We start from the raw sequence: 461373 nt of genomic DNA on the forward strand, positions 1-461373 counted from the left end.
GAATTTGATTAGAATATTCGCCAAGCCATTTTCTTACCCGATTACTTTGAAAATTGCCGTCAGGTAAAATCAAGGGAACTTCTACTAAATCTTGAGGTTGAATAGATTCTTTATTTGCTAGTAGAGAATCTTTTCTAACGAGTAGACCCCATTGTTCTTCGGTAGGCATGCTGATAAAATTAAATTTTTGAATATCAAATGGTTCTGACATTAAACCAACATCTAATAGTCCTCTTTCGATGTTGTCATAAATATTTCTTGCATTACCACTGTAAAATTCATAGGTTACCCTTGGATATATCTCTTTAAAAGCAGCAATGCAATCTGTAAGATAGTGGGTTGACTGATATTCTCCGCATCCAATGGAAATGACCCCTTCTAAATTTTCTTTCTTATGTAAAAAATCTTGTTTAGTTTTATCTGCTAATGCAAGAAGTTCTTGAGCACGTCTTTTTAAGAGCATCCCATCTTCTGTCAAAATAATATTATGATTACTACGTACGAATAATTTTACTCCCAATTCTTCCTCTAATTGTGCGATTTGACGAGAAAGTGTTGGTTGAGTAACATGCAGCTGCTGTGCAGCCCTTGTAATATTTTCTTCTCTGGCGATTGCTAAGAAGTAATTTAAGACCCTAAGTTCCATTTTTAAACACCCCAAATTTAGTATAGCATATAGGAAATGATTTTAAAGTATATCTAAACAATAGAAATATTCTCTTTTAATCTTATTCATCTTTTCTTAGTATCTTATATATCCTATAATGATTACAAGAGGTGAATGAAATGTTTTTGATACAAAAGATAGAAGAGCTTATGGTTAATCATCCAGATGCTAGATATGCTGTTGGTGATTTTGTTTTGCATGAACAAAAGAATCTTCATAATTATACAATTAATGAAGTTGCTGAACACAGTTATACATCTAAAGCAACTGTTGTTCGTTTCGCGAAGACTTTGGGGTTTGAAGGCTGGCGTGAATTTATGAAAGTTTTTATTAGCGAGATGAAATATTTAGAACAGCATCAAGGGGATGTCGATGCTAATTATCCATTCACTGAAGATAGTTCAGTAGATGAAATTATCAATAATATAAAAAAAGTACAAATAGAAAGCATTCAAGATACAGCTGACTTAATCGAAACAGATATGTTAGAAATGGCAACAAGTTATTTATTAAAAGCTAAGCATATTGTAATTTTTGGATTAAGTCCTAATATTTTTTTAGGTGAGTTGTTTCGTCGTAAGATGATAACAATAGGAAAATCAATCGATATTGCAAAGTTAGGGGAAATGGGGATTATTTCAAGAACGCTTGGATCAGACGATTGTGCAATCATGATTTCTTATTCTGGGAATAATGAAAAAGGGGAACCGATGCGTTATTTACCAGTCTTATTAGACAATCAAGTACCTGTTATTGGGATTACAAGTGGTGGAGATAATTATTTAAGGAAGAAATTATCTTGTGTATTGACGATATCTTCTAAGGAAAGGCTTTATACAAAGATTTCTAATTTTGCGACAGAGGAGTCTATTCACTTTATTTTGAATTGTTTATTCTCATGTTATTTTGCGAGAGATTTTCAAAACAATAATCATTTTAAGTTACATCACTCTAAAGTTTTAGAAACACATCGTGTGGCAGTTTTAAATCAAATGAAAGATGAAAAATGAAACTTCTTTTTCTATGATCGATAGAAAAATGGAGTTTCTTTTTTTAATGAGTAAATTCTAATAAAAGTTTCATGAAGTTTCATAAAAAACAAAGAATGAATAAAGGATTTTAAAACTAATTTTCTGATTTTTTAAATTTATTGAAAGCGGTTTTTAAAGGTGCTAAAGTGGGGGAGTGAAAACAAGAAAATACTTTGTGATGGATAATTATAAAGACCGGTCAAATACATTTGTAGTGATTATCTTTCAAGAGGATTTGAAAAAGAGAGAGGATATGAAAATGAGTAAGAAATATAATTCACTAGCAAAGAAAATTGTTGAATTAGTTGGTGGAAAAGAAAATATAAATGAAGTTTATCATTGTGTAACAAGATTACGTTTTAAGTTGGCAGATGAACAAAAAGCGGATGTAACTAGATTAGAGGAAACTGATGGAGTGACAAAAGTTATTCAAAATGCTGGGGTATTTCAAGTAGTGATAGGAACACATGTGAGTGAAGTTTTTGAAGAGGTCGAAAAATATGTTGATATAAATTCTAAAAATGTAAGTGAAGTAACAGAAAAAAAAGGAATTGTTAATACAATTATTGAATTTGTTGCTGGAACATTTCAGCCTGTAATTCCTGCTTTATCTGGAGCAGGTATGGTAAAAGCTGTTTTAGCATTGCTTGTTGTTTTTAATGTAATTACCACGGATTCACAAACGTATACATTATTAAATATATTTGCAGATGGAGTTTTCTTCTTTTTACCTATGATATTGGCTTATACAGAAGCACAAAAATTGAAATGTAATCCGATTTTGGCAGTTGGTGTTGCAGCTATGATGTTACATCCTAATTGGATAGCTTTGGTACAGGCGGGAGAACCGGTACACTTTTTTGGAGCAATTCCTTTTACACTTGCAACTTATACATCGAGTGTTATACCTATTATTCTTGTGGTTTTAGTTCAATCTTATGTAGAACGTTTTTTAAATCGTTGGATTCCAAAATCAGTTGAGCTTGTTTTTGTTCCAATGTTGACATTCTTAATAATGGGTACTTTAGCATTTTCTGTACTAGGTCCTATTGGAAGTATTTTAGGTGGATATCTTGCTGATTTCTTTACTTTTTTAAGTACGAATGCAAGTTGGGCACCAGCATTATTGATTGGTGGTTTTCTTCCAATTATGGTTATGTTTGGATTGCATAATGGGGTTGCACCATTAGGTGTCATGCAAATGGGACAATTGGGATACGACAGTATTTTTGGACCTGGATGTGTATGTTCTAACATTGCTCAAGCAACAGCATCTGCAGTTGTTGCTATTCGCACTAAAGATAAAAAATTAAAACAAGTTGCAACATCTGGTTCAATTACAGCTTATATGGGAATTACAGAACCTACATTATATGGTGTTAATTTGCCAAAGAAATATCCTTTGATTGCTGCAATGATTGGTGGAGCAAGTGGTGGACTCTATGCTGGATTGACTCAGACTCATCGTTTTGCAACAGGATCTTCTGGTATCCCAGCAGTCTTATTGTATATTGGTGATAATACGATGACTTGTTTTTATAACATTTTAGTTGCTTTATTGATTTCAATTGTAGTAACTGCCGTTTTAACATTGTTATTAAGTTTAAAATTTGAAGGAAAAGAGGATCAAGAAGTAATTACTGATTTAGATAAAAATATAATTTTATCACCTATTAAAGGAGAAGTATTGCCATTGAGTCAATCTGAAGACGAAGCCTTTTCATCAGAAAGTATGGGAAAAGGTATTGTCATTGTTCCCCGTGAAGGAAAAGTTATTGCTCCTTGTGATGGAACTGTATCAGTTTTATTTCCAACAAAACATGCAATTGGAATTATATCAGATTCAGGTGTAGAAATATTAATTCACATTGGAATCAATACTGTCAATCTCAATGGTAAAGGATTCAAAACATATATTAATCAAGGTGATCGTATAAAAGCTGGAGATTTATTAGTAAGTTTTGATATCGATGAGATTAAAGAAGCCCACCTTTCAACTCAAACAATGATTATAATTACAAATTCAAATTCATATGAAACTGTAAAATCAACAGATGCTAAAAATATTGATTTCTCAGATCAATTACTAATAATTCAAAGATAAGGAGATTATTATGTTTTATAAAAATTTAAAACCGTTTCCTCAAAACTTTTTATGGGGAGCTTCAACTTCGGCATATCAAGTAGAAGGTGCATATAATGAGGATGGAAAAGGAATGTCTGTGCAGGATGTTCATAACCCACCTGAAGGAATTACAGATTTTAAGATTGCAAGTGATCATTATCATCATTTCAAAGAAGATGTGAAGTTAATGGCTGAGTTAGGGATGAAAGCTTATCGTTTTTCAATTGCCTGGACACGAATCTTACCAGATGGCGATGGAGAAGTAAATGAACGAGGAATACAGTTTTATAATGATTTGATCGATGAACTTATTTCTTATAATATTGAGCCAATTGTTACAATGTATCACTTTGATCTCCCCTATGTTCTTCATCAAGATGGTGGATGGTGCAATCGTAGAACAATTGATGCATTTGAAAAATATGCAAAAGTTTTATTTGAAAATTATGGCGATCGCGTCAAATATTGGTTAACGATCAATGAACAAAATGTTATGATCAATCACCCTAATGCCATGAATCCTGGAAGAATTCCTACTAAAAAGGAACTATATCAACAATGTCATCATATGTTTGTTGCAGCTGCGAAGGCAACACTCTTGTGTCATGAAATGGTTCCTTGTGGAAAAATTGGACCTGCACCAAATATTACAGCCATATATCCAGAAAAATGTAATCCAAGTGATGTGATTGCTGCAGATAACTGGGAAGCAATCAGATGCTGGTTATATTTAGATGTTGCTGTTTATGGTCGTTACAATTCTCTTGTATGGTCTTATTTAGAAGAAAAAGGATACACCCCAATTATAGAAAAGGGGGATATGGATATAATTGCCAAAGCAAAACCGGATTTTTTGGGTGTTAACTATTATGCTACTGCAACAGTTGCAGCTGCAAAAAATGATGGAACAGATTGTCAACCTCGTAATGGGGATCAACAAGTCATGATTGGTGAAGAAGGTGTTTATCGTGCTGCAAAAAATGAATATCTTGAATTAACTGATTTTGGATGGATGGTAGATTCAATTGGAATGAGAGTCACCTTAAGAAGAATTTATGATCGCTATCATTTACCACTACTTATTACAGAAAATGGTTTGGGAGCTAAAGATAAAATATCAAAAGATGGTTGTATTCATGATGATTATCGAATTGATTACTTAACCAGGCATTTTTATCAAGCACAATTAGCCATTACTGATGGGGTCGAATTAATTGGATATTGTCCATGGGCATTTATAGATTTGGTTAGTACACACCAAGGGTATGGAAAACGCTATGGATTTGTGTATGTTGATCGTGATGAAATGAATTTAAAAGAGCTTAAAAGAATAAAAAAAGATAGTTTTGAATGGTACAAAAATATTATTATTCAAAATGGTCTAAAATGATAATTATATATTTTAATATGGCTATTCATTAATTTAAAAATATGGAAAATAAATGCTAAATCAAGAAGTTTTATCCTAATGTGATACATATTGTTCTTGGTTTAGCTTTTTTCACATCTTTGACAAGCATCCATAATGGATAAATTATTAATAAACAGCAGTATTTTAACGTTTAAAGTAAAATATAGAGAATACATAGTTAAATAGAGATAGTGTCAAAGAAATGTATTTAGTGTCAAATATAGCGTATTTTTACTTGATGAATGTAAATAAAACTAATTTATATACAAATATTTAGACACTGTAAAATTATTTTTTTGTAATTTGTTAATCTAGTTACAGGGAGGTGAGGAAATGTTAAATATTGTTTTACTTTCACATGGACATCTGGCATCTGGAATGAAAAATACAATAGAATTAATAGCCGGGAGACAAGATAATCTATTTACTTATGATGCGTATGTAGATGGCAATAGTGATATTAAAGCTTTTTTATTAGATTTTTTAAAAATACATTTAAATGAAAAGGTAATTGTTATTACTGATTTTTTAGGCGGTAGTGTCAATAATGATGCAATTGAATGTAAAAATAATTATGATTTTTATTTAATTACCGGTATGAATGTTTTGTTAGTATTAAATTTAGTTTTAAAGTATTGCAATAGTGAGCTAGATTCAGTTATTAGAGAAAGTATTCAAGAATCACAAAAAATGATTTTGTCACTTGATCATAGTTATGAAATAGAAAATGAAGAATTTTAGGGGGAATAAAAATGATTAAATTATTAAGAGTAGATCATCGGCTTTTACACGGACAGGTCGTTTATTCCTGGTGTTCGCAAATTAAGCCTAATTGTATTTTAGTTGCCAATGATGAAGTAGTAGAAAATGAGATTAGAAAAGCAGCTTTGAGACTGGCTAAACCGAATGAAACAAAGCTAGTTTTTAAAAGCATTAATGATTCTGTGACAGCTATAAATGAGGGAAAAACAGATAAATACGATTTGATGATAGTAGTAAATAATATTGAGGATGCAGTTAAATTGGCTGAACAATGTCCACAAGTTAGTAGTATAAATTTAGGGGGAACTAAAGCTAATGAATTAACACATGCTATTTCCAATATGGTTAATGTAACAACTGAAGAAGAAGTGCTATTAAAAAAAATTGTGGCACAAGGAATAGAAGTATTTTTACAGGGTGTTCCAAGCGAACAAAAAAAAGAATATAGATAGGAGTGAGAATAATGGAACAAGCTATATTAGTAGGTTTGGTAGCTTTATTTGGTTATTTAGAGGTTGTTTTTGGTAATTCAATGATACAACGCCCTATAGTAATGGGACCGCTGGTAGGTTTAGTGTTAGGTGATTTTAAGACGGGACTAGAGGTTGGAGCTACTTTAGAACTTGCTTTCATGGGAAGTGTGGCAATTGGTGCAGCATTACCACCTGAAATTACAGCTGGTGGATTACTAGGAACTGCTTTTGCAATAAGCACTGGTAATGGAACTGAGGCAGCATTAGCTTTATCGTTGCCAATTGCGACAATTTCTTTGTTAATAACAAATGCATTTTTTTTAACAATAAGAGCTTATTTGCTTCATAAATCAGATTCATATGCTGTAAATGGCAATGTGAAGGGAGTTAATCGTATGCATATTATTAGTTCGTTGTCATGGCCTATTTTTATGGCTGTATTAATGGCAGGCTCATTTTATGTAGGAGGTCCAACTGTTCAAGCAATATTAGAAATGATACCAGATTTTGTTAATGATGGGTTGTCAGTTGCTACAGGAATTTTACCAGCTTTAGGATTTGCCTTATTAGCTAGTATGTTGATTAATAAAAAAGTAGCACCATTCTTTTTATTAGGTTTTGTTCTATCGGCTTATTTGGAAATGCCGATTCTAGGAATTACATTAATTGGAATTATTATTGTAATGTTGATGATTACACAAGAACGAACAAAAGAAAATATTGTTATTGAAGGAGATATTGATGATGATTTCTAAAATTACTAAGAAAGATATAAATAAATTATTTTGGCGATCTATGTGTGTAAATGCATCTTTTAATTATGAACGACATATGAGCCAAGGAATACAATATGCACTTAGTCCAGCATTAACAAAATTATATGATGACAAAAAAGATTTATCAAAAGCACTAGTCAGACACTCAGAATTTTTTAATTCAACGCCTGCATTATGCCCATTTATTTTAGGCGTGACATTAGCTCTTGAAGAAAAAAATGCCGAAGATCAGGAGTTTGATGAAAGTTCTATTAACGCAATAAAAGTAAGTTTAATGGGTCCGCTAGCTGGAATTGGCGATTCTATTTTTTGGGGTACATTACGCCCCCTTGCAGGCGGTATTGCATGTTCGCTGGCATTAGCTGGGAATTCTTTTGCTCCGATTATTTTCTTATTACTTTTTAATATACCGCATCTTCTAGTTCGGTATTTTGGTTTAAAATTTGGCTATAATTCAGGGATGAAAGCTTTGGTAAAATTTGAGGAATTAGGTCTAACTGAAAAAATATTTAGTGCCGCTTCTATTTTAGGGCTACTAGTTATTGGGGGGATGGTTGCATCAATGGTTAGTGTCAATTTAGCATTAACTATCGGCAGCGGTGATTCAGCAGTTGCAATAAATGATATCATTAATGGAATTATGCCAAAAATGTTATCATTATTAACTACGTATTTGATCTACGTATTAATAAAAAAAGGGATTAAAGTTAATTATTTGTTAATTGGGATTGTAATTGTAAGTATTTTAGGAGCTTTAATTGGAATATTTTAGGTTTTACTAGGAGGATATATGGAAGAACGGCAAATATTAAATACTAAACAGGAATTACAAATTTATTTAAAAGAGATTACTGCAAAAATAAATTTTATTGATTTTCAACAGTATACAACTATTGCAATTTCTAAGCAATTATTGCTGAGTCGTAATTTAACTAGCCATTATCTTAATGAGTTTTTTAAAGAAGGAAAATTAGTTAAAATAAATTCAAGACCTGCATATTTCTTTGATAAACAAGTATTATTAGAATCTTTTAAATTACAAAATATTCAAAATGAATTTTATGATTTGCAAGAATTGATAGTACTTTTGGAAAAAGAATTAAAAAAGGAAAATGTATTTAAACAATTAATTGGTTTTAATTCTAGTTTAAAGAAGGTTGTGGAAAAATGTATAGCTGCCATTAATTATCCTCCGTTTGGTTCACCATTATTATTAATCGGTGATTATGGTTCAGGACGTTCATATATTGCACAATTATGTTATTTACAAGCAAAATATGAAAATTTAATTAGTAAAGATAACTTATTTTATGAGTTGGATGGTTTAGAAATAAATAAATATAGTCATGAAATCCAATGTAATATGATTAAGGAAATAATTCTAAAATGTAATAGTAATGATTTTCTTTATTTAAAAAATTTTGAATATTTGTCAGAAACTATACAAACTACAGCTATTAATGAAATAAAAAAGAATAATACGGTTGATTTAAGAATGGTTATTTCTAGTACAAAAGAAATAAAGATTTTGAGTTCAATAAAGGATACTTTAATTGAGTGTATGATTCCTAATTTTTCCTCCCGGTCAATTCAGGAAAAAGAACATCTTGTTGCCAGTTTTTTTGAAAATGAAGAAAAACGAATCAAAAAACATATTAAAATTACTGAGCGAACTTTACATATTTTGTGTACATACGATTTTAAGACAAATATACAAGGTCTAAAAGAATGTATTCAATCAATATGTATTCAAAGATATCCATTAGCAAAACAAGAAAACTGTTTGAAAATTACAGTATTTTCTTTACCAGATTATATTTTAAAAAATGCCTCATTGAACCACAAAGATGAGACTAGATTTCTTAGTATAAATGAAATAAAAAATAATATAATGTTTGGTGATGAAAAAATATTATGTAAAAATATAGTAGAATTGGCAAATAATTACTTAAAAAATAATTTAAGTTATACATATTTTTTACAAGCTGCATATCAGCATATTAATGATTATGATGATTTAATTATTTTTAAAAAAAATCAAAAAGATGTTAAATTAAAATATATTGAACATATATTAATTAGACTGTTTGATGATATTGGTGATATTTATAATATAAATATGCCTAGAAATTTTGTTTTCTTTGTAACCAGATGGATCTATTATCATGCAGAATTTTCTAATGAAATTTCACATTGGAAAGATGCCTATCATGTTACTATTGAAACTACGCTTGAATTAATAAGTAAAAAATCATTATTTGAATATAATGTAATGAAAGACTTGGTAGCTTTGATCTATAATAATTTAGAAGTTAAATTATTACCATTTGAATGTCTGTTGATTTGTATTTTATTTACTACGATAGAATATACCAAACAAAAATTACCGATTTTTGCAACAATAATTTGTCATGGCTATGCGACCGCTAGTTCAATTGCGGACGTATGTAATAAAATGTTAAAAAGACATGTTTTTAATGCCATAGATATGCCATATACGATGTCAATTAGAGAAGTTTGTAATCACTTTAAAAAAATAATTTATTATAATAATGATCGTGATATTTTATTATTAGTTGACCTTGGTTCATTAGAAAATATTATGCAATATATGAAGGATATCCCTAATGTAAATTTAGGAATCATTAATAATGTTTCAACAAATCTGGCCTTGGCAGTAGGCAATGAAATAATTAAAGAGAATAATTGTCGTGATATTTTAAGATTGGTACAAGAACAAACAATAATAACATATAAATTTTTTGAAAAAAAGGAAGCCAAATATTTAATTATTTTTGTTAGTGAAATTGGTAGTGACATTGCGGCACAAGTAGCTCAATTATTTATGAAAAGTATGCCTAAAGTTATAGAAGTTGAAGTGAAATGTTTTGATTCTTTAGCATTTATCAATTTATATAATCAAGGTGAATTTGATAAAAATCAAATATTATTCATTGCTACGACTATAAATTTAGGAATCGATTTTAAAAGTATAATTGCAATTGAGGATATTGTTACATTTAATAATTTAGATTTAATCCAAGAAAAATTATCAAGCTTTTTTTCAAATGAGGATTATCAAAAATTTGAAAAACAGTTAATGAAAAATTTTTCTCTACAAAATGTAGTTGGGGAATTAACGATTTTAAATGCTGATAAAGCTCTTAATGCTGTTGGAATGATGATTGATGAATTACAAATACAGTTACATCAAACTTTTTTAGCAAAAACTATTATTGGTTTGAATATTCATCTTTGTTGTTTGATTGAACGTCTAATAAAAAAAGAAGAGATAGTTTCACATATTAATATTGTTGATTTTGAAAAAAATAATCAAGAATTTATCAATGGAGTTAGAATTAGCTTTAAAGCGATTGCTAATCAGTATAATATAACAATACCAATTAGTGAAATTGCTTATATTTATGATTACGTTTTAAATAATTATAAAACAGATATGTCAATTGATGAGATTTAAAAAGAGTAAAGGGGTGTTTTATTATGGCATTAGTACAAGTAAATTTTATTTCTCAAAGTTTAAAAAGAACAGTTTCAATGAATGTAATATTACCGGTTGATAAATTTCTTTTTAAAGGAAATTGTCAACCAGTTAAAGAATATAAAACTTTATATTTATTACATGGTTTATTAGGAAATTATACTGACTGGGTAACACGAACAAGAATACAAGAATGGGCAGAAGCAAAGAACTTAGTTGTAGTCATGCCATCTGGTGATAATTCTTTTTATGTGGATCAAGAAGTAAAGAACAATGACTTCGGTATATTTATTGGAACTGAACTTATTGAAGTTACTAGAAGGATGTTTCATTTATCTAATCGTCGGGATGATACTTTTATTGCCGGACTTTCAATGGGTGGATTTGGTACTCTAAGAAATGGGTTGAAATATTATCAAAATTTTGGATATATTGCAGCTTTATCAAGTGCTCTAAATATTTTCGAATTACCAGTTCACGATGAATCAAGATGTGTAATGGGTGAAGATAGTTGTTTTGGTGATATTGATGAAGCATATCTGAGTGATAAGAATCCAAAAGTTTGTTTGGAAAATTTAATTCAGGCAAAAAAAGAAGACAATACTATTGTTTTTCCTAAGATATATATGGCTTGTGGATGTGATGATGAACTAATTGGAGTAAATCGAAAATTTAAAGGCTATTTAGAAAATGCTGGTTTTGATTTAGTTTATAAAGAGGATGTAGGAAGTCATAATTGGGATTTTTGGAATAAATATATTCAAGATGTATTAGAATGGTTACCTTTGGATCCTTATGAAGAAGGAATTAACAGCGGTAATGTTAAATAGGCAATGTTTTTTTATTAGAATTATATATTTATAATTAAAAGCTATATTTACTTGGTAATAAAGAACGATAATTGTGACAGGATAAATTATAACTAAAATGGTAAATAAGGAATAAATATTTCAATTACCAGAAATATGTTTTGATATGAATAGTATAAAACCCATTATAATATTGACTTTATAATGGGTTTTATTAATTTAGATTACAATCGAATAAATTTTTTGTCAGCAGAAGTTATGTTTTCTTCATTAGAAGTATAGCGTTCTACCTTCATATGAAGATCATATTTATTTCTTAATTCTGTAATTTGCTCCATCATTATAGTAGCATGATGAGCATCAATTGATTTTTGATCTTTCCAACTATCAATTAAAAGTATGGTTTCTGGATCATTCATGGAAAAGAAATACTCATATCTTTCATTTCCTTTTTCTGCTTTAATAGCATCAACAATACCGCTGGTCACCATTTCTTCTGCAAATTTTCTAGCATTTCCGTTTATTCCAGTGTAATAAATGTTTACTGTGATAGACATATTAATTATCTCCTTATGTATAAAGATTATCTTATTTAATTATAGCATATTTTAAAATAATCTATCATATTTTTAAAAGCGCTTCTTATTTGTAAAAATAGTTATTCTTATCTAACAAAATAGAACGTATTATTCGAATACTTGATGGACAAGGGGTATAATAAGGGCAGGAAAAGGAGGTGCTCTTAAATGAACACAAAACAATTAGAGCGTATGCAATATGGAAAAGGTTTTATCGCAGCGTTAGATCAAAGTGGTGGAAGTACACCAAAGGCATTAAAATCATATGGTATTGATGAATCAGCGTATAGTAATGATAAAGAAATGTTTGATTTAATTCATCAAATGCGTAGTCGTGTTATTACTAGTAAGGCTTTTACCTCTAAGCATATATTAGGTGCTATTTTGTTTGAAAAGACAATGGATTCTCAAATTGAGGGTGTAGATACTGCTGAATATTTATGGTTAAAGAAGGAAATCGTGCCATTTTTGAAAATTGACAAAGGATTAGAAGTAGAAAAAGATGGTGTTCAGTTAATGAAGCCAATTCCTGAACTGGAAGCAATATTAAACAAGGCAAGAGATAAATATATCTTTGGTACAAAAATGCGTAGTGTAATTTTGGAAGCCGATCCAGCAGGTATCAAGAAAATTGTTGATCAGCAGTTTGAATTAGGATTACAAATTGCTAAAACTGGGCTTGTACCTATTTTAGAGCCAGAGGTATCTATTTTAAGTACCTCAAAAAAAGAGGCTGAAGAATTGTTATTGAAAGAAATTAATGAGCATCTAACTTTATTAGACAATGATGTTAAATTTATATTTAAACTGTCCATTCCAACCATACCTGATTTTTACGCGGAACTTATGAAAGATTCCCATGTAGTTAGGGTTGTTGCTCTATCTGGCGGTTATGATAGAGAGCAGGCAAATGGGTTATTAAGGGAAAATCACGGGCTTATTGCGAGTTTTTCTAGAGTATTATTATCTGATTTATCAATAAATCAGACTAGTGTTGAGTTCGATACTTGTTTGGAGAATGTGATTCTTCAAATATATAGGGCATCTATTGTATAATGATGTTAAGCTTATCTATCATGTAATTAAATGACAAATAATCAAGATAAGTTATAAAATATTTTTAATTAAAGGGAAGATTTAAAATAATTGATTATATCAATGAAATTAAATCTTCTTTTATTATTTATTAGTTATAAAATAGTTTGTAAATTCCTTAATATATTTTTCTTTTAGATTTTTGTGATAAGTTATTCCATATTCTATTGTCATTTGATCATCCATAAATGGTAAAGCGACAATTCTTTTAATATGTGTTGGAATATATATTTCTGGTAAAATAGCTACACCGTAATTACATTTAGCGAAAAGAATAGCAGCCTGGTCATTTTTACATAAAAGATGAAAATGATTTTTTCATGGAGAGCAATAAATTCTTGTAATTTATCTCAGTATTAAAATGGGATAAAGCGGGGATGCAAAGTAGTAAGTGGTGTATCATATAAATCTATAAAACATATTTCTTTTTCTTTAGCAAACGGGGAATTTTCAGCTATGATTGCATAACTGGAAATGTTTTTTATTTTTTTAAATATATAATCGTGAGCCTCAGCAATCATCTCTTTTGTACTGATTAAAATGTCTAATTGTTTATTATCAAATAGAGATTTTAGAATAAAATAATCCTGAATAATAATCTGGGGATAAACAGTTGGAAATTCTTCTCTTAATTTTATTAATGGTATTTCTAATATCTCAAGTTCTACTTGACTAGAACAGCCAATTCGTAATATCGAAATTTTTTGACTGGCTAGTTTTTTAACTTTTTTCTCAACCATATATATTTTTTGGAGAATATCTTTTGCTTCACTATAGAATAATGAGCCTGGCTCAGTTGATTTTACCATTTTGGAAGTTCTGATAAATAATGACGTATTTAATTCTTCTAAATTTATGATATGATGGGCAACTGCTGGAGCAGTAATATATAATTCTTCAGCAACCTTTGTAAAATTCAATTTATCTGCTATTCGCACAAAACATTCTAATTGTTGAGTATTCATGAAATATTCTTCCTGACTTGTAAATATAGTATTTTTGGCAAATGGGGTGTAGTCTTAATCTTTTGTGTTACTTTAGGAGTTATTTGTGGCATGTTATCAGGAAGTTTTTGTGCGATAGCTTCAGCTGGATTTGCTCAAAATCTAAGACAGAATATGTATTATAAAATTCATGAATATTCTTTTGCAAATATTGATAAGTTTTCTACTTCAAGTTTGGTAACAAGATTAGCGACTGATGTAACTAACGTTCAAAATGCACATATGATGACTATTCGTGTGGCAGTGCGAGCACCATCATGCTGGCATTTTCACTAGCTGTTTCATTAATGATAAATAGGGATTTATCATTAATATTTTTAATTGCAGTTCCAGTTTTAGAGGCAGGTCTTTATTTTATTGTTAGTCGTTCACATCCATATTTTGAAAAGGTATTTCATATCTATGATGAATTGAATAGTGTAGTACAGGAAAATTTGGCAGGAATTCGGGTAGTTAAATCATTTATATGCCTATAATGCAGTTTATGGCTGTTTGTTGTTTCTTTGCTGGTTTGGAGCAAAAATTATTATTCTTATAAATGCATCAACGATGACCACAGGGGACTTATCAAGTATGATTGCCTATGCAATGAATATTTTGAATTGTTTGATGATGTTATTACAAGTATTGGTAATGATCAATATGGCAAGAGCATCATGTGAACGAATCATTGAAGTTTCAGATGAGAAGGTTCTTTAAAAAATGGAAGGGAACCTATCTATGAGATGCAAAATGGGGCAAGTTTATCTCGAAGACAAAGGCAATTGTTTTCTATCGCTTGTGCGGCTGTTGCAAATTTACCAGTTATGATCTTAGATGAAGCAACTTCTTCGATTGATATTAGGACAGAAGTGCTTGTTCAGCAAGGAATGGATAATTTAATGAGAGGTAGAACAACCTATGTAATTGCTCATTGATTATCAACGGTTTGTAATTCTGAAACTATTATTGTTTTGAATTTTGGGAAAATTATTGAATGGGGGAGTCATGATGAACTCATTTCAAAGCATGATGTTTATTATAGTTTCTATACTGATGCTTTTGAACTAGAGTAATATGTTATGTCAAAAGTGCTTATGAAAATCCTATTTTTGTATAGGTATCTTTGAAAGAAATAGTAAGTATGTGTTCTGATAGATTATAAAAAGTTAAATATTCATATAAAAAAGGTGGATTTAAAAGGTCTATAATCCACCTGATTTCAATAATATATTTTTATAAATTATAATTGGCGTCCCCTGCAGGAATCGAACCTGCACCTAAACCTTAGGAGGGTCTTGTAATATCCATTTTACTAAGGGGACAGAACTAGCTTATTATATTACAATTTTTATTTATTGCAAATAAACTATGCTCATAAATTTTACCATTACTATTAACAAAATGCAAACCAACTTTTACTTAAAAATAACAATTAATGCTTTTGGAAAAGTGTTATAATAAATATACAAGTAAGGAGTTGATAAAATGGATAAAATTGTAGAAGTATGTTGTGGGAGTTATTATGATGCATTACAGGCACAATACGGTGGAGCTAGAAGAATAGAATTGAATAGTGCATTACACTTAGGTGGCTTAACCCCCTCATTAGCAACTTTATTAAAAGTTAAAGATAACACAGATTTAGAAGTTATTTGTATGGTTAGACCTCGTGGTGCTGGTTTTTGTTACAATGATGAAGATTTTGAGGTAATGAAACTGGATGCGGAAATATTACTTGATAATGGTGCAGATGGGATTGCATTTGGATGCCTTGATGAAGAAGGAGATATTAATATTCCACAAACCCGAGAAATGATCGATATTATTAAATCATATCACAAAACCGCAGTATTTCATCGTGCTATTGATTGTGTTAATGATATTGACGAGGCAATGAACATTTTGATTACTTTAGGGGTAGACCGTATTTTAACGAGTGGCTTACAAGGTAAAGCAACTCGAGGAAAAGAAATGATTAAATATTTGTATGATGCATATGGTGAGAATATTGAAATCTTAGCGGGAAGTGGAATAAATGCAGGAAATGCGAAAAAAATGCTTGATTATACAGGAATTAAGCAGCTTCATAGCTCATGTAAAGATTGGCATACAGACTCCACTACAAGTCGTGATGAAGTCAATTTTAGTTATCACGGTGATGATTATGAGGTTGTAAGTCAAGAATTAGTAGAAATCCTAGTAGAGCTAGTTGAAGGGGAATAGGGGTTGACATTATCTTTAATAGTGTTAAACTATAAGCGATAAAAGAATCGGTAGGTGAGACTACCATAGGGATACGGGTTGCTACCGCAAAGCAGTGGAGACACTGTGCGCTGGTCAACAGTTCTTGTCGTGAAGGCAAAAACTAATGCAATTACATGGCCCTATGATGTTGAAGCTTGAACGAGATAAAGTTATTTTCATGCCTTGTCGCGTTTGAGCGATGAGGCTTTTATTTTGTGGAGGTGAAGAAAATGGATGATTATTTATCGATGAATTTTAAAAGATGGCTTTTTGATGATGGGATAATTACGTCCATTTTCGCCTAGCCATCTTAATGATGGCTTTTTCTATATCTAAAATTTTGAAAGGAGAAAAAGAATGGAAGAGCATGGCCGGTATGACAATGATGTTTATAAGTCCCGAATAATGGCGATGCCATTCTTTAGGATAGTTTTGTCATACTCTAAAATTTAATTTGGAGGGTATAACAATGAGAAGATTTAATTCAATTAATGAGAGATTAGTTTTTGCGAGTGAGAATAAAACTAATCAAGTTTTAGATAGTTTTGAAACAAATAAAATGGGAATCACGAATGAAACAGTCAAACATCATAGTGATGAATTTGGTAAAAATATTATTACTAAACAAAAAAAAGATTCTATATTAAAAAAAATATTTAACGCTTTTATAAATCCATTTACTGCAATTTTATTAATACTAGCAGTAGTATCTTTATTTACTAATGTGATTTTTGCAGAAACTAGTGAAAAGGATCCAACTACAGTAATCATTATTGTAGTTATGGTAATGATATCTGGAATATTACGCTTTATTCAAGAACAAAGAAGTGGGAGTGCAGCAGAGAAGCTGATTGCAATGATTTCAAATACTACAAATATTAAACGATATGGACAAGAAGCAAAAGAGATTCCAATTGATGAAGTAGTTGTTGGTGATATTGTATATTTGAGCGCAGGAGATATGATTCCTGGAGATTTGAGAATTATTGAAGCTAAAGATTTATTTATTAGCCAAGCAAGTTTAACAGGTGAAAGTGAACCAGTTGAAAAATTCGCAATTGAAACAACTGTAGGGACGAATGTGCTTGAAGCACAAAATCTGGCTTTTATGGGAAGTGATGTAATTAGCGGAAGTGCTGTCGGTGTGGTAATTGCGACAGGTGATGAAACTATGCTGGGAAGAATTTCTATTGATTTAAATAAAAAGAGAGAATTAACAACTTTTGAAATTGGAATTAATTCTGTATCGTGGCTTTTGATTCGTTTTATGTTAGTTATGGTACCTGTTGTTTTATTTATTAATGGATTTACTAATGGAGATTGGTTAGATGCAAGTTTATTTGCATTAAGTGTTGCTGTAGGTTTGACACCTGAAATGCTTCCGATGATCGTCACAACTAGTCTTGCTAAAGGCTCTCTTGCAATGGCTAAGGAAAAAACTATAATTAAAAATTTAAATTCAATTCAAAATCTTGGTGCTATTGATATTCTTTGCACAGACAAAACAGGAACTTTAACACAAGATGAAGTAATTTTAGAATTTCCTTTAGATGTTCACGGGAAAATTGATTTAAGAGTTTTGCGACATGCATTTTTGAATAGTTATTATCAAACAGGATTAAATAATCTAATGGATAAAGCAATTATTAATAGTACGTTGGCTGAACAAGATAATGATTCGAGCTTAAAAGATTTAACAAACAAATATGAAAAAATTGATGAGATTCCATTTGATTTTCAACGACGAAGAATGTCTGTTATTATTCAGGATCAAGATGGTAAAGTACAGATGGTTACAAAAGGAGCAATTGAAGAAATGCTCAGTGTTTGTAGATATGTTGAGTATCTTGGTAAAGTTTGGCCGTTAACACAAAAATTAGAGAAAATAATTATCAATCAAGTTGAACAACTTAATGAAAAAGGTTTACGGGTCTTGGGAGTGAGTCAAAAAACAGATCAGGATTTAGTACAAAAATGTACCGTTAGTGATGAAAAAGATATGGTTTTAATTGGATATTTAGCTTTTCTAGACCCTGCAAAAGAATCAACAGCCCCAGCGATAAAAGCATTGAAGGAACATGGTGTAGCAACAAAAATTTTGACAGGAGATAATGAAAAAGTAACTAAAGCAATTTGTCAAAAGGTAGGATTGAATGTTGAAAATATTTTATTAGGCCAAGATGTTGCAAAGATGGGCTTGGATAAACTGAAGGAAGTTGTAGAAACAACAACAATTTTTGCAAAATTATCACCGGAACAAAAGGCACTGATTATTAAAGTTTTAAAAGAAAATGGACATAGCGTTGGATATATGGGCGATGGTATTAATGACGCATTAGCTCTAAAGGCAAGCGATGTAGGAATTTCTGTTGATAGTGGAGTAGATATTGCTAAAGAAGCAGCTGATGTAATTTTATTAGACAAAGACTTAATGGTTCTTGAAAAAGGATTGGTTGAAGGCCGCAAAGTTTATGCTAATATGATTAAATATATAAAAATGACGGCCAGTTCTAATTTTGGTAATATGTTTTCAGTTTTAATTGCAAGTGCATTTTTACCATTTTTACCAATGGCACCAATTCAGTTATTGTTGCTAAATTTAATCTATGATATTGCTTGTATAACCTTACCGTTTGACCGTGTTGACGAGGAGTATTTAAAAATCCCTCGAACATGGGAAGCATCATCAATTGGAAGATTTATGTTATGGATGGGACCAATTAGTTCAATTTTTGATATTATGACATATGTATTGATGTTTTATTTTATAGCCCCAATAATGGCTGGAGGAAGTTATCAATCATTAACAAATCCTGATTATTTCATTGCAGTTTTTCAAACGGGCTGGTTTATTGAATCAATGTGGAGCCAAATTCTTGTTATTCATTTAATTAGAACAGCAAAAGTACCATTTATTCAAAGTAAACCTGCCCTATTTGTAACGATTTTTACATTATTATCTGCATTTGTTTTAACGCTTATTCCATTTAGTCACTTAGCTAAAGCAATTGGGCTTACTAGTTTGCCAGCTTATTATTTTGGATTATTAATAATAATTGTTATTTTATATATTGTATTGACAACAGTAGTTAAACGTGTTTATCTAAATAAATATCACGAATGGTTATAAAATGTATGATAAATATGTTATAATCAAGCGGAATAAGGAGTGATTAGATGCGTAATTTTAATTTAGATGATGATTTGAAACGTCATGTTAAACCTGGATTGATAATTTCAGCGTTTACAGTTTTTTTGATATATTTACTTATGAATTTAGGTAATATTTATGGAATGATCAGTACGTTGTTAGGGACGCTGGTATATTTGTTTTATGGGATTATTATTGCATATATTCTCAATCAGCCTATGAAGCTGATTGAAAAACAAATTACAAAATATTGTACAAAAACTAGTTTTTTATATCGAAAAAAAAGAGGTTTATCAATAATTGCAACACTGATACTATTTATTTGTTTAATTGTTTTGATTGCTAGTATCGTAATTCCAAATTTAATAAGCAGTTTAATTTCATTGATCAGTAATACTTCTGCTTTTCTAACATCAGTATTTAATAACATCGATGATATATTTATCTATTTCAATATTGATTTTAGAATGGAAAATATTGCTAGTGTTAAAGATTTAATCAATATGCCTTGGCAAGATATGGTTGGTCAAGCACTAGACATCCTAACTAGAAGTGCTGGGGGAATCATGAATAATGCAACAAATTTTTTATCTACATTTGGAGTAGTATTTACAGGATTTATTTTTTCTCTATATTTGCTTGGAAATAAGGAAACTTTTTTACGACAATTAAGAAAAGCAATTGGAGCACTTTGTGGTTATAAAGTTACTTGTGTAATTTTTGATTATGCACATAAAACTAATGAAGTTTTTTCAAATTTTATCAGTGGTCAATTGGTTGAAGCTTGTATTTTATGGGTGTTGTACTATGTAACTATGAAGCTGTTTAATTTTCCATACCCTGAATTGATTGCTACAATTATTTCAATATTTTCATTTGTTCCATTTTTTGGTCCAATTGCCGCAATGTTTGTAGGTGCAGTCTTAATTTTATCAAAAGATGCTTTGATGGCAATTTGGTTTATGGTATATTTTCAGATTTTATCACAGTTAGAAGATAACTTCATTTATCCGCGTGTTGTTGGAAACTCAGTTGGCCTACCTGGAATTTGGGTTTTATTATCAATTTTTGTTTTCGGTGATTTATTTGGTGTATTTGGAATGGTCATTGCGGTTCCTAGTGCTGCTTGTTTATATTCATTAGCCAGTGAAGTAATTAATATGATTCTAAAGAAGCGGAAGCTAGTTATTACTGAAAATACAATTGAACAAAAATGATTACCTGCATAATTTGCAGGTTTTTGTTTATTTAGATAAAAATAAGAGTTTGTTTAGTTTATTCAAGCAATCAATATGATATAATCATGAAAAGGAGAAAAACGATGGAGTATCTAAAAATTAATTCAATATCTGATAAATTACCTTTAGACGTAATTGTTTCAGCGCCGGAACACCCAAAAGCAATTTTTCAGATTGTTCATGGTATGTGTGAGCATAAAGAGCGTTATTTAGATTTTATTGAATATTTAAATGACTGTGGATATGTTGTTATCATACATGATCATCGTGGACACGGAAAAAGTGTTTTAGATGAAACTGATTTGGGTTATTTTTATGGTGAAGGTGCCCGTGCAATCGTTGAAGATGTTCACCAATTAACTAATTATATTAAGAAAAAATATCCAAATTTACCAGTTTGTTTATTTGGGCATTCAATGGGTTCTTTAGTTGTAAGAAATTATATTCAAAAGTATGATCATGAAATTAATGCATTAATAGTTTGTGGCAGCCCAAGTAAAAATAAATTAGCCGGATTAGGAAAGTTATTATGCAAAGCGATAGCAATGGTCAAGGGGGATAAGTATCATAGTAAACTATTACAGAAAATGTCTTTTGGTGCTTTTAATAAGGGCTTTGATAAGCCAAATGAATGGATTTGCAGTAACAGCCAAGTAGTTGATGAATATAATAATAATCCGCTGTGTACCTTCACATTTAGTGTAAATGGATTTTATAATTTATTAAGTTTAATGCAAAATACATATAAAAATATAGATTATGAAGCAAATAAAAAACTACCAGTCTTATTTATTTCTGGCAAAGAAGATCCTTGCTTGATTAATGAAAAAGCATTTAATAATGCTGTAACTCATTTAAAAAAACAAGGCTATCAACATGTGATTTCAATTTTATTTGAGCATATGCGCCATGAAATTCTCAATGAAAAATATAAGGAAACTGTGTATTCAACGATTACGACTTTTTTAGTTGATACAATGGAGGAAAATGATGCGTAAAAGATGTTTATTAATAATTGATGTTCAAACTGCTTTGACGAGCCAGTATCCAGTAGATGAAAATAAGATGATCGAGCATATTCGAAAACTAATCAGGGTATGTCATAATCAACATCTCGAAATCGTCTATGTTCGTCATCATGATGAGGAATTGATTTTAAATAGTGATGGTTGGCAAATAGATTCACGGATTACTCCGAGACAAGATGATAAAATTTTTGAAAAGGAATATAATAGTGCATTTAAAAATACAAATTTAGATGCATATTTAAAATCACAGGGAATTCAAGATCTGATTATCGTTGGTATGCAAAGTGAATATTGTATTGATACTAGTATTAAAGTAGCATTTGAATTAGGATATAGAGTTATTGTTCCAAAAGATGCTACAACGACTTTTGACAATGATATAATAAGTGGAAAAGTGTTAAAGCAATATTTAGAAGAAAAGATTTGGAAGAATCGATTTGCTCAAGTTATAGAAGTTGATACATTATTAATGATGATAGAATCTAAGTTGGATTTTAAATTTAGTTATGGTAAAACATCTTTTAAAGATGCAGCTTTAATTCGCCAAGCTGTATTTGTTGAAGAACAAGGCTTTGAAAAGGAGTTTGATAAGCTTGACAATACTGCGTATCATCTGGTGATTTATAAGGATGAGCAGCCGATTGCGGTTGGACGAATGTATTTTAAAGATAAGACAACAATGATCTTAGGAAGAATTGCAGCGATCAAAGAATATCGTGGGCAAAAATTAGGAAGTAAGGTTGTCACTGCTTTAGAGAACAAAGCTAAAGAATTAGGCTGTCTTGAAACTGAGTTGTCAGCTCAACAGCAGGCTCAGAAATTTTATGAAAAATTAGGATATAAACCTGATGGAGATATGTATTATGATGAGTGGTGCCCGCATGTTACAATGAAAAAGATACTTTAAATCTTCTATCATTGACTTATTTAATAAGTTAACTATAATTATGTAAAAAGAGGGATAGAAGATGAATATGAAAGATAAAACAAAGTTATTTAATATACCAAATTGCTTATGTTATTTTAGAATTTTATTAATACCAGTATTTTTATTTGTGTATTTTAATGCACAATGGCAACATCATTATATTATTGCAGCATTTATTCTTGTGCTTTCAGGTATTAGTGATTGTTTAGATGGTTATATTGCAAGAAAATATAATATGATTACAGATTTTGGAAAATTAATTGATCCGATTGCTGATAAATTAACACAATTTACAATTGCGATTACTTTGTTATTTACATATCCCTTAGCTTGGGTGTTATTAATAATAATTGTATTGAAAGATGGAATGTTAGGAATTGTTGGATTATATTTATATGATTATGGCTTAAAAATAAAAGGAGCTTCATGGTGGGGGAAAATTGCAACAGCTTATTTTTATTTTGTTGTAATAATTCTTATTGGGTATCACATTCCTGATACTTTTGCTAGTCAGTTAATGATTATCACTAGCAGTGCATTAATGTTATTGTCATTTGTGTTATATGCAAAAGAATTGAAACAAATGATTAAGGAAAAGGATAAGCTTGTAGATGAACAAAAGAGAAATTAAAGAAGAATGTTACTTGGATATGCTTGAAGATGAGTTAAATAGTGTCGATGCCGTTTTGAATCATATTGAAAAAGTTGAAATAAAAGAAGGTATCTTTGATGAACATGTTATCCAAAAAGATTTAATTAGAGCATATTTTGATTTAGAATTAGCGTTAGCAAGTTTATGCATTTTACTTAGAAAAATGTCTGAAAACTTGTTTATTCATATTGATGAGGACATACGTCGGGATATTAATAGTATTATTCATTCTAATAAATTTGAATATCATGATCATGATAGAATTTATGTATATTCACAAAAAGGTAAAGAACCTGTAGATGTAAATAATTTATTACGGTTTGCACGTTCTATCCTCTAATCGACAAATTCATTTGATTGCCCTTGCTATGATAATGGGGGTGATTAAAATGGACTTTAGAAAGAATGCGGGAATTGTATTAATTATTTTAGGAATGATTTTAACCATGGATCGAACTAAAGACTTTCAAGGAATAGTATCAACGATTGCATACTATATAAAAGGCTACTGGCCTTTGATTCTCTGTTTTATTGGAATGTACATTTTAAGTTCGCCAAAGAAAAAGAAAAAATGAGGCCTAGATAAATTCTAGACCTTTATTTTTTAACCTAATTTTTCTACTTTATAACCGGCTGCGCTTAACGATGTTATTAATCCTAAATCACCAACAACATGACCTACACCAACGCCGATGAAAACGACTTTATTTTGATTTAAATATTCTATTATTTTAGCTTGCATAGTTTGGTTACGGTCAATTATTAATAATTGTTGATAATTTTGATATTCTTGTTGATATTCATTATCTGGTAGTTCTTGATAGCTGTATATTGTCGCTAATGTATCAAGATCATGATTATAATAACTGTCAAGGATCAATTTTGTACTTTTGATTAATTGTTGTCGATCTTTTAAGGATTCTAAAATTGCGTGAGGTGATTCTTTAGATAATTGTGAAAATAATTGCATCTGAAATTCAATTCCTTCCATTTCTTCAAAAGGAATCTTTTTACTTCTGGTGAGATTAAAAAGGTAAGCATCAATGGAAGTGCTATTATTGCCATCTACTTCGTCTAGAATATCAGAGGTTACTAAAGAACTTACTGCCATAGCATTAAATTCATTAACACGGTATTTTTTTAGTGTAGGATAGTTTTCTTTTAATTTAGGAATATAGTTAATCAAATCTAGTTCACCTAAACTGTTTTCTAAAAGATAATTTTGATATTTAGCAGTTTCATTTTGATCTAATGAACATTCTAAAACAATACTTTGACTATCCTTGATTGCTTTTTCGGTAGTTATATCAAGTTTATCAATTTGATCACGACCAGGATGACAGGTTCCTAATAGATAAAGATAGTGATTATTATTGTCACTAATTTTATAGAGATATGGACTGACATCAACAGTTTTAGTAGTTGCTCTTTTATCAATACTACAACCACACAGCATAAAAACGAGTAATAAACATAATAATTTTTTCATAGCATTTCCCCTTTATTATTTATATTATAATTATATAACTATATTATTTATATATCAATATATTATAGAAATATAAAACTATTTTAACTGAAGAGATTTTGTTAGTAAAAAGTTATTAAATTTAGATTATTTCAAGTATTTCTTGTTTGATTATTGTAGTTAAACAAGTTATAATGGTTCATGAAAATGGAGGAATTAGATAATGAAAAAAAGACCAATTGTATTATGTATTTTAGATGGATACGGATTAAGTGAAAGAATTGATGGAAATGCAGTTAAACTTGCAAATACACCAAATATAGATGATTTAGAAATGATTTATCCAACAACAAGAATTAAAGCTTCTGGAATGCCTGTCGGATTACCTGATGGACAAATGGGTAATAGTGAAGTTGGACATTTAAATATTGGAGCTGGAAGAACAGTTTACCAATCATTAACTTTAATCAATAAAGCTGTTGAAGATGGAACATTCTATAAGAATGCTGAATTCTTAAAAGCAATTAATAATGCCAAAGAAAATAATACTAAATTACATATTTGGGGATTATTATCAAATGGTGGAGTGCATTCTTCAAATGAACATATCTATGCCTTATTAAAATTAGCTAAACAAGAAGGTTTAGAAAAAGTATATGTACACGCATTTTTAGATGGTCGTGACGTTGCTCCTGATAGTGGTGCTGATTTTGTTAAAGAATTAGCAGATAAAATTGAAGAAATAGGTGTTGGTGAAATTGCAACTGTATCTGGTAGATATTACGCAATGGATCGTGATAAGAGGTTTGATCGTGTTGAATTAGCGTTTGATGCTATCGTTAATCATAAAGGTGAAAGCTTTGAATGTCCTGTTCAATATGTTAAAGATTCATATGCTAAAGAAACTTATGATGAATTTGTAATTCCTGGATATAATAAAAATGTTGATGGACAAGTAGCTGATGGTGATTCAGTTATCTTTGCAAACTTTAGACCTGACCGTGCGATTCAATTAGCAACAGTGATGACTAATGATGGATTCTATGACCATGCATTTAATAATGTGCCAAAAAATTTAACATTTGTTTGTATGATGAAATATGCAGATAGTGTTAATGGTGCGATTGCTTTTGCTTTACCAAGTTTAACTAATACACTTGGTGATTATTTATCTGCAAAAGGTATGAAACAATTAAGAATTGCAGAAACTGAAAAATATGCTCATGTTACTTTCTTCTTTGACGGTGGTGTTGATAAGGAAATTGAAGGTGCTACTCGAGTGTTAGTAAATTCACCAAAAGTAGCTACTTATGATTTACAACCAGAAATGTCAGCATATGAAGTAAAAGATAAATTAATTGAAGAATTAGATAAAGATATTCACGATGTTGTTATTGTTAACTTTGCAAACTGCGATATGGTTGGACATACAGGAATTATACCAGCAGCAATTAAAGCTGTGAGTGTTGTTGATGAATGTGTAGGTGAAGTATACAATAAAGTTCTTGAATTAGGTGGAACAATGTTAATTACTGCTGACCACGGTAATAGTGAAATGTTGTTAGATGAAGATAATAACCCATTTACAGCGCATACTACAAATGAAGTGCCTTTAATTGTAACAAATTCTCATTTAGAATTAAAAGAGGGTGGAAAATTAGGAGATTTAGCGCCTACGATTTTACAATTATTAGGACTTGAAATTCCAGCTGAAATGGATGGAGAATCTTTACTTAAATAATGAAAAAATTATTAAGTTTAATTGTATGTGTATTAATGATTAGTGGATGCCAAGACGCATCCATTAATCGTATAAAAAAAGACAATAGTTTATCAGGTCTTCATGAAATTACTTATGATGAATTAGAAAACAAATTATCTAGTGATGATACTTTTGTTTTATATATTGGTCGTCCTGATTGCGGAGATTGTAAAGAGTTTCATCCGATTTTAACATCGTATTTAGAGGAAAATAAGGGTACTTATTTATATTATTTAAATATTCAGGCATTTCGTGATGCTGCCATGCAAGAGGGGGCATCTGAAAAAGAAATTGATTTTTATAAAAATATTCGTGAGGAGTTAGATTTTAATTGGACACCAATTTTAAAATTAGTTAATAAAGGTGAAACAATTAGCGAGTATACTTATCTAAGTGAAGAGTATTATGAAATAAAAGATGATACAAAAAAAGCCCAGGCAAAAGAAAAATTTGTGGAAAACTTTAAGACCTGGATGGCAAATATATATGAGTAGGTGATTGCATGAAACAATGTCCACATTGTAAAAAAAATATTCCTGATAGTGCCAAAGTTTGTCCTCATTGTGGTACACGCTTAGAAAAAGGCTATCAACCCATGAAAAGAACAAATACATTTCCTAATTATTTATACGGTATTTTAGCTTTAGTATTGATTTTCTCACCGCTGATTTCATCAATGTTATTTGGTAATTTTTTAGGTGACGGAACTGCAAGTAATACTGTTACTACACCGGATAAAGCAATTACACTAGGTCCACTAGGTGAGGTTAATATTAATAAAGAGGTAACAGAATATCAGTTTGGGAGTTTAAAAGATTTTGATAAACTAGTAACTAATAGTGATAGTTATGTTAAGAAGATCAAGCAGTTAGAAAATGATTTAACTGCAATTACTGATAAGTATGGTAAAACAACGATTGATAAAGATTATGATTTTTATGTAACTGATCAAAATAATGTTTATACAAGTCTGAATTATGATTTAAAGATTGGTAAAAATGAAACAATGTCAATTAGTTTTTCATATGACTTATCAGGAACAACTAATGCTGTTAATATAGGTTATACTATTAACGGCTTTAAAGATTTTGAAGCTATGAAAATCAACGAGCAAAGTTATCCGATGTTAAAAGAAATTGTTAAATTGATTAACGGTGATGATATGTATGTAAGTTTTAATAAAGCTGGAGAGAAGTTTAATCAATTAGAAAATGATTTTAATGAACGAAATGAAAGTATTGGTAATTATGGAATAGGAATCACTCAATCAGAAGATGATACAAAAGTGTCAATGAGAATTCTTTCAAGCGAAGATGGTTATCGATTAAAAATCACATATAAAACTAAAGCTGATATGAATAAATTAGTGGGTAATAGTAAAGGAACTGAATAATCAGTTCCTTTTTTGCTGTGCTGCGCACGACATAAAACTAGGTGATGAAAGCCCGCTGTGGAGGTTTCGTGCTACCAACCACCAGCCAAAGACAAGGCTGCAACATAAACTGTTGTAGTATTATTTTTTGCAAAAGCTAAATATTAAATTTGGACTATGTTATAATCATTGATAAGGAAGTGGTGGGAAGATGAAAAAGAAATATTTAAAAATTGATAATATCCCTGCAGTTATCTGGGGAGCAGGGAGTTCAAAAGTTTTTCTTGCAGTTCATGGGAATAAATCTAATAAAGAAGATATTGTTATAGAAATGCTAGCAAAGACAGCAGTAAATAGAGGATATCAAATAGTTAGTTTTGATTTGCCAAAACATGGGGATCGAGTATATGAAGATACTTTGTGTAATGCACAAAATTGTACAGAGGAATTATTAAAGATATATGACTATGTTAAAGGAAAATATGAAAAGATAAGTTTATGGGCCTGTAGCTTAGGAGCATTTTTTAGTTTATTAGCTTATCAATGTGTTAAATTTAATCAGTGTTTATTTTTATCACCAGTTGTTGATATGCAACGTTTAATTGAAAATATGATGATTTGGTTTGAAATAAATGAAGAAAAATTAAAAGAACAAAAAATGATTGAAACACCTATTGGGGAAACATTGTATTATGACTATTATTGCTATGTTAAAGAACATTCAGTCACCGAATGGAATAGTCAAACAATGATTTTGTATGGTGAAAATGACAATTTATGTGAATATGAATATATAAAGAAATTTGCCAGTCATTTTAATTGTGATTTAAAAATCATGGAAAATGGGGAACACTTTTTTCATCTAAAGAATCAACTAGAGTTTTATCAAAATTGGTTAGAAGAGAAAGTTAAATGAGGTGAAAAAATGAAAAAAATCGCAGTATTAACTTCTGGCGGTGATGCTCCTGGAATGAATGGAGCAATCAGAGCAATTGTCAGAGTAGGAATAAAACATGGATTTGAAGTTTATGGAGTATATGAAGGCTATCGAGGATTAGTAGAGGGTAAAATAGCACGCTTAGGCTATCGAGATGTTTCTGAAATTCTTGCAAAAGGAGGTACTATTTTAGAATCATCACGTCTACCGGAGTTTACTTTAGATGAAGTTCAAGATAAAGCAATAAACAATTTAAAAGAACATGAAATAGATAGTCTTGTTGTAATAGGAGGTGATGGTAGTTACCGTGGGGCACAAGCGTTAGCAAAAAAAGGTATAAATTGTATTGGAATACCTGGAACTATTGATAATGATATCAATGGTACTGATGAAACGATTGGTTTTCATACTGCATTATGTAATATTATTGATGCAGTAAATAAATTACGTGATACTTCAAGTTCTCATCATCGTTGTTTTGTAGTTGAAGTAATGGGTAACAATGCAGATAATTTAGCTCTTTATGCAGCTATATCTTGTGGAAGTGAACTTGTTATCACCAATAAGACAGGCTATGATGAAGAGCATGTAATCAAAGAATTGATTAGGAATGAAATTGTTTATAATAAACGCCATGCAATTGTAATCGCAAGTGAAAAAATTTTAGATGTTGAAAAGCTAGCACAACGAATCAGTGAAGAAACAGGATTTTCAGGTCGCTCGATTGTTTTAGGACATATTCAACGAGGCGGCTCACCGGTGCCGGAAGATCGGATATTAGCTGCAAGGATGGCAAATAAAGCGATAGAACTTCTTCAAGATAATCAAAGCGGTAAGTGTGTATGCCTGCAAGATGGAAAAATTGTGGCGAAAGATATTGAAACAGCGTTACAAGAAGTAAATAAAAGTAATCAAATGCTTTATCAGCTCTTTGATGATTTAGTCTAAACTGTTATAATATGGCTATATATTGGAGGATTTTATGAAAAAAATACTATTTTGTGATATGGACGGAACAATTATTGATTTAGATGGGTTATTATATCCCCCGGATAAAGAGAAAGTGGAAAAGCTTCACCAGGCTGGGCACTTGTTTGCTTTTAATACTGGGAGAAATTATGAAGAAGCATTACGCAGTACAAATAAATTAGATTTATATTATGACTATTTAGTTTTAAATAATGGAGCTCATATTGTTGATCGTAATGATCAAGAATTATTTAAACGAGTTATTTCAAAACAAGCTGGTATTGATATCATAGAACATTGTTTGAAATATGATGATATGTGGATATATTTTTATGATGGAAAAAAGACATTAGGGTATTTGAGAGGTCAAACATATATTTATGATGAGGTAGGACGTAGTATTGTAACGAATGAGCATGATTTTATAAAAGAGTATCCAAATGTTGAGGAGTTTGATATAATAGCGATAAATCAAGACAACCAGCAGATTGATGAAGTTTTAAAGATTCAAAAATATATAGATGAACATTATGCAGATGAAGCGCATGGTACATTAAATATGCATTATTTAGACATTACGCCAAGTGGATGTACGAAAGGAACTGGAATTAGCAATCTAGTTAGTTTACTTAATGAAGATGTTGTAAGTTATGCGATTGGGGACTCGTATAACGATATTAGTATGTTTGAGCACGCGGATCATGGTTACACTTTTAATCGAGCGGATGAACTGATTAAAAAGCATAGTGATAAACAAGTCGATTATTTATCGGAGTTGATTGATGAAATGCTTAAATAAGGGGGAATTATATGAGTTGGCAAGATAAATTGCGCGAGGTTGAACCATATGTAGCAGGGGAACAGCCTAAAATTGTGAATATGATCAAGTTAAATACAAATGAGAATCCTTATGGACCTAGTCCTAAAATTAAGGAAGTATTAACATCTTTGGATATTGATCGTTTAAGGTTATATCCAAACAGTGATGCTGTTGATTTACGTAAAGAATTAGCTAATTATTATGGACTTGAAGAAGAACAAGTATTTTTGGGGAATGGTTCTGATGAGGTACTTGCGTTGATTTTTTTAACGTTCTTTAATGGAAAGGAACCAATTTTATTCCCGGATATTACATATTCTTTTTATCCGGTATATTGTGAATTATATCAAATGGCATATAAACTGGTTAAATTAGACCGTGATTTCAAAATTAATCTTAATGATTTTATGCAGCCTAATAGTGGAATTATTTTTCCAAATCCTAATGCGCCAACTGGTTTGTTAGTTGATTTAGATTTTATAGAAACAATATTAAAAAATAACCCTGACAGTATTGTAGTCATTGATGAAGCGTATATTGATTTTGGTGGAACTAGTTGTGTCTCTTTAATTGATAAATATGATAATCTAGTTGTAACACAAACATATTCTAAATCACGTTCTTTAGCTGGAATTAGACTAGGAATAGCTTTAGGAAGTAAAGAGGCAATCAGACATTTGTATGATGTTAAGAATTCATTTAATTCTTATCCAGTTGATTATGTCGCACAACAAATTTGTTTAGCGAGTATCCTTGACGATCAAGATACAAAAGCAAAGTGTGCTAAAGTAATTAAAACAAGAGAAATGACTAAAACAAGATTAAAAGAATTAGGTTTTATTGTACCTGACAGTTATGCAAATTTTGTTTTTGTAAAACATCCTGATGTTGAAGGCCAAGAATTATTTACAGCATTGCGGCAAGTAGGAATAATCGTTCGTCATTGGAATACTAAGCGAATTGATCAATACTTAAGAATTAGTATCGGGACAGATGAAGAAATGGAAAGAATGATAAATTTCTTAGAAGAATATTTAAATAAATAAAAATAGATGGCACGCCATCTATTTTTATTATAGCTTTTTATATGTTTGTTTTCCATTTCTAATGTAAACATAATTATCGTTTGTTGATAATTCTTCATGATATATATAGCCATCAAACGTTAGACGTTTTAAGCTATCAAGATCACTAATCTTATTTTTAACCATTAAATCAAGCATTTTTCCCCGAGCTTGTTTGACATACATTGAATTGCGTACCATTTTACCTGCTTTATCTTCAACAAAGTCAATGTTTATGATATGGGGATGTGATAGCATCTTAGTAAATTCTTTAGAGGCTAGGGAAATAATATAGTCTTCATTTTTAAAATAATTATCAATTTCATCTTGCCAAAATTGATATAAATTAAAATCAATCTTCATAATCATATCTAAACGATATGGGGTTATTGCACTATTGTATTTCAAGATGCCATAATAAGCCGATAAAATATTTAAATACTGTTCTAAGTATACAAAATCGTCTGCATCATAGTCTTTCAAACTAAGCTGTTTAAAAACAGTACCTTGATAGCAGTATAGTGCAGGAACCGCAGTATATTCATTGTGGAAATAACTATAGACAGTATCCGCCATTTTAAAAGATATTTTCATTATGTCATGGAGTTGATCAAGATTAAATTTCATTAAATAATTATGTAGCTGTGTAGTCTTGTCTTTAAATAAGATATCTGTAGTTTCAATATTTACTTGTTTTGTTTTCATCACCTTTGCCGGTGCGATAATAATTTTCATTTTAATCACCAAGATTATTATATCGTATTTCAACAAAATATGATATACTTAACCGTGGTGATGAAAGAATGAATAATACAATTATAATTGATAAGATTTTGATTCATATGTTGGATTTGGAACATAGTAAAATTATTTACTCAGATACATTTATTAATTTAACTGAAGGAACAACTGAGTATTATGATAAAAAAATTGAAAAATGTTTAGAAAATTCTGGAATTAAAGAATTGGTAACCGGTAGTGAGCATCACTTATTACAAGCTGGTAAAAAAATGATTGAAAGTAATGAGGCGTTTAAAGAAGAATCGATTAAAATAACGCAAGATTTATTTGATTTATGTACAAAAATTGAAGAAATGCCAAATGCTAATTTAATGTTTGTAGAATTAAAAGTAGATGGTAAGAAATTTGTTTTAATTATTAAGTTAAACTATAAAACTATGCCAATGAGTTTAATTGAAGAAAATGATGGTATACGTAGTATTAGATTTATTAATCAACAAATTTTACCAAATAAAACAACAGCTGTTGAAGAAGCAATTATTATCAATGTTGAAGATAATATTTTGTCGATTATTGAAAAACGTTATATGATTGATGGGAAACCAGGATATTACTTGAATGAACAATATATTAAAGGTGAACCAAAATTAACAGATAAGCAAAAAATGAGTATTGTTAATAAAGTTGTAAAGAAAGTTGACAGTGAATATAATGTTGTTGAAGGGGATCCCCTACCATTAGTAAAAAAAGAACTTGTTGATTTAGTAATGGATCATCGTCCGGTAAAACCGATGGAATTGGCTAAAAAAGTTATGGGAAACGACTATAATGCAACTGAAGAGGTTGAATTAATTATGCGCGATCTGGGAATTGAAGAAGATGATGAAATTGTCAACGTTCCAGTATCGCTAGATCGGATGTCACGTTGTAAATTAGTTTTAGATGATGATCGAATTATTGAATTAAATGTTGAGGATTATCTTGAAGGTGTAGATATCGTCAAGGAAATGGATGAGGGCGGTATGACGCGAATCATCTTAAAGAATATTAAAGATATTGTTGTGAAATAAAAATGGGTTACGGATAACCCATTTTTAAATAGTTACATATTTATTAATATATAGATAATAAACGATTGCCTGGATATTAGCTTGTGGGAAAACACGAGCTAATATTTTTTTGTAATAATCCATTTGCGGCTTATGTAAAGAAATCAGTATTTCTTTACTAGTGTTTTTATTCAAATTATCAGTCTTATAATCGATAATTGTTATTTGATTATCTTTAATACAGACAACATCAAAAATTCCATGAATAATTTGTCCGTTTTCAAGCATAGAAAATTCTTTTTCACGATAAAGATAGTCAGCATTAACCATTAACTGATAAACTGGGCTAGTAATAAAGTTTTCAAGATGTTGTTGATATTTATCAATTAATTGCCAGGCTTCATTGTCATAAAGGTTTGCTTGTTTGAGTTTATTTAAGTTATCTGATAAATCTAAATGAACGTCAATATCAAGATGTTCAAGCACACTATGAATAATTGTTCCACGTGTTCCAGCATCAACTGGGGAATCATCAAGCTCATAACTTATATCCTTAAAACTTCTATCGCCATCTTCAATTTTACGAGTTACAGCAATGGATTTTTCTAGGTTAGTTGGGTATGGATATTCAAAATTACTATATCGATGATAGCTGCTTAAGTCAAGAATAGTATCACTTTTATTTGAAACGATAATTTGTTCTTCAACATCATGATGACTAAGAATCTTGATAGAAAATTTACTATGTTTAGTATTTTCTTGAATTAAATGCTTATTTTGATGAATCAAAATAGTTTGAAAATTTTGTTTTATTTCATTAACAAGATCATCTGTTTGATCATGGTCTAGGAGTTCTTTTTTTAGACCTTGATTAATAATATTACTGTGACTCATTAAAGAAATTCCTAACCAATCTAAATAGCTATTTTGCTTACGTGCATTATGATAAAGAATTACTTTATCTTTACAACGTGGATTTATCATTGAATCTTCACTATTATTAATTACATATTTTTGCCATTTGATAAGATCTTGGGGTTCCTTAATTAAGCCAGTCATAATTAGTTTTTGTGAAGCTCTAGTCAATGCAACATAAAAAATTCGCATTTCTTCGTTGATTGCTTCACTAGTCTGTGCTGTTGCAATTACTTTTCGATATTTATTTTCGTATTCAACAATAACGTCTTGATAGGGTTCTAAATCACATTTTACTCGCGGTTTGATCGCAATTCCTAATTTTTTATCACTAATGATTCGTTCTCGGGCATCTTGCTGATTAAATTTATTTTGCATATTAGAAACAAAAACAATTGGAAACTCCAATCCTTTAGATTTATGGATAGTCATAAAAGAAACAACATTATCATCATTACTTGAAACCATTGCGGGAGAGAGATTGACTCCATTATTGATCATATCATCAAATTTAGTAGTTATTGTATTTAAAGAATCATCATGCATTTCATCTAACTTTTGAATCATTAATTCAATATTTGCAACTCGTTGAGGACCATTGACTAATGAAGCTAAGAAAGGTAAATAATTACTATCCTCAAGGAATTTCATCAAACTTTCTTTAATAGAATGACTATTAAAATAGTTTCGCATATCTTGATAATAATTTATAAATGTTTCTAAAGCTTCATAATTATCTAATTTTTTTTCAAGATAATTAATACAATTATCAAACATTGAGATAGTTTCATCAATTTTAATTTGCGCTAAAAAATTCTCACTAAAATGACTTATTACATAATTGCCCTTTAGTAAACTTGTAAAGGCGATGTCATCAAGGCGATTATTAAAAGCTTTTAAAACATTAACGAGATTAATTATTTCTGGAGCTTGTAAAAAACCTTGAGATAAAACAATATGACTAGGAATATTAAATTTATTAAATATCTTTTTAAAAGCTATAAAGCTGCGAGTACTACGCATTAAAACAACAATATCTTTATAATCTGCCAGTCTTTTTGTGCCGTTAAAATTATCCAATTCTAAGTGACCAATCATATCCTGAATTTTTTTAGCAACAATTTTTGCTTCTAATTCAGCATCATTGCTTATAGTACCAGTTTGATATGATAGGATGACTTCGCTAGTAAAGCGTGCTTCTTCATCAAGACGTTGTGATGCTTTGGCGGTGACTTCTGGCAAATCTTCTAATTCTTTTGCACCTTCTTTACGTAAAAAATCATAATTCAATTTGGCACTTTCATCTAAGTAATAATCAAGACCGCCAATATCCTTATCCATGATTTGATTAAAAATATAATTGACACTGTCAAGGACAATTTTATTTGATCGGTAATTAAATTTTAAGTCAATACGTTTAGTTTTAGGTAGTAGATTAAAAGTAAGATATTTCTCATTAAAAATTTCCGGGTCAGCCTCTCTAAAACGATAAATCGATTGTTTCATATCTCCAACCATAAAGCGATTGATCTTGGGTTCATGAAGATCTGCAATTTTATTAATTAGAGTTTCTTGAATCTGATTAGTATCTTGGTATTCATCGATCATGATCTCTTTTAATTGTTGGTATAGAAGTGTAACAATTCCGTATTTGGGTTCTAGTAATTCTAATGCATTAGCTTCAAGATCATTGAAATCTAAAAGATTATGAGCTAGCTTATAATCTTGGTAGGCCTGTTTAAACTGTTTTAAATAAGTAATTAATTTTTCTAAAGGCTCTAAAGAGGTTGATAAAGTTAATTTAAACTCATCAAAATCATCGTATACGATATCATTAAATTTATCGCGATAAAATTTGATGATATTATTTTTAAGACGATTATATTCTTTTTTATAAAGTTCATTATCCTCATTAAATAAACCTCTACTATCATAACTTTTCATCAAACTAGCTTTACTAGCGGTAATGATATTCGTCATGTTTTTACTTTCTATTGCCTTGATGACATCGAAGTAATATTTTAAATGACAATCATATGGGCTTGGTAAATCTGCTTTCTTAGGCTTATCACCAAAGGGATTTTGATAGTAAAAAGACAAATTATGGGAACTGGCATAACTAGCTAATTCATAAACCTTATTCAATCCCATAGTAGCTTGTTGATGTAATAGTTCGATAATTTTATTACTGATAGGCCAATTGTTTATAGCATCATCATCGTTGTTAATAATGTGATAATAAATATCTTTTTTGACTGCATCAATATAATTATCAAAGTCATAAATAGTATTGCTTAAATTTTCAAATTTGAAAATAGCGTTCTTAAAGTTGTTAAAATAGTATTCTGGAAAATAAGTACTGATAAAATCAATAAATGTTTGATCTTCTGCCCATGTTTCAATACAGTTATCGAGAATTTGGTGTTTGATGAGTGAAGGATCAGTGCAAATATCAAATTTACTATTAAGGTTGATCAAATATCCATATTGTTTCAAAAGAGTACTGCAAAAACCATGGAAATTAGTAATATAAGCTTTTGGTAATAATTGCTTTTGCTTTAATAAATGTTGTTCCAATGGCTTATTGATATCTTCTTGAAGACGTTCATCTAATGCAACTTGAAGACGTTGTTTCATTTCAAGAGCGGCTGCATTAGTAAAGGTTAAGACAAGCAGTTGATCGACATTATAACCATCATCTTCAATTAAAGCCATGATTCGATTAACAAGAATTTTAGTTTTCCCTGAACCAGCTGGAGCTGAAACAAGAATGGAACATCCGCGGGTTACGACAGCTTCATACTGACCATCATTTAAAGAATTAATTGGCATCGCTATTATCCTCCTCAAGCAAGTGTTCTAAATTATTACTGTCAACTAAAGTATATTCATTATAGAAGACATCGAAATTACATAGACTACGATAGTTACAGTAAGTACATGGATTAACTTTAGTGAAGACCGTAGCATCATCACTACCTTTAGGATTAATTCCAATATTTCCGTTTGCTAATTCATGATATAAATTTTCGATATGTTGACTAACATAATCAATTAAACGTTCAAAAGAGAAACTACTTAAAATATTTCCTTTGTAACAGTCATCCTTTTTAACAAATTTTGCTTTAATGATTGCTGAATCTTTATCAATATTGTTATCAACTTCTTCGACTACTTCACTATTAACATAACCATTCATTCGATATAATTTGAAAAAGTTTTCACTAAGTTCAGATTCATTGATTTTTAAAGAACTAGTAAGGATTCTTTTTTTAGTATTAAAGTATAACAAAGCACCTTTATCAAGTTTTTTTTGTTTTGTTAAAGTATCTAAATATAAGAGCATTTGAATATTAAAACCTTGAATTGCCAAAGAAAGGTCAAGGTCTTTGTTACTTGACTTATAATCAATAATCTTTAAATATTGATTATATTGATCTACTCGATCAACTATACCGCTAAATTTAAAATCAGGATAATTCCGATAGATATCAACTTCACTACCAACAATATAAAAATCAGATGCTTTCATTTGGTTGATAAGAACGATTACAGTATTAACTAGATCATGTTTGACCGTTTTAATAATATAGTTATTAGTACCGTAATTTAAGCGCTCAGTTAAACCATGTTCATTTAAATATTGCTCGACATGTTGGTTAATAACTGTTTCTAAATCATCGACTTCAGCTTTACTAGCAGTAATATTGTCAGTAAAGAGGGCTTGAGTTTTTTCAAGTACGTAATGGATGATCGTACCAATTTCATTTATTTGAAAAAGCGGTTGTTTAAAAGGGTATAATTTTAATCCATATTGATTAAAATATTTGTATGGGCAACCATTGTAAGTTTCCAGCTTACTTGCTGAGAGATGATTCGAAAATAGTGGAACAGTTAATTTATCTGGTTGGTTATTAGTTTGTATATAGTGCTTAATCATTGTATTTAGTGATGATAATTCAATATCCTTACCACCATGTAGATATAAATTGGTTTTCAGGCTATAGTGATAATAGTCATTATTTATATCAATATTTGAAATTTTAAACATTTGTTTTAATTGGTTATACAAAGAAGATTTTAATAGCGGTTGACCATCAATTGTTCCATTACTAAAACATATTGCTGTAAATTCAGTTTGGCTGTTTAAGACTTTTAGAATATTATTTTGATCAACACTAATTTGATGATTTAAATCAGGTAATTGTAGAATTTGATAGTCTTGATCTAGTAATATTCCAGTATCTTTATTTTGTTTTGGAACAACAGTTTCATTGACACCAACCAAATAGATTTTTTTGCATTCTAAGATACCGCTGTAACATTGTTGATAATTTAATAAATATAAATGATCATTACATGGTTTGATATCTTCTTTTAAAGACGGTTTTAATTGGTTTACTAAACTATAAAAGTCGGCAAGTGTAAAGGACTGGGGACTTGTTAAATTAGTAAAGAAGTTTATTAGCATTGTCTGATTTTGTGAAAAAAGCATTTCTTGATTAATAAAATTAATCATTACTGATGAATAATCATCTAGTGATTGCGCTTTTTCAAAGTTATATAGGGTGCTAAAGGGATCTTCAAGATAACCTTTTTCAAGATAATTTTTCTTAATCAAATCAAGATAGTCAAAGTCATTATATCGACTTAAAACTTTAGTATCCAATAAATCTAAAAGATCATTATTATCATGATTTAAACAGTATCTAATCCATAATAAACAAGCATCCAATTCTTTGAATATTAAGCTTTTTTTAATATTATGGGGAATCTTAAAATTATTTAGAGTATCAACTAATAAGGTTAAATATTCTTGGTTGGGGTAATAGATAGCATAATCGTGATAGTGCATGTGATTATCTACAATATCTTGATAAATATTTAATACTACACTTTCAATTTGAGCTTTTGGTGTAGTCTGAATAATTGTATGTAGTGGTGTATGATTTTCATACTTTGGTGATCGTAATGAAAATAAGTATTTATTGAGATGGCTCAAATAAGGATTATCATTTTCAAAGACGTTTTTTTGATCACCATGATATTTATTAAAAGGTTTATTCAAATCACGTGAATCGCTACTATTATTAACCAAAATTGTTACATCATTATAAAGTGATATTTTTTTTATTAGTTCAAAGCGACGTTGTTTGAAAATTTGTTCACTAATAAAAATATAATGATCTTCAACATTAGAATTATCGATTTGTTCAAATAATAGTTCTTCATATTTGTAACATGTATTATTAGGTAATGAAGTGGTTAGCTGCTGGTAGAGTCCGATAATTGTTGCAATTTTTTGTTTCGCTAGGGGGGGCAGCTGCTCTAACTCTGAATTACTAAAACTTTCAAGAAAGAAAAGATCGAAAATATCAATCAATTCATAGATTAAATCCATTTTACTATTAGTATTGAATAAGTTATTAGAATTTTCAATAAGTTGTTTTGTTATTAGGATTTTATCTAATTTGGATAGTTCTTGATAAGAGTATAGTTGATAATGCTCTAATAATTTTTTGATCAAATCATTGTATGTAATGATTCTAATATTAAAAAGTGTATCAGTATATTTAAAAAAAGCTTCTTCAAAATATAATGGATCGTCAACAATAAAATAATAATTTATAAAAGGATTTTTCTGAGCTTGATTAATGTGATTGATAATTGTATTTTTTATTTTTAAACTATAGTCTAAACCATGTAATGTTTTCATTGGTAAACCTCCATATGGAATTATTTTATCATAGATAATAGCTCTAATGCGAATGAAAAAAGAAAGTGAAATCCGAAAATTTCACTATAAACTATTTTTTTGATAAATTATCTCAGCTTTACCATAGCTGGCGTAGTAGGCTTGGTTGTCATCAAATGTTGGAGCTGAGTTTTTTATACCAGTAATCTGACTGTTTATTAATTTTAGGCATAGTTGTTCAAGATCTTTCATTAAAACAAAATCTAACTTATTATATGCAGAAATTTTTGACTGAATTTCTTGTTGATTGTGTCCACCCCAAAAATGCCAAGTATCGTCTACTCTTTGTTTTTCAAGATAGTCAATAGTCTGCTGGAGAGCGGTATGATACGTTTTTAAATCAAGGCTATGGAATAATTGTAGCCAAACACCACAGCCGGAACCAATTGCATCACCAGTGTAAATACACTTATTTTGACGGTCTAGAAAAATCATTGATCCCGGGGTGTGACCAGGAAGAGCAAGGACTTCTATTTCAAAGTTACCAAGCTCAATTTGCTGATGATTTTTTAAATCTTTGATTTGGTTGAAGTCAATCAAAGAAAGTTCCTTAATAATATGAGCATTATCATAATAAATATCACGGTCTCGATGAGATAAATAGATAGTTTCTTCTTTAAATTCTTTGATTGTGCCAATATGATCAAAGTGACCATGAGTACATACTATAATTAATTCTTTATTAGTAATATTTTTAATCGTCGGTAAAAGTGGTTCTTTAAATAGGCCTAAATCAATTAATAGAGCATGGGTATTTCCTATTATTAGATAACAAGAGTCACCATCCTCATCGTTGATATAATAGCTGTGATTGTTAATTTTTATGGTATTATATAGTTTCATATTTAACCTCGAAGTTCTGGTGCAACATCATATATGTTTTCTAATGCTATTCTTAATTCTTTTTTCCAGTCAAACTGACCTTTTTTTATGCACCACATTAATTCATAACCTGTAAATGCATATGCTGAAGCTTGATATAGTATTTCAGGATCGTTTTGATTTCTAATTTGTTTGGTGGCTTGACCCTTTTTTATAATTGCAATAGCGATATTGGTCAAATGATCTCGAAAATCAAAACTACCACGGTCTTCTTTTAAATTCATAATAAACATTTGACTACTTAAGTCATAGCCGAGTTTTATTGATTCTTCCATTAATGTTTCAAAACAGATCAATAACTGTTGCCAATAATTTTCTGCCATGATTATATTAGCCGTATTAGCAACGATTGCTTCTGTAATGTCATCATAAAAATGTGCTAAAATATCGTCTTTAGATTTTATATAGGTATAAAAAGTTGGTTTTGTGATTTTACATTCTTTACAAATATCGTTGATTGTAACATTATTATATCCATGTTTGAAAAACAGTTGGTAAGCTGTTTCAATAATAATATCTTTTGTAATCTTTGTCATCGTATTCCTCATTTCTAATAATTAAGTATAAATCATCTAGTAAAAAAAGCAAGTAATGTAATCATAAATGTAACCCTTTACATTTATGATTATTATGTTATACTTTACTTGAGTAAAATAAATATTACCGAAGTAAAGGAGGAAAATTATGAATAAATTATTTGAAAAAAGTTATATCGGTAAAATGAAATTAAAAAATCGGATCGTGATGGGACCGATGGGAACAACTGGTGAAGCAGATGGGGCATATAATATCGATGCAATTAATTATTTTACTGAAAGGGCAAAGGGAGGTACCGGCTTAATTATAACTGGTGCAAATGTTGTATCCACTAAATATGAACCTCGGCCATGTACGGAACTTAGTAATTTTCATCATGTTGAGCGTTTGAATATGTTAGTAGAAAGATGTCATAACTATGGCGCTAAAGTTTGTGTTCAAGTATCACCAGGATTGGGAAGACAACAATTTACTGATCCATTTACACCACCATATTCAGCTAGTGATTGTGGGGCGTTTTGGTTTCCTGATTTGAAATGTAAGCCATTTACAAAAGAAGATATAAAATATATCGTTGAAAAGGTTGGATATGGTGCTTCTTTAGCAAAAATGGCAGGAGCAGATGCGGTGGAATTACATGCTTACGGCGGATATTTATTAGATCAATTTCATTCAAAACAATGGAATACACGTACTGATGAATATGGCGGTTCATTAGAAAATAGAATGCGTTTTACGCTTGAATGTATTGCCGCGATTAGAACAAATGTAGGACCGGATTTTCCAATTTTAGTTAAATTTACTCCGGTTCATAAAGTTGAGGGATTTAGACAAATTGATGAAGGAATTGCTATGGCTAAAATTCTTGAGGATGCAGGGATTGAGGCATTACATGTTGATGTAGGATGTTATGAGGCTTGGTATAAAGCTATTTCAACTGTTTACAACGAAGAAGGACACCAATTAGATGTAGTTAAAGCAATTAAAGAAAATGTATCATTGCCAGTATTGGGGCAAGGAAAGTTATTTGATCCAAAAAAAGCACAAGAAGTAGTAGCGCAAGGAGTTTTGGATTATGTTGTTTTAGGTCATCAAATGCTTGCTGATCCACATTGGGCTAATAAAGTAAAGCAGGGAAATACAATGGATATTGCACCATGCGTTGGCTGTAATGAATGTTTATTAGCAGGTTTTTCTGGAAAACATTATTATTGTGCTGTAAATCCACTTTGCTATGCAGAAAAAGAATTCGCACTGCCAAAAGTTGATGGAATTAAAAAATCAGTACTAGTTATTGGAGGCGGTCCAGGTGGAATGTACGCTGCTATCACAGCAAGAAAACGTGGATATGAAGTCGACTTATATGAAAAGGAAGAACGATTAGGGGGTACACTTTGGGCGGCAGGAATGCCTACCTTTAAGCATGATGTCTTGAAATTGATTACTTATCTTGAAAGACAATGCTTGAAAACTGGTGTGAATGTTTATTTAAATACAGAGTTTACGCTCAAAGACGCTAAAAAAGATTACGATAAAGTTATTCTATCAGCAGGGTCATCACCAATGATGCCACCAATTCCGGGAATTGAAAAAGCAGGTTTTGTAAGTGAATTTTTGACTGACCGTAAAGAAGCAGGAAAACAAATAGTAATTATTGGTGGGGGTCTAGCAGGATGTGAGGCAGCATGTTATCTTAAAGAAAATGCGGAAACGGTAACTATTATTGAAATGCAGGAAGATATTTTATTTGGTTGTGACCACTGTTTAAATAATGATCAGGCGTTGAGACAAATGCTTCAAGATAATAATATTAATAAAATTACAAAAGCAACTGTTACTAAAATTGAAGATAATCGAGTTACATATCTCCAAGATAATCAGGAGTATACAATCGTGTGTGATACAATTATCAATGCAGCTGGATTTAAACCAAATGATCAATTAGAAGATGCTTTAGAGGAAATTTATGATGATGTTACAGTGATTGGTGATGCAAAAGCACCAAGAAAAATTTTAACAGCAATTCATGAAGGATATCATGCAATTCGAGTTATGGAGTAGAGTTCATTGAACTCTACTTTATTTTTATTGTATAATAATGTAATGGAGGAACTATTATGAGTAAAAAAATATTCTTTTTTGATATTGATGGGACTTTAGCAGTAAAAAATATTATTCCTGAAGATACAAAAGAAGCTTTAAGAAAGTTACAAAATCTAGGGCATTACGTTTTTATTTGCACCGGTAGACCATATATTTACGCAAAATATCATTTTGAAAAATATGTTGATGGTTTTATTTGTGCAAATGGTCGATATATCGTGTATAAAGAAGAGGTATTATTGGATGAACCATTGACTAGGAAACAGGTTAGTTATTTTGTGGATAGTTTTGATAAATTAGAATGCGGATATAATTTTAATGGCGTTAATCTTGGCTATGCTCATGGAATTGATTTTAATAAGTTAGCTGATATGCAAACAGATTACGAACATCCATATTTTATTGAAGATTTTAAAACAGAGGAGATCGATGCCCACATGTTTGATGTTCATTTTAATGATCAAGAACATTACCAAAAGATTGTTTCCTATTTACAAGATACAGTAGTTTTAAATGAGCACTTTGGTCATAATTCTGCTGATGCAACAATTATTGGTTATGATAAAGGAATTGGAATTAAAAAACTATTGACGATTTTAAAAATAGAACGTGATAATAGCTATGCTTTTGGTGATGGTTTTAATGATGTGTGTATGTTCAAAGTAGTTGGGCATCCAATTGCAATGGGAAATGCTGTTGATGTGGCAAAAGAAGCTAGTGAATATACTACAAGTGATATTTATGATGGAGGAATTTATAAAGCTCTGCTTCATTATGGAATAATTGAATAAAAAAGAAACCCGATTAACCGGGTTTCTTCTGGTTATTAAGCTTTAACAGTTACGTTTTGAGCTTGTGGTCCACGATCAGATTCGTTGATATCGAATTCAACAACTTGACCTTCTTCTAAAGTTTTGAATCCTTCAGCGTTGATTGCTGAGAAATGAACGAAGATATCTTTTCCATCTTCATCATTTGTAATAAATCCAAACCCTTTTTCTTGATTAAACCATTTTACTTTACCTGTACTCATTAATGGTACCTCCTTGAAAGATGTGCAAAAAGGAAATACTCTATGTAACTCTAAATCACAAATATCGGATTGCGGCGGTACATAAAGGTAATACAATCTTCTAATACTTGTGATACTTTGAAAATTATATTGCTACTTTTGCTCTTATATTTTAACATAATCAAAAAAAGAAATCAAATCATTTATGTAAACGCTTTAATAAATTTTATTAACTTCAAATTAAGATAGCTAATAATTTGTTAACATTGGCTATAAAAAGTGTTAAAATATCCTTAATAAAAATAAGGAGGAAAAATATATGCCATTTATTTCATTTACAACAAATCATAAATTAACACTTAGGCAAGAAAATGAAATTGCTAAAAGAACTGGGGAGCTGATTACAATCTTACCTGGTAAAAAAGAAGAAAATTTAATGTTACATTTAGAAGATAATCAAATTATGTATTTCCGCGGTGATGACATTCCTTGCATGATGATTGCGGTTAAATTATATAATACAATTGATTTTGATGCTAAAAAGAAATTTACTGAAGAGTTAGTAAAAATGATCAAAGAAACAACAAATATTGAAATTAATGATGTTTATGTTTCGTTTGATGAATATCCAAATTGGGGTAAACAAGGAACACTGTTCCAGTAATGGGAAAAAAGACGAAAATTGCATTAACTGGTAGTTTAACTATGTTGGCAGCTGGAATTGGTAGTTTAACTATGTTGGCAGCTGGAATTGGTAGTTTATTTTATGCTGGTAATTATTTATATAATTTGGCATTAAATAAACAGGCTAATAAAGATGCGATATTTACTAATCCCTCAACAAATAATCAAATACCCGATAAAGATAGAACCGATATAAATAAGAAGGGAGATAGTAGCAATTTTTTTGATACTATTCATTATCAGGATGTATTCTTAGACAGTGATGATGGATTAAAACTGCATGCTTATCAATTTTTGAATTACGGGCATGATTATGTGATTATTGTCCATGGATATACATCTGAAGGTAAATTGATGCATGCGAGTGCTAAACATTTTTATGAGCAAGGTTACAATCTTTTGCTTCCTGATCTTCGAGGTCATGGGCAGAGTGAAGGTGACTATATTGCAATGGGCTGGCTCGATCGTTTAGACATAATTAACTGGATCAAATATTTAATTGATAATGATTCAAAAGTTAAAATTATCCTGTATGGAGTATCTATGGGAGCGGCTACAGTAATGAATGTAACAGGGGAAAAATTGCCTGTCAATGTTATTGCTGCTATTGAAGATTGTGGATTCACTAGTACATGGGAGATGTTTTCCTATCAGCTAAAAGAAATGTATAATTTGCCAAGTCGACCATTTTTAGATATTGCAAATATTGTGACTCAGATTCGAGCCGGTTATTCATTTGGCAAAGCTGAAGCAATCGAACAAGTGAAAAAATCAACTACGCCAACATTATTTATTCATGGCGATAAGGATCGTTTTGTCCCTTTTAAAATGCTCAATCAATTATATCAAAGTGCTAATTGTCCTAAGGAAAAATTGGTAATCAAGGGTGCCGGACATGCTCAATGTGAAAAAATTGGTGGTCAAGTTTATTGGAGTAAAATTGATAGTTTTATTAGAAAATATCAAGACTAATTAATAAATTAGTCTTTTTTATTGTCATAAATTTGTCATAAACATATACTTTTTTGCTGGATAGTGAAATTAATTTTATGTATACAATTTTATACACCAAATAATTGGTTTTTATTATATTTACTAATTTTACATATTTTGGAAGATAAAGTAAAATATAGAGTATGGAGGGTTGAGGAATGGGAGATATTAGTAATGGAACTCGCATATTGCTAACGCAATATTTATTAAAAAGATTAACAGACGAAGATCATGCTTTATCACGTGATGAACTAATTAAAAGAATTGGTGGGTTAGGAACGACGATTTCTAGCAATACGATTAAAGCAGATATTGAATCAATAAAATCTTATAATAATTTGATAAAAGATTGTCAAGATGAGTTGCTTACCCCTTTTATATGCAATGAAAGTGGTAGTATTAATTATGCAACAAAACAAAAAAAAGGTGCGTACGTTGAAAAGACATATTATACTGATGCTCAATTAATTTTATTGACAAGGTTATTAGGTCGAGGATTACATTTAGAAAGTCAAAATGATTCAAAATTATTAGAAAAAGTATTATCAGATAGTTCTTTGTATAAAATAAATCATTATCATTTGTTAGATAATATCAATTCAACTTATGAAGATAATTGTATTACAGTGTATTTAGAGCAAATTATTAAGGCTATAAATACATTTGCTTGTGTATCATTTAAAGAATTGGAATATAGTGTTGTTGAAAACAAAGTTATAGATAGGCCTAGTCATAAAACAATTTTATTATATCCAACTAATATTGATATAAAAAATGATCAAGTATATTTAGTTGGTTACCTAATAAATAGTAGTGAAGATTTTGAATTGGCATATTATCGAATTGATCGCATTGATCAATTGAAAATAACTCGTACCCCTAAATATATCCAAGCAAAGACTGAGTGTTTTAAGGAGCGAATCTGGTTATCTAATGATCCGCTTGATATTGGAAAAGATAATTTGATCAACATTGAATTACGTGTGTATTTAGGAAATGAGAATATTTTTGAAGCTTTGTATCAACGATTTAAGGGATGTACATTCACAGTTGAACAATTCCGTCGATTTGTAAATGTTTCAATTGAACGGGTTCCTGATGATAAAAAGTTAGTCAGTGGCTTTTTACAATTAGCTAATCATGTTGAGGTTTTTAAACCGTTGGAATTAAGAGATAAGATAAAAGAAGAAATTAATCAAATGTATTTGATGTATCGCAGTTAAAAGGAATTCGTAGAATTTCTTTTTTATTTTAAAAAAGTTGATTATTTTTAGAGTCTCTTTACATTTTTTGAAAAAATATGCAAATTAATTTTGATATTTATTTAAGTTGATAGTTCTATTAATTTTTGTGTTTACAAATGATAACTATATCTATTTTTATTAGTAACGATATTCACAATTCCCAAACCCTAATATTAAAATGAACAGTGGGTTGAAAACTAACAAGCCAAGTCCGAACATTATGCCTTTTCCAAATGCAAAAGAAAGTTTAAAACTAATAACAATGTGATAAAAGATAATAAAGTACATATTAATAAGGGGAATTAAAAGAAATAGAAGCCAAAGTGGTGAAAGTTTTACAATTCGACATAATGCAATATCACTATAAATTGGAATAAAAGCACTGATTCCCCAACGTCTAGCTTTAGTGAATAAACGCCATCGTGCAATTATATTTAAGAGGATGAAAATAAATATAAAAATAGTTGTAGTGCTGCTAGTGGAATAGCTATACTCAAAGTAGTTCATTGAAACCTCCTTTTCAGAATTAATTTGAATTAATAACTTGTTGAAAACTACATAATCAATATATTAACAAGAAAGTATCTTCCTTACAATAAGGAAGTGATCTTTATTTTATATAGTTATAATTTCTGATGATTTGCGGTTATGCAAGAATATTAGTTTCATTTTCTGTAACTAAGTTTCGTTTGTAAACGTATACAGAAAGTGGTTGGTTTGTTATTCTTGGTTTAGGAGGAAGAAATATGAGACAAGTAAAAAGATGGATTTTGCAGATAGGAATTTGTTTTACACTATTGTTATCTTTGGGTGTATACTCAATGAGTAATGTACATGCTGTTAATGAGGGAATAACTATTACTGATAACACAACCGGCCTTAGTGAGGCAAAGTATCAAGTAACCTTTGTTGTTGACAGTACAAAATTAGGGGAAAATGTTGAAAATATCCAATTACAAGGAGGCTTCCAATTTATTAAGAGTTCTGAAGCTCCCTGGTATCAAGAAAACGGGGCAAGCAATGATGGAATAAGGTGGTATTCGGCTTATGAATATGAGCAGGGAATGTATCCTACTGGAGGATGCGGAAATACTGAACGAACTGAGTTTAATTATAATGGAAACTATATTCTCTATGATATGGTAAAAGATGAAAATTTATATTCTGTCACCTTACCATTACCAGCAACAGAATATTTTTATGGATATTTTGTAACTTATAGTGATGGATCTGCAGTAGTTGTGCAGGATCCTGTTAATCCTTCAAAAAAGAATGAAATTAATAATCATGATGCTACTTGGTCTTATTTTTATGTTGGAAATAGTTCAGATGCATTAGCGGGTCAATCTTATATTTATCCAAGAAATAATAATATGGGTTCTTATCAATACGATACATACATCGCTTATGATGGAACTGAAAATTGTCTTGGGATTTATTTACCGAATGGTTATAGTTTAGGGAATAACTATAAAACGATTTATTTAGCACATGGTAATGGGGGCAACGAAACTGAATGGTGTCAATTAGGATCAGCAGGTAATATTGTTGATAATCTAATTGCTGAAGGAGAACTAGCTGATAGTATAATCGTGACATTAAATAATTCGCATTTTAGCGGGACAGGATTTGATATTAAATCGAATGTCATATTGGCTCAAGATGTTGTTAATAATGTAATTCCTTTTATTGAAAAGAATTATAAGGTTTCAACTGATCCTAAGGATCGAGCTTATGCTGGATTGTCAGCTGGTGGTGTTGCGGCAAGTACAGTAATGGAAATTGCACCTGATAGTTTTGGATATTTTGGTATTATTTCAGCAGCTGTTCAAATTGATGATGAAGTATTTACAGACGAACTTATTTCAAAATTACAGACAAAGAAAATCTATCTTTCGGCAGGAACAGTTGATTTTGGGTTGATTAATTCTTTTTTTAAGGCCTCTATCTTAGATTTTATGTTACCTAAATTAGATGCTGAAAATATTGATTATACTTTTGAAATACAAAATGGGGGACATGACTGGAATACGTGGCGCGGAGCTTTTACAACATTTGCTAAAGATATCCTATGGAATCAAGAAAATATTGAATATTGTATAACAGATGGAGCTAATAAAAATATTAAACAGGGAGAAGAACTTAAAATAAAGACTGACATACCATCGTCATTATTCAAAATGCTCATAATTGATGATCAAGAAATTGATAGATCAAAGTATACTGTTTCTGGTGATCTAATAACCATTATTTTACCAAAAGAACTTATTTCAACATTAACAATTGGAGAACATATATTAGTAATAATCGCAAATGAGGGACAAGCAGCTACAATGTTTAATATTACTGCTGATACTAATGTTCTAGATATAGTAGAGAATGATCAGATAACTAAACAATCATCACATACTGCTGTGCTGGCACCTAAGACGGATGATCCTTCGCTGTTTGAAGTTTATTGTCTATTTATTTTGTTAAGTGGGGGAGCAATAGTTGTAATAAAGAAAAAGTATTTTAATTGATATGAGTCTAATATTTTGAAGACTCATATTCTTTTATATTATCAAGATGTTATAATATAGGGAAAGGAGCTGATAAAAATGGATGAGGAAATACTAGAAAGTTTCTTAACCTTTATTCAAAGATGTAACAGCGAAGCTGTTAATAGTAATGATTATAATATTATTCAAAATGTATTTAAGTATATTGGAAAAAAAACATTCCCTTCTATTAATGAATTAGCTCGAGAGGCGAATGTATCTAAGGCAAGTATTTCAAGATTTATAAAAAAATATAGTTTTGAAAATTATCAGCAATTTAGAACCCTATTATCAACTCAAACAACACTCTTAGATTATAATTTGAAAGTATTTTTATCACAGAATATTCTTTTTAAAAGTAATGAAGAAATCAGTGAATATCTTTTTCAACAGTGTCTTGATAATCTTGTTGCAACAAAAGAGAATCTTGATTTAGCAACGCTTTTAAAAATTGTTCAGTTATTTAAGGAAAGCGAGGATATTACTTTTCTAGGTGATGAGCATGATCTTGATGAATTCCTTTTGTTGCAAATCAAATTATTGACTTCGGGGAAGTGCGCATATCTGTTTAAAGTCAGTGAAACGAAGACGGTTAGGAGCTATTTTTTTAATGAAAATTCAGTTGTTGTTATCATTAATGTATGTGACGGTTTTTTTCACTACCATGATGCGTTAGAAAATGCAAAAGAAGTTGGGGCTAAGGTTATTTATATAAGCCAGGATTATAATAAAGAGGTTGCTGACAAGGTAGATATTTTTTATCGTTACGGAGTAGAGTGGTCAATAAATACTGGCTATGTATCACTGTATTATATTGGTGAGTTACTGGAAAAATTATGTATTCGTAATTTTTAGACAAATAATTTATAATGATGTAAGCAGCCTCAAAAAATATAACCCTAATACTAAGTTATAATGATAGGGTGTGCTTATCTAACCTTATTTCGTATTATTTTTAAGATTTGTGATTATTAGATATATAATCAATTATAATTATATTGAATAGATTTATTTTGGTTATCTAGGTATGGCTATAGAAGACCTAATCATTATTTAGGTTGAAAATAATTTAATATCAGTATTTAATTTTTAATAGAATTTTTGGTTGTTTTAAATCAAATCCTTTATTTTGAAAGCGTTGACAAATTTTGCGAGGAATGATAATATAAATATGTAATTTATGGATAGTTATTGCACATATGAGGCAACACTAAACCTGTTTACAGATATTTTTCTGTGGCAGGTTTTTTATATTTATACAGGGGTGAATGAATATGATTATAAAGAAAATTTTAAATAATAATGTTGTTATTACAACTAACTATCAAATGGAGGAAATTATTGTTATGGGGAAAGGCTTGGCTTATGGAAAACAAGCCGGTGATAATATTGATATGAATAAGATCAATAAAACTTTTGAAGTAAGTTTAAAACCAAGTCAAAGAAAAATGATTAATATGTTAAAGGATATTCCTCTCGAATATATGGAGATATCTGATTGTGTTATCAAAGAAGCAAAAGTAGACTTAGAAGTCGACGATTCTCTTTATATCAGTTTAACAGATCATATTCATACAAGCATAGAGCGGTATAAAGAAGGCGTTTATTTAAAAAATCATATGTTATTTGAAATTAAGAATTTCTATCCTAAAGAATTTGAGTTAGGTTTATTAACTTTAAAACTTATTAAAGAAAAATATGGAATAAACATGGAAGAGGATGAAGCGGCATTTTTAGCATTACATATAGTGAGTAGTGAGGTTGATAGAAATATCAGTGATATTTATGAAATGACAAATTTCATATTAGAGATTATTGGTATTGTAAAAGATTATTTTAAATTAGAGTTGGATGAAGATTCTTTATCTTATCATAGATTTGTAACACATTTAAAATTTTTTGGATTACGTGTTTTTAATAAAATAAAGCAAGTGGAAGATATAACCTTAAATAATGACTTGCTTGAAATTATGAAGGAAAAATATGTTGAGTCATATCTTTGTACTTCAAAAATACAATCGCATATTGAAAAGACTTATCATTATGAATTAAATGATGAGGAAGTTTTATATCTTACGATTCATGTTGCAAAAATTATTTCTAAAAAATAATTTGCAAATAGATATTTGTTGGATGGTAACATTAAGTTGGCCAAACCTTCACATTTTGAAGTTTTCAAAAGAATGGAGGAAAAGAGAATGAAATATGAAAAACTTTCAAAAAACATTATTGAAGCTGTAGGAGGGAGTAATAATATTGTAACTTTGCAGCATTGTATGACGCGTTTGAGATTTACTTTAAAGGATGAATCAAAAGCAAATGATCAAAAAATTGAAGCAATTGATGGAGTTTTGTCATTAATCAAGAAAGGCGGTCAATATCAGGTTGTTATTGGTACACATGTTCATGATGTGTATCTTGATGTATGCCAGATTGCAAATATTAAAGAAGATGAAAATTTTGGAAACAAAAAAGAAAAAAAAGGAATTTTTAATTCTATTTTTTCTGCAATTATTGGCTGCGTCGGTCCAATTATTCCTATTTTAGTAGGAACAGGGCTGGGGAAATGTATTTTATTATTTGTATCAATGATGGGATGGGCAAATGCCGAAACATCAATGACTTATTATGTATTTAATTTTGTATTTGATGCTGGCTTTACTTTCTTGCCGGTATTTACCGCAATGGCAGCTGCAAAGCATTTTAAATGTAATATGTATATGGCAGCTTTACTTGGCTGTGCGCTGGTTCATCCACAATGGAGTGGTATTGTTTCAGCGACTGATCCAAAATTTATTGGAGATATGTTTGGTTTCTTACCTTTATATGGAATGCCGTATACATCAACTTTAATTCCAGCTATTTTAATTGTTTTTGTTATGAGCAAAGTAGAATTTGGATTGAATAAAGTATTGCCAGAATTGGTTAGAGGGATGTTAACACCGTTATTTACATTGCTGATTATGACACCGTTAGCATTTGTTGTATTAGCGCCAGCTATGGGGATTATTTCAATTTATTTGGGTAATGCATTGTTATGGTGCTATGATACATTTGGAATGTTTGCTATTGCAATTATGTGTATTATTTATCCATGGATGGTTGCAACGGGTATGCATGCTACTCTAGCAATTGCAGGAATTCAGATTTTATCACAATCAGGATATGACCCATTTTCAAGAACTTTAACTTTAACAGCGAACATGGCGCAAGGTGCTGCTGCTTTTGCTTGTGCGGTTAAAACAAAAAATAGAGATTTTAGGAATACCTGCTTATCTGCCGGATTTACTGCTTTCTTTGCAGGAATTACAGAGCCATGTATCTATGGTGTGTCAATTCGTTTGAAAAAGCCTATGTATGCAGTTATGATTGGAAGTTTTACTGGAGGATTATATGCTGGTTTTTGTGGATTAAAAGCATTTGCTTTCATGACTCCTAGCATTATTAATTTACCAATGTGGGTAGGGGGGAACAACCCTAATAATCTTATGAATGCTATTATTACTATGATTATTTCAGCTGTTGTAACGTTTATTGCAACTTTAGTTATTGGTTTTGATGATCCGAAAGAAAGTGAAGTAAAACACGATGATAATAAATTAAATCAAGTGAATTGTCCTGTTAAAGGGAAGATTGTTCCATTAAACGAAGTTAACGATGAAATGTTTTCAAAAGAAGTTTTAGGGAAGGGTGTTGCTATTATTCCTGTAGAAGGAAAAATCTATGCTCCTGCTAATGGGATTATAAGTGCAACTTTTGAAACAAAACATGCAATTGGCTTAACAACTGAAAATGGCTCTGAAATTCTAATTCATGTTGGAATTGATACCGTTAAATTAGAAGGAAAACCATTTATTCAATATGTTGAAAAAGGTGAGTATGTAAAAGCGGGGTCATTGTTATTAGAATTTGACTTAAAAATGATTAAAGAAGCGGGCTTAGACTATACAACTATGGTTGTTGTAACAAACTCTAATGATTATTTAGAAGTTATTCCAACAAAATTGAAAAAAGTAACAAAAACTGATCCAGTTTTAACTATTATTTAAGGATGTGATAATATGGTGTATGCAGATTTACATGTTCACACTGCTTATAGTGATGGTATTCATTCTATTGAAGAAACGATCAAATTAGCTAAGGAAAAAGGAATTAAAGTGATTGCAATTACTGATCATGATACTGTTTTTCATTTCGAAGAAGTGCAAAAGGTATGCCGGCAAAATGGTTTAGAAACAATTCGTGGGGTTGAAATGAGCTGTTATGACTACGATGTACACAAAAAGGTGCATGTTGTTGGTTTGGGGTTAAATAACCATCCGTATCATGTTGAAAAACTATGTCAAAAGACTTTACAATGTAGGGATGAGTATCATCATGAACTTATTGAAATATTAAATCAAAAGGGCTTAAATATTACTTACGAAGACGCTAAAGAATACGCTCCGTATAATATTGTCTTCAAAATGCATTTATTCTTGGCGATTGTTCATAAGTATCCTGAGTATAATGATATTAATAAGTATCGAGAATTGTTTATGAGCGAGACTTCGCTAGATGTAGACTCTAAAATGGGATATATCGATATTAAAGAGGGGATAAAGGCAATTCGTGAGGATGGAGGAATTGCTATTATTGCCCATCCTTGTGAATATAAAAATTATGATGAAATTGAAAAATATGTCAGCTATGGCTTACAGGGAATTGAAATATCACATCCTAGTATGGAATCTGAAGATTATCCTTTAACACAGGAACTTGCAAATAGATTTCATCTTATAAGAAGTGGTGGCAGTGATTTCCATAATATCCATTTAACTGCAATTGGTGATTTTGGATTAACTAAAGAGCAATTTGATGAATTGAAAGAGGAAATGGGTAGATAAGATGCGAATAGTTAATATTAAAAATTTTAGAGATATTAAGGGATATAGCTCTCAAGATGGTTTTGTAATAAAACCCTACATGATTTTTAGGGGTGGTGCTTTAGATAAATTAACTATAAAAGAACAAAATCATTTTGTTGATCATTTAAAAATAAAATATATTCTTGATTTTAGAGATGAAGCTGAAGCAAGCTTAGCACCGGATAAGCAGCATGAAAATATTTTATATGAACGTATCAGTGCTCTTAAAATGCAATCGCATGATCAATATGGTTTTGATTTTGGTACTATGCTGCAAGGAGAGATGACTAAAGAAAAATACAACTATCTAATGTCTTATATCAAAGCAGGATATAAAGAGATGGCTTTTAATAATCCTGCGTATCATCGCTTGTTCGAATTGTTATTAAGAAATGATGGCTATGTTTATTTTCACTGTACTGCTGGAAAAGATAGGACTGGAGTTGCCGGCTTTTTGATTATGATTGCTCTAGGAATGAGTGAAGAAGATGCAATCCAAGAATACTTGTTATCCAATATTTATTTAAAAGAAAGTAATGATGAATTATGTCAGCAGCTACAAATTCCTGAGAAATTAAGGGAGGAATGTAGACCCTTATTATATGTTCAAAGAGAATTGATTGAAATAATGATTCAATCAATTCGGGTTAAATATAGAAGTTATGATGAATTTTTATTACAAGAATATAATTTTGATAACGAAAAAAGAAGAAGATTGAAAGAAATATATTGTGAATAGGTGGTGGGAATTTTGCCATTTGATATTAAATTCTATATAGTAAATCATGGAATATGGGTTATAAGAATTATGATTGCTGCATTTTGCGGCTGTTTGATTGGCTATGAACGAAGTAGTCGAAATAAGGGGGCGGGGGTGCGTACACATGCTATCCTTGCTTTGGGGTCTGCTTTAATAATGTTAGTATCAAAATATGGTTTTATAGACATAAATGAAATAGATGGTTCTCGTATAGCTGCCCAAATCGTAAGCGGCGTTGGTTTTTTGGGCGCAGGCGTTATTTTTGTAAAGAATGGTAATGTTTCAGGTTTAACAACTGCTGCTGGAATGTGGGCAACATCTGGAGTAGGAATGTGTATTGGTGCAGGATTATATGATATCGGAATTATAACAACAATTATTTTGATAGGATTACAGATATTGTTTCATAGGGGGTTCTTTTTAAAGGTCACACAAAATAATCAAAACATACAAATGGAAATCTATTATGAAGATTATGCATTGAAAGATATTCGTGAAGTTTTTGATAAATATGGTATTGATATACATTCTATGAAAGTTGAGAATCTAAAAAATAAATCTATGTTTTTAGAAATGGAGACTTATGTGAATAAAGGGTTTCAAAAAGAATCACTAGTAGAAGAAATGATGAATAAAACATATTTTAAAATGTTGAACTATTATTAGAAGAGAGAAAATCTCTTCTTTTTTATATATTTTAATTGAGATAAAAATAATTAATGAAAACTATTTTTTGATTTCTGAATATATGCATGAATCGGCTTAAACTGGTGAAAATTATATTTAATGATTTAAAGATTGAAATGTTCTTTATTTTGAATCATCAAGATTTTTTAATACCTATCTAGATAGTACTGGCAAAAAATAGTTTCCATTTAAGGAAACTATTTTGATTAAAAAAATTGTATTATCTATAATTTAAGTAAAGAGAGGGGAGGATATAAGGCGATTTATAATAGAACTGATCAGGTAATTTTAAATCAAATAGTGCACTCCATTTTATACAATATTTGTATGACTCTTTTTAAATGAATGACTTGGTGAAAAGGAGGAAGTAAGTATGCAAGCTTTAAATAGTTTTTTTGAAAGATATTTTATGCCCTTTGCAACAAAGCTTAATAGTATTAAAGGGCTTATTGCTATTCGGGATGCTTTTGTTCAAATATTCCCTCTTACATTTGTAGGATCAATTGTTGTTTGTATTAATGTTGTTTTATTAAGTTCATCAGGATTTATTGGTCAATTTCTTGTTAAAATAATTCCTGATTTAGATGATTTTCAAGCAGTTTTATCTCCTGTAAGTAACGGAACAATTAATCTCATGGCTGTTTTTATTGTTTTCTTAATTGCAAGAAATATGGCAAAACAGTATGAAGTAGATGGATTAAAAGCTGGATTAACTGCTTTAGCTTCATTCTTTGTATTATATCCACCTAAGGTTGATGGAATGTTAACGGAATCTTATCTAGGGGCAAATGGAATTTTTGTTGCTATAATTACAGGGTTACTAGTTGGATATGGTTTTAGTAAGTTAACAAAGATCGATAAACTTCAAATTAAGATGCCGGATCAGGTTCCACCTGAAGTATCAAAATCATTTATGATTGCTATTCCTACCGCAATCATCATTATTTTAACCTCTGTTATTGCTTATTGTATTTCGCTGATAGAGCCTCAAGGATTAAATGCTTTAGTTTATGCGATTTTACAAGCCCCTATTCAGTCTTTAGGAGCTACACCGTTTACACCTATGATTCTTATTTTTATGGCAATGATCTTATGGTCAGTAGGAATTCATGGAACCTTTACTGTTTCTCCGATTTATATTACTTTATATGCTTCTATGAATATTGCTAATATTTCTTATGCAGCACAGGCAGGAACAACTGCGGGCTCTCCGTATCCATATACATGGTTTGCCTTGTTTGAAAACTATGGATGTATTGGTGGGACGGGTAATACATTAGCGTTGATTGTTGCTATTTTGATTCTTTCGCGAAAGAAGGGATGGAAAAGAGCTGATTATACAAAAACTGCAAAGATTGGTCTTATTCCAGGATTATTTTGTATCAATGAACCTATTATCTTTGGTTTGCCAATCGTATTAAATCCAATCCTTGTAATTCCGTTTATCTTAAGTCCAATTGTTTCAATGGGTCTAGGCGCATTGATGATTTCTACAGGACTTGTTTTGCCTGGAACATTAGATGTTGGATGGACAACACCACAGCCTATTAAAGCGTTTTTATCAGCTTCAGGTTCGTGGGAGACTGCTATTTCAGTTTGTTTTGTATTTATAATTTGTGTTTTGATTTATTTACCATTTGTTGCCTTGGCGAATAAACAACAGACTAATCAATAGAAAGGAGTTATGTTATGAGACGATTTCCTAATGATTTTTTATGGGGTGGTGCAACAGCTGCTAATCAATTAGAGGGAGCGTATAATGAAGGTGGTAAGGGATTGAGTACAGCCGATATGGTAAAGTTTGTTCCTAGAGAAATAAGCTGTGGCAAAAATACAGAAACTGTTACTTATGAAGAAGCAATAGAAATAATGAATGGAAAGCACGATAATGAATATTATCCCAAAAGATGGGGGATTGATTTTTATCATCATTATAAAGAAGATATTGCTTTAATGGCAGAAATGGGATTTAGATGCTTCCGTATGTCAATCAATTGGACAAGAATATTTCCAAACGGGGAAGAACAAGAGCCAAATGAAGAGGGATTAAGGTTTTATGATAATGTGTTTGATGAATGTTTAAAATATGGGATTGAGCCGCTAGTTACATTGTCGCATTATGAAACCCCTCTTCAGCTTGCTTTAAAGTATAATGGATGGGAAAATAGGAAAATGATTGAATTCTTTGTTCATTATGCGGTAACAGTTTTCAAACGCTATCGAAATAAAGTAAAATATTGGATACCTTTTAATGAAATCAATATGTCTTTGCATTTACCTTATACAGGCGGTGCTATTTTCATTGAAAAATCACAAAATGAATTAGAAACTATTTTTCAAGCTTTGCATCATCAATTTATTGCTAGTGCGTTAGTAACAAAAAAAGCACGGGAAATTAATCCTAATTTTCAAATAGGATCAATGTTAGGTATGTCTTTATATTATCCAAAGACAAATAATCCAGAGGATATTTTGGCTGCTCAATGGGCAAATCGTGTAAATTATTTTTTCTTAGATTTATTATCAAAAGGTGAATATCCTGAATATGCATTTTCTTATATGAAGAAAAAAAATATTGAATTGAAGATGATGGAAGAAGACTTATCGCTGCTTAGAGAGAACACAGTCGATTTTAATTCTTTTAGCTATTATTATTCTTTATGTACGTCTGCACATCCTGAAAATGAAGAAGGGCTGATTGCTTTTGTTCCTGAAAATGAAGTTATTGATGAATTTCATCCAAGAAAAGTTCGTAATGAAAATTTAGAAGTTACAGATTGGGGCTTCCAAATTGATCCAATTGGACTAAGGGTGGCTATTAATGAGGTATGGGATCGCTATCATAAAGCTATTATTGTTTCAGAAAATGGCTTAGGCACATATGATACTCTGACAATAGATAAGAAAATCCATGATGATTATCGTATTAAATATCTAAAAGAACATATTCAGCAAATGAAGATTTGTATAGATGAAGGAGTTAAAGTTATTGGGTATACGTCATGGGGATGTATTGATATTGTCAGTGCAGGGACTTCTGAGCGCAGTAAACGATATGGATATATTTATGTTGATAGTGACGATTACGGTCATGGGAGCATGAAAAGATATAAAAAAGATTCTTTCTATTGGTATCAAAAAGTTATCAAAACTAATGGAGAAGATCTTGGTTAGTAGTTTAAACTGAAAACTCTTACTATGTATGAGTAAGAGTTTTTCGTGTATAATAAAAAAAAGGGGATGGCTATTATGATGGTTGATAAATTAAATGATGTTCTTAATCATGTTGAAACATATACTACGATGTATGTGTTTTGTTCTTATACCAAATCCCATATTCATGATATCGCGGATATGACTATCGAAGAGGTCGCAAAAGCTTGCCATACCTCTAAAGGACAGATTTCAAAATGTGCTAAAAATCTTGGCTTTACTTCTTATTTAGAGTTTAAAGACGCTTGTATTGATTATATACATTCTTTTCAAGATAAACCGTCATTCTTTTCAAAAGAATGTGATCTTCCTCAAAATACAAAAATGTTTGCTCAGTCTATGTCAAAAACAATTACATATGTAGGGGAGAAGATTAATTATTCACATCTTAATCATCTGATTAACGATATTTTAAGAAGTAAAAAGGTTTATCTATATGCTCAAGGAGATAATCGCTCTCTCTGTAATGTTATTCAAGTAGAATTAAGTACTCTATATATTCCGGTTGTAATTTGTGATGCAGATTTCATAAAATCATATCAGTTTAAAGAAGAGCATCTTTTGATTATTTTAAGTACTAATGGGACTATTTTTCAGCTGAACAAAAGAATCATTTCACGTTTAGTTCATGCAGAAGTTAATACTTGGCTAATTACTTGCAACTGTGATATTGAGTTTTCTAAAAATAAGCTTATAGTTCCTTCGTGTAAAGCAAAATATAATAAATATGCAATTAGGCATGTGATAGATATTGTGATTGCAGCAATGCGCTTTGTTCAGCAGTTATAAATTGATAAAAGCTGAGTTTTATCTTAACTATAAAACTTATGTAACTATTAAAGACAGCTGATCATGTCACAGTGAAATAAAAAACAGTGAAAGTTTTATTGTGGTAAAATATTGCGTTTTTAAATTAAGCAAGCTGCGATTATTAATTAAAACGCAAAGACTTTTTTGTAAACTCTCACTATTAATATCTTTTATTTATTTTCCATTTTTTTGAAAAATCTGAATTTTCAGATTCATTATGTCCTCTATGTCCAAAGACTTGATGTTGAGCTAATGCTTTTTCTAGTTTTTTAAATTCTTCGTTGCTCAAAGTTATAGAAGAAGCCTGTAGATTTTCTATGATTCTATCTTTGTTTTTTGAACCAGGAATAGGTACAACATTAGGATATTTATGCAACATCCATGCTAATGAAATTTGAGCTGGTGTTGCTTCTTTCTCTTTTGCAAACTGATGAAGTATATCTATAATAGGTTGATTTTTAACAATGTTTTCTTGTGTAAGCTGTGGAAGAAACTTTCTTACATCATCACCCTCAAATTTTGTTTCTGAAGTTACTTTTCCTGATAGTAGTCCACTTGCAATTGGAGAGAAGGCGACAACACCAATCTGATTATCTAGACAATATGGAAAAACATCGTCTTCACAGTCTCTTTCTAATAATGAATATAAATTTTGTACTGCTGTAACTGGTGTGAGTTCATGGGCTTTTTGTATCGTTTCTTTTGTAACTTGTGAAAGGCCCCATCCTCTAATTTGCTTTTCTTGAATTAACTTTCCCATCACTAATGCAACATCTTCAATAGGAATATCGCGATTTATTCTATGTAAATAATAAAGATCGATATAATCTGTTTTTAAATTTTTCATTGATTTTTTTAAGTGCTCTCGAATAACTTTCTCTAATCCATTATTTTCAACTTCTTGGGTATTTAGATATAATTTTGTTGCAAGAGTTATATCTTTTCTAAAAGGCTCAACTGCTTTTCCTACAAGATGTTCGTTATGCCCTGCTTCAAACATTTCTTTACCATAAGTTTCAGCGGTATCAAAAAAAGTACAACCTTCTTGATATGCATTTCTTATTGCTTCAATTGCATATTTTTAACTTGGCACTTGACCATATCCATGGGAAAAACCCATGCATCCCATACCAATTTGTGATACTAATAAATGACCAGTTTCTCTTTTTTGCATAATTTTCTCCTTAACTATAATATATTTTTATTGATTTAAGTTTAAGAAAGGATACTCAAATCTTTACATGTATTATTTCACAAGATAAAATAATAATTATATAATATAACATTTTTATAGGGCTATAAGTTTTATTTATAAATTGGAGGAGAAAATTATGGAGTTATCACAACTTGAATAATTTATTGCTATTGCAAAAAATCAGACTATGACAAAAGCTGCACAACAGCTTCACATATCACAGCCAGCCTTAAGTATTGGATTAAAAAAGTTAGAGGAAGATTAATTGAAAAAATAGATTGCTCTTAAAATGCTTAGTTATTGTAATTATTTTATTAGGGCTTATTCAAAAGATACAGAATCAGAGAATTAACCGTCTCAAAGAAATACTGAGTATTATAATGAAGATAGTTCCAGTAATCAAGAGAATGGAGCAAATAACGTTTTGAATGATGCAGATTATATTGGATACATTACGATCTCAAGTTACTTTCTGTTCTTCTATCCGTTTTTCTGATAGATATAGTATTTATGCGGACATTCTCGATTTTCTTTCCCTTTTTTTATAAACAAGTTATTTGATATTAGGGTAATTAGTATGATGATCAAGGCTTTAATTATAAAGATTTTATAATCAGTACAATTATAATTAAGGTTCTCAATCAAAGCTATAACGGTGTTATATAAGTGTATATATTTACTAGGATTCTTTTATTTTAGTATTGTTAGTTTCATAACAGTAGTGAGAGATGAACTACGAACCATAATCATAATTTTCCTACTTTATTTGAAAGTATAGTGTTTATCCAGATAGTAAAAAATTATATATAAAACTATATAATTATTTACTAAATATTGAGAAATATATTGAAATATTTTACTAAATTTTATATATTATATTGGTACTAGTTATTTGAAAACGATTTCAGTGGCATAATAGGTGAATAACTATTACAACATTCTATAAAAGGGAGATTATATATGAAGTCAAAGTTTTTTAAAAGTGCATTAGCACTAACCTCGGCTCTAAGTCTTTTAGGAATAAATATGTTTTCAGCCGTAGCTAAAAATCTTGATACTACAGGTTTAGAAACAGAGTATGAAATGTTAGAACTTGAAAGAACTAAACCCGGAACAAATTTAATTAAGAATGGTGGATTTGAAACTAATAAAGGTCAATACTGGAGTACAACAGGTGATGGTCAAATTACTGATTACCCAGGTGCGGCTCATAACAGTAAAGTTTGCGGGTTATTACCATCATTCAGTAAAAATGCATCAGTATATCAAACATTATCATTAGAGAAGAACAAAGAATATAAAGTAACAGCCAAAGTTTTAAGTGCTGATGCTGCTGCACAAGCAATTGTTGCTATTAAAACACCAAATGTAGAGAATTTAAATCCTGCTATAGAACAAGCAATTACATTTAATGAAGCTTGGCAATATCAAGATTTAACATTTACATTTAATAGTGGAGAAAATAGTGAAGTAGCATTAGCTTTTATTAAATGGACAGAATCAACTGAGAATGCTACATATAAATCACAAATCTATATTGACGATGTAACATTGAGTCAAATAGGTACTGAGACTACTCCAAATGATGAAAAATATGAAGTAATTTGGAAAGATGAGTTCGATGGAACAGGTGCTATTGATAACAATGGATTAGATAACTCTAAATGGGGTTATGAATTAGGGTGTATTCGTGGTGTTGAACAACAACACTATACTAAAGATAAAGAAAACGTACATGTTGATGACGGAAAACTTGTCTTAGAGGTGACAGATCGTGCTAAGGAGTCACAATATAAAAATCCACGTGGAGATCGTCAAGTTATTTATAATTCTGGAAGCGTTAGAACACATGGCAAACAAGATTTTTTATTTGGGCGTATTGAAGTATTAGCAAAATTACCAGAAGGACAAGCAACTTTCCCAGCATTCTGGACATTAGGGTCCGATTTTACGTTAGATGGATCTATTAACGGTGACCAAGGAGATGGTTGGCCTTTATCAGGAGAAATTGATATCATGGAATCGATCGGTGATCCTAATTTTGTTTATGAAACGTTACATTACAGCGATACCAATAAACCAGGATATACACCGGGAGCAGATAATGGTAAATATGCAGGGAACGGCAAAGGGTCAAAAATTACTACACCAGGTGTTGTGATCGATGGTGAAACGTACCATGTATTTGGTATTAACTGGTCTGAAGGTAAAATGGAATGGTATATTGATGACCAAATTGTAAGAAGTGTTGATTATAGTGATGATCCTGCTGCCAAAGCAGCATTAGACCGCCCTCAATATATTCAATTAAACTTTGCTACTGGTGGAAACTGGCCAGGAGATGCAGGTTCAAACTTAGCAGGACAAACATTTAAAGTTGAATATGCATACTATGCACAAAATCAAGAGCAAAAAGCAGCGGCAGAAAAATACTATGCTAATACTGCAGCTCTCAATGTAAAAGATTTATCAATGGTAGAAGGTGTTGTACCAGATTTATTAAATGAAGCAACATTAACAGCAGGCAGTGAATTAGTAGACTTATCAGAGTATACAATTGATTACTCAATAGATAATGAACATATGTTTACTACAAACCCTGACTTAAACGATAACTCTCAAAGCAATGATCAAAATCAAACTAAGGTAGAATGCTTAATAGATGGCGCAGCTAGTAAAGAAAAAATTGCTAAACTGGCACCAGGTGAATACAATATTCATTATTCCGCAATGCATGATAGTAAACCATCAGTACGTAAAACAGCAAAGCTAACAGTAGTTGAAAAACCACTATTACCTAGTGATATGGATTTAGAAGGTGTTATTGGTAATAAATTAGAATCAATTGCATTACCTGAAGGATGGGGATGGGTAAACCCAAATATGGTAATTGATACTCATACTGGAGAATATGAAATTATTTATACTAAAGTAGACTTTTCTAATCCAGTAAAAGTAACAGTTAGAGCAACTGAAAAAGCAGATGTTGATACTATTGCACCAACAGAAAAACCATCTAAAGATAATACTTCTGTTAAAACGGGTGATAATGCGCTTGTTGCTACTTTCGCAATGTTAGGAACAATCTCTTTAGCAGGAATTACTCTACTAAAGAAGAAAAACTAAATAGTACAATTATGCCACAACAGACAACCTCCGGCTAACAATCGGTGGTTGTTTTATTTAATAATAAAATGATAAATGCTTATAATTAATATTCAATATGGTGATGTTAATTATGAATCAATAAAAAATTAGATTGTCTAATAAAATATTTATTAAATTTTAGGTAAAATGTATAACTGATGTGTTGCGTTACATGATTATTCAATGTAATTTCCCCTCATCTAATGAAGTTTGGCTTTACACAAAATCACTTACAGACTTCGCCTACAATCCATAAATTGGAATCAAATCTTTCTTCATTACAATATTTTTTCAGTAAAATTATACTTTTATAGCCAAGACTACTCTATAACTGAAAGATATTTTTGTAGTCAAAGATATAAACCGGACATGTATATATTTGCTGCTATAATAATATATTAATCAGCAGTATCATGGTCATGTTGGTCATTCGCTAATTTTAAATTGTTCAAATCGATTATAACAACAGTTAGATTTTCTTATGATCGGGTTATTACAATCTGTCTCATATGCATTTCGATTTTTGAGACCAGTATTTAATAACTCTAATTTTAGAATGCATCTTAAAAGAGGTATTAGATATATTTAATTTGCAAAACAAATAAAAATTTCCTATTTAAGACTTTATACTCTACTTTGATTATCCACATGGCTAGAATCAGTGAATATCTTATTCATTTTATGTATTAGCAGCATATGCTCGAGTAAATGTCCTATCAGAAATATCAAATAACAGATTTTTTATATCTATAGGTGTTGCATACAACGGATTTTATTTTACTGATTTTCAAGTGTAACAGAGATGTTTTTTATGAAATCTTTATTCTACACTAACAATGATGTACCTTTATATTTAAATAGATTAAAAAAACAATTTTTATCATTTATAGACATAAGTATGTAATTTTATGTTAAAATTTAGTATAAGCCGGTTGGCTAATTTGATAGCAGGAGGGATAAATGTATTATAGTTTTGATTTATTGCTAGTAGGATAAGTTGATTGCATTTTTGGAGGAAATAAATATGAAAAAAATTTTAACATTTGCTTTGGCAGCATTAATGATTATTTCTATGACTGGATGTGCTGGAAACGATAACACCCAGAAAGAACAGGAAAAGGTAGTTACATCTTTTTTTGATAATATAAAGGAATACAAGCTAGATGAATTAGAAAAGCTGGGAACTGATGATTATACTGATGTACTTGATATTAGTTCTATAACTGATGGATTTAAGAATTTTGAAGATGAAAATGTTTATGGTGAATCCTTTGTGAAAGAAACCGAAAACTTTGTTAAAAAAGTCTTTGATAAATTAATAAAAGAGTATAAAATAACTTTTGATGACGAAGAAGAAAATACCGTACTGGTTAAAGGAAAAAGACTAGATGAAAAATCAATCGATATGACATCAGCACAAGAAAATATTAATGAACTGGCTCAGAAGTATCAAGAAGAAAATATGGAAGAGTTATCTAAAATATATTTAGAACAAGGACAAGAAGCAATGATGAAAAAGATTTTTGATGATTTGTCAAAAGAGTTATATAATCCGTTATATAAAGAATTAGACAACGCTAAGTATACCGAATTTACATTTAAATTTGAGATGGTAGAAAAAGATGGAAAATGGCTAATTGATAAAATTAGTAAAGAAAAATAGATTTTTAAATATTGGCAATAATCAAACACTTGTGAAATATGATTATTTATTGAAATAAAGACAGTATTTTTTGTCGTGTTTTTTTAATGTTATAAGCTGATATACTAATAATGAGGTGAAAGAAATGGTATTAGAGTTAGAGAGTTTAAATATTAAAACAACTGAGCTTCAGATAGCTGTTGTAAGGCTCCCAGAGGTATTTCTAGAAAAATCAATATCACCAGCAAGCCCTACCATTTTATTTGTCCGGAATAAGAGAAAATCAGTATAGCCGATTGGGTTGTTGTTGAAGTAAAAAGGAAGACTCATAATAAAAATATTGACATTTAGGCCCAATTCATTTGTGGTATACAAATTAGAAGAATCAGATAAATTTGAAAAAAAGATGTATAAACATTTTTGGAAAAACAAGCAGTTGATATAACTGCTTGTTTTTTGTCTGCAATAAAACCCCCAGCTAGGCTGGGGGTCTCAAAAAGCTTTAGCGGAGTGATAATGAAAAACCTCACGTGATATAATATAAATGCGGCTACCAACTGCAAAAATAAGATATCACTGAGGAAATGACAAATGAATAAACAGTATTCAGATGACTTACATAGTTTATCACACACAAAATGGAGTTGCAAATATCATATTGTATTTGCACCAAAATATAGAAGAAGAGCATTTTATGAAGCAAGAAGGGTAGAGGTAGGAGCAATACTAAGACAATTATGTGAATGGAAAGGCGTAAATATAATAGAAGCGGAAGTATGCATAGATCATGTACATATGTTAGTAGAAATACCGCCCAAATATAGTGTTTCAGGGTTTATGGGGTTTTTAAAGGGAAAGAGCAGTCAAATGATATATGAAAGATGGGCAAATACAAGATATAAGTACAGACATAGAGAGTTCTGGTGTCGAGGATATTATGTAGATACAGTAGGAAAGAATACGAAAAGAATAAAAAATTATATAGCGAATCAATTAAAAGAAGATCAGGAAAGTGAACAGCTGACACTGGATTTGGAAGACCCGTTTAAAAAAGGAAAAGGGAAAAACTAAATAAATACAGAGTGCATGCGGTAGCCGTAGGCATAAGGAATGTCTTGAGACATGCGCTCTGAGAGCAGGGCTATGCCCGCAAATGTAAAACCACCGGCTAAGCCGGTGGATATTTATTGCTTTGAATAGTGCTGAAACTTAGTATTTATACTATTTTAGAACTACTTATGGCAATTATTTGATGTTTTCGTTATCGTTATTTGTATCCTCTTTCGTTTCAGCTATTTTAGAAGTGTTTTCTTTGATAGCTTTAATTATTTGATCTGTTTTGATCCAAAAGATTATTATAGGTATAATCCAAAATATAAATCCAATCATCGTTACCCCTCCTCTTACATTTTTATAATACCATAATTTTATAAAAAATAAAAAAAGCGTTGATAAAATAATGCTTTTTTTTGATATCATATAAATGAGGTAGGAGTTATAAATCAATTGCTTTTGCTGGCATAATCTTATATAAGGAGAGGTATATATTATGAAAAAATCTATAAAGTTGTTTCTTTGTCTAACTTTAATATTTGTTTGTGCGTTCATGTTTCCTGTTGGAGTTAATGGTGCATCAGATTCTTCAAGTGAAGCTGTTTTATACGAGGCTGAATTCAGCCTGTCTAATCCAAATGAACAGACTAAAACGTTTAAAAATGGAGATAAAACAATTTGTTTAAAAATGGGTGAAGATTTGTCTTTAAAAACAAGAGAAACAATTCCAATCGGCTCATTTAACAGGTACTTTACTTATGATGATGGTATAATTACAATGAAAGCAAGGTATACTGGTTCGGTAAATCCATACAATTCTTTCATAACTGAAGTAAGTGATGGTAGATATAATTCTTTGGCTGGGACAACATTTATACGTGACAGGTATAGTTGGGGAAGCCTTAGTTATGCTCCATCTAATGCTTATGGTAAATATGAGGTTGATTACACTTTACCGGTAATAGGAGGAACTAAGACACACACATTAATGGTAAGTATCAAACCAACTTTTTCTGGTGGTGTTGTCAAAGTTACATTGGGATCTAATATTTAAAATTGTAGTTTATAAATTACATACACTATACTAGCACATAGCAATCTGATTTTAACTTAATAAAAAGGCTTTAAGTGTTTTGAATCATTAAGTTTCATTTAAAATTAAATTGATATGGATAAGGATTGAGGCCTATAGTCTAAAGGTGTTAATCCTTTTCTTTTTAAATTTTTTTCTTTCGTAGTTGTGATAACGAATATATTATCTTATAGCTGCTTATAAATCATATGATTTATTTAGAGCTAAAAATGTAAATAATCATTTAAAAGAACAATTGTACTGAGAAAGTCTGCGTTATGAACAGGTACAGTGTTTAACCGGACTAATTACAGAAGTAAAGAATAGATGCAATAAAATTTGAAAAAATATTGAAATATTATTCAAAAAAAATGTAGAATAGAATTGTACTGTAGGAAGGCGTGGGTAATGCTCTAATCCAAATATTCCATCTGTGGGGAGTGATGAACTATATGTTCGTTACTCTTTTTTTGTAATGATTTAATTTGAAATTGTTGTATTGTGTCGCTCCGCGCGGATTATATGTATTTAGCGTGTATCAGATGTTTATCATTCAATTTTAAATTTGATTGATTTTATTTAAAGGCTTATTTCTATATTTTTTGTTCTGTGAACTGTATAATATATATTTATCTTACTTTGAGTTAAAAAATATATGGATATAGTATTTTTTTGTTGTGTTTTTTGATTTTATAAGCTGATATACTAATAATAAGGTGAAAGAAATGGTATTAGAATTAATATTGAAACAACTGAGCTTCAGATAGCTGTTGTAAGGCTCGCTAGAGGTGTTTCTAGAAAAATCAATATCAACAGCAAGCCTTATCATTTTATTTGTCCGGAATACGAGAAAATCAGTATAGGTGATTGGGTTGTTGTTGAAGTAAAAAGGAAGACTCATAATAAAAATATTGAGCATGATTTCGGGGTAGGCCGTGTTGATGAGATCATGACATGGACGGATAAAGAAATATTGACATTCAGGCCCAATTCATTTGTGGTATGCAAATTAGAAGAATCAGATAAATTTGAAAAAAGATGTATAAACATTAACAATAAGAAAAAATCTTTGTGGGCTAGGTATAATGCTGTTGATTGTAAGATAAATCCAGATAAAAAGGTAGAAGGGGTTCCTATGAATATATTTGATAACTTGCTTGATAATACTGGAAAACTTCATTTTACAAGCTTAATAAATACTCCCATAAAATGACTTCAGAAAAAAAGAAGATAAAGAAAAAACGCCAGCTTGAATAATATTCTGGTAGTATAATAAATCAGTTTAATGTATTATTAAAGCTGATTTTTTTATGGGAGGAATGTATTATGACTTTAAATGAATTATTTGACATATATATCGAAGATGTCGATATGATCAATCAGGTTACGACTACAGATTCTATTAAATATCGTTATAAATCTCATTTGAAACCTGTATTTGGAAATATAGAATTAGAAGCTATTGATCCAAAGTCCATTAAGAAGTTTCAAAAGGATATGGTTGAAGGTGTCTATGGAAGTAGAAGTGGTGATGTATTTTCGGTGTCATATATTAATTTAATTGTAGAACTGCTTAAACGATTGATTAAATATAGTGTTTTAATGAATTGCTTTACACCGACAGTTGAGCAGTCATGAGGATAAAACGTAGCCATACTCTTGTTGACAAGGAAAAACATAAAAAATGTTAAATTATATGGAGTATCGGAGATTTCAACAGGTTTATAAGTCATGTTGATGAAGAAAAAATTCTATGTACTGTTTAATGTTTTTTTCTATACTGGACTGCGCAAAGGCGAAGCACTGTCTCTGATGTGGAAAGATGTAGAACTGATAGAATAGACAATAACAATTAATTCTACTGCCTGTCGCGTAAGAGGTAGAGGTCAGGTTGTTAAAGAACCAAAATCTTTCAGTTCACATCGTATTATTTATATTAATGACAGCCTGAATGAAATACTGCTTAATTATTACCTTAATAAGAAGACTGAATATAGTTGTAACATTAATCATCATTTTGTCTTTGGTGATACAAAAATGCTGTCGTATTCTACTCTTGATCGTTTTTTTTATTAAATATAAAGAGTTATCCAATGTTTCTAATATGAATCTGCACGGTTTTAGACACTCTCATGCTACCATGATGTTGGAAATAACCAATGATGTCTACAACGTTTCAAAACGTCTTGGGCATGAAAATATAGAAATTACGGATACGTATTTACATGTGAATAATAAAATTCAGAGAGAAATGGCTCAAAAAATTGAAGATGTTATTAAAAGTGAAGAAAAAAATAAAATTGAGGACTATTTATATGATCTAAAGGTGAGTTTAAAAATGCAGATGACTAAAGGCAGTTACAGTAAAAAAGATATTAGAAAATTGAAAAAAATATATGATTATATTGCAGAACTGTAAATTATGTATAATTTCTAATATTATGTGGGAAACTATTTAAAATTCAAAGAGATGTAATATTAAAAGTTAAATTTTGGAAGGAGAAGCTAGAAAGCAATTTAGAAAGTGGGATAATGTGAAGTATATTGCAGAAAGTACGACTAAAAGAATGATATCCAAAGATTCATATAGAAATAAAAATTGGGGAATGGAAATAAATACAAATAATAGATTAAATCCCAAAGATGGTATAGGTATTAGATAATTCTTTAAACAGATTGATGATTACAGATAATAGATCTAGTGAAATGGTAAGTACTGTAGAATTCTTGATTGTGATAATTATATTTTTTCAATTGCTGCAGTAGAATTGTTTTGAATATTGATTTCGCAATATTTAAATTAAACAGGGAACTGATTGCTATGGGAGAAATGAAGGAAATGGGATCAAAATGAAATAGAATAAAATTACATATCTCAATTACTTTGCAAGGATATTATGGAAAGAATTGACGGTAATAAAATATATGATAAAAAATGGTATAAACAGTAAAAAATAGATATACTTGATATTGAATAGATTAAATGTTATAATCTATCTGTAAATCGGGCATTGTTATATCACAATGCAAACAAAAAGGTAAGGAATGCACTCCTTACCTTTTCTGGTTTTTACAGTGAACTTAACACTAGGCTAGTTATCGTTATAAATATTTGTCTAACTATTTGCATATGTAATAAACTATTACACCTGCCATGACAGAAATAATCAAATCGGACATTATTATACCACCTCCTCTCCAAACAGGAGGGACGATAACAAACGTATTATATCAAATAAAATTTTGTCTAACAATTTATTATTGAGAAATATTTTGATTAAAAATAGAGTTGTACTCTATAAACTGATATATGAGTATTTAAAAAATGTTTAAATTATCAAGCAGTGGTATAATTAATATCGTTATTTTTTCAATTTTTTATTTATTTTTATGTTTTCAGGTGATATACTTAAACAGTCGAAACAACTAAATAAAAAATCCTGTTTCACTACCAATGAAACAGGATTGAGCATAGTCATTTAGCACTTAACTATGACACATATGATAATAAATCATATAATATATAAATATGGTTTGTTTATATAGAAATTTACCATATTGGAAAGATAAAATCTAGTAGTTATATGCTTAAATGACTGTGAAATCAAGTATAAAGTATATAACTTTATTTTGTATGATTTATCTTCTTATTTTATTTTTTTAGATTATTTAATAAAAATGGGGCGGTCGATGGGAATCGAACCCACGAATGCCAGAGCCACAATCTGGTGTGTTAACCACTTCACCACGACCGCCATATTTACTTTGTTAAGAGGTTATTAACTCTCAACGCAAGAATGATTATATATAAAAATTTGATAAATGTAAAGAGAAAATGTAAAAAAAAATAAAAAAACTCAAAGTTTAAATTCTTTGAGTTTTTATTCTAATAATTCTGAGATATCTGTTTCAAAGTTATTGGAATTTTCACGACTGAAATATGTTGTATAACTCTCGCTTTTTTCATCATTATCAATAATTGTCATAACAAATTCACACTCATAGCACAATTCCATGATTGTTTGCATCCCTTGATAAGTTATACTATAAGTCTGATAATTATCATTTTCAGTATTAATTTCTAATTTAGCACGACTTGGATAAATATCCCAGTCGATTAGATTTCCATCAACTCCCCAATCTATTAGAATAAAAGAAATAGGATCAATAATTGAATCGTCAAATTTGTCACTTGCCTTAATGGTAATATATAATTTACTAAACATAATCACCCCTCCATTCAATAGTATACTAAATTAATTATCAATAAATGTGTGAACTATGTGGAATATTTAAGATAATATCATATCTTTCAAACATCCAAAAAATTCTCTTAAATAATAGTGTGGAGCAGTATCTAAATTTTCTCTAGCTGCATATGTATGAGCTTCTAAACCGTGTTTATTTGCTAATAGTTTACTTCGGTAGCAATGAAAACCATTAGTTATTATAACTACTTCATAGTCTTCAGTAGGCGATGTTTCAATAATTTTTTTACTATAGATAATATTTTCATTTGTATTAGTACTTTTATTTTCTTCGATAATCAATGATTCATCTATTCCTTTGTTGATTAAATAGTCTTTCATAGCTTTTGCTTCTGTGATGTTCTCGCCGTGGCCTTGTCCTCCGCTTACAATAATTGGGACATCAGGAAATTTTTGATGATATTCAACAGCTGCATCTAATCGATAACGTAATAGTGGTGCAGGTTTGTCGCCGTATAAACGAGCACCAAGAACAATGAGGAAATCACTGCGTTTGTTATACTTATTATTAACCTCATGTATAATTAAACCCTCGATAATTATAAATACAATTACACTAATAATAATAATTCCTTTAATTGAATAATTAAGAATTTTAGGTAATGAGGATAGAATACTTTTTCTAAAATGTAACTCATATACAGCATAACACATTAATAATGCTGTAAAAATCGGATAAAGTATATAGGCATTGATAAACCGAGAATTAGTGACAACTATAATGAAGTAGAATAATGATAGCAAGGCAAGAAATAGTAGTATATAGTCAAATAATTTACAATTCTTTTCCATTATAAAATAAACTCCTTTTTTATATCATAACATACAAGAAGAAATATTTTTCTTAAAAATATTTAAATATGGTAAAAAAAATGGTGAAATAGTATAATGAAAGTATGTTGTAGGATATTAGGAGGACTTTAAATGAAAACAAAAAAGTTTGACAATTTAGGGATTGAACCATCATTATTGGGGTTTGGCTGTATGCGTTTTCCATTAGATGAGGATGGGAAAATTAATGAAAAAGAAGCAGAAAAAATGATTGATAAGGCAATTGGATCAGGGGTTACATACATTGATACTGCTTTTCCTTATCATAATGGCGATAGCGAACCGTTTGTTGGTAAAGTGTTAAAAAAGTATAAACGTGAAGATTTCTTTTTAGCGACAAAATTACCAATTTGGAATGTTTCGAGTAAAGAAGAGGCAAAAAAAGTTTTTGAAGATCAATTAAAAAGATTAGATGTTGAATATGTTGATTTTTATTTATTACATGCTTTAGATGCTGATAAATGGAGAAAAGTATTAGAATATGACTTGATTGGAATGTGTGAAGAATTTAGAGAAGAAGGGAAAATCCGTAATATTGGATTTAGTTTCCATGATGAATATCCGGTTTTTAAAGAAATTCTTGAATATCATGATTGGGATTTTTGTCAATTACAATTAAATTATATGGATATGGATATTCAAGCAGGGATGAAGGGCTATTTATTGGCAGAAAAATATAATATACCAATTATAGTTATGGAACCGATCAAAGGTGGTTCGTTAGCAAAGTTACCAGAAGATATCGAAAATAAATTTAAAGCATATAATCCTGATTTAAGTATTTCATCATGGGCACTTCGCTATGTTGCCAGTTTGCCCAATGTGAAAGTAGTGCTTAGCGGGATGTCAACTTATGAACAGGTACTAGATAATTTAGCTACTTTTAAAAATTTTGAGTATTTGAAAGCTGAAGAAGTTGCTTTGATTCAAGATGTTCGTGATACATTAAAAGCAAGAACTCAAAATGGTTGTACAGGATGTGCATATTGCATGCCGTGTCCATTTGGAGTGGATATTCCAAATAATTTTAAATATTGGAATAATGCTTTTGTATATGATAGTCATGATCAATTTAAAGCAAAGTTAGAAAAAATGGTTTCAGAAGCTAAAGCTGAAAATTGTAAACAATGTGGAGCATGTGAAAAGATGTGTCCACAACAACTGCCGATACGAGAAGATTTAAAACGGGTATGTGAATATATGAAAAAATAATTATGGTATTAAGTGAACCTGATTATTTAGACTAAAAGTAAATATAAATACTACTTAGATGTTAATTATTTTAATTTGTAGGTTGAACAATAAAAAAGGAGATTTTAACTTAATTAGAGTAAAATCTCTTTTTTATTGTTTAGTGGGTGTATTCAATTGTTTCTTTTGAAAGTAACCAGTTGAAAAAATAATTATTACTCCAATTATTGTAATTAAACATGCAAATATAAACATCATATTTAAACCATATTGATCTTGTAAAATACCGCCAAAAAGATTTCCTATAGTAGATCCTACCCCAGAAGTCATAATCCCTATCATTGTTTGACCCATCATTTGATCATGACTTTTGAGGTTATATGTTACATAGTAAGTTATCACTGCTGTTAGTAATCCATACGATAAACTTTGCATCATCATTCCAATGAATAAAACAGGGAGACTAGGTGCTAGACAAATAGTAAAATTTCGAATAATATAGAAAAAAGCTGCAACCATAATTAAAGTGATACTGTCATATCTTCTAATTAACCTTGGAGTAATTGCCATAACAGGCATTTCGCTAGCTGCCATGAAGAAGATTGCAACACCGTACAATGAAGTATTACCGCCAAGATTTTTAACGACATTGATTAAATAAGTTGATAGCGAAGTTGCAGCAGCAAACATAAAGGAGAAGCCTAAGAGAATGAAAAAGAAGACTTTATAATTTTTAATAATTGTAAAAATATTCCCTTCTTTTTTATGGGTCGCCTGTTTAACATTGGTATTTGGCAAAGAATATAAAATTACTAAATCTAAAATTGCAGAAATGACGAAGACATATGCTAAAATAGTCGGGTTAAAAAATTCAATGAACTGACCCAAGAGCACAGCACTAACAGCATAAGATATAGAACCCATTCCTCTTGCTAAGCCAAAATTTATTTCTTTTCCGTCTTGAATATAGTTCATTGCAATCATTGATAAAAAAGGAACTGTTGAAACAATTAATGACATCATTGAAACATATAAAAGCATGATTAGAATAACTGATAAATCAACTAAAGCTAAAGTTAAAAAAGCTCCAGCAATAATCAAATAAATAATAGATAATAGCTGCTTAATTGTTAGGCCTTTTATTTTTGAAATTAAAGATGTGACAAACGGAGATAAAAAAATCGTTAAAATACACCCGCTTCCAGAAACAATGCCGATTTCAGTGTTGCTCATTCCTTTATATTGAAGAAATACGGCAACATATCCGTAAATGCAACAAGTTGCCATCCAATATAAAATATGCAATAAATTATATTTCATTTGTAGTTTTTTCATTTTTCTTGTCCTCATACTCTCCATGAAAAACAAAATAGCTCTCGAGATGATACTCAAAGCTATTCGTTATTTAGTTGTAAATCCATCATATTTTAAGATTAATATAGCAATTTTTATTTCTTCGAGCAAGAAAAATAGAGGTTTTTCAAAGATTGAAAAAATAAATAAAGATATTGATTTTTTAAGAACCAATATCTTTATTATAAAATTAGCAATACTTATATTTTAATAGTGTGAATTATGATTGATCAATGGCTTTAACAACACGACAGGGATTACCAAAAGCTAATACATTTGGTGGTATATCTTTGGTAACGACACTACCAGCGCCAATTACTGAACCATGCCCTATTTTTACCCCTGGTAAAACAACGACATTACCTCCAAGCCATGTGTTATCACCAATTTCAATTGGCATTGCTTTTTCTAAACCTTGGTTTCGACGTTTATAATCAAGCGGGTGAATAGCTGTATACAGGCCAACAGAAGGTCCGATATATACGTTACTACCAATATTGATCTTGGCTCCATCCATAAAATAAGCATTGGAATTAATAAATACATTATGACCAAAGGTGATTAAATTACCACAATCACAAAAGAAAGGTGAGATGATTTCAAGATTGCTATTCTCATTTTGGAATAGTTCATTTAAAATTTTTTGTCGAATATCCTGGTCTAGTGGGTCGGTATGATTATATTTAAAACAAAGGTGATGGGTATTCAGACGATCTGTTAAAACTTTTTGATCGTTATTAGCATCATACCACATCCCTAATAAAGCTTTTTCTCTTTCGGTAATGTTAGAAACATTAAAAAGGTCTAATAATGTTTTTAAAACGCCATAATGATTATTTGAAGGGATAATCTTATAGGCAATATTTTTAATACTTTGATTGGCATTTTCCATTACAAAACTATATTTTGCTTTTTTTAGCATTTCTAGGTCATTTGGACTATCCCCAAATACAGCACATTCCTCTAATGATAGGTTATAGCGCTTACATAATAGCTCAAGTGCAGTACCTTTATTATATCGTGGATCAATTAAGTCAATACTTTGATGACCACTGGAAACTGGTTTAATGATATTTCCGATATCATCAGTTAGCCTATTTAAAATATTTTTAGAATCTTCAGCTGGAACAAATAAAGCAAATTTTACAATCGTGTCATTAATTTCATCTAACGATTCAATCATTTCAAGTCGGTGATAGTATTTAGAATATACATTATAAAATTCATTTGACGCATTCAATAAATAAGCTGATTTAATTCCGCATAAACATATTTGAATACGAGAATCCTCTTGTAATTTTTTAGTTATTGTATAAATATCTTGTTTATTGATTTCACAGTGAAAAATTTCTTTTTTATTTTCAATGATATATGCACCATTTTCACTAATGTAAGTAATTTCATCTTGATAATCATCAAAAAAAGATTTTAATTGATAATATTGATTGCCACTGGCAACTACAAAATAAATATCATTTTCTTTAAAATAATTATAAATTTTTCTAAAAATTGTGCGGTTATAATGCATTTGGTCATCTAAAAAAGTACCATCCATATCAACTGCAACCAGTTTAATCATAATTTCACACTCCTTGAAAATAGTCTAACATAAATCAGTAAATGATGAATTCTATTTTTAATACGTGAAAAAATTAATGTGAGTTCAAATAAAATGTTTTTAGATGCAATAACACTAGAACGATAAATTTATAATTTGATCACACTGTTGGTATTCGCTTGGTTTATGGGAAATCATTAAAATTGTGTGTGTCTTCTTTAATTTAATTAATGTTTGAAAAATTTCATATGAAGTCTTTTCATCAAGAGCACTAGTTATTTCATCAAATAATAAAATTTTAGAATTTTTTAGAAGTGCTCGAGCAATTGCTAGCCTTTGTTGTTGTCCTCCAGAAAAATTTAAAGCACCGTCACTTAAAATAGTATCGTATTGTTTTGGTAGTGACATAATATATTCGTCGATTTCTGCCTGTTGACAAGCTTTTTTGATATTATTGATATCAGGATCAATAAGTGCAAGGTTTTCATAAATTGACATATTGAACAAATACGGATGTTGGGCAACACAAGTTAAAATCTGTGAATATTTTATCCTAGAATACTTGTCTATTGGATGTGTACCAATCAATATCTTACCACTAGTTGGTTTTTCAAAGCGCAAAAGTAAATTGAATAAAGTACTTTTTCCACAACCACTGGGACCGATTATTGCAATTAATGAATTTGACTTTAGGTTTAAATTGAAGTTTTGAAAGACTGTTTTTTCACGATAAGAAAAAGTAACATTTTTAAATGTAATACAAAATTCATTTGGTTTGATCATATCATCATTAAGAAAATATTCATTACACGATGAATTAATAAAATTATCATAACGATCAATTGATACATTTTTTATTCTGAGTTCACCTAAGGTAGAAATAAAGTCACTTAAAGAGCTGAATAAAGTTCCAAAATAAGACTGGATAATGAGTACTGTGTCAATTTCAAACTTGCCATTTAGACAATTATAGCAGGCATAGAACATTAGAATAATTTCTGTACACATTGTGATACTAGGACTAATTATGTTACTGATTATTTTATTGTTAATTTGTTTATCGTGAATGTTTAGATAAGCTTTGTTCAACAATTGATATTTGGCATGTAACTGATCAAGAATACTGAAAATTTTGATATCTCGTAAACCGTTAAGCAGTTGACTGTAAAATTGCATTTCATCATCAGCTTTCAATTTTCCTTCTTTGGTTAGAATTTCAAATTTATCATTATATATGTTTAAAATATAGATAACGATACTATTGATGATACATCCTAAGATCATTAAGCTGATACTAATTTGACTAAGAATAATAATTGAAATAATAAAAGATAGAAATAGCAAGATAGCTTGAGATAGCCAAGTACCAAACTCTGCGAGTAATTTAATATCACCATTAATGATATTAAGAATTTCTCCTTTGCTGTGATTAGTAAAGTATTTCATATTAATAATATCTAATTTTTTAATCATATCATTTTGTAATTTTAGGTAGACATCATTATATAGCTTTTTTTCAATATTATAGCTGATAATTTTAAATAACTTTGATGCTATTTTAAGAACAAAATACAAGATCATGGTAATTATGACCATTTTACTATTTTGTTTAGTTAAATAATTAATCGTTAAGCTAAACAATAAACTTGTAAACATATAAGGACCATTTGCTAATAAAGAAGCTAAGACCAGTATAAAGGTTATTTTTTTATTAGCTTTAGTAACTTGAAAATATTTTTTAATAATTCTTAGATTTTTCATTTTAGAAATTTATTTATAGCATTTTTTAAAAGAGTTTGGATTTCTTCCTCTTTTAAAGCCATGTTACCACCATATATTTGAGTTGCAATTCCATGGGTATAAAAACGAATATCACGATAAAGTATCTCACTTTCTTTAATTGTAATACCAAATTGTTGTGCTGAATATTCAATCGTTTCACGATTCCAAGCGGAATGGACGACTTCTTCAATGGAACGAGTTTTGATAAATTCATTGACAAACAATGCTCCAAATAGATTCTTTTCTTTGATGGCAAAATCAATATAAGCAAAAGACATCGTGTAAAGATAATTATTTTTATCAAGATGTGCTAAGATGAAATCGTTGTAATATGCATCAATTTTTTTCTTTAATTCAAATTTTAATTCATTCATATCATTAAAAACCTTAAAGATGGGCATTGTTGAACAGTTTAGTTGTTTAGCGAGATAGCGTGCATTTAGATTTTCAATCCCCTCGGATTTAGTAATTTCAAATGACTTTTCAATAATTAACTCTTTTGTTATTCTTGTTTTTGGTGGCATAATTGACTCCTTTCATATAAAATAACATATGTTATATAACAATTGTTATTTTATATAAGAACATGTACTTTGTCAATATACAAGGGATAAATGTTTAATAAACATATTTTACATATACTGCTCTTTTTTATCTAATCATACTATAATTTATTTGAGTTACTTTAGGTCAAGTGTTTTTATTAATTATTTTTTTAATTGTTTTAAAATAATACAAGCAGCCTTATTAATAAAATTATATATTATATAATAGTTGTATATATTTAAAAAAAGGCATGATAAGTGGTGAATATGGTTACAATAGATACGCTAATAATATAGATAGAATGTTAGATTGTAAATTACTTGAGAAAAAGGTGATATTTTTATAAACAAATGGTTTGTGATATAATATGTGCAAGAATTGGAGAGTGATAATGATGAAAATAGTAGCATTTACTGGTGCAGGGATAAGTAAACAAAGTAATATTCCAACCTTTATGGAAAGACCAGATGTTAGAGAAAAGTTATTTAGAAATTATGCTAATAACCATCATGAAGAATATAATGAAGTAATCAAACAATTAAAAGCTAACATGAATGGGGCTGAGCCTAACGATGCCCATATTGCATTAGCTGAATATGATATTCCTATTATTACAATGAATATCGATGGTCTACATAAACAGGCTGGGAGTGATGCCTTAGAATTGCATGGCGGATTGCCGGAAGAAGATGAATTGAGTATAGCCTGGTCATTATTTAATAAACCAGTATTATATGGTGATCCGGCACCTAATTATCAAAAGGCCTATGAGATGGTAGGGGCATTAAAAAAGAATGATATATTTATTGTTATTGGCTGTTCGTATCATACGGCGATAGCTTGTGATTTAAGAGAAGTGGCGAAATCAAGAGGGGCTAAGATTATTGAAATTCAAGAAGATGCTGCTCATAATGTTAGAAAAGTGTTAAAAGGACTATTAAAATAATTATATTAATTGACATTTTGATTATTTATCGGTATTATAAGTTCATATAATAAATACGATGAATTGAAAGAGTAAACTAGGCGTTTAGGCAAAGAGAGTATCGGGTTGGTGTGACGATATCCAAATAAATAGTTGAATACATCAAGGAGTAGAATGTTGAAGTAAGTAGGCATCTCCGGTGACACCCGTTAATGTGTAAGAGTATGAACTATAGTTGTATAGCGTACTTGATGAGGCTGATAGAGTGATCTATTAGTGAATAAAGGTGGTACCACGAAGATATCTCGTCCTTTGATTAGGATGAGTTTTTTATTTATAGGAGGAAATTAAAATGATTATTGTCTTGAAACCACATACTAGTGATGAAAGTATTAAAAAAATTGAAGATGTGATTAGAGCTAGGGGGGCTGAACCACATGTTTCTAAAGGAGAAATCCAAACAATTATTGGAATGGTTGGAGATACAACTCAAATTGATCCTAAAGCAATCGAAGTAGAACCATGTGTTGAGAAGGTCATGAAAGTATCTGAGCCATATAAACTTGCTAACCGGGCTTTTCATCCTGATGATACGATCGTTGATGTTGCTGGTGTTAAAGTTGGGGGTGACAACCTTGCTTTGATTGCTGGTCCATGTTCTGTTGAAAGTGAAGAACAAGTAATCGAGATTGCTAAAGCTGCCAAAGCTGCCGGTGCTAATATTTTAAGAGGAGGCGCTTTCAAACCAAGAACTTCACCGTATGCATTCCAGGGAATGGGGTCTTCTGGTCTGGATATTCTTGTTGCAGCTAAAGAAGCAACTGGATTGCCAATCTGTTCGGAACTGATGGATGCCCAGTATTTAGAAGAATTCAATGAGAAAGTAGATCTAATTCAGATCGGGGCAAGAAATATGCAAAACTTCGACCTGTTAAAGAAAGTGGGGGCAGGAACAAAGAAACCAATCTTATTAAAGAGAGGATTAAGTGCGACATTTGAAGAATGGATCATGTCAGCGGAATATATCATGGCAAACGGGAATCCGAATGTAATTTTATGTGAACGAGGGGTAAGAACATTTGAGACATATACAAGAAACACGTTGGATTTACAGGCTATACCGGTAGTAAAGAAATTAACACATTTACCAATCATAATTGATCCAAGCCATGCAGGAGGGAAATGGTGGTTAGTGGAACCAATGGCAAAAGCAGCAGTAGCAGCAGGAGCAGATGGGTTAATGATCGAAGTGCACAACAATCCGGAGAAGGCACTGTGTGATGGACCACAGTCATTAAGACCGGAAAGATATGAAGAATTATTAAAACAAATTTCTAAAATAGCTGAAGTTGTTGGAAAGAAAATGTAAATTATTTTAAATAATGGATATTTTTCCTTATTTTTCTTGCAATTACCAAGAATTATATATATAATAGGAACGTAATTTAGAGTTAAAGGGGGGAATAGTTCGATGGCAAAAACTGTAGTAAGAGAAAATGAATCTTTAGATGACGCTTTACGTCGTTTTAAAAGACAAGTTTCTAGAACAGGAACCCTTGCAGAAGCTCGTAAGAGAGAGTTCTACGTAAAACCAGGTTTAAAAAGAAAATTAAAATCTGAAGCAGCAAGAAAGAACAACAAAGGTAAAAGATAAAAAATGGGGCTAATGCCCTTTTTTATTTTAATTCATGAAAGTTATTAAATTATAAAAAAGTTAATATTGTGTCTTTTACTAAGAAAAGATAAAAACAGACTTTAAATAAATCTGTCTTTAAGAATCAATCAGTATCATAGTATGTATAAATTACTTTTTTATTAGAAAGGTTAATCATATTAAAAAATAAACAAGCCATCATCTTGTTTATTTTTTTTCACAATGAAAATGTCCGAAATACCAATGCTTATGGCTTACTTGATTTTCAATCAACTGTAAAAATTCTGTCAAATCAAGCTCACCGCGTATAGGGAGCAGGTTCATATAATAGACAGTGCTTTTAGGACACGTATGAGTTAAAATATAATCGATTTTAAAATTATGTGCCTTAAGATTTAATAATACTTCTTGATTGTTTGGTAATTCGGTTTCCCATCAATTATATCCTTTGACTCCCATCTGCCAAGTTGGTGAAAATGCTTTTCCGAAAGCAAAAAATGTATGTTTTTTATTGTAAGGATTTGTCTATGCATCAAATGAATAATATTTGATCTTAAAAAATGGACTTTTCCGCCATTCTATATTGTAATGGGTAATTGATTTAGATAGTCGAAGTTTTTGTGATTTCCATCAATAAAACAGATTTGATAGGGGAGTGCTGCTAATTTATTTAAAAAATCCAGCTCTTTTTGATTGTTGTGAAACACAAAGCCGAAATCTCCAATAATAAAATATCACGTTTAGTTAAATAGTGATTAAACACATTAAAACTACCTTGATGGTCGAGGATATCTCCGGTAATATAAATCGTTTTTTCTCCTTAAAAAATCTATTGCTTTGATTAAAAATTGCATAATAAACATATTGATAATTTTATTAAGCAAGATTAAATCATGAGTATTTGACGATTAACTAATAATGTAAAAAATGCAAAATTAATTTCTTCAAAATCTATACTAGTATCACTATCATTTTTTATCATTACATATAAGTTTAAGCTACTTTTGTTAATAGGTATGTCATATGCATCTCTAAAATGATTTTAGTATAAAAATTATTATAGTGAAACTATTTTATTACACAATTAAACGCATTTACTAAAAAAATATTCATATAATTAGTTAGGTGATTCGATGATCTATATGGAAAATAAGTGTTTAAGTGTCAAATATTATGAATGTGTGATGCTTTTAGAAAATAATGTTATTGAGATAAAGATGGCTAATAATACTCTTAAAGTAACTGGCGCAGATTTAGAAATAAGATATTATAGTGATCAAGAAGTAATAATTTATGGAAAGATTGATTGCTTAAGATTTCTATGAGATTAGGATATGATTTATGTGAAGTCGTCAGTGAGGATATAGTAGGGTTATTGAAATCATTTAAAGAGGACCATATTACAGTATTTCAATTAACAAAAGTCGATGATTGTACATATCGATTCTATTTGCCTATTTATCAACGGATAATGGTTCGTAAATATCATTTAACAATTATCAAAAGTGTTGGAATACTGTATTATTTAATTTTAATATTTTATCGTAAATTGAGCATCGTTGGAGTTGTCAGTTTTGCAGTCACTGTGATTTTATGTAATCAATTTATTTTTAGAGTTGAGATTATCGGTAATAATCCTAGTACAACTAAATTAGTTAATCAGGTTTTAGCTGAAAATCATATTGATGTTGGTGATAAAAAAAGAACTTATCAACAATTAAATGATATTTATGATGATTTAAAAGATAGTTTTAAAGGGAAGATAGATTATTTAAATATTTATCAAGAAGGTGGCGTATTATTTGTAAAATATACAAATAGTGTTGGAGCTAAAAAAGTAGAAAAGAATTTTGAGAATATTTATGCAAGTAAAGACGGAGTAATTCAAAAAATTGATGTTAGCAGTGGAAATATTTTGGTTAAGTTGAACCAGTATGTAAAAAAAGGTGATCTGCTAGTTTCTAATACGATTACTTCGACTAGTGAAGTAGATAAAATTATTGAAACCGAAGGAACGATCAAAGCATATACGTATACTACCTATGAGGCGAAGATCGATAAGAAAAAAATGGATGATGGTGAAGCATTTAGCTATCTTCTCCATACAATTCGTAGTAAACTAGGTTCAATCGATAAAATAGATAGAGAAAAAGTTTTATCTTATGGTATAATTGATAACAAAAGAGTATTAAAGGTACAATATATTTTGATAGAAGATATTGCATCCAAAGAGGAGAATTAAATGACAGAACAAGTTAAATTAGAAGAATATAGTATTGCGCAATTAAATAATATTTGTGGAAATCATGACGAGAATTTTAAAATGATTGAAGAAGCCTTAAATGTGAGTATTTCTCTTAGAGGTGATGAACTCAGCATTACAGGTGATGATCCAGAACATTTTAAAGAAGCAAAAAAAGTAGTTGCTGCACTTTTAGGATTAGTCGCAAAAGGAATTACGATTACACGCCGTGATGTTGTTTATGCATTGAAATTAACAAAAGAAGATAATTTAGGAAAAATTAGTGAATTATACAATATTAGGATTACTAAAACAGCGAGTGGTAAGATGATTTATCCTAAAACAATGGGACAAAAAGATTATTACTTTGCTCTTAAAAATAATGATGTTGTTTTTGGAGTTGGACCGGCAGGAACAGGTAAAACTTATTTAGCAGTAGTATTTGCGGTTGACGCACTGAAAAATAATATTGTTAAAAAGATAGTTTTAACAAGACCAGCAGTTGAAGCGGGAGAAAATTTAGGTTTCTTGCCTGGCGATTTAAAAGAAAAAGTTGATCCATATCTTCGTCCTCTATACGATGCTCTGCATGATATGCTGGGTGTTGAACAAACTGAACGTTTGATTGAAAAAGGGGTTATTGAAATTGCTCCTCTAGCATATATGCGTGGAAGGACTCTAGAAGATGCATACGTGATTCTAGACGAAGCACAAAACACTACTGATAACCAAATGAAGATGTTTTTAACACGTTTAGGTTTTAATTCAAAGATGATTATTACAGGTGATATTACACAAATTGATTTACCTCGTGGAGTTGAATCCGGATTAATAAAAGCACTAAAAATCCTAAAGGGAGTTAAAGGCATTTCATTTATTCATTTAACTGCTATGGATGTTGTTCGTCATCCAGTTGTTCAAAGAATTATAGAAAGGTATGAAGGGAAAGATGAATAAGTTATTAATTATCGAGGACGATGTTTCGATAAACAAGATCCTTTGCCATGAATTAACTAATAAAGACTATCAGGTAGATAGTCTTTATGATGGAAAAGATGCTTGTAAGCAGATTTTATCAAATGAGTATGATTTAGTACTTGTTGATTGGATGCTGCCATATAAAGATGGAGTTCAAATAATTCAAGAATGTCGTAATAACGGATATATTAAGCCGATGATTTTATTAACTGCTCGCAGTGAACAAGAAGATATTATAAAGGGCTTAGAATCAGGGGCTGATGATTATTTAATGAAACCTTTTCAAGCTAATATTTTGATTGCTCGAATTGAAGCTCATTTAAGACGGTATCATAAACATTTTAAAGGAATTATTAAATATTTAGATATAAAAATGGATTTAAGTAAGCATGAAGTATTTGTTGGTGATGAACTGATTAATCTTACTAAAGTAGAATATGACTTGTTACAAATGTTTATTGATAATAAAGAAGAGGTTTTATCACGTCAAGAGCTCTTGATGAAGATTTGGAATTTTAATTATGATGGTGATACTCGTTTAGTGGATATTCATGTATTTAAATTAAAAACAAAATTAAAAGATAGTCAGGCTTGTTTCCAGTCAGTGCGTGGCGTTGGATACAAGTTGGTGAGCAAAGATGAATAAGAATTATCAAAAGGTTATTTTTTCAGCAATCATTGTAATTATTTTAATGATTTGGAATTTTAATTATAGTTATATTTATTTGATTGGATTTATGATTGCGATGTTATTTATCGTTTATGATACAAATCGTTATTATCAACAGCAAATTAATTTTTATAAACGTGAAAAAGAAAATGAAATTCGTGAAGTTGAAGGAGAAAAAGATTTTAATCATAAAATCTTAAATTCTCTAATCAAAACAATGAATTTACCGATGATTTTTGTTAATAAAGAAGGAACGATTATCTTCACTAATCAGAGTTTCCGTGATGCTTTTAAAATCAAACATTTGCGAGGTAAATATTATAAAGATATTTTTACAGATCAGTTATTAAATATTGTTGATCAAAGTTATATTTTTGAAAGAAAGTTTTCAACTGCAGTTTGTATTGATGAACGTTATTATCAAATTGAAACAACACCTGTATTTCGTGATGATGTAGCATTCGATGGAAGTATTATTCTTTTTACTGATGTTACACAGGTAAAAGAGATCGAAAAGATGCAAAAACAGTTTTTTTCAGATATTTCTCATGAATTAAAAACACCAATGAGTGCAATTATTGGTAGCGTAGAAATTCTTCAAAAAGAAGGAATAAAAAATAAAGATACTTTTAACGAATTTATGGGTATACTACTAAAGGAAAGTTATCGGATGCAGAATATTATTGGAGATATTTTAGAATTATCTCGATTAGAACAGCCTCAAGCGACTCTAAGTCCTGCACTGGTAGATATTGATTCACTGATCAAAGATACAGTGGAATTATTTGAGCCTTTAGCAAAAGATAAACAATTGTCATTAGTATATCAAACAAAAATCAAAGAAGAATTGATGTTAGATTATACGACCGTTAAAACGATTTTAAATAACCTGGTTTCTAATGCTATTAAATATTCTAATGCTGGGGTTATTTCAATTAAATGTAATTATAAAGATGATAATTTAATAATTGTTGTTCAGGATGAAGGGGTAGGCATTTCTAAAGATAATATCCCGTTTATCTTTGATCGCTTTTTTCAAGTGGACCGTTCTAGAAGTAAGAAACTTGGGACCGGTTTAGGATTGAGTATTGTTAAAAAAATGGTGGAATTAAATAATGGGACCATTGATGTAGAAAGCACTCCTGGAATTGGGACTACTTTCACGGTAACTTTGCCAATTTTGTAGAAAATATAATTTCTTTTACAAGTAACACAATTTTTCACACAATATAAAAATAATTTGAACAAATTATTTATTTAAGATATGTGTGTAAAGTAAAAGGAGTGGTATAAATGGAAGAGAGAAATCCAATGGAAGAACAAGTAGAAAAAGAAGAAAATAGTAACCAACCTGAATCAAGAATGGGAAAACATAATAAAAGAAAAGTGACTGTAAATACAAATGGTTTATTTAAGATAGTTATTACTCTTTTAGTGGTTGCCTCTTTAGGAATGAATGTTTTCTTATTTACAAAAGTTAATAAGAGCTCGTCAAGTGGTTCTTCATCGAATAAGAATGCAACTGTGGAAAATGTAAATTATGATGTGAAGAGCTCTACAACTGATGTGATTGAAAAAGTGAATAGTAGTGTTGTTGGAGTATTAGTCTATGCTAATGGAACTGCTAGTGGTAGTGGTAGTGGAGTTGTTTATCGTGTTGATGGAAAAACAGCATATATTATTACGAATGCCCATGTAGTAAGTGGAGCTACTGATGTGCAAGTAGTATTTTCAAATAAAGAATCTGTAAATGCAACGATTGTTGGTAGTGATACTTACAGTGACATTGCAGTACTAAAATTAACTGCTGATTTTGATATGACCGCTATTAAATGTGGAGATTCTAGTTTATTGGATCAGGGAGAAACTGTATTAGCGATTGGTAGTCCGCTTGGAATTGAATACGCAGGGACAGTTACTCAAGGAATTGTAAGTGGAATTGATCGTACTGTTTCAGTGGATTTAAATGATGATGGTCAAGAAGATTGGGATATGAATGTTATTCAAACTGATGCAGCAATCAACCCTGGTAACAGTGGTGGTGCTTTGGTAAATATGGCTGGTGAATTAGTCGGGATTACTTCAATGAAATTATCTAATACTTCAGTAGAAGGAATGGGATTTGCTTTACCAATCAATGATGTTATTACTTCAGTTGAACAAATTATTGAAAATGGTAAAGTGACACGTCCACAAATTGGTATCTCAGGAGTATCTTTATCAGGGTATTCAAGCTATCAATTACGCTATTATCGCATTAATACTGATTTGACAGATGGTATTTATGTATCTCGAGTTACTTCTGGAGGAGCAGCTAGTAAGGCGGGTATTCAAGAAGGAGATATTATTGTTAAGTTTGACGGTAAAGAAGTAACTACTTATAAGAGTTTCTTAACTGAATTATATTCAAAAGAACCTGGGGATAAAGTTTCTGTTGTGGTTAACCGTAATGGTACTGAAAAAACAATAGAAGTGACATTGGGTGAACAGTAAGAATAACTGACACCAGCTAATAAAGAGCTGGTGTTTTTTATTTGTGGAAAATGGAGATTTATAATATAATGTAATTATAAGTTATAATTAGGGAAAGGTAACTTAAAAATGAAATGAGGGAAAATTATGAAATGTAAAAAATGTGGTCAGGAATTAGAAATAGGGGTGAAATTTTGTCCTAATTGCGGTGAGGATTGTGTAAGTCAAGATACTGGAATACCGGTAAAAGAGTCTGTTGATAAAACAAAAAGTGCAATTAATGATTTTGGGGAAAATATGCAGAAAAAAGAAGTTGAAATTTCAGGGAAAAAATTCAACATGCTCGAGGTACTTACGTTTGGGTCGGGTATCTTGGCAATAATTTCATGCTTTTTACCATTTGCTTCAGTATCGATTTTTGGATATAGTCAAAGTGTTAGTTTAATGGATGGTGGAGATGGTATTATTTGCATTGCTTTAGTTGTTGTTGCATTGATTTTATCCTATCTTCATAAAGACATTGTAGCGTTAGGCTTAGCTGGTGCAACTGCAGTTTTGGCGGTATATGAAATTTTTAATGCTAAATCAGTACTGGGTGGTTATGGGAATATTTCTATCGGAGCATATTTATTGCTCTTGGCTGCTATTGGATTGGTTGCAGGAATCTTTTTAGTTTATAATAATACAAAAAAACAACAAAACTGACAGAATAACTAACTGTTAGTTTTTTCTTATTGAAATAGTAGGAATACTATGCTATATTATATAGGAAAAGAAAGTCTTCAGGGCAGGGTGTGATTCCCGACCGGCGGTAAAGTCCGCGAGCATAAGCTGAGTAGGTGAAATTCCTACACCGACAGTATAGTCTGGATGGAAGAATGACATTTTTTAGTTAATAATTAATGCCTTTTTGTCATGGAGATTAGTATTTTCATGATATTTTTTATTATAAAGGAGAAATTATTGTGGAAACTACTAAGACAAGAAAATTAGTATTATCAGCAGCGTTGGCGGCATTAGGGATGATCTTGGGTTTGTTGGAGATACCATATCCCTTAGCCCCTTGGCTAAATCTTGATTTATCAGAAATTGTTGTAATTATGGCAATTTCAATGCTGGGGTTTAAATCAGCATTATTTGTGTGTGTATGTAAATTCTTTGTTTCAATTTTATTTAAGGGACCGGTAGGACCAATTGCAATTGGTCAGATTACTGCTTTGATTGCTTCATTGACGATTTGTTGTGTTTATTATTATTTATCAAGACATTTAAAATTACAAAAAGAATGGCAGTCTTATGCCGTGAACATGATTATTACAATGTTTGTATTTGCAATGGTAATGTTTATTTTGAATTACCTGTTTGTAACTCCAACTTATTTAACTCAAAAACCAACTTGGTATACAGATTTACCATTTGTTTTAGATATTAATTCATTCAATCAACAATATGGTACAAATATGTCCGTACCGGGCTTTTTGAATTTCTTATCGCCTTATGGTCAAGCCATTTTTATCATTTATTTCCCATTTAACTTTATCAAAGGGATTATTTCTGCTATTGTATATTATATAGTAAGACCAATTGAATCAAAGTTTAAGGAGGCATAAGATGAATATTGCTTTAATTGCTCATGATCAGAAAAAGGGCGAATTGATTGATTTTGTTAAAGATAATGAAGAAATTTTTGCAAGACATAATTTATATGGAACTGGAACGACTGGTAAAAAGGTCATGGAGAATACAAATTTAGAAGTAACTAGATTTTTATCAGGACCTTATGGCGGAGATCAACAGGTAGGAAATTTAATTGCGCTAGGACAGATGGATATGGTTATTTTTTTTCGGGATCCTTTGACAGCACAGCCGCATGAACCAGATATTAGCGCGTTAATGCGTTTATGTGATGTACACTATATTCCTTTAGCATCTAATAAAGCAACAGCATTAATGTTATTGAAATCACTGTAGATATAGCTCTTGCTATATCTATTTTTTTAGTTTATAATATGAAATGTACTTCACGTGAAGTTAACTTCATATTATGGTGGTGGAAATGAAAACAAGAATAAAAGAAATGCGCTTAATAAAAAATATGACACAACAACAGTTAGCCGATCTGGTTCATGTATCATCTAGGACAATCATTTCGATAGAAAAAGAACAATATAACCCATCACTAATGTTAGCGTATCGAATTGCCGAAGTTTTCGATACTACAATTGAGGAATTATGTTGTTTAAAAGAAAATAAAGAATTGGAGGATCAAAAAAATGCATAAGATCAATCCCCGGTATATTATTAATGGGACATTGGGAATTATTTTAGTATTTGCTACAGCCTATGTTATTTGGCAAAAGGGCTTTGTTTTAAAATATGGATTAGCTTTGCTAGTTGCTTTTGTTTTAGGGGTTTATAATTTATATCATTGTTTTGATAATGATTGGGAAGATGAATTGAAAAATAATACAGATGAACGAGATTTGTTTATTGCGATGAAGAGTGGTCAAAAAACAGTACAATTAATGAATTTATTACTTTATGCAGGTAGTATTATTACAATTGTTTTGTATGGAATCACAAAGAAAATGATGTTTATGATAGCTGGAACCACACTTGTGAGTGTGGTTGTGGTGATGTTTGTAATATTTTTCGTAATAAACAATTATTATGAAAAACATGGATAAATGGAAAAACAAGGAGGCTGTGACGCATTAAAATAATGTGTTTGTCTAAAAAATTAAACAGCACTTAGACTCAAATAGAGTTTAAGTGCTGTTTTTGGTATAATTAGATTATGAAAAACATCGAACTGTTAGAATCTAATTACCCTATAGCCAATGGTAATTATGACACATTTCAATGCAGACTTCCACTAGACTTTTTTATTGTTATACCTATAGATGATCCGTTGACATCATTCGTAGAGATTATGAAAGGTATTAATACCTCCAAGTATTTTGACTGCTCTCACAGAGGCGATAAAGGCTCCAACCCCAATATGATTCTTTAGGTTATAAAGTCTTTCCTCAAGGGTACACATTTAATATTGAATAGGAAGAAGTATGGAACACCAGAGGTGATTACTTACAGATAAGCAGAGTGTTTGAATATAGACATTGCAATGAATGCTTAAATAAAGAAAAATACAAATTAATTACAATCTTAATAAACTTCAGTCAAAAGTAGATGAAAACTTGAGAACAGCTGATGGGATAGAAATGAAAAAGCAAAGAAGCATTCAGGCTGAAGACACATTTGGAGTTATTAAATAGGAGATGAATTATACAAGACTGAGAAAAAAAGGAAGTCTAGATGTGAAAACAGAGCTTTTTCTGATCGGAATAGTATATAAATTTAAGAAAATATCATAATAAAAAGCATAAGAATAGAAACAGCATAGTTTCTTAAATATCAAAATTTTAAAAACAGAAGAGCGATATTTTTTATAATACTCAAAAAGTCATACACATACGAATAATTTTATTATTCTAAAAACTCAAAAAATAAAAAAGGCATAACGCTTAAAGGTTTAAAAACCTTTATTCGTTACAGCCTCTTTCTATCGATTAATCTTCTACTTCGATTGCTTCTACAGGACAAGACTCAGCAGCTTCTTTAGCTGAAGCAACATCATCGCCAACAACAGATGCTAATCCTTCATCATTCATTTCAAAAACATCTGGTGCAACACCTGTACAAGCACCACATCCGATGCAAGATTCGTTTACTGTAATTTTAGCCATTATAAATTCCTCCTTTGTTATGTATCTATTATATCCCAAATAAATATATTTTCCAATATTTTATAAAGGAAATAATGAAAAAGTATGTTATAATGTACGACGAAAGGGTGATTTCGAGTGAATAGTTCACGTGTAAACAAATATCGCGATTTACGAGCTGGTTTAAAAGATGAAGCAGGGATTAATCGTGAAAATATAGAGGATACAATTGATATCATTGATGATATTGAAGATGATGATTTTTTAGCGACAATAAATCGTTCTTTTAAACAAGAAGAAAAAGACTTGCCAGATATTAATGACACTTTGACAGAAGCTAAAACTTTTGAACAAATGCGTCAAGAAAGCAGTGAAGAAATAAACCGAGCTTTGCGAAGTGCTAAGGTCAGTGTTGGTAAAGAAGCGCAGTACAATACAAGAATGGATATTTTAAATAAAATTAGAGAACCAGAAAAGCAAGTAGTTCATATCGATAATCTGGATAATATCAATACTTCAGAATTTTCTAAAGGGTATTTTGTAAATCAGGAGGAATCGGTTGTTACAAAAGCTGAAGAAGAAAAAAAGGCTGCTAAAAAGAAGATGACTTTAATGGAACGACTTGCCAGCATGTCACCAGAAGAAGATGCTAAAAAAGCTAAGCTGGTAATGGACGAAGTTCAGGAAGAAGCAGAGCAAAAAGAAAATGAACTTGAAGAAGCATTGAAAAAAGATACAGGTGTTGTGAGTTCTGGAACAGCTGAGGACACTTTAGAAGATGAAGAATTGGCAAAAATTGAACAAACACGTTCGTTAGAGGAAATGCTTCGACAGATTAAAGAGAAAGATCAGCGAGAGGTTGAAAAAGTACTTAAACAAAAAGAAGACACAGCAGATTTAAAAGTGATTAAAAATCAAACAAATGATAAAACTATAGATAGTAAATCAAAGGCAAAACAATCTCGTAGTGATATTGTTGATGAAAAGAAAAGTGATCGAATCGCTACTATCTTAAACTATGTAATTATATTCCTAGTAGTTGTATTTATTGGATTGTGTGGTATGATAGGATACCAGTTGTTCTTTTAAACTAAGGTTACCCTTAGTTTTTTTCAAGGAGTGGAGGATATTATGAAAAAAATTTCTATTGCCGTTGACGGGCCAAGTGCGGCTGGTAAAAGCAGTATTGCAAAAATAGTTGCTAAACGATTAGATTATATCTATATTGATACAGGGGCAATGTATCGTTGTGTAGGATATTATTGTCTTGAAAATAATATTGATTTAAAAGATGAACAAGCGGTATCTCAGGCTTTGAAACAAATCAAAATTGAAATGGATAGTAATAACCATATCTTTTTAAATGGGCAAGATGTTAGCCAAGTGATCCGTCAAGATCAAGTTTCTATGTCTGCTAGTGTAGTATCAAGTTATCAGGCGGTTCGTACGTTTCTTGTAGAACAGCAGCGTCAGATGGCAAATGTTGGTGGTGTGATTTTAGATGGGCGTGATATTGGGACAGTTGTTTTGCCAAATGCAGAATTGAAAATATATCAAATTGCTAGTGTTGATACCCGTGCTAAACGTCGTTATTTAGAAAATCAAGAGCGAGGATTAACAGCAGATTTAGAGCTGATCAAAAAAGATATTGAACAACGTGATTATCAAGATATGAATCGCGATATTTCACCGTTAAAACAGGCAGAAGATGCCATCGTATTAGATACATCAGCGATGACTTTACAAGAAGTTGTTGATGCTGTTTTAAAATTAGTAGAAGAAAAAATAAAGGAGGTATAATATGGCAGGTGTAGTAGCAATAGTTGGACGAGCGAATGTTGGTAAATCAACTATTTTTAACCGAATTGTTGGAGAGCGTATTTCCATTGTAGAAGATGTTGCGGGTGTTACTCGTGATCGTATTTATGCAACTGCAACATGGTTGACAAAAGAATTCCGTTTGATTGATACGGGAGGAATTGAATTACAAGATGCATCTTTTACTGCCCAAATCAAGATGCAGGCAGAAATTGCCATTGAAGAAGCAGATTTAATTGTTTTTGTTGTTAATGGACGTGAAGGAATAACTCGTGAAGATGAGTATGTAGCACGTCTTTTACAAAAAACAAGTAAGCCGGTTTTATTGGCTGTTAACAAAATTGATGATAATGCTTTTAAAGATGATATTTATGAATTCTATAATTTAGGAATTGGTGACCCAATTGCAGTATCAGGAAGTCATGGAATTGGAATTGGTGACTTATTAGATGAAATCATTAAGAATCTCGATTTTGTTGAAGAAGAATTTGATGAAGATGAAATTCGTTTCTCAATTATTGGACGACCAAATGTCGGAAAATCATCGTTGACGAATGCGATTCTTGGTGAAGAAAGAGTAATTGTTTCGAATATTGAAGGGACAACTCGTGATGCGATTGATACAGCATTTGTTAAGGATGGACAAAAATATCGTGTTATTGATACTGCCGGAATGCGAAAAAAAGGTAAGGTATATGAAAATATTGAAAAATATTCAATTTTGAGAGCCTTATCATCAATTGAAAAAAGTGATGTTATCGTTGTTGTTATTGATGGGAATCAGGGAGTTATTGAACAAGATAAACATGTTGCCGGTTATGCTCATGAAGCTGGTAAGGGAGTAATTTTAGTTGTTAACAAATGGGATTTAGTTGAAAAAGATGAGAAGACAATGCAAAAGAAAGAAAAAGAATTGCGTAGTCAGTTTAAATATTTGGATTATGCGCGGATTATTTTCTTATCTGCCAAAACTCATCAACGAGTTCAACAATTATTCCCATTGATTCAAGAGTCATTTGAAAATTCACATAAACGTGTTCAAACTAGTGTTTTAAATGATGTTCTTGTTGATGCTCAAGCAATCAATCCAACAACTACGTTCAATGGTGGACGCTTAAAAATCTTCTATGCTAATCAGGTTAGTATTTGTCCCCCAACTTTTGTTCTATTTGTTAATGATCCTCAATACATGCATTTTAGTTATAAGCGTTATTTAGAAAATCGTTTAAGAGATTCTTTTGGTTTTGAAGGAACGCCAATTCATATTATTTGTCGTAAACGTGATTAGTCGTGCTATTAATTAATTAGTTTGGTATAATATTGATACAATAATATAAGGAAGTGTAACAATGAGTAAAATTGCGGTACTAGGAACTGGAAGTTGGGCAACAGCTTTAAGCAGAGTTTTGATCGATAATCAAAATGAGATAATGATGTATGGTATTGATCAAGAACAAATTGATGATATTAATTTTAATCATCAAAACGAAGCTTTTTTTCACAATATTTCTTTAGAAAGTGAAATTAAAGCGACAAATAATTTAGAAGAAGCCTTAATGGATATGGATTATTTATTAATTACTATTCCAACACAATTTGTTAAAGAAACATTAGAACAAGTAAAACCATTAATAAAGAAAAAGATTACAGTTATAAATGCAGCTAAGGGTTTTGATTTAGGGACAAATATGCGTATGTCTGATACGATTCGTAGTGTGCTTGATGAGAACTTGATTAATCCGGTCGTTTCATTGATTGGTCCAAGTCATGCTGAAGAAGTAGTCGTTCGAATGTTAACGACAGTGTGTGCTGTTTCGTTAGATGATGATACTGCCCGAGATGTTCAGACGTTATTTTCGAATGATTATTTTAGAGTCTATCGATTAAATGATGAAGTTGGGGCTGAGTACGGGGTTGCTATTAAAAATGTTATTGCAGTGGCGGCTGGAGTTTTAAGTGGTTTAGGCTATGGTGATAATACTAAGGCAGCATTAATTACTCGGGGTCTGGCAGAAATGGTTCGTTATGGAACGAAAAAAGGTGGTAAATTAGAAACCTATATGGGACTAACAGGTGTTGGAGATTTAATTGTCACTTGTTCATCGGTCCATTCGCGGAATTTTCAGGCTGGTCTAGAAATTGGTAAAACCAATGATGCACGTGCTTTCATGAAAAATAATAAAAAAACTTGTGAAGGAATTCGTACTTGTCGAGTTATTTATGAAGATGCTAAGAAATATACAGATATTGAATTACCTATTATAAATGCGATTTACAATGTTCTATACAATAATCATGAACCAAAACGTGAGATTCAACAGCTGATGCGTCGAGAATTGAAAATTGAGGGGTAACGTTATTTAAATATTATCATAGTATATAGTGGTGATAATATGAAAGATGAAGATGTTTTATTAGATAAGGTTGTAAAGAAAACTAATGTTAATAAAGGAGAAATATTAAAATTAGCTAATGATTTACAGTCTAAAGATTTAAATAATGAAAATGATATTAAGGATTTTATTATGAGTGTGGCTAAGGTGACTAATAAACCAATCACTCCTAGCAAGGTTGATAAATTAGTTTCGATGATTAAATCAAATAAAATTCCTAAAGATATCGACAAGATGGTCTAAGACAATATAGTAAAATAAACGATAAAAACAAGTATTTTTTAGGTTGACTTATGGTATTATTTTATATATAATTGTCATTGCGGTTATAGAAGGGTGATTATTTTGAAATACAATTTACAATGGATTGTTAAGCATCGTGGAAAATTTGATTTTGAAGAGGGACTAACTTTTCCTTCGGAGTTATTTGACCAGTATGCTCAAATTAATGACTTGAAGGACATTATTGTCTCAGGAACCGGAGATCTTGATTTGAAAGATAAACGTTTATATGTTGATCTTAATATTAAAGGAACTATGATTCTTCCTTGTGCTATTACACTTGAAGATGTTGAGTATCCTTTTGAAATTAATTCAACTGAAGTGTTTGCTTTTGAAAAACCTGATCCACTTGAAGATGTTCATGAAGTAAAAAAAGATATTGTTGATCTTACCCCAGTGGTATTTGAAAACATTATGCTGGAAGTACCGATGAGGGTCGTCAAAGATGATGCTAATATTAAATCTAAAGGAAAAGGTTGGAGAATATTAGATAACAGTACTAGTGATAAAGATGATGATTATATCGATCCTAGGTTAGCTAAATTAAAAGATTATTTTAAAGATTAAATAGGAGGTTATACTGATGGCAGTACCATTTAGAAGAGTTTCAAGTACAAGAAGAAATAAGAGAAGAACTCATGATAAGCTTACAGCACCAGCTGTAGTTGTATGTCCAGAGTGCGGTGAATACAAAATGTCTCATAAAGTTTGTAAACATTGCGGTACTTACAAAGGACAAAAAGTTTTATAAGAAACGGCGTCTTAAGGGCGCTTTTTTTGTTGTTTAAGGGTTGATTAACGAAATTTTACGTTAATTGACCCTTTTTTTGTTTAATTGTCGAAATCTTCTTATTTAAAGAAAATGCTATACAAAGTATCGACCAGGGTATATAATGGTGGTAAGAAGTGTTAATTTGTGTTACTAAGTGTTAAAGAGTGGGTGATATAGATGTTCATGGGTGAATTTAGGCATAATATTGACGCCAAGGGGCGTCTTATTATTCCTTCAAAATTAAGGGAGCAATGTGGCGAGAGTGTTGTAATCACTCGCGGTTTTGATGGTTGTCTAGCTTTATACACCCAAGAAGGCTGGAATGACTATTATCAAAAACTCCAAACACTGCCAAAAACTAAAAGAGAGGCACGTAACTTTGTTAGAATTATTACTTCAAGAGCAAGTGAATGTGAATTTGATAAATTAGGGAGAGTAAATATTCCTAATGTTTTAAGAATAGAAGGTAAATTAGAAAAGGAATGTATCATCGTTGGCGTTGGTGATCATGTAGAAATCTGGAATCAGAATATTTGGGATGATTATTATGATGCCAATAAAGATAACTTTGATGAAATTTCTGAATCGTTAGAAGGTTTTGAATTATAGGAGAGAGCGATGTTTGATCATGTAACAGTATTATTGAAGGAAGCCGTTGAGGGCTTGAATATTAAAGCAGATGGAATTTATGTTGATTGCACCTTAGGCGGAGCAGGACATAGTTGTGCTATTTTAAAGCAGCTTACGACCGGTCATTTGTATTGTTTTGATCAAGATCAAACGGCAATTGAAGCAGCTCGTCTACGCCTTGATGCAGTTGGTAACAACTATACAATCATTTATTCTAATTTTGTAAATATTAAAGAAAAATTAAATGAATTAGGTGTAACAAGAGTCGACGGAATATTGTTTGATTTAGGTGTATCATCTCCTCAGTTCGATACAGGTTCTAGAGGCTTTAGCTATAATTATGATGCTCGCCTTGATATGCGAATGGATACATCAAATCCACTTGATGCTTATGCAATCGTTAATACGTGGCCGTATGAAAGGATTGTTGAAATTTTATATAAATATGCTGATGAAAAGTTTGCTAAACAGATTGCACGTAAAATTGAACAAAAACGACAAATACGACCAATTGAAACAACTTTTGAATTAGTTGATATTATTAAAGATGCAATTCCTGCTTTTGCCCGACGTAAAGGAGGTCATCCTGCTAAGCGGACTTTTCAGGCCCTTAGAATAGCAGTTAATGATGAATTAAATGTCTTTGATCGAGCCTTAAAGGATTCACTAGATTTATTGAACGTTGGGGGTAGAATTTCAGTTATTACTTTCCATAGTTTGGAAGATAAAATATGTAAATATACATTTAATGATGTAACTAAGTTAAAGGATGTGCCACCGGGATTACCAGTAATTCCTGATTACTTACAGCCGAGATTTAAATTAATTAATAAAAAAGCAATGGTTGCTTCAAAAGAAGAGCTTGAAGTTAATCATCGCGCGCATTCTGCAAAACTAAGAATAATCGAGAGGGAGTTTGAAAATGAGACATAAGACTAAAAAAACTAAATTTGAAGCTTTTTCACAAAGATTTCTAGTAATTTCAATGGTAATTTTTGTTTTTGGAATTATTGGCGTTAAGTCGATGGAATCATCATATAATCGAACAGCTCAAGTTCTAGAAAAGGAAATTAAAACGATAAAGAGTGATATTGATAGTTTAGAAATGCAAAAACAAGAATTAGCATCTTTTTCACGCCTTAGTTCAGTAGCTAATGCTAAAGGATATACATATAGCAATGATTCAGTAGCTGCCTCTACTCAAGCACAACAAAATCAATAATGAATCAATTTAAAAGTGCAAAGATAGCTTATGTTGTCTTTGCATTAGTTATTTTTTCCCTTGTTGCTAATATTGTTTATTTAGGAGTGACAGGTAAGCATTTAATCAGTGGGGCTGATATCGCCACATTTGCTAAAAGTAGAGGTAAGGCAAAAACGATTGATTATGCAACCCGAGGGGAAATTTATACTAGTGATAATGAAGTTGTAGCTTCAAATGTAAAAAAATATAAATTAATCGCTATTGTATCAAGTAGTAGAATTAATCATGGCAAAGATGATGCATATGTTAAAGATATTACGGCTACAGCAAATGCAATAGCACCAATTATTGGGATGGACCCAACTGTAATGGCTCAAAAACTCCAAGAAAAGGTAGATGCAGGAGCATATCAGGTTGAATTTGGAACCAATGGTAATGATCTAAGTGCGGGTGTCAAAAAACAAATTGAGGATACTGGATTACCAGGTTTAGAATTTATTGAAAGTAATTCTCGTAATTACCCATATGGAGATTTTTGCAGCTATATTATCGGTTATGCTAAAGGAACTGAAACGGATGGAGTCAAAGGACTTGTCGGTGAAATGGGTCTTGAAGCAATTTATGACAAAACTTTATCCGGTGAAAACGGTTATAAAGTCTATCAAAAAGATTCAAAAGGATATGTTTTACCGGACGGAATCTTGGAACAAAAAGACGCTGTTGATGGAGATGACATTTATTTAACGATCGACAGTTCATTACAACGAGATCTTGATTACCAGCTGGCAACTGAAGCAGCGGCGGCACAAGCTCTTAAAGCATCATGTGTAATCATGGAGGCTAAGACTGGAAAAATTTTAGCTTTATCAAGTTATCCTTCATTTAATCCAAATGAGCGAAATATAGAGGACTATAAAAATTTCTTTTTTGATACTGCTTATGAATGTGGTTCGGTTTTTAAATCATTTGTTTATGCTAGTTCGATTGAAAGCGGCTTATATAATGGTGCAGCTACATATGAATCTGGTAAATATGATTATGGTGGTTCAAGACCGATTCGCGACCATAATAATGGTGCTGGATGGGGGAGTATTAGTTATGATGAAGGTTTTTATCGTTCAAGTAACGTTGCAATTTGTAATCTGCTTGAACGCGGGTATACTAATCGTGATGAATTACTAGATGTATATGAAAAATTAGGTTTTTTCCAATCAAGCAATATTGATGGCTTTGATTCAGTTGCAGGGACAGCGTTATACAAAACCGATAAAAGTAGAGCGGCCTATTTAACTACAGGATTTGGGCAGGGCTCTACCGTTACAGCTTTACAACTATTGCGCGCATATAGTGTCTTTGCAAATGATGGAAAAACTGTTGAACCTTATTTAATTGAAAAAATCGTTAATAAAGAAACAAACGAAGTTACATATAAAGGTAAAACAGAATATTCAGAGCAAATATTTTCTTCACAAACAGTTCAACATGTTCGAGATCTACTAAAAGGAGTAGTAACTGAAAGTATGGGAACAGCAAAGAAATTTAATCTTGATAATGGTGTTCAAATTATCGGTAAGACCGGAACGGGACAAGTAGTTGTTGATGGTGGTTATTCAAGTACTATTTATACCAAATCCTTTTCGGGAATGGCACCATATGAAGATCCGCAAATAATTGTTAATATTGTTTTCCAAGGTGCTGATAATGATACAACTCAACATCAGGCAAATGTTATTAAAAGTGTAATGCCGGCAGCATTATCAATCGTAAATAAATATAATGCTCCTGAAACTACGACAGTATCTAGTGATTATAAACTAGATTCATATGTTAATCAGAGTGTTAGTTTTGTTAAGTCAAAATTAGAATCAAAAGCTGTAAATGTTCAAGTAATCGGAAACGGTAATACAGTTCTTGAACAATATCCAGAAGCTGGTTCTAAAGTAGCAAAAAATGATCGTGTTTTTATTAAGACGGAATCTAATGATATTGTATTACCTAATTTTACTGGCTGGTCACGTAAAGATGTTTTAACTTTTGGCTCGTTATCAGGGGTTAATATTACTATTGATGGCGGTAACGGTCTCGTCGGAGCTCAAAGTGCGCCAGAGGGAACTGTTGTTCACAACGGTGATGCTCTAACAATTACACTTCAGTAAGGTCTAATGACCTTACTTTTTTCATATAGTGTAGAGGGTGATTAGATGATCTATGAGATAACAAAAAAGAAAATCAAATGGGTAAAAGTAGTAACAGTTTTGATTGTAATTGCAATAATTTTAAAAGTTGGCTATATTCAAATTATTGATCGAGTCAATATTTATAATAAAGCAGTGGATTTATGGCAGCGTAGTTTTCCAGTTGAAGCTAATCGTGGATTGATCGTTGATAGTGATAATAACGTTCTAGCAACAAATCTAACAACTGCTTCACTAGTTGTTGTTCCTAGTCAAATTAAAGATGTGGCGGCTACTGCTGATAAAATTGCAAATATTTTAAATGTTGATGTTAAAGTAATGCAAGAAAAATTAAGTAAAAAAGTTTCAATCCAAAGAATTCAGCCAGAAGGACGACAATTAGATGATGAAGTAGCAGCACAAATCGATCGTTTAAAATTACCTGGGGTATATTTAATTAAAGATACTAAACGATATTATCCCAATGATAATTATTTAGGACAGACTCTTGGCTTCGTAGGAATTGATAATCAAGGATTATTAGGTTTAGAATTAAAATACGATAATTATTTAAACGGAAATAACGGGAGTATTGATTATTATATGGATGCCAAAAGTAACCCGTTGTCACTGTATCCAAGTGTTTATAGTGCTCCAACGAGTGGTTTTAATTTACAATTAACGATTGATGGTGATATTCAGGATATTGTTGAAAGAGAACTGAACAATGCATATGACACTTATAATCCTGATGGAATCTGGGCTTTAGCGATGGAACCAAGTACTGGAAAAGTTTTAGCGATGGCAAGTAAACCTGATTATAATCCCAATGATTATCAAAATGCCGATAAGGATGTTTATAATCATAATATCCCAATTTGGAAATCTTACGAACCAGGATCAACTTTCAAGATCATTACTTTTTCATCGGCTTTAAATGAAAATCTATTTGATATGGATAAAGATACTTATTTTGATAAAGGGTATGAAATTGTTGGTGGTGCCCGAATTAAGTCATGGAAAAAAGGTGGACATGGACTTCAAACCTTTAGAGAGGTTCTTCAGAATTCTTCCAACCCCGGATTTGTTGAAATCGGTCGCCGTCTAGGGAAAGATAAATTATATGAATACGTCAAAAAATTTGGTTTGACAGAAAAAACCGGTATAGACCTACCAGGTGAATCTAAAGGAATTATGTTTGATTATGATGCCTTCAATGAGTTGGAACAAGCAACAGTTGCTTTTGGTCAAGGTATTTCAATTACACCTATGCAGCTGGTGAGAGCAGTTTGTGCTTGTGTTAACGGTGGAACTTTATATAAACCATATTTGGTTGATAAAATTATTGATAGTTATTCTAATGATATTGTTTATGAACATAAACCAGAGGCACTACGTAAAGTTATTAGTGAGGATGCTTCCAAAAAAATGCGAGATGCTTTAGAATCAGTTGTTACAGATGGAGGGGGTAAAAATGCCTATATAGATGGTTACCGGATCGGTGGTAAAACAGGTACTGCCCAAAAAGCAGTAAATGGTAGTTATGTTGATGGGGGTTATATCTTATCTTTCATTGGTATTGCGCCAATTGATGATCCTAAAATTGTTTTATATGTTGCAATGGATAACCCTAAAAATTGTGTGCAGTATGGAGGAACGACAGTAGCTCCAATTGCTCGCAAAATGCTTGTTGATATTTTGCCAAGCATGAATGTAAAAAAAGTTTCTTCACAGCGGCAAAAAGCTTATACATTTATGGATACTAAAACGTTAAAGGTTGAAAACTATATTGGGAAAAGTAAAAAGGAAGTTAGTAATCCGGAATTAAAATTTGAATTTATTGGCGAAGGTGATAAAGTAATAGACCAATTACCACGAGTTGGTGAGTCAGTTGAAGCCGGATCAACAATCGTTATTATGCTTGGTTAATTAAAGCTTAATTTGACTTTTTATAATGTTTATAATATGATAATGAAAAACATTAATAATAAGGAGAATAGATTTATTGTGGACCCGACCCAGATAACCAACGTTATAATATTTGTCATTTTAATTATTTTCTCAGGTATTTTTTCTTGTACTGAAACAGCATTTTTATCTGTTAATAAAATCAGGATGCGAAACTTAGCTGAAGAAGGAAATAAAAGAGCACTAACAGTAGAGAAGCTGTTATCTAATTCGGATCGTTTATTTAGTTCAATCTTAGTAGGAAATAACTTAGTTAATATCGGTGCTTCATCGTTATCTACATCATTTGTGATTTCAATTTTTGGAGATTCAGCAACTCTAGTAGCTGCAGCTACTGGAGTAGTTACATTCTTGATTTTGGTTTTTGGTGAAATTACACCAAAATCTTTTGCAACTAAGAATGCAGATACAATTGCTTTATTTTTGGCACGATTTGTTGCTTTAGTTTGTACTCTTTTTACCCCAGTGGTATTTTTCTTAAATATCATTACAAGCTTTTTCATTAAAATATTGGGTGGTGCTCGTGACAGTGGACCAACCATGACAGAAGAAGATTTAAAGACGATCGTTACAGTAGGTCATGAAGAGGGGGTATTAGAAGAACAGGAAAAGGAAATGATTCATAATGTATTTGAGTTTGGTGAAACTGAGATCAAAGAAATTATGACGCCAAGAATTCATGTTGAGAGTATTCCCGATGATTGTTCTTACCAAGAATTGATGGAAATTTATCAACGTAGTCAATTTTCACGTTACCCAGTGCATAGTGAATCATTTGACGAAATTGTGGGAGTTTTAAATGTTAAGGATTTACTTTTCTTTAATATCGATCCTGATGAATTTGTTGTAAAAGATTTTATGCGCGATACTTTTGTTGTTTATGAATTTAATGAAGTTGCGGATGTGTTTGCTTCGATGCGTAAAGAACATGCAACATTAGCGATTGTACTAGATGAATATGGGGTTATGAGTGGAATTGTTACTTTTGAAGATATTGTTGAAGAAATTGTAGGCGAAATCGATGATGAATATGATGCTGAAGAAGACGAAATGATCATTTCTCTAGGAGAAAATGAATATTTAATAGATGGAAGCTTGAATTTAAATGAAGTTAATGATAGAGTAGGAACTGATTTCGATTCTGAAGATTTTGAATCAATTGGTGGATTAGTTCTTGGAGAGGTATCTGGTGTTCCTGAAATTGATGATGAAGTTCAGATTGAAAACGTAATTTTTAAGATTGTAAAAATGCATAAAAACAGAATTGCTCAATTAAAAGTGACGATTCTAGAAGAAAAGAAAGATGAAGAGGAAGAGCATCACTAGATGACTTCCTCTTTTAAAAAGGAGATTGTAGGATGAAGAAAAATGTAGAAATTAAAAAATTAGGGATTAATGGTGAAGGTATCGGGTATATTGATCGAAAGATCGTTTTTGTTCCTGGAGCGTTGCCACAAGAAGAAGTTATTGTTGAAATTATTAAACAGACTAGAACTTATAGCGAAGGGAAATTACTACAAGTAGTAAAACCATCAAAAGATCGTGTTACGCCTAAGTGTCGTTCGTATGATAATTGTCAAGGGTGTACGATGTTGCATTTAAGTTATTTCAAGCAGTTGAATGCAAAAAAAGAAGCTGTACGCGAATCAATTAGAAAATATACAGAGTATGATTTATCAAGAACAATTTTTAAAGATGTAATTGCGGCGCCTAGTCAAGAGGGCTTTATTACTGCTGTTAATTTGCCTATTGTTGATTTTAAAGGGAAAATTAGTTTTGGAATCTATCAACGTGATAGTAAATATTTAACATTAATGACAAGATGTTTTAAACAACATCCAATAATTAATGAGTGTTTATTAAAATTAGAAGAGATTTTAACTACAAATAAATGTAAAACATATAGTGATAAATTTAGAACAGGATTAAGGTTTTTAAAGGTTAAATTAATTGATAATAAATTACAATTAGTTTTTATTACAGGTCGTGATGGGTTGAAGGAAGAAATTGTTAAAGAAATTAGTCAATTGCCACATGTTGCTAGTATCTTCATGTCTGTTAATACTTCAAAGCATCAAGAGTTTGATGAGTTAGGATATTCAAAATTATATGGGGCAACGAGACTAGAGTTGCACGATGATAAAAATCAATATCTAGTATCGGTTAAAAGTAAATTACCAGAAAATATTGAGATGATGTGGAAACAAAATCAAACAATTAAATCATTAGTACAGGACAGTCAAAAAATAATTTCGTTGAATTGTGGAATTGGGTTATTAGAACTTAATCTTGATCAAGAAATTGTAGCGATTGATGAAAAAAGATATCAAATTGATGATGCTAAATTAAATGCTAAGTATTTAAAGAAGGAAAATGTTACTTTTATTGCTGGTGACCTAGATAGTAAAATTGTTACATACGCTAAAAAGAAAGTCTATGATACTTTAATTATTCAAAATGAACGTTATGGATTAAGTGATACAATCAAAGATACAATTAAAATTGCTAAATTTAAAACAATTATCTATGCTTGTCAGTCACATTCAACTTTAGCAAAGGATTTAGCTGATTTAGAAAAAAATTACAAATTGGAAAGAATTATTGGCTTAGATACATCTTGTCATAATTCATACCTAACAACGATTGTAAAATTGGTTCGAAAATAAAGCAAATTATTTGCTTTATTTTCATTTGTAACTATAATATTTAAAAATAGGAGGAATGGTTATGGAAATTAAATTTCAACCTCAAGGGGTATGCTCAAAACAAATAGTTATTGACGTTGAGGATGGCATTGTTAATAACGTAAAATTTATTGGTGGATGTTCTGGTAATACACAAGGTGTTGGAGCATTAGCAAAAGGGATGCAAGTAAATGAGGTAATCGAACGATTACAAGGTATTCGTTGTGGGGCAAGACCAACTAGTTGTCCTGATCAATTAGCTAAAGCATTAGTTAAACATGCGATGTAGTGGAATAATCATTTGATTATCCACTTCTTTTCATTTTATTAGAGTAAATAACATATAATATTAGTGGTGATTATATGTTAATACGGATTAAAAAGTTACAATTTTTATGTGGGGCAATTTTATTGATGCAGGTACTGTGTCCAATGTGGATCGTCCCGTTTCATTTAATTGCAACATTGTTATCGATAGTGATCATTGGCTGGCAAAGACGCTTTTGTGTCTTGCAAGTACAATATCATTATTATGTTACAATTTTATATTGTTATCGTATTTGGCTCTTAAGTTGTACTTCATGGGCAATCTTTGATACCGTTTATATGTGTTTATGTTTATATTTTTCTATTATGATTATTCTTTTTTCGTTCCGTGCAATCCTCTAATATCTTTTTAAATAGCTTATTTAGTGGTATAATACACAATAGAAAGGATGTGGGGATAGATGCTAGGACATTTACAAGTTTATAGTTCATATAGTTTTCAAAATAGTACTATCTTAATTGAGGACTTGGTAAAAAAAGCTAGTGATCTCCACTATGAGGCGCTAGCTTTAACTGATAAAGATAACATGTATGGGGCAATGGAACTAGCTAAATATGCTAAAAAATACGGTATTAAAGCAGTCTTTGGGTTAGAAGCAAGTGTTGAAATCAATCATGAGATATATCCGTTATTACTATTGGCAAGGGACGTGACGGGTTATTTTGATTTGGTTAAAATAACTAGTGAAATTTGTTTGAGTGAAAGAGGTGCGATTAGTTTAGAGGCACTGTCATTATATCGTGAACATCTATTTGTAATTTCAGCATGTAAAGAAGGAATTATTGAACGACTTATCCTAAAAGAACTGGATTCGGAGGCGTTAAAGTATTTAGAACTGTTTAAAAACACTTTTAATAATTTTTATGTAGGATTACAAAACCATGGTATTGCAATGCAACAAAAATTAAATGAACGTTTAGTCGCTTTAGCAACTCTCCAAAATATTCCCATTTGTGTAACCAATGAGGTCCGTTATTTAAATAAAGATGAGGCTTTTACTTTAGATCTTTTACAAGCTTCCGCTAAAGGAATGATGTTAGATTTAGAACACCAAGTTCAAACTGATCAATTATATTTAAAATCTAGTTTTGAAATGGAGAGTCTTTTTGATAAAAAATATATTGAAAATACTAACGATATAATACGACTGTGTAATGTAACCATTCCAACAGATCAAATGCATTTACCTAAATACCCAGTTCCTAAAGATGGCGATGCTGGTGATTACTTAAGGCAATTATGTTTAGTTGGTTTGAAAAAACGATTTAAAGGAAAAAACATTCCTAATGAATATATTGAACGCTTAAAAAAAGAATTAACAGTAATCAATAAGATGGGATTTAATGACTATTTTTTAATTGTTTTTGATTATGTTCGATATGCTAAAATGCATAAGATCTTAGTTGGCCCAGGACGTGGTTCAGCGGCTGGCAGCCTAGTGGCTTATGTATTGGGAATTACTGGAGTAGATCCATTGCGATATGACTTACTATTTGAACGTTTTTTAAATGAAGAAAGAATTAGTATGCCTGATATTGATATTGATTTTCAAGATGACCGTCGTGATGAAGTTGTAAATTACGTTACTGAAAAATATGGTCATGAGCATGTAGCGCAAATCGTTACTTTTTCTACTTATGGTCCTAAAGTAGCAATTAAAGATCTTGGAAAAGTACTAGGGGTACCCTTGCCACGATTAGAATTGTTAACTAAAAATATTCCTACTAATTATAAGAATCGTAAGAGTGCTCGAGAAGTTTTTGAAACATCATATAGTTTTCAATCAATGGTGAATAAAGATCCTGCATTAAGAAAGATCATGCCTGCTGTTTTTATTGTTGAAAAATTGCCACGTAATATTTCAACGCATGCAGCGGGAGTGGTTTTATCAAATGACGTATTGGACCAAGTTGTCCCGCTTGTCAGAGGTCCTAACAATGGAGTTGTAACTCAATATTCAAAAGATTATATCGAAGAAGTCGGCTTGCTCAAAATGGACTTTTTAGGTTTAAAGAATTTAACGATCATTGATTATATTATTAAAGATATTGCTAAGAATCATCAAGTTGAAATTAATATTAACGACATTGATCTTCAGGATAAAAAAACTTATGAAATGATCAGTCGTGGTGATACTTTTGGAATCTTTCAATTAGAGTCCTCAGGAATGAAAAATTTATTAGTTAAGATGCAATGTGATTGTCTTGATGATGTTATTGCTGCAATCGCATTATTTAGACCAGGACCGATGGCTAATATTCCTTCATATATCGCTCGAAAAAAAGGCAAAGAACCAATAACTTATCCATTAGAATGTTTAAAGCCAATTTTAAAATCTACATATGGAATTCTTTTATACCAAGAACAAATTATGCAGGCGGCACAATTAGTTGCTGGATTTTCATTAGCTAAAGCGGATATTTTGAGAAAAGCAATGTCAAAAAAGACAGCGAGTTTAATGAAAGCGATGAAGAGTGAATTTATTCAAGGGGGAATTGCTAATGGGTTTAGTGAGCTCGAAGCAGTTAAAGTGTTTGAATTGATTGAAAGGTTTGCTAACTATGGTTTTAATAAATCACATTCGGTTGTCTATGGATATATTGCCTATTGGTTAGCATATTTAAAGGCGAACTTTCCATTAGAATTTTTTAGTGCTTTATTATCAAATGAACAAAGTAGTGATGCAAGTAAACTTAGTTGTATCCAAGAGGGAAAAAAATATGGTGTTAAACTATTGGCACCATCAATCAATTATTCAACTGATCGCTTTAAAGTTGAAGATGGCAATATTCGTTATTCTTTATTAGCGATTAAAAATGTTGGTTATGCAGGATATAAAGCAATTGAAGCAGAGCGTCAAAATGGTACTTTTAAAGATATATTTGATTTTGTTTCTAGAATGGAATCAAGCAAATTAAATAGTAAAATGCTTGATAGTTTAATTATGGCAGGAGCTTTTGATGAGTTTAAATTAAATCGCACGACAATTAAACAAAATTTACATAAGATTATGGAATATGCAGAATTGAAAAATTCAATTGGAATCGAAGAACCACCGATCCTAACGATCGTTCGTGATAATCGGATCAAAGTATTGGAAGAAGAAAAGATGGTCCTTGGAGTATATTTGACAATGCATCCGATTGCTTTGATCAAGAATAACTTAAAGGAGCAAATAGTTAATTTAAATGAATTATCCAATTATATTGATCAGCCGGTTAGAGTTATTATGGCATTATCGAGAGTAAAAGTGATTGTTGATAAAAAAGGACAAGAGATGTGCTTTGTTGATGGTTACGATGAAACTGGTGAAGTAGATGCTGTTGTCTTTGCTTCAAGTTTTCAAGTTTTAAAGAAAATATTAGTACGTGGTGAGATTTGTTTAATTGAAGGTAGAGTTAATTATCGTGATAAACTATCACTAATAATAAATCAAGCAAAAAATGTACGTTAAGGAAGGTAGAAATGAAAGAATTAGTAATGATTGATGGAAACTCGTTGTTGTACCGTGCTTATTATGCAACGGCAGCAATGGGAAATTTAATGGTAAATAAAGATGGTGTTCCTACTAATGCAGTGTATGGATTTGCCAATATGTTAGAAAGTATTTTAAAGGGTAATCCTGAGTATTTAGTTGTTGCCTTTGATTACGGTAAAAAAACTTTTAGAAATGATTTATTTGAAGTTTATAAAGGAACTCGTAGCGCCACTCCTGATGAATTAGCTTGTCAGTTTTCAATGATTCGTGAATATTTAACAGCTCATGGAATTCGTTATCAGGAAATCGAAGGGTATGAAGGCGATGATATTATTGGAACTGTTGCTGTTAAAGCAAGCAAACAACGTTTTAAAGTAAGTATTGTTACAAGTGATAAAGACATGCTCCAATTAGTTGATGATAATATTAGTGTTTATCTTACTAAGAAGGGGGTAGGAGAATTAGAAAAAATCACCCCTGCTAAATTTAAAGAAATATATGGTTTGATTCCTGATCAAATGCGCGATTTAAAAGGATTGATGGGTGATAAATCTGATAATATTCCAGGGATTCCCGGAGTTGGAGAAAAAACAGCTTTAAAATTACTAAAGGAATATCATACAGTTGAGAATTTAAGCGAACATCTTGATGATTTAAAAGGAAAGATGGGTGAAAAAATTCGTGATAATATTGATCAGGGATTGTTATCAAAGCGAATTGCAACAATTATTAAAGATGTGCCGATGGAAATCGATTTAGAAGAATATCGTTATCAAGGACATGATTATAATGAGTTAGCTGAATTCTACCGACGTTACAGCATGAATTCATTATTAAAAAGAATGTCTTTGAATAATGAGGAGGTTCAGGCTGAAAAAGCAGTCGATGTTAAAATCGTAACTCAATTACCAATTATTAAGCGTGATAGTTCATTGGTTGTAGGTGTGTATGATACAAATTATCATCGGTCAATGATCGTTGGATTTGCAGTTTATAACGATAGTGAAGCTTATTTCATTGGAACTGAGGATGCCTTAAATTGTACTAATTTTAAAAATTTTATTAGTGATAAGAAAATTGAAAAATATGGTTATGATATTAAAAAGAGTATTAATGCAGCAAAATGGCATGGCCTTGAAATAGAAAATTATGTTTTTGATCTTCAATTAGCTTCTTATATATTGAATCCAAGTTTAAAAGATGAGATTCGCAGTGTTTGTGAGTATTATGAGTATTACGATGTTTTTTATGATGAAGAAGTATATGGAAAGGGTGCAAAGAAGAAGGTTCCTGAAACATCAAGAGTAGCAGAGCATTTAATTAAACAGGCAAAAGCTATTTATATTTTAAAGGATCAGGCAATTGAAAAATTGAATAATGAAAATCAATTTGAATTATATAAAGATGTTGAAATGCCAGTTGCAAAAATTTTAGCACGTATGGAGTTTCAAGGGGCAAAAGTTGATTCTGTTGTTTTAAAACAACTAGAGGAACAATTCGGTCGTGAAATTAATATTTTAGAAAAAGAGATTCATACGCTTGCTAATAGAGAGTTTAATATCGCATCACCTAAACAGTTGGGAGAAGTTTTATTCGAGGATTTAGGTTTGCCTAATGGTAAGAAAACGAAAACAGGATATTCTACATCAGTAGATATTTTGAATAAACTAAAAGATATACATCCGATTATTGATAAAGTCTTAAAGTATCGAACGCTTTCTAAATTATATTCTACATATATTATAGGATTACAAGATCAAGTTTTTATAGATGGGAAGATTCATACAATCTATAATCAGGCGTTGACGCAAACAGGAAGGTTATCATCAACCGATCCTAACCTGCAAAATATACCTGTTAAAACACCAGAAGGAAAACTCATTCGTAAAGCTTTTGTTCCGGAATATGATTATTTAGTATCTTTTGATTATTCACAAATTGAACTTAGAGTCTTGGCTCATTTAGCGGGTGTTAAATCATTGATCAAAGCTTTTAACGAAGATAAAGATATTCATCGCCATACTGCTAGTGAAATATTTAGAGTACCTGAAGAACAAGTTGATAGTACGATGCGACGTAATGCTAAGGCTGTAAACTTTGGAATTATTTATGGAATGTCTGATTTTGGTTTGGCAGAACAAGTTGGAGTAAGCGTAGGGGAAGCGCGTGAATTTATCAAGCGTTATTTTGAAAACTATCCTGAGATAAAATTATATATGGATAGTAATATTGATTTTTGTAAGAAAAATGGTTATGTTACAACGATGCTGAATCGGAAACGTTTTATTCGTGAAATTAATGAAAAAAATTATATGCGTCAAGAGTTTGGAAAACGATTAGCAATGAATTCACCAATACAAGGATCGGCAGCTGATATTATTAAGGTTGCAATGATCAAAGTTGATGAGCTATTGAAGAAACACCAATTAAAATCTAAGATGATCTTACAAGTACACGATGAATTGATCTTTGATGTTTATCAAGAAGAATTACAAGAAGTTATGGAAATTGTTGCTAAAGGAATGACGACTGCAATTAAGATGGATGTTGAATTAAAAGCAGAAGGAAGTTATGCCGTTAATTGGTATGAACTTAAATAGGAGATAATTATGCCAGAACTACCAGAAGTTGAAACTGTTCGTAGAACGTTAAAAAATTTTGTTTTGAATAAAAAAATTATTTCAATCGATGTATTATATCCTAATATTATTGAAGATGATGTTGAGGAATTTATTGAAGCCTGTACAAATCAGACTATTAATGATATTGATCGGGCTGGAAAATTTTTAATCTTTAAATTAGATGATATTGCATTTGTCTCACATCTTCGTATGGAAGGAAAGTATCATTATGTTGAACATGATGAGCCGTTAAATAAACATGATCATATCATTTTCAATCTTGACGATAATAAGCAGTTACGCTATAACGATACTCGTAAATTTGGTCGTATGAAATTAGTTAGTCTGGATAATTATATGAATGAAATCCCCCTTTGCAAATTGGGTCCAGAGCCTTTTAATGCCAAGTTGGAAGATATTTATCCAAAATTACATAAAAGTAATTTACCAATTAAACATGCTATTTTGGATCAAAGTATTATTGCGGGGATTGGGAATATTTACGCAAATGAAATATGTTTTGCAATGGGTTTAAATCCAAATACACCGGCATGTAAATTAACGAAAAAGAGTGTTCAGGAACTTATTGAGGTGTCATCAGCAATTTTAAATGAAGCGATTGCTCAAGGAGGAACGACGATTCATTCATTTTCAGCGAATGGGATCGATGGTTTATTTCAAGTTAAATTAAAAGCCCACTTACAAAAAGTTTGTCCAATTTGTGGTGGTGAGATTACCAAAGTAGCAATAAAAGGTCGTGGGACTTATTACTGTAAGCATTGTCAAAAAAGGAGAAGGTAAAATGATTAATTGGGGAATAGTTGGAGCTGGTCGGATCGCTCATCGTTTCTGTGAAGCTCTGGCTCAAGATTCACGTGCTAATTTAGAAGCCGTTAGTTGTCGAACGCTAGAGAAGGCAAAAGCTTTTCAAGAAAAACATCCATGTAATAAAGCTTATGATAGTTTTCAAGCTGTTTTGGATGATCCTGAAATTGAAGCGGTTTATATTGCCTTACCGCATTTATATCATTTTGAATGGGTCAAAAAAGCTATTCTTGCTAATAAGAAAATTTTAGTTGAGAAGCCAGCTACAATGAATACTGCAGAAATGGAAGAAATAAAAGATTTAGTTAAAAAGCATCATATTTTATTTATGGAAGCGATGAAAACTCGTTTTGTACCTGGTTATCAAGAAGCAAAAAGTTTGGTTAGTGAAGGAATTATTGGTGAACTTGAATGTCTTGAAACTAGTTTTTGCGGTAAAGTTGATTATAATCAGAATTCTTATCTGTTTGATATAAAGCAGGGTGGTTGTTTATTAGATTTGGGTATTTATAATATTGCTTATCTAGATGATTATTTTAAAGTACCTTTGGATACTGTCGATGTTACTTGTAAATATCATGATTGTGGTGTTGATACATATGTAAAAGCTATTTTAAATTTTGGGAAACAAACTGGTATTGTTGAATGTGCGATGGATCGAAATAAAGAAAACCAGGCAGTATTGACAGGAACGCTTGGTAAAATGATAATTCGACCAATTCATCGGCCGCTTGATTTAGAAGTTATTTTAAATAGTGGTGAAATATTCAAATATCACATTGAATATGATCATGATGATTTTTATAGTGAAATCGTACATTTTAATGATCTAATAGAAAATGGTCAGGTTGAAAGTACAATAATGAGTCTTGACCATAGCATCAATTGTGCTAAGATACTAGAGGCAGTACGGGAGATGATGTAAGTGAAGGTTTTAGGAATAACTGGCAGTATTGCAACTGGTAAAAGTACGGTGACGAATTATCTAAAACAGCGAGGCTATCTAGTGGTTGATAGTGATAAATTAGCTTACGATGCACTAACTATTGATGAGGTGTGTATTAAACAAACAAAAAATCGCTTTGATTTACCAGCTGGACCAATTGATCGTAAAGCTTTAGGTCGGATTATTTTTAATGATAAACAAGCAAAAAAGGATTTGGAAGCAATAATTCATCCTTATGTAATCAAGAAAATGCAAGAAATAATTGTGCTTAATCAGCATCTTGATTTAATTTTTTTAGATATACCGCTATTATTTGAAAGTAATTTGGAATATTTATGTGATGCAGTAATTGTTGTATATTTAAAAGAGGACGAAGAAATAAAAAGATTGATGAAGCGTGATAATATTGATGAAGATTATGCAAGGTTGATCATTGGTAACCAAATGAGTATTGAAGAAAAGAAAATGAGAGCGGATATTGTTTTAGATAATAATCAGGGTCTTGATGAATTATATCAACAAATTGAAACATTATTGAAAGGAAGATAAGATGAGCGAGTTAATGATGTCTGATTTATATACGGTTAATGCAAGTTATCCTCTTGATAGTATTCATATGCGTAGTATTCAACTACTATATCAACCTTTGATTGGTAATAATGCTTGTGGATTATATTTAAGTCTTTATGCTGAATTAGATCAGTTATCATTGACTAAAGCCCTTAGCCTTCATAGCCGTTTAACTAAAATAACCGGTTTAAGTTTAACCGAGCTTAATGAAGCGAGTTTAAAACTTGAAGCGATAGGATTAGTTTCTAAATATATTAAAGATAGTGATAATAAAAGAGTATACTTATATGCTTTAAAAACACCCCTAACACCAACTAAATTTTTTAATCATGCTATTCTAGGACCACTCCTATTACAACGTCTAGGGCAAGAGGAGCTATATCGAACAAAATTATGTTTTAAATCATCAGCGTTTAGTATTGAGGGATTTAATAATGTAACTGCTAAGTTCACTGATGTATTCGATATTAATTTACTAAATGGGTGTGATGATGTCCTGGTTGAAAAAGATTACTTTAATACTAATTATGGGAGTATTGAAAGTGATTATGATTTAACATTGTTCTATCAAGGGCTTGCTGATTATCAAATAAAAAGATCATGTATTACTCCCGATGATGAAGCCGTAATCAAACAGTTAGGAACTTTGTATCGTATTAATGCAATTGATATGCAAGGATTAGTTAAAGATTGTCTTCAAAATGATAAATTAATTCACAGTGCTTTGATTAGCAAATGCCGTGATTATTATGATTTGAATATGCCAGAAACATTTAAAGAAATTTATCATAAGCAGGCAATTGTTCATAAAAGTGTTACAGGTGATGATGCTTTAAGTAAGCATATTAGTTATTTAGAAAGTATTAACCCTTATCAACTGTTAAAGGATAAACAGGGGGGGCGAGAGCCTTTAAAGCACGATTTACAAATCGTTGAATCGATAATGACTTCATTGTATCTAGAACCTGGTGTGATGAATGTGTTAATTGAGTTAACACTATCCCAATGTGATAATGCTTTATCAAGAGCGTTTATGCAAGCACGAGCTTCACAGTGGAAACGAAAAAAAATCAAGACAGTTAAAGATGCGATGGATGAAGCTAATGTATACTTAAAATATCGTCGTAATAATAACGATGATAATGAAGAAACTGAAATCAATATGGTTGATAATGATAATGTAGACATGGATGAGTTAGATGAATTTTTAAGTCAGTTCGAATAGGAGGGCAAGATGAAGAGTATTCAAGATATTAATTTGTTTAATAATGATGATAGTTTTAATAAAAATAAAGAAAATAGTATTAATACTTTAATGAATGACCATAATATTATTAAGGTATTGCAGGAGTTTAATTTAAGTCGTCGTGATATTGAAGAAAATTGGATTGAATTTCTTGATTATAAAGAAGATTTGGATGTTTGTATTGGCTGTAAATCATTAAAATCTTGCCCTAAGATTTCTAAAGGAATGGTTCGTCTATTTAATTATCAGGATGGCGAAGTAAAGCTTTCATTACAGCCTTGCCGTTATGGTCAGGCACATTTTGATGATCAAAAGATTTTGAATGATATTTTATTAAAAAATGTTAACAATAAAATATTATTAACGAAGCCGAGTGACTTGACAATCATTGATGATCCTAATGGCAATGGACGAGTAGTTATTAAAATGATGATGGATTATATTAAAAATCCTACTAATAAAGGCTTTTATTTATATGGTGAAGGCGGAAATGGTAAAAGTACAGTAATGGGCTTCTTGATTCGGTGTCTTGTAACCAAGGGATATAAATGTGGTTATATACATTTTCCAACTTTTCTAATGGATTTAAAAAGTTCTTTTGGTAATGAGGGAGTCAATAGTTCAATTGAGCTGATGAAAAATTTAGATTATTTGGTTATTGATGATGTTGGTGGTGAGTCAGTTACGTCATGGTCACGTGATGAGATATTATCAGCAATAATTGCTTATCGGCTACAAAATCAAAGAGCTACTTTTTTTACTAGTGAATACTCTTTGGAAAAACTAAAAAAGCTTTATACTTTAAAAGCTGGAGACAAAGAAAGAGTCGAACGACTAATTTCAAGAATGAAAGCGGTTAGTATTCCAGTAGAATTAAAAGGTAAGGATTTACGCTAAAAAAAGTTTGAGTTTTAGTGTAAAATATTAAAGATTTGATGGAAACATCAATCTTTTTGTGTTAAAATGTCTTGGAAATAAAAATGTGGTTATTAGGAGGAAAAACAATGGTTAAATGTATTGGTGTATTAACATCTGGTGGAGATGCTCCTGGAATGAATGCAGCTGTTCGTGCAGTGGCAAGAACATGTTTAAATAAAGGTATTGAAGTATACGGAGTACGCCTAGGATACAAAGGGTTATATGAAGGAGATTTCATTAAATTTGATCGTCATAGTACTCGTAATATTATTAACTTAGGGGGAACGATTTTGAAATCAGCACGTTTCCCGGAATTTAAAGATCCTGAAATTAGAAAAGTTGCAATTGAACAAATGAAAAAAGTAGGGATGGAAGCTTTGGTCGTTATTGGTGGAGACGGAAGTTATAATGGAGCTTTAAAACTTACTGAAATGGGTGTTAACTGTATTGGTATCCCAGGAACAATTGATAATGATATTCCAGATACTGATTTTACTGTTGGTTTTGATACAGCTTTAAATACAATTGTTGACGCATTAGATCGTTTAAGAGATACTTCAAGTTCTCATCAACGTTGTACTATCTTAGAAGTAATGGGACGTCGTTGTGGTGATTTAGCTATTAATGCTGGAATTGCTGATGGGGCTGAAATGATTATTACTAGTGAGATTGGTTTTGATGAATCAAAAGTAATTGAAAGATTAAAGGCATCAAAAGAATCTGATAAAAAACATGCAATCGTAGTTATTACTGAACATATTACTGATGTTCACGAATTAGCTAAAAAAGTAGAAGCTGCAACAGGTTTTGAAACTCGTGCGAACGTTTTAGGGCATATGCAAAGAGGGGGACGTCCTTCAGCTCGCGATCGTGTTTTAGCTTCTCGCATGGGTGTATATGCAGTGGAATTATTAGAAGCTGGTAAAGGTGGTTTATGTGTAAGCCAAGTCAATGGAGAAATCAAAGGATTAGATATTGAAGAAACATTATCACATAAACGTAAAACTGATTTTGGTATTTACGAAGATGCAATGAAGCTTCGTTAATATAAATAAAAATGTAAGGTGAGGAAAATTAGGATATGGTATTTGAACTAAAAGAAAGAAAAAAGAAAACTCGTGTCGTTTGTACAATTGGGCCTGCAAGTGAAAACGAAAAAATGTTAAGAAAGTTAATTCTTGCTGGTATGAACGTTATGAGATTAAACTTCTCTCATGGTGATTTCGAAGAACATGGTGGAAGAATTGTTACTGTACGTAAGTTAAGCAAAGAGTTAAATAAAAACATTGCTATCTTATTAGATACAAAAGGACCAGAAATTAGAACTGGTGATTTCGTAGGTGGAAAAACAGAATTCAAAAAAGGACAAACTACTGTTATTACTACTGAAGATATTGAAGGTACAAGTGATCGTTTTACAATCACTTATAAAGAATTATATAAAGATGTTAAACCTGGTGGTTTCATTTTAGTAAATGATGGTCAAGTTGAATTATTAGTTGATCATGTTGAAGGAGAAGATATTGTTTGTGTATGTGCTAACGATGGTGTAGTTAAAAACAAACGTGGAATCAATGTTCCAGGAATTAAATTAGGATTTGATTATTTATCTCCTAAAGATACAGCTGATATTACTTTTGGATGCGAACAAGGAGTAAACTTTATTGCTGCATCTTTCGTAAGACGGGCGCAAGATGTTTTAGATGTTAAAAAATTATTAATTGAAAATGGTCATCCTGAAATTCAAATTATCGCTAAAATCGAAAACAGCGAAGGTGTTGAAAACATGGACGAAATCTTAAAAGTAGCTGATGGTATCATGGTTGCTCGTGGAGATTTAGGAGTTGAAGTACCTGCTGAAGATGTACCTTTAATTCAAAAACAATTAATTAAAAAATGTCGTGCTGCTGGTAAAGTTGTTATTACTGCTACTCAAATGTTAGATAGTATGCAAGAAAATCCAAGACCAACTCGTGCTGAAGTAAGTGACGTTGCTAATGCTATTTATGATGGTACTGATGCAATCATGTTATCTGGTGAGTCTGCTCAAGGTAAATATCCTGAAGAAGCAGTTATGACAATGACAAAAATTGCATTAAAGACAGAAGAAACTTTAGATTATGCTTCATTATTAAGAAAAGCAATCAGAACTGCTCCAGAAGACCCTTCAGAAGCAATTTGTATGTCAGTAGCTGAGATTGCTTCTAAATTTAAGGTATCTGCTATTGTTGTTTATACTGAAAGTGGATCAACTGCTAAACGTGTATCTCGTTATCGTCCAGAATCTATGGTAATTGCAGCTACACCTTATGAACCAGTTACTCGTTCATTAGCCTTAAACTGGGGTGTAAAAGGTGTTGTATGTCAACCTATGCATGATCGTGCAGCTCAATTAGAATATGCTCAAGTTCTTGCTAAAGAAAATGGTGTTGAACCAGGGGAACAAATTTTAATTACTGCTGGAACACCAGGTGTTGGTGGAACTACTAGCTATTTAGAATTAGTTACTGTAAAATAATTTTAAATACATATAGATTTTAAGTATATTGTGAAATAGGTATTTATAATTTAAATATTTGATTTTAAAAGGGATTGATTTTGTGAAAAGCAGAGTCGATCCCTTTTAATTTAGTAACTGTTTTGAGCTTATCTGGTTTTTAAAAGTAATAGCAAGTTGTAAATTCATAAAAAAATGATGAATAAGGAATTAATATGTAAATTTGGCTTGGGTTGTTTTTCTTTCTATCTCATAAAAAATAGGTTATAATAAGACCGGTGATAAAAATGGACAAAAAACATAAACAGCATTTACTAGTTACATTGATCTTTACCCTTATTGTTACAGCAACATTATTTTTTATGTATGATGATTTTGTATTTCAAACATATGGTGAAGTAGTTTATTATGATTACATATTAAAAGGTGAAAATAATCAATTAAAAGTAGAAAATATTGAAGCGTATTTGGATCGTCAAAGTTTTCATTTAGGAGAAGGACGAATTATTTTTAAAGATGTGAATTTAACTAACGGAGCTGTTCCTACAGTTAAACTATCATTATATGGAGAGAATCAACAAAAATTTGACTATGAATTTGTTGTAGAAGAATATCATAGTGATAATTTGATTTATTCAATTCAAAGTATCTCAAAAAAATATAAAGAAATTGATTTGGACGATGTTAAATCAGCATCACTAACAATAGAAGCAAATGATCAAAAGTTAAGTGAAGTTGATTTAAAAATTACTCCAGTTGAACAATTGGAAGGTTCAAATAAAGAATATCGAATTGAAAATGCAAGTATTTCTAATTCGATGATGCGTTTAGGGACACTAAAAGCGGCAAGTGATGATGTGATTAAAGAATACCCTACAGTATCTTTAGAATACCGTTATTTAAAAGATAAAAATGGTGATAAAGAAGATAATGATAATTATGTGGTATTTAAAAAGATTACTGGTAAAAGTAAAGAACTCGTCAATGGTAATGATTATGGGACATACAATCTTGAAGATGATAGTTTTAAAGATAAGGACTTAAGTGTAGTGATTATTTTTAGCAATGGAAAAGAGAAGTTTGCTTTTGCGATTGATTTAAAAACTAGAGAAGTAGGTGACTATTATGGATAAGATAAAGAAGGATTTTATTGTTATTTATCTAGCTCGTAATTTATTAGCTACTTTTGCAATCACAGTATTTAGTTTTGTTTATGATATAACAAATTATTATAACATGCTGCCGTTAAGAGCATTTATCAAGATATTTGCTGATAATTTTTATACTACTGCATATTTTTTATTACTATGGATCTTGAATTATCTGTTATTTGAAATATATAAAATTGTAATGGATGCACTAAAAGATCGTAATAAAAATCATGGTAAACTTGTTATTAAAGGGAAAGAAATGATTGCTTATGGGAGTATCATTCCAATTGTAATTCTGGTAATTTTATTGATAATTGATTTTAATCAATTATTTAAGTTAAACTTTATTTTATTGGTTATTTTTATGTTATTAAGATCAATTAAAGAAGAATTTAAACAAAGAAAAAATAGACTCTAAGAGTCTATTTTAATAAACTGCTAATAGCATGAATCATTGCATCCTGTTGCATACTATTTAAAGAATTATAATATTCTTCAAATAATACACCAAGACCTGGGAGAATTGTTTCTTCTTTCGAAGCAATTCCGCCATTGATGATTTCTTTCAGTTCATCAGGTGAACTATTATGCAGTTTAGTTAATAAAGCTTTACGAATATCCATATAATCACTCCTCATCTTTATTAGTATAGGAAGATTAATGGATTTTATACTGAGGAAATTATGGAAATTAGACAAATTGAATTAGACGGTCAAATTATTGAGTATCAATTAAATTTTAAACCAATCAAACGTTGTTATTTGAAGATTGTTTCTGGTAAAGTAGTAGTAAATAGTTCTTCGGCTTTTTCAATTACTGCTATAGAAAAATTGATTCGTGATAATCAACAAGTCGTTTTAAAACAAATTAAGAATTATCTTCCTAAATATCAATATATTAATAATGGCTATGTGTATATCTTTAATCAGCGTTATCAAATTGTTGTACGCGATTTAAATCAACGCAAAGTAGCTTTTCATGAAAATAAATTATTTGTGTATCATCATCAAGTTCAAGAGACAATAGAACGAGAGTTAAAACAAATTTTAAATAAATATTTAGAATTTAAAATTAAAGAATATTTAAAAAGTAATTTTAGTTTAAATATGCCGGTAATTCAGATTAAGAAGTTAAAAGCTCGTTGGGGAGCGTGTTTTTCAAATCAAAATAAGGTTTGTTTTAATTTGGTTCTAGTACATCTAGAAAAAGAATTGATTGATTATGTAATTGTTCATGAACTATGTCATTTTATTCAGCCTAATCACTCAAAGCTATTTTATCAAGAAGTACAAAAGAGGCTCCCGGATTACAAAGAGCGCGAGAAAAAGTTAAAGGAGATTGGAATATGATAACTTCTACCACTAATAGTACAATTAAAACATTGATGAAATTAAAACAAAAAAAGTATCGTGATGAAATGAAGGCATATTTAGTTGAAGGCGATCATCTTGTTACAGAGGCATTAAAAGCAAATCAAGTGGAACTGCTAATTAGTACCAAACATATTGACAGTGAATTAGAAGTACTTGAAGTAAGTGAGGAAGTAATGGCTAAACTGGCATTTACCAAGTCTCCTCAGTCAATTATGGCTAAGTGCCGGATGCAAAAAGAAATACAATTAAAAGAAGGAAGACGTTATTTGCTTTTAGATGACTTACAAGATCCTGGAAATATTGGTACTTTGATTCGTACTGCTTTAGCTTTTTCAATTGATCAAGTTATTTTATCTAATAACTGTGTTGATTTATATAATGATAAATTACTTCGCTCAATGCAAGGCGCCAATTTTCACCTTAGTTGTATTTATGGGAATCTAACACAATTAATTTCGCAATTACAAGAAAAAGGTGTTGTGGTAATTGGCAGTGCACTTGAAAATGGAAAGAATATTGCACAGATAAATCGCTATAGTAAGATGGCTTTTGTTGTTGGTAATGAAGGTAATGGGATGAATCCAGAAGTTCTTGCTAAATGTGATGATATTGGATACATACCGATTAATACGATTGAATCATTAAATGTTGCTATTGCGGGAGGTATTATGATGTATCATTTTAAGTAACAGTCACGGTGTGACTGTTTTTTATAATATATATTAGTTGCAGTATTATATTATCTAAGTTATAATTAATTTAGATAATATTAACACATAAAAATAATAAATATAATTAATTGTGTTTATATTATATTGTTATTGATTGGGTTAATTTTACGAAGATAGATAAATATTTAAAATAACACAGTGTAAAATTAAACAATTAAAGAGTTGATCAGGGCAATTAAATGAATAGGGAGGGGATTTATATGCCAGTGTATTCAATCAAAACAATAAAAGAATATGCTAATAATTATATTAGTAATAACGGTCGAGAGATAACGAAGACAGTTCTTCTGATTACATCAGCTGTCATTTTTGTTCAGGCCGTTAATTTTTTTAGTCAAGTGCTAGGGCTTATTTTAGGATTAATTACATTAACAATGCCACAAGGGTTAGTTTACGCATCATTAAAAATTGTTGATCAGCAAGAATTATCTGCAATTGATGATACACTTTACGGAATAAAGAAGATCAGTAAGTATTTTACGACTTATTTTATTTATTCACTGATTGCTGTTTTTGTTTTAGCTCTAGTTATAGTTGCATTTATATTACTTGTATCATATTGTGATATTGGAATTATTGGCGGCAGGGACATTGTTTCAATCTTAGCACAGTATTGGATAATAGTAATTACTTTATTAGTAATTGTCATCGGAACATATGTTTTTCTTGATTGCAATTATGGAATGTTTCCATATTTAATGGAAACAAGTGATGTAAAAAATCTAAGGGCACTAAAACGTTCACGACAATTTATGAAGCATAAAAAGAAGGCCTATCTAAAATTATATTTAAGTTTTTGGAAAGAGTATTTAGGATTGATTATAATTACATTACTAGTTTCGTTTGTATTACCTACAATGCTGGATATTAGTGCAATTATTTTTATTGTTGGGGAAGCGGTTTTAATTAAACGTAAGTTGATTATTTATAAAGCTTTATTTTTTGAAAATAGTGGTTTGGATGAATAAAAACTTAATATTTAAAATATAACTATCGAATAACTTTGCTTATCGATTAAAGCAGTCAAGAGCTCTATTTTTATGATTATGCTCATAAAATGATTGTCAAAATAAGCTAAACACGTTATAATATCTAGGTATAATAACACGTTGATAAGGACTAGTAGGTAAGAAAGTTGTTATAGAGAGGAAGATATTTGCTGGAAATCTTCTAACAGCAGCATTATTGAATTCACCTTGGAGTGCGACTAATCATCGCCGTTTAAGCTACGTTACAGTTAATTAAGTGCATGATTATAGATCATGAATTAGGATGGTACCGCGAGATAAATCGTTCCTATATGGAACGATTTTTTATATTATAGGAGGGAAAACATGGAAAATGAATTATTAAAAATCAAAGAAGAAGCATTAGCTAAATTAGCAGACTGTTCTTCTTTAAAAGAATTAAATGAAATTCGCGTTTTATATCTAGGTAAAAAAGGTCCGATTCAAGAAGCAATGAAATCGATGAAAGATATGGCACCTGAAGAAAGAAAAACTTTTGGTCAAACTTCAAACCTAGTTAAGCAAGAATTATCAAAAGCAGTTGAAGATAAAAAAGAAGCTTTGGAAAATCAAGCTATTTTAGATAAAATCAACGAAGAAAGAATAGATATTACTTTACCAAGCTTTAAATTAGACCAAGGGTCTTTGCATCCTTTATCAACAATTGTAGCAGAATTAGAAGATTTGTTTTTGGGAATGGGATATCAAATTGCTGAAGGTCCTGAGGTAGAAAGCGATTATTTCAACTTTGAATTAATGAATTTACCAAAAGGTCATCCAGCTCGTGATATGCAAGATACATTCTATATTGATGAAAATACTTTAATGCGGACTCATACGTCACCAGTTCAAGCACATACAATGTTAGCTGCAAATGGTGAAGGACCAATCAAAGTAATTTGTCCAGGTAAAACATATCGCCGTGATGATGATGATGCAACGCATTCACATCAATTCATGCAGTGTGAAGGATTAGTAGTTGATAAAAATATTACCATGGCTGATTTGAAAGGAACTTTAGAAGTATTTGCACGCAAGTTCTTTGGTGAAAAGCGTGAGGTTCGCTTACGTCCATCGTATTTTCCATTTACTGAGCCTTCAGTAGAAGTTGATATTTCATGTCATAACTGTGGTGGTAAAGGTTGTCCAATGTGTAAACATACAGGATGGATAGAAATCTTAGGAGCTGGAATGGTTAACCCACGTGTTTTAGAAATGTGCGGATTTGACTCTGAAGTATACCAGGGATTTGCATTTGGAATTGGAATTGAACGGGTTGCAATGCTTAAATACGGCATTGATAATATCCGCAATTTCTATAATGATGATATTAGATTTTTAAGTCAGTTTGGTAGAAAGGAGTAAAAAGATGGATATTAGTTTAAAGGTATTAAATAGATATGTAAAGGTTGATGATCAAGATCCTAAAGAATTAGCAGATAAAATTACTTCAATTGGATTGGAAGTTGAAGGAATGCACGATTTGACTAGAGGAAATAACATGACAATTGGTTATGTTAAAGAGTGTATGCCACATCCAGACAGTGATCATTTAAATGTATGCCAAGTTGAAGTTAGACCTGGTGAAATTAGACAGATTGTTTGTGGGGCACCAAATGTGGCAACTGGACAAAAAGTAATTGTAGCCAATCCAGGATGTGATTTAGGTGATGGTTTTGTTATTAAAGAGAGTAAGATCAGGGGAGTTGAGTCGAATGGAATGATTTGTTCAATTGCTGAACTCGGTTTAGATCAAAGACTTTTAAAACCAGAAGATAAAGATGGAATTCATGTTTTAGACACTGATGCTCCAGTTGGAGCCGAGCCATTAGAATATATGGGATTAAAAGATACGATTTTGGAAATTGGTTTGACTCCAAATCGTGCTGATTGTATGGCAATGACTTCTTTAGCTTATGAAGTAGCAGCAATTTTAGGTCGTGAAGTTAATTTACCAGAAGTTTCATTTATCGGAGCAGAGGGAAGTGGAATCAGCGTTAAAGTTGAAACTGATTTATGTCCATTTTTTGGTGCTAAATTAGTTAAGGGAGTAACAACTAAAGAATCTCCTGAATGGCTAAGAAATGCACTTATTGCTAGTGGAATCAAACCAATTAATAATATTGTTGATATTTCTAATTTTGTAATGTTAGAAACAGGACAACCAATTCATATGTATGATTATGATAAATTAAATAAAAAGGAATTTATTATTAAAACAGGATTTGATTGTAAAGAAGTAATGTTAGATGGTGAGGAATATAAAATTGAACCAGCTGACCTTATTGTATCCACTGATGCTGGAATTGGTTGTATTGCTGGAGTTATGGGTGCTAATAGTACTAAAATTGATGAGAATACAACCAATATTGTTATTGAAGCAGCAACGTTTGATGGGGCAACATTAAGAGAAACTGCTCGACGTTTAAACTTATTGACTGATGCCTCACAACATTATATTAAAGGTGCTTTAAATACTGCAAATTCTTTAATGATTTTAGAAAGATGTGCTAATTTATTAGTTGAATTAGCAGAAGCAAAAGAAGTATATCAAAGTGTAACAACTGATCTAAAAATCAAAGACTGTTTTGTTCGAGTAACAACATCAAAAGTAAATGGGGTACTTGGAACTAAAATTACAACTGATGAAATCAAAGATATTTTCAGTGCACTAAAATTTGAGTATACTATTGATGGTGAAGAATTTAATGTGAAAGTACCAACTTATCGTAATGATATTACTTTAGCTGCAGATTTAATTGAAGAAGTAGCACGGATGTATGGGTACGATAAGATTCCTTCAACATTACCAGAGATGTCGATGACTGTTGGAAAGAGGACAGATGTTCAAGCAAAGAAACATTTAATTAGAAACTTATTAAAAGATCAAGGGTTACATGAAACGTTGACGTATTCATTAACTTCACCAGTAATGGTTGATGACTTTAATATTTTTCACACAAATGAGTCTGTTAAGTTAGCAATGCCATTAGGTGAAGAAAGAAGTGTAACAAGAAAATCTATAATTGGATCGTTATTACAAGTAATCAATTATAATCAATCACATAATATTAAGGATGTTAATATTTTTGAATTATCAACTACTTATTCTAAAGGTGTAGAATTACAAAATCTTGCAATTGCCTGCTGTGGTGAATACAATGGTTTACCGTTTAAACAAATTTCATATAAAGCTGATTATTATTTAGTAAAAGGGTTTGTTGAAACAATCTTTAAAAATTTGGGAATTGAAGAATCTCGTTATAAATTAGTTCGGGCTAGTCAAGATGATAAGTATTATCATCCAGGTAGAACAGCGTATATTATGATTGGTAAAGAAGTTGTTGGGGTCGTAGGAAATATTCATCCATTGATGGAAAAGAAATATAATGTTAAAGATGTTTACATTGTTGAGTTGAATCTAACAACATTATTAAATTTAAAAACAAGCAAAGTGAAATTTACTGAAATCCCAATGTACCCTTCTGTAAGTAGAGATATTGCTTTGGTGATGGATCAGGATATTCCTACTTTTGATATTTGTCGTAAGATTGTTCAAGCGAGCAAACAGCTAGTTAAAGAAACAAAAATTTTTGATGTTTATGCAGGTGAGCATATTGAAGCTGGGAAGAAATCAGTTGCAATTAACTTGCTTTTCCAAGATCCAAAAGGAACTCTAGAAGAAGCAACAGTTAATGCTGCAATGGAGAAAATTTTAGCAGCTGTGGAAAAAGATTTTGGAGCAGTGCTTAGAGCATAATAAAAATAAATTAGCGAAGAAATAGACGTATTTGTTTATTTCTTTTTTTTAAATATGTAATTCATATTATTTGACAAGGATTGGAACCATGATTAGAATAGAGCTAAAGAGGTGGTTATAGTGCAAAAAATTACATTAGAAATTGATGGAATGATGTGTGGAATGTGTGAAAGCCATATTAACGATGCTATTAGAAAGGCATTTTCAGTGAAGAAAGTCAGTTCCTCTCATAGTAAAGATAGAACAGAGATCATTACTGCTGATGAACTTGATGAGGATAAATTAAAAGCGGTTATCGATGCTACTGGCTATAAAGTTACATCGATTACAAAAGCTCCATATGTAAAAAAAGGTTTTTTTGCATCATTCCGTAAATAATAAAGAAATCAGGATAAACCTGATTTCTTTTCATAGTAGGAGTATAGTTTTCTTGCTAGTTCGCTCATTCTTTGCTGATTGACTTTACAGATCTTCCGATCATAAGTATATAGGCCATTGATTTCGTTTTCAATATCAGATATTTGAGTATAAATACAACCGCAAAGTCCATTATTAATTGAGGGTATAACCATTTCTTGGTACATTTTTTCGATTTTATCGGTTAGTTCTTTTTCGCTATTTGTTTTACCATAGCCATATTGTTTTTTATTGCTGTTAAGATGATTATTGATTGGCCGAGTATAGCCACCACATTCACTTAATAATAGAGGACGTTCAAGGTTTGTTGACAAGATTTTATTTCGAAAATAAATATGACGACTGACAACATCGCTATTTTTTTGACTAAACCACCCTGAGGTTGTATCATAAAATCTTGTTGGATCCAACTCTTTACAAATTTGATACATTTCATCACTATTAAATTGACCCCAGCCTTCATTAAAAATTGTATAACTAATGATACTAGGGTGATTATATAGATGGCTGATTGTGTCGATCATATGTTGCTTAAAAATATTTTGTTGTAGGGTATTTTTGTAACGTGTGTCTTTAAAATTTATAAACCCTAAAGTTGGAAGGACGGTATCATGGATAAAACGGTATTCACCATTATTAACCATATCCTGCATCACAAGAATGCCTAATTTATCACAATTATAATAAAATAGCTCTGGCTCGATCTTAATATGTTTACGAATAAGATTGAATCCCAGTTTTTTTATATTCATAATCTCAGTTTTGTAAAAATCAGGATGTTCCGGTAAAAATAAACCATCATGATAATATCCTTGATCTAAGATACCATGCAAAAAAATGGGAGTATCATTTAATAGTATTTGATGTTTTTTTATTTCAACTGTTCTTAAGGCAAAGTAACTTTCAATATAATCATCATCAGTGGTTATAGAAAAAGTATATAAATAAGGATCATCGGGAGTCCAATAATGAGGGTTATCAATGGTGATATCAGTATCTTTTGCAGTGTAAGTCTTTTTAAAATCATTATTTTCAATAGTAACAGTATATCGACTGGCCTCAGTATTTACTTTTAAATTAATGCCGGTTAATGAGGGGGTAATTAACAGATCTTTAATACAATTTTTTGAAACGGCTTCTACCCAGACTGTCTGCCAAATTCCAGATACTTGAGTATACCACATTCCATGGCTTTCACGACTTTGTTTACCGTAGGGGTAATCATGCGATAAGGAGTCTGTAACTTTCACCACTAATTTATTTACGCCATCATTAAGTGATGAAGATATATCAAAATAAAAAGGTAAATATCCTCCTGAGTGAGAACCAATATATCGATTATTTACATATACTTTAGTAAGTTGATCTACAGCACCAAAATGGAGGAGAACCTGGTTATTTGCATGATAGAAGTCTATAGGTAAAATGAAATCCTTTTGGTATACTAATGTATCATTTATTATTCCATGATAATTAGATAGTGGTGCTTGAGGAGGATAGGGAATATTAATACTGAGATCATTTAATTGCCAAACTCCATTTAAACTGAAAAAACTATTTCTTTTTAATTGAGGTCGTGGATATTCCATAGTTAACACCTGCTTTCTTTACTTTAATGATACAGGGATACTGGCTTCATTGCAATTCTAGTTAGAATTTATTAAATTATTATTGTTATTCCAATTGACTATTCCCCTAGGTATAGGTTTATACTAGTGATAGTAGGGGGAATAATATGAATATTGGTGAAGTTTCAGATTATTTAAAAATTACTAAAAAAGCAATTAATTTATATGAAGAGAAAGGTTTACTTAGACCCAATAAAAATAGCAATGGATATCGTCTTTATGGAGAGGAAGAAATTAAAACTCTAAAACAAATTAAAATTTTACGTTCTCTTGATTTCTCTTTGAGTGAGATAAAGGATATCATTATTAATAATGAATATTGTTTTTTGATAATAAGCTTAGTGAATTAAAAATTAGAGATTATGATTTACAAAAAAAGATTCAATATCTTGATCTAGTTAAAAATGATTTTATTCAAAATGAAATTATTGAGAATATAGAAGAATATCGAGAATTATTAATTCGTGAATCAAAAGAAGAAATCAAAGATAAAAATATATATGTTGATTTTGAAAAAATACTAATTGTTGTCTTTACATTTTTTACAACTATAAGCATATGTGGAAGAGGTAGGATATCTGGGGAAATAATAATTATTATTTATCTACTTATTTTAATTTGTAGTACGGCTTTATTGCATTATCCGCAATCGCGTAAATTTTTTTATCAATTGTATCAAAAGTTGCAAGAATATAAGAGGAAAGATAAATGATTTGGTTAATTATTATAAGTATCGTGTTGATTGCAGGAGTATTAGGTTTCTTAAAAATATTAGTTACGAAGAAATATTTGATCCATCAATATAATTTAGGAGTTGGTGTGCAGTATCGGGATTTTACTAAAGAGTATTATCATTATAATAAAGAACGAAGTATTGACGAAGAAACTTTTATAGATTTTGAAATGCCGCAAATTTTAAAGAAAATTAATTTTACTTATAGTGAGATAGGAAATGAGTACTTGTATAATTTATTTTTTAGAGAAAATAATAATTTAGATACTCAAGAAAGTATTATTGATAAATTGAATTGTCAAAAAAAATTAGCAGAGAGTATTTATCAGCTGAATAAACTTAATAAAGCATATGTACCGATCTTATCTATTAAAAGAAGCTTGCTAAATATTTCAGCTAAATCGTGTTTATTAGCAGGGCTGTTTTTGATACTTGATGTGGTTAGTATAATAGCAGCAATAATTGATATAGAGAATGTTTATTCTGTTGTTATAATGTTATTATTGAGCATTTTAATGAATACCCAATTATCTCAAAAAACAGGAAAAATTAGTCTTCAGATATCATTAATTAATGATATGCTTCAAATTACCAATAAATTATTAAAAATAAATATTTATCCTGATTCAAATCAGACTTTAGTAATGAACTCATTTATCCATTTGAAGAAAATGACAAAAACAACATATTATTTTAATAAAATAAAACAGTTTGATATTTTCAATATTTTGGAGTTAATGAAATCATTATTCTTTATTGATATATTTCAAGCAGTTAAACTTAGTAGGAAAGTAGATCAAGTACAAAATGATATCATGGTTCTTTATGAGAATATCGGTTTGTTGGATGTATGTATTATGATTAAGGTTATTCGTAGTCTTTATGATACTTGTATACCAATCATATTAAAAGATGAAAGAGTTGAGATAGTAGAGGGGTATCATTTATTGATAGAAAAACCGATTAAAAATACTGTTGTAATATCAAATGATACGATTGTTACTGGTAGCAATGCCTCTGGGAAATCTACGTTTTTGAAAATGTTAGGTGCCAATTTGTTGTTAGCAAAAACCTTAAATATTAGTTTTGCAAAGGAATTTAAATATTATCCGTTTGCTTTGATCTCATCAATTCATATGAAGGATGATATTATGAATGGAGATAGTTTTTATGTTAAAGAAATCAAACGTTTAAAGCAAATTACTGAATTTGCTAATAAGCAAAAATCATTAATCTTAATTGATGAGATTTTAAAGGGGACAAATGAAAAAGAGCGAATTATTATTGCGCTGGCATTAATGAAATATTTATTTAAATGCAATTCTATGACGATTATTACTACTCATGATATTGAATTAACAGAAGTCTTTGATCAAGTAGATAAATATTGTTTTAATGATATTAAAAAAGATAATAAAATCATTTTTGATTACCTTATTAAGAAGGGAGTTTGTACTGTTGGAAATGCAATCGCGATAGTTAAGACATTAGATTTTGATCAAGAAATTTTAAAGGAAATTAATGATAAAATAGAAGTTTTTTGAAGTGAACCTCGTTGCTTGGACACACATCACATTCTAAATAATAGAGGTTCATTTCATTTTAGGCTTCTATTTTGGGATACTTTTATATTCTAATGATATAAGCTGATTTGGATTTTTTGATAAACAGGATAATAATTTTGTTGCTCTAAATTCTAATTCAAGTGCGGGATGATGATAACTGGAAAAATTAGTGACTAATTTATATTCACAGCTTTTTTTTATTTTGTTTAAATAAGCCTGCCCAACATTATTCATCTTTAATACTCGAATATAGTCGATTTGCATTGCTTCAGCAATATCTTCTTTACTATTATTCATCAAGATATGAATTAACATGCGCTGAATTCGTGAGCGTGTATAACGTTTCGAAGTAAGGCTTGTTATTAATTCATCCATATGATTAGTGATAACTACTTTTTCTTTAAGTAAATTTTCAATTCCTTCGTCGACTAAATGCAAATGTTTTAATGTTGGCGCATCAGTAGTTAAAATTTTATAACGAAGGAAGGGATAAAAGTCATCAAAAAAGTAAAATTCTTGATAGTCTTCATAGTTACAAAACTGATTTGATATATCAATTTTATTTTTTAAAGCATGACGGATAGCACTTGCTGAACTAATTGATTCGATGTCCAAACTATGGAAATCATTTGTTCTTTTAATACAGTGTAATTCAATAGGATAATTATGATTAATTACTTCTTTAACATAGGCAAGCCCTAATAAGTCATTAGGGGTAGTAACAGTTTTATTCATTAAAATAGATAGTGCCTGATTACAGGCATCTGGATAACGCAAACCCTGATTCATCTGTTTTTTTACTAAGTTATCATAATTCTTTTGATTATTTTTAATCGTGAAGGCAATATCTTTGAAAATATTGATATTTCCACATTCGCTTCCAAAAACAATATCAGTGACTTTTAGCTTTGCTAATAATTCAATTGCTCCTTGGGCAAAATAATCAGCACTTTGAACACTATAAACAAATGGCAGCTCAATTACTAAGTCAATGCCATTTTTAATTGCAACTCCTGCTCTTGTCCACTTGTTACTAATTGCTGGCTCACCGCGTTGAACAAAATGTCCAGACATTATTACGATCGTAACATCTGGTTTAATTAGTTGTTTTGCTTTATTGATATGATATAAATGTCCTTGATGAAAAGGATTGTATTCGACAATTAGACCTAGTACTTTCATGAGTTCACCTTTATTTTACGACATGATAATTTTTTGATTACTTTGAAAATAGTTGAAATAATCAAGATTGCTAAAGCAAGACTAGCAGAAATCGCTAGTGTATTTAAAAAGCTATCTAAAAATAATTCACTGTTACCTTGCGTACAGTATAGCATTGTTTGATAGATTCCACGTCCAGGAACCAGGGGGAAACAGCCGATAATTAAAAAAATTGTGGCAGGAGCTTTATAGATTCGGGCGGATATCTCAGAAAATAAAGCAACAAATGCCATTGCTAAAAAATAACAGCTGATTTCACTTTTAAAATTTGAAGCAAGCAAATAGACTAACCAGCCTAATGCCCCGCCGATTGACCCGATTATAGCAAAGCGTGGATGCTGATGAATACGAAAAATAAAAGCAAACCCGAGACATGCAATGAAAGCACTAAAACATTCAATTATACTTTGCATATTACCCTCCTAAGACCATCATCATTGTTCCAACCCCAATTGCAATAAAAGTGGCTGTTAATAAAGCCTCTAACATTCGTGCCATTCCTGAAATATGATCACTACCCATAATATCTCTTAAACTATTGGTAATAGCAACCCCAGGAGTTAAAATCATTAAACAGCCAATGATAGTAGACTGTAAATTGGTTATTAAACCTAATTTTAAAGAAATTATTGCTATGGCAGTTAAAACCATGCTTGATAACAATGTACTGACAAGATTATTTATTTCTAATATTTCCATTAACCAAATAAAGAAATATAAGATAAATCCAATTCCTACAGCAATAATTGTTTCGTGGATTCCACCACCAAAAAAAGTTGTAAAAAACCCAGTTCCTAACCCATAACCTAGAAATACTAAGGGCATGTTGATTGGTGTGTTTTTTATTTTTTCAAGTTTACTTTTTAAATGAAAATAGTCGGGACATTCTTGACAAGTATAGCGGACTAGATTATTTAATTCATAGACCATATCTAAATTAACACGATTTTGTTGAGTCCGTTTTGATAAAGTATATGTATGATTATCATGCATTTCAATCGTTAGAGTAAAGTATGAAGGTAAAGCAAATACTTCAACATTTAAATAACCATAACTTTTACACATTCTCAATAATGATTCTTCAACCCGGTAAATTTCAGCCCCATGTTTTAATAAAAGCCGCCCAATTTCACCGATTAAATTAATTAATTTTTGCTCGTTCATAACCCACCTCGATAATCAAAAGTATACCATGAATAATTGTTTAATGATATATCATGATCGTTAATATTTGTAATAAATTATGATAAAATAGCTAAGAGGTAGGTGAGAAAGTGTTTAAAAAATATTATTATAACAATTCAGCTTTGATCATTTATATTATTGAAGAAAAAGTAAAATTTTATGCAATTGTCATAAATGGTTTTTATAAATATTTTAAAGAAATGTTTCAACGATTTGTAATTAAAGTTAAAAAGAAACAACAGAAAAATTTAGTTAAAAAAACAGCAAATAACCAAATAATAAGGCTGTTATTGATAAAGGGAGAATAATAATGTTACTTCAAGTCTCTGGACGAACTGATATATGTGCACTTTATCCTAAATGGTTTGTTAATCGATTAAAAGCGGGATACATATTAGTTCGAAATCCTTATAATGAGCATCAGGTCTCACACGTAGATGTTACTCCAGAAGTTGTTGATTGCATCTGCTTTTGTACTAAAGATCCCAAAGCAATAGTCCCCTATTTGACCCAAATAGACAGCATGGGATACAATTACTATTTTATGGTTACTATTACTGCCTATGATTTAGATATTGAACCGGGATTAAGACCAAAACTAGAAATAATGAAGACGTTTATTGAATTAAGTAAGATGCTTGGAAAAAAGCGGGTGATCTGGCGCTATGATCCAGTTCTGTTAAATCAACGTTATACAAAAGTATTTCATTATAAAATGTTTGAAAAAATGTGCCAATTGCTCTTTCCGTATACAGAAACCGTAATTATTAGTTTTCTTGATATTTACAAAAATATTATTGGTAAGTTTGATGAGTTAACTGATCATGATGTAATAGAATTGGCCCAGCGGTTTGGAAAAATTGCTCAAAAATATCAACTTCATATTCAAACTTGTAGTGAGAAATATCATTTAGAGGAATATGGAATTGCTAAAGGTAGTTGTTTAGATCGAGGATATATTGAAACGTTGATAGGATATCCCTTGGATATCAAGACAAATACTAATCGTGCCAATTGTAGTTGTTTAGCGAGTATTGATATTGGTGCATATAGCTGTTGTAATCATGGATGTTCTTATTGTTATGCATGTAATCATAATTTAGTTGCAAAAAATATGGCAATTCATGATGATGAAAGTCCGATGTTGTTAGGAACTTTATCATATGATGATAAAGTTAATAAAAGAATTGTTGCTTCGAATAAAGTTCGCCAAATTAAATTAGATATATAACTAGTAAAATAAAGACTAATTTAATTAGATGATATGATAACCTCCCAGTAGACAGTGTAAATAATTAAACATTGATACAGGAGGTTTTTATATTGGGAAGAAAAATAAATATTTAAAAGAACTAAAATTAAGTATTGTCAAAAGATATTTAGAGGGTGAAGGATCAACCATCTCCTTAGCCAAAGAAATAAATACATCAGGCAATATAGTGGGCAACTGGGTAAAAAATATAATGCATTTGGTGAAAGTGCATTTGATATTTCTAATACAAATGCATCTTATACAAAGAATTTAAAAAAATAGGTCGTATTAGATTATCTCAACGGTGGGGGATCATATGATGATTTGGCAATAAAATATTGTATTCCGTCATCTAGTCCTATAAAAAATTGGGTAAAATTGTATAATAGTCATATAGAACTAAAAGATTATATTCCTGGAGGAGAAGATATCTATATGGTGAAAAGCAGAAAAGTCAATAAGGAAGAACGTATTGAAATTATAAAGTACTGTCTTGAACATGATATGGATTATAAGATAACAGCTAAGCTGTTTGAAACAACTTACGCTAATGTTTTTAACTGGGTTAAGAAGTATAAGGAAAAAGGAGAAGATGGTTTAGGTGATAAGCGTGGCTGTCGTAAGGATGATGAAAAAGTTGATGAAGTTACATTATTAAAACGTCAGCTCAAGCAGAAGGAATACGAACTTGAAATGGTACAACTGGAACTTAAGCTTTCTTGATCTTTATGATAGAATAGTTGTCGGTTATGAAGTTGGTGATCACAATAATAACATACTTGTCTTTAACACATTTGATAAGGCGGTTAAAGATAATCCTAATGCACGTCCTTTATTCCACAGTGGTAGAGGTTTTTAATATACAAGTTCAGTGTTTATAAACATGCTTAAGGGACATGGTATGACACAAAGTATGTTAAGGGTTCACTGTTGCATAGATACTGGACCAACGGAAGGGTTTTGGGGAATCATGAAATGTGAGATGTATCATTACGGAAAATATTACAATACAAAAGATGAACTTGTCAAAGCTGTTGATGATTGGATTCATTATTACATGTATGAAAGAAATTAGAGAAGATTTGGAGTTAAGACACCATATGAAGTTAGAAATGAGGCATTCTCTTTACAAACACCAAATCAATATCCAGTACCTGAAAATAAAAGAATAATAAAATATAAAATAGAACACTATACAAGCAGCACAATATTAGCTGCATAAAGAAAAAATGAAGTTGTCGATGAGACAACTTCAATAATAATTTTAATTATTTCATCTGTCTACTTGACAGGGGCGGTTCAAGAGAATTAGTCCTTATTATTTAATCATTATATTTAACGACTTTACGATAACCAGTATTAAAGTCAACCTCGTTTTCTAAAGGTTCATTTTTGATTAGATGATTAATATTTCTAATTGTCAATTCGGTGAAATATTCTCGGACACTATCCCACTCAAATCCTCCAGAAACATGCGGTGTAATTAAAACATTATCAAAATCCCAAAGATCATCGTCTGTCTTAAAAGGCTCAGGATCAATTACGTCAAGCGCTGCACCATACAAATGACCAGCTTTAAGAACCTCTTTTAAATCCTGAGTATTTACAGCACTACCACGACCAACGTTAACAAACAATGCATCAGATTTCATCATTAATAGGCGTTTTTTGTTAAAAAGATTAATGGTTTCTGTAGATTGAGGTAAACATGAAATGATAAAGTCACCATGGGGTAAGATTTCTTCAAGTTTATCAATCGTATATAATTCATCAATATCCCTAGGTATTGGAGAAACATTCCTTTTTATACCGATCGTTTTGCACTCAAAAGCTTTTAAACGTTTAGCAAGTTCATAACCTAGATCTCCTAGTCCAACAATGATTACGGTACTATGATAAATTTCCTTTCCGCCACGGTAGCTTTTCCACGAATGTTCATGCATATTATTAATATAGTTTTTAAAATTTTTATTTAATGCTAGCATCATTCCGATAGTATGTTCAGCGATTGCTTTACCATAACTGCCGCTAGCATTGGCAAGACGTGTTGCCGCATGTAGAACACCTTCTTGAATATAATAGTCACTGCCAGCACTATTCAGTAGTATTGCTTTAAGATTGGGACGATTAAGTTCCACATGCTTCCCTGGATTACCGACTAAAATATCACAATTGTCAATCATTGTTTGGGTCACTTCTTTTTCCTTACTGTATGTAAATGAAAAATCCGGAAAACTTTTTTCTAGTTTGTTTATTTCATCTGTTTTTAATCTTGATAATACTAATATGTTCATCTAAATATCCTCCTATATAAATCTTATTATAGCACACTATCACATAAGACGTATGATGTATTTGCGAATTGTTTATTGAATGCTGATATAATTATTAAATTATAAACAATGCTGTTTAGTTATCAAAATTATGCTAAAATATTATCTAGATAATACTAATTAGCTAGGAAAGAGGGAAATGTATGTTATTGAAAGATCGGAGAAAATTAATCATTATTGGTGTTGTGGCAGTTGCATTAATTATAGGTGCAGTTTTTTTTATTTTTTCACGGGGTAAAAGTGCTGATGATTATGTAAAAGAATATTATGGTTATTTAGAAAATAAAGAATATGGAAAAATGTATAATATGTTAACAAAGGGCTCACTTGCTAAAACGAGTCAAAAAGTATTTGAGGCTAGATATAAAAATATTTATGAGGGGATTGAAGCTAAAAATATTGAAATTAAAATTGGCGAGGTTGAAGATGGGATTGTTAATTATACTTTAACGATGGATACTTTGGCAGGAAAAATAAGTTCTGAAAATAAAGTTGAAGTAAAAGATGGGGAGCTTGTTTATAATGAAGCGATGATCTTGGAAGGATTAAAAGAAGATTATAAGATAAAAATTAATACTGATAGTGCTAGTCGGGGAAAAATTTTGGATCGAAATGGTAAAGAACTTGCAACTAAAGGGGAGGCTTATTCTGTTGGTTTAGTCCAAGGCAAACTAAATGGAGAAGCTGATTATGAAGCAATTGGCAAAATAATTGGAATGAGTCGTGATGAAATAAAAAAAGTAATGAGTGCTTCATGGATCAAAGATGATTCGTTCGTACCGTTAAAAGAGATGGCAAAAGATGAAGAAGGAAAAGCTAAAGCTCAACAACTATTAACAATCAAAGGAGTTAAGCTAAATACTGTAAGTGTTCGTTATTATCCTTATGGAGAAGCTGCTTCACATGTTACAGGATATTTGCAGCAAGTAAATGCTGAGGATTTGAAGAAACATAAAAATGAAGGCTATAGTGAAACTTCTTTAATTGGACGAAGTGGAATTGAGGCTGCTTATGAAGCAGATTTAAAAGGAACTGATGGTAAAGAAATTATAATTATTGATAAAAATAATAAATTAGTAGAAACATTAGCTACTAAAAAAGTTGAAAATGGTAAAGATATAAAATTAACGATTGATGCTGATTTGCAACAATCTTTGTATAAAGAATATCAAAATGATAAGAGTGCTTCGGTAGCTATGAATCCAAAGACAGGTGAGATTTTAGCCTTAGTATCAACACCGTCGTTTTCAAGTAATGATTTTATTTTTGGTTTTAGTAGTGCTGAATGGCAAGCATTAAATGATGATGCTAATAAACCTTTAACAAATCGTTTTAGAGGGACATATATTCCTGGCTCTAGTATGAAGCCAATTACTGCAGCAATTGGTTTAGAAAGTAATAAGATAGATCCAGATGAAGATTTTGGAGCTAAGGATAAGTGGCAGAAAGATTCTAGTTGGGGTAATTATTATGTAACAACACTTCATGCTCCAAAGCCTAATAATTTGAATAATGCAATTATCTATTCTGATAATGTTTATTTTGCTCGAGCTGCTAGTGAAATAGGAAAGGAAAAGTTGATTGAGGGATATGAGAAATTAAAGATTGGATCAAAAATACCTTTTGAATTATCTTTAAATGCTTCTCAATATCAAAATAAAGATAGTAAATTTGATGATCAACAATTAGCTGACAGTGGCTACGGGCAAGGTCAATTATTATTAAACCCTGTACAGTTAGCATCAATATATGGAGCGTTTGTTAATGAGGGGACGATTGCTCAGCCTTATTTAGTTATTGATGAAAAACCTAATGATGCATGGATCAAAGATGTTTTTAGCAAAGATACAGTTAAGAGAATCAAAGAGGCTTTAGTAGGAGTGATCAGTGATAGTAATGGAACTGGGCATTCGATTTATCATCAAGATATCGAATTAGCCGGTAAGACTGGGACAGCAGAATTAAAATCTTCACAAAATGATACAAGTGGTAGTGAGATTGGCTGGTTTACAGTAATGACAACAAATAGTGATAATCCGGTTTTAATCACAACGATGGTTGAAGATGTAAAAAATCGTGGAGGAAGCGGTTATGTAGTAGACCATATGAAAGCACCGTTAGGTAGTTATTTATATCGTTAAAAAAAGTAAGCGTAAGCTTACTTTTTTATAATTTCAATAACTTGCTGGATATCTTTTTTACCAAAATACACATCTTGATCATTTATGATCATACAAGGAACTGACATAATTTGATATTGTTCTTTAAGTTCGGGGAAATGTGCCAAATCAAATACATGGGCATCAACATTATTATTTTCAATTGCAATTCTTTGGCTTGCCATTACTACATCTGGGCACATAGTACAAGAAAGGGAGACAACTACCTTAATGTTGGTTGGTTTGTTAATTTGTTTAATTTCATTGATGATTTGCGTATCAAGCGGTTGTTTAGGACCAACTGCATTATAGATTGCAATTACAAAGGAATTAAATTCATGACCACCAGGAACAGCATGATAACTAATATTTAAATAATTATTATTTTCATCATAGAAACGCATTGCTGGTGAAGAGTTTGATTCTTCGAACTGATAGGAAAGTTTGTCACTGAGAGTAGTAAATTCTTCAATAAATGATTTGATTTCACCAGCAAGTTTACTATGATCGAGGGAGCATTTAATTATTAATTGTTTTTCTAATTTAGCAAAAATTGGAGCCAACTGTTGTTTTAGTTTGGGGGTAATAAAACTATCATCATTTTCACTTGTTTCTTTGCTTGTTTGTACTGCTTCTTTAATCTTTATTTTCTTGGGGGAAAGTTTTAAAGCAGTAACAATATTAGGGATATACTTTTCTAATGAGGTCGCAGCAGTAGCGCCATCACTGACTGCAGTGACAACCTGACGTAATTCTTTGACACAAACGTCACCAGCTCCATAAACACCATCAAGATTAGTTTTTTGATTTTGATCGACAATTAAGTTTCCATAGTTATTTAATTCAACTTGATTTTTGAATATTTCAGTTGCTGGCTCATAACCTGCAAATACAAAGATTCCAAATGTGTTATTTGCTTCGGCATGATATGACCAAGTTTCACCAGTTGCGTTGTTTTTAAACGTTGCTTGTTCTAACTGGTGATTACCTTTAGCCTCAATTATTTCCGTGTTATAATGAACTTCGATATTTGGATGATTTTTAGCTTTATCGCTAACTTGTTTAGCACAAGTGAAATCTTCCTCACGGACAATGATTGTAACTTTACGAGCATATTTGGTTAAAAACACGGCTTCTTCTGCAGCAGCAAAGCCACCGCCAATGACAAAAATATCTTTACCGGTAAAGAACTCACCATCACAAGTAGCACAATAGGCTACACCATGACCTTGAAATTCTTTTTCGCCTGGAAAACCTAGTTTACGTGGATGAGAACCTGTTGCTAAAACAATCCCAATACTTGAAAATTCACCTTTATCAGTGATGATTTTTTTTACTGGTTCTTTCAAATTGATCCCTTTAACCGTTGCAAGTAGGAATTCTGCACCAAAATTTTGTGCCTGTTGTCGCATTGCTTCTGTTAGCTCTTGACCGCTAGTTTGTAAAATTCCAGGATAATTAACAACTTCAGAAGTAATTGTTATTTGACCACCGATTTTTTCTTTTTCAATTACAAGAACTGAAAATTTAGCTCTAGCTAGATATATCGCAGCGGACAGTCCAGCAGGACCACCGCCAACGATAATAGCATCATAAAGATTAGACATTTTAGATTAATCCTACTAGATCTAGTGATGGTTTTAATGTTTCTTCTCCTGGTTTCCATTTTGCTGGACATACTTCATCACCGTGCTCATAAACAAATTGTGAAGCTTGAACACGTCTAAATAATTCATCGGCATTACGTCCAACGTTTCCAGCGATTACTTCATACATAACAACTTTTCCTTCTGGATTAATGATGAAACTTCCACGTTCTGCTAAACCATCAGCTTCAATATATACATCTAGATCTTTTGCTAATTTAGCAGTAGGATCAGCTAACATTGGATAATTGATTTTCTTAATTGTTTTAGATGTATCGTGCCAAGCTTTATGAACGAAATGAGTATCACATGATACTGAATAAATTTCACAATTTATATTTTTAAATTCTTCGTATTTATTTGCCAAATCCTCTAATTCAGTTGGGCAGACAAATGTAAAATCTGCAGGATAGAAGAATAAGACATTCCATTTTCCTAATAAATCTTCTTTTTTGATTGTTTTAAATTCATTTTCATGAAAGGCTTGAGCCTCAAATTCTGTTATTTCTTTTCCGATTAATGACATTGTTTTTCTCCTTTTTTTTATTAATTTTCAACTACTTGGCTTATCATCCAAATAGATTTTGTGAATTCTTTAATATAATCATCCATTAAAGATGAAATTAAATAATTATTTTCATTATCTGCATTATTTTTTAATGATTTAATCCTATCTAATAAATAATTAAAATCATTTAGAACTACTTTATAGATATCTTTTGATGCAATATGTTCACCTTTGACTTCTTCAATTGCAGAAATATCTAAGAATTCTTGCATTGATGCTGCTGGTTTAAAACCAGTCATCAAGATAGCTTCCGCAACTTCATCAATGGCTTTATTAACTCCGTTATATAGTTCTTCTAATTTTGCATGGACAGTAAAGAAATCTTTTCCTTTAATATACCAGTGATAACTTTGTAATTTGTGGTATTCAACTACTAAATCTGCTAATAGTTTATTTAATTGTTTATCCATTGTGTTTCACTCCTTTACTATTTTTATTACCTTTTGTCGACAAAGATTTATAGTTATTTAGGTTAGCTCTTGCTAACTGTATAAATCTTAACATGGAATGATGATGGATACAAATATTATGCACCTTTATTTTTTATTTATGCCAAATTAGTATTTTATTGTATTATTTAGAGAGAATAAATTAATAAATAAAAAAAGTAGATTTAATCTACTTTTTTACAAGACTCTCGTTCAATTAAAGTACATGGGAGTGTTATTCTCATTGGAGTAGGAGAATTATATTTGCTTAAAATATTATATACCATACTTGCTCCATATTCCCCCATAAGTGATGCTGGAGCATAAATTGTTGTCAGTGGTGGATTAGTGAAGCTGGCTGCCTTAATATCATCAAAACCAACTAGTGAAATATCTCTTGGAACACTGAGATTATGTTCTTGAAGAGCTCTAAGAGCCCCAATTGCGATTGGATCGCTGGCACAAAAAATCGCTGATGGTAAATCTTTTTGATTGATCAGATCCATCATCATGGAATAACCAGATTCAGTTGTAAATTCACCTTCAAGTAAATATTTTTTGTAAATAATCTTATTTTTGTTACAATAATCAATAAATATTTCTTTACGAGCATCTTGATATACAACATTGTCTTCAAGATATTCTTTACCGCCTAAATAACCGATCTTATGATGATTTAAAGATTTTAAATAATCTAAAGCATCAATAACCGCTTTGTGGAAGTCTAAAGTGATCGTACTGTCATCACTATTTGGACTATGCATATCTAGAAAGATAACTTTATTTGAAATCTTTTTAAATTGAGAAATTTCATTATTATTAAACTTACCAACACAAACTAGGCCATCTACACCTTTCAAAACATCTAGATAGTTTTGATCGGCTCTAAAAGTTCTAATAACATTTATATTATTTTGTAAGCAAAAGTTCTCGATACCTTGTCTTATTTGTAAATAATAAGGGTCATCAATTTCTTGTTGCAATGAATACCATTGAACAATTCCAATCGTGAATTCATTTTTGGTTGCCTTTCTTTTCTTTATATAGTTTAATTCTTTAGCTGCATTAAATACCGCCTGCCTTGTCTCTTCAGGAACAGATAATGTTTTATCATTGTTTAAAATTCTTGAAACAGTGGCACTGGAAACATTTGCTAGCTCTGCAACATCTTTAATTGTAGCCATGATTACCCTCCTTGATGTACTTAATATTATAACCTATTTTCGGCCAATATAAAAGTTCCAAGCGGTAGAAATTATTTTTTCTATGTCAGTATATTTAGGTTCCCAACCTAATATTTCTTTTGCCTTTGTATTATTAGCAACTAATTTTGCAGGATCACCAGCACGACGTGCCGCCTTTGTAACTGCAATAGGCAGATTTGTAACTTTTTTGGCAGCGTTGATAATTTCTAAAACTGAATAGCCCTCACCATTACCTAAGTTAAATATATTGCTTGGATTTCCAGCTTTTAAATAATTTAAAGCCTTGATATGCGCATCGGCAAGATCCATTACATGAATATAATCACGAATACAGGTACCATCTTTAGTATCATAATCATCACCAAATACATAAATACTTTCTCTAATTCCTAATGGGACTTGTAAAATTAATGGAATCAAGTGTGTCTCAGGATTATGAAGTTCACCAATTTTACCATTTGGATGGGCACCGCAAGCATTAAAATATCTTAAAGCTACAAAACTCATTCCATAAGCGCTAGAACACCATTTCATCAATTTTTCCATTGCTAATTTAGTTTCTCCGTATGGATTAGTTGGATATGTTTCATCGTCTTCCTCGATTGGAATACGTTTAGGTTCACCATAAGTTGCAGCAGTAGAAGAAAAGACAATATGTTTTACACTATGATTTTTCATTACTTCAAGTAAAACAATCATGCCATAAACATTATTATCATAATATTCTAATGGCTCTTTCATACTAACACCAACTAATGAATTGGCGGCAAAATGAATTACACCATCAATTTTTTCTTGTTCAAAAACATTATTTAAAAATGTTTTATCACGTAGATCTCCTTGATAAAACTTGGCTTTAGGATGAATCAATTCTTTAAAACCAGTTTGAAGGTTATCAACGATAACTACCTCTTTTCCATTTTCGATTAATTGATATACAGTATGGCTTCCAATATAGCCAGCACCACCTAATACTAATATACTCATTTTGAGTCCCCCTTTTTTATTTTTACAACGCTATTATAATTCTTTAGTAAACATTAGTCAATAAATTAGTAAATATTTACTTATAATTTAGTAAAAATGATTGACAATATTTATAGTTAGAGCTACAATATAATTGTGTAAAAGGGAGGAATTACTATAATGAACCATGAAATTAATCGGTTAATTCAGTTTGCTTTAGACAAAGAGATGATTACTAAAGATGAATGTGATTATTCAGTAAACCTATTATTAGATTTATTTGATGAAAATGACTTTGAATATGAAGAGATTAATGAACACTTACCGTTAGCGACACCTATCTTAGAAAAGATGTTGGATCATGCAGTAACAAAAGGATTAATTGAGGATAATACCACAAGTAGAGATCTATTTGATACTAAAATAATGAATTGTATTATGCCTAGACCCCATATTGTAAATGAAAAATTTAAGCAGAAATATATGGTAAGTCCTAAAGTAGCAACTGATTATTATTACAAATTATCAATTGCTTCTAATTATATTAGAAAGAGTCGTACGGATAAAAATATTATTTGGAAAAAGTATGTTAAATATGGAAATATTGAGATTTCTATCAATTTATCAAAGCCGGAAAAAGATCCAAAAGAAATTGCTAAAGCTAAATTGATTAAATCAAGCGGATATCCTAAATGTTTATTGTGTAAAGAAAACGTTGGTTTTAGTGGCGATTTGAATCGGGCGGCTCGACAAACTCATCGAATTATTCCAATTGAATTGGCGACTGGAAATTATTATTTACAATATTCACCATATGTTTATTATAATGAGCATTGTATTGTGTTTAATGAGGAACATAAGCCGATGGTGATTAATGAGAACACGTTTAAGAATCTGTTTTCATTTTTAGATATATTTCCTCATTACATGATTGGATCAAATGCTGATTTACCAATTGTTGGTGGATCAATCTTAAGTCATGATCACTATCAAGGTGGAAATTATGAATTTCCAATTCAAGGTGCAGAAGTTTTAAAGACACTAATTTCTGATAAATATCCAAGTACATTGATTGAAGTGGTTAAATGGCCATTATCGACAGTTCGATTAACTTCAGAGAATAAAGAAGAATTAGTCGCTTTATCAGTGAAAATGTTAGATTACTGGCGCCATTATAATGCTCCAGTTTTAGATATAATCTCGCATACAGAGGATATTCCGCATAACACAATTACACCGATTGCTCGTCGTAAAGGTGATAAGTATCAAATTGATTTAGTCTTAAGAAATAATCGGACAAGTACAAAATATCCTGATGGAATTTTTCACCCTCATCAAGAATCACATCATATTAAAAAAGAAAATATTGGTCTGATCGAAGTAATGGGGTTAGCTATTTTACCAGCTCGATTAAAAGATGAATTAAAATTATTAAGTGACTGTTTATTGAAAAAAGCAAAGATTGAAGAATATCCAGAATTAGATAAACACCATTCATGGTATCAACAGTTGTTAGCGCAACATGAATTTACAGAGACAAATATTGATGAAATCTTGAAGGAAGCAGTAGCAATTAAATTTGTTAATGTATTAGAAGATGCTGGTGTTTTTAAAATGGATGATTATGGAATTGATGCCTTAACAAGTTTCGTGGAAACAGTTTTGAAAGGAGAATAAGATGATAAAGGTAATCGAAAAGATTGATGATAAAATTGATCTAATTCAAATGAAAAATGATGATTTAGAAGTTGTTGTTTCAAACTATGGTTGTACGATTGTTAAAGTTTTAATGAAAGATAAAGATGGAAATATTGATGATGTAGTGCTAGGGTATGATGATTTTAGAGATTATCAGACTAAAGACGCTTATTTAGGGGCATTAGTTGGGAGAACAGCTAATCGTATCGGTAAAGGTAAGTTTACTTTAAACAGTGAAACTTATACGCTGCCAATTAATAATGGTCCTAATTGTTTACATGGTGGGGTCAAAGGTTTTTCATATCAGATATTTGATTATCAAATACTTGAGGATTCAATTGAGTTTACTTATTTGTCAAAAGATGGTGAAGAGGGATATCCTGGTAATTTAGCATTCAAAGCAATTTACACTTTAAATAAAGATACTTTAATTGTACGTTATCAAGCAACTAGTGATAAGGATACAATTATTAATATTACTAATCATTCGTATTTTAATTTGTCGGGGGCTAAAGAAGATATTTATAATCATCAATTGTTAGTGCATAGTGATAAATATGCATGTGTTGATTCTGATGGATTACCGACTGGTAAATTTAATCTAGTAAAAGATACTCCATTTGATTTTAATTCAATGACAAGAATTGGTGATGTAATTGATAGTGATGATGAGCAGCTTAAATTAGGTGCCGGTTATGACCATCCGTTCATTTTTAACCAAGATAAAGACCAAGCTATATTATATCATGAAGCTACTGGACGTAAATTGACAGTAAGTACATCATTGCCGGGAGCTCAAATTTATAGTGCTAATTATTTAGATGGACGTATCGGTAAATATGGAATTGTATATCCAAGAAGATTCGCATTATGTATTGAAACTCAAAATCTTCCCGATGCAATTAATATTGAAGAGGATCCAACAACAATTTTAAAGAAAGGTGAAGTATATGATGAAATAACATCATATAAATTTGAGGTAATAAAATAATGATTAAAGCAACAATTTTAGTAGAAGAATTAAATAATAAAAAGTATGATGAGTTATTAAATGATATTTATGTAGATACAAATCTTTTAGATTATCAACGTGAGCGATATGTTAAAGCAATCAATAAATATGTATCATTGTATGGTGATACCGATGTAGAAATTTACAGTGCTCCAGGACGTAGCGAAGTAGGAGGAAATCATACAGATCATCAGCATGGTTGTGTTTTAGCAGCAGCAGTTAATCTTGATGCAATCGCTGTTGTTGGAAGAGTTGACAATAAAATTAAAGTATTATCTGATGATTTTGATATTGCGCCAATTAATTTAGAAGACTTAGAAATAAAAAAGGCTGAAGAAGGAACATCTGAGGCTTTAATTCGTGGGGTATGCGCTCGGTTAAAAGAATTAGGATATAATGTTGGTGGTTTTAATGCTTTTATTACTAGTGATGTATTAATGGGAGCAGGATTATCATCTTCAGCAGCTTTTGAAACGATTATTGGTACTATTATTTCTGGTTTATATAATGATATGACTATTGACCCTGTTGTAATTGCTCAAGTTGGTCAATATGCTGAAAATGTATACTTTGGTAAACCTTGTGGTTTAATGGATCAATGTGCTAGTTCAGTAGGTAGCTTGATTAATATTGATTTTAATGATGTGGCTAAGCCAATTGTTAATAAAGTAGATGTTGATTTTTCTAAATTTGGACACAGTTTATGTATTGTTGATACAAAAGGATCACATGCTGATTTAACTGATGAATATGCAGCAATTCCTATGGAAATGAAAAAAGTAGCTAACTATTTTGGTAAAGAATTTTTACGTGAAGTAGATGAGGAAGATTTCTTTAATGATATAGCAGGTGCTAGAAAAGCTTGTCAAGACCGGGCGGTTTTAAGAGCAATTCATTTATTTGAAGAAAATAAACGGGTTGATCAAGAAGTTAAGGCTTTAAACAATAGTGATTTTGAAACATTTAAAAAAGTTGTTAAGGAATCTGGAGATAGTTCTTATAAGTTCTTGCAAAATGTGTATGCAAACTGCGATGTTCAGAATCAAAGTGTTTCAATTGGATTAGCCATGTCAGAAAAAATTATTGGCCGAAATGGCGTTTGTCGGGTTCATGGTGGTGGTTTTGCGGGAACGATTCAAGCTTTTGTTAAAGATGAATTTGTAACTGCTTATAAGACTGAAATTGAAAGAGTTTTTGGTAAAGGAAGCTGTCATGTATTAAAAGTTCGCAAGTATGGCGGTAAAAAAGTAATTTAAAAGTTGGGCAGAAGAAAGTGAACTCTGTTATTTGAGCATATTAAAATAATGGAGCTTCACTATAGAAATGCCCTTTTTTAATAGGAGGAAAAATGTATTATTTGGGAGTAGACTTGGGCGGAACAACTATTAAAGAAGGACTCTTTGATGAACAGTTACAATTATTAAAAATGGTTCAAAAAAATACAGGAGCAAGTTTGGGTGCAGATATAGTTTTAAAAAGAATTGAAAAATGTTTAGAAATATTAGTTTTAAAGAATAATCTTTCATTTGAACAGATAGATGCTCTAGGTATAGGAGTACCGGGTTTGTTAAATCGAAATGACGGTATTTCTTTATTTTCTCCTAATTTTAATAATTGGCACAATGTCAAGATCAAAGAATGGTTTGAACATAAGTGGCTGATTCCAACTGTAATTGATAATGATGTTAGAATGCATCTTTATGGAGAATTGTATTTTGGAGCTGGGAAAGGTTTTAAAAATATTATTTTAATTGCAATTGGGACCGGTTTAGGTTCTGGAATCGTAGTAGATGGACATGTTTTATACGGTGCAAATGACAGTGTCGGAGAAATTGGGCATATGAATATGTATCGTCATGGGAGAGCTTGTCGTTGTGGTAGTAGTGGGTGCTTGGGTAGGTACGTTTCTGCAGTTGGAATGATCAATACGTTTAAAGAAAAGGATATTGATCATATGAGTATTGTTAATAGATGGGTAAATAATTGTGATGAGATCACTGCAAAGATGATCTGCCAAGCTTATGATTTAAATGATTCGATTGCCGTTGCGACTCTTAAAGAGACAGGAGAAATACTTGGTTATGGGATAACTAACCTTATTAACTTATTTAATCCTGAACGTATTATTATTGGTGGTGGAGTATCAAATGCAGGAGAGCGGTTATTAGCTTCAACTCGAGAGGTTGCTGCTATTCATGCTTTGGAAATTGCTAGTAATAACTGTGATCTAGTGGTTGCAGAACTTGGGGAACAAGCGGGAATGTATGGTGCAGCTAAATACGCTAAAAGAAAACTAATATTATGATGCCGTCGTTAAACTAGATAAATCATACAATAGTAATCTTTTTTATTAATATTAGATTAGTATTTTTTATCTCTGTGTTTAATGAGAAAAGAAGTAAAGTTTAAAAAGTACAAATTAGGTGAAAACAGTTTGTACTTTTTAAATTTGGTAATTATTACAAATATTCTTTGTTTATAGTAAAATTAGGAAAGAGAAGTTATCAAGCTTGATGTTATAAATGAGGAAAAATTGAGGATTGTGATCTGTATAAGCTTTAAATGGCCAATGATAAATTTTTGAAATATAGCTATTTTTAATCATTTGAAATAACTAGGATTTAATTAGACAATTGATCTGGGAAATAAGTTATTTTTCCTTAAAAATATTTTTGATAAGCAGATTGTTTTTTATATCTTTAATAAAAAAAATGGAGATAATTAAATTTTTTGCACGAATAATATAAAAGGTGCTCGCAATTAAATTTATTGTAGAAATGGTTCAAGGGGAAAATGGTGGATTATTATTTGGAAATGTCAATAAGAGAATTAAGTTATTGTATGACGATGAATATGGGGTAAATTAAATATTTTTAGTATTATTGATTATGATGTGATTATTTCAACTATTTTACCAATTATTCTCAATGAAAATATTGAAAAAATGAGCATAGTTTGTCAACGGGAGGACAATCTTATGCTCATTTATATTATACAACTTTTAAAAATTTTATCTATGATTTGAACTTGATTGTCATTTGTGGGATAATATTGAGCGGTGATAAAAATGAAAGATAGAGAGTTAATAGCTAGAATTATAATAAATATTTTAGATGTAAAAAATTGTCAACAGTGGGAACTGTTTACCGGAGAAGATATGTATGAACAAGTTTGTAATTATATCTTAAATATTAGTAAAGGAAATAATACTGCCGAAGAATATGCGCGTAAAATGATGGAAGAAAACAAACCGGTCATTGATAGGATTGTTCAAGGTGAAGATATTCCCAATGAAGAGTATAATGTGTTTACGGAATCTTTTAGAAAATATAACAGAAAGTTTAGAAGATAGTAACCCTATTTTTAATGATATTAAAAAGCGCCTAATTTTATTAGGTGCTTTTTATTAGTGAATCAAATATTCCTTTTCGATAATTGGCTTAAATTTGTCACAGGTAGCTTTATTCGTCACATTGGAAATCTCAATAAACAAAATCGGAGTATATTCTTCATTTACGATTGAATATGGGTTATTTTTAATTATTTGAAGAATTAACTCTAGGTCACGTTCTTCCATAGAAATATTATGTGCATAACAGATTTCTTTTAGATTATGTAATGATAGATTTTGCAAGCGATGATTCACTATTTGCCAATTTGTCATATAGCATCCTCCTTTCAAGCTATATATGATTAACTCATTTTCTATATTCATATTATACCGCTATGAAAAATGGATAACAAATGATATAGCTCATTGTTTTTTAATCTACGATAAAGTATTTTTGTTGTTATATTTAAAGATAACCACCCTAATAATATTTGTTTAACTTTCAACAAATATTAGTTTTTTCTTATTGTGAAAAAATGTAATTTATTCATAATAAATAGTTTATTATAGAACTGTTCATTAACGAACAGTTAGGAGTAGAGAAATGAAGAAAACCTTTTTAATGGCAATTTATCCTTATTTATTAAAGCAATATAATATTATGTTTGAAACAATACAAAAAAAGTATCAAATCACTCAAATTGAAATTGATGTATTGGCATTTTTAGCTAATAATCCTGAGTATCATCATGCTCAAGATATTGTCAATATCCGGGGTATTTCTAAGGCGTATGTTTCTTGTTCGCTTGACAAACTAGTCAAAAGAGGGCTCGTTGAACGCCAAGTAGATAATGAAAATCGTCGTTGTAATTGTTTGTTTGTAACACCATATGCTAATGAGCTGATTAAAGAAATTCGGGCTGTTCAAGATAATTATAATGAAATTGCTTATCAGGGGTTAAGTGATCAAGATAAAGAACAGTTTAACCGATTAATTAGCCAAATTTATGAAAATTTAGGAGGGAATAACAATGAATGAGCGACTTGCTAATGAAAAAATTTCAAAGTTACTGCTATCACTGGCGATACCATCGATCTTAGCACAAATGGTAACCTTGCTATACAATTTAGTGGATCGAATTTATATTGGAAGAATGGAGGATGGAGCTTTAGCAATTGCTGGAATTGGTTTGTGTAGTGCAATTATTACAATAATTACCGCTTTTACTAATTTGTTTGGCCGTGGTGGGGCACCATTAGCTTCAATAAGTCTAGGAGCTGATGAAAATGACCAAGCAAATAAAATAATCTCAAATTGTTTTAGTTCTTTAGTATTAAGTTCAATAGTTATCATGATTGTTTTATATATATTTGGTGAAGAAATTTTATTATTGTTTGGTGCAAGTGCAAATACGTTATCATATGCCAAAGATTATTTAAATATTTATTTATTGGGGACGATTTTTGTACAATTAAGTGTGGGAATGAATTATTTTATTAATTGCCAAGGGTATGCGAAGTTTGGAATGTTAACGTTAGTTATTGGAGGCGCGTTAAATATTATTCTAGATCCAATTTTTATTTTTACTTTAAATATGGGAGTAGCGGGAGCGGCCTTGGCTACGATCATTTCGCAATTTGTTTCTTTTTTATGGGTAATGCATTTTATTTTTTCGAAACGGTCAACAATAAAAATAAAGAAAGAATACTTGTTCTTTGATAAAATAATTATGAAAAGAGTATTGGGTTTAGGGATTTCACCATTTTTTATGAATAGTACGGAGGGAATCTTACAAGTATGTTTTAATCGACAATTATTATTTTTTGGCGGTGATATTGCCGTTAGTTCTATGACAATTATGGCTTCAATGGCCCAAATTGTCTTTTTACCAATGGAAGGAATAGCCCAAGGGAGCCAGCCGATAATTTCTTTTAATTATGGTGCTAGACAAAAAGAACGAGTTATTGAGGCAATCAAAATGGTAATTAAGGTGGCCTTGACATTTTCAGTAATAATGGTAACTTTGATGGAGTTGTTCCCGGCGCTTTTTGTTAGCATGTTTACTAACGATCTAGAACTAATGGAATTGGGGGTAAAGATGTTAAGAGTGTATATCTTTGGCTATATTATTATTGGTGCTAATAGCTCTTTTCAACAAATCTATACATCATTGGGCGAAGGAAAAAGATCATTTTTCTTTGCTTTCTATCGCAAGATAATTTTATTAATTCCTTTGATTTATATTTTACCTAATTTCATTAGCAATGGTGTATTAGCGGTAATGCTGGCAGAACCAGTATCTGATTTATTAACAACAGGAACTAACGCGATTTTCTTCAAGCGTTTTATCAATGATAAGTTGAAATAATTACATAAAAATAAGAAAGGCGACAGGATAAGTCGCTTTTTGTATGCAATAAAATTCACAGATAATCTATGGGTCAAGAAAAAGCTTTAGTGCAGAGAAAATTATGTAGTTATAATAGGAAAAGTTACAAAGAATATATAAAGAGTCAATTAAAAGGTGGAATAACTTGTACTTGATTTAAAATAAGAATTAGCGTAAGTGGTAGAGACAGATTGCATGAAATGAAGGAACTTTAGCATTTACTCTGTATACCTGCACATGAAAATCTTCAGCTTAGCCGGAAGATAATTATTTATATAAAATATAAATAATTATCTTATTAAAAGAATTGAAAAATTTATTATATTTTAGTAAAATATATATGTATTTCACTAAAATATAAGTAAAATTGGAGGCTATTATGAAAGGAACACAAGCAGATTTAAATTGGTTAGCAGATCCTAAAGTTTTTGCGGTAAATCGCTTAAATGCTTATAGTGATCATTCTTATTATCTCGATATTGATAAAGCATTGAATGGAGATGCAATGGAATTAAAGCAGTCTTTAAATGGACGCTGGTATTTTAATTATGCTAAAAATCCTAATGAAAGATTTGTTGATTTTTATAAAGAGGATATTGATTGTCATTATTTTGATATGATCGATGTACCAGGTCATATTCAAATGCAAGGTTATGATCAGATGCAGTATATTAATACTTTATACCCATGGGATGGGCATGAGAAATTAAGACCACCACATATATCAAGTGACGATAATCCTGTAGGAAGTTACGTTTGCTATTTTGAAGTAAATGAAGCATTAAAGAATAAAACAACTCGTCTGGTTTTTGATGGAGTTGAAACGGCTTATTATGTTTGGTTAAATGGAGAATTTATTGGTTATAGTGAGGATTCATTTACGCCATCAAGTTTTGATGTAACTTATGCTTTAAAAGATGGTGAAAATAAATTAGCGGTTGAGGTTTATAAACGCTCTAGTGCCAGCTGGTTAGAAGATCAGGATTTTTGGCGCTTTTCAGGGATTTTTAGAGATGTAAGTTTATATGCTATAGAAGACATTCATATTAATGATCTGTTTGTTAAGACTACTTTAAAAAATAATTATAAAGATGTCCAGGTATCGGTCAATTTAGATGTAATTGCTAAAAAAGAGGGCTATCTAAATACTGCTTTATATGATCAGAATAATAATATTATTTATCAAGCAAAGCAATTGCCATTAACTAATTTTTCGTTTGGACTGACTAATGTTAATTTATGGTCAAGTGAAAATCCATATTTGTATAAACTATTGTTAACCGTTTATGATCATGATGATAATTTAGTAGAAGTTATACCACAAAAAATTGGATTTAGAGAGTTTAAAATGGATCAAGGGATAATGAAGTTAAATGGTCAAAGAATTGTCTTTAGAGGTGTTAATCGTCATGAATTTGCTGCTGATAAAGGTCGGGCTATTACAAAAGAGGATATGCTATATGATATCAAATTTATGAAAATGCATAACATTAATGCAGTAAGAACATCTCATTATCCAAATCAATCATTGTGGTATGATCTATGTGATGAGTATGGAATTTATTTAATTGATGAAGCAAATTTAGAGAGTCATGGTTCATGGCAAAAATTAGGTGCTTGTGAACCGTCATGGAATATTCCAGGAAACCTGCCACAATGGCATGATGTCGTTGTTGATCGTGCTAATACAATGCTACAGCGTGATAAAAATCATCCTTCGATTTTAATTTGGTCATGTGGTAATGAATCATACGCGGGAACAAATATTGTTGCTATGGCTAATCATTTTAGAGAAAATGATCCGACTCGTTTAGTTCATTATGAAGGTTGTGTATGGAATCGTGATTATTGTGAAGCAACTGACATGGAATCACGTATGTATGCAAAAGCGAAAGAAATTGAAACATATTTACAGGGCAATCCTGCAAAACCGTATATTAGTTGTGAATATATGCATGCTATGGGAAACTCTCTAGGTGGAATGAAACAGTATACTGATTTAGAAGATAAGTATGCTCAATATCAAGGTGGTTTTATTTGGGACTATATTGATCAGGCAGTGTACTATACAAATGGTTATGGTGAAAAAGTTCTTGGTTATGGTGGAGATTTTAAAGAACGCTATACTGATTATAATTTCTGTGGCGATGGAATTGTTTTTGCTGATCGTACTATTTCGCCAAAAGCTCAAGAAGTTAAATATTTATATCAAGATATTATTATTAAGCCGACAGATGCAGGTGTCATAATTACAAATAAAATGATGTTTAGTAACACTAGTAAATATCAATTTGTTTATCAATTAAAACAAGGTAAAAAAGTTTTACAGGAGGGATGTTTCATAGCCGATGTAAAACCTGGAGACTCTAAAGAAATATTGATTCCGTGGTTAACAAAATTAGATAAAGAAGCTGTTAAGACAGTTAGTGCTTTATTGAAAGATGATCAAATTTGGGCTAAAGCTGGTTTTGAAGTTGCTTTCGGTCAAACTATAGTTGGTGAATATAAACCGCTCTCAGTTTCTAAACAACCGCTAAAAGTTATTATTGGTGATGGTAATATCGGTATAAGATACAATGATTTTGAAGTGATGTTTGCTAATAGTGAAGGATTAATTTCATTAAAATATGGGAACCATGAATATATCGCAAGAGCTCCACGTCCTGTTTTTAGCCGAGCATCAACTGATAATGAACGCGGGTATAAACATGAGGTGAATAGTTCAATGTGGTTTGGGGCTTCAACTTTTTATAATTGTACTAAGTTTAATTATGAAGTTGCCTCTGATTATAGTAGTGTAAAAGTATTTTTTGAGTATACTTTACCGGTAATTCCTGCAACTACTGTTGATATAGTCTTTACAGTACGGGCACCAGGTATTATTAGGGTTGATTATCATTATCATGGAAAAGCAGGATTACCAGAATTACCATTAATAGGAATGTGTTTTAAACTGTATGATCAAGTTGATCGTTTTGAATATTTAGGTCGTGGACCTTTAGAAAATTATATTGATCGTAAGGATGGAGCAAAAATTGATGTTTATGATTGTCTTGTTAAGGATAACTTATCGCCATATTTAGTTCCACAAGAATGTGGAAATCGCTGTGATTTGCGTTATTTAGCAATAACTGATGAAAAAGATCAAGGAATTTGTTTCAAAATGATCGATCAGCCATTCGAAGCAACTGTTCTTCCATATAGCTTGCAGACTTTAGAAGCTGCAATGCATCAAGAAGAATTACCAAAATCATATTTTACCTTTGTAACTATTTTAGCTGCTCAAATGGGTGTTGGCGGTGATGATAGTTGGGGTGCTCCAATACTCGAAGAATACTGTATTAAAGGTGAAGAAGATGTTGAATACGCTTTCGAAATTTGTAAGCGTTAATCAACTAAAAATCTTTTGATAAATGTTATCAAAAGTCTCGCAAGTGTTTTTTAGATGGGCTATAATAAACATGTATGATAAATTGAGAAGGAAAAGGATGGTAATGACGATATGCTAAAAAACGAAGTAATGAGTAAAACAAAAATTGTATGTACGATAGGACCAGCATCAGATAACAAAGAGATGTTAACTAAATTAGTTAAAGCTGGAATGAATGTAATGAGACTTAATTTTTCTCATGGAACTCATCCTGAGCATCAGGCAAAAATTGATTTGATTACTGAAATCAATAAGGAGTTGGATACAAGCGTTGCTATTTTATTAGATACTAAAGGGCCGGAAATTAGAACAGGTGATTTTATCGATGGTTCAACTGAATTTAAAAAAGGTCAGGTTGTCACAATTTGTCAAGAAGATATTGTCGGAACAAGTGATCGTTTTACAATCACTTATAAAGAATTATATAAGGATGTAAAACCTGGTGGGTTTATTTTGGTAAATGACGGTCAAGTGGAATTGCTAGTTGATCATGTTGAAGGTACAGACATTGTATGTGTTTGTGCTAATAACGGAATTGTAAAAAATAAAAGGGGAATCAATGTACCGGGAATTAAATTAGGTTTCGATTATCTATCACCAAAAGATATTGATGATTTAACTTATGGATGTACACAACCATTCAATTATGTGGCTGCTTCTTTTGTAAGACGTGCACAAGATGTATTTGATGTAAAAAAACTTTTGGTTGAAAATGGTCGACCTGATATTCAAATCATTGCTAAGATTGAAAATAGCGAAGGTGTTGAAAACATAGATGAGATTCTAAAAATAGCTGATGGGATTATGGTTGCCCGTGGTGATTTAGGAGTTGAAGTACCTGCAGAGGATGTCCCATTGATTCAAAAGGAAGTCATTACGAAATGTAAGGATATGGGAAAATTAGTTATTACTGCTACTCAAATGCTTGAAAGTATGCAGCAAAATCCTCGCCCGACTCGTGCAGAAGTAAGTGATGTTGCCAATGCTATTTTTGATGGAACAGATGCAATCATGCTATCTGGGGAATCTGCATCAGGCCTATATCCACAAGAAGCAGTAATGACAATGAGTAAGATTGCTTTAAAAACAGAAAATAGCTTAGATTATGATGCATTACATCGTCAAGCTGTAAGAACTGCTCCACAAGATACATCTGAAGCTATTTGTATGTCAGTTGCAGAAATTGCCTCTAAATTCCAAGTTGCAGCGATTATTGCTTTTACTGAAAGTGGATTTACTGCTCGAAAAATGTCTCGTTATCGTCCTGAAGCTCGGATCATTGCTGCTACACCTGAAGTAGCAACTACTAGAGCCCTTGCAATTAACTGGGGAGTAAAACCAGTAAAATGCAAAACAATGAAAACACGTTCAAGTATGATGGATTATGCTGAAATCATTGCAAAAGAAAATGGTGTTGAATCGGGAGAACTTATTTTAGTTACTGGTGGTAAACCAGGACTTAAAGGGGATACTAGCTATTTAGAGTTAGTTCGTGTTAAATAATATTAAGGATATGACACCCAGCTTAGCTGGGTGTTTATCATAAGGAGGATATATGTTATTAAAAGATAAAATGAAGAACGGTCAATTATATCGGGAATTTGGCCATGAAAATATAGAAGATCAAGAGTATGAAAAAGAAATTGAACGTCAAAGATTAAATTGTAAAGCAAGAATGTTCGAGTATAATCATTGTCATCCTGATAATAAAAAAGAAAAACAGGATATTTTAAGAGGGTTACTAGGCCATGCTGGTGAAAATATATGGATTGAAGCTCCCGCTTATTTTGCCTACGGCTGTAATACCTATATTGGTGAAAATTTTTATGCTAATTTTAATTTGGTTGTTGTTGATGATATTGAAGTTCATATTGGTAACAATGTAATGGTTGCTCCAAATGTTACATTATCAGTAACTGGTCATCCTGTTGATCCGGAATATCGAAGAGGTGGAACGCAATTTTCATTGCCGATTGTAATTGGGGATGATGTTTGGATCGGTGCAAATAGTGTTATTTTACCGGGGGTTACGATTGGTGACAATAGTGTTATTGGAGCTGGTAGTGTTGTAACCCAAGATATTCCAGCAAATTCTGTTGCTTATGGGGTACCATGCCGAGTAATTCGCGAAATTAATGATTATGATAAAGAATATTATCGTAAAGGAAAAAAAGTTAATCTTGATTGGTAAAAGCCCATGCCTTCTTTAAAGGGATACATATTGTATAATAAAGTGAGGTGTTTAAATGGATCCGCTTCAAGATGAATATTACATGATTGATAATCAGTTAGATAGTCGGCAGCCAATTATTCCATTTTGGTTTTGGTGGTTATTTCCTCCACCATGGCAACCGGGACCACCATGGCAGCCAGGCCCACCGGGACCGGGACCACGCCCACCATGGCAGCCAGGCCCACCAGGACCGGGACCACGACCACCATGGCAGCCAGGTCCCCCAGGACCAGGGCCACGACCCCCAGGACCGCCACCACGTCCGCCACGATGGTGAAATAGTAAAAAATAGGTACACAAATGTGTATCTATTTTCGTGTTTTGATAATTTATTGAATCTTGTTGGAAATATCGTTATACTTAAAAGTAAGAGCGAAATATGAAAGGAGATAATATGAATTATTTAACATTAGATATTGGTGGTAGTTCAATCAAGTATGCTTTATTAAATGAAACGGGAGAGTTTATTGAAAAAGGAAGTACAATTGCACCTCATCAAAGTATTGAGCAGTTTGTTGAGGTAATTGGAGAACTGTATGATAAGTATGCTGAACAAATTGTTGGTATGGCAATTTCTATGCCGGGTGCAATAGATCCTCAAAAGGGCTTTGCTTATACTGGTGGTGCATATAAATATATAAAAGATATGGAAATTGTAAAAATTTTACAAGAACGTTGCCCGTTGCCTATTACGATTGGTAATGATGCTAAATGTGCGGCTAATGCGGAAGTAGGATTTGGATGTTTAAAAGATGTTGATGATGCTGCTGTAATAATTTTAGGAACTGGAATAGGCGGTTGTATTGTTCGTGATGGTAAAGTTCATATTGGTAAACATTTCTCTTCAGGAGAATTTTCATGGATGCGGACTAATGGGGAAGATGGCAATAACCCTGAATGTGTATGGGCAGCTACGAATGGAATTCCTGGCTTATTAAAGGCAGTTCAAGAGTCTGTTGGAACAAAAGAACAATATAATGGTAAAGAGATTTTTGAAATGGCAAATAGTGGAGATAAAAAGGTACTTGCTGGGCTTGATAAATTCTGTAATCGTTTAGCTGTTCAAATTTATAATTTACAAGCACTTTTCGACCCAGAAAAAATTGCGATTGGTGGTGGTATCTCAGCACAACCATTATTATTAGAATTAGTTGAGAAACATATAGAAGAAATGTATCAAACTGGATTAAAGGCTAATTCACCAATTGCACGCCCTGTAGTTGTTCCTTGTCAATATCGTAATGATGCTAATCTATTAGGCGCTTTTTATCAACATTTACATACATGTAAGAAAAATTAACATAATGAAGCAAGGCCCAAACGGGTTTGCTTTTCTATTATATCTATAAATAATGATAAAAGTAGTTTGAGCAATAAAACCTCTTTTTGATTCTAACCAAAAAGAGGTTTGCTAATTGATATTTAAAATTTAATTTTTGAAAATATTAGTTGCTTTCATTTTAATGAAAGCCTTTTTTATTATTTCTTCATCTTGAATTAAAGCAATTCTAATATATCCTTCTCCTTCGCTGCCGAAAGCACTACCAGGAATAAATAAAATACCGGTTTGCTCAAATAAATCATTAACAAAATCAATTGACTTTTGATATAAGCTAGGAATTTTTGCCCAAATAAACATAGTTCCTTTTGTCTCTTTAATATTCCAGCCAATTTCTTGAGCACATTTTAAAAAGATATCGCGACGCCGCTGATAAGCCTCTCTTGTTTTTATAACACAATTTTGTTCACCGGTAATGGCTTCGATTGCTGCTAATTGAATAGGGATAAACATGCCATAATCCATATTAGATTTTAATGTTTTAAGCTGTTCAATAATTGCTTTGTTGCCAACTGCAAATCCAATTCGAGCACCAGCAAGCCCATAAGTTTTTGATAAGGAATTAAATTCAATACCTACATCTTTAGCGCCAGGATATGATAAAAAGCTTCTACCTAAGCCTTCAAATAATAGTTCGCTATAAGCATTATCGTGTAATACAATAATTTGATACTTTTTAGCAAAGTCAATTAATCTTAAATAAAACTTATCATTTGCAATCGCACAGGTAGGGTTGTTAGGATATGAAACAATCATAAATTTTGCTTTTTTAGCAATGGTTGGATCAATTTTATCAAAGTCAATCAAATAATTATTTTCTTCTTTTAAAGGCATATCGACAATATTTGCATTAGCAAGCAACGGCCCGTCTTTAAAAATAGGATAGCTAGGATTAGGAACTAAGACAATGTCACTATCGTTGATCAATGTCATTGCTAGATGTGCTAAGCCTTCCTGAGAACCCAGTAATGAACAAATTTCATCATCTTCTAAAATGACCTCATAACGTTTTTTATACCAAGCGATTACAGCCTTGATTAATTCTGGTAAATCATTAATCGCATAAACATAGTTTTTAGGATCTAGGGCAGCATTAGCAAGCACTTCTCTTATTCTTTTGGTAGGGGGAATATTTGGCGTACCCGTACTAAAATCAATTACTTCTTTTCCATTTTCACGTCTTAATGCTGCCTTTTTTGCTAAAATTGTAAAAATACTTTCTTGAAAAAGTTCCATTCGTTTTGAAAATTCCATTTAATAATTCACCTCGTGGTTTATTCTAATACAATGAATCTTAAAGTTAAAGGTAAAAAAATAAAAAAGCTACTTTATAATTTTAGTTAAAATGTTATAAAAATATGTCTTAATGTTGTATTTTGAAAATATATAATATTAATAAATAAATTTATTTCAATTACTTTCCTTTTGTAATTAGGGAATATATAACAAATTGACATATTTAAAATACATCTAATACTATTATAAATATATCCAAATGTTATAATTGTCGATATAGAAGCGCTTACAGTAAACTGAGGAGGAAAGTGATGGGAGTATTTAAAAAGGAAATTCAAGTTAATTGTCCGATAGAAGGAAAAGTTTATCCTTTAGAGTATTGTCCTGATGAAGTTTTTTCAAAAGGAATGACTGGAGAAGGGGTTGTAATATTTCCAACTGGTAATAGAGTTGTCGCACCAATTGATGGTAAAATAAATTTTATTTTTTCTTCAAAGCATGCAATTGTTTTGAAAGGTCAAGGAATAGAGTTTCTAATTCATGTGGGTTTGGACACGAATCAACTAAACGGGGATGGCTTTAAAATATTTGTAGATCCTGATCAAGTTGTTAAACAGGGTGATATTTTGTTAACTTTTGATTCAGAAATATTAAAAAAACATCGTTGTATTGATGCAACACCGTTTGTTTTTACAAATTTAAATCGTAAAAATATAACTGTTAATAGATATGGTATGGTTAATTTAAATGAACCATTTATTATCGTTGAAAGGGGATAGAAAAATGAATAATGATAGATTATCATTTAAGGAAAAATATTCATATGGAGTAGGCGCAATTGGTAAGGATATGTGCTGTGGAATTATCTTTACTTATTGTATGTTGTATTTTACAGATGTTCTTAAATTATCAGCTTCATTTGTAGGAACATTGTTTTTCTTAGCAAAATTTTGGGATGCTGTTAATGATTTAGGTATGGGAATGATTGTTGATAACACCCATAGTAGATGGGGTAAATTTAGACCTTGGTTAGCAATTGGAACTATTGTTAATGCAATTATTTTAGTTGCTTTATTTACTGATTGGAGATTATCAGGAACTAGTTTGTATATATTTGCTGCTATTATGTATATCGTATGGGGAATGACATATACCGTCATGGATATCCCATATTGGTCAATGTTACCTAATTTAACATCAAATCCAGAAGAACGAGATCGTGTAGCTGTTATTCCAAGAATTTTTGCATCGATTGGGGGTTCTCTGTTAGTTGGTGGGTTTGGATTACAAATCATGGATTTCCTTGGAAATGGTGATGCTCAAGTGGGATATACAAATTTTGCTATTGTCATTGCCATTATTTTTATTGTAACTGTGGGAATTACTGTAGTTAATGTTAAATCAGCTGATCGAGTAGAAGCAAAGAAACCTGAAAAGACTTCGTTTAGAAAGATGTTCGAAATAATTCGTAAAAATGATCAGCTGTTAGTAGCAATAGCAACGATTTTAACATTTAATTTTGGAATGAATTGTATTGCTGGGGTTCAAACTTATTATTTTATTTATGTTGCAGGCAATAAGGGATTATTTTCTGTTTTTACAATGTTTGCAGGATTTGCAGAGATTTTTGGTTTGATCATCTTTCCAAAGTTATCTCAAAGATTAAGTAAACAACAGGTGTATGCTTTAGCTAGTGGAATACCAGTAGTTGGTCTAATCATTTTATTAGTAACAGGATTTATTGCTCCACAAAATTATATTTTAACAGCAGTAGCAGGGATTTGTGTCAAATTCGGTTCTGGATTACAATTAGGTACAGTGACAGTAGTATTAGCCGATGTTGTAGATTATGGAGAATATAAGCTAGGGACACGTAATGAGTCTGTAATTTTTTCAATTCAAACCTTATTAGTAAAATTTGCTTCAGCTATGGGTGCTTTATTTACAGGTTTTGCTTTAGATGCCACAGGATATGTTGCTGGAGCTTCTCAAACTATGGCAACTCAAAATGGAATGCGTATTATTATGGTTGCATTACCAATTATTTTAGTGCTAATAAGTTATATTATTTATAAAAAGTATTACAAATTAAACGGAGCGTACTATCAAAGAATTATGAATATAATCGCTTTAAGGAAAGAAGAAAATCAGATGATTCTTGATGATGTAACGGAAGATATAAAAAATTCAAATGAACCGATTATTGATTTAAAGGAGAAGAAATATGCCAATTAAATTTCATAAAACAACTAAGATATTTCATTTATATAATCAAGAGATAAGTTATATTTTTAAAATTTTAAAAAATAATCAATTAGGACAACTTTATTATGGTAAAGCAATCAAAGATCGTGAAAATTTTGATCATTTATTTGAAACTATGCAGCGACCAATGGCATCATGTGCTTTTGAAGGCGATTTAACATTTTCTTTAGAACATATTAAACAGGAATATCCTGCTTATGGCTCTGGTGATATGCGTCACCCTGCGATTGAAATCGCTCAAGCAAATGGTAGTCGAATCATTTCGTTTAACTATCAGGGGCATACTATTATAAGTGGTAAGCCTAAATTAGATAAATTACCCGCGACATATGTTGAATCACCAGATGAAGCAACAACTTTATTAATAACTTTATATGATAATATAATTGATTCAAAAATTATTTTAAGTTACACAATTTTTGAAAATATGCCGGTAATTACAAGAAATGCTTACATTGAAAATTGCGGTGAACAAAAAATAACTTTAGAGCAAGTGATGAGTATGTCACTTGATTTACCCGACAAAGAATATGAGATGATTGAATTAACAGGTGCTTGGGCTCGTGAAAGGAGCATTAAGGAGAGAAAGCTAGAGCATGGAATTCAATCTATATATTCTCTAAGAGGATGTTCAAGTAATAATTTTAATCCTTTCATCGCTTTAAAGCGTGAAAATTGTAATGAATATGCTGGTGAGGTTTTAGGATTTAGTTTTGTATATAGTGGGAATTTTTTAGCTCAGGTTGAAGTTGATACTTATGATGTTACAAGAGTGATGATGGGAATACATCCCCACTGTTTTAGCTGGAGTCTTGAAAAAGGAGAAAGTTTTCAAACTCCGGAAGTAGTCATGGTGTATTCAAATGATGGACTAAATAAAATGTCACAAACTTACCACAAACTTTATCAAAGACGATTGGCTCGTGGGAAATATCGTGATCAAGTACGACCTATTTTAGTTAATAATTGGGAGGCAACGTACTTTGATTTTGATGAAGAAAAAATTATGGATATTGCTGGAACTGCTCAAAAATTAGGAATCGAGTTATTTGTTCTTGATGATGGCTGGTTTGGTAAACGTAATAATGATGTTGCAGGGTTAGGTGACTGGTATCCGAATTTACAAAAATTACCAAGTGGAATTAGTGGTTTATCAAGAAAAATAAATAATCTGGGAATGAAGTTTGGTTTGTGGTTTGAACCAGAAATGGTCAATAAAAATTCTGATTTATATCGTAATCATCCACAGTGGATTTTAGAAACACCAAACCGTCCTAGTAGTCATGGACGTAATCAATTTGTATTAGATTTTTCAAATCCAGAAGTCGTTATTTATGTTTATAATATGATGACAGAAGTAATTGATAAAGCAAATATTTCTTATATTAAATGGGATATGAACCGCTGTATGACAGAAGTTTACTCTAGTTGTCACGATAGTGAGAGTCAGGGACGAGTTATGCATGAATATATTTTAGGAGTGTATCAGTTATATGAATTGTTAACAAATCGTTTTCCTGAAATTTTATTTGAATCTTGTGCTAGTGGTGGTGCTCGTTTTGATCCAGGAATGATGTATTATGCACCACAATGTTGGACCAGTGATGATACTGATGCGCTAGAACGTTTGAAAATCCAATATGGAACATCAATGGTATATCCTGTTTCGAGTCTTGGAGCTCATGTATCGGCAGCGCCAAATCATCAGTTGTTGAGAAATACACCGATTGAAACAAGGGCAAATGTTGCTTATTTTGGTACTTTTGGATACGAATTAGATCTTAATAAATTAAACATGGATGAACAGATAAAAGTTAAAGAACAAATCACCTTTATGAAGGACTATCGGGAGATTATTCAGTTTGGAACGTTTTACCGTTTAAAAAGTCCATTTGAAGGTAATGAGACTGTTTGGATGGTTGTATCACAGGATCAGAATACTGCTATTATTGGATATTATCGTACTTTGCAGGAAGTTAATGTTGGTTACCGTCGTGTAAAGCTGTTGGGATTAGATCCGGATAAAGAATATCATGTTAATCTTAATAATACAGTTCATTATGGTGATGAATTAATGAACTTGGGTTTAATTACAACTGATAGTTCTTGCGGTGAAAATAAAGAAAAATACGATGGGACTAATGGAGATTATTTATCTAGAATCTACGTATTAAAAGCAAAAATATAATAATCCTGAGTAAACCTCACCAGTTGGATAAGACAGGCTTAAGTGTAGAGCTATTCTACGGTAAACCGTTATTCTAGCTTGTGGGGTATTTATATATCAAAGAGAACTGTTTAGATGAGAAGTTTTTAATCAGATTTAAAATAGTTTATAGGTATGGATTTAGAATATTATAATCAAAAAGTCATAAATTAAAAGGATTGATTTCTTTATAAAGAAATCAATCCAAATATTTAATTATTATATTTAATTACATCTTTTTAAAATAGTTATATTAATTCTTATTAGTAATTTTCACACATTCTTTCAAAAAAGGCTTTAGGATATCCGCATGTAGGACAATGTTCAGGTGCTTCATCTCCTTCATAAATGAATCCGCATTGACGACATTTCCATCCTTTTGGGGCATCGCCTTTGAATGTTGTGCCGTTTTTATATGATTCTAATAATTTTAGATAACGTTTCTCATGGGATTTTTCAACGATAGCAACATTTTCAAATTTAATTGCTAATTCTTCAAAACCTTCTTCACGTGCTTCTTGGGCCATTCTTGCATACATTTCAGTCCACTCTTCATTTTCACCTGCAGCGGCTGCTTCTAGATTTTCATCAGTTGTTCCAATTCCATGAAATGCGGCAAACCACATTTTAGCATGTTGTTTTTCTTGATCAGCTGTTTCTTCAAAAATTGCAGCAATTTGCTCTAATCCTTCTTTACGAGCTGCTTCAGCAAAGAAAGTATATTTATTACGAGCCATTGATTCACCAGCAAAGGCTTCCATTAAATTCTTTTCAGTTTTTGTTCCCGCATATTTACTAGTACTAGTTTCTGCTACTGCTTCAAATTTTTCTTTTGGAGCTTTACAAACCGGACATACCCAATCAGTATCTAAATCATTCCACTTAGCATCTTGAGTAGCTTCATCATAAATAAATCCACAAATTTTACAAACGTATTTCATCTTCTTTTCCTCCAAATTTATTAAATAGTAATCATTACTATTTAATTATAACGCTTATTAAATTAAAAAGCAATTTATATTTTATTAATTTATGAATCTTTATTTGATATATGTTTAAATTAGCTTTTTTCATTACAAGGAATTTTTTAGTAGTTTATTAATTAAATCTTTCTCACGTCATTTTTAGCATTTTTCAATAACTTGTTTAAAAAGTTTCTAGTATATAAACTTTGAGGTAGCATAAATCTTGATTTACGAGCAATGTCTTCATTTATTAATCGGTTAGATTTGACTAGAGTGTTAGCTATTTGCTTAATAACAGGATTGCTTGTTTGTTTTGAAAGATTTTGAGCTATTACTTCTTGTTTTGCTTTACTTCAGGTTAAATAACCTAACTCATTAAGCATTTTAACTTCTTTATTTCGTGGTGGATAGTCATAAGGGACCATAGAAATGGCATTTAATCACAGGTGTGCGTTAATACATTTTGAAGCCTTAATTTGATCATCTTGTGTATCACTTGCTCTGGTAGGACAAACGTATAAATGAAGGTAATCTTTAGTGTATCGGTGAATATTTCCTTTTGCTCTCGTTTTCACATTATTGGCTTCTAACAATTTTAAACTTGTCATTTTGTAAATTGGACAAAATTCAGGTGGAAAGATCTAGTATAAACAAATTCGCAAATACTACTTAACTTTTCTAATTCTTTTAAATGGGTAATAGTAATCATTATTAATATATTATAATTGCAATTACTTACATGAATAAAAGCAATAATAATTAATAAAAAGAATAGATTGATCTAATAATCTATTCTTTGCGTTCATGAGGATCATTCATTCTTGAATTATCAACTAATTTAAATTGTTTACGATAATCACGTGGTGCCATTTGATGTGAATTACTAAATGCTTTTGAAAAAGATAATTGGTTAGAATATCCGCAAGAGAAGGCAATTTGATTAATTGTAAGATCAGTATTAGTAAGAAGATCTTCGGCGCGCATCATTCGATACTTTAATAAAAATTCTTGTGGTGATAAATGAAGATGCTTTTTAAATAATGTTGTTAGATAACTGCGGTTGAGAGAAAGGTAATCAGCAATCTCGTTGACTGTTACCATTTCCTGGTAATTATTTTGAATATATTCAATTGCTTTATCAACATATGGATTGTAGTTAGGGGCTACATTATCATTATAAGTAATATTAGCACTTTTGGCTAAAAAACTAAAAAAGGTATACAGTTGTCCTTGAATAAATAACTCGTTACTATAGCTTAGTTTATTGTGTGCAAGAATAGCAATCGTTGTTTCTCTCAATTCATTGATATAATCACAATGAACTACAAGATTATGTTCATCTAAATTACATCGTTTTAAATATTGACGAGTTTTAGAACCATCAAAGCTGATCCATAAATATGTCCAAGGTTCATGTTGGTCGGCTTGATAATAAGTGACAACGTTTGGCATTATTAAAAAAGCATCACCTGCTTTAATCTGATATACTTGGTTGTTAACGTGATATTCACCTTGACCGGAGAGACAGTAATGTAATAGATAATTTGGACGAACAGCTGGACCATATGAATAATTAGGTTTACATTCTTGCATCCCGCAAAATTTCAAGTAAAAATCTTCAAAAGATTTATTCTCTAATTCTAAATATGAGTACATGGAAATACCTCCTTTATCAATTATACCAAATTAATAATTAGATGTGTTCTAAATATAGGCATATTTCATATAAATAATACGAAGAGAGGAGTTTACAATGGAAACGAAAAATATCTTACATGATATCGCAAAAAGGTGCGATGGGGACATATATTTAGGGGTGGTTGGACCGGTTCGAAGTGGGAAATCTTCATTTATCAAACGTTTTATGGAAATGGCGGTCATTCCATATATCGAAGATAAAGATGCAAAACTGCGTGCCATTGACGAATTGCCACAGTCTGGTAAAGGTAAAATGATTATGACTGTAGAACCTAAATTTATTCCTAATCAAGCAGTAGAAATGTTAATGGATGAGAATTTTAAAGTTAATGTCCGACTAGTTGATTGTGTTGGTTATGTTATTGAAGGAGCAAAAGGATATCAAGATGATCAAGGAATACGCTATGTTAAAACGCCTTGGTATTTAGAATCAATTCCATTTGATCAAGCAGCCAAAGTCGGAACGAAAAAAGTTATACAAGATCATTCAACAATTGGAATCGTTATAACTAGTGATGGTAGTATTTGTGATATTCCAGGAGCTAATTATAATGAAGCGACTGATAGTATTGTTGAAGAACTATTAGACATTGATAAGCCGTTTATTATTATAATTAATACTAAAGATGTCAACAGTCCTGCTTGTAAAAAAGAGTATGAACGTTTAACCGCTAAATATGATGTTCCAGTTCTATCTATGGATGTTACAAATATGGAAGAACCACAAATTGTTTCATTATTAAAAGATGCATTATATGAATTTAAAATCAGTGAAGTACGTATCGAGGTACCTAAATGGTTAGCAATGATGTCAAATAGTCATTGGTTAAAACAAACATTAGATACATCATTAAAAGAATCATTACAATCAATTAAAAAGTTTAAAGATGTAGAACGGATTGGTGATACGATCAGCGAATATGATTTTGTTGATAAAGCTTACTTAACAGGAATAGATACAACTACTTCAAGTGCTACTTTAAAAATTGAAGAACGTGAAGGGCTATATAATGAAATATTAGAAGAAATAATTGGCGATAAAGGATTTGATCAGGCAACTTTCTTAACCTTTATTCAAGAACTAGTAGATATAAAAAAAGAATATGAAGGTTTTTCAAATGCTATTAGAATGGTAAAGCAGACAGGATATGGTTATGCAATTCCAAAGTTAGATGAAATTGAGTTGAGTGATCCAGAAATTATTAAACAAGGACCTCGTTATGGGATGAAACTTGTTTCTAAAGCAGGAACTACTTATATGATCAAAGTTGATATTGAAAGTACTTTTGAACCAATTATTGGATCGAGGGAACAAGCAGAAGCATTTATTGAATATTTGAATTCTAGTGGAAATGATAAACAAGCGATTTTTGATTGTGATGTATTTGGTCGTAAACTTGGTGATTTGATTGAAGAAGGTATGTATATTAAGCTAAATGCAATCCCTGAAAATGCCAGTTTAAGACTGCATGATATTTTGTCAAAAATTGTTAATAAGGGCAAAAGTAATGTAATTGCAATTGTGCTATAAAAGTGCTTGAAATCGGTACTTTTTAATGTTATACTTTCGAAGTATTAGAATTATGGAGGTTGTTATGAACAAGAAAGAGTTAGTCGAAACAGTATCTAAAGAAAGAAACTTAACTAAAAAAGATGCCGAAATTTTAGTAGACACAGTTTTTAATACAATTACGCGTAGTGTTGTTGAAGGAGATAAAGTTTTAATCTCTGGATTTGGAACATTTAAAGTAAATGATCGTAAAGCTCGCAAAGGAATTTCACCAAAAACTCAAGAAGAAATGGTCATTCCTGCAAGCAAGACAGTTACATTCAAACCTAGTAATCGTTTGAAAGATGCAATGAATTAATCATTGCATTTTTATTTTATTAATAATAAGTTAATAATATAGTGTATAATAGAGTGTAAAGGAGTTGATATATATGCCATTTTATTATTTTCCAATGAATAGCTATTATATGTTTGGGTATTTATTAGTTATTATTGGATCATTAATTATGATATATGGTCAAATAAAAGTTAATAGTGCATATAAACGCTATGAAAGAATCCCCAATAGCCGAGGTATAACCGGAGCGATGGTTGCACGAGAAATTTTAGATCGAAATGGATTGAGTGATATTCAAATTCATGTTGTTAATGGAAAATTATCTGATCATTACAACCCTCGAAATAAGACAATCAATTTGTCACGTGAAATTCATGATGGAACATCGATTGCGGCACTTGCGGTAGCTAGTCATGAATGTGGGCATGCAATCCAGCATTTAGTTGGTTATAAGCCGCTCGTATTTAGAAATGCTATCTTGCCATTATGCAATGTTGGACAATATTTGGGATGGATTGCTGTATTTATTGGTTTGATCATGGGAAATACAAGTGTTGCTTGGATCGGAGTATTTTTAATGGGAGGAATCTTGTTATTTCAAATTGTTACTTTGCCAGTAGAATTTGATGCTTCTTCAAGAGCATTAAGAATCTTAAAAGCTAACTATCTCACTACCGATGAATATAGTGGGGCTAAATCAATGTTATCAGCAGCGGCGTTTACTTATGTGGCAGCGATGTTGTCGACGGTACTGTCATTATTAAGAATTGTATTGATCGTTATAGGTAATGATCGTGATTAAAAATCTCTTTTAGAGATTTTTTCTTTTATATTATGATAATTGATAGTATAATAATTAAGCGAGGAAAGTTGGTGTTATTTTGAAATTTTTACGAAAAAATCGTTTTAATATATTAATTGTTTTTTTAGTTTTAGTTTTAATAGTTGTTAGTTTTTATATGCTTTGGGTTCATGTTCCCTATTCAAAACATAAAAATGAGATTACAAGTATTGAAAATGTTATTGTTAAAGAGAATAATTATAGTAATGTTAAGTATTTTGACCGCTATAATAGTGATAAAAGTTACTATATTATTCGTGCAACCAAGGGCAAAAAACAACAATATGCAGTTTTTGATGAAAAATATAAATTAATTAAATCTTATAGTGGTGATGTAGTGGATCAACAAGTATGTATTAACGCATTTAAAGAAAAATATAAACAGGAGCCAAGTGAAGTTTCAGTTGGTTATGAAAATGAAATCTTTGTCTATTGTTTAATGTATCAAGGAAAGGATTCACTGGTTTATGCTTTTTATGGAATTGATAATGGGGAATTCGTAAAGGCATATCGAATTGATAATGGATAGAATGATGTTAAAGAGTTTAGTTGAAAGTAAATGCATTAATATTGAACGACTACTGGTGTTAAGCGCAAAGGAATTAAAGATTGACGGTAATGAATGTCATATTTTGCTGCTTATTTATACTTTAATGGAAGCAGGGATCAAGACAGTAACGCCACAGATGATTCAAAATTATTCGATGTTGACAAGTCATGATCTTAATAAGGTGCTACAAAGTTTATTAAATAAAAAACTTATTTATAACCGAGCTGGTTCAATTAGTTTGAATCATCTTGAAGATAAACTATTACAAGATCATGAATCAGCGAGTGCTAAACAAGAGGAGGAGAGTCTTAATATTGTTACTATTTTTGAAGAACAATTTGGACGACCTTTATCACCAATTGAATTAAATATTATTAAAGATTGGAAAGAAAGCGATTATAGTGATGAAATGATTGTTAAAGCCTTAAAAGAGGCAGTGAAGAGCCAAGTTCTTAATTTTAGATATGTAGAAGGGATATTGAATAATTGGGCTAAAAATGGTATTAAACAACGCTATGTTGAAAGTGAACAACCACAGCGAAAAGTTCCAATTAGTGAATATAAATGGTGGGAAAATGAATAAAGAAAAAACTAACCGAGTATTAGAATATTTTGATGAATTGTTTCCAGATGCTTATTGTGAACTTAATCATGAAAGTGATTTTCAATTATTGGTTGCAGTAATGTTATCAGCACAAACAACAGATAAAAAAGTTAATCAGTTGACAGAAAATTTATTCAAAAAATATCCGACTGTTGAAGCAGTAAGTCAAGCTAGTTTACCGGAATTAGAGCAGGATATTAAAACCATTGGACTTTATCGAAACAAAGCTAAAAACTTACTAGCATTATCACATGTTTTAATTGAGCAGTTTGATGGTATTGTACCAAGTGATCAAAAACAATTAGAGAGTCTACCGGGGGTAGGTCGTAAAACAGCAAATGTTGTGCGTTCTGTAGCATTTGATATACCAGCCTTTGCAGTTGATACGCATGTTGAAAGGATTTCTAAACGATTAGGCTTTGCTAAAAGAGATGACAATGTTTTAACTGTTGAAAAGAAACTATGTCGTTCTATACCAAGAAATAGATGGAATAAATCCCATCATCAATTTATTTTCTTTGGAAGATACTTTTGTAAAGCAACTAACCCTAGTTGTACAGAATGTAAACTGTTTGATATGTGTAAGGATCCGATTAAAAATAAATACTTATAGGCGCCTGAGGATGTCTTTTTAATAAAAAATATCAGCTTTATTAAAAGCTGATATTTTTATTATTATTCTCCAGGGTTTGAATTACCACCAACAGTAAAACTGATTGAAGCACTAACTGTATTAGTACCATCACTTTCAGTGATTTTAACGGTATATTGAGCACCTGGTGTTAATGCGAATTCTTTAGTTGCACTACCTGTAAAGGTACTAGGTGAACCAATTGTTCCTCCTGAAGAATTCATAAATTGAATCGTAATCGTATTACTACTGCTTTGAGCGTTTACTTTAATTGCAACTGAACTGGTTGCTGTGGTCGAACCATTAGTAACAGAAGAACCACCGGAAGTAATTGAATAATTTACTTTATCTAATTTAGCACTTGAACCAATTGTTTTTTCGATTTTATTAGATGTTGGACTACCGCTTGAATATGCATAATATCCAACAACCTTTACTTTACCGGTTGGGGCATAATCAATCGTACCACTATTTGTAGTCAATTTAGTACTATATAAAAGATTATTTGATTCATCATAGACTTCAACAACATAGACAATGTCAGGATTTGCAGGTTCATAGGCGGTAAAGCTAACATCTATTTTACCATTACCATTAATAGAAGCCTCGAATGCTGATAAAGTATTAATTTCAGGGTCTTTAGCTGCTGTAGTTGGACCATATCCTGTTTTAGCCCATCCTGTTAAGATTTGACTAGCAGGTGTATTAGCAGTCGGACTATCATATGTTCCCGCAACAACTTGAATTTGTTCAACACCAGATGGTTGCTCAGGATATGATTTTTTGTCGGTTGTATTTTTTTGTAAGTATTTTAGTAATTCAGCGACTACTTTAGCTGGATAAGCTTTATAGTCAGAAGTATTCTTACCTTTTTTGATACCTGTTGTATCAAATCCCATCCATACTGAACATGTATAGTCAGGGGTGTAAGCAGTCATCCATAAATCTCGGCTCTTACCTGCTTTAACATATGGACTAGTACTGTCCCAGTTAGACGTTCCTGTCTTAGCGCCAACGTTATCAAGTCCGCTTAGTGATGAATAACTTCCTGTAGTACTGCTTGAATAGCTTAACATTGTTTCACGAATCATGAAAGATACGTCTTCACCAATGCTTTGAGTAACATTTTTTTGCAATTCTTCATCAATTTTGACGGTTTTATTTGTTTCGACAACTTCAACATAGTTGATTGTATGAGATTCGATATAATTACCATTATTTGCAATCGTTGCATATGCACCAGCTAATTCAACTGGACTTACACCGGTTTTCCAGCCACCGATTGCATAAGTATCACTTAATTCTTTATCTTGGTCAGACATATCGATACCAACAGATTCCATGTCTTTAATAATCGCATCGCTGCCAGCTGCTTTTTTTACTTCTTGGAAAGTTGTAATGGCTGGGATATTCCATGAATTAAGCAGGGCATCAGAAATACTCATTGAACCATGGTACTGACCATCCCAGTTTTTAATTGTTTTACCGCCTAGAGTCAATGGCTCGTCTTTAACAGTATTAACAGTACTCCAATTTAGATATTTGTAGGCAAGACCATAGTCTAATAGTGGTTTCATTGATGAACCAGGCTGTTGTTTTACGGTAGCTTTATTTAAATCACCGGATTTGTAGTTATGTCCACCGATAACGGCGATGATCCGACCATCTTGAGTAGATTGAACACTACCACCCATTTGCATATCTTCATCGCTATATTTATAAGTTTCACCATTAGCCATTGCTGTAGCCATTTTTTGTACTTCTTGATTGCAATATGTATAGATATTCATTTGAGTTTCTGCAGGGTCCAAGCCAGTTTTTTCTTTAACTTCTTTAGTGACGATATCTACATAAGCAGCTAAAGCATCGTCAGAAGAAGTAATACCTTGTGATAAAGTATTTTCGACTTTTACTTGTTTTGCTAAATCACATTCTTCCTGAGTGATGTACCCATGATCAACCATTAAATTTAAAACTGTTGCTCGACGTTGAGTCGCTTTTTCTAAATTATAATATGGATCATATGCACTTGGCGAATTCAATGTTCCTGCTAATAGAGCGGCTTCTGGAAGCGTAAGTTGTGAGACATCTTTGTTAAAATAGTATTTACTAGCTGCAGCAATTCCGATTGAGCTAGTGCTGCGGCCAAAATAAATTTTATTTAAATATAAAGTAATTATTTCTTCTTTACTAATTTCTTTAGTTGCCTGAATTGCAAGAATGATTTCACTTAGTTTACGCGTATAAGTTTGTTCTTCTTTTGGAAAGTAAGATTTTTTAATTACCTGTTGAGTAATTGTTGATCCTCCCCCACGAATACTTAAATGAGCTAAGTTAGTGATCATTGTTTTAGCAATACGTGGTAAATCAAAACCGTTATGTTCAAAGAAACGAGAATCCTCTGCGGCAACAACGGCATCAATCAATACTTGTGGTAAATCCTCATAAGTAACGTTTTCACGTTTACCATTTGTGTCACTACCAAATGTATACATTAATTCACCATTAATATCATACATCTTACTCGCTTCCCCAGAAAGTAATTTTTTAGCTGAGAAATCATCGGTTTCTTTGTATACTGACCAGGCAAAGAAGCAACCCATGCCTAAACAGACTATTAAAATTACAACTACTAGAGATGTAGCGACTTTTTTCCAATTTAATTTTTTCTTTGTTTTTCTTTTTCTTGTAGGGCTATCTGTCATTTTCGTGACCTCCTAAATAATACTGATCAATTATCTTTAAATAATCTAAGCGGGGATTAAATCCCTGTTCAATTAAATGTCCCTTTTCTTTAACCGTTTGATAAGAGATAGATTTTTGATCAGGTTGATAGTATGCATCAATTACATATGATGCATTAACTAAGTATACCTCATTTAGATGGGTAAAAGCAATAATTACAAAAGCAATTCCCTGGTGTTCAATCACGCTTTTTAAATGTTCGATTTGATGAACACTAATATTCGTAAAAGGAAAATTCTGTTTTTTAGTTTCTTTTGCTTCAAAATCCAGATATTTACCTTTATATATCCCATTATAGTCGGTGGTTGAAGGAGTCTTAAAATATGCTTCAACAATTCTAGCTGCAGACCTTTTAGGATAATCTACTTTAACAATCTGAATCGGGGTAGGTTTTTTATGAATATTTGCGATTTTTCTAGCTAAATAATATTTATTAGTCAAATTTAAATCTTCTTCTAAATTCATTCCCCGATGACGAGTATTTAACTTTCCATCAATTAGCTTTGTTTGATGAACAGTTGTTTTTTTCATATTTGGATAATTAACCATGCTTGCTCCTTTTTATTACTTTACGAAGGTATTATACCATATCTGTCTTAAAATATCATAGTATCTTATGAGTTTCCAAAACATTGTCAATTTAAGTAAAATCACTAACATTATGTTAATAATCGATTAATCGCTTGCATTTAAGACAATTTTTGTTTCAATATAAAGTAGAGATAAGGAGTTGATAAACTTGGAAAAGAAAGTAATGTTAAGCCCTAAAAAGATAATAGCTAAAGAATTCAAAGTAGATTTTAAAGGATATAATGCTGAAGAAGTAGATCATTTTTTAGATATGGTTGTAAATGATTATGAAGCTTTTGCAGCTATGTTAAATGCTTCGTATGATAAGATTGATCAACTGGAAGCGCGTTTAAGCGAACAAAAGATCAAGATTGCTAAACTTGAAAGAGAAAAGGCTCTTCAAGATGATAATATCCATGCGATGGAAGAAAATCTTTCTACAAACGTTGATATTTTAAAAAGATTATCGTTATTAGAAAAAGTCGTATTTAATCAGAATAGATAATTGTTAATAAGACACTTTATAAGCAATAAAGTGTCTTTTATTATGATGTAAAAGGGTTTTGACAGTAAAAATATCGATGTCAAAAGTTTTTGATAGACAATTAAGGGGATAAATGTGATGATGCAATCAGGAGGAAGGATTAATGGAAATTGCAAAGAAAATTAAAACAGCTCGTATAAAAGTTGAGCTAACTCAAGAGCATGTAGCTGATGAGTTGCAAGTATCAAGACAGACAATTTCAAATTGGGAAAATGCTAAAACTTATCCAGATATTATTAGTATTATTAAATTAAGTGATCTATATCAAATTAGTTTGGATGAACTATTGAAAGGTGATGATAAGATGATTGAACATTTGAATGAAAGTACCAATATTGTTAGTAGTAATAAAAAATTAATTTGTGTTGCTATAATTAATATTATTTTATTTTTTGGCTTAGTTATTTTTAATACTATAATTTCAAATAATAAATATTTACTGGCAAGTGTCCTGGTGATTGCTATGTGTAGTATTGCTGCTTTATTTTATCAGGTAATAAAAAAATTTTAGGAGAAAAGAAAATGAAATGGTATGAGATAATATTAGTTTTTATTGTTCTGCCTGGAGCCGTAAATACAGCTTATCAAGTTTTTAAGATAGCAGAGCTTGATGCTCGAAGTCGAGGGTTAAAACACCCTAAATTTTTAGGATTTATAGCGATTGGAGGACAAAATTCTAGCGGGCTGATTTTGTATTTAATTGGTCGCCATAAATATCCATCGACATTATCAAATCAAGATAGAGAAGTAATGAATTCACGAAAAAAGAAGGTTGGGGTCGGTTTGATTTTTATTGTCAGTGGGGCAATTGGACTGATTATTAATAAGGTATTGATAGGATAAAAATATATCTGGGGGTGACTTCTAAAGGAAAATTAGAGGAAAGCCTCTTTTTTTGTTATAAAAATACTCTTAAAGTTTAGTTGTTTAAACTCTAAGAGCACTTTTAATTAGATATTCTATTATAAATTATTATCAAACATTAGATTCTCATTTATTAATAATTGAATAATCTTTTCAAAAAGGTGGTGATAAACAAAGCTGAAAATACTACCGGCGATATTGGCAACGATTCTAATGATGATTGCATTTAAAAATCCAAATAAATCAATGGTGATTGCTAAGGCGCCAAAACAGTTGAAAACGGTCTGCCAATGATAACTGCCGCTAAAACCTACCATGATTCCTCCTAAAATCCCTGCTAACCCTAAATATTCTTTAGGAACTATTGTAAATAGTATCCCAAAAATTATACTGCCAACAACAACAAAAAGAGCACGATGTTTAAATTTATAGATAATTTGTTCATGATCGATGTTGATTATTGACATACATGCAAATGCAATCCACATAGTTCTTGAAAAATTAAGCATTTCTCCAAGAAAAATAACCAAGGCAATCGCACTGCTGATTTTTAGATACCAAAATGTTCGCTTGCTAGGACTAAAAAAATCTTTAAGAATGTCTTTGAAGTTAAGTTTCATCGTTTGTTGATAGTGACAATGATAATAGACAAGTGCTGTAAAGATGGCTGCAACCATCATGGCAATAATCCGCAGAGTATAACTGTTTTCGCTGACATCGTTTCCCCATAAGAGAATATAACCAAGAATAAAGGTAAAATGGTTAGCGTAACTAACTTGATGACTTGTAAGTATTAAGATTAGTAGTAAAGCGCTAAAATTTATTAATAACCCAAAGCCCAATGGGACTATATTGGCTAAATGCGGAGCAATAGCACATATTACAAAACTGGCAATTAGGGCTAATGTACTTTGTTTAATATTAAAATCTAAATCAGTAAAGCGAAGAGATAATACTGCCAACAGACCGATTATTCCTACTGAACTATTTTCATTTCCAAAAAGTGTTGTAAAAAAAGTGATAAAGATAATACAAAAGGCTAAGCAGAAAATATTTCTTAGGATCATTGCTGCAATATAACGATGTTTATCTTTTTTTGTAGGTGTATCACTAATTGCAGCTTTTAAGTTTTTAACATTTAATTGCATTGCTTGATAAATAGTCATTATTGTCCTCCTTTTAAGGTTATATTAGATTTTTTTATTAAGTTGATTAATTGTGTAAAATCATCAGATGGTAATTTCTTTTTTAATTGATAGATGGGTTCTAAATAATAAGTATATATATCATCAAGATGTTTTCTTCCTTGTGCAGTTATTTTTAAACAATAACTACGTTTATCAAATGGGTGTGGACTTTTAAGTAACAGTTCTTTTTTATTTAATTGCTCAATAAGACGGCTTACTAATGGTTTTGATACACCCATTCGTTTGCTGATAATAATAGGGGTAATTATTTCATCATCGATAATTAGTATTGATAATAAATCTAGTTCGTCTTTAGTAAGAACATTTTTTGGCTTACCTCGGCGATTTAATAAATGCGAAAACAAACGAATTTCTTGTGAGTAATTTATCATTTTTATCCATTCTGGTTCTTTCATAATTCCACCTCTTAGTTAACTTTATTAACTATATATTATTCATAAAAAAAGAATTGTCAATAACGTCAATTTAAAAAATAACAATTTTTTTATTTTAGGTGTATACAACATTCTTGAGGTGCGATTGCATGGTAGGGATGGAAAATATTTGGATAGGAACTGGAAGTTTGGAAATCACTGAATAAAGCGCTTTGAGTAACTATTAGAATAATAGTTCTGATTAATTTGCAACTTTTAGCAAGATGATATTGAATCGAATAGCTGATAGGATGGAAGTAACAGAGGTTTTTGATAAAAATCTTGGTGTAAGTAATTTAGGTAAAATCGTTATATTGAATTTAATCATCGTGGTGTTGATAAAGTGAAAGAAATGAAGTTGAAAATAGTGTAGCAAGGATTAAAGTGGAATATGATTATATAACTAAAGCATCTAATAAGGAAGGCTATTGCAAAAGTAATTGATAAATTTGTTTTATCACGACTGTTTGAAAAATAATACTTGTTTTCTATTTCGAAATAAGTAAAATATAATAGACTCGTAGAAAACGATTGCTACAAAAGTAGAGGAAAGTCCAGGCTTCCACAAGCTGCGATGCTTGTAGTGTTTGTATGTGACGAATCAATAAGTCACAGTAGCGTGAGCTAACGACGGGCCTAAGACCTAAGCGTAAGTATGGTTGATAAGCCGTAAAGTGCCACAGAGACTATTCTAATCGAAAGATTAGCTGAAAAGAGGTAAACTCTGCAAGGAAGAAACCCAAATTTGGTAGGGGAATCGTCTAAACGGAAATGAACGCGAAGGCGGATGCATGTGCATAGATAAATAATCGTTTGAAAAACAGAACTTGGCTTACAAAACGAGTCGTTATTTAGCTGAATATTTTCAGCTTTTTTATTTGTCTATTTTTTTATCCTCGTTTATAATTATTAAAGAGGTATGAATATGAATAAACATGATAAAACAAGATATGTATTTGCTCAAGCAATTAAAGGTTTAATTAAGGTTCATCCCTTGGATAAAATTGCAGTAACTGATATTGTTACACGCAGCGGGATGACGCGTCAGACATTTTATCGCTACTTTAAAGATAAATATGACTTGGTTAACTGGTACTTCGAAAAGCTGGTTTTAAAGTCATTTCGTCAAATGGGCGATGGGTGTTCTTTACAAGAGGCTTTACAATTAAAGTTTGCTTTTATTAAAAGCGAACATTCCTTTTTTAAAGAAGCATTTAAATCTAATGATTATAATAATCTGGTTAATTATGATTTTAATTGTATATATGAGTTTTATAAAAACATCATTGAGAAGAATTTGGGGCAATCAGTTACTGCTGATATTGATTTTTTGTTAAAGATGTATTGCAAAGGATCGATTGATATGACCGTTGAATGGGTATTGAGTGATATGCCGATTAGTATAGATGATATTGTAAAATTATTGATTGAAGCATTACCGCAACGGTTAGAGCCATTTATTTTAAATATAAAAAAGTAAGGAGACATACTTTTTTATTACTGCAACTAAATTGCATGACAATCACGAAAATGTTACAAACGCTTACATCTGTAACTTGAATATATTGAAAAATCCATGTTAAAATTTTATCAAGAAATAAAACAAAAGGAGATTTTAATATGGCAAACAGATTTATTTTAAATGAAACAAGTTATCATGGAAGTGGTGCTATCAGGGAAATCGTAACTGAGGTAAAGGCTCGTGGCTTTAAAAAAGCAATGGTATGCTCAGATCCGGATTTAATTAAATTTGGAGTTACTAAAAAAGTCACAGACTTATTAGATGCAGCAAATTTAGACTATGTAGTTTATTCTGATATTAAACCAAATCCAACTATTGAAAATGTTCAAAGCGGTGTAAAAGCTTTACAGGAAGCCAAAGCGGATTATATGATCGCTATTGGTGGAGGTTCTTCAATGGATACTGCTAAAGCGATTGGAATCATTGATAAAAATCCTGAATTCAGTGATGTAAGAAGTCTTGAAGGTGTAGCTGAAACTAAAAATCCTTGTACACCTATTTTGGCTGTTCCCACAACCGCTGGGACTGCAGCTGAAGTTACAATCAATTATGTAATTACTGATGCACAAAAAGATCGAAAGATGGTTTGTGTTGATCCTCATGATTTACCAGTTGTTGCATTTGTTGATCCAGACATGATGGCAAGTATGCCGAAAGGATTGACTGCTGCTACAGGAATGGATGCTTTAACTCATGCTATCGAAGGTTATATTACCGCAGGAGCATGGGAAATGAGTGATATGTTCCACATTAAAGCGATTGAAATTATTGCTCGTTCATTAAGAGGTGCTGTTGAAAATACTCCTGAGGGTCGTGAAGGTATGGCATTAGGACAATACATTGCTGGAATGGGATTTTCAAATGTTGGTTTAGGAATAGTTCACTCAATGGCTCACCCATTAGGTGCTTTATACGATACACCTCATGGAGTGGCTAACGCGATTATTTTACCAACAGTAATGGAATATAATGCTCCTGCAACAGGGACTAAGTATAAAGATATTGCTGAGGCAATGGGTGTTGATACTACAGGAATGGATCAAGAAGCATATCGTAAAGCTGCTGTTGATGCGGTTAAAAAATTATCTCAAGATGTGGGAATTCCAGCTGATTTAAAAGAAATTGTTAAAGTTGAAGATCTTGACTTTTTATCACAATCAGCATATGATGACGCTTGCCGCCCTGGTAATCCACGAGAAACTAGCGTTGCTGAAATTAAAGAATTATATCAATCTTTATTATAATAAGTATTAGAAAAAGGCTGTAAGTTTTGTACCAGTATTCTGATAGTTAGATTTTTGAGCTAACTTTTGGGGGTCACATCAATCCATAGCCTTTTTTTTGATTTTGTGATTTAATGTGTTTGTTAAAAATTACTTGACCGTTTATATTGTCAACTTGTAGACTAATAAATGGATTAAAAAAATTACTCAATTAATTTCAATTAGTTTATAAATAGTTTATATTTATAAAGTATCATATATAAGGTGGTTTTTTTAAGGTATATTTTTTTAAAGTCTTTCATAAAATAAATATGATTAGGTTATTGTCATAAATAATAATTATGATATAATTTATGTGTTTATTATAGGCTTTTTTATAATTATGGAAAAAAGGAGGATAGCTCATGGAAAATATTAGTGAACATGTTAGACGAGAACGTGAGGCTAGAGGGGTCACGATTGAAGAGTTGGCCAAAGGAACATTTATTTCAGTAGCTGTCTTAAAAGATATAGAATCAGGTAAGTTTGACAAATATAAAGGTGACGAATTATATTTGAAAATGTATTTACGGAAAATTGCTAAATACCTAGGGTTAGAAGAAAAAGAATTAGATGCTGAATTTGAAGCACTGACACAAGAAATTCAGTTAGAAGAAATTCGTCAAGAGGATTTAAATAAACGGTTAGTTGAAGAAAATAAAAAGAACATTACTATTTCTGGTAAGGTAAGTGATACATTTAAAGATTTAAAAAATGTAAAACCTAAAAAATCTATCTCTAATAAACGTGTTTATGAAGATCGCTATTTGCTTAGATATTTTAAATATGCTTTAGTTGGTGTGGTTTGTGTGGCCATCATTTTTGTTGTTTGGTATGCAATCGTTGCAGGGCGTTCTAATACTGAAGCGCCAGATTTTAAAGATAACAATACACCAACTGTCGAAGGAAATAATGATGCTGGTAAACAAGACAGTGATGACAACAAAAATTCTAATACTGATGATAAAAATGAAGATGATAAGAAGGCTGAAACGCCTACAGTTGAAATAACTAAAAATGGTGAGTTAGATTATAGTATTAAACTTGATCCAAGTATGACTACTTTCAAGTTTAAAATGGAATTTGTTGGTCGGACATGGTCACAATTAAATGTCAATGGTAGTGATTATAGCGGCTTCAAGAGCGGTATTTACAATAATGCTAATAAATCAAATGCAACTGATGCAGCTCCAGAAATAGTTGAACTAGATATTCCGGTAGAGAATTTCCAAAATTTGGAATTAAAATTAGGATATTTTATGGGACATCGTTTCTACATTAACGATCAACCTCTAGAAATTGATGCAAGTGAATATGATGGGGGTAATCATACCCTTAAAATTACGCGGGTGCAATAATGAATCTACCGAATAAATTAACAGTTACAAGGGTATTGTTAGTTCCCTTCTTAATTCTTATTTATATGTTTCCGTATGATAGTGCAGGAATTACGGTTCCTGTCTATCATGTTTTGGAGACAAATATATCATTAGTAAATATTATCATTTTATTTATCTTTATTATCGCATCAATTACTGATTATTTTGATGGAAAAATAGCTCGAAAAGAAAAGTTAATAACAACATTTGGTAAATTTGCTGATCCAATTGCTGATAAGTTGTTAATTAATACGATTTTCTTATTATTGGCAAGTGACCAGACAATCAATATTATTATCCCTATTATAATGATTTCTCGGGATACTATAGTTGATGCGATTAAAATGTCAGCTGCGAGTAAACAAGTAGTCGTGGCGGCAAGTAAACTTGGTAAACTAAAGACAGTCAGCCAAATGATTGCATTAGGATTTTTATTAGTTAATAATTTTCCTTTTACTGTACTGGGAGTCGATGTAGCTAACGCTTTAGCATGGCTAGCTACAGTAATTTCAGTTATTAGCGGGATTGATTATTTCTTAAAAAATCGCGAGATGCTTACGGAGACAATGTGATGGATGAATTAGCTAAAACATTAATACAATATAATATAAGTATATCTAGTGTAGAGAGTTTTACAGTAGGTAACTTTGCTGCAATGCTAGGAAGTATTCCTGGCATTTCTAAGGTTTACAAAGGAAGTTTAGTAACATATCAAAGTACAACAAAGGAAAGACTATTAGGAATTTCGCATGAAATAATTTCAAAATATGGAGTTGTAAGTAAAGAAGTAGCTTCGTTGATGTGCGTTAATGGAAAACAAATTCTTGATAGTGATGTCTGTGTATCATTTACAGGCAATGCTGGGCCTGATGCAATGGAAGGGAAGCCAGTAGGATTAGTTTATATTGGGATTTTATACCAAGGTGTCAATATCTATGAATTGAATTTAAAGGGAACTCGTGAAGAAATCCAGAAACAGGCAATTGATTTTGTAATTCGAAAATTGAATGAAAAAATAAAAGTAAATTAGTATTTATATAGGTATATAATAGTAGGAGGATGAATATTATGGCAGAAGCAAAGACTAAAGAGAATAAAGAAGAAGCTAAAAAAGTCCAAGCTTTGGATGATGCAATTAAGCAAATTGAAAAAAAATACGGAAAAGGTTCTGTAATGAAATTAGGTGATCGCGCTGCCGTTAGTGTTGATGTAATTCCTACTGGTTCTTTAACTTTAGATTTAGCTTTAGGAATCGGCGGATATCCTAAAGGAAGAATTATTGAGATTTACGGACCTGAATCTAGTGGAAAAACAACATTGACATTACATGCCATTGCTGAATGTCAAAAACAAGGAGGACGTGCTGCTTTTATTGATGCAGAACATGCTATTGATCCTGTTTATGCGCAAAATTTGGGAGTTAATATTGATGAATTAATTCTTTCACAGCCTGATTCTGGAGAACAAGGACTAGAAATTGCTGAAACTTTGGTTCGTTCAGGTGCGATTGATTTAGTTGTTGTCGATTCGGTTGCGGCATTAGTACCTCAAGTAGAACTTGATGGTGAAATGGGTGATTCGCAAATGGGACTTCAAGCACGTTTGATGTCTAAAGCGTTAAGAAAAATTGCGGCAGAATTAAATAAATCTGAATGTACGATTATTTTTATTAATCAATTGAGAGAAAAGATTGGGATTATGTTTGGTAATCCAGAAACAACAACAGGAGGAAGAGCATTAAAATTCTATTCTTCTGTTCGGGTCGAAATTCGTCGTAGTGAAGCAATTAAATTAGGAACAGAAATTGTTGGAAATAAAGTGAATATTAAAGTTGTTAAAAATAAAGTTGCTCCACCGTTTAAAACTACACAAGTAGATATTATTTATGGTAAAGGAATTTCTCGTGATGGTGAAGTACTCGATTTGGCAGTAGAAAAAGACATTGTTGAAAAGAGTGGAGCATGGTATGCGTATAAAGGTGAAAAAATAGGTCAAGGGCGTGAAAATGCTAAGACTTTCTTAAGTACTCATAGTGAAATTATGGAAGAAATTACACAGGCAATCAAAGACTCCTTAGAGAGCGATAATAAAAGTGAGCAAGAATAAGAAAAGATAGGGCTAGAGCTGTTTGACGGCTTTACCCTTTTTATGGTTTTGTCAATAATATTTAGATGTAAAAATAGTTCTTATCAATACGATAAGAACTATTTTAATTCATCTTTGAGTTTTAAAAGAGCAGCAAATGGTGAATCTTCAACAGCAGTCTGCTGTTGTTTTTGTTGATTCATATATTTTTTCACATCACTTTTACGAGCCAGCTTATTTTTATTTTCTCGTTCTTTTTTAAAGGCGTTCATATGTTGGCGATAACCACATGTTTTACAAACAAACATCTGTTTGTCACCTTTACCAACAAGTTCTAATTTTTTATGACAATTAGGACAGCGAGCATTTGTGATGATGGAAACAGATTCACGATGTTTACAATCGGGGTTAGAGCAAACAAGCATTTTTCCTTTTTTTCCATTAACTTCTAACATGAAATGATTGCATTCTGGACATTTTTTAGTAGTAAGATTATCGTGTTTGAATTTGGCTTCACTAGAACTTATTTCATCTATTAAAGAACGAGTATATTTTTTTATTTCATTAATAAAAATATTTGATTTTTGTTCTTTTTTAGCAATTTTAGCTAATTCCATTTCCCACTTTGCTGTTAACTCGGGTTCTTTAAGATCTTGTGGAACTAATTTCAACAATTGTTTTCCTTTGTTTGTAACATGAATATCATTACCACTTTTTTCAATTAAGAAGGTATTAAATAATTTTTCAATAATATCTGCTCGAGTTGCAACAGTCCCTAAACCTCCTGTGTTGACTAAAGTAGAACTTAATTGTTTCGAAGTGTTTTTTGTATAACGAACTGGATTTTCCATTGCTGATAATAAGGTTGCTTCATTAAAATAACCTGGTGGGGTTGTTTGACCAGTTGTTTTGGTTATTTCAGTGATTGGTAAAAATTGATTTTGCTTTAATGATGGTAATGTTTGATCTTCACTATCTTCTTCATTACCATAGACTTCTTTCCAGCCGATTTGGGTTTCAATTTTACCAGAAACAGTAAAAATTTCTTGATTTACAATTGCATTAATTGTTGTTTGTTCATATAGATAAGGTGGTAATAGAACTGCCAAAAATCTTTTTAAAACTAATTCGTAAATTTTTAATTCTCGATCTGTAAATGAACCTAACATAGCAGGCTGTTCAGTAGGAATAATCGCATGATGATCGCTAACTTTACTATTGTTGACAAAATGACTTTGTTTTCTTATTGGACTTTTTAATATTTTATCAATTATATTGTCATAATCCCCCCCGCGACTAGCTTCTAGACGCTCTTTTAATGTTGGAACGATATCATCGGTTAAATAGCGTGAATCAGTTCTAGGATAAGTTAATACTTTATGATACTCGTATAAATCTTGCATTGTTGCTAAAGTTTCTTTAGCAGAAAAACCATAGAGTTTATTGGCATCACGTTGTAATTCAGTTAAATCATATAATTGTGGAGCATATTTCTTTTTTGTGAAAGTTGAGATTTTTTCTATTTTTAATTTTTGATTTTGAAGTTTCTTAATAGTTTCATCTATTTTGGCTTCATTAAATAAATGTTTTTCTTTTTTGGCAGATAGCCAAGTCCAGTTAATTTGGCTACTAATGATTTCTATACCATAATAATTGCGAGGAACAAAATCTTTAATTTCTTCTTCACGAGCTGCAATCATTGCTAGTGTAGGGGTTTGAACACGACCACAAGCTAGTTGAGCGTTATATTTACAGGTAAGAGCTCGAGTAGCATTGATTCCGACGATCCAGTCAGCAATACTTCGACTATATGCGCTATGATATAAAGCTTCATATTCACGAGCATTTTTTAATTTTTTAAACCCTTCTTTGATTGCTTTATCAGTTACTGATGAAATCCATAATCGCTGCATTGGCTTTTTAATATGTGCTTTATTAATGATCCATCGAGCTACTAGTTCTCCCTCACGACCGGCGTCGGTTGCTATAATGATATCTTTAACGTCATTACGATTCATAAGGTTTTTGACGGCATTATATTGTTTAGCAGTTTTACCAATAACTACTAATTGCATTTTTTCAGGCATGATGGGAAGATCATTTAAATCCCACTTTTGATAATGTTTATCATATTTTTCAGGGTCAGCTAATGTTACTAAGTGACCTAAAGCCCATGTAACAATATATTTATTTCCTTCAAGACCACCATTAACATTTTTATTGCATTGTAGAACTCGTGCAATATCGCGTCCAACTGATGGTTTTTCTGCTAATACTAGTGTTTTTGACATTTTTTTTACCTCATTTCTTAAATATTCTATCATAATAAACTACTGATATGAAACTAAATTATAAAATGATACCGCTATCTTTTTTTTGTTGATTTAATCATAGATATTTCTCTTTTTAAAAATTATTATCTTAAAATCACCTAAAATTTGTTGTTATAGGACTTTAACAAAAAAATATCCTCGAAACACTTTTCATTGTAAATGATGTCAAAATATTATACAATATTATTGTGCTTGTCACATAATGAATTCCTATAGATTCATAAAAATAATTTACATAGAAGAAAATGGAGGACAAATATGCCAGGAAATATTGCCTTTTCTATTTTAACCTATGTTCTAGCTGTGGCTTTAGGTTTTTTTATTAATTATTTAATTAATAAATTAAAAATCTCTAAAGCTAACGTAAGTGCTGCAAAGATTATAGATGATGCAACTGCCAAAGCGGACAATCTTGTTAAAGAAGCAATTTTAGATGCTAAGACAGAAGCATATGAGTTAAAACTTCAAGCTGAAAAAGAAGCTAAAGAACAAAAACAAGAAATTAATGAACTTGAAAATAAACTTTTACAACGTGAACAAACAGTTGATCGTCGTGATATTGCTGTTCAAGGGAAAGAAGATGTTTTAGCGCAAAAAGTAGTACAATTAGACGAAAGAGAAGCCGGACTAGGTAAACTAGAAGCTGAATTAAAAGAAAAAATCAATGCTAAAATTGGTGAATTAGAAAAAATTGCTGCAATGTCAGCAAATGAAGCTAAGCAAGAATTATTTAAGCAGGTTGAACAACAAACTGCTACAGAGATGACGGCTTATATTAAAGATCAAGAGGAGGAAGCTAGATCAAAAGCAAGTCTGCTTTCTCGTGATATAATCGCTAATGCGATTAATCGTTATGCTCAAGAAGAAACAATTGAAAGAACAGTTTCTGTTGTCGCTCTTCCAAGTGAAGAAATGAAGGGAAGAATTATTGGACGTGAAGGTCGCAATATAAAAGCAATCGAACAATGTACTGGGGTAGATTTAATAATTGATGATACTCCTGAAGCTATTACAATTTCATGCTTCGATCCTGTTAGAAGAGAAATTGCTAGATTATCATTGGAGACTTTGATTCGTGATGGCCGAATTCAACCAGGTAGAATCGAAGAAGTAGTTCAAAAAACTAAAAATGAATTAGATGAAGTGATTCGCAAAACAGGTGAAGATGCCGTTTTTGAATTAGGAATTTCAAAAATTGATAAAGATATTATCATGATGTTAGGAAAACTTAAGTATCGTACTAGTTATGGCCAAAACGCCTTACAACATTCATTGGAAGTTGCTCATTTAGCAGGAATCATGGCTGCTGAATTAGGTTTAAATCAACAACTAGCTCGACGGGCTGGTTTATTACATGATCTTGGTAAGGCAGTTGACCACGAAATGGAAGGGAGCCATGTGGAATTAGGAGCAAAATTTGCTAAAAAACATGGTGAACATGCTACAGTTGTAAATGCAATTGAATCACATCATGGTGATGTACCTGCAACAAGTGTAATATCAATTTTGGTTGCTGCTGCTGATACTTTGAGTGCAGCACGCCCAGGTAGTCGTAGTGAGACAATTGAAAACTATATTCAACGACTAGAAAAACTTGAAGAAATGGCAAAAAGCTTTGATGGAGTTGATCGGGTTTTTGCAATTCAAGCTGGACGTGAAGTTCGAATTGTTGTTAAGCCAGATAAAGTAGATGACTTGATGTCTCATAAAATTGCTCGTGATATTAAAACGAAGATTGAAGAAGAGCTTACATATCCAGGACATATCAAAGTTACAGTAATTCGTGAAGTAAGAGCAAGTGAAGTTGCTAAATAGGGATAGGCATAGCCTATCCTTTTATTTGAAAGGGAAATAAAATGAAAATATTATTTATTGGTGATGTATTTGGTTCAATTGGACGTGAAATGATTGAAGATTATTTGCATCGTATTGTAAAAGATAATCAAATTGATTTTGTAATAGCAAATGTTGAAAATACAAGTCATGGAAAAGGTTTACTAAAACGCCATTATGATGAGTTATCATTTCAGGGAATTCAAGCCATGACAATGGGAAATCATACTTTTGATAAAAAGGAATTATATGACTATATTGATGAAGCGGATAAATTGATTGTACCAATCAATCAGCCAAAAGTACTACCTGGAGTTAAATCACGGGTATTTAATGTAAAAGGTAAATTGATTAGGATAACTAGCGTATTAGGTGTTGCTTTTATGGATAGTCGTACTTCAAATCCATTTGAAGTAATTGATGAGTATCTTGATTTACCGCATGATATTCATATCATAGATTTTCATGGTGAAGCAACAAGTGAAAAAATCGCTTTTGCACATTATGTTAAAGATAAGGCAAGTGCTGTTCTTGGAACACATACTCATGTCCAGACTGCTGATGAAAAGATAATTGATAGTAAATTAGCTTTCATCAGTGATGTAGGAATGACGGGGCCGTATATGAGCGCAATTGGTTGCGATCTTGATGCAATCGTCACAAGGCTAAGAGGTTTTGGAGCGCCATTTATCGTAGCTGAAAGTAGTGGTCAGCTATCTGGAGTAATAATTACTTTTGAGGAAAATACACCTGTAGCGATTGAACGAATCTTAATTAATCAAGATCATCCATATTAGGTATAATAATTAAATGTTTTCATATATTTTTTTAGGAGGAAAATTATGGAAACAATTAAAGTATCATCAACGTCATGCCCTAATAATGTGGCTGGCGCTATTGCTAGTATGATTAGAAATGAATCTAAATTACAGATTCAGGTTATTGGAGCTGCTGCTTTAAATCAAGCAATTAAGGCAATTGCAATTGCTCGGGGTTATATTATCCCAACTGGAAATGAAATTGTCTGTATTCCTTCATTTCATGATCTAATTGTTGATGATAAGGAAATCACAGCACTTAGGTTATTGTTAGAATTACGATAATTTTAAGTAATAAAAACTTAACAAAAAAAGTAACCCTACTTTAGATGAAAAGGGTTTCTTTTTTTAGTGTTTTGCGTTATAATAGTAGGCGTGATATAGGAGGAGATTTATTATGGCAAAATGTAAATTATTAATGCAAACTGCACAAACACAAAAATTAATCGATTTTTTTGATGGATATGAAGATGATAAAGTAAAATGTAAATTCATTAAAAAAACTGGAATCAAGGCTGAAATTGAATGTGAAACAGAACTTACACCAGATGAAGCAGCTGGACATTGTAAGAGTCTTTTTAAAAAGACACCTGATGGAGCAGTTTTATACTTCTCTATTCAACCAGATGGATTCTTCGGATAATAAGGACGTAAGTCCTTATTTTTTTATTTACGATAAAAGCAAGAATTAGATTTAATAAAAATGAATTTTTTCTTGTGGAAATAATAGAGATTTATGTATATAATATGATAGAAAAGTGGTGAATAAATGAAAGATTATAGTAATTATTTTAAAGGGCCTTCATTAAATGAGGCTAAAAGAAGAAGTCGTGACGAAGTTGGTCGCTATGATGATGCCTATCATGTTCCAGGAGATATGGTCAAAGTTGGACTAGGAAAAAAATATTATATTCAAACATATGGGTGTCAAGCAAATGAACGTGACAGTGAAACTTTATCAGGAATATTGGAAAGTATGTCATATCAACCGACTACAGAAATTAAAGAGGCTGACGTGATTGTTTTAAATACTTGTGCAATTCGTGAAAATGCCGAAGAAAAGGTATTTGGAAAAGTTGGATATGTCAAAAATTTAAAGAAGACTAATCCAAATCTAATTTTCGCAATGTGTGGATGTATGGCTCAAGAAGAGGTTGTTGTTAATCGGATATTGGAAAAGCATCCCCATGTTGATTTGATTTTTGGTACTCACAACATACATCGATTACCTGAGTTATTAAAAGATGCACTTTATAGTAAAGAGATGATTGTTGAAGTTTGGTCTAAAGAGGGCGATGTAATTGAAAACGCACCAGTTAGACGGGACAACAAGTATAAAGCATGGGTAAATATCATGTATGGATGTAATAAATTTTGTACTTATTGTATCGTTCCTTATACACGTGGAAAAGAACGTTCTCGTTTAGCAAAAGATATTATCAAAGAAGTTGAAGAACTGGTTGCTGAAGGCTATCAAGAAATAACGCTTCTTGGGCAAAATGTTAACAGTTATGGTAAAGATTTAGGTGAGGATTATAATTTCTCAAACTTACTTGAGGATGTCGCTAAAACAAATATTCCACGAATTCGTTTTACAACGAGTCATCCTTGGGATTTTAGTGAAGATATGATCAAAATTATTGCGAAATATGATAATATCATGCCGGCAATTCATTTACCAGTTCAATCGGGGAATAATGAAGTATTAAAGTTGATGGGGCGCCGTTATAGTCGTGAACAATATCTAGAATTATTCCATAAGATCAAAGAATATATTCCTGACTGCACAGTCACGACAGATATTATCGTGGGGTTTCCAAATGAAACTCATGAACAATATCTAGATACATTGTCTTTATATCAAGAGTGTGAATATGATTTAGCTTATACATTTGTCTACTCACCTCGGGCAGGAACACCAGCCGCGAAAATGGTTGATAATGTAGCAAGTGATGAAAAAGACCAACGATTATATAAATTGAATGAAATCGTTAATGAAAAAGCGTATAAGCAAAATCAACGTTTCTTAAATAAGATTGTCGAAGTATTAGTTGAAGGAACATCTAAGAAGGATGATTCAATGTTGACTGGGTATACTCGGCATCAAAAATTGGTAAACTTTAAAGGTGATCCTAAAGATATTGGAAAAATTATTAAAGTAAAAATAACTGAAGCCAAAACATGGGCTTTGAAAGGTGAATCAATTGAATCGTAGTTTGGATTGTGCTAAACAGTTAAATAAATATTTATTGAATCTTGATGTCATTAAAGAATATCAAAAGTATGAGCAGCTAATTCATCAGGATGATAAGATAGAAAAACTTGAAGCAAAGATGAAAGCATATCAAAAGAAGATTGTAAATCAAAAGTCAAAACAAGATGAAACAGTTGTTAAAACAATTGAAGAATATCAAAAAATTAAAGATGAATTTGAGAATCATCCATTAGTTGTTAATTATTTATACTTGAAGGAAGAAGTAGATAGTCTTTTGCAATCGATAAATACATATATAAACGGACAATTATTAAAATAGGGCTTGACTTAACGATTGATCCTAATTATAATTTATGAAATATTACACAAAACGACATAGAAAAGGAGATAGAAAATGGCATATTTTTTTGATGAACCATCACGCACATTTAATGAATATCTTTTAGTACCTGGATATTCATCTGCTGAGTGTCAAGCTAAAAATGTTAGCTTAAAGACACCATTAGTTAAATTTAAAAAAGGTGAAGAACCTGCGTTATCATTAAATATTCCCCTAGTTTCAGCGGTAATGCAAGCTGTATCTGATGATAAAATGGCAGTAGCTCTTGCAAGAGAGGGTGGGGTTTCATTTATTTATGGATCACAAACGATTGAAGATCAAGCAGCTATGGTTAAACGAGCTAAAACTTATAAAGCAGGATTTGTTCCAAGTGACTCTAATTTAAGTATTAGTGATACACTTGCAGATGTAATTGCTTTAAAAGAGAAAACTGGACATTCAACAATGGCAGTAACTGAGGATGGTAGTGCCAATGGAAAATTATTAGGAATCGTAACAGGCAGAGATTACCGGGTTTCTAGAATGGGTTTAGATACAAAAGTAACTGAGTTCATGACACCATATGATAAATTAATCTGTGGGCACATTGGAATTACTTTAAAAGAAGCAAATGATCTTATTTGGGATAATAAGTTAAATGCTTTACCTATTATTGATGATGATCAAAAATTAGCATATTTTGTCTTTAGAAAAGACTATGAAACAAGAAAATCAAACCCAAACGAACTATTAGATGATTCGAAACGTTATGTGGTAGGCGCTGGAATCAATACTCGTGATTTTGCCGAACGTGTACCGGCTTTAGTAGAAGCAGGTGCTGATGTTTTATGTATTGATTCATCAGAAGGCTTTACAGAATGGCAAAAAATTACGATTGACTGGATCAGAGAACATTATGGTGATAGCGTTAAAGTTGGAGCTGGTAATGTTGTTGATGCGGATGGTTTTAGATTTTTAGCTGAATCTGGAGCAGATTTTGTTAAGATTGGTATTGGTGGTGGATCAATCTGTATCACTCGTGAACAAAAAGGAATTGGTCGTGGGCAAGCAACGGCTACAATTGAAGTTGCTAAAGCACGTGATGAATATTTTAAAGAAACAGGAATTTATATTCCAATCTGCTCTGACGGTGGGATCGTTCATGATTACCATATGACATTGGCTTTAGCTATGGGTTCTGATTTCATCATGTTAGGTAGATATTTCTCAAGATTTGATGAATCTCCAACTAATAAAGTTAGTATCAACGGTCAGTATATGAAGGAATACTGGGGTGAAGGTTCTGCTCGTGCTCGTAACTGGCAACGTTATGATATGGGTGGTGATTCTAAACTTTCTTTTGAAGAAGGAGTTGACTCATATGTACCATATGCCGGTAGCTTAAAAGATAATGTTGGTTTAACTTTAAGTAAAATCAAGTCAACAATGTGTAACTGTGGAGCCTTAACTATTCCAGAATTACAAGAGAAAGCAAAAATTACGCTTGTTTCCTCAACTAGTATTGTTGAAGGTGGCGCACATGATGTAGTTTTAAAAGATTCTACATCTGGAAATGGACATCAAAACTAAAACGCGATTAATTCGCGTTTTTTTGTTCATTTTTTTTAATTTCCAACATATATTAAAATAGGTGAGAACATGGCAAATAATATTCGTGAAATCATTACTCAGGCAGTAATTGCTAAAGGGAAAAAAAGAACCCTTAATAAATATCCGTTTTCGATTGAAGGATATGACAAAATTCTAGGGTGTTGGATTACTAACCATCGTTATAACGCAGCTTTTAAAGATGGGAAACCTGTTGTTTTGGGAACTTTTGACGTTCATCTATGGTACAGTATCAATGATGATAGTAGTCTATTGAAGCAAACTGTAAGCTACTTAAACGAATTAGATTTAGTGAAAAAAGAAACCCGAAATTTTGATGAGGGTGATGAATTAATGGTTACCTGTAATCGTGAACCAAAATGTATTAGTGTAAATAAGTTGGAAGATAAAGTTGTCATTGAGATTGAAAAAGAAATCTCATTAAGTGTTGTTGGTAAAACAACAATGCGAGTAGAAACTAAAGCAGAGAATGAGACATGGGATGAATTAGAAAATTTAACAGTCGATGAAAATTTTATCAAATAAAGGCGGAAGCCTTTTTTCTTTTGAGGTTACTTGTGTTATAATGTGATAGTAATTTTTTAGAAGTGAGGTTAATTGATGAAACCAAAATATAGTCCAATGATGATGCAATATTTATCAATAAAAGAAGAAAATCAAGATTCAATCGTTATGTTTAGATTAGGGGATTTCTATGAAATGTTCTTTGACGATGCCATAATGGTTTCTAAAGAATTAGAAATTGCTTTAACAGGGAAAAATGCTGGAGCTCCTGAACGGGTTCCAATGTGTGGGGTACCTTTCCATTCGGCTAGTGGATATATTCAAAAATTAGTTGATAATGGACATCGGGTTGCGATTGTTGAACAGTTAACAGAACCTGGGAAACGAGGAATCGTAGAACGTGGGGTGGTACAGATCATTACTCCAGGAACTATCTTTGATGAATCTCTGACAAATAATAAAAACAATTATATTGCTGCCTTAGAAGAATTTGATTTTACTTATACTTTAGCTTTTTGTGATATCACAACCGGCGAATTTAGTGTGGTCAATATTGAAAAGAAAGAGAAATTATTATTGAATCAGCTAGAAACAATGGCAGTTAAGGAAATTGTCACTTTACCAAATCAAATACGTGAATTTGATGATATTTTATCTTCACCATTTGCACACGATAATTATAATGAAAAGTATGATAAGATTTTTAGCAAAATCAATGATTTAAAACAAATTAAAACAGCGTCATTACTGCTTAATTATTTATTAGATACACAAAAAAGAGAATTGGAACATTTACAGATAATTGAAGAAATTAATAATGAAGATTATGTGAGAATGGATCTTTATACAAAAAAAGCTTTAGAACTGACGAGTAGTGCTAAAAGTAATGATAAATATGGAAGTCTATTTTGGCTTTTAGATCAAACTAAAACAGCAATGGGATCACGGATGTTAAAACAATGGATCGAACGACCTCTAATTAATCAAGAACAAATAGAAGAACGTTTGGATATCGTAGAGATCTTTACTAATCATTTTATTCAACGAGAAAGTATTAAAGAAATTCTGAAAGATATTTACGATCTTGAAAGACTATCTTCACGAATTGCTTTTGGAAATATTAATGCTCGTGATCTAAAGTGGATTAGCAGTTCCTTAAAAGTAGTTCCAGAATTAAAAAATCAATTATTATCGTTAGATGAACCTTTAATTAGTGCCTTGGCAGATCATTTTACTGATTTAAGTCACATTACTAATTTGATTGATCAAGCAATTGTTGATAATCCGCCATTAACTGTAAAAGAAGGAAATTTAATCAAGGAAGGATTTAATGAAGAACTTGATGAACTTCGTTATATCCGTGATCACGGTAAACAGTGGTTAGCTCAATTTGAGCAAAATGAGCGTGATAAAACAGGAATAAAAGGATTAAAAGTAGGATATAACCGTGTCTTTGGATATTATATTGAAGTGACTAAAGGAAATCTATCATTAGTTAAAGATGAATTTAATTATACTCGTAAACAAAGTTTATCTAATGCTGAACGTTTTGTGACACCAGAATTAAAAGAGATGGAATCAAAATTACTTAGTGCACAAGATAAAATGATAAAACTAGAATATGCATTATTTACAGAAATTAGAAATTACATAAAAAAAGATGTTCATGCTATTCAGGATGTTGCTAAAATTATTGCTAAAATTGATGTTTTTCAATCATTAGCAATGATTTCTAGTGAGAATAGTTATGTTCGGCCAACTTTCAATCATAATAAAGTGTTTAAAGTAGTTGATGGTCGTCATGGCGTAATTGAACGGGTTATGGCACAAGGAACATATGTTTCGAATGATGTAAATATTGATGCTGCTAATCCAGTGATGTTGATTACAGGACCTAATATGGGTGGTAAATCGACTTATATGCGAACGATTGCTTTAATTGCACTGATGGGACAAATAGGGTGTTTTGTTCCATGTAGCGAAGCTTGTATTCCAATTTTTGATCAAATTTTTACTCGAATCGGGGCTAGTGATGATTTAATTTCCGGGCAGTCAACTTTTATGGTTGAAATGTTAGAAGCTAATAATGCTTTACGCTTTGCAACAGAAAATTCATTGATTATTTTTGATGAGATAGGTCGAGGGACTGCAACTTTTGATGGGATGGCAATTGCTCAAGCTATGATCGAGTATATCGCTGCAAAGATTAAGTGTATTACATTATTTTCAACTCATTATCATGAATTAACATTCTTAGAAGAAAAGAATCTTGGAATTAAAAATGTCCATGCTAGTGCTTCAATTGAAAATGATGATCTTGTCTTTTTATACCGTATCAAACCAGGACGGTCAAATAAATCTTATGGTGTCAATGTTGCTAAATTAGCTAAATTACCAGATGCAGTATTAAATCGTGCTAATGTACTATTAGAAGCTTTAGAGGAAAATAATATTGAGCATCATTTAAGCGATGATACTTTAAAAGAAGCTCCACCAGTAACCGTAAGTGTAGTGGAAAAATATTTAGAAGGTATTGATCCAATGGCGCTTTCACCAATTGATGCTTTATCAACATTGATTGAATTAAAGAAATTAAATGAGAAGTAGGTGATATATTTGCAAAAAATAAGACAGCTAGATGATGTATTGGCTAATAAAATCGCTGCTGGTGAGGTGATTGAAAGACCGGCAAATGTAGTTAAAGAACTAGTCGAAAATAGTATTGATGCAAACAGTACGAAGATAGATGTGATTATTGAAGAAGGTGGATTAAACTTGATTCAAATAATTGATAATGGTGAGGGAATGGTCAAAGAAGATGCCTTACTATGTTTTTCACGTCATGCTACTAGTAAAATCAAAGATGATCAAGATTTGTTTTGCATTCAAACTTTAGGGTTTAGAGGTGAAGCAATTCCTTCGATTGCTTCAATTAGTAATTTTGAATTGAAAACGAGTACAGGAGGAACAGGGACAACTGTTACTTATGAATATGGACGCTTTGTTGAGTGTAATGAAAGTGATAGTAAAAAAGGGACTAATATCAAAGTTGAAAAATTATTTCAAAATGTCCCAGCTCGATTAAAATATATAAAATCGACTAATGCTGAGTTTGCTAATATTCAAACATATTTGGAACGACTATCTTTATCTCATCCACACATTGCTTTTATGTTAGTTCATAATGGCAGAACAATTTATAAGACCAATGGAAATGGTAATTTGTTGGAAGTTATCTCGAACATTTATGGATTAAATGTTGCCAAAGCAATGATTCCAGTGGATTTTGAAGATGATGAATTTCATGTGACGGGTTATGTTTCAAAAATTGATGTGAATCGTGCTAGTAAGAATCATATGGTGACAATGGTAAATTCACGGGTAGTTAAAAATAAAGTGAGTGTTGATAGTATTAATAATGCATATCGTCGATATTTAGCTGATAAACGTTATCCAATTGCGATTGTTAATATTGAAATAGATCCTTATTTAGTAGATGTTAATGTGCATCCCTCAAAGCTGGAGGTACGTTTTTCTAAAGAAAGTCAATTACGTGAATTAATTTATCAAGGTGTTAGTGATGCTCTTGCAAAAGTTAATTTGACTTACGATGCGACCGCTGAATATAAAAAAACTAAGGCGCCTTTGAATTTGGAACAACCTAGTCTTGATTTAACTTATGAGTCAGTACCCATTAAAACAATAGAGCAACCACGATTTGAAGCTGATTTTCCTCAAAATGATCAAGAAGTTGTTTTTAAAGACGCATCTTTCGATGATTTTACTTTTGTTAAGGAAGAAACTAGTGAATACATTATCCCCGATCAACAAATTATTGAGACAAAAGTTGAGCCACGTGAAAAATTAATGAAAAAGAAGTTATTTGTTAAAGGACAGGTTCATGGTACATATATAATTTGTGAAGATGAAACAGGAATGTATATTGTTGATCAGCATGCTGGGCAAGAAAGAATCAATTATGAGTATTTTTTGGAAAAATATCAAAATCTTGATCTATCAATGCGGGATTTATTAGTACCGATCACACTTGAATATCCTTTAAGTGAATTTTTGATTATTGAGGAAAGGAAAGACTTATTGACTAAAGTTGGAATTAATCTTGAGGTTTTTGGTAATAGCGGTTATGTAATAAAGCAATTACCGTTATGGATGCAAAATATTGATGAGCAAGTATTTATTGAAGATATGATGATGCAGTTATTAAATGATAATAAAATCGATGTCATCAAATTACAAGATCATGCAATTGCTACGCTTAGTTGTAAAGCTTCATTAAAAGCAAATACACATTTATCAACCGAGGGGATGCAAAATATTATTGATAATTTAATGCGTTGTGATAATCCATACGTTTGTCCGCATGGAAGACCAACAATTATATATTATTCAACTTATGAAATTGAAAAGTTATTTAAGAGGGTCGTGTAATGGAGAAAGTTATTGTTGTAGTTGGTCCGACTGGGGTTGGAAAAACTAGGATGGGCGTTGCTCTAGCTAAGCATTTTAATGGCGAAGTGATTAGCGGTGATTCGATGCAAATATATAAAACAATGGATATTGGAACGGCTAAAGTAACAGATGATGAAATGGAAGGTATTGTTCATCATTTGATTGATGTTAAGGAGCCAACTGAAAGCTATAGTGTAAAAGATTTTCAAGATGAAGTTCGTTTAAAAATAAAAGAAATAATATCACGTGGTAAATTGCCGATTATTGTAGGTGGTACAGGATTATATATTAAAGCAGCACTTTATGATTATGAATTTAGTGAAAGTCAAACCAATCATCAAGAATATGTTGAGAAGTATCAAGATTATTCAAATGAAGAGTTATACAATTATTTAATTGAGATTGATAAAGCAAGTGCTAAAGAGCTTCATCCTAATAATCGTCAACGGGTCTTAAGAGCAATTGCAATTTATGAAAGTACAGGGATAAAAAAAAGTGAAACACTTGCCAAACAAAATCATGAATTAATTTATAATGCTAAATTTATTGGGCTGACATTAGAACGTGAAAGTTTATATCAGCGGATCGATCAACGTGTTGATTTGATGATGGAGCAGGGATTGCTTCAAGAAATAGATGGCTTAATGAAAAAGAATTATACCCGTGAAATGCAAAGCATGAAAGCAATCGGGTACAAGGAATGGTTTGCTTATTATCAGGGAACTCAAACACTTGATGAAACTTTGGAGTTGATAAAAAAGAATTCTCGTAATTATGCAAAGCGTCAATATACTTGGTTTAATAATCAAGTTCCGGTTATTTGGTTTAATGTGAATCTAAATAATTTTAATGAGACGATTAATGCAGTTATCAGTGAATTAGAAGGGTAATTATACCCTTTTATTGTTTATGCAACTGTTAGTTGACAGATTGCCTAGCCGTAGTTTATTGTGATTTGGAATAAAAAAACTATAATCATGGTTGTCAGGAGGAAGAAATAAATGATGTTTAATGACAACTTAAATAAATATCGAAAACAAAAGGGATTGTCGCAAGAGGAATTAGCTTTTCGGTTAGGAGTATCGAGACAATCGGTAAGTAAGTGGGAATCAGGTCAATCTACACCTGAATTAGAACGAATAATTGAAATTGCTGATCTATTTGGTATATCTTTAGATGAATTAATTGGACATGAAAGTAATGATTATGTTACAGTTGACCGTGAAGAATTGAGAAGTGTAGTGCGTCATCTCTTTACTTATGAATATAAGAGTAAATTTAAAATTGGAAATGTTCCATTAATTCATATTAATTTAGGTCGTGGTTTTAGAATTGCGAAAGGAATTATTGCAATTGGCAATATTGCGGTAGGGCTTTTTAGTTTTGGGGCTTTAGCACTTGGTGTATTTAGTCTTGGCGGTCTGGCAATTGGTTTATTGACATTAGCAGGAATTGCTATAGGGGGAATTAGCTTAGGAGGGCTAAGTATTGGCTATTTTGCTGTAGGTGGAATGGCAATAGGAATCTATGCAATTGGAGGTATGGCAATTGCCTCCAAACTCGCAATTGGGGGTATGGCTCATGGTTATGTTGCAATTGGAAGTTCTGCAAATGGTGTCCATACATTAGTTAGCACTAATTGTTCACTAGAAATGATTAGTAATTTTATCTTGCGACAGCATAATCTAAATGCTAAAATAGTTGAATTTTTATTACTCTTTATATATTAAAAGCCGTCTGAAAACAGACGACTTTTTTATTCATCATAAATATTAACAATTTCTCCATTTAAAATTCGATTCATATTTTTTATAGCACAGAAATTACCGCACATACTGCAAGTATCTTCTTTTTCAGGTTTTGCTTGTTGGCGGTATGTACGTGCTTTTTTAGGATCAATGGCTAATTCAAACATTTTTTCCCAGTCTAAATTTTTTCTGGCACAACTCATTTGGTAGTCCAAATCTTTTGCCCCTTTGATACCTTTCGCAATATCGGCAGCATGTGCTGCAATTTTAGATGCGATGATTCCTTCTTTAACATCATTTAGATCAGGGAGACGAAGATGTTCAGCAGGAGTTACATAACATAGAAAAGCAGCACCATTAGCGGCAGCCAATGCACCGCCAATTGCAGCTGTGATATGGTCATAACCTGGGGCAATATCAGTAACTAGTGGACCAAGAACATAAAAAGGGGCTCCCTGGCAAATGGTTTGTTGAATTTTTATATTAGCTTCGATTTGATTTAAAGCCATGTGACCTGGACCCTCAACAATTACTTGAACATCTTTTTGCCATGCACGTTTTGTAAGTTCTCCCAAAGTCACCAATTCTTCAATTTGACTTATATCGCCAGCATCTTCGATTGAACCAGGACGGCAAGCATCACCTAAACTCATTGTTACATCATATTTTTGACAAATATCAAGGATTTCATCATAGTATTCATAAAAAGGATTTTCTTGACCAGTCATTTCCATCCAAGCAAAAATAATTGAACCGCCTCGAGAAACGATATTAGTAAGACGCTTATTTTCTTTAAAACGTTGAGCTGTATTTTTATTAATTCCTACATGAATTGTCATAAAATCTACTCCGTCGCGAGCATGCATCTCAACAATATCGATCCATTGTCGAGCAGTAATTTCTTTTAAGGGCTTATGATAATAAACTACAGCATCGTAGATTGGCACTGTTCCAATTATTGCGGGACATTCTTTGGTTAATTTGCGACGGAATTTTTGAGTATCGCCATATGAACTTAAATCCATTATTGATTCAACTCCCATATTGACAGCATCATTAGCTTTTTTAAGTTCCATATCTAAATCTTTCCAGTCTCTAGAAGTTCCAAGATTTACATTAATTTTTGTTTTAAGCATTGAACCAATCCCATTTACATTAATACAGGTATGATACTTATTGGCTGGGATAACAACTTTTCCTTGGGCTATTAGTGTCTTCAATTCTTCAATATTCATTTTCTCTTTAGCCGCAACAATTTTCATTTCAGGAGTAATGATTCCCTTTTTTGCTGCATTCATTTGTGTTGTGTAATTCATTTTTTATCTCCATTCTTTTTTTGTATAGAAAAAGGTTTGGACCAAAATAGGTTCAAACCGAACATAAACAAAAATAGTGGCTAGATCCCTACGTTGGCATTACCCAAATCAGGTTATACAGGTCGAAGTTAGATTACTTCCTCTCAGCCCGCATACGAGCTCCCTTTCTATATAAATAAGTCTACCTTTACTGCACGCAAATGTCAATTTTTATTACTTATTTTGTTGATTTAGTTTTTTTATATCACTGGTACGCCCGTGTTTCAAAATTCTTCGATAATTCTCAGCTAAAGCTTTTTCATAATTACTGGTCATCCATGGTACATAGAACTGTGTATTTCCTAGTTCTTTTGGAAGATACTGAATATATTCCCACAATTCTGGCCGACTATAATCATACTTTTCATCATCTTCTAAACCAACCGGCGTAAGACGTAAGTAAGAAGGGGTTTTTAAAGAACGTTCATTTAGTGAAGTTAATGCAGCATCAATTGCATTTTCACTAGATTTTGATTTTGGTGATAAACATAAATCGATAATTGCACTAGCAATAGGAATTCGAGCTTCTGGAAAACCGATTGTTTTAGCGGCTTGCATAGCAATTACCGTACGCATACACGCATTTGGATTGGCTAAACCAATATCTTCATAAGCAGTTGTGATAAGTCGCCGTTCTAAAGATTCAATATCTTTTGATTCAATCAGTTTAGCAAAATAATACATAGCACCATTAGGATCACTACCACGGATTGATTTTTGCAAACCACTTAATGTATCGTAGTAATTATCTTCGTCTTTATCATAGACAACATTAGTTTTAATAGCAGCAGTTTTCAAATCAGCTTGAGTAATATGATTATTTTCACAAACAATTGTACAAATTTCTAAACAGTTATAACCATAGCGAATATCGCCACTACATAATTTTGCAATACTATGCAATGCTTCTTTTTCAATCGTATATTTGTTGTTTAAACCATTTGGTGAAGTCATTGCCTTATTTAAACCAGCTACAATTTCATCAACAGTTAAAGGTCTAACTTCGAGAATATGACAACGAGAACGAATCGCTGGATTAATTGAATGAAATGGGTTGGCTGTAGTACATCCAGCGACTATTAATAATCCACTTTCCATGTGTGAAAGAAGATCATCTTGGCGCGCTTTATTAAGTCGATGAACTTCATCAATGATTACAAAAAGACTACCACTTAACTTAGCTTCTTCAATAATTGCATCCATTTCTTTTTTATTTCCGGTTGAAGCGTTGAAGATGCGATATGGAATGTCAAGATCATTTGCAAGGGCCATTGCAATTGTTGTTTTGCCACAGCCGGGGCTACCGTATAAAATAATTGAAAATGGATGACTTTTTTGAACAAATTTAGTTAAAATAGCATTTGGTCCAACTAAATGTTGTTGCCCGATTATATCTTTTAAATTTTGAGGTCGCATTCTGTTGGCAAGGGTTGATGACATATTATCTTCCTTTCGTTTTTAAAATCAGTTATAATAATTATAACATTTTTAAAGATTGAAAGATAGGTGGATTAAAATGAGATTAGTTGTACAGAAAGTTAGTCAAAGTAGTGTTAAGATTGAAGGAGAAATTGTAGGAGCTATTGATAAAGGATATATGGTTTTAGTTGGGATAACTAATGGCGATGACGAGTTATTAGTTGAAAAGATGGTTGATAAATTAGTGAATTTGAGAATATTTGAAGATGAAAATGATAAATTAAATCTATCTTTATTAGATGTAGGAGGAAGTGTTTTATCAATTTCACAGTTCACATTATATGCTAATTGTAAAAAAGGACGAAGACCAAGTTTTATCGATGCTGCTAAACCAGATATTTCTAGTCCGCTTTATGATTTTTTTAATAAAAAGTTAGAAGAAAAGGGAATTAATGTGGAACGAGGAGTATTTGGAGCAATGATGGAGGTATCATTGATTAATGATGGGCCAGTGACAATTATCTTAGATAGTAATGAGTTATTTTATTAACAAATTGAGTAAACTTATTGATTTTATATTTTTTTACAAAAAAAGACAAAAAAGGCTTTACAAGACAAAAGGGATATGGTAAATTAAATAGGCACTCGAGGAAAGGGACGTAAGGACCGGAGAGAAAAAGCAAAAAAGTTAAAAAAAAGATTGACTAAAAAGCGAAAAGAGTGTAAGATATTCAAGTCGGCAAAAGAAGCTGGAGAGATCATTGAAAACTAAACAGAATTAAGAAACACACGTCAATATCCAGAAGGATAAAAAAGAAAAAAGAGCTAAACAAACGAAGAGTTGTTTAAATAAACAATGGAGAGTTTGATCCTGGCTCAGGATGAACGCTGGCGGCGTGCCTAATACATGCAAGTCGAACGCGAGCACTTGTGCTCGAGTGGCGAACGGGTGAGTAATACATAAGTAACCTGCCCTAGACAGGGGGATAACTATTGGAAACGATAGCTAAGACCGCATAGGTACGGACACTGCATGGTGACCGTATTAAAAGTGCCTCAAAGCACTGGTAGAGGATGGACTTATGGCGCATTAGCTGGTTGGCGGGGTAACGGCCCACCAAGGCGACGATGCGTAGCCGACCTGAGAGGGTGACCGGCCACACTGGGACTGAGACACGGCCCAGACTCCTACGGGAGGCAGCAGTAGGGAATTTTCGGCAATGGGGGAAACCCTGACCGAGCAACGCCGCGTGAAGGAAGAAGGTTTTCGGATTGTAAACTTCTGTTATAAAGGAAGAACGGCGGCTACAGGAAATGGTAGCCGAGTGACGGTACTTTATTAGAAAGCCACGGCTAACTACGTGCCAGCAGCCGCGGTAATACGTAGGTGGCAAGCGTTATCCGGAATTATTGGGCGTAAAGAGGGAGCAGGCGGCAGCAAGGGTCTGTGGTGAAAGCCTGAAGCTTAACTTCAGTAAGCCATAGAAACCAGGCAGCTAGAGTGCAGGAGAGGATCGTGGAATTCCATGTGTAGCGGTGAAATGCGTAGATATATGGAGGAACACCAGTGGCGAAGGCGACGATCTGGCCTGCAACTGACGCTCAGTCCCGAAAGCGTGGGGAGCAAATAGGATTAGATACCCTAGTAGTCCACGCCGTAAACGATGAGTACTAAGTGTTGGATGTCAAAGTTCAGTGCTGCAGTTAACGCAATAAGTACTCCGCCTGAGTAGTACGTTCGCAAGAATGAAACTCAAAGGAATTGACGGGGGCCCGCACAAGCGGTGGAGCATGTGGTTTAATTCGAAGCAACGCGAAGAACCTTACCAGGTCTTGACATACTCATAAAGGCTCCAGAGATGGAGAGATAGCTATATGAGATACAGGTGGTGCATGGTTGTCGTCAGCTCGTGTCGTGAGATGTTGGGTTAAGTCCCGCAACGAGCGCAACCCTTATCGTTAGTTACCATCATTAAGTTGGGGACTCTAGCGAGACTGCCAGTGACAAGCTGGAGGAAGGCGGGGATGACGTCAAATCATCATGCCCCTTATGACCTGGGCTACACACGTGCTACAATGGATGGTGCAGAGGGAAGCGAAGCCGCGAGGTGAAGCAAAACCCATAAAACCATTCTCAGTTCGGATTGTAGTCTGCAACTCGACTACATGAAGTTGGAATCGCTAGTAATCGCGAATCAGCATGTCGCGGTGAATACGTTCTCGGGCCTTGTACACACCGCCCGTCACACCACGAGAGTTGATAACACCCGAAGCCGGTGGCCTAACCGCAAGGAAGGAGCTGTCTAAGGTGGGATTGATGATTGGGGTGAAGTCGTAACAAGGTATCCCTACGGGAACGTGGGGATGGATCACCTCCTTTCTAAGGAGAAACGCATGATCGAAGATGATGCACAAGAGAAGTGATGTTTCGAAGATACTGTTTAGTTTTGAGTGATACTCAGGTATGACTCAGAGATCATTGAAAACTGGATAATAGAAAATAAATTGCGATAGAAATAGAAAATGAGATCGAAATAGTAATTGTTATTATTGAGGTCTTTCTAGAAAAGTCGAAAACTAAGAATTTTCATCACTAAAAAACATAAATCGAAACGGATGGATGGATTTTAGTAAATAGTTGAAAATAGTAATCAAGCAAACACCAAAATAGGTAAAGTAAGAAAGAGCGTATGGCGGATGCCTAGGCACAGAGAGGCGAAGAAGGACGCAGCAAACAGCGAAATGCGACGGTTAGCAGTAAGCATGCAACGATCCGTCGATGTCCGAATGGGGGAACCCACCTGGAGTAGAGACCAGGTATCCTGAAGTGAATAAATAGCTTCAGAGAGGCGAGACTCAGGGAACTGAAACATCTAAGTACCTGAAGGAAGAGAAAATAAACGAATGATTCCCTAAGTAGCGGCGAGCGAAAGGGGAAGAGCCCAAACCGATCTTAGGATCGGGGTTGTAGGACTGTCGGCAAAGAGCAAGAAATCATTATAGGCGAACGGAATGGGAAGTCCGGCGAAACAGGGTGACAGCCCCGTAGCCGAAATAGTGAAGAAGCACGAGACAGCACCTGAGTACGGCGGGACACGAGGAATCCTGTCGGAATCCACCAGGACCATCTGGTAAGGCTAAATACTCCTCTGTGACCGATAGTGAACCAGTACCGTGAGGGAAAGGTGAAAAGAACCCCGGGAGGGGAGTGAAATAGAACCTGAAACCATATGCTTACAAGAAGTTAGAGCCCGTTAAAGGGTGATAGCGTGCCTTTTGTAGAATGAACCGGCGAGTTACGATATGGAGCGAGGTTAAGCAGGATATGCGGAGCCGAAGCGAAAGCGAGTCTTAACAGGGCGAAAGTTGCATGTCGTAGACCCGAAACCGAGTGATCTAGCCATGACCAGGTTGAAGTTGGGGTAAAACCCGATGGAGGACCGAACCGACCCCCGTTGAAACGTTGGCGGATGAGTTGTGGCTAGGGGTGAAATTCCAATCGAACTCGGAGATAGCTGGTTCTCCCCGAAATAGCTTTAGGGCTAGCGTCGAGGTAAAGTCGTGTGAAGGTAGAGCACTGAATATGTGATGGCCCCATCTCGGGGTACTGAACATAATCAAACTCCGAATGTCACAAAGATATACTCGGCAGTCAGACAGTGGGTGATAAGGTCCATTGTCAAAAGGGAAACAGCCCAGACCATCAGCTAAGGTCCCAAAATATATACTAAGTGGAAAAGGATGTGGAGATGTCCAGACAACTAGGAGGTTGGCTCAGAAGCAGCCATCCTTTAAAGAGTGCGTAACAGCTCACTAGTCGAATGACTCTGCGCCGATAATTTACCGGGGCTAAGTATATTACCGAAGCTATGGATTTACGCGTAAGCGTGAGTGGTAGGGGAGCGTTCTATGTGCGGAGAAGCGGTACCGTAAGGAGCCGTGGAGCGCATAGAAGAGAGAATGCCGGTGTGAGTAGCGAAACGTGGGTGAGAATCCCACGCACCGAAAACCCAAGGTTTCCAGAGGAAGGTTCGTCCGCTCTGGGTAAGTCGGGACCTAAGGCGAGGCCGAGAGGCGTAGTCGATGGACAACAGGTAGAGATTCCTGTACTTACGGTATGAATGATGGAGTGACGGAGAAGGCTAGCGGATCCTGCTGATGGAAATGCAGGTGCAAGCGAGGTAGCCGACAGCCAGGCAAATCCGGCTGTCGAAAGGCAAAGGCGTGAGGCGTATGGAAAGCTGCGGCAAGTACAGAAGTCCGTGAAGCCAGCTTCCAAGAAAAGCTTCTAGTGATAATCATACAGTAACCCGTACCGAAAATGGACACACATGGGTGAGGAGAGAATCCTAAGGTGAGCGAGAGAACTATAGCTAAGGAACTCTGCAAAATGACTCCGTAACTTAGGGATAAGGAGTGCTCATAGAGATATGAGCCGCAGTGAAACGGCCCAAGCGACTGTTTACCAAAAACACAGCTCTATGCTAAGTCGAAAGACGACGTATATGGGGTGACGCCTGCCCGGTGCTGGAAGGTTAAGAGGATGTGTCAGCGCAAGCGAAGCATTGAATTGAAGCCCCAGTAAACGGCGGCCGTAACTATAACGGTCCTAAGGTAGCGAAATTCCTTGTCAGGTAAGTTCTGACCCGCACGAAAGGCGTAACGATTTGGGCGCTGTCTCAGCTGTAGACTCGGTGAAGTCTTAGTACCTGTGAAGATGCAGGTTACCCGCGACTAGACGGAAAGACCCCATGGAGCTTTACTGTAGCTTGATATTGGACTTTGATGCAAGATGTACAGGATAGGTAGGAGACTGAGAGACATGCACGCCAGTGTGTGAGGAGTCAATGTTGGGATACTACTCTTCTTGTATTGGAGTTCTAACCGGATGCCATGGAACTGGCAACGGGACAGTGTCAGGTGGGCAGTTTGACTGGGGCGGTCGCCTCCCAAAGAGTAACGGAGGCGCCCAAAGATACCCTCAGCTTGGATGGAAATCAAGCGCAGAGTGCAAAGGCATAAGGGTGTTTGACTGCGAGACCTACAAGTCGAGCAGGGACGAAAGTCGGGCTTAGTGATCCGGCGGTGCTGAATGGAAAGGCCGTCGCTCAACGGATAAAAGCTACCCTGGGGATAACAGGCTGATCTCCCCCAAGAGTTCACATCGACGGGGAGGTTTGGCACCTCGATGTCGGCTCATCGCATCCTGGAGCTGAAGTCGGTTCCAAGGGTTGGGCTGTTCGCCCATTAAAGCGGTACGCGAGCTGGGTTCAGAACGTCGTGAGACAGTTCGGTCCCTATCTGTCGTGGGCGTAGGAAGTTTGAGAAGATCTGTCCTCAGTACGAGAGGACCGGGATGGACATATCAATGGTGCACCAGTTGTCACGCCAGTGGCACAGCTGGGTAGCTAAATATGGAAGGGATAAACGCTGAAGGCATCTAAGTGTGAAACCCACTTCAAGATGAGACTTCCCATTACGCAAGTAAGTAAGACCCCTTAAAGACGATAAGGTTGATAGGTCAGGAGTGTAAGCATGGCGACATGTTCAGCGGACTGATACTAATAGGTCGAGGACTTAACCTAGAGAAAAAGGGTTAAGGCTTGAAACTGAAAGAAGACAAAGTGGAAGACAAAAGACGCAAGAAAACTATTATCTAGTTTTGAGTGATTCTCGAAAGGAATTGCTTAGAAAAGAAGATCTGGTAGCGATAGCATGATGGACACACCTGTTCCCATACCGAACACAGAAGTTAAGCATCATAACGGCGAAGATAGTACCAAGGTGCGACAATAGCAAGCTGCCGGTTCTTTTTTTATTTACGGATACCTCTGCGTATCCTTTTTTTATTTTATATCCGGCTTTAATAATGAATTCTAAGATGGGAATATTTAGAAAAAAAGAAGGTCACTTTATTTGACCTTCGATTTTTATGTTTTATATTTCAACTGCTTCTTTAACTAATGCAACTACTTCTTCCATAGTTCCACAGTTAATAGCTTTAGCAGCTAATTCATTCATTTCAGATTTTTTCATTGATCTGATTAACTTTCTTTGAGAAAGAATAGATGTAGCAGACATAGAGAATTCATCTAGTCCTAAACCGATTAGTAGTGGTGCAGCAATTGCTTCTCCAGCCATTTCTCCACACATACCTGTCCATTTACCTTCGGCATGGGCTGAATCAATTACATGTTTAACTAAACGTAAGATTGATGGGTGGAATGGTTGATATAAATAAGAAACCCCAGATGACATTCTATCAGCAGCAAATGTGTATTGAACTAAATCGTTTGTACCAATTGAGAAGAAATCAACTTCTTTGGCAAATTGATCAGCTAACACTGCTGCAGCTGGAATTTCAATCATGATACCTACTTGTAATGTATCAGATACTTCGATTCCTTCACTAATTAATTTTTCTTTTTCTTCCATTAAGATTCCTTTAGCTTTTCTAAATTCATCTAAAGTAGCAATCATTGGGAACATAATTCTTAAATCACCATATACTGAAGCTCTAAGTAATGCTCTTAATTGAACTCTAAAGATGTCTTCTCTTTGGAAACATAAACGAACCGCTCTAACTCCTAAGAATGGATTCATCTCTTTAGGTAAATCAATTGCTTCGATTTCTTTATCTCCACCAATATCTAAAGTACGAACAACAGCAGGTTTTCCTTCTAATCCTTCAAGAACCTCTTTATAAACATTGAATTGTTCTTCTTCAGTTGGTAATTGAGCAGATTCCATATATAAGAATTCAGTTCTGAATAACCCAACTCCTTCACCACCATTGTCTAGTACACCTTGGATGTCTTTTGGAGATCCAATATTAGCAACTAGTTCGACGTGATGATCATCTAGAGTAACAGATTTTTCATTTTTCATTTTCTTTAATTCTTCCTTGTATGCGATGAATGCTTCACGTTTAGCTTGATATTCTTTAATTTCATCATCACTAGGATTAATAATTACAATACCAGCTTCACCATCTAAAACAACCATATCAGCATCATTAGTTTCATCAGTTATTGTTTTACAAGAAACAACCGCAGGAATTTCTAATGAACGCGCCATGATTGCTGAGTGAGAAGTTCTACCACCAATATTAGTAGCAAATCCTCTAACTAAGTTTTTATTTAATTGCGCAGTATCAGATGGAGTTAAGTCATCAGCAATAATAACAACTTCTTCATCGATTAAAGCAGGATTTGGCAATGACTTACCTAGTAAGTTAGCTAATAAACGACGAGATACGTCCTTGATATCAGCCGCTCTTTCTCTAAAATAATCATCATCCATACTTTCAAACATTGCAATAAAAGTATTAGCAACTTCATCTAGAGCAGCATCAGCGTTAATCTTTTCATTTCTGATTTTATCCTCTACTTGAGTTTTTAATTCAGGATCTTGTAATACTAATGCATGAGCATCAAATACAGCAGCTTCTTCTGCAGATAAATTTTTAGCAGCAGCTTCCTTAATTGATTCTAATTCTTTTGCAGTTTGTGACATTGCATCGTCAAATTTTTTGATTTCTGCCTCAGCATCTTCTACTGTTACTTTTGTCACTGTTAAATCCGGCATTACTAGTTTGTATGCTTTAGCAATCGCGATACCACTAGATGCCCCAATACCTTTTATCATATTAAAAACACCTCCATATACATTCCTATTTTACCTTATTTTTAGCAAAAAATAAAGAAATATCGAACTGTGACTAGGTATTTTCGCGTTATGAAAAAAGGGCTTTCAAAAGGGACTTACAAATTAATAGACTTTGACAAAAAATACATGACTCGTTTTTTTCGAGTTTTGAAAAATGATTGATATTTCCGGCCTTTAACTTGAAGTTTTAAGGTAAAAATAGTATCATATAAGTGGAGGGACACAAAATGAAATTAATTATAGTTGAAAATTATGAAGAAGCAAGCATTGAAGCTGCAAAAGTTATGTTAGAAGTTGTTAAAAACAATCCAACTGCTAATTTGGGATTGGCTACGGGATCTACACCAATCAGAATGTATGAATTGATGATCGAAGATCACAAGAAGAACGGGACTTCTTATAAAGATATCAAATCATTTAACTTAGATGAATATTTTGGATTAGAAGCTACTCATCCACAAAGTTATCATTATTTTATGAATAAACATTTATTCTCTGGAATTGACATTAATCCTGAAAATGTACATGTACCAAATGGTGCTGGAGATATTCAAGTAAGTTGTGATGATTACAATAAATTATTAGCTGAAAATCCTATCGATATCCAATTGTTAGGAATTGGTTCAAATGGACATATTGGTTTTAATGAACCAGGAACTTCTTTTGATTCAGTAACTCATATGATTGAATTAAAAGAAAGTACACGTCAAGATAATGCCCGTTTATTCTTTGATGGGAAAATTGATGAAGTACCTACTCATGCGATTACTATGGGAATTTTAAATATTTTACAAGCTAAAAAAGTATTATTAGTTGCGTGTGGTGAAAATAAAGCTCAACCAATCAAAGTATTGGTTGAAGGTGAAAAAACTACAGACGTACCAGCAAGTGCACTTCAAGATCATAATGATGTTGTTGTAATTGTTGATAAAGCAGCTGCTAGTTTATTAACTAAATAATAAAAGGAAAGATTTATAAATCTTTCCTTTTTTAAAACCTTTTTTTTACCTTTAAAGAAATGTGTTTAATTTGTTTACGTAAGATAAATAACGTATAATTATTATATGGGGGTACTAAATATGACAAAAAATTTATTTAAAGAAGTAGCGATGAATGAAACAAATCCAAACTACTCAAAAGCAATATCAAGACTTGAACCATTGTATCAAAGAAGTAATGATCTACGTAGTGAGTTTGGTCGTGATTATACGAGAATTATCTTTTCTCAGGCATACCGACGTTTAAAACATAAGACACAGGTGTTTTTTGCAGTTAAGGATGATCATGTTTGTACACGTAGTGAACATGTTAACTTAGTTGAATCTGTAAGTTATACAATTGCAAATTACTTAGGTTTGAATACTGAATTAACTAAAGCAATAGCAGTAGGCCATGATTTAGGACATGCCCCATTTGGTCATGGTGGTGAACGTATTATTAACGAGCTTGCTAAAATACATGGGCTCGATTCTTTTTGGCATGAGCGCAATAGTCTTCATCTCATTGATGAAATAGAAACATTAGAAGATAATGAACATCATCGCCATAATTTAAATTTGACATATGCTATTCGTGATGGAATTATTTCTCATTGTGGAGAAATGAATCAAATGAGTATTAAAAAGCGAGATGAGTATATTGATTTACAAAATTATACTAGCCCAGGACAATACAGTCCTTATACTTGGGAAGGATGTGTTGTAAAAATGGCAGATAAGATTGCCTATTTAGCACGTGATATTGAAGACGCTTTACGTCTCAAGGTACTAAAAGAGAATAAAGTTGAAGTCTTGAAAGCTTCGCTCAATAATATTACTAGTGAATATCATTTTACAGCAATCAATAATGGAACTGTCGTTAATTATTTTATTCAAGATGTATGCAGTCATAGTAATCCAAGCGATGGAATTTCATTATCAAAAGAAGCTTTTGAAATAATGAAAACAATTATGAAGTTTAATTATCAAAATATATATTTAATTGATAGAGTACAAATTCATACTAATTATGTTAAATTGATTTTAAATTCTATTTTTGATTTCTTTATTAAATACGATTTAATGGCTCGAGATAGTAATACTAATATTATTGATGAAATTTCTAAGGATAAAGATCAATTTCCCCATGCAATCAATGGATTTATCCATTGGCTTGAAAAATATAGTGTGATGAATGGAGCAAAACGTGATTCGCTTTATCAAAATAAAGTTATTTATGATTTTATTAATGATGATAAAGCAATTATTAAAAGCATTTTAGATTATTTATCAGGAATGTCAGATGCCTATATTATTCAAATATTTAATGAGCTTATTTCATTTTAATCCATTGAAGAAATTCAATGGATTTATTATTTTTACTTAAATTATTAGAATAGATGTGGTAAACTAATCATTATTAGGGAGGTTTAAATATGCCTATTAAAATACCAAATGATTTACCAGCAAGTAAAATATTAAAAGAAGAAAATATCTTTGTGATGGATGAAAATCGTGCTTTAGCTCAACAAATTAGGCCATTGCAATTATTAATTTTAAATATTATGCCGACTAAAGTAGTAACTGAAACACAGCTTTTAAGGATGCTGTCGAATACACCACTTCAAATCGAGGTAGACTGGATTCATATGGCCAGTCATGAATCTAAAAACACACCTCAAGAACACTTATTAGCTTTTTATAAGACATTTGAGGAAATAAAAGATAATAAATATGATGGTTTGATTATTACTGGAGCACCGGTGGAAAAACTTAGGTTTGAAGATGTTGATTACTGGTTAGAGATGGAAAAGATTTTAGAATGGTCAAAAACTCATGTATTTAGCTCATTTTTTATTTGTTGGGCTTCTCAAGCAGCATTGCATTATTTTTATGGTATTGAGAAACATGAATTAAAAGAAAAACTGACAGGTGTTTATTTTCATCATACTAATGTTGATAAAATGAAGCGAAAGATACTTAGAGGCTTTGATTATCAATTTTATGCTCCTCATTCACGTTATACAACAATTATGGCAGAAGATATAGCAACGATTTCTAGTCTTGATATTTTAGCTGCTAGCGATGAAGCAGGGGTTTATTTGATTGCAGAAAAAGATGGCTCACGTTTTTTTGTAACTGGTCATCCTGAGTATGATCCTGATACATTAGATAAAGAATATAATCGTGATCTGGCAATTTCTGATCAAGCTACTATGCCTAAAAATTATTATAAAAATGATGATATGCACAATGAAATTTTAGTAAAATGGCGTTCTCATGCTTATTTATTATTTAGTAATTGGTTAAATTATTACGTTTATCAAGAAACTCCATATGATTTAAATGAGTTAGAAAGTTTAAAACTAGGTAAATAATGTAATATTGTATTTACGATAAGTTTAAAAGTTGAAGAAATAAATCTTGCTCAAATTAAGTAAATCTTCTAAGTTGGACCAGCAAATGATATGTATCAAGAATTCTAGACACATATCATTTTTGGTCCAATTTTTAGAATCGGTACAATTTGAGTAATCAGTAAATTTATATATAATTTCTAAATAATGCAGTAGAATTAAGTTTCTATTTCTTTTAAGAGTTTACTTTGAGTTTGTCTGTATCTTAGTGGTGTAAGGCCCATTGTTTTTTTGAATATTTTATCAAAATATTCAATATTATTAAAGCCACATTCAAAAGCTATATTTAGAATTGATAATTCAGTAGATAAAAGGAGTTCTATTGCCTTATCTATTTTTTTTATTTAAATATTGGCTAGGAGTCATATTTAAATATTCATGAAATTTTTTAATTGTATATTGTTTAGAATATGGTGAGATGATAAAAATATCTTTTGTTTCTTTAATTTTATTTAAATCTTGTATTTCTAATAATAATGATTTAAACCAATTTGGATATATATTCGTATCTTTTGATTGATGATAGATTAATTCTTTTATCATTTGATATAAGAACAATTCTATATCTTTATTTAACTCATAATAAGAATCGTTGAGATTGATATCATTATAGTAATTAATTAGTTTTCTAGATTTTTCATCAGATAAGTGTCCTATTACAGTATCATTAATTAAATGAAAACCTCCAAATATAGTCTGAACTCTATTCATAATTTTGTCAGAAAAAGCTAAATTGATATATTTTAAGGAAATATTTTCATTAATAGTAACAAGTTCATGAAAAATATTTTTTTTCATTAAAATAATGTTATTTCATAATATGTCTGATAATGTTTTCCTACTTCAGATTTTTTTCTTTTTCGGTGTTGCCAGTGAATATCTTTGCTGTTATTGATGATTTCTAGACTTAGTTCTTGCATAAAGCACCTCCATTATTTTTATTATATTATAATTTTGATTTAAATAAAATTAAAAATAAAGTTAGAAAAATAAGATAAAATGAATGCTTTGTTTAATAAAGTTTAAAAAGCGAATATATGTTAAGTATGATATACCTTGTTATGATACTCTTTATATGAAAAGGAGGTAGACAAATGAATGAAATTCAATATTTAAAAGAGTTTACGAGATTGTATAAAGAAAATAGTCATGATAAATACAATCGGGAAGTAGAATGCCATTTCTTTATGCACAAGGAAAATCGTACAAAAATAACGAGCGATGATTATTTCTTATCATGTTTTCCTAGTGCAATTTGTGGTTTTGGATCAAGAAATACTAACTTTATTTACAATTGCAAATTAGAACGATTAGCAAAATTAATCGAAGGTACACATGATGTTGAAAAAGAAGAATTAGAAGAATTGTATACGTTTTGGGCTGATGAGAATGATAAAGAACGTCTTAGAAGATATTATCCAAATGATATAAAAGAATTAATGCCATATGATGATTTTGAAAATGATTATTATACAGCGTATCCTTTATATAGATTAGGAGGAGCTTATCTTGATTTTGAAAAATTATTTGATTTAGGAATAGATGGATTGATTCATGAAATTGATTCTCAACCACTCAATAGTTTTTTAAGAGCTTGTAAGAAATCGCTTATTTACTTAAAAGAATTAATAAAACTGTATCGTGATGATGCCATGGACATTAATCCTGAATTGGCTTATACGTTAAATGAATTACTTGAACATAGACCACAAAATATGAAAGAAGCGATTCAATTAATGTGGATTTATGTAGGCGTTAGTGAAATTAGAAACTATGGAAGAATGGATAATCAATTAGCACGTTTTTTAGATGATGAACAAGATGCATATAAGAATATTGCAGAATATTTCAAGGTAATTAGACAACGAAATACGATTTACAATGGTCGTATTATTTTAGGTGGAGAGGGTCGTCATGATCTTGAAAAAGCAAACAAGATATGCAGTATAGCTCTTAAAGTTATGAAAGATTTACATTTAACTGAACCACAATTAACACTTAGGTGGTCAAAAGATATGCCTGATAGTATTTTTGATAATGCGATTGATTGTATAGAAAGTGGTTGTAGTTATCCATTATTATACAATGACACGGTTAATATTAAAAATGTCAAAGAATCAATGAATGTATCATATAAAGAAGCAGTTGATTATGTTCCTCTTGGTTGTGGTGAATATGTTTTGGATCATAAAAGCATTGGTTCACCTAATGGAATCATTAATTTAGCTAAGGTATTAGAGGGGCTGGTTAATGATGGAAAATGTATGAATTTAGTAGTTGGAGCAACTGGCAAAGACAGAAATAATACTATCGGAGGACATAAGGCATGAGTGCTATTATTCATTTAAAGCATTATATTTCAAAAAAGCATCTACCTACGTCTTTAGAGAAAAATGTTCAGTACAGTTTCCTTGTATATGAAAGTTAAAACGTAAAGAACTATTAAAATATGTGTGGTAATATTGAGTGGTGCTTTTAATTCCCTACTTGCCACATATCCAACAAAATATTTAGGAATATCTATTGTGGAATGTGTTATTTCCAATACAATACTATTCGCTAAAATTGACATATCTTCGTCAATAATATGATATTTTAAAGAAATATCTGGTATGTTAAAATGTTATAAAATAATAGAAATATTTTTATACTCTGTTGGTGTCATTCCGTATGCTTTCTTGAAATTACGAGAAAATATTTCATGGTATCATCATAGAAAACGAGGAATACAGTATAACTGAAAACGCTAATGTTGTGTTGACGAATGAAAATATCAAGAAAATGCTGAAAAAAATATCAGTCAAATAAATAAAGCAATATAAGCATAACGGTTGACTTATTCCAAACCAACAAAAAAAGTGAGTAGCGTATTAGATATTTTTCTCATTAAATTTAGAGTTATTGGGAGTGAATAGATTTCTAGGTTTAGTGATCGTGTTTTAACGGTAAGACGGAAACCGTTAATACTATTAGAATTTCCAATATCAATATGTATACAATAGTATTCTATGCTATACTAAAAATGTGAGGAAGGTTAAAACAATGAAAGAAAAGATTTTAAAGAATTGTAAAAAATACTGGTATGTTATAGCATTTATCATTGTAGGCTTTATCGTTTTAAATAAAGAGCCAGATTATCTTGTATTGAAAAAAAATACTTTTAAAGTTGAACTTGGTACACCATTCAATATAAAACCTGAAACATATTTAAATACAGAAAAATTAGATACCGATGTAAAAAAGGATGTATTGGAAAACGCAAAGGTAACTGTTGATAAAGATTTGAATAATATTGAAAATTTTTGTTTAGATGTTGGAAAATATAAAGTTACCGTTTCATATAAAAACGAAAAAGAAACTTTTACTTATAAAGTTGAAGATACTACCGCCCCAGTAATTACAGGTGCAGAAAGTATTGATATAGTACAAAGTACTGATTTAAGTACTTATGATTTTAAAGTTCTTTATACAATTGATGATTTATCTCAAACAGATGTTAAGTATGATACTAGTGCAATTGATGTAAATACAATTGGTGCTTATACTTTAAAAATTATTTCAGAAGACAATTATGGAAATAAATGTGATAAAGAAGTAGCTATAAATGTTGTTGCTCCATTGAGTGCTGATGAAGTAATTGTTGAGGAAACAGTATCAAACGCTGATGGTACAACAACTACAAAGATTGTAACTAGAAAGAAAACCGAAGCACAGAGTGGTGATTTTCGCATAGTTACTTCGGGTGATACATCAAAATCAAGTAATAATAGTTCTTATTCATCTTCTAGTAGTTCATCTAACAGTATTTCAACTATTAAACCAAGTGGTAGTACATCATCAAATAGTTCATCTAATAATAATTCTAGTGCTGCTAAGCCTAATAATGGTAATTTAATAATTGATTAAAATAAATTAAGCAATTTTTTACAGTTGCTTTTTTTGTTGAATAAAAATGTAATTCAAAATATTTAGCTTTATTTGATAGATCAGTAAAGTATCCCAATTACAGGAATGGAAAAGAAAAATGGTATTTGAAATTTGGGTATTGGAGAGTATTAGATGGTGCAAATTCTTGGAACTATAGACTTTTTTATTGATTAGAACATTCAAAATAGTAAGTGGATTTGACGCTTTGGTGCCCGAATTTTCCATAGTGAAATAAAACGATATGGACAAATATAAAGAAATGATAGAGAAATTCGTATTGAGTGCTATAATTTTAGCAAACAAATTTGAAGTTGTGGTGGGATGGGCAGTATGGGCGGATTTAAACCAACTATTGGTAAATGGTATGATTATAAAAACTACGATATAGATGAGCCACAGTGGAGACGTCTTTTGAATACTGCTGAAAAGCTTGAAAATGAATTTGGAGACTTGTTTGTATATGAAAGAGATGGGTCGATTGGCTACGGTCTTGAGATTATTTCCAGTCCAATGACAAAAGGATATTATGAAAAAATATCAATAAGTTTAAAAACCTGTTAAATATTTTTAATGAGTTTCACTATGTTTCTACAAAAGGAAATAAATGTGGTTCACACATTTATTTCAATAGAAAAACACTAGGTTTTAATTCTAAAGAATACAGTTCTCTATTAAGTAATCTTAATAATAATATAAGAAAAGCAGAAGAAGTAGACCACAAAAGAGCAAATAAAACCATTGAAAATGTGGTTGCTGTTATGGAATTATATCGAGAAGAATTAATCAAAATCAGTGGACGAAATAAAAGCAGTTTACGCTGGTGTCAGTTTGAAACATCAAATGGATATGATATAGAAGTTATAAAAAAAGTTGCAAAAGATAAAATTAAAAGCGATAGAAATCGTCACAATAGATACAAGGTTGTTAATACTACAAATGAAAAAACTGTTGAGATTAGATTATGTCGAGGAACGCTGTTATGGGAATCTTTTAATACACGTATCAATTTAATGTATAATATTGTAAATGTATCTAGAAACTATCAAGGCTTGATTAATTTGGAAAAATTAATTGTATATAAAAATAATGATAAAACAATACAAATGATGAAAAATTATATTGAGAATAATGATATAGAAAATAGAAAAGTTGATATAAAGGAAGTGAAAAAAACTATCATTAATGCCTAATAATAGTTTAAGACCATCAAGTTTTATGTTTGGCAAATAAATATAGATAGACGTTAATTAAAACAATTAATTCATTTTATTGTTTTGATTTTTTACATGAAATAGGTTCTAGATGTCTGGGAACATTGCTTACTCACCCGAAGAAAATAAGGAATGCATTCCTTAATTAAAGAAGAAAGAGGCAATGAATATGTGTATAATTATTGTAAAAAATAGCAGAATGGACTTACCGGATAAAGAGATTTTAAAAAGATGTTGGAATAAAAATCCTCATGGTGCAGGGTTCATGTACAATTATAATGATGTAGTTATTATTAAAAAAGGTTTTATGTTTTTGATGATTTTTATGAAAATTTGCAAATAAATGATAAGCTCTATAAATTGAAAAATCAAAGTGTTGTATTTCATTTTAGAATATCAACAAGTGGTAAAATTGATGAGGGAAATTGTCATCCATACCCGCTGACTGATGACAGTATATACCTTAGAAAAACAAATTTACGTTGTTCTATTGGAATTGCACACAATGGGATAATTCAAAAATATAACCGTAAAGATAGTGTGTTAAATGATACATAACTGTTTATAAAAAACATAATTTATGATTTGATTACAAATTAAAAAGAAAATTGATGAAGAGAAAGTTACAGTTTCTAAATGCGAAGAGCAGCTGAAGAAATCAAAAATCAGCCTATCTAACTTTGAAAAGGATAAAAAGGCACTGCTGAGACTAAAGAAAAAAGTAGATGATTTTAATAGAAAAATCAGCGAAAGTCTATCGGAATTTGACTGAATTTAATGTCTTTGAACATTTCAAAAAACACCCTCAACTTCTGATTATCATGCAACATATGAATTTTTTGTTATTTTGTTATAATGTTTTTATTAATCATATTATTGTGCTAAAATTGATAATAACTTGATACAATACAAACAAAAAAGAGTGTCTATTGACCATAGATCACTCTAAGAGACCATCTAATTCTAAAAAGCAGTTAGAATCGATGAACAATATATATATACTATATATTGATTGATTTATATATGTTTTAAAAAATATAAGTTAAATAATAACTTGTATTTAGTATATCATATTAAAAAATCAATTCAACTATAATAGCATCGTTTTTAAACTTCGCTTTAGCTAGATTAAATGGTTATATAGAAACATTTTTTGGAATAACCTTTTAACTAACTGTTGTTCGAAGTGAAAAAAATGGTGCCGGAGCTAAGAATCGAACTTAAATTTCATGATTACCATTCATGCGTTCTGCCATTGAACTACACCGGCATTGGTGCAGACAGCGAGATTTGAACTCGCACGAGCTATTGCTCACTACCCCCTCAAGATAGCGCGTATACCAGTTTCGCCATGTCTGCAAGTATTAATAGTTTATCAAATTATTGCAGAAAAATAAAGCCTAGAACGTAAAGTTCTAGACTTTTTTCTTTAATCTGCCTTAATCAAGTTGTATAAAGCATGACAATAAATTTCTGTTGCTTTCAATAACGAATCGATTTTGATATTTTCATTATTACCATGAATTAAATTATCTTCACCCAAAAATTCAGCTCCAAAAGCAACACAGTTTGGCATTGACTTAGCATAAGTCCCGCCACCAATTGCTTGAGGTTTGTTAACTGTATCTCCAGTTACACTAACATAAGCTTCATGCAAATTAGTAATTAACTTAGAATTAGGATCGATATATAGAGCCTTGCCCAAATCATGAGTTTCTCTGAATTCATAGTTTGCACAAGCATGTTTAAATTTTGTAACCATTGCATCAAAATCCATGTCATGAGGGCAACGTAAGTCGAGAACGATTTTAACTTCTTCTTTATAATAAGATATAACTCCTAAATTAAGAGTAAGAGGACCCATTAAACCGGTATGGTCAATTCCTAATTTTTTACCATGACAGTCATCTAAATATTCAAGAACAAAATCAACAACTTTGTTATCAACGACAGTTGCTAAATATTTGCATAAATATACAACAGCATTAATGCCCTCTTCAGGAGTACTTGCGTGTGCTGATTTCCCTTTAAGAATTAATTTAGTATGATTTCCTTCCTCTTCAATATCCCCAGTTAAATTATTAGTATTTAGGAATTTCTTATAAGATTCAGTATATTGTTTGTAATTCCCTTCAATTACTGCTTCGCAAGTTTCTGGAACAATATTTGGACGACTTCCTGCACATAAATAGATTAATCCACCTTTTTCAACATGTCCTGTGATTTCAAAACCACAACCTGCTTTTTCACCATAAACAACAGGAAAAGCAGCATCAGGAGTAAATCCCATTTTAGGATAAGGCATCTTTGTGAAATAATATTTTACACAATTACTACCTAATTCTTCATTGCATCCAAAGATAACCCTAGTTTTCATTTTTGTAGGAATATTTAAAGAATTAATGATCTTTGCAGCATAATAACCAGCCATTAATGGTCCTTTATCATCTGCGACTCCACGTCCGTAAAGCTTTCCTTCTTTAGTAATAACTTCAAATGGATCACTATCCCATCCAACCTTGTTTACAGGAACTACATCAAGATGGCCCAAAATTCCAAAAGTTTCATCACCAGTTCCAATATCAATATGTCCAGCATGTCCATCAACATCCTGCACTTCAAAGCCATCACGTCGACCAATTTCTAACATTGCATCTAAAGCTCGGCGATTGGCTGCGCCATAGGGAGCAAACTCAGCAACGGTACTATCATCTTGAGTTGAAGGGATGGCACATAACATTTTTATATCATCAATCATTTGATCTTTTATTTTTAAAACTTCCGCTTTAAAATCAATCATATTATCACCTCGTCATCAATTATAACACTATTAGTTATAATATTTAAACAATTTTAGTAATAATAGTGTTATGATATATATAATAATCGGAGGTATGACATGAATAATGTAAGATTTCACATAACAGTCAAAGGAATTGTCGTATTAAATAACCAGATTCTTTTAATGAAACGAATTCGACCATCAAGTGATGGTCTTGGTTATTGGGAGTTACCAGGTGGTGGGTTGGAATATGGTGAAACACCTAATCAAGCATTAATCAGAGAATTACAAGAGGAAACCGGATTAGATATTATCATAATCAAACCAGCTTATACTTTCACTAAAATTAGAAAAGATTATCAAACCGTAGGAATCGGATATTTGTGTATTCCCAAGAATGATCATGTCCGTTTATCGCATGAGCATAGTGATTATCGCTTTGTGAGTATACAAGAGGCAAAAGAACTGTTAAATCCAGAAATTTATAATGATATAATTTTTACAATTGAAGAATATTATCAGAACGTTCATGATATCCAGTGATAATATTTTAAATTTGATTATAGTCATCCAAAATAACGGTCTTGAAATTCAAGACTTTTTCTTTTATCAGTTGATATTTTATTTATTTGAAGTAAAATAAGGTAGTTGAAAACAAATAGAATTAAGGAGTTATTATGAACGAAGAAATTATTGCAATAGCATCAAAAGAATTAGAAATAACTAAAAAACAAATCAATGCTGTTTTATCATTATTAGAACAGGGAAATACTGTGCCTTTTATTGCTCGTTATCGTAAAGAAGCAACAGGAGGGTTAGATGAAGATCAAATCAGAAATATTGATAAATATTATCAATATCAAGTTAGTTTATTAAAACGAAAAGAAGATGTAATTCGTTTAATTGAAGAAAAAGGGATGTTAACAGATCAACTAAGGGCTGATATTTTAAAAGCAACAAAGTTAAATGAAGTAGAAGACCTTTATCGTCCTTATAAAGAAAAAAGAAAAACAAAGGCTACTGAGGCTAAAGCTAAAGGTTTAGAACCATTAAGTAAGTGGATTTTATCACTGCCAAGGGGAGAACTTAAAGAAGAAGCAAAAAAATATTTAAATGATAAAGTTGAGACTGTAGAAGAAGCAATTCAGGGAGCTTTAGATATTATTGCAGAAGTAATTAGTGATGATATTAAATATCGTAAATTTGTTAAAGATATAATATATAAATCTGGTACGATTGAAACAAAAGTAAAAAAGAAGAATCCTGATGAAAATAAAGTATATGAAATGTACTATGATTATCACGAACGAGTTAATCGAATTGTATCACACCGTATTTTAGCGATTAATCGTGCCGAAAATGAAAAAGTTATTACTGTTAATATTGTTTTAGATAAAGAATTTTTAATTCAATATATTAATCGTGGAGTGACTAGAAATCGTAATAGCAGTGTTAATGAATATTTATTGAAAGCTGTAGAAGACAGTTTAAATCGTTTATTATTGCCATCGATTGAACGCGAAGTGCGCAATGAATTAACTGAAAAAGCCAGCGAGCAGGCCTTAAAAGTATTTTCAATCAATTTAGAAAAGTTATTAATGCAGGCACCTTTAAAAGATAAAATGGTTTTGGGTCTGGATCCTGCTTATCGGACAGGATGTAAATTAGCTGTTGTTGATCAGACCGGAAAAGTATTGAAGATTGATAAAGTATTTATTACTATTCCAAAAGATAATTATGATAAAGAAAAAAGAATTTTATTAAATTTGATTAAAAAATATAAAATTGAAATTATTGCGATTGGTAATGGTACTGCAAGTCGTGAAAGTGAAGCTTTTATTTCTCAATTAATCAAAGATAATAATTTAGATGTTGATTATGCAATTATTTCTGAAGCTGGAGCATCAGTATATTCAGCAAGTAAATTAGCTAAAGAGGAGTTTCCAGATTATCAGGTAGAAGAAAGATCAGCGGTTTCAATTGCACGACGTCTTCAAGATCCATTAGCAGAATTAGTAAAGATTGAGCCAAAAGCAATTAGTGTCGGACAATATCAACATGATATTGCTCAAAAACAATTAGAAGAACAATTAGATTTTGTTGTTGAAAAAGCGGTAAATAATGTTGGAGTTGATATCAATACTGCTTCAGTATCATTATTACAATATGTTGCTGGGTTAAATAGCGGAGTGGCCAAAAATATTATTAAATATCGTGATGAAAATGGTAAATTTACAAATCGTAAAGAAATTATGAATGTTAGTAAATTAGGTGCAAAAACATATCAGCAGGCAATCGGATTTTTGCGAATTCCTGGAGCTAATGATCCATTTGATGCAACAGCAATTCATCCGGAAAACTATCAACAAGCAAAAAAATTACTTAAATTAATAGATGCTGATGCTAGTTTATTAGGAACAAATGAAATTGCTGATAAATTATCAAATATTAACAAAGAGGAAGTAATGAATGAACTAAATATCGACAATTATACGTTAGATGATATTATTGATAGTTTTATAAAGCCAAATCGCTCACCCCGTGATGCATATGCAACACCATTATTAAAGAAAGATATTTTAAAAATTGAAGATTTAAAACCCGGTATGCAACTAGAAGGAACAGTTAGGAATGTTGTTGATTTTGGAGCTTTTGTCGATATTGGGTTAAAAAATGATGGATTAGTCCATATTTCGAAGATTTCTCATGAAAGAATTAAGCATCCTTTGGATAAACTAAGTATAGGTGATATTGTTGAAGTCTATGTCATTGATGTAGATGTCAACAAACATCGTGTTGGATTAAGTATGATTAAATAAAGGATGAGTTGATGAAAAAGTTTCTAGTTGGAATAGTTATTATAATAATTGCCAGTATTGGCTTTAATTTAAAACCTGATAAAAGAGATCAAGCTGTTGTGGTTCAAGAAGAGCCTGTAGTTAAAAAAGAAGAAGTTATTACTTATAAAGAACTATTAGAATATCTTGATATTTTTAAAACAGGAGATATTATTAATATTGAAAATACTAATTATTTAAGTTCATATGCTATTCCAGGAAGATGGAAACATACTATTTTCTATCTAGGAACATATCAGCAGTTTAGTCAGGTTTTTACACCTGAAGATAAATATTATGAGGAAATTAATAAACATTATAAGAATCAAGATGAGGTTTTAGTACTCGACAGTAATTCTACGGGTGTTAAAATACGGACATTTGATCAAATGGCTAATCTTAAAGAAGAATCGTATTTAAAAGCACTTTCCGGCTATCGTTTTAATGAGGATGATAATTTTATTAAGACATATTTAAGTCGGGCGTTAGATTATTTGGGAACACCGTATGATTACAGCATGACAACTTATGATGATAAAGCTTTATATTGTAGTGAATTAGTTTATTATGCACTACTAGCTAATAATATAGAAGTGACTAAAACGAGCAGTATTGTCGAACATGTTGTAATTACCCCAACAGATTTAAGTGATTTTTTAGAAACATTAGAAGATATTGACCATGTATATTTGCTTGAAAAAGAAGATAATTGGATAAATGATGCGATAAATGACTAGTTTTTGCTTTATTTTACTTGTATTCCTACTTTAATACTAGTATTATATAAACGAGGTGAACATCATGAAAATTTCAACCAAAGGGCGTTATGCAATTAGAGTTATCCTTGATATTGCGATGCACGATGATGGTAAATATATTCCACTGAAAGATATTGCTAAAAGACAAGATCTGACGGTTAAGTATTTAGAACAAATAATTTCATTACTAAATAAAGCGGGCTATTTACAAAGTCTTCGTGGTAATGCTGGAGGTTATCGCTTATCAAAAAAACCTGAAGAATGTATAATTGGTGATATTCTAAGAATTACAGAAGGTGATTTAGCTCCAATTCCCTGCTTGAAAGATGAAATTAATAATTGCAGTCGTGCCAATGAATGTATTACATTACCGTTTTGGCAAGGATTAGATAAAGTGATTAAAGACTATGTTGAAAGTGTAACTATTCAAGATTTAATCGATCATGCAAATATGCAAGTGAATAATTATTCAATATAAAAAGCCGTAAGGCTTTTTTATTATATAACTATTGACATAAATTTGCTCTCAAGGTATAATCATATTAATCCGATAGGAAAAGAGGGAACTATAATGAATGAGCTAATTTTTTATAAAAATAGAGGCTGTTGTTAATAATAGATTTGATTAGATAAAGAAAATGGAGGAAATAGTAATGACTTATAATAATCATATTAGTGAATTAGTAGGAAATACCCCAATTTTAAAATTAAACAATTATGTTACAAAAAATCAATTAAAAGCAAATATTTTTGCTAAACTAGAATATTTTAATCCCGCAGGAAGTGTTAAGGATCGAATTGCTAAAGCCATGTTATTTAAAGCTAAAGAAGATGGAATTTTAAAACCGGATTCTGTAATCATTGAACCAACGAGCGGTAATACTGGAATTGGATTAGCTTCTCTAGGAACATCCTTAGGACACCAAGTAATTTTAACTATGCCAGAGACAATGTCGATTGAACGGCGAAATTTATTAAAAGCCTATGGAGCTAAAGTAGTTTTAACTCCAGGAGGACTAGGCATGAAGGGAGCAATTGCCAAAGCAGAAGAATTGGCCAAAGAATACAAAAATGCGTTTATTCCTAGTCAATTTGAAAATCAAGCAAATCCAAATGCACATTATCTAACAACAGGTCCTGAAATCTACCAGCAGCTAGAAGGTAAGATAGATATCTTTGTCGCTGGTGTTGGAACTGGAGGAACAATTAGTGGAATTGGAAAATATTTAAAAGAAAAAAATCCTAGTATTAAGGTTGTAGCAATTGAACCTGCTGCCTCACCAGTTTTATCTAAAGGAACTCCAGGACCACATGCAATTCAAGGGATTGGTGCAGGTTTTGTTCCTAATACCTTAAATACTGATATTTATGATGAAATTATTACAATTGAAAATGAAGCAGCCTTTGCTACTAGCCGTGCAATTGCTAGAGAAGAAGGAGTGTTAGTAGGTATTTCTTCTGGTGCAGCACTTTATGGAGCAACAGTATTAGCGAAAAGAATTGAAAATGCTGGCAAAAACATTGTTGTGTTGTTACCAGATACTGGTGAACGCTATTTATCAACTGCATTAGTTGAACAAGATTAATAATATGGATACTGTCTTTAGGGACAGTATCTTTTTCTAACTACAAAAATAATTTTTAATTATAATTATATTTTAAAAGTCTATCATAAAAATATGAGTGTTTGTTATGCAACTAGGATAAACAACTAATAATTTAAAGTTTAATAATGAGATTCACTATTTAAAAATATAAATAGACGGGAAGAAGAGCAGAGAAAGATGATTAGTTGTAATGAGGTGATTGTAGTCAATATCAATATTAGCCAAAAAGATTGTCCAAAATATCTTTAAATTATGGACAATCTTTTTTTTGTTATAGTATACAAAAAAGTACTTGGAATATTTGTAATTGATATCTTAATAAACAGAAATTATATCATTGAGGTGATATGATAAGTTGTCTTGTATGGACGAGCTTAAACAAAAAAGTTCAGTTAAAATCCTGTTGATTTGAAAAAGTAATTAGTACAGTTAAAAAGAATAAATCAAAATTAAAGTTATAGAGGATAATGTATTGGTTATTATAATAATAAGATATCATTCTACATTCTCACTGGACATTTAGGAAAATAAAAAACATAGTCTGAAGAGCATTGTGTAAAATACTTTTAATGCTACTCAATTGCTATGCCTTTTATTCAAATAATGTTGTTGATAAGTAACGTTCTCCAGTATCTGGCAGTAGAACAACGATGTTTTTATTTTTATCTGTTATTTTAGTTGCTCCATGCAGGGCAGCTCCAGCAGTTATTCCAACTAGTAGGCCTTCTTTTTTTGCTAATATTCGTGCAGCCTCATAAGCATCATCCGTAGAAACTGTTATCACTTCGTCGACTAGATCCAAATCGAGAATTTTAGGAATAAAATTTGCTCCAATTCCTTGCAAATCATGCGCTCCAGCTTTTCCTTTAGTGATTAATGGAGAATCTTTTGGTTCGATTCCAATAATTTTAATATCAGGATATTTCTTTTTTAATATCCGAGCAATTCCTGTAATTGTCCCTCCAGTACCAATTCCGGCAACAAAATAGTCAATATTATCATCAAAATCATCAATAATTTCTAATGCCGTTGTTTCTTCATGGGCTAAGGGATTACTTGGATTAACAAATTGACCTGGAATATAGCTATTTTCAATCTTATTAGCAAGTTCGTTAGCTTTATCGACTGATCCTTGCATTCCTTTTTCTCCAGCCGTTAATACGATTTTAGCTCCGTAAGCTTTTAATAATTTTTGACGTTCTAATGACATAGTTTCAGGCATCGTCAAAATTAATTCATTACCATAGATAGCACACGCAATTGCTAGACCAATGCCAGTATTACCACTAGTAGGTTCAATAATCGTAGTTTTTTTATTGATTAGTTGATCCTCATAAGCCTGTTCAATTAATTTAAGACCAACACGATCTTTAACACTGCCACCAGGATTAAAGAATTCTACTTTGGCAAATATTTTGTTGTTTACTTCACATGCTTTTTTAAAGCGGTCAATTTGAATTAATGGAGTTTTTCCAATTGTATCCAAAACACTTTTTTTAATAGTCATATTAAATTCACATCCTTTTTCTTTTTATATCACATATTGAAGTGTAAGTGATATAAAAATTATAATTTTATTTAGTTGTCTTTATTAAAATAGTAATTTATAATACTTTTAAAGGGGACTGTTTATGAAGGATTATAAATATTTAGAAGTTTATCAAACTATTGTTGATGATATTGAAAATGGTTATTTAAAATATAATGATAAAATACCATCAATTCGTAAAATGGCAAAACAATTAGATGTAAGCAGAACTACGGTTGAAAGTGCATATTTACAATTATTAGTCGAGGGTTATATTTACGCAAAAGAAAAAGTAGGATATTATGTGGATGTGCAATTTAGTAATCAAATTAAAAATAAAAAGAATCCAAAAGTAATTACAAAAATTGATAGTCACCATTATCGATATGATTTTAGTGGACGTCTTGTTGATGTGGAAAGCTTTAATTTAGATACTTGGAAAAAGTATATTAAAAAAGCATTAAATCAAAGTGAAGATTTAATGAGTTATGGAGAACCATTAGGGGAAATGCCTTTAAGAGTAGCTTTGCAGGAATATAGCCATGAATACCGTGGAGTTCGGCATCCTGTAAATAATTATATTATTGGTGCGGGATTTCAAATTCTTCTTTATCATGTTTGTAGTCTTTTTGGTAAAGATAATATAGTCGGAATTGAGGAAGGAGGATTCAAACAGGCAGAGGCCGTTTTTCATGATTGTCATATGCAGGTAGTTAAGTTACCGGTTGATGAAGAAGGCATTACTTTAGAGGGATTAAGACAAGCTAATTTAAAATTATTATATTTAAATAGTTCTTCTGGAGGGTATCATGGTCATCCTATCAAACAACAGCGTCGTTTAGAAATCATTGAATATGCGAGAGCTAATCAAGTCTATATTATTGAAGATGATCATAATGGAGAATTGAAATTTAACACTAAACCAATCGATGCAATGTCAAAACTAGACAATGACCACATTATTTACATTGGTTCATTTTCAAAATTATTACTACCTTCAATAAGAATTAGTTATATGGCATTACCAAACCAATTAGTTCAGTTATTTTATGAAAAGTCTCGAGATTATCATCAGACTGCATCAAAATTAGAACAGCTGGCTTTAGCTATGTATGTTGAAGATGGACAGTTAGCACGACATTTAAAGCGATTAAGAAAACATTACCGCAATAAAAGTACTCATTTGTTACAAAAGCTTCGAACTACTTTTCCTCAACATAAATTCGAATTATATGAAACCTCATTAAAAATCACAATGGCAATTAAGGCTGATTTGGTTGATCAATATATTGCTTTAGCAAAACAAAATGATATTTTAGTTAATAAAAATAGTAATAATCAGATTACTTTATCTTTTTCAGGAATCTTAGATCAAGATATTGATGAAGCAGTTGATAGATTAAAAGAAATTTGGATAAATTAAAAACAGTGCATTGCACTGTTTATTTATTAAGATGTTTACAGCTGTAATAAGCAGGAATACCGTTTAAATAATTAATATGTACTTCACCTTGAATTAACGGATACAAGTAATCATATAATTCTTGGGTAATATCATTTCCAGCTTCATTAATCCAGGCAGTTGGAATTTTTTGTTCTAAGTTAGCTACTTTTCTTACATCAGTTGAAATATAATCAATTTCATAAGGGGTATTTGAAATTCGTTTAAATCCCATTACTTGGCCGGATTTTCCAGTTAACGCAGTTTCTATTGCTTTTTGTCCAACTACAAATGACTCATTTAAATCTGTTTTACTCCCAATATGCATAGCACATCGTTGTAAGACGTTTAATTCAATACTTCTAACTTTACATTGAAATTCTTTGAAAACTAATGATTCTAGCATTTTTCCAGTTCCTGAATGAAGTACATGACCAAAAGCGTCTTTTTTAGCATATTTAGAATCATCATCGAGGAAGTGACCATCTTTATCTTTGATACCTTCGCTTACAGCAATTACAACACAGCGTTTACGTTTAAATACTTCTCGAATATCTTCTAAGAATTTTTCTTTATCAAAAACTACTTCAGGTAGATAAATTAAATCAGGGGCTTCATTATATTCATTACGAGCCAGTGCAGCAGCTGCTGTGAGCCATCCGGCATTTCTTCCCATAATTTCAATAATTGTTACTGATTGCAGCTGATAGATTAAACTATCATGAACTACTTCTAAGATTGAAGAAGCTACATATTTGGCAGCTGAACCAAAGCCTGGGGTATGATCAGTACCCATTAAATCATTGTCAATTGTTTTAGGAATACCGATAAATTGAATTTCACTATTGATTGATTTTGCGTAATCATCTAGTTTCATGACAGTATCCATTGAATCATTACCACCAATATAATAAAAATCAGTAATTTCTAATTCAGTTAAAATTTCAAATAATTTTACATATGTTTCTTGGTTGTCAATATGTGTTGGTAATTTAAAACGGCATGAACCAAGATACATAGCTGGTGTTTGTTTTAAAGCATTAATTTTTTCACCTGTATCAAATTCCTCAAGCAGGTCCATATAACGACCTTCTAATAAACCTTTAATCCCGTTGATCATTCCATAAACATTTTCATATTCTTCGCTATGTTTAGCTTTATGAATGATTCCAGCAAGACTTGCATTAATTGCGATTGTGGGTCCTCCAGATTGTCCAATAATACAATTTCTTTTTTTCATCTTATTCTCCTTTTTCCTGCCTAATTCTATCATTTTTAGACAGTAAAAAAAAGACATATTAAGTGATTAACGTCTTTTTCTTAAAATAATGTAAAGAATTATAATTAGTGCAACAAAGATAAAAATATTTGCAGGCTGAGTCGTTTGATGCCGATTACTAGAAATGATTGAAATTGACTTCGTTTCATCCTGAGTTAAAAAATCTAATAGATTAATCTTGACTTGATTATCCTGGATCTTTCCATAACTAGTTTCGCTAATATTTCCCGGCATTTTAATATTTAAATTTAGCTCGAGTCCCATAGTCTTCAAATTTGTTAGAGAATAATTATTAATATCTTCAATTTCACTTGTATTAAAAATATTGTTAATAGTACTGTGATCAATCGTAACTTGATAAGTTCCTTCTTTTTTATTTGTAGTGAAGAAACTCAATAAGCTTTTATTAATATCTTTTGGTGCAATAAGCTGAAATCCTATATATTGGGTACCATTAATATCTTTTTTTAGTTCTTTATTTTCCCACGTACTCAACTCACTATTAGTTAATTTATGTTTTAAATCAGTAAGTGAGGTACCATAAGAATCTAATAAATCTTCTTGAATGAGTACTTCAATTGTTAAAGATGCATTACTTTCATCAATAAATTCGATGTCAACATTTCCTTTTACGCAGCCTGTTAATGATAACAACATGATACCTACCAAAAATAATTTTTTTACCATCATCTACCTCCTAATGTTAGTGTGCCACAATCTTCATTTTCTAAAATTAAAAAGTGGATTTAAAATTGTTAAATGATATAATTTAATCATGGTTAACATATAGTTCACAAAAACACTTTAAAATATAGAAGGTGATATAAATGAGAGTAGAAATTCTATATACAAGTAAATCAAAACACATCAAGCCTGTTGCTGAAGCTATGGCAAGATGGGTTAAAACATATGCAAAGACGATTGATCAATTTGATGCTCTTGCTCCAGTCGATTTATTAGTTATTGGCTTTGATGATTCGGCTTGGAAAGATCCGCAGTTAGAGACATTTATTAAAAGTTTAAATAGACAAAAAGTACATAATATTGCTTTGTTTAATGCTTTCTACATTAATGATCATAAAATGAAAAATATGATTAAATTATGTCAAGAAACAGATTTACCACTTATGCGTGAGCAATATTCATTTAAGCTTACATTTAGGCAGTTAAAGGAAATTGATCAATGTGTAATAGATGCTGCTCGTTTATATGTAGAAGATATGGTGAACTTGGTAAGGGATTATTATTAAATTAGTAAATTTATACTAATAACAAATTATTAAAAGCTATCTTAGGATAGCTTTTTCTTTTTATTATAAAGAATTTAAGGAAATTTATTAATATTTTAATTAAATTATAATTTGTTAAAATCCTAAATTTAATAAAAATATATATTTATAAAAATATTAATTGACAATAATTTATTATTCTGATAGTATTTTTTTAAGATTTAAAGGCGATAAACTTTAAATCAAAAAATAAAGGGGGAATTTTAAGTATGAAAAAACTAGAAATCATTATCAGACCTGAGAAGCTAGAAATTTTAAAAGATATTCTAACTGATTGTGGGATTACCGGAATGATGGTTTCAAATATTATGGGTTTTGGTAATCAAATGGGCTATACTCAACAATATCGGGGAACTAAATATTCGGTAAACTTAGTTTCTAAGTTACGGATTGAAACAGTTGTTAAAGATGAAGTAGTTGATCAAATGATTAAAGAAATTACAACCAAACTTTCATCTGGTAATGTGGGTGATGGTAAAGTATTTGTTTATCCAGTAGAACAGGCAGTACGAATTCGAACTGGTGAAACAGGAGAAAATGCTCTGTAACAGATTTATAAAAATTAAAAGGGGGATCAAATATGGAACAATTAATTAATATTGTTTGGGTGTTTCTTGGTGCGGTAATGGTTATGCTGATGCAAGCTGGTTTTGCTATTTTGGAAGCTGGCTTAACTCGGCAAAAAAACTGCAACAATGTTTTAATGAAAAATATTATGGATTTTGCAATTGGATCAATTATATTTTTAGTAGTAGGTTTTGGTTTGATGTTCGGCGAATCATTAGGGGGAATTGTAGGTATAACAGGATTCATTGATCCGACGACATTAAATTTATCACAGTTTGAGGCACTTTCACCAACAGTATTTATCTTTTTTCAAACAGTCTTTTGTGCTACGGCAGCAACAATTGTTTCTGGTGCGATGGCAGAAAGAACTAAATTTTCATCATATTTAATTTATACGTTAGTAATTAGTTTAGTAATTTACCCAATCTCTGGTCATTGGATCTGGGGTGGAGGTTTTTTATCAAAAATAGGATTTATTGATTATGCTGGTTCTACTGCTGTTCACTCAGTTGGTGGTTGGGCCGCATTAATGGGGGCAGTTGTTTTAGGTCCACGAATGGGAAAATATAATAGGGATGGCAGTACTAATGCAATTCCTGGTCATAATATCATGATGGCCACTTTAGGCGTATTTATTTTATGGTTTTGCTGGTTTGGATTTAATCCAGGTTCTTCTTTAGAAGCAGCAGGTTATATAGGTCATATTGCGATGACAACAAACTTATCAGCATGTGCTGGTGCATTAGTAGCAATGTTTCTTACTTGGAAAAAATATGGAAAACCAGATGTTTCAATGACTTTAAATGGTATTTTAGCTGGTTTAGTAGCGATTACGGCTGGTTGTCATATTGTTTCATTATATGGTGCAATTGCAATTGGAGCTGTTGGCGGGATTTTAGTAGTTTATGGCTGTGAAATCTTAGATCAAAAATTACATGTTGATGATCCTGTTGGGGCAGTTGGGGTACATTGTTTAAATGGTGTCTGGGGAACACTTGCAGTTGGATTATTTGCATGCAATACCCCAGCAAGTGAAGGAACTTTAGGCTTATTCTTTGGGGGTGGAACTGCTTTACTGATTACGCAATTGATTGGTGTAATTATTGTAGCAGTTTGGGTATGTTCAATGTCCTTCATCATGTTTACTTTAATTAAGAAAACGGTTGGGTTGCGAGTAACACCTCAGGAAGAACTTGCTGGTCTTGATTTAGGAGAACATGGTTCTGAGGCATATCCTGATTTTCTTAAAAAATAATTTATCGTAAGGTTGGGAGACCAACCTTTTTATATGGAAAAAAAGCTCAAGGTGTGATACAATTTTATCAATTTTAGGAGGAGATACTATGGATAATAAAAACTATGGTTTTGAAACATTACAAATCCATGCTGGTCAAAAGCCAGATGTGACAACTAAGGCTACGGGGATGCCTTTATATTTATCAAATGCTTTTACATTTGAAGATGCTGATCAAGCGGCGCGAATTTTTGCGTTAGAGGAAGGAGGATACTTCTATTCTCGATTATCTAATCCAACAGTTGATGCTCTACAACAAAGAATGGCGGCTTTAGATGGCGGATTCGGGGCTGTAGCATTTGCTTCTGGAACTGCAGCAATTATGGGATTGATTATGACTGTGTGTGAAACTGGAGATGAAATTGTTGCTGCAAATAATTTGTATGGTGGTACGATTGGTTCTTTATCAGGAACGATGGCAGGAATGGGATTTAAGACACACTTTATTAATCCAACTGATTTAGAGGCTTTAAAAGCGGCAATCAACGATAAAACAAAAATTATTTTTGTTGAATCGGTAGGAAATCCTAATGGAGATATGTTAGACTTTGAAGCAATTAGTGCTATTGCTAAAGAATATCAAATTTTATTTGTTGTTGATAACACAACACCAACCCCTTATTTATTTAAACCAATTGAATATGGAGCTGACTTAGTAGTCTATTCAACTACTAAATATCTAGCTGGTCATGGTAATGTTATGGGTGGTGTGATCGTTGATAGTGGGAACTTTAAATGGAAAGATAATCCTCGCTATCCATTATTTAACATGCCTGACAAAGCTTATCATGATATAGTTTATGCTGATTTAGGAGCGGGTGCTTTTTGTACTAAAGCAGTAGCAAAGACATTACGTGATTTAGGAGGGTGTATGTCACCGTTTAATGCGTATATGACTTTATTAGGATTAGAAACATTATCATTAAGAATGAAAAAACACGTTGAAAATGCCCGATTATTAGCAAAATTTTTAAATGAGTGTGATGATGTTGAATGGGTTAGTTACGCGGAATTACCAGATAGTCCTAACTATGAACTAGCTAAAAAATATTTCCCCAATGGTTTTGGTGGATTATATACTTTTGGAGTCAAAGGTGGTGTTGCTGGTGGTAAAACAGTAATTAATAATATTAAATTATTTATTCATGTTACTAATTTTGCTGATTCACGTTCATTGCTGACTCATCCTGCAAGTACGACACATGCTCAAATGTCAGAGGAAGAGAGAATAGCAGGTGGGGTAAAACAAGAAACAATTAGAATGTCTGTTGGTCTTGAAGATGTTGAAGATTTAATTGCGGATTTAAAACAAGCATTTGCTAAAATATAAAATAATTAGGACTATTGTTTATTGTTCAAAACAATAGCCTTTTTTCTAGTTTTTTTATTAGTCCTCATGTATAATTTTAATGAGGTGATTAAATGCAGAGTTTTTTAGCCATGCATATTAATAATATAGTTATGATCCTGCTGCTTTTTATCTATGTAGTCTGTTTAAATGGACTATTTTCAATGCGACGTCGTCTTATAAAATGGCGCCGTTTCTTTGCGTTCTTATTTATTATTAGTACCGCGGGTTTAATGTTAGGAACCATTCGTAATGAGCTGATGGTTTATTGGTTTAATAATGCTAGTTTTAATATTGAGAGCAATTTTGAATGGATGATTAAGATAGGTTATGATCTGATTAGTTTAATTATTATGATTTTAATGATTTTTTTGGTGAAAAATATTTTAGATTTTATTAAAAATAGTAGTCGTGATGCAATTCGTAAATTAGCTATTAATGCCGATATTATAGCTATCTTAATTATTATTAGAACTGTAATCGTTCCGCTGATTGTTAAACTAGCTAGAGTATTGGAATTATTTGGATTAAATAATCAAACTAGCAGCTCTAATGATATATTTCTTTATGCTTTGCCATACTTGGGATTACCGGAGGTTGCAATTATTGTTGTTACAATCTTTATCAATATACTAGGAATAAGTTATTGGAATCGAGATGCTGAAGATGTTATGGCAAAATAAAAGTTATGATCTAGTTAGTTATCTCGAAATAATAATAGGTATTATTGCCTTGATTTGTTTGCTATCATTACTTTATTTGTGGTACCAACCCAAATGTCAAAACAAGTTTAATAATATTGTTTTTTTAGGACACTTGATAATTTGTTTTGATCTTTATTTATTAGTAGATAAAGTTGCCCATTTATTAATGAGCTTTTATCAGGCTTATCTGCATCATCTAAAATACAATATTTACGATTATGCATTATTAAGCAGTGATATTTTATTAACAGTGGTTTTAATTTTTAGTACTTTTTTGTTTATCAATAATCTAGAACATTTATTAATAAAGAAAGATAGTAAAGAAGAGTATAATTTAATTTTAAATCGAGTTTTTAAGGCCTATAATTGTTTGATGGTAGTATTTATTTTTAAAGATGTTGTATTAAAAATTGTATATGATTTCTTGGTAGATGTTAGAGGAATTAGGTTACATTATCACCCTTATACGATTAATAATTTAATGGTTACAATCGTATTAATGTTGTTATTAGGCTTGGTAATAAATTTTTATAAGAAAAAAACGACTTGATCTGCAGCACTTCTTAAAGTTAGAGTAACTTTTTGAAGACACTACAAATAGTCGTTTTTTTAATCAATAACCATAGCATTAGGAATAGGTGCTAAAGGATTTTCTTTGTTGATACGGTCATAGAACAAAGTTCCCTCGAAGTGATCTAGTTCATGTTGTAAACAAATTGATAAGAATCCTCGAGCAACAATTTTCACTTCTTGATCAGTCAAAACATCATATCCTTTAACGGTCACCTTAGCGTAGCGTGGTACATATCCTTGAACTTCATCATTAACAGATAAACATCCTTCACCATCTTTTAAATAAGATTGTTTTTCGGTATGTGAAATGATTTTTGGGTTAACTAAAGCATAGTCATCAGCCCCAATAACATTTCCATCTTCATCAAAATCTAAAACATGAATAGCAGTCATTCGTTTAGGAATTCCTAATTGAATAGCCGCAATTCCTACAGCTGGGCGTAAATCATATTTTTCAGAAGTTTCAGGGTCTTGAGAGTTAACAAGAAACTCATGCATTTGTAATAAAAGTTCGCGTTCTTCATTTGTGATTGGTAATGCTACTTCTTTTGAGACCTCACGAATCTTTTCATTATGGTCATCAATTATATCTTTCATTGTTATCATAGGTTCACCTCATTTTAATTCTGATAGTATTATATCATAAAATGAGGTGAAATAAAGACTTTATCCGACTCTAATTCTTGAATTTCCACAAATGATTAATAATAAGAATACAACTAAGACAATGGCAAACCAGTTTGAAGAACCGAAACCACCGCAACCACAACCGCATCCATTGCTTGAAATGTTACAGCTGTTGCATCCACCACATCCAAATGGATTAGTGATAAAAGGATTGTATGAATTACATCCACATCCAGAATAGTTAAATCCGCAGTTCATATTATCGCCTCCTTTAGTATATCCTATTCTAATATTTATCTTTTGTTTGGGTTATTGTAGATAATCGATAAATTTTAAGTTATAATATAAAGCAATTAAGGAGTGTGTTAGTATGGATTACAATTATCCGTTAGACTATAGATGGTCAACAGAAGAAATAATTGATGTAATGGCATTATATAATGCTGTTGAAAAAGCTTATGAAGAAGGTATTAGCAAAGAAGAATTTATGCAGGCATATCGTAAGTTTAAAGCAATTGTTGATAGTAAAAGTGAAGAAAAGCAATTGGACAAACAATTTTACGAAATTTCTCATTATTCTATATATCAAGTTGTTAAAGCAGCCAAAAATAATGATTTTATTCGAGTAGGTGAATAAATTGGCAGGAATAGAAAAGATTAAGCGATTATTTAAAAGTCGTGGGGTCGATAAAGGTATTTATGCTAGTGTTTTTGTTTTGGCAATTTTTGGAATAATTATGATTGGTTCAGCATCAGTTGGAAGTGTGACTTCTCATGGGGTTACTTATGCTTTAAAAAATATGATTACTCAAAGTGTTTATGTAATTGCTGGGGCTGGGGTAATGATTTTTATTGCCAGAGTATTTAAAACTCGGTATATTACTTATAGTGCATCGATGAAATTATACTTATTAGGAATCTTTTTAATGATAATCTGTATATTTTTTGGTAGTACTAAAGGCTCTCATGCATGGATTAAATTTGGTTCTTTATTTAGTATTCAGCCAGCTGAGTTCATGAAAGTTGCAATGATACTGATAATGAGTTATTTTTTAACTGAAAGTGATAAAGCCTTTGTAGTAAAAGGTAGATTTAAAACACAACAGCTGAAATCTGCTTTTTATAAAGAAAAGTTTTTAAAATGTGTTTTCCTGCCAATGATGTTAGTAGCAATTGCTGCTGGAGTTGGGATCTTTGTGCAAAAAGATTTTGGAACAACTGTTATTTTAGTAACTATTTGTTTTGTTTGTTTTATTGGGACACCGCGTCAATACTTTAAGAAATACAAGCGAATCGTATGGGTGTTCATTGGGGTTTGTGGAGTATTGTTTTTAATTATTGGGACTTCAGTATTAAAAGGTTACCAATTAGGGAGAATTTCTACATGGTTAGCACCATTAAGTGATCCTTATGATACAAGTATGCAATTATCAAATGCTTTAATTGCTTTTAATAATGGTGGTCTTTTTGGTGTTGGTTTAGGAAATTCAACCCAAAAATTTGGATATATTCCAGAGTCACAAAACGATTTTATTGGTGCTATTATATATGAAGAATTAGGTATCATTGGTTTAGGCTTAATAATTATTCCAACATGTATCATTATTTTTAAGTTATTAAAATATTCACAAGAAATTAAAGAAAATAAATCACGGATTATTTTGTTGGGAATTGCTTCATATTTCTTTTTACATTTATTGATTAACCTTGGTGGAATATCTGGATTAATTCCTATGACCGGAGTACCATTACTGTTAATTTCTGCTGGTGGATCTTCATCAGTTACTGCATTTGTAGCAGTTGGTGTCGCACAAGCAATAATTGCAAAACATAATCGTCAAAAATTTGACACCGATTAGGCTAATATACATATAATATATTAGGTGATCTTATGGATGAATTTAAAGAGTTCTTAAAAACAATCCCTAGTATAAAACAAGATGTTCTTAATGGACGTTATACTTGGCAACAGTTATATGAAATTTTTGTTATGTATGGTAAAGATGATAAATTTTGGTTACCATATAAAACAGGTAATAGTGGTTTTGATTTAAATATGTTACTAGAAGTAATTAAGAATATTGATTTAAATGCTTTATCGAGTAGTTTAGGTTCAATTGAAAAAGTTTTAAATGTTGCTAGTACTTTTTTAGATAAAAAAGAGCCTGCTAAGGAAAGAAAATGGTATGATGAATGAAGAAATTAGATATTATCTTCGTTATCATCCTAATTGGTATATAGTTTTATCTCGGTATCCTCAAGAATACGAGCATTTAATTCAAGAATATAAAGATGGTAAAAATCAACAATTTATTGACAAGATTGATCAAGTATCCATGTTAATTAATATGGTAGAAATGATGATGTAGGTAAGATGGAAGAGATATTAGATAAATTAATTACAGAAATAAAACTGGATCAGCGATATATTGATTATGTTGAAGCTGAAAAGAAACTTCATAATCAGGAGATTGATTCATTATTGCATGAATATCAAAATAAACTGAATCAATATGATGAATTAAAGAAATATAATCAATATATTGATAATCAGGAGATTAAAGATGAAATTCGTGATTTAAAGAAGAAAATTGCAAGTAATGAAGATATTTTAGATTATTATTGTAAGTATCATCGTTTAAATGATTTTTTAGATGAAATAACTAAAGTAGTATTTGGGGGTATTTCTAATGAGTTAGATTTATCACCATATCAATTATAAGAGGGCTTATGAGAGTAATTGCAGGTAAGTATAAAAGTAGACAGTTAAAAAGTGTTAAATCAAATTTGACAAGACCGACAACAGATCGTAATAAAGAAAATCTGTTTAATATCATTGGACCATACTTTGATGGTGGAGCAGTACTGGATTTATTTGCTGGTAGTGGTGGTCTAGGTATTGAAGCATTATCAAGAGGGTATGAACATTTGTATAGTGTTGATAACCAGTATGCAGCATTTCAAGTAATTAAAGAAAATTTTACAATGTTGAAATTAGCTAATGCTCATGTATATAAATTAGATTATCGTAAAGCATTAAAACGATTTGCTAATGAAAAACTTAAATTTGATTTAATTTTATTAGATCCTCCTTATGGAAAAGGATTAGTAGATGATATATTAGAATTTCTAATTGTAAATGAAATGTTAAATGATGAATGTATGATAGTAGTAGAAGAGTTAAAGGAAGTAGAATTTAAACCATTTAAAGAATTAGATTTGATCAAAAAAAATGATTATGGCATTACAGCTTTAAATGTATTTAAATTTATGGCAGGATAGGACGATGAAGAAAAATATTGCGGTTTATGCAGGAACATTTGATCCTGTAACAAATGGACATTTAGATATTATTGAACGAGCAAGCAGAATGTTTGATACTTTATATGTAACGATTTGTATTAATCCTAATAAACAAGGACTCTTTTCAATTGATGAAAGAAAAGAATTATTAAAGGCGGCATGTCAACAGTTTGATAATGTGATCATTGATTCTTCTGATAAATTATCAGTTGAATATGCTAAAGATGTTGGTTCTCGAATTATTGTTCGAGGAATTAGAGCAACTATGGATTTTGAATACGAATTACAACTTGCTTTTTCTAATCAATATTTAGATAAAGAAGTAGATATGGTCTTTTTAATGACAAAACCATCACATTCATTTATATCTTCTTCGGCAGTTAAAGAAATGGTGAGCCATAACCGCAGTGTTGCAGGGCTAGTACCACCATGTGTTGAATCAGCTTTACGAAAGAAATATCAAGGGGAATAAATATTTCCCTTTTTATATGGTAAAATAATTGTCAAAATAACCTATTTTTGTTATGATGTAAAAAGAAAAAAAACTATGTCAACTGGGTATAATTAATATTATTTCCCAATTATACCTCGTTAGAGGTATTTTTTATGGAGGAAGATTATGAACATATTTACATTAAAAGATTTTTCAACAGAAGAAATTAATCAGATTTTGGATGAAGCTGAAGAGTTTAAAAACGGTAAAAAAGTTGATTTCAAAGGACAAAAAGTAGTTGCAAACTTATTTTTTGAACCATCAACAAGAACGCATTATAGTTTCGATAAAGCTGCTTATAATTTAGGTTGTCGAACTCAAAATTTTGAAGCAGCAAATTCAAGCGTTCAAAAAGGAGAAACTTTATATGATACGGTTAAGTTTTTTGAATCAATTGGGTGTGATGCTGTCGTAATTCGCCATCCCAAGGAAAACTATTATGAGGATTTAATTGAAAGAATTAAGATTCCTGTTGTCAGTGGTGGTGATGGAACTGGGAATCATCCAAGTCAATCTCTTTTAGATTTAATGACAATTCGTGAAGAATTCGGTCATTTTGAAGGGTTGAAGATTGTAATCGTTGGGGATATCGTTCACTCTCGAGTCGCTCATAGTAATTATGAGATAATGCAGCGTTTAGGAATGGAAGTATATACTAGTGGACCACGTGAATTTGAAGAAGCTGGATATAACTATGTTGATTTTGACAAAATTTTACCAGAAGTTGACATTGTGATGTTATTACGAGTACAACATGAACGTCATCATGATTTGATGCGATTAACGACTGATGAATATCATCAGATGTTTGGCTTGAATCAAAAACGTGTTGATAAAATGAAAGAAGGGGCGATTATAATGCATCCAGCACCATTTAACCGTAATGTTGAAATAGCTGATGAAATTGTTGAATGTGCACAAAGCCGTATTTTTAGACAAATGGAAAATGGTGTATTTGTAAGAATGGCATTATTAAATCGGGTGTTAACAAATGACTAAAATATTATTCAAAAATGGTAATGTATTTTATCATAATAAACTCCAAAAATTAGATGTTTTGATTGAAAATGATCGTATTGCAGCAATCGCTCAAGAATTAACGGATGCTGATGAGATTATTGATTTAAAAGGTAACTTATTAACACCTGGATTTGTTGATATTCATGTTCATTTAAGAGAGCCTGGATTTGAACACAAAGAAACTATTGCAACCGGGACTAATTCTGCTAAATACGGTGGTTATACTCATCTAGTTGCAATGGCTAATACAATCCCATGTATGGATGATGTAGCCACAATTAAAGATTTTGCTTTGCGGGTAGCAAAAGATGCGAAGGTACATACTTATACATATAGTGCAATTACGACTGAATTAAGAGGTCAAGAACTAGTAGATTTTGATGCTAATAGTAAAGAAGAAATTGTAGTTGGTTTTTCAGATGATGGTCGTGGAGTTCAATCATCTATGATGATGGAAACGGCAATGAAAGCTGCAAAAGCGAATAATAGTATTATTGTAGCTCATTGTGAAGACGAAGCTGAATTACAGCCAGGTGCTTGTATCAACGATGGTAATTATGCAAAAGAACATAATTTAGTTGGAATAAATAATGCATCTGAATTTAATCATGCTGTTCGTGATTTAAAGTTGGCAAGTGAAATCGGAAATCGTTATCATATTTGTCATATATCAACTAAAGAAACAGTAGCGGCATTAACCGAAGCTCGGAAAACAAATCCATTAGTTAGCGGTGAAGCATGTCCACACCATTTAATTTTAACTGATGATAATATTAAGGATATGAATCCCAATTATAAAATGAATCCACCGCTTCGAAGTAAAGAAGATTTAGCGGCATTGATTCAAGGAATCAATAATGGGGGTGTAACTGTAATTTCTACTGATCATGCACCACATGCGATTGAAGAAAAAAATAAACCAATCGACAAAGCTCCATTTGGAATTATTGGGAATCAACATGCATTTAGCTTAATGTATACATATTTAGTTAAAAAAGGACTTATTTCTTTAGAAAAAGTTTTGACATGTATGTCTATAAATCCAGCAAAGGTAATTGGAATCGAGCATGATCTAGAAGTTGGGTTAAAGGCAAATCTTGCTGTTTTTGATTTAGAAGAAGAATATGTAATTACAAAAGAAAGTATTAAATCAAAATCAATTAATACACCATTTCTTGAAACTAAGTGTTTTGGAGCATTAAAGTATCATGTTTTAGATGGTAAAGTTACAAAAATATAGGAGGCATTATGGCAAACTTACATGGGATGATGAAGATTACAAGCATTAAAAATATTGCAGATGATGTATATGAAATGATTTTAGAAGGTGAAGGAGCTAAATATATCAGTGCTCCGGGCCAATTTATCAATATTAAAATCAATGATAGTTTACAACCTTATTTAAGAAGACCGATGTCAATCAGTGATTATGATGATAGTCATATTGTGATTGTTTTTAAAGTAGTTGGAGAAGGAACTAAAATCTTAAAAAATAAAGAAATCGGCAGCTATTTAGATTGTTTGATTGGGTTAGGTAATGGATTTACCATTAAGGATGGTAAAGCTTTATTGATTGGTGGTGGATTAGGAACACCACCCCTATATAATTTAGGTAAAAAGCTTGCAGCCAAAGGAATAGAGATAACGACAGTACTAGGTTTTGGCAGTGCAAAAGATGTTTTTTATCAAGAAAAATTTGCTGAATTTTCTAATGTTTTTGTCGCAACAATGGATGGCAGCACCGGAACAAAAGGAACGGTTGTTGATGTAATTAAAAATGAAGGTTTGACTTTTGATAATTATTATACTTGTGGACCAGAACCAATGCTAGATGCTTTAGCACTTAATTATCCAGAAAATGGGCAATTATCATTTGAAGCTCGGATGGGATGTGGCTTTGGTGCCTGCATGGGATGCTCTTGCAAAGTTAAAACTAGACCATATAAAAGAATCTGCGTTGAAGGACCAATCTTAGAAAGTAACGAGGTGATTGTAAATGGCTAATTTAAAAGTATCTTTACCTGGTTTAGAAATGAAAAATCCCATTATTCCAGCGAGTGGAACATTTGGGTTTGGATATGAGTTCGCAAAGTTTTATGATATCAATATTCTTGGTTCAATGATGCTTAAAGGAACTACGTTAGAACCTCGCTATGGGAACCCTCTACCTCGAATTGCTGAAGGACCAAGTGGTTTGTTAAATGCAATTGGTTTGCAAAATCCTGGTGTTGATGCTGTTATGGCTGAGGAATTAGAAAAACTAAGACCGCTATATAATGATAAAGTAATTGCTAATATTGGTGGTAGTGCACCTGATGATTATGTCGAAACTGCTAAAAGGATTTCTACTCATGACATGGTAGGAGCCTTAGAATTGAATATTTCATGCCCGAATGTCCATAGTGGTGGAATTCAATTTGGAACTAATCCAGAAATGGCAGCTGATTTAACACGTCGAGTTAAGGAAGTTTCTAAAGTTCCAGTTTATGTTAAATTATCACCAAATGTTACTGATATTGTAGCAATGGCTAAAGCAGTTGAAGCGGCTGGGGCTGATGGTATAACGATGATTAATACTTTAGTAGGGATGCGCTTTGATTTTAAAACAGGAAAACCAATTATTGCTAATAAGACGGGAGGATATTCGGGACCCGCAATTTTCCCGGTTGCTCTAAGAATGGTTTATCAAGTAAGTCAAGCAGTAAAGATACCAGTAATTGGTATGGGCGGGATTCAAAATGCCCGTGATGTTATCGAAATGATGTCGGCTGGTGCAAGTGCTGTTGCAATTGGTTGTCAGAATTTAATTGATCCATATGTATGTGAAAAAATTATTAATGATTTAGAACCATTATTAGAACAAATTGGTATTAATGATATAAATGATTTAGTTGGACGTTCACATAAATTTTAATAAAAATACTAGAGTTTATTTTAATACAAACTCTAGTATTTTTATTTATTGTATCGTTTTTCTTTTTTATCGAGTATTACTAAACTAAATAAGGCAGTTTTTAGTAAATTTAAATATAATAAATTATTGCTATCTCTAATTTTAGCAGTTATTTATTCCAAATCAAATGGTTTTATAGTAGAAGTTTCATTTTTAGTATGAATATAGTTATTAGGGTCAACGTTTTCATAATTATAAATCAAATCATTAAGATTATTTAAATAATATTTTCTGATTAATATAATGGTTTGTTTATATATGCTTGCACTTAATTAAATTGTATAGCCTATTATTGAGGTTTACAAGATGATAAATTATATTCAATATTTGAAAAATGAGCCAAGTATTGAACATAGAAAAAACCTCACTAAACATAGTGAGATTTTTTGAGTGTTTTAGTTATGTCTTTTCTTTTTTAATACTAATGGTAATACTAACGCACCCATAATAAATAATGAAGTGTATAGAGCGATATTTGTATTATCACTAGTTTTGACGTTACCTTGTTTAACATCGTCTTTTTTATTAGCATCTGGAGTGTTAGGTGTAGTTGGCTCTGCTGGAGTAACTTTAACTAAATTATTGATGGCATTTTGTAAGTTGTCATATGCGGTTTCAATTTCGGTAACAGTGGCAACTTCATTGGCTGCAACAGCTTTTACATCAATAAGAATATTAGCTAATGCTGCCCAGCTTTCACTAGTGTATTCTGCACTATTCAATGATTCAGCTTTATTAATTAATTCGTTAAGGGCATCTTTATTTGGTTTTAGTCTTAGCTGTAAGAAGGCTCTTACTAATTTATCGTGCGCTTCTTGAACTTCTGGTTCTAAAGCATTTTGATTATTAACAACAACTTTAGCTTCATCTAAAACAGGTAACATTGCATTCCAAGTGCTTGTTAGATAATCTTCAGCATTTAGTTTAGCAATTTTTTTAATTAAATTTTCTAAATTAGTTTTATCACCTTTTTTGAAAGATAATTTTTGCATTACGTCACTTAAACGGTCAAACGATGCATTTACTTCTTCTTGCGTAGCTAAAGAAGTTCCATTGATCTGTTGAGCTTCTGCTAGAGCGGCTTTAAATTCTGTAACTACAGCAGGAACAATAGTATTTAATTCTGCTTCAGTAACTTTAAGTGCTTCCTCAATTGCAATATTTAAAAGATTCTTTTTAACTACTACGTACTCAACATTTTCGTAATTATAAATCAAATCATTGATAATATCTGTGTAGAAACTATCTTTTTGATAATTAGCAGGGTTTGCTTTAACATCACTGATCATAGCATTTAAATTATCAATATTTTCTTGAACTGCAGTATTTGTTGTAGTTTTGTCAGCCAGAGCGGTTTCGATTTTATTTATTACTAGATCTAGATCAGTCTTGTTGTAGTTGATTTTTGATTGTGTAAATAAATCATCACGTGGTGATCCAAGTGTATACATCAGTCTTTCAAAGCTTTCGTAATCCATTTCCTTTTGATATTCTGCTCCCCATGTTTTTAATGCAAATCCAGCATAACGTGGGAATAGTGTCCTAGTCAAAATATATTCTGGTACATACCCGTGGGCATCATCCCAAATTGGGAATACTTGTCCTAATGACTTGTCAAGATTTTCTGTTAATACTTCATCATTTCCATAATGATATGATGATTTTGAATAATGATATCTTGTAAATTCTTCATATGTCCGTTTTGGTAATGGACGGTCTAGTTTGCTCTGTCCTTGTTGTGGCCATAAATCATGATAGTTTGATGAAGAACTTGACATGATTGTATATCCAGCATTAGCTGTAGTACTGGCTTTGATTGATCCGTACATTCCTCCAGCCCAGAAATCAACAATTAGACGGCTGTCTAATGGTACTATTCCTCCTAAATCAAAGATGTTGTCATTCCATACTAGTACTTTTAAGTTTTGTTTGATTAGTTCGTCTCCCGCTTCATTGAAGAAAAGTTTGATAGCATCATGGTCTGTCGCAGCTTCATTTCCTGTCACTTGACGTGCCCATTCCTGTAAAACTGTTTTACCGGCAGTTGTATAACCACTTTGGAAATATTCATCACCACCGATATGAATCGTTTTAGCATGGAAGAAATCTGCTGCTTCTTTATAAACAGAGATCATATATTCACGAACTTCCTGTTTAGAAAAGTCTAATGCTTTGGTTGAACCAGGAATGCACCATCCGCTATGGAAATTTGCTTCTTGTTCAGCGTGACCTGGGAAGTCGATTTCAGGAATAACTTCGATATTGAATTTAGCTGCATAGCTGACTAATTCATCAACTTCTTCCTGAGTCCAAAATCCACCTTTACGGTCAACAAAATCAGCAGCAATTTTCGAATCATAACGAATACCCTCGTTGTCTTTAAGTCTCAGCTGTAAGATATTCTGTTTGTAATATGCCATTTGTTCAATCTGATCTTTTAACCATTGAATTGAATAGTATCTTCTTCCAGAGTCGACCTGAAGCCCACGAACAACTTGATCACTGTAATCTTGAACAGAACCAGCAGGAAGGCTTTTTCTTTGAGCGAAGGCCTGCAATATAGTCATTGCACCATTTTGAATACCTTGAATGTAGTCAGAATGGATGACAGTTTTGTCTTGATCGATATCGATTTGATAGGCATCGATTTTGCTTGCTGTTACAGCTGCAGGAAGTTCAAAAGTGATTGGCTGTTTAACTAAAACAATACCTTCACCTTGTGAGGCATCAGTAACAGTTTTGATCGTATAGTCTTTGATCAGCCCTTTTTTAACCATACTGTCGGCTAGATATTGGGTCTTAGCTTTACTGAATTCATCAGTTGAAAAAACTTGCTTAGCTGTATTTAATTTATAAATTTCATTTCCATTTTTTTCAAAATTCTGAACAGCTGGGACAGTTTCTGGGAATTCAGAGAAGTCTGCATCATAGTTGATAGAAGCTTTCTCTTCAACTGTTTTGTTTTCTACTTTTTCAATTTTGAAATCATCGATATAGAAAACTCCAGAACCTAAGTCATTACCAGTCCATTCCATATAGGCAAAACCGTAAATTTCATTAGTTCTAGGACCAGTAGTGATAGTATGTTCATTAGTCTGCCACTCAGTGCTGACCTTTTGGTTAGTTTGGATATTAGAAGCAAGCTGCCAAGGAGACGTAGTATGCTTACCTTCAATATCAAGAACTCCGGTAGACATCTTTACTCCGGATTCATTCCAGTAATGGGTAGTAATCTTGTATGTAGTGTTAGGCTCAACGTTATGGAAAATAACATTAACACTACCTTTACCATAATTATAACGCCAGATAGGAACTTCAGAAGGATTTTCAGGTTTAGGATTCCCAACTTTGATAGAGTATTTTCCGTCAAAAGCTTTTTCGTCAGTTCTGACAGCTTTGTAGAGTTGAACTTCATTTTTATCAATTTCGTGTTCAAAAGACGGATTAGTAATTAGTGGAGCATCGGCAGCTTTAAGTGGACCGACGTTGATCGACATAGCCATAAGTGAGGCCATGACAATCGGTAATAATCTCTTTTTCTTTTTCATATATCTCTTTCCCTTTCATGATATGATAATAAATAAAATATAGCAGTTATTTGCGATAACACCTCCTGATTAATATGATGATTTGTCTATACATTTCTGTATCTAACTAAATTGTAAAGGGCATGAGGAAATGTTACAATATAGAAAATTGCAAATGATTTTTAATTTTTGAATAGATTTTCAAAAATAGAATATCTTTTCACTTCTTGAAAAGTAGTGTTATAATAATGGCATGGGTTAGTGCTGTTATAGTTTTATGAATAAGAGGGGAACAATAAAAGCCAAAGAATTTTGAAGTAGTACGGGAAAGGAGGATATCGAGGAGATTCCTCGATAACAGACAATGGCTGGTTTTATTTATAAACTGCAAAATATTGTAAACACATCACCAGATAGCGATGATACAAATATAAATATCGCTAGATGCATTTTAAAAAATATTGATAAAATAAAAAAACGGACTTCATTGCAAGATTTTGCTGATATTTGTTATACATCACAATCAAGTATTAGTCGTTTTTCGCAGTATTTAGGTTATGCAAATTTTAATGATTTTAAAGCTGACTGTATTGGGATTCAAGAAGAAACAGATGAAATGATCATAGATACTCGAGCGACTAAAAAAATTAATTGTGTTGACTATGCCCAAGCAATTTCTGAAAGTTTAGTAAGAATGCAAGAAACATCAATTGATCAAGAAATTGAACAGTTGTGTGAGTATATTCATAATGCTAAAAGAATTTTTATTTTTGCAACTCATATTCCTGGCGATCTTGCCTGCATTATGCAACGTGCAATTTTAACAACGGGTAAGTTTATTGAATTTTATCCTCGTAAAGAGCATCAAATGGAGGTTGCTAAGCAAATCCGTCGAGATGATCTCTGTATTTTTTTATCATTAGAAGGGACATTATTAATGGAAAAAGCAATCACTATTCCAGCAATTATTTCATTAGCTAAAAATGTTCTGATAACTCAAAATGTTCATATTAAATTTTCAGAACAATTTACACAAGTAATTGGATTAGGTGGGCATGATAGTGAAAGTATTGGAAAATATAAGTTATTGTTCTTTATTGATTGTTTGTTAAATCGTTATTATCATAAGTACATAGTAAATAATTAAAGTAGAAGTACAGTTATTTGGACAAATAACTGTACTTTATTTTTAAAGGATATTTTTAGGTGTTAAAGAAAAAATATCTTGAGAGAAATAATATTTTATATATCTTTTATATTTAATATCATATATAATATATCGGTGGTGGTGATTAGATGGAATTAGATGAATTATTAAATAAAAATCAAAAAGAAGCAGCAACATATCTTGATAGTCATTTGAGAATAATTGCTGGAGCAGGATCTGGAAAAACACGGGTGGTAACGTATCGAATTGCTTATTTGATTGATGAAATCGGTGTTGACCCGCGAAAAATTCTAGCTATTACTTTTACTAATAAAGCGGCAAACGAGATGAAAGAACGAATTACATCATTATTAGGACCTCATGCATTAGGTTCGTTAGTTTGCACAATTCATTCATTATGTGTCCGAATATTAAGACGACATATTAATGTGATTAATTATCCAAGTAATTTTATGATTATGGATGAAGAAGATCAAAAAGCATTAATTAAAAAAATTTATAATAATTTAGATATTGATGCAAAAACAATCAGTATTAAAAGTATGATTGCATCCATTTCAAATTATAAAATGGCTAATATTGATCCTGAACGAGCAATGGAATTAGCAGGTCAGTTTCAAGGTGAAATAAAGAAAGCTAAAGTATATAAAGAATATCTTGAATATCAAGAAAATCATTTTATGCTTGATTTTGATGATCTTTTATTAAAAGCAGTATATATTTTTGAAAATTATCCAGATGTATTAGAAAAATGGCAGCATAAATTTCAATACATCCATGTTGATGAATTTCAAGATGTTGGCAATATTGAATATCGTTTAGTTAAATTGATGTCACAAGATGCAATTACTTGTGTTGTAGGCGATCCTGATCAAACCATCTATTCATTTAGAGGGGCTAATGTTAATTATATTCTTGATTTTGATAAAGATTTCAAACCTTGTAAAACAGTGATTTTAGACCAAAATTATCGCTCTACGGGAAACATTTTAAATATTTCCAATAGCTTAATTCGTAAAAATCGAAATCGATTAGAAAAAGACCTTTATACTGAGGCTACTGGTGGTAGTGAAGTTATTCATTATATGGGAAAGAGTGAACAGGAAGAAGCAGATTATATTTGTAGCCAGATTGAAAAAATAATTAGTGAAGTTGACGGAGTCAATTATCGCGATTTTGCAATTTTATATCGTGCTAATTATTTATCTCGAACAATTGAACAAAGTATGATTAGTCATGGAATAGATTACCGGATTTTTGGTGGTTTGAAATTCTTTAGTCGAAAAGAGGTTAAAGATGCATTGAGCTATCTGCAGTTAGTATGTAATGATGAAGATCTTGCATTCGAACGAATTATCAATGTTCCTGCTCGGGGAATTGGAAAAAAAACATTAGAAAATATTCAATTAGTAGCTTTGAATAATCAGGTTAGTTTGTATGAGGCGTTGACACTATTTAGTGATCAAATTAAGCTGTCATCAAAAGCCAAAAAAGAAATAATCACATTGGTTAAAGCTGTTGAAACAGCAAAACAGTCAAGTCTGCCGCTTCATGAAATGTTTGAAAATTTGATGAACGATGTTGGATATATTGATATGTTGAAAAAGGATTTAGAAGATAATCGAATTGATAATATTCATGAGTTACAACGGTCAATTTATGAATTTCAAAATCAAAATCCTGATATTGCAACAATTGAAAATTATTTACAAGAAATTTCATTATATACAGATAATGATAATTTGGATGATGGACAATATGTCAGTCTGATGTCAATTCATATGGCTAAAGGTCTAGAGTTTGATTACGTTTTTGTTTTAGGTTTATCGGAAGGGATTTTCCCAAGTTTCAGAGCATTAAGCGAATCAGATGAAGGATTAGAGGAAGAGCGGCGTTTGGCTTATGTTGCTTTTACTCGAGCAAGAAAACAATTGTTTTTGACAGATAGTGAAGGCTTTAGTTTTGTAACAGATTCTCCTAAAATTTCAAGTCGCTTTATTGATGAAATCGGGAGTGAGGGGATTAAGCATGTAGGAACAAAGCCACGATTTAAAACAGCAAACTTTATTAATACAGCTCCAACTAAAGAAGAATTAGTAGGGAATAATGAAGTGACTGACTGGTCAAATGGGGACTTTGTTTTACATGATACTTTTGGTAAAGGTGTTGTTGTTAAAGTCAATGGTAATACTTTAGATATAGCTTTTGAATTGCCTGCTGGTTTAAAGACTTTGATGGCAAATCACAAAGCATTAAAGAAACTAACAAATTAATGTGCTAAACGCACATTTTTTGTTTTATAGTTATACGTATTTTGGTATAATAGTTAAGATTAAATTAGGAGTGAGATAATGGATGATTTAAGTAGATATAAGGAACTAAAAGCAACAATTTTATATCATAATGATCGTTATTACAATCAAGATAATCCAGAGATTACTGATTATGAATACGATATGATGATGCAGGAATTAAAAGGATTAGAACAAAAACACCCTGAATATATTACTAGTGATTCACCGACTCAAAAAGTAGGTGGTAGTGCAAAGCGTGAAGCTGGTGTACTCGTACGTCATAATGTGCCGATGTTATCATTGCAGGATGTATTTTCTAAGGAAGATGTAGATGCATTTGTTGCGGATATGCAAGAACAACTGGTAGATCCGACTTTTGTGGTTGAATACAAGATTGATGGGTTGTCAATGGCATTGCGCTATGTCAATGGTAAGCTTGATGTTGCTGTTACTCGTGGTGATGGTGTCTTACAAGGTGAAGATGTTACTGTTAATGCTAAAGTAATCAAGGATGTAAAAAATACTTTAAAAGAACCGATTGAATATCTTGAAGTCCGTGGTGAAGTCTATATGACCAATGAAGCATTTGATAAAGTTAATGAAATTCAGGAAATTAAAGGGAAGAAACTTTTTGCGAATCCTCGCAACTGCGCTGCTGGAACGTTAAGACAGCTTGATAGTTCAATTACTAAAGAGAGAAATTTATCAATGTTTGTTTTTAATATTCAAGATGCTAAAGGCAGAGAATTTATAAGCCACAGTGAAGGATATGAATATTTAAAACGGCAAGGAATTAAAATCATTGAAGATTATAAAATTTGTAAAACAGCTAAAGAGGTTTGGGAGGCAATTGAGGCGATTGGTGAAAATCGTGATAAACTTGGATATGATATTGATGGTGCTGTTGTTAAAATCGATAGTTTTGCTGATCGACAAAAACTCGGAGCAACAGCTAAAGTACCTCGTTGGGCAGTAGCTTATAAATATCCGCCTGAAGAAAAAGAAACAAAATTATTAGCAATCGAATTGTCAGTAGGTAGAACTGGAAGAATAACTCCAACAGCCATTTTTGAACCAATTCGTTTATGTGGAACGACTGTATCTCGAGCAACTTTACATAATCAGGATTTTATCGATGATCTAGATGTGCGGATTGGTGATACGATCGTTGTTTATAAATCTGGTGAGATAATTCCCAAGGTTAAAGGAGTCGTTAAAGAAAAACGCCCCGCTGATAGTGCTCCATATGTAATTGGCAATACTTGTCCAGTCTGTGGAGCTCCAGCTGTACGTGAAGGTGATAATGCGGATATAAAATGCACGAATCATAGCTGTCCAAGTAAGTTAGTTAGAAATATTGTTAACTTTGTTGGACGTGATGCTATGGATATTAAAGGTTTTGGCTTTGCTTATGTAGAAACATTAGTGGATCATGGTTATTTAAAAGATTTAAGTGATATTTATGGTTTAATTGATAAACGTCAGGAATTACTTGATAAAAAAATTATTGGTTTAGTTAAAAGTACAGATAATTTATTAAATGCAATTGAAGGTAGTAAAAATAATGATGCAATTAAATTGCTAACGAGTTTGGGGATTAGTAATGTGGGAAAATCTGCCGCTAAAAGTTTAATGAAAAAATTTAAAAGTATTGATAATTTGATGAAAGCTAGTTATGCTCAGTTGATTGAAGTCAATGATATTGGTGATATTAGTGCTATGGCAATTATAAATTACTTTAAGAATCCTGATAATCAGGCAGTTGTTCAACGTTTAAAAGAGTATGGAGTTAATATGAATATTATCGAAGCTCAAGATGGCGATGAACGTTTTGATGGCAAAACATTTGTCGTAACAGGGACATTACCAACTCTTTCAAGGAAAGCCGCAAGTGAATTGATTGAGAAGCATGGCGGTAAAGTCTCAGGTTCGGTGTCTAAAAAAACGGATTACTTATTAGCTGGTGAAAATGCGGGAAGTAAACTTACCAAGGCCCAAAATTTGGGAATTAATGTAATTAGTGAAGAAACTTTACTAGAGATGGTGAAGTAGCTAAAATAGTGTTATAATGCACTGTATAAAGGAGGAACACTAGAATGAAAAAAATAGTGGCTTTATTAGCGATAGCATTGGTGCTGAGCGGTTGTAGTGATGCTAAAGAGACCGTTGAAAATCAAACAGCAAATGATGTATCCACTACCGATAGTTTAGATGATTCATTTTATCGAGTAGTTAATTTTAATACGAATTTAAGTCGAGAAGATTATTATACTGCTTTTGGAAATACTATGGATTTTCAAACAATTGGACGAGAATTACAGATTTTATCTACTGATCATTTCTCAACTAATGATTATTATATGTCTGAAGGGCAATATCTTAAAACGGATGATATGAATCAATTATTAAAACGCTCTGAGGATACTAGTAAATATCCTTATACCTTACAAGCACAGCGGGGAACTACTATTGGCGGAGTTGCAAATCCAATCATGGTAAGTACAGTGCATGAACAAGATTATTATGAAAAAAACGGATCTGAATATGTCTTAAAGGGTCTATCATTAGCAATCGTACTAGATCCTCGTGATGAAAAAAATGAACGTTTAGACACCTCATTAGATGAATCGTTAGTTGTTGATTTTGGGCGTGAAGCAATTAGTAAATTATACAAATATTTACAGAGTAAAAAAGACTTAAAAGATATTCCTGCTAATATTTGTGTTTATTATGCGACTAATACTAACGAAAGTGATATTAATGGTCGTTATATTTTAAAAAGTTATTGTGATGGCAGTGTGGGAAATATTGAAACATTAGATTACAAAAATTATATGTTTACAAGTACAGAAGCAACTGCTGCTGATGAAGATACAGCATCACAATTTGAAATTTTTAAAAGTAATATGAAAAAAGCTGCAACTGAGGCAGTTGGTGTAATTGGCTATGGTCGTTATAAAAATGGTCAGATTCAGTCAATGAAAATAAATTTAAAAGTAAATATTAAAACATATACTGAATTGCTTTATTTGATTTCTACTGCAGCTGATGAATTAAATACTCAATTTAGTGGTTTTGATATTAAAGTATTAGTTAGTTCACAAGATCAACTAGAGGCATTGATTGTTAAAGATAAAGGTGAAGATGCGAAGAGTATCTTGTTGTATTAGGAGGTAATTTATGGAAAATAAAGAAGAAATGTTAAAAAAGCTTGGATTGAAAACAATGTTTAATATTACTGATGCAGAAATGCCAGAGTTAGTAGAAGAATATGAGATTTTTATGAATCACGTTGCCGTATTAGAGAAAATAGACACTGATGGTAAGGCACCATTAGCATATCCTTATGAAATTGAGACATGCTTTTTACGTGATGATGAACCGATTGATGTAATAAGCCGAGAAGATGTTTTAAAAAATGCTAAGAGTGTTCAAGATAATCAAATTAAAGTACCAAAGGTGGTGGGATAATGAAAGTTTATTCAATTGAAGAATTGCATAATTTAATCGTTAATCAAGAAATAGATTTAAATGAATATTATTATGATTTATTTAAAGAAGTGGAATTTCAACAAAATCGCTTAAATGCATTTGTTACAATCACTAAAACTCAAGCAATGGATAATATTAAAGAACTTAAAATATCTGATGAAGAAATATTGAAAGGGATTCCTGGAGTATTTAAAGATAATTACAATACTAAAGGAATTAAAACGACAGCTTCAAGTAAAATGCTAGAGGATTATGTACCAGTTTACGATGCTGCGGTTGTTGAAAAATTATATAATGAAGGTGTTAGTTTAATTGGTAAATCAAGTATGGATGAGTTAGCAATGGGTGGTACTAACAAATCCGCTCTAACTGGGCCTGTATATAATCCGTGGGATTCATCAAGGATAGCGGGAGGATCATCAGGTGGCAGTGCAGCACTTGTTGGTAGTGGGGTTGTTCCATTTGCCTTAGGTAGTGATACCGGAGATTCAATTCGTAAACCGGCTGGATTCTGTGGTGTAGTTGGTTTCAAGCCAACTTGGGGAAGAATTTCAAGATTTGGTGTTATTCCTTATGCTTCAAGTTTAGATCACGTAGGTGCTTTTACTCGAAATGTTCGTGATATGGCAATTGTAACTGAAGCATTAGCTGGTCGTGATGAAAGAGATATGACTTCAAGCACACGGCCAGTACCACATTATTTAAAAGAATTGAATAGTGATATTAGGAATATGAAAATTGCTGTTTTAAAAACAGTTAGTAATGAAATTAGAAATGATGATATTAAAAATAATTTCAACCATGTAGTTGCAACCTTAAAACAATTAGGGGCATGTGTCGAAGAGGTAGAAATTCCAGTTCATCTAGCTAAAGCAATTTTACCAACTTACACGATTATCGCTAATAGTGAAGCAACAAGTAATCATTCGTGCTTAGATGGAATTAAGTATGGTGATCGGCAACCTGGTTCATCAACTGACGAAGTAATGATTAATTCTCGAACTGATGGATTTGGTGCTCATATTAAACGTCGTTTTATTTTAGGAAATTTAGCCTTAGCTACAGAAAATCAGGAACGGATGTTTAGAAAAGCTCAACGAGTACGTCGTTTGATTGTAGAAGAATTAAATAAAATTTATGATAATTATGATATTATTTTGACTCCTAATGGTGGTAGTGTAGCCCCAAAACTTGATGAAGCAAATGATGATCGCCTATCAGATGAATACTTGATTTTAGAAAATCATTTAGCTTTAGGAAATTTTGCTGGGACGCCAAGTATTTCAATTCCGTCTGGTTTTAGTGAAGGAATGCCGATTGCTATAAATCTGATGGGACGTTTATTTGAAGAACAAACAGTATTAAATGTCGCTTATGCTTTAGAACAAGCATTAGGATTTGAAAATCAATATTCAAGAGAGGGGTAGAGAGAATGAATTTTGAAACTGTTATTGGATTAGAAGTTCATTGTGAACTTAAAACAAAATCGAAAATGTTTTCTGGGGCCCCAGTAACATTTGGTGAGGCACCAAATACAAATGCCAATATCGTCGATATGGGGATGACAGGGGCAATGCCGGTACTAAATAAATCTGGTGTTGAATTTGCGATACGGGTATGTAATGCTTTAAATATGGAAATAGATGAACTGGTACAATTTGATCGTAAAAATTATTACTATTCAGATTTACCAAAAGGATTCCAAATTACGCAAGATCGTTTCCCAATTGGGCGAAATGGAACAATGAAGATTGAGGTAAATGGTCAAACACAAGTAATTGAAATTGAAAGATTACATATGGAAGAAGATACTGCAAAACAATTACACTTTGACGATTATTCATTGATTGATTATAACCGAGCTGGTATTCCGTTAATTGAAATTGTTACTAAACCGACGATCCGCAGTGGTGCGGCAGCAGCTGCCTATTTAGAAAGATTAAGACAAATTTTCTTATTTACAGAAGTTAGTGATGCTAAAATGGAAGAAGGCTCAATGAGATGCGATGTCAATGTATCAATTCGACCATATGGTAGTGAAAAATTTGGTACAAGAACAGAAATTAAAAATTTAAATTCAATTTCAAATGTACAAAAAGCAATTGAATTTGAAGTTGCTCGACAAGAGAAAGTCTTAATTAGTGGTGGTGAGGTACTCCAAGAAACACGCCGTTATGATGAAGATAGTAAAGAAACTGTAGTAATGAGAGCTAAAGGTGATGCAGTAGATTACAAATATTACCCAGAACCAAATATTTTACCTATTCGATTGAATCATCAATGGGTTGAAGGAATTATTGAAAGAATTCCAGAGATGCCAGAATCACGAGTAGCTCGATACATAAATGAATACAAAATTCCTAAAACTGATGCATTGATACTTGTTCAAACTAAAGAAGTTTCGGATTTCTTTGATGCGACAGTTGCTTATACTAAGCATTATAAAATTGCATCTAACTGGTTATTAGGCGAGGTACAAGCATATTTAAATAAAAATAATTTGATTATTACAGATACTAATATAACTCCTGAGTATTTAGCAAAAATGATCAATTATATTCAAGATGGAACAATCTCAAGTAAACAAGGAAAGAAAGTGTTTGAAATCTTGATGAATGAAGGTAAAGATCCAGAAATTATTATTGAAGAAAATAATATGAAACAAATTTCTTCACCGGAAGAATTAACTAAAATTATTAATGAAGTTCTTGATAATAATCCTCAATCAATTGAAGATTATAGCAATGGTAAAGATCGAGCTGTGGGATTCTTAGTTGGACAAATTATGAAAAAAACCGGTGGTCAAGCTAATCCTGGTCTTACAAGTAAATTACTAATTGAACTATTGAAACAAAGAATTTCATAATGTACAAATAATTCTATATTTGGTACAATGGTTGAAGGAGGATATAAATATGTCTCAAAGAAAAAGATTTAGTTTTGATGATGAAGTAGATGATACAATTGATCTATCAAAAGATGATCTTAAAAATTCATCAATAACTAATAATGATAAACCTTCAAACGACAATGTCTTTGCTGATGAAGATGGTTTAGATGCCAAAGCTTATCCTACTGATAACGGGGGAGATAAATCAATGAAAAACAAGAAGAAACGCAAGTTTAAAATTAAGAAATGGCAAATTGCATTAATTGCTTTTCTATCAATAATTATTGTGTTCGTCATCTATGTATTTGTTGCTGGAGGAAATGATGGACCAGTTTATGGTGATCGTTGTGCTTCTTTAATTGCAATTGACAAAAGTAAATTTACAGGAGTTGAAGATGCAATCAAAGCAGACCCAAGCGTTAATAGTATCAATATTGAAGTAGATTGTCGAATTGTTAAAATTAGTATGAATTTTGTTGATAATACTTCTTCAGATACTGCTAAACAACTGGCAACAAACGCCTTACACACATTAGATGATACTTTAGGTGAAAATAAGGAAGAAGGTAGAGCATATAGTAATTTATTTACTACTGCTAATGGCCGTGGACAATACAACGTAGAGTTTGTTCTAACGAGCAATGGTGATACTAATTTCCCTATATTTGGTACTAAACATCCAAATAGTGATGATATTACTTTTACTGGAGCTAATGTAGTTGATCAAGCTGCAACTGATCGTGCGGCTAATACGAACGCTAATCAATAGACGAGCATGGCTCGTCTTTATTTATGAGGAGGACTAAATGAAAAAAAATGATTATTTTTATGGTGAATGCACAGATTTAACTCACGATGGTCAAGGAGTTGTTAAGATTGATAACTTTACATACTTTGTAAAAGGTATGCTTACGGGTGAAAGAGGACGGCTAAAAGTAATAAAGGTATTAAAGAATTACGGAATTGCACGTTTAATTGAATTAGAAGTTACTTCAAAATATCGTATTGATCCCAAATGCTCTGTCTTTAGACCATGCGGAGGCTGTCAGTTACAACATCTTAATCCTCAAGGACAGATGATTTATAAAACAAAACGGGTCAAAGATTGTTTAGAAAGAATCGGGAATTGTAAAGTGGCGGTAAATGATTGTATTATGATGGAAAAACCGTGGCATTATCGCAATAAAGTTCAAATGCCAGTTGGAGTTAAAGGAAATCATTTAGTAACTGGTTTCTATAAACAAAAGTCTAATGAAATCATCCCATGTGAAAACTGTTATATTCAAAATGAATTATCAAATCAGATAACTAATCGAGTTAAAGAATTAATGGAAGAGTTTAAAATTTACCCATATGATAAGTTAGCTCATCAAGGTAATATTAAGCATATTTTGACTAAACACGGTTATCATACAGACGAAGTAATGTTAGTACTAATTAGTTATCGTAATAAAATTAAAGATATAGATAAATTAGTGGAAATAATTACAAAAGAATTTCCAATGATTAAAACAGTTATTCAAAATATTAATCATCGCACTGATAATGTAATTTTAGGTGAACAAGAAGTCATTTTGTTTGGTAATGGATATATTTATGATACTTTATTAGGTAATAAATATAAAATTTCTTTAAAATCTTTTTATCAAGTTAATCCAATCCAAGTAGAGAAATTGTATTCAAAAGCAATTGAATTTGCTGGTTTATCTAAAGAAGACATAGTTTTAGACGCATATTGTGGAATTGGAACAATTACATTATCAGTAGCCAAATACGTAAAAAAAGTGTATGGTGTTGAAATCGTTGAAACGGCAATTGATGATGCAAAAAATAATGCAGTTTTAAATAATATTAGTAATGCTGAATTTAAATGTAGTGATGCTGGTAAATATATGCTAGAACTAGTTAATCAAGATCAGCATTTAGATGTTGTCTTTGTTGATCCACCACGTAAGGGGTGTTCAACAGAATTTTTGGATAATTTGATTCAAGCAGAACCCAAGAAAATAATTTATATTTCTTGTGATGTAGCTACTCAAGCACGTGATATCAAGTATCTTCAAGAATTTGGGTATCATGCTGATGTCTGTCAGCCTGTTGATATGTTTCCTCACACAACACATATAGAAAATATAGTTCGTTTGTCAAAATAGCCATGATAAAAATAATTACTAAACAGATTTCCTAAAAGAAGTCTGTTTTTTTATAATTTATGACGAGTAAATTGATTTCAATTGTTCTAAATCTATAATTATAGTAAAATTAGATAACCTAATAAAAGCGGGCGACTGATTGTGAAAAAATGGTATAATGAAGAATATGAATTTACAATTGAAGTAACAGTTTTTACGTGGGAATAAAGCAGAACATTATTGCTGTAATGGTGAAGAAATTGGTGATAAATACACTTGTACATATGGTTGCTCTAAGAGGTAATGATGATCATGTTTCCAATTATAGGGGTAGTTAGATTAGAAATAGGGGAAACAAAATGAATGCATTTATTTTACTTATTCCTTTTTTATTAATAGCATTTATTAACGAAGGTGCAATCAAACGGGCTGGATATTTTGCTCCACTGCAAGGCAATGAGAAAATAGCTTATGTAATTTATCAGATGGCCAATATCGGAATCTTTATATATTTTTTCTTATCAGTAATAATTGATTTATCTTGGCAGTTTTGTTTAGGTCTACTGGTTTATTTGTTAGGATTGGGAATGTGCATTGTTTTGGTTAAAGATTTTTTCTCCAAGAAATGATGGCTTAAATACTAACGAGATTTACCGTTTCTCTCGAAATCCAATGTATATGTCATATTTTATTTTCTTTTTAAGAACCGTATTATTAACACAATCAATAATCTTATTTATAATTTTATTACTATTTCAAATCTCTATACATTGGGTTATTCTTTCAGAGGAGCAATGGTGTATCAGCAAGTTTGGAATTGCTTATGAACAATATATGAATCAAGTAAGAAGATATATATAGTTAAATAAAGAATTATAAAAAGAACAATAATAAATATTAGTAGCATACTTATGATGTCTTATTGTTGTTTTGAAGTAATATTAATGGTATACTGAGTTCCAGTATAGAGGTGCGAAAATGAAAATAGAGTTTAAAATGTCTTATAAATTAGGATTATTAGAATTTAAAGTTGGCGATCAACTAGAAATTAGTAAGAACACTATATTTGAAAGTATAAATGATAAGTATTATATGTTAATTTTAAAAGGATTGCGTTATGATCTTCTTAAAGAAGATATTAAAATTATTCAATAAAATATTTAATTTGGCTATATCTTAGTGATTAGCCATTTTTTGTTATGGAAAATAAACTTAAAATAATTTTATTATCTGTGCTATAATAAATATTACTAATAAACATTTAATATTTAACAATTATTATTTATAAGGAGGAAATATGCAATACATATCTAAATATACTTCACCGTTAGGAGCAATAACATTAGCTAGTAATGGTGAAGCATTAACAGGTCTATGGTTTGATGGTCAAAAATATTTTGGCGCTAATTTATCAAAAGAATATAAGAACGTAGAGTTACCAGTATTTAAACAAACAAAGGAATGGCTTAACTTATATTTTAATGGTCAAAAGCCAGATTTTATTCCTCTTTTGGCTCTTCAAGCAAGTGAATTTCGTCTTGCTGTATGGCAAATATTGCTAGAAATACCATATGGACAAACCCTCAGCTATGGCGACATTTCAGCCGTTTTAGCAAAGCAAAAAGGTTTAAAAACAATGTCAGCACAGGCTGTTGGCGGTGCAGTTGGACACAATCCGATCTCAATCATTATTCCTTGTCATCGAGTCGTTGGAAGTAACGGAAACTTAACTGGTTATGCTGGTGGTCTTGAAAAAAAGATTGCACTGCTTCAATTAGAAGGAGCGGATATGGGAGCGCTGTTTACTCCTAAAAAAGGGACAGCATTATAAGTTAATTAAACTTAAAAATGGAGGCATTTATTATGAATGATTTTGTGAATCTTATTAAAGATGAAGTTATAAAATCTCCATTTTATTATAGTCAAGGGTACCAATATAGGGATTGGAGATTACTGTTTTATTAATTTTGATTGTATTTTTTAGATTTGAATATAATAACCTTGAGTTACCATGTAAGAAATATATAATTTATGCAATAAATTGTAACAAATAAATGAATATAGTATAATATATTTAAATATTATAGGAAAGAAGGAATGTAGTTTATGAACAAAGAAGTATTAAATTATATTGCTGAAAAGACACGTGAATTGATTGTTGCTCCAACTTGCAGTAATGAAACAAAGGAAGCTGCCCAAGCATGGTTAAATGCGATTGGAACAGAAAGCGAAATGGCTGAGACTAAGAAATATATCGCTGAATTAGAAGAAGATATTATGCCAATTGATAATTTAATTAGGTTTGCTGGTTCTGACAATGGTAAAGCTTATTTTGGTGAAGAAAATGCTAAAAATATTGAAAGCCATGCTAAAGAAATTAAAGCTAACGGGGCTAAATATTGCGATTGTCCGGCTTGTTTAGTTGTTGCTCAAATTCTTGAAAAGAAGTCTGAATTATTTAATGAAAAATAATAGGTTTATGAAAATATTGTTCCTTTAGGAACAATATTTTTATTTAAAATGTAAATCCTTTTTACAAAAATATTCTTTTTTAAGGATTGATTTGTAAAACCTCTTCTAAATAGACTTTAATGTATTTAAGTAAATAAAATATGATGTTAAATTAAATGCAAGAAAATATTAGAGGAGGAGTTTAAATGAGAGCAGTAACAACAATATTTCCTGTTATATTTATGATTGGAATAGGAACTTTTTCAAGAATAAGAGGTTTTATTACACCAAGTCAAAAAGATGGAGCAAATAAAATAGTATTTAATATTTTATTTCCAATAATGATTTTTAATATCCTTTTTACTTCTAAGCTAGAGACTTCAGCTATTTTTATTGTTTTATATGTGTTTATTGCATATTGTGTTATTTTGTTTATTGGAAGATTTATAATAAATTTTACTGGGGAAAAATTTGCTCATATTTCACCTTACTTGTTAACGACATGTGAAGGTGGTAATGTAGCTTTGCCCTTGTATCTATCAATTGTAGGGGCTTCAAGTAATACTGTAATATTTGATTTAGCAGGTGTTTTTATGGCTTTTGTAATTATTCCAATTATGGTTGCAAGAGCGGGTGCTGGTGAAACAAGGATTAGGGAACTTATTAAAACAATTCTAACTAATTCATTTGTAATTGCAGTTATTTTGGGGTTAGGACTTAATTTATTAGGTACATATAATTTTTTATCAAACAGTTCATATTTAGGAATATACAGTAATACAATCACCCAAGTAACAGCACCGATTGTAGGCGTAATTTTATTTATCATTGGGTATGATTTGAATATCAATATGGAAATATTGGGAGCAGTGTTAAAATTGTTAGTTGCTAGAATTATTTTTTATATTCTAGTGATTATTGGTTTCTTTATCTTCTTTCCAGGGCTTATGATTGATAAGGTTTTTATGATTGCAGTTTTGATTTATTTTATGAGTCCTACTGGTTTTGCTATTCCAATGCAGATTTCCCCTTTATATAAAAGTAATGATGATTGCGGTTTTGCTTCGGCAATCATTTCTTTGAATATGATAATCACTTTAGTAGTTTATGCTTTGATCGTTGTGTTTATTGCTTAATGTTAGTATTGTTAATAAATTTTTGATATGGCATAATGAAAATATATTATTATTGGAGATAGTTTATGGTTATTTGATTTTAACATATTTTTAGTAGCCGTAAGAGAAGAAAATATGACTAAAGCGTCTAAATTATATATTCAATTTAGCTGATATTGCTATGGTGGTTGATGCAGTTGGAAGAAGAATTAGGTGTAAAACTATTTAAGAGCAACAATCACAGCATTTATTTAACAGATGAAAGAAAATTGTCTAGTAACGGGCTCAAGAAATTGTTAATTTAACTAAAAAGGTGCAAGAAGAACTTATTAAAGATGACATGGCTTTATCTGGTGTTATTACGAGAGGTTGTGGTGGAATGCAAAGTATTGAAGAAGCAACAAGATTAATAACTGATAAAAAAGACTTATCAACAAAGGAGTATTAATAATATGGATAGTACAATAAAATTCGATGGCCTAGCAAATCTTTATGAGGATGGTAGACCGGAGTACCCGACTATATTAATAGAAAAGTTATATACTGACTATGGTTTTAAATCAACATCCATAATCGCAGATATAGGTGCTGGAACTGGTAAATTTTCAAAGCTGTTATTAGGACAAGGTAGTAAGGTTTTTTGTGTCGAACCTAATAAAGATATGAGAAATGAATTAGTCAATAAATTAAATAAATATAATAAATTGCATGCTATCAATGGAACTGCTGGTAATACTACGTTAGATACTAGTTCTGTTGATTTTATTACATCTGCTCAGGCATTTCATTGGTTCAATGTTCATGAGTTTAAAAGAGAATGTAAGAGAATCTTAAAATTAGAAGGGCGGGTAGCATTGGTTTGGAATGTACGAGAAATGGAGTCACCATTGAATCAAGAGTGCTTTCAAATTTATAAACAGTATTGCCAAAACTTTGTTGGGTTTAATGGTGGGATTAAACGCGATGATGAAAGAATAAAGGAATTTTTTGATATGCACTATAAGCGTATGGAGTTTCCAAATCCTTTATTTTTTGACCAGAAGGGTTTTATTAAGCGCTGTATCTCAGGTTCATATTCTTTAAAAAAAACTGATCAGAATTATTTTGAATACATTGCTGCCTTAGAAAATGTATTTGATAAATATAGCAATAACGGACAGTTAGTAATGGAGAATAAGACGGTTGTTTATATAGGAAGATTAAAATAAATGTAGTTCAATGTCAATGAGAAATACTTTTATAGCTTTACCATTAGTTAAAGGGGCATATATGATTATATAGTCATAAAAGCGCTTTCTTAATTTAGGCGGTAATAGGAAGGAAGAGATGGCCATGTACCATAGATTCCCAACTAAATATCTTGAATTAGAATTGACTGAAACAATGGTCTTTGCCTAACTAGAAGTTTTTAGTAAAATTATTGAGAAAATTCATTAGGCTGGATTCAACTACTCTATGGATGATTTTGGAAGTGGCTATTCTTTTTTAGGAATATAAAAAGATTCAGATATCGTTAAGCTTGATGGTACATTCTTTTCTTCTGAAACGATGAATAAGGGGAAAGAAAATATTATTGATAAGAAATAGTGATTAAATCACTGAACAAATTATTTATAGTTAACATTTTGATAGCATTATCAAACATTAGATACTATTACATTGATTAAAGCTATATTATAATATAATTGGATTTAAAATTTGAGATATAAATGTAAGGGAGTTAAACCATGGGCTTTAATGATGAAAGAAAACGAATGAATGAGGGTGAACTTTATCGTTCAAATGATGCGGAAATTCTAAAAGAACAACTACAGTGTGTAGAAAAATTATATGATTATAATGTAACAAGGCCTTCAGAAAAACAAAAACGTAAGGGATTGCTAAAAGAAATGTTTGCAGTGATTGGTGATGGATGTCATATTGAACCACCATTTCATGCTAATTGGGGTGGGAAGTATGTACATTTTGGTAAAGGAGTATATGCCAATTTCAATCTAACTTTAGTAGATGATGTTGAGATTTATGTTGGTGATTATACTATGATGGGTCCAAATGTTACAATTATTACTGGAACTCACCCAATTTTACCGGAATTAAGAAAAGAAGCATATCAATTCAATCTTCCAGTTTATATTGGTGAAAATGTATGGATTGGTGCTGGAACAATTATTTTACCAGGTATTACAATTGGTGATAATAGTGTTATTGGTGCTGGAAGTATTGTAACAAAAGATATTCCTAAAAATGTTGTTGCTTATGGGCAACCATGCACAATTAAACGGGAAATAAATGATCATGATAAAATTTATTATTATAAGGAAAGAAAAATCAAAAGTGTTTAATATTTTTGATTTTTTTATTTATGGATTAAATACGTATTACTAATAATATTAGTAATAGCTTTAGGTTTAAGCTATAATATAAAAGTATAATGTAATATTATTGTGATCCAATCCAAGAAGATAGTAAGATGCTTAAAGAAGCAAAGAATGAGGATTTAGAAGCACTACCAGAACTTTATACACAATTTGAAAACGTGGTTACTGCTTAAGCATTGGAAAGTTAGCCCTTGTTCAATGACTCTAAATCAATATGCCTAATCAAATTAATATTAATGATAGAACAAAAGAATTCAAAATAAGAAGATATTTATTTTATTTTTATTGCAATTTTTTTATTATCTTATCATTGTTAAAGGTGAAAATGCCTAGCACTGAGTCTATCTGTTTATAAAGGTTTATTTAATAGTTGACAGTAAAAAATAGTTAGATAATAATTAGTAAATTAAAATTTTGATTGATAAGGGGGAGTATGGTGATGGAGAATATATTAGTAATTGGTAACGGCTTTGATATTGCACATGGTTTTAATACTCGTTACGAAGATTTTATAAATTTTTGTAAGACTATTGCAACGGTTTATCAAGGATTTAAGGATAATCAATTCATATATCAAAATGAATATAATGATATATTAAAAGAAAAATTAGATAAGGTTTTTAAAGAAAAGTCGGTTTCTGCCAAAGCAATAAAATATTTTTCAAACTTAACTCCAACATCTGAAACTTCTCAATTTATCAAAGCATGTAAAGAAAATTATTGGCTTACATATGTCTTAAAAAATAAAAGTATGATTGGGGATAAGTGGTCAGATCTTGAATATGTCATTGCTAAACAAATAGAGATATTATCATATATTTCAAATAATCTTAACTGGCATACTCGAGAAGAAACTATGCTCGCTTCACGATATTCTAGTAATTTAATTGAATTATTTAAGATTGTAACAGAAGAACGTGGAAATAATACCGATTTTCAGCATCAGATAGAACTCACAAAGAAACATTTATATCGAGAATTGGAAGAATTAACATGGTTATTAGAAATATATTTAACACGATTTTTAAATACTAAAACCAAGAAAATTGAATTATTTAAATATTTACCAGTAACTAAACTCATTTCTTTTAATTATACTGATACGTACACAAGAATGTATAAAAAAGAAACAAATACAGTTCATTATATTCATGGATTTGCTGCTAAAGATAGGATAAAAGAAGAAAATAATATGGTTTTTGGAATTGGCTCAGAAATTAAAAATGTCACCGATAATGATAAGTATGATTATCTTGAATTTCAAAAGTATTATCAAAGGATTGTTAAAAAAACAGGTAATAACTACACTAAATGGTTAAATGACAATGAACAATTTTATATCTATTTTTTTGGTCATTCCTTAGATATTGTAGATGGAGATGTAATTAGAAAACTGATTCATTGTAAAAAAGCAAAAGTAATTATCTTTTATTATAATCAAAAAGCCTTGAATGCATTAGTTGTTAATTTAGCAAAGATTTTAGGAAAAGATGAACTTATTCAATTCACTAATGAAGAAAAAATCACTTTTTATAAATCTGATGATTTTGAAATAATTAAAAAACTTAAAAATACAATGTATCAAACTCGTCATGAGAAGCTTAAGAGTACAGTTAGATAAATCCAATTAGAAATGAGGAAATAATATGGAGAAAATCATTAAAGTGGGAATAGGTGTTTTGTTAATCAAGAATAATCAGATTCTTTTAGGACATCGGATAAAAGATGGGGTTGATACTGGTGGCATCTATGAACCGGACACATGGTGTCTACCAGGTGGAAAACAAGAGTATCATGAAACTATTTTTGAAGGAGCAATTAGAGAAGTTAAAGAAGAAACTAATTTAAATATCTCACAGATAGAAGTTTTTAATGTAGTCGATGATATTCAATTAAATAAGCACTATGTAACGATACATATTATTGCTAAAAATTACGATGGAGATTTAAAAGCTATGGAACCAGATAAACAAGATGAGTGGTGCTGGTTTGAAATAGAAAAGCTGCCTAATAATATTTATTCCCCTTCAAAAAAATTTATTGAAGCATATTTAGATAGAAGTATCACCTAGATAAATCTTATTATAAGAACGATATTTTTGAAATCATTGGCGTTGAAGAATAGACTAAATACATTATTAACAATGTGGTTAACACGTGTTTATACTATTAAAGGAAATATTATGAATAAATATACAATGATAAAAGAAGTTATTTGAAAAACAACAAGATATTAAAAAAGCAGATAAAACGTCAAAATATATGAGAGATTTATTTACATTTTATGGAATTCCCTCACCCTAGCGCAAAGATAAGACAAATACAAACTTGCTGGAGCAAAAAATTGTTAATAGTTTTGGAAGTGATGAGTTTTTTATTAATAAAGCAATTGGCTGGAGTTTAAGAAATTATTCTAGAACTAATTTGGTATGGGTAATAAACTTTATTATTAAATATCGTACTCTAATGAATAAGCTAAGTATTAAAGAAGCTAGTAAATATTTATAATTTATAGTGTTGCATGTATTTTTTTGATATTTAAGATGGATATAATTGATAATATACAAAGTTATTATAAGAATATATTTTATGAAAGAGTATTTCGCCTGTAGGTATGATTTGTTAATAGACTGTTTATTCTGAGAGTCTGACAAATCTTAAAGATTGAGACGCATATGAGTCTGTTATTTTATATAGAAAATTTTGTAGTTGTAGGAAGGACATATCCTTTAATATATACCGAGGAAAAGGAAAAAGGCAAGACATTATTTATTGAAATACTATTAATTGGAGTTGGACTCGCAATGGCTACATTGTTGTATCAATTTATAAAGCTTAAGGAATAAAAAATAGCTAATTATGCTATTGGAAGAATTGATATTAGAAATACAGTTTTAAAAGAATATTACCTCCATTGATTATTGGGTAGTGTTACTTTTTTAACTATTATTGATGGAAAATGATTTTTGAATATTTAGGAATGCTTGTATTTTTATATATAAGTTAAAAGAGGGGAAACATGACAGTCTCTCTTCTTTTAACCCTTCATTCCAATATAAATACCAATTATATAAGGAATCAACCATATTGACCAAACGATAATACTAAATTTATGAAAAGTTTTTTTAGCACGATCATTTTTTTTAATTAGTATTACTGTTGCCCAAACTGCATGAAAAGCCATTAAAAGTAAAGCAATTGATCCAGTAATGACGTGGAGATTAAAATTAAAATTGTGCCCTGATATTTGTCCCATAATATTCGTTCCTGATGTATCACAAATAAAGCCAAGCCAAAATATCAAAGCATGCCATTTTAGTAAACTGCCACTCTTTTTTCAGCAAAAACACCGATTGTATAAAAAACCAGTGCTAGCGTCATGAAAATAATTGCCATAATAAGTAATATTGACATATAAATGTATTTCTCCTTAATCTGTAAATTCTTTTTTTAAAGAAATTAATAATATTAGTAATGCAATCATCATAGTAATATGTGAAAGTCCTGCAAAACCAGAAAGCATCTTATCTATCAAACTATTTATAGCCGTATTAGTTATTTGTAGAATCCCACGAATTAGCATAGTGAGGATCATAAAAGGTAAAGAAAAATTATAAATGATTACAAATTTTTTAAATAGTCGATTATTTTGTATATTTGTCACTTTTGCAATTACAGCTAGGATGATAAACAGTAATGTTCCTAAAATTAATAAATGAGGATGAATTACACTTAATACGGTAGGCATTGAATAAGCATAAAATTTTGTAAATTCACGATAAAAAACACCCCCAGCCATTGCTAAAATAAAATATATAATAGCAATATTTATTAAAGATTTAGGAGAATAATCTAAAGTCTTATTTAATGATTTATAGTAATTTAAACCAAAGATGATACCGGCCAAAAATAGCGCAGCTCCTAAACCAGTATAGAAAATAGCGATAAATCTATCCGGTAATAAATTAAATGTTCGAATTGTTATACCAAAAATTATCATAAATGCCATAATAATAAATGATTTAAGATCAAAGAAATTTAAAAAGAATTGTTTTTCTATTTCATAGCTATGAATTCTATGGGTATGTTTTTTAGTTAATTTGTAAAATATAGCAAACCAAAAAATAATAAAAACAATGATTGAGAGAAAGAAATTTAATAACTTTGTATATCCAACATATGTTTCAATTCCAATTTTTAAAATATTGAAACCAGCAATAAGCCACACGATTGAAGCTATTAATAATAAATTATACTTTTTTACTTTCATAATAAACCTCCATAATTAATCTGAACACTGTTCACTTTGAATTATAAGTATTCCCACTTCGTAATAAGTGGGCTAGTATAAATATCGTTCAACTAACTCAATAATACCTTGGTAGTTTTGTTGTGGATTAACGATTGAAAAAATGAAAAGTTCAAAAATATACTCAATGAATAAAGTTTGATCTAATTTTTGATTAAAAGCATCTTTTCTTATTTTTTGATCTTTTTTTAATACAATTAATAAATTTTGTTTTAAATGGAAAAAATATTTTTTCATCATTTTTTGTCCAACGACTTTATCTTCAGCAGCTAAAGACATTGCATGTTTTGAAAGAAATTCAGGATATTCTTGGCTGCCTTCTTGAATACTTTCAAATAACCAAGTCAAACATTCAATGAAATTCGTAAAACTAAATTGTTCACTAGACATGTGAAAAATATCTTTCCAAATACTTTCGATAGTCGAACATAAGAGTTCTGATTTTGATGGAAAATAGTTATATATTGCGCCTACTGAAACACTACATTCAATTGCAACAGAACGCATATTAATTGAAGATAGACCTTTTTCTTTAGCTAAACGTTGACAGATAGAAATTATTTCTTCTTTTGATGTTGATGGTAAATTCAAAATATTTCCTCCTTATAATTTTATATGAACCATGTTCATGTTGAATAATACGCCTTATTTTTATAATAGTCAAACATAATGACTTTGCTTTTTTATCAATTATTTTAAATGAATCTAGAGTTTGGCTGATTACTATTTTATGTTAGAATGATAGTATCAAAATAAATTATATTTGAGGTGAAAAATAATGTTGATTGTTGATGGAGAAAAATATCTTGCGGAAATAAAAGAATTGATCATTGAGTATACAAATTCATTGAATCGAGATTTCTCTTTTCAAAACATAGATGCTGAATTAGAAGATTTAAAAAGAAGATATCTATAGTCTCATGGGCGTATTTTAGCGGTTGTCGACTGATGGTAAAGCTGTTGGCTGTATTGCTTATTGTCACCATCGTAATCAATGCTGTGAAATGAAACGTCTATATGTAAAACCAGATTTTCGTAATCAGTGACAAGGTCAAAAATTAATTGAAGCAATTATTGAAACTGCTCAAGGAGATGGTTTTGGATACAATCAAACCGTTAAAAAGGGCGATTTCGTTATATAAAAAATATGTTTTTAAAAAAATTGAACCACATTATGATAATCCAACGGATGACGTAATTTATATGAAATTAGTATTCTAATAAGCAAAGAAAGTGAGATAGGTTAATGGGAATATTATTGGTTAGGCTTATTGATGTAATAAATGAATATAGTGAAGATAGTACTTTTTATAGTATTGCTTATACAATGCTTTTGAATTTTGATAATTTGCAAAATCTTAGTATTAATGATGTTGCAAATTTATGTCATGTATCAAAATCAACTATTAGTAAGTTTGTACGATCATTAAATTTTGAAGATTATTCCGATTTTAAGGCAGAAGCATATTTTAAGGAAAATCGTTTTAACAGTGATTATAATTATGTTGCCAATATCCAACAATATATTGCTAATCAAGACGCAAATACCTATATTGACAAAGTTATTCAGGATATTGAAATAATCAAAAATATTGATATGACAGTGATTAGAAAAATTGCTCAAATAATTTATCAATATCCAAAAGTCACGGCATTTGGAACACTTTTTTCACAATTGGGAGCGTTAGATTTGCAGTATAAACTGGCCTATAATCATAAATTTATTATGAGTTATGTAAATGATGTTAAACAAGACGAATACTTAAAAAATAATAGTGAACAAGGTGTTGTGATCATTTATTCTAATTCTGGTAACTATTTAAATAAGTATCAGTTATCATCATTTGATGAAAAGAAAAAATACGACTATAAAAATAAAAAGGTTATTTTAATTACTGCAAACGAAATGATGGTAAATCATCCCGATGTTGATATTTGTCTTGTCTATCAGCATTTATCTAAATTACAAACACATAGTTATATCTATCCTTTGATTAATGACTTGATTGTTGCTGAATATAGAAGTTTCCAAAATGCGAACTTTTAAGTTTATATAAAAAACTCCGTTATAATAGTAGTATCAAAGGAGGAACAAAGTATGAGTAGATTTCCAGATAATTTTTTATGGGGTGGAGCTAGTGCTGATTTTCAATATGAGGGTGGATTTGGTGAAGGTAATCGCGGCTTGATTACAGCAGATTTTGTAACAGATGGTAATGTTGATACGTTACGTCAGGTAACTTATAAGTGTAAAGATGGAACGCTTGGTTCGTCACCATTAAAGGCTGAAATTCCTGAAGGAGCAACTGGATATATTGATCCTGAGCGTTATTATCCAAGTCATGATGGAGTTGATTTTTATCATCGTTATAAAGAAGATATCGCTTTAATGGCAGAAATGGGATTTAATGTTTATCGTTTTAGTATTTGCTGGACAAGAATTTTTCCGACAGGCGAAGAGGCTGAAGGAAATGAGTTAGGTTTGAAGTTTTATGAGAATGTTATTGATGAATTATTAAAGTATCACATAGAGCCTTTAATTACAATTTGTCATGATGAAATTCCTGCATATTTAGCTGATCATTATGATGGATGGTCATCACGCCATACAATTAATTGCTACTTAAAATTATGTAAAACATTATTTGAACGTTTTAAAGGGAAAGTAAAATATTGGTTGACATTTAATGAGCTTAATGTTGTAAAGGGTTATGCTCAAATGGGAACTCATAAAATTGATAGTCAAACGCATTATCAAGCGATGCATCATGTTTTTGTTGCTAGTTCATTGGCAACAAAAATGGCTCATGAAATGATGCCAGGGTGCATGGTAGGAACAATGTATGCAATGAGTGGTTTATATCCATTAACTTGCAAGCCTGAGGACATGATGGCACATATGAATACTAGAAGATTATCATATTTTTATGCAGACACTATGGTAACTGGCGGATATCCATATTATGCACAAGCATTATTTGAAAAAGAAGGGGTCGTACTGGTTAAGGAGCCAGGTGATGATGATTTACTAAAAGAATATCCACTAGATTTTATTACTTTTAGCTACTATAGAACAACAACCGTTAATGCTAACACTAAATTAAATATTATCGGATTAGCAATGGATCTAAATCCCTATTTAGAAGCAACCCCTTGGGGTTGGCCAATTGATCCTGTTGGATTGCGCTATGTTATGAATGAACTTTATGATCGTTATAAAAAACCAATTATGATTGTTGAAAACGGAATGGGTGAAATCGATCATTTTGAAAATGATACAGTTATAGATGATTATCGGATCCGATATTTAAAAGATCATTTTAAAAACATGAAAGATGCCATTAATATTGATCATGTAGATTGTATTGGTTATACGATGTGGGGGGCTATTGATCTTGTTTCACTTAGTACCGGGGAAATGAAAAAACGTTATGGTTTTGTTTATGTAGATAAAAATGATGATGGTAGCGGAACATATAATCGATATAAAAAGAAAAGTTTTGATTGGATGAAAGAAGTTATTGCAACAAATGGAGAAAAGATATAAGGAGGGAAATAAAATTCCCTTTTTTTAAATTTTAATCGGGTCTATTTATAATTTAGGTTAATATATTTAAAGGAGGAATGATTAGGAGGAATCATAGATGTGTACAGCAATAAAGATATATTCAGATAATGGAGATATTTATTTTGGTCGAACAATGGATTTTTCATTTGAATTAAATCCTGAACTTTATTATATTCCTGCAAAATACCAGTGGCGCAATGTTCTAAATACTCATGATATTGAAAATAAGTACAATATTCTTGGTATCGGGCAAGATGTCTCTCCTGTTGCTTTAAGTGATGGTGTTAATGACCATGGATTTGCAGTTGCGGCATTATATTTTTCTGGGTTTGCTCAATATGATGGGCTAAAAAAAGATAATACATCAATTATCCCGATCGCTGCTTTTGAACTAGTTTATTTTTTATTAAGTCAATGTGCTTCAGTAAAAGAAGCTCAAGAATTAATAAAAGTCATCAAAATTATTGGTGTAGAAGATAGTATTACACATATAGCAGCTCCTCTTCATTGGATAATAAGCGGTGCAAATAACAATTGTATGGTGATTGAAAAAACAATAGATGGTCTACATGCGATTAATAATCCTATTGGTGTTCTTGCAAATAGTCCAGATTTTTCTTGGCATATGACTAATTTATGAAATTATTACAATTTATCGCCATATCAATTTCAAGAAGCAATATGGAACAATATAAAACTTACTCCATTTGGACAAGGTGCAGGAACATTAGGCTTACCAGGGGATTATACACCACCATCACGTTTTATTAGAGCAGCATTTCAAAAAACATATACAGATATTCCAATTGATCGTCATCAAGCTGTGATAACTTGTTTTCGGATCATGGAAACGGTCAGTATTCCTAAAGGGGTCGTCATTACAGCAAATCAAACTTCTGATTATACTCAATATACGATGTTTATTAACTTAGCAACTCGAGAATATTATTTTAAAACATATTGGAATAATCAGATAACAAGAGTTGAATTTCCTCAATATGATGAAAAAGATATGAAAATGCTTTCATTAGGACCGTTAAATCAAACGATTGAATTTAAAACTAGAAGTATTTTTTATAAAAGGATGTGTTGTTAGATACATCTTTTTTTGTTTATATTTATGATTATTGTGAAAGAATAAAATATGCTTAAGCATATTCGTTGAAGATAATCGAATGACTATGCTAGAATGGCATTCTAAGGATGTGAAAAAAATGTTGATACAAAAAAGAAATGGTCTTTTTCAAGACTATGATAACAACAAAATAGAAACAGCAATAAAAAAAGCTTTTTGCAGTTTATCTGAAACAATAAAAGATGATGAATTAAAAAAGATGATTGCAGATATTGAAAAACATATTATAGCTGATATGTCTGTTGAAGCAATTCAAGATTTGGTTGAAGAAACATTGATGAAACATGGATATCTTCAAGTAGCAAAAGCTTATATTTTATATCGTCAAAAGCATACGGAGCAGCGATTGATAATTGATGAACTGCTTGCCTTATTGGGAGATCAAAATCTAAAAAAGGTTCTATTGAAGATTCACAAAGACTATCCTCAAGAAGAATATTCATTGCAATTATTATTAGTGAAATTTAAAACATTTTATAAAGAGGGTATGAGTCATTTTGAAGCGTTGAAAATGTTGATGAAAGCGAGTGTGGAATTAATTAGTAAAGAAGCACCTAAATGGGAGATGATTTCAGCTCGATTTTTAACTTATGATGTAAATCAACAGGTTGACCAAAAAATGAATACCGCTGGTAGATATACTTTTTATGAGCGGATTAACTATTTAGCACAACAAGGTTATTATGGACAATATATTCTTGAAAGCTATTCAAAAGATGAAATAGACATGTTAGGACAGTATATTAGCGAATCGCGAAATGAATTATTTACATATAGTGGTCTTGAATTGATTGTTAAAAGATACTTGATTCAAAATCATGACCGCGAAATTATTGAAAAACCACAGGAAATGTTTATGTCAATTGCTATGCATTTGGCCATGAATGAATCAAATAGAGTTAAGTGGGCAAAAGAGATTTATGATATTTTAAGTACTTTAAAAGTGACGATGGCAACACCAACTATGTCTAATGCGAGAAAGCCATTTCATCAAATGAGTTCATGTTTTATTGATACTGTCGATGATTCATTAGCAGGAATATATAAAAGTATAGATAATTTTGCTAAAGTTTCAAAAAACGGTGGTGGAATGGGACTGTATTTTGGAAAAGTACGTGCTAATGGAAGTAGTATCAGAGGTTTCAAAGGAGCAGCAGGAGGTGTGATTCGATGGCTTAAACTTGTAAATGATACTGCAACAGCAGTAGATCAATTAGGAGTTCGGCAGGGAGCAGCAGCAGTATATTTGGATGCATGGCATAAAGATCTACCCGAATTTTTACAAATTAGAACAAATAATGGCGATGATCGAATGAAAGCACATGATATTTTTCCTGCGGTTTGTTATCCAGATTTATTTTGGAAATTAGCTAAAAATGATTTGGAAGCTTCATGGTACATGATGTGTCCACACGAGATACATGAAGTTAAAGGTTATTATTTAGAGGATTGTTATGGTGAAGAGTGGGAAAGGAAATATTATGAGTGCGTTGAAGATGACCGAATTCCTAAACGCGTTATGACAGTTAAAGAAATTGTTCGTTTAATTATTAAATCACTAGTTGAAACAGGAACTCCTTTCACATTTAATCGCGATCATGTTAATAATTTTAATCCTAATCCTCATCAGGGAATGATATATTGCAGTAATCTTTGCACAGAAATTGCTCAAAATATGCAAGCGATGGAGATCTTACCGTCTGAGGAAATTGAGGTTAATGGTGAAACTATTATTGTTGAAAAAACAAAACCAGGTGATTTTGTAGTTTGTAATTTAGCTTCATTAACATTAGGTCATCTTGATGTCTTAAATGATGATGAATTGAGACACGTTATCAGTGTTGTAATTAGGGCTTTGGACAATGTAATTGATTTAAATTATTATCCAATTCCTTTTGCCAAAATAACTAATCAAAAATATCGTGCGATTGGATTAGGAACAAGTGGTTATCATCATATGCTGGTAAAATTGAAAATGTCATTTGAAAGTGATGAGCATTTACAGTTTATTGAGCAGCTTTATGAAAAGATTAATTACTTTGCGTTGGAAGCTTCATGTGATTTAGCTAAAGAAAAAGGAAGTTACTCATTGTTTAATGGTAGTGATTTTGAAACAGGTGCATACTTTATAAAACGTCGCTATCAAAGTAAAGCATGGCAAAATCTTCAAGCTAAAATCAAAGAAAATGGTTTAAGAAATGGATATCTTTTAGCGATTGCCCCAACCAGTTCAACTTCAATTATTGCTGGAACAACAGCAGCGGTTGATCCTATCATGAAAAAGTATTTTATGGAAGAGAAAAAGGGAAGTATGATTACTAGAGTTGCTCCCGACTTAGATTCTGAAACTTTTTGGTTATATAAAAATGCGCATTATATTGATCAAGAGTGGATTGTTAAAGCAGCGGGAATTAGGCAGCGTCATCTCGACCAGTCACAATCAGTTAATTTATATATGACAAATGAGTTTACTTTTAGAAAGTTGCTTAATTTGTATATTAAAGCTTGGGAGTATGGTGTTAAAACATTATATTATGTTAGAAGCCAGTCTTTAGAAGTTGAAGAATGTGAATCATGCAGTTCATAGGAGGTAATAATGGAACTTAAACAAAAAGCATTATTTAATGCTAAAGGTGATATTGATGTAAGAAAACGTCGAATGATAAATGGAAATACAACAAATCTTAATGATTTTAATAATATGAAATATCAGTGGGTCAGTGATTGGTACCGTCAGGCGATGAATAATTTTTGGATTCCAGAAGAAATAAATTTGACTCAAGATATTAGAGATTATCGTTTGTTAAGTGAGGCAGAACGAACCGCATATGATAAGATTCTTTCATTTTTAGTTTTCTTAGATTCTTTACAGACAGCCAATCTTCCTAATATTGGTGAGTATATTACAGCAAATGAAATTAATCTTTGTTTAACCATTCAAGCATTTCAAGAAGCGGTCCATTCACAAAGTTATAGCTATATGCTTGATTCAATTTGTTCACCAACTAAACGAGATGAAATTTTATATCAATGGAAATTTGATGAACATTTGTTGAAGCGAAATGAATTTATTGGTGAACAGTATAATGCATTTCTTGAACATAAAGATAGTTTTCATTTAATGAAAACGATTATGGCTAATTATATTTTGGAAGGAATTTATTTTTATTCAGGATTTATGTTCTTTTATAATTTAGGGCGAATGGGTAAGATGTCGGGATCAGCTCAAGAGATTCGTTATATTAATCGTGATGAAAATACACATTTATGGTTATTTAGAAATATGATTATTGAGCTGCAAAAGGAAGAACCGACATTATTTACCCCTGAAAAGATTGAGGTTTATCGTAATATGCTAAAACGTGGAGTTGAAGAGGAAATTGCTTGGGGGCAATATGTCTTGGGAAATCGAATTGAGGGTCTAACGATGGATATGGTCAGTGATTATATTCATTATCTCGGTAATTTAAGAGCATTTTCATTGAATTTTGAACCATTATATGAAGGATTTGAGACAGAACCTGAAGCAATGAAATGGGTAAGTATTTATAGTAATGCAAATAACATTAAGACCGATTTTTTTGAAGCAAAATCTACTGCTTATGCAAAGTCTAGTGCTATTGAAGATGATTTATAGAATATTTAGAAAAGCAAGATAGAAAACTACCTTGCTTTTTTGATTGATCTATTGTTCAGCTATTTGATGCATAAACGTTTATTAGAGGAGGATATATTGATGTATAGAATAAAAAAATCCGTTATTATTTTCTTCGCTTATCGCATTTATTGTTAGCCTGATCTATTTATTAATATCTATAGTAATAGCAGTATATTATAATCTATGGAATGGTCTATTCCTTCATTCTTATTGTAATTCAGTCGTTTTTGTGTTTTGTTTCCTGTGATAATGATGAGAAATTTTTTATACACCGCTATATATTTTATTTTCAAATATTAATGTGGATGTATCATTGGATAATTTAGCTTTGTCTTCACCAGTTGTCTCGAGCATGTACTTAAATATCATTATGATAGCATCAGTAGGAATCATCGGTTATATAATTTTACAGTCTATTCACCTTAATAAACAGCCACCTTTAATTACTGTCTTTAGTATTTCAGCGATGCATAGGTGCTATTTTAATGATTTTAATTTTATTTTGTCAAAGCTCCGATGCTATTATTAAGGCGTGAACATGAAGCTATTGTTAATCATCAATTATGTATCACTAATACTTTTGAACAGGTTTTTAAAGAAAAAATGCTAAAACTTTATAAAAAAGTTCGGTATCTTTGTAATACTCATGGATATCCTTTTACTAAAAATATTCATTCAAAATATCTTGCTGATTTAATTTATCTAAAAATGAAGCTTCTATGATACTTTTTACTGATTATCTATCTGGTAGACAGTAAGCTTAAAAACTGTATTGCAATGTGATATATTAAACTTTGCCTAAAAATAATAACTATGCTAGTAATAGTTTATTTTTTTATTATATATTTGTTTGACAAGTCTAACACCAGGAGATAAGATATAATTGTTGGTTAGATTAGGCTAACTATTATAATTGTTTTAATTGAAATATTTAGCATTAAATCCTATTTTAAAAAGATTATAGAGGGTGTTGTGTGGTGAATCGGATGATTCTATTCGAAAAATCAATTTGTAAGATTGAAAAATGAGAATTATCCATATTGTGTGATGATGGAAATTAATGGGATGAGTTGTACCGATTGTCAGCAACAAATTGAAAATGAGTTTAATCAGAAGAAAATTTATTTAGAACAGCATTTGGCTGTACTTCTACCAAAACAAGATGCAAGTGTGGAATCAGTCTAGGTTTTAATAGAGATAGTTGGCTATCGTGTTATTAAATTAAAAAAATCTGAATTAAAAGATAGGGGGATTTATATGTATTTGCAATTAGAAAATGTAGAAAAATATTATGGTGAAAATGAAAATCGGGTTCAAGTTTTAAAAGGGGTCAATGGTTCAATAGAACGCGGTGAAATCTGTGTTATGCTAGGACCTTCAGGCTCTGGTAAATCAACATTATTAAATTTAATTGGAGGTATCGAAATAATTGATTATGGTAATGTGATAGTTGGTGGAATTGATTTAGCATCTTTATCAAAAACAAAATTAGGGTTATACCGGCGGGATACTTTGGGCTTTGTTTTCCAATTTTATCATCTAGTCCCAAATTTAACAGTAAAAGAAAATATTGAAACAGGTGCATATTTGAGTAAGACACCACTAGCTGTTGAAACACTATTAGATAAATTAGGATTAAAAGAACATTGCAATAGGTATCCTAATCAATTATCAGGAGGACAGCAGCAACGAACTGCAATTGGTCGTGCTCTAGCAAAAAATCCTAAATTATTATTATGTGATGAACCGACAGGAGCTTTAGATTATCATACATCTAAAGATATTTTAGAATTATTAGAACAGATTAATCAGGATTATGGAACAACTATTTTAATTGTTACTCATAATGATGCAATTGCTAAAATGGCACATCGCGTGCTGCGTTTGCGAGATGGACAAATTGTTTCAAACTATTTAAATACATCACGAATCAATGCTAAAGAGTTAGAATGGTAGTAGGGTGTTAGCATGAAAAATCCATTAAATAAGAGTTTAAAAAAAGAATTCACTGATAACTTAGCTCGTTATCTAGCACTTGCTTTGGTCATGATAGTTATGATTGCAACTGTTTCAGGTTTTTTTAGTGTAGCTTATAGTGTTAATAATCTATTAAAACAAAATCAAGATGAATGTTTAGTCGAGGATGGACAGTTTACTGTTTTAAAACCATTGACTAAAGAAGTAATTAAAGAAATTGAAAAAGAGCCTGTAAAACTTTATGAAAATTTCTATAGCGAGCAAAAGATCAAAAATAGTGCTACATTAAGGATATATCAAGATCGTGAAAATATTAATTTGGTTACAGTTTACCAAGGGAAACTCCCAAAAAAGCATCAAGAAATAGCATTAGATCGGCTTTTTGCAATAAAAAATGGTTATAAAATAAATGATCAAATTAAGGTCAATGGTATAAAGTTAACTATCGTTGGATATTTAAGCCTACCTGACTATAGTTCGTTGATTAAGGATAATAGTGATTTAATGATGGATCCTATCCATTTTGGAGTTGCTATTGTAGATGAGTCAGATTTTGCTTTATTAAAAGAGAATAATATTAATTATACTTATAGTTATAAATCAAATGATGATTTAAGTAGTAAAGAAAATTACGATCAATTAAATCAAATTAGAGATATCGTAGTTGATAGTGGATGTAGCTTAACAGGAATGATGACCCAAGAGATGAACCAGGCAATATCATTTTTACCTAATGATATGGGTGGTGATATCCCAATGATGAATATGTTGTTTTATATCATTTTGGTTATTTTAGCCTTTATTTTTGTTGTAATTTCACAGGCGATAATTGAAGACCAAGCAACTGCAATTGGCACATTACTAGCTAATGGTTATACAAAACAAGAGTTGATTCACCATTATCTTACTTTAGTAATGATCATTGTTTTTGTAAGTGGACTAGTGGGAAATGTTATTGGATATACAATAATGCCTTCATTTTTTTCTAATATGTACTATAACAGTTATTGCTTGCCACCATTACAGTTAAAATTTATTCCTAGTGTATTTGTTAATACTACTGTGATTCCTTTTTTGGTTATTTTGATAGTCAATTATTTAATGTTATGGCATAAATTAAATATTTCGCCATTAAAATTTTTAAGACAAGATCTACATGAAAATAAGAAAAGTCATTATATTCATTTAAAGCAAACGTCGTTTATTAAGCGCTATCGTCAAAGAGTGATTCTTCAAAATAAGGGAAGTTATTTGGTTTTAATGATTGGAATTATTTTTGCTAGTTTTCTTTTAACTTTTGGTTTTTGTATTACCCCGTCGATTGAACGTTATTTAGAAAATATGGAAAATAGTATTAAAACAAACTACCAATATCTTTTAAAGGTACCAGTTGAAGCTGCTGGAGAAAAAATAACATATACATTATTACAAACCTATTTTGCTGCTGGGGAAATTGACTTAGATGTTTCATTCTATGGATTAGATGATAATTCTATATATTATGCGGATATTGATTTGCCAAAGGAAAAAGATCAAATTATTATTTCCTACGATTTTGCTAAAAAAGTTGGCTTAGAAAAAGGAGATAAAGTAACGTTTACAAACCAATATACTGAACAAGAATATCAGTTAAAGGTTTTTGATATTTATAATAGCCGAACTAATATAAGTGTTTATATGTCACGTGAATCATTAAATAATTTACTCGAAGAAGATCTGAATTATTATAATAGTTATTTATCAGATCAGAAGTTAAATATTGATAAAAAATATCTTAGTACGATGATTACTAGGACAGATATGCTGAAAATTGGCGATCAAATGACGGAAACCTTTTCACAGATGATTCCGATTATGAGTGGGATAGCGATAGTTATTTATTTAGTTGTAATGTATATTCTAACAAAACTAGTATTAGATCGAAATACTAATTATATGTCGTTTTTAAAAGTGATAGGCTATAACAGCCAAGAAATTGCTAAGATATATCTTAAAGCTACAGCTTTGGTAGTAGTATTTTCATTATTGATTAGTTTACCAATTTGTAAATATGGTTTAGAAATATTGTTTATTCAAGCAATGATGAGATTTGCAGGATATATAGAAATCTATATTCCAACCTACCTCTATGTAATGATTTTTACTGTTGGCTTAATTACTTATTTTGTTGTTAATTGGCTATTGAATAAACAAATTCAAAGAATTGATTTAGGGAAATCTTTAAAAGAAACAGAATAACTATAGGTTATTCTGTTTTCACCTAAAAGGAGGAGATTTTAATGCTTGAAGATATTAAGCTGCCGTTTATAGATAAAAAGGTTATTAATAAGCATGAAAGAGAGTATCAAATAGGTTTAATCGATGGACAGGGAGTAATGACGAGCATAGATATTTATCCAGGGATACAAGTTATATATAATAATTTTCATTGTTTTACTGCTCCGACTGATCAATCTCTCAATCGGCATCGTTATATTGAAATTAATCATTGTCTAAAAGGTAAATTTGAATGTCAGTATAATAAAAATTATTATGCATATTTATGTCAAGGAGATTTAGCAATTAGTGGTGGAACATTAAATAAATTAACTCACTCATTTCCATTGGGTTATTATAATGGTGTAGAAATTTTGATTGAAGTAGAAAAAGCTAAAGAGAATAAATTATTAGATGAATTCAATATTGATATTGATTTAATCAGTAAACGTTTAAAAGAAAGCCATAATGTATATATTTTTCGTGCTACTGCTCAAATTGAACATATTTGTTTAGAAATGTATGAGATAGAAGAGGAATTAAAGAGGAATTACCTAAAAATAAAAGTGTTAGAACTGTTATTATTTTTATCACATCATGACTTTGGAATTTTAGAAAATGAAAAGCATTATTATCCAAAAAAACAAATTGAGATTATCAAGGCAATAAAAACAGAGCTTAGTAACAATATTTCAGCTAAATATGATCTTGAAAAACTAGTAAAACAATACAATATTAATATTCATACATTTCGTAAAGCATTTAAAGAGATTCACGGTAAACCAATCTATCAGTGGTATAAAGAATATCGTTTAGAGTATAGTTTAGGTCTACTGATTAATACCGATATTCCAATTATCGAAATAGCTAATGAGATTGGTTATTCTAATCCAAGTAAATATTCAGCTGCATTTTATCAATATACTTCTATGACACCCCAGCAATATCGTAAATCACATCTTAAAATGGAGCAATAATAACAAAATGGAGTAGCAGTAATAATATTTAGGAGTTATACTCTCTTATAAAGTTAGTCTATTCTAACTAAAGGAGGGTTAATATGACAGTATTAAAATCTTTATTTGCTTATGCTGGCAAATATAAATATTTAACAATACTTTCTTTAGTATTTTCAATGATAAGTGCTATTTTATTATTAATGCCATTTATTATGATTTGGAAAGTTATTGAGGTTATTTTGGCAGAGTATCCAAACTTTGCCCAAGGAAGTATTGCGATACAATACGGCTGGTACGCGTTAATTTTTGCTGCAGTTGGAATTTTATTGTATGTTTCGGGCTTACTTTGCTCACATTTAGCTGCATTTAGAATTGCTTCAAATATGCGTAAAAAAGCTTTACATCATGCTGTTCAATTACCACTTGGATATTTTGCTAAAGAAGGAAGTGGTAAATTAAGAAAAATTATTGATGAAGCTGCAGCTTCAACAGAAACTTATTTAGCACATCAATTACCGGATATGGCACAATTGATTACTACTGTTTGTGCGGTAATAGTCTGTTTATTTATTTTTGATTGGAAGTTTGGGATAGCTGCACTAATTCCAACGATTTTAGCACTATCAAATATGTTTAAAATGATTGGTCCTGGCTTACAGGAATCAATGAAAGCATATATGGATGCACTTGAAGGAATGAGTAATGAAGCAGTTGAATACATTCGTGGGATACCTGTTGTTAAAACATTTCAACAGACAGTTTTTTCTTTTGATCGTTTTCATCAATCAATTAATAATTATGAAAAATTTGCAATTGGTTATACAAATAAGATGCGTTTCCCAATGACTTTGTTTACGACCTTCATCAATAGTATTTTCATTTTCATTATTGGCACAATGATGTTATTGATCTTAAACGGTTTTGATTTAAATTCTTTAATGCCAGATTTCTTATTTTATGTTATTTTTACACCAATTATTGCAGTAACAACTAATAAAATTATGTTTGCAAGTGAAAATACAATGATGGCTGCAGATGCTTTAAACCGAATCGAAGGAATTATTAATCAAAAGCCGTTTACGTATAAGCATAGTCTGCAAGAAATCACCAATAGTGATATCGAATTTGAGCATGTCTCTTTTACTTATCCAGAAAGTGAAAATGAAGTCATTCATGATGTTAATTTGAAAATAAAAAGTGGTTCTATTGTTGCTTTTGTTGGTAAAAGTGGAGGTGGTAAATCAACGCTAGTATCCCTAATACCGAGATTTTATGATGTGACTAAAGGGACTATTAAAATTGGTGGTGTCGATGTTAAAGAAATTAGTGAAAAAGAATTAATGAGTAAGATTTCATTCGTATTTCAAGACAGTCGTCTTTTAAAGAAAAGTTTTAAAGAAAATATTAAGATGGGATCAAATGCAAGTGTTGAAGATATTCAGACGGCAGTTCATAAAGCTCAATGTGATGATATTATAGAGAAATTTGATCAAGGATTAGAAACTAAGATTGGTAGTAAAGGGGTTTATTTATCAGGTGGGGAAACCCAAAGACTGACATTAGCACGAGCCATTGTTAAAGATGCTCCAATTTTGTTATTAGATGAGGCTACTGCTTACGCTGATAGTGATAATGAAGTCTTAATGCAAAAAGCAATTATGGAATTAGCAAAAGACAAGACTACGATTATGATTGCTCATCGACTTTCAACAATTGTAAATGTTGACTGTATCTATGTTGTTGATAATGGTGAAATTATTGAGAGCGGAACGCATCAAGAATTATTAATTAAAAACGGATTATATGCTCAAATGTGGCATCAATATTGTCAGTCAGTAGAATGGAAAGTAGGTGAACAAGAATGATAAAAAAGGTTCAAGAGCGTTTTGCTTTAACCCATTTGGGAGCAGTTAATTTAATTAAGGCTTGTGTTTCATGTACGATATCATATTTAGCAATCGCAATGTCAATTGGAGTGTTATATTATTTTACTTGTGATGTTTTAGAAATGCTATATGGCAGTTCAAATACAATCTTATATTCAATGTATCTGATTGAATTTGTAATAGTTGTTATCTTAATTTTTATCGCTCACTATATTCAATATAATATGACTTTTTATAATACTTATAAAGAAAGTGCAAGATTAAGGATTCGTGTTGCTGAAAAACTTCGAAAATTCCCGTTAATGTTTTTTTCAAAACGTGATTTATCAGATTTAACAACAACAATTTTGTCTGATGTTACGGGAATGGAACAGGCTCTATCACATTTTATTCCTGAATTCTTTGGGTCAATAGCTTCCACACTTTTACTATCTATATCGATGTTCTTTTTCGACTTTAGGATGGCTTTAGCAGCTGTTTGGTGTGTTCCTGTATCATTTTTATTAGTAGTTCTGGCTAAACGAAAATTAAGTAATGCTGGATTTAAAGATCGTCAAAAACAATTAGTTCGAACTGAAAAGATTCAAGAGACGCTGGAGACAATTAGGGATTTAAAAGCTAATCACTATACTCAGCAGTATCTTAATGAGGTAGATCAAGTTATTGATGATTGTGAAAAGAGTCAAATTAAAACAGAACTTACAAATGCTTTATTTGTAGTTAGTTCACAATTGATTTTAAAATTAGGAATTGCAACAGTAGTCATTTATGGAGTAACATCACTAATCAATCAAATGATTGATCTGAAAGTCTTTATGTTATTTTTAATTGTTGCTTCTCGTCTTTATGATCCTCTTAGTGGGACATTACAAAACTTAGCAGCGATTATCAGTTGCGATCCTAAAATTGCTCGTCTAAATGAAATAGAAAATTATCCCCTTCAAACTGGTGAAGAAAAATTTGAACCAAGTAACTATGATATTGAATTTAAAAATGTAAGTTTTGAGTACCAATCTGAAAAAAAGGTACTTGAAGATGTAAGTTTTGTTGCTAAACAAAATGAAATTACGGCTTTAATTGGAAATAGTGGTGGCGGTAAAACAACCTGTGCTTCATTAGCTGCTCGTTTTTATGAATTAAACGAAGGGGTTATTAAAATAGGTGGAATTGATATTTCTACAGTTGATCCCGAAATACTATTATCAAAATTTTCTATTGTTTTTCAAGAGGTTGTTTTATTTAATAATACTATTTTAGAAAATATTCGCATTGGTAAAAAAGATGCAACTGACGAAGAAGTCATGGAAGCAGCTCAAAAAGCTTTTTGTGATGAGTTTGTTGAAAAACTGCCAGATGGATATAATACGGTTATTGGTGAAAATGGTTCAAAATTATCAGGTGGGCAACGGCAGCGAATTTCAATAGCTCGAGCAATTCTTAAAGATGCACCTATTATTTTATTAGATGAAGCAAGTGCTTCATTGGATGTTGAAAGTGAGACCTTTGTACAAAAAGCGTTATCACGTTTGATTGCTAATCGAACCGTCATTATGATTGCTCACCGGATGAGGACGATTGCTAATGCCTCTAAGTTGATTATTTTAGAAGATGGACATGTAGTTGAGCAAGGAACTCCAGAACAATTATTACGTAAAGAAGGGGTTTATCAAAGAATGGTTGACCTGCAAAAAATGAGTAACGAGTGGAAATTATAAAAACTAGCAAGATATTGCTGGTTTTTTTGTTAGATTTATATAACTTTAGATTGACTATGACGAAAAAAAGAGTATTCTAATAGTATAGGGTGTTAGTTTTGACTAACATCTTTATAATAAGTTAGGAGGAACATTAATGAAAGATTTATTAAAAAACAAAACTGTATTATCCTTTGTAGGAGGAATTGCAGCAACGATTGCTGGTGCAAAGTTTTTAAAAAGCGATAAAGCTAGAACAATGGCGGTTAATTCTTTAGCTTCGGGAATGAAGCTAAAAGACGATGCGATGGCTACTTATGAAACGATCAAGGAAGATGCAAAAGATATTTGTTACGAAGCAAAAGCTAAAAATGAGGGAGAATAGATAGGTTATGAAAGCTTATCAAATTGTTCATGATATGCCTGGACGAATGCGAATTCGTTATGGTAAATATACTTTTTCAAAAACTGCAGCAATTGGATTAAGCTATGAATTAGAACGTTGGAAAATGGTTAATAAGGTCGAAGCTAATGATATAACAGGAAGTATTTTATTTATTTATGATAAAAATAGAAGAAGAGAATTATTAGCTTTAATACGACAATTTGAAATAGAAAAATTTGATGTAACACCATATCTAGCGACAATCAAGGAGTATAATTCTTATGAAATAACACAAAAAGAAGTTAGCCAAAATTATACTTCTAAATTTATAAAGTTATTGCTTCGCCGTTATTCAATTCGGTGGTTTTTACCAACTCCGATACAATATTTAAGCAGTATCGTTTTAGCGGTTAAATATTTCAAAAAGGGGCTAGCTTCATTAGGTAAAGGACATATTGATGTGCCAGTTCTTGATGCGACAAGTATCGCTGTATCGATGCTTAATAGACAGTTTAAAACAGCTGGCGATATTATGTTTTTATTGTCGGTATCACAATTATTAGAAGACTATACAAGAAAAAAAACAACTTTACAATTAAAAGAATCATTATCACTTCATCTAGATAAGGTTTGGATCTTAGAAAATGAGTCAGAAATAGAAATTCCTAGTGATACTCTAAAAAGAGGTGATATAGTTATTGTTCACATGGGGACGATGATCCCTGTTGATGGAGAAATAACCGATGGTCAGGCTTTGATCAATGAATCAAGTTTTACTGGTGAGCCTCTAAGTAAAGCGGTTGGTAAGGATGATACTGTTTTTGCAGGAACAATTGTAGAAGAAGGAAAAATTTATGTAAAAGTTAGAAATCTACAAAAAGAAAGTCGTATTAATAAAATTGTTGATATGATCGATGTTAATGAAACATTAAAAGCTGGTGTTCAATCGCGAGCTGAACATCTTGCTGATTCGATTGTTCCATTTAGTTTTTTTGGCTTCTTTGGATTGCTATTATGGACAAGAAGTCTAACAAGAGCGACTTCAATTTTATTAGTTGATTATTCGTGTGCAATTAAATTGACTACATCAATTTCTATCATCAGTGCAATGCAAGAGGCTGGAAAACATTCAATCATGGTTAAAGGTGGTAAATATCTTGAAGCGATGGCTCAAGCCGATACAATTGTCTTTGATAAAACAGGAACTTTAACTAATGCGACTCCATTCGTTCAAGAAGTAACACCACTAGATGACTACAGTCGTGATGAAGTACTTAGAATTGCAGCTTGTCTTGAAGAACATTTCCCTCACAGTGTTGCTAACGCAATTGTTAAGCAAGCCCAAGATGAGGAATTGTTACATCAAGAAGAACATGCTGAAGTAGAATATATTATTGCTCATGGTATTGCTACTAATTTACATGGTCAAAGAGCAATTATTGGTAGTGAGCATTTTGTTTTTGATGATGAACAGATTGAAAAACCCCCTGAAATAGTTCAGTTGATCAGCAAATTACATAGTAAAGGAGCTAGTTCATTGATTTATTTAGCAATAGGTCAACGCCTAGCAGGAATCATTAGTATTTATGATCCGCTCAAGCCGGAAGCCAAGCATGTAATTAATAATTTACGGGAGATTGGTTTTAAAAAGGTTATTATGTTAACTGGAGATTGTGAAAACGCTGCAGGGCATATTGCAAATGAACTAGGAATAGATGATTATAAAGCTGGTATTTTACCAGAAGATAAAGCTGAGTATATAAGACGGTTAAAAGCGAAAGGTAAAAAAGTCGTGATGGTGGGTGATGGCGTAAATGATACTCCGGCACTATCAAGTGCAGATGTATCTATTTCAATGCAAGATAGTTCCGATATTGCCCGTGAACTAGCAGATGTGACATTGACTTCAAGTCGTTTGGATGAAATTGTTGAATTTAAAAAGATTTCGATATTACTAATGCAAAGAATAAAACATAATTATACTAATATCGTGGCATTTAATAGTTTATTAATTTTATCTGGACTAATTGGATTATTACAGCCTAATACAAGTGCATTTTTACACAATACTTCAACATTCCTATTTTCTGCTGTCTCAACAAAACCGCTTCTTTATAAAAAAGAAAATTAAGCAAGTAGGGAGATTTCCTTACTTGCTTTTATAATCAATTGAATTATAAGATAAATAAATGTCTATACTATAAAAAATTAATAAATTTAAGGGAGAAGTGGTTATGGGAGAAGCACTGGAAGATTATTTAGAAGCTATTTTAATTTTATCTAATCAAAATAAAGCCGTTCGTTCTGTTGATTTAGCAGTGTATCGAGGATATTCTAGGGCAAGTATTAGTTATGCAGTTAAAGAGCTTAGAAATAAAAATTATTTAGAAGTAAATAAAGATGGTCATCTCAAGTTAACATCGAGTGGTCAAGTACTTGCTAATAGAATTTATGAACGACACTGTTTTTTTAAAAAACTTTTAATCGCTGCTGGCGTAAGTTCAAACCAAGCAGAAATAGAAGCTTGTAAAATGGAACATGGAATTAGTGATGACAGTTTTGAAAAGTTGAAAACGTTGTTAGATTTTTAGCATGGAATTTTTGTTTGAGTATAAACATAGATATTGTAAAAATTGATTGAATAGAAATTTATTAAAAAAATGCTGTTAATATGTTTTAAAATAAAAAGACAAAATCAAATATTTTTGGTTTTGATTTTATCCGTTCATTTATCTGAATTTTAATGGTATATATTTTTATAAGAAAATTTCGTTATTTGCTGATTTCAGCATAAATGTGTAATTGATGTAGAGAATGAATATAATCATTAAGCACATGTAATCTTAGTTGTGTATCAACTGGTAATGATAAAAAATATTCGCGAGAACTAGAACTGCGCTGGATTAATTCATGTAAGTTTTGATATTTAATGTCACTCACCTCTAAACATATCATAGCCGTTATTGATAAAAATATACAGGTTCAAAAACATAATGATTTAATTGCATAAAATAGAAAAGGAAATACAAGCATATTAAAATTGCACGTTGCTAGAAACATTCATACGTAACAAATGTATTTTAAATTATCCTTTATTATCTATAATAAAAAAGAGAAAAAAATAAAGGTGATTATAAAATTAATAAGGAAAAGTATTTCAATAGCTATGCGGTTGAATCCAAATTGGATAATACTGTTTAATAGTAGAAAGAATAATGGAGCTATAAAATCAACAACAGCTGCAAAGTCATGAATTATTGCTTCAATCGTATCTGGGTCTTTTGTTAATACTAAAGCATTCAGACAGGAGCTCGCCTCCAAAGGATAATATCATGATGGATAACACCATTAGCGATACAATAGGAAATGAGAAAGATTTTAAAATGATAAAAAATCTAATGGTAATATAACTAAGAAAAATTCTAAGCCAAATCAGCTAAAAATTATAAATTCTTTTTACAGGGTCTTTAGAATTTTCTAATATACCTTATTATCATAAATCTACTTTTACAGCTAGAATAAAATGATTTTAAGATTTCTGGTAATAAAAATTCACCAAAATCATTATTAAAAGAATCAACTAAGTAAATTGATGTATAGGTAGTTTTTCATAATAACTCATCACTTTATTTAATAATTATATTATTTTGTTGATTAACTTAATAAACAATAAAAACATGACATAAGTCATGTTTTTATTGGCTCCAGCCTTTGGTATTATTACGGACATTGATAAAATCTTGGTATATTCCAGTTTGTTTGATTAACTGGTTATGGCTTCCGCTTTGTGCAATTTTTCCATCAGCTATGACAAGAATCTTATCTGCGTAGCGAATAGTGTTTAAACGATGTGCTATTACTAATAAGGTTTTTCCTTGACATAACTGTGTAATTGCTTCTTGGATATAATTTTCGTTATCACCATCAATACTGGAAGTTGCTTCATCAAGGATAATAATAGGAGCATCTTTTAAAATACATCGAGCAATTGAAATTCGTTGTTTTTCACCACCGGAAAGGCTTGTACCACCTTCCCCAATAATTGTTTGAAAACCATTTGGCAGTGCCATGATAAAATCATAACACCGAGCTTTTTTAGCTGCTTCAATGACTTCTTTTTCCGTAGCCTCAAGTCGTCCGATGCTAATATTATTATAGATAGTATCCTGAAATAAATAAACACGTTGGAAAACCATACTGATATGATTCATTAAATCAGCAAGTTTAACGTTTTTGATATTTGTTCCACGGATGTTTATTGACCCGCTATCAACGTCCCAAAAACGTGTTAATAGATTAGCAATCGTACTTTTACCGCCTCCTGATGGACCCACAAGAGCAAGCATCTTATTTTTTTCTAATGTAAAATTTATATTGTGTAATACTTCTTTTTTATCATAAGAGAAACTAACATTTTTAAATTTTATTTCTGGTAGATCACTTTGTTCTGGAATTACTTCCATACCATCATCAGGCAGTTCTTTTTGAGCTAAGACATCTTCGACACGATCCATACAACTACTCATTACAGTTAACCGTGTACTTTGACTATACAACGCTTTAAGTGGACCAAATAAGTCAAATACAAATAAAGTTACTCCAATCAAGTAAGGAACAGTTAGTAAATTTTGAGTTTGTAGATATAATGAGAGTGCTAAAATAGCAGCTATTCCTAAACCATAAATAATATTTAGCCAACGTTGCCAGGGAGCATGTGTTTCTTCAAATTCTAAATTAGTTCGGCAGCTCTCTTTAAAATTATTAGAAAGTTCAGCTGATTTTTCACCTAACAGATTATAAGTTTTAATAATACTAATACCCTCAATAAAATCAAGTACAGCATTAGTGAGTTTTTCACTTTGTTCTTGTCTGATAGTTGAATGTTCTAATGTTTGTTGTTCCATCGCTTTACCTAACCATAGGATTGCTCCAGCAATTAACAATGAAAGTATCCCCAACCAAATATTTAAATAGAACATAAAGATGATCATAATAATTTCAGCAAAAATATAGCTCATCATGTCAGCAATCACGGTCATACAATTTTCTTCTATAAAGACCATATCCGTAGATAATACTGAACTAATTTTCCCAATATTTCCTTCAGTAAAGTAACCCATTGGCAATTTTCTAAGATGACGGCCTAATTCCATGCGCATATCTGAAAAAATTCGATAACCAGAATCACCTTGTAAACGATCAGAAATATTTTGAAAAACTGCTTGAAATAAAACACAAACTATTAATGTAATACCAAGCAGAAAACATAATCGATCAGACATTTTATTATTATAAAAAGCATTAAAAGCAATAAATGCTAGTCCGATTGGGGATTTTGCTAACATTGATTTTAAAAACGAGAAAATAAAAGCGATTTTAATATTGCGACGATATTTTCCGGCGATAGCAAGGATTCGTGACATTAATGAGATCATAATTAATTACCTCCTTGATTATGACTAACTCTCCAATTAGCACTATTATTTGCCATGGTCCATAACTTTTGGTATTCAAGGCAAGTATCTATAAGTTCTTGATGAGTTCCTACTGCGTTTAAATAGCCATTTTTAAGTACACAAATCTGATGTGCATTGATAATTGAATGTAGATGGTGGGCAATAACAATAACAGTTTTATCTTTGATAACTTCTGCAATTGCGGCATTCATTTTTTCTTCATTTTCTGGATCCATAAATGCAGTAGCTTCATCAAGAACAATGATTGGAGCATCTTTGAGAATTGCCCGAGCAAGAGAAATTCTTTGTCGTTCACCACCGGATAATTGTTTTCCTCCATCACCTGCCAAAGTATGAATTCCTAATTCAAGACGGCTTAAAAATTCATCACACTGTGCTTTACTAGCTGCTTGATAAACTTCTTCATCACTAGCATCAAGCCGTCCCATTCTAATATTTTCCATCAAAGTTGTATTAAATAGAAATTGTTCTTGTGATACATAGGCAATTTGATTATTTAACGTTTCAATGCTCATTTGTCGTAAATCTTGATTTCCAATTTTGATCGAACCTGAATGGACATCATAAAAATGAACAAGCAGTTTTGCTAATGTGCTTTTTCCACTTCCAGATTCCCCAATCAAAGCCGTTAGTGAGCCTTCTTTAATTTCTAAGTTAATATTATGTAAAACTACATTATTATTGTATGCAAAACTAACATTATCAAAGCTGATATGATGGTTTCTGTCTTTAAAACAATCAGATGTTTGTTGTAGTGGCGGTGCACTTAACATTTTTTCAAGAGACTCAATTTTATAACTGATTTGTGGTAAAGTTGAGACAAACGCCAAAGCCCGTAAAAGCGGAGTACCAATTGCGAATGATAAGCAAAGAATAAGAACTAAGTCAGGTAAACTCGAATAGTTGTGAAGAACTAACCAAGATCCAAATGGTAGAGTAAGTAAAGCTACACATGGTAAAATACTATTATAGAGTGCCATCCATGGCCAACAAGCTTTGTACCAGGCAAGAGTGAAATCACGATATCCACGTATATCATTTTCAAAACGATGATATGATTCACCATCGCGATTGAATACTTTAACAACTTCCATTCCATTAACATATTCAATAATAGTATTATTCATTTTTTGTGCAGATGCGTAGTAATTACTCATTTCTTTCATACCAATTTTGAACATTGCCCCCATCGCTAATAAACCAATGGGAAGAGAACCTAAAGATAATAAGGCAAGTTTCCAATCAACAATAAACATAACAATATAGATGAAGAGGGGAATAGCTAAGTTCGAGATCCCTTCCGGCAAAGCATGTGCCAATAGTAGTTCAATTGCTTCAATATCATCAATAAAAGTTTTTTTATGAGCTCCAACTCCTTTTTCTTGAATAACTCCTAATGGTTGCTTTTCAAGTTTGCATTGTAAAGAAATTCGTAGATTTTTTAATGTGTGATATGCACTTTGGTGTGATAAGGCAAGACCTTTAACATAAAAAACGGCATATAAGATAAGTGAAATTGCAATGGCAATAACTCTAAAAATAATATAATGAGTGCTTATTTGCTGATGCATGATTAAAGGTGTAATAATTTGATAGATAAAAAGAAATGGTAAGATATTCATTCCTACTCCAATCAGCATTGTGGCAATAGCTTGATAAGTTTTTTTTCGATAATCACCAGCGTATTCTAATACTTTTTTAAGCATGTAATCCCTTCTTTCTGGTTAGTTTTAGCTAACCTAAGTTTTTTTTAAAACTCCCATCTAGGGAGTTTAACGTGTATATCCAAGAACTTGGTACCAGTTAAAGAAATGGCAGACAATTTGGCAATGATTCTCTATTTGCTCCCAACTAAAACCATGGATGAATGGCTCATAGATCGTAGTCCAAAAAGAAGATAGTAGAGTATGAAATTCCGTTTTACTGATTTCCGTAGTAAAAATTCCTCGATTTTTAGCTTCAAGATAATATTCATAAGTATAGATGGACATTTTTTCAACCCAGTCGTGAGTAAAATTAGAAAAGGAAGTACCTTGTGAGCATGATAGTAATAGAATAAAGCCATCATAATGGCTATATAAAAATTTAAACCACCATAACATTACATCGTTATTCATATTCCAGGCTTCAATTAATTCAAATTCTGTAACTGTTTCAAAATTGATCCTACGGTTGTCAGCGACTTCATTTAAAGCTTCTAAAGTAGGGGTAACTACTGCTGTAAATAATTCCTCTTTACTTTTATAGCGTTTGTAAAGTGCCCCTGTAGTAACCTTTGCATTTGCACAGATTGTTTTCAAAGAAGCTTTCTCATAACCTTGTGATAAAAATTCTTCTTTAGCACTTTTTAAAATTCTTGGATCAATAGATTTATCGGGTTTTGACAATTTATCGCCTCCTTTTATACTGATAATTAAATTATCGATAATCTAATTATCAGTATAAAAGTAATTGCACTTGATGTCAATCGTTACAATAAAATTTTAGGTTGAAAGTAATAAATTTGTTTTTATAAAAATTTAATTGGAATAAATAAAAAAGCCAACTTTTGAATAATGTATAAGTTGACTTTTTGAGGATTATTTAATTTAGAGGTATTTCAAGTATATGTGCTTTATTGATGATAACGCTTTAAAAGAATTTTTTTTAAATAAGCTTTAATATAGAAAATTAAACTTAGCAATAATGCTAAAAGGATCAATGTTTCAATCATAATTAAACAGTAACTAGTTTTTTACCCTGATCAGCAACAGCATCGATCTTCTCTTTTAATAACGTTTCATCACCTAAATAGTAATGTTTTATTACTTTAAATTCATCATCAAATTCATATACTAAAGGAATTCCAGTTGGAATATTAATATTCATGATTGCTTCGTTACTTAACTTATCAAAGTATTTAACCAACGCTCTTAATGAATTACCATGTGCAACAATTAAGGCTCGTTTACCAGCCTGCATATCTTTTTTTACTGTTTCATTAAAATAAGGAATAACCCGCTCAATTGTTGTTTTTAAGCTCTCACCTGCTGGTAAAAGAGCAGAGTCAATATTTCGATACATTGCCTGCTTTTGCGCGCTGCGTTTATCATTTATATTTAAAGCTGGTGGCAGTACATCAAATGAACGACGCCAAATTTTCACCTGTTCTTCACCGTATTTTTCTGCAGTTTCCGCTTTATTTAATCCTTGTAAAGCACCATAATGACGTTCGTTTAGTTTCCAGCTTTTATTGACAGGCAGCCAGCAGAGATCCATTTCATCTAATATATGATTTAATGTGTGAATGGCTCTTTTCAGATAAGAAGTGTAGCATACATCAAATTCATAACCTTCATTTTTTAAAATCGTGCCTGCTTGTATTGCTTCTCGATGGCCAGTTTGGCTTAAATCTACATCTGTCCATCCTGTAAAAAGATTTAATTTATTCCAGTCACTTTCTCCATGACGTACTAATACTAGTTTCATAATATCTCTCCTTTTAGTTAGCTTAAGCTAACTATATTTGTATAATATTCCAATGAACAAAATTTGTCAACTAAGATGATAATAAAAGCAAGCTGTTACAATATTTTTCACAAAAGAATTAATCTGATTTTACTGACTGAAAAGATTAAGATTTCATTTGAAATGATTTTTAGTTATAATAATTTTATAGGCTTGAGAAGTTAGAGAGTGAGGGAATGGTTATAGTAACAGCAAGCACTGATGTGGCTTTTTGATTATCAATGAAAATATATATAAAAATATGATAATATTTTAGTAACATTGGAAATAAAAATGCCGGTATCGATTAATATTGATGAAAGCGACTTTTCAACTTTTGAAAATGCTGGATTTAATATTAAAAATAATGATATATTAGAAATAATGAAAGCGATTTAATGAGGTAGGAAAATGAGTAGAGTAAAAAGTTTAAATATCAAGTATGTAGCCAGTCAAGTATTTTATTTTGCAACCTTTGCCGCAATGATGGGATATGCCTCAGTATACCTATTGCACAAAGGTTTTAGTAATTCAACAATTGGTATAATTTTGTCCCTATGCAATATTTTAGCGGTGTTCATGCAACCGGCATTAGCAACTTTTGCTGATAAGAATCAAAAGATTGAAATTCGTAAAATTATTACAACTATCGTTGCAATAGCAATTGCTTTATCTGCAATTTTATTAGTAGTTCCAAGTAATCAGGCAATTATTTTTATTTTGATTGTATCAATCTTTTCATTAATGACAACGATAATGCCGCTAATGAATACTTTGGCATTTGTTTTTGAAAAGTATGGAATTCAAGTGAATTATGGCTTGGCTCGAGGGCTGGGGTCTGTTGCTTACGCTGTTGCATCAATGGTATTAGGACATGCAGTTGATGCTTTTAGTCCGGATTTATTACCAGTATGTTATGTTGTCTTTAATGCACTATTATTTATTGTTGTTCATGGCTATGTATTGCCAAAAAGTGAACAAATCGAAGTTGCAGTTGAGACAAATGACGAGGATGAAGTTGCAGTAAATAATGAAGGTTTGCTAAGATTTGCTGGTAAATATAAAAAATTTATTGTATTTTTATTAGGGTTTGTTTTTGTTTATTTTGCCCATACAATTATTAATAATTTCTTTATCCAAATAATTACTAATGTAGGCGGTAATAGTAGTGATATGGGAAATGCTGTATTTTTAGCAGCGATGTTAGAATTACCGACAATGGCATATTTTACGAAGCTTAGTAAAAAAGTTAATTGTGGAACGTTAATTAAAATTTCTATTATTCTATTCTTAGTAAAACATGTGATTACTTATTTTGCAGATGGAATGACAATGATCTATATAGCTCAAGCTTTCCAAATGGGGGCTTATGCTTTATTTATTCCGGCATCTGTTTATTATGTGAATTGTAAAATTGCCCCACAAGATATGGTTAAAGGTCAATCATTTGTGACTACTTCAATGACAGTAGCAGGGGTTTTTGGTAACTTGATTGGTGGGATGTTACTAGATTCAGTTGGTGTTAGCCAAGTACTGTTAATTAGTGCTGTTCTATCATTAATAGGTGCGGTAATTGTAGTAATGTCTGTTGAAAAAGTATAATTTTATAGAATTAATGAAAGTGTCGGTTTAGTTATTTAAAATGGTGCTTTAAAATAATATAGGGTACTAAACAAAAAGCTTTAACAAAAAGTAGGGTTAGAAGATGTATAATCTTCAATAATTATCCTACTTTTTTATGTCTAGATATAGTATTATTTCATTTTTTATTTGTTTTTGTTTTTCTTGATTTGTTTTTATTAATAGAAATTGTATACGTATCTAAAAGATTCTGAGAATACATAATTCTATTTCTAGCTCTGTCAAAATTGGTCATTCCATTTACATTAGATAGAATCTTTTTTACATAATTATTTTTTCCTTCAATACATCCGTTAGATATTCTTCTTCATTATATTCATTTTCTTTAACATCATTAAATACACGATAATCTTCTTTTAAATTATAAGCCATTTTTAATTCTTTGTTTATAGAAAGAACACATTCTAATACTCCTGCTTCACTAGTTGTATAACCTAATGTACGATCAAAAAAGTACTTTTCATCATTTATTTTATCGCCACTCTTTAAAAGCAGTTCGTATCTATATTTTAATAATTTGTATTCTTGACTATCTTTGTAACGTCTTAATATCCTTTTCCTAACTGAATTTAGACAATCTGTAATCTTCTTTAAAATATGGAAACTGTCAATACATATTATAGCTTTAGGAAAATATAGTCTCATTAAAGTGCGGTAATGATTATACATATCCATAGAAATGTATTTTACTTTATCACGTTCACTCTTAGGAATGGAGAAGAAATAATCATTAAGTTTCTCTTCACATCTAGATTCAACGATATCTAGGATAAGTTAGTTTTTGAATCCCATAATCATAAATGCATATTTATATTTAGAACGTCTGTCGAAATAGAAATCATCTATACATATGATTTCTTGTAAGTGGTGTCTTTTTAATTGAACATGATTATCAAATATTCTTACTACTGTTGAAGGGCTAACGTTATAGCATTTGGCAATAGATGAGTAAGTAGCTGTATAATGTTTAAGATCATTTAATATAGAAATTAATGTAACATTTGTAATAGAACTATAACTCTTATCAAAAGAATTTGGTTCATTAAATGTTTTCCTTCAGTAAGGACATATCATTCTTCTTAATTCGTAATTAATATATGTATCAGTAGCATTTATGATTTGATAAACATATTTTCTTTTTTTATATTCTTTTACTTTAGAAGTTAGTTTAAGACATTGAGGACATCTGCAAGGTTATCCATTAAGATGTACATATAACAATATTTGTGGTTGAGTTTCTTACTGTCTCAATGTTCTCTACCTCTTCTTGTTTTAAATCTAATAAATTAATGATAAAATTTTTGATAAGGGCTTCTCTGGTTATACTTATATCTAGACAAAATAATTATAACAAGGAACCCTTTTAATGTTGAAAAAACCTACTTATGTTAAAGCAAGAAAATGAAAAACCCTACAAAATTTTGTTATACCTTTAAAATGCTAGATCAACACTGTTTATATAGAAAAATAAATTTTATTTTAATAATATAAAATAAAATCTAATTAATACTTAAGTTACTTTGATATTTATGTTAGAATCTTAATATTGCGAATAGGAGGAAATATATGAGTAAAGTAATTAAGTTAGGCAATTATAAAGGAATCGAGGCAGAAGTAACAAAACAACCTGTTGCTGATACAGAGGTAGATAATGAGATTCAACGTTTAGTTGCTCAAAGTACAAGTCTAATCGAAAAAGATGGTGATGTTACTAATGGCGATGTAACAACTATTGATTTTGAAGGTTTTAAAGATGAAGTTGCTTTTGATGGTGGAAAAGCTGAAGGTTTTCAACTAGAAATCGGGTCTGGTCAATTTATTCCTGGATTTGAAGAACAAATGATTGGGATGAAAAAAGGTGAAACAAGAGAATTAAATTTAACTTTTCCAGAAAATTATGGAGCTGCAGATCTTGCTGGAGCAGATGTTGTTTTTAAGGTAACTGTTCATAAAATTGAAGAGAAAAAAGAAGCTGAGTTAAATGATGCGTTTGTAGCATCACTAAATGCACCTGGAATCGAAACGATTGATCAATTGCGCGATAATATAAAAGCATCTTTAGAAGCCCAACATGAACAGGCATTTATGGCTGCTAAAGAAAATGCAGCATTAGGAAAATTAATTGATGACTGTGAAGTAGAAGTAGAGGAAAGTGATATTGAAAAAGCGCTGCAACAACAACTTCAACATATCAGTATGGAACTTGCTAGTCAAGGAATGCAATTAGAACAATATTTACAAATGATGGGAATGAATCAAGAGACATTATTACAACAATTAGCACCTTCAGCTAAACAACAAGCAACTTTTGAAGCCATTATTGATGAAATTGTGGCGATTGAAAATTTAGAGACTAGTGATGAAGAAGCAAATCAACAAGTAGAAGCAATTGCCGCACATAATCAAGTGTCTAAAGAAGATGTTTTAAATCAAATTGATATTGAAAGTTTGAAACGTGATTTAAATAGAATTAAAGCAAGCCGATTAATTATGGATAACACTGTTTTTATTGAAGTATAATAGAAAGAATTATTGATATCTTTATTAAGATATCATAATTCTTTTTTTATAATAAGTATGAAGATTGTACAGTTACTTAATCCAAGATGAAAAATAATTGTTATAATTAGAAAAAGTTGATAATTTAAATCGAGGGTTATATGAAAAAAATTTTAATTAGTATTATTTTATGTGGATGTAAAACAGCTGTGAGTCGAGAAATTAAAACAGAAACACGATATAATCAAATTGAAATCAATGCAGCTATGGATGAAATTGAAATGGAATTTGCAAATTGCACCTTATTGGAATTATCTTTTGATGAAACAAATGAGCAAAATCAAAATTTTGATAGTGGGAAAATTATTGTTTATGGTAAAATCAAGGTTGACGAGACAATTGGTATCGAAAATTTAGAGATTAACAGTATTTGTGATAAATTTTTTTTAATTTTGGAAGTTAACATGCATGGTGAGTGGAAAATAGCAAGCTATGGATGTTGAATTCTAGGAACTAGAAGTATTTAGGAAAGTAAAAACGATAATAAAGGAGGAATTGATGATGCAACGTGGTATTTTAATTACGGGTGGCGCTCATGGGATTGGAAAACAAATTTGTTTGGATTTTTTAAGGCAAGGGGATAAAGTATGTTTCATAGATATTAATGAAGAGGCATCAAAACGCTTTGAAAGTGAATATCATGATTTATACTATTATTACGGTGATGTAGCAAATCCAGATACATTGAAAAATTATGTTGATTTTGCTAAAAAAAGGTTAGGACGAATTGATGTATTAGTTAATAATGCCTGTAAAGGGATGAGGGGAATATTATCGGATATTGATTATAATACTTTTGATTATGTACTTTCAATAGGTTTAAAAGCCCCTTATGAATTAAGTCGATTGTGTAAAGAAGAATTAATTAAAAATAAAGGAAAGATTATTAATATTGCTTCTTCACGAGCGTTTCAGTCAGAGCCCGATAGTGAGGCATATGCCAGTGCAAAAGGTGGAATCGTAGCTTTAACACATGCATTAGCGATATCACTGGGTCCTGACGTATTAGTTAATTGTATTGCTCCCGGATGGATCAATGTTGATGAAATAGAAAATTTTGGTGAACTTGATAAGGCTTCTCTACCGGCTGGGAAAGTAGGAACACCAAAGGATATTTCTAAAATGGTTTTATTTTTATGTGGGCAAGATTTTATTACCGGAGAAACGATTACGATTGATGGCGGAATGAACAAACGGATGATTTATCATGGTGACTGGAATTGGCAATATCATGAAGAATAAAAAATAGTAGTATACTAATTTTTGTTATTTTAATTTTAAAGCTAAATATAAAATATTAGCATCACGAAATTTTCGTGGATTATAACCACATAATTTATGGATACGATCTAATTTATACTGTAATGTATTTTTATGGATAAAAAGACGATTAGCAGTATTTAATAAGGACATATCCTCTTCAAAATATATGTGTAATAAATTTAAATCTTCTAATGATAACATTGCAATTGTTTTATTTAGATAGTCTTTTTTGTCATAAATGGATATTGATTGAAGAATAATTTCAAGTGTTAACACATCATAGTTAATATATTGATGGTCTTGAATATTTCTTAGAGCAATTAAGGCAGAATGATAAGATTCACTAAGTTTTATTAAAGGAATTTGTTTACCAACAGCTATTGAAACCTGATTACCGGCAAGTTTTTTGAGCTTATATTCACATCTATTAAAGTAATCAGCATCTATTATTGCTAGAAAACGATTGGGGTACTGATAGTGATATACCGGAATGGCTAAGCTATGAAGTTCTTGGATAATAGACTGCTCATTTACGAGCCGTTTTGCTAAAATAATCAAAAGACGATAATTGTTTTTTAAATCTAACTGAAAATATTTTAACATATCTGAAAAATATTGGGAGTCAAGGTTTTCTTGGTCCAGTAATGATTGTAACAGATAATGCATTTTTTCAGCCTGGCTACGATTAAATTCATTCAGCTCTTTTTCTCGAATTAATAGATTTGTGATTTTTTGTGCTAAATAGGCATATTTTTTTACTTTATCAGGTTTACCACTGATTCCAATAACAGCAATAATTTGATCGTGGTAATAGACTGGTAAATTAACTCCCTGAAGACTACCATTAAAACTAGTATCATCATACACTTCGATAATTCTTTTCTCCTTGATGGCTAAAAGACCAGCTTCATGGAAGGAACCAATTCTTTTTATATCTGTACTGGCATAGATAATTCCTTGACAATCAATAAAATTAATATCGTGGTCACAAATATCTTTAACTGTTTCAACGATTTGAGTAGCTAATTGGTTATTAATATACATATAATCCTCCTTTGGTATAAGTACTAAATAAATATGCATTTTATTTAAATAACATGTTAATTATAACATATTATTTATAAAAATAATTTGTTATATTATAACTAAGAAAAACAAGGGGGATAAAATAATGAAAATAGTTATTGCGATCGATTCGTTAAAAGGAAGTTTATCTTCAATTGAAGCTGGAGAAGCAATCAAAGCAGGAATAGAGCATGTATATGATGATGCAAAAGTAATAGTAAGCCCACTAGCTGATGGTGGAGAAGGAACGGTTGAGGCATTAACCGAGGGTATGGATGGAAATATGCGTTCTCTTGAAGTTACGGGGCCATTAGGCACTAGAGTAGTTTGTCAATATGGAATTATTACAGAAACGAAGACGGCAGTTATTGAAATGGCGAGTGCTGCAGGAATTACTTTGGTAGCTCCAGATCAGAGAAATCCCTTACTGACAACAACTTACGGTGTTGGTGAAATTATTGCTGATGCAATTACAATGGGATGTCGGCATTTTATTATAGGGATTGGCGGTAGTGCCACAAATGATGGAGGAATAGGAATGTTACAGGCACTAGGTTACCGTTTTTTAGATAAATATGGAAATCAAGTAACATATGGAGCACAAGGACTGGAACAATTAGTTGAAATCGATGACAGTGGGGTTGTTTCTTCGTTGAACGAGTGTACTTTTAAAATTGCTTGTGATGTTAATAATCCGCTATGTGGTAAACTAGGGAGTAGTGCTGTTTATGGACCGCAAAAAGGGGCGACTGCTGAAATGATAAAAAAAATGGATAAGGGGCTTAATGATTATGCTAAATTAGCGAAATTAAAATATCCTAACGCTGATCCGGAACTACCCGGTACTGGAGCTGCCGGTGGTCTAGGCTTTGCATTTTTGACATTTTTAAATGCACAATTAGAATCAGGTATTAAAATTGTTTTAGAAGAAACACGATTAGAAGAATATATAAAGGATACTGATATTGTTATTACTGGTGAAGGGCGTCTTGATTTTCAAACAGCCATGGGTAAAGCTCCAATAGGGGTTGCTAAATTAGCGAAGAAGTATCATAAGCCAGTAATTGCTTTTGCTGGAAGTGTGACAGCGGATGCTAATGAATGTAATCACCAAGGTATCGATGCTTATTTTCCGATTGTTCGTGGTGTTACAACTTTAGAGGAAGCAATGGAGAGCAGTAATGCTAAAAATAATTTAATAGCTACTGTTGAACAGGTGTTTCGTTTGTGGAAGATAAAATAAGATGATATGATAAATGTATATAAAATTTGTTCAAAAAGGAGCGATGGGAATGGGAATCTGGATTAAACAGTAGCATGCAGGGCTTTACTGTTTATAGCCTTGCTCGATAAAAAATTCAGGAGGCAGAATATGATATATTTTAAATACAAGAAAAAAATGTTTATTGTCAGATGTTAGGGGAAGAGTAACCGCTATTGTTTTTGCATGGAAATACAGCATCAGCTGGAGTGTTTGAATAAATTTTATCACTATATCAAGATGAGTATAAACTTATTTTAATTGATTTTTTAGGACATGGTAAATTACAGTGAATAGCGAGGTTTCCTACTGACTTATGGTGACAAGAAGCTGATCAGCTAATCGCTTTATTAGAATCCTTAAATATTAAAGATGTTACTTTAATCGAAACAAGTGGAGGTGTTTGGGGTGCAGTTAATGCTGCATTAAGACGCTCAGATTTAATCACTTGTGTAGTGGCAGATAGTTTTGATGGGCGAACTCTTCGTCGGGGATTTGCCAAAGCATTAATCGAGGAGTGGGTCATGGCAATAAACAATCTTGCAGCAAGACAATTTTATCAATGGTGTCAAAGTGATAATTGGGAGACTTTGGTGAATCAAGATACTGAGGCACTGTTAAGACGAATTGATTTGGGTTTACCGTAGAAGTACCTTTAAATACTTTAAAGGTACTATTGTTGTTAATTACTAGTGGGAAGGATGCGATGTTACACAGTGATATCATAGAAGAATATGAAAAAATTATATACGAGCATCCACCTGTTAAAATGATTATCTTTCCAACGGGTAAGCATCCTTCGTTATTATCAAATGCCGTGGCAGCATCCACTGCTATAAAAGAATTTTTGAGCAGTAGTAAACAAAGGAGTTAACTCCTTTGTTTTAGACTTCAGTTAATAAAAATAGTATTTATATTATAATTACAAATGATATACTCATATTAATTAGTAAAAGGAGAAACAGAAATGATAAAAGCGATATTTTTTGATATTGATGGAACACTAGTGAGTTTTAAAAATCATCAAATACCTGCCTCAACTATCGAGTCGTTAAAAAAGCTAAAAGAAAAGGGAATCAAAATTTTTGTTGCTACAGGACGGGGAAAGGATGGTTTAGATATTTTAGATGAGATTGAGTTTGATGGCTATATAACCTTAAATGGTCAGTATTGTTATGTTGATAATCAAATAATATATGAAAATACAATTAAACGAGATGATTTACAGAAACTTTTGAATTATTTAGAAGACCATCCTTTTCCATGTGGGTTCACGGAAGAACATAATAAATATTTTAATCTTCGTGATGCTCGAGTTGATGAAATTCATCGCATTACTTTGAATGATGATCATCCAGCTGGTGATTGTAGTGATGTAGTTAATAAAAAAATTTATCAATGTATGTGCTTTATTGATGAGCGGGAAGAACAAAAATTAATGCAGATTATGCCTAATTGTATTTCTGCGCGATGGCATCCACTTTTTTGTGATGTTTCTCCCAAAGGAGGAACAAAACAAAATGGAATTGATAAGTTTTTAGATTTTTACCATATTGATCGTAATGAAACAATGGCTTTTGGTGATGGTGGGAATGACATTGAGATGTTACAACATGTGGCATTATCAGTGGCAATGGAAAATGGTAATGATAAAGTTAAAGAAATTGCTGATTATGTGACTGCTGATGTAGACGAAGATGGAATTTTAAAAGCACTGCAGTATTTCAGTATTCTTTAAAATAAGATGATGACTTATCATTAATGATGAAAGTGATATTTCAAGGGAGTATAATATTGTTTGTAAGAGGTGATTAAAATGGATGAAATTAAAGTGCCTTCAACTAGATATCATAAAATAGTAAATCTTCTTTGTATAATAATATTGACAGGAACACTAGTCTTTTTGGTAACTAATTGGACGATGATCCCGGATCAAATTCCAGGACATTATGATAGTGCTGGAGTAATCAATCGATGGACAAGTAAGTCAGGGCTATGGATAGTTTATTTTGTTGGAATCATAATGTTTGCGGGATTATCAGTAATAGAACATTTTCCTAAAACGTGGAATACTGGTGTAGCTATTACTAAGGAAAATCAAAAACATGTTTATCAATTAATAAAAGGAATGATAGTAACCCTGAAATTATGTATCACCACAATATTTATGTTTTTAACACTGTATACGACTTTGATGATTAATTTGCCAAAATGGTTTACACCGCTTTTTCTAATTATTACATTTGGTTCAATGATAGTTTATGGTATAATGATTTATAGAGCTCGATGAAATTACCTAATAATTAAGGGTGTATTAATCTCTTATTAAAAATACGAAAATGATATTTGTTTTTAATAATAAATTGAACTATCGCTTTTAATAGTGTTCTTCTGTAAAAAAATTATTTCCGTGTCTAATACATTTTTTTTGTACAAAAATAATATATTGATAGCATTCCTTTATATTTTATGTCTTTTCTGTAGACGATAGTTTACAGAAATATATCCTTTTATTATAAATAATGGTTGACCTAAAGTTCACTTTAGGTAGTACAATGTATTTTGAGGTGGTAAAAGTGAAATATCGGGAATTAGGAAGAACAGGTTTAAAAGTTAGTGAAATAGGTTTAGGCTGTGAAGGATTTATGAAAATGGATACTGATCAAGTTAAGAAATTTGTTGCTCAGGCTTCAAAAATGGGAATAAATTTTATAGATTTTTTTTCATCAAACCCACATGGGCGGAGTGCTTTTGGTAAAGCGATAGCTGGTAAACGTGAAAAGTGGATTATTGAAGGGCATATATGTACTTTTTGGAAAAATGAACAGTATTTGAGAACTCGTAAAATGGATGAAGTAAAAGCTGGGTTTGAAGATTTGCTGGCAAGACTGCAGACTGACTATATTGATATTGGAATGATCCATTACATTGATGCTAAAAAAGATTTTGAAGAAGTTTTTAATGGTGAAGTAATTGAGTATGTAAAGGGTTTAAAAAAACGTGGAATTATTAAACATATTGGAATTAGTTCTCATAATCCACTTATTGCAATTGAAGCTGTTAAGACAGGATTAGTTGATGTAATACTGTTTTCAATTAATCCTTGTTATGATATGTTGCCTCCATCTGAAAATGTTGATGATTTGTGGGATGATGAAAGGTATGCGGAACCGCTTTTTAATATTGATCCAGTCCGTCAAGAATTGTATGAATTGTGCCAAACTAAAGGAGTTGCATTAACTGTGATGAAAGCATTTGGAGGGGGAGATTTATTAGATGAAAAGTTATCGCCGTTTAAGGTTAAAATGACACCGTTACAGTGTATTCATTATTGTTTAACGCGACCGGGAGTAGCTTCGATCATGGCAGGAAGTCATAGTATTAAAGAGATGATGGAGGCATTAGCTTATGAAGATGCAAGTATGGTAGAAAAAGATTTTGCTAATGTTTTAGCTAATATACCAAAACATTCATTTGAAGGAAATTGTGTATATTGCGGACATTGTGCTCCATGTGTCAAAGGCATTAATATAGCTGATGTAAATAAATTTGCAGATTTATGTGTTGCTCAAGGGGAAGTACCAGAAACAGTTAGAGAACATTATGAAGTTTTAGCTCATCATGCAAGTGAATGTATTGAATGTGGGGTATGTATAAAAAATTGCCCATTCAATGTTAAGATTATTGAAAAAATGAAAGCAGCAGTAGCAATTTTTGGTTATTAAAGCTATTGCGTGAGGAAACATTATGGTTGAAAAGTTTGATATAGTAATCACACAACTTGGATTAGAGCGAACAATCCATGTATATTTACCAGAAGATTATTATGATAGTGATGAACAATATCCAGTGATGTATATGTTTGATGGACATAATTTATTTTATGACCATGATGCTACTTATGGAAAATCGTGGGGACTAAAGGAATTTCTTGATACCTATGATAAAAAGTTGATTATTGTAGGAATTGAATGTAATCATGAAGGACAAAAACGCTTAAGTGAATATTGTCCCTATCAAATAGAAAGTAAATATTTTGGTCATCTCAATGGACAAGGAAAGATATTGATGGATTGGGTTGTTAACGAATTAAAGATTCTCGTCGATCAAAAGTATCGCACTTATCTGTTTCGTGAATGCACAGGCATTGCTGGAAGTTCAATGGGGGGATTAATGGCGTTTTATACTGTTATTTATTACAATAAGTATTTTTCAAAAGCAGCTTGTATATCGCCATCGATTTCAATGTGTATGGAAGAATTGAAAAATGAATATACTCAAGCTAAAATCATGGAAGATACGCGGGTATACTTTAGTTTTGGAACTGATGAGGTCAAAGGGAAAAATGGGATTCAATGGATGTTGAATAATATCTTATATTTTAATGATAGACTGATTGAAAGTAATGCATCTAGTTATATAAATGTTGTGGAAAAAGGTCAGCATAATGAAGCATCCTGGCAGTTAGAAAATCAAATATATCTAGATTATTTATGGAAATAAAATATTTTTTTAGTGATTGCGATTGCAGATAAAATATATTAAATTAAGGTTATAGCTAAGCATGGTTGAAACCATGCTTTTATTTTTGATTTTACCTAATATGGCTTGTGTGATACAATTATTAAAGATACCAACAAACCAAACAGAAATAATCATTTATAGGGATAAAAAAATGAAACGAAAAAAGAGAAAATTTGCGATAAATGTAATGTCGTTAGCTGTAATACCGATACTGATTTTAGGAATGTTTGTAATCTTTATAACCTCAAGTTTAATTTATACTGCCTTAAAGGGCGAAGTTGCTAATAATCTTGAAGATTTGGCTAGAGTATCATATCAAGACTTTGACATGCAATATCCAGGTGATTATTACTTAAATAATAACCATTTATATAAGGGAACAGAAGATATTCAAAATGATTTTAATTTGGTGGATTTAATTAAAAATAATACCGGGGTCGATGCAACTTTGTTTTATCAAGATAAACGCATACTAACAACAATTCGTCAAGAAGATGGCAAAAGAGTTGTTGATACGATTGCACCAGATGAAGTTATCGAAACAGTTTTAAATAATGATAAAGAATTTTTTTCAGATTCTGTTGTAATTAATGATAGTAGTTATTTTGGTTTTTACATGCCCGTAAAAAATACTGATCAGCACGTCGTTGGAATGCTTTTTATGGGGCGTCCACGTGCTGATGTTATGAATCATATTATGCATAATATTTATCTTGTTTCTCTTTCAATCGTTACAATTATGATAATTGCAATTATTGTATCTTATTATTATAGTAAAAAAACGATTTTTGCTTTAAATACAACAAAACATTTTTTAGGAGCAGTAGCAAATGGAGATTTGACGACTGAAATAGATCCATATGTATTACAGCGTCATGATGAAATTGGTGATATGGGGCGTTTTGCGGTTATGATGAAAGAGTCTCTTAGTGATTTAGTTGGAAAAGATCCGTTAACGGGATTACATAATCGCCATAGTTGTGATGTGGTTTTAGCGAGTTTAATTCAGCGTGTAAAACAAAAGAACACTTCTTTTGCAGTGGCAATGGGAGATGTTGATTTTTTTAAATATGTTAATGATACATATGGTCATCAAGCAGGTGATGAAACTTTACGTCAACTTGCTAAAGTTATTTCGACCCATATGGAACACCTGGGATTTGTATTTAGATGGGGTGGTGAAGAATTTGTCTTGATCTATGAAGATATGGATCGGTATCAGGCTTTTAAGCATTTAGAAATCTTACAAGAACAGATTTATCAAGAGAGTATTTATTGGAAAGATGACAAAGTTAAGATTACAATGACATTTGGCTTAGCGGATTCTAATGAATACAATGATCTTGATGAATTGATCAATTTAATTGATGATAATCTTTATCGAGGGAAAAAAGAAGGTCGTAACCGAATTGTTTTTAATACTTTAAAATAGAAATTAAAACATGACCGTTAAGATAATTTTAACGGTTTTTTAGATAAAGATTTCTAATTGAGAAAATATCTTTAATGTTTCAAAAGATTAGATACAATAGAACTATAAACTTTATTAAAGGTATGAGGTATGAAAAATGATAAAATTAATTGTATCAGATATGGATGGAACACTATTGGCGCATGATTCATCAATTTCAAAGGGAAATATTGAAGCAATTAGGTATGCTCAAAGTAAAGGAGTGCAATTTGCAATTGCTACCGGGCGTGATTATTCAAGCCTTAAGGGGATATTAGAGGCACATGATTTAAAATGTTTTAGCATTTTAGGAAATGGAGCACAATTTTGTAATGAAAATGGAGAAATTTTATCAAGTGCATATTTTCCTAAAAAATGTTTTAAACAAGTTTTACAAATATTTGATGAACTAAAGATTCATTATATGATTTTTACTGCGAATGGTTTTTATTCAACAGCTGAGCCAAATGTTGTTCGTGATGCTTTTATTGATCGCTGTGTTGTTCAGTTCAAGCGCAAACGAGAGGACTACTTAGATGATGGCTGTAATCAAGATATGGCGTGTATGAAGTTAAAAAAAATAGGTGACTTAGATGATTTTATTAATTCTTCAATTGATATTATTAAGGTTGAAGCATTTAATAATGATGTATCATTAATTGAAAAAGCTAAAGAAAAACTTCAGGAAATTGATGGGATAGCTTATTTATCATCATTTGATGATAATATTGAAGTTACCGATAAGGCAGCTCAAAAAGGATTGATTTTGGAAAATGTTATTGAAGAATTAGGTTATTCAAAAGATGAAGTAATGGTTTTAGGTGACGGTCTCAATGATATTACATTATTTGAGCGGTTTAAGTATTCTTTTGCGCCAGGTAATGCTAATGAGACAATTAAAGCAATGGCTTATCAGGTAGTTGGAGCATGTGAAGAAGACGGTGTTTCCCAAGCAATCTATATGATGTTATAATAAAGAGGATTGATAAGATCTTCTTTTTTTGATGGGAGGAATTTAATGATAGAAATTAAATTTTTAAAAAGTACGGATGAATATTGGGATACAATGATTGACTATGTTCAAAATTGTTCTTGGCGTGCTGGTAAATCTTTGGCTAATAAAATGAAGACAGGGTATTTTACTAAATGGCAGTGTGTAGTTGGGGTTTGGTATGATAATAAAATTGTTGGTTTTTCGACTTTTGTTGAAAGTGATAGTATAGATAATAGTGGCTATCAGCCTTTTATTGGCTATATCTATGTGAATCCGAATTACCGTGGTCAACGTTTAAGTGAAGTGATGATTAAAGAAATTATTGTATGTGCAAGAAAAATGGGTTTTAAAAAAATATATATACATAGTAGTGAATTTGGTTTATATGAAAAATTTGGATTTAAAATAATTGATTGTGGAAAAACGTGTTCGGGAAGATATGAAAATATTTATGAAAGGAAGATTGCTTAATGATTTTGTATTTTAGCGGGACTGGAAATAGCCGATATATTGCAGAGGTAATTAATTCAGTGATTGAAGATAAATTAGTTTCTATCAATGAATGTTTAAAAAATAATTTAATTGTTTCATTAGAGCAGCAGTATATTATTGTTTGCCCTACATATGCGTGGCGTATTCCTCGGGTAGTGGAGCAATTTATTCGGACTAATCATTTTGTTTCGGGAACTAAAATTTATTTTATAATGACATGTGGTGGAGATATTGGAAATGCTGCTAAATATATTAACCGTTTATGTAATGAAAAAAATATGATTTTAATGGGAGTCGGAGAGATTGTTATGCCAGAAAATTTTATTACTATGTTTAAGGCACCAGAAAATCCAGAAGTGATTATTTCACATGGTGTAGAAACTGCACTTTTACTAGCAGCTGAAATCAAAGCAGGAAAATATTTTTTAGAAACTAAACCTACGTTTATAGGACGATTTAATAGTGGCATAGTCAATAGGCTTTTTTATCCAATGTTTGTTAGGGCTAAAGGATTTCATGTTGAAGATACTTGTATTGGTTGTGGTCAATGTATCCATGCTTGTCCATTAAAGAACATTAGTCTAGTTGATTCTAGACCTATTTGGGATGAACATTGTACACAGTGTATGGCATGTATCAGTATTTGTCCAAAAGCTGCAATTGAGTATAAAAATAAGACAAAGGGAAAAAGACGCTACTATCTTAAAGATAGTTATAATAAGGAAATTAAATGAAAATTGTAATTACTCCAGCTAAACGGATGAACGATAATATTGATTATATAGACGTAGAAAGTTTACCTGTTTTTTTGCCACAAACGGAGGAACTGCTAGGAATTCTTAAGACACTAAAAGTCGATGAAGTAAAAAAGATGTTAGGTTGCAATGATCAAATTGCTCAAATTGCATACTTGAATTATCAGATGATGGATCTAAAAAAGGACACAGTTCCAGCACTGCTAGCTTATGAAGGAATTCAATATACTAATACGGCAGCTCATGTTTTAACTGATGATGATTATGAATATACAAAACAACATTTACGCATCTTATCTGGATTTTATGGTATTTTAAGACCGTTCGATGGTGTTGTGCCATATCGTTTAGAATTAAATAATAAAGTAAAGACAGAAAAATTTAAAAGTTTATATGAGTTTTGGAACAGTCGAATTTATGATGAATTGACAAAAGATGATAATCAAATACTAGATCTTGGGGCAAAACAATATACTAAAATCATAAAAAAATATTTAACATCTAGCATAAAATATGTTAAATGCCACTTTAAAGAGGAGAGTGATGAAGGGTATAGGGAAATAGGTGTTTATGTAAAGATGGCAAGAGGACAAATGGTTCGTTATTTAATTGAAAATCGAATTGATTCATTTGAGGCAGTAAAACAATTTAATTATTTAGGTTATCAATATTGTGAAGCATTATCAGATGTGGAAACATATGTATTTATACGGAAAAAGGGGACATGATATGAAAACATTAATTAAAAATGGAATTGTGATTCTTGATGGAATTAAACGGCTTAATAACGGTGCGGTGATGATTGAAGGTGGAAAGATTACAGGTATTTATAAAGATTATGAAGGATTAGAAGCTGATAGTGTTATTGATGTTCAAAATAATTATATTATTCCTGGTCTTTTGGATACCCATACACATGGGGCGATGGGATATGATTTTAATAAGTATTCATCAAAGCAGGAGTTAGAAATAATCAGTGATAGCTTATTAGATGAGGGAGTTACTGGTTTTAACGCTAGTATTGTTTGTGAAAGCCATCACGACACATTGAATCTTTTACAAATGTATGAAGGAAATACCCCAGATAATTTAATTGGTGTTCATCTTGAAGGACCGTATTTAAATATTAAGAATAAAGGTGTAATGAAAGAAGAACATTTACGTTTAGTAAATTTTGATGAATTTAATCAGTATATTTCAACTTGCAGAAAAGTGAATGCAATGACAATTGCCCCCGAGCTGCCTAATGCTTTAGAATTAATCAATTATGCAAGTAACCATGGCTATGTGATGAATGTGGGGCATTCAAGTGCAAGTGCTAAAGAGGTAAAAAAGGCACAAGCATACGGTGCAAAAGGAATTACTCATCTTTATAACGCAATGTCACAGCATTTGCACCGTGATCCTGGAGTTGTAACTGGTGCAATTTTATCAGATTTAATGTGTGAGCTTATCGTGGATGGCTTTCATATTGATAAAGATGTTATTCGTGCGACATACAAAGCAATTGGAAAAGAGCGAATTATTTTGATTACTGATGCTAATCCCTGTAAGGGATTGCCAGATGGGCAATATCATTTTTCTGGTAAAGATATTGTAATTGTCGGGGGACATGCTACAGTCAAAGAAACTGGTAGAATTGCAGGAAGCACATTAGGGTTAAATGAAGCTTGTGCTAATATGATGCGTTATTGTGACTGTTCAATCGATGATGCCGTACTAATGGCGGCAGTTAATCCAGCTAAATTATATGGATTAAAGCAGGGGAAGATAGAAATTGGTTATCAGGGTGATATTGTTGTCATAGATAAAGAGTTTACAATCTTAGCAGTTATCAATCGGGGAATTATAAAAAGAAATAAGTTTATTTAAATATTTAGTGATTTAACTTGACTTTAAGAAGATATTTGATAGAATATTATTCGCGGCAACGTCTAGGATATACGAGTACTCGACGTATAGCTTGGAGTTAGCTAAGTTAAACAACAGGAGGATAATTAGAATGTTAACTAAAGCAGAAAAAACAGCTATTATGCAAAAATATGCTACTAAAGAAGGAGATACAGGATCTCCAGAAGTACAAATCGCAGTATTAACAGCAGATATCAACAAATTAAATGGACATTTCAAACAACATCCAAAAGATAATCATTCAAATAGAGGATTATTAAAAAAAGTTGGTAGAAGAAGAGATTTATTAAAATATTTAAAAAATAAAGATATTGAAAGATATTCTTCTTTATGTGAAAGTTTAGGTTTAAGAAAATAATTGGACGCTTTGGCGTCTTTTTTCTTTACAAAAAAGCTGAATTGAATTCAACTCAGCTTTTAAGAGAGGGTTCACCCTTATTTTGAATAAGCTTTTTTAATGATAATCATGTAGATAACCAAGAAATAACCAACAAAGAGTTGCTGATAAAGAATAAACATAAAAAACGCCATAGTCAAACATTCCGCCAATAAATTCACTAACAACAATTAATGTAAAAATCATTATCTTTAGATAATTGGAACTTTGCTGTTTTACTTTAAATAATTTTAGAATAGATTTAAATGAAGCAATAAAAAATATTATAAATAGACTCGCTCCAGCGATTCCAGTTGTTACAAGAGTTTCCAAAAAGACATTATGACTATGAACAACCTGGATTTGTTTGACAACATTACTGTTGGTCAGGTGCCTACCAATAGTTTGAAAATTACCGGCACCAATTCCTAAAATAGGGTTGGTTTGCCAAATTTCAATTGAAGTATTAAATAATTCAATACGTCCACTGCTGATCTGATTAATTTGATTTAAACTTGGCTGAAAATCTCCTTGAAAAAACAATTCAATTGATTCAATTACTTTATTAATTTGAAAACGGCTGCTTGTTTCGTGATGATTACCACTTAAATATGATAGACCGTTAGCGGTGATGATACTAGTAATGAAAATAATGATAGAAAGACCTAAAGAAAATAGATATTTCTTTAACTTTGAATAATAACAATCTTTAAAAAAATAAGTATATATTAAACCAGTCAAAATGACAGCCAAAATAACTAGAGCTGCTCGGCATTGAGTCAAAATAATATATAATAGTTGGACAATGATATTTAGTTTATATAATCGTGGATGTGTATATTCGTTTTTTAATGCATAAAGTGCTAATAAAATAGTAATTGCACTCAAAAAGGCTGCAGGATTACAATTAAAATATACACCAAATAATCGATTTCCTACTAATCCGATTGGCCATCCATTTTGAATTTTCGAGAATTTAAATAAATACATTATTAAAGAACAGATTCCAGCTAGACCGGTTAATAGGTTGGTCAGAGGAATAATACTTTTTAATTCATCGTAGATATTGTTTGATGAAAAACTTTTTTGATTCCCGTAGATCAAAAAAAAGATCATTAGCTGTAAAAGTGCAATTAAATATGATTTTAAATTACTATATGGATTGATCGCTGTTGCAAGGAACAAAATCAGGCCATAGGTAATAATTAAAATAAATTTAATATCATGGTAATTAATTTGTTTTTGATAAAAGTCCCATCCAATGATAAGTCCTCCCCATCCAATCATGATAAATAACAAAATATTAAGATTGAAACCTAGGTAACCTAGGGCAAGTGTATTGATAAAAGCATAAATAATAAATGCTAATTTAAAATATTTTCTTGATAATAGATAAGTCTGCATAATCCCCCTCCATGATATTCATTCTAACAAAATATTGATATTAATACTACTTTAATTTGTTTGCTGCGATTTGCTTATTACAATAACTATTAAAATAGTTAAAGATAGTGTATAATTAATGAAGAATATTTAGAAATGAGGGACTTTATGAAGAATATTACATTGGTTATTATGGCGGCCGGAATTGGTAGTCGTTTTGGAGGTGGCATTAAACAATTGGCACCAGTAGGACCAAATGGTGAAATAATCATGGATTATTCCATTTATGATGCTAAAAAGGCAGGTTTTAATAAAGTAGTTTTCGTTATTCGTAAGGATTTAGAAGCAGAATTTGATGCTGTGATTGGATCACGAATCAAACAAATTATTGATGTTGAATATGTTTTTCAAGAACTAGATAATATTCCTGACGAATACCAAGAAACATTTAAACAAAGAACAAAACCATGGGGAACAGGGCAGGCAATTTTATGTTGCAAGGATGTAATTAATGAACCATTTTTAGTTATTAATGCTGATGACTATTATGGTAAACAGGCATACGAAGAAGCTTATAAATACTTAAATGAAAATCATGATAATACGGCTAAACAACAGATTGCGATGGTTAGTTTTGTACTTAAAAATACTTTGAGTGATAATGGTGGTGTAACACGTGGGGTGTGCACGGTTGATCAAAACAATCATCTTTGTGATATTGTTGAGACACATAATATTGAAAAAGGTGATAATTGTGCATTTGTTAAAAAAGAAAATCAAATTATTGAACTTGATCTCGAGGTACCGGTATCAATGAATATGTGGGCTCTACAACCAGAAATATTTGATATTTTAGATTCTAAGTTCAAATTGTTTTTATCTCAATTAGAGAATGATAATTTTAAAGATGAGTATCTATTACCAACTATTATAGGTTCACTATTAAAAGAAAATCAGGTTGAAGTGACTGTGTTAAAATCGTTAGATAATTGGTTTGGAGTTACATATAAAGAAGATAAACAAACAGTTATTGAAAGTATTCAAAAATTAACAGCTGTCGGTGTTTATCCACAAAAATTATTTTAATAGAAACCGAAGGAAGATGTGGGTATCTTCCTTTTGTCTTTCATCAGCATATACTCTTTGGTATAATTAATAATGATATGAAAAACGGGGAAAGTCGAATGGAACAAATTAAATTAATTGAAAAATTATTAGAAATAAGGAAATATAAGGAAATTAAAGAAATCTTAAAAGAAATGAACGATGTGGATGTTGCCGAAATGCTCGAAGGTTTTTCTGATGAAAATATGATACGTATATTTAGATTATTGCCAAAAGATGATGCTGCAGATATTTTTGCATATATGTCAAGCGACAGAGAACATGCGTTAATAGATTCGTTAACCAATAAAGAGTTAGAGAATATTATTAATGATCTTTATTCAGATGACGTAATGGAACTTCTTGAAGAGTTACCCGCTAATGTTGTGAAGCGAATTATTGCTGCTTCCAATCCTGAGACTCGTCGTGATATAAATCATTTATTACGCTATCCTGAAGATTCTGCAGGTAGTAATATGAATATCGATTTTGTTGATTTACGTGCAGATATGACAGTTAAGGAAGCGATTGCACGAATTAGACGTATTGGAGTAGATAAAGAAACAATCAATACTTGTTATGTAATCGATAATTTTCGTCATCTTTTGGGAATTGTTACTTTGAGAAAGTTAGTTTTATCATCACAAAGTGCTTTGATTGAGGAGATTATGAACGATAATCTTATTACAGTTCATACGATGGAGGATCAAGAGGATGTAGCACATGATTTTCAAAAATATGACTTAACTTCAATGCCTGTGGTTGATAATGAAAATCGTTTAGTTGGAATCATTACAGTTGATGATATTGTTGATATCATGCAGGAAGAAACAACTGAAGATATCGAAAAAATGGCCGCAATGGTACCGTCAGACAAGCCTTATATTAAAAATGGCCCGTTTGAAACATTTAAAAAAAGAATACCGTGGCTTTTGTTATTAATGATTTCAGCTTCTATTACTGGAAAAATCATTCAAGGATTTGAGCATGCTTTAGCGGGCTCTGTGATTTTAACGGCTTTTATTCCAATGTTAATGGATACTGGTGGTAATTCAGGTTCGCAAGCCTCTGTCTCAATTATTCGGGCTTTGTCACTAGATGAAATCAAACATAGTGATATCGTCAAAATTGTTTTTAAAGAATTTAGAGTTGCAATTTTAGTTGGGGTTACTTTAGCAGCATGTAATTTTATTAAAATGATGATTATTGATCATGTTTCAATCATGATAGCTGCTGTAGTTTGTCTAACTTTGATAGTTACTGTAATCATTGCTAAAATCGTTGGCTGCACTTTACCAATTTTAGCTGATAAATTAGGCTTTGATCCCGCTGTGATGGCTAGCCCGTTTATCACTACGATCGTTGATGCTTTGTCATTGTTGATCTATTTTACGATTGCTACTAATTTATTAAATTTATAAAGTCTCTGGAAGATTCCAGAGACTAGTTTTTATTTACAAGAATCATTATTGCGTAGATCTTGTAATGCTTCAATAGCACAACAGGCTTTTTCTTTTAATGCGTTTTCTAGTTCCTTTACAGTACCAATTGTCTGTGCTGCTGATTCATTGATTGCAATTAATTCATCGATACATTTAGCTAAACATACTGCTTTTTTAATTTTTTCACTTTCAGCACATAAAATTGCAGCTAAGGCACCTTCTTGCATTGCAACTGATTGTAAAACAGCCGCTAAGGCACAACGTTCATCAACGCAACAACCTTCAATACAGCAATTGTCCATGCAGCAGTCATCGATACAAAAATCTCGATTACATGAATTCATGGGTTTCATCTCCTTCCATACTATAAGATATGCAAGGGGAATAGATTGTTAGTGGCTTATGTCTTGAAAAACAAAAAGAGCGTGATAACAACGCTCTTATATATTTATTCAACTGTTACTGATTTAGCTAAATTACGAGGTTTATCAACATCGCAACCTTTAAGTTTAGCGGCATAATAACTGATTAACTGCAGTGGGATTGCAACTAATACTGCTTGTAAAATTGGATTTACATCGGGCATGTAATAAGTTTCATCAACATTTCCAACCTCTTCACCGGTTAATGTAAATAAAATGACTTTTGCTCCTCGAGCAATTGTTTCTTGAATATTGCTAATTGTTTTTGAAGCTATATGTGGTTGTGTAGCAACTGCAATTACTACACTGCCTTCTTCAATCAAAGCAATTGGACCATGCTTTAATTCACCAGCAATATAAGCATCAGCATGGATATATGATACTTCTTTTAGTTTTAAAGCACCCTCTAGGACGGAAGCATAATCTAAACTTCGCCCAATATAGTAGGCATCTTTTTGATTTTTTAAATAGTTCGCATATTTTTCAAATAGTGGTTCATCTTTTAAAATATTTTCGATTTGTTTAGGCAATTTAGCAATTCCGTTAATAATGTCTTTATAGATATCATTTTCTTTTCCTAGGGTCTGTGCAACATACATTGCTAATAATAATAAGACAATAACTTGCGTAGTATAGGCTTTAGTACTTGCTACAGCAATTTCTGGTCCTGCACAAGTATAAATTGTTGCTTCAGCTTCACGCGAGATAGTTGAACCAAGAACATTAGCTACGGCAATCGTAGTACAACCTTTATTTTTTGCTAAACGTAAAGCAGCCATGGTATCTGCAGTTTCACCCGATTGTGAGACAAAAATACACAGAGTTTTTTCATCAATGATAGGGTCACCATATCTAAATTCTGAAGCGGCTTGGGTAAAAGTAGGAATACCAGTTAAGCGTTCCATAATATTGGCTCCTGAAAGGCAAGCATGATATGCAGTTCCGCAAGCGACAAAATATACTTTATTAAAAGTTGTAAAACGTTCTTTCAATATTTCTAGTTCAGGCAAAATAATTCGATCATTACCTTCAACTCGGCCTCTTAAAGTTTCACTAATAGCATATGGCTGTTCGTGAATTTCTTTTAACATGAAAGTATCGTAACCGCCTTTTTGAGCTGCTTCATTATCATAAGGGATATGTGTAATTTCTTTTTGAATTTCGTTGCCTTCAGCGTCATAGAAAGTTATTTTATTTTTACATAATTTAGCAATTTCAAAATCATCAATAAAATAGACATCTTTGGTGTAGTCTAATAAAGCAGGAATATCACTTGCCCCAAAACTTGCACAGTCACTTGTCCCTAATACTAATGGACTGTCTTTTTTAGTTACATAAACTACATCCGGCTCTAAAGTAGAAACAATGCATAAAGCGTAACTTCCATCAATGTGAGTAATGACCTTTTTTAATGCTTTCAGCATATCACCATCATAGTAAGAATCTAGTAGATGGACGACAACTTCACTATCTGTTTCGCTATGGAATTTATACCCCTTAGCTACTAGTTGTTCCTTTAATTCTCGATAATTTTCAATGATTCCATTATGCACTAGTGAAATAGTGTTTTTATTATTGGTATGGGGATGAGAATTAAGGTTAGATGGGACTCCATGAGTTGCCCAGCGAGTGTGACCAATTCCGACACAGCCAATTGGAGTATCTTGATCTAGTCGATCTATGAGATTTTGCAATCTTCCTTTCGTTTTAATCGTGAAAAGTTTATCTTTATCTACAAGGGTTACACCAGCTGAATCATAGCCACGATACTCTAATTTAGAAAGTCCTTGAAGTAAGAATGGTAAAGCTTCTTCTTTACCGGAAAACGCAGTAATTCCACACATAAAAATTCCTCCATAGTTTTGATTATTCAATTGTTATTATGTTATCAATGGAGGATACCGAATGAATTTGTTTAATGATTACCCATTATTTTTGTTCATTGTTTAGGTAGTATCATACCTCTAGACCATCCGCCGAATATTTCGATAAGTCTAGCCCTCGTCAACTAATTACTTAGTCCTGGCGCTATTTTGTATTTCTGTCTCCTTAATAACAGTTGCTATTATATACAAATAAAATTAAAAAAGCAACCCATATTATAATATGAAGTATTTGATAATAGATGCAAAGAAATAAAGCATAAATAATTAGTTTTATTATTTACATTGACTCATTTCCTGATAATTTTTAATTATTTTATGAATAAATTAAAAAAAATTGTAAAAAATAAAAGTGATTTTCCAAGTTTAGGAGTAAATGATAATAGGAGGGATAAATTATGAGTGTACATGAAAATTTAATTGAAATAAGTAAATCATTAGAGAATTTAGAAGAAACAGGTATTTATGACGTTGAAAAATACAGCTGTTCATTGAAACATTTGACAAATCAACTAGAATATTTTTATTGTCATTTAGTTAAAGAAAATGGACGTGATATTGACAGTACATATTATCATCTTTCTAATCGACCACAAGTTCATCAATTAGCATATTTCAATATCGGACGTGGTTTCCCTAAAGAATTAATGGATGGGCACTGGTGTTATATTTTAAAGGATCTTGGCTATAAAATGCTGATTATTCCATGTACTTCTATAAAAGGAACAAGTGCTAATCCAGAATTTGAAATGGATATTGAAGTGATGATGTCGGGCGTAAAGACTAAAAGTCGTTTACAGTTGAGTGAGATACGTTGCGTTGATATGCAGCGGCTTGATTTAAGAAAGACATTTTGTGATGTTTTGAGCAGTCATGATGATATTATAAAGTATGTAAAAGAGCATTTGTTAAAATAAAAATAGCCTAACAAGTAGGCTAATAAACTAAAATGAGTAGAGTTATCAAAAGTAATATACAACAAAATAACAGCGCACATTGTCCAAAAATATTAATTAAACCTGTAGCAATAATGGCTCCAATGATAAAAAAGAAGATAATAATCAAATAGCGAAAACAATGATGTAACGCATCTTTATCATGAGCGAATAAATATGCTGATAGTTTTTGACCGGCAGATCTCAAATTCCCAGTACACATTGTCGAGGCATACGGTAAACCATTAGTTGTTCTAAATGTATTTACTTGTAAAGAACAAACTAGACCAATTGTTACGTTGCAAACACTATAGGGAATCTCTTTAGGGATGAATGCAATGATCGTCAGAATAATAATTTCAATAATTAAGATTAAATGTTGCCATTCAACATATTGGACATTACTTAAACGATGCTTAATGTATTCACTAATAACAATACCTAAAAAGAAAGCTGATATTGGTAATAAATAATATAAAGCACCTAAATAGTTTTGCTCAGCGATTTTAAGTCCCATAAGAACCATGTTTCCAGTTTGGGCATTAGCAAAAACATTGCCTTTTAGAAGATAGGTATAAATATCTAAAAAGCCCCCAACGATAGCAAGCAAGATTCCTGTTAAAAGTGATTCATGAATCGTTGCTTTTAAAAAATTTTTAATTTTCATCACGTTAAAACATGTAGCAGGAATGCTACATGTTTATTTTATAAGTTTAGTAGACGTTTTGTATCGCGAGCAATTACTAATTCTTCATTAGTTGGGATAACGAATACTTTTACTTTTGAATTAGGAGTACTAATTAAACGATCTCCTTGACCATTAACATTTGCATCTTCATCAAGTTCGATACCTAAAGCATCTTTTAATAAATCACAAATTCCTTTTCTTGCAAAGAATGAATTTTCACCAATTCCTGCAGTAAAGCAAATTGCATCAACACCACCTAATGCAATAAAATAACGACCAATATAAGCAATAACACGACGATAGAAAATATCGATTGCAAGTTGAGCTCTTTCATTACCTTCTAAAGCAGCATTTTGAACATCTCTAAAATCACTTGACACACCAGAAATACCAAGTAGTCCAGATTCTTTATTTAACATCGTAATAACTTCTTTCATGTCCATTCCAACTTCTTCAATCAAATAATCGATTACAGAAGGATCGACGTCACCACTACGAGTTCCCATCATAATTCCTGCAAGTGGAGTGAATCCCATTGAAGTATTTACTGATTTACCGTCTTTAACAGCTGTTAAAGATCCACCAGCTCCTAAATGAGCCACAATAACTTTGGAATGTTCAGGATTTCCAAGCATTTCGATTGCTCGTTGAGAAACATAGAAATGACTAGTTCCGTGAGCACCATATTTACGTACTTTATAGTCTGTATAATATTTATATGGAATTGGATAAATATAGCATTTAGGATCTAAAGTTTGGTGAAAAGCAGTATCAAATACAGCTACAGCTCCAGCTTCAGGGATTGCTTCCTTAAATGCATAATATCCAGTTAAATGAGCGGGATTATGTAATGGTGCTAATGATTTTAATTCGTCAATTTTACTAACAACATCTTCATCAATGATTGCTGAAGAATCAAAGTATGATCCCCCTTGAACGACACGATGCCCAACACCTTTGATTTCATTTAACTCTTTTACAATTCCTTTTTCAATTAAAGTATCTAATAAAAGTTGTACTGCAACTTTATGATCTTTAATTGGGTTAGTTGTAACAGTCTTTTTTCCTTGATATTTAATCGTAAAGATTGAATCTTCTAATCCAATTCTTTCGATTACTCCAGATGTAATTACAGATTCGTCATCCATTTCAAATAATTGAAACTTTAATGAAGAACTACCTGCATTTACAGAAATAATTTTTGCCATTTTATAAAGCCTCCTTAATCTATCGTCATTATATCATCATTTTGTAAAATTTCTAGATAAAAGCATTACGTTTATTAATTTTAATATAGATTTTTTTAATCATTGGATAAAAAGAATACAAATTATTATTAATAGGTAGATTTTTAACTTTAAAGTTAGATAAAATATAAAAATATTTTTTATAAATGTTGTATTGTCGAAATATTGAACGAGTTTAGGCAATACTGCACTTGTAGAAGAAATAATTTATTATAAAGGAGAAGATTATGGAAAACAAAGTGTATGGTTATGCAAGAGTTTCAACAAGAGAACAAAATGAGGATCGGCAAATGATTGCCTTGGAGAATTATCCAATGTCAAGGAAACAAATTTATCTTGATAAATTAAGCGGGAAAGATTTTAATCGGCCGCAATATCAAAAATTATTAAGGAAAATTCGTGCTGGAGATACAATCGTTATTAAATCAATCGATCGGTTGGGACGTGATTATGAAGAAATACAAAACCAATGGCGTAAAATCACTAAAGAAAAAAATGTAAATATTGTTGTTTTGGATATGCCATTATTAGATACACGGAGTACTGGTGATAATTTAACGGGAACATTCGTGGCAGACTTGGTTCTACAGATTCTTTCTTACGTTGCTCAAACAGAGCGTGAAAATATTCGTCAGCGTCAAAGAGAAGGGATTGAAGCAGCACGAATGCGTGGTGTGAGATTTGGACGCCCTCGCAAAGAAATTCCCGAAAATTTTGAAATTTTGAAGCATCAATGGCAACAAAATTTAATTGCTTCACGGCAGGCTGCTAAAGAATTAGGCGTTTCACAGGATACTTTTTTAAGATGGGCTCATGGAAAATAACATTAGTACATTTATTTGTCCTTAAAAGGTAGAGATTATCAAGCATCTATTATGCGGTCAAAATTCGTAATAAAATATTATAAAATAACAAATTTCACACTATAAAAACATATATATTATTTTAATACATTTGAACGATATTGTCTGATTTATCGTTCTCTATATGCAATAAAAGCATATGAATTTCGGTATATGCGTTTAGGGAGAGAAACGCATATATTTTATTTTAGAAAAGGAGAAAAGCGATGGGTCTACTTGAAAAAATAGCCGATATTATGCAGTGTACCTATATTTCTGATTTAAGAGGAAGATTATCGCTTGACCATGAACAGTTACAGTTTTTAAATGAATTAAGAGCTGAAACATACGCTTTGTCTGAATGGCAAGAAGCAGTAAGGTATATTACTGGTAATTTAGATTCTTTTAATTCGGCAGCAGAAGGAAAAAACATCTTATTGGATTACTATATTAAAAAAGAAGCTACAGAAATATCAATAAAATGATTTTTTTCTTGATATTATAATAAGATAATCTATAATAGTATACGAGCCAGGGGTGCAAAATTGCTGAGAAGGGCATAAGCCTGATCCCTTATCATCTGAACTGGGTAATGCCAGCGTAGAGAGAGCAAATTTAAAATTGTTTGCTTTTTTGCGTTCGCAAAGAAGCATTTTTTAATTTTGTTAGGCTCTTTCATAAGGAAGGGGAAAAACAAATATGAAAAACAAAACATTTAAGATTACAACCAAAACAATTGCTTATATGGCGATGTTTATGGCTTTACAAGTAGTTTTAGAATTAGCTTTTAAAGTCGTTCCGGGACAGCCTCAGGGAGGAAGTATTACGCTGTCATTAGTACCGATCCTATTAGCCTCATATTTATTAGGTGGATATTACGGTATTGTTGTTGGAGCCTGCTGCTGTGGACTGCATTTTGTTTTAGGGTTGGCTACATATTGGGGGCCATGGTCATTATTTTTAGATTATTTAATTCCACTAGCTGTAATTGGTATAGCATCATTTTTTAAAAACTTTGAGATTAAAGGTCATGTAGTTTATCCTGGAATTATTGTTGTAATGATTCTTAAGTTTATCTCACATTATTTATCTGGAGCATGGCTGTTTGGAGCATATGCTCCTGAGGGAATGAATCCATGGTGGTATTCATTTGGTTATAATTTAGCCTATTGCCTACCAACTTTAATTATTTGCTACATCGGATTTGCCTTAATATATCCACGATTAAATAATTCGATTAAACTGTAAAAGAAAAGTAGCTTGCTACTTTTCTTTTCTTCTGTCTTTAAAAAGGATAGTAATTTGTGTATAATAGTACTGTTATAAAGAGAGGTAGTAAAAGATGTCAGATTCTCTGGTAGGAAAAAAAGTATTAATTCACTGTTATAAGCACGATGGAAGTATTCATCGATGCTGGGCCAAAGGATTCATCTTAGATGAAAATGATGATCATTTTATTGCAATCAATAATCGCACCTTAGTAACTGAATCTGATGGTCGAATGTGGCATACAAGAGAGCCTGCCATCTGTTATTTTCCTAAAAATAAGTGGTACAATGTGATTTGTATGATTCGTAAAACAGGAGTTTATTATTATTGTAATATTGCTTCACCAACTTTATATGATGGTGAGGCATTGAAATATATTGATTATGATTTAGATTTAAAAGTATTCCCAGATAATAACTATCGGGTTTTAGATGAAGAAGAGTATAAGCAACATGCTAAACAGATGAATTATTCAAAAGAATTGGATAGAATATTAAAAAAACAATTAGAACTGCTAATTGATTTAGCAACGAAACGTGAAGGACCGTTTAGTGAAGATTTTACGAAACATTGGTATCATGTATATGAAGATTTGACACAAGGATAGGAGAATACAATGGAAAAAGTAATTAAAGTAAATAACCTTGAAGAAACGATTGCTTTGGGTAATCGTTTAGGCTTGTTATTACAACCAAATATGCTATTGACTTTAAGTGGCGACTTAGGAGCCGGGAAGACGACCTTTACCAAAGGAATTGGTCAAGGATTAGGGATTACCAAGGTTATTAATAGTCCTACTTTTACCATTTTAAAACAATATCAAGGTCGCTTGAATTTGTCACATTTTGATGCTTATCGTTTAGAAGGACAGGATGATGATTTAGGATTTGAAGAAATTTTTGATAGTGATGATGTTTGTGTTGTTGAATGGGCTAATTTTATTGAAGATATTTTACCGGTAGACCGTTTAACAATTGAAATAAAAAAAATTGATGAAAATATTCGCGAATTTGTCTTTAAAACAAATAGTGAAAAATACGCTCAAGTTGTGGAGGCTTTAACATGAAGACAATTGTAATGGATACATCAAATGCTTATTTAGTTATTGGCTTATACGAAGATGATCAATGTATTGATAAGTATCAAGCAGATGGAAATCGGCGGCAATCTGAGTACGCTTTAACACATCTTGATGAAATGTTGAAAAAACATCATTGGGAAGTTTTAAATGTGGATGAAATGATAATTACGATTGGTCCTGGTTCTTATACTGGTCAACGGGTCGCTTTGACGATTGCCAAAACTTTGGCAGCAATTTCAAAAATAAAAATCAAGGCAGTTTCTTCGTTACATGGTTATGCTGGAGCTTCTAAGGCAATCAGTGTAATTGATGCTCGAAGCAAAAAGATTTTTGTTGGGGTATATGAGCATAATCAGGCCATAATTGATGATCAAATCATGTTGATTGATGATTTTGCTAATTTTAAAGAACAATATCCTGATTTTCAAGTGATTGGTGATAGTGATTTAGTCGGAATTAACAAAGTTAAACTCGATTTAAGTGATTGTATTTATCAAGCTGGTAAAAGTGTTGATTATTGTCAAAATATTGATAATCTTGTTCCTCATTATTTAAAAGATGTTGAGGCGAAAAAAATATGTTAATCAGACGGATGGATTTAGGTGATATTGAAGAAGTTGTAAAGTTAGAGCATGATTTATTTAGTTCGCCATGGAATGAAGAAGCTTTTAAATATGAATTAGAAAAAAATGCTTTTTCATCAATTTTGATTTTGGAAGATAATAATATAATTGTTGGTTATATAGGAATGTGGACACTAGGAGACCAAACTCAAATAACAACTATCGGTGTTAGAAAAGAGTTCCAAGGAAAAGGCTATGCTAAAATATTAATGACTAAATGTGATGAAATTACAAAGCATTTAGGCTATTCGAATATTAATTTAGAAGTCCGAGTTTCTAATACTAAAGCAATTAGTTTATATCAAAAATGTGGCTTTAAAATTGCCGCAACAAGAAAAAATTACTATCAGGATAATCATGAAGATGCGTATTTGATGGTAAAAGAAATGGAGGAATAACGGTGTCACTTATTTTAGCAATTGAATCAAGTTGTGATGAGATGGCTATGGCAATCTTAAAAGATGAACGAGAATTTCTTAGTAGTGTCGTGGCCTCACAGATTGATGTTCATGCGATGTATGGTGGAGTAGTGCCAGAAATTGCAAGTAGGAAACATGTTGAATGTGTTTCGCTAGTATTAAAAGAAACTTTGAATAAGGCTAACGTTACGATTGATGAAATTGATGCTATTGCGGTAACTAAAGGACCGGGGTTAGTTGGGTCTTTGCATATCGGTTTACAGGCCGCTAAAACGATTGCAATGGCTTATCATAAGCCATTGATTGGAGTACATCATATTGCTGGACATATTTATGCCAATAACTATGTTCAAAATATTATCTATCCAAGTCTTTGTTTAGTTGTTAGTGGTGGTCATAGTGAACTTGTCTTATTAAAAGCTCCTTTTAAATTTGAAGTAATTGGGCAAACCCTTGATGATGCTGTTGGAGAAGCATATGATAAAGTGGGACGAGTTTTAAATTTACCATATCCCGGGGGACCTATAATCGATAAAATGGCTGCTAAAGGTAATCATACTTATAATTTACCAGTGCCTTTGGATGATGAAAGCTATAATTTTAGTTTTAGTGGATTAAAATCTGCTGTAATTAATTTAAATCATAAAGCGATGCAGCGAAATGAAGAAATCAATCAAGAAGATTTAGCTGCCTCTTTTCAAGATGTGGTTTTATCGGTTTTAGTCAATAAAACAATACGTGCTACTAAAGAATATGGTATTAAACAAGTATTAATGGCAGGAGGCGTGAGTGCTAATCGTGGATTGCGAAATGCGATGGGTGAAGCGGTTGGCCAATTAGATGGAGTAGAATTATTATTACCGCCAATGAGTTGTTGTACTGATAACGCAATGATGATTGCTTTAGCAGCAAAACAGATGTACGATTTGAAATTATTTAGTGATTTGTCATTAGGGATTAAGCCAAATTTAGATTTAGAAAATGAATCGGTTAGCGGGGGAAATCAAAATGGATAAAAAAATATCAAACGCTACAATGTCTCGTTATCCTGTTTATCTTAAAGCTTTAAGAAAAATGCAGCATGAAGGTAAAGAAAATTGTTTATCAAGCGAATTATCTAGTTTAACAGGTATTCAAGATACGACGATTCGTAGAGATTTTACTTATTTATCAAAGACAGATAATTTTGGCCAACGTGGTAAAGGTTATGATGTAAAACATTTAATTGACGGATTAAGTGAGGTATTAGGATTAGGACTAGACGAATCAATTATTTTGATTGGTATCGGAAATCTTGGTAGTGCAATTTTAAAATATAACCGTTGGCAATATACAGTGGGAAAAATTGTCTGCGGCTATGATCAAGATAAAAATAAAGAGGGAGAGCGTTTTGGTGTTAAACTCTATAATATTGATGATTTAGAAAAAACTTTTCCTAAAGACTGTAAAATTGCAATCTTGGCTATTTCTGAAAACGTTCAACCAACAGTTGATCGTTTAATGGATTTAGGAATTAAAGGTATCGTTGATTTTACACATACACATTTTACAGTTCGTGAAGGAGTCGAGGTACAACAGGTAGATGTTGTTGTAGCAATTCAAGAATTAGTTATTAAGATGGATTCAAATCGTCAATAATACTTGAATAATGGATAAAATAAAGTATATAATAGGAAAAACTAGGAGGATTAATATGTTTGAATTTATAACGGTTAGAGAACTATATGAAATGTTTTTAAGTAACCAAATGATGGATTTAGAAGGTTACGAATATGTTGAACTTGAGGGATGGGTTCGAACTAATCGTAACAATGGGAAATTGGGATTTATTGCTCTAAATGATGGTACATACTTCAAAAATTTACAAGTTGTATATACAGAAGCAGAAATTTCTAACTATGAAGAAATCGATAAATTATCTACTGGTAGTTCAATTCGAGTAGTTGGAAAATTAAAGTTGACACCTGAAGGAAAACAACCATTTGAAGTTGAAGCAACTGAGATTGAAATCGAAGGTAAATGTGATGAAGATTTTCCATTACAAAAGAAACGTCATTCATTCGAATATATGCGTGAAATACCGCATTTAAGACCTCGTGCGAACACTTTCTATGCAATTTTTAGATTGCGCAGTGTTTTATCAATGGCTATTCATGAATTTTTCCAATCACAAGGGTTTGTTTATGTTCATACACCAATTATCACTGGAAACGATGGTGAAGGGGCCGGAGAAATGTTTAGAGCAACAACTATTGATGGAACTAATTTTGAAGATGATTTCTTTGAAAAAGAGGCTTTCTTAACAGTTACTGGTCAATTACATGTTGAAGCTTTTGCAATGGCTTTTAGAGATGTTTATACATTTGGTCCTGCATTTAGAGCAGAAAACTCTAATACTTCTCGCCATGCTAGTGAATTTTGGATGATTGAACCTGAAATTGCTTTTGCTGATTTAGAGGATGATATGGATTTAATTGAAGATATGGTTAAATATTGTATCGATTACGTTTTAGATAATGCTCCTGCGGAAATGGAATTCTTTGCTTCAATGATTGATAAAGATTGCATCAATCGAATTACTAAAGTTAAAAACAGTGATTTCAAACGGATGACATACACTGAAGCAATTGAAATTTTAGAAAAAGCAGATGTTAAATTTAAAAATAAAGTTTCATGGGGAATGGATTTAAATAGTGAACATGAGCGCTATATTTGTGAACAGGTTGTTAAAGGACCAGTTTTCTTGACAGACTATCCAAAAGAAATCAAGGCTTTCTATATGCGTTTAAATGATGATAATAAAACAGTGGCTGCTTGTGATTTATTGGTTCCAGGAATTGGAGAATTAGTTGGAGGAAGTCAACGTGAAGAAAGATATGATGTTCTTGAAAGAATCATGGATGAAAAAGGAATGTCTAAAGATGGTTTACAATGGTATATGGACTTACGTCGCTATGGTGGCTGTAAACATGCGGGATTCGGTTTAGGATTTGATCGTTTCTTAATGTATTTAACTGGAATGCAAAATATTCGTGATGTTGAACCTTTCCCAAGAACACCAAGAAATTTAAAATTTTAACAAAAAGGCCTATATTTTATATAGGCTTTTGCTTTGAATGGGTTATAATAATAGATAAGGAGGCGATCAAATAATGAATGAGTATGATTTAATAAATGCTTATCTAAATTTAATTTTTGATGATAGCATAACTTATTTTAGTCGCATTCTTGACGAATATCGTGGTTTATGCCAGTTGAGAAAATGGATGCGTAAACGTGGTATTAATTTAAAAGCCATTGAAAATATTGGTTATGATATGTTTTTAGCTTTTAGTAAAGCTAAAAATGCTGAACAAATCATGGAAAAAATGGATCCGACTCATTTAGAAGAATTAAAAGAGTATATTAATACAGAACGTAATAAATATCAGATCGTAGTATTATCAAGTTTTGATTATAGTGAGCCAATTAATGCGTATTTAACCTCAAATCAGATTGTGGATGATTTAGACAGTGATAATATTAGGGTTTTAAATTGTCATAATCTATTAAAAAAAGAAGATTTATCATTTTATGGACCTTTTAAACATTTTGTTACGGCCTTATATCAAATTGATCGCTGGCCTGGATTTTTAATTTTTAAAGGTGATGAGTGTGCATTTGTTCCTATTTATACTACTCAGGACATTGAAGAAGTCATTTTTAAAATTGAACATGATACAATTTTTTCAATTCGATATTTAAGTCCTTATGATAGCTTTTTTGTGCAGCTAAGTGATTTACACCTTGGTAGCAAAAAGAAGAATATCGGTCGTTTGGCACTTGAAGATAGTCTTGATCAAACTGTTAAACAGCTACGTTCTTATTATCCTTTAAAGTTTTTGATTACGGGGGATTTAATGAATTCACCAAATCGAAAAAATATGTATGAGGCATCAGGGTTTATGAAAGGGTTAAAAAATCGTTATAATGCAGATGTTTCCTTTATTTTAGGAAATCATGATGTAATTGTTAATGGTTTTAATATTTTTAAGCGTCAGAAAAGTAAAGTAATCGCCTTTTTGTTAAATGAAAGCATTAAAGTATTTGAAGAAGAAAAGATTGTTTTAATTAAGATTGATTCAACTGTAGAAGGTAATTTAGCGCGTGGTAAAGTTGGAATGAAACAATTAAACAATATTGATGAAGAGCTTGCCGCTATTAAAAATTTAGGAGATTATACAATTGTTGCAATGCTGCATCATCATCTGTTTCCAATTACCCGTGATGATTTTTTAAAGCAAAAATGGCGTGAAAAGATTTTTGTTGGGAAAATTATGGATAGTTCTAAGGCATTAGTAGACAGCCGTGATTTAGTAGAATGGTTAAGAAAACACCAAATTCAGTATGTTTTGCATGGTCATAAACATTTACCATTTTTTAGCAGTCAAGAAGGGATGTATGTGATTGCTGCTGGTTCTTCATGTGGCAGTGGAGCAAAAGAATCAAAGAGTCGATATTTAAGTTATAATGTATTAAAATATGACCATCGTTATAAACGATTTAAATACTGTTTTATCATTTATGATGATATGACGATGCAAGACCGTCAAAGAATAGTTATAAATATTTTTTAGGAGAGAAAAATGAAGTTAGTAGATGGAATGAAAGATGAAAAATTAGGGAGTGCTTTATTGTATTGCTTTACTAAAGGTTATGGAGCTGTACCGATGGATCTTTATAATCTTGTTTTACCATTATTATTTGATGATATTTTTAGAGAAGAGGTAAAGATAAGCAAAGATTTTAGTAGTTGTATTAGGGCTTGTATTCAAAAAAATTCTGAATTTGTTAATCAAATTCTAAATAGTGTTGAAGAATTAGAAGAGGTAACGAGTCGCAGTTTAGGAATTTCTTTATTAAATAAAGATCTTGATTTTCAAATCAATGATGGTGTAATGAGCGGAAATTGTCGACCATCAAAAATTCTTGATTTAAATGAAGCTATTATTTTAGGAAAAATGATACAAGGAAAAGGTTTTGATGAAGTAGTTACAATGATGAAAAGTGATTTTAAGATTGTCTTTTTGGATAGTGAGACACTGGGTAGTGATATTGATGTCAGCAAATTAAATCGATATGGTGATGTAACAATATATCATCAAAGTCAAGTTAGTGAGGTTCCTGAGCGGATTAAAGATGCGAGTGTTGTAATTACTAATAAGCATATATTGAAAGAGGAACAGTTAAAAGATGCTCATAAATTAAAACTTATTTGTGTTACTGCGACAGGTGTTAATAATATTGATCTTGAATATTGTAAGGCTGCCGGTATAACCGTATGCAATGTTAAAGGCTATTCAACAAATGCAGTAGCACAACATACATTCGCTTTATTATTAGATTTATACAATAAAAATCATTATTACCATAATTATGTTGAGAGCGGTAATTATGCATCAAGCTCTATGTTTACCCATTTAGGATACACTTTCCACGAATTGACTGGTAAAACTTGGGGAATCGTTGGAATGGGCGATATTGGCCGTAAAGTTGCTGAAATTGCAACCGCATTTGGCTGTCAGGTTCAATATTATTCTACAAGTGGAAAAAATAACCAGCAAAATTATCAACAGGTTGATTTTGATACATTACTGGAATCAAGTGACATTATTAGTATTCATGCACCTTTAAATAGTCAAACAGAAAATCTTTTTGACCAATCAGTTTTCGCAAAAATGAAGGATTCAGCATATTTAATTAATGTTGGAAGAGGAAAAATTGTAAATGAAGCAGATTTAGTTGAGGCATTAAAAGAACATCGCTTAGCAGGAGCTGGCTTAGATGTTTTTGAAAATGAACCATTCTGTTGCAACAGTCCCTTATTAGAAATCAAAGATGCAACAAAATTAATAATGACACCACATATTGCCTGGGCACCAATTGAAACTCGTAATCGTGTGATTGAAGAGGTTTGTTTAAATATTGAAGGATTTAAAACAAATAATTTACGAAACGTTTGTAATATGTTATAATTTAGTTCTAGTCGTGGTGAAAGATTCGCTTCTTTTATCATATATTGGAGATAGCTTTGCTATTTCCATTTTTTTGATTTATTGATTTTAAAACCTTTTTATAGGATTTAAACTGCATAATAAAAATGCATAAAGTCTTTTCTTTGTTTATAATATAAGTGTAAATAAAGGAGGAACTAAAAATGAAATATGCTGTAGTAGATGGAAAATTAACACATGTAAATAAGGTTCCTAAAGGAACAATTGCAAGAGAATTTGGTTATTCTAATTATCCTGTAATTGCCTGCAAAGGAAAATATCGCTCATATTGGAAATATGTAAGTGTTAATAAAGCAAACTATGCCTAATTCAAACTCTCATCTTTCGATGAGAGTTTGTTTTGATTTAAAAACAATTTATTGCATTTCATGTTTAACTAAGCTAGAATTATTAAGAAATATTAATAGAAGGGTTTAATTTCATGAAAGAAAGAGAAAAATTTTCATCAAGATTAGGTTTTATCTTGATATCAGCAGGGTGCGCGATTGGACTTGGAAATGTATGGCGTTTTCCATATGTTGTTGGTCAATATGGTGGGGCACTATTTGTATTAATTTATTTATTTTTTTTAATTGCTTTAGGAGCACCAATTATGACAATGGAATTTGCAGTCGGACGTGCAAGCCAAAAAAGTGCGGCATTAGCATTTCATTCGCTGGTACCTAAGAGAAAATTTTGGGGTGCAATTGGAAAATTTCAAATGGCTGGAAATTATATGTTGATGATGTTTTATACAACCGTCGGAGGCTGGATGATTGCTTATTTTTTTAAAATGATAAAAGGTGACTTTAACGGTATTACTCCAGCACAAGTTGGAGATATATTTAATAATTCGCTCCAAGATCCATTTATGCAAGTATTCTGGATGATTGTAGTGGTTGTTTTGGGATTTGGAATTTGTTCCTTGGGCCTTCAAAATGGTGTAGAAAAGATTACTAAGATCATGATGAGTTCATTATTAATTATTATTTTGATTTTGGTGATACGTGCTGTTACTTTACCTGGTGGTAGAGACGGTTTGGCGTTTTACTTAATTCCTAATTTAGCGGCAATTAAACAATATGGTCTTTTAGAGATTATTTTTGCTGCAATGGGACAAGCATTTTTCACTTTAAGTTTAGGAATTGGGGCAATTGCTATTTTTGGAAGCTATATTGGCAAAGAACGGCGTTTATTTGGTGAGACAATAAGTGTATGTACTTTAGATACGTTAGTGGCATTATTATCAGGCTTAATTATTTTTCCCGCATGTTTTGCTTTTGGAGTAAATCCTGAAAGTGGACCGGGTCTGGTATTTATTACGTTGCCTAGCATTTTTAATGAAATGTGGTTAGGACAAGTATGGGGATGCTTATTTTTTGTCTTTATGAGTTTCGCAGCTTTATCAACTATAATTGCAGTATTTGAAAATATTATTTCATTTGGGATGGATTTATTTAATTGGAGTCGTAAAAAAGCAGTTGTAGTTAATTTTATTATTATTTTAATTTTATCTTTACCTTGTGCCCTTGGCTTTAATATTCTTAGTGATATTACTCCATTTGGTATCGGAACAACAATTCAAGATCTTGAAGATTTCTTGGTTACATATAATTTCCTGCCACTTGGTTCATTAGCGTATTTGTTATTTTGCACATGTCGTTATGGCTGGGGATTTGATGGTTTTCTCCAAGAAGCTAATACAGGAACAGGAATTAAATTCCCAAAATGGACAAAAAATTATTTAAAATTTATTCTTCCTTGTGTGATTATTTTTATATTTATTCAAGGATATTATACGTTTTTCATTAAATAATTGTTTGATAAAAGGTGTTGCTTTAAGTAACACCTTTTATGCAAGTTATTTGTTGAATTTTGATAATATTTGATTGTTCTAACCGATAAAGAGTAAATATGCAATAGTTGCAAGAAGGCAAGCAATCGCATCAAGCCAAAGACCTAATTTTAAGGCGTATCGATTATTTTGAAGTTTTATACTGCCAAAATACAAGGTTACAACATAAAATGTAGTATCGCTGCCTGTCTGAATAATGGAGCCAAGAATGCTATAAGGATGATCAACCCCATACTTTAAAAAGATATTATTTAAAATAGTTAGTGATCCATTTGAAGAAAATGGTCTAACAATCATCATCATAAAGATATCAATAGGAATATTCAAAATAGCAAAAATACTCTTAAAACCGATTTCTAGTAGTTCAATTAGGCCGCAATACTGAAAACATGTGACCCATAGTGTAAAAGCCATCATTGTTGGAAATAAAGTAATTAGGAGTTTACTGCCTTCCTTTACCCCTTCGATAAATTCATTAAAAATATCAACGTGTTTAAAACTTGCTTCGACTAGAGCTATTAAAATGATAATTAAGATTACACTATCCATAATGTTCAATCACCTTACTTGCAATAATACCGACGATTGTAATGACGAAACCAATAGTAAGACTATAGCCAAAGAAGCCAAGGATGTCGTGGCTGCCATAACTTTGTCTTAACGTCATCATTGTTGTAGGAATGATTGAAAGGCCAGTAGTGTTTAAAATAACTAAAAGCATCATTTCTTTGCATGGAGTCTTTGGATCACGTTGGTATTTTGTCAGAGATTGCATTGCTTTTAAACCACTAATAGAAGCCAAAGAACCAACTCCTAATAAATTAGCAATAAAATTAGTTGAGAGATATAGATAAACTTGATCATCTTCGACCGTATTACCATAGATAAGTTTTAAAATCGGCTTAAGTAAAAACGATAATTGTTTAATAAGTCCCGAAGCTTTAATAATATTTAAAAATCCATTCCAAAGACAAGCACTTAAAACGATTACTTTGATTAAGTCAAAAACTTGTTGTGGTGAACTTAAAATTGCTTCAAACATTTTATTTTGATTATTAGTGCAAAAAGCAATTATCACAAAGAAAATTAAACCAAATTTAAAAACTTTAGCCATAGAATAAATCCTTCAGGACCATTTTGAAACCTAAAAAGTAATTGTATGGAACAACTTTTTGTTTAGCAATTGGCTGGTTATTTAATAAAATTACAATTTCATTATTATTTAATGAAACTTCAACTTTATCAGTTGGTTTTTTATTAACATAGACATCAAAGTCTAAATAGTACTGTTGTTGTTTAAATTCAACGATACCTTTTGAGAATATTTTAGTTGCTTTTAAATTAGCATAACATTCTTCAAATTTCTTTTGATGAAATTCAAAATCATTTCCACAATTAAAAGTAACAATAATTAAATCAAGATCATCTTTACGAGCCATGGTAATTAGGGTTCGTCGTGCTTTTTTGGTAAAACCAGTTTTTCCACCAATACAATATTCATAGTTGGTTAATAATTTATTTTTGTTATGCCAAGTCCCATTACCGTCTTCGCGTTTGTATTCTTTAGTACTGACAATTTCATTAAAAATTGGATTTTGATGGCAATAGGCCATTAATCGTGCCATATCATAAACAGTGGATTGATTCCCGTTATCTTCTTCATCTAAACCTGTTGGATTAGAAAAAGTTGTGCTATGCAACTGAAGTTCTTTTGCTTTGTCATTCATCATATCAACAAATTTTGGAATTTCTTTACCAACTGCTTTAGCAATCATTACAGCAGCATCGTTGCCACTTCTAAGCATCAAACCATATAGTAAGTCACGTAGACTGATTTTATCACCTATATGTATATAGACACCACTTCCCCAGGCTTTATTTATTGTATCATCAACTGTAATGATAGTATCAAGTTCCATGTTTTCAATCGCAATAATACAGGTCATAATTTTTGAAATTGAAGCAACGCTCTGAATGTAATCTTGATTACTGCCTTCGATTACGATTTGATGACTAGCTTCCATGACAATATAACTTTTTCCTTGGAAGGGTACAGCACTGACGTTTGTATTTACTAGTGTCATCATTAAACTTATAATTAATCCTAATTTCATTTTCTTCACCCCTTTAAACATATGTTGAACTTGGAAAAATAGAAGTTTTAGAGTAGAAAATAAAACTGTCAAAATATCCTAATATTTGTAATTATAATATTAATTGTATTAAATCCAGGTAAGATATATAACTATAAGCATTGAATTTGTTTCAATAACCCAAAATTTAATATTAGTCTTTGTGGCATGAGGAGAATCCCTACCGATGGTTACAGTTCATGACCCATATTTTATAATATGGCTGAGTTAGTAAAATTCTAATATCGACGGTTAAAGTTCAGATGAGAAAAGACATTTTCTAGAATTCTATCGAAGGCATTTTATTATGTTTTCGGTTTTTTATTTTAGGAGGAAGAAAGTTGAAAAGAGGAAAGACAAGGTAATTAGTGTTGAACGCAATTTTAGGGGCATTATAGGCGATGCTGATGGTATTTTGATTCCCATTACCTTTAATACCACCATTTTTATATTTTGATACAGCTTATGTTTACAGGTGAATTACAAAGTTTTATGGTTAAGTATTGCTTTGGTTTAACCAGCAGCCTTGATCTATCGTTATGATAAAACTAAAATTGTTACTTTTAAAGGAACGTGGGTTGAAATTATTATTAATGTAGGAGTTGTTCTCTTTAATTTAATTAAAAGTATTATTGTATATTTGATTACATTATTGGTATATAAAAAACTAAGTACTATAATTCATCATCATACAGGTGACTAAAAGAAAAGAGAGGTGATTTTTGAAGATGGAGCTGTTTTATTTTTTAAAAAATTAGGAAATTGGAAAATTATGTATTAGCGACTAGTGTAGATGATTATGTAACGGTTCGTAATATTAGTTGTTTATTTTAAAACAGATAAAAATTTTAGAAAAACTCAACAATTATTTAAAAATCCTCAAGTTGCATTATGCAATGGAAGAATTCAAATAGAAGGGCTGACGAAAAATATAGGCTTAGTGATTGAAAAACTGGGACGTAAATTTGAGCAGTTATATCGTCAGTATTTATGACAAAATTACAATGCGTATAGTTATGAAAAACAGAGATTTTAATTGAGGCTACACCTAAGTTCGTTGAAATTTGGGATGAAAATGAAAATCATTTTACTTTTCAAACTTTTATTGATTTTGAATAAAAACAGTTACAATAAAAAATGTGATTAAAGGCTAAAAAAACAAATAATCCCTTGTCGTTCGACAAGGGATTATATCATTAAATTTTAGACTTTATTTATATTCTTCAATTAGTCGTTCCAAATAATCTTTATATTTAGAATCATTGGCATTAAGTTTATCAGAACTATTGGTATATTTTTTTACTGCGGTTGTAGCTCTAGTGATTGGTAATAAAGTTCCAGCTCCAGCAACACAACCACCGGGACAAGCCATACCTTCAAGTAGATAACCGTCATATTTACCACTTTTTGCTAATTTAAGCATTTTTTTACAATTTGCTAATCCTTCTGCTGATTCCACTAATACTTCACGTTCAGGCTCTTTAGCTTTAATACAATTTACGACTGCTTTAGCAACCCCACCGCTAACGGCAAAACCGCGACCATCACTACTAGCCTGAGTAAATGGATCAGCTTCATCTGGTTTTAAAGAAGCAAAATCAATGCCTTTAGCTTCAAACATTGCGCCAATTTCTTCAAATGTTAAAACAAAATCAACCTCACTTCGTACTGATTTTCTAGAAGCTTCTAGTTTTTTTGCTGCACATGGCCCTACAAAAACAACTCGGCTATTAGGATGTTTTTCTTTTATCAAACGAGCGGTTAATACCATTGGTGTTAAAGCCATTGATATATAAGATTTAAATTCCGGGAATTCTTTTTTGGCCATCATTGACCAAGAAGGACAACATGATGTTGCCATAAACGGTTGCTGAGCAGGTACTTTTTCTAAAAAGTCCTTTGCTTCATCAATTGTACATAAATCAGCCCCAATGGCAACCTCAACCACATCCTTAAAACCTAATTGCTGCATTGCTTTTTTTAAAACTTCTGGTGTGACTTTAGGACCAAATTGTCCAATAAATGCAGGAGCTACTGCTGCAATAATTTCATCGCCGGCCTTAATTGCTTGAATTAATTGGAAAATTTGACTTTTATCAGCAATGGCCCCAAAGGGACAGCTAACTAAGCACATTCCACAAGAGACGCATTTATCATAATTAATGTGGGCATTACCATATTCATCAGTTTCAATAGCATCCATTCCACAAGCCTTAGCACATGGTCTTTCTCTTTTTAAAATTGCATCATATGGACAATTAGTTTTACAAAGACCACATTTAATACATTTATCTTGATCAATATATGCTTTCCCGTCTTTAAAGCTGATTGCATTTTTAGGACAAACTTCGATACATGGGTGCGCTAAACAGGCCTGGCAGCCACTACTGACCTCAAATTTCTTTTCTGGACATTTATTACAGGCAAATTTAATAATGTTGATTAATGGTGGTTCGTAATATTTGTCGGCAATAATACTTTCTTCAATCCCTTTAGATATTGGTGCTGGTTCATCAATAGGGCGCAATGATAATCCCATCGTTAAACGAATTCTTTCACCGACAATAGCCCGTTCCAAAAAAATACTGTCACGATAAGTTGCGACTTCTCCAGGAATTACTTTATAGGGTAAATTTTCGATACGACTATAATCATTCCCCTCATAGGCTAACTTTGCAACTTCAACAAAAACTTTACGTCGAATTTTAGTTAATGATGAATAAATTCCTCTCATAGTGTTTCCTCCATATTATTTATAACTATATTTTACTCCAAAGTGCAAGTTTATAAAAGTGAACTGTAGGATATTTATATAAAAATAAGTTATTCGTAAGATAATTGGTTGCTTTTAATTGACAATTCAGTATAATGATTACGAAGTAGGTGAAAAGACATGGAAAGATTACAAAAAGCAATTGCGGCAAGTGGTTATACTTCGCGAAGAAAAGCGGAAGACTTGATCGTTCAAGGAAAAGTTGAAGTAAATGGCAAAGTCGTTACTGAATTAGGAACCAAAGTAAAACAGGGAGATTTAATTACAGTTGAAGGAAAGCCGTTGGTTGGTGAAAATAAAGTATATTATGTTTTTTATAAACCTAAAGGGTGTGTTTGTACTTTAGATGATGAATTTGACCGACCTATTATTACAGATTATTTTACTGAAGTTAAAGAAAGAATTTATCCAGTTGGAAGACTAGATTTTGATACAACGGGATTAATTATTATGTCTAATGATGGAGAATTTGCTAATATGATTATGCATCCTCGTTCACATTTAGAAAAAATTTATGAAGTATCTATTAAAGGTTTAATTACTGGACCAACTTTAAATAAACTGGAAAAGGGTGTTTATTTAGAAGGGGTTAAAACTTTACCATGTAAGATTAAAGTCGTTGACAAAGATACCGAACATAAAACCACAATGCTGAAAATAAAGTTAGTAGAAGGTAAAAACCGACAAGTTAAGAAAATGTTTGAGAGTGTAGGACATCCGGTTAAAAGATTGCATCGTGTAAGTATTGGTGGAATTAATTTAAAAGGGCTAACACCAGGAAGATATCGTATTTTAAAACCGCAAGAAGTAAAAGATCTAAAAAAATTAGTTAATACGGATAAGTAGATCACTTATCCGTATTTATTTTGACAATTATTTTAATTTGTTTGGTGCATACTGTATTTTGGGTGATGAAAATGAGAATACAAATAGTTGAACCACAAAATAAAATTGAATGTGGAATATGCAAAGCCGAGGGTGATTGGATCAAACGAATAAATGTACGGGGGATTCAAGCTTTATATTGTATCAAGTGTGACACAGTGACAATGTTTAATAAGATGCCATCAAAGTTTGTTTATAAGGCATTAAAAAAAGAAACCGAAAATATTCGGATGGCTTATAATTTAAAACAAGACGAAAAAGTTAAATAAACAAATTAGTTGACTTTAATCAATAAATGAGTAGAATTAGTATAGTAAATAGATGCGATGATTTAGGATATGTCTAGATAATACTTTGATTCAGAGAAAAGACGGGTGGTGCAAGTCTTGATAAGGTTATTTAGGTACTCCCTAATATGCAACACTCGAAAGAGAATGTCGGTAGTGCGTTATAGCTTTGAGGTTATTTCGATAACAAATTAAGGTGGTACCACGATACTCTCGTCCTTTGGATGAGAGTTTTTTTATTAAAAAACAGTAAAGGAGAAAAATAATGATTGATTTTAAAGAAGACGAAAAACTAAGTGTATTAAATCACTCTTGTGCTCATGTAATGGCACAAGCAATTAAACATCTTTATCCTCAAGCTAAATTTTGGGTTGGTCCAGTTGTTAGTGAAGGATTCTATTATGATGTTGATTTAGGAAATGATGTAATCAAAGATGAGGATATTCCTAAAATCGAAAAAGAAATGAAAAAGATTTGTAAAGATGGCAAACGTATTACTCGCCAAGAAATTTCTAAAGAAGAAGCCTTAGAAATGTTCAAAGATGATGAATATAAAATAGATTTGATCAATAATTTTGAAAATGATACAACTATTAGTTGTTATCGTCAAGGAGATTTTGTTGATTTATGTAGAGGTCCGCATGTTGAAACAGTTAAAGCTTGTAAGAACTTTAAATTGACTAAACATTCAGGTGCGTATTGGAAGGGTGACAAAGAAAATAAGGTACTACAAAGAATTTATGGTGTTTGTTTTGAAACTTCTGAAGACTTAGCTAAACATCTTGAATTATTGGAAGAGGCAAAACGGCGGGATCATAAGAAGCTAGGTAAAGAACTAGGATTATTTATGATGAGTGAATACGCTCCTGGGATGCCATTTTTCTTACCGAAAGGAATGATTTTAAGAAATACTTTAGAACAATTCTGGTACGAAGAACATGCTAAAGAAGGATATGAATTCATTAAAACACCAATTATGATGTCACGTGAATTATGGGAAACTAGTGGTCATTGGGAAAATTATAAAGAAGATATGTATACTAGTATGGTTGATGACCGTGAATTTGCAATTAAGCCTATGAACTGTCCAGGAAGTTTGTTAGTATATAAAAATTCCTTACATTCATACAAAGATTTACCATTAAGAATGGGTGAACTAGGTCAAGTTCATCGCCATGAAGCTAGTGGAGCCTTGAATGGTTTATTTAGAGTACGTACTTTTACTCAAGATGATGCACATATCTATATGACACCTGATCAAATTGAAGGTGAAATTATAAGGTTGATTAATTTCATTGATCGTGTTTATGGAAGCTTAAATTTAAGTTATGAAATTGAATTATCTACCCGTCCCGAGAAGAAATATATTGGTGATTTAGCAATCTGGGAAAAAAGTGAAGCTGCTTTAGCTGCCGCTTGTAAAGCAGCAGGTAAGGATTATAAAGTAAATCCTGGAGATGGTGCTTTCTATGGACCAAAACTCGATTTCCATGTTAAAGATTCATTAGGGAGAGTTTGGCAATGCGGAACAATTCAATTAGACATGAATTTACCAGAGAGATTCGATATTACTTATATTGATGATAAAGGTGAAAAAGTTCGTCCAGTTATGCTGCATCGTGTTATCTTTGGATCGATTGAAAGATTTATTGGAATTTTAATTGAGCATTTTGCTGGTGTGTTCCCATTATGGTTGGCACCTGTTCAAGTTAAAGTATTGCCGGTTAATAATGAGTATCATTTAGACTATGCTAAAGAAGTAACTGAGTTATTAAAGGATAAAGGCTTTAAAGTTGAACTAGATGCTCGTGAAGAAAAATTGGGTTATCGAATTCGTGAGGGACAAATGGAAAAGGTACCTTATTTATTAGTATTAGGTAATAATGAACGTGATGAAAAAACTGTTACATATCGTAAACATGGAGAGCAAAAACAAATTACTGTTCCATTTGATGATTTTGTCGCAATGCTAAATCAGCAGATTGTTGATAAAAAATAGTAAACACTTAGCAAATTAAATTTGCTAAGTGTTCTTTTTGGTTTGATAAACTTCTATTTTATAGATGCGTAATTAAAATTATTAGAATAAATTTACATTATTTATATTTCGAAGAAAGATATAGATGTGATATAATTAAAATATTGAAAAGAGGGATAAAAAGATGAAATATTATTTAGCAATGGATGTTGGTGGAACGTCAATAAAATATGGTGTTGTCAATGATCAGGGAAAAATCATTAATACTGATAAAATCGTAACGCCCGATTCACTAGAAAAAATGTATCAGGCAATGGGTGAGATTTATCATAATTGTAATTATGAAGTAACGGGAATTGCATTAAGCATGCCAGGTGCCGTTAACAGTGAAGTTGGGAATATTGAAGGAGCAAGTGCTTTAGATTATATCCATGGGCCGAATATCAAAGAGGATCTACAAAAACGCTTCAACACAAAAGTTTCAATTGAAAACGACGCTAACTGTGCAGCATTAGCAGAAGTTTGGAAAGGATCTGGAAGTGATGTGGATGACTGTATGTTCATTGTTAGTGGCACTGGGATAGGTGGTGCTGTTGTTAAGGATCGAATGATTCATAAAGGAAAACATCTTCATGGCGGTGAATTTGGCTATATGGTGGCCTTAAATGATCTTGATAATGATTCCTATATTTCTTGGTCTACTGCAGGATCTACAGTTGCAACAGTAAAAGGGGTTGCTAAAGAATTGGGAGTTGATTATCAAACTTTAGATGGTAAAGTGATTTTTGATCAAGCACAAGATAACCCTATTTATCAAAAATATGTTGATCGGTACTATAGTGTCTTAGCAATGGGGATATATAATCTTCAATATGTCTATGATCCTGAAAAAATTATTATTGGTGGAGCAATTAGTGTACGACCTGATTTAATTGAACAGATTGAAAGTCGTTTAGAAAAAATATATGATAGTATTCCTGTTGCAAAAATTCATCCTAAAGTAGTTAAATGTCGTTTTGGAAATGAAGCAAATTTAATTGGAGCAGTTTATCACTTTATTCATAGCTAGTCATTAAGAATTCATATTATTGTATTAAAATATTATTAAATAAAACAAGGGGAGGTAAAAAAATGAAAAGAGAAGCACCAAAAATCAACACACAGCTAAGAAGCCATACAATTATGGTACCAGAGTGTATCCGCAATGCCAGTGGAATAGTTATTAATGGCAAAAGAATTAAATCATTATTATTCTCAACAGATGTTGCAGTAATATCCAATTGTAATGCTGATGCTGTAATCGCGGTTTATCCATTTACCCCAACCATGCAAATTACTAATTCAATTATCGATGTAGCACAACGTCCTGTTTTTGCGGGCGTTGGCGGTGGAACAACAGCAGGACCTCGAGTACGGGAGATTGCTTTGGATGCAGAATTACATGGTGCAACTGCAGTTGTTTTAAATGCACCTACAAAAACTGAATTTATTCAAGAATTATCTGATTATGTTGATATTCCAGTAGTATTATCAATCGTTTCTTTAGATGAAAATCTTGAGGAACGCATGTTACATTCTGGAGCGACAATTGTTAATGTTTCGGGTGGTAAGAATACTGTTGCAATCGTCAAAGCATTAAGAGAGATTTCTCAAGATTTTCCAATCATTGCTACCGGTGGACCTAATCTTGAAACAATTCAGGCAGTTATTGAAGCAGGTGCAAATGCCATTACATATACACCGCCTTCAAATGGTGAAATTTTTAAAGCGATGATGGAGGACTATCGACAGCGTTGCCAACATCAATGATTTGTTTTGGGTAGATTGATATCTACCTTTTTTGTTGTTCAAACTGGTATTTTATTGTACAATAGTTGCTGAGGTGTAAAAAATGAAACAATATCTAGATATGTGTAAATATGTATTAGAAAACGGAGAAAATCGCGAGGATCGAACAGGAACAGGAACACGTAGTGTTTTTGGATATCAAACTCGTTATGATTTGAGAGATGGTTTCCCGTTGATGACAACTAAAAAAATGTTTTTGCGGCCAATTGCTGAAGAATTATTGTGGTTTATTAAGGGTGATACAAATATCAAGTATTTAGTTGATCGCAATGTCAAAATATGGAATGAATGGCCATATGAAGATTTTAAGAAATCACCTGATTTTAATGGTGAAACAATTGAAGAGTTTGTAGAAAAAATTAAGACAGATGATGAATTTGCAAAAAAACATGGTGATTTAGGGCCGGTATATGGCGCTCAATGGCGTGATTTTAATTATGAAGGGGTTGATCAGTTAGCAAAATTAGTTGATAGTCTGACTAACAATCCTTTTTCAAGAAGACATATTATATGTGCATGGAATCCAGCACAAGTAGATAATATGGCGCTGCCGCCATGTCATGCATTTTTACAGTTTTATGTTAGTGCAGATAAAAAATATCTGTCTTGTCAACTATATCAACGTAGTGCGGATATTTTTTTAGGGGTACCGTTTAATATTGCTTCGTATGCTTTAATGACGGAAATGTTAGCGAGAACTTGTGGATATGAAGCAAAAGAATTTATCCATACGATTGGTGATGCTCATATTTATAAAGATCATTTTGAAGTAGTTAAACAACAAATTGCAAGAGAACCATTACCAAAATGTAAATTAGTATTAAATCCAGATGTGAAATCAATTTTTGATTATAAGATTGAAGATATTAAGATAGAAGATTACCAAAGTCATGGTAAATTAGTTGGAAAGGTAAGTGTATAATGATAAATATAATTGTTGCAACAGATGAGGATCTGTTAATTGGAAAGAAGGATTCACGAAATGGAATGCCTTGGAATGTTCCGGAAGATTTACAACATTTTAAGGCAACGACTTTAAATAAAACAATTTTGATGGGATTGACTACATATCAGGCAATCGGACGTCCTTTGCCTAATCGTAAAACTATTGTTGTTAGTTTTGAACCGTTTGAAGATGAACGAGTAGAAGTGAGAAGCTCATTAGAAGAAGTAATAGAAGAATACCGTAGTAGTGGTGAAGATTTATTTATTTCGGGTGGAGCTTCAATTTATAAACAGTGTTTACCAATTGCAGACCAGTTGTTAATCTCAAGGATTCCTGGAAAACATGAAGGTGAAACATATTTTCCTAATTTTGATGAATACGGTTACAAATTGGTTGCTCAAAAACCATTTGAGACATTTACATTAGAAACATATAAGCGAGGATAATTAAATGAAGAGAATTGCATTGATTGTTATTCGTGTTATTTGGCGGTTACCATATTGGTGGGGATATAAAGTCAATAAGTATAAACATATTGATAAATATTCTGCTGATGAACGCTATGGGTTTATACATCAAGTTGTAGCAATTGTAACACGCAAAGCAAGGGTAGAGCTAGAGTGTTATGGGGTAGAAAATTTACCCAAGAAATCTGGTTATTTTGTTGCCCCTAATCATCAAGGATTGTTTGACCCGCTAGCAATTTTTCAAACCCATAGTCGTCCAATTCGAGCAATCGTAAAAAAAGAATTGGTATCAGTCATTTTAGTAAAGGATGTTATTAAGATGCTGGAATTTATTTCGATGGATCGCAGTAATGTTCGAGAAAGTGCAAAAATCATTAAATATGTTGCTAATGAAGTAGCGGCGGGAAAAAACTTTTTTGTTTTTCCAGAAGGGACAAGAAGTAGAGACGGCAATAATATTTTAGAATTTAAAGGGGGAACTTTTAAAATTGCGACTAAAGCAAAAGCACCAATTGTGCCGGTAGCTTTGATTGATTGTTATAAAGTATTTGATAATAATACGATAAAAAAAACAACAGCTCAAATTCATTATTTAAAACCAATTTATTATGAAGAATATAAAGATCTTCATACTAACGATATTGCCAAATTAGTTCATGATCGGATTGAAAAATGTATTAAAGAAAATGACAAAGGATAGAAATATCCTTTGTTTTATGTTATAATCTATTTAGAAAATATTCTAAATAGATTGGAGTGATGATTGTGGGGTTTGCAGAAACATTTAAGGCACTTTCAGATCCGGTTCGTCGTGAAATATTGGTGTTACTTAAAGATGGTAAACTCTCAGCAGGAGAAATTGCAGGATGTTTTGAAATGACTCAAGCAACAGTATCTTATCATTTATCAAAATTAAAACAAGCAGATTTGATTTTTGAAAATAAATACAAAAATTATATTTATTATGAAATTAATACTTCTGTTTTTGAAGAAGTAATGTTATGGCTTAGCCAATTTGGAGGATTTAAAGATGAAACTTAAAACGGCATTAATTACATGCGGAGTATGTTTGCTGCCGATTCTATTTGGACTAATTATTTATGATTGCTTACCAGCACAAATGCCAATTCATTGGAATATAGCAGGTGAAATAGATAATTATGCTAGTAAAGAGATTTTTGTTTTTCTATTACCGATATTGATGAGTGGAATTCAACTATTGTGCTTGTTTATGATGCAAATGGATCCTAAATACAAGAATTATTCATCTAAGATGTTAAAAATTGTTGTTTGGATAATTCCAACGATAACAATTGTTTTAGAAGCAATAACATATGCAATCGTATTTGGATATGAAATCTCAATTAATATAGTTGTTCCAATATTTTTAGGAATATTATTTGTTATTTTAGGGAATTATTTACCTAAATGTCGTCAAAATTTTACTATGGGCTACCGATTACCATGGACTTTGAATGACGAGGATAATTGGAATAAAACAAATCGTTTAGCTGGGTATGTAATGGTCCTTGGGGGTATTTTAATTATTATTATGAGTTTCTTTGATCTGGCTTTTTGGGCAGTAATTTTGTTTGTTGGAGCGATTTTAATAATCCCTTCAGTGTATTCATTTTTACTCTATCGAAAAAAATAATAAAATAGATGATTCGATACATTTTTATTTAAAGAATTAAATAGAAATGTATCTTTTTAGATGCTTTGTTTTTTTATTTGAAGTACAATAAGAGTAGGAGATGATAATATGGGAAAATTGGAGGATTTACCAAATATTGGTAAGGTAGTAGCACAACAGCTGATACAAGTAGGAATTGATGATCCGATAAAACTGAAAGAAGTTGGAGCAAAAGAGGCATGGTTAAAAATACAGCAAATCGATGAATCTGCATGTATTCATCGCTTATATGCACTAGAGGGGGCAGTTGAGGGAATTAAAAAAACGCAATTAGATTATGAAACGAAAGCAGAATTAAAGCAATTTTATAATGAGCATAAGTTATGAAAATATTAGTTAATGGTATTGAGTTATTTTATGAAATATCGGGTCAGGGACGGCCGCTTATTTTAGTTCATGGTAACGGTGAGGATCATCATATTTTTGATGCATTAGTGGCCAAATTGAAAAATCACTATACTTGTTATTGTGTTGACAGTCGTGGGCATGGTTTAAGTTCTAGTGTAGCTGTATATAGTTATCAATCAATGGCTGAGGACATAATTGAGTTTATTAAAAGCTTAAAATTATCGGAGGTTGCCTATTATGGTTTTAGTGATGGGGGAATCGTCGGATTATTAGTAGCGAGCCAAAGTAAACTGATAAAATATTTAATGATTAGCGGTGCTAATGCTGACCCTGATGGCTTAAAAAATTGGGCTTATTATTTGATGAAAATACAGTATTATTTAAAAAAAGATGTAAAGATTAAAATGATGCTGGAACAACCACATATTAATGAATATCAATTGGCTAAGATAACTGCAAAGACGCTAATTTTGGTAGGAAGTGATGATATGATCAAAGAATCTCATACGTTATATCTCGCTCACAATATAAGTGGAAGTCAACTAATGATCTTGCCTAATGAAAATCATAGTAGTTATATTATTAATAGTGCAAAACTTGCGCCAATTATTTTGGCATTTTTAAAAGTCGCTTAATGAGGTGAATACAATTTTTTGGACGCTAAGTTAGTTATATTATTAATAAGGATTGATTCTTGTTAAGTAGACAAATGAAATAAATAAAAAGTGTGAGATGTTTTACTGATTTGGTGAAATGTCTTTTTTATATCAGTATATAATTATTGTGTAAAATTCTTAAATTATCGAAATACTCTTGAATATGTATATCTTCTTTTATAGGATACTGAGTTGGTTCCTTGACTGTATCTAAAGCTATAAAGCGTACTTCTGGTGGTGTTATATTTTTGAATCGTTCTTGTAACTTTTGTTATTGTAGAAATTTATATAGGAATTAATGGATTCTTTTAATCCTTCATAAACATGAAATTTCTTTAAATCATGCACATTGTGCTTTCCTAGCTTATACCCTTTTGATAATGAAATAAGTAATATTCCTTGTATTTGTTTAATATAGATACCAATTTTTTGCTCTGTTGTTGGCTTTGCTATAATAAAAACCCCAAAAGTTGGTTATATCCAGCTTTCGGGGTTTGCTTCACAATGTGACTTTTTTAAATAGGTATTTAATTCTTCAATATTTGGTAAGCCTTCGTTATCTCCAAGTGTTTGAACTTGAATCGCGCCAATTGCATTCGCACGAATCAACATATCTTTACTACATAATGCTTCCAAATGACCTGAAATAATTCCTGCTGCAAAGCCATCTCCAGCACCAACTGTATCAATCACTTTTTTTACATTAAATCCAGGAACTGTTAAAGTTTCATTTTTACTGCTGTAATAAGCACCTTGGGAACCAAGCTTTATTACGAGTTCATCACAGCCTAGCTGGTGATAATATACAGCGATTTTTTCAGGATCATCACTGCCCATGAGAATTTTTCCTTCGTTATTGCCTGGTAAGAACATATTACAATATTTGGCCATTTCATTAGTGGTATCGATCATTGTTGTTTGATTAGGCCAAAGAGATGGTCTTAAGTTCGGATCAAATGAAATATAAAGACCGGCTTCACGAGCTTTTTTTACAAGCCTTAAACTAGTTTCTCGAGTTTTAGAAGACAGTGCTAGGGGGATACCTGTAATATGTAATTGGTCAAAGTCATTTAAATTGATTTGATCAATTAGATTAGTGTCAATATTCGAAAAAGCAGAACCTTGACGATAATAGTAAATATCAGGATCACCCTCAATAACTTGATTTTTCATCATCATTCCAGTTGGAAAAAGACTATTATAGTAAACTAATCTTGTATCAATTCCTTCTTGATAAAGCTTTTTTTTAATGTAATGACCCCATGGATCATCACCTAAAACAGTTAAATACGTAGCTTGATGCCCTAGTCTTGTTAATCCGATAGCAACATTAACCTCGGCTCCAGCTAGTGTCTTTTTAAACATCTCGGCTTCATCTAATGAATCATACGATGTTGTTGTAAGCAGAGCCATTGGCTCTCCAAATAGTAATATTTTTTTCATTTTATCCCTCCAGACATAAATGACATTTACAACCGCTTATTAGTTCATTAAAATAGATAAATTCGATTTTATTTTTATGGTTGTAACGAGCAGTTTGCATATCAAAAGTATAACCTTGTTTTTCTAGAAAGAATATTGCCCGTTCAATACTCTTGGTTGACAAACATAGGTGGTGGAGGGAACCACTAGGCGTATCAAACATAAATTCTATTTCATCTACCATTCTTGAAATAGAAAGATTTTTTTGATGAGGACTATTGATTAGAGCCGCTAATTGAGCACCTCGATCACCAGCTCCGATTCCAACATGATGAAATTTAATATCTAGCATGGTTTTAACTGCTTGTTTAGTAATAGCAGTAATTTCATCCCATTTATGTTCTTTAATTAATTCATCGCTGACCATCCAAGTCCCGCCACAAGCAATAATTTTATCAAATGCTAAATATTCAGTTAAATTACTAGTGTTTATTCCGCCGGTTGGCATGAATTTTAAGTTGCAATATGGCGCTGACATTGCCTTGATTGCGGGAAGCCCACCATTTGCTTGAGCTGGAAAGAATTTTACTACATCTAGGCCTAATTCAATCGCCTGCTCCATATCACTTGGGTTGGCACAACCAGGTAAAATAGGAATATCTTTATCAAGACAATATTGAACGGTCTTGGGATTAAGACCGGGTGAAACAATAAATTCACTACCAGCTTCAATTGCTGAATTTACTTGTGCTGGATTTAAAACTGTACCAGCACCAATAATCATTTGTGGACAAGCTTTCTTCATAGCTATAATTGCTTCTTTGGCACATGCAGTTCGGAAAGTTACCTCAGCAACTGGTAGACCGCCTTCGCATAAAGCTTTGGCAAGATATGGAGCATCTTCTAAACACTCTATTTTAATTACTGGAACTATACCATATAATGATATATCGTTGATTATTTTATTCATGTTATTATCCTTTCATTTTTCCGCCATTCATTGGTGAAGTAGCAAGTTTTGTGTAGATTGATAAAATTCCATTTTTATATTTTGGTTCTTTTGGCTTCCATTTAGCATGGCGCTCCTTTAATATTTTTGTAATTTCTTGTGAGGTACGTTGTTTTCCTTCAATTCCAATAATTTCTAATCGACGTTGAGGAACATCAATTTTGATCAAGTCATTTTCCTCGATTAAAGCAATTGGTCCTCCCTCACTAGCTTCTGGTGAGACATGACCAATAACTGGTCCTTTGCTAGCTCCAGAAAAACGTCCATCAGTAATTAGTGCAATACTCTTGGCTAGTTCCTGATCAGAACTAATGGCTTCACCAGTATAGAACATTTCAGGCATTCCACTACCTTTAGGTCCTTCGTAACGAATAAATACTGCATCACCGGGTTTGATTTGTTTTTTGATGATCGCGTCAATGGCTGCCTCTTCGCTATCAAATGGGCGGGCCCTAAGAACAGCTTGCATCATTTCTTGAGGACATGCTGAATGTTTGATTACTGCTCCATCTGGTGCTAAATTCCCTTTTAAAATGGCAATTGTTCCATCTTTTCCAATGGGATCATCATATGGTCTAATAATATCAGTGCTTTTTAGATTGATCTTATCCAAAAATGTTTGGCAATTTTCATAGTAACCATTATTTTTTAATTCTTCCAAATTTTCACCTAAAGTTTTACCAGTAACTGTCATTACATCTAAATTAAGATTCTCTTTAATTGCTTCCATGACCGCTGGAACACCACCCGCATAGTAAAAATATTCAGCCGGGTATTTTCCTGCAGGACGAATATCAAGAAGATAATGTGCATTTTGATGCATCTGATCAAATAAATCAGCATTTAGATCAATTCCAAACTCACTTGCAATAGCTGGTAAGTGTAACAGTGAATTAGTACTTCCAGAAATTGCTGCATGAACCATAATTGCATTTTCAAATGATTTCATGGTGACAATATCGCGAGCTGTTAAATCCATTTTGGCTAATTTAATTATTTGTTTTCCTGCTTTATAGGCCTGCTCTTTTAAATCTTTACAAGTAGCTGGCATTAATGCTGTACCAGGTAACATCAATCCTAATGCTTCGGTCATAATCTGCATTGTTGAAGCAGTCCCCATGAAACTACAAGCTCCACAGCTTGGACAGGCATGATGCTGATAATACTCAAATTGCTCTTTGGAGATTTCACCACGTAAATACATGGCACTATATTTTCCGATTTGTTCTAAGGTTAGCATATCTGGACCAGCTTCCATTACACCTCCAGTTACAAAGATACAAGGATTGTTAATTCTTCCGGCTCCCATTAAGTGAGCGGGCATACCTTTATCACAACTTGCAACAAAAACACTGCCATCAAAGGGAGTTGCATTATTGTGAATTTCAATCATACCAGCAATCATATCTCTAGATGCTAGAGAATAATTGATACCGTCATGCCCTTGTGCCTCACCATCACAAATATCGGTAGTGAAAAATTTTGAGGCTTTAGCACCATGATCATTGATCCCTTTTTCAACCTCATAGACTAGATCTAAAAGACCAACACTTCCGGGGTGGGAGTCACCGTAAGTACTTTCAATCATAATTTGAGGTTTGCTTAGATCGGCAACACTCCATCCAGTACCAATCCTTAGTGGATCAATTTCAGGTGCAATTTTACGTAATTCTTGTGATTTCATTTTATCCTCCTATGACGTATGACGTCTTAAATATAATTTAATTCTAAAAGGCTTGATGATGTTTGTCAATAGCGTTAATTAAAATTGACAAAAATAATAAAATGTGTAAGAATTTATAGGCGAGGCGAGAAAATGAAAAAATTAGGAAGTAAAAAAACGCTGCCAGAGTTGGCAGTAGAGCAAATTATTGGCTATATAAACGAAAATGGTCTTCAACCAGGTGATCAATTACCTAATGAAGTTGACTTAATGAATAAACTTAAAGTTGGACGTGGAACGATCCGTGAAGCGATTAAAAGTCTAAATTCAAAAGGAGTCGTAATAATTAAACGTGGGATTGGAACTTTTGTGGCTGATCAGCCAGGAATCAGTGATGATCCACTGGGGTTTACTTTTGAAACTGATAAAACTAAAGTTTTAATGGATGCTTTGGAGGTCCGATTGTTGATAGAACCGCAAATGATTATTAAAACAATTGATAATATTAGTGCAAAACAACTTAAGGAATTATCAGACTTAGCTGATGAAATTGAAAGCTTAATTAACAAAAATAAAGATTATACTGTACAAGATATTGAATTTCATACTTTATTAGCTCGGGTTAGCGGTAATCGGGTTATTGGAAAATTAATTCCAATTATTGCTGGAGCGATTGAACAAGCTATCGATGTAACTGATAAATCCCTTGTCCAAGAAACAATTATTACACATCGTTTGATTGTTGAAGCTGTTGCTAATAAAGATAAAGAAGGAGCTAGTAAAGCGATGGCTAGACATATCCAAGATAATATTGATATATTAAAGACAATTTAAAAAAAGCTTAGTAAAGATGAGATATCGCCTAAAGTTAGATTCGATAACTAACGATCGGAGATTGATTGAATAAACTAAGCATTTTTATTTATAAGGAAATTACTTACAAATAGATAACTAATCAATGCTGCAAGGAATTTGAATGGGGCATAATAAAGAATAGGGATAACCAAGGGGAAAATATTTAGTAGTACATCGATAATTTACTAATTTATGATAGAAAAAATAACCTAAAGTAATAAAGAAAGAGGCACAGCCAGGCGGCATAAACCGTTGTTAATAAGGATATATAGATTAAAATTAAGTGGTTTGAATAATTTGCTATGAATAACAATTACTTTAATTGCTATGGGTCGGCGGATTAAATTAATACTTTTATTTTCTATGGAACTGATTCTCCTTTTATCTATTGTAGGCACAAAAAAGAAAGCAATTACTATTTGCTTTCTATAAGACGATTAATTCTTTTCTGTTTTTCACTGGTTAAAAGGGCCTCAGGATCATTAAGGTATTGGATTAAAAGGTCAGCATTTTTTATTAATTCGCTATATTTATCATCAATTCTTTCTTTATTTGAATGATTTTTTATTGCTGTTACAATAGTATCTATTTCATTTGCTGAAAAGAGTTCATCTTTTTTTAATAGTTCTGAGGCAATTAAACTACTACGATTAGCGTGATCAAAGCTAGAATTCAATTTATATGTAGCAAGATCATGTAAAATGCCGATTGTTGCAGCAATTTCTATATTTAGGTTATTTTGGATTGCTAGATATTTCATCATTGCAGCAACGCTAAATAGGTGTTCTAAACCATGTTTACGCTTATTACCAAAGCAATTAGTGTTTAAAATTTGATAAACTTCGTCCTTGATTATCTCATATCTTCTCATCGTCTTAACCCCTTTGGAAAAAGATTTTTTACTTGATTGTTACTTTCTTTGTAAAATGCTAATGGATAACCATCGACAAGAATCAAACCATAACCTTTTTGGTTATTACCGATTAGAGTTTCTCCGTGAAGATATTTGGAAATATTTAAATCATCAGCTTTAAAGTTATAATAGCGTTTAACATCTTCTTTTTTTAAAGAAAGAGCCAGAGAATGACTTGGTTCAAAACGCCCTTTTTTACATTCTCCTAAATATAAACCATTACGTAAGACTTTTGTCCCCTTTAGATCTGGGAATTGCGGTAAAATTGCATAAATATGGTTATTAGAATTATATAAATATTGGGGGACTGGAAGGTTTAAGTTATTGTGATAAAATTTAGTAACAAGATTTAATTGATCTTTAGTAACATTCGGTTTTAAGAAATTTATTTTTTTTGTTGAACCATTAGTATGTTTTTTCAAAAGAGCAATAAATTGCCCCTCACCTTTATTAAGATGAGGATACATTCGGACAACTTTATCATTCTGATAACCAGAAGCCATTCCTGGCTGTTTTTTTATTTCTAATAACTCCATTTGTAAATCATTGGTCATATATTTAACTTGATCTTCATTTTCTTCAAGCGAATAGGTACAAGTGGAGTAAATTAGAATACCTTCATCTTTAAGCATTTGATAAGCGCTGTTAATTAAATTTCTTTGAATATAAGCACACTCATTTACTTTTTCAATTGACCAGGTCTCTACTGCTTGATCAAGTTTACGAAACATTCCTTCGCCTGAGCAAGGAGCATCAAGGATGATCTTATCAAAAAAATTATTAAAATACTTTTCTAGTTTAACTGGGTCGCTATTAGTTACAATTGTATTTTGAAGACCAAAACGTTCAACATTTTCAGATAAAATACCAGCTCTAAGTTTATTGATGTCATTAGCAATCATTAAACCAGCACTACTTAACTTACTAGCTGTAAAGCATGTCTTTCCACCAGGCGCGGCACACATATCTAATACATAATCGTCATGATCAAAGTCAAGGCAGTTAGCTACTGCCATAGCACTTGGTTCTTGAATGTAATATAAACCACAGTTAAAATAAGGATGTTTTCCTAACTGATAATTTTCATAATCATAAAAATAAGCATCATTGATGTAGGGATGTTTGGTTAAAAATGCTGAATTTAAATGTTCAATACTTCCATGCTTTAGGGGATTTAAATAAAAACTTTTAATAGGTTTTTGATTTAATGCGGATTCAAATGCAGGATAGTCATTCTGTAAAAGCTTTTGCATTCGTTGTTCAAATAGTTTGTTCATAGTTCACCTCTTTTTTATTATACAAGAATTATAAATAAAAAGACAAGCATCGCTTGTCTTTAATTATTTTTCATTAATAATATGACTTAATTCAGCCAGTCGATTTGCTAAACGGCTTAATTCTTGAATTGGGGCTTCAAGATATAAATCAACATCAATTTTCTTTATTGCTTCTTCGTGTTTAGCGTTTTCTTGTAAACCGACTAATGTTTCTGTTGTAGCGTCTAATGAAGTAGTAATTTCATTTAATTCGCTAATAATGTTTTCATATTCCATAATATTACTTCCTTTGTCCATAATTTTGTTCATCCCTATATTTTATACTAAAAATACGTTATTTTTATTCATTCGTCAATAGATATTCTAAAATTACTAAAACAAGTGAAGAATAAGTTTGATTAAAATTTTTTTCTATGACGTAAAAAGTGTTGATATAGAGACAGTTTTTTTACTTGAATTTAATAAAAATATTTTTTTGTTAAATTCATTTAAATTTAGTATTGCTTTTATTAAAAGAATTCTTTATAATTAATTCTGTTAGTTGCCGTTGTAGGCACATGGTTATATGTGAAATGACAATTTTGCCAGAATGTCATATTTATATATAGCATAAATTTATTTTGCCCGAGTGATGAAATTGGTAGACATGAACGACTCAAAATCGTTTGGTTTATACCATGTCGGTTCGAGTCCGACCTCGGGTACCATTGAAATAATAGCCGATACTGCTGTATTGGCTTTTTTTTATAAATATGTATATAAGTGCACTATGTTTTATACAATAACACTAGTCATCTAATTAATTGGCCAATTGAATTGGATAACTTCTACATCTTTATTATTACATCATATGACAGTGATTTTTGTCGTTTTTTGGTTTAATAGGTTATTTTTTAAAGTTGTTTGGAAATGTGATTTAAATATGATACTATTAGGCTGACAGTGAAAGAGGGATAAATAATTATGAAAGTATTAAATGTTGGATCGTTAAATATTGACCATACATATCAGTTAGAACGAATTGTTGCCCCAGGAGAGACAATTACATCTAAACAAATGAGCGTATATGCTGGTGGAAAAGGTTTGAATCAGTCAATTGCTATAGCTCGAGCAGGGATAGAGGTATATCATGCTGGTAAAATCGGGATTGATGGACAGTTTTTGATTGAACTTTGCAATGATAGTGGAGTGAATTCTACTTTTATTGAAACTGGCGTGATACCTACCGGTAATGCTATTATTCAAGTAACTTCGCAAGGACAAAATAGTATTATTTTGTATCCTGGAGCTAATCGAAGTTTAGATAAAGCTTGGATTGACAAAGTTCTGACTGAATTTAGTAAAGGGGATATATTATTACTGCAAAATGAAGTCAATTTAATCGATTATTTAATTATTGAAGGTAAAAAGAAAGGGATGAATATTTTTTTAAATCCTTCACCATACGATGAGTATATTGATAAATGTGATTTATCATTAGTCAATACTTTTTTAATGAATGAAGTTGAAGGTGCCCAAATTACTGGATGTTATGACCCCGAGTGTATTTTAACAAGAATGAAAAATCTTTATCCACAGGCTAAAGTTGTTTTAACTCTGGGACAAGATGGAGTATATTTTCAAGATAAGGAGCAGCGCGTGTATCAACCCGCACGAACGGTCAAAGCGGTAGATACAACTGGAGCTGGAGATACTTTTACAGGATATTATATAGCTGCTGTAATTGAAGGTAAAAGTGCAATTGAAGCATTGACTTTTGCTACTAATGCCGCTGCGTTAGCAGTCATGAAAGCTGGCGCTGCAAATGCAATTCCAAAACGTCACGATGTTGAAAAATACTAGGATGATTTGATGGATAGGTAATGAAGAAAGTAGTGAAATAAGATGAATAATAGTAGAACCAGAGAAGAATTATTTTTATTTAGGGATTTGGCAAAAACAAATATGACTGAATTCGAACAATTGATTTCTATTTCAATTGGAGCAGTTGGAAAAATTGTTTATGATCCACAGTTTACAGTAATATATTGTAGTGAGGGAATTTCTAAATTGATTGGAGTTGATTTTATTGGCAGTGGTGAAAGATATTTTTCGAGCAGTCAGTTTATTCATGACGATGATCGTGAATATGTATATCAAGAAATCGGCAAGTATGTTAATTCTAAAGAGCCATTTAGTTTGAAATATCGTTTAAAATGTTCAAAGGGTAAAGAAGCTTGGGTGCAAGCTAAAGGAATTTTTTTAGATGAATTATATGAGGATAAAGACCCTATAATGTATATGGTTTATACTGATATTACGCCATTAGTAGAAGCTAATGAGCGCCTAGAACAAGAAATTCAACGGTATCAGATTTTTACTGAGTTTGTTCAAGAATGCTTTTTTGATTATGAAATTGGATATGATAGTTTGATGTTTTATGGAAGTGATGTTAATGATAAAAATGATCAAGAAAACTGGTATAATATTTGGAGAATAAACAAACGATTAATTTTAGAACATTTTTACCAAAATAATCATCATCTTGATAATGATCTAGAAGTTGATTTAATCGATAAAAGTAAATGCTGGTGTCATTTTCGTGCGAAAGGAATTTATAATACTTATCACGATTTAGTTAGAATCGTTGGAACAATGAAAAATATCCAGTCGGAAAAAGAGCGGGAATCAAGACGCAAAGAGTATGAAGAAAAATTAAAAAATAAGGCACATTATGATCATATGACAGGTTTGCTAAATCGTTTTGCATGTGAAACAATTGTTAATCAAGTGTTAGATGAAGGATTGGAAAATGTAACAGGAGTAGTAATTGATGTTGATAACTTTAAAGAAATAAATGATCTACATGGTCATTATATTGGTGATCAAGTTTTGATTAAAATAGGTGAATTATTTCAAAAATATTGTCGCAGTGATGATATTGCTGCGCGTCTTGGGGGTGATGAATTTTTCTTGATGTTTCTTGGGCTTATGCAGCAAGATACGATTCGAGCAAGATTACAAACAATGCATCAAGAGATTCATAATATTGCTCGAGAGCTAAAACTAAAAGTACCAGTATCTGTTAGTATGGGAGTTACTAAAATATATTCAACGGATAAAACCTTTGATGATATTTATGTCCGAGCTGACGAAACAATGTATCAAGCAAAATTATCAGGCAAAAATACATTGATTTGTTTTAATGAGGAATAATAAAACCTTAACAGATAAATAAAATTATCGTTAAGGTTTTTTTCGAAACATCTTTTGTTGCTTGGCTAGATCAGACTGGCTAACTAATTTCTTTATTTCTTGAACAAATTCTTGCTGCTGAATCGGTGTGAGACGATGATAAATATTGATTAATTCATAATTATGAATATATATTTGAGATTTTTCAGCTTCATAACATTCGTCACCGATTGCGCTTAAATAGCCAGATTGACTTAATAGATCAACTAAACTCATTTCAAAAGCGTGAGCTATTTTAACAAGTGATGGTAAAGAAATATTATAAGAAACGCCACGATTTCCTAATTCGATATTACTAATGGAGGATGCTGATAAACCGGTTATTTTTTCTAATTTGGATTGCGACCAGCCTTTTGAAAGGCGAGTACTTTTTATATATTTACCAATTAATGCTATATCAATATTTTCCATAATACGCCTCCTTTTAACAAGATTATAACGTACTTAAACTATTGTGACCGCCAGAATTATGTAGACTTATATGGACTATAAAATAGAAATAAAAAAACTTTTTATTAAAAAAGATTGACATTATTCATTCTATTGTATACAATGTTTTCAACAACATCTGATATAAATACTGTGAAAAGAAATAGTAGGTATTCAAAATAGTTTAGAGAGCTCTTGGCTGGTGTAAAAGAGTCTATTAGAGAATATTGAATTCATCTTGGAGTAGAGGACTGAATCGTTAGTAGTAGGTCTCTCCGGCAACACCCGTTAACGTGTAAGAGTATGAACTATTTGATTAGCGTACTCGATGAGGTTAGTGTAGCAATACATTAATAAATTAAGGTGGTATCACGAAGCATAAGCTCTCGTCCTTTTATAGGAAGAGAGTTTTTTATTTATATACAGAGTTGAAATAAAACAAAAGGGGATAGAAAAATGATTATTGTAATGAAAATGACAGCGACAGAAAAAGATGTCGAAAAAGTATCAAAAATGGTTACTGACAAGGGGTTAAATGTTAGTGTTGTAAATGGAACTGGTCAATCAGTTATCGGAATTATTGGGGATACAACTCAAATTGATCCTAAAGCAATTGAAGTAGATGAAGCAGTTGATCATGTAATGCGTGTATCTGAGCCATATAAACTTGCTAACCGGGCTTTTCATCCTGATGATACGATCGTTGATGTTGCTGGTGTTAAAGTTGGGGGTGACAACCTTGCTTTGATTGCTGGTCCATGTTCTGTTGAAAGTGAAGAACAAGTAATCGAGATTGCTAAAGCTGCCAAAGCTGCCGGTGCTAATATTTTAAGAGGAGGCGCTTTCAAACCAAGAACTTCACCGTATGCATTCCAGGGAATGGGGTCTTCTGGTCTGGATATTCTTGTTGCAGCTAAAGAAGCAACTGGATTGCCAATCTGTTCGGAACTGATGGATGCCCAGTATTTAGAAGAATTCAATGAGAAAGTAGATCTAATTCAGATCGGGGCAAGAAATATGCAAAACTTCGACCTGTTAAAGAAAGTGGGAGCAGGAACAAAGAAACCAATCTTATTAAAGAGAGGATTAAGTGCGACATTTGAAGAATGGATCATGTCAGCGGAATATATCATGGCAAACGGGAATCCGAATGTAATTTTATGTGAACGAGGGGTAAGAACATTTGAGACATATACAAGAAACACGTTGGATTTACAGGCTATACCGGTAGTAAAGAAATTAACACATTTACCAATTATAATTGATCCAAGCCATGCAGGAGGGAAATGGTGGTTAGTGGAACCAATGGCAAAAGCAGCAGTAGCAGCAGGAGCAGATGGGTTAATGATCGAAGTGCACAACAATCCGGAGAAGGCACTGTGTGATGGACCACAGTCATTAAGACCGGAAAGATATGAAGAATTATTAAAACAAATTTCTAAAATAGCTGAAGTTGTTGGAAAGAAAGTATAATTAATTAGGAGGAAATATAACGATGGAAATGACAGTTTCATTAAAAGAAAATAGCTATCCAATCTATATTGAAAAAGGAATTTTAAACCAAGCTGATAAATATATCAAGGAGATATATCAAGGTAATAAAATCATGATAATTTCGGATGATCAAGTTTATCATTATTATGGTGATTTATTAACAAACGTTCTAAATAAAGAATACATTGTTGAGCATGTAACGGTTCCTCATGGTGAACAGTCTAAACGTTTTGATATTTTACCATCGTTATATAAATCTTTATTAGATTTTAAATTAACAAGAACAGATTTAATCATCGCTTTAGGCGGCGGTGTTATTGGGGATTTAGCCGGGTTTGTTGCAGCGACCTTTTTACGAGGTGTTAAATTGGTCCAAATCCCAACTTCATTATTAGCACAAGTTGATTCTTCAGTAGGGGGGAAAGTAGCAGTTGATCTACCAGAAGGAAAAAACTTAGTGGGGGCTTTTTATCATCCGAGAATGGTTTTGATTGATCCAAATACTTTAAAAACATTACCAGAGCGTTTTATTAATGACGGGATGGGAGAAGTAATCAAATATGGCTGTATTAAAGATAAAAGTTTGTTTGATAAACTAAATAGTTATGATAACTTTGAACAGTTATACATGGATATCGATGAAATAATTTATCGTTGCATTGGTATTAAGCGTGATGTAGTCGAAAGAGATCAGTTTGACTTCGGGGATCGTTTATTACTGAACTTTGGGCATACACTTGCACATGCAATTGAACAATATTATCATTATGAGAAATATTCACATGGTGAAGCAGTTGCAATAGGAATGGTACAATTAACTAAAATTGCCGAAGAAAATGATTTATCACCAGTGGGGACTAGTGATATAATAAAAGAAATTTGTATTAAATATAATTTACCAGTTTATAGCGGATTAAAAACAACCGACTTACTGGAGGCAATAAGTCTTGACAAGAAAAATATTAATAAAAAATTATCGTTAGTATTGTTAAAGGAAATAGGGGATAGCTATGTCTATCAAAGTAATCTTTCATTAATTCAAGCAAAGGATAGGGTATAGAATGACAGCAGTAAAAATTACACCGACTAAATTAAGTGGTGTGGTCCAAGTACCACCGTCAAAATCATTAGCTCACCGAGCTATTATATGTGCTAGTTTAGCTAAAGGAATCAGTCGTATCGATAATATTGAATATTCTAAAGATATTCAAGCAACAATTAAAGCAATGCAATCATTGGGAACCAAAATAGAGAAATATGATGACTATTTAATCATTGATGGCACAACTACTTATACAAAGCAAAATAGTGAGATTGATTGTGAAGAATCTGGATCGACGCTAAGGTTTATGGTTCCAATTGCAATTGTTGAGGAAAATAAAGCTCATTTTGTTGGACGCGGTAATTTGGGGAAACGACCGCTAAATACTTTTTATGAAATATTTGAGCGTCAAAATATTGGTTATCTTTATAAAGAGGATATCCTTGATCTATATGTAATTGGTAAGTTAAAACCCGATCATTATAAGGTTCCTGGGAATATTTCTTCACAGTTTATCACTGGACTGCTATTTGCATTACCTCTATTAGATGGTGATTCGATTATTGAGATCACTTCACCGTTGGAATCAAAAGGATATATTGATCTAACTTTGCAGATGTTAAATCAATATGGAATTAAAATTGTCAATAATGATTATAAAAGTTTTATTGTAATGGGGAAACAAGAATACCAGGCTCATGACTATCGAGTTGAGGCAGATTTTTCTCAGGCGGCTTTTTATCTAGTTGCTGGAGCGATTGGGAATGATGTTGTATTAACAGATTTGAATCTTGATTCGTTACAGGGAGATAAAGCAACTTTAGAATTTCTTGAAGCCATGGGGGCTAAAATTTCTGTAGTTAGTGATGGTATCAAGGTTACGGGTGAAAACTTAGCAGCAACAATTGTTGACGCTAGTCAATGCCCTGATGTTATACCTGTGGTTTCAGTAGCTTTAGCTTTAGCTCAAGGTAAAAGTGATGTTATTAATGCTAAAAGATTGAGAATTAAAGAATGTGATCGAATCATAGCAACTCGTTCACAGCTTAATGAATTAGGTGGAACCGTCACAGAGTTACCTGATGGAATGACGATTCGCGGTGTTAATGAGTTTACTGGCGGTAATTGTTCTAGTTTTGCGGACCATCGAATTGCAATGATGTTAGCAATTGCTGCTACTCGCAGCAGTCAGCCTGTTGTTATTGATAATATGGAATGTGTAGAAAAATCTTATCCAAATTTTTGGGAAGATTACCAGTCATTAGGAGGAATTATTGATGTCATCGACGTGGAAAAATAATATTGAGATAACAATTTTTGGAGAATCTCATGGAAAAGCAATTGGGATTGTTTTAGGAAATCTACCAAGCGGAATCAAGATTGATTTAGAGGAAGTAGCCAAAGAAATGAAACGTCGTGCTCCTGGACAGGATAAAATGTCAACTGCTCGAAAAGAAGCTGACAAGGTAGAAATAATGAGTGGGTTACAGGATGATGTAACGACTGGTGCACCATTATGTGGAATAATTTATAATAGTGATCAGCATTCTAAAGATTATTCATTATTAAAAGAAAAAATGCGTCCTGGTCATAGTGATTATCCAGCTTTTATTAAATATAGAGGATTTAATGATGTACGTGGCGGTGGCCATTTTTCAGGAAGAATCACTGCTCCGGTTGTTTTTGCTGGGGCTATAGCAAAACAAATTTTGGCAAAACAGGGGATTCAAATTGGAGCACATATTCTAAGTATTAAAAACGAGTATGATGAAAATTTTGATATGCGTTTATCAACTAAGACACTTGAATATTTACGCAGACAACATTATCCTGTCATTAATCAAGAAAAATATGAAAAGTTTGTTAATATTGTTGATGCTGCACGAATGGATCAAGACTCAGTAGGTGGCAAGGTTGAATGTGCGATTATTGGTTTAAAACCTGGTCTTGGTGAACCGTTTTTTGATTCAATTGAGAGTCATTTATCAAGTTTGTTATTTTCAATTCCAGCAGTTAAATCAGTAGCTTTTGGAAATGATAAGATTAGTGAATTATTTGGTAGTGAAGCTAATGACTGTTACTATTATCAAGATGCTCTAGTAAAAACTACTAGTAATAACAATGGTGGGATTACTGGTGGAATTTCTAATGGAATGCCAGTCGTTTTTACAGTTGGAATCAAACCGACACCTTCTATTTCTAAAGAACAAAAAACGATTGATGTAAAAAAACATGAAAATACAACATTAGGAGTTCATGGACGTCATGATCCTTGCATTGTTTTTAGAGCAACTGTAGTTGTCGAAGCTATGGCAGCATTAGCAATGTTGGATTTGGTGAGGTAATTTATGAAAGATTTAGAACAATGTCGTCGTGAAATCGATGAAATCGACCAACAATTGATTAAATTATTTGAGCAGCGAATGAATGTTAGTAAAGATGTTGTCACTTACAAATTAGCTCATGGATTAGAAATTTTTCAACCAGAACGTGAAAAAGCAGTAATTGAAAAAAATGCTGCACGGATGATGAATCCAGAGCTTGCTGATTATGCACGTAATTTTATGCAAGATGTTATGGATGTCGGGAAGAGCTATCAAGCTACTTTTATTCCTCTAAATAATCTTTATAATTTAGCTGCACCAAAACGAGAAAATATTAAAGTTGGATATGCAGGGGTGCCTGGTGCTTTTGCTCATCAGGCGATGTTAGAATACTTTGGAAATGTAGAAAATACTAACTATGTTAATTTTCGTGATGTTTTTGAGGCTTTAAAAAATGCGGAAATTGATTATGGGATTGTTCCTCTAGAAAATTCTTCAACTGGAGCAATTAATGATAATTATGATTTAGTTCGGGATTACGATTTCTATATTGTTGGTGAGCACAGTGTCTGTATTTCACAACATTTATTAGGGATTAAGGGGGCTAAAATTGAAAATATCAAAACAGTCTATAGTCATCCCCAAGGAATTCAGCAGTCAGCTGATTTTTTAAGAAATAATCCTCAAATGTTGTCTCAAGACTTTTCGAATACAGCTGCAGCAGCAAAGTATGTAAGTGAATGTAATGATTTATCTAAAGGAGCGATTGCTTCAAAAGTGGCTGCAAAACTGTATGATTTAGAAGTATTACAGGAAAACATTCATAATGAAAAAACTAATAATACTAGATTTATTATTTTTGCTAAACATCTTGAAGATCATCCTCAAACTGATCGGGTGAGTATTGTATTTACATTACAGCATAAAGTTGGGGCTTTATATGGGGTGTTAAAAGCAATTAAAGATCACCAAATAAATTTATCAAGAATTGAGTCGCGTCCTATAAAGGATAAACGTTGGCAATATTATTTTTATATTGATTTTGAAGGTAGTCTTCATGATGATAATGTCAAATTGGCATTAGAACAAATGAAAACAAATTGTCTTACCTTAAGAGTCTTAGGCAATTACCATCATGCATAGGGAGAAAAGATGAAAAATATTGTATTAATTGGCATTATGGGATGTGGTAAAACTACTTTATCTAGAATGCTTGGTGAAAAATTAAACAGACCAGTTATTGACATTGACGAATATATTGTTGAAAAATATCATCAAACAATTCCAGAGATGTTTGAAGTTAGTGAAACATATTTTAGGAATAATGAAACTGCTGGATGTAAAGATGTTTCCGACTTAAATGGGCATATTATTTCAACTGGTGGAGGGGTTGTTTTAAGACCTGAAAATATTAAATATTTAAAGCAAAATGGAATAATCATTTATATTGATCGACCTATTGATAATATTTTAACGGATGTTCAAGTTACAAGTCGTCCTTTGTTAAAAGAGGGCCCACAGAAACTATATGAATTAGATAAACAACGGCATCAGCTTTATCTTGAAGCTTGTGATCATCGTATTGTTAATGATGATACTTTAGAAAATATTACTGATAAAATTATTGAGTTAATAACTAAAAATAAGTTTGAGGATTAATCCTCAAACTTATTTTTTTCTTTATTTAGTTTTTTATTTGTATACATTTTAGCATCTGCGCGTTTGAATGTATCCTTTAAATCATGATCAATTTTAGGATCATAAACAGCAAAACCAATAGAGATTGATAATTTTTCATCAGTTTGTTTTGAAAGCTCTGTTTGAATTGCTGTTACAACAGCTTTGATTTGCTGTTTGGCATCATGATGAATAAGAATGATAAATTCATCCCCGCCAAAACGATAAACTGTATTTTTTTGGACATGTTTTTCAAGAATTTTAGCAACTTTTTTAATATATTCATCACCAGTACGATGTCCATATGTATCATTGATTTTTTTTAGATCATTAAGATCGGTAATAATTATTCCGGTATTGTGCTTATGTGTTGATAAGTTTTCAAAATCTATTTCAAAAGCATTCCGATTATGTAAATTTGTTAAGTAATCAGTATTAGCCATATCTTTAAAACGAGGATTTGAAATTCTTCTAAATGATAGAACGGCAATGATAGTAGCGATAAGACTAGCCATAATGGCAATCAACGGTGTAATAATTCGAATTTGTTTAAAGGCTTCAAATTGATGACTAGCATCAAATTCAATTCCTAGCACGCCAACTACTTTTCCTTCGTCGTGTATAGGGTAATATGAAACAAAAATGGGACCCCAGGTAGTTTCCTTAATCTGATCTGGCAAAATAATTTTATTTTTTAATGCTGCTTTAAGCTCAGGAATTATTTCTTTTTCAATTTTATCTCCAGGATAACGAAAATCTGGACTTGCAGTTGGCAGTCCATCGACAAGATAGATATATTCGCCTTCATCTGTCATTTTTGCAGTATAGAGATACAAAACATTTGTTGCATTTTTTACATCTTCTAATTTTTGTTTTATTTGTTTATAAGTATCATTTTTCATATCAAGAGAAAAATTATGATTAAAAGTATCTTTGTCTAAATAATTTTCTACATAATGATATATCGTGTTTGAACGTTCTTTTAGACTATAGATCATATCATCGTGAGTGATTTTATAATTAAAAATATAGACACAAAAAAAGGATGCACAAACAATTATGATTGTAATGATCGATACTTGATAATCTACCCGATCGAGCCGTTTAAATTTCATTGGTTTCAACCCCTTTCTTTGATTCTACCATAAATTGACTAAATTGTGTTTAGATATGCTGATTATAAAACCAAATATTGTCAGTCAAAGTAATAATATTCATCCTCATCAAAATGGTATTTATGATATAATGTGTTAAGGTGATAGAGATGCAGTTAGAAAAACAAATATATATTGATAAAGATTTACCAGCTGGCTGGAAACCATATTATATTTTTTTAATGAAAGTAAACAATGAAATTGTGGGGCGAATGACTTTACGAGAAGGTAGTTGTGAAGAACGATACTATGATGGACATATTGGTTATACTGTTGAGCCCGAATTTCGTGGGCATTATTATGCGTATCAAGGAGTCCAGTTAATAAAACCAATAGCCTTAAAACTAGGGTTTAAGGAACTGATAATTACTTGTTCACCAAATAATTTAGCTTCTAAAAAAACGATTTTAAAATTACAAGCACAATATTTAGAAACAGTAGAAATACCTAAAAAATATCGGAAAGATTTTGAAGCCGGTGAAACAATTAAAGAGGTTTATTTAATTAAATTATAAGGAGGAAAATAATGAGATTTGTTCATATTAGTGATATTCATTTAGGAAAGTTGTTATATCAACAAAATTTATTAGAAATTCAAGCTGATTTACTGAATCAAGTTTGTGATTATTTAGTCGATAACGAAATAGACGTTTTAGTCATGGCTGGAGATATTTATGATCGGAGTGTTCCTAGTAATGAAGCTATTGATGTTTTAAATGATTTTTTAACAAAAGTTATTTTAAAGTATCACAAAAAAGTTTTGATGATAGCGGGAAACCATGATAGTGCGAGTCGATTAAGTTTTGTTAGCGGATTGCTAAGACAAGAAGGATTGTATATTGAAGCATATCCGGCTAAACAAATGAAGCCGATAGAAATTGAAGGGGTTAATTTTTATTTAATGCCTTTTTTTAAACCATCTTATATTCGCTATTTGTATGAAGATGAACAAATTGTTACATATCAGGATGCTTTTCGATGTTATCTTGAACATCAAAAAATAGATTTTACTAAACCGAATGTTTTAATTACCCATCAATTTATTGCTGGAAATAGTGAAGTTATGCGAAGTGAAAGTGAAACAGTATTAAGTGTAGGTGGAACGGAAATTATTGATGTTTCATTAGTTAAACAATTTGATTATGTAGCTTTGGGGCATATCCATGCACCTCAAAAAATATCAACTGAAACTATTCGCTATAGTGGCAGTTTAATGCGTTATTCTTTTGACGAAGTTAATCAAACTAAAAGTATAGTTGAGGTAACGATTGATAATAAAAAAGTATCCTATCAGCTTGTATCATTACAACCTAAACAAGACTTAATTAAAATCACTGGGAGTTTTGATGAAATCATGGCAGATTCGTTTGCCATTAATAATAATGATTTTATTGCAGTTGAATTAACAGATTCAATGTTAGTGCCTAATGCGATTGATTATTTAAGAACAAAATTTTCAAATGTATTGCAGATTACTTATCCAAAACTAATAAGTAATGAAACGAGTAATAATACTAAAGCTGATCCTGGATTTGAAAAACTTGATTCAGTTGCTTTATTTGAACAATTTTATCAAAAAATAAAAGGTACAGAACTAAGTGCTGAAGCCAAACAGATTGTTACAGAAATCATGATGGGAGGGAAAGAAAATGTTGCCTAATCGTCTTACTATGTCAGCATTTGGGCCGTATCATCAAGTAGTGACAATTGATTTTGAGCCATTTATTCAAGATGGTTTATTTTTGATTACTGGTCCTACTGGAGCTGGAAAAACAATGATTTTTGATGCTATTATGTTTGCTTTGTATGGAGTATCAAGTGGGAGTGAACGTAGTAGTGAACAATTTCGAAGTGACCAAGCTAATCATGATACTCCTACTTTTGTTGAACTTGATTTTATTTTACATAATCAGCATTATTTAATTAAGCGGTCACCACGATATTTATTAGAAGGTAAAAAAACACCTAAGTTACCCACTGCATTATTAACATTGCCGGGTGGTAAAATGATAGAAGGAATCAAAGAAGTTAATTATAAAATTAAAGAAATCCTGGGAATCGATGATAAGCAATTTAAACAAATTGCTATGATTGCCCAAGGTGAATTTACAAAACTTATTTATGCAGGGAGTGAAGAGCGAGAAAAAGTATTACGCAATTTATTTAAGACAGATAATTTTAGATGCTTAGAAGAACAGCTGAAATTGCGAGTTAAAGAATATAAGAGTAAATATGATTTACTTTTTAAACAAAGAGAGATGTTGTTAAAGAGTCTTGATGTAGAAGATGAGAAAATTGATTTAGATGAATATTTGGATTCACTAGAAAAAAAGATAAAGATTAAAGCGATGGAGTACCAGCAAAATGCACAATATTATGAGCAAAAGGCAAAAGAGCTAAATGTCATTGAGATAAATAATCGTCGCTTAGAATATCTAGATGATTTAAAAATCCAGCTATCGAATTATTTAAGCAAAGAGGATTATTATCGAGAATTAGAGAAGATGATCAAAGATTTAAAAAGAGCCAATCAACTTCAAAATATCTATTCACTAATGATTAGTAGTAAAACTAAATTAGCTAAGCTAAGAGAAAAAGAAAAAGTCTTAAATGAACGCTTATCATTTGCAAAAAATGATTTAAAAAAGCAGGAGAAACAGTATGCTTTAGTCTCTAAATATCACGATGAAGTTGCTCAGGGACAAATTGAATTAGAAAAAATGGTAGAACTAAAACAAAATGTTTTAGTATATCAAAAAGATTTAAATCAGGGAAATAACTTAAGGAAACAGATTAAAGTAATTGAGAGTAAAAATATCGGTTTAAATGATAGATTACAAAAAAGTGCTAAAATTATCGAACGAGATAGTAATAGTATTGCTCATTTAGATAAACTTAAGGGTGATTATGAGTTGATAAATCAAAATTATCAAAAAATTCATGCTCATAAACTTGAGATTCATAACTTAAGCTCTGATTATGATAAATTTTTAAGAGAAGAGGAACATTGTTATGAGCTTCGTGAACAGTATCAAAAAATTGAAGAAAAATATTTGAATGAAAAAAATAAATATGATCAAATGGAACATCATTTTAGATCAAGCCAGGCTGGTATTTTAGCAAGCAGTTTAAAGGAAAATGAGCCGTGTCCTGTTTGTGGTTCTTTAAACCATCCACAATTGGCAGATTTTGATCAAAAAATAGTTTATCAAGAAGATTTAAAAAAAGCAAAAAAGAATTTTGATAAGTGTAGCGAAACACGAAATGATATTTATAATGCTTTAATATTAAAACAGCAAGAAGTTACTTTATTAAAGAAACAAATGGAAAATGATTGTCAGCGCTTAGGAATTGAAGAAGAATTGGGGAAAGAAGTTTTTATTAAAGTATTAGGAAAGATCAATATCGATGAAAATAAATTATTAAAACAGGCTAAAGAATTGGATAATGAAATTATTTATTTAAATAACTTAAAAATAAGTTTAGCTAATCATCAGAAGGATCTAGATTTATTAGAACAGAATATTCAAAAAAATAATGCACAAGTACAAGCTTATAAAGATCAATTAAATCAAGTCATTGGACGAATGGAACAAAATAAACAATTAAAAGATTTAACGCATCATCAGGTTGATCAGCAAATTGAAGAAAAGCAAAAAGAATTGTTAGGTTTGACTAAAATAATTAAAGATATTGAAGAAAAATACCGTTCTATAAATGAACAGATTATTCAATTGGAAGCTCAAAATAGGTCGTATTGCCAGCAAATCAAAGATGAGGAAAATAATTATCAGCAAGTACTAAGAGAATATCGTGGGAAACTGAATAGTTTATTTACAGATGAAAAGGAATTTTTAGAGATTATTAAAAACGTCAGTCAGCTTGAAAATAAAGAAAAGGAGTATCAGGCTTATTTAATTGCCAAGGATTCTTTGAATAAACAAATTCATGAATTGCAACTTGAATTAAAGGGAATTGAAGTTATAGATGTTGAAGTCGTAAAAGAAAAACTAATTATTTTAAAACAAAAATTAGATTCTGCTTTAAATATTTTAAATAATTTAAATGCCCAATTAATGACAGTAACCAGTACAATCAAGAATATTAAAAATATTGATCAGGAATTAAGTAATAGCCATGATATTTATCAATGTTATTTAGATTTAAGTGAGGTTACATCTGGAAAAAACAGCTATCGAATTTCATTTGAACGTTATGTTTTAGCGGCATATTTTGAAAATATTCTAGTTTATGCTAATACCCTGCTAAAACGTATGTCGCAAGGACGCTATCAGCTTTATCGTCGTGATAACCGCTCTAAAGGGGCAGGAAAGCAAGGACTGGAATTAGATGTTCTTGATTTAGAAAGTGGACTTTTACGTGATGTTAAAACATTGTCGGGTGGAGAGTCTTTTAAAGCGGCATTATCTTTAGCTTTAGGGCTTTCTAAAATGATTCAAGGTTATGCTGGAGGGATAGAATTAAATACTTTATTTATTGATGAGGGCTTTGGTTCTTTGGATAGTCAATCATTAGATCAAGCAATTGACTGTTTGATTGATATTCAACAAGATGGTAAATTAATTGGAATCATTTCGCATGTTAGTGAATTGAAAGAGCGAATTGATCATAAAATTATTCTTTCACGGAAGAACAAAGAAACAAAGATTGCTATTGAATAATCACTTTATTAATAGTAAAATAGGGAAAGATTATAATGAAATGAGGAGAAATAATGGCAAATAATAAGAAAAATGATGCAATAACGGCGATGGAAGACGATTTTGCTCAGTGGTATACTGATGTCTGTCGTAAAGCAGAATTAATGGATTACAGCAGCGTAAAAGGATTTATTATCTATCGACCATATAGTTATGCGATGTGGGAAGCAATCCAACAATACATGGATAAACGTTTTAAAGAAACAGGACATGAGAATGTTTATATGCCGATGCTTATTCCACAATCATTATTACAAAAAGAATCTGATCACGTTGAAGGATTTGCACCAGAATGCGCAATAGTAACGAAAGGTGGGTTAGATGATCTAGAAGAAAATTTGATCATTCGTCCTACTTCAGAAACACTTTTTTGTGAGCATTATGCTAAAATAGTTAATTCATATCGTGATTTACCAAAATTATATAATCAATGGTGTTCGGTAGTACGTTGGGAAAAAACGACAAGACCATTTTTAAGAGGATCTGAATTTTTATGGCAAGAAGGTCATACTGTTCATGCGAGTGAAACAGAAGCTCGGGCTGAAACATTGCAAATGTTAGAAATCTATGAAGATACTGCTAAAAACTTATTAGCAATCCCAATGCTAACGGGACGGAAAACTGAACGTGAAAAATTTGCAGGAGCTGAAGAAACTTATACGATTGAAGCACTAATGCATGATGGTAAAGCTTTACAGTCAGGCACTAGTCATTATTTTGGACAAGGTTTTGCTAAAGCGTTTGATATGAAATTTTTATCAAAAGAAAATAAATTAGAATATGTTTATCAAACATCTTGGGGAGTTTCAACAAGATTGTTAGGAGCAATTATCATGGTTCATGGTGATAATAATGGTTTAGTTTTACCGCCACGGGTGGCACCGACTCAAGTAATGATTATTCCAATTCAACAACAAAAAGCAGGGGTTTTAGATAAAGCTTATGAAATTGAAAAACAGCTAAAAGAAGCTGGAATAAGAGTTAAAGTTGATGCAAGTGATAAATCACCAGGATGGAAGTTCTCGGAAGCAGAGATGCGTGGCGTACCATTAAGATTAGAAATTGGTCCTAAGGATATAGAAAATAATGCTTGTGTAATTGCAAAACGTAATGATGGAACTAAAGAGAAGTATGCATTAGATCAAGAACTAATTAATACAATTGAAACCCTTTTAGACACAATTCATGATGAAATGTATCAAAAAGCATTAAATCATCGCAATTCAAATATTCGTCAAGTTAACACATATGATGAATTTAAAACTACATTGGAAACTAAAGGCGGTTATATCAAAATGATGTGGTGCGGTGATGAGGCTTGTGAAGTTAAAATCAAAGAAGAAACTGGAGCAACCAGCCGATGTATTAAAGAAGAGGAAGAAGCATTTGGTGATGTTTGTCCTATTTGTGGTAAACCAGCTAAAAAGGTTGTGTATTTTGCAAAAGCATATTAAGATACGAAATTTTCGTATCTTTTTTGTTGTTAGTTGACATATCAACTAATGTTGGTATAATAGTTGACATATCAACTAATGGAGGTGCAAAATGGAAAGAATTGGACGGATTATTCATCATTTAGCAATATTAAATCGAAATGATAGTAATCAAAGATTAAAAGAGTATGGATTAACAAGTAATGAAGGTTCTGTCCTAATGTTTTTGAGTCGTCATAGTAAGGTTTATCAAGAAGAATTGATTAAAGAATTACAAATTGATAAAAGTGCTGTAACAAGATTGCTCCAAAATATGGAAAATAAAGGGTTAATCAAACGAATTCAATCGCCTGTTGATAAACGTTTTTATTTATTGGAGATGACAGCCTTAGGTCAAGAAAAACAGCAGATAGTTGACCAGACATTTGCTAAAAAAGATTTTATTTTAGTATCTGGGTTGAGTGAAAAAGAACAAGAAGAACTTCGAAGAATGTTAGATGTGATACAAACAAATCTAAAAGGAGGTAAAATAAATGAATGATGAGAGAATGGGAAATAAAAAAATCCTTCCATTATTAATAGAATTTAGTGTTCCAGCAATTATTGGGATGCTAGTTAATGCAATTTATAATGTGGTTGATCGAATGTTTATTGGAAATGCCCCACAATTAGGAGCGGTAGGGATTGCTGGAATTACAATAAGTTATCCAGTTACATTAGTATTAATGGCAATTTCATTAATGGTAGGAGTAGGTGGAGCTACTCGTTTCAGCATTTCTTTAGGACAAAAAGAGAAAGATAAGGCTTCAATCTATCAGGGTAATGCAATTGTTTTAACAGTTGTTTTTGGGCTGATGTTTACTGTATTAGGGAATATTTTTATAACACCCATGTTAGAAGTTTTAGGTGCTAGTAAAACAGTTTTGCCATATGCCAGCGATTACTTATCAATTGTTTTGTATGGAGCAGTATTTCAGTGTGTTGCAATGTGTGGGAATAATTTTTCTCGGGCACAAGGCAACCCTAAGAATGCAATGATTTCACAATTAATAGGGGCCGGATTTAATATCGTTTTTGATTATATTTTAATCATTCAGTTGCATATGGGAATGAGTGGTGCAGCTATAGCGACAATTGGTGGACAATTCTTAAGTATGATTTGGCAACTGTGCTATCTATGTTCAAATCGCTCTTTGATTAAGTTAGATATCGAACATATGAAACTAAAGCTGATCTATGCGTTAGATATTATTAAAACGGGAATACCAGCATTTTTAATGCAAATGGCTAATAGTGTTTTAAACTTTATTTTGAATAGTACATTAGGAATGTATGGTGGTGATATCGCAATTTCAACAGTAGGAATCATTACTAGTTTCCAAACTATATGCCAGATGCCTTTAACAGGTTTAATGCAAGGGCAACAACCATTGATTAGTTATAATTTTGGGGCAGGCAATTATCATCGAGTTAAAGAAACTTTAAAATATGCGATTATCGGTGGTACAATGATTGCAGTTGTAGGTTTTTTAGCAGTACAATTTTTCCCGGAAACTATAATTAGAATGTTTAATGGTGAGGCAGAAGTTGTAAAACTAGGCACAAAGGCAATTCGAATTTGGTTCTTATTTTTACCATTGTTAGGGGCTCAAATCATGACTGCTAATTATTTCCAATGTATTGGTAAAATTAAAGTAGCAAGTATTTTAAATTTACTTCGTCAAGTAATTATTTTGATTCCAATGATTTTATTGTTAGCGACTTTCTTTGGTTTGAATGGTATTTTCTGGGCTGTTCCAATTGCTGATTTAGGAGCGTTTGTAATTACAATTTTCTGTTTTATAAAAGCAATCAAAAAGCTAAAGTAAAAAGATTTCTACTCTATAGAATAAGACATGAAATAAAAAATGGATTATTCATAGAGTAATTTATTTTTTATGAAAAAATAATAACTTTATTAGCATTATTCCCTAAAATCGACATTAAATTCTCATCAGATAAAAAAGCCATGGATAGAAATCCATGACTTACATGCCTGATTATTTTAACATTTTAATTGAAGTAATTACAGGCTGGTTAGAAGCTTCAACAGTTCCATTATTATCAGTTACTGGAACAGTTGTAGCAATTTTGTCAACTACCTCGATTCCTTCATAAACATAACCAAAAACAGCATAATCCCCATCTAGTGAAGTAGTTGTTTGATGCATAATAAAAAATTGTGAACTTGCACTATCAGGATCAGATGAACGCGCCATTGAGATTGCACCGCGAGTATGTTTTAAAGGATTTTCAACACCGTTAGAACTAAATTCACCTTTGATTGTTTCATCAGAACCACCAGTTCCATTCCCTTTTGGGTCACCCCCTTGAATCATAAAGCCGTCAATGATCCGATGGAAGGTCAACCCATCATAGAAACCTTCTTTAACTAGTTTTACAAAATTAGTTACAGTAATAGGTGCTTCATCAGCTTGAAGTTCAACTTTGATTACTCCATAATCCTTAACATCGATTTCGATTCGATAATTACCGCTTAACAAATCTTTGGATGCTGTTTTCTTATCTTGTTCATCATTACTTTTTCCACCACATCCGGCTAAGCTTAATGCTAATAGCATAACCATTGTAAATTTAAATAATTTTTTCATATTATCTCCTTATATCTATCTATTATTTATTATACAAAATAGTGGGTGGGATTGTCCATATAAAAATAATCAAAACTGTCATGGTTAAAAAATATAAAAATGTGATAAAATGAATGACAATGATAAGGGGATAAAATGAGATGAAAAGAATTGCTTTAATAAATGATGTAACAGGATATAGTAGATGTTCGATTGCAGCGCAGCTGCCGATAATTTCAGCAATGGGAATTGAATGTGTTTTTGTTCCAACTGCAATCCTATCAGTAAACACAATGCATCCAGAATATTATTTCGATGATTATACGGATCGAATGAATGATTATATTGAAACATATAAAAAAATGAAGGTTAGTTTTGATGGAATTGCTACAGGATTTCTTGGTTCAGAAAGACAAATCGATATTGTCATTGATTTTATAAAAACTTTTAAGAAAAAACATACATTTGTATTAGTAGATCCGGTAATGGGTGATCATGGGAAACTTTATCCGACTTACACTACTGCAATGCAAGATAAAATGCGTCAACTAATACCATATGCGACAATTATGACACCCAATTTAACTGAATTATGCGCACTTTTAGAGGTACCATATCCGCATGATATAATTAATCGGGATGAGCTGATTGAAATGTGTCGCCAATTGTCAAATTTGGGCCCACAAATGGTCGTTGTAACAGGGATTAGTATTGGTGACGAAATTATTAACTTTGCATATGAACAAGGGAAGGAACCTGCCATTATCAAAGTAAAGCGAATAGGCGATGATCGAAGCGGGACTGGTGATGTTATCAGCGGTGTTATTGCGGGAAGTTATTTAAATGGTTTGAATTTCTATCAATGTGTTGAAAAAGCTGCAAATTTTGCATCTAGGTGTATTGAGTATAGTCAAGCAGTTGGAGCTCATAATCATTTGGGACTATGCTTTGAGCCTTTCTTAAAAGAACTTTAGGAGGAAAGAAAATGGTGATTTTATATACGCTACATGGTAATGGATATATTGATTTAAAAGATCTAGATACGTATAAGGGAATAACTTGTTATGTTAACAGCACAAACAGATGTAGTTGTGCATGTACTTTTTGTTTACGTAATACAAAAGAAATGCTTGAATCAAATTCTCTATGGTTAAAAAGGGAGCCGACTGTAGAGATGATTATTGCGGAATTTGAAAAATATGATTTAACAGCATTTAAAGAAGTAGTATTTTGTGGTTTTGGTGAACCGTTAACTCGCCACGATGATTTAATGAAAGTTGCAAAATATATTAAAGAGAAAAGGTCAGATTTATCGATTAGAATCAATACAAATGGCTTATCATCAATTACGTTAGGGCGTGATATTGCGCCTGATTTTAAGGGAGTAATCGATACAGTATCTATAAGTTTAAATGCTCCAACTAAGGAAGAATATTATGAATTAACAAGAGCCTGTTATGGAGTTGATTCATTTAACTACATGCTCCAATTCACAAAAGCGTGTAAAAAATATGTACCAAGTGTTGTTTTGACAGTTGTAGATATAATCGGGGTGGAAAAAATTAAATTGTGTCAAAAAATTGCCGATGGTCTTGGAGTAGAGTTAAGAGTTCGGCCGTTTGAAGAATAATAAATTGTATCAAGATTATAATTATGATAGAATTTATAACAGTGAGGTAATTATAAAATGATGCAATTAAGTCGTGAAGAAAGAATGTTAGATGTAAAAAGTATGACTAATGTTCGTGATTTGGGTGGCTATGAAACTCAAACTGGTTTTTATACAAAAAGTCATAAATTTATTCGTTCAACCAATCCAAGTAAGTTATCAGATGATGAGAAAGAATATCTTTATGATTATGGAATTAGAATGCAAGTAGATTTACGAAGTGACTTTGAAGTCGAACAGTTACCAAGTCAATTAACAGGTTATCGTGATATTGAATACTATAATGTCAATTTAATGCAGTCTAAAGATTTAAATGTTCTCCCTAGTGAAGTAACAAATTATCAAGATTTAGCTGGTTTTTATATTTTTATGCTAGAGGCAAATAAACAGCAGTTTAAAGAAGTTTTTGAATTGTTTTATGATCATCCATACGATGCAATTATGTTTAATTGTTCAGCTGGAAAAGATCGTACTGGGGTGATTGCGGCATTATTGTTAGATTTAGCAGGTTGTCATGATTATGATATTGTTAAAGATTATTCAGAATCATATGAAAATAATCTTAAAATAATTTCTGAATTGGAACGTTTGGTTGATGATGCTAATCGCGCATTTTTAGAATCTGCTCCACAAATGATGATGAAATTTTTGGACTATTTGAGAGAACATTATGGAAGTGCTAAAGAGTATTTGGTAAGTTGCGGTCTTGAAGAAGAAAAGATTATTGAAATTATAGAAAATTTTGTAATTTAAAAAAAGTAATTCTCCTATTTGAGTTGTATATGATAATAGGAGGATTTTTTTATGAGAAAAACAAATAAACTGACATTTAAACAAAAACAAGAAGCAGTAGCGGAGCTATTTAAGCAGTTTCACCGAGCTAAATTGAAATTGTATTGTTTAGAAAATACTAATTTCTATCCGCAGTTAAATATCGGGATGCTTCATGAAAAGAAAAGTGGATACAATGCTTCAATTGCTGAACGCTTAAATCAACGAATTGATGATAGAGATGAATTGGAGCGAGTGGTGGCAGCATTTGAAATTGTGATTCAAGCATTAAGTCCTGAGAGTCAATTAATTATTACAAATGAATTTGTTTTACAGAAGAATCATGAGTGGTGGCTTGAATTTTATAGTCGAGCAACTTATTATCGTTTAAAAACAAGAGCCTTGGAAGAAATATTATTTTATGTAAATATTTCATAATTGTCATATATTAGCGCTTTTTCCTTGAAAAGACTGGTATTTTAGATATAATAAAAAGGTATTTTTAAAAAGGAGAAAGACAATGCTTGAAAAGATTTTTAAATTAAAAGAAAAGGGAACAACGGTCAAAACAGAGGTTATTGCTGGAATTACTACGTTTTTAGCAATGGCTTATATTTTAGCTGTTAACCCGAACATGTTAAGTGAGACTGGGCTGTCTTATGATGGCGTTTTCTTAGCAACGGCACTATCTTCAGGGATCGCAACTTTGATCATGGGGTTATTAGCAAACTATCCAGTTGCTTTAGCACCGGGGATGGGAGTTAATGCATTATTTACATATACCCTTGTTTTTTCAATGGGGTATAGTCCTGCAGCAGCATTGGCAGCGGTTGTAGTATCAGGAATAATTTTCTTGTTAATTTCAGTTACTGGGGTGCGTAAAGCAATTATTAATGCAATTCCTCAACAATTAAAGCTTGCGATTGGAGCTGGAATTGGATTTTTTATCGCCTTTATTGGACTAAAAAATGCTGGAATCATTATTGGAAGCGAATCAACATTTGTGGCGTTAGGGAAGTTGACTGATCCAGTTGTATTATTAGCAGTATTTGGGGTCTTAATAACAATTATCTTAATGGCTCGTAAGACACCAGCAGCAGTATTTTATGGATTGGTGATTACCGCAATTGTTGGAATTGTAGCTGGTTTATGTGGTATCGAGGGAATGCCGGCAATGCCTTCAAAAATTGTTTCAATTGATTTAGATACTAGTGGGTTTGGTATATTTATGAATGGTTTTGGTGAGTTATTTAGCCATCCGGATTGTATTGTAGCATTATTTTCATTGTTATTTGTTGATTTTTTTGATACCGCAGGAACATTAATTTCAGTTGCGAACAAAACTAATTTAGTTGATGAAAATGGTGAGTTAGATAATATTGAACAAGCATTAGTTGCTGATTCTACAGGAACAGTTATTGGAGGAATTCTAGGAACCTCTACTGTTACTTCTTTTGTTGAATCAACAGCTGGGGTTGAAGCTGGAGGAAGAACAGGATTAACTGCTTGTACTACAGCAATATTATTCTTCTTATCAATTTTATTTGCTCCAGTACTTAGTGTTGTAACTAGTGCGGTTACTGCTCCTGCTTTAGTGGCAGTTGGAATTTCCATGGCAACTCAATTAGGTGGAATTGATTGGGATGATATCGTTTTCGCTGCATCTGGTTTCATCACAGTGATCATGATGATTTTAACTTATTCAATTTCAGATGGGATTGCATTTGGTTTTATTGTTTATGGTATTACTAGTGTAATTGCTGGTAGATCTAAAGAAATCAAACCGATTGTTTGGGCTTTAATTTTAATCTTCGTAGTATATTTTGCTTTAATATAGTGGAAAGATACTTGTGAACTATTTTAAGTAATAGTTTGTCAAGTATCTTTTATTATTTAATAAATATGATTTAATTTAAAGTTTTATTAATAATATATGTGGGTTAGCCCCTTGCTGGCTAAGATTATTTTTCAATACTTTCTAGTTTTGAATTGATTCAATCAGCTCGGTAATAAAGCAATTTGAGTGGCAAGGTCAATCGTTGCAATTAAATCTGTGTTTCGTTAGTATAAAAATGTAATCAACTATTTTGATTTTTTACTATCTAAGTAATCTTGTTTATTAATTTACCAAAAGTAGTAACATTTATAATTACTATATTTCTTATTTTATTAATCATTTGATATTAGAGAATAATATTATTTTTTCCTAATAGCTATTCAATTATATCAAGTGTTCAATTTGACAAAGCAAGGTAATTGTCAATGGAAACTTACTTTAAAAAAATAAACTTAGTTTCTCGGCAACTATTTCTAATATAATATTCAAGACTTTAATTATTTACAAAAATCCAAAAATTTAAATATAAGGCAAAAAGTATCCAACCCATGTAAGGAAGTAATAAAAAAGCTGCTAAAGGACGGATTTGATAAAATAATTTGATAAGAATAGCAACTAGAATACATAGTGTAATCAATATTGCTAGTGCTAATAAAAAACTTTGGTAATTAAAAAAAGCGATAGGCCATGCAAAATTAATCAGTAGTTGAAAATAATAAATAATAAGAGCAGTTTCTTTATTTTTACTATTACTTCGATGAATTAGATAACTTGCTAAACCGATTAAAATATAAAGAAATGTCCAAACGATTGGGAATAGATATCCAGGCGGAGAGCACTTAGGAAGGTTAACTGTTTGGTATACATCCATTGCATTCATTGTAAAAATTGCACTTAAAGCACCGATTCCCAGAGAGATTGATAGATTTAATATAATATATTTGTATTTTTTCAATTTTATCACCTATATTAGTATAGACAGATTATCGAAAAATATTAAAAATCTTAAGAAGTGATAAAGAATGATAAATTTTTTTCTAATATAGAAAAAAACACTTCTATAGAAAAGCGCTTTCATGTATAATAATAGAGTGAGGTAAGAGAATGAAATTAGTATCATGGAATGTTAATGGAATTAGAGCCTGTATTACAAAAGGGTTCTATGATGTTTTAAAAGAAAGTAAAGCAGATATTTTTTGTGTCCAAGAAACAAAGATGCAAGAAGGTCAAATTGAATTAGAAAAGCATGGATATTATACTTATATGAATAGTGCTGAAAAAAAGGGTTATAGTGGAACTTTAGTGTTTTCTAAAGAAAAACCATTAAATTATAGTTATGGAATTGGTATCGAAGAACATGACCATGAAGGCCGCGTTGTTACGCTTGAGTATGAAAAATTTTATTTAGTCAATTGTTATACTCCTAATAGCCAAAATGAATTGAAACGATTGGACTATCGGATGCATTGGGAAGATGATTTTCTTGCATACTTGAAGTCTTTGGAGAAGAGTAAACCGGTTATTTTATGTGGTGATTTAAATGTAGCCCATCAAGAAATTGATTTAAAGAATCCTAAAACGAATCGTAAAAATGCAGGTTTTTCTGATGAAGAGAGAGCTAAGATGACAAATTTATTAGAAAATGGTTTTATAGATACGTATCGATATTTATATCCTGATCAAGAAGGTGTTTATTCTTGGTGGTCATATCGATTTAATGCCCGTAAGAATAATGCTGGATGGCGGATTGATTATTTTATTGTTTCAGATTGTTTAAAAGAAGGGATAAAAGAAGCGTTTATTTGTACTGATATTTTGGGCAGTGATCATTGCCCCGTTGGATTAGAAATAGATTTATAAGATATGTTAAAGGAGATTGTGTCAATGGCACCAGTTACATTATTATCATTTCTTACTCTTTTAGGAATAACCGTATTTTTCTTTGCATGTGTAGCGTACAATAAAATAAAAAACAAGTAATGATTTATTTCATTACTTGTTTTTTTAAATTGAAATAATCCCCATTGTTGATAAGACTGAACTAATTAATATTATTAATAGGCCAGGGACAACAACATATTTCATACAAAATAGATAAGCTTTTTTACGCTTGAATTTAGAACTGTATTCAACTTCGTCAGTAACTGTTTTAAAACCGGTTACTTTGATGATAAGTAGACATGTACAAGCTGCAGAAATTGGCATCATGATTGAGTTTGTCATAAAATCAAAGAAATCAAGAATACTTAAACCAAGCGGTGTAATGAAATCTAAAACACCAAATCCAAGTGAACATGGAATACCTAATAAAGCAATTCCTCCAAAAATAAGAACACAGCATTTTTTTCTTGAAAAATCATATCGATCTTGAATAATTGAAACACAACATTCCATTAATGAAATTGCTGAAGTTAATGCTGCAAACAGTACTAATAAAAAGAATACTAATCCAATAATGTTACCAAATGACATACTGGCAAATACTTTTGGCATTGTAATAAACATTAAGGAAGGACCGGCGTTTAGTGTATCTGGATTTCCACCAGAAAAAGCAAATACTGCGGGGATAATCATTAAACCTGCTAGAAAGGCAATTAATGTATCCATTATCTCTACTTGAGTAATTGATTGTTCCATATCAATTTCACGTTTCATATATGAACCATATGTAAATAAAATTCCCATCCCGATAGACAACGAATAGAACATTTGTCCCATAGCCGCTACTACTGTCATGATTGAAAAACGCGAGAAGTCAGGAATTAAATAGTATTTAACCCCTTCAATAGCACCAGGTGTAAATAATGCATATAAAGCAATGAATAGAGCCATTGCAACTAAAGCAGGCATTAATACTTTACTGCATTTTTCAATTCCTTTTTCAACACCTAGCATAACTACGCCAAATACCATTCCAGCAAAGACAAGTAACCAGATGACAGGCTGTAGTGTTGAAGATGAAAAACCAGTAAAATAGGTATCACTAACTAAGCTGGCAGAATTGTTTGTAATAAATTCAAATAAATATTTACAAACCCATCCCCCAACAACACAGTAGTAAGGTACGATGAGCATTGGCACGATGGCATTTAGCCAACCACCAAATTGAAGTTTTTTTGCACCCAATTGTTTATAGGCTGCAATCGGGCTCTTTTTTGTTTTTCTTCCCAAGGCAGTTTCACTAATTAGCAAAGCAAAACCAAAGGTAATCGCTAAAATAAAATATGTGAATAAAAAAGTACCTCCACCATATTTAGCTGCTAAATAAGGGAAACGCCAAATATTCCCGAGCCCGACAGCAGAACCAGCTACTGCCATAACATAGCCCAGGCGACCAGAAAAGCTACTTCGCTTGTGTTTTGTTTCCATTTTTATCTCCTATTATTAAATTTTCATGCCTTTTCATTATAATAAAATTTGTCTATAAAAGTCAATTAAATGGCACTAAATAGGATGTTTTTGTTATGATTTTGTTAATGCTGAGTTAAATTAGATCAATAGTGTTATGATATAAATATAAATAAGTAAAGAAGGGATAAAATATGGCACGAATAATTGCAATTATTATGGCCTTATTTGGTCATAAAGGGCATTCGTAATTTCGGTATTAAAAAAGATATCTACGTTTAGATATCTTTTTTATATATTGTAATACCATCTTTAATTGTCTCAATGATCTTAATCTGACGAATTTCCTCGATTGCAACTTTGCAAGGATTACGATCAAGGATTAAAAGATCAGCTTTTTTTCCTTCTTTAATAGACCCTTTCAAGTGTTCTTCAAAATATTGATAAGCGGCATTAATTGTTACTCCTTTTAATGCATTGTAGACAGATATTTGTTCATCTGTCCCCAAAGTAACCCCGTTTTTGGTTTGGCGTTTTACAGCACACCAAATCGTTTCTAACATGTTTGGCTCAATAACAGGGGTATCTTGATGGAAGGTATAAGGTAAATCTAATTTTAAAGCACTATGAACACAAGAAATAGATTCAGCACGTTGTCCAAGATTACGGCGGTGAATATCACCCCAATAATAGATATGAGCAATGAAGAAACTAGGAATCATTCCAATGCTTTTTAGCCGCGGTAGTTGATCTGGTCTTAAGGTTTGACTATGAATCATTACAGGGCGTAGAGGTGTGTACTGATCATTAAAGGCATCAAGTAGTTGATTGGAAGCAGCATCACCGTTACAATGAGTTAGTAGTTGCGCTTTATCATTAATAGCCATATCTACGAATTTTTTAACATCTGAATCTAAGTAGATCGGATATCCACAATAGTCACCACTATTTTCATATGGCTTAGATAACCAGGCGGTTTTTCCTTGTGGAGAACCATCTAGAAATAACTTATAACCGCCTAGTTTAAAATGATTTAAGTAATGATGATATTGTTGATTATCCCGATATAAAGAATAATTATTTTTAATATCAACATAACCTACAACATCGAGAAATAATTTATTTTCTGTCGCCAAAGAGTTCAATAAATCAAATTCATGCTGTTTCATATATCCCTCTTGCACAGTTGTGATTCCATAGCTAGCATAGATTTTTAAGGCATCAAGGATTTGTGTTTTTAAATTTTTATTTTCCTTGCTTCCTTGGCTTGCAATCGTAATAAAAGCTTGTTCCTCAAGATAACCATTTAAATGACCATCCTCATCACGTCCGTATTTACCACCGACAGGATCGTTAATTTGATCAGTTAGTCCTAGTAGCTGCATTGTTTTAGTATTGACTACACCCATATGACCTGATGCATGAGCCATCATAATTGGATTAGTGGTAGAAATTTTATCTAAATCACTTGCAGTAGGATGGCATTGTTCTTTGAGAAAATTATGATCATAGCCAAAACCTATTAACATTTCTTCTGAAGTAGGATTATTTTCTTCAATATAATTTTTAAAACATTGAATAATTTGAGCAATACTTGTTGCTTTACTTAAATCAACAAGTTTAAGTGTACTTGCTAAAGAAACAACATGACTATGACTATCAATAAAAGAGGGCATTAAACATTTTCCTTGTAAATCAATGAACTCAGTATCAGCACAGACTAGATTTTTTATTTCAGAATAATTACCACATTTTTTAATCACACCATCTTCTACATAAATAGCTTCATAATCACTATTTTCCATCGTTAGAATATCACCATTATAATATATTTTTTTCATATAAACCTCCTATTAATATTATAGCCATTGCAAATGAAATTAATATTAAGTTAAACAAAAAATCAGTTTAAAACTGATTTTATAAATCTTGACTTTCTATTAAAACACAATTTTGATAATAATTAAGATTATTTTCATTAATCAAAGAAATCAAATCATCATTATAAGTACCTGGCTGTAACCAGATATGTTTGATATTAAGCTGGTTACATTCTTTAATATAATCTATTCCAAATTTTGGACTAACAACAAACACAGCAACGTCAATTTTATTTTTAATGGCAGTTAGATTGGGAAAAGTTGACTTTCCATCAATTTCTTTATAAATAGGTGAAACCCCATACACAGTTTTTTCTATTTCATTTAAACGTTGATAAATCTTGTAGCCAAATTTATCAGGATTTGTCGTTACACCGATTACTGCAAAATTTTGATAATGAGTTAAGATATCTTTAGCATTCATAATTTCAGCTCCTTTATTTTGATAAATATATTATATCATGATAATGGCAAGATATAGTGATAGATGCTTCTTTACTTATAAAAGAAGCTAATTTTATAATACTAAAAAGATTATTTTTAGATGCTATACTCACTAATTTATATTGATAGACATACTACTATTTATTATTATATAGCAGTACTTAGCATTACTGAATACATGGACTTATAAGTAGGGAGGAGTAGTTGACTTGAAGGATATAACAGAGATATTAAAAGGAATATTAGAAGGCTGTGTTTTAGAAATAATTAATCAAGAAGAAACATATGGATATGAGATTACAAGACGACTCAATCAGTTAGGATTTACAGAGGTTGTGGAAGGAACAGTTTATACTATATTAGTTAGGCTTGAAAAGAGTGGATTAGTTAAGATTCAAAAAAAGTTGTCTAAAATGGGACCTCCAAGAAAATTTTATTCTTTAAATGAAAGTGGACGTGAAAAATTACGACTCTTTTGGACAAAATGGGAATTTATGACTGATAAACTTAATGAATTAAAGGAGAGTGGTAAAAATGAATAAATTTTTTGATGATTATTTTAATATTAAAATAATGATAAAAAGTAAAAAGGAATATCGAACGCATATGAAAAGGGTAGAGCAATTACCGGCTGATTAGCAGTGTGTTTTAAAAAAAATTCAAGCATATATATGGCAGTTTGTATCCGGGTCAGGATATGATATGCTTGAAATTCAATAGGGTTACTTGAATTATTTGAAGAAGGGCAGCAGTACGAAGATCAGTTTTAGAAATAACTGGAGATGATGTTGCTGATTTTGTAGAAGAGCTTTTAAAAAATACAAGAACTTATCCAACGGATTGGAAAAGTGAATTTAATCACGAAATTCAAAAAAGCTTAAAATAAAAGCTTCTAAACAATAAACTTTTATAATATAAAGTAATTGATTTGATAAGTTAATTGTTTTTATTAGATACTTTATAAAGTAAAAAGATGTTATATCTCTTTATTGTGATATAACATCTTTATTTAATAATTGTTTATATAAGGTGAGATCTTCTTTAAAAGTATTGATTGATGCTTGCCAGAATGACTTATCTTTTAAATTAATATTAACACTTGAACAAACATCTTCTAATGACATTTTCCCTGTTAAGGATAATAATTTTTCATAAGTATTGCTAAATTTTGAACCTTCTTTTTGGTAAATAGTGTATAATCCTTTAGCTAAAAGAAGACCGAAAGCATAAGGAAAATTATAAAAAGAACAATCTGCATAATAATAGTGTGGTTTCCAGGTCCACATATATGGATGAAGATATTGATGATCTAAACCATCTCCATAAGCATCTTTTTGAGCCTGAATCATTAGTTCTTTGATCTCTTCTACTGACAAAGCACCAGTTTCTCTTTTTTCAAAAAAACGACTTTCAAATAAGTATCTAGAGTAGATATCGACGATTACTTGGGTAGCTCCTGATAATTCATCTTCTAATAAGCTTAGTTTCGTCTGATCATTAGCTTTTTTTAAAGCAGCTTTAGTTACAATTGTTTCGCAAAAAGTTGAAGCAGTCTCCGCAATTGGCATAGGATAGTCACTATTTAAAATAGATTCATCATTTAAACATTCACCATGGAAGCCATGACCTAGCTCGTGAGCCATCGTAATTGCATCAGAAAAGCTGTCACCATAATTTAATAAAAAACGACTTTCCTTGATACTATGAAGATTGCAACAAAAGGCTCCGCCAACTTTACCGCTTTGGGGATAAACATCAATCCAATTATTTTCAATTGCTTTTTTCGCAAAAGTACCTAAATGTTCAGAAAAGGTACTAAATTGATTAATAATAAATTGGCAGCTTTTTTCGTATGGATGACTGTCATGATCTTCGATAACAGGGGCATAAAGCTCAAACCAAGGTAATCCGTTTTGATATCCAAGGGCAGTAGCTTTAGTTTTTAGATAATCCCTAAAGACATTAAGGTTTTCTTGCATCACAGTTAATAAAACATCTAATGTTTCTTTTGACATTCGTGCATTGATAAGGGTTCTTTCTAGTTCATTTTCATATCCTCTTAATTTAGTAGTATAGAGTACTTCTCCTTTGATTCCGTTTAAACAAGCAGCAATAGCCTGTTCTTTATCTTGATAACTGTTTATTTCTGCTTGGTAAGCTTTTTTACGTATTTCGCGATCCTTATCATAGGCCATATTTAAAACCGAAGTTAGAGGGTAGGTTTGGTCCTCGATAGTTACTTCAATTGATGAAATTAATTGATCTTTTAGTTTGCTAAAAGCATTACTACCAGTATTTTGCATGTGTGCAATGATGCTCTCACTCTTTTTATCTAAAGTGTATTTTTGATTTTGCTGAATTTCTTTTAAAATAAATAGATGTTCCTTGATTAAGTTTGATTTTAATGAATCAAGCTTAAAAGTACTGATCCATTGTTGATTTAAGACTTCATCTTCAACAAAAGAAGCTAAAAGGTTATCTAGCTGATCGCTATATTTTAAAGCAATGCTATTTGTTGTATCGACTGATAAAGTTAAACTAATATAATTAGCTACTTTTTCAATTAGTTGATTTAATTTTATTAAATCGACTAAATAATTTTCTAATGATTTTTCATCATTGTTATTACGATATGTATTTATTTGTTTTTGTAATTTAATGATTTGGTTAAAATCAGTAGTAAAACTAGAATCATCAAATGATTGATATAATTTCGATAAATCCCATTCTTTCATTTTCTATCACCTCGTATAATATATTTTGTAAAGATTACAGCACCTTTACAATCTTAATTTCATATTGGATTTTCCTAAGTAATAATATTCTTTTTCACCTTGCTGCATTCTACTTAATGAGTCTGTCTTTCAATTTTAGAATGAATTACCTCATCGAATATTGTTTATTCAATATATTTTGATGCGTAGCCTTGATTAATATTGTTTTATTCTTATGGCGAGATTATGACATATCTAAAGAACAGAGGTTAGTCAAGTATTTATTTTTAGTTATATTTCAATTGAAAGGTGCTGATTTTATGAATACACTCTATGTAGATATTGATGAATCAACTCAAAACAATCAAGTTTATGCAATGAACTTTAATCAGGACATTTTTAATATAACTTCCCTAACAATCCTGATAGATGTGATAATCTTATCTTAACTGTTAAGACTTTTGTCGATAAAGAAAAATTTGATTCTATAATCATCTTAGCTAATCTACTTCTATATACGACTATCATATTTGGGCTTATTTAATAGAGCAGCTCAATTGTTATTATACCAAAATATTGAAATAAATTAACAAACTTTATGCTGATAATGATTTAATTGTTTTCAGCAAGAAAAAAACTGATTAGCAGCAATGTGCATAATTTCTCATCATGTAAATCAACATTGGTAAGTTCCTTGATCTTTTCTAAACGATAAAGTAGTGTATTGCGGTGGATAGCCAATTGTTCAATTGTTTTATGAGAGTCACCAAAATTACAAATATACGATTTTAAAGTATGATAATAATCATTCTTAGTTGATTCATCAATTTGTTTTAGTTTTGTAATAAGTGGATGGAGATATATCTTGTATGAACTAGTAGTAAAAAATGATTCTAAAGCAATATCTTCAAAAAAAGTAAATTGCTGTTTACTTAAATCGTAAGCTTTCAGTGCTTGTTGTTTATAAATATTAATATCTAACAGATTATCGAAAATATAACTAATACCAAACTTTAATTTATAAATATTTACAGCAGTTATTAAACTTTTTACTTTATTAATAATATTGTTTTTTGTTGCTCTATTAAGCCCGGTAATTAAAATATATAAGCAGTTATCTTGGAGATAAGAATATGTATTTGGTAAAGTAATAATATGCTGATGAAGTTGATTTAAATACACTATCTCATTGCTTTTTAAGCCTACCTTTGTAGTAATAATACAGTAATCTCTGCTAAAATTATTGGGTTGTGCAGGTAATAATTTTTCTAAATCATGTTTATTTATATTGTCATTTGAGAATAAGTAATTCATTATTGCAAAATATTCGTAACGATTATAATTATAGCCGGTTTTGCTGTGACAAATAATGGATGCGATAGTTTTAGCTAATTTACTGATAAAACTGAATATTTCAGATGATGGCTTGCCATCTGCAAATAAAATGCATAAGTAACCAATAATATTATCATTGTCTGTTATTGCTGCAATAATTCGTGGAATTGTCTGCCCAACTCCGTAATCGACATAGATAACATTATTATTTTGATCCAAATCTTTTTGATAATTACCTAATTGGATAAATGGGAGCATCTCAACTGCTACTTTTTGATGTTCTTGCATGTGATCAAAGAGCATATCTCCAATTTGTTGATTTGGATGTTGTGCCAAAACTACATAATTCACATCACATAAGACCATTGGATGATGGAAATATTCGTATAATTGTTTCATAAATTGATGCAGATTATGATTTATTAATCCATTGAATAGAAATTCATACATATCTTTCATAAGCTCACCTCCTTTATATTATAAATGTAGTTGTGCAATTTGCACAACCAGTAATTAAATATTTGTATTTTTGCCCATGGTATTTTTTTAACAAGAAAGATAAAATTTAAATATCGACGGAGGTAATTTATATGAAATACGATGCATTATTTACACCTTTTAAAATAGGTAATATGGAAGTGAAAAATCGTTTTGTTATGGCACCAATGGGAACTAATTCTTCACATATTGATGGATGTATTGCTAATGATGAAATTGATTATTTTGAAGCGCGAGCTAAAGGTGGGGTTGGATTGATCATTATGGGATGTCAATTTTTAAATCCTGATTTAGCACAAGGATCATTAGAAGGAATCTTACAAAATAGTTACGTTATTCCTCAATTGACAACTGTAGTTGAAGCGACACATCGTTGGGGGGCAAAAATTTGTTGTCAAATTAGTTGTGGAACTGGAAGAAATGCTTTTCCTAACATGTATGGAGAACCACCATTCTCTTCAAGTGATACACCATCAACATTTAATCCTGAAATGAAGTGTCGTCCATTGAGTGAAGAAGATATTAAAAAAATTATGACAGAGTTTGCTAATAGCGCAATAATTGCTAAAAACGCTGGTTTTGATGCAATAGAAATTCATGGACATGCGGGCTATTTGGTTGATCAATTCATGTCGCCTGTATGGAATAAGCGAACTGATGAATATGGTGGTAGTGCTGAAAATAGAATGCGTTTTGCTACAGAAATTGTGCAATCTATAAAACAGGCAGTTGATTTACCAGTTATATTTAGAATTGCTTTAGATCATCTATTTGTAGAGGGTAGAACCTTGGATGAAAGTATGGAATTAATTGAGATTTTAGAAAAAGCTGGGGTAGATGCTTTAGATATTGACGCAGGATGTTATGAACGGATTGATTATATTTTCCCAACTGCATATTTAGGTGATGCTTGTATGGATTATGTATGCAAAGAAGCGCGCAAACATGTAAATATTCCGATCATGAATGCTGGAAATCATACACCTGAATCAGCACTTCGATTAATTGAATCTAAAGATGCTGATTTTGTTATGTTTGGTCGTCAATTTATTGCGGATCCAGATACAGTAAATAAATTGATGAGCGATCATGAAGAGGATGTTCGCCCATGTATTCGCTGCAATGAAGAATGTGTAGGGAGAATTGTCGGACGTCTTACTAAGTTGAGTTGTGCAGTAAATCCTCAAGCATGTGAAGAAGAACGTTTTGCAATTAAGCCATGTAGTCAAGTAAAAAATATTGTTGTGATTGGTGCAGGACCTGCTGGATTAGAAGCTGCTAGAGTAGCTGCTGCTGAAGGACATAATGTGGAAATTTATGAAAAGACTAATATGATTGGTGGACAATTAAGTGTTGCTGCGACACCAAAATTTAAGGATCAATTAAAGAAATTAGTTAAATGGTTTGAAGTACAATTAAATAAATTGGATGTAATAATACACTTTAATTATGAAGTAAAAGCAGATGATCAAATTTTAAAAAATGCAGATCAAATTATTGTGGCCTGTGGAGCAGATGAAATTATACCTCCAATAAATGGTATCAATAATGAGAATGTAATTAGTGTAATTGACGCACATATGCACAAAGGTATGATTAAAGGTGAAAATGTCATTATGTGTGGTGGGGGATTGTCAGGTATTGATAGTGCCATTGAACTTGCTAGTGAACATGGTAAAAATGTTACAATAATTGAGATGGCTGATAGTATTGCTAAAGATGTATTATTTATTAACCAGGCTTCAATTTTTGCAAAGATTGATGAATATAAAATTAATGTGATTACCGGTGCTAAAGTTATTGAGTTTAATAATGATGGCATTACTTATCAAAAAGATGAACAAGAAGTTGTTTGTAAAGCGGATACGATTATTAGAGCATTTGGAATGAAACCAAATCGTGAATTAGCTGAAGAAATTAGAAATATTTATCCAACTAAAACAAGAATTGTTGGGGATAGTGAAAAAATTGGTAAGGTTGCTAATGCTATACGTGATGGATTCTATGCGGGAATGTCTTTATAAAAATATAAAAGTTCGTTATATTAGCGAACTTTTTATATAGCTGTTTTAGGTATTGTCTAGTAAAAATTTCATATAATTATTCTATTTTTTATGAAAGTATAAAAATCAATCTTTACTTTTAATTTTGTTGTTGTGTAATTTTCAAAGTAATTTTAATAATTGTCATTGCGTGAAATAAAGATTATATAAGCAAATTATACATAGATGATATAATAATGGAAAAATAAAATGAAACTATGAAAATTTATAAAAAATATATTAGGGAGTTTTTAAAAATTGAAAGAGTAAATATGTGATTAAATAAATATCATCAATTAATCAAAATGCTTTCAAATGATTATGATGAGATTGAAGCAAGGAAGATTTTTTTAATAATATTAAATTTATCATTAATTTAATATTATTTCTTTAGTCATAAGCCTATTTTCAAGTGTAATTTTAAATGTAATGTAGTTATGTAAAATAACGATTAGATTTTATTTGATCTAATCGTTATTTGTTATATAGTCGTAAATATCTTTTCTTATCTCATTTTCCAATTTATAAGTAAATTGAACAACATTATTGTTTGTATTGGACATAGTTGTTTGAATTGGTTCGCCATAAGCGTGCATTAGACCTAAATAGTAAAATTCTTTAGAGGCTTCATCATCTTTATTTTTTCTAATAAATAGATGGATTTTAACATGATTAGTTTTTTCACTATATATTTTAACTACATCTTCGGATTCAATCGTACGCCTTGGCTTAGAAAAACAAATTATAGTATTTTGATCTACTAATCTATCCTCGTATTTGATAGATTCGCTAATGCCTTCTTCTTTATCATAATTAATAAACACAGGAAAAGTGTTGGTATGTTTATCGTACTTATATCCACCTATATTAAGTGGAACTAAATTTTTTTCCCAATTTAATAAGCGGCAAACATCTTCATAAGTGTATTTTTTATATAGGCATAGTGAGGTATCTTTATATGTATTCGTATAATTTTGTTTATAACGATTTATTCCAAAATCGAGTAATTCAATTATTTGTTTTTTAAATTCTTGATCAGCTAATAACATTTTAAATTGTGCAGAAGTATTGAGGTTTTCATCAATAAATATAGCATCTTTAAATGTTGCTTTTGATGAGCCAGTAGCAAAATTTTGACTTAGAATATTAATGATTGTCTGATAAGTTATTTTAGGTAAATTAAGATTATAGTTATTCAACAAAGATTCTTTTAAATTATCAAGTAAATTAGTATGTTTTTCAATTGCAATTTTAATTGCTTCTAATTCATGAATTCGTTTTCCTGATGCAAGTTTGGTTGAGATATAAGTAAGATATTGTTCTTGAACAGAGCTGAATTTAACATTATATTCTTTTTCGTATTTTGTTAGGAATTTATGATATGAACCTAAATTTTTATTTTGAAAAATTCTTAAGACATCAATAGATTCATATTTATCAAAATCTTTTAAACTAGGAATTTTACCTAGTTTTTGTTTTAATTGTTGATAACTTTCCTTAATGATTTTAATATCACTAAAATTTGCTTTATCAATCGATTCAAAAATTTTCTTTTTAGAAATCAAATCAAAATTAACTGTTGATGCACCTGGAATAATTAAAGAACCTTCACTTACGAATCTTCTTAAAGTATCTTTGTTATAGCTTAGACTACCGCTTAATGCAATAGGAATCAAAAAGTTCTTTTCATAATTTCCAATAAAATCAATAATAACAACATATTCTTTAGAAGGATCTTTACGTAGACCACGTCCTAGCTGTTGAACAAAAACAATTGCTGATTCAGTTGGACGTAGCATGATAACTTGATTAACTTTAGGAATATCAATTCCTTCATTAAATATATCTACTGTAAAAATATAATCTAAGCAATTAACTAAATCATCACTTTCAAGTCTGTTCATCGCATCACGGCGTTGTGCTTCAGTATTTTCACCGGTTAAAGATATAGTCTTGTAACCACGGGTATTGAATAAGTTAGATAGTTCCGTTGCTTCATCTTTACGACTACAAAAAACTAATCCCCGAACACGATCGCCTGAATATCCATAACGATTTATTTGTTCTATTATATGCTTAACTCGGTCTTTGGAAACAAGATTGTTAAAATCTGTTTTATCATCCAGTGATTCTCCATTAACTTGAATATCTGTAATACCATAATAATGAAAGGGACATAATAAGTCATATTCCATTGCTTGTTGTAGTCTAATTTCATACGCAATGTTATAATCAAACATTTTATAAATATCGAAATCATCACTACGCTCTGGTGTTGCAGACATACCTAACATGAATTTAGGGGTGAAATAGTTTACTAACTCTTGGTATGAATTAGCTCCAGCACGGTGAACTTCATCAATAATGATATAATCAAAATCATTTGGATTAAACATTTCACGATATTCTTTTTTATGAATTGTCTGGATTGTCGAAAATATATAATCAGCATTAATATCTTTATTGTTACCTGTGAATACACCGAAACTATGATTATTTATTATTTTTTCAAATGACAACATTGCTGTTCTAGCAATATTTTCTCGATGGACAACAAATAACATTCTTTTGGGATTAACATTTTTCACATCAAAAGCACTTAAAAATGTTTTGCCTGTACCGGTTGCAGAAATAAGTAAAGCCTTATTTTTATTTTCGTTTCTAATTGATTTTAATGAATCTAATGCAGCTCGTTGCATTTTATTAGGTTTTATTTCTTTTTTATAATATTAGTAACTGATTTAATAGGTTTAACATAATTTTTTTTATATTCTTCAATCCAATCATTTGTTAAAGAAATAGAGTTTTCCCATTGTTGATTAAATTCTTTTTTTATTTGTTCAACAATATTTGTATTATTGGTCGATGAAAACTTTAAGTTCCATTCTTGGTTTATTGATAAAGCAGATTGGGTTAAATTTGAACTTCCTACAATAATATTAAAAGTATTTTCCTTTTTGAAAATATATCCTTTTGGATGAAAACCAGCCTTTTCATCATCATAAATTCTAACATCTAAATTTTTAAATTTAAGTAATTCTTGAAACGTACGGGGCTCATTAAATCCTAGATACGTGGAAGTAATTATTTTTCCAGGAATATTCTTTTCTTCCAAATCTAATAAAGTTTGTTTGATTGTTGCAAGTCCTGACATGCTGATAAAGGCAATTGATAATTCAAAACTATCACAAGAGTTTAGTTGTTGTACAAGTTCATGAGATAGTTTCATACCTTGTTTATAATCATTAAACAACAATTGGGGTTGGTATGTTTTATCAACTGTATTTAGCGCATTTAAATTTTTATGATAATCAATTGTTAGTGTCATGTAAAATTCCTCGTTTTTTTAATGTATCAAATATTTGTATGTCGGCGGGAATCCAATTAATATTTTGTTCATCTAATGAAATCCATCTTATACTGTTATGGTCATTTAGTTTAATATGATTATCTTTTAAAGTACATAAATAGCAATCCATATCTAAGATAAATGTTGGATATTTATAATTCACATTCATAAAAAATTCTTCAATAATAATTGTTGTTTCTAGTTCTTCTTGAATTTCTCTAATAAGAGCTTGTTCTCCAGATTCTCCAGGTTCAATTTTTCCTCCAGGAAATTCAAACATGCCAGCAAACTCCCCTTTTTTTCTACTGGCAATTAGTATTTTGTTATCTTTTTTTATAATCGCAGCTACTACTTTTACTGTTTTCATTTAATTCACACTCCTAGAAGCTATTATATCAACAATAGGATTTTATTTAAAGAAAAGAGATATAAAATATTAATATGTGTACTTTCTTTATATTTAGATAGTGTATAATAAAGCATACTTATTAATGTTATCATTACATAAACTAATGATAAAATACATGTTTTCATTATTGTAACCTTTTTGTTCCAGTGATTTAAAAAAGTCTACTATTTCTAATAATGAAAAATCTTTATTAATATTAAATATACTAAAAACAATATTTGTGTGGTGATTTGTATAAGGAATTTTATCAATAAGTTCGTTATATGTGTTCCAATTTTTATAAACACCATCAAATTCCCATATTTTATTACCTAAACTTTTTAACAGCTCTTCATCGAGTTCCATAATTTCATTATCAGGAAAAGTTTTTAATAAATGATATATGTTATTACAATTTTTATTAAAAAATAGTGTTGCAATAGAGTTGTTACGTTTTAACGTAATAGTATTTTTATACAAATAGTTGATAAATATCCAACCCGTAAAGTTTTAATTGAGGAAATGCAAAAGATTTTATAAATAAAAAACTCAAACACCAAAATAGGTCGATGTTTGAGTCTTAATAAGATTACTCCATATTCTCTAATAAATTATTAATAAAACTATCATAATTATAACTATGAATAATACTTTGCTGTAACTTAGCATTATTAACAATTTCAATAAAGATATCATAAAGGTGCTCAATGTCTTGTTGGTCACCTTGTTTTATTGCTAGTAAAAAGATAATCTGAACCGTATCTTGTTGATACCAGGTTAATGGTTTATCGATGATAGCAACAGCAACTTTAGTATCTTTAGCACATAGGCGCATAGGATGTGGTAATGCAAATACTTCATTCATATTAGTTTTTGCTAAATTTTCACGTTCCATAACACAATCAAAATAATTGCTATCAACAATATTTTGTTTTTCCATTAATTGACACATTTGTTTTAATAAAGATTCTTTAGAGTCTATTCCATCTAAATGAATAAAGAGGTTTTTATCAAAAAATTTATTTGATTTCTTCATTTTATTTAAAGAAATTGATGTTAGAAATTTAGAGATTGCTTCGATATCTTGATTATTTAAAGCAAAGTCAACAGTAATGGTAGGAATATGTTCACTCTTTAATGGTATTGTAGAAATAACAAAGTCAATATTCAATAATTCTCTTTTTGTATAATTAATAAATTCGTTATATGAAGCTTTACGAACAATTGTTATCTTATCTTTAAAGAAAACATTTAATCTAGCTTCTAACATTCTTGTTGTAGCTTGACCAGAACCACAGACTAAAATAACACTTTTGTTTTGAAGGCTTCCTGAAAAACAACGCTCAATCGCAGCTCCGATATGCAAAGAAACATAACCAACTTCATCTTCAGTTAAAATATAGGGTGGCTTATTAAAGATTTTTGCGGTACACGTTAAAGTAATATCAAATGCTAAAGGAAAATTAGTTTTAATGGTATTTAATAATGGATTTCGTTTATTTAACGCAAATGATTTAGTATTTAAGATAGATTTAAAATGTAAAAAGAGGTCATGTGACAAAATTTCATCATTACGCAAATCAAAATTATAATCAAAATATATATTATTCAATAATTCTTCTACTAACTCCTTGATTTTATTATCATTATCGACTAAGTCGTTTAATTGTGTATTGGCTACTAAATGTGAATAAATATATTTTTTTTCACCTTCACTAATCGTAATATTAAAAGTATACTCAATTTCATTTGCAATATCATCAATAAAATCAGTATAATTATCATCAATTTTAATAGTATTGTTCGTATTGATATAACAGTCAAATTGAATTCTTGAGATCATTAAAGCAAAATGGATGATTAGGTTTTTAAAATTAAAATCATTTGTTTTTATATGTGCATTTTTTAATTTATTAGAGATAATTTGTTTAAGAAGATCTAGATCAATTCCCTCAAAAAGAGTATATTCATCTTTTGTAAAGCCGGTAACATAGTTTTGAAAGTTGTACGATAAAACATTTTCAACTAGACATTTGCGTTTATCATCTTCATTACCAATTATTTTGACCCCGACATTAGTTTTTGAGATATATTCAAGATTATATTTTGAAAAAATAGCTTTTAAAGTTTTAATATAGTTTTGTAACGTATTTTTACTCACATAGATATTATCAGCCAAATCATCTAGACTCATATATTCATCACTATATAATAATAAATTTAATAAATATTTAATCCGATCTTGAGAACTGTCTAATTCTAAATTACTAGTTCTTGTTTGTTTTATTGAGCATAAAAAAGTATTATATTTTTCTTGATCATTGATCTCAATATAATATCCAGCTTTTCTTTTTAATTTTATTTTTGCTCCATTTTTTTCAAGAATTTCATTAATTGCCTGAATATCACTACGGATCGTTCTATCTGTGATGTTTAATAGAACTGATAACTGACTTGCAGATACTATATTATCTTGTCTGACATAGTCAAATATTTCATTTAAACGATTGTATGGAAACATCATTATCACGATTCCTTCCTTATTATGTCTATATTGTATAGATAATTGTTTTTTTATGCAAATAAATTATTTCCAAAATAAAATGGAAATCTTGATGTTTATAAAGTAAAAGTTTCCGTTAATAAGTGGAAATAGCATTGATTGAAATAAATTTAGATTCGAGATAGACTATAGTTGTAGCAAGGAGGTAGTAACGGAATGCTTAATGAAGATTATATATTTTTGGATGTGAAAGTGACGAATAAAAATCAATTATTAGGGTTTATTGCAGACAAAGCCCATGAATATAATATTTGTGACAATCGAGAAGGACTGCTTGAAGATTTAATAAAACGTGAAGCAGAATTTCCAACAGGATTGCAAGATGGATTCGCAATTCCACATGCACGTAGTAACCATGTCAAAAAGGCTGCAATTTTATATTTAAGAACTGATGAAGCAATTGAGTGGGGAACTATGGATGATAAAAAAGTGAATTATTTATTTTCATTGTTAGTTCCTGAACAAAATGAAGGAAATCTTCATTTACAGATGATATCTAAATTAGCTACTTGTTTATTAGAAGATGAGTTTAAGAATACGGTAAAATCTTCAACTAATAAATCGGCGCTAAAAGATTATATATTAAAAAATATGGAGGTAGATTAAATGAAAATCGTTGGTATTGCCGCTTGTCCTGCGGGATTAGCACACACACCTATGGCAGCTAAAGCCTTAGAAAAAGCAGGAGCTAAATTAGGTTATGATTTAAAAATGGAGCAGCAAGGAAGTATGGGTCAGGTCAACAAGATTACTGAGGAAGAGGCTAAAGAAGCAGCTTTTGTAATTGTAGCATCAGATCAAAAAATTCTAGGAATGGAGCGTTTTGAAGGAAAACCGGTAATTAGAATTGATATTACAACTTGTATCAAAGCTCCGGAGGCGGTCATAAAAAAATGTGTTCAAGCAACACAAAAATAAAAAAGCAATTTAACTTGGCGGAGTCAAATTGCATACACAAAACTATAGTGAGTAGTGTGTACTCTCATTATAACATAAAATATGAAAAGAGAGGTAAAACGAATGAAAAAGTTTTTAAAAGATGCTAAAGGACATATAATGTCAGGAATTGGTTATATGCTACCTTTAATTATTGGGGCATCACTAGTTGTGGCTATTCCAAAATTGATAGGGGTAGCGATGGGAATCAATAGTCTTGATGCTTATGCAACAAAAGATGGGTTCTTACACATCTTATATTTATTAGAGCAGGTAGGTTGGACAGGTATTGGCTTAGTTAATACTGTATTAGCTGGTTTCATTGCCTTTTCAATTGCTGACAAACCTGCTATTGGAGCTGGTTTAATTGGTGGGGCATTAGCTAGTAATACAAAAGCCGGTTTTTTAGGAGCTGTTATTGCTGCGTTTATCGCTGGATATATTGTAAAATGGGGTAAAGAACATATCAAATTACCTGATTCAATGCAGCAAATGATGCCGTTAGTTATTTTACCATTTTTAGCAACTGGTGCCGTTGCTATAATTATGGGAGTTATTCTTGCGACTCCACTAGCCTCAATTAATGATGCTTTAGTATCGTGGTTAAGAGATATGTGTAGTGGTGGAACTAGCCAATTGATCCTTTCATTAGTTTTAGGAGCAATGATTGCTTCAGATATGGGTGGACCAATCAATAAGTCAGCATGGATGGCTGGAAATGTTTTAATGACAGAAGGAATTTATCAACCAAATGTATATATTAATTGTGCTATTTGTATTCCCCCATTAGCATATGCAATTGCTACTGTAATTAAGAAAAATCGTTTTTCACCAAGTTTTAAAGAAGCCGGTAAAGGTAACTGGGTTATGGGATTTATTGGTATTACCGAAGGAGCGATTCCTTTTACATTAGTTAAGGCTAGCCGTTTAATTCCTATTAATATGATTGGTGGAGCTTTAGGAGCAGGAATCTGTTGTTTACTTGGAGCAACTGCTGATATTCCGCCAGTTGGAGGAATGTATGGATTTGTTTCAATCACTGGTGGTTGGGCTTATCTTGTTGGAATTATTGTTGGAGCTTTATTTATTGCAATTGTAGCACCAATGGTTGTTGATTTTAATGATGATAAAGATGAAGAAGAGACAATATCAGTTGATGATATTGAAATAGTAATTGAATAAAAAATAGGAAGATGAAAATCTTCCTATTAAATTAAAGGAGTTAATATGAAAAGAAAAGTACATGTGATCCCTCATTCACATTGGGATCGAGAATGGTATTTTACAACTTCAAGATCAAAAGTTTATTTAATGAAAGATCTTAAAGACGTTTTAGATACATTAGAGACAAATAATGATTTTAAATATTTTATGGTCGATGCTCAAGGTTCATTATTAGAAGATTACATTAAATGGATGCCACAAGATAAACAAAGAATTAAAAAACTTGTCAAAGCTAAAAAATTAATCATTGGACCTTGGTATACTCAAAGTGATCAACTAGTAATTTCTGGTGAAAGTATCGTTCGAAATATGTATTATGGAATGAAGTGTTGTGAAACTTTCGGAGAGTATATGAATGTGGGTTATGTTCCTGATTCATTTGGACAGTCAGGTAATATGCCTCAAATATATCGCCAGTTTGGAATTGAAGATACTTTATTTTGGCGAGGCGTTAGTGATGATATGGTCAAACATACCGATTATAATTGGCGTGGTGATGATGGCAGTGTTGTTTTTACTACCCAAATTCCTTTTGGTTATTATATTGGTGGAAATATACCTGAAGATGATAAAGCAAGTGATGAGTTTTGGCAAAAAGAATGTTTTGAAAAAGCAGGTAGCCGTAGTGCTACAAAACATATTTACTTTCCTAATGGATTTGATCAGGCTCCAATTCGTAAAAATCTTCCTGATTTGATTAAGAAAAGAAATGAAAAAGATCCTGATAATGAATACATTATTAGTTGTGTTGAAGACTATATTAAAGATGTAAAAAGTGAAAAACCTGATTTAGAAGAAGTGAGTGGTGAATTAGTAATTGCAAAGCATATGCGGATTCATAAATCGATTTTTTCATCACGAAGTGATTTGAAAGTGTTAAATACGCAAGTACAAAATTATGTTACTAATATTTTAGAACCGATGTTAACAATGTCGTATCATTTAGGTAATGATTATCCTCATAGTGCAGTTAGTGAGATTTGGAAATTGTTATTTGAAAATGCAGCTCATGATTCAATTGGATCATGTATTTCTGATAACGCTAATGAAGATGTATATATGCGCTATAAACAAGCTCGGGATATTGCGGTTAATTTAGTTGAGTTACATTCACGTTTGATTGCAACTAAAATCAAGAATAAAACTAATAATGAGATCACCTTAACATTATTTAATACATTACCAAAAAAACGTAATGATACAATTATTTTTGAAACATATTTACCAGCTGATAATTTTGCAATTAAGGATAATCATGGTAATCATGTTAAATATACTGTAATTGAAAAAACAGATCTTACTGACTATGTTTTATCACAAACAATTCGATTAAATCCTAGTAAAAATATCTATCTGCCTAGTGTAGTCTATCAAGCAAAGATTGCCATCGAAGCTAGAGATGTACCAGCATTAGGTTATGTGCAATATACAATTGATTTGGATGATAAATCTAATGACGATCTTCAAGAAATAACAAGCATGGAAAATGAGTATTATCAAATTACAGTTAATAAGCAAGGAAGTCTTGATATCTATGATAAACTAGCTGATTATCATTATCAAAATCAAGCTGTTCTTGTTGAAAATGGTGATGATGGTGACAGCTTCAATTACTCGCCGCCACGTCAGGATTTAGAAATATTTTCTATTAACAGTGAATTTGATTACCAGATAACTGGCTCTAGTCTTTATCAAAAGACAACGATCAATTATAAAATGGATATTCCTGCTGATTTACAAGAACGGGCTAAACAACAGACAAGTATTAAGTTACCAGTAACTTTAGAAGTGGTTTTAAGAAAAGGTTCAAATATAATTGATCTAAACGTACATGTCGATAATCAAGGATTATCACATCGTTTATGCATCTTATTTGATAGTGCGCTGACGACTAAATTCAATTATGCTGATCAGCAGTTTGGTTTGATCAAACGACCAAACACTTATGATAAAGAAATGGAGTTATATCTTGAAGGGTTAGGAAACCAGGAGAAGGCAGAAAAACCAAAAGAATTAGCTAATTGGGTCAATGATCAATCTACTTGGCAAGAACCACCAATATCAATTGAACCAACGCAAAGCTATGTTGCTCTTGCTGATAAAAATAGAGGAATTGCGGTTATTCCCCAAGGGGTTCGCGAATATGAAATCATTGGTGAGCAAGGAAATCAAATTAGATTAACATTGTTTAGAACATATGGTTTTATGGGTAAAGAAAATTTAGTTTATCGCCCCGGTCGAGCTTCAGGCGAAAGAATCATTGCAACTCCAGCTGCCCAGTTATTAAAAGAAATGGATTTTAAATTAGGATTTACAACTTTTAACTGTGATATTAATAATGCTAATATTGATACTTTAGCCAAAGAATATAACACCCCAATTGAAGTATATGAATACGCAGACTTTTTAAATGGCAGATTGATTTTTGCCCAAGAAGATGAGGAACAAATTTTACCAGTTACTAATTCATTATTTGAAAGTGAAAATAACTTAGTTGTTAGTGCAATCAAAAAAAGTGAAGATGGTGAAGGATATATAATTCGTCTATTTAATGGTAAAGATCATCAGGATATTGGTGATAAACTAACTTTTAATTTTGATATAAGTGAAGCATATTATACTAATTTAAAGGAAGAGAAGATTGAGCAAATAGATGTTGTTGATAATAGTGTAGTAATTAAATCAATATCACATTGTAAATTTATTACGATATTAATAAAATAATTATAATAAACCTATATAGAAAATTACAATCATTATGATTGTAATTCTAATAGGTTTTTTTATTATAATCACATATTTTTTATTAGAGCAATGATTAAAAGTAATAGTAGGTAGTTGATTTTTAAGGGGCTAAGTTAATATATTTTTAAATATAAAATGGTAAAAGTATTGATATATATTTTTTTATTAAGATATGAAAAGGGGAAAAGTGCGTAAGTGAGAATAAAATTAATCAAAAAATAAAAATGTAAATATAGATACTATAAATATTAGTATTAATCCTAAAAAAGACGCCTATTTAATATAGTATTAAACATAATTAAAAAATATTTTTACTAGAAAATAATAACAGTTAATTTTTGTTGTTATTAATGTAAGCGCTTTTGCTTATGAGATAAATATATATTATAATAAAAATATGTAAAAAAATGGAGAGTATAGAGATGGATGTATATGAAATAAAGATAAAATTATATTTATTGAAAGATATAAAAATTGAAGAAACACAGACTTATTTAGCATACTTTATTGATAGTGTAATGGTTAAAGATAATATGTTTTTAGGTATACATGAGACTAATCAGTATAAGTTTTATACTTTTGATAGTTTGTATCCTTTAGCTAAAAATGGGGTTTATCAAAAAGATAATTCGTATATGTTTAGAATAAGAACGTTAGATTATCAATTAGCTCAATATTTATATGATACTTTAGCTAAAAATCGGACTAAAGAATTTCAAGGTCTGACCGCTGAGGTTAAAATAATTAAACCAAAATTAATCAAAAAAATATATACACTTACACCAGTGATTTTAAAAACAGAGCAGGGATACTGGAAAAACAGCATTAAAACAGAGGATTTTGAAAAACGATTAAAAACTAATTTAATTAAAAAATACAAAGATATAACTGGTGAAGAAATTAATGAAGATTTTCAATTATATTATCAAATTAATTTTAAAAATAAGGTTCCGGTATCGAGAAAATATAAAGGAATTAAATTATTAGGGGATATGATTGAATTAGAAATTGCAGAAAATGATAATGCTCAAAAATTAGCTTTTTTAGCAATCGGATCAGGTTTGTTAGAAATGAACGCTAGAGGATTTGGATTTGTTAATTACATATATTATTGAAAGGAGGTTATATAATGCTTGATGAATGTTTACGAATTTTTAAGCAAGAGCTTAAAGATAATACAAATTTAGTTTTAAATACAATAATTTTGGCTGACGGGGATTATGTTTTAGTACATGATGATGGTACTTATGATGTAGAAAAAATTAAATATTCAAAAAAAGATCATTGTTTTATTGAAAAACCTGAAGATGATCTATATGAAAAATTATGTTTTTATGATTATCAAAGTCAAGTAATAGATACCCAAAAAACTTTTGATCTTCCTCATAAATTAATTCTTTCAAATAACTATTTATCATATTTTGTAAAAAAAGAAAAATTGAATAATAAAAAGAAAATTAATGATGCAACTGAAAAATATTTTTTAGCATTAAGTAATCCTAGAGCTAAGTATAATGGTAAAGATTTAGAGATGTATAATTTTGTGACTCAAAATATCAGCGAAGTTGATAAAAGAAGATTATTGCAAAATAAGCAGTGGTTAAAACAATATATTTATAATTTGGATGGTGTTGATTATAATGAAAAAGATTATTTAAAGATTTTTTTTGAAGCAGATTATCATCAATATATTAATGAAGGAAACCGTTATCTTTTGACAAAAATATTTAACTGTAACGATTATAACACTTATGAAAATGAAACAGTGTATGGAGTACCAAATTATAATATGCAATTAAATTCTAACAAACCATTTTTAAAAAATATGACAAGAATGCATAAAGTTCCATTTAAACTTTCCTTGGAAGAAGCATTGATACAAAAACAGTTTTTTGATTATTTATTAAATTATGCTAATAAAGGTAAAACAAATATCTATATTAGTAGTAATGAGAATGATACTAAAAGAATTTATTTTTTAGATAACACCAAAAAAATAAAAAAGGGATTTAATGGGCTTTATCTTAAAATTAAAAAAGACAAAGAATTAAAAATAGAGTATATAGATACAGTTACTGATTATAAAGAATATTTAAGTCCTATGTTTAATTTTCGAAATGTGATTGGTGCTTTTGATGATGAATACTATCAAGAGTATAATAAAAGAAATGAGGTAGAAAAATTACTTAATGATGTCTTGTTTTCCAAGTTTTTAATTAATAATTATTTTACGGATCCAGATAGTATAATAAGTATTAAGGGTGAAAATATTGATGTTTATAAAAAGAATCTTATTACGTGTAGAGAAGCAATTTTTGCTTGGATACATGTAGGGGCAGTGGGAAATATTAAAAATATTTTGCCAAAAGCAGCGTTAGAAACAACGATTCACTCTATAAAAATGGGACATATTAAATTGGCTCAAAGACAATTTAATCTTTATTTTGCTATAAATGAATATTTTAATAAACAGGAGAATGGTATGAAAGATCTAAGAGAAAGTATTAGAACAAAAATAAATTCCCAACAGCAAATGAAAATAGAAAATGATTTAGAATATAGTTTTGCAGTTGGACAAGCAATAGCTTATCTTCAGTCAAAGAGCAAAGCTAAGAATAAAACTCAAGATTTTATTAATCAATTTATAACTATTAAGAGAGATGATTCTATGAAATCAAAATTGAAAAATTTATACTTACATTATAATTATGCTTTATCTACAGGTAAGACACGTTTCAATATGTTGTTTGGGATGATTATGGAATATCAGAGTGATCAAAAAATAAATCAAAACATGTTGATTGCTGGTTATATTGGAGAAAACTTAATTTATGAAAAGGGAGAAAACGAAAATGGATAAAAGAGTATATGGAGTGATTGGAGTATCATCAAAAATGGCAAATTGGAATGCTGATTTTTCTGGCTATCCTAGAAGTCTATCTGATGGAACGATTTTTGGTAGTGACAAAGCTTTAAAATATCCAATGAGAAAAATGTGGGACAATGAAGGTAAAAAGGTATTATATATGAAATCTATGAATTTTTCAAAAAAAAATGATACTATAACATTAGTACCAAATTCATTAAAAGAGAGATATGAAAAATTATTTGCTGTTGATGATTTAAAAAAATGTAAAGATAATAAGGAAGTATTAACTAATTTAATGACTGCTGTTGATGTTAAAAACTTTGGAGCAACATTTGCAGAAGCTAAAAATAATATTTCAATTACTGGTGCTGTTCAGTTTGGGCAGGGAATTAATAAATATGGTGATAGTGATCTTGAAACAATGCAAATACTATCACCATTTAGAGATACAAAAGATGCAGAAGCAAAAAATTCAACTATAGGGACTAAAAAAATAATCAATGAAGCACATTATTTCTATCCTTTTTCAATTAATCCTAGTGCTTATAAAGAACTTGTGGCTTTAGGAGTCACAGATGGCTACACTGAAGAAGATTATTTAAATTTTAAAAGAACGGCTTTAGTAGCAGCAACTTCTTTTTCATCAAACGCTAAAGAAGGATGTCAAAATGAATTTGCTTTATTTGTGGAAACTAAATTGGATACATATTTACCAAATTTAAGCGAGTATATTAGTTTTGAAAAAGCAGATATTAATAAAATTAAAATTGAATGTAACATGTTAAATGAATTAGAAGATATTTTAAATATTGAAATTTATTATAATCCTGAAACAACAGTTTTAGAATCTAATTTAGAAAAAGCTAAAATCTATAATTTGATTACTAAAAAAGAGGTGTAGATATGCAAGCACTTAAGTTTACTTTAAGTGGTAAAACTGCTTTTTTTAAGCGACCGGAAGTAAATACGTATTATTTTACTTTTGGTAATATTCATAGAGTTGCGCTATTAGGAATATTTGGGGCAATTTTAGGTTATCAGGGCTATAATAATACAATTGAACTACCAGAGTTTTATCAAAAATTAAAAGATATCAAATTATCTATTTTGCCTCAAAATGAAAAGGGTTATTTTTCAAAGAAAATTCAATATTATAACAATTCAGTTGGTTATGCATCCAAACAACAAGGAGGTAATTTAATTATAAAAGAACAATGGCTGGAAAATGTTTGTTGGGATATTGTTGTTTTGTTGGATAATGAGGAGGCGAATAAATTAGCTAAAGCTATAATAAACAAAAAATGTATTTTTATACCCTATTTAGGTAAAAATGATCATCCAGCTAATATCACTGATCCTGTAATTGTTGATTTACAAAAACGTGATATTGATAAAGAAACGCTTGACTGCTTATTTCCTTCAGGAAATTTCAAAAAAGCAGAGGATGTATATGTTAATTTTTATAAATATCAAGAAAGTTTACCAATTGGATTAAATGAAAAAACGGGATTGTATGAGTATATGACATTTATTCATACGAACTTTTATGTGGATAAAGGTGCAGTATATAGTTTTAATGATAAAAACATTGTATTTTATTAACCCGCTATTAAGCGGGTTTTATTGAAGGGAGAATATTATGGATATCGATAAATATCTAGTTTCGCTAGAAAAAATAATAATTAATATTGATCAGTGCTATGGACATAGAGATGATGATCATCAAGAAACAATTAATGAACATATTCAATTATGCACGAAATATTTAAAAGAGATATTTAAATTAAAGAAATTGGATTCAATTTTAAAATCTTTTAACATTTCTTTAGGAGAGGGGTTATCAAATGAAGGAAAAGAAATGTTTAATGAGTTATTTTTTAACACAATTACCTTTCATGATACCGGAAAAATAAATCCGTTTTTTCAAAAAAATAAAATGAATAATCCAGTAATGAATTATTTAAATCCGCCAAAAAATTTAAAATCTGATCATTCGAAATTATCGGCATACATCTATTTAGGAACTTATTTAAATAAATTGAATAGGTTATCAAGGAATGATATTGGATTAATAAAACCGATTGTTTATATAAATGCATTTGTTATTTCTCGACATCATGCTAAGATTGATGATTTTAGAACATATTTTATGGATAAACTTGACAGTGATGATATTTTGGAAAAAAGAATTATTGAATGGATGAACGATGAGAAATTTATAAGTCAGTTTACTGAGAAATTAAGTCTCGATTCATTGAATACAGATGAGTATAATTATATATTTGAAAAGCTAGAGAAATATGAAATGAATATACAAATAGATCTATATGCTTATGTTAGATTCTTATATTCACTTCTGGTTTTTTGTGATTATTATGCAACAAGTGAATTTTATGGTGATAATAAAAACAATGTAATGCTTAAAGATGCTGATTTTGGTGAAATCATTGAACTATATGATAATAGTGAATTAGTTACTAAGATTAGAAAAAATGATATTGGTAAAGAAAAAATCAATGCATTAAGAACAAAAGTATTCTTAGAAGCGGAAAGAAATTTACTAGAAAATATTGATAAAAATATTTTTTATTTAGAAGCTCCAACCGGGAGTGGTAAAAGTAACACAGCATTAAATCTTAGTTTACGTTTAATTGAAAATGATGATAGTTTAAATAAGATAATATATGTATATCCTTTTAATACATTAGTAGAACAAAATCTAGCATCGTTAAATAAAATTTTTGGTAATAGTAAGGCTATGAATAATATTGCTGTCGTTAATTCTACAACTCCATTAAAAAAGGATGAAGATGAAAACTTTTCGGATGAATATCAAAAAGCATTATTAGACCGTCAATTTCTAACATATCCAATTATTCTAACGACCCACGTAGGTCTGTTTGATACTTTCTTTGGAAATAACCGAGAATCAGCGTTTGGTCTATGTCAATATGCAAATTCGGTAATAGTTTTAGATGAAATCCAAAATTATCGAATTGAAATATGGAATGAGATGATCATCTTCTTAAAAGAGTTTGCTCAAATTCTTAATCTAAAAATAATTATCATGTCAGCAACATTACCAGATTTAGAATTACTTACAGATGATCGTAGTAATTCAGTTTCATTAATAACAAATCCTCAAGAATATTTTTTAAATCCAATTTTTAAAGATCGAGTAAAAACAGATTATAGTCTAATAAATGTAGAAAATACTGAAGAAGCGTTATTAAATCATGTTTTAGAGATGAATAAGCTAAAGAAAAAAATAATGATTGAGTTTATTGTTAGAAAAAGTGCAGAAAAGTTCTATCGTCAATTAAAAGAGATAGAATTAGATTGTGAAGTTTTATTTATTAGTGGTTTTGATAGTGTATTAGAAAGAGAAAAAATCATTAGTACTGTTAAAACTTCAAAACATCTTATTTTAGTAGCAACCCAGGTAATTGAAGCCGGTGTCGATATTGATATGGATATCGGTTATAAAGATATATCTAAACTTGATAGTGAAGAACAGTTTATGGGAAGAATAAATCGCTCATGTAAAGAAGATGGAAAAGGAATAGTATATTTCTTTAATTTAAATAAGGCAACCAATATTTATAAGGGGGATGAACGTGTTGCACAGAAAAATTTAACATTGTTTAATGATGATATGAAAAAAGTATTGTTAAAAAAGAACTTTAATTATTATTACCAAAAACTTCTTAAGACTCTAGCAAATAGAGCTAAAAAGCCTGAAGAAAAAAATGTTCCCAATTTTTTTAGAGAAAGTGTTGCGTGTTTAGATTATCAGGCAGTAAGTAAACGAATGGAATTGATATTAGATACTAGAGATCGAGTAACGATATTTTTAGGAAGAACGGTAATTAATATTGATGGGGAAGAATTTGATGGTAAAGATATTTGGAATCAGTATGTAGATTTATTGAAAAATAATGAAATGGATTATGCTAAAAAAGTATATGAGTTGTCAGTGGTTAAAAGTATGATGAATTATTTTATGTATCAAGTTATTAAAAAAAATCAATTTGATTTTAAAGAGCAGGTTGGAGATATTTATTATATTGAAAATGGTGATGATTATATTTTAGATGGTAAATTAAATACAGCCCTTTTTGAAACTGAGGATGAGTTATTTATATAGAGGTAAGAATATGGAAGTAAATGGAACATTAATAAACTATTATTTTCATTGTCAAAGGCAATGTTATCTTCATGGTAATCGACTTAATTTAGAGGATGAAAGTGAAAATGTGAAGATTGGTAAAGCATTGCATGAAGAAAAGTATAAAGATGATAAGAATTCAGAGATTGCAATTGATAATATTAGGTTAGATAAATTAACTGCAAAATATTTAACTGAAACAAAAAAGTCTGATGCTGATTTAGTTGCAGCAAAGTGGCAACTATTATATTATCTTAAAATTTTAAAGTCAAAAGGAATAATACGAAAAGGACGAATAGAAGTAATTGAAAAGAATAAACAAAATAAATCTTTTATTGAAGTGGAGCTAACAGAAATTGAAGAAAAAGAATTAGATAAAATTGTTATTAAAATTAAAGAATTATTAGAAAATGATCAAATACCACCAGTTTTAAATGAAAATAAATGTAAAAAATGTGCATATTATGCATATTGTTATATATAGGAGGTGTTGTAATGAAAAGTACTAAATACATAACTAGTATGGGAGATTTAAAACGTAAAGATGATTCGCTTTGTTTTAGAAAAAGTGGTAAGAATATATATTTACCAGTAGAAAATATAAAAGAGATATATTGTTTAAATGAAATTTCTCTTAATACTAAATTATTAGATTTTATCTCATCTAAAAATATAATTATTCATTTTTTTAACTATTATCAGGGTTATAGTGGTACCTTTTATCCAAAAGATAAATATACTAGTGGTAAATTGTTGATTAAACAGGTTGAAACATTTAATAATTATCGTATTGATATTGCAAAAGCAATAGTTAATGGTATTGCAATTAACATTGATGAAACTTTATATCACTATTATAAGCATGGTAAAAATGAGGTTAAAGAAACAATAGACTGGTTAAGAAAAGAGGTGCCAAAACGTTTAAAAAAAGCAGAAGATATTAAAATGATTATGGCGGTTGAAGGAGAAATATGGCAACGTTTTTATAGTATGTTTATATATATATTACCTGAAGATTTTATAATGAACAAAAGAGTAAAGAGACCACCTGATAATCCAATTAATGCACTAATTTCTTTTGGTAACACTTTACTTTATACAAAAACAATTTCAGCGATATATCAAACTCACTTAAATCAAAGTATTTCTTTTTTACATGAACCTACAGAACAAAGATTTTCTTTGTCTTTAGATTTAAGTGAAGTATTTAAACCGATCATTGTTTTTAAAACAATCTTTGAATTAGTCAATACTAAAAGATTAACGGTTGAGAAACATTTTGATAAGAAAACTAATTATTGTCTTTTAAATGATAAAGGTAGGGATATATTTATTGAAGCTTTTGAAAATAGAATGGAAACTAAATTTTTACATACTAAATTAAAGAGAAAGATAACATATAAAACAGCTATTAAATATGATGGTTATAAATTAATTAAAACAATTTTTGAAAATAAATTATTTATACCATTTTCTATAAAGGATAAATATTAATGAAAATAAAAAATCATAACTATGTAATCGTCTGTTACGATATTGGGGAAAAAAGAGTAAATAAAATATTTAAGATATGTAAAAAATATCTTCCTCATTATCAATATTCTATTTTTAAGGGTCCTATTACCCCTTCTAAATTAATTTTATTAAAAAAAGAACTAAAAAAAGCTATAAACAAAGAAGAAGATTGTGTAAGTATTATTAAATTACAGAGTGAGGATTCATTTGATGAAGAAATTTTAGGGAGTCAAAAAGAGGGAAATGAAGATAGTTTAATTATATAATTTACCAGGCTCAATTTCTTTTTAATGTCCTAAAACTGTTGGGAGAGTAAGCGTTTAAGAGAATTTTACTAGCAATTATAAAAAAGTAAAATCATTTGGTAAAAAAGTAGAAAAGTATTGATAGATATAGGTTTTGAGGTATAATAGAAAGTGTAAAATGGCTTATTTACTAGGGTTTAATAACAACATAAGATGTATTGAAATCCCTATAAATGCAGGGGTACCTACTAAACCACCAGCGTTTAATAACAACATAAGATGTATTGAAATGTTTGTCAATGTTGGAGCAGATGGTGAAGGCGGCAGGTTTAATAACAACATAAGATGTATTGAAATTGACCAAAAGTTGGAAATACATCTCTAATCGCTCCTGTTTAATAACAACATAAGATGTATTGAAATATGGAATCAATAATTGTTGTTCCATTTGATAATTGGGTTTAATAACAACATAAGATGTATTGAAATCTGAGACTGGAACATGATTTATAGATTTCAACAGAGTTTAATAACAACATAAGATGTATTGAAATGATAATTCTTCAATCAATGTTTGGTAATCATTGATGTTTAATAACAACATAAGATGTATTGAAATATGACCACAAAGACACGCTCGGATTAGCAGTATACGTTTAATAACAACATAAGATGTATTGAAATTATGACGGCTATGAAGAAAATATTACTGTAACAAATGTTTAATAACAACATAAGATGTATTGAAATGGTAAAGGAAGCAATGATGATACAGTAAAACTGCGTTTAATAACAACATAAGATGTATTGAAATAGGTAGGTGTCTGAACACGTCCAATTGACAATGGTGTTTAATAACAACATAAGATGTATTGAAATTGTATTAACTTATAGTTATCTATAGTAGAGTCTAAGTTTAATAACAACATAAGATGTATTGAAATCCTTCACGTTTATTGCTAGTTATACCATTTTTTCCAAGTTTAATAACAACATAAGATGTATTGAAATTGACATTAGCAATTGGGTCAAGTAGGGCCTTTACAGTTTAATAACAACATAAGATGTATTGAAATATCCAAGGTGAATTAGGTAATAATCTGCTTTTCGCGTTTAATAACAACATAAGATGTATTGAAATGCATTAGTTTTCTTAATAAAGCTGACCGGATCCATGTTTAATAACAACATAAGATGTATTGAAATAACATTTCTTTAGCGCTTAATTCTTCTATCATTTTAGTTTAATAACAACGAGATATTAAAGTGAAAAAACATGACTATTTTGTTCATATTACTATTAATAAAATATTTTTTTGTTATAATAAAAGTAAAAGTAAGTAGAAGTGGGGTAATTATGACAAATAAGTATAGATTAAAAATAATATATAAAGATACTAAATTGACATTAGACATTGAGGAAAATATTACTTTTGATGAATTAAGCTCAATTATTAATGAAAAATTAATGCTAAGTGATTCGAGAGCTTATAAATATCAAAAAGATGATGATATTATTGTTACAAGAAAAAATAGTAAAAACAATAAACTAGCAGATCTTTTAGAATTAGATCAGAAGTTAGTTTATATTATTGGTACTGGTAATAATGTTTATAGTATTAATATCATCGTTTGGGACTACATTATTGAAGCTGATAAAAAAATATTAGAGAAGTTTAATCAAATGTTGAAAAATGTCAAACAAGTACGTCCTGAACAAGTATATTATTTAAATAGTAGTCAAAGAAAGTTTATTGACGGTCTTTTGGCTGACTGTTATGAAATGTTGAAAGAAATGAGTTTTAGTGGAATTTATAATTACCGCTTATTTAAAAATGGTGCTGATTTTTTAACAACGAAAGTCATCTATTATATTCTTGATGATAAATATGAAATTCATTTATATAACAATAATGATGATTTAAAGGAAGATAATACAGAATATTTAATAACTTTTTATGATACTAATCGAGCTTATTTTAAAGGATACCAAGGAGTTAATCGTAATATTTTCATTCTTCACAAAGATAAAACAATTAAACAAAATGATTTTGAATATCTTTATCACGCTTTAAATCGTATCATTCATATGTTCAAGGATGGTGATGAAGATACATTATTTGAAAGCCATGAAACATGTTTATGTTATGACATTGCAACTAATAAATTTTGGACTGAATAATAAAAAAGCATCGTCTTATTATACTAACGATAAGATGATGTTTTTATTCAGAATGATCTTCAAAATTTAAATTTTCATCAAAGAACTCTTTACCAACAACTTTCTTTTTATCACGGGCATCTTCTACTAACTTAGAAATTAAATCTTTAACTTCTCGAGCATTTTTTATATTCTTTAAATGAATTTCACGTTCACTGTCAGCTTTAGTGTACAAAATTACTGTTCCAGTACCAAAGATTTTTTGTGATAAATTTCTTCGTAGACATAAATCGGTAATACGATACAAAAGCAATTCGTCATAGTGAGTACTAAATAGGCCAGTCTCTTGATATAGGCGATCATTTTTTATTTCATATTTAGTAAAACTAATTGGAAACCACATAAAATGTTTACGATCTTGCCAAATAATTTTATTTTCCATCATAAGTTCCTCCAATTACAACATTTTATCTATGATGATTATAACAGTAAAGAGTAGTCAATTCTATGATTATTGAAATAATCTCATTATAAATAAAAAAATAAAACAAATTATGCAAATAAGTTTGTATATATCGCGTAATTATGCTATACTCACCAAAGTGTCTAGAAAGGTATAAAGAATGATTGAAAACAAATTTAATGAATTAGGATTAAGTAATGAAGTATTAAAAGCAATTGAAGATATGGGGTTTTCTAAACCGTCAAAAATTCAAGAAGAAGCAATTCCTGTATTATTGACAGGAGTTGATGTAATTGGTCAAGCACAAACTGGTACCGGTAAAACTTTAGCATTTGGGAGCGTTTTGTTGTCAAAAATAACTCCATCTCAAAGAAAGTTACCACAAGCTATCATTTTGTCACCAACAAGGGAACTAGCAATGCAAATCCATGAAGAAATGGAACGTATTGGTAAATATAATGGAAGTCGAATTACTTGCGTATACGGTGGTAGTGATATAGAGCGACAAATTCGGACCATTAAAAAAGGAATCGATATTATCGTAGGGACACCAGGGCGAGTAATGGATTTAATGCGTCGTAATGTTTTGAAACTAAACGACGTAAAATTCGTAGTATTAGACGAAGCGGATGAAATGTTGAATATGGGCTTTGTTGAAGATATCGAAACTATTTTAGAAAAAGTTGATGATGATCGTCAAACAATTTTATTTTCAGCAACAATGCCAGCAGGAATTAAAAAGATTGCTCAAAATTATATGCATGATAATTTTGAACATGTAGCTGTATTATCAAAACAAACAACAGCTACATCTGTTAAACAATTCTATTACGAAGTGAAACAAAAAGATCGTTTTGAAGCAATGTGCCGTTTAATTGACGTCGCTAATGTTCAAACAGGAATTATTTTTTGTAGAACAAAACGTAGTGTTGATGAAGTAACTGAACAAATGCAGCAGGCAAATTATAATGTTGAAGCGATGCATGGAGATTTATCACAAAATCATCGTATGAATACATTGAGAAAATTTAAAAAAGGAACAATTAATTTTTTAATTGCAACTGATGTAGCTGCTCGTGGTATTGATGTTGAAAATGTAACACATGTAATTAATTATGAATTACCACAAGATATTGAATCATATGTTCATCGAATTGGTCGTACTGGTCGAGCTGATAAAGAAGGACAAGCTTATTCAATTATTACACCAAGAGAAAAAGGATTTTTACGTCAAATTGAGCGTGTAACAAAATCTTCTATTACCAAAGCGACTATTCCAACTCTGCAAGAAATTTCTGAAGCAAAAATTGGAACTCTGGTAAGTAAAGTTGAAGATCAAATTTTGGCTGGTAACCATAAGAAGTTCAAGCAATTGGTAAATGAAATTGATCCAACAATGTTAGCAGACTTTACGGCAGCATTAATGTATATGACATTCCAAGAACAGTTAGGATATGATTATAAACGTGATACGATTCAGGAGGCTTCTGAAGGTAAAAGGCGTGAACGTGGCCGTGGAAATAATAAAGATTATACAAGAATTTTTATTACTGCTGGTAGTATGGATCGTGTCAAAGCACCACAAATTGTTAATTTCTTTGTTTCTAAAGCAGGTGTGAGAAAAGAAGATATCGGAGATATTGATATCAAACGAAAATTTACATTTGTTGATATTAATAAGAAGGTAATCAATAAAGTTGTTGATAAGTGTAATAAGCAAAAGATTAATAATCGAAAGATTGAAATCGAAATTGCAAATAAAAAATAAATATTTGGTGAAAAGATTGTGTTTTAAAAATACAATCTTTTTTTGTATAAAAATATGGTATTTTAAAAGCGCTTACACTTGAATGAAAAGGCTAACACGTGTATAATATATTTATGTATTAATTCTAAGGAGGATTAGATTGAATGAAAAAATACGTTTATATGTTTAGCGAAGGAAACGAAATGATGCGTGACCTTCTAGGTGGTAAAGGGGCTAACTTGGCTGCAATGGTTAACTTAGGGTTACCAGTACCACAAGGATTTACAGTGACTACTGAAGCATGTAATGAATATTATGCTGATGGTAAGATCATCAATGATGAAATGAAAAAACAAATTGATGACTGCTTAGAAAGATTAGAAAAATTAGCTGATAAAAAACTTGGGGGATTAGATAATCCGTTATTAGTTTCAGTTCGTTCTGGAGCAAAATTTTCTATGCCTGGAATGATGGATACAATTCTTAACTTAGGTTTAAATGATGAAACTGTTGAAGTTGTAGCTAAACAAACAGGAAATCGTCGTTTTGCTTTTGATAGTTATCGTAGATTTATTCAAATGTACTCTGATGTAGTTTGTGAAGTTGATAAAGAGTTATTTGAAGCTAAATTAAGTGAATTAAAAACTTCAAAGGGATATGAAAGTGATTTAGATATCACTGCAGAAGATTTTGAAAATATCATTATTCCTCAATATAAAGAAATTTTCAAAACTCAATTAGGTAGAGACTTTCCACAAGAAGCTAAAGAACAATTAATGGGAGCAATTTTAGCTGTATTCAGATCATGGAATAATGATCGTGCTATTATTTATCGTAACTTAAATGGAATTCCTCATGATTTGGGAACTGCTGTTAACGTACAACAAATGGTATTTGGTAATATGGGTGATGACTCAGGTACTGGGGTATTATTTACTCGTAATGCTGCTAATGGGGATAATCATATTTATGGTGAGTATTTAATTAACGCTCAAGGTGAAGACGTTGTTGCTGGTATTCGTACACCACAAAAAATTGCTAAATTAGAAGAAGATATGCCAGAAATCTATAAACAATTAGTTACAATTGTTAAAGGATTAGAAAAACATTATAAAGATATGCAAGACTGTGAATTTACAGTTGAGAATGGTAAACTATATATTTTACAAACTCGAAATGGTAAACGTACTGGTAAAGCAGCATTAAAAATTGCTGTAGATTTAGTACATGAAGGTTTAATCAATAAATATGAAGCAATGACAAGAGTTGAACCTGATCAAATCTCACAACTATTACATCCGAACTTTACACCTGCTGCATTAGCTGCTGCTGAAGTGTTGATTGAAGGATTACCTGCTTCACCAGGTGCTGGTGCTGGTAAAGTTTATTTAACTGCTGAAAAAGTTCATGAACAAGCTGTAGCTGGTGAAAAAGTTATTTTAGTAAGACACGAAACTTCTCCTGAAGATATTCAAGGTATGGTTGATTGTGAAGGTATTTTAACTTCTACTGGAGGAATGACGAGTCATGCAGCTGTAGTTGCTCGTGGTATGGGTAAATGCTGTATCGTAGGTGCAAAAGCATTATCGATTGATTATGATGCAGGAACATTTACAATTGATGGAAAAACTTATCCAGAAGGAACAGAAATTTCATTAGATGGTACAAGTGGTAAAGTATATATGGGAATTTTAGATTCTGAAGAATCTGAATTAACAGGTGATTTTGCTGAATTGATGTCTTGGGCTGATGAAATCAAGAAATTACAAGTTCGTGCTAATGCTGATAGCCCTCGTGATGCGGCTGTAGCTATTAAATTTGGAGCTGAAGGTATTGGTTTATGTCGTACAGAACATATGTTCTTTGAAGGAGATCGTATCGAATATGTAAGACAAATGATTTTATCTGATACAGTGGAAGAAAGAATTAAGGCATTAGATGAGTTATATAAATTCCAAGTTGAAGACTTCAGAGGAATCTATCGTGCGATGGTTGGATTACCGGTAACAGTACGTTTATTAGATCCACCTCTTCATGAATTTTTACCACATACTGATGAAGAATATCAAGCAGTTGCTGATAAACTTGGAAAAACATTAGAAGAAGTGAAAACTAAGGGCGCAACTTTAAAAGAAACTAATCCAATGTTAGGACATCGTGGTTCACGTTTAGCAGTAACGTATCCAGAAATCTATAATATGCAAGTTAGAGCAATTATTGATGCAGCGATTGATGTTGAAAGAGAATTAGGATGTACAATCGTACCAGAAATCATGTTACCATTGATTGGTAGTGAATCTGAAATCGTTTATGTGAAAGATAATGTTACAAAAGCAATTGATGCCGCAATTATGGCTAAAAATGCAAAAATTGAATATAAGATCGGTACAATGATTGAAATTCCAAGAGCTGCTTTAACAGCTGATGAAATTGCAAAACATGCTGAATTTTTCTCATTTGGAACTAACGATTTAACTCAAATGACATTTGGTTTCTCTCGTGATGATGTAGGAAGTTTCTTGCCTGAATATATTAATCGTAAAGTAATTCAAGTTGATCCATTCGTATCGCTTGATCAAAGTGGTGTTGGTCAATTAGTAGAAATGGCTGCAAACAAAGGTCGCAGTGTTCGTCCAAAAATTAAATTAGGTATTTGTGGTGAACATGGTGGAGATCCAGAATCAATTAAATTCTGTCATAAAACAGGTTTAACTTATGTATCTTGTTCTCCATATCGTGTGTTAATTGCACGTTTAGCTGCTGCTCAAGCTGCTGCTGAGGAAATTATCCTAGAACACACTACTGATAAAGTATTAGTTGCTGATAAATAGCTGATAAACGTCTCTTAATTTAAAGAGACGTTTTTTTATTTGTGTAAAGTAGGATATTTGGTATAATAGATATGGTGATAAAATGAAAAATATTATAATTGTAGCAACAGGTGGAACAATTGCAGGAAGTGGCAAAGTTGGAAAAGCAACTAATTATCAGGCTGGAAAAATCAATATTAAGGAAATAATTGACTCTATTCCAATGATTAATGAAGTTGCTAATTTAAAAGCAATTCAGCTTTTTAATGTCGATAGTAATGAGATGAATGAAGAACATTGGATAATTTTAGCTAATAAAATAAATGATTTGGCTTCTCAAAAAAATGTTGATGGTATTGTAGTTACTCATGGAACTGATACATTGGATGAGACAGCCTATTTTTTAAATCTTACAATCAATACATATAAGCCAGTCGTTTTGACAGGGGCAATGAGACCAGCGAGTGCAACTAGTGCAGATGGTCCGATTAATTTATATCAAGCTGTTTGTTTGGCTTCGTGTGATGATGCTTTGGGACATGGCGTAATGGCAGTCTTTTCAAGTACAATTTATTCAGGGCGAGATATCCAAAAAATTAGTAATTTTAAAACTGATGCATTTGATCAAAAAGATTTTGGATGTTTGGGTTATATGAATGATGATAAAGTTATGATGTTTTCAAGAACTTTTAAAAAACATACATTGCAATCAGTTTTTAGTGAAAAGCCAATTACTGAATTGCCTCCGGTAGGGATTGTCTATTACTATGCTGGTGCTAAACCTGATATTTTGACGATGATGGCTCAGAATCATCGAGGGATTGTGATAATTGGCAGCGGTAGTGGTAATTATAGTCAAGCATGGCTGAATGAAATTGAAACACTAGGTGCTCAAGGAATCATTTTTGTTAGAGCGTCTCGGGTTAATCAGGGAATTGTATATGAGAGTGATGTTTTTGATCCTCATAATGTCTGTATACCGTCTAATACTTTGTCAGGACAAAAAGCTAGAGTGCTTCTAATGCTTGCTTTAAGTGTTACTCAGAATACAAAAGAAATTAAAAGAATTTTTAATGAATATTAAAGGGGGCACATGTACGTGGAACGAATCAAACTTAATTTAGATAGTATTGCAATGATGCTGTTTTGTGCTCGATTAAAAGCGTATAAAGAGGTCCCACTTTCTAATGAGGAATGGTTGTTAATTGAGCGGATTATAAAAAAGAAGGGGTTAAAAGGACCTGCTAGTTTGCTGTCGATGAATCAGACAGAACTTGAAGAAATTTTAGAAATAAATGAATTTATTGCTTATAAAATGGCACGAAGAATTGAAACGATGAATATTTTTTTTAGTGTTCTTAATAATCTGGAGGGAAATGGAATTAATGTTACTACAAAATATGAAGATAATTTCCCTAAATTGTTAACTAAACACCTAAAGAAAAGGGCTCCATTATATGTGTTTTATTGTGGTAATATTGAATTAGTTGGAGAAGGAATTTCTTTGATGGGTCTTAATAAGGTTACTAAAAAAGATCGCGCCTATACCAAAAGATTGGTAGATAAAGCAATTGAAGATAATCTAATTTACATTTCCAATGATGCTAAAGGAATTGATGATGTTGCTTTGCATTACGCACTTTATCATGGTTGTCATTGTATTAGTTTTGTTTGTGAGCGACTTGGTGCTAAAAGCAAAGACTATACTAGATATATTAAATCCGGACAATTAGTGATGCTGAGTGCTGAGGATCCAAACTGCTATTTTGATGTAACTAATGCAATTGAGCGTAATAGCTATGTATGTGCATTGTCAAAATATCAAATTATTGTTTCAAGTAGTATTAATAATGGCGCAACATGGTTTACTTCGTTGCAAAATTTACACAATAAATGGACTACACCTTTAGCTGTTGAAGGGTTATATTTAGGAAATGATCGGTTACTTGATATGGGAGTGACACCAATATATATAAAAGATGTATTGTCTGATTATTCGTTCGATATGATTTATGATAGAAACAAAAAAATTGTTGAAGATGCAGAAGTCAATATTGATCAGATGTCAATATTTGAATTTATAGGAGAATAGAATGAATTTTGATTATAAAAAATATCCAGTGACAGCCGGGGTGATTGGAATATGTATTTTAGTTTATTGTTATACAACCGTTAAATACGGTTTTGAAATGAATGCTTATCAAGGAATCAGAGCAGGTGGATTTAATCCAATTTTGGTTTTGGCAGGAAATCAATATTGGCGATTAATTAGTGCAAACTTTATTCATTTTGGAATTATGCATATTTTTTGTAACTGTTATTCATTAGTTAATCTAGGCTCAGTTATGGAATATTTGTTGGGAATGAAGCGTTATTTGATTATTTTGATTGCTTCTGCCCTTGCAACTACGATTTTACCAACAGTTTTTTATATTTTGACTGGAAATGGTGCTAGTAGTATTATGGGAGGTATTTCTGGAGCTATTTTTGGATTGATGGGAGCTTTATTAGCATTGGCTTGGAAATTTAAAGATGTTTATGCATATTTATTCAAGCAAATATCGTCAAGTGTTCTATTGATGCTGCTGATTTCTATATTGGTGCCTTCGATTTCTTTATCTGGACATATTTCAGGTATGATTGGTGGTTTTATTGCAACTTTACTAATTATCAAATTTATGCCTTTACGCATTTGGAAAAAGAAAAAACCGGAAAATTATCATAATCTTGTCAATTAATAATCAGATATAGTAAAATATAAACATATAGAGGAGAGTACAATGAAACAAAAAGTAAGAAAAGCAATTATTCCAGCGGCTGGATTAGGAACAAGATTTTTACCAGCAACTAAAGCACTAGCAAAGGAGATGTTGCCAATTGTTGATACCCCAACAATTCAATATATTATCCAAGAAGCAGTGGATAGTGGAATTGAAGAAATTTTAATTATTACTAATTCAAATAAACATGCGATGGAAAATCATTTTGATAAGTCGTATGAATTAGAAGCGCGTTTAACAGAATCAGGTAAAATGGAACAAGTTAAAATGATACAAGATATTGCTGATATGGCAAATATTTATTATATTCGTCAAAAAGAGCCAAAGGGATTAGGTCATGCGGTATTATGTGCAAAATCATTTATTGGTGATGAGCCATTTGCAGTATTATTAGGTGATGATATTGTTGTAAATGATGGTGGTGAGCCAGCATTAAAGCAATTAATAGATGCGTATATAAATAAAGAAGCATCAGTTGTTGGGGTACAGACAGTTGAACATAAAGATGTTTGTAAATATGGAATTGTCAGTCCGTCACATTCGCATCCTCGTGAAAATGGTGGGCGTTTAGTTAAGTTAAATAATATGGTGGAAAAGCCGGCAGTTGAAGAAGCTCCTAGCGATATGGCAGTATTAGGAAGATATGTTTTGACACCAAAAGTATTTGAATTGCTAGAAACTCAAGGAAAAGGTGCTGGTGGAGAAATCCAGTTAACAGATGCTATCAAACGTTTAATGGATATTCAAGCGGTCTATGCGTATGACTTTGAAGGGATTCGTTATGATGTTGGTGATAAGTTTGGTTTTATTAAGGCAACGATTGATTTTGCATTAAAGCGCGAAGATTTAAAAGAAAAGGTTCAAGCATATATAAATTCACTTGTAAAGGATGTTAAATGATGAGTTTTCAAGAGAAATATGAAGAGTATAAACAAAGAAAAGAAGCGCAAGCGTTTTTTAATCAAAATAATGATCAAAAAGTATATGGGAAAGATTATTTAATAGCTATTTTAGTTGGATTTGGTTCAACGATCGTTATGGGATGTATTTTAACCTGGATTATTTCTAAAATAGGTTTTAATTTTTCATACTTTACTATTTTAATTGGAATTTTTGAAGCTCAGGCAATAAAAAAAGTATTGAATAAAAGTGGTCAACAATTAGCCATTATTGCTGCAGTTACTTTTGTTTTAGGAATTGTCGTGGCACAAGCAATTTTTATAAGTATAACGCTACCTTTTTTTAATGTCAGCATGCTAGTTGAAACATTCAAATATTGTTTCCAAAATATGATAACAGGTGATGTGTTAAGTACAATTATCTATTTATTTGGTGCGATTGCGGCATATATGGCATTAAAAGATTAAATATATTAATTTAAAAGAATATAATTGGCTGATCGGTTTTAGTGATCAGCTTTTTTGTTATATTATTTTTAATAAAGATTGATGGATTCAAGGTAAATGGATTGTTAAATAAAAACATTCTTTTTATTTAAAATGAAAAAATAATGCCTTTCTATATTTGTGAGGGTCTTTTAGTAATTATAACTAGCAATACAAAAGGCTACGTAGTATAATAATGGTATGCAAAAGGAGGATTTTTAAAAATGGCTAAAAAGTTTTTATCAATGGATGGTAATACTGCTGCAGCGCACGTTGCGTATGCGTTTACTGAAGTAGCAAGTATTTATCCAATTACACCTTCATCTCCAATGGCTGAAAATGCGGAAGCATGGTCTGCCCAAGGTAAAAAAAATATCTTTGGTTCACCTGTTAATGTAATTGAAATGCAATCAGAAGCCGGAGCTGCTGGTGCTGTCCATGGGGCGTTACAAGGTGGTGCACTTGCAACTACTTTTACTGCGTCTCAAGGTTTATTATTGATGATTCCTAACTTATACAAGATTGCTGGGGAATTATTACCTGGTGTATTCCATGTATCAGCAAGAGCACTTGCAACAAGAGCATTAAATATTTTTGGTGATCATCAAGATATTTATGCTTGTCGCCAAGTTGGAATGCCAATGATTTGTTCACACTCAGTTCAAGAAGTAATGGATTTAGGAGGAATTGCACATTTAACGGCAATTAAATCATCTGTTCCTGTAATGCACTTCTTTGATGGGTTTAGAACATCTCATGAAATTCAAAAAGTAGAAGTAATGGATTATGATGTATTAGAAAGTCTTTTAGATAAAGAGGCTCTTGCTAAATACAAGAAAAATGCAATGAATCCACACACTAACCCAATTGAGCGCGGTGGGGCTGAAAATGATGATATTTATTTCCAAGGTCGTGAAGCTCAAAACAAGCATTATGATGCAGTGGTAGAAGTAGTTGCTGATTATATGAAAAAGATTTCTGAAATTACCGGTAGAGAATATGCTCCATTTACATATTATGGGGCACCTGATGCAGCAAGAGTAATCGTTGCAATGGGATCAGTAACAGAAACAATTAAAGAAACAATTGATGAAATGAACCGTCGCGGTGATCGCGTAGGTTTAATTAAAGTACATCTATATCGTCCTTTCTCTGCCAAATACTTATTAAAAGTATTACCTAATACAGTGGAAAAAGTAGCTGTTCTAGATCGTACTAAAGAAATGGGTGCTACTGGAGAGCCTTTATATTTAGATGTTGTTAGTGTCCTTAAAGACGTTAAACATGTAAGAGCAATTGTTGGTGGACGTTATGGTATGGGTTCTAAAGATACTACTCCTCGTCAAATCAAAGCAGTATATGATCATTTATTAGAGGATGCTCCATTTACTTCATTTACAATTGGTATTAATGATGATGTAACTAATCTATCATTAAAAGAGGATCCTGAATTTAATGTTGATGCTGATTATACAGCATGTCTATTTTATGGTTTAGGTTCAGATGGTACTGTTTCAGCTAATAAATCTTCAATAAAAATCATTGGGGATCATACTGATTTATATTCACAAGCTTATTTTGCTTATGATTCTAAAAAAGCTGGAGGGGCAACACGCTCTAATTTACGCTTTGGGAATACTCCAATCAGAGCTACTTATTATGTAAATAATGCGGATTTTATTTCTTGTTCATTAGACAACTATGTAATTAAATATGATATGTTAAAAAATCTTAAAGATGGTGGAACATTCTTATTAAATACAGAGTTCTCAAAAGAAGAAATTATTGATTATTTACCAAATCGAGTAAAAAAACAATTAGCAGATAAAAAGGCTAAATTCTATATAATTAATGCCAATAAAATTGCTGGCGAAATTGGTATGGGAAGAAGAACTAATACAATTCTTCAATCTGCATTCTTTGCATTAAATCCCCAAATCTTACCAATTGAAAAAGCTGTTGAATATATGAAAGAAATGGCAAAGAAAACATATAGTAAAAAAGGTGATGCTATTGTCCAACTTAACTACAAAGCAATTGATGCAGGTAAAGACGCAATTGAAGAAGTAGCTGTTGATAATTCTTGGTCTGATTTAACAGTAACTGCAACTAGAAGTACTACTGGAGATGAACATTTTGATGAATTTGTTTCAGTAATCAATAGTTTAGATGGTTATGATTTACCTGTTTCTGCTTTCATGGATAAATTAGATGGTTCAATGAAATCAGGAGTGGCAATCAAAGAAAAGCGTGCAATTGCAACTGAAGTTCCTCGTTGGAATAAAGATAACTGTATTCAATGTAATAACTGTGTAATGGTTTGCCCTCATGCAACGATCAGAGCGTTCTTGCTTGATGAAGAAGAAATGGCTAATTTACCAGAAAACATTGGTGATGATGTTTTAGTTCCAATGGGTAAAGATATGGGTGGATTAGTATATCGTATCCAAGTTTCACCGGATAACTGTGTTGGATGTGGTTTATGTGTTACTGAATGTCCAGGTAAGAAAGGTGAAAAAGCTCTTGAAATGGTTAGTGTGAAAGATGAATTAGTACATGCTCCATTAGCTGATTACATGTATGCTAATGTTAAATATCGTGATGATAAGTATCCATTAACTACAGCTAAAGGTGTTGGTTTCATGAGACCGTATTTTGAAGTTTCAGGTGCTTGTGGTGGATGTGGTGAAACACCATACTATCGTTTGGCTTCACAATTATTTGGTAAGGATATGATGATTGCTAATGCTACTGGATGTAGTTCAATTTATAGTGGTTCTACTCCTTCTACACCTTGTGCGATTGATGGAAATGGTCAAGGACCAGCATGGGCTAACTCATTATTCGAAGATAATGCTGAATTTGGTTTCGGAATGAAATTAGCTGAAAATTATAAAGTTGGGCATCTATTACGTATTATTGAAGAAAATAAAGATGCTTGTGAACCGGAACTGAAGGCTTTATTGGAAGAGTATGTTGAAATCAATGGTGATCGCGCTAAAGAAAGAGAGCTTGTGCCTCAAATCATGACTGCGGTTAAAGCTTCAAGCAACGAAGCAATTAAAGAATTGTTAAATCATGAAGGAGATATGGTAAGTAAATCTCAATGGATCATTGGTGGTGATGGATGGGCTTATGATATCGGCTATGGTGGATTAGATCATGTTATTGCAAGTAACCAAAATGTTAATATTTTAGTACTTGATACTGAAGTATATTCTAATACAGGCGGACAATCTTCTAAATCATCTCAAGCTGGATCAATCGCCAAATTTACTGCTGGGGGTAAATCAGCTGCTAAAAAAGATTTAGCACAAATCGCTATGGCATATGGACATGTTTATGTTGCTCAAGTTGCTATGGGAGCAAATCCTGTACAAACAATTAAAGCATTCAAAGAAGCTGAAGCTTATAATGGACCTTCTTTAATCATTGCTTACTCTCCATGTATGGAACATGGTATTAAAGGTGGTCTTGCAAATCATCAAAGACAACAAAAAGATGCTGTATCTTGTGGATACTTCAACTTATTGAGATATGATCCTCGTCTTGAAGATGCAGGAAAGAATCCTTTGCAAGTTGATTCTAAAGCACCAGACTTTGATAAATTTAAAGATTTCTTGTTATCTGAAAACCGTTTTGCACAATTGTTAAAGGTTAATCCAGAACATGCGGAGGCATTAATGGAGAAATGTTTAGCTGATGCTAAAAAACGTCGTTTAAGATTAGATAGAATGGCATAAAAAGTTTAAATCAGAGGAAAAATCCTCTGATTTTTTCTTATTCGACTGCAAATATAGTTGATTATTACACTGTTTTTTGGAAACTTAATAAAAAAATAAAAAAAATGTATAAAATTCTTTACAAGAGCAAATATTAGTGATAGAATAATCATGCACTCGAGATAAGAGTGGAGATCATTGAAAACTAAACAGAATTAAGAAACACACGTCAATATCCAGAAGGATAAAAAAGAAAAAAGAGCTAAACAAACGAAGAGTTGTTTAAATAAACAATGGAGAGTTTGATCCTGGCTCAGGATGAACGCTGGCGGCGTGCCTAATACATGCAAGTCGAACGCGAGCACTTGTGCTCGAGTGGCGAACGGGTGAGTAATACATAAGTAACCTGCCCTAGACAGGGGGATAACTATTGGAAACGATAGCTAAGACCGCATAGGTACGGACACTGCATGGTGACCGTATTAAAAGTGCCTCAAAGCACTGGTAGAGGATGGACTTATGGCGCATTAGCTGGTTGGCGGGGTAACGGCCCACCAAGGCGACGATGCGTAGCCGACCTGAGAGGGTGACCGGCCACACTGGGACTGAGACACGGCCCAGACTCCTACGGGAGGCAGCAGTAGGGAATTTTCGGCAATGGGGGAAACCCTGACCGAGCAACGCCGCGTGAAGGAAGAAGGTTTTCGGATTGTAAACTTCTGTTATAAAGGAAGAACGGCGGCTACAGGAAATGGTAGCCGAGTGACGGTACTTTATTAGAAAGCCACGGCTAACTACGTGCCAGCAGCCGCGGTAATACGTAGGTGGCAAGCGTTATCCGGAATTATTGGGCGTAAAGAGGGAGCAGGCGGCAGCAAGGGTCTGTGGTGAAAGCCTGAAGCTTAACTTCAGTAAGCCATAGAAACCAGGCAGCTAGAGTGCAGGAGAGGATCGTGGAATTCCATGTGTAGCGGTGAAATGCGTAGATATATGGAGGAACACCAGTGGCGAAGGCGACGATCTGGCCTGCAACTGACGCTCAGTCCCGAAAGCGTGGGGAGCAAATAGGATTAGATACCCTAGTAGTCCACGCCGTAAACGATGAGTACTAAGTGTTGGATGTCAAAGTTCAGTGCTGCAGTTAACGCAATAAGTACTCCGCCTGAGTAGTACGTTCGCAAGAATGAAACTCAAAGGAATTGACGGGGGCCCGCACAAGCGGTGGAGCATGTGGTTTAATTCGAAGCAACGCGAAGAACCTTACCAGGTCTTGACATACTCATAAAGGCTCCAGAGATGGAGAGATAGCTATATGAGATACAGGTGGTGCATGGTTGTCGTCAGCTCGTGTCGTGAGATGTTGGGTTAAGTCCCGCAACGAGCGCAACCCTTATCGTTAGTTACCATCATTAAGTTGGGGACTCTAGCGAGACTGCCAGTGACAAGCTGGAGGAAGGCGGGGATGACGTCAAATCATCATGCCCCTTATGACCTGGGCTACACACGTGCTACAATGGATGGTGCAGAGGGAAGCGAAGCCGCGAGGTGAAGCAAAACCCATAAAACCATTCTCAGTTCGGATTGTAGTCTGCAACTCGACTACATGAAGTTGGAATCGCTAGTAATCGCGAATCAGCATGTCGCGGTGAATACGTTCTCGGGCCTTGTACACACCGCCCGTCACACCACGAGAGTTGATAACACCCGAAGCCGGTGGCCTAACCGCAAGGAAGGAGCTGTCTAAGGTGGGATTGATGATTGGGGTGAAGTCGTAACAAGGTATCCCTACGGGAACGTGGGGATGGATCACCTCCTTTCTAAGGAGAAACGCATGATCGAAGATGATGCACAAGAGAAGTGATGTTTCGAAGATACTGTTTAGTTTTGAGTGATACTCAGGTATGACTCAGAGATCATTGAAAACTGGATAATAGAAAATAAATTGCGATAGAAATAGAAAATGAGATCGAAATAGTAATTGTTATTATTGAGGTCTTTCTAGAAAAGTCGAAAACTAAGAATTTTCATCACTAAAAAACATAAATCGAAACGGATGGATGGATTTTAGTAAATAGTTGAAAATAGTAATCAAGCAAACACCAAAATAGGTAAAGTAAGAAAGAGCGTATGGCGGATGCCTAGGCACAGAGAGGCGAAGAAGGACGCAGCAAACAGCGAAATGCGACGGTTAGCAGTAAGCATGCAACGATCCGTCGATGTCCGAATGGGGGAACCCACCTGGAGTAGAGACCAGGTATCCTGAAGTGAATAAATAGCTTCAGAGAGGCGAGACTCAGGGAACTGAAACATCTAAGTACCTGAAGGAAGAGAAAATAAACGAATGATTCCCTAAGTAGCGGCGAGCGAAAGGGGAAGAGCCCAAACCGATCTTAGGATCGGGGTTGTAGGACTGTCGGCAAAGAGCAAGAAATCATTATAGGCGAACGGAATGGGAAGTCCGGCGAAACAGGGTGACAGCCCCGTAGCCGAAATAGTGAAGAAGCACGAGACAGCACCTGAGTACGGCGGGACACGAGGAATCCTGTCGGAATCCACCAGGACCATCTGGTAAGGCTAAATACTCCTCTGTGACCGATAGTGAACCAGTACCGTGAGGGAAAGGTGAAAAGAACCCCGGGAGGGGAGTGAAATAGAACCTGAAACCATATGCTTACAAGAAGTTAGAGCCCGTTAAAGGGTGATAGCGTGCCTTTTGTAGAATGAACCGGCGAGTTACGATATGGAGCGAGGTTAAGCAGGATATGCGGAGCCGAAGCGAAAGCGAGTCTTAACAGGGCGAAAGTTGCATGTCGTAGACCCGAAACCGAGTGATCTAGCCATGACCAGGTTGAAGTTGGGGTAAAACCCGATGGAGGACCGAACCGACCCCCGTTGAAACGTTGGCGGATGAGTTGTGGCTAGGGGTGAAATTCCAATCGAACTCGGAGATAGCTGGTTCTCCCCGAAATAGCTTTAGGGCTAGCGTCGAGGTAAAGTCGTGTGAAGGTAGAGCACTGAATATGTGATGGCCCCATCTCGGGGTACTGAACATAATCAAACTCCGAATGTCACAAAGATATACTCGGCAGTCAGACAGTGGGTGATAAGGTCCATTGTCAAAAGGGAAACAGCCCAGACCATCAGCTAAGGTCCCAAAATATATACTAAGTGGAAAAGGATGTGGAGATGTCCAGACAACTAGGAGGTTGGCTCAGAAGCAGCCATCCTTTAAAGAGTGCGTAACAGCTCACTAGTCGAATGACTCTGCGCCGATAATTTACCGGGGCTAAGTATATTACCGAAGCTATGGATTTACGCGTAAGCGTGAGTGGTAGGGGAGCGTTCTATGTGCGGAGAAGCGGTACCGTAAGGAGCCGTGGAGCGCATAGAAGAGAGAATGCCGGTGTGAGTAGCGAAACGTGGGTGAGAATCCCACGCACCGAAAACCCAAGGTTTCCAGAGGAAGGTTCGTCCGCTCTGGGTAAGTCGGGACCTAAGGCGAGGCCGAGAGGCGTAGTCGATGGACAACAGGTAGAGATTCCTGTACTTACGGTATGAATGATGGAGTGACGGAGAAGGCTAGCGGATCCTGCTGATGGAAATGCAGGTGCAAGCGAGGTAGCCGACAGCCAGGCAAATCCGGCTGTCGAAAGGCAAAGGCGTGAGGCGTATGGAAAGCTGCGGCAAGTACAGAAGTCCGTGAAGCCAGCTTCCAAGAAAAGCTTCTAGTGATAATCATACAGTAACCCGTACCGAAAATGGACACACATGGGTGAGGAGAGAATCCTAAGGTGAGCGAGAGAACTATAGCTAAGGAACTCTGCAAAATGACTCCGTAACTTAGGGATAAGGAGTGCTCATAGAGATATGAGCCGCAGTGAAACGGCCCAAGCGACTGTTTACCAAAAACACAGCTCTATGCTAAGTCGAAAGACGACGTATATGGGGTGACGCCTGCCCGGTGCTGGAAGGTTAAGAGGATGTGTCAGCGCAAGCGAAGCATTGAATTGAAGCCCCAGTAAACGGCGGCCGTAACTATAACGGTCCTAAGGTAGCGAAATTCCTTGTCAGGTAAGTTCTGACCCGCACGAAAGGCGTAACGATTTGGGCGCTGTCTCAGCTGTAGACTCGGTGAAGTCTTAGTACCTGTGAAGATGCAGGTTACCCGCGACTAGACGGAAAGACCCCATGGAGCTTTACTGTAGCTTGATATTGGACTTTGATGCAAGATGTACAGGATAGGTAGGAGACTGAGAGACATGCACGCCAGTGTGTGAGGAGTCAATGTTGGGATACTACTCTTCTTGTATTGGAGTTCTAACCGGATGCCATGGAACTGGCAACGGGACAGTGTCAGGTGGGCAGTTTGACTGGGGCGGTCGCCTCCCAAAGAGTAACGGAGGCGCCCAAAGATACCCTCAGCTTGGATGGAAATCAAGCGCAGAGTGCAAAGGCATAAGGGTGTTTGACTGCGAGACCTACAAGTCGAGCAGGGACGAAAGTCGGGCTTAGTGATCCGGCGGTGCTGAATGGAAAGGCCGTCGCTCAACGGATAAAAGCTACCCTGGGGATAACAGGCTGATCTCCCCCAAGAGTTCACATCGACGGGGAGGTTTGGCACCTCGATGTCGGCTCATCGCATCCTGGAGCTGAAGTCGGTTCCAAGGGTTGGGCTGTTCGCCCATTAAAGCGGTACGCGAGCTGGGTTCAGAACGTCGTGAGACAGTTCGGTCCCTATCTGTCGTGGGCGTAGGAAGTTTGAGAAGATCTGTCCTCAGTACGAGAGGACCGGGATGGACATATCAATGGTGCACCAGTTGTCACGCCAGTGGCACAGCTGGGTAGCTAAATATGGAAGGGATAAACGCTGAAGGCATCTAAGTGTGAAACCCACTTCAAGATGAGACTTCCCATTACGCAAGTAAGTAAGACCCCTTAAAGACGATAAGGTTGATAGGTCAGGAGTGTAAGCATGGCGACATGTTCAGCGGACTGATACTAATAGGTCGAGGACTTAACCTAGAGAAAAAGGGTTAAGGCTTGAAACTGAAAGAAGACAAAGTGGAAGACAAAAGACGCAAGAAAACTATTATCTAGTTTTGAGTGATTCTCGAAAGGAATTGCTTAGAAAAGAAGATCTGGTAGCGATAGCATGATGGACACACCTGTTCCCATACCGAACACAGAAGTTAAGCATCATAACGGCGAAGATAGTACCAAGGTGCGACAATAGCAAGCTGCCGGTTCTTTTTTTATTTACGGATACCTCTGCGTATCCTTTTTTCTTTGTTCTAAACCGAAGTATGCCTTACTTATAATCCTTTAAATTAGGACTACTTTGTAGTATAATAGATATGGTGATAAAATGAAAATTAAATTATATTTTGGACAAGAAGATGCTATCAAAAAATCAGGAATTGGTCGTGCTTTTGTCCATCAAAAAAAAGCATTAGAATTATCAGGAATCCCTTATACTACAGATAAGGATGATTTGGATTATGATATTCTCCACATTAATACTGTATGGCCTGATAGTTTTAAGATAATAAATCAAGCACGAAAGTATAATAAAAAGATTGTATATCATGCTCATAGCACAGAAGAAGATTTTAAAAATTCTTTTATGTTTTCTAATACTGTTTCAGGGGTTTATAAAAAATGGCTGATCAGTATGTATACAAAAGGTGATTATATTGTAACTCCGACTCCTTATTCAAAGCGGATTTTAGAATCTTATGGAATTACACTTCCAATTAAAGCAGTTTCGAATGGTGTTGATTTGACACAGTTTAATCCTAGTCAAGAACAAATTGAATCGTTTATTCAGCAATACAAAATTGATTCTAAAGATGTTGTTATTATTTCGGTAGGTTGGCTATTTGAAAGAAAAGGATTTGATACTTTTGTATCGGTGGCAAAGAAATTGCCTGAGTATAAATTTATGTGGTTTGGTGATATTAAATTATCACGTCCTACAAAAAAGATTAAAGATTTACTAGATGATTTACCTCAAAATGTTATTTTACCAGGCTATGTTAGCGGTGATATAATTAAAGGGGCTTATGGAAGAAGTAATATATTCTTTTTCCCATCAAGAGAAGAAACTGAGGGAATAGTTGTATTGGAAGCTTTGGCAAGTAAATGTAATGTTTTACTGCGTGATATTCCTGTTTTTTCAGATTGGTTAGAAAATGGCGTGAACTGTTACAAAGGTAACCACACAGATGATTTTGTTGAAATCATTAAAAAGATGATTAACGGAGAATATCCTTCATTAGTTGCGCAAGGCTATAAAGTAGCTAAAGAGAGAGAACTATCAAAGATAGGGAAAGAATTATTAGAGGTGTATGAAGAAACGCTGAACCTCTAATATGAGGAAAGCTTATGGATAAGAAATCTAATAAAAAATATTTCCTTAATATTATTTTAATTCTTGTTTTAGGGGCAACTGTAATTTATTTTACAATGAAAGATGATTTACATGCTTCTTTAAGAGCATTAACAACGGCCTCGCCTTTATGGATTGTTATTTCCTTTGCATTAATGTCTATATATTTTTTATTAGATGGAATTAATCTATATACTTTTGGTAAGTTATATAAAAAGGATTATAGTTATAAGCAAGGGTTTGTAAATTCGATTTCAGGAACTTTTTTTAATGGGGTTACCCCCTTTTCTAGTGGGGGTCAATTTGCACAAGTCTATATTTTTAATAAGCAGGGAATTGCCCCAACTAACTCTGCTAGTATTTTATTGATGGCTTTTATTGTTTACCAGTCAGTACTAGTTTTATTTACTGCAGTAGTGATGATTTTCCGTTATCAGGCTTATAGTTCAATGTATTCAGAATTTTTTTCATTAGCAATTTTAGGCTTCTTGATTAATTTCTTTGTTATTACTGGACTATTTTTAGGTGCTAAATCAAAGCGATTACAAGATTTTATTTGTAATAATATTGTAAAAGCGTTAAGTAAAATAAGAATTGTAAAAAACTATGAAGATACTTCTATTAAAATTGCACGTTCACTTGAAAACTTTAGAACAGAGTTAAACGTGTTATTAAAAAATAAGAATGTATTGATAAAATCATCATTAATTAATTTGTTTAAATTATTAATTATGTATAGTATTCCCTTCTTTGCAGCAAAAGCATTAAACCTTAATGTTTCATTTATCCAAATATTCGATTTTATTGGTATTTGTTCATTTGTTTATATGATTACTGCCTTTGTTCCGATTCCTGGAGCAAGTGGCGGGAGCGAAGGAGTTTATTATATGTTATTTAGCCCTATTTTAGGGGCTGTTGGTACGCCAACAACATTATTAGTATGGCGCTTTGTAACCTACTATTTAGGACTAATTATTGGTGGTATCATTTTTGCAACTAATCGAGAAATAAATAGATCGGAGTAAAGTAATGAGAATAGCAATTTTTTCAGATACATATATCCCTGATATTAATGGGGTAGCGACATCAACTAAAATATTGAAAGATGAATTAGTAAAACATGGACATGATGTAGTTGTTGTTACTAGCGAGTTACCTAGTGATAGTGATTATATGGATGATCCTCATGATAATATCTTAAGAGTTCCTGGATTGGAAATACAAGCCCTGTATGGTTACCGGGCTTGTAATATTTATTCCTTCAAAGGAATGCGTGAAATTAAGGGAATGAACATTGAAGTTATCCACGTTCAAACTGAATTTGGGGTAGGAATATTTGGAAGAATCGTAGGAGAAACTCTTAATATTCCTGTTGTCTATACGTATCATACGATGTGGGCAGATTATTCTCATTATGTTAATCCTGTAAATTCTGGAGCTATTGATGGTTTGATCAAAAAGGCAATTACACGTATTAGTAAATTTTATGGTGATAAAAGTACTGAATTAATCGTACCTTCTTTAAAGACTAAAGAAGCATTAGAATTATATGGTTTAAATAAAGACGTCCATATTATTCCTACAGGATTAGAACTAGAAAAATTTGATCCTAAAAATAAAAATACTGAATTGATTGAGCAAATTAAAGACAAATATGGAATTAAAGATCAGTTTATTGTAACTTTTTTAGGACGAATTGCGAAAGAAAAAAGTATTGAAGTATTAATTGATGCAATGAAGGAAGTTATTAAAGAAAATGATAATGTACTTTGCTTGATTGTTGGTGGAGGACCACAGTTAGAGGAATTGAAAGAATTAGTAAAAGATGATCATATCAGCAATTATGTGATTTTTACCGGCCCTAAGCCTAGTAATGAGGTACCAAGTTATTATCATTTATCAAATGTATTTGTTTCTGCTTCAATAACTGAAACTCAAGGATTGACTTATATTGAGGCGATGGCAAGTGGAATACCTGCTGTTGCACGCTATGATAAAAATTTGGAGGATGTTATCGATGACGGTGTAAATGGGTACTTTTTTAAAGAAACATCGGAACTAGTGGAAATCCTACTAAAATTAATTAATCATAATTATTCTAAAATGGCAGAAGCCGCATACTTAAGTGCAATGAAGTTTAGTAGTGAAGTATTTTATGAAAAGGTAATTGCTGTTTATCAGCAAGCAATTAATTCGAAACACTATTCATATACGGTCAAGTCGATATATCCGGTTAAAAGAGGGATAAATGAAGTTGTTTTTCTATTTGATGAAAGTGAGATTATTGTTGAGGTAAATGATAAATTAATTAAAGCTTATCAATTAGAGCCAAATAAAGTTATTGATAAAGAGTTATTTGATGTTTTAAAAGATTTTGAACAAGTTTCTCGGGCCTATAATAAAGCGTTAAAATTACTCACAGTAAAAGATTATACTTATAATCAAATGAAAAAGAAGTTAATGGATAGTGGTGATTATGATGATACACAGTTAGATGCAACGCTAGAGTTACTTCAAGAGAAGAATTTAATGAATGATGAAGCATATACCTTAAATTATTTAAAACGCTGTACACGACTTGGAATTGGCTTAAATAAAGCTATTTATAATTTACGGAGTTATGGAATTGATAGTCAAATTATTGATCGATGTTTAGAAGAGATTGATGATGATGACGATGAGTATAATGCTGCCACCACATTAATTGAATCCATTTATAGTCGTAATACTAGTTTTTCTTATAAAGCAATGGTGAAGAAAATTCGAGATAAACTTTATATAAAAGGCTTTACTTCTGAAACAATTGAACGAGCACTTAGTGATTTTGATTTTGAGTTTGATGATCAGCAAGAACAAGAAGCTTTGGAAAAAGAATTCTCAAGACAAAAGAAAAAGTATTCAAAAAGATATCAAGGTACTCATTTAAAAGAAAAAATCATTGATACTCTTTTAAGAAAAGGTTACAATTATGAGCATATTAAAGAATTATTAAATAGAGAAGGAGCCTTGGATGATGAATAAAATAAATGAATTAAAACCTGGTGATGAAGGCGTAGTAATTGAGGCACTGATTAACCGTGTTGTTGTTGGAAAAACAAATGGGGCCAATCGTTCTACCTATCTTAGTATTACTTTACAAGATGCTACTGGGACAATCGATGCTAAATTGTGGAATGCAACTAATGAGCAAGTAGAAAAGTTAGTTATGGGTTGTGTTGTACAAGTAAAAGGTGATGTAATCAAATATAATGAAGATCGCCAAATGAAGATAATCAAAATTGTTGTTGCTTCAACTGAACCTCAAGAACAAGTTAAATTTCTAAAAAGTGCGCCACAAACAGGAGAAGAGCTTGTAAAGGAGATTTATACTTTTATTGAGCGAATTAACAATCTTAAGTTAAATCAGTTAGTTAAAGCATTATTCAACGAACATGTTGAAAAATTAACAATTTATCCTGCTGCTAGCAAAAATCATCATGAGTATGTATCTGGATTAGCATATCATACTTGCAGCATGTTAAGGATAGCTGATGCTTTGGCTCGATTATATCCATCATTAAATAGAGATTTGTTATTTGCGGGAATTACATTACATGATTTAGGTAAAACAGTAGAACTAAGTGGTCCAGTTGTACCTGAATATACAATCGAGGGTAAATTATTGGGTCATATATCAATCTCTCAGGCAATGATCAAAGAAATGGCTGATAAAATGAATATTGAGGGTGAAGAAGTTACGCTGTTACAACATATAATTTTATCTCATCATGGAAAAAACGAATTTGGTTCACCAATACTGCCACAAATCAAAGAAGCAGAGGTAATTTATTTAATTGATAATATGGATGCTCGGATCAATATGCTAGATAAAGCTTTAGAGACAGTAGAACCAGGTGGTTTTTCAAAACGAGTTTTTGCTTTAGAAAATAGAGCCTTTTATAAACCAAAAATGAATTAAATTAAGATTGTAAAACTTATTAAAAAGAGTAATTCTATCATTTGACAGAATTACTCTTTTTCTGTGTGCCGAGCATGGCATACATTTAGCTGGTGAAAGTCCCACCACGGGTATTTACCGCTAAGAGTAGTGAACCACAAACCATTAGTAGTGATGCTATGGGTGATGGAATTGGTGTAGCGAAATATTCGAGATTACGAAAAGAAATTTGATGAGGCTGAATGGGAGATAAGGTTGCAGAACAAACCAAGACAGTAAATCAAAAACCTGTGAAGATAAGAAAAGATGTATGCCTTACCTCGGGAGACCTTGTGGACGATGAAGTCCAGTAAACTGTTAAAAACAGTAATGATACCATCGATAGAAAAAGATTTATCACAAGAAGTCTGATGAAGTCATAGTAGTCAGAAATGATGAAGGACTGAAACGTTTATAGAGTGCAAATCACTATAAGCAATATTTGGATAGTTCGAAAGTAAGGATAGCCTAGAACTGGGAAACGTAATCCTAGATGGTAAAAGTAAAGAGAATTTGAAAATGACTATCGAAAAGGTCAAACAAAATAAAGGAGTACCTGGAATAGACAAAATGACTGTGCAAGAGGTGGAAGAAGCCAAAGGCAATATATAGAAATCTAATGAAATTAAACAAGGCATGTAAATGTAGATTTAGTGAAGATGACATTTATAAGTGTGCAAACACAAGGTTAGGCTGGTATAGGAGAAGTGGAATGAATATAGTCAATTTTATAATATCGCTAAAAGTTCTAAGCATAAAGAAAGGTGATAGACCAGGTTTAGTCTATCACCTAGATTATTATCTTAAGAGTGATATAAATGTAGAGCCGTATACGAGACATGTACGTACGGTTCAATGGGAGAATAAATTATCAAATTTATTCCTTTACCCTATTAATGAAATAGAAGTATAAATAACAATTTAATTATTTAAATTTAAGAATTTTTACGATCACTTTAAAACCAATTAGCAGTTTCAGAAGTATGATAATGTATTTGCAATTCGGAAATGTGATAACTTAACACATTATTATTAAAAAGTGGTTCATGTTTATAAAATTCTTGTATTTCAGTTTCATTTCTAGATTTTATTACAGTTATTGAAGAACTCATATCGCTTTTTAATGACGAAAAGAGTACTTTCCCCGCTTTCATTAAAAGATTTGTATATTTTTGATGCTCTTGCATCATTTCATTTGTCATTCGTTCAGGATGAGTAACGATACCTTCGATTAAAAAATACTTCATAGTTTTAACTTCCTCCAAAGTCAATAATTTTAAATAAATTATAACATTTAGATTAAGTATCGTCATTTTTTTAACTTTTATAATTACAGATAGGATAATCAATTTAAAATGATTTTGATAAAAAAACGCTAAATAAGTAATATACAAGAGTAAATTACTTTAATTTAGCGAAAATATCTAAGTTTTATAAGCTGTTTATTTTATTAAAAATATTATCTAAATCAACTTCTTGACTACGATCAGTAAAGTCGATTTTGATTTGATCTGTTTCATTATATCTTGGAATAATATGGATATGAAAATGCATAACAGTTTGACCAGCCACTTCATTTGCATTGGTAAGCACATTCGCGCCTTTTGCGTCTAAATTAGTGATTATTTGGTTAGTAAGCTTTTTTGTTACTTTGATTAGATGGCTCAAAACTTCTTTATCAACATCTAAAATATTTTGATAGTGTGTTTTAGGAACAACTAATGTATGTCCGTTAGTTGTTTGACTCAAATCTAAAAAAGCTAGACATAAATCATCTTCATATACAATTTTACCAGGTATTTCTTTATTAGCGATTTTACAAAAGATACAATTCTCCATTTCTATAAGTCCTCCATAATATTATTCTAACATAGAAAAAAGATAAGGGGAAACCCCTTATCCGAAATAATCTTCATTTGATTCTTTAATTTCATCTTTGATTGCTGATTCGTATACATCAAAATTGTATTTCTTTAAATAATATGTTTCCATTTTTGTAGACATATCACTAACAGAAGCTAAATTAGTAATAATTTCATCTTTTAGATCTTTTTTATCTGTATTGTAAACATAAACTACAGCATATTTAGATTCAGATGTCTTAATCACTTTATTATAAATACCATCTTTAGTAAATTTATCTAATTTTTTAATAATTTTTGAGTCGACACTGCTTGTTTTAGTAGTGACCATACCAGCATCAGTACCATTGTTTTCAGTCATTAAAGTGTCAAAATCACTGCCATCTTTAACTTTATCAATTAAACTTAAGGCAGCTGATTCAGTGTCTAAAGTAATAATTTTTAAATATTTAACTTTGTATTCTTTAACCAGGTCATCATAGTTATCTTTAATATATTTTTCTTTAAGCATGGTTTGTTTTACTCCTAAAGTTAAAACACCATCGATATATTCTTGTTCAGTTTCATAACCATATTGTTTAGCATATTCTTCTAATGAAGTAGTTAAGTTTTCAGTAAAACTTGCAACCTTTTCATTAATTCTAGTTTGCACTGCATCCTTGTCTGTCAGTTCTTGATCAGCAATATAAGTTAAAGCTAATGAAAGAACTTCAGAACTTCCATATTCTTTTAGTAAATAATGGTAAACATCATTTTTACTAATTTTAACATCATCAGCAGTTGCAATAGTCTTATCTCCATCTTTTATTTCTGAAGTATAAGTAGTTGCACTAGAAGAACTACATCCGACCAAAAGAGTTGCAACTATTGCTAAAGGAAATATTTTTTTCTTCATTAGTTTGTTCCTCCTCGGCTAGTTTCGCGTTCTTTTAAAGCTTCATCAATTACATTATTAATTATTTTTTCAGTATTTTTATCATCGTATTTAACATTATAAGATTGATAAACAATATAGCTCATATACTTATCATATGCAATCAATGGAGTATCAATAGATAAATCTTTTTTTATTTCTTTTTTTATACTATCTTTATCAGTACTAGTAACTTTTACAAAATAATATCCATCAGTACCTTTTATGGCTTCACTAGTTTCACCACTGGCAAGTGCTAATATTTTAGTTTCAACATCACTACCAAATGTTTGTGAAAGACCACTTGTAGTATCTACAATACCTAATTTTCCTTTATTCTTGTTAGTGTTTGTATCATCAGAGTAATCTTTGGCGATATCTCCAAAACTTTTACTTGAGCTTAATAAAGCAGTGACTTCACTCAATTTTGCTGTTTCATCAGCTGTTGGATTTTCAACATCAGTCATTGAAACTTTAATAAGACTAGCTTCACGTGGACTTGCTTGAGTGTAATAATCATCGAAAACTTCATCAAAGTTCTTTTCAACGTAAGCTAATAAAAAGTTGCATCTTTGATAGACTCTCACCATGTTTTCACGATATTCATCAAGTGAATTAAATCCACTTGAACTTAACGCTGTTTGTAATTGAGTTTCAGCATTATCGCCATATTGATTTTCATAGTAAGTTTGGATTTGATCAACTGTTTCATTAGCATCAGTTTCCATATCCTCATCGATTGGGAATTTTTGATCCATTAATTGTTGAAGCACGGCATTAAAGTATGAACTTTTTCCACTGGCAGTAGATATTACATCGTTAAAAATATCATCCGCAAAAATATTTTTATCTTTTTTCCCACTGTTTAAAGAAGCAACTACATATTTCCCATCTTCTTTAACTGTTTTCGAGCTGTTTTGACAACCAGTTAATAAGAAACTAGTCACGACTAGTGCCGCAGCACATTTACCTAATTTCATATCTTTCCTCCTTATCTTTCCATAACGTTACAATTATACTATTTATCGCATCTAATTTCAATAAATTAGGCAAAAACACATTGCCAATTGTTATTTTAACATAATTTATAATATGTAGGTGGTAGGAGGGGATTTGATGAATAACTGTAAATGCACTAATGTAAACATCTATGTCTTGTTTATTATTCTAGTTATTGTAGGTATCTATTGTATGTAATAAAAAGGAGGCGATTACAATGGCATGCCAAGATAATTCTTTTACATTGATCTTAGTTTTATTCATTTTATTAGTAATCATTTGTAATATGTGCTAATTAAAAAAGGATGTCGCCAAGACATCCTTTTAAATATAAAAAACTATTGCAATAAAATGTAAGATAGAAGCTATTGAAATAAATATATGCCAGATTACATGGTTGTAGGGTATTTTTTTATTTGCATAAAAGTATGCTCCGATTGAATACATTAAACCACCGATAACAATTAGCCAGAGAAAAGCAGCACTAGAATTTTGAATGATTGAAGGCATAAATAGGATGGCTGTCCATCCCATAACTAGATAGATAGTTAGCGAAAGCTTTGGTAAACTTTTTATTGAAATAGATTTATATAAAATTCCTACTATTACCATTGCCCATTGAATAACAAGGATGATGATTCCCTGATATCCTTTAATTAAACACAGAGCAACTGGGGTATAACTTCCAGCGATTGCAAAATATATAAAGATATGATCAAGGATTCTGAATACCTGTTTATGAGGACTGTCATGATCCATAGCATGATATAGAGTTGAAACAAGAAACATTAAAAAAATGCAAATTGTAAAAACACTAACTCCAAAAGATTGGATAGGACCACCTTTAACATATGCATATACAGCACAAGCTGGGATTAGAAGTAACATGATAAATGCCATAATTCCATGAGTTATACAATTAAATAACTCTTCTTTAAAATATGGCGGAAAGATTCTTTTTATTTTTTTTGTAATTTTATTATTCACTTTTTCCAATTTTATCACCCAGTACATACTATAATATAAATTACTTTTAAATTCAAACAAAAATGATACGCTGCTGCGTATCATTCCATAAGCTTTTCATTTTGATGATTTTCTTTATAAACTTGAAAAGTTATTTTAGCACTTACTAATAGTGGCATAGCGATTACCATTCCCCAAATACCGAAGAGAGAAGAACCAGAGAGAATCCCAAAAAGTACCCACATTATACTCAAATCAATTCTAGATGAATAGATACGTGGAGTAATCACATATGACATAATCGTCGATTGAATGAAAATCAAAATAAATAAAATAACAATTGTAGTAGTTCCCATTCCTAACGAAGTAATTAATCCTAAACAATTCGCAACGATTGGGCCAACATATGGAATAATGGAGCTGGCTCCTGAAACAAACCCAAGAATTAACCAGTTAGGATGACCAATTGCTAGATACATCAGCATTGTTGTAATTGCTTGAGCGATTGCTCCAATAAAGAAAGCTTTAACATATTGTACTAAAGAAGAATCAATTTCACGTAAATAGATTGGCAATGTTTTATCAATACGATATGTAATATTACGAATATGACTACGGATATTTTTAAAATTACTAGACATATAAATTGCTAGAATGATGTAGATTAAAAAATTAGTGACATTGATCATAACTTGATTTAAAACATCTATAGTTGTATCTAAAACAACTGAATCTTTAAAGAAAGCATTGACAATATTCTGAATATGGCGCATTAAAGAAGAAATATCATAATTGAAATTTTCCTTAACAAACACACCAATTTCACCAAGTCCTGAGTAAAAAGCCGGGAACATTTCAGAGATACTTTCATAAATCATTGGTACAGCTAAAGAAATTAATAAAGTTAAAATAGCAAAAGCAGCTAAGTAGACCATTGTTACGGCAATGCTTCGTTTAGTAACATACTTTTCAATATAATTTATCAGTGGATTTAAAACAAAGGCAATTGTAAATCCGACAATAAATGGTTTAGAAACCAGCCAGATCGCTGATAACACCCCATACCATAAATCACCAGTGGCAATAATTAATAGTAATATTACTAAAACGATCATCACATTTAATAAAGTATGGGTGATTTTTTTTGATGAAATAATTTTAAATAATGCTTTTAGAAATTCCATTTTTACACCCCCATTACATATAAATATACCACAATTTACTAATAATATAAATTGAATTGAATTTCTATTTTAGAAAAATCAAAAATAGTTAAAATGTATAAAGTTTTATAATTTTCATCTAAAAAAAGCAATTGGATGTTATGATTAGAATATTATAATAGAGCAAATCTCTTGATAATTATCGATAATTTGGTCACAATGTGGTTATAATATAAATTGTGCTAGATTTTGATTGGAAAATAGTAAAAATTTTTGCTATAATTTATCATTTTATTTGTTTTTTGATAACTTATCTAGTAGAATTAGTAAGGATAGAAAGGGGCTTAATTATGTCAACTTTAAAAATAGAAAATTTGCATGTCAGTATTGGAGAAAAAGAAATCTTAAAAGGTATCGATCTTGTTGTTAATACTGGTGAAACCCATGCGATTATGGGGCCAAATGGTAATGGAAAATCAACATTATTATCAGTTATCATGGGGCATCCTAAATATATAGTTACTCAAGGTAGTATCTACATAGATGATCAAAATGTTTTAGAAATGAGTGTTGATGAAAGAAGTAGGGCAGGAATCTTTTTAGGAATGCAGTATCCTCAAGAAATTCCGGGTGTTACAACTTCAGATTTTTTAAGAGCTGCATTAAATGCACATCAAGAAAAACCAGTATCTTTATTTAAATTTGTAAAAGCACTGGATAAAAATATTGCTGATTTGAAAATGGATGAGAATTTAGCACATCGTTATCTAAATGAAGGCTTCTCTGGTGGAGAAAAGAAACGTAATGAGATTCTACAAATGAAATTATTACAACCTAAGTTTGCTCTATTAGATGAAATTGATTCAGGTTTGGACGTTGATGCGTTAAAAATAGTATCACAAGCAATTAACGCTATGAAATCAGATGATTTTGGATGTATTATGGTTTCTCACTATGAACGGTTGTTTGAATTGGTGCCACCAAGTCACGTTCATGTATTAGTTAATGGTAAAATTATTTTAAGTGGTGGAATTGAAGTAGTAGAAAAAATTGATCAAGAAGGCTATGACTGGGTAAAAGAATTAGGAGTTGAAATCGCTACTGATGAAAAGAAACCGATTTTACTTGAAAGTTGTGCCAATAAAGAAAGAATGAAAGCTAAATAATGAAACAGTTAAAAGAGATTAAAAATTATTTAGTATTTCATAATGGTACAATTGAATGTCACCCAGAAAATGTAGGAATTGCTATTAATGATGGTAAAATCGATGTTAAAGATGCTGCCTCATTACAAATTATTTATCTAATTGATCAAGAAGGAAAATATTGTTTTGACCTAAAGATTAAAGGACAACTGGAATTAATTGAGACTTATGATTTTAAAGTTCCAGCATCTTTAGTTAAAAACATTGAAGTATTGCAAAATAGTAATATTTTAAGATATAACGATAATCAAAGCAGTGTCAACGGGACTGTTGAAGTAACTGAAAATGTATCGGTTGAGCGTGATAGTAATGTAAGATGCGCTTATGTTGAGTTATCAGATTCAAGTATTGAAATGAATGTTAATCATGCTTTGAATGGTTTTAACGCTAATAGTACGGTGCGCTTAGCTTCATTAGCTAAAGGACAGGAAAAGAAGCATATGACATTTTCGTTAACGCATTTTGCACCACATACAACCGGGATTATGGATAATTATGGTGTTGTTAAGGATGCATCTAATTTAGTTATCGATGGGATTGGAACAATTAAACAAGGAAATCATCAATCTAGCAGTCATCAAACAAATAAAATTATTGTTTTTGATGAGAAATGTAATGCCAAGGCAAATCCATATTTATATATTGATGAATATGATGTAAAAGCAAGTCATGGTGCTAGTGTCGGTAAGATTGATGAGGATCATTTGTATTATCTCCAATCTCGTGGTTTAAGTAAAAAAGATGCAATGCATTTAGTAACTTATGGATATTTTATTCCAGTCATGGAATTTATAGATAATGCTGATTTAAGAGAGATGTTTAACGAAACATTAAAAGAAAAGGTGGGGATTTAATGTTAGATGTAGAAAAAATTCGTCAGGATTTTCCCATGTTAAATGGTGCTACGATGCATGGTCAACCACTGATTTATTTTGATAATGGCGCTACAACTTTAAAGCCTCAGTGTGTAATTGATGCTGTATGTAATTATTTGACAAACTATTCGGGTAATGCACATCGTGGTGACTATGACTTATCGCATGATGTTGATACACAGTTCGAAAAGACACGTGATTTAGTTGCAAAATTAATAAATTGCGATCGAAAAGAAGTAGTTTATACATATGGTTCAACAGACGGGCTAAATATGATAGCATTTGGCTATGGGATGACGCATCTAGATGAAGGTGATGAAATACTTTTAACCGTTGCTGAGCATGCCTCAAATACTTTACCATGGTTTGAAGTCTGTGATACGGTGGGAAGTACGGTTAAATATATTGATTTAGATGATGAAGGACGTCTTACTGTTGTTAATGTTTTAAAAGCAATTAGTGATAAAACAAAAATTATTTCAATAGCTCAAGTTTCAAATGTTCTTGGATTTGATGGACCAATTAAAGAAATTTGTCAAATTGCTCATGAGCGCGGTATTATCGTTTGTGTTGATGGTGCGCAAAGTATTCCTCATGAAAAGGTTGACGTCCAAACATTAGATATTGATTTTCTAGTTTTTTCTGGACATAAAATGTGCGGACCAACTGGGGTGGGAATTCTTTATGGTAAATATGATTTATTACAAGAAACAAAACCAACTCGTTGGGGTGGTGGAAGCAATGCCCGATATAAGAGCTGTGGAAGGATTAAATTAAAAAATGCACCGGCTAAGTTTGAGGCTGGAACACCTAATATTGAGGGTGTCATTGGTTTAGGTGCCGCAATTGAATATTTAATAGAAATTGGGATGGACAATATTCGTGATTATGAATTAGAATTACGTCAATATGCGGTTAAAAAAATGTTAGAATTAGATAATTTGGAAGTTTATAATCCAAATGGTCATGGAGCGATTGCTTTTAATATCAAAGGTGTTTTTAGTCAGGACGGAGCTTCACTATTTAACACATATGGTATTGCAATAAGAGCTGGGCAACATTGTGCTAAGATTCTTGATGAATTTTTAGATGTTAGTCAAACTCTTAGAGCATCATTCTATTTCTATAATACATTTGAAGAAATTGACAGATTTATTGAGGTATGTAAGAAAGGAGATGACTTTTTAGATGCCTTCTTTGGATAGTATGATGTTACGACAAATAATTATGGATCACTATGAAAATCCACGTAATCATGGACTAGTAGATGATGATAATTATCAGTCAGTAAATATGGATTCAGAAACTTGTATTGACGATATTGATGTGCAAGCCTTAATTGAAGATGGTGTTATTAAAGATATCCGTTTTGATGGCGAAGCATGTGCAATTTGTACTGCTAGTACGTCAATTATGAGTGAATTATTGATTGGTAAAACAATTGATGAAGCTAATGTTATTATTGAAAATTACAATAATATGATTTATGAAAAGGATTATGACCCTGAAATTTTGGAAGAAGCAATTGCGTTTATGAATACTCATAAACAGGCTAATCGTATTAAGTGTGCTACTTTAGGATGGACAGGAATCAAACAGATCCTCGATAAAGAATAGGAGGAAACATATGGCAGATATAAAAAATGAAATTCCTGATCAGGAATATGCCTATGGTTTTAATGATGGTGATGTTTCAGTTTTCAAGACTCCTAAAGGAATAAATGAAGAAATTGTTACTGAAATATCAAAAATTAAGAATGAACCAGAATGGATGCTTGAATATCGTCTAAAATCTTATCGCTGCTTTATGGAAAAGCCTATGCCAACTTGGGGCGTTAATTTAGACCGTATTGATTTTGATGAATATACTTATTACGTTCGTCCTAGTGATAAACAAACGAATAAATGGGAAGAAGTACCTGAAACAATTAAACAAACATTTAATAAATTAGGTATTCCTGAAGCAGAACAAAAGTATTTATCGGGAGTTAGTACTCAGTATGAATCAGAAGTTGTTTATCATAACATGTTAAAGGAAGTTACTGAAAAAGGTGTTATTTTCCTAGATATCGATAGTGGTTTACGTGAGTACCCGGAAATATTTAGAAAATATTTTGATACTGTTATTCCTTATAATGACAATAAATTTTCAGCTTTAAATGGAGCTGTTTGGTCTGGGGGATCTTTTATTTATGTACCGCCAGGAGTGAAATTAGATAAGCCACTACAATCTTATTTCAGAATCAATTCTGAGCAAATGGCACAATTTGAAAGAACTTTAATCATTGTTGATAAAGGAGCGGATATCCACTATGTTGAAGGGTGTACTGCACCAAGTTATTCTCGTGATTCTCTTCATGCTGGGGTTGTTGAAATTATTGTGGGTGAAGGAGCAAAATGCCGTTATACAACGATTCAAAACTGGTCTAACAACATTTTGAATTTAGTAACTCAGCGAGCAAAAGTATTTAAAAATGGGTCAATGGAATGGGTCGATGGAAATATTGGTAGTGCTGTAACTATGAAGTATCCAACTTGTGTGTTGATGGAAGAGGGAGCAAAAGGTTCTTGTATTACTATTGCTGTAGCTGGTGAGAATCAGATTATGGATTCAGGTTCAAAGATGATTCACTTAGCGCCTAATACATCAAGTAGTATTGTTTCTAAATCAGTTTCTCGCCGCGGTGGAAAAGTCAATTACCGGGGAATGGTACAGCATGGTGCTAAAGCTTATAATTCAAAAAGCAAGGTTGAATGTGATACGTTGATTTTAGATGACATTTCAACTAGTGATACAGTTCCGGTTAATTGGATGCGAAATAATGATTCTATTATTGAGCATGAGGCGACTGTCTCAAAAATTTCTGAAGAACAGCTTTTCTATTTAATGTCTCGTGGTTTAACAAAAAAAGAAGCAATGGAAATGATTGTAATGGGGTTCATTGAGCCGTTTGCTCGCGAATTACCAATGGAATATGCTGTTGAACTAAATCAATTAATTAAATTGGATTTTGGGGATCAGGGTATTGGATAAAAAAGTATTACGGAAACAATTGATTCAAGCAAGATTAGATTTAGATAGCGAAACTTATGCATCTAAATCTAATTTTATTGTTTCTAAATTAAAACAGCAACCTGAATTTATTGAGGCAAGAGCAATTGGAATCTATGTTTCTTTTAGACATGAAGTAGAAACAATCAGTTTGATTAAGGAAATAATTAATAATAAAATTGTCTGTGTTCCAAAAATTAGTGGTAAACAGATGGATTTTTATCAAATTAATTCAATCAATGAATTAAAGACAAGTAATTTTGGAATTTTAGAACCTAATAATAGTCATCCTGTTACTAAAGATAATCTTGATTTACTAATTGTACCAATGGTTGGCTACGATCAAAGTGGTAATCGATTAGGTTATGGCGGTGGTTATTATGACCGCTATTTAAGTGATTATTGTGGTAATGTAATTGGCTTGGCATTTAGTTTCCAAGAAGTTGCAAATTTACCAGTAGAACCATTTGATTTGCCGATTAAAAAGATTATTAATGAAAAATAATCACGGTTTTGTTATAATGGGGAATATAAAGTAGGGTGAAATTATGTCAAGAGAGAAAACATTAGTTAAAAATACGTTAATTATGGCGTTGGGGACTTTTCTGCCTCGGATTATTAATTTATTGACTACGCCAATTATTACTAGTGCAACTACTGATGCGCAGTATGGGCAATTAGATTTAGTTACAACGACGATTCTTTCATTTATTGTACCTTTATGTACGTTGCAAATTGAACAGGCTCTATTTAGATTTCTTGTTGATGCTAAAAGTGAAAAAGAACAACGGCGTGTCATTACTAACGGATATGTAATGATTTTTGGACTTATGGTGATTGCTGCGATTATTTGTCTGTTTGTGCCAATCAGCATGTTTGAAGGCAGTTTTAAGCTATTGATTATTGGATATATATGGATTGAGATTATTGCAACAACTTCTAGGTTTGTTTTAAGGGCTTTTTCCAAATATAAAGAGTACTCTATTTTGGCGGCGTTAGTTGTAATAGTCAACTTTGTTGTTGTCTCAGTTTGTTTATTGTGGCTAAAGACAGGGTATATTGGGGTTTTAATAGCATTAGTAGCTGCTGATGTAGTCGGCTTTATTTATGTACTATGCGTATGTAATATTTTTAAATTTTTTAATTTTAAATATTTTAGTAGCGAATATGCTCTTAAAATGCTTGGCTATGCATTACCGTTTGTACCTAATATGGTATCATGGTATATTAATCAATTGTCTGATCGATGGATTATTTCAATTTTTCTAGGGGCAGGGCCAAATGGAGTTTATGCCTTGGCTAATAAAATACCTTCGATTGTTAATATCTTATATCCGGCCTTTAATTTAGCTTGGACAGATTCGGCAACAAGGAGTGTAAATGATCCTGATAGTGGCAGGTATTATAATAGGATGTTTCGGATGTTGTTTTGCATTGTCTCAGCAGGTTCAGTTTTATTAGTGGCTGGATCACCGATCATCTTTGGAATTTTATGCCGTAATAAAGAATTATATAGTGCTTTCGATTATACCCCAACCTTAATTTTAGCTACATATTTTTATTGCTTCTCACAATTTTTTGGAAGTATTTATGTAGCTGTTAAAAGTGCTAAAAATATGTCGGTAACAACGACTATTGCAGCTATAATCAATATTATCATCAATTTAGGTTTGATTAATATTATTGGAGTACAGGCAGCTGTTCTTTCAACATTGGCTGCGAATTTATTTTTAGCGGGATATCGGTTCTTTGATTTGAATCGGCGCTATGTACGTTTAAAAATAAATAAACGTCTAACAGTGTTGACAATCGTAATTTTTATAATTAGTATGTCTTTAGCATGGTCGGGAGATAAAATTTTATGGATATTAAATATTGTTATTGCGCTTGGCTACGCATACTTTATTTCTGGTGATATTTTTATTGGAATGTTTAAAGCTGTTTTAAAGAAACGTTAATAGTAATAATGTTAAGATTTAATTATTTAGCAAAGTAATTAAATTTTAACATTTTTTTTATGTCCTTTTTTGTATAGTTAATATTAATGAATTGGGTTACAGGAGGATAATATGGAAGCATATCAAAAATCGTTTAAAGAGGTCCAGCAAGCACTAGGAGTCAGTGATAATGGATTAAGTCAAAAAGATGTAATTAAGCGTCAAACACGATATGGAAGAAATGAAATTATTGGTGAAAAGCGTCAAAGTGTTTGGGGAATCTTATTTGATCAGTTTAAAGATTTATTAGTAATAATCTTGATTTGTGCGGGTATTATTTCAGCTATTAGCGGAGAATTTGAAAGTACATTGGTCATCTTGGTTGTAATTACTTTAAATGCATTGCTAGGAACATTTCAAACTGTAAAAGCACAGAAATCTTTGGATAGTTTAAAAAAATTATCTATGCCAAAAATAAAGGTGTTGCGTGAAGGTAAATTAGTTGAAATTAAATCAAACGAATTGACAGTAGGTGATTTGGTATTTATCCAGGCTGGAGATGTAATTGCTGGTGATGGACGCTTAAAAGAAGCGAATAATCTTCAAGTTAATGAAAGTGCATTGACAGGTGAGTCAAATAGTGTCGAAAAGCAGTTAGTTGCAATAAATCATCAATGTACTATTGGAGATATGACAAATATGGTTTTTTCAGGAAGCTTAGTTACAAATGGAACAGGGCAATATATTGTTACAAACATTGGAATGAAAACGCAGTTAGGAAAGATTGCTGAGATGTTGAATGCAACTAAACAGCGTCGTACGCCATTACAAAAGACGTTAGATGAATTTTCAGTAAAATTGTCAATTGGCATTATTTCAATCTGTATTATTGTTTTGTTTATGGATGTCTTTATCGCAAAAGAACAATTGCTCGATGCTTTGATGATTGCAGTAGCATTAGCTGTTGCAGCGATTCCTGAGGCATTAGGATCAATTGTGACTATTGTTTTGTCGATTTCAACTCAAAAAATGGCTAAAGAAAATGCAATTATTAAAAATTTAAATGCTGTGGAAAGCCTTGGTTGTGTTTCAGTGATATGTTCAGATAAAACAGGAACATTAACCCAAAATAAAATGACAGCAGTCGATATATATACAAATCGGATGTTAATACAAGCAAATCGTTTAAATCATCATGAATATTGTCATAATATCTTATTAAAGGCTTTTGTTCTATGTAATAATGCTACTATTTCTAAAGCACAGAGTATTGGTGATCCAACAGAGATTGCCTTACTGGAATTATATCAAGATTATAATTATAAAAACGCATATCGATTGCAGACTAAACGTCAACAGGAATTGCCGTTTGATTCCACACGAAAGCTGATGAGTGTTACTTCAAAGAATCATCTATACACTAAAGGAGCCCCAGATGTTTTATTAAAACGATGTAATCGAATATTAATAGATGGATATAAAGAAATTTTTACTAATAAAGATAAGCAGCGTATTATGGAACAAAATGATGCTTTGGCGCGCCAGGGAAAGCGTGTATTAGGATTTGCGTATAAAGAGTTTTATCGTAATACATTAGAAAAAAGGGATGAAAATGATTTAGTTTTTGTTGGTCTAGTATCTTTAATTGATCCTCCTCGCATTGAAAGCGCTCAGGCGGTCAAAGATTGCATTTTAGCAGGGATTAAACCAATCATGATAACTGGTGACCATGTTGTAACTGCGTGCAGTATTGCAAAGAAAATTGGTATTTTTAAGCAAGGTGATAAATGTTTAGAGGGAACTCAGTTAGATAAACTTACTGATCAGCAATTGCGGAATTACTTGCCACATGTATCTGTTTATGCGCGAGTTGCACCAGAACATAAAATTAGAATTGTTCAAGCTTGGCAAGCACGTGGAGCAATTGTTGCAATGACCGGTGATGGTGTTAATGATGCTCCGGCTTTGAAACAAAGTGATATTGGGGTAGCGATGGGAATTACGGGGAGTGAAGTTTCTAAGGATGCAGCTAGTATGATTCTGACAGATGATAACTTTGCAACTATCGTTAAAGCAATCATTACTGGCCGAAATGTATATACAAATATTAAAAATTCAATTATCTATCTTTTATCTGGGAATTTATCCGCAATAATTTGTGTTTTAGTTACATCATTTGCAATTTTACCAACTCCTTTTTTGCCGGTTCATTTACTATTTATTAACTTAATTACAGACTCTTTACCGGCCATTGCGATTGGGATGGAAAAGGGGAGTGATGAAATTCTAAAGCAAAAGCCACGGGGATCGGGCGATTCATTACTTAATAAAGAGACAATTTTACAAGTGAGTTTTGAAGGGATAATAATTTGTATTTTCACAATGTTAGCTTATTTTATTGGTTTACGCAGTGATGAATTGACTGCTTCATCAATGGCATTTGGAACACTTTGTTTGGCGCGACTATTGCATGGATTTAACTGTCGAAGTAACTTGCCACTATATAAAATTCCTGTAAATTATTATAGTGTTGGAGCTTTTGTAATTGGAGTATCATTATTAACATGGATTCTAATTTCTCCTAATTTTCATTCACTTTTTTCAATTAGTGAACTATCACTAAAACAATTAGCAATAATTTTTGTTTCTGCAGCATTTCCAAGTATTATTATCCAAATATATAAGATGGTTTCTTCGAGGTATAATTAGAAACAAAACTAAATATAATATATTGGTGGTTTAATGAAAAAACGATATATATTTATTGTAATTACCATTATTTTAGCAATTGTTATTCAAGTTCTTAGTGTTAATATTACTCCTGCATTAAAGAAGATTGCAGACAAAGAAATAAATCGGTTTTGTCAGATGGTAATCAACAATACCCCTTTTCCAGTTACATTAGACCATCAGGAACTGATCAAGATCAATCGTAATGGTGATGAAATTGCGACAATTAATTTTAATACGAGTTATGCTTCAAGTATTGGAGCTAAAATGGTTAATAAATTAGATGAATTGTTTGTAGCGATTGAAGAAGGAACATATAAAAAAACAGATAATTCTTTTTATCAACGTCGATTTCAAAAGATGAGTGACGAAGGTGGGGTAATCGCTTCTATTCCCATTGGAGCATTAACACAAAATCCTTTCTTAGCAGGTGTTGGACCTAAAATAAAACTTAAATATGAAACTATATCTGCGATTACTTGCTCAGTCGAAAAAGATGTTAAAAGCTACGGTGTGAATCATGTTATGGTTTCTTTGAAATTGGTTATTAAAATTAAGATGATGGTATTATTACCATTTTATAACGAGGAGTTTAATAAAGACTATGACTATCCATTAGTGATGGAAATTATTGAAGGGGAGGTGCCTAATTGGTATCAGAATTAGAAATTTTACAACGTTTTTATCAGATCTATCTAGAACAAGAAAGTGATTTCTTTAGTTTTCAAGGTAATTTTTATTATTTATGCAAGGTTAATAATTTTACTAATGACTATCCATACTATGTAAATGCATTAGGACTAAATGGTTTCATGGTTGTTAATAACTGTTTTAATCGTCCTATCTCAATGGACTATATATTGTATACTTATCAAATCGAAGATTATCATTTTGAAATGTTTTTACAATATTCTTTGCGACCTTTAGATATTCAGGTTGAAGTTTTAAAAATTAAAGAAAGCTGGTGTGCAATTCTTGATGAAGCAAAGTGCAAGATTGGTAACTATGCTTCAAGAATCAGTCATTTTGAACATTTTGTAGTGCTGTCATATTACTATCAAGGTCTTGGAGAAGCCGCAATTAGCGTGTTAAATGAAATTAAAGAAACTAAGCTAGTTGCGGGGATAGAACACTTTAATATGATCGATAACTATGAGATGCTTTGCTGTCCAGCTAATTTAGTCATAGCTTCAAGAGTCAAGGATTTAGCCAGTAGCTATAAAAATAATTTGATTTCAGTTGAACAGTTAGAACAGTACATTCAGATTAGCGCTCTAACAGTAGATGAAATAATTTATCTCTATTCACGATTATTGTTTCCAAGTGAATTTATGCAGCTGGCAATCAATGATGATTGTAATGATGCACAAATAAAAAAAACACTTTTGAATATGTATCAAAATATAGATAATCAAAAAGCGTCTTTAGTAATTGCGTGGCAAATGTTAAATAAATATACTCGTTTACCCAAAATTGCCTGGTTATAAAAGCCAGGTAATTTTTAATAAAATAAAAAACCCACACTTAGTGTGAGCAATTTACTAATGGAGCGGGTGATGGGAATCGAACCCACGTAGTCAGCTTGGAAGGCTGAAGTTCTACCATTGAACTACACCCGCAATTTTAATGCATTAATATGATAGCACTATTTTTAAATGGTGACCCGCAGGCGATTCGAACGCCTGACCCTCTGATTAAAAGTCAGATGCTCTACCAGCTGAGCTAGCGGGTCATTATTAATGGCTGGGGTACCTGGATTCGAACCAGGGAGATGACAGAGTCAAAGTCTGTTGCCTTACCGCTTGGCTATACCCCAATGAATGGTGGAGGAGGGCGGATTCGAACCACCGAACCAAAGGAACTGAGTTACAGTCAGCCGCGTTTAGCCACTTCGCTACTCCTCCATCATGGTGCCGGCTAAAGGACTTGAACCCTCAACCTACTGATTACAAGTCAGTTGCTCTACCAATTGAGCTAAGCCGGCCTATTTTATTTTAAATGGTGGAGGTTAACGGGCTCGAACCGCTGACCCTCTGCTTGTAAGGCAGATGCTCTCCCAACTGAGCTAAACCTCCAGTGCCTTGGTGCCTAAATATATTATCATTTACTTTTCAATTAGTCAATAAAAAAAATTATAATAAATTAATTTTTTTATAATTAGTTTAATATAATAAGCACTTCTTTTACATTTTGGCCATATTTTAAATATTTATGCAAATGAAAAGACGATCAAAGATCGTCATAATAATTAATAGCCTGGTTTACCAAGTAATTTAAACATATTTGCTTTGTACACTTCAACACCTGGTTGATTAAATGGATTAACACCAAGTAAATATACAGACATAGCACATGACATTTCAAAGAAATATACCATGTAACCAAAACCATAAGCATCCATTTTATCTAAAGTAATCAAAATGTTAGGTACATTACCAGTATTAACATGAGCATCAACAGTTCCTTCACAAGCTTTTTTATTTACATAGTCTACAGATTTACCTGCTAAATAATTAAGACCATCTAAATCATCTTTATCACTAGGAATAGTGATATCTCCAGCTGGTTCTTTAATTTGCATGATTGTTTCATAAAGAACTTTTGTACCTTCTTGGATAAATTGTCCTAAAGAATGTAAATCAGTTGAGAAAGTAGCACTAGTAGGTAAGATACCTTTACCTTCTTTACCTTCTGATTCACCGTAAAGTTGTTTCCACCATTCAGCTACCATAGCTAGTTGTAATTCGTAAGTTACAAACATTTCAGCAGGATATCCGGCTTTGTGTAAAATCTGACGAGCAACACCATATTTATAAGCATCATTTTGATCAAGATCAGCATTACCGTATTTTTCCATCGCATCTTTAGCACCTTTTAAC

At 31.4% G+C, this 461373-nt stretch carries 422 protein-coding genes, 11 tRNA genes, 6 rRNA genes, 1 other RNA gene, 6 pseudogenes, 1 CRISPR repeat array, 5 riboswitches and 3 other annotated features (2 of these 455 only partly in view); of the genes and pseudogenes, 336 read left to right on the forward strand and 110 right to left on the reverse strand.

Annotated elements, in window-relative coordinates:
* Positions 1-646: the 5' portion of a LysR family transcriptional regulator gene (locus EYR00_RS04405; RefSeq protein WP_003534710.1), read on the reverse strand. 245 nt of this gene lie to the left of the window's left edge; only the first 646 of its 891 coding nucleotides appear in the window; its start codon is at positions 644-646; its stop codon lies beyond the left edge, outside the window.
* A gap of 140 nt (positions 647-786) precedes the next feature.
* Between EYR00_RS04405 and EYR00_RS04410 the strand changes: the two genes are divergently transcribed.
* The 9 genes from EYR00_RS04410 to EYR00_RS04450 all read left to right on the forward strand — a co-directional run bounded on the left by EYR00_RS04410 (position 787) and on the right by EYR00_RS04450 (position 11574).
* The gene (locus EYR00_RS04410; protein WP_003534708.1) at positions 787-1677 is read left to right on the forward strand and encodes a MurR/RpiR family transcriptional regulator; all 891 of its coding nucleotides are present in this window, start codon (positions 787-789) and stop codon (positions 1675-1677) included.
* 280 nt (positions 1678-1957) lie between these two features.
* Positions 1958-3802 carry a beta-glucoside-specific PTS transporter subunit IIABC gene (locus EYR00_RS04415; RefSeq protein WP_040434069.1) on the forward strand — a complete coding sequence of 615 codons (1845 nt, stop codon included), beginning with the start codon at positions 1958-1960 and terminating at the stop codon, positions 3800-3802.
* Positions 3803-3812: 10 nt separating this feature from the next.
* Entirely contained in the window at positions 3813-5213 is a 1401-nt protein-coding gene (locus EYR00_RS04420) for a glycoside hydrolase family 1 protein (protein WP_003534705.1), read from the forward strand.
* A gap of 354 nt (positions 5214-5567) precedes the next feature.
* Positions 5568-5975 (forward strand): PTS sugar transporter subunit IIA, encoded by a 408-nt coding sequence (locus tag EYR00_RS04425; protein ID WP_003534703.1) that lies wholly within the window; start codon positions 5568-5570, stop codon positions 5973-5975.
* Positions 5976-5986: 11 nt separating this feature from the next.
* Complete coding sequence (locus EYR00_RS04430; RefSeq protein WP_003534701.1) at positions 5987-6448, forward strand: PTS sugar transporter subunit IIB; 462 nt, start codon at positions 5987-5989, stop codon at positions 6446-6448.
* 11 nt (positions 6449-6459) lie between these two features.
* Positions 6460-7224: a PTS mannose/fructose/sorbose/N-acetylgalactosamine transporter subunit IIC gene (locus EYR00_RS04435; protein WP_003534699.1), complete on the forward strand. Its 765-nt coding sequence runs from the start codon at positions 6460-6462 to the stop codon at positions 7222-7224.
* On the forward strand, positions 7211-8017 hold the full coding sequence (locus EYR00_RS04440) for a PTS system mannose/fructose/sorbose family transporter subunit IID (protein WP_003534697.1): 807 nt from the start codon (positions 7211-7213) through the stop codon (positions 8015-8017). Before EYR00_RS04435 ends, EYR00_RS04440 begins: the two co-directional genes overlap by 14 nt.
* An 18-nt stretch (positions 8018-8035) precedes the next feature.
* Positions 8036-10723, forward strand: a complete 2688-nt coding sequence (locus EYR00_RS04445; RefSeq protein ID WP_003534695.1) for a PRD domain-containing protein — start codon at positions 8036-8038, stop codon at positions 10721-10723.
* Positions 10724-10746: 23 nt separating this feature from the next.
* Complete coding sequence (locus EYR00_RS04450) at positions 10747-11574, forward strand: alpha/beta hydrolase (RefSeq protein WP_003534693.1); 828 nt, start codon at positions 10747-10749, stop codon at positions 11572-11574.
* Between the two features lie 203 nt (positions 11575-11777).
* On the opposite strand, the gene EYR00_RS04455 is transcribed toward EYR00_RS04450, so the two are convergent.
* On the reverse strand, positions 11778-12110 hold the full coding sequence (locus EYR00_RS04455; protein ID WP_003534692.1) for a putative quinol monooxygenase: 333 nt from the start codon (positions 12108-12110) through the stop codon (positions 11778-11780).
* A 189-nt stretch (positions 12111-12299) separates the two neighbouring features.
* Here EYR00_RS04455 and EYR00_RS04460 point away from each other — a divergent pair, with 189 nt between their 5' ends.
* A complete protein-coding gene (locus EYR00_RS04460; protein WP_003534690.1) occupies positions 12300-13187 on the forward strand; it encodes a fructose bisphosphate aldolase in 888 nt (295 codons plus the stop codon).
* A 395-nt stretch (positions 13188-13582) separates the two neighbouring features.
* Here EYR00_RS04460 and EYR00_RS04465 read toward each other — a convergent pair whose 3' ends face one another.
* Positions 13583-14191 carry a LysR family transcriptional regulator gene (locus EYR00_RS04465; RefSeq protein ID WP_003534689.1) on the reverse strand — a complete coding sequence of 203 codons (609 nt, stop codon included), beginning with the start codon at positions 14189-14191 and terminating at the stop codon, positions 13583-13585.
* Between the two features lie 90 nt (positions 14192-14281).
* Here EYR00_RS04465 and EYR00_RS15780 point away from each other — a divergent pair.
* The 3 genes and pseudogenes from EYR00_RS15780 to EYR00_RS15790 form a co-directional block, all read left to right on the forward strand.
* Positions 14282-14706: pseudogene (locus tag EYR00_RS15780) on the forward strand (ABC transporter transmembrane domain-containing protein).
* Positions 14707-14803: 97 nt separating this feature from the next.
* Complete coding sequence (locus EYR00_RS15785) at positions 14804-14929, forward strand: hypothetical protein (RefSeq protein ID WP_003534685.1); 126 nt, start codon at positions 14804-14806, stop codon at positions 14927-14929.
* Positions 14930-14961: 32 nt separating this feature from the next.
* Positions 14962-15285 (forward strand): annotated as a pseudogene (locus EYR00_RS15790) (P-loop NTPase family protein); the annotation flags it as partial.
* A gap of 174 nt (positions 15286-15459) precedes the next feature.
* On the opposite strand, the gene EYR00_RS04480 reads toward EYR00_RS15790, so the two are convergent.
* Positions 15460-15534, reverse strand: a tRNA-Arg gene (locus EYR00_RS04480).
* 163 nt (positions 15535-15697) lie between these two features.
* On the opposite strand from EYR00_RS04480, the gene EYR00_RS04485 reads away from it, so the two are divergent.
* The 8 genes from EYR00_RS04485 (at position 15698) to EYR00_RS04520 (ending at position 24028) form a co-directional block, all read left to right on the forward strand.
* The gene (locus tag EYR00_RS04485; protein ID WP_003534683.1) at positions 15698-16435 is read left to right on the forward strand and encodes a copper homeostasis protein CutC; all 738 of its coding nucleotides are present in this window, start codon (positions 15698-15700) and stop codon (positions 16433-16435) included.
* A gap of 39 nt (positions 16436-16474) precedes the next feature.
* Positions 16475-16629, forward strand: a riboswitch (M-box (ykoK) riboswitch).
* Positions 16630-16925: 296 nt separating this feature from the next.
* A complete protein-coding gene (gene mgtA, locus EYR00_RS04490) occupies positions 16926-19586 on the forward strand; it encodes a magnesium-translocating P-type ATPase (protein ID WP_003534681.1) in 2661 nt (886 codons plus the stop codon).
* A gap of 47 nt (positions 19587-19633) precedes the next feature.
* Positions 19634-20824: an AI-2E family transporter gene (locus EYR00_RS04495; protein ID WP_003534678.1), complete on the forward strand. Its 1191-nt coding sequence runs from the start codon at positions 19634-19636 to the stop codon at positions 20822-20824.
* A gap of 104 nt (positions 20825-20928) precedes the next feature.
* Entirely contained in the window at positions 20929-21843 is a 915-nt protein-coding gene (locus tag EYR00_RS04500) for an alpha/beta fold hydrolase (protein ID WP_008791933.1), read from the forward strand.
* Positions 21836-22780, forward strand: a complete 945-nt coding sequence (locus EYR00_RS04505) for an isochorismatase family protein (protein WP_040434032.1) — start codon at positions 21836-21838, stop codon at positions 22778-22780. Before EYR00_RS04500 ends, EYR00_RS04505 begins: the two co-directional genes overlap by 8 nt.
* A gap of 61 nt (positions 22781-22841) precedes the next feature.
* Positions 22842-23432 (forward strand): CDP-alcohol phosphatidyltransferase family protein, encoded by a 591-nt coding sequence (locus EYR00_RS04510; RefSeq protein WP_003534672.1) that lies wholly within the window; start codon positions 22842-22844, stop codon positions 23430-23432.
* Positions 23413-23793: a hypothetical protein gene (locus EYR00_RS04515; protein ID WP_003534671.1), complete on the forward strand. Its 381-nt coding sequence runs from the start codon at positions 23413-23415 to the stop codon at positions 23791-23793. Before EYR00_RS04510 ends, EYR00_RS04515 begins: the two co-directional genes overlap by 20 nt.
* Before the next feature lie 49 nt (positions 23794-23842).
* Positions 23843-24028, forward strand: a complete 186-nt coding sequence (locus EYR00_RS04520; RefSeq protein ID WP_008791930.1) for a LiaF transmembrane domain-containing protein — start codon at positions 23843-23845, stop codon at positions 24026-24028.
* A gap of 29 nt (positions 24029-24057) precedes the next feature.
* On the opposite strand, the gene EYR00_RS04525 is transcribed toward EYR00_RS04520, so the two are convergent.
* Positions 24058-24942 (reverse strand): TraB/GumN family protein, encoded by an 885-nt coding sequence (locus EYR00_RS04525; protein ID WP_008791929.1) that lies wholly within the window; start codon positions 24940-24942, stop codon positions 24058-24060.
* A gap of 202 nt (positions 24943-25144) precedes the next feature.
* Between EYR00_RS04525 and gpmI the strand changes: the two genes are divergently transcribed.
* The 7 genes from gpmI (at position 25145) to hisC (ending at position 31827) form a co-directional block, all read left to right on the forward strand.
* Positions 25145-26662 (forward strand): 2,3-bisphosphoglycerate-independent phosphoglycerate mutase, encoded by a 1518-nt coding sequence (gene gpmI / locus EYR00_RS04530; protein WP_003534668.1) that lies wholly within the window; start codon positions 25145-25147, stop codon positions 26660-26662.
* Positions 26662-27177 carry a thioredoxin family protein gene (locus EYR00_RS04535; protein WP_003534667.1) on the forward strand — a complete coding sequence of 172 codons (516 nt, stop codon included), beginning with the start codon at positions 26662-26664 and terminating at the stop codon, positions 27175-27177. Before gpmI ends, EYR00_RS04535 begins: the two co-directional genes overlap by 1 nt.
* Positions 27178-27185: 8 nt before the next feature.
* Positions 27186-28076 (forward strand): zinc ribbon domain-containing protein, encoded by an 891-nt coding sequence (locus tag EYR00_RS04540; RefSeq protein ID WP_003534663.1) that lies wholly within the window; start codon positions 27186-27188, stop codon positions 28074-28076.
* A gap of 190 nt (positions 28077-28266) precedes the next feature.
* The gene (locus EYR00_RS04545) at positions 28267-28971 is read left to right on the forward strand and encodes an alpha/beta hydrolase (protein ID WP_003534662.1); all 705 of its coding nucleotides are present in this window, start codon (positions 28267-28269) and stop codon (positions 28969-28971) included.
* 9 nt (positions 28972-28980) lie between these two features.
* Positions 28981-29940, forward strand: coding sequence for a 6-phosphofructokinase (pfkA, locus tag EYR00_RS04550; protein WP_003534661.1), 960 nt, complete (start codon positions 28981-28983; stop codon positions 29938-29940).
* 34 nt (positions 29941-29974) lie between these two features.
* Positions 29975-30760: an HAD-IIB family hydrolase gene (locus tag EYR00_RS04555; RefSeq protein WP_003534659.1), complete on the forward strand. Its 786-nt coding sequence runs from the start codon at positions 29975-29977 to the stop codon at positions 30758-30760.
* Between the two features lie 11 nt (positions 30761-30771).
* Positions 30772-31827, forward strand: coding sequence for a histidinol-phosphate transaminase (hisC, locus tag EYR00_RS04560; RefSeq protein ID WP_003534657.1), 1056 nt, complete (start codon positions 30772-30774; stop codon positions 31825-31827).
* 27 nt (positions 31828-31854) lie between these two features.
* Here hisC and EYR00_RS04565 read toward each other — a convergent pair whose 3' ends face one another.
* Positions 31855-32580 carry a YaaA family protein gene (locus EYR00_RS04565; protein WP_003534656.1) on the reverse strand — a complete coding sequence of 242 codons (726 nt, stop codon included), beginning with the start codon at positions 32578-32580 and terminating at the stop codon, positions 31855-31857.
* A 68-nt stretch (positions 32581-32648) separates the two neighbouring features.
* Between EYR00_RS04565 and EYR00_RS04570 the strand changes: the two genes are divergently transcribed.
* Positions 32649-33656: a nucleoid-associated protein gene (locus EYR00_RS04570; RefSeq protein WP_003534654.1), complete on the forward strand. Its 1008-nt coding sequence runs from the start codon at positions 32649-32651 to the stop codon at positions 33654-33656.
* A gap of 24 nt (positions 33657-33680) precedes the next feature.
* On the opposite strand, the gene EYR00_RS04575 is transcribed toward EYR00_RS04570, so the two are convergent.
* The 4 genes from EYR00_RS04575 to EYR00_RS04590 form a co-directional block, all read right to left on the reverse strand.
* On the reverse strand, positions 33681-37382 hold the full coding sequence (locus tag EYR00_RS04575; protein WP_003534651.1) for a UvrD-helicase domain-containing protein: 3702 nt from the start codon (positions 37380-37382) through the stop codon (positions 33681-33683).
* Complete coding sequence (locus EYR00_RS04580) at positions 37372-40266, reverse strand: PD-(D/E)XK nuclease family protein (protein ID WP_003534649.1); 2895 nt, start codon at positions 40264-40266, stop codon at positions 37372-37374. The genes EYR00_RS04575 and EYR00_RS04580 overlap by 11 nt, the downstream gene beginning before the upstream one ends.
* Positions 40267-40350: 84 nt before the next feature.
* The gene (locus EYR00_RS04585; protein WP_003534647.1) at positions 40351-41148 is read right to left on the reverse strand and encodes an MBL fold metallo-hydrolase; all 798 of its coding nucleotides are present in this window, start codon (positions 41146-41148) and stop codon (positions 40351-40353) included.
* Positions 41149-41150: 2 nt separating this feature from the next.
* Positions 41151-41723, reverse strand: a complete 573-nt coding sequence (locus EYR00_RS04590; RefSeq protein WP_003534645.1) for a TetR/AcrR family transcriptional regulator — start codon at positions 41721-41723, stop codon at positions 41151-41153.
* A gap of 148 nt (positions 41724-41871) precedes the next feature.
* Here EYR00_RS04590 and EYR00_RS04595 point away from each other — a divergent pair, with 148 nt between their 5' ends.
* Complete coding sequence (locus tag EYR00_RS04595; protein ID WP_003534643.1) at positions 41872-43785, forward strand: NAD(P)/FAD-dependent oxidoreductase; 1914 nt, start codon at positions 41872-41874, stop codon at positions 43783-43785.
* Between the two features lie 56 nt (positions 43786-43841).
* Entirely contained in the window at positions 43842-44618 is a 777-nt protein-coding gene (locus tag EYR00_RS04600) for a Cof-type HAD-IIB family hydrolase (RefSeq protein WP_003534641.1), read from the forward strand.
* A 35-nt stretch (positions 44619-44653) separates the two neighbouring features.
* Here EYR00_RS04600 and EYR00_RS04605 read toward each other — a convergent pair whose 3' ends face one another.
* Positions 44654-44860: a cold-shock protein gene (locus tag EYR00_RS04605; RefSeq protein WP_003534639.1), complete on the reverse strand. Its 207-nt coding sequence runs from the start codon at positions 44858-44860 to the stop codon at positions 44654-44656.
* A 298-nt stretch (positions 44861-45158) separates the two neighbouring features.
* On the opposite strand from EYR00_RS04605, the gene EYR00_RS04610 reads away from it, so the two are divergent.
* The 3 genes from EYR00_RS04610 (at position 45159) to EYR00_RS04620 (ending at position 47739) form a co-directional block, all read left to right on the forward strand.
* On the forward strand, positions 45159-45503 hold the full coding sequence (locus EYR00_RS04610) for a phenylpyruvate tautomerase MIF-related protein (RefSeq protein ID WP_003534637.1): 345 nt from the start codon (positions 45159-45161) through the stop codon (positions 45501-45503).
* Positions 45503-46495, forward strand: coding sequence for an alpha/beta hydrolase (locus EYR00_RS04615; protein WP_003534635.1), 993 nt, complete (start codon positions 45503-45505; stop codon positions 46493-46495). Before EYR00_RS04610 ends, EYR00_RS04615 begins: the two co-directional genes overlap by 1 nt.
* Before the next feature lie 179 nt (positions 46496-46674).
* Entirely contained in the window at positions 46675-47739 is a 1065-nt protein-coding gene (locus EYR00_RS04620; RefSeq protein WP_003534633.1) for a WYL domain-containing protein, read from the forward strand.
* 159 nt (positions 47740-47898) lie between these two features.
* Here the strand turns inward: EYR00_RS04620 and EYR00_RS15535 are convergent, their stop codons facing one another.
* Complete coding sequence (locus EYR00_RS15535) at positions 47899-48267, reverse strand: DUF5684 domain-containing protein (protein ID WP_003534631.1); 369 nt, start codon at positions 48265-48267, stop codon at positions 47899-47901.
* A gap of 239 nt (positions 48268-48506) precedes the next feature.
* Here EYR00_RS15535 and EYR00_RS04625 point away from each other — a divergent pair, with 239 nt between their 5' ends.
* The 10 genes from EYR00_RS04625 (at position 48507) to EYR00_RS04670 (ending at position 60656) form a co-directional block, all read left to right on the forward strand.
* Positions 48507-50282 (forward strand): alpha/beta hydrolase, encoded by a 1776-nt coding sequence (locus tag EYR00_RS04625; RefSeq protein ID WP_003534629.1) that lies wholly within the window; start codon positions 48507-48509, stop codon positions 50280-50282.
* Between the two features lie 78 nt (positions 50283-50360).
* Complete coding sequence (locus tag EYR00_RS04630) at positions 50361-51155, forward strand: MurR/RpiR family transcriptional regulator (RefSeq protein WP_008791914.1); 795 nt, start codon at positions 50361-50363, stop codon at positions 51153-51155.
* 419 nt (positions 51156-51574) lie between these two features.
* The gene (gene licT, locus EYR00_RS04635) at positions 51575-52411 is read left to right on the forward strand and encodes a BglG family transcription antiterminator LicT (RefSeq protein ID WP_003534621.1); all 837 of its coding nucleotides are present in this window, start codon (positions 51575-51577) and stop codon (positions 52409-52411) included.
* 87 nt (positions 52412-52498) lie between these two features.
* Positions 52499-54349: a beta-glucoside-specific PTS transporter subunit IIABC gene (locus tag EYR00_RS04640; RefSeq protein ID WP_003534617.1), complete on the forward strand. Its 1851-nt coding sequence runs from the start codon at positions 52499-52501 to the stop codon at positions 54347-54349.
* A gap of 12 nt (positions 54350-54361) precedes the next feature.
* The gene (locus EYR00_RS04645) at positions 54362-55186 is read left to right on the forward strand and encodes a PHP domain-containing protein (RefSeq protein WP_003534616.1); all 825 of its coding nucleotides are present in this window, start codon (positions 54362-54364) and stop codon (positions 55184-55186) included.
* A 1-nt stretch (position 55187) separates the two neighbouring features.
* Positions 55188-55946: a tyrosine-protein phosphatase gene (locus EYR00_RS04650; protein ID WP_003534615.1), complete on the forward strand. Its 759-nt coding sequence runs from the start codon at positions 55188-55190 to the stop codon at positions 55944-55946.
* Positions 55947-55949: 3 nt separating this feature from the next.
* Entirely contained in the window at positions 55950-56633 is a 684-nt protein-coding gene (locus EYR00_RS04655) for an MgtC/SapB family protein (RefSeq protein WP_226816579.1), read from the forward strand.
* A gap of 394 nt (positions 56634-57027) precedes the next feature.
* The gene (locus EYR00_RS04660) at positions 57028-58329 is read left to right on the forward strand and encodes a PTS sugar transporter subunit IIC (RefSeq protein ID WP_003534613.1); all 1302 of its coding nucleotides are present in this window, start codon (positions 57028-57030) and stop codon (positions 58327-58329) included.
* Between the two features lie 14 nt (positions 58330-58343).
* On the forward strand, positions 58344-59828 hold the full coding sequence (locus EYR00_RS04665; protein ID WP_003534611.1) for a glycoside hydrolase family 1 protein: 1485 nt from the start codon (positions 58344-58346) through the stop codon (positions 59826-59828).
* Between the two features lie 75 nt (positions 59829-59903).
* Positions 59904-60656: a MurR/RpiR family transcriptional regulator gene (locus EYR00_RS04670; protein WP_009299685.1), complete on the forward strand. Its 753-nt coding sequence runs from the start codon at positions 59904-59906 to the stop codon at positions 60654-60656.
* A 181-nt stretch (positions 60657-60837) separates the two neighbouring features.
* Here EYR00_RS04670 and EYR00_RS04675 read toward each other — a convergent pair whose 3' ends face one another.
* On the reverse strand, positions 60838-61749 hold the full coding sequence (locus EYR00_RS04675; protein ID WP_259394517.1) for an aldo/keto reductase: 912 nt from the start codon (positions 61747-61749) through the stop codon (positions 60838-60840).
* 292 nt (positions 61750-62041) lie between these two features.
* Here EYR00_RS04675 and EYR00_RS04680 point away from each other — a divergent pair, with 292 nt between their 5' ends.
* The 4 genes from EYR00_RS04680 to tnpA all read left to right on the forward strand — a co-directional run bounded on the left by EYR00_RS04680 (position 62042) and on the right by tnpA (position 67732).
* Positions 62042-62137 (forward strand): LysR family transcriptional regulator, encoded by a 96-nt coding sequence (locus tag EYR00_RS04680; RefSeq protein ID WP_259394518.1) that lies wholly within the window; start codon positions 62042-62044, stop codon positions 62135-62137.
* A 695-nt stretch (positions 62138-62832) separates the two neighbouring features.
* Complete coding sequence (locus tag EYR00_RS04685; RefSeq protein ID WP_003534603.1) at positions 62833-64998, forward strand: glycoside hydrolase family 16 protein; 2166 nt, start codon at positions 62833-62835, stop codon at positions 64996-64998.
* 1045 nt (positions 64999-66043) lie between these two features.
* Complete coding sequence (locus tag EYR00_RS04690) at positions 66044-66682, forward strand: hypothetical protein (RefSeq protein WP_003534601.1); 639 nt, start codon at positions 66044-66046, stop codon at positions 66680-66682.
* A 570-nt stretch (positions 66683-67252) separates the two neighbouring features.
* The gene (gene tnpA, locus EYR00_RS04695) at positions 67253-67732 is read left to right on the forward strand and encodes an IS200/IS605 family transposase (RefSeq protein WP_003534598.1); all 480 of its coding nucleotides are present in this window, start codon (positions 67253-67255) and stop codon (positions 67730-67732) included.
* A 174-nt stretch (positions 67733-67906) separates the two neighbouring features.
* Here the strand turns inward: tnpA and EYR00_RS04700 are convergent, their stop codons facing one another.
* Positions 67907-68050, reverse strand: coding sequence for a hypothetical protein (locus EYR00_RS04700; protein ID WP_009299691.1), 144 nt, complete (start codon positions 68048-68050; stop codon positions 67907-67909).
* A 160-nt stretch (positions 68051-68210) separates the two neighbouring features.
* Here EYR00_RS04700 and EYR00_RS04705 point away from each other — a divergent pair, with 160 nt between their 5' ends.
* The 3 genes from EYR00_RS04705 to EYR00_RS04715 all read left to right on the forward strand — a co-directional run bounded on the left by EYR00_RS04705 (position 68211) and on the right by EYR00_RS04715 (position 71205).
* A complete protein-coding gene (locus EYR00_RS04705; RefSeq protein WP_003534596.1) occupies positions 68211-68768 on the forward strand; it encodes a hypothetical protein in 558 nt (185 codons plus the stop codon).
* Between the two features lie 1344 nt (positions 68769-70112).
* Positions 70113-70424: a tyrosine-type recombinase/integrase gene (locus EYR00_RS04710; RefSeq protein ID WP_003534592.1), complete on the forward strand. Its 312-nt coding sequence runs from the start codon at positions 70113-70115 to the stop codon at positions 70422-70424.
* A gap of 313 nt (positions 70425-70737) precedes the next feature.
* Positions 70738-71205, forward strand: coding sequence for a tyrosine-type recombinase/integrase (locus tag EYR00_RS04715; RefSeq protein WP_226814629.1), 468 nt, complete (start codon positions 70738-70740; stop codon positions 71203-71205).
* 1260 nt (positions 71206-72465) lie between these two features.
* Here EYR00_RS04715 and EYR00_RS04720 read toward each other — a convergent pair.
* The 3 genes from EYR00_RS04720 to EYR00_RS04730 all read right to left on the reverse strand — a co-directional run bounded on the left by EYR00_RS04720 (position 72466) and on the right by EYR00_RS04730 (position 73846).
* Positions 72466-72541, reverse strand: a tRNA-His gene (locus tag EYR00_RS04720).
* A 126-nt stretch (positions 72542-72667) separates the two neighbouring features.
* Complete coding sequence (locus EYR00_RS04725) at positions 72668-73012, reverse strand: hypothetical protein (RefSeq protein ID WP_003534589.1); 345 nt, start codon at positions 73010-73012, stop codon at positions 72668-72670.
* Positions 73013-73078: 66 nt separating this feature from the next.
* Positions 73079-73846, reverse strand: a complete 768-nt coding sequence (locus EYR00_RS04730) for a YdcF family protein (RefSeq protein WP_040434024.1) — start codon at positions 73844-73846, stop codon at positions 73079-73081.
* 132 nt (positions 73847-73978) lie between these two features.
* Here EYR00_RS04730 and EYR00_RS04735 point away from each other — a divergent pair, with 132 nt between their 5' ends.
* Positions 73979-75097 (forward strand): aldo/keto reductase, encoded by a 1119-nt coding sequence (locus tag EYR00_RS04735; RefSeq protein ID WP_003534587.1) that lies wholly within the window; start codon positions 73979-73981, stop codon positions 75095-75097.
* Between the two features lie 132 nt (positions 75098-75229).
* Here the strand turns inward: EYR00_RS04735 and EYR00_RS04740 are convergent, their stop codons facing one another.
* From EYR00_RS04740 to EYR00_RS04755, 4 genes are all read right to left on the reverse strand, one after another.
* Positions 75230-76411, reverse strand: coding sequence for an MFS transporter (locus EYR00_RS04740; RefSeq protein ID WP_008792793.1), 1182 nt, complete (start codon positions 76409-76411; stop codon positions 75230-75232).
* Positions 76412-76649: 238 nt separating this feature from the next.
* The gene (locus EYR00_RS04745) at positions 76650-78008 is read right to left on the reverse strand and encodes a Cof-type HAD-IIB family hydrolase (protein ID WP_003534581.1); all 1359 of its coding nucleotides are present in this window, start codon (positions 78006-78008) and stop codon (positions 76650-76652) included.
* Between the two features lie 114 nt (positions 78009-78122).
* Entirely contained in the window at positions 78123-79748 is a 1626-nt protein-coding gene (locus EYR00_RS04750; RefSeq protein WP_003534580.1) for an ABC transporter ATP-binding protein, read from the reverse strand.
* Positions 79745-80293: a WHG domain-containing protein gene (locus EYR00_RS04755; RefSeq protein WP_003534579.1), complete on the reverse strand. Its 549-nt coding sequence runs from the start codon at positions 80291-80293 to the stop codon at positions 79745-79747. The genes EYR00_RS04750 and EYR00_RS04755 overlap by 4 nt, the downstream gene beginning before the upstream one ends.
* Before the next feature lie 413 nt (positions 80294-80706).
* On the opposite strand from EYR00_RS04755, the gene EYR00_RS04760 reads away from it, so the two are divergent.
* The 14 genes from EYR00_RS04760 to EYR00_RS04825 all read left to right on the forward strand — a co-directional run bounded on the left by EYR00_RS04760 (position 80707) and on the right by EYR00_RS04825 (position 91943).
* The gene (locus EYR00_RS04760) at positions 80707-81261 is read left to right on the forward strand and encodes a Sir2 family NAD-dependent protein deacetylase (RefSeq protein ID WP_008792789.1); all 555 of its coding nucleotides are present in this window, start codon (positions 80707-80709) and stop codon (positions 81259-81261) included.
* Positions 81262-81310: 49 nt separating this feature from the next.
* Positions 81311-81556: a binding site (T-box leader), on the forward strand.
* A gap of 36 nt (positions 81557-81592) precedes the next feature.
* Entirely contained in the window at positions 81593-82609 is a 1017-nt protein-coding gene (aroF, locus tag EYR00_RS04765; protein ID WP_003534575.1) for a 3-deoxy-7-phosphoheptulonate synthase, read from the forward strand.
* A 102-nt stretch (positions 82610-82711) separates the two neighbouring features.
* Complete coding sequence (gene rpsU / locus EYR00_RS04770; protein ID WP_003534573.1) at positions 82712-82894, forward strand: 30S ribosomal protein S21; 183 nt, start codon at positions 82712-82714, stop codon at positions 82892-82894.
* Between the two features lie 1133 nt (positions 82895-84027).
* Complete coding sequence (locus EYR00_RS04775; protein ID WP_008792787.1) at positions 84028-84219, forward strand: YabP/YqfC family sporulation protein; 192 nt, start codon at positions 84028-84030, stop codon at positions 84217-84219.
* Positions 84216-85136 (forward strand): sporulation protein YqfD, encoded by a 921-nt coding sequence (locus tag EYR00_RS04780; RefSeq protein ID WP_003534567.1) that lies wholly within the window; start codon positions 84216-84218, stop codon positions 85134-85136. The genes EYR00_RS04775 and EYR00_RS04780 overlap by 4 nt, the downstream gene beginning before the upstream one ends.
* Positions 85137-86093, forward strand: coding sequence for a PhoH family protein (locus tag EYR00_RS04785; RefSeq protein WP_003534565.1), 957 nt, complete (start codon positions 85137-85139; stop codon positions 86091-86093).
* Positions 86086-86760, forward strand: a complete 675-nt coding sequence (locus EYR00_RS04790; protein ID WP_008792785.1) for a response regulator transcription factor — start codon at positions 86086-86088, stop codon at positions 86758-86760. Before EYR00_RS04785 ends, EYR00_RS04790 begins: the two co-directional genes overlap by 8 nt.
* Positions 86753-87970, forward strand: coding sequence for a sensor histidine kinase (locus EYR00_RS04795; protein ID WP_003534561.1), 1218 nt, complete (start codon positions 86753-86755; stop codon positions 87968-87970). Before EYR00_RS04790 ends, EYR00_RS04795 begins: the two co-directional genes overlap by 8 nt.
* A 107-nt stretch (positions 87971-88077) precedes the next feature.
* Complete coding sequence (locus EYR00_RS04800) at positions 88078-89277, forward strand: S1C family serine protease (protein ID WP_003534559.1); 1200 nt, start codon at positions 88078-88080, stop codon at positions 89275-89277.
* A 126-nt stretch (positions 89278-89403) separates the two neighbouring features.
* Positions 89404-89961: a zinc-ribbon domain-containing protein gene (locus EYR00_RS04805; RefSeq protein ID WP_003534557.1), complete on the forward strand. Its 558-nt coding sequence runs from the start codon at positions 89404-89406 to the stop codon at positions 89959-89961.
* A gap of 69 nt (positions 89962-90030) precedes the next feature.
* Positions 90031-90143, forward strand: a riboswitch (FMN riboswitch).
* A 78-nt stretch (positions 90144-90221) separates the two neighbouring features.
* Entirely contained in the window at positions 90222-90866 is a 645-nt protein-coding gene (locus EYR00_RS04810) for an ECF transporter S component (protein WP_003534555.1), read from the forward strand.
* 1 nt (position 90867) lies between these two features.
* On the forward strand, positions 90868-91227 hold the full coding sequence (locus tag EYR00_RS04815) for a methylglyoxal synthase (RefSeq protein WP_003534553.1): 360 nt from the start codon (positions 90868-90870) through the stop codon (positions 91225-91227).
* An 85-nt stretch (positions 91228-91312) separates the two neighbouring features.
* Positions 91313-91537 (forward strand): helix-turn-helix transcriptional regulator, encoded by a 225-nt coding sequence (locus EYR00_RS04820; RefSeq protein WP_008792784.1) that lies wholly within the window; start codon positions 91313-91315, stop codon positions 91535-91537.
* Positions 91530-91943 carry a DUF2178 domain-containing protein gene (locus EYR00_RS04825; RefSeq protein ID WP_003534549.1) on the forward strand — a complete coding sequence of 138 codons (414 nt, stop codon included), beginning with the start codon at positions 91530-91532 and terminating at the stop codon, positions 91941-91943. The genes EYR00_RS04820 and EYR00_RS04825 overlap by 8 nt, the downstream gene beginning before the upstream one ends.
* 882 nt (positions 91944-92825) lie before the next feature.
* Here the strand turns inward: EYR00_RS04825 and EYR00_RS04830 are convergent.
* Positions 92826-93002 (reverse strand): ferredoxin, encoded by a 177-nt coding sequence (locus tag EYR00_RS04830; protein WP_003534547.1) that lies wholly within the window; start codon positions 93000-93002, stop codon positions 92826-92828.
* Between the two features lie 117 nt (positions 93003-93119).
* Here EYR00_RS04830 and EYR00_RS04835 point away from each other — a divergent pair, with 117 nt between their 5' ends.
* From EYR00_RS04835 to EYR00_RS04965, 27 genes are all read left to right on the forward strand, one after another.
* A complete protein-coding gene (locus EYR00_RS04835) occupies positions 93120-94070 on the forward strand; it encodes a hypothetical protein (RefSeq protein ID WP_003534545.1) in 951 nt (316 codons plus the stop codon).
* A gap of 42 nt (positions 94071-94112) precedes the next feature.
* Positions 94113-94781 (forward strand): (d)CMP kinase, encoded by a 669-nt coding sequence (gene cmk / locus EYR00_RS04840; RefSeq protein WP_009009409.1) that lies wholly within the window; start codon positions 94113-94115, stop codon positions 94779-94781.
* 1 nt (position 94782) lies between these two features.
* Positions 94783-96087 carry a ribosome biogenesis GTPase Der gene (gene der, locus EYR00_RS04845; protein ID WP_003534541.1) on the forward strand — a complete coding sequence of 435 codons (1305 nt, stop codon included), beginning with the start codon at positions 94783-94785 and terminating at the stop codon, positions 96085-96087.
* Between the two features lie 61 nt (positions 96088-96148).
* Entirely contained in the window at positions 96149-97153 is a 1005-nt protein-coding gene (locus tag EYR00_RS04850) for an NAD(P)H-dependent glycerol-3-phosphate dehydrogenase (RefSeq protein ID WP_003534539.1), read from the forward strand.
* Between the two features lie 39 nt (positions 97154-97192).
* Positions 97193-97435 carry a stage VI sporulation protein F gene (locus EYR00_RS04855; protein ID WP_003534537.1) on the forward strand — a complete coding sequence of 81 codons (243 nt, stop codon included), beginning with the start codon at positions 97193-97195 and terminating at the stop codon, positions 97433-97435.
* A gap of 93 nt (positions 97436-97528) precedes the next feature.
* Positions 97529-98041: a YceD family protein gene (locus EYR00_RS04860; RefSeq protein WP_003534536.1), complete on the forward strand. Its 513-nt coding sequence runs from the start codon at positions 97529-97531 to the stop codon at positions 98039-98041.
* 16 nt (positions 98042-98057) lie between these two features.
* Positions 98058-98225 (forward strand): 50S ribosomal protein L32, encoded by a 168-nt coding sequence (gene rpmF / locus EYR00_RS04865; RefSeq protein WP_003534533.1) that lies wholly within the window; start codon positions 98058-98060, stop codon positions 98223-98225.
* A 198-nt stretch (positions 98226-98423) separates the two neighbouring features.
* Complete coding sequence (mraZ, locus tag EYR00_RS04870; protein WP_008792779.1) at positions 98424-98855, forward strand: division/cell wall cluster transcriptional repressor MraZ; 432 nt, start codon at positions 98424-98426, stop codon at positions 98853-98855.
* A 9-nt stretch (positions 98856-98864) separates the two neighbouring features.
* Positions 98865-99809 (forward strand): 16S rRNA (cytosine(1402)-N(4))-methyltransferase RsmH, encoded by a 945-nt coding sequence (rsmH, locus tag EYR00_RS04875; protein ID WP_003534529.1) that lies wholly within the window; start codon positions 98865-98867, stop codon positions 99807-99809.
* Positions 99799-100098 (forward strand): hypothetical protein, encoded by a 300-nt coding sequence (locus tag EYR00_RS04880; protein ID WP_003534527.1) that lies wholly within the window; start codon positions 99799-99801, stop codon positions 100096-100098. The genes rsmH and EYR00_RS04880 overlap by 11 nt, the downstream gene beginning before the upstream one ends.
* Positions 100098-102236: a penicillin-binding protein gene (locus EYR00_RS04885; protein WP_003534526.1), complete on the forward strand. Its 2139-nt coding sequence runs from the start codon at positions 100098-100100 to the stop codon at positions 102234-102236. The genes EYR00_RS04880 and EYR00_RS04885 overlap by 1 nt, the downstream gene beginning before the upstream one ends.
* A gap of 45 nt (positions 102237-102281) precedes the next feature.
* Positions 102282-104183 carry a penicillin-binding transpeptidase domain-containing protein gene (locus EYR00_RS04890; protein ID WP_003534525.1) on the forward strand — a complete coding sequence of 634 codons (1902 nt, stop codon included), beginning with the start codon at positions 102282-102284 and terminating at the stop codon, positions 104181-104183.
* 78 nt (positions 104184-104261) lie between these two features.
* Positions 104262-105548 (forward strand): hemolysin family protein, encoded by a 1287-nt coding sequence (locus tag EYR00_RS04895; protein ID WP_008792778.1) that lies wholly within the window; start codon positions 104262-104264, stop codon positions 105546-105548.
* 32 nt (positions 105549-105580) lie between these two features.
* Positions 105581-106888, forward strand: coding sequence for a 23S rRNA (uracil(1939)-C(5))-methyltransferase RlmD (gene rlmD, locus EYR00_RS04900; protein ID WP_003534522.1), 1308 nt, complete (start codon positions 105581-105583; stop codon positions 106886-106888).
* 61 nt (positions 106889-106949) lie between these two features.
* Positions 106950-107195, forward strand: coding sequence for a TIGR03905 family TSCPD domain-containing protein (locus EYR00_RS04905; protein ID WP_008792776.1), 246 nt, complete (start codon positions 106950-106952; stop codon positions 107193-107195).
* A gap of 74 nt (positions 107196-107269) precedes the next feature.
* Positions 107270-107575: a hypothetical protein gene (locus EYR00_RS04910; protein WP_003534520.1), complete on the forward strand. Its 306-nt coding sequence runs from the start codon at positions 107270-107272 to the stop codon at positions 107573-107575.
* A 59-nt stretch (positions 107576-107634) separates the two neighbouring features.
* Positions 107635-110688 carry a DNA polymerase III subunit alpha gene (gene dnaE / locus EYR00_RS04915; RefSeq protein WP_003534519.1) on the forward strand — a complete coding sequence of 1018 codons (3054 nt, stop codon included), beginning with the start codon at positions 107635-107637 and terminating at the stop codon, positions 110686-110688.
* Between the two features lie 11 nt (positions 110689-110699).
* The gene (gene polA / locus EYR00_RS04920) at positions 110700-113312 is read left to right on the forward strand and encodes a DNA polymerase I (RefSeq protein ID WP_003534518.1); all 2613 of its coding nucleotides are present in this window, start codon (positions 110700-110702) and stop codon (positions 113310-113312) included.
* A gap of 9 nt (positions 113313-113321) precedes the next feature.
* Positions 113322-114134, forward strand: coding sequence for a DNA-formamidopyrimidine glycosylase (gene mutM, locus EYR00_RS04925; protein WP_003534517.1), 813 nt, complete (start codon positions 113322-113324; stop codon positions 114132-114134).
* A 1-nt stretch (position 114135) separates the two neighbouring features.
* Positions 114136-115083, forward strand: a complete 948-nt coding sequence (locus EYR00_RS04930; protein ID WP_009299836.1) for a Gfo/Idh/MocA family protein — start codon at positions 114136-114138, stop codon at positions 115081-115083.
* A complete protein-coding gene (coaE, locus tag EYR00_RS04935; RefSeq protein WP_008792773.1) occupies positions 115084-115653 on the forward strand; it encodes a dephospho-CoA kinase in 570 nt (189 codons plus the stop codon).
* A gap of 1 nt (position 115654) precedes the next feature.
* Positions 115655-116899, forward strand: coding sequence for a DnaD domain protein (locus EYR00_RS04940; RefSeq protein WP_003534511.1), 1245 nt, complete (start codon positions 115655-115657; stop codon positions 116897-116899).
* 9 nt (positions 116900-116908) lie between these two features.
* Positions 116909-117817 (forward strand): ATP-binding protein, encoded by a 909-nt coding sequence (locus EYR00_RS04945; RefSeq protein WP_003534509.1) that lies wholly within the window; start codon positions 116909-116911, stop codon positions 117815-117817.
* A 107-nt stretch (positions 117818-117924) separates the two neighbouring features.
* Complete coding sequence (gene pfkA, locus EYR00_RS04950) at positions 117925-118884, forward strand: 6-phosphofructokinase (RefSeq protein WP_008792771.1); 960 nt, start codon at positions 117925-117927, stop codon at positions 118882-118884.
* Between the two features lie 35 nt (positions 118885-118919).
* Positions 118920-120356 (forward strand): pyruvate kinase, encoded by a 1437-nt coding sequence (pyk, locus tag EYR00_RS04955; RefSeq protein WP_003534505.1) that lies wholly within the window; start codon positions 118920-118922, stop codon positions 120354-120356.
* Between the two features lie 266 nt (positions 120357-120622).
* Entirely contained in the window at positions 120623-121468 is an 846-nt protein-coding gene (locus EYR00_RS04960) for a hypothetical protein (RefSeq protein ID WP_003534503.1), read from the forward strand.
* On the forward strand, positions 121461-121904 hold the full coding sequence (locus EYR00_RS04965; RefSeq protein ID WP_003534502.1) for a hypothetical protein: 444 nt from the start codon (positions 121461-121463) through the stop codon (positions 121902-121904). The genes EYR00_RS04960 and EYR00_RS04965 overlap by 8 nt, the downstream gene beginning before the upstream one ends.
* A gap of 4 nt (positions 121905-121908) precedes the next feature.
* Here EYR00_RS04965 and sspI read toward each other — a convergent pair whose 3' ends face one another.
* Positions 121909-122109 (reverse strand): small acid-soluble spore protein SspI, encoded by a 201-nt coding sequence (gene sspI / locus EYR00_RS04970; RefSeq protein ID WP_008792770.1) that lies wholly within the window; start codon positions 122107-122109, stop codon positions 121909-121911.
* Between the two features lie 60 nt (positions 122110-122169).
* Here sspI and EYR00_RS04975 point away from each other — a divergent pair, with 60 nt between their 5' ends.
* The 6 genes from EYR00_RS04975 to EYR00_RS05000 all read left to right on the forward strand — a co-directional run bounded on the left by EYR00_RS04975 (position 122170) and on the right by EYR00_RS05000 (position 128735).
* Positions 122170-122835: a M48 family metallopeptidase gene (locus EYR00_RS04975; protein ID WP_003534497.1), complete on the forward strand. Its 666-nt coding sequence runs from the start codon at positions 122170-122172 to the stop codon at positions 122833-122835.
* Complete coding sequence (locus EYR00_RS04980; protein ID WP_003534494.1) at positions 122832-123548, forward strand: TrmH family RNA methyltransferase; 717 nt, start codon at positions 122832-122834, stop codon at positions 123546-123548. Before EYR00_RS04975 ends, EYR00_RS04980 begins: the two co-directional genes overlap by 4 nt.
* Before the next feature lie 242 nt (positions 123549-123790).
* Positions 123791-124558, forward strand: coding sequence for a DUF975 family protein (locus EYR00_RS04985; RefSeq protein ID WP_008792768.1), 768 nt, complete (start codon positions 123791-123793; stop codon positions 124556-124558).
* A 132-nt stretch (positions 124559-124690) separates the two neighbouring features.
* Positions 124691-124891, forward strand: a binding site (T-box leader).
* Between the two features lie 33 nt (positions 124892-124924).
* A complete protein-coding gene (pheS, locus tag EYR00_RS04990) occupies positions 124925-125962 on the forward strand; it encodes a phenylalanine--tRNA ligase subunit alpha (RefSeq protein ID WP_003534492.1) in 1038 nt (345 codons plus the stop codon).
* 4 nt (positions 125963-125966) lie between these two features.
* Entirely contained in the window at positions 125967-128357 is a 2391-nt protein-coding gene (gene pheT, locus EYR00_RS04995; RefSeq protein WP_003534490.1) for a phenylalanine--tRNA ligase subunit beta, read from the forward strand.
* A gap of 120 nt (positions 128358-128477) precedes the next feature.
* On the forward strand, positions 128478-128735 hold the full coding sequence (locus EYR00_RS05000; RefSeq protein WP_008792765.1) for a heavy-metal-associated domain-containing protein: 258 nt from the start codon (positions 128478-128480) through the stop codon (positions 128733-128735).
* A gap of 8 nt (positions 128736-128743) precedes the next feature.
* On the opposite strand, the gene EYR00_RS05005 is transcribed toward EYR00_RS05000, so the two are convergent.
* Positions 128744-130363 (reverse strand): glycoside hydrolase family 2 protein, encoded by a 1620-nt coding sequence (locus tag EYR00_RS05005; protein WP_003534488.1) that lies wholly within the window; start codon positions 130361-130363, stop codon positions 128744-128746.
* Positions 130364-130509: 146 nt separating this feature from the next.
* On the opposite strand from EYR00_RS05005, the gene EYR00_RS15795 reads away from it, so the two are divergent.
* The 3 genes from EYR00_RS15795 to EYR00_RS05015 are packed head-to-tail and all read left to right on the forward strand — an operon-like array spanning position 130510 to position 132679.
* Positions 130510-130752, forward strand: coding sequence for a MerR family transcriptional regulator (locus EYR00_RS15795; protein ID WP_259394513.1), 243 nt, complete (start codon positions 130510-130512; stop codon positions 130750-130752).
* On the forward strand, positions 130722-131114 hold the full coding sequence (locus EYR00_RS15800) for a hypothetical protein (protein ID WP_259394514.1): 393 nt from the start codon (positions 130722-130724) through the stop codon (positions 131112-131114). Before EYR00_RS15795 ends, EYR00_RS15800 begins: the two co-directional genes overlap by 31 nt.
* Complete coding sequence (locus EYR00_RS05015; RefSeq protein WP_003534486.1) at positions 131111-132679, forward strand: MutS-related protein; 1569 nt, start codon at positions 131111-131113, stop codon at positions 132677-132679. Before EYR00_RS15800 ends, EYR00_RS05015 begins: the two co-directional genes overlap by 4 nt.
* A gap of 66 nt (positions 132680-132745) precedes the next feature.
* Here the strand turns inward: EYR00_RS05015 and EYR00_RS05020 are convergent, their stop codons facing one another.
* From EYR00_RS05020 to EYR00_RS05030, 3 genes are read right to left on the reverse strand one after another with little or no spacing between them, the layout of a single operon-like run.
* Positions 132746-133882, reverse strand: a complete 1137-nt coding sequence (locus EYR00_RS05020) for a nucleotidyltransferase (RefSeq protein ID WP_003534485.1) — start codon at positions 133880-133882, stop codon at positions 132746-132748.
* A complete protein-coding gene (locus EYR00_RS05025) occupies positions 133879-134334 on the reverse strand; it encodes a threonine/serine exporter family protein (RefSeq protein ID WP_003534484.1) in 456 nt (151 codons plus the stop codon). The genes EYR00_RS05020 and EYR00_RS05025 overlap by 4 nt, the downstream gene beginning before the upstream one ends.
* A 1-nt stretch (position 134335) precedes the next feature.
* Positions 134336-135085: a threonine/serine exporter family protein gene (locus EYR00_RS05030; RefSeq protein ID WP_003534483.1), complete on the reverse strand. Its 750-nt coding sequence runs from the start codon at positions 135083-135085 to the stop codon at positions 134336-134338.
* Positions 135086-135195: 110 nt separating this feature from the next.
* Between EYR00_RS05030 and EYR00_RS05035 the strand changes: the two genes are divergently transcribed.
* The 5 genes from EYR00_RS05035 (at position 135196) to EYR00_RS05050 (ending at position 137433) form a co-directional block, all read left to right on the forward strand.
* On the forward strand, positions 135196-135414 hold the full coding sequence (locus EYR00_RS05035; protein WP_003534482.1) for a hypothetical protein: 219 nt from the start codon (positions 135196-135198) through the stop codon (positions 135412-135414).
* A gap of 2 nt (positions 135415-135416) precedes the next feature.
* A complete protein-coding gene (locus EYR00_RS05040; RefSeq protein ID WP_003534481.1) occupies positions 135417-136337 on the forward strand; it encodes a DUF1848 domain-containing protein in 921 nt (306 codons plus the stop codon).
* 91 nt (positions 136338-136428) lie between these two features.
* Positions 136429-136632, forward strand: coding sequence for a transposase (locus tag EYR00_RS16045; RefSeq protein ID WP_418902987.1), 204 nt, complete (start codon positions 136429-136431; stop codon positions 136630-136632).
* A 161-nt stretch (positions 136633-136793) separates the two neighbouring features.
* Positions 136794-137081 (forward strand): helix-turn-helix domain-containing protein, encoded by a 288-nt coding sequence (locus tag EYR00_RS05045; protein ID WP_117792036.1) that lies wholly within the window; start codon positions 136794-136796, stop codon positions 137079-137081.
* Positions 137082-137259: 178 nt separating this feature from the next.
* Positions 137260-137433 (forward strand): IS3 family transposase, encoded by a 174-nt coding sequence (locus tag EYR00_RS05050; RefSeq protein ID WP_008792760.1) that lies wholly within the window; start codon positions 137260-137262, stop codon positions 137431-137433.
* 247 nt (positions 137434-137680) lie between these two features.
* Here the strand turns inward: EYR00_RS05050 and EYR00_RS05055 are convergent, their stop codons facing one another.
* Complete coding sequence (locus EYR00_RS05055; RefSeq protein ID WP_003534477.1) at positions 137681-138652, reverse strand: D-2-hydroxyacid dehydrogenase; 972 nt, start codon at positions 138650-138652, stop codon at positions 137681-137683.
* 182 nt (positions 138653-138834) lie between these two features.
* Between EYR00_RS05055 and EYR00_RS05060 the strand changes: the two genes are divergently transcribed.
* Positions 138835-140832 (forward strand): penicillin-binding transpeptidase domain-containing protein, encoded by a 1998-nt coding sequence (locus EYR00_RS05060; protein ID WP_003534476.1) that lies wholly within the window; start codon positions 138835-138837, stop codon positions 140830-140832.
* Between the two features lie 17 nt (positions 140833-140849).
* Here EYR00_RS05060 and EYR00_RS05065 read toward each other — a convergent pair whose 3' ends face one another.
* The 5 genes from EYR00_RS05065 to galE form a co-directional block, all read right to left on the reverse strand.
* Positions 140850-142457 carry an FAD-dependent oxidoreductase gene (locus tag EYR00_RS05065; RefSeq protein WP_003534475.1) on the reverse strand — a complete coding sequence of 536 codons (1608 nt, stop codon included), beginning with the start codon at positions 142455-142457 and terminating at the stop codon, positions 140850-140852.
* 1 nt (position 142458) lies between these two features.
* The gene (gene ahpC, locus EYR00_RS05070) at positions 142459-143022 is read right to left on the reverse strand and encodes an alkyl hydroperoxide reductase subunit C (protein WP_003534474.1); all 564 of its coding nucleotides are present in this window, start codon (positions 143020-143022) and stop codon (positions 142459-142461) included.
* Positions 143023-143042: 20 nt separating this feature from the next.
* Complete coding sequence (locus tag EYR00_RS05075; protein ID WP_003534473.1) at positions 143043-143474, reverse strand: Dps family protein; 432 nt, start codon at positions 143472-143474, stop codon at positions 143043-143045.
* A gap of 203 nt (positions 143475-143677) precedes the next feature.
* A complete protein-coding gene (locus EYR00_RS05080; protein WP_003534472.1) occupies positions 143678-144676 on the reverse strand; it encodes a LacI family DNA-binding transcriptional regulator in 999 nt (332 codons plus the stop codon).
* A gap of 33 nt (positions 144677-144709) precedes the next feature.
* Positions 144710-145684 (reverse strand): UDP-glucose 4-epimerase GalE, encoded by a 975-nt coding sequence (galE, locus tag EYR00_RS05085; RefSeq protein ID WP_003534471.1) that lies wholly within the window; start codon positions 145682-145684, stop codon positions 144710-144712.
* Between the two features lie 159 nt (positions 145685-145843).
* Between galE and EYR00_RS05090 the strand changes: the two genes are divergently transcribed.
* From EYR00_RS05090 to EYR00_RS05110, 5 genes are all read left to right on the forward strand, one after another.
* The gene (locus EYR00_RS05090) at positions 145844-147340 is read left to right on the forward strand and encodes a UDP-glucose--hexose-1-phosphate uridylyltransferase (RefSeq protein WP_003534470.1); all 1497 of its coding nucleotides are present in this window, start codon (positions 145844-145846) and stop codon (positions 147338-147340) included.
* A 1-nt stretch (position 147341) separates the two neighbouring features.
* Positions 147342-148352 carry an aldose epimerase family protein gene (locus tag EYR00_RS05095; RefSeq protein WP_003534469.1) on the forward strand — a complete coding sequence of 337 codons (1011 nt, stop codon included), beginning with the start codon at positions 147342-147344 and terminating at the stop codon, positions 148350-148352.
* Positions 148352-149629, forward strand: coding sequence for a galactokinase (locus tag EYR00_RS05100; RefSeq protein ID WP_003534468.1), 1278 nt, complete (start codon positions 148352-148354; stop codon positions 149627-149629). Before EYR00_RS05095 ends, EYR00_RS05100 begins: the two co-directional genes overlap by 1 nt.
* Positions 149630-149721: 92 nt before the next feature.
* Positions 149722-150678, forward strand: a complete 957-nt coding sequence (locus EYR00_RS05105; protein WP_003534467.1) for an ROK family protein — start codon at positions 149722-149724, stop codon at positions 150676-150678.
* Between the two features lie 762 nt (positions 150679-151440).
* A complete protein-coding gene (locus EYR00_RS05110; RefSeq protein ID WP_003534463.1) occupies positions 151441-151725 on the forward strand; it encodes a hypothetical protein in 285 nt (94 codons plus the stop codon).
* A gap of 54 nt (positions 151726-151779) precedes the next feature.
* Here EYR00_RS05110 and EYR00_RS05115 read toward each other — a convergent pair whose 3' ends face one another.
* The gene (locus EYR00_RS05115) at positions 151780-152037 is read right to left on the reverse strand and encodes a DUF2624 family protein (RefSeq protein WP_008792754.1); all 258 of its coding nucleotides are present in this window, start codon (positions 152035-152037) and stop codon (positions 151780-151782) included.
* A gap of 271 nt (positions 152038-152308) precedes the next feature.
* Here EYR00_RS05115 and EYR00_RS05120 point away from each other — a divergent pair, with 271 nt between their 5' ends.
* From EYR00_RS05120 to EYR00_RS05150, 7 genes are all read left to right on the forward strand, one after another.
* Positions 152309-152743 carry a MarR family winged helix-turn-helix transcriptional regulator gene (locus EYR00_RS05120; protein WP_003534458.1) on the forward strand — a complete coding sequence of 145 codons (435 nt, stop codon included), beginning with the start codon at positions 152309-152311 and terminating at the stop codon, positions 152741-152743.
* Positions 152736-154073, forward strand: a complete 1338-nt coding sequence (locus tag EYR00_RS05125) for an MATE family efflux transporter (protein ID WP_003534455.1) — start codon at positions 152736-152738, stop codon at positions 154071-154073. Before EYR00_RS05120 ends, EYR00_RS05125 begins: the two co-directional genes overlap by 8 nt.
* Before the next feature lie 400 nt (positions 154074-154473).
* Entirely contained in the window at positions 154474-157485 is a 3012-nt protein-coding gene (gene lacZ, locus EYR00_RS05130; protein ID WP_003534454.1) for a beta-galactosidase, LacZ type, read from the forward strand.
* A gap of 111 nt (positions 157486-157596) precedes the next feature.
* On the forward strand, positions 157597-159027 hold the full coding sequence (gene pyk, locus EYR00_RS05135; protein WP_003534452.1) for a pyruvate kinase: 1431 nt from the start codon (positions 157597-157599) through the stop codon (positions 159025-159027).
* Between the two features lie 52 nt (positions 159028-159079).
* Positions 159080-159715, forward strand: a complete 636-nt coding sequence (locus tag EYR00_RS05140) for a sugar O-acetyltransferase (RefSeq protein WP_008792751.1) — start codon at positions 159080-159082, stop codon at positions 159713-159715.
* A gap of 55 nt (positions 159716-159770) precedes the next feature.
* Positions 159771-160034 carry a hypothetical protein gene (locus EYR00_RS05145; protein ID WP_003534448.1) on the forward strand — a complete coding sequence of 88 codons (264 nt, stop codon included), beginning with the start codon at positions 159771-159773 and terminating at the stop codon, positions 160032-160034.
* 117 nt (positions 160035-160151) lie between these two features.
* Positions 160152-161057: an ROK family protein gene (locus EYR00_RS05150; RefSeq protein ID WP_008792750.1), complete on the forward strand. Its 906-nt coding sequence runs from the start codon at positions 160152-160154 to the stop codon at positions 161055-161057.
* Positions 161058-161186: 129 nt separating this feature from the next.
* Here EYR00_RS05150 and EYR00_RS05155 read toward each other — a convergent pair whose 3' ends face one another.
* Positions 161187-162350: an aminotransferase class I/II-fold pyridoxal phosphate-dependent enzyme gene (locus tag EYR00_RS05155; RefSeq protein ID WP_003534445.1), complete on the reverse strand. Its 1164-nt coding sequence runs from the start codon at positions 162348-162350 to the stop codon at positions 161187-161189.
* Between the two features lie 293 nt (positions 162351-162643).
* On the opposite strand from EYR00_RS05155, the gene EYR00_RS05160 reads away from it, so the two are divergent.
* From EYR00_RS05160 to EYR00_RS05170, 3 genes are read left to right on the forward strand one after another with little or no spacing between them, the layout of a single operon-like run.
* Complete coding sequence (locus EYR00_RS05160; RefSeq protein WP_003534443.1) at positions 162644-163111, forward strand: PTS sugar transporter subunit IIA; 468 nt, start codon at positions 162644-162646, stop codon at positions 163109-163111.
* A 4-nt stretch (positions 163112-163115) separates the two neighbouring features.
* A complete protein-coding gene (melB, locus tag EYR00_RS05165; protein WP_040434013.1) occupies positions 163116-164567 on the forward strand; it encodes a melibiose:sodium transporter MelB in 1452 nt (483 codons plus the stop codon).
* Entirely contained in the window at positions 164557-166785 is a 2229-nt protein-coding gene (locus tag EYR00_RS05170; protein WP_003534439.1) for an alpha-galactosidase, read from the forward strand. The genes melB and EYR00_RS05170 overlap by 11 nt, the downstream gene beginning before the upstream one ends.
* Before the next feature lie 281 nt (positions 166786-167066).
* Here EYR00_RS05170 and rbr read toward each other — a convergent pair whose 3' ends face one another.
* Together rbr and EYR00_RS05180 are read right to left on the reverse strand one after the other, a co-directional pair.
* Positions 167067-167744, reverse strand: a complete 678-nt coding sequence (gene rbr, locus EYR00_RS05175; protein ID WP_003534437.1) for a rubrerythrin — start codon at positions 167742-167744, stop codon at positions 167067-167069.
* 813 nt (positions 167745-168557) lie between these two features.
* Positions 168558-169424: an AraC family transcriptional regulator gene (locus EYR00_RS05180; RefSeq protein WP_003534433.1), complete on the reverse strand. Its 867-nt coding sequence runs from the start codon at positions 169422-169424 to the stop codon at positions 168558-168560.
* 97 nt (positions 169425-169521) lie between these two features.
* Between EYR00_RS05180 and spoIVA the strand changes: the two genes are divergently transcribed.
* The 6 genes from spoIVA to nth all read left to right on the forward strand — a co-directional run bounded on the left by spoIVA (position 169522) and on the right by nth (position 173921).
* Positions 169522-170997, forward strand: a complete 1476-nt coding sequence (spoIVA, locus tag EYR00_RS05185; protein ID WP_003534431.1) for a stage IV sporulation protein A — start codon at positions 169522-169524, stop codon at positions 170995-170997.
* Between the two features lie 64 nt (positions 170998-171061).
* Complete coding sequence (locus EYR00_RS05190) at positions 171062-171334, forward strand: HU family DNA-binding protein (protein ID WP_008792745.1); 273 nt, start codon at positions 171062-171064, stop codon at positions 171332-171334.
* Between the two features lie 73 nt (positions 171335-171407).
* Complete coding sequence (locus EYR00_RS05195) at positions 171408-172115, forward strand: zinc metallopeptidase (RefSeq protein ID WP_008792744.1); 708 nt, start codon at positions 171408-171410, stop codon at positions 172113-172115.
* A gap of 79 nt (positions 172116-172194) precedes the next feature.
* On the forward strand, positions 172195-172683 hold the full coding sequence (locus EYR00_RS05200; protein ID WP_008792727.1) for a hypothetical protein: 489 nt from the start codon (positions 172195-172197) through the stop codon (positions 172681-172683).
* 4 nt (positions 172684-172687) lie between these two features.
* Entirely contained in the window at positions 172688-173287 is a 600-nt protein-coding gene (locus EYR00_RS05205; protein WP_008792726.1) for a DnaD domain-containing protein, read from the forward strand.
* Positions 173280-173921 (forward strand): endonuclease III, encoded by a 642-nt coding sequence (gene nth / locus EYR00_RS05210; protein ID WP_020994200.1) that lies wholly within the window; start codon positions 173280-173282, stop codon positions 173919-173921. The genes EYR00_RS05205 and nth overlap by 8 nt, the downstream gene beginning before the upstream one ends.
* 62 nt (positions 173922-173983) lie before the next feature.
* Here nth and EYR00_RS05215 read toward each other — a convergent pair whose 3' ends face one another.
* Positions 173984-176644: a transglycosylase domain-containing protein gene (locus EYR00_RS05215; protein WP_008792724.1), complete on the reverse strand. Its 2661-nt coding sequence runs from the start codon at positions 176642-176644 to the stop codon at positions 173984-173986.
* Positions 176634-177233 carry a Holliday junction resolvase RecU gene (gene recU, locus EYR00_RS05220; RefSeq protein ID WP_003534420.1) on the reverse strand — a complete coding sequence of 200 codons (600 nt, stop codon included), beginning with the start codon at positions 177231-177233 and terminating at the stop codon, positions 176634-176636. Before recU ends, EYR00_RS05215 begins: the two co-directional genes overlap by 11 nt.
* A gap of 205 nt (positions 177234-177438) precedes the next feature.
* Between recU and EYR00_RS05225 the strand changes: the two genes are divergently transcribed.
* The 3 genes from EYR00_RS05225 to EYR00_RS05235 all read left to right on the forward strand — a co-directional run bounded on the left by EYR00_RS05225 (position 177439) and on the right by EYR00_RS05235 (position 178641).
* Positions 177439-177759 (forward strand): DivIVA domain-containing protein, encoded by a 321-nt coding sequence (locus EYR00_RS05225; protein WP_003534419.1) that lies wholly within the window; start codon positions 177439-177441, stop codon positions 177757-177759.
* Positions 177760-177901: 142 nt separating this feature from the next.
* Entirely contained in the window at positions 177902-178309 is a 408-nt protein-coding gene (locus EYR00_RS05230; RefSeq protein WP_003534418.1) for a helix-turn-helix domain-containing protein, read from the forward strand.
* 11 nt (positions 178310-178320) lie between these two features.
* A complete protein-coding gene (locus EYR00_RS05235; protein ID WP_003534417.1) occupies positions 178321-178641 on the forward strand; it encodes a hypothetical protein in 321 nt (106 codons plus the stop codon).
* Between the two features lie 119 nt (positions 178642-178760).
* Here EYR00_RS05235 and EYR00_RS05240 read toward each other — a convergent pair whose 3' ends face one another.
* Together EYR00_RS05240 and EYR00_RS05245 are read right to left on the reverse strand one after the other, a co-directional pair.
* Complete coding sequence (locus EYR00_RS05240) at positions 178761-179828, reverse strand: FUSC family protein (RefSeq protein ID WP_003534416.1); 1068 nt, start codon at positions 179826-179828, stop codon at positions 178761-178763.
* Positions 179828-180265 carry a MarR family winged helix-turn-helix transcriptional regulator gene (locus tag EYR00_RS05245; protein ID WP_003534415.1) on the reverse strand — a complete coding sequence of 146 codons (438 nt, stop codon included), beginning with the start codon at positions 180263-180265 and terminating at the stop codon, positions 179828-179830. Before EYR00_RS05245 ends, EYR00_RS05240 begins: the two co-directional genes overlap by 1 nt.
* A 536-nt stretch (positions 180266-180801) precedes the next feature.
* Between EYR00_RS05245 and rnpB the strand changes: the two genes are divergently transcribed.
* From rnpB to recA, 7 genes are all read left to right on the forward strand, one after another.
* An RNA gene (gene rnpB / locus EYR00_RS05250) (RNase P RNA component class B) lies at positions 180802-181121 on the forward strand.
* An 87-nt stretch (positions 181122-181208) separates the two neighbouring features.
* Entirely contained in the window at positions 181209-181763 is a 555-nt protein-coding gene (locus tag EYR00_RS05255) for a TetR/AcrR family transcriptional regulator C-terminal domain-containing protein (RefSeq protein WP_008792721.1), read from the forward strand.
* Positions 181764-181903: 140 nt separating this feature from the next.
* A complete protein-coding gene (gene fucO, locus EYR00_RS05260; RefSeq protein WP_003534412.1) occupies positions 181904-183049 on the forward strand; it encodes a lactaldehyde reductase in 1146 nt (381 codons plus the stop codon).
* A 383-nt stretch (positions 183050-183432) separates the two neighbouring features.
* The gene (locus EYR00_RS05265) at positions 183433-184425 is read left to right on the forward strand and encodes a helix-turn-helix domain-containing protein (RefSeq protein WP_003534410.1); all 993 of its coding nucleotides are present in this window, start codon (positions 183433-183435) and stop codon (positions 184423-184425) included.
* Entirely contained in the window at positions 184425-185018 is a 594-nt protein-coding gene (gene pgsA, locus EYR00_RS05270; protein WP_003534408.1) for a CDP-diacylglycerol--glycerol-3-phosphate 3-phosphatidyltransferase, read from the forward strand. The genes EYR00_RS05265 and pgsA overlap by 1 nt, the downstream gene beginning before the upstream one ends.
* Positions 185018-185476 (forward strand): CinA family protein, encoded by a 459-nt coding sequence (locus tag EYR00_RS05275; protein WP_003534406.1) that lies wholly within the window; start codon positions 185018-185020, stop codon positions 185474-185476. The genes pgsA and EYR00_RS05275 overlap by 1 nt, the downstream gene beginning before the upstream one ends.
* A gap of 38 nt (positions 185477-185514) precedes the next feature.
* The gene (gene recA / locus EYR00_RS05280) at positions 185515-186552 is read left to right on the forward strand and encodes a recombinase RecA (RefSeq protein ID WP_008792720.1); all 1038 of its coding nucleotides are present in this window, start codon (positions 185515-185517) and stop codon (positions 186550-186552) included.
* A 98-nt stretch (positions 186553-186650) separates the two neighbouring features.
* Here recA and EYR00_RS05285 read toward each other — a convergent pair whose 3' ends face one another.
* Positions 186651-188822, reverse strand: a complete 2172-nt coding sequence (locus tag EYR00_RS05285) for a DNA topoisomerase III (protein WP_040434002.1) — start codon at positions 188820-188822, stop codon at positions 186651-186653.
* A 300-nt stretch (positions 188823-189122) separates the two neighbouring features.
* Between EYR00_RS05285 and rny the strand changes: the two genes are divergently transcribed.
* The 12 genes from rny to EYR00_RS05345 all read left to right on the forward strand — a co-directional run bounded on the left by rny (position 189123) and on the right by EYR00_RS05345 (position 202382).
* Positions 189123-190679, forward strand: a complete 1557-nt coding sequence (gene rny / locus EYR00_RS05290) for a ribonuclease Y (protein WP_003534398.1) — start codon at positions 189123-189125, stop codon at positions 190677-190679.
* Positions 190680-190720: 41 nt separating this feature from the next.
* Entirely contained in the window at positions 190721-191494 is a 774-nt protein-coding gene (locus tag EYR00_RS05295; RefSeq protein ID WP_003534396.1) for a TIGR00282 family metallophosphoesterase, read from the forward strand.
* 45 nt (positions 191495-191539) lie between these two features.
* Positions 191540-191800, forward strand: a complete 261-nt coding sequence (locus EYR00_RS05300; RefSeq protein WP_003534395.1) for a stage V sporulation protein S — start codon at positions 191540-191542, stop codon at positions 191798-191800.
* Between the two features lie 112 nt (positions 191801-191912).
* A complete protein-coding gene (locus EYR00_RS05305; RefSeq protein WP_003534394.1) occupies positions 191913-192158 on the forward strand; it encodes a hypothetical protein in 246 nt (81 codons plus the stop codon).
* A 126-nt stretch (positions 192159-192284) separates the two neighbouring features.
* Positions 192285-193730 carry a tRNA (N6-isopentenyl adenosine(37)-C2)-methylthiotransferase MiaB gene (miaB, locus tag EYR00_RS05310; RefSeq protein WP_003534393.1) on the forward strand — a complete coding sequence of 482 codons (1446 nt, stop codon included), beginning with the start codon at positions 192285-192287 and terminating at the stop codon, positions 193728-193730.
* On the forward strand, positions 193711-194049 hold the full coding sequence (locus EYR00_RS05315; RefSeq protein WP_003534392.1) for a YlbF/YmcA family competence regulator: 339 nt from the start codon (positions 193711-193713) through the stop codon (positions 194047-194049). Before miaB ends, EYR00_RS05315 begins: the two co-directional genes overlap by 20 nt.
* A gap of 75 nt (positions 194050-194124) precedes the next feature.
* On the forward strand, positions 194125-195639 hold the full coding sequence (locus tag EYR00_RS05320) for an IMP dehydrogenase (RefSeq protein ID WP_003534391.1): 1515 nt from the start codon (positions 194125-194127) through the stop codon (positions 195637-195639).
* 69 nt (positions 195640-195708) lie between these two features.
* Positions 195709-196203 carry an outer spore coat protein CotE gene (cotE, locus tag EYR00_RS05325; RefSeq protein WP_003534390.1) on the forward strand — a complete coding sequence of 165 codons (495 nt, stop codon included), beginning with the start codon at positions 195709-195711 and terminating at the stop codon, positions 196201-196203.
* A 75-nt stretch (positions 196204-196278) separates the two neighbouring features.
* Positions 196279-198789, forward strand: coding sequence for a DNA mismatch repair protein MutS (gene mutS, locus EYR00_RS05330; RefSeq protein ID WP_003534389.1), 2511 nt, complete (start codon positions 196279-196281; stop codon positions 198787-198789).
* Positions 198790-198798: 9 nt separating this feature from the next.
* The gene (gene mutL / locus EYR00_RS05335; protein ID WP_009299857.1) at positions 198799-200631 is read left to right on the forward strand and encodes a DNA mismatch repair endonuclease MutL; all 1833 of its coding nucleotides are present in this window, start codon (positions 198799-198801) and stop codon (positions 200629-200631) included.
* Entirely contained in the window at positions 200631-201542 is a 912-nt protein-coding gene (gene miaA, locus EYR00_RS05340; protein WP_003534387.1) for a tRNA (adenosine(37)-N6)-dimethylallyltransferase MiaA, read from the forward strand. The genes mutL and miaA overlap by 1 nt, the downstream gene beginning before the upstream one ends.
* 111 nt (positions 201543-201653) lie before the next feature.
* Positions 201654-202382, forward strand: a complete 729-nt coding sequence (locus EYR00_RS05345; RefSeq protein WP_003534386.1) for a helix-turn-helix domain-containing protein — start codon at positions 201654-201656, stop codon at positions 202380-202382.
* A 26-nt stretch (positions 202383-202408) separates the two neighbouring features.
* Here EYR00_RS05345 and thiC read toward each other — a convergent pair whose 3' ends face one another.
* Together thiC and EYR00_RS05355 are read right to left on the reverse strand one after the other, a co-directional pair.
* Positions 202409-203716: a phosphomethylpyrimidine synthase ThiC gene (thiC, locus tag EYR00_RS05350; RefSeq protein WP_003534385.1), complete on the reverse strand. Its 1308-nt coding sequence runs from the start codon at positions 203714-203716 to the stop codon at positions 202409-202411.
* 68 nt (positions 203717-203784) lie between these two features.
* A riboswitch (TPP riboswitch) is annotated at positions 203785-203892 on the reverse strand.
* Between the two features lie 37 nt (positions 203893-203929).
* A complete protein-coding gene (locus EYR00_RS05355; protein WP_040433994.1) occupies positions 203930-205195 on the reverse strand; it encodes a replication-associated recombination protein A in 1266 nt (421 codons plus the stop codon).
* A 76-nt stretch (positions 205196-205271) separates the two neighbouring features.
* Between EYR00_RS05355 and dtd the strand changes: the two genes are divergently transcribed.
* The 4 genes from dtd (at position 205272) to rrf (EYR00_RS05375) (ending at position 210983) form a co-directional block, all read left to right on the forward strand.
* Positions 205272-205724, forward strand: coding sequence for a D-aminoacyl-tRNA deacylase (dtd, locus tag EYR00_RS05360; RefSeq protein WP_003534383.1), 453 nt, complete (start codon positions 205272-205274; stop codon positions 205722-205724).
* A gap of 303 nt (positions 205725-206027) precedes the next feature.
* Positions 206028-207554: ribosomal RNA gene (locus EYR00_RS05365) — 16S ribosomal RNA — on the forward strand.
* 290 nt (positions 207555-207844) lie between these two features.
* A 23S ribosomal RNA gene (locus EYR00_RS05370) occupies positions 207845-210759 on the forward strand.
* 115 nt (positions 210760-210874) lie between these two features.
* Positions 210875-210983: ribosomal RNA gene (rrf, locus tag EYR00_RS05375) — 5S ribosomal RNA — on the forward strand.
* The 16S, 23S and 5S rRNA genes sit together here, the layout of an rRNA operon.
* A gap of 128 nt (positions 210984-211111) precedes the next feature.
* Here rrf (EYR00_RS05375) and ptsP read toward each other — a convergent pair.
* Positions 211112-212821, reverse strand: a complete 1710-nt coding sequence (ptsP, locus tag EYR00_RS05380) for a phosphoenolpyruvate--protein phosphotransferase (RefSeq protein WP_003537757.1) — start codon at positions 212819-212821, stop codon at positions 211112-211114.
* A gap of 248 nt (positions 212822-213069) precedes the next feature.
* Here ptsP and nagB point away from each other — a divergent pair, with 248 nt between their 5' ends.
* From nagB to metA, 3 genes are all read left to right on the forward strand, one after another.
* A complete protein-coding gene (nagB, locus tag EYR00_RS05385; RefSeq protein WP_040434331.1) occupies positions 213070-213801 on the forward strand; it encodes a glucosamine-6-phosphate deaminase in 732 nt (243 codons plus the stop codon).
* Positions 213802-213921: 120 nt separating this feature from the next.
* Complete coding sequence (locus EYR00_RS05390) at positions 213922-215166, forward strand: deoxyguanosinetriphosphate triphosphohydrolase family protein (protein ID WP_008792930.1); 1245 nt, start codon at positions 213922-213924, stop codon at positions 215164-215166.
* Positions 215167-215255: 89 nt separating this feature from the next.
* Complete coding sequence (gene metA / locus EYR00_RS05395) at positions 215256-216197, forward strand: homoserine O-acetyltransferase MetA (protein ID WP_003537760.1); 942 nt, start codon at positions 215256-215258, stop codon at positions 216195-216197.
* A gap of 197 nt (positions 216198-216394) precedes the next feature.
* On the opposite strand, the gene EYR00_RS16050 is transcribed toward metA, so the two are convergent.
* The 3 genes from EYR00_RS16050 to EYR00_RS15805 are packed head-to-tail and all read right to left on the reverse strand — an operon-like array spanning position 216395 to position 217156.
* Complete coding sequence (locus tag EYR00_RS16050) at positions 216395-216580, reverse strand: helix-turn-helix domain-containing protein (protein WP_081446384.1); 186 nt, start codon at positions 216578-216580, stop codon at positions 216395-216397.
* Complete coding sequence (locus EYR00_RS05405; RefSeq protein ID WP_003537761.1) at positions 216564-217034, reverse strand: hypothetical protein; 471 nt, start codon at positions 217032-217034, stop codon at positions 216564-216566. The genes EYR00_RS16050 and EYR00_RS05405 overlap by 17 nt, the downstream gene beginning before the upstream one ends.
* A complete protein-coding gene (locus EYR00_RS15805) occupies positions 217034-217156 on the reverse strand; it encodes a hypothetical protein (RefSeq protein ID WP_003537762.1) in 123 nt (40 codons plus the stop codon). Before EYR00_RS15805 ends, EYR00_RS05405 begins: the two co-directional genes overlap by 1 nt.
* 174 nt (positions 217157-217330) lie before the next feature.
* Between EYR00_RS15805 and EYR00_RS05410 the strand changes: the two genes are divergently transcribed.
* From EYR00_RS05410 to EYR00_RS05430, 5 genes are all read left to right on the forward strand, one after another.
* Positions 217331-218566 carry a glycyl radical enzyme domain-containing protein gene (locus EYR00_RS05410; RefSeq protein ID WP_003537763.1) on the forward strand — a complete coding sequence of 412 codons (1236 nt, stop codon included), beginning with the start codon at positions 217331-217333 and terminating at the stop codon, positions 218564-218566.
* Positions 218567-219278: 712 nt separating this feature from the next.
* Positions 219279-220142 carry a hypothetical protein gene (locus EYR00_RS05415; protein ID WP_003537765.1) on the forward strand — a complete coding sequence of 288 codons (864 nt, stop codon included), beginning with the start codon at positions 219279-219281 and terminating at the stop codon, positions 220140-220142.
* Between the two features lie 351 nt (positions 220143-220493).
* Positions 220494-220724: a hypothetical protein gene (locus EYR00_RS05420; protein ID WP_029481412.1), complete on the forward strand. Its 231-nt coding sequence runs from the start codon at positions 220494-220496 to the stop codon at positions 220722-220724.
* 197 nt (positions 220725-220921) lie between these two features.
* On the forward strand, positions 220922-221353 hold the full coding sequence (locus EYR00_RS05425; RefSeq protein ID WP_224209090.1) for a hypothetical protein: 432 nt from the start codon (positions 220922-220924) through the stop codon (positions 221351-221353).
* A gap of 190 nt (positions 221354-221543) precedes the next feature.
* Positions 221544-221717 (forward strand): hypothetical protein, encoded by a 174-nt coding sequence (locus EYR00_RS05430; protein ID WP_003537772.1) that lies wholly within the window; start codon positions 221544-221546, stop codon positions 221715-221717.
* An 853-nt stretch (positions 221718-222570) separates the two neighbouring features.
* Here EYR00_RS05430 and EYR00_RS05435 read toward each other — a convergent pair.
* The 3 genes from EYR00_RS05435 to pepV form a co-directional block, all read right to left on the reverse strand.
* Positions 222571-222644: transfer RNA gene (locus EYR00_RS05435), tRNA-Thr, on the reverse strand.
* Between the two features lie 2 nt (positions 222645-222646).
* Positions 222647-222733 (reverse strand) — tRNA-Leu (locus EYR00_RS05440).
* Between the two features lie 70 nt (positions 222734-222803).
* A complete protein-coding gene (gene pepV / locus EYR00_RS05445; RefSeq protein WP_003537774.1) occupies positions 222804-224174 on the reverse strand; it encodes a dipeptidase PepV in 1371 nt (456 codons plus the stop codon).
* 99 nt (positions 224175-224273) lie between these two features.
* On the opposite strand from pepV, the gene EYR00_RS05450 reads away from it, so the two are divergent.
* From EYR00_RS05450 to cysK (EYR00_RS05470), 5 genes are all read left to right on the forward strand, one after another.
* Positions 224274-224699, forward strand: coding sequence for an NUDIX hydrolase (locus EYR00_RS05450; RefSeq protein WP_003537775.1), 426 nt, complete (start codon positions 224274-224276; stop codon positions 224697-224699).
* Positions 224700-224833: 134 nt separating this feature from the next.
* Entirely contained in the window at positions 224834-226975 is a 2142-nt protein-coding gene (locus EYR00_RS05455; protein ID WP_003537776.1) for a Tex family protein, read from the forward strand.
* A gap of 11 nt (positions 226976-226986) precedes the next feature.
* Entirely contained in the window at positions 226987-227730 is a 744-nt protein-coding gene (locus EYR00_RS05460) for a YiiX/YebB-like N1pC/P60 family cysteine hydrolase (RefSeq protein WP_003537777.1), read from the forward strand.
* Positions 227731-227794: 64 nt separating this feature from the next.
* The gene (locus EYR00_RS05465) at positions 227795-228229 is read left to right on the forward strand and encodes an RrF2 family transcriptional regulator (protein WP_003537779.1); all 435 of its coding nucleotides are present in this window, start codon (positions 227795-227797) and stop codon (positions 228227-228229) included.
* 175 nt (positions 228230-228404) lie between these two features.
* A complete protein-coding gene (gene cysK, locus EYR00_RS05470) occupies positions 228405-229337 on the forward strand; it encodes a cysteine synthase A (protein ID WP_008792938.1) in 933 nt (310 codons plus the stop codon).
* A gap of 613 nt (positions 229338-229950) precedes the next feature.
* Here the strand turns inward: cysK (EYR00_RS05470) and cysK (EYR00_RS05475) are convergent.
* Positions 229951-230865 carry a cysteine synthase A gene (cysK, locus tag EYR00_RS05475; protein ID WP_003537783.1) on the reverse strand — a complete coding sequence of 305 codons (915 nt, stop codon included), beginning with the start codon at positions 230863-230865 and terminating at the stop codon, positions 229951-229953.
* A 124-nt stretch (positions 230866-230989) separates the two neighbouring features.
* Here cysK (EYR00_RS05475) and pdxR point away from each other — a divergent pair, with 124 nt between their 5' ends.
* The gene (pdxR, locus tag EYR00_RS05480; RefSeq protein WP_003537784.1) at positions 230990-232309 is read left to right on the forward strand and encodes a MocR-like pyridoxine biosynthesis transcription factor PdxR; all 1320 of its coding nucleotides are present in this window, start codon (positions 230990-230992) and stop codon (positions 232307-232309) included.
* A 19-nt stretch (positions 232310-232328) separates the two neighbouring features.
* On the opposite strand, the gene EYR00_RS05485 is transcribed toward pdxR, so the two are convergent.
* The gene (locus EYR00_RS05485) at positions 232329-233567 is read right to left on the reverse strand and encodes a 6-phosphofructokinase (protein ID WP_008792940.1); all 1239 of its coding nucleotides are present in this window, start codon (positions 233565-233567) and stop codon (positions 232329-232331) included.
* Positions 233568-233633: 66 nt separating this feature from the next.
* Positions 233634-234293, reverse strand: a complete 660-nt coding sequence (locus EYR00_RS05490; protein ID WP_008792941.1) for a hypothetical protein — start codon at positions 234291-234293, stop codon at positions 233634-233636.
* Positions 234294-234433: 140 nt separating this feature from the next.
* On the opposite strand from EYR00_RS05490, the gene EYR00_RS05495 reads away from it, so the two are divergent.
* From EYR00_RS05495 to EYR00_RS05520, 6 genes are all read left to right on the forward strand, one after another.
* The gene (locus EYR00_RS05495; RefSeq protein WP_003537787.1) at positions 234434-234856 is read left to right on the forward strand and encodes a hypothetical protein; all 423 of its coding nucleotides are present in this window, start codon (positions 234434-234436) and stop codon (positions 234854-234856) included.
* A gap of 248 nt (positions 234857-235104) precedes the next feature.
* Positions 235105-235443, forward strand: a complete 339-nt coding sequence (locus EYR00_RS05500) for a P-II family nitrogen regulator (RefSeq protein WP_003537788.1) — start codon at positions 235105-235107, stop codon at positions 235441-235443.
* A 32-nt stretch (positions 235444-235475) separates the two neighbouring features.
* A complete protein-coding gene (locus EYR00_RS05505) occupies positions 235476-236717 on the forward strand; it encodes an ammonium transporter (RefSeq protein ID WP_009300818.1) in 1242 nt (413 codons plus the stop codon).
* 88 nt (positions 236718-236805) lie between these two features.
* Positions 236806-238086, forward strand: a complete 1281-nt coding sequence (locus tag EYR00_RS05510; RefSeq protein ID WP_003537790.1) for an O-acetylhomoserine aminocarboxypropyltransferase/cysteine synthase family protein — start codon at positions 236806-236808, stop codon at positions 238084-238086.
* A 92-nt stretch (positions 238087-238178) separates the two neighbouring features.
* Positions 238179-238787, forward strand: coding sequence for a hypothetical protein (locus tag EYR00_RS05515; RefSeq protein WP_003537792.1), 609 nt, complete (start codon positions 238179-238181; stop codon positions 238785-238787).
* Positions 238771-239358 (forward strand): hypothetical protein, encoded by a 588-nt coding sequence (locus tag EYR00_RS05520; protein WP_003537794.1) that lies wholly within the window; start codon positions 238771-238773, stop codon positions 239356-239358. The genes EYR00_RS05515 and EYR00_RS05520 overlap by 17 nt, the downstream gene beginning before the upstream one ends.
* A gap of 59 nt (positions 239359-239417) precedes the next feature.
* On the opposite strand, the gene def is transcribed toward EYR00_RS05520, so the two are convergent.
* A complete protein-coding gene (gene def, locus EYR00_RS05525) occupies positions 239418-239987 on the reverse strand; it encodes a peptide deformylase (RefSeq protein WP_003537796.1) in 570 nt (189 codons plus the stop codon).
* A gap of 60 nt (positions 239988-240047) precedes the next feature.
* A complete protein-coding gene (locus EYR00_RS05530) occupies positions 240048-240266 on the reverse strand; it encodes a hypothetical protein (RefSeq protein ID WP_003537797.1) in 219 nt (72 codons plus the stop codon).
* A gap of 112 nt (positions 240267-240378) precedes the next feature.
* Here EYR00_RS05530 and EYR00_RS05535 point away from each other — a divergent pair, with 112 nt between their 5' ends.
* The 11 genes from EYR00_RS05535 (at position 240379) to EYR00_RS05585 (ending at position 247738) form a co-directional block, all read left to right on the forward strand.
* Entirely contained in the window at positions 240379-240645 is a 267-nt protein-coding gene (locus EYR00_RS05535) for a UPF0223 family protein (protein ID WP_003537798.1), read from the forward strand.
* Positions 240638-241867, forward strand: a complete 1230-nt coding sequence (locus EYR00_RS05540; protein WP_003537799.1) for an FtsW/RodA/SpoVE family cell cycle protein — start codon at positions 240638-240640, stop codon at positions 241865-241867. The genes EYR00_RS05535 and EYR00_RS05540 overlap by 8 nt, the downstream gene beginning before the upstream one ends.
* 32 nt (positions 241868-241899) lie before the next feature.
* The gene (gene ylbD, locus EYR00_RS05545) at positions 241900-242205 is read left to right on the forward strand and encodes a spore coat protein YlbD (protein WP_003537800.1); all 306 of its coding nucleotides are present in this window, start codon (positions 241900-241902) and stop codon (positions 242203-242205) included.
* Positions 242195-242377 carry a YlbE-like family protein gene (locus EYR00_RS05550; protein WP_003537801.1) on the forward strand — a complete coding sequence of 61 codons (183 nt, stop codon included), beginning with the start codon at positions 242195-242197 and terminating at the stop codon, positions 242375-242377. Before ylbD ends, EYR00_RS05550 begins: the two co-directional genes overlap by 11 nt.
* 5 nt (positions 242378-242382) lie before the next feature.
* Positions 242383-242730, forward strand: a complete 348-nt coding sequence (locus EYR00_RS05555) for a YlbF/YmcA family competence regulator (RefSeq protein WP_003537802.1) — start codon at positions 242383-242385, stop codon at positions 242728-242730.
* 8 nt (positions 242731-242738) lie between these two features.
* Positions 242739-243290: a 16S rRNA (guanine(966)-N(2))-methyltransferase RsmD gene (gene rsmD, locus EYR00_RS05560; protein WP_003537803.1), complete on the forward strand. Its 552-nt coding sequence runs from the start codon at positions 242739-242741 to the stop codon at positions 243288-243290.
* A gap of 4 nt (positions 243291-243294) precedes the next feature.
* Positions 243295-243783 (forward strand): pantetheine-phosphate adenylyltransferase, encoded by a 489-nt coding sequence (coaD, locus tag EYR00_RS05565; protein WP_008792945.1) that lies wholly within the window; start codon positions 243295-243297, stop codon positions 243781-243783.
* A 147-nt stretch (positions 243784-243930) separates the two neighbouring features.
* Complete coding sequence (locus tag EYR00_RS05570; RefSeq protein WP_003537805.1) at positions 243931-244803, forward strand: aspartate carbamoyltransferase catalytic subunit; 873 nt, start codon at positions 243931-243933, stop codon at positions 244801-244803.
* Complete coding sequence (locus EYR00_RS05575) at positions 244796-246064, forward strand: dihydroorotase (RefSeq protein WP_003537806.1); 1269 nt, start codon at positions 244796-244798, stop codon at positions 246062-246064. The genes EYR00_RS05570 and EYR00_RS05575 overlap by 8 nt, the downstream gene beginning before the upstream one ends.
* Positions 246065-246072: 8 nt before the next feature.
* Positions 246073-246828: a dihydroorotate dehydrogenase electron transfer subunit gene (locus EYR00_RS05580; RefSeq protein WP_003537807.1), complete on the forward strand. Its 756-nt coding sequence runs from the start codon at positions 246073-246075 to the stop codon at positions 246826-246828.
* On the forward strand, positions 246821-247738 hold the full coding sequence (locus EYR00_RS05585; RefSeq protein WP_003537809.1) for a dihydroorotate dehydrogenase: 918 nt from the start codon (positions 246821-246823) through the stop codon (positions 247736-247738). Before EYR00_RS05580 ends, EYR00_RS05585 begins: the two co-directional genes overlap by 8 nt.
* A gap of 434 nt (positions 247739-248172) precedes the next feature.
* Here the strand turns inward: EYR00_RS05585 and EYR00_RS05590 are convergent, their stop codons facing one another.
* Positions 248173-251325: a family 20 glycosylhydrolase gene (locus tag EYR00_RS05590; protein ID WP_003537810.1), complete on the reverse strand. Its 3153-nt coding sequence runs from the start codon at positions 251323-251325 to the stop codon at positions 248173-248175.
* A 343-nt stretch (positions 251326-251668) separates the two neighbouring features.
* Here EYR00_RS05590 and EYR00_RS05595 point away from each other — a divergent pair, with 343 nt between their 5' ends.
* From EYR00_RS05595 to EYR00_RS05685, 21 genes and pseudogenes are all read left to right on the forward strand, one after another.
* Entirely contained in the window at positions 251669-252451 is a 783-nt protein-coding gene (locus EYR00_RS05595) for a MurR/RpiR family transcriptional regulator (protein ID WP_003537811.1), read from the forward strand.
* A 149-nt stretch (positions 252452-252600) separates the two neighbouring features.
* Positions 252601-254745, forward strand: coding sequence for an ATP-dependent helicase (locus tag EYR00_RS05600; protein ID WP_003537812.1), 2145 nt, complete (start codon positions 252601-252603; stop codon positions 254743-254745).
* Between the two features lie 78 nt (positions 254746-254823).
* On the forward strand, positions 254824-256818 hold the full coding sequence (gene ligA, locus EYR00_RS05605; protein WP_003537813.1) for an NAD-dependent DNA ligase LigA: 1995 nt from the start codon (positions 254824-254826) through the stop codon (positions 256816-256818).
* Positions 256819-256862: 44 nt separating this feature from the next.
* The gene (locus EYR00_RS05610; RefSeq protein ID WP_003537814.1) at positions 256863-257936 is read left to right on the forward strand and encodes a CamS family sex pheromone protein; all 1074 of its coding nucleotides are present in this window, start codon (positions 256863-256865) and stop codon (positions 257934-257936) included.
* 10 nt (positions 257937-257946) lie between these two features.
* Complete coding sequence (gene gatC, locus EYR00_RS05615) at positions 257947-258237, forward strand: Asp-tRNA(Asn)/Glu-tRNA(Gln) amidotransferase subunit GatC (RefSeq protein WP_003537815.1); 291 nt, start codon at positions 257947-257949, stop codon at positions 258235-258237.
* Positions 258237-259685, forward strand: a complete 1449-nt coding sequence (gene gatA / locus EYR00_RS05620; protein WP_003537816.1) for an Asp-tRNA(Asn)/Glu-tRNA(Gln) amidotransferase subunit GatA — start codon at positions 258237-258239, stop codon at positions 259683-259685. Before gatC ends, gatA begins: the two co-directional genes overlap by 1 nt.
* 5 nt (positions 259686-259690) lie before the next feature.
* Positions 259691-261124 (forward strand): Asp-tRNA(Asn)/Glu-tRNA(Gln) amidotransferase subunit GatB, encoded by a 1434-nt coding sequence (gatB, locus tag EYR00_RS05625; protein ID WP_003537817.1) that lies wholly within the window; start codon positions 259691-259693, stop codon positions 261122-261124.
* A 49-nt stretch (positions 261125-261173) separates the two neighbouring features.
* Positions 261174-261917 carry a hypothetical protein gene (locus EYR00_RS05630; protein WP_008792951.1) on the forward strand — a complete coding sequence of 248 codons (744 nt, stop codon included), beginning with the start codon at positions 261174-261176 and terminating at the stop codon, positions 261915-261917.
* 37 nt (positions 261918-261954) lie between these two features.
* Entirely contained in the window at positions 261955-263301 is a 1347-nt protein-coding gene (gene rlmD / locus EYR00_RS05635) for a 23S rRNA (uracil(1939)-C(5))-methyltransferase RlmD (protein ID WP_003537822.1), read from the forward strand.
* A 338-nt stretch (positions 263302-263639) separates the two neighbouring features.
* Positions 263640-263909, forward strand: coding sequence for a hypothetical protein (locus EYR00_RS15545; RefSeq protein ID WP_003537824.1), 270 nt, complete (start codon positions 263640-263642; stop codon positions 263907-263909).
* Complete coding sequence (locus EYR00_RS16055; RefSeq protein WP_197923002.1) at positions 263875-264141, forward strand: methyltransferase family protein; 267 nt, start codon at positions 263875-263877, stop codon at positions 264139-264141. The genes EYR00_RS15545 and EYR00_RS16055 overlap by 35 nt, the downstream gene beginning before the upstream one ends.
* A gap of 117 nt (positions 264142-264258) precedes the next feature.
* Positions 264259-264435, forward strand: coding sequence for a hypothetical protein (locus EYR00_RS05645; protein WP_003537825.1), 177 nt, complete (start codon positions 264259-264261; stop codon positions 264433-264435).
* 142 nt (positions 264436-264577) lie between these two features.
* Entirely contained in the window at positions 264578-265111 is a 534-nt protein-coding gene (locus tag EYR00_RS05650) for a methylated-DNA--[protein]-cysteine S-methyltransferase (RefSeq protein WP_003537826.1), read from the forward strand.
* Between the two features lie 275 nt (positions 265112-265386).
* Positions 265387-265752 carry a hypothetical protein gene (locus EYR00_RS05655; RefSeq protein WP_003537829.1) on the forward strand — a complete coding sequence of 122 codons (366 nt, stop codon included), beginning with the start codon at positions 265387-265389 and terminating at the stop codon, positions 265750-265752.
* A gap of 185 nt (positions 265753-265937) precedes the next feature.
* Positions 265938-266867, forward strand: coding sequence for an AEC family transporter (locus tag EYR00_RS05660; RefSeq protein ID WP_003537832.1), 930 nt, complete (start codon positions 265938-265940; stop codon positions 266865-266867).
* Between the two features lie 292 nt (positions 266868-267159).
* Positions 267160-267294, forward strand: coding sequence for a hypothetical protein (locus EYR00_RS15815; RefSeq protein ID WP_003537833.1), 135 nt, complete (start codon positions 267160-267162; stop codon positions 267292-267294).
* Between the two features lie 4 nt (positions 267295-267298).
* The gene (locus EYR00_RS05665) at positions 267299-268054 is read left to right on the forward strand and encodes a class I SAM-dependent methyltransferase (protein ID WP_003537834.1); all 756 of its coding nucleotides are present in this window, start codon (positions 267299-267301) and stop codon (positions 268052-268054) included.
* A 519-nt stretch (positions 268055-268573) separates the two neighbouring features.
* Entirely contained in the window at positions 268574-269188 is a 615-nt protein-coding gene (locus tag EYR00_RS05670) for a sugar O-acetyltransferase (protein ID WP_003537835.1), read from the forward strand.
* A 475-nt stretch (positions 269189-269663) separates the two neighbouring features.
* The gene (locus tag EYR00_RS05675; RefSeq protein ID WP_040434334.1) at positions 269664-270845 is read left to right on the forward strand and encodes an AbiH family protein; all 1182 of its coding nucleotides are present in this window, start codon (positions 269664-269666) and stop codon (positions 270843-270845) included.
* A 25-nt stretch (positions 270846-270870) separates the two neighbouring features.
* Positions 270871-271296 carry a nucleotide triphosphate diphosphatase NUDT15 gene (locus EYR00_RS05680; protein ID WP_003537837.1) on the forward strand — a complete coding sequence of 142 codons (426 nt, stop codon included), beginning with the start codon at positions 270871-270873 and terminating at the stop codon, positions 271294-271296.
* A gap of 247 nt (positions 271297-271543) precedes the next feature.
* Positions 271544-271732 (forward strand): annotated as a pseudogene (locus tag EYR00_RS05685) (DNA alkylation repair protein); the annotation flags it as partial.
* 529 nt (positions 271733-272261) lie between these two features.
* On the opposite strand, the gene EYR00_RS05690 reads toward EYR00_RS05685, so the two are convergent.
* The 3 genes from EYR00_RS05690 to EYR00_RS05700 all read right to left on the reverse strand — a co-directional run bounded on the left by EYR00_RS05690 (position 272262) and on the right by EYR00_RS05700 (position 274124).
* Entirely contained in the window at positions 272262-272528 is a 267-nt protein-coding gene (locus tag EYR00_RS05690; RefSeq protein WP_197923001.1) for an HsmA family protein, read from the reverse strand.
* 126 nt (positions 272529-272654) lie between these two features.
* The gene (locus EYR00_RS05695) at positions 272655-273494 is read right to left on the reverse strand and encodes a DUF2871 domain-containing protein (protein WP_003537844.1); all 840 of its coding nucleotides are present in this window, start codon (positions 273492-273494) and stop codon (positions 272655-272657) included.
* 72 nt (positions 273495-273566) lie between these two features.
* Positions 273567-274124, reverse strand: coding sequence for a TetR/AcrR family transcriptional regulator (locus tag EYR00_RS05700; protein WP_003537845.1), 558 nt, complete (start codon positions 274122-274124; stop codon positions 273567-273569).
* A 187-nt stretch (positions 274125-274311) separates the two neighbouring features.
* Here EYR00_RS05700 and EYR00_RS05705 point away from each other — a divergent pair, with 187 nt between their 5' ends.
* From EYR00_RS05705 to EYR00_RS05770, 18 genes and pseudogenes are all read left to right on the forward strand, one after another.
* The gene (locus tag EYR00_RS05705; RefSeq protein ID WP_003537846.1) at positions 274312-274449 is read left to right on the forward strand and encodes a hypothetical protein; all 138 of its coding nucleotides are present in this window, start codon (positions 274312-274314) and stop codon (positions 274447-274449) included.
* A gap of 22 nt (positions 274450-274471) precedes the next feature.
* Entirely contained in the window at positions 274472-274579 is a 108-nt protein-coding gene (locus EYR00_RS15975) for a GNAT family N-acetyltransferase (RefSeq protein ID WP_233520939.1), read from the forward strand.
* A 52-nt stretch (positions 274580-274631) separates the two neighbouring features.
* Complete coding sequence (locus EYR00_RS15820) at positions 274632-274754, forward strand: hypothetical protein (protein ID WP_003537847.1); 123 nt, start codon at positions 274632-274634, stop codon at positions 274752-274754.
* Positions 274755-274779: 25 nt separating this feature from the next.
* Positions 274780-275580 (forward strand): MurR/RpiR family transcriptional regulator, encoded by an 801-nt coding sequence (locus EYR00_RS05710; RefSeq protein ID WP_003537848.1) that lies wholly within the window; start codon positions 274780-274782, stop codon positions 275578-275580.
* Between the two features lie 51 nt (positions 275581-275631).
* Positions 275632-277080 carry a glycoside hydrolase family 1 protein gene (locus EYR00_RS05715; RefSeq protein ID WP_003537849.1) on the forward strand — a complete coding sequence of 483 codons (1449 nt, stop codon included), beginning with the start codon at positions 275632-275634 and terminating at the stop codon, positions 277078-277080.
* A gap of 97 nt (positions 277081-277177) precedes the next feature.
* Positions 277178-278197 (forward strand): annotated as a pseudogene (locus tag EYR00_RS05720) (choloylglycine hydrolase family protein).
* Between the two features lie 118 nt (positions 278198-278315).
* Positions 278316-280823, forward strand: a complete 2508-nt coding sequence (locus EYR00_RS05725; protein ID WP_009300807.1) for a ribonucleoside-diphosphate reductase subunit alpha — start codon at positions 278316-278318, stop codon at positions 280821-280823.
* Between the two features lie 9 nt (positions 280824-280832).
* A complete protein-coding gene (locus EYR00_RS05730) occupies positions 280833-281873 on the forward strand; it encodes a ribonucleotide-diphosphate reductase subunit beta (protein WP_003537856.1) in 1041 nt (346 codons plus the stop codon).
* A gap of 280 nt (positions 281874-282153) precedes the next feature.
* Positions 282154-282423, forward strand: a complete 270-nt coding sequence (locus EYR00_RS16060) for a DUF6688 domain-containing protein (protein ID WP_418896193.1) — start codon at positions 282154-282156, stop codon at positions 282421-282423.
* Positions 282411-282617, forward strand: coding sequence for a DUF6688 family protein (locus EYR00_RS16065; protein ID WP_003537858.1), 207 nt, complete (start codon positions 282411-282413; stop codon positions 282615-282617). Before EYR00_RS16060 ends, EYR00_RS16065 begins: the two co-directional genes overlap by 13 nt.
* 534 nt (positions 282618-283151) lie before the next feature.
* Complete coding sequence (locus tag EYR00_RS05735; RefSeq protein ID WP_003537860.1) at positions 283152-283850, forward strand: ABC transporter ATP-binding protein; 699 nt, start codon at positions 283152-283154, stop codon at positions 283848-283850.
* 12 nt (positions 283851-283862) lie between these two features.
* Entirely contained in the window at positions 283863-286109 is a 2247-nt protein-coding gene (locus EYR00_RS05740; protein WP_003537861.1) for an ABC transporter permease, read from the forward strand.
* Positions 286110-286150: 41 nt separating this feature from the next.
* Positions 286151-287104 carry a helix-turn-helix domain-containing protein gene (locus tag EYR00_RS05745; protein WP_003537862.1) on the forward strand — a complete coding sequence of 318 codons (954 nt, stop codon included), beginning with the start codon at positions 286151-286153 and terminating at the stop codon, positions 287102-287104.
* A gap of 83 nt (positions 287105-287187) precedes the next feature.
* Positions 287188-288951: an ABC transporter ATP-binding protein gene (locus tag EYR00_RS05750; protein WP_003537863.1), complete on the forward strand. Its 1764-nt coding sequence runs from the start codon at positions 287188-287190 to the stop codon at positions 288949-288951.
* Complete coding sequence (locus EYR00_RS05755; protein ID WP_003537864.1) at positions 288948-290687, forward strand: ABC transporter ATP-binding protein; 1740 nt, start codon at positions 288948-288950, stop codon at positions 290685-290687. The genes EYR00_RS05750 and EYR00_RS05755 overlap by 4 nt, the downstream gene beginning before the upstream one ends.
* Before the next feature lie 136 nt (positions 290688-290823).
* Positions 290824-291051, forward strand: coding sequence for a DUF6110 family protein (locus EYR00_RS05760; protein WP_003537867.1), 228 nt, complete (start codon positions 290824-290826; stop codon positions 291049-291051).
* 7 nt (positions 291052-291058) lie between these two features.
* The gene (locus EYR00_RS05765; RefSeq protein WP_003537868.1) at positions 291059-293182 is read left to right on the forward strand and encodes a heavy metal translocating P-type ATPase; all 2124 of its coding nucleotides are present in this window, start codon (positions 291059-291061) and stop codon (positions 293180-293182) included.
* 103 nt (positions 293183-293285) lie between these two features.
* On the forward strand, positions 293286-293642 hold the full coding sequence (locus tag EYR00_RS05770) for a metal-dependent transcriptional regulator (protein WP_003537869.1): 357 nt from the start codon (positions 293286-293288) through the stop codon (positions 293640-293642).
* A 1104-nt stretch (positions 293643-294746) separates the two neighbouring features.
* Here EYR00_RS05770 and EYR00_RS05775 read toward each other — a convergent pair.
* From EYR00_RS05775 to gpmA, 4 genes are all read right to left on the reverse strand, one after another.
* Positions 294747-296486, reverse strand: coding sequence for an ABC transporter ATP-binding protein (locus EYR00_RS05775; protein ID WP_040434337.1), 1740 nt, complete (start codon positions 296484-296486; stop codon positions 294747-294749).
* Positions 296487-296488: 2 nt separating this feature from the next.
* Positions 296489-298234 carry an ABC transporter ATP-binding protein gene (locus EYR00_RS05780; protein WP_003537872.1) on the reverse strand — a complete coding sequence of 582 codons (1746 nt, stop codon included), beginning with the start codon at positions 298232-298234 and terminating at the stop codon, positions 296489-296491.
* Between the two features lie 66 nt (positions 298235-298300).
* Entirely contained in the window at positions 298301-298915 is a 615-nt protein-coding gene (locus EYR00_RS05785) for a TetR/AcrR family transcriptional regulator (protein WP_003537874.1), read from the reverse strand.
* A gap of 328 nt (positions 298916-299243) precedes the next feature.
* Positions 299244-299996 (reverse strand): 2,3-diphosphoglycerate-dependent phosphoglycerate mutase, encoded by a 753-nt coding sequence (gene gpmA, locus EYR00_RS05790; protein ID WP_003537875.1) that lies wholly within the window; start codon positions 299994-299996, stop codon positions 299244-299246.
* A gap of 429 nt (positions 299997-300425) precedes the next feature.
* Between gpmA and EYR00_RS05795 the strand changes: the two genes are divergently transcribed.
* Positions 300426-301616 (forward strand): MFS transporter, encoded by a 1191-nt coding sequence (locus tag EYR00_RS05795; RefSeq protein ID WP_003537876.1) that lies wholly within the window; start codon positions 300426-300428, stop codon positions 301614-301616.
* A 300-nt stretch (positions 301617-301916) separates the two neighbouring features.
* Here the strand turns inward: EYR00_RS05795 and EYR00_RS05800 are convergent, their stop codons facing one another.
* Both EYR00_RS05800 and EYR00_RS16070 read right to left on the reverse strand, forming a co-directional pair.
* On the reverse strand, positions 301917-302426 hold the full coding sequence (locus tag EYR00_RS05800) for a transposase (RefSeq protein ID WP_227166741.1): 510 nt from the start codon (positions 302424-302426) through the stop codon (positions 301917-301919).
* 285 nt (positions 302427-302711) lie between these two features.
* Positions 302712-302837: pseudogene (locus EYR00_RS16070) on the reverse strand (hypothetical protein); the annotation flags it as partial.
* Between the two features lie 384 nt (positions 302838-303221).
* On the opposite strand from EYR00_RS16070, the gene tig reads away from it, so the two are divergent.
* The 3 genes from tig (at position 303222) to EYR00_RS05815 (ending at position 305456) form a co-directional block, all read left to right on the forward strand.
* On the forward strand, positions 303222-304175 hold the full coding sequence (gene tig, locus EYR00_RS05805) for a trigger factor (RefSeq protein ID WP_003537878.1): 954 nt from the start codon (positions 303222-303224) through the stop codon (positions 304173-304175).
* Between the two features lie 140 nt (positions 304176-304315).
* Positions 304316-304657, forward strand: a complete 342-nt coding sequence (locus EYR00_RS05810; RefSeq protein ID WP_003537879.1) for a hypothetical protein — start codon at positions 304316-304318, stop codon at positions 304655-304657.
* A gap of 55 nt (positions 304658-304712) precedes the next feature.
* Entirely contained in the window at positions 304713-305456 is a 744-nt protein-coding gene (locus EYR00_RS05815; RefSeq protein ID WP_003537880.1) for an SDR family oxidoreductase, read from the forward strand.
* A gap of 24 nt (positions 305457-305480) precedes the next feature.
* Here EYR00_RS05815 and EYR00_RS05820 read toward each other — a convergent pair whose 3' ends face one another.
* Positions 305481-306521 (reverse strand): CdaR family transcriptional regulator, encoded by a 1041-nt coding sequence (locus EYR00_RS05820; protein ID WP_008792975.1) that lies wholly within the window; start codon positions 306519-306521, stop codon positions 305481-305483.
* 127 nt (positions 306522-306648) lie between these two features.
* On the opposite strand from EYR00_RS05820, the gene EYR00_RS05825 reads away from it, so the two are divergent.
* From EYR00_RS05825 to rpsO, 14 genes are all read left to right on the forward strand, one after another.
* Positions 306649-307785, forward strand: coding sequence for a glycerate kinase family protein (locus EYR00_RS05825; RefSeq protein WP_003537882.1), 1137 nt, complete (start codon positions 306649-306651; stop codon positions 307783-307785).
* 542 nt (positions 307786-308327) lie between these two features.
* A complete protein-coding gene (locus EYR00_RS15825) occupies positions 308328-308450 on the forward strand; it encodes a hypothetical protein (protein ID WP_008792977.1) in 123 nt (40 codons plus the stop codon).
* A 59-nt stretch (positions 308451-308509) separates the two neighbouring features.
* On the forward strand, positions 308510-308677 hold the full coding sequence (locus tag EYR00_RS15555) for a hypothetical protein (protein ID WP_167309578.1): 168 nt from the start codon (positions 308510-308512) through the stop codon (positions 308675-308677).
* 93 nt (positions 308678-308770) lie between these two features.
* Positions 308771-309541 (forward strand): Cof-type HAD-IIB family hydrolase, encoded by a 771-nt coding sequence (locus EYR00_RS05835; RefSeq protein WP_003537886.1) that lies wholly within the window; start codon positions 308771-308773, stop codon positions 309539-309541.
* Between the two features lie 78 nt (positions 309542-309619).
* Positions 309620-310093 (forward strand): DUF1648 domain-containing protein, encoded by a 474-nt coding sequence (locus EYR00_RS05840; protein WP_003537887.1) that lies wholly within the window; start codon positions 309620-309622, stop codon positions 310091-310093.
* A gap of 265 nt (positions 310094-310358) precedes the next feature.
* Positions 310359-311528 carry an aldo/keto reductase gene (locus EYR00_RS05845; protein ID WP_081446377.1) on the forward strand — a complete coding sequence of 390 codons (1170 nt, stop codon included), beginning with the start codon at positions 310359-310361 and terminating at the stop codon, positions 311526-311528.
* 22 nt (positions 311529-311550) lie between these two features.
* Positions 311551-312306: an alpha/beta hydrolase gene (locus tag EYR00_RS05850; RefSeq protein WP_003537889.1), complete on the forward strand. Its 756-nt coding sequence runs from the start codon at positions 311551-311553 to the stop codon at positions 312304-312306.
* 172 nt (positions 312307-312478) lie between these two features.
* Positions 312479-313759 carry a sensor domain-containing diguanylate cyclase gene (locus EYR00_RS05855; RefSeq protein WP_227166737.1) on the forward strand — a complete coding sequence of 427 codons (1281 nt, stop codon included), beginning with the start codon at positions 312479-312481 and terminating at the stop codon, positions 313757-313759.
* Between the two features lie 136 nt (positions 313760-313895).
* On the forward strand, positions 313896-314750 hold the full coding sequence (locus tag EYR00_RS05860) for a Cof-type HAD-IIB family hydrolase (RefSeq protein ID WP_003537891.1): 855 nt from the start codon (positions 313896-313898) through the stop codon (positions 314748-314750).
* A gap of 45 nt (positions 314751-314795) precedes the next feature.
* Positions 314796-315242, forward strand: coding sequence for a GNAT family N-acetyltransferase (locus EYR00_RS05865; protein WP_003537892.1), 447 nt, complete (start codon positions 314796-314798; stop codon positions 315240-315242).
* A complete protein-coding gene (locus EYR00_RS05870) occupies positions 315242-315997 on the forward strand; it encodes an EFR1 family ferrodoxin (protein ID WP_003537894.1) in 756 nt (251 codons plus the stop codon). The genes EYR00_RS05865 and EYR00_RS05870 overlap by 1 nt, the downstream gene beginning before the upstream one ends.
* A complete protein-coding gene (gene yaaA / locus EYR00_RS05875) occupies positions 315994-316746 on the forward strand; it encodes a peroxide stress protein YaaA (RefSeq protein ID WP_003537895.1) in 753 nt (250 codons plus the stop codon). Before EYR00_RS05870 ends, yaaA begins: the two co-directional genes overlap by 4 nt.
* Entirely contained in the window at positions 316706-317890 is a 1185-nt protein-coding gene (gene nagA, locus EYR00_RS05880) for an N-acetylglucosamine-6-phosphate deacetylase (RefSeq protein WP_003537896.1), read from the forward strand. Before yaaA ends, nagA begins: the two co-directional genes overlap by 41 nt.
* 130 nt (positions 317891-318020) lie before the next feature.
* Complete coding sequence (gene rpsO / locus EYR00_RS05885) at positions 318021-318287, forward strand: 30S ribosomal protein S15 (RefSeq protein ID WP_008792986.1); 267 nt, start codon at positions 318021-318023, stop codon at positions 318285-318287.
* Between the two features lie 96 nt (positions 318288-318383).
* Here the strand turns inward: rpsO and EYR00_RS05890 are convergent, their stop codons facing one another.
* A complete protein-coding gene (locus EYR00_RS05890) occupies positions 318384-319709 on the reverse strand; it encodes an O-antigen ligase family protein (RefSeq protein ID WP_003537898.1) in 1326 nt (441 codons plus the stop codon).
* A 147-nt stretch (positions 319710-319856) separates the two neighbouring features.
* Between EYR00_RS05890 and EYR00_RS05895 the strand changes: the two genes are divergently transcribed.
* Together EYR00_RS05895 and mgtE are read left to right on the forward strand one after the other, a co-directional pair.
* Positions 319857-320774 (forward strand): nucleotidyltransferase family protein, encoded by a 918-nt coding sequence (locus EYR00_RS05895; RefSeq protein WP_003537899.1) that lies wholly within the window; start codon positions 319857-319859, stop codon positions 320772-320774.
* A gap of 98 nt (positions 320775-320872) precedes the next feature.
* Entirely contained in the window at positions 320873-322213 is a 1341-nt protein-coding gene (gene mgtE / locus EYR00_RS05900) for a magnesium transporter (protein ID WP_009009358.1), read from the forward strand.
* A gap of 29 nt (positions 322214-322242) precedes the next feature.
* Here mgtE and EYR00_RS05905 read toward each other — a convergent pair whose 3' ends face one another.
* Together EYR00_RS05905 and glmS are read right to left on the reverse strand one after the other, a co-directional pair.
* The gene (locus tag EYR00_RS05905) at positions 322243-322578 is read right to left on the reverse strand and encodes an alpha-helical endospore appendage domain-containing protein (protein WP_008792989.1); all 336 of its coding nucleotides are present in this window, start codon (positions 322576-322578) and stop codon (positions 322243-322245) included.
* 104 nt (positions 322579-322682) lie between these two features.
* Positions 322683-324500 carry a glutamine--fructose-6-phosphate transaminase (isomerizing) gene (glmS, locus tag EYR00_RS05910; RefSeq protein WP_003537902.1) on the reverse strand — a complete coding sequence of 606 codons (1818 nt, stop codon included), beginning with the start codon at positions 324498-324500 and terminating at the stop codon, positions 322683-322685.
* A 437-nt stretch (positions 324501-324937) separates the two neighbouring features.
* Here glmS and EYR00_RS05915 point away from each other — a divergent pair, with 437 nt between their 5' ends.
* A complete protein-coding gene (locus EYR00_RS05915; protein ID WP_003537905.1) occupies positions 324938-325456 on the forward strand; it encodes a hypothetical protein in 519 nt (172 codons plus the stop codon).
* Positions 325457-325475: 19 nt separating this feature from the next.
* Here EYR00_RS05915 and EYR00_RS05920 read toward each other — a convergent pair whose 3' ends face one another.
* Together EYR00_RS05920 and EYR00_RS05925 are read right to left on the reverse strand one after the other, a co-directional pair.
* Positions 325476-326141, reverse strand: coding sequence for a YoaK family protein (locus EYR00_RS05920; RefSeq protein WP_003537906.1), 666 nt, complete (start codon positions 326139-326141; stop codon positions 325476-325478).
* A 38-nt stretch (positions 326142-326179) separates the two neighbouring features.
* On the reverse strand, positions 326180-327370 hold the full coding sequence (locus EYR00_RS05925; RefSeq protein ID WP_003537907.1) for an acetate/propionate family kinase: 1191 nt from the start codon (positions 327368-327370) through the stop codon (positions 326180-326182).
* A gap of 266 nt (positions 327371-327636) precedes the next feature.
* Between EYR00_RS05925 and EYR00_RS05930 the strand changes: the two genes are divergently transcribed.
* From EYR00_RS05930 to EYR00_RS05995, 14 genes are all read left to right on the forward strand, one after another.
* On the forward strand, positions 327637-328233 hold the full coding sequence (locus tag EYR00_RS05930) for a recombinase family protein (protein WP_003537908.1): 597 nt from the start codon (positions 327637-327639) through the stop codon (positions 328231-328233).
* A 245-nt stretch (positions 328234-328478) separates the two neighbouring features.
* Complete coding sequence (locus EYR00_RS05935; RefSeq protein WP_003537909.1) at positions 328479-328736, forward strand: hypothetical protein; 258 nt, start codon at positions 328479-328481, stop codon at positions 328734-328736.
* A gap of 38 nt (positions 328737-328774) precedes the next feature.
* Positions 328775-328876: riboswitch (TPP riboswitch) on the forward strand.
* A gap of 74 nt (positions 328877-328950) precedes the next feature.
* Positions 328951-329499, forward strand: coding sequence for an energy-coupled thiamine transporter ThiT (locus EYR00_RS05940; RefSeq protein WP_003537911.1), 549 nt, complete (start codon positions 328951-328953; stop codon positions 329497-329499).
* A 94-nt stretch (positions 329500-329593) separates the two neighbouring features.
* A complete protein-coding gene (locus EYR00_RS05945) occupies positions 329594-330127 on the forward strand; it encodes a DUF402 domain-containing protein (protein ID WP_003537913.1) in 534 nt (177 codons plus the stop codon).
* Positions 330128-330136: 9 nt separating this feature from the next.
* Entirely contained in the window at positions 330137-330586 is a 450-nt protein-coding gene (gene tsaE, locus EYR00_RS05950) for a tRNA (adenosine(37)-N6)-threonylcarbamoyltransferase complex ATPase subunit type 1 TsaE (protein WP_003537914.1), read from the forward strand.
* Entirely contained in the window at positions 330583-331185 is a 603-nt protein-coding gene (gene tsaB / locus EYR00_RS05955; RefSeq protein ID WP_003537915.1) for a tRNA (adenosine(37)-N6)-threonylcarbamoyltransferase complex dimerization subunit type 1 TsaB, read from the forward strand. Before tsaE ends, tsaB begins: the two co-directional genes overlap by 4 nt.
* Positions 331179-331622, forward strand: coding sequence for a ribosomal protein S18-alanine N-acetyltransferase (gene rimI / locus EYR00_RS05960; protein ID WP_003537916.1), 444 nt, complete (start codon positions 331179-331181; stop codon positions 331620-331622). The genes tsaB and rimI overlap by 7 nt, the downstream gene beginning before the upstream one ends.
* 2 nt (positions 331623-331624) lie before the next feature.
* On the forward strand, positions 331625-332659 hold the full coding sequence (gene tsaD, locus EYR00_RS05965) for a tRNA (adenosine(37)-N6)-threonylcarbamoyltransferase complex transferase subunit TsaD (RefSeq protein ID WP_003537917.1): 1035 nt from the start codon (positions 331625-331627) through the stop codon (positions 332657-332659).
* Positions 332652-333281 (forward strand): redox-sensing transcriptional repressor Rex, encoded by a 630-nt coding sequence (locus EYR00_RS05970; RefSeq protein WP_003537918.1) that lies wholly within the window; start codon positions 332652-332654, stop codon positions 333279-333281. Before tsaD ends, EYR00_RS05970 begins: the two co-directional genes overlap by 8 nt.
* A gap of 55 nt (positions 333282-333336) precedes the next feature.
* Entirely contained in the window at positions 333337-334722 is a 1386-nt protein-coding gene (gene asnS / locus EYR00_RS05975) for an asparagine--tRNA ligase (protein WP_008792993.1), read from the forward strand.
* A gap of 73 nt (positions 334723-334795) precedes the next feature.
* Positions 334796-336259 carry a metallophosphoesterase family protein gene (locus EYR00_RS05980; RefSeq protein ID WP_003537920.1) on the forward strand — a complete coding sequence of 488 codons (1464 nt, stop codon included), beginning with the start codon at positions 334796-334798 and terminating at the stop codon, positions 336257-336259.
* A 9-nt stretch (positions 336260-336268) separates the two neighbouring features.
* Positions 336269-337657, forward strand: coding sequence for a D-2-hydroxyacid dehydrogenase (locus EYR00_RS05985; RefSeq protein ID WP_003537921.1), 1389 nt, complete (start codon positions 336269-336271; stop codon positions 337655-337657).
* Positions 337658-337839: 182 nt separating this feature from the next.
* On the forward strand, positions 337840-338004 hold the full coding sequence (locus tag EYR00_RS05990) for a hypothetical protein (protein WP_003537922.1): 165 nt from the start codon (positions 337840-337842) through the stop codon (positions 338002-338004).
* A 113-nt stretch (positions 338005-338117) separates the two neighbouring features.
* Positions 338118-339491, forward strand: coding sequence for a sodium-dependent transporter (locus tag EYR00_RS05995; protein ID WP_003537923.1), 1374 nt, complete (start codon positions 338118-338120; stop codon positions 339489-339491).
* 78 nt (positions 339492-339569) lie between these two features.
* Here the strand turns inward: EYR00_RS05995 and EYR00_RS06000 are convergent, their stop codons facing one another.
* The 4 genes from EYR00_RS06000 to EYR00_RS06015 all read right to left on the reverse strand — a co-directional run bounded on the left by EYR00_RS06000 (position 339570) and on the right by EYR00_RS06015 (position 344396).
* The gene (locus EYR00_RS06000; protein WP_003537924.1) at positions 339570-340079 is read right to left on the reverse strand and encodes a hypothetical protein; all 510 of its coding nucleotides are present in this window, start codon (positions 340077-340079) and stop codon (positions 339570-339572) included.
* Complete coding sequence (locus tag EYR00_RS06005; RefSeq protein ID WP_003537927.1) at positions 340072-340644, reverse strand: nucleoside recognition domain-containing protein; 573 nt, start codon at positions 340642-340644, stop codon at positions 340072-340074. Before EYR00_RS06005 ends, EYR00_RS06000 begins: the two co-directional genes overlap by 8 nt.
* Positions 340637-341644 (reverse strand): D-alanyl-D-alanine carboxypeptidase family protein, encoded by a 1008-nt coding sequence (locus EYR00_RS06010; protein WP_008792996.1) that lies wholly within the window; start codon positions 341642-341644, stop codon positions 340637-340639. Before EYR00_RS06010 ends, EYR00_RS06005 begins: the two co-directional genes overlap by 8 nt.
* Positions 341645-341815: 171 nt before the next feature.
* Positions 341816-341941, forward strand: a riboswitch (FMN riboswitch).
* Between the two features lie 931 nt (positions 341942-342872).
* The gene (locus tag EYR00_RS06015) at positions 342873-344396 is read right to left on the reverse strand and encodes a 4Fe-4S dicluster domain-containing protein (RefSeq protein WP_003537932.1); all 1524 of its coding nucleotides are present in this window, start codon (positions 344394-344396) and stop codon (positions 342873-342875) included.
* A 159-nt stretch (positions 344397-344555) separates the two neighbouring features.
* Between EYR00_RS06015 and EYR00_RS06020 the strand changes: the two genes are divergently transcribed.
* The 12 genes from EYR00_RS06020 (at position 344556) to EYR00_RS06075 (ending at position 353522) form a co-directional block, all read left to right on the forward strand.
* Positions 344556-345281 carry a pseudouridine synthase gene (locus EYR00_RS06020; protein ID WP_003537934.1) on the forward strand — a complete coding sequence of 242 codons (726 nt, stop codon included), beginning with the start codon at positions 344556-344558 and terminating at the stop codon, positions 345279-345281.
* A 71-nt stretch (positions 345282-345352) separates the two neighbouring features.
* Positions 345353-345589: a hypothetical protein gene (locus tag EYR00_RS06025; RefSeq protein ID WP_224209093.1), complete on the forward strand. Its 237-nt coding sequence runs from the start codon at positions 345353-345355 to the stop codon at positions 345587-345589.
* A 283-nt stretch (positions 345590-345872) separates the two neighbouring features.
* Positions 345873-347606: a threonine--tRNA ligase gene (gene thrS, locus EYR00_RS06030; RefSeq protein WP_003537936.1), complete on the forward strand. Its 1734-nt coding sequence runs from the start codon at positions 345873-345875 to the stop codon at positions 347604-347606.
* Between the two features lie 163 nt (positions 347607-347769).
* A complete protein-coding gene (locus EYR00_RS06035; RefSeq protein WP_003537937.1) occupies positions 347770-348654 on the forward strand; it encodes an ROK family protein in 885 nt (294 codons plus the stop codon).
* 62 nt (positions 348655-348716) lie between these two features.
* Positions 348717-349394, forward strand: coding sequence for a beta/alpha barrel domain-containing protein (locus EYR00_RS06040; RefSeq protein ID WP_003537938.1), 678 nt, complete (start codon positions 348717-348719; stop codon positions 349392-349394).
* Positions 349395-349476: 82 nt separating this feature from the next.
* Entirely contained in the window at positions 349477-350355 is an 879-nt protein-coding gene (locus tag EYR00_RS06045) for a thymidylate synthase (protein WP_003537939.1), read from the forward strand.
* A complete protein-coding gene (locus EYR00_RS06050) occupies positions 350355-350825 on the forward strand; it encodes a dihydrofolate reductase (RefSeq protein ID WP_003537940.1) in 471 nt (156 codons plus the stop codon). The genes EYR00_RS06045 and EYR00_RS06050 overlap by 1 nt, the downstream gene beginning before the upstream one ends.
* 4 nt (positions 350826-350829) lie before the next feature.
* Positions 350830-351546 (forward strand): lysophospholipid acyltransferase family protein, encoded by a 717-nt coding sequence (locus EYR00_RS06055; RefSeq protein ID WP_003537941.1) that lies wholly within the window; start codon positions 350830-350832, stop codon positions 351544-351546.
* A gap of 59 nt (positions 351547-351605) precedes the next feature.
* Entirely contained in the window at positions 351606-351887 is a 282-nt protein-coding gene (locus tag EYR00_RS06060) for an autorepressor SdpR family transcription factor (RefSeq protein WP_003537942.1), read from the forward strand.
* On the forward strand, positions 351877-352500 hold the full coding sequence (locus EYR00_RS06065; RefSeq protein WP_003537943.1) for an SdpI family protein: 624 nt from the start codon (positions 351877-351879) through the stop codon (positions 352498-352500). Before EYR00_RS06060 ends, EYR00_RS06065 begins: the two co-directional genes overlap by 11 nt.
* A gap of 108 nt (positions 352501-352608) precedes the next feature.
* Entirely contained in the window at positions 352609-352866 is a 258-nt protein-coding gene (locus EYR00_RS06070) for a TfoX/Sxy family protein (protein WP_003537944.1), read from the forward strand.
* A complete protein-coding gene (locus tag EYR00_RS06075) occupies positions 352863-353522 on the forward strand; it encodes an alpha/beta fold hydrolase (protein WP_003537945.1) in 660 nt (219 codons plus the stop codon). The genes EYR00_RS06070 and EYR00_RS06075 overlap by 4 nt, the downstream gene beginning before the upstream one ends.
* A gap of 495 nt (positions 353523-354017) precedes the next feature.
* Here the strand turns inward: EYR00_RS06075 and EYR00_RS06080 are convergent, their stop codons facing one another.
* Genes EYR00_RS06080 through ilvD form a run of 3 tightly spaced genes read right to left on the reverse strand, consistent with a single transcriptional unit; the run spans position 354018 to position 357658 of the window.
* On the reverse strand, positions 354018-354986 hold the full coding sequence (locus tag EYR00_RS06080) for a sugar kinase (RefSeq protein WP_003537947.1): 969 nt from the start codon (positions 354984-354986) through the stop codon (positions 354018-354020).
* Between the two features lies 1 nt (position 354987).
* A complete protein-coding gene (eda, locus tag EYR00_RS06085) occupies positions 354988-355935 on the reverse strand; it encodes a bifunctional 4-hydroxy-2-oxoglutarate aldolase/2-dehydro-3-deoxy-phosphogluconate aldolase (RefSeq protein ID WP_003537949.1) in 948 nt (315 codons plus the stop codon).
* A 4-nt stretch (positions 355936-355939) separates the two neighbouring features.
* Complete coding sequence (gene ilvD / locus EYR00_RS06090; RefSeq protein WP_003537950.1) at positions 355940-357658, reverse strand: dihydroxy-acid dehydratase; 1719 nt, start codon at positions 357656-357658, stop codon at positions 355940-355942.
* A gap of 132 nt (positions 357659-357790) precedes the next feature.
* On the opposite strand from ilvD, the gene EYR00_RS06095 reads away from it, so the two are divergent.
* Positions 357791-358471, forward strand: a complete 681-nt coding sequence (locus tag EYR00_RS06095) for a FadR/GntR family transcriptional regulator (protein ID WP_003537951.1) — start codon at positions 357791-357793, stop codon at positions 358469-358471.
* Positions 358472-358907: 436 nt separating this feature from the next.
* On the opposite strand, the gene EYR00_RS06100 is transcribed toward EYR00_RS06095, so the two are convergent.
* The 3 genes from EYR00_RS06100 to EYR00_RS06110 all read right to left on the reverse strand — a co-directional run bounded on the left by EYR00_RS06100 (position 358908) and on the right by EYR00_RS06110 (position 360979).
* A complete protein-coding gene (locus tag EYR00_RS06100; protein ID WP_003537952.1) occupies positions 358908-359363 on the reverse strand; it encodes an HD domain-containing protein in 456 nt (151 codons plus the stop codon).
* Positions 359360-360682: an RsmF rRNA methyltransferase first C-terminal domain-containing protein gene (locus EYR00_RS06105; protein ID WP_003537953.1), complete on the reverse strand. Its 1323-nt coding sequence runs from the start codon at positions 360680-360682 to the stop codon at positions 359360-359362. The genes EYR00_RS06100 and EYR00_RS06105 overlap by 4 nt, the downstream gene beginning before the upstream one ends.
* A gap of 63 nt (positions 360683-360745) precedes the next feature.
* Entirely contained in the window at positions 360746-360979 is a 234-nt protein-coding gene (locus tag EYR00_RS06110) for a hypothetical protein (protein ID WP_008793004.1), read from the reverse strand.
* 325 nt (positions 360980-361304) lie between these two features.
* On the opposite strand from EYR00_RS06110, the gene EYR00_RS06115 reads away from it, so the two are divergent.
* The 3 genes from EYR00_RS06115 (at position 361305) to EYR00_RS06125 (ending at position 363877) form a co-directional block, all read left to right on the forward strand.
* A tRNA-Leu gene (locus tag EYR00_RS06115) sits at positions 361305-361389 on the forward strand.
* A 256-nt stretch (positions 361390-361645) separates the two neighbouring features.
* The gene (locus EYR00_RS06120) at positions 361646-362524 is read left to right on the forward strand and encodes a ribokinase (RefSeq protein ID WP_003537956.1); all 879 of its coding nucleotides are present in this window, start codon (positions 361646-361648) and stop codon (positions 362522-362524) included.
* Positions 362525-362566: 42 nt separating this feature from the next.
* Positions 362567-363877: a bifunctional diguanylate cyclase/phosphodiesterase gene (locus EYR00_RS06125; RefSeq protein WP_003537958.1), complete on the forward strand. Its 1311-nt coding sequence runs from the start codon at positions 362567-362569 to the stop codon at positions 363875-363877.
* Positions 363878-363907: 30 nt separating this feature from the next.
* Here EYR00_RS06125 and EYR00_RS06130 read toward each other — a convergent pair whose 3' ends face one another.
* Positions 363908-364327, reverse strand: a complete 420-nt coding sequence (locus tag EYR00_RS06130; protein ID WP_003537960.1) for a helix-turn-helix domain-containing protein — start codon at positions 364325-364327, stop codon at positions 363908-363910.
* A gap of 162 nt (positions 364328-364489) precedes the next feature.
* Positions 364490-364742, forward strand: a binding site (T-box leader).
* A gap of 59 nt (positions 364743-364801) precedes the next feature.
* On the opposite strand from EYR00_RS06130, the gene aroF (EYR00_RS06135) reads away from it, so the two are divergent.
* The 6 genes from aroF (EYR00_RS06135) to EYR00_RS06160 are packed head-to-tail and all read left to right on the forward strand — an operon-like array spanning position 364802 to position 370864.
* Positions 364802-365818 (forward strand): 3-deoxy-7-phosphoheptulonate synthase, encoded by a 1017-nt coding sequence (aroF, locus tag EYR00_RS06135; protein WP_003537961.1) that lies wholly within the window; start codon positions 364802-364804, stop codon positions 365816-365818.
* A gap of 22 nt (positions 365819-365840) precedes the next feature.
* Positions 365841-366899 (forward strand): 3-dehydroquinate synthase, encoded by a 1059-nt coding sequence (aroB, locus tag EYR00_RS06140; RefSeq protein WP_003537962.1) that lies wholly within the window; start codon positions 365841-365843, stop codon positions 366897-366899.
* Between the two features lies 1 nt (position 366900).
* Positions 366901-368181 carry a 3-phosphoshikimate 1-carboxyvinyltransferase gene (gene aroA, locus EYR00_RS06145; RefSeq protein WP_003537963.1) on the forward strand — a complete coding sequence of 427 codons (1281 nt, stop codon included), beginning with the start codon at positions 366901-366903 and terminating at the stop codon, positions 368179-368181.
* Positions 368159-369226 carry a chorismate synthase gene (gene aroC / locus EYR00_RS06150; protein ID WP_003537964.1) on the forward strand — a complete coding sequence of 356 codons (1068 nt, stop codon included), beginning with the start codon at positions 368159-368161 and terminating at the stop codon, positions 369224-369226. Before aroA ends, aroC begins: the two co-directional genes overlap by 23 nt.
* A gap of 3 nt (positions 369227-369229) precedes the next feature.
* The gene (pheA, locus tag EYR00_RS06155; RefSeq protein ID WP_003537965.1) at positions 369230-370348 is read left to right on the forward strand and encodes a prephenate dehydratase; all 1119 of its coding nucleotides are present in this window, start codon (positions 369230-369232) and stop codon (positions 370346-370348) included.
* Between the two features lie 9 nt (positions 370349-370357).
* Complete coding sequence (locus EYR00_RS06160) at positions 370358-370864, forward strand: shikimate kinase (RefSeq protein WP_003537966.1); 507 nt, start codon at positions 370358-370360, stop codon at positions 370862-370864.
* Here the strand turns inward: EYR00_RS06160 and EYR00_RS06165 are convergent.
* Positions 370861-371997, reverse strand: coding sequence for a GGDEF domain-containing protein (locus tag EYR00_RS06165; protein WP_003537967.1), 1137 nt, complete (start codon positions 371995-371997; stop codon positions 370861-370863). The genes EYR00_RS06160 and EYR00_RS06165 overlap by 4 nt on opposite strands.
* A gap of 149 nt (positions 371998-372146) precedes the next feature.
* On the opposite strand from EYR00_RS06165, the gene EYR00_RS06170 reads away from it, so the two are divergent.
* The 6 genes from EYR00_RS06170 (at position 372147) to EYR00_RS06195 (ending at position 380058) form a co-directional block, all read left to right on the forward strand.
* The gene (locus EYR00_RS06170; RefSeq protein ID WP_008793008.1) at positions 372147-372551 is read left to right on the forward strand and encodes a GNAT family N-acetyltransferase; all 405 of its coding nucleotides are present in this window, start codon (positions 372147-372149) and stop codon (positions 372549-372551) included.
* Positions 372552-372562: 11 nt separating this feature from the next.
* Positions 372563-373696 carry an exonuclease SbcCD subunit D gene (locus tag EYR00_RS06175; RefSeq protein ID WP_003537969.1) on the forward strand — a complete coding sequence of 378 codons (1134 nt, stop codon included), beginning with the start codon at positions 372563-372565 and terminating at the stop codon, positions 373694-373696.
* Entirely contained in the window at positions 373686-376718 is a 3033-nt protein-coding gene (locus EYR00_RS06180) for an AAA family ATPase (RefSeq protein ID WP_003537971.1), read from the forward strand. Before EYR00_RS06175 ends, EYR00_RS06180 begins: the two co-directional genes overlap by 11 nt.
* A gap of 53 nt (positions 376719-376771) precedes the next feature.
* Positions 376772-378211 carry a proline--tRNA ligase gene (gene proS, locus EYR00_RS06185; protein ID WP_003537972.1) on the forward strand — a complete coding sequence of 480 codons (1440 nt, stop codon included), beginning with the start codon at positions 376772-376774 and terminating at the stop codon, positions 378209-378211.
* A gap of 91 nt (positions 378212-378302) precedes the next feature.
* Complete coding sequence (locus EYR00_RS06190; RefSeq protein WP_003537973.1) at positions 378303-378731, forward strand: MarR family winged helix-turn-helix transcriptional regulator; 429 nt, start codon at positions 378303-378305, stop codon at positions 378729-378731.
* Positions 378724-380058, forward strand: coding sequence for an MATE family efflux transporter (locus tag EYR00_RS06195; protein WP_003537974.1), 1335 nt, complete (start codon positions 378724-378726; stop codon positions 380056-380058). Before EYR00_RS06190 ends, EYR00_RS06195 begins: the two co-directional genes overlap by 8 nt.
* A 171-nt stretch (positions 380059-380229) precedes the next feature.
* Here the strand turns inward: EYR00_RS06195 and EYR00_RS06200 are convergent, their stop codons facing one another.
* Positions 380230-380841, reverse strand: coding sequence for a peptidylprolyl isomerase (locus EYR00_RS06200; protein ID WP_003537975.1), 612 nt, complete (start codon positions 380839-380841; stop codon positions 380230-380232).
* 140 nt (positions 380842-380981) lie between these two features.
* On the opposite strand from EYR00_RS06200, the gene EYR00_RS06205 reads away from it, so the two are divergent.
* From EYR00_RS06205 to EYR00_RS06225, 5 genes are all read left to right on the forward strand, one after another.
* A complete protein-coding gene (locus EYR00_RS06205) occupies positions 380982-381794 on the forward strand; it encodes a pyridoxamine kinase (protein WP_008793012.1) in 813 nt (270 codons plus the stop codon).
* A gap of 11 nt (positions 381795-381805) precedes the next feature.
* Entirely contained in the window at positions 381806-382450 is a 645-nt protein-coding gene (locus tag EYR00_RS06210; protein ID WP_003537978.1) for a TatD family nuclease-associated radical SAM protein, read from the forward strand.
* Between the two features lie 57 nt (positions 382451-382507).
* Positions 382508-383242 (forward strand): tyrosine-protein phosphatase, encoded by a 735-nt coding sequence (locus EYR00_RS06215; protein WP_003537980.1) that lies wholly within the window; start codon positions 382508-382510, stop codon positions 383240-383242.
* Between the two features lie 51 nt (positions 383243-383293).
* A complete protein-coding gene (locus EYR00_RS06220) occupies positions 383294-383698 on the forward strand; it encodes an MG284/MPN403 family protein (protein WP_003537981.1) in 405 nt (134 codons plus the stop codon).
* Between the two features lie 82 nt (positions 383699-383780).
* On the forward strand, positions 383781-385097 hold the full coding sequence (locus EYR00_RS06225; RefSeq protein ID WP_003537982.1) for an NCS2 family permease: 1317 nt from the start codon (positions 383781-383783) through the stop codon (positions 385095-385097).
* Between the two features lie 493 nt (positions 385098-385590).
* On the opposite strand, the gene EYR00_RS06230 is transcribed toward EYR00_RS06225, so the two are convergent.
* Complete coding sequence (locus EYR00_RS06230) at positions 385591-386061, reverse strand: TspO/MBR family protein (protein WP_003537983.1); 471 nt, start codon at positions 386059-386061, stop codon at positions 385591-385593.
* Between the two features lie 140 nt (positions 386062-386201).
* On the opposite strand from EYR00_RS06230, the gene EYR00_RS06235 reads away from it, so the two are divergent.
* Positions 386202-386957: an exodeoxyribonuclease III gene (locus tag EYR00_RS06235; protein ID WP_003537984.1), complete on the forward strand. Its 756-nt coding sequence runs from the start codon at positions 386202-386204 to the stop codon at positions 386955-386957.
* Positions 386958-387101: 144 nt separating this feature from the next.
* Here EYR00_RS06235 and EYR00_RS06240 read toward each other — a convergent pair whose 3' ends face one another.
* From EYR00_RS06240 to EYR00_RS06250, 3 genes are all read right to left on the reverse strand, one after another.
* Positions 387102-388466, reverse strand: a complete 1365-nt coding sequence (locus EYR00_RS06240) for a sodium-dependent transporter (protein WP_003537985.1) — start codon at positions 388464-388466, stop codon at positions 387102-387104.
* Between the two features lie 257 nt (positions 388467-388723).
* A complete protein-coding gene (locus EYR00_RS06245) occupies positions 388724-390286 on the reverse strand; it encodes an amidohydrolase (protein WP_003537987.1) in 1563 nt (520 codons plus the stop codon).
* 79 nt (positions 390287-390365) lie between these two features.
* A complete protein-coding gene (locus EYR00_RS06250) occupies positions 390366-390749 on the reverse strand; it encodes a CoA-binding protein (protein WP_003537988.1) in 384 nt (127 codons plus the stop codon).
* Positions 390750-390978: 229 nt separating this feature from the next.
* On the opposite strand from EYR00_RS06250, the gene EYR00_RS06255 reads away from it, so the two are divergent.
* Together EYR00_RS06255 and EYR00_RS16075 are read left to right on the forward strand one after the other, a co-directional pair.
* Positions 390979-391311 (forward strand): PadR family transcriptional regulator, encoded by a 333-nt coding sequence (locus EYR00_RS06255; protein ID WP_003537989.1) that lies wholly within the window; start codon positions 390979-390981, stop codon positions 391309-391311.
* Positions 391312-391526: 215 nt separating this feature from the next.
* Positions 391527-391655, forward strand: a pseudogene (locus EYR00_RS16075) (DUF1048 domain-containing protein); the annotation flags it as partial.
* 100 nt (positions 391656-391755) lie between these two features.
* Here the strand turns inward: EYR00_RS16075 and EYR00_RS06265 are convergent.
* Both EYR00_RS06265 and EYR00_RS06270 read right to left on the reverse strand, forming a co-directional pair.
* Complete coding sequence (locus tag EYR00_RS06265) at positions 391756-393504, reverse strand: M3 family oligoendopeptidase (protein WP_003537990.1); 1749 nt, start codon at positions 393502-393504, stop codon at positions 391756-391758.
* 591 nt (positions 393505-394095) lie between these two features.
* Entirely contained in the window at positions 394096-395277 is a 1182-nt protein-coding gene (locus tag EYR00_RS06270; protein WP_003537993.1) for a PucR family transcriptional regulator, read from the reverse strand.
* Between the two features lie 131 nt (positions 395278-395408).
* Between EYR00_RS06270 and EYR00_RS06275 the strand changes: the two genes are divergently transcribed.
* Positions 395409-397340: an NAD(P)/FAD-dependent oxidoreductase gene (locus tag EYR00_RS06275; protein WP_003537995.1), complete on the forward strand. Its 1932-nt coding sequence runs from the start codon at positions 395409-395411 to the stop codon at positions 397338-397340.
* A 485-nt stretch (positions 397341-397825) separates the two neighbouring features.
* Here EYR00_RS06275 and EYR00_RS06280 read toward each other — a convergent pair whose 3' ends face one another.
* From EYR00_RS06280 to EYR00_RS06295, 5 genes are all read right to left on the reverse strand, one after another.
* Positions 397826-400057 carry a DUF3427 domain-containing protein gene (locus tag EYR00_RS06280; protein WP_259394515.1) on the reverse strand — a complete coding sequence of 744 codons (2232 nt, stop codon included), beginning with the start codon at positions 400055-400057 and terminating at the stop codon, positions 397826-397828.
* Between the two features lie 11 nt (positions 400058-400068).
* On the reverse strand, positions 400069-400686 hold the full coding sequence (locus EYR00_RS15830) for a phospholipase D-like domain-containing protein (protein ID WP_259394516.1): 618 nt from the start codon (positions 400684-400686) through the stop codon (positions 400069-400071).
* Entirely contained in the window at positions 400670-401074 is a 405-nt protein-coding gene (locus EYR00_RS06285; protein ID WP_003537997.1) for a (deoxy)nucleoside triphosphate pyrophosphohydrolase, read from the reverse strand. Before EYR00_RS06285 ends, EYR00_RS15830 begins: the two co-directional genes overlap by 17 nt.
* A gap of 93 nt (positions 401075-401167) precedes the next feature.
* Complete coding sequence (locus EYR00_RS06290; protein WP_226814621.1) at positions 401168-401461, reverse strand: hypothetical protein; 294 nt, start codon at positions 401459-401461, stop codon at positions 401168-401170.
* Between the two features lie 223 nt (positions 401462-401684).
* Positions 401685-403619, reverse strand: coding sequence for a BglG family transcription antiterminator (locus tag EYR00_RS06295; protein ID WP_003538000.1), 1935 nt, complete (start codon positions 403617-403619; stop codon positions 401685-401687).
* 195 nt (positions 403620-403814) lie between these two features.
* On the opposite strand from EYR00_RS06295, the gene EYR00_RS06300 reads away from it, so the two are divergent.
* The 13 genes from EYR00_RS06300 (at position 403815) to EYR00_RS06360 (ending at position 419542) form a co-directional block, all read left to right on the forward strand.
* Positions 403815-404264 (forward strand): PTS sugar transporter subunit IIA, encoded by a 450-nt coding sequence (locus EYR00_RS06300; protein WP_003538001.1) that lies wholly within the window; start codon positions 403815-403817, stop codon positions 404262-404264.
* A complete protein-coding gene (locus EYR00_RS06305) occupies positions 404265-404576 on the forward strand; it encodes a PTS fructose transporter subunit IIB (RefSeq protein WP_003538002.1) in 312 nt (103 codons plus the stop codon).
* A gap of 102 nt (positions 404577-404678) precedes the next feature.
* Positions 404679-405776, forward strand: a complete 1098-nt coding sequence (locus EYR00_RS06310; RefSeq protein WP_008793022.1) for a PTS fructose transporter subunit IIC — start codon at positions 404679-404681, stop codon at positions 405774-405776.
* Positions 405777-405821: 45 nt separating this feature from the next.
* Positions 405822-408542, forward strand: a complete 2721-nt coding sequence (gene mngB, locus EYR00_RS06315; protein WP_003538004.1) for a mannosylglycerate hydrolase — start codon at positions 405822-405824, stop codon at positions 408540-408542.
* A 443-nt stretch (positions 408543-408985) separates the two neighbouring features.
* Positions 408986-409678, forward strand: a complete 693-nt coding sequence (gene cas6 / locus EYR00_RS06320) for a CRISPR-associated endoribonuclease Cas6 (RefSeq protein WP_040434346.1) — start codon at positions 408986-408988, stop codon at positions 409676-409678.
* 14 nt (positions 409679-409692) lie between these two features.
* The gene (locus EYR00_RS06325; RefSeq protein WP_040434347.1) at positions 409693-411423 is read left to right on the forward strand and encodes a hypothetical protein; all 1731 of its coding nucleotides are present in this window, start codon (positions 409693-409695) and stop codon (positions 411421-411423) included.
* Complete coding sequence (locus EYR00_RS06330) at positions 411416-412333, forward strand: type I CRISPR-associated protein Cas7 (protein ID WP_040434349.1); 918 nt, start codon at positions 411416-411418, stop codon at positions 412331-412333. The genes EYR00_RS06325 and EYR00_RS06330 overlap by 8 nt, the downstream gene beginning before the upstream one ends.
* A gap of 2 nt (positions 412334-412335) precedes the next feature.
* Positions 412336-413034, forward strand: coding sequence for a type I-B CRISPR-associated protein Cas5b (gene cas5b, locus EYR00_RS06335; protein ID WP_003538011.1), 699 nt, complete (start codon positions 412336-412338; stop codon positions 413032-413034).
* Positions 413035-413071: 37 nt separating this feature from the next.
* The gene (locus tag EYR00_RS06340) at positions 413072-415579 is read left to right on the forward strand and encodes a CRISPR-associated helicase/endonuclease Cas3 (protein WP_003538012.1); all 2508 of its coding nucleotides are present in this window, start codon (positions 413072-413074) and stop codon (positions 415577-415579) included.
* 10 nt (positions 415580-415589) lie between these two features.
* The gene (locus tag EYR00_RS06345) at positions 415590-416084 is read left to right on the forward strand and encodes a CRISPR-associated protein Cas4 (RefSeq protein WP_040434352.1); all 495 of its coding nucleotides are present in this window, start codon (positions 415590-415592) and stop codon (positions 416082-416084) included.
* Positions 416085-416095: 11 nt separating this feature from the next.
* Entirely contained in the window at positions 416096-417094 is a 999-nt protein-coding gene (gene cas1b / locus EYR00_RS06350) for a type I-B CRISPR-associated endonuclease Cas1b (RefSeq protein ID WP_040434354.1), read from the forward strand.
* Positions 417094-417381, forward strand: coding sequence for a CRISPR-associated endonuclease Cas2 (gene cas2, locus EYR00_RS06355; protein ID WP_003538016.1), 288 nt, complete (start codon positions 417094-417096; stop codon positions 417379-417381). The genes cas1b and cas2 overlap by 1 nt, the downstream gene beginning before the upstream one ends.
* Before the next feature lie 174 nt (positions 417382-417555).
* Positions 417556-418566: a CRISPR direct-repeat array (repeat unit 30 nt; unit sequence GTTTAATAACAACATAAGATGTATTGAAAT).
* Positions 418567-418717: 151 nt separating this feature from the next.
* Positions 418718-419542, forward strand: a complete 825-nt coding sequence (locus EYR00_RS06360) for a hypothetical protein (protein WP_008793030.1) — start codon at positions 418718-418720, stop codon at positions 419540-419542.
* Positions 419543-419585: 43 nt separating this feature from the next.
* Here the strand turns inward: EYR00_RS06360 and EYR00_RS06365 are convergent, their stop codons facing one another.
* Positions 419586-419963 carry a PH domain-containing protein gene (locus EYR00_RS06365; protein WP_008793031.1) on the reverse strand — a complete coding sequence of 126 codons (378 nt, stop codon included), beginning with the start codon at positions 419961-419963 and terminating at the stop codon, positions 419586-419588.
* Positions 419964-420144: 181 nt separating this feature from the next.
* Between EYR00_RS06365 and EYR00_RS06370 the strand changes: the two genes are divergently transcribed.
* The 15 genes from EYR00_RS06370 to EYR00_RS06440 all read left to right on the forward strand — a co-directional run bounded on the left by EYR00_RS06370 (position 420145) and on the right by EYR00_RS06440 (position 442774).
* Complete coding sequence (locus EYR00_RS06370; RefSeq protein ID WP_003538020.1) at positions 420145-421752, forward strand: DEAD/DEAH box helicase; 1608 nt, start codon at positions 420145-420147, stop codon at positions 421750-421752.
* Between the two features lie 143 nt (positions 421753-421895).
* Complete coding sequence (gene ppdK / locus EYR00_RS06375; RefSeq protein WP_003538022.1) at positions 421896-424562, forward strand: pyruvate, phosphate dikinase; 2667 nt, start codon at positions 421896-421898, stop codon at positions 424560-424562.
* Positions 424563-424644: 82 nt separating this feature from the next.
* Positions 424645-425625: an asparaginase gene (locus EYR00_RS06380; RefSeq protein WP_003538023.1), complete on the forward strand. Its 981-nt coding sequence runs from the start codon at positions 424645-424647 to the stop codon at positions 425623-425625.
* A gap of 9 nt (positions 425626-425634) precedes the next feature.
* A complete protein-coding gene (locus EYR00_RS06385) occupies positions 425635-426633 on the forward strand; it encodes a DNA-processing protein DprA (protein ID WP_226814574.1) in 999 nt (332 codons plus the stop codon).
* 1 nt (position 426634) lies between these two features.
* On the forward strand, positions 426635-427279 hold the full coding sequence (locus EYR00_RS06390; protein WP_003538025.1) for a rhomboid family intramembrane serine protease: 645 nt from the start codon (positions 426635-426637) through the stop codon (positions 427277-427279).
* Positions 427280-427321: 42 nt separating this feature from the next.
* Positions 427322-428221: a UTP--glucose-1-phosphate uridylyltransferase GalU gene (galU, locus tag EYR00_RS06395; RefSeq protein WP_003538026.1), complete on the forward strand. Its 900-nt coding sequence runs from the start codon at positions 427322-427324 to the stop codon at positions 428219-428221.
* Positions 428221-428688 carry a hypothetical protein gene (locus EYR00_RS06400; RefSeq protein WP_226814575.1) on the forward strand — a complete coding sequence of 156 codons (468 nt, stop codon included), beginning with the start codon at positions 428221-428223 and terminating at the stop codon, positions 428686-428688. Before galU ends, EYR00_RS06400 begins: the two co-directional genes overlap by 1 nt.
* A 242-nt stretch (positions 428689-428930) precedes the next feature.
* A complete protein-coding gene (gene nifJ, locus EYR00_RS06405; RefSeq protein ID WP_003538029.1) occupies positions 428931-432449 on the forward strand; it encodes a pyruvate:ferredoxin (flavodoxin) oxidoreductase in 3519 nt (1172 codons plus the stop codon).
* Between the two features lie 269 nt (positions 432450-432718).
* Positions 432719-434245 (forward strand): 16S ribosomal RNA (locus EYR00_RS06410).
* A 290-nt stretch (positions 434246-434535) separates the two neighbouring features.
* Positions 434536-437450 (forward strand): 23S ribosomal RNA (locus tag EYR00_RS06415).
* Between the two features lie 115 nt (positions 437451-437565).
* Positions 437566-437674 (forward strand): 5S ribosomal RNA (gene rrf, locus EYR00_RS06420).
* A 119-nt stretch (positions 437675-437793) separates the two neighbouring features.
* Positions 437794-438798, forward strand: coding sequence for an LTA glycolipid anchor biosynthesis glycosyltransferase, IagA/BgsA family (locus tag EYR00_RS06425; RefSeq protein ID WP_003538031.1), 1005 nt, complete (start codon positions 437794-437796; stop codon positions 438796-438798).
* 14 nt (positions 438799-438812) lie between these two features.
* Positions 438813-439841, forward strand: coding sequence for a lysylphosphatidylglycerol synthase transmembrane domain-containing protein (locus tag EYR00_RS06430; protein WP_003538032.1), 1029 nt, complete (start codon positions 438813-438815; stop codon positions 439839-439841).
* Between the two features lie 4 nt (positions 439842-439845).
* Entirely contained in the window at positions 439846-441837 is a 1992-nt protein-coding gene (locus EYR00_RS06435) for a glycosyltransferase (RefSeq protein WP_003538033.1), read from the forward strand.
* Positions 441830-442774, forward strand: coding sequence for an HD domain-containing protein (locus tag EYR00_RS06440; protein WP_008791897.1), 945 nt, complete (start codon positions 441830-441832; stop codon positions 442772-442774). Before EYR00_RS06435 ends, EYR00_RS06440 begins: the two co-directional genes overlap by 8 nt.
* Before the next feature lie 974 nt (positions 442775-443748).
* On the opposite strand, the gene EYR00_RS06445 is transcribed toward EYR00_RS06440, so the two are convergent.
* The 4 genes from EYR00_RS06445 to EYR00_RS06460 all read right to left on the reverse strand — a co-directional run bounded on the left by EYR00_RS06445 (position 443749) and on the right by EYR00_RS06460 (position 446547).
* Complete coding sequence (locus tag EYR00_RS06445) at positions 443749-444039, reverse strand: hypothetical protein (RefSeq protein ID WP_008791893.1); 291 nt, start codon at positions 444037-444039, stop codon at positions 443749-443751.
* A gap of 184 nt (positions 444040-444223) precedes the next feature.
* Entirely contained in the window at positions 444224-444631 is a 408-nt protein-coding gene (locus EYR00_RS06450) for an HIT family protein (protein ID WP_003538038.1), read from the reverse strand.
* A gap of 57 nt (positions 444632-444688) precedes the next feature.
* Positions 444689-445549: a peptidylprolyl isomerase gene (locus tag EYR00_RS06455; RefSeq protein ID WP_003538039.1), complete on the reverse strand. Its 861-nt coding sequence runs from the start codon at positions 445547-445549 to the stop codon at positions 444689-444691.
* Positions 445549-446547 (reverse strand): peptidylprolyl isomerase, encoded by a 999-nt coding sequence (locus tag EYR00_RS06460; RefSeq protein ID WP_003538040.1) that lies wholly within the window; start codon positions 446545-446547, stop codon positions 445549-445551. Before EYR00_RS06460 ends, EYR00_RS06455 begins: the two co-directional genes overlap by 1 nt.
* Positions 446548-446783: 236 nt before the next feature.
* On the opposite strand from EYR00_RS06460, the gene EYR00_RS16080 reads away from it, so the two are divergent.
* Positions 446784-446861 carry a YjcZ family sporulation protein gene (locus tag EYR00_RS16080; RefSeq protein ID WP_081446386.1) on the forward strand — a complete coding sequence of 26 codons (78 nt, stop codon included), beginning with the start codon at positions 446784-446786 and terminating at the stop codon, positions 446859-446861.
* A gap of 29 nt (positions 446862-446890) precedes the next feature.
* Here the strand turns inward: EYR00_RS16080 and trhA are convergent, their stop codons facing one another.
* The gene (gene trhA, locus EYR00_RS06470; protein ID WP_003538041.1) at positions 446891-447637 is read right to left on the reverse strand and encodes a PAQR family membrane homeostasis protein TrhA; all 747 of its coding nucleotides are present in this window, start codon (positions 447635-447637) and stop codon (positions 446891-446893) included.
* Positions 447634-448716, reverse strand: a complete 1083-nt coding sequence (locus EYR00_RS06475) for an AI-2E family transporter (RefSeq protein ID WP_003538042.1) — start codon at positions 448714-448716, stop codon at positions 447634-447636. The genes trhA and EYR00_RS06475 overlap by 4 nt, the downstream gene beginning before the upstream one ends.
* Before the next feature lie 329 nt (positions 448717-449045).
* On the opposite strand from EYR00_RS06475, the gene sufC reads away from it, so the two are divergent.
* The 10 genes from sufC (at position 449046) to EYR00_RS06525 (ending at position 459981) form a co-directional block, all read left to right on the forward strand.
* On the forward strand, positions 449046-449861 hold the full coding sequence (gene sufC, locus EYR00_RS06480) for a Fe-S cluster assembly ATPase SufC (RefSeq protein ID WP_008791891.1): 816 nt from the start codon (positions 449046-449048) through the stop codon (positions 449859-449861).
* Positions 449861-450754 carry a SufB/SufD family protein gene (locus EYR00_RS06485; RefSeq protein ID WP_003538044.1) on the forward strand — a complete coding sequence of 298 codons (894 nt, stop codon included), beginning with the start codon at positions 449861-449863 and terminating at the stop codon, positions 450752-450754. The genes sufC and EYR00_RS06485 overlap by 1 nt, the downstream gene beginning before the upstream one ends.
* A complete protein-coding gene (locus EYR00_RS06490; RefSeq protein ID WP_003538045.1) occupies positions 450754-451980 on the forward strand; it encodes an aminotransferase class V-fold PLP-dependent enzyme in 1227 nt (408 codons plus the stop codon). Before EYR00_RS06485 ends, EYR00_RS06490 begins: the two co-directional genes overlap by 1 nt.
* Positions 451964-452392 carry a Fe-S cluster assembly sulfur transfer protein SufU gene (gene sufU / locus EYR00_RS06495; RefSeq protein ID WP_003538047.1) on the forward strand — a complete coding sequence of 143 codons (429 nt, stop codon included), beginning with the start codon at positions 451964-451966 and terminating at the stop codon, positions 452390-452392. Before EYR00_RS06490 ends, sufU begins: the two co-directional genes overlap by 17 nt.
* A 10-nt stretch (positions 452393-452402) precedes the next feature.
* A complete protein-coding gene (gene sufB / locus EYR00_RS06500) occupies positions 452403-453809 on the forward strand; it encodes a Fe-S cluster assembly protein SufB (protein WP_003538048.1) in 1407 nt (468 codons plus the stop codon).
* Positions 453802-454332 carry a 5-formyltetrahydrofolate cyclo-ligase gene (locus EYR00_RS06505; RefSeq protein ID WP_003538049.1) on the forward strand — a complete coding sequence of 177 codons (531 nt, stop codon included), beginning with the start codon at positions 453802-453804 and terminating at the stop codon, positions 454330-454332. Before sufB ends, EYR00_RS06505 begins: the two co-directional genes overlap by 8 nt.
* Positions 454333-454375: 43 nt before the next feature.
* Complete coding sequence (locus EYR00_RS06510) at positions 454376-455785, forward strand: lipopolysaccharide biosynthesis protein (protein ID WP_003538050.1); 1410 nt, start codon at positions 454376-454378, stop codon at positions 455783-455785.
* 111 nt (positions 455786-455896) lie between these two features.
* A complete protein-coding gene (locus EYR00_RS06515; RefSeq protein WP_003538051.1) occupies positions 455897-458473 on the forward strand; it encodes a cation-translocating P-type ATPase in 2577 nt (858 codons plus the stop codon).
* 33 nt (positions 458474-458506) lie between these two features.
* A complete protein-coding gene (locus EYR00_RS06520; protein WP_003538052.1) occupies positions 458507-459160 on the forward strand; it encodes a sporulation protein YunB in 654 nt (217 codons plus the stop codon).
* Positions 459145-459981 carry a hypothetical protein gene (locus EYR00_RS06525; RefSeq protein WP_003538053.1) on the forward strand — a complete coding sequence of 279 codons (837 nt, stop codon included), beginning with the start codon at positions 459145-459147 and terminating at the stop codon, positions 459979-459981. The genes EYR00_RS06520 and EYR00_RS06525 overlap by 16 nt, the downstream gene beginning before the upstream one ends.
* Positions 459982-460039: 58 nt before the next feature.
* Here the strand turns inward: EYR00_RS06525 and EYR00_RS06530 are convergent.
* The 7 genes from EYR00_RS06530 to EYR00_RS06560 all read right to left on the reverse strand — a co-directional run.
* Positions 460040-460113: transfer RNA gene (locus EYR00_RS06530), tRNA-Gly, on the reverse strand.
* Positions 460114-460150: 37 nt separating this feature from the next.
* Positions 460151-460226 (reverse strand) — tRNA-Lys (locus tag EYR00_RS06535).
* Between the two features lie 8 nt (positions 460227-460234).
* A tRNA-Gln gene (locus EYR00_RS06540) sits at positions 460235-460310 on the reverse strand.
* A gap of 5 nt (positions 460311-460315) precedes the next feature.
* A tRNA-Tyr gene (locus EYR00_RS06545) sits at positions 460316-460398 on the reverse strand.
* A gap of 4 nt (positions 460399-460402) precedes the next feature.
* Positions 460403-460478 (reverse strand) — tRNA-Thr (locus tag EYR00_RS06550).
* A 15-nt stretch (positions 460479-460493) separates the two neighbouring features.
* A tRNA-Val gene (locus tag EYR00_RS06555) sits at positions 460494-460569 on the reverse strand.
* A 173-nt stretch (positions 460570-460742) separates the two neighbouring features.
* Positions 460743-461373: the 3' portion of a glucose-6-phosphate isomerase gene (locus tag EYR00_RS06560; protein WP_003538054.1), read on the reverse strand. Its footprint extends 650 nt past the window's final position; the window shows 631 of its 1281 coding nt (coding positions 651-1281); its start codon lies off the right edge, out of view; it ends in the stop codon at positions 460743-460745.

Source organism: Thomasclavelia ramosa DSM 1402 (assembly GCF_014131695.1).
Lineage (GTDB): Bacteria > Bacillota_I > Bacilli_A > Erysipelotrichales > Coprobacillaceae > Thomasclavelia > Thomasclavelia ramosa.

Coding starts and splice junctions, on each gene's coding strand:
- EYR00_RS05410 (WP_003537763.1), top strand. CDS start 217,331: ATGAATGAAATTCAATATTTAAAAGAGTTTACGAGATTGTATAAAGAA.
- EYR00_RS04570 (WP_003534654.1), top strand. CDS start 32,649: ATGAATAATACAATTATAATTGATAAGATTTTGATTCATATGTTGGAT.
- EYR00_RS04505 (WP_040434032.1), top strand. CDS start 21,836: ATGCGTAAAAGATGTTTATTAATAATTGATGTTCAAACTGCTTTGACG.
- rpsU (WP_003534573.1), top strand. CDS start 82,712: ATGGCAAAAACTGTAGTAAGAGAAAATGAATCTTTAGATGACGCTTTA.
- EYR00_RS06250 (WP_003537988.1), bottom strand. CDS start 390,749: ATGAATGCTAAAGATATCTTAACTCATTATCAAAATTTTGCAGTAATC.
- EYR00_RS05695 (WP_003537844.1), bottom strand. CDS start 273,494: ATGAAAGTAAAAAAGTATAATTTATTATTAATAGCTTCAATCGTGTGG.
- EYR00_RS05120 (WP_003534458.1), top strand. CDS start 152,309: ATGAAGAAAACCTTTTTAATGGCAATTTATCCTTATTTATTAAAGCAA.
- mgtA (WP_003534681.1), top strand. CDS start 16,926: ATGAGAAGATTTAATTCAATTAATGAGAGATTAGTTTTTGCGAGTGAG.
- EYR00_RS04465 (WP_003534689.1), bottom strand. CDS start 14,191: ATGAATACTCAACAATTAGAATGTTTTGTGCGAATAGCAGATAAATTG.
- EYR00_RS05245 (WP_003534415.1), bottom strand. CDS start 180,265: ATGAAAGAACCAGAATGGATAAAAATGATAAATTACTCACAAGAAATT.
- EYR00_RS05125 (WP_003534455.1), top strand. CDS start 152,736: ATGAATGAGCGACTTGCTAATGAAAAAATTTCAAAGTTACTGCTATCA.
- EYR00_RS05080 (WP_003534472.1), bottom strand. CDS start 144,676: ATGGCTACAATTAAAGATGTTGCAGAGCTAGCAAATGTTTCCAGTGCC.
- EYR00_RS06170 (WP_008793008.1), top strand. CDS start 372,147: ATGCAGTTAGAAAAACAAATATATATTGATAAAGATTTACCAGCTGGC.
- EYR00_RS05160 (WP_003534443.1), top strand. CDS start 162,644: ATGGGAGTATTTAAAAAGGAAATTCAAGTTAATTGTCCGATAGAAGGA.
- EYR00_RS05285 (WP_040434002.1), bottom strand. CDS start 188,822: ATGTCAAAAACACTAGTATTAGCAGAAAAACCATCAGTTGGACGCGAT.
- EYR00_RS05780 (WP_003537872.1), bottom strand. CDS start 298,234: ATGCTTAAAAAAGTATTAGAATACGCTGGTGATTATCGAAAAAAAACT.
- EYR00_RS04715 (WP_226814629.1), top strand. CDS start 70,738: ATGAAATACTGCTTAATTATTACCTTAATAAGAAGACTGAATATAGTT.
- EYR00_RS06365 (WP_008793031.1), bottom strand. CDS start 419,963: ATGGAAAATAAAATTATTTGGCAAGATCGTAAACATTTTATGTGGTTT.
- EYR00_RS05595 (WP_003537811.1), top strand. CDS start 251,669: ATGGCTGGTTTTATTTATAAACTGCAAAATATTGTAAACACATCACCA.
- EYR00_RS04980 (WP_003534494.1), top strand. CDS start 122,832: ATGATAACTTCTACCACTAATAGTACAATTAAAACATTGATGAAATTA.
- EYR00_RS06360 (WP_008793030.1), top strand. CDS start 418,718: ATGACAAATAAGTATAGATTAAAAATAATATATAAAGATACTAAATTG.
- EYR00_RS06455 (WP_003538039.1), bottom strand. CDS start 445,549: ATGAAGAAAAAAATATTTCCTTTAGCAATAGTTGCAACTCTTTTGGTC.
- EYR00_RS04590 (WP_003534645.1), bottom strand. CDS start 41,723: ATGACAAAGATTACAAAAGATATTATTATTGAAACAGCTTACCAACTG.
- EYR00_RS05845 (WP_081446377.1), top strand. CDS start 310,359: ATGTATTTTGAGGTGGTAAAAGTGAAATATCGGGAATTAGGAAGAACA.
- EYR00_RS04670 (WP_009299685.1), top strand. CDS start 59,904: ATGATGGTTGATAAATTAAATGATGTTCTTAATCATGTTGAAACATAT.
- EYR00_RS04960 (WP_003534503.1), top strand. CDS start 120,623: ATGGACAAAAAACATAAACAGCATTTACTAGTTACATTGATCTTTACC.
- EYR00_RS04805 (WP_003534557.1), top strand. CDS start 89,404: ATGAAATGTAAAAAATGTGGTCAGGAATTAGAAATAGGGGTGAAATTT.
- EYR00_RS05600 (WP_003537812.1), top strand. CDS start 252,601: ATGGAATTAGATGAATTATTAAATAAAAATCAAAAAGAAGCAGCAACA.
- EYR00_RS15555 (WP_167309578.1), top strand. CDS start 308,510: ATGTTACACAGTGATATCATAGAAGAATATGAAAAAATTATATACGAG.
- EYR00_RS05835 (WP_003537886.1), top strand. CDS start 308,771: ATGATAAAAGCGATATTTTTTGATATTGATGGAACACTAGTGAGTTTT.
- spoIVA (WP_003534431.1), top strand. CDS start 169,522: ATGGAAACGAAAAATATCTTACATGATATCGCAAAAAGGTGCGATGGG.
- recU (WP_003534420.1), bottom strand. CDS start 177,233: ATGGTTAATTATCCAAATATGAAAAAAACAACTGTTCATCAAACAAAG.
- rimI (WP_003537916.1), top strand. CDS start 331,179: ATGTTAATCAGACGGATGGATTTAGGTGATATTGAAGAAGTTGTAAAG.
- hisC (WP_003534657.1), top strand. CDS start 30,772: ATGAGTTGGCAAGATAAATTGCGCGAGGTTGAACCATATGTAGCAGGG.
- EYR00_RS04945 (WP_003534509.1), top strand. CDS start 116,909: ATGAAGAGTATTCAAGATATTAATTTGTTTAATAATGATGATAGTTTT.
- EYR00_RS05770 (WP_003537869.1), top strand. CDS start 293,286: ATGGGAGAAGCACTGGAAGATTATTTAGAAGCTATTTTAATTTTATCT.
- EYR00_RS05810 (WP_003537879.1), top strand. CDS start 304,316: ATGAAAAAAATTTTAATTAGTATTATTTTATGTGGATGTAAAACAGCT.
- EYR00_RS04785 (WP_003534565.1), top strand. CDS start 85,137: ATGACAGAACAAGTTAAATTAGAAGAATATAGTATTGCGCAATTAAAT.
- EYR00_RS05655 (WP_003537829.1), top strand. CDS start 265,387: ATGAACAAAGAAGTATTAAATTATATTGCTGAAAAGACACGTGAATTG.
- EYR00_RS15825 (WP_008792977.1), top strand. CDS start 308,328: ATGGCAATAAACAATCTTGCAGCAAGACAATTTTATCAATGGTGTCAA.
- EYR00_RS06160 (WP_003537966.1), top strand. CDS start 370,358: ATGAAAAATATTGTATTAATTGGCATTATGGGATGTGGTAAAACTACT.
- EYR00_RS05225 (WP_003534419.1), top strand. CDS start 177,439: ATGTTAAGCCCTAAAAAGATAATAGCTAAAGAATTCAAAGTAGATTTT.
- EYR00_RS06520 (WP_003538052.1), top strand. CDS start 458,507: ATGAAAAAACGATATATATTTATTGTAATTACCATTATTTTAGCAATT.
- melB (WP_040434013.1), top strand. CDS start 163,116: ATGAATAATGATAGATTATCATTTAAGGAAAAATATTCATATGGAGTA.
- EYR00_RS04665 (WP_003534611.1), top strand. CDS start 58,344: ATGAGACGATTTCCTAATGATTTTTTATGGGGTGGTGCAACAGCTGCT.
- EYR00_RS06190 (WP_003537973.1), top strand. CDS start 378,303: ATGGAAAGAATTGGACGGATTATTCATCATTTAGCAATATTAAATCGA.
- EYR00_RS05825 (WP_003537882.1), top strand. CDS start 306,649: ATGAAAATAGTTATTGCGATCGATTCGTTAAAAGGAAGTTTATCTTCA.
- EYR00_RS06200 (WP_003537975.1), bottom strand. CDS start 380,841: ATGAAAAAATTATTTAAATTTACAATGGTTATGCTATTAGCATTAAGC.
- EYR00_RS05985 (WP_003537921.1), top strand. CDS start 336,269: ATGAAGTTAGTAGATGGAATGAAAGATGAAAAATTAGGGAGTGCTTTA.
- EYR00_RS04645 (WP_003534616.1), top strand. CDS start 54,362: ATGGTGTATGCAGATTTACATGTTCACACTGCTTATAGTGATGGTATT.
- EYR00_RS06055 (WP_003537941.1), top strand. CDS start 350,830: ATGAAGAGAATTGCATTGATTGTTATTCGTGTTATTTGGCGGTTACCA.
- EYR00_RS05230 (WP_003534418.1), top strand. CDS start 177,902: ATGGAAATTGCAAAGAAAATTAAAACAGCTCGTATAAAAGTTGAGCTA.
- EYR00_RS05680 (WP_003537837.1), top strand. CDS start 270,871: ATGGAGAAAATCATTAAAGTGGGAATAGGTGTTTTGTTAATCAAGAAT.
- EYR00_RS05730 (WP_003537856.1), top strand. CDS start 280,833: ATGGAACTTAAACAAAAAGCATTATTTAATGCTAAAGGTGATATTGAT.
- EYR00_RS05240 (WP_003534416.1), bottom strand. CDS start 179,828: ATGACTATTTATCAAGCAATGCAATTAAATGTTAAAAACTTAAAAGCT.
- EYR00_RS05740 (WP_003537861.1), top strand. CDS start 283,863: ATGAAAAATCCATTAAATAAGAGTTTAAAAAAAGAATTCACTGATAAC.
- EYR00_RS04700 (WP_009299691.1), bottom strand. CDS start 68,050: ATGATTGGATTTATATTTTGGATTATACCTATAATAATCTTTTGGATC.
- glmS (WP_003537902.1), bottom strand. CDS start 324,500: ATGTGTGGAATTACTGCGTTTTCCGGTAAAGAAGAAGCTTTACCATTC.
- EYR00_RS05555 (WP_003537802.1), top strand. CDS start 242,383: ATGGAAGAGATATTAGATAAATTAATTACAGAAATAAAACTGGATCAG.
- EYR00_RS06075 (WP_003537945.1), top strand. CDS start 352,863: ATGAAAATATTAGTTAATGGTATTGAGTTATTTTATGAAATATCGGGT.
- EYR00_RS06025 (WP_224209093.1), top strand. CDS start 345,353: ATGAGAATACAAATAGTTGAACCACAAAATAAAATTGAATGTGGAATA.
- EYR00_RS04495 (WP_003534678.1), top strand. CDS start 19,634: ATGCGTAATTTTAATTTAGATGATGATTTGAAACGTCATGTTAAACCT.
- EYR00_RS06020 (WP_003537934.1), top strand. CDS start 344,556: ATGGAAAGATTACAAAAAGCAATTGCGGCAAGTGGTTATACTTCGCGA.
- cysK (WP_008792938.1), top strand. CDS start 228,405: ATGACTTATAATAATCATATTAGTGAATTAGTAGGAAATACCCCAATT.
- EYR00_RS05650 (WP_003537826.1), top strand. CDS start 264,578: ATGCAATACATATCTAAATATACTTCACCGTTAGGAGCAATAACATTA.
- pepV (WP_003537774.1), bottom strand. CDS start 224,174: ATGATTGATTTTAAAGCGGAAGTTTTAAAAATAAAAGATCAAATGATT.
- EYR00_RS05195 (WP_008792744.1), top strand. CDS start 171,408: ATGCCATTTTATTATTTTCCAATGAATAGCTATTATATGTTTGGGTAT.
- EYR00_RS06165 (WP_003537967.1), bottom strand. CDS start 371,997: ATGAAATTTAAACGGCTCGATCGGGTAGATTATCAAGTATCGATCATT.
- EYR00_RS04440 (WP_003534697.1), top strand. CDS start 7,211: ATGATGATTTCTAAAATTACTAAGAAAGATATAAATAAATTATTTTGG.
- EYR00_RS04815 (WP_003534553.1), top strand. CDS start 90,868: ATGAATATTGCTTTAATTGCTCATGATCAGAAAAAGGGCGAATTGATT.
- EYR00_RS05095 (WP_003534469.1), top strand. CDS start 147,342: ATGATAAAGGTAATCGAAAAGATTGATGATAAAATTGATCTAATTCAA.
- EYR00_RS04885 (WP_003534526.1), top strand. CDS start 100,098: ATGAATCAATTTAAAAGTGCAAAGATAGCTTATGTTGTCTTTGCATTA.
- EYR00_RS06205 (WP_008793012.1), top strand. CDS start 380,982: ATGAAAAGAATTGCTTTAATAAATGATGTAACAGGATATAGTAGATGT.
- ppdK (WP_003538022.1), top strand. CDS start 421,896: ATGAAAAAATACGTTTATATGTTTAGCGAAGGAAACGAAATGATGCGT.
- EYR00_RS06450 (WP_003538038.1), bottom strand. CDS start 444,631: ATGGAGAATTGTATCTTTTGTAAAATCGCTAATAAAGAAATACCTGGT.
- EYR00_RS05055 (WP_003534477.1), bottom strand. CDS start 138,652: ATGAACATATTAGTATTATCAAGATTAAAAACAGATGAAATAAACAAA.
- EYR00_RS05765 (WP_003537868.1), top strand. CDS start 291,059: ATGAAAGCTTATCAAATTGTTCATGATATGCCTGGACGAATGCGAATT.
- EYR00_RS05180 (WP_003534433.1), bottom strand. CDS start 169,424: ATGTACTCATATTTAGAATTAGAGAATAAATCTTTTGAAGATTTTTAC.
- sufU (WP_003538047.1), top strand. CDS start 451,964: ATGCCTTCTTTGGATAGTATGATGTTACGACAAATAATTATGGATCAC.
- EYR00_RS04640 (WP_003534617.1), top strand. CDS start 52,499: ATGAAATATGAAAAACTTTCAAAAAACATTATTGAAGCTGTAGGAGGG.
- EYR00_RS06195 (WP_003537974.1), top strand. CDS start 378,724: ATGAATGATGAGAGAATGGGAAATAAAAAAATCCTTCCATTATTAATA.
- EYR00_RS06105 (WP_003537953.1), bottom strand. CDS start 360,682: ATGAACAAACTATTTGAACAACGAATGCAAAAGCTTTTACAGAATGAC.
- EYR00_RS06300 (WP_003538001.1), top strand. CDS start 403,815: ATGCTTAATGAAGATTATATATTTTTGGATGTGAAAGTGACGAATAAA.
- rpmF (WP_003534533.1), top strand. CDS start 98,058: ATGGCAGTACCATTTAGAAGAGTTTCAAGTACAAGAAGAAATAAGAGA.
- EYR00_RS04880 (WP_003534527.1), top strand. CDS start 99,799: ATGAGACATAAGACTAAAAAAACTAAATTTGAAGCTTTTTCACAAAGA.
- aroA (WP_003537963.1), top strand. CDS start 366,901: ATGACAGCAGTAAAAATTACACCGACTAAATTAAGTGGTGTGGTCCAA.
- EYR00_RS05355 (WP_040433994.1), bottom strand. CDS start 205,195: ATGTCATCAACCCTTGCCAACAGAATGCGACCTCAAAATTTAAAAGAT.
- trhA (WP_003538041.1), bottom strand. CDS start 447,637: ATGATACGCAGCAGCGTATCATTTTTGTTTGAATTTAAAAGTAATTTA.
- EYR00_RS06460 (WP_003538040.1), bottom strand. CDS start 446,547: ATGAAATTAGGTAAATGTGCTGCGGCACTAGTCGTGACTAGTTTCTTA.
- EYR00_RS06515 (WP_003538051.1), top strand. CDS start 455,897: ATGGAAGCATATCAAAAATCGTTTAAAGAGGTCCAGCAAGCACTAGGA.
- EYR00_RS06325 (WP_040434347.1), top strand. CDS start 409,693: ATGCTTGATGAATGTTTACGAATTTTTAAGCAAGAGCTTAAAGATAAT.
- EYR00_RS05775 (WP_040434337.1), bottom strand. CDS start 296,486: ATGATCTCATTAATGTCACGAATCCTTGCTATCGCCGGAAAATATCGT.
- EYR00_RS05750 (WP_003537863.1), top strand. CDS start 287,188: ATGACAGTATTAAAATCTTTATTTGCTTATGCTGGCAAATATAAATAT.
- mutS (WP_003534389.1), top strand. CDS start 196,279: ATGAAACCAAAATATAGTCCAATGATGATGCAATATTTATCAATAAAA.
- EYR00_RS05980 (WP_003537920.1), top strand. CDS start 334,796: ATGAATGAGTATGATTTAATAAATGCTTATCTAAATTTAATTTTTGAT.
- EYR00_RS06225 (WP_003537982.1), top strand. CDS start 383,781: ATGCTTGAAAAGATTTTTAAATTAAAAGAAAAGGGAACAACGGTCAAA.
- EYR00_RS05945 (WP_003537913.1), top strand. CDS start 329,594: ATGTCAGATTCTCTGGTAGGAAAAAAAGTATTAATTCACTGTTATAAG.
- pheA (WP_003537965.1), top strand. CDS start 369,230: ATGAAAGATTTAGAACAATGTCGTCGTGAAATCGATGAAATCGACCAA.
- cas1b (WP_040434354.1), top strand. CDS start 416,096: ATGAAAAGTACTAAATACATAACTAGTATGGGAGATTTAAAACGTAAA.
- rlmD (WP_003537822.1), top strand. CDS start 261,955: ATGAAAAAAAATGATTATTTTTATGGTGAATGCACAGATTTAACTCAC.
- EYR00_RS05265 (WP_003534410.1), top strand. CDS start 183,433: ATGGAAAATATTAGTGAACATGTTAGACGAGAACGTGAGGCTAGAGGG.
- EYR00_RS05925 (WP_003537907.1), bottom strand. CDS start 327,370: ATGGCAAAAATTATTTCTGTAAATGCAGGTAGTTCTTCATTAAAGTTT.
- miaA (WP_003534387.1), top strand. CDS start 200,631: ATGGAGAAAGTTATTGTTGTAGTTGGTCCGACTGGGGTTGGAAAAACT.
- rny (WP_003534398.1), top strand. CDS start 189,123: ATGCCAGGAAATATTGCCTTTTCTATTTTAACCTATGTTCTAGCTGTG.
- EYR00_RS05840 (WP_003537887.1), top strand. CDS start 309,620: ATGGATGAAATTAAAGTGCCTTCAACTAGATATCATAAAATAGTAAAT.
- EYR00_RS06280 (WP_259394515.1), bottom strand. CDS start 400,057: ATGCAACGAGCTGCATTAGATTCATTAAAATCAATTAGAAACGAAAAT.
- EYR00_RS05140 (WP_008792751.1), top strand. CDS start 159,080: ATGTTATTAAAAGATAAAATGAAGAACGGTCAATTATATCGGGAATTT.
- cotE (WP_003534390.1), top strand. CDS start 195,709: ATGGCAAATAATATTCGTGAAATCATTACTCAGGCAGTAATTGCTAAA.
- EYR00_RS05855 (WP_227166737.1), top strand. CDS start 312,479: ATGAAACGAAAAAAGAGAAAATTTGCGATAAATGTAATGTCGTTAGCT.
- EYR00_RS06390 (WP_003538025.1), top strand. CDS start 426,635: ATGAATTTTGATTATAAAAAATATCCAGTGACAGCCGGGGTGATTGGA.
- EYR00_RS06345 (WP_040434352.1), top strand. CDS start 415,590: ATGGAAGTAAATGGAACATTAATAAACTATTATTTTCATTGTCAAAGG.
- EYR00_RS06475 (WP_003538042.1), bottom strand. CDS start 448,716: ATGGAATTTCTAAAAGCATTATTTAAAATTATTTCATCAAAAAAAATC.
- EYR00_RS04605 (WP_003534639.1), bottom strand. CDS start 44,860: ATGAGTACAGGTAAAGTAAAATGGTTTAATCAAGAAAAAGGGTTTGGA.
- EYR00_RS04780 (WP_003534567.1), top strand. CDS start 84,216: ATGAGATTAGGATATGATTTATGTGAAGTCGTCAGTGAGGATATAGTA.
- EYR00_RS05820 (WP_008792975.1), bottom strand. CDS start 306,521: ATGTATATTAATAACCAATTAGCTACTCAAATCGTTGAAACAGTTAAA.
- EYR00_RS15785 (WP_003534685.1), top strand. CDS start 14,804: ATGATTGCCTATGCAATGAATATTTTGAATTGTTTGATGATGTTATTA.
- EYR00_RS05150 (WP_008792750.1), top strand. CDS start 160,152: ATGAATTATTTAACATTAGATATTGGTGGTAGTTCAATCAAGTATGCT.
- sufC (WP_008791891.1), top strand. CDS start 449,046: ATGTCAACTTTAAAAATAGAAAATTTGCATGTCAGTATTGGAGAAAAA.
- mngB (WP_003538004.1), top strand. CDS start 405,822: ATGAAAAGAAAAGTACATGTGATCCCTCATTCACATTGGGATCGAGAA.
- EYR00_RS04520 (WP_008791930.1), top strand. CDS start 23,843: ATGGACTTTAGAAAGAATGCGGGAATTGTATTAATTATTTTAGGAATG.
- EYR00_RS04455 (WP_003534692.1), bottom strand. CDS start 12,110: ATGTCTATCACAGTAAACATTTATTACACTGGAATAAACGGAAATGCT.
- EYR00_RS05020 (WP_003534485.1), bottom strand. CDS start 133,882: ATGAAAGTACTAGGTCTAATTGTCGAATACAATCCTTTTCATCAAGGA.
- EYR00_RS04500 (WP_008791933.1), top strand. CDS start 20,929: ATGGAGTATCTAAAAATTAATTCAATATCTGATAAATTACCTTTAGAC.
- EYR00_RS06440 (WP_008791897.1), top strand. CDS start 441,830: ATGAATAAAATAAATGAATTAAAACCTGGTGATGAAGGCGTAGTAATT.
- EYR00_RS04535 (WP_003534667.1), top strand. CDS start 26,662: ATGAAAAAATTATTAAGTTTAATTGTATGTGTATTAATGATTAGTGGA.
- EYR00_RS06080 (WP_003537947.1), bottom strand. CDS start 354,986: ATGAAAAAAATATTACTATTTGGAGAGCCAATGGCTCTGCTTACAACA.
- EYR00_RS06245 (WP_003537987.1), bottom strand. CDS start 390,286: ATGAAAAAAATATATTATAATGGTGATATTCTAACGATGGAAAATAGT.
- EYR00_RS15535 (WP_003534631.1), bottom strand. CDS start 48,267: ATGAACTACTTTGAGTATAGCTATTCCACTAGCAGCACTACAACTATT.
- EYR00_RS05450 (WP_003537775.1), top strand. CDS start 224,274: ATGAATAATGTAAGATTTCACATAACAGTCAAAGGAATTGTCGTATTA.
- nagB (WP_040434331.1), top strand. CDS start 213,070: ATGAAATTAATTATAGTTGAAAATTATGAAGAAGCAAGCATTGAAGCT.
- EYR00_RS04820 (WP_008792784.1), top strand. CDS start 91,313: ATGAAAACAAGAATAAAAGAAATGCGCTTAATAAAAAATATGACACAA.
- rpsO (WP_008792986.1), top strand. CDS start 318,021: ATGTTAACTAAAGCAGAAAAAACAGCTATTATGCAAAAATATGCTACT.
- EYR00_RS06385 (WP_226814574.1), top strand. CDS start 425,635: ATGTACGTGGAACGAATCAAACTTAATTTAGATAGTATTGCAATGATG.
- EYR00_RS05580 (WP_003537807.1), top strand. CDS start 246,073: ATGGCAAACTTACATGGGATGATGAAGATTACAAGCATTAAAAATATT.
- EYR00_RS04930 (WP_009299836.1), top strand. CDS start 114,136: ATGATTAATTGGGGAATAGTTGGAGCTGGTCGGATCGCTCATCGTTTC.
- EYR00_RS06070 (WP_003537944.1), top strand. CDS start 352,609: ATGGGAAAATTGGAGGATTTACCAAATATTGGTAAGGTAGTAGCACAA.
- EYR00_RS05305 (WP_003534394.1), top strand. CDS start 191,913: ATGGCAAAATGTAAATTATTAATGCAAACTGCACAAACACAAAAATTA.
- EYR00_RS06445 (WP_008791893.1), bottom strand. CDS start 444,039: ATGAAGTATTTTTTAATCGAAGGTATCGTTACTCATCCTGAACGAATG.
- EYR00_RS05295 (WP_003534396.1), top strand. CDS start 190,721: ATGAAAATATTATTTATTGGTGATGTATTTGGTTCAATTGGACGTGAA.
- cysK (WP_003537783.1), bottom strand. CDS start 230,865: ATGACTATTAAAAAAAGTGTTTTGGATACAATTGGAAAAACTCCATTA.
- EYR00_RS06265 (WP_003537990.1), bottom strand. CDS start 393,504: ATGAAAGAATGGGATTTATCGAAATTATATCAATCATTTGATGATTCT.
- EYR00_RS05505 (WP_009300818.1), top strand. CDS start 235,476: ATGGAACAATTAATTAATATTGTTTGGGTGTTTCTTGGTGCGGTAATG.
- EYR00_RS06510 (WP_003538050.1), top strand. CDS start 454,376: ATGTCAAGAGAGAAAACATTAGTTAAAAATACGTTAATTATGGCGTTG.
- EYR00_RS05970 (WP_003537918.1), top strand. CDS start 332,652: ATGGATAAAAAAATATCAAACGCTACAATGTCTCGTTATCCTGTTTAT.
- EYR00_RS05710 (WP_003537848.1), top strand. CDS start 274,780: ATGGGAATATTATTGGTTAGGCTTATTGATGTAATAAATGAATATAGT.
- EYR00_RS04430 (WP_003534701.1), top strand. CDS start 5,987: ATGATTAAATTATTAAGAGTAGATCATCGGCTTTTACACGGACAGGTC.
- EYR00_RS04965 (WP_003534502.1), top strand. CDS start 121,461: ATGGATAAGATAAAGAAGGATTTTATTGTTATTTATCTAGCTCGTAAT.
- EYR00_RS04975 (WP_003534497.1), top strand. CDS start 122,170: ATGGAAATTAGACAAATTGAATTAGACGGTCAAATTATTGAGTATCAA.
- EYR00_RS06400 (WP_226814575.1), top strand. CDS start 428,221: ATGAGTTTTCAAGAGAAATATGAAGAGTATAAACAAAGAAAAGAAGCG.
- EYR00_RS04650 (WP_003534615.1), top strand. CDS start 55,188: ATGCGAATAGTTAATATTAAAAATTTTAGAGATATTAAGGGATATAGC.
- EYR00_RS06330 (WP_040434349.1), top strand. CDS start 411,416: ATGGATAAAAGAGTATATGGAGTGATTGGAGTATCATCAAAAATGGCA.
- EYR00_RS05425 (WP_224209090.1), top strand. CDS start 220,922: ATGGAATTATATCGAGAAGAATTAATCAAAATCAGTGGACGAAATAAA.
- EYR00_RS04565 (WP_003534656.1), bottom strand. CDS start 32,580: ATGAAAATTATTATCGCACCGGCAAAGGTGATGAAAACAAAACAAGTA.
- EYR00_RS06425 (WP_003538031.1), top strand. CDS start 437,794: ATGAAAATTAAATTATATTTTGGACAAGAAGATGCTATCAAAAAATCA.
- EYR00_RS05100 (WP_003534468.1), top strand. CDS start 148,352: ATGATTAAAGCAACAATTTTAGTAGAAGAATTAAATAATAAAAAGTAT.
- tsaB (WP_003537915.1), top strand. CDS start 330,583: ATGAAGACAATTGTAATGGATACATCAAATGCTTATTTAGTTATTGGC.
- EYR00_RS06095 (WP_003537951.1), top strand. CDS start 357,791: ATGAAAAAATTAGGAAGTAAAAAAACGCTGCCAGAGTTGGCAGTAGAG.
- EYR00_RS05930 (WP_003537908.1), top strand. CDS start 327,637: ATGGAAAACAAAGTGTATGGTTATGCAAGAGTTTCAACAAGAGAACAA.
- EYR00_RS05990 (WP_003537922.1), top strand. CDS start 337,840: ATGAAATATGCTGTAGTAGATGGAAAATTAACACATGTAAATAAGGTT.
- EYR00_RS04580 (WP_003534649.1), bottom strand. CDS start 40,266: ATGAAAACATTACATGGTTTAGACTATAGTTTAAAAATAAAAAATACA.
- EYR00_RS04985 (WP_008792768.1), top strand. CDS start 123,791: ATGCCAGTGTATTCAATCAAAACAATAAAAGAATATGCTAATAATTAT.
- EYR00_RS05705 (WP_003537846.1), top strand. CDS start 274,312: ATGTTGATTGTTGATGGAGAAAAATATCTTGCGGAAATAAAAGAATTG.
- der (WP_003534541.1), top strand. CDS start 94,783: ATGGCAGGTGTAGTAGCAATAGTTGGACGAGCGAATGTTGGTAAATCA.
- eda (WP_003537949.1), bottom strand. CDS start 355,935: ATGAATAAAATAATCAACGATATATCATTATATGGTATAGTTCCAGTA.
- EYR00_RS04685 (WP_003534603.1), top strand. CDS start 62,833: ATGAAGTCAAAGTTTTTTAAAAGTGCATTAGCACTAACCTCGGCTCTA.
- EYR00_RS04510 (WP_003534672.1), top strand. CDS start 22,842: ATGAATATGAAAGATAAAACAAAGTTATTTAATATACCAAATTGCTTA.
- EYR00_RS04620 (WP_003534633.1), top strand. CDS start 46,675: ATGGGAGATATTAGTAATGGAACTCGCATATTGCTAACGCAATATTTA.
- EYR00_RS04730 (WP_040434024.1), bottom strand. CDS start 73,846: ATGGAAAAGAATTGTAAATTATTTGACTATATACTACTATTTCTTGCC.
- EYR00_RS05205 (WP_008792726.1), top strand. CDS start 172,688: ATGTTAAAGAGTTTAGTTGAAAGTAAATGCATTAATATTGAACGACTA.
- EYR00_RS04435 (WP_003534699.1), top strand. CDS start 6,460: ATGGAACAAGCTATATTAGTAGGTTTGGTAGCTTTATTTGGTTATTTA.
- EYR00_RS05040 (WP_003534481.1), top strand. CDS start 135,417: ATGTTACTTCAAGTCTCTGGACGAACTGATATATGTGCACTTTATCCT.
- EYR00_RS06120 (WP_003537956.1), top strand. CDS start 361,646: ATGAAAGTATTAAATGTTGGATCGTTAAATATTGACCATACATATCAG.
- EYR00_RS06050 (WP_003537940.1), top strand. CDS start 350,355: ATGATAAATATAATTGTTGCAACAGATGAGGATCTGTTAATTGGAAAG.
- EYR00_RS05935 (WP_003537909.1), top strand. CDS start 328,479: ATGGGTCTACTTGAAAAAATAGCCGATATTATGCAGTGTACCTATATT.
- EYR00_RS05030 (WP_003534483.1), bottom strand. CDS start 135,085: ATGAACGAGCAAAAATTAATTAATTTAATCGGTGAAATTGGGCGGCTT.
- EYR00_RS06065 (WP_003537943.1), top strand. CDS start 351,877: ATGAAACTTAAAACGGCATTAATTACATGCGGAGTATGTTTGCTGCCG.
- EYR00_RS05235 (WP_003534417.1), top strand. CDS start 178,321: ATGAAATGGTATGAGATAATATTAGTTTTTATTGTTCTGCCTGGAGCC.
- EYR00_RS04600 (WP_003534641.1), top strand. CDS start 43,842: ATGAGTAAAAAAATATTCTTTTTTGATATTGATGGGACTTTAGCAGTA.
- EYR00_RS05415 (WP_003537765.1), top strand. CDS start 219,279: ATGAAAGAAAAGATTTTAAAGAATTGTAAAAAATACTGGTATGTTATA.
- aroF (WP_003534575.1), top strand. CDS start 81,593: ATGATTATTGTCTTGAAACCACATACTAGTGATGAAAGTATTAAAAAA.
- thrS (WP_003537936.1), top strand. CDS start 345,873: ATGATTGATTTTAAAGAAGACGAAAAACTAAGTGTATTAAATCACTCT.
- EYR00_RS05735 (WP_003537860.1), top strand. CDS start 283,152: ATGTATTTGCAATTAGAAAATGTAGAAAAATATTATGGTGAAAATGAA.
- EYR00_RS05500 (WP_003537788.1), top strand. CDS start 235,105: ATGAAAAAACTAGAAATCATTATCAGACCTGAGAAGCTAGAAATTTTA.
- EYR00_RS06045 (WP_003537939.1), top strand. CDS start 349,477: ATGAAACAATATCTAGATATGTGTAAATATGTATTAGAAAACGGAGAA.
- gatB (WP_003537817.1), top strand. CDS start 259,691: ATGAATTTTGAAACTGTTATTGGATTAGAAGTTCATTGTGAACTTAAA.
- EYR00_RS06275 (WP_003537995.1), top strand. CDS start 395,409: ATGAAATACGATGCATTATTTACACCTTTTAAAATAGGTAATATGGAA.
- EYR00_RS04515 (WP_003534671.1), top strand. CDS start 23,413: ATGAACAAAAGAGAAATTAAAGAAGAATGTTACTTGGATATGCTTGAA.
- EYR00_RS04575 (WP_003534651.1), bottom strand. CDS start 37,382: ATGCCAATTAATTCTTTAAATGATGGTCAGTATGAAGCTGTCGTAACC.
- EYR00_RS04725 (WP_003534589.1), bottom strand. CDS start 73,012: ATGTTTAGTAAATTATATATTACCATTAAGGCAAGTGACAAATTTGAC.
- EYR00_RS05025 (WP_003534484.1), bottom strand. CDS start 134,334: ATGCAAAGTATAATTGAATGTTTTAGTGCTTTCATTGCATGTCTCGGG.
- EYR00_RS05575 (WP_003537806.1), top strand. CDS start 244,796: ATGACTAAAATATTATTCAAAAATGGTAATGTATTTTATCATAATAAA.
- cas2 (WP_003538016.1), top strand. CDS start 417,094: ATGAAAATAAAAAATCATAACTATGTAATCGTCTGTTACGATATTGGG.
- pyk (WP_003534452.1), top strand. CDS start 157,597: ATGCTAAAAAACGAAGTAATGAGTAAAACAAAAATTGTATGTACGATA.
- EYR00_RS05190 (WP_008792745.1), top strand. CDS start 171,062: ATGAACAAGAAAGAGTTAGTCGAAACAGTATCTAAAGAAAGAAACTTA.
- EYR00_RS06035 (WP_003537937.1), top strand. CDS start 347,770: ATGAAATATTATTTAGCAATGGATGTTGGTGGAACGTCAATAAAATAT.
- mraZ (WP_008792779.1), top strand. CDS start 98,424: ATGTTCATGGGTGAATTTAGGCATAATATTGACGCCAAGGGGCGTCTT.
- EYR00_RS04825 (WP_003534549.1), top strand. CDS start 91,530: ATGCATAAGATCAATCCCCGGTATATTATTAATGGGACATTGGGAATT.
- EYR00_RS06310 (WP_008793022.1), top strand. CDS start 404,679: ATGAAAAAGTTTTTAAAAGATGCTAAAGGACATATAATGTCAGGAATT.
- EYR00_RS06235 (WP_003537984.1), top strand. CDS start 386,202: ATGAAATTAGTATCATGGAATGTTAATGGAATTAGAGCCTGTATTACA.
- cmk (WP_009009409.1), top strand. CDS start 94,113: ATGAAAAAAATTTCTATTGCCGTTGACGGGCCAAGTGCGGCTGGTAAA.
- EYR00_RS05155 (WP_003534445.1), bottom strand. CDS start 162,350: ATGGAATTTTCAAAACGAATGGAACTTTTTCAAGAAAGTATTTTTACA.
- EYR00_RS04660 (WP_003534613.1), top strand. CDS start 57,028: ATGCAAGCTTTAAATAGTTTTTTTGAAAGATATTTTATGCCCTTTGCA.
- EYR00_RS04485 (WP_003534683.1), top strand. CDS start 15,698: ATGGATAAAATTGTAGAAGTATGTTGTGGGAGTTATTATGATGCATTA.
- EYR00_RS05660 (WP_003537832.1), top strand. CDS start 265,938: ATGAGAGCAGTAACAACAATATTTCCTGTTATATTTATGATTGGAATA.
- EYR00_RS04545 (WP_003534662.1), top strand. CDS start 28,267: ATGAAAAAGAAATATTTAAAAATTGATAATATCCCTGCAGTTATCTGG.
- polA (WP_003534518.1), top strand. CDS start 110,700: ATGAAAGAATTAGTAATGATTGATGGAAACTCGTTGTTGTACCGTGCT.
- EYR00_RS04745 (WP_003534581.1), bottom strand. CDS start 78,008: ATGATTAAACTGGTTGCAGTTGATATGGATGGTACTTTTTTAGATGAC.
- EYR00_RS06215 (WP_003537980.1), top strand. CDS start 382,508: ATGATGCAATTAAGTCGTGAAGAAAGAATGTTAGATGTAAAAAGTATG.
- def (WP_003537796.1), bottom strand. CDS start 239,987: ATGATAACAATGAAAGATATAATTGATGACCATAATGAAAAGATTCGT.
- EYR00_RS05610 (WP_003537814.1), top strand. CDS start 256,863: ATGAAAAAAATAGTGGCTTTATTAGCGATAGCATTGGTGCTGAGCGGT.
- EYR00_RS06100 (WP_003537952.1), bottom strand. CDS start 359,363: ATGAGAAGATATGAGATAATCAAGGACGAAGTTTATCAAATTTTAAAC.
- EYR00_RS05570 (WP_003537805.1), top strand. CDS start 243,931: ATGAACATATTTACATTAAAAGATTTTTCAACAGAAGAAATTAATCAG.
- EYR00_RS05815 (WP_003537880.1), top strand. CDS start 304,713: ATGATGCAACGTGGTATTTTAATTACGGGTGGCGCTCATGGGATTGGA.
- EYR00_RS05145 (WP_003534448.1), top strand. CDS start 159,771: ATGGATCCGCTTCAAGATGAATATTACATGATTGATAATCAGTTAGAT.
- tnpA (WP_003534598.1), top strand. CDS start 67,253: ATGAATAAACAGTATTCAGATGACTTACATAGTTTATCACACACAAAA.
- EYR00_RS06485 (WP_003538044.1), top strand. CDS start 449,861: ATGAAACAGTTAAAAGAGATTAAAAATTATTTAGTATTTCATAATGGT.
- EYR00_RS06430 (WP_003538032.1), top strand. CDS start 438,813: ATGGATAAGAAATCTAATAAAAAATATTTCCTTAATATTATTTTAATT.
- EYR00_RS04830 (WP_003534547.1), bottom strand. CDS start 93,002: ATGGCTAAAATTACAGTAAACGAATCTTGCATCGGATGTGGTGCTTGT.
- galE (WP_003534471.1), bottom strand. CDS start 145,684: ATGAGTATATTAGTATTAGGTGGTGCTGGCTATATTGGAAGCCATACT.
- EYR00_RS06435 (WP_003538033.1), top strand. CDS start 439,846: ATGAGAATAGCAATTTTTTCAGATACATATATCCCTGATATTAATGGG.
- EYR00_RS06010 (WP_008792996.1), bottom strand. CDS start 341,644: ATGAAATTAGGATTAATTATAAGTTTAATGATGACACTAGTAAATACA.
- EYR00_RS05170 (WP_003534439.1), top strand. CDS start 164,557: ATGCCAATTAAATTTCATAAAACAACTAAGATATTTCATTTATATAAT.
- EYR00_RS06340 (WP_003538012.1), top strand. CDS start 413,072: ATGGATATCGATAAATATCTAGTTTCGCTAGAAAAAATAATAATTAAT.
- EYR00_RS05405 (WP_003537761.1), bottom strand. CDS start 217,034: ATGAAAAAAAATATTTTTCATGAACTTGTTACTATTAATGAAAATATT.
- EYR00_RS05630 (WP_008792951.1), top strand. CDS start 261,174: ATGTCTCAAAGAAAAAGATTTAGTTTTGATGATGAAGTAGATGATACA.
- EYR00_RS05890 (WP_003537898.1), bottom strand. CDS start 319,709: ATGCAGACTTATCTATTATCAAGAAAATATTTTAAATTAGCATTTATT.
- EYR00_RS05865 (WP_003537892.1), top strand. CDS start 314,796: ATGATAGAAATTAAATTTTTAAAAAGTACGGATGAATATTGGGATACA.
- EYR00_RS05895 (WP_003537899.1), top strand. CDS start 319,857: ATGAAGAATATTACATTGGTTATTATGGCGGCCGGAATTGGTAGTCGT.
- EYR00_RS04905 (WP_008792776.1), top strand. CDS start 106,950: ATGGAAATTAAATTTCAACCTCAAGGGGTATGCTCAAAACAAATAGTT.
- mutM (WP_003534517.1), top strand. CDS start 113,322: ATGCCAGAACTACCAGAAGTTGAAACTGTTCGTAGAACGTTAAAAAAT.
- EYR00_RS05510 (WP_003537790.1), top strand. CDS start 236,806: ATGGATAATAAAAACTATGGTTTTGAAACATTACAAATCCATGCTGGT.
- EYR00_RS04625 (WP_003534629.1), top strand. CDS start 48,507: ATGAGACAAGTAAAAAGATGGATTTTGCAGATAGGAATTTGTTTTACA.
- proS (WP_003537972.1), top strand. CDS start 376,772: ATGGCAAATAATAAGAAAAATGATGCAATAACGGCGATGGAAGACGAT.
- coaD (WP_008792945.1), top strand. CDS start 243,295: ATGAAGAAAAATATTGCGGTTTATGCAGGAACATTTGATCCTGTAACA.
- EYR00_RS06180 (WP_003537971.1), top strand. CDS start 373,686: ATGTTGCCTAATCGTCTTACTATGTCAGCATTTGGGCCGTATCATCAA.
- EYR00_RS06000 (WP_003537924.1), bottom strand. CDS start 340,079: ATGGATAGTGTAATCTTAATTATCATTTTAATAGCTCTAGTCGAAGCA.
- EYR00_RS05215 (WP_008792724.1), bottom strand. CDS start 176,644: ATGACAGATAGCCCTACAAGAAAAAGAAAAACAAAGAAAAAATTAAAT.
- EYR00_RS05920 (WP_003537906.1), bottom strand. CDS start 326,141: ATGAAAATTAAAAATTTTTTAAAAGCAACGATTCATGAATCACTTTTA.
- EYR00_RS06295 (WP_003538000.1), bottom strand. CDS start 403,619: ATGATGTTTCCATACAATCGTTTAAATGAAATATTTGACTATGTCAGA.
- ligA (WP_003537813.1), top strand. CDS start 254,824: ATGGATGATTTAAGTAGATATAAGGAACTAAAAGCAACAATTTTATAT.
- EYR00_RS05535 (WP_003537798.1), top strand. CDS start 240,379: ATGGATTACAATTATCCGTTAGACTATAGATGGTCAACAGAAGAAATA.
- EYR00_RS04790 (WP_008792785.1), top strand. CDS start 86,086: ATGAATAAGTTATTAATTATCGAGGACGATGTTTCGATAAACAAGATC.
- EYR00_RS04630 (WP_008791914.1), top strand. CDS start 50,361: ATGGATGAGGAAATACTAGAAAGTTTCTTAACCTTTATTCAAAGATGT.
- EYR00_RS05460 (WP_003537777.1), top strand. CDS start 226,987: ATGAAAAAGTTTCTAGTTGGAATAGTTATTATAATAATTGCCAGTATT.
- EYR00_RS05105 (WP_003534467.1), top strand. CDS start 149,722: ATGTATTATTTGGGAGTAGACTTGGGCGGAACAACTATTAAAGAAGGA.
- EYR00_RS05420 (WP_029481412.1), top strand. CDS start 220,494: ATGGGCGGATTTAAACCAACTATTGGTAAATGGTATGATTATAAAAAC.
- gpmI (WP_003534668.1), top strand. CDS start 25,145: ATGAAAAAAAGACCAATTGTATTATGTATTTTAGATGGATACGGATTA.
- gpmA (WP_003537875.1), bottom strand. CDS start 299,996: ATGAAACTAGTATTAGTACGTCATGGAGAAAGTGACTGGAATAAATTA.
- pheT (WP_003534490.1), top strand. CDS start 125,967: ATGGATATTAGTTTAAAGGTATTAAATAGATATGTAAAGGTTGATGAT.
- EYR00_RS05520 (WP_003537794.1), top strand. CDS start 238,771: ATGTTATGGCAAAATAAAAGTTATGATCTAGTTAGTTATCTCGAAATA.
- EYR00_RS06290 (WP_226814621.1), bottom strand. CDS start 401,461: ATGGAACTCGATGAAGAGCTGTTAAAAAGTTTAGGTAATAAAATATGG.
- metA (WP_003537760.1), top strand. CDS start 215,256: ATGCCTATTAAAATACCAAATGATTTACCAGCAAGTAAAATATTAAAA.
- EYR00_RS04760 (WP_008792789.1), top strand. CDS start 80,707: ATGATGAAAATAGTAGCATTTACTGGTGCAGGGATAAGTAAACAAAGT.
- EYR00_RS05045 (WP_117792036.1), top strand. CDS start 136,794: ATGGTGAAAAGCAGAAAAGTCAATAAGGAAGAACGTATTGAAATTATA.
- EYR00_RS06060 (WP_003537942.1), top strand. CDS start 351,606: ATGATTGTGGGGTTTGCAGAAACATTTAAGGCACTTTCAGATCCGGTT.
- ahpC (WP_003534474.1), bottom strand. CDS start 143,022: ATGTCATTAATCGGAAAAGAAATAACAGAATTTGAGGCTCAAGCCTTT.
- sufB (WP_003538048.1), top strand. CDS start 452,403: ATGGCAGATATAAAAAATGAAATTCCTGATCAGGAATATGCCTATGGT.
- EYR00_RS04850 (WP_003534539.1), top strand. CDS start 96,149: ATGAGTAAAATTGCGGTACTAGGAACTGGAAGTTGGGCAACAGCTTTA.
- cas6 (WP_040434346.1), top strand. CDS start 408,986: ATGGATGTATATGAAATAAAGATAAAATTATATTTATTGAAAGATATA.
- EYR00_RS04775 (WP_008792787.1), top strand. CDS start 84,028: ATGATCTATATGGAAAATAAGTGTTTAAGTGTCAAATATTATGAATGT.
- ylbD (WP_003537800.1), top strand. CDS start 241,900: ATGGATGAATTTAAAGAGTTCTTAAAAACAATCCCTAGTATAAAACAA.
- EYR00_RS05300 (WP_003534395.1), top strand. CDS start 191,540: ATGGAAACAATTAAAGTATCATCAACGTCATGCCCTAATAATGTGGCT.
- EYR00_RS05430 (WP_003537772.1), top strand. CDS start 221,544: ATGTGTATAATTATTGTAAAAAATAGCAGAATGGACTTACCGGATAAA.
- gatA (WP_003537816.1), top strand. CDS start 258,237: ATGAAAGTTTATTCAATTGAAGAATTGCATAATTTAATCGTTAATCAA.
- EYR00_RS05675 (WP_040434334.1), top strand. CDS start 269,664: ATGGAGAATATATTAGTAATTGGTAACGGCTTTGATATTGCACATGGT.
- EYR00_RS05760 (WP_003537867.1), top strand. CDS start 290,824: ATGAAAGATTTATTAAAAAACAAAACTGTATTATCCTTTGTAGGAGGA.
- pgsA (WP_003534408.1), top strand. CDS start 184,425: ATGAATCTACCGAATAAATTAACAGTTACAAGGGTATTGTTAGTTCCC.
- EYR00_RS05530 (WP_003537797.1), bottom strand. CDS start 240,266: ATGAACTGCGGATTTAACTATTCTGGATGTGGATGTAATTCATACAAT.
- rbr (WP_003534437.1), bottom strand. CDS start 167,744: ATGAAATACGTTTGTAAAATTTGTGGATTTATTTATGATGAAGCTACT.
- EYR00_RS05585 (WP_003537809.1), top strand. CDS start 246,821: ATGGCTAATTTAAAAGTATCTTTACCTGGTTTAGAAATGAAAAATCCC.
- EYR00_RS15805 (WP_003537762.1), bottom strand. CDS start 217,156: ATGCAAGAACTAAGTCTAGAAATCATCAATAACAGCAAAGATATTCAC.
- EYR00_RS05455 (WP_003537776.1), top strand. CDS start 224,834: ATGAACGAAGAAATTATTGCAATAGCATCAAAAGAATTAGAAATAACT.
- EYR00_RS05345 (WP_003534386.1), top strand. CDS start 201,654: ATGATGTTTAATGACAACTTAAATAAATATCGAAAACAAAAGGGATTG.
- EYR00_RS04450 (WP_003534693.1), top strand. CDS start 10,747: ATGGCATTAGTACAAGTAAATTTTATTTCTCAAAGTTTAAAAAGAACA.
- EYR00_RS06005 (WP_003537927.1), bottom strand. CDS start 340,644: ATGGCTAAAGTTTTTAAATTTGGTTTAATTTTCTTTGTGATAATTGCT.
- EYR00_RS15545 (WP_003537824.1), top strand. CDS start 263,640: ATGAATGCATTTATTTTACTTATTCCTTTTTTATTAATAGCATTTATT.
- EYR00_RS04615 (WP_003534635.1), top strand. CDS start 45,503: ATGGGAAAAAAGACGAAAATTGCATTAACTGGTAGTTTAACTATGTTG.
- EYR00_RS05995 (WP_003537923.1), top strand. CDS start 338,118: ATGAAAGAAAGAGAAAAATTTTCATCAAGATTAGGTTTTATCTTGATA.
- EYR00_RS06270 (WP_003537993.1), bottom strand. CDS start 395,277: ATGAAAGATATGTATGAATTTCTATTCAATGGATTAATAAATCATAAT.
- EYR00_RS05725 (WP_009300807.1), top strand. CDS start 278,316: ATGTTGATACAAAAAAGAAATGGTCTTTTTCAAGACTATGATAACAAC.
- sspI (WP_008792770.1), bottom strand. CDS start 122,109: ATGGATATTCGTAAAGCTTTATTAACTAAACTGCATAATAGTTCACCT.
- EYR00_RS06110 (WP_008793004.1), bottom strand. CDS start 360,979: ATGGACAAAGGAAGTAATATTATGGAATATGAAAACATTATTAGCGAA.
- EYR00_RS04940 (WP_003534511.1), top strand. CDS start 115,655: ATGAGCGAGTTAATGATGTCTGATTTATATACGGTTAATGCAAGTTAT.
- pheS (WP_003534492.1), top strand. CDS start 124,925: ATGGAAAATGAATTATTAAAAATCAAAGAAGAAGCATTAGCTAAATTA.
- EYR00_RS06040 (WP_003537938.1), top strand. CDS start 348,717: ATGAAAAGAGAAGCACCAAAAATCAACACACAGCTAAGAAGCCATACA.
- EYR00_RS05715 (WP_003537849.1), top strand. CDS start 275,632: ATGAGTAGATTTCCAGATAATTTTTTATGGGGTGGAGCTAGTGCTGAT.
- EYR00_RS05860 (WP_003537891.1), top strand. CDS start 313,896: ATGATAAAATTAATTGTATCAGATATGGATGGAACACTATTGGCGCAT.
- EYR00_RS06125 (WP_003537958.1), top strand. CDS start 362,567: ATGAATAATAGTAGAACCAGAGAAGAATTATTTTTATTTAGGGATTTG.
- EYR00_RS05465 (WP_003537779.1), top strand. CDS start 227,795: ATGAAAATTTCAACCAAAGGGCGTTATGCAATTAGAGTTATCCTTGAT.
- rsmD (WP_003537803.1), top strand. CDS start 242,739: ATGAGAGTAATTGCAGGTAAGTATAAAAGTAGACAGTTAAAAAGTGTT.
- EYR00_RS05065 (WP_003534475.1), bottom strand. CDS start 142,457: ATGTCTAATCTTTATGATGCTATTATCGTTGGCGGTGGTCCTGCTGGA.
- EYR00_RS04540 (WP_003534663.1), top strand. CDS start 27,186: ATGAAACAATGTCCACATTGTAAAAAAAATATTCCTGATAGTGCCAAA.
- EYR00_RS05390 (WP_008792930.1), top strand. CDS start 213,922: ATGACAAAAAATTTATTTAAAGAAGTAGCGATGAATGAAACAAATCCA.
- fucO (WP_003534412.1), top strand. CDS start 181,904: ATGGCAAACAGATTTATTTTAAATGAAACAAGTTATCATGGAAGTGGT.
- EYR00_RS04420 (WP_003534705.1), top strand. CDS start 3,813: ATGTTTTATAAAAATTTAAAACCGTTTCCTCAAAACTTTTTATGGGGA.
- nifJ (WP_003538029.1), top strand. CDS start 428,931: ATGGCTAAAAAGTTTTTATCAATGGATGGTAATACTGCTGCAGCGCAC.
- aroB (WP_003537962.1), top strand. CDS start 365,841: ATGGAAATGACAGTTTCATTAAAAGAAAATAGCTATCCAATCTATATT.
- EYR00_RS06130 (WP_003537960.1), bottom strand. CDS start 364,327: ATGGAAAATATTGATATAGCATTAATTGGTAAATATATAAAAAGTACT.
- EYR00_RS04750 (WP_003534580.1), bottom strand. CDS start 79,748: ATGAAAAATCTAAGAATTATTAAAAAATATTTTCAAGTTACTAAAGCT.
- miaB (WP_003534393.1), top strand. CDS start 192,285: ATGAAAGATTATAGTAATTATTTTAAAGGGCCTTCATTAAATGAGGCT.
- mgtE (WP_009009358.1), top strand. CDS start 320,873: ATGGAACAAATTAAATTAATTGAAAAATTATTAGAAATAAGGAAATAT.
- aroF (WP_003537961.1), top strand. CDS start 364,802: ATGATTATTGTAATGAAAATGACAGCGACAGAAAAAGATGTCGAAAAA.
- ilvD (WP_003537950.1), bottom strand. CDS start 357,658: ATGAAATCACAAGAATTACGTAAAATTGCACCTGAAATTGATCCACTA.
- EYR00_RS06220 (WP_003537981.1), top strand. CDS start 383,294: ATGAGAAAAACAAATAAACTGACATTTAAACAAAAACAAGAAGCAGTA.
- EYR00_RS04795 (WP_003534561.1), top strand. CDS start 86,753: ATGAATAAGAATTATCAAAAGGTTATTTTTTCAGCAATCATTGTAATT.
- EYR00_RS04415 (WP_040434069.1), top strand. CDS start 1,958: ATGAGTAAGAAATATAATTCACTAGCAAAGAAAATTGTTGAATTAGTT.
- gatC (WP_003537815.1), top strand. CDS start 257,947: ATGGAAAATAAAGAAGAAATGTTAAAAAAGCTTGGATTGAAAACAATG.
- EYR00_RS04585 (WP_003534647.1), bottom strand. CDS start 41,148: ATGAAACTATATAATACCATAAAAATTAACAATCACAGCTATTATATC.
- EYR00_RS05275 (WP_003534406.1), top strand. CDS start 185,018: ATGGATGAATTAGCTAAAACATTAATACAATATAATATAAGTATATCT.
- EYR00_RS06175 (WP_003537969.1), top strand. CDS start 372,563: ATGAGATTTGTTCATATTAGTGATATTCATTTAGGAAAGTTGTTATAT.
- EYR00_RS15830 (WP_259394516.1), bottom strand. CDS start 400,686: ATGACACTAACAATTGATTATCATAAAAATTTAAATGCGCTAAATACA.
- EYR00_RS06305 (WP_003538002.1), top strand. CDS start 404,265: ATGAAAATCGTTGGTATTGCCGCTTGTCCTGCGGGATTAGCACACACA.
- EYR00_RS04445 (WP_003534695.1), top strand. CDS start 8,036: ATGGAAGAACGGCAAATATTAAATACTAAACAGGAATTACAAATTTAT.
- EYR00_RS06210 (WP_003537978.1), top strand. CDS start 381,806: ATGGTGATTTTATATACGCTACATGGTAATGGATATATTGATTTAAAA.
- EYR00_RS04610 (WP_003534637.1), top strand. CDS start 45,159: ATGCCATTTATTTCATTTACAACAAATCATAAATTAACACTTAGGCAA.
- EYR00_RS06490 (WP_003538045.1), top strand. CDS start 450,754: ATGTTAGATGTAGAAAAAATTCGTCAGGATTTTCCCATGTTAAATGGT.
- EYR00_RS06370 (WP_003538020.1), top strand. CDS start 420,145: ATGATTGAAAACAAATTTAATGAATTAGGATTAAGTAATGAAGTATTA.
- pdxR (WP_003537784.1), top strand. CDS start 230,990: ATGAAGGATTATAAATATTTAGAAGTTTATCAAACTATTGTTGATGAT.
- tsaE (WP_003537914.1), top strand. CDS start 330,137: ATGGAAAAAGTAATTAAAGTAAATAACCTTGAAGAAACGATTGCTTTG.
- aroC (WP_003537964.1), top strand. CDS start 368,159: ATGTCATCGACGTGGAAAAATAATATTGAGATAACAATTTTTGGAGAA.
- EYR00_RS04735 (WP_003534587.1), top strand. CDS start 73,979: ATGAAAACAAAAAAGTTTGACAATTTAGGGATTGAACCATCATTATTG.
- EYR00_RS05745 (WP_003537862.1), top strand. CDS start 286,151: ATGCTTGAAGATATTAAGCTGCCGTTTATAGATAAAAAGGTTATTAAT.
- EYR00_RS05870 (WP_003537894.1), top strand. CDS start 315,242: ATGATTTTGTATTTTAGCGGGACTGGAAATAGCCGATATATTGCAGAG.
- pfkA (WP_003534661.1), top strand. CDS start 28,981: ATGAAAAAAATCGCAGTATTAACTTCTGGCGGTGATGCTCCTGGAATG.
- rlmD (WP_003534522.1), top strand. CDS start 105,581: ATGAAGAAAAATGTAGAAATTAAAAAATTAGGGATTAATGGTGAAGGT.
- thiC (WP_003534385.1), bottom strand. CDS start 203,716: ATGAATTACACAACACAAATGAATGCAGCAAAAAAGGGAATCATTACT.
- EYR00_RS06015 (WP_003537932.1), bottom strand. CDS start 344,396: ATGAGAGGAATTTATTCATCATTAACTAAAATTCGACGTAAAGTTTTT.
- EYR00_RS04705 (WP_003534596.1), top strand. CDS start 68,211: ATGAAAAAATCTATAAAGTTGTTTCTTTGTCTAACTTTAATATTTGTT.
- EYR00_RS05495 (WP_003537787.1), top strand. CDS start 234,434: ATGAGAGTAGAAATTCTATATACAAGTAAATCAAAACACATCAAGCCT.
- EYR00_RS06285 (WP_003537997.1), bottom strand. CDS start 401,074: ATGAAAACAGTAAAAGTAGTAGCTGCGATTATAAAAAAAGATAACAAA.
- EYR00_RS05665 (WP_003537834.1), top strand. CDS start 267,299: ATGGATAGTACAATAAAATTCGATGGCCTAGCAAATCTTTATGAGGAT.
- nagA (WP_003537896.1), top strand. CDS start 316,706: ATGTGGAAACATATGTATTTATACGGAAAAAGGGGACATGATATGAAA.
- EYR00_RS05255 (WP_008792721.1), top strand. CDS start 181,209: ATGAATAAACATGATAAAACAAGATATGTATTTGCTCAAGCAATTAAA.
- EYR00_RS05490 (WP_008792941.1), bottom strand. CDS start 234,293: ATGGTAAAAAAATTATTTTTGGTAGGTATCATGTTGTTATCATTAACA.
- EYR00_RS05645 (WP_003537825.1), top strand. CDS start 264,259: ATGAAAATAGAGTTTAAAATGTCTTATAAATTAGGATTATTAGAATTT.
- lacZ (WP_003534454.1), top strand. CDS start 154,474: ATGAAAGGAACACAAGCAGATTTAAATTGGTTAGCAGATCCTAAAGTT.
- EYR00_RS04800 (WP_003534559.1), top strand. CDS start 88,078: ATGGAAGAGAGAAATCCAATGGAAGAACAAGTAGAAAAAGAAGAAAAT.
- galU (WP_003538026.1), top strand. CDS start 427,322: ATGAAACAAAAAGTAAGAAAAGCAATTATTCCAGCGGCTGGATTAGGA.
- dtd (WP_003534383.1), top strand. CDS start 205,272: ATGAGATTAGTTGTACAGAAAGTTAGTCAAAGTAGTGTTAAGATTGAA.
- EYR00_RS05915 (WP_003537905.1), top strand. CDS start 324,938: ATGAGTGTACATGAAAATTTAATTGAAATAAGTAAATCATTAGAGAAT.
- rsmH (WP_003534529.1), top strand. CDS start 98,865: ATGTTTGATCATGTAACAGTATTATTGAAGGAAGCCGTTGAGGGCTTG.
- EYR00_RS04855 (WP_003534537.1), top strand. CDS start 97,193: ATGAAAGATGAAGATGTTTTATTAGATAAGGTTGTAAAGAAAACTAAT.
- EYR00_RS04755 (WP_003534579.1), bottom strand. CDS start 80,293: ATGCCACCAAAAACAAGAATAACAAAAGAGTTAATTATTGAAAAGTCA.
- yaaA (WP_003537895.1), top strand. CDS start 315,994: ATGAAAATTGTAATTACTCCAGCTAAACGGATGAACGATAATATTGAT.
- EYR00_RS05110 (WP_003534463.1), top strand. CDS start 151,441: ATGAAAGATAGAGAGTTAATAGCTAGAATTATAATAAATATTTTAGAT.
- EYR00_RS04525 (WP_008791929.1), bottom strand. CDS start 24,942: ATGAAAAAATTATTATGTTTATTACTCGTTTTTATGCTGTGTGGTTGT.
- ptsP (WP_003537757.1), bottom strand. CDS start 212,821: ATGATAAAAGGTATTGGGGCATCTAGTGGTATCGCGATTGCTAAAGCA.
- EYR00_RS06380 (WP_003538023.1), top strand. CDS start 424,645: ATGAAAAATATTATAATTGTAGCAACAGGTGGAACAATTGCAGGAAGT.
- EYR00_RS05515 (WP_003537792.1), top strand. CDS start 238,179: ATGCAGAGTTTTTTAGCCATGCATATTAATAATATAGTTATGATCCTG.
- EYR00_RS05060 (WP_003534476.1), top strand. CDS start 138,835: ATGTTATTGAAAGATCGGAGAAAATTAATCATTATTGGTGTTGTGGCA.
- EYR00_RS04555 (WP_003534659.1), top strand. CDS start 29,975: ATGAAAAAAATACTATTTTGTGATATGGACGGAACAATTATTGATTTA.
- EYR00_RS04410 (WP_003534708.1), top strand. CDS start 787: ATGTTTTTGATACAAAAGATAGAAGAGCTTATGGTTAATCATCCAGAT.
- EYR00_RS05115 (WP_008792754.1), bottom strand. CDS start 152,037: ATGACAAATTGGCAAATAGTGAATCATCGCTTGCAAAATCTATCATTA.
- cas5b (WP_003538011.1), top strand. CDS start 412,336: ATGCAAGCACTTAAGTTTACTTTAAGTGGTAAAACTGCTTTTTTTAAG.
- EYR00_RS04595 (WP_003534643.1), top strand. CDS start 41,872: ATGAATAAATTATTTGAAAAAAGTTATATCGGTAAAATGAAATTAAAA.
- EYR00_RS05755 (WP_003537864.1), top strand. CDS start 288,948: ATGATAAAAAAGGTTCAAGAGCGTTTTGCTTTAACCCATTTGGGAGCA.
- licT (WP_003534621.1), top strand. CDS start 51,575: ATGATTATAAAGAAAATTTTAAATAATAATGTTGTTATTACAACTAAC.
- dnaE (WP_003534519.1), top strand. CDS start 107,635: ATGCTAGGACATTTACAAGTTTATAGTTCATATAGTTTTCAAAATAGT.
- EYR00_RS05075 (WP_003534473.1), bottom strand. CDS start 143,474: ATGGATAAACAATTAAATAAACTATTAGCAGATTTAGTAGTTGAATAC.
- pyk (WP_003534505.1), top strand. CDS start 118,920: ATGGTATTTGAACTAAAAGAAAGAAAAAAGAAAACTCGTGTCGTTTGT.
- EYR00_RS05005 (WP_003534488.1), bottom strand. CDS start 130,363: ATGGAATATCCACGACCTCAATTAAAAAGAAATAGTTTTTTCAGTTTA.
- EYR00_RS05550 (WP_003537801.1), top strand. CDS start 242,195: ATGATGAATGAAGAAATTAGATATTATCTTCGTTATCATCCTAATTGG.
- EYR00_RS04890 (WP_003534525.1), top strand. CDS start 102,282: ATGATCTATGAGATAACAAAAAAGAAAATCAAATGGGTAAAAGTAGTA.
- EYR00_RS04710 (WP_003534592.1), top strand. CDS start 70,113: ATGACTTTAAATGAATTATTTGACATATATATCGAAGATGTCGATATG.
- EYR00_RS05670 (WP_003537835.1), top strand. CDS start 268,574: ATGGGCTTTAATGATGAAAGAAAACGAATGAATGAGGGTGAACTTTAT.
- EYR00_RS05795 (WP_003537876.1), top strand. CDS start 300,426: ATGAGTAGAGTAAAAAGTTTAAATATCAAGTATGTAGCCAGTCAAGTA.
- EYR00_RS05090 (WP_003534470.1), top strand. CDS start 145,844: ATGAACCATGAAATTAATCGGTTAATTCAGTTTGCTTTAGACAAAGAG.
- nth (WP_020994200.1), top strand. CDS start 173,280: ATGAATAAAGAAAAAACTAACCGAGTATTAGAATATTTTGATGAATTG.
- EYR00_RS05485 (WP_008792940.1), bottom strand. CDS start 233,567: ATGAAAAAAAGAAATTGTATTATTGGACAATCTGGAGGACCCACAATC.
- EYR00_RS16080 (WP_081446386.1), top strand. CDS start 446,784: ATGGCATGCCAAGATAATTCTTTTACATTGATCTTAGTTTTATTCATT.
- asnS (WP_008792993.1), top strand. CDS start 333,337: ATGTTTGAATTTATAACGGTTAGAGAACTATATGAAATGTTTTTAAGT.
- EYR00_RS16065 (WP_003537858.1), top strand. CDS start 282,411: ATGCTATTATTAAGGCGTGAACATGAAGCTATTGTTAATCATCAATTA.
- EYR00_RS05905 (WP_008792989.1), bottom strand. CDS start 322,578: ATGAATTCATGTAATCGAGATTTTTGTATCGATGACTGCTGCATGGAC.
- recA (WP_008792720.1), top strand. CDS start 185,515: ATGGCAGAAGCAAAGACTAAAGAGAATAAAGAAGAAGCTAAAAAAGTC.
- EYR00_RS05590 (WP_003537810.1), bottom strand. CDS start 251,325: ATGAAAAAGAAAAAGAGATTATTACCGATTGTCATGGCCTCACTTATG.
- EYR00_RS05320 (WP_003534391.1), top strand. CDS start 194,125: ATGGCATATTTTTTTGATGAACCATCACGCACATTTAATGAATATCTT.
- EYR00_RS04910 (WP_003534520.1), top strand. CDS start 107,270: ATGTTAATACGGATTAAAAAGTTACAATTTTTATGTGGGGCAATTTTA.
- EYR00_RS04425 (WP_003534703.1), top strand. CDS start 5,568: ATGTTAAATATTGTTTTACTTTCACATGGACATCTGGCATCTGGAATG.
- EYR00_RS05850 (WP_003537889.1), top strand. CDS start 311,551: ATGGTTGAAAAGTTTGATATAGTAATCACACAACTTGGATTAGAGCGA.
- EYR00_RS15795 (WP_259394513.1), top strand. CDS start 130,510: ATGAATATTGGTGAAGTTTCAGATTATTTAAAAATTACTAAAAAAGCA.
- EYR00_RS05015 (WP_003534486.1), top strand. CDS start 131,111: ATGATTTGGTTAATTATTATAAGTATCGTGTTGATTGCAGGAGTATTA.
- EYR00_RS04740 (WP_008792793.1), bottom strand. CDS start 76,411: ATGAAAAAACTACAAATGAAATATAATTTATTGCATATTTTATATTGG.
- EYR00_RS05940 (WP_003537911.1), top strand. CDS start 328,951: ATGAAAAACAAAACATTTAAGATTACAACCAAAACAATTGCTTATATG.
- EYR00_RS06240 (WP_003537985.1), bottom strand. CDS start 388,466: ATGGAAACAAAACACAAGCGAAGTAGCTTTTCTGGTCGCCTGGGCTAT.
- tig (WP_003537878.1), top strand. CDS start 303,222: ATGAGTAAAGTAATTAAGTTAGGCAATTATAAAGGAATCGAGGCAGAA.
- EYR00_RS04690 (WP_003534601.1), top strand. CDS start 66,044: ATGAAAAAAATTTTAACATTTGCTTTGGCAGCATTAATGATTATTTCT.
- EYR00_RS05050 (WP_008792760.1), top strand. CDS start 137,260: ATGACACAAAGTATGTTAAGGGTTCACTGTTGCATAGATACTGGACCA.
- EYR00_RS04460 (WP_003534690.1), top strand. CDS start 12,300: ATGAACACAAAACAATTAGAGCGTATGCAATATGGAAAAGGTTTTATC.
- pfkA (WP_008792771.1), top strand. CDS start 117,925: ATGGTTAAATGTATTGGTGTATTAACATCTGGTGGAGATGCTCCTGGA.